The sequence below is a fragment of the Marinomonas sp. KMM3893 genome (assembly GCF_004352855.1).
Lineage (GTDB): Bacteria > Pseudomonadota > Gammaproteobacteria > Pseudomonadales > Marinomonadaceae > Marinomonas > Marinomonas arenicola.
This window is the reverse complement of record NZ_SJSC01000001.1, coordinates 115,344-576,716: the sequence shown is the minus strand read 5'-3', so window position 1 is coordinate 576,716 and position 461,373 is coordinate 115,344. Positions and strand designations below refer to the sequence as shown.

General features: G+C 45.8%; 421 protein-coding genes, 3 tRNA genes and 2 riboswitches (2 of these 426 running past the window's edge). Of the genes, 242 read left to right on the top strand and 182 right to left on the bottom strand.

Translation table 11 applies throughout. The features are described 5' to 3' along the window. Positions 1–106, top strand: partial view of an ATP-binding cassette domain-containing protein gene (locus tag E0D71_RS02640; protein ID WP_133001733.1) — the 3' portion only. The gene continues 611 nt to the left of window position 1, outside the view; 106 of the gene's 717 nt are visible here — the last part of the coding sequence; its start codon lies off the left edge, out of view; the stop codon is at positions 104–106. Positions 107–170: 64 nt separating this feature from the next. After that, positions 171–1,049, top strand: coding sequence for a DMT family transporter (locus tag E0D71_RS02635; protein WP_243711906.1), 879 nt, complete (start codon positions 171–173; stop codon positions 1,047–1,049). Here E0D71_RS02635 and E0D71_RS02630 read toward each other — a convergent pair. Next, the gene (locus E0D71_RS02630; protein WP_133001732.1) at positions 1,046–1,954 is read right to left on the bottom strand and encodes a DMT family transporter; all 909 of its coding nucleotides are present in this window, start codon (positions 1,952–1,954) and stop codon (positions 1,046–1,048) included. The two genes, E0D71_RS02635 and E0D71_RS02630, sit on opposite strands and share 4 nt — an antisense overlap. 104 nt (positions 1,955–2,058) lie before the next feature. Further along, on the bottom strand, positions 2,059–2,811 hold the full coding sequence (locus tag E0D71_RS02625; RefSeq protein ID WP_133001731.1) for a MipA/OmpV family protein: 753 nt from the start codon (positions 2,809–2,811) through the stop codon (positions 2,059–2,061). A gap of 285 nt (positions 2,812–3,096) precedes the next feature. Between E0D71_RS02625 and rpsF the strand changes: the two genes are divergently transcribed. From rpsF to dapB, 7 genes are all read left to right on the top strand, one after another. Beyond that, complete coding sequence (gene rpsF / locus E0D71_RS02620; protein WP_133001730.1) at positions 3,097–3,504, top strand: 30S ribosomal protein S6; 408 nt, start codon at positions 3,097–3,099, stop codon at positions 3,502–3,504. A gap of 25 nt (positions 3,505–3,529) precedes the next feature. After that, positions 3,530–3,760, top strand: coding sequence for a 30S ribosomal protein S18 (gene rpsR, locus E0D71_RS02615; protein ID WP_036161308.1), 231 nt, complete (start codon positions 3,530–3,532; stop codon positions 3,758–3,760). A gap of 21 nt (positions 3,761–3,781) precedes the next feature. Next, positions 3,782–4,636: a hypothetical protein gene (locus tag E0D71_RS02610; RefSeq protein ID WP_133001729.1), complete on the top strand. Its 855-nt coding sequence runs from the start codon at positions 3,782–3,784 to the stop codon at positions 4,634–4,636. A 29-nt stretch (positions 4,637–4,665) separates the two neighbouring features. Next, entirely contained in the window at positions 4,666–5,109 is a 444-nt protein-coding gene (gene rplI, locus E0D71_RS02605) for a 50S ribosomal protein L9 (protein ID WP_133001728.1), read from the top strand. 126 nt (positions 5,110–5,235) lie between these two features. Further along, positions 5,236–6,612, top strand: a complete 1,377-nt coding sequence (gene dnaB, locus E0D71_RS02600; RefSeq protein ID WP_133001727.1) for a replicative DNA helicase — start codon at positions 5,236–5,238, stop codon at positions 6,610–6,612. A gap of 102 nt (positions 6,613–6,714) precedes the next feature. After that, the gene (locus E0D71_RS02595) at positions 6,715–8,277 is read left to right on the top strand and encodes a PAS domain-containing methyl-accepting chemotaxis protein (RefSeq protein WP_133001726.1); all 1,563 of its coding nucleotides are present in this window, start codon (positions 6,715–6,717) and stop codon (positions 8,275–8,277) included. 155 nt (positions 8,278–8,432) lie between these two features. Next, positions 8,433–9,233 (top strand): 4-hydroxy-tetrahydrodipicolinate reductase, encoded by an 801-nt coding sequence (dapB, locus tag E0D71_RS02590; RefSeq protein ID WP_133001725.1) that lies wholly within the window; start codon positions 8,433–8,435, stop codon positions 9,231–9,233. A gap of 71 nt (positions 9,234–9,304) precedes the next feature. Here the strand turns inward: dapB and E0D71_RS02585 are convergent, their stop codons facing one another. The 7 genes from E0D71_RS02585 to E0D71_RS02555 all read right to left on the bottom strand — a co-directional run bounded on the left by E0D71_RS02585 (position 9,305) and on the right by E0D71_RS02555 (position 16,817). Continuing rightward, positions 9,305–10,480, bottom strand: coding sequence for a glycine betaine/L-proline ABC transporter ATP-binding protein (locus tag E0D71_RS02585; RefSeq protein WP_133001724.1), 1,176 nt, complete (start codon positions 10,478–10,480; stop codon positions 9,305–9,307). Then, positions 10,473–11,372 (bottom strand): proline/glycine betaine ABC transporter permease, encoded by a 900-nt coding sequence (locus tag E0D71_RS02580; RefSeq protein ID WP_133001723.1) that lies wholly within the window; start codon positions 11,370–11,372, stop codon positions 10,473–10,475. Before E0D71_RS02580 ends, E0D71_RS02585 begins: the two co-directional genes overlap by 8 nt. A gap of 71 nt (positions 11,373–11,443) precedes the next feature. Next, on the bottom strand, positions 11,444–12,448 hold the full coding sequence (locus E0D71_RS02575; protein ID WP_133001722.1) for an ABC transporter substrate-binding protein: 1,005 nt from the start codon (positions 12,446–12,448) through the stop codon (positions 11,444–11,446). Between the two features lie 235 nt (positions 12,449–12,683). Next, positions 12,684–13,163, bottom strand: a complete 480-nt coding sequence (locus E0D71_RS02570) for a MarR family transcriptional regulator (RefSeq protein ID WP_133002111.1) — start codon at positions 13,161–13,163, stop codon at positions 12,684–12,686. A 191-nt stretch (positions 13,164–13,354) separates the two neighbouring features. Beyond that, positions 13,355–14,764, bottom strand: coding sequence for an FAD-binding domain-containing protein (locus E0D71_RS02565; RefSeq protein ID WP_133001721.1), 1,410 nt, complete (start codon positions 14,762–14,764; stop codon positions 13,355–13,357). A gap of 9 nt (positions 14,765–14,773) precedes the next feature. Further along, positions 14,774–15,772 carry a DUF523 and DUF1722 domain-containing protein gene (locus E0D71_RS02560; RefSeq protein WP_133001720.1) on the bottom strand — a complete coding sequence of 333 codons (999 nt, stop codon included), beginning with the start codon at positions 15,770–15,772 and terminating at the stop codon, positions 14,774–14,776. A 22-nt stretch (positions 15,773–15,794) separates the two neighbouring features. Next, a complete protein-coding gene (locus E0D71_RS02555; protein ID WP_133001719.1) occupies positions 15,795–16,817 on the bottom strand; it encodes an FAD-dependent oxidoreductase in 1,023 nt (340 codons plus the stop codon). A gap of 121 nt (positions 16,818–16,938) precedes the next feature. Here E0D71_RS02555 and E0D71_RS02550 point away from each other — a divergent pair, with 121 nt between their 5' ends. Together E0D71_RS02550 and E0D71_RS02545 are read left to right on the top strand one after the other, a co-directional pair. Further along, positions 16,939–17,925, top strand: coding sequence for a MerR family transcriptional regulator (locus tag E0D71_RS02550; protein ID WP_133001718.1), 987 nt, complete (start codon positions 16,939–16,941; stop codon positions 17,923–17,925). 108 nt (positions 17,926–18,033) lie between these two features. Then, positions 18,034–18,291, top strand: coding sequence for a DUF2061 domain-containing protein (locus E0D71_RS02545; RefSeq protein WP_133001717.1), 258 nt, complete (start codon positions 18,034–18,036; stop codon positions 18,289–18,291). Between the two features lie 120 nt (positions 18,292–18,411). Here E0D71_RS02545 and E0D71_RS02540 read toward each other — a convergent pair whose 3' ends face one another. Beyond that, complete coding sequence (locus E0D71_RS02540) at positions 18,412–19,758, bottom strand: sodium-dependent transporter (protein ID WP_133001716.1); 1,347 nt, start codon at positions 19,756–19,758, stop codon at positions 18,412–18,414. Positions 19,759–20,210: 452 nt separating this feature from the next. Between E0D71_RS02540 and ectA the strand changes: the two genes are divergently transcribed. The 4 genes from ectA (at position 20,211) to E0D71_RS02520 (ending at position 24,385) form a co-directional block, all read left to right on the top strand. Beyond that, complete coding sequence (gene ectA, locus E0D71_RS02535; protein ID WP_207923315.1) at positions 20,211–20,699, top strand: diaminobutyrate acetyltransferase; 489 nt, start codon at positions 20,211–20,213, stop codon at positions 20,697–20,699. A gap of 62 nt (positions 20,700–20,761) precedes the next feature. Further along, positions 20,762–22,075, top strand: a complete 1,314-nt coding sequence (gene ectB / locus E0D71_RS02530) for a diaminobutyrate--2-oxoglutarate transaminase (protein WP_133001714.1) — start codon at positions 20,762–20,764, stop codon at positions 22,073–22,075. A 137-nt stretch (positions 22,076–22,212) separates the two neighbouring features. Then, entirely contained in the window at positions 22,213–22,602 is a 390-nt protein-coding gene (locus E0D71_RS02525) for an ectoine synthase (RefSeq protein WP_115896201.1), read from the top strand. A gap of 343 nt (positions 22,603–22,945) precedes the next feature. Further along, complete coding sequence (locus tag E0D71_RS02520; protein ID WP_133001713.1) at positions 22,946–24,385, top strand: aspartate kinase; 1,440 nt, start codon at positions 22,946–22,948, stop codon at positions 24,383–24,385. A 68-nt stretch (positions 24,386–24,453) separates the two neighbouring features. Here E0D71_RS02520 and E0D71_RS02515 read toward each other — a convergent pair whose 3' ends face one another. The 14 genes from E0D71_RS02515 to urtA all read right to left on the bottom strand — a co-directional run bounded on the left by E0D71_RS02515 (position 24,454) and on the right by urtA (position 38,647). After that, the gene (locus E0D71_RS02515) at positions 24,454–26,649 is read right to left on the bottom strand and encodes an EAL domain-containing protein (protein ID WP_133001712.1); all 2,196 of its coding nucleotides are present in this window, start codon (positions 26,647–26,649) and stop codon (positions 24,454–24,456) included. Between the two features lie 294 nt (positions 26,650–26,943). Beyond that, positions 26,944–27,528 carry a HupE/UreJ family protein gene (locus E0D71_RS02510; RefSeq protein WP_133001711.1) on the bottom strand — a complete coding sequence of 195 codons (585 nt, stop codon included), beginning with the start codon at positions 27,526–27,528 and terminating at the stop codon, positions 26,944–26,946. Positions 27,529–27,555: 27 nt separating this feature from the next. Then, positions 27,556–28,203 carry an urease accessory protein UreG gene (gene ureG, locus E0D71_RS02505; protein WP_133001710.1) on the bottom strand — a complete coding sequence of 216 codons (648 nt, stop codon included), beginning with the start codon at positions 28,201–28,203 and terminating at the stop codon, positions 27,556–27,558. A gap of 36 nt (positions 28,204–28,239) precedes the next feature. Continuing rightward, positions 28,240–28,914 (bottom strand): urease accessory UreF family protein, encoded by a 675-nt coding sequence (locus tag E0D71_RS02500; RefSeq protein WP_133002110.1) that lies wholly within the window; start codon positions 28,912–28,914, stop codon positions 28,240–28,242. Next, the gene (gene ureE, locus E0D71_RS02495; RefSeq protein WP_133001709.1) at positions 28,895–29,338 is read right to left on the bottom strand and encodes an urease accessory protein UreE; all 444 of its coding nucleotides are present in this window, start codon (positions 29,336–29,338) and stop codon (positions 28,895–28,897) included. Before ureE ends, E0D71_RS02500 begins: the two co-directional genes overlap by 20 nt. Before the next feature lie 65 nt (positions 29,339–29,403). Continuing rightward, positions 29,404–31,155: an urease subunit alpha gene (gene ureC, locus E0D71_RS02490; protein WP_133001708.1), complete on the bottom strand. Its 1,752-nt coding sequence runs from the start codon at positions 31,153–31,155 to the stop codon at positions 29,404–29,406. Beyond that, positions 31,152–31,478 carry an urease subunit beta gene (locus tag E0D71_RS02485; protein ID WP_133001707.1) on the bottom strand — a complete coding sequence of 109 codons (327 nt, stop codon included), beginning with the start codon at positions 31,476–31,478 and terminating at the stop codon, positions 31,152–31,154. The genes ureC and E0D71_RS02485 overlap by 4 nt, the downstream gene beginning before the upstream one ends. 14 nt (positions 31,479–31,492) lie before the next feature. Next, complete coding sequence (locus tag E0D71_RS02480) at positions 31,493–31,795, bottom strand: urease subunit gamma (protein ID WP_133001706.1); 303 nt, start codon at positions 31,793–31,795, stop codon at positions 31,493–31,495. Positions 31,796–31,847: 52 nt separating this feature from the next. Further along, complete coding sequence (locus tag E0D71_RS02475; protein ID WP_133001705.1) at positions 31,848–32,765, bottom strand: urease accessory protein UreD; 918 nt, start codon at positions 32,763–32,765, stop codon at positions 31,848–31,850. Positions 32,766–32,806: 41 nt separating this feature from the next. After that, complete coding sequence (gene urtE, locus E0D71_RS02470) at positions 32,807–33,514, bottom strand: urea ABC transporter ATP-binding subunit UrtE (protein WP_133001704.1); 708 nt, start codon at positions 33,512–33,514, stop codon at positions 32,807–32,809. Next, positions 33,511–34,392 (bottom strand): urea ABC transporter ATP-binding protein UrtD, encoded by an 882-nt coding sequence (urtD, locus tag E0D71_RS02465; protein WP_133001703.1) that lies wholly within the window; start codon positions 34,390–34,392, stop codon positions 33,511–33,513. The genes urtE and urtD overlap by 4 nt, the downstream gene beginning before the upstream one ends. Next, complete coding sequence (gene urtC / locus E0D71_RS02460; protein ID WP_133001702.1) at positions 34,389–35,522, bottom strand: urea ABC transporter permease subunit UrtC; 1,134 nt, start codon at positions 35,520–35,522, stop codon at positions 34,389–34,391. Before urtC ends, urtD begins: the two co-directional genes overlap by 4 nt. Further along, complete coding sequence (urtB, locus tag E0D71_RS02455) at positions 35,519–37,162, bottom strand: urea ABC transporter permease subunit UrtB (RefSeq protein WP_133002109.1); 1,644 nt, start codon at positions 37,160–37,162, stop codon at positions 35,519–35,521. The genes urtC and urtB overlap by 4 nt, the downstream gene beginning before the upstream one ends. Before the next feature lie 204 nt (positions 37,163–37,366). Beyond that, positions 37,367–38,647 carry an urea ABC transporter substrate-binding protein gene (urtA, locus tag E0D71_RS02450; RefSeq protein WP_133001701.1) on the bottom strand — a complete coding sequence of 427 codons (1,281 nt, stop codon included), beginning with the start codon at positions 38,645–38,647 and terminating at the stop codon, positions 37,367–37,369. A 330-nt stretch (positions 38,648–38,977) separates the two neighbouring features. Here urtA and E0D71_RS02445 point away from each other — a divergent pair, with 330 nt between their 5' ends. Further along, a complete protein-coding gene (locus E0D71_RS02445; protein ID WP_133001700.1) occupies positions 38,978–39,622 on the top strand; it encodes a glutathione S-transferase family protein in 645 nt (214 codons plus the stop codon). Positions 39,623–39,872: 250 nt separating this feature from the next. After that, complete coding sequence (locus tag E0D71_RS02440) at positions 39,873–40,469, top strand: DUF938 domain-containing protein (protein WP_133001699.1); 597 nt, start codon at positions 39,873–39,875, stop codon at positions 40,467–40,469. 174 nt (positions 40,470–40,643) lie between these two features. On the opposite strand, the gene E0D71_RS02435 is transcribed toward E0D71_RS02440, so the two are convergent. The 3 genes from E0D71_RS02435 to E0D71_RS02425 form a co-directional block, all read right to left on the bottom strand. Continuing rightward, positions 40,644–41,582: a 2OG-Fe(II) oxygenase gene (locus tag E0D71_RS02435; protein WP_133001698.1), complete on the bottom strand. Its 939-nt coding sequence runs from the start codon at positions 41,580–41,582 to the stop codon at positions 40,644–40,646. A 360-nt stretch (positions 41,583–41,942) separates the two neighbouring features. Then, positions 41,943–43,091, bottom strand: a complete 1,149-nt coding sequence (gene yiaY, locus E0D71_RS02430; RefSeq protein WP_133001697.1) for an L-threonine dehydrogenase — start codon at positions 43,089–43,091, stop codon at positions 41,943–41,945. 125 nt (positions 43,092–43,216) lie between these two features. Beyond that, complete coding sequence (locus E0D71_RS02425) at positions 43,217–43,765, bottom strand: TetR/AcrR family transcriptional regulator (protein WP_133001696.1); 549 nt, start codon at positions 43,763–43,765, stop codon at positions 43,217–43,219. A gap of 242 nt (positions 43,766–44,007) precedes the next feature. Between E0D71_RS02425 and E0D71_RS02420 the strand changes: the two genes are divergently transcribed. After that, a complete protein-coding gene (locus E0D71_RS02420; protein ID WP_133001695.1) occupies positions 44,008–44,592 on the top strand; it encodes a hypothetical protein in 585 nt (194 codons plus the stop codon). Between the two features lie 165 nt (positions 44,593–44,757). Here the strand turns inward: E0D71_RS02420 and E0D71_RS02415 are convergent, their stop codons facing one another. Next, positions 44,758–45,972: a phosphoribosyltransferase family protein gene (locus tag E0D71_RS02415; protein WP_133001694.1), complete on the bottom strand. Its 1,215-nt coding sequence runs from the start codon at positions 45,970–45,972 to the stop codon at positions 44,758–44,760. A gap of 363 nt (positions 45,973–46,335) precedes the next feature. Further along, positions 46,336–47,859, bottom strand: a complete 1,524-nt coding sequence (locus E0D71_RS02410; protein ID WP_133001693.1) for a DUF3612 domain-containing protein — start codon at positions 47,857–47,859, stop codon at positions 46,336–46,338. A gap of 161 nt (positions 47,860–48,020) precedes the next feature. On the opposite strand from E0D71_RS02410, the gene E0D71_RS02405 reads away from it, so the two are divergent. The 6 genes from E0D71_RS02405 (at position 48,021) to E0D71_RS02385 (ending at position 55,450) form a co-directional block, all read left to right on the top strand. Continuing rightward, positions 48,021–50,204, top strand: a complete 2,184-nt coding sequence (locus E0D71_RS02405) for a malate synthase G (RefSeq protein WP_133002108.1) — start codon at positions 48,021–48,023, stop codon at positions 50,202–50,204. Positions 50,205–50,291: 87 nt separating this feature from the next. Next, positions 50,292–51,896, top strand: coding sequence for an isocitrate lyase (locus tag E0D71_RS02400; RefSeq protein WP_133001692.1), 1,605 nt, complete (start codon positions 50,292–50,294; stop codon positions 51,894–51,896). Between the two features lie 228 nt (positions 51,897–52,124). Next, positions 52,125–52,559, top strand: a complete 435-nt coding sequence (locus E0D71_RS02395) for a hypothetical protein (protein ID WP_133001691.1) — start codon at positions 52,125–52,127, stop codon at positions 52,557–52,559. Positions 52,560–52,752: 193 nt separating this feature from the next. After that, entirely contained in the window at positions 52,753–54,168 is a 1,416-nt protein-coding gene (locus tag E0D71_RS02390) for an esterase-like activity of phytase family protein (protein ID WP_133001690.1), read from the top strand. 151 nt (positions 54,169–54,319) lie between these two features. Continuing rightward, positions 54,320–54,448 carry a hypothetical protein gene (locus E0D71_RS17545; protein WP_279433429.1) on the top strand — a complete coding sequence of 43 codons (129 nt, stop codon included), beginning with the start codon at positions 54,320–54,322 and terminating at the stop codon, positions 54,446–54,448. Positions 54,449–54,766: 318 nt separating this feature from the next. Continuing rightward, positions 54,767–55,450 (top strand): DUF2057 domain-containing protein, encoded by a 684-nt coding sequence (locus E0D71_RS02385; RefSeq protein WP_165942939.1) that lies wholly within the window; start codon positions 54,767–54,769, stop codon positions 55,448–55,450. 65 nt (positions 55,451–55,515) lie between these two features. Here the strand turns inward: E0D71_RS02385 and E0D71_RS02380 are convergent, their stop codons facing one another. Beyond that, positions 55,516–56,397 (bottom strand): carboxylate/amino acid/amine transporter, encoded by an 882-nt coding sequence (locus E0D71_RS02380; RefSeq protein WP_133001688.1) that lies wholly within the window; start codon positions 56,395–56,397, stop codon positions 55,516–55,518. A 330-nt stretch (positions 56,398–56,727) separates the two neighbouring features. On the opposite strand from E0D71_RS02380, the gene E0D71_RS02375 reads away from it, so the two are divergent. Then, positions 56,728–57,336 (top strand): OmpW family outer membrane protein, encoded by a 609-nt coding sequence (locus tag E0D71_RS02375; RefSeq protein WP_133001687.1) that lies wholly within the window; start codon positions 56,728–56,730, stop codon positions 57,334–57,336. Positions 57,337–57,461: 125 nt separating this feature from the next. Here the strand turns inward: E0D71_RS02375 and E0D71_RS02370 are convergent, their stop codons facing one another. Next, complete coding sequence (locus tag E0D71_RS02370) at positions 57,462–58,400, bottom strand: nucleoside recognition family protein (RefSeq protein ID WP_133001686.1); 939 nt, start codon at positions 58,398–58,400, stop codon at positions 57,462–57,464. 154 nt (positions 58,401–58,554) lie between these two features. Here E0D71_RS02370 and E0D71_RS02365 point away from each other — a divergent pair, with 154 nt between their 5' ends. Then, complete coding sequence (locus E0D71_RS02365) at positions 58,555–59,193, top strand: HD domain-containing protein (RefSeq protein ID WP_243711905.1); 639 nt, start codon at positions 58,555–58,557, stop codon at positions 59,191–59,193. Positions 59,194–59,231: 38 nt separating this feature from the next. Here E0D71_RS02365 and modC read toward each other — a convergent pair whose 3' ends face one another. The 5 genes from modC to E0D71_RS02340 form a co-directional block, all read right to left on the bottom strand. Beyond that, the gene (modC, locus tag E0D71_RS02360; protein WP_133001685.1) at positions 59,232–60,311 is read right to left on the bottom strand and encodes a molybdenum ABC transporter ATP-binding protein; all 1,080 of its coding nucleotides are present in this window, start codon (positions 60,309–60,311) and stop codon (positions 59,232–59,234) included. Positions 60,312–60,313: 2 nt separating this feature from the next. Then, positions 60,314–61,009 (bottom strand): molybdate ABC transporter permease subunit, encoded by a 696-nt coding sequence (gene modB, locus E0D71_RS02355; protein WP_133001684.1) that lies wholly within the window; start codon positions 61,007–61,009, stop codon positions 60,314–60,316. A gap of 12 nt (positions 61,010–61,021) precedes the next feature. Continuing rightward, positions 61,022–61,774, bottom strand: a complete 753-nt coding sequence (gene modA / locus E0D71_RS02350) for a molybdate ABC transporter substrate-binding protein (RefSeq protein WP_207923313.1) — start codon at positions 61,772–61,774, stop codon at positions 61,022–61,024. 38 nt (positions 61,775–61,812) lie between these two features. Further along, positions 61,813–62,466 (bottom strand): glutaredoxin 2, encoded by a 654-nt coding sequence (gene grxB, locus E0D71_RS02345; protein ID WP_133001682.1) that lies wholly within the window; start codon positions 62,464–62,466, stop codon positions 61,813–61,815. Positions 62,467–62,549: 83 nt separating this feature from the next. Then, a complete protein-coding gene (locus E0D71_RS02340; protein WP_133001681.1) occupies positions 62,550–62,900 on the bottom strand; it encodes a Rieske 2Fe-2S domain-containing protein in 351 nt (116 codons plus the stop codon). Positions 62,901–63,294: 394 nt separating this feature from the next. Between E0D71_RS02340 and E0D71_RS02335 the strand changes: the two genes are divergently transcribed. Both E0D71_RS02335 and E0D71_RS02330 read left to right on the top strand, forming a co-directional pair. Then, the gene (locus E0D71_RS02335) at positions 63,295–65,568 is read left to right on the top strand and encodes a transglycosylase domain-containing protein (protein ID WP_243711903.1); all 2,274 of its coding nucleotides are present in this window, start codon (positions 63,295–63,297) and stop codon (positions 65,566–65,568) included. Between the two features lie 63 nt (positions 65,569–65,631). Continuing rightward, positions 65,632–66,480 (top strand): transporter substrate-binding domain-containing protein, encoded by an 849-nt coding sequence (locus tag E0D71_RS02330; protein ID WP_133001679.1) that lies wholly within the window; start codon positions 65,632–65,634, stop codon positions 66,478–66,480. Positions 66,481–66,507: 27 nt separating this feature from the next. Here E0D71_RS02330 and glgA read toward each other — a convergent pair whose 3' ends face one another. Continuing rightward, a complete protein-coding gene (gene glgA / locus E0D71_RS02325; protein ID WP_243711902.1) occupies positions 66,508–67,941 on the bottom strand; it encodes a glycogen synthase GlgA in 1,434 nt (477 codons plus the stop codon). Positions 67,942–68,030: 89 nt separating this feature from the next. Between glgA and glgC the strand changes: the two genes are divergently transcribed. The 8 genes from glgC (at position 68,031) to acpS (ending at position 76,028) form a co-directional block, all read left to right on the top strand. Continuing rightward, positions 68,031–69,287, top strand: coding sequence for a glucose-1-phosphate adenylyltransferase (glgC, locus tag E0D71_RS02320; RefSeq protein WP_133001678.1), 1,257 nt, complete (start codon positions 68,031–68,033; stop codon positions 69,285–69,287). A gap of 312 nt (positions 69,288–69,599) precedes the next feature. Then, a complete protein-coding gene (locus E0D71_RS02315; RefSeq protein WP_133001677.1) occupies positions 69,600–70,232 on the top strand; it encodes a riboflavin synthase subunit alpha in 633 nt (210 codons plus the stop codon). 276 nt (positions 70,233–70,508) lie between these two features. Beyond that, a complete protein-coding gene (gene lepA, locus E0D71_RS02310; RefSeq protein ID WP_133001676.1) occupies positions 70,509–72,314 on the top strand; it encodes a translation elongation factor 4 in 1,806 nt (601 codons plus the stop codon). 53 nt (positions 72,315–72,367) lie between these two features. Then, entirely contained in the window at positions 72,368–73,192 is an 825-nt protein-coding gene (lepB, locus tag E0D71_RS02305; protein ID WP_133001675.1) for a signal peptidase I, read from the top strand. A gap of 17 nt (positions 73,193–73,209) precedes the next feature. After that, positions 73,210–73,887 (top strand): ribonuclease III, encoded by a 678-nt coding sequence (rnc, locus tag E0D71_RS02300; protein ID WP_133001674.1) that lies wholly within the window; start codon positions 73,210–73,212, stop codon positions 73,885–73,887. Further along, positions 73,887–74,789: a GTPase Era gene (era, locus tag E0D71_RS02295; RefSeq protein ID WP_133001673.1), complete on the top strand. Its 903-nt coding sequence runs from the start codon at positions 73,887–73,889 to the stop codon at positions 74,787–74,789. The genes rnc and era overlap by 1 nt, the downstream gene beginning before the upstream one ends. Positions 74,790–74,815: 26 nt before the next feature. Next, on the top strand, positions 74,816–75,556 hold the full coding sequence (recO, locus tag E0D71_RS02290; protein ID WP_133001672.1) for a DNA repair protein RecO: 741 nt from the start codon (positions 74,816–74,818) through the stop codon (positions 75,554–75,556). An 85-nt stretch (positions 75,557–75,641) separates the two neighbouring features. Further along, a complete protein-coding gene (acpS, locus tag E0D71_RS02285; RefSeq protein ID WP_133001671.1) occupies positions 75,642–76,028 on the top strand; it encodes a holo-ACP synthase in 387 nt (128 codons plus the stop codon). Here acpS and E0D71_RS02280 read toward each other — a convergent pair. Together E0D71_RS02280 and E0D71_RS02275 are read right to left on the bottom strand one after the other, a co-directional pair. Beyond that, entirely contained in the window at positions 76,006–78,687 is a 2,682-nt protein-coding gene (locus E0D71_RS02280; protein ID WP_243711901.1) for an ATP-binding protein, read from the bottom strand. The genes acpS and E0D71_RS02280 overlap by 23 nt on opposite strands. 141 nt (positions 78,688–78,828) lie before the next feature. Then, positions 78,829–79,053 (bottom strand): hypothetical protein, encoded by a 225-nt coding sequence (locus E0D71_RS02275; protein ID WP_133001669.1) that lies wholly within the window; start codon positions 79,051–79,053, stop codon positions 78,829–78,831. A 133-nt stretch (positions 79,054–79,186) separates the two neighbouring features. Here E0D71_RS02275 and cysM point away from each other — a divergent pair, with 133 nt between their 5' ends. From cysM to E0D71_RS02235, 8 genes are all read left to right on the top strand, one after another. Beyond that, the gene (cysM, locus tag E0D71_RS02270) at positions 79,187–80,083 is read left to right on the top strand and encodes a cysteine synthase CysM (protein WP_133001668.1); all 897 of its coding nucleotides are present in this window, start codon (positions 79,187–79,189) and stop codon (positions 80,081–80,083) included. 101 nt (positions 80,084–80,184) lie between these two features. Then, on the top strand, positions 80,185–81,516 hold the full coding sequence (rlmD, locus tag E0D71_RS02265) for a 23S rRNA (uracil(1939)-C(5))-methyltransferase RlmD (protein ID WP_133001667.1): 1,332 nt from the start codon (positions 80,185–80,187) through the stop codon (positions 81,514–81,516). Next, positions 81,517–83,766: a GTP diphosphokinase gene (gene relA / locus E0D71_RS02260; RefSeq protein WP_133001666.1), complete on the top strand. Its 2,250-nt coding sequence runs from the start codon at positions 81,517–81,519 to the stop codon at positions 83,764–83,766. Then, positions 83,763–84,569: a nucleoside triphosphate pyrophosphohydrolase gene (gene mazG, locus E0D71_RS02255; protein WP_133001665.1), complete on the top strand. Its 807-nt coding sequence runs from the start codon at positions 83,763–83,765 to the stop codon at positions 84,567–84,569. The genes relA and mazG overlap by 4 nt, the downstream gene beginning before the upstream one ends. A 58-nt stretch (positions 84,570–84,627) precedes the next feature. Continuing rightward, complete coding sequence (ppc, locus tag E0D71_RS02250) at positions 84,628–87,258, top strand: phosphoenolpyruvate carboxylase (RefSeq protein WP_133001664.1); 2,631 nt, start codon at positions 84,628–84,630, stop codon at positions 87,256–87,258. 226 nt (positions 87,259–87,484) lie between these two features. Then, the gene (gene adk, locus E0D71_RS02245; RefSeq protein ID WP_133001663.1) at positions 87,485–88,141 is read left to right on the top strand and encodes an adenylate kinase; all 657 of its coding nucleotides are present in this window, start codon (positions 87,485–87,487) and stop codon (positions 88,139–88,141) included. A 6-nt stretch (positions 88,142–88,147) separates the two neighbouring features. Next, the gene (tsaB, locus tag E0D71_RS02240; RefSeq protein ID WP_133001662.1) at positions 88,148–88,855 is read left to right on the top strand and encodes a tRNA (adenosine(37)-N6)-threonylcarbamoyltransferase complex dimerization subunit type 1 TsaB; all 708 of its coding nucleotides are present in this window, start codon (positions 88,148–88,150) and stop codon (positions 88,853–88,855) included. A 151-nt stretch (positions 88,856–89,006) separates the two neighbouring features. After that, the gene (locus tag E0D71_RS02235) at positions 89,007–89,798 is read left to right on the top strand and encodes a class I SAM-dependent methyltransferase (RefSeq protein ID WP_133001661.1); all 792 of its coding nucleotides are present in this window, start codon (positions 89,007–89,009) and stop codon (positions 89,796–89,798) included. A gap of 5 nt (positions 89,799–89,803) precedes the next feature. Here the strand turns inward: E0D71_RS02235 and E0D71_RS02230 are convergent, their stop codons facing one another. After that, complete coding sequence (locus E0D71_RS02230) at positions 89,804–90,025, bottom strand: SlyX family protein (RefSeq protein ID WP_243711900.1); 222 nt, start codon at positions 90,023–90,025, stop codon at positions 89,804–89,806. 280 nt (positions 90,026–90,305) lie between these two features. Here E0D71_RS02230 and E0D71_RS17540 point away from each other — a divergent pair, with 280 nt between their 5' ends. Together E0D71_RS17540 and tpx are read left to right on the top strand one after the other, a co-directional pair. After that, entirely contained in the window at positions 90,306–90,776 is a 471-nt protein-coding gene (locus E0D71_RS17540) for a cold shock domain-containing protein (protein WP_279433428.1), read from the top strand. 31 nt (positions 90,777–90,807) lie between these two features. Beyond that, positions 90,808–91,305: a thiol peroxidase gene (gene tpx / locus E0D71_RS02220; protein ID WP_133001660.1), complete on the top strand. Its 498-nt coding sequence runs from the start codon at positions 90,808–90,810 to the stop codon at positions 91,303–91,305. Positions 91,306–91,414: 109 nt separating this feature from the next. Here tpx and panD read toward each other — a convergent pair whose 3' ends face one another. Then, entirely contained in the window at positions 91,415–91,795 is a 381-nt protein-coding gene (gene panD / locus E0D71_RS02215) for an aspartate 1-decarboxylase (RefSeq protein ID WP_133001659.1), read from the bottom strand. Positions 91,796–91,841: 46 nt separating this feature from the next. Next, positions 91,842–92,216, bottom strand: a complete 375-nt coding sequence (locus E0D71_RS02210; RefSeq protein WP_133001658.1) for a hypothetical protein — start codon at positions 92,214–92,216, stop codon at positions 91,842–91,844. A gap of 120 nt (positions 92,217–92,336) precedes the next feature. Between E0D71_RS02210 and E0D71_RS17535 the strand changes: the two genes are divergently transcribed. Continuing rightward, entirely contained in the window at positions 92,337–92,465 is a 129-nt protein-coding gene (locus tag E0D71_RS17535) for a hypothetical protein (RefSeq protein WP_279433427.1), read from the top strand. 23 nt (positions 92,466–92,488) lie between these two features. Here E0D71_RS17535 and dapE read toward each other — a convergent pair whose 3' ends face one another. Continuing rightward, positions 92,489–93,640 carry a succinyl-diaminopimelate desuccinylase gene (gene dapE / locus E0D71_RS02200; protein WP_133001657.1) on the bottom strand — a complete coding sequence of 384 codons (1,152 nt, stop codon included), beginning with the start codon at positions 93,638–93,640 and terminating at the stop codon, positions 92,489–92,491. Positions 93,641–93,716: 76 nt separating this feature from the next. On the opposite strand from dapE, the gene E0D71_RS02195 reads away from it, so the two are divergent. Further along, complete coding sequence (locus E0D71_RS02195) at positions 93,717–93,917, top strand: hypothetical protein (protein ID WP_133001656.1); 201 nt, start codon at positions 93,717–93,719, stop codon at positions 93,915–93,917. Here the strand turns inward: E0D71_RS02195 and E0D71_RS02190 are convergent. The 5 genes from E0D71_RS02190 to map all read right to left on the bottom strand — a co-directional run bounded on the left by E0D71_RS02190 (position 93,910) and on the right by map (position 100,210). Further along, positions 93,910–94,257 carry an ArsC family reductase gene (locus E0D71_RS02190; RefSeq protein WP_133001655.1) on the bottom strand — a complete coding sequence of 116 codons (348 nt, stop codon included), beginning with the start codon at positions 94,255–94,257 and terminating at the stop codon, positions 93,910–93,912. The two genes, E0D71_RS02195 and E0D71_RS02190, sit on opposite strands and share 8 nt — an antisense overlap. Positions 94,258–94,313: 56 nt before the next feature. Beyond that, entirely contained in the window at positions 94,314–95,351 is a 1,038-nt protein-coding gene (gene dapD / locus E0D71_RS02185) for a 2,3,4,5-tetrahydropyridine-2,6-dicarboxylate N-succinyltransferase (RefSeq protein WP_133001654.1), read from the bottom strand. A gap of 28 nt (positions 95,352–95,379) precedes the next feature. Beyond that, entirely contained in the window at positions 95,380–96,582 is a 1,203-nt protein-coding gene (gene dapC / locus E0D71_RS02180; RefSeq protein ID WP_133001653.1) for a succinyldiaminopimelate transaminase, read from the bottom strand. 7 nt (positions 96,583–96,589) lie between these two features. Further along, the gene (gene glnD, locus E0D71_RS02175) at positions 96,590–99,283 is read right to left on the bottom strand and encodes a [protein-PII] uridylyltransferase (protein ID WP_133001652.1); all 2,694 of its coding nucleotides are present in this window, start codon (positions 99,281–99,283) and stop codon (positions 96,590–96,592) included. A 69-nt stretch (positions 99,284–99,352) separates the two neighbouring features. Continuing rightward, entirely contained in the window at positions 99,353–100,210 is an 858-nt protein-coding gene (gene map / locus E0D71_RS02170) for a type I methionyl aminopeptidase (RefSeq protein WP_133001651.1), read from the bottom strand. Between the two features lie 323 nt (positions 100,211–100,533). Between map and rpsB the strand changes: the two genes are divergently transcribed. The 22 genes from rpsB (at position 100,534) to E0D71_RS02060 (ending at position 124,868) form a co-directional block, all read left to right on the top strand. Continuing rightward, positions 100,534–101,268, top strand: a complete 735-nt coding sequence (gene rpsB, locus E0D71_RS02165; RefSeq protein ID WP_133001650.1) for a 30S ribosomal protein S2 — start codon at positions 100,534–100,536, stop codon at positions 101,266–101,268. Between the two features lie 85 nt (positions 101,269–101,353). Beyond that, on the top strand, positions 101,354–102,214 hold the full coding sequence (gene tsf, locus E0D71_RS02160; protein ID WP_133001649.1) for a translation elongation factor Ts: 861 nt from the start codon (positions 101,354–101,356) through the stop codon (positions 102,212–102,214). Positions 102,215–102,342: 128 nt separating this feature from the next. Beyond that, entirely contained in the window at positions 102,343–103,065 is a 723-nt protein-coding gene (gene pyrH / locus E0D71_RS02155) for a UMP kinase (RefSeq protein ID WP_133001648.1), read from the top strand. 7 nt (positions 103,066–103,072) lie between these two features. Next, positions 103,073–103,630: a ribosome recycling factor gene (gene frr, locus E0D71_RS02150; protein ID WP_133001647.1), complete on the top strand. Its 558-nt coding sequence runs from the start codon at positions 103,073–103,075 to the stop codon at positions 103,628–103,630. 49 nt (positions 103,631–103,679) lie between these two features. Continuing rightward, positions 103,680–104,411 carry an isoprenyl transferase gene (locus E0D71_RS02145; protein ID WP_133001646.1) on the top strand — a complete coding sequence of 244 codons (732 nt, stop codon included), beginning with the start codon at positions 103,680–103,682 and terminating at the stop codon, positions 104,409–104,411. Between the two features lie 3 nt (positions 104,412–104,414). After that, the gene (locus E0D71_RS02140) at positions 104,415–105,218 is read left to right on the top strand and encodes a phosphatidate cytidylyltransferase (protein WP_133001645.1); all 804 of its coding nucleotides are present in this window, start codon (positions 104,415–104,417) and stop codon (positions 105,216–105,218) included. Beyond that, positions 105,218–106,393, top strand: a complete 1,176-nt coding sequence (gene ispC / locus E0D71_RS02135; protein ID WP_133002102.1) for a 1-deoxy-D-xylulose-5-phosphate reductoisomerase — start codon at positions 105,218–105,220, stop codon at positions 106,391–106,393. Before E0D71_RS02140 ends, ispC begins: the two co-directional genes overlap by 1 nt. Then, entirely contained in the window at positions 106,390–107,736 is a 1,347-nt protein-coding gene (gene rseP / locus E0D71_RS02130; protein WP_133001644.1) for an RIP metalloprotease RseP, read from the top strand. Before ispC ends, rseP begins: the two co-directional genes overlap by 4 nt. Before the next feature lie 10 nt (positions 107,737–107,746). After that, positions 107,747–110,065: an outer membrane protein assembly factor BamA gene (gene bamA / locus E0D71_RS02125; RefSeq protein WP_133001643.1), complete on the top strand. Its 2,319-nt coding sequence runs from the start codon at positions 107,747–107,749 to the stop codon at positions 110,063–110,065. A 34-nt stretch (positions 110,066–110,099) separates the two neighbouring features. After that, positions 110,100–110,594 (top strand): OmpH family outer membrane protein, encoded by a 495-nt coding sequence (locus E0D71_RS02120; protein ID WP_133001642.1) that lies wholly within the window; start codon positions 110,100–110,102, stop codon positions 110,592–110,594. Between the two features lie 3 nt (positions 110,595–110,597). After that, positions 110,598–111,629, top strand: coding sequence for a UDP-3-O-(3-hydroxymyristoyl)glucosamine N-acyltransferase (gene lpxD / locus E0D71_RS02115; protein WP_133001641.1), 1,032 nt, complete (start codon positions 110,598–110,600; stop codon positions 111,627–111,629). 6 nt (positions 111,630–111,635) lie between these two features. After that, entirely contained in the window at positions 111,636–112,076 is a 441-nt protein-coding gene (fabZ, locus tag E0D71_RS02110) for a 3-hydroxyacyl-ACP dehydratase FabZ (RefSeq protein ID WP_133001640.1), read from the top strand. Next, positions 112,076–112,852 (top strand): acyl-ACP--UDP-N-acetylglucosamine O-acyltransferase, encoded by a 777-nt coding sequence (gene lpxA, locus E0D71_RS02105; protein ID WP_133001639.1) that lies wholly within the window; start codon positions 112,076–112,078, stop codon positions 112,850–112,852. The genes fabZ and lpxA overlap by 1 nt, the downstream gene beginning before the upstream one ends. Positions 112,853–112,931: 79 nt before the next feature. Further along, entirely contained in the window at positions 112,932–114,077 is a 1,146-nt protein-coding gene (gene lpxB, locus E0D71_RS02100; protein ID WP_133001638.1) for a lipid-A-disaccharide synthase, read from the top strand. After that, positions 114,077–114,676, top strand: a complete 600-nt coding sequence (gene rnhB / locus E0D71_RS02095) for a ribonuclease HII (protein WP_133001637.1) — start codon at positions 114,077–114,079, stop codon at positions 114,674–114,676. Before lpxB ends, rnhB begins: the two co-directional genes overlap by 1 nt. A 4-nt stretch (positions 114,677–114,680) precedes the next feature. Then, on the top strand, positions 114,681–118,157 hold the full coding sequence (gene dnaE, locus E0D71_RS02090) for a DNA polymerase III subunit alpha (protein ID WP_133001636.1): 3,477 nt from the start codon (positions 114,681–114,683) through the stop codon (positions 118,155–118,157). 114 nt (positions 118,158–118,271) lie between these two features. Continuing rightward, entirely contained in the window at positions 118,272–119,219 is a 948-nt protein-coding gene (accA, locus tag E0D71_RS02085; protein ID WP_133001635.1) for an acetyl-CoA carboxylase carboxyl transferase subunit alpha, read from the top strand. Positions 119,220–119,363: 144 nt separating this feature from the next. Continuing rightward, positions 119,364–120,668 carry a tRNA lysidine(34) synthetase TilS gene (tilS, locus tag E0D71_RS02080; protein WP_133002101.1) on the top strand — a complete coding sequence of 435 codons (1,305 nt, stop codon included), beginning with the start codon at positions 119,364–119,366 and terminating at the stop codon, positions 120,666–120,668. A 22-nt stretch (positions 120,669–120,690) separates the two neighbouring features. Then, positions 120,691–121,629 (top strand): D-2-hydroxyacid dehydrogenase family protein, encoded by a 939-nt coding sequence (locus tag E0D71_RS02075; RefSeq protein ID WP_133001634.1) that lies wholly within the window; start codon positions 120,691–120,693, stop codon positions 121,627–121,629. A 115-nt stretch (positions 121,630–121,744) separates the two neighbouring features. Further along, the gene (locus tag E0D71_RS02070; RefSeq protein WP_133001633.1) at positions 121,745–121,948 is read left to right on the top strand and encodes a DUF1656 domain-containing protein; all 204 of its coding nucleotides are present in this window, start codon (positions 121,745–121,747) and stop codon (positions 121,946–121,948) included. A gap of 5 nt (positions 121,949–121,953) precedes the next feature. Then, on the top strand, positions 121,954–122,814 hold the full coding sequence (locus E0D71_RS02065) for an HlyD family secretion protein (RefSeq protein ID WP_133001632.1): 861 nt from the start codon (positions 121,954–121,956) through the stop codon (positions 122,812–122,814). A gap of 8 nt (positions 122,815–122,822) precedes the next feature. Beyond that, positions 122,823–124,868: an FUSC family protein gene (locus E0D71_RS02060; RefSeq protein ID WP_133001631.1), complete on the top strand. Its 2,046-nt coding sequence runs from the start codon at positions 122,823–122,825 to the stop codon at positions 124,866–124,868. A gap of 57 nt (positions 124,869–124,925) precedes the next feature. Here the strand turns inward: E0D71_RS02060 and E0D71_RS02055 are convergent, their stop codons facing one another. Continuing rightward, positions 124,926–125,606: a hypothetical protein gene (locus E0D71_RS02055; protein ID WP_133001630.1), complete on the bottom strand. Its 681-nt coding sequence runs from the start codon at positions 125,604–125,606 to the stop codon at positions 124,926–124,928. A 286-nt stretch (positions 125,607–125,892) separates the two neighbouring features. On the opposite strand from E0D71_RS02055, the gene E0D71_RS02050 reads away from it, so the two are divergent. The 12 genes from E0D71_RS02050 (at position 125,893) to rpoS (ending at position 136,903) form a co-directional block, all read left to right on the top strand. Then, positions 125,893–126,846 (top strand): PDR/VanB family oxidoreductase, encoded by a 954-nt coding sequence (locus tag E0D71_RS02050; protein ID WP_133001629.1) that lies wholly within the window; start codon positions 125,893–125,895, stop codon positions 126,844–126,846. A gap of 183 nt (positions 126,847–127,029) precedes the next feature. Beyond that, positions 127,030–128,664 (top strand): CTP synthase, encoded by a 1,635-nt coding sequence (locus E0D71_RS02045; RefSeq protein WP_133001628.1) that lies wholly within the window; start codon positions 127,030–127,032, stop codon positions 128,662–128,664. Between the two features lie 52 nt (positions 128,665–128,716). Beyond that, complete coding sequence (eno, locus tag E0D71_RS02040) at positions 128,717–130,018, top strand: phosphopyruvate hydratase (protein ID WP_133001627.1); 1,302 nt, start codon at positions 128,717–128,719, stop codon at positions 130,016–130,018. Positions 130,019–130,125: 107 nt separating this feature from the next. Next, complete coding sequence (locus E0D71_RS02035) at positions 130,126–130,401, top strand: septum formation initiator family protein (RefSeq protein ID WP_133001626.1); 276 nt, start codon at positions 130,126–130,128, stop codon at positions 130,399–130,401. Continuing rightward, positions 130,398–131,090 (top strand): 2-C-methyl-D-erythritol 4-phosphate cytidylyltransferase, encoded by a 693-nt coding sequence (ispD, locus tag E0D71_RS02030; RefSeq protein WP_133001625.1) that lies wholly within the window; start codon positions 130,398–130,400, stop codon positions 131,088–131,090. The genes E0D71_RS02035 and ispD overlap by 4 nt, the downstream gene beginning before the upstream one ends. A gap of 22 nt (positions 131,091–131,112) precedes the next feature. After that, positions 131,113–131,601 (top strand): 2-C-methyl-D-erythritol 2,4-cyclodiphosphate synthase, encoded by a 489-nt coding sequence (gene ispF / locus E0D71_RS02025; protein WP_133001624.1) that lies wholly within the window; start codon positions 131,113–131,115, stop codon positions 131,599–131,601. Next, positions 131,601–132,695, top strand: coding sequence for a tRNA pseudouridine(13) synthase TruD (locus tag E0D71_RS02020; protein WP_133001623.1), 1,095 nt, complete (start codon positions 131,601–131,603; stop codon positions 132,693–132,695). Before ispF ends, E0D71_RS02020 begins: the two co-directional genes overlap by 1 nt. Then, positions 132,673–133,419: a 5'/3'-nucleotidase SurE gene (gene surE, locus E0D71_RS02015; protein ID WP_133001622.1), complete on the top strand. Its 747-nt coding sequence runs from the start codon at positions 132,673–132,675 to the stop codon at positions 133,417–133,419. The genes E0D71_RS02020 and surE overlap by 23 nt, the downstream gene beginning before the upstream one ends. Then, a complete protein-coding gene (locus E0D71_RS02010) occupies positions 133,416–134,081 on the top strand; it encodes a protein-L-isoaspartate(D-aspartate) O-methyltransferase (RefSeq protein WP_133001621.1) in 666 nt (221 codons plus the stop codon). The genes surE and E0D71_RS02010 overlap by 4 nt, the downstream gene beginning before the upstream one ends. Next, positions 134,074–134,994, top strand: coding sequence for a DUF368 domain-containing protein (locus tag E0D71_RS02005; protein WP_133001620.1), 921 nt, complete (start codon positions 134,074–134,076; stop codon positions 134,992–134,994). The genes E0D71_RS02010 and E0D71_RS02005 overlap by 8 nt, the downstream gene beginning before the upstream one ends. Before the next feature lie 92 nt (positions 134,995–135,086). Next, positions 135,087–135,878, top strand: a complete 792-nt coding sequence (locus E0D71_RS02000) for a peptidoglycan DD-metalloendopeptidase family protein (protein WP_133001619.1) — start codon at positions 135,087–135,089, stop codon at positions 135,876–135,878. A gap of 26 nt (positions 135,879–135,904) precedes the next feature. Then, the gene (gene rpoS, locus E0D71_RS01995; RefSeq protein WP_133001618.1) at positions 135,905–136,903 is read left to right on the top strand and encodes an RNA polymerase sigma factor RpoS; all 999 of its coding nucleotides are present in this window, start codon (positions 135,905–135,907) and stop codon (positions 136,901–136,903) included. A gap of 92 nt (positions 136,904–136,995) precedes the next feature. Here rpoS and E0D71_RS01990 read toward each other — a convergent pair whose 3' ends face one another. Then, the gene (locus tag E0D71_RS01990; RefSeq protein WP_133001617.1) at positions 136,996–138,420 is read right to left on the bottom strand and encodes an AhpA/YtjB family protein; all 1,425 of its coding nucleotides are present in this window, start codon (positions 138,418–138,420) and stop codon (positions 136,996–136,998) included. A gap of 147 nt (positions 138,421–138,567) precedes the next feature. Here E0D71_RS01990 and serB point away from each other — a divergent pair, with 147 nt between their 5' ends. Then, positions 138,568–139,485, top strand: coding sequence for a phosphoserine phosphatase SerB (gene serB, locus E0D71_RS01985; protein WP_133001616.1), 918 nt, complete (start codon positions 138,568–138,570; stop codon positions 139,483–139,485). A gap of 47 nt (positions 139,486–139,532) precedes the next feature. Next, entirely contained in the window at positions 139,533–140,453 is a 921-nt protein-coding gene (locus tag E0D71_RS01980; protein WP_133001615.1) for a LysR family transcriptional regulator, read from the top strand. A gap of 31 nt (positions 140,454–140,484) precedes the next feature. On the opposite strand, the gene E0D71_RS01975 is transcribed toward E0D71_RS01980, so the two are convergent. Genes E0D71_RS01975 through moaA form a run of 3 tightly spaced genes read right to left on the bottom strand, consistent with a single transcriptional unit; the run spans position 140,485 to position 143,226 of the window. Next, positions 140,485–141,678, bottom strand: a complete 1,194-nt coding sequence (locus tag E0D71_RS01975; RefSeq protein WP_133001614.1) for a molybdopterin molybdotransferase MoeA — start codon at positions 141,676–141,678, stop codon at positions 140,485–140,487. Between the two features lie 5 nt (positions 141,679–141,683). Beyond that, a complete protein-coding gene (gene moaB, locus E0D71_RS01970) occupies positions 141,684–142,223 on the bottom strand; it encodes a molybdenum cofactor biosynthesis protein B (RefSeq protein ID WP_133001613.1) in 540 nt (179 codons plus the stop codon). Positions 142,224–142,236: 13 nt separating this feature from the next. Beyond that, positions 142,237–143,226 (bottom strand): GTP 3',8-cyclase MoaA, encoded by a 990-nt coding sequence (moaA, locus tag E0D71_RS01965; protein WP_133001612.1) that lies wholly within the window; start codon positions 143,224–143,226, stop codon positions 142,237–142,239. A gap of 193 nt (positions 143,227–143,419) precedes the next feature. On the opposite strand from moaA, the gene E0D71_RS01960 reads away from it, so the two are divergent. Further along, the gene (locus tag E0D71_RS01960) at positions 143,420–144,283 is read left to right on the top strand and encodes an acyl-CoA thioesterase II (RefSeq protein WP_133001611.1); all 864 of its coding nucleotides are present in this window, start codon (positions 143,420–143,422) and stop codon (positions 144,281–144,283) included. Between the two features lie 91 nt (positions 144,284–144,374). Here the strand turns inward: E0D71_RS01960 and queG are convergent, their stop codons facing one another. After that, complete coding sequence (gene queG / locus E0D71_RS01955; protein WP_133001610.1) at positions 144,375–145,457, bottom strand: tRNA epoxyqueuosine(34) reductase QueG; 1,083 nt, start codon at positions 145,455–145,457, stop codon at positions 144,375–144,377. A 65-nt stretch (positions 145,458–145,522) separates the two neighbouring features. Further along, a complete protein-coding gene (locus E0D71_RS01950; protein ID WP_133001609.1) occupies positions 145,523–145,783 on the bottom strand; it encodes a hypothetical protein in 261 nt (86 codons plus the stop codon). A 429-nt stretch (positions 145,784–146,212) separates the two neighbouring features. Here E0D71_RS01950 and E0D71_RS01945 point away from each other — a divergent pair, with 429 nt between their 5' ends. Together E0D71_RS01945 and ilvN are read left to right on the top strand one after the other, a co-directional pair. Then, the gene (locus E0D71_RS01945; protein ID WP_133001608.1) at positions 146,213–147,925 is read left to right on the top strand and encodes an acetolactate synthase 3 large subunit; all 1,713 of its coding nucleotides are present in this window, start codon (positions 146,213–146,215) and stop codon (positions 147,923–147,925) included. A gap of 1 nt (position 147,926) precedes the next feature. Further along, a complete protein-coding gene (gene ilvN / locus E0D71_RS01940) occupies positions 147,927–148,418 on the top strand; it encodes an acetolactate synthase small subunit (protein ID WP_115896084.1) in 492 nt (163 codons plus the stop codon). Positions 148,419–148,528: 110 nt separating this feature from the next. Here the strand turns inward: ilvN and thiE are convergent, their stop codons facing one another. The 15 genes from thiE to E0D71_RS01865 all read right to left on the bottom strand — a co-directional run bounded on the left by thiE (position 148,529) and on the right by E0D71_RS01865 (position 166,150). After that, complete coding sequence (thiE, locus tag E0D71_RS01935) at positions 148,529–149,170, bottom strand: thiamine phosphate synthase (protein WP_133001607.1); 642 nt, start codon at positions 149,168–149,170, stop codon at positions 148,529–148,531. 6 nt (positions 149,171–149,176) lie between these two features. Further along, positions 149,177–150,010, bottom strand: a complete 834-nt coding sequence (thiM, locus tag E0D71_RS01930; RefSeq protein ID WP_133001606.1) for a hydroxyethylthiazole kinase — start codon at positions 150,008–150,010, stop codon at positions 149,177–149,179. Between the two features lie 134 nt (positions 150,011–150,144). Then, the gene (tenA, locus tag E0D71_RS01925; protein WP_133001605.1) at positions 150,145–150,810 is read right to left on the bottom strand and encodes a thiaminase II; all 666 of its coding nucleotides are present in this window, start codon (positions 150,808–150,810) and stop codon (positions 150,145–150,147) included. 11 nt (positions 150,811–150,821) lie between these two features. Next, complete coding sequence (locus tag E0D71_RS01920) at positions 150,822–151,769, bottom strand: ABC transporter substrate-binding protein (protein ID WP_243711899.1); 948 nt, start codon at positions 151,767–151,769, stop codon at positions 150,822–150,824. 68 nt (positions 151,770–151,837) lie between these two features. Then, positions 151,838–152,656: an ABC transporter permease gene (locus tag E0D71_RS01915; RefSeq protein ID WP_133001603.1), complete on the bottom strand. Its 819-nt coding sequence runs from the start codon at positions 152,654–152,656 to the stop codon at positions 151,838–151,840. Beyond that, a complete protein-coding gene (locus E0D71_RS01910) occupies positions 152,649–153,404 on the bottom strand; it encodes an ABC transporter ATP-binding protein (protein WP_133001602.1) in 756 nt (251 codons plus the stop codon). The genes E0D71_RS01915 and E0D71_RS01910 overlap by 8 nt, the downstream gene beginning before the upstream one ends. Next, positions 153,401–154,276: a bifunctional hydroxymethylpyrimidine kinase/phosphomethylpyrimidine kinase gene (thiD, locus tag E0D71_RS01905; protein WP_133001601.1), complete on the bottom strand. Its 876-nt coding sequence runs from the start codon at positions 154,274–154,276 to the stop codon at positions 153,401–153,403. The genes E0D71_RS01910 and thiD overlap by 4 nt, the downstream gene beginning before the upstream one ends. Positions 154,277–154,387: 111 nt before the next feature. After that, positions 154,388–154,489, bottom strand: a riboswitch (TPP riboswitch). A 74-nt stretch (positions 154,490–154,563) separates the two neighbouring features. Next, positions 154,564–155,523, bottom strand: a complete 960-nt coding sequence (locus tag E0D71_RS01900; protein ID WP_207923312.1) for an ABC transporter substrate-binding protein — start codon at positions 155,521–155,523, stop codon at positions 154,564–154,566. After that, the gene (locus E0D71_RS01895) at positions 155,520–156,572 is read right to left on the bottom strand and encodes an iron ABC transporter permease (RefSeq protein WP_133001600.1); all 1,053 of its coding nucleotides are present in this window, start codon (positions 156,570–156,572) and stop codon (positions 155,520–155,522) included. Before E0D71_RS01895 ends, E0D71_RS01900 begins: the two co-directional genes overlap by 4 nt. Then, positions 156,569–157,528, bottom strand: coding sequence for an iron ABC transporter permease (locus tag E0D71_RS01890; protein ID WP_207923311.1), 960 nt, complete (start codon positions 157,526–157,528; stop codon positions 156,569–156,571). Before E0D71_RS01890 ends, E0D71_RS01895 begins: the two co-directional genes overlap by 4 nt. Positions 157,529–157,593: 65 nt before the next feature. Further along, complete coding sequence (locus E0D71_RS01885; protein ID WP_133001598.1) at positions 157,594–158,424, bottom strand: ABC transporter ATP-binding protein; 831 nt, start codon at positions 158,422–158,424, stop codon at positions 157,594–157,596. A gap of 238 nt (positions 158,425–158,662) precedes the next feature. Next, the gene (locus E0D71_RS01880; protein WP_133001597.1) at positions 158,663–161,887 is read right to left on the bottom strand and encodes an efflux RND transporter permease subunit; all 3,225 of its coding nucleotides are present in this window, start codon (positions 161,885–161,887) and stop codon (positions 158,663–158,665) included. After that, entirely contained in the window at positions 161,884–163,074 is a 1,191-nt protein-coding gene (locus E0D71_RS01875) for an efflux RND transporter periplasmic adaptor subunit (RefSeq protein WP_133001596.1), read from the bottom strand. The genes E0D71_RS01880 and E0D71_RS01875 overlap by 4 nt, the downstream gene beginning before the upstream one ends. Beyond that, positions 163,071–164,450: a TolC family protein gene (locus tag E0D71_RS01870; protein WP_133001595.1), complete on the bottom strand. Its 1,380-nt coding sequence runs from the start codon at positions 164,448–164,450 to the stop codon at positions 163,071–163,073. The genes E0D71_RS01875 and E0D71_RS01870 overlap by 4 nt, the downstream gene beginning before the upstream one ends. A 95-nt stretch (positions 164,451–164,545) precedes the next feature. After that, entirely contained in the window at positions 164,546–166,150 is a 1,605-nt protein-coding gene (locus E0D71_RS01865) for a PLP-dependent aminotransferase family protein (RefSeq protein ID WP_343772226.1), read from the bottom strand. 95 nt (positions 166,151–166,245) lie between these two features. Here E0D71_RS01865 and E0D71_RS01860 point away from each other — a divergent pair, with 95 nt between their 5' ends. From E0D71_RS01860 to E0D71_RS01845, 4 genes are all read left to right on the top strand, one after another. Continuing rightward, the gene (locus tag E0D71_RS01860; RefSeq protein WP_133001594.1) at positions 166,246–166,452 is read left to right on the top strand and encodes a hypothetical protein; all 207 of its coding nucleotides are present in this window, start codon (positions 166,246–166,248) and stop codon (positions 166,450–166,452) included. Next, positions 166,449–167,060: a LysE family translocator gene (locus E0D71_RS01855; protein ID WP_133001593.1), complete on the top strand. Its 612-nt coding sequence runs from the start codon at positions 166,449–166,451 to the stop codon at positions 167,058–167,060. The genes E0D71_RS01860 and E0D71_RS01855 overlap by 4 nt, the downstream gene beginning before the upstream one ends. Positions 167,061–167,098: 38 nt before the next feature. Next, entirely contained in the window at positions 167,099–167,389 is a 291-nt protein-coding gene (locus E0D71_RS01850) for a GIY-YIG nuclease family protein (protein ID WP_133001592.1), read from the top strand. A 210-nt stretch (positions 167,390–167,599) separates the two neighbouring features. Beyond that, positions 167,600–168,478 carry an NAD(P)-dependent oxidoreductase gene (locus E0D71_RS01845; protein WP_133001591.1) on the top strand — a complete coding sequence of 293 codons (879 nt, stop codon included), beginning with the start codon at positions 167,600–167,602 and terminating at the stop codon, positions 168,476–168,478. Between the two features lie 241 nt (positions 168,479–168,719). On the opposite strand, the gene E0D71_RS01840 is transcribed toward E0D71_RS01845, so the two are convergent. The 4 genes from E0D71_RS01840 to E0D71_RS01825 all read right to left on the bottom strand — a co-directional run bounded on the left by E0D71_RS01840 (position 168,720) and on the right by E0D71_RS01825 (position 172,186). Continuing rightward, on the bottom strand, positions 168,720–170,201 hold the full coding sequence (locus tag E0D71_RS01840) for a tripartite tricarboxylate transporter permease (protein ID WP_133001590.1): 1,482 nt from the start codon (positions 170,199–170,201) through the stop codon (positions 168,720–168,722). An 8-nt stretch (positions 170,202–170,209) separates the two neighbouring features. Further along, the gene (locus E0D71_RS01835) at positions 170,210–170,662 is read right to left on the bottom strand and encodes a tripartite tricarboxylate transporter TctB family protein (RefSeq protein WP_133001589.1); all 453 of its coding nucleotides are present in this window, start codon (positions 170,660–170,662) and stop codon (positions 170,210–170,212) included. A 79-nt stretch (positions 170,663–170,741) separates the two neighbouring features. After that, positions 170,742–171,668, bottom strand: coding sequence for a tripartite tricarboxylate transporter substrate binding protein (locus tag E0D71_RS01830; RefSeq protein ID WP_133001588.1), 927 nt, complete (start codon positions 171,666–171,668; stop codon positions 170,742–170,744). A 38-nt stretch (positions 171,669–171,706) separates the two neighbouring features. Next, entirely contained in the window at positions 171,707–172,186 is a 480-nt protein-coding gene (locus tag E0D71_RS01825) for a hypothetical protein (protein ID WP_133001587.1), read from the bottom strand. A gap of 507 nt (positions 172,187–172,693) precedes the next feature. On the opposite strand from E0D71_RS01825, the gene E0D71_RS01820 reads away from it, so the two are divergent. Further along, positions 172,694–173,818 (top strand): glycosyltransferase family 4 protein, encoded by a 1,125-nt coding sequence (locus E0D71_RS01820; protein ID WP_133001586.1) that lies wholly within the window; start codon positions 172,694–172,696, stop codon positions 173,816–173,818. Here E0D71_RS01820 and E0D71_RS01815 read toward each other — a convergent pair. The 5 genes from E0D71_RS01815 to nspC form a co-directional block, all read right to left on the bottom strand. Beyond that, a complete protein-coding gene (locus E0D71_RS01815) occupies positions 173,815–175,785 on the bottom strand; it encodes a RecQ family ATP-dependent DNA helicase (protein WP_133001585.1) in 1,971 nt (656 codons plus the stop codon). The two genes, E0D71_RS01820 and E0D71_RS01815, sit on opposite strands and share 4 nt — an antisense overlap. Beyond that, entirely contained in the window at positions 175,782–176,750 is a 969-nt protein-coding gene (locus tag E0D71_RS01810) for a serine/threonine protein kinase (protein ID WP_133001584.1), read from the bottom strand. The genes E0D71_RS01815 and E0D71_RS01810 overlap by 4 nt, the downstream gene beginning before the upstream one ends. Before the next feature lie 191 nt (positions 176,751–176,941). Then, positions 176,942–178,321 carry a hypothetical protein gene (locus E0D71_RS01805; RefSeq protein WP_133001583.1) on the bottom strand — a complete coding sequence of 460 codons (1,380 nt, stop codon included), beginning with the start codon at positions 178,319–178,321 and terminating at the stop codon, positions 176,942–176,944. Between the two features lie 255 nt (positions 178,322–178,576). Continuing rightward, the gene (locus E0D71_RS01800; protein WP_133001582.1) at positions 178,577–179,821 is read right to left on the bottom strand and encodes a saccharopine dehydrogenase family protein; all 1,245 of its coding nucleotides are present in this window, start codon (positions 179,819–179,821) and stop codon (positions 178,577–178,579) included. A 48-nt stretch (positions 179,822–179,869) separates the two neighbouring features. After that, positions 179,870–180,967 carry a carboxynorspermidine decarboxylase gene (nspC, locus tag E0D71_RS01795; protein WP_133001581.1) on the bottom strand — a complete coding sequence of 366 codons (1,098 nt, stop codon included), beginning with the start codon at positions 180,965–180,967 and terminating at the stop codon, positions 179,870–179,872. A 354-nt stretch (positions 180,968–181,321) separates the two neighbouring features. Between nspC and E0D71_RS01790 the strand changes: the two genes are divergently transcribed. Both E0D71_RS01790 and E0D71_RS01785 read left to right on the top strand, forming a co-directional pair. Then, positions 181,322–182,644, top strand: coding sequence for a Na+/H+ antiporter family protein (locus E0D71_RS01790; RefSeq protein ID WP_133001580.1), 1,323 nt, complete (start codon positions 181,322–181,324; stop codon positions 182,642–182,644). A 136-nt stretch (positions 182,645–182,780) separates the two neighbouring features. Beyond that, on the top strand, positions 182,781–183,362 hold the full coding sequence (locus E0D71_RS01785; protein ID WP_133001579.1) for an NnrU family protein: 582 nt from the start codon (positions 182,781–182,783) through the stop codon (positions 183,360–183,362). 76 nt (positions 183,363–183,438) lie between these two features. On the opposite strand, the gene E0D71_RS01780 is transcribed toward E0D71_RS01785, so the two are convergent. After that, positions 183,439–185,349 (bottom strand): methyl-accepting chemotaxis protein, encoded by a 1,911-nt coding sequence (locus tag E0D71_RS01780; protein WP_133001578.1) that lies wholly within the window; start codon positions 185,347–185,349, stop codon positions 183,439–183,441. Positions 185,350–185,637: 288 nt separating this feature from the next. Between E0D71_RS01780 and yegD the strand changes: the two genes are divergently transcribed. Both yegD and E0D71_RS01770 read left to right on the top strand, forming a co-directional pair. Continuing rightward, on the top strand, positions 185,638–187,002 hold the full coding sequence (yegD, locus tag E0D71_RS01775) for a molecular chaperone (protein WP_133001577.1): 1,365 nt from the start codon (positions 185,638–185,640) through the stop codon (positions 187,000–187,002). A 136-nt stretch (positions 187,003–187,138) separates the two neighbouring features. Next, a riboswitch (cobalamin riboswitch) is annotated at positions 187,139–187,332 on the top strand. A gap of 67 nt (positions 187,333–187,399) precedes the next feature. Continuing rightward, positions 187,400–188,074: an energy-coupling factor ABC transporter permease gene (locus E0D71_RS01770; RefSeq protein WP_133001576.1), complete on the top strand. Its 675-nt coding sequence runs from the start codon at positions 187,400–187,402 to the stop codon at positions 188,072–188,074. A 102-nt stretch (positions 188,075–188,176) separates the two neighbouring features. On the opposite strand, the gene E0D71_RS01765 is transcribed toward E0D71_RS01770, so the two are convergent. Beyond that, entirely contained in the window at positions 188,177–189,064 is an 888-nt protein-coding gene (locus E0D71_RS01765; protein ID WP_133001575.1) for a LysR family transcriptional regulator, read from the bottom strand. Positions 189,065–189,202: 138 nt separating this feature from the next. Here E0D71_RS01765 and E0D71_RS01760 point away from each other — a divergent pair, with 138 nt between their 5' ends. The 8 genes from E0D71_RS01760 to E0D71_RS01725 all read left to right on the top strand — a co-directional run bounded on the left by E0D71_RS01760 (position 189,203) and on the right by E0D71_RS01725 (position 197,173). Then, complete coding sequence (locus E0D71_RS01760; RefSeq protein ID WP_133001574.1) at positions 189,203–190,408, top strand: MFS transporter; 1,206 nt, start codon at positions 189,203–189,205, stop codon at positions 190,406–190,408. Positions 190,409–190,622: 214 nt separating this feature from the next. Further along, entirely contained in the window at positions 190,623–192,185 is a 1,563-nt protein-coding gene (locus E0D71_RS01755) for an FMN-binding glutamate synthase family protein (protein ID WP_133001573.1), read from the top strand. A gap of 9 nt (positions 192,186–192,194) precedes the next feature. After that, on the top strand, positions 192,195–192,569 hold the full coding sequence (locus E0D71_RS01750) for a hypothetical protein (RefSeq protein ID WP_133001572.1): 375 nt from the start codon (positions 192,195–192,197) through the stop codon (positions 192,567–192,569). A gap of 399 nt (positions 192,570–192,968) precedes the next feature. Next, positions 192,969–193,901 carry a glyoxylate/hydroxypyruvate reductase A gene (locus E0D71_RS01745; RefSeq protein WP_133001571.1) on the top strand — a complete coding sequence of 311 codons (933 nt, stop codon included), beginning with the start codon at positions 192,969–192,971 and terminating at the stop codon, positions 193,899–193,901. A gap of 76 nt (positions 193,902–193,977) precedes the next feature. After that, the gene (locus E0D71_RS01740) at positions 193,978–194,325 is read left to right on the top strand and encodes a 5-carboxymethyl-2-hydroxymuconate Delta-isomerase (protein ID WP_133001570.1); all 348 of its coding nucleotides are present in this window, start codon (positions 193,978–193,980) and stop codon (positions 194,323–194,325) included. Between the two features lie 43 nt (positions 194,326–194,368). Continuing rightward, positions 194,369–195,376, top strand: coding sequence for a phospholipase A (locus E0D71_RS01735; RefSeq protein ID WP_243711897.1), 1,008 nt, complete (start codon positions 194,369–194,371; stop codon positions 195,374–195,376). A gap of 151 nt (positions 195,377–195,527) precedes the next feature. Continuing rightward, entirely contained in the window at positions 195,528–196,043 is a 516-nt protein-coding gene (locus E0D71_RS01730) for a phosphatase PAP2 family protein (RefSeq protein ID WP_133001569.1), read from the top strand. Beyond that, positions 196,040–197,173: an MJ1255/VC2487 family glycosyltransferase gene (locus E0D71_RS01725; protein ID WP_133001568.1), complete on the top strand. Its 1,134-nt coding sequence runs from the start codon at positions 196,040–196,042 to the stop codon at positions 197,171–197,173. Before E0D71_RS01730 ends, E0D71_RS01725 begins: the two co-directional genes overlap by 4 nt. A gap of 81 nt (positions 197,174–197,254) precedes the next feature. Here the strand turns inward: E0D71_RS01725 and E0D71_RS01720 are convergent, their stop codons facing one another. Then, positions 197,255–198,175: a dienelactone hydrolase family protein gene (locus tag E0D71_RS01720; RefSeq protein ID WP_133001567.1), complete on the bottom strand. Its 921-nt coding sequence runs from the start codon at positions 198,173–198,175 to the stop codon at positions 197,255–197,257. A gap of 213 nt (positions 198,176–198,388) precedes the next feature. Here E0D71_RS01720 and folM point away from each other — a divergent pair, with 213 nt between their 5' ends. The 3 genes from folM to E0D71_RS01705 all read left to right on the top strand — a co-directional run bounded on the left by folM (position 198,389) and on the right by E0D71_RS01705 (position 200,209). Continuing rightward, a complete protein-coding gene (gene folM / locus E0D71_RS01715) occupies positions 198,389–199,111 on the top strand; it encodes a dihydromonapterin reductase (protein ID WP_133001566.1) in 723 nt (240 codons plus the stop codon). 88 nt (positions 199,112–199,199) lie between these two features. Further along, positions 199,200–199,883: a GTP cyclohydrolase I FolE gene (gene folE / locus E0D71_RS01710; protein WP_133001565.1), complete on the top strand. Its 684-nt coding sequence runs from the start codon at positions 199,200–199,202 to the stop codon at positions 199,881–199,883. A 53-nt stretch (positions 199,884–199,936) separates the two neighbouring features. After that, positions 199,937–200,209 carry a hypothetical protein gene (locus E0D71_RS01705; RefSeq protein ID WP_243711896.1) on the top strand — a complete coding sequence of 91 codons (273 nt, stop codon included), beginning with the start codon at positions 199,937–199,939 and terminating at the stop codon, positions 200,207–200,209. A gap of 44 nt (positions 200,210–200,253) precedes the next feature. Here the strand turns inward: E0D71_RS01705 and E0D71_RS01700 are convergent, their stop codons facing one another. Next, positions 200,254–201,465 (bottom strand): MFS transporter, encoded by a 1,212-nt coding sequence (locus E0D71_RS01700; protein ID WP_133001564.1) that lies wholly within the window; start codon positions 201,463–201,465, stop codon positions 200,254–200,256. Between the two features lie 182 nt (positions 201,466–201,647). Next, positions 201,648–202,571: a helix-turn-helix domain-containing protein gene (locus tag E0D71_RS01695; protein WP_133001563.1), complete on the bottom strand. Its 924-nt coding sequence runs from the start codon at positions 202,569–202,571 to the stop codon at positions 201,648–201,650. 230 nt (positions 202,572–202,801) lie between these two features. Here E0D71_RS01695 and E0D71_RS01690 point away from each other — a divergent pair, with 230 nt between their 5' ends. After that, positions 202,802–204,319 carry an aldehyde dehydrogenase family protein gene (locus E0D71_RS01690; RefSeq protein ID WP_133001562.1) on the top strand — a complete coding sequence of 506 codons (1,518 nt, stop codon included), beginning with the start codon at positions 202,802–202,804 and terminating at the stop codon, positions 204,317–204,319. A gap of 142 nt (positions 204,320–204,461) precedes the next feature. Here the strand turns inward: E0D71_RS01690 and E0D71_RS01685 are convergent, their stop codons facing one another. Both E0D71_RS01685 and E0D71_RS01680 read right to left on the bottom strand, forming a co-directional pair. Beyond that, positions 204,462–206,021 carry an alanine/glycine:cation symporter family protein gene (locus E0D71_RS01685; protein WP_207923310.1) on the bottom strand — a complete coding sequence of 520 codons (1,560 nt, stop codon included), beginning with the start codon at positions 206,019–206,021 and terminating at the stop codon, positions 204,462–204,464. Between the two features lie 9 nt (positions 206,022–206,030). Next, positions 206,031–206,471 carry a universal stress protein gene (locus tag E0D71_RS01680; RefSeq protein WP_133001561.1) on the bottom strand — a complete coding sequence of 147 codons (441 nt, stop codon included), beginning with the start codon at positions 206,469–206,471 and terminating at the stop codon, positions 206,031–206,033. A gap of 730 nt (positions 206,472–207,201) precedes the next feature. On the opposite strand from E0D71_RS01680, the gene E0D71_RS01675 reads away from it, so the two are divergent. From E0D71_RS01675 to E0D71_RS01640, 9 genes are all read left to right on the top strand, one after another. Continuing rightward, complete coding sequence (locus E0D71_RS01675; RefSeq protein ID WP_133001560.1) at positions 207,202–208,584, top strand: L-serine ammonia-lyase; 1,383 nt, start codon at positions 207,202–207,204, stop codon at positions 208,582–208,584. Between the two features lie 60 nt (positions 208,585–208,644). After that, positions 208,645–209,895, top strand: coding sequence for a sarcosine oxidase subunit beta family protein (locus E0D71_RS01670; RefSeq protein WP_133001559.1), 1,251 nt, complete (start codon positions 208,645–208,647; stop codon positions 209,893–209,895). A 12-nt stretch (positions 209,896–209,907) separates the two neighbouring features. Then, complete coding sequence (locus E0D71_RS01665) at positions 209,908–210,204, top strand: sarcosine oxidase subunit delta (protein WP_133001558.1); 297 nt, start codon at positions 209,908–209,910, stop codon at positions 210,202–210,204. Then, positions 210,201–213,218: a sarcosine oxidase subunit alpha family protein gene (locus E0D71_RS01660; protein WP_207923309.1), complete on the top strand. Its 3,018-nt coding sequence runs from the start codon at positions 210,201–210,203 to the stop codon at positions 213,216–213,218. The genes E0D71_RS01665 and E0D71_RS01660 overlap by 4 nt, the downstream gene beginning before the upstream one ends. Continuing rightward, the gene (locus tag E0D71_RS17440) at positions 213,211–213,840 is read left to right on the top strand and encodes a sarcosine oxidase subunit gamma family protein (protein ID WP_207923308.1); all 630 of its coding nucleotides are present in this window, start codon (positions 213,211–213,213) and stop codon (positions 213,838–213,840) included. Before E0D71_RS01660 ends, E0D71_RS17440 begins: the two co-directional genes overlap by 8 nt. Before the next feature lie 325 nt (positions 213,841–214,165). After that, entirely contained in the window at positions 214,166–215,740 is a 1,575-nt protein-coding gene (locus E0D71_RS01655) for an inorganic phosphate transporter (RefSeq protein WP_133001557.1), read from the top strand. Positions 215,741–215,905: 165 nt separating this feature from the next. After that, on the top strand, positions 215,906–216,637 hold the full coding sequence (locus E0D71_RS01650; protein ID WP_133001556.1) for a hypothetical protein: 732 nt from the start codon (positions 215,906–215,908) through the stop codon (positions 216,635–216,637). A 76-nt stretch (positions 216,638–216,713) separates the two neighbouring features. Then, on the top strand, positions 216,714–217,505 hold the full coding sequence (locus E0D71_RS01645) for a hypothetical protein (RefSeq protein ID WP_133001555.1): 792 nt from the start codon (positions 216,714–216,716) through the stop codon (positions 217,503–217,505). A gap of 92 nt (positions 217,506–217,597) precedes the next feature. Next, a complete protein-coding gene (locus E0D71_RS01640; RefSeq protein ID WP_133001554.1) occupies positions 217,598–218,218 on the top strand; it encodes a LysE family translocator in 621 nt (206 codons plus the stop codon). Positions 218,219–218,279: 61 nt separating this feature from the next. On the opposite strand, the gene E0D71_RS01635 is transcribed toward E0D71_RS01640, so the two are convergent. From E0D71_RS01635 to E0D71_RS01625, 3 genes are all read right to left on the bottom strand, one after another. Continuing rightward, positions 218,280–220,253, bottom strand: a complete 1,974-nt coding sequence (locus E0D71_RS01635; protein ID WP_133001553.1) for a DNA topoisomerase III — start codon at positions 220,251–220,253, stop codon at positions 218,280–218,282. Positions 220,254–220,320: 67 nt separating this feature from the next. Next, on the bottom strand, positions 220,321–220,803 hold the full coding sequence (locus E0D71_RS01630) for a universal stress protein (RefSeq protein ID WP_133001552.1): 483 nt from the start codon (positions 220,801–220,803) through the stop codon (positions 220,321–220,323). A 41-nt stretch (positions 220,804–220,844) separates the two neighbouring features. Then, entirely contained in the window at positions 220,845–221,057 is a 213-nt protein-coding gene (locus E0D71_RS01625) for a hypothetical protein (protein ID WP_133001551.1), read from the bottom strand. 169 nt (positions 221,058–221,226) lie between these two features. Here E0D71_RS01625 and E0D71_RS01620 point away from each other — a divergent pair, with 169 nt between their 5' ends. Continuing rightward, positions 221,227–221,847 (top strand): FKBP-type peptidyl-prolyl cis-trans isomerase, encoded by a 621-nt coding sequence (locus E0D71_RS01620; protein WP_133001550.1) that lies wholly within the window; start codon positions 221,227–221,229, stop codon positions 221,845–221,847. A 123-nt stretch (positions 221,848–221,970) separates the two neighbouring features. Here E0D71_RS01620 and E0D71_RS01615 read toward each other — a convergent pair whose 3' ends face one another. From E0D71_RS01615 to E0D71_RS01575, 9 genes are all read right to left on the bottom strand, one after another. Next, the gene (locus E0D71_RS01615; protein WP_133001549.1) at positions 221,971–222,387 is read right to left on the bottom strand and encodes a GNAT family N-acetyltransferase; all 417 of its coding nucleotides are present in this window, start codon (positions 222,385–222,387) and stop codon (positions 221,971–221,973) included. 12 nt (positions 222,388–222,399) lie between these two features. Then, positions 222,400–223,647 (bottom strand): cupin domain-containing protein, encoded by a 1,248-nt coding sequence (locus E0D71_RS01610; RefSeq protein ID WP_133001548.1) that lies wholly within the window; start codon positions 223,645–223,647, stop codon positions 222,400–222,402. A gap of 111 nt (positions 223,648–223,758) precedes the next feature. Then, positions 223,759–225,129 carry an adenylosuccinate lyase gene (gene purB / locus E0D71_RS01605; RefSeq protein WP_133001547.1) on the bottom strand — a complete coding sequence of 457 codons (1,371 nt, stop codon included), beginning with the start codon at positions 225,127–225,129 and terminating at the stop codon, positions 223,759–223,761. 218 nt (positions 225,130–225,347) lie between these two features. Beyond that, complete coding sequence (locus E0D71_RS01600) at positions 225,348–227,570, bottom strand: NADP-dependent isocitrate dehydrogenase (RefSeq protein WP_133001546.1); 2,223 nt, start codon at positions 227,568–227,570, stop codon at positions 225,348–225,350. Positions 227,571–227,839: 269 nt separating this feature from the next. Then, positions 227,840–228,469, bottom strand: coding sequence for a high frequency lysogenization protein HflD (gene hflD, locus E0D71_RS01595; protein WP_133001545.1), 630 nt, complete (start codon positions 228,467–228,469; stop codon positions 227,840–227,842). A 32-nt stretch (positions 228,470–228,501) separates the two neighbouring features. Further along, positions 228,502–229,629 (bottom strand): tRNA 2-thiouridine(34) synthase MnmA, encoded by a 1,128-nt coding sequence (gene mnmA, locus E0D71_RS01590; RefSeq protein ID WP_133001544.1) that lies wholly within the window; start codon positions 229,627–229,629, stop codon positions 228,502–228,504. A gap of 72 nt (positions 229,630–229,701) precedes the next feature. Beyond that, positions 229,702–230,097: an NUDIX domain-containing protein gene (locus tag E0D71_RS01585; protein ID WP_133001543.1), complete on the bottom strand. Its 396-nt coding sequence runs from the start codon at positions 230,095–230,097 to the stop codon at positions 229,702–229,704. Beyond that, positions 230,033–230,743: a pseudouridine synthase gene (locus E0D71_RS01580; protein ID WP_133001542.1), complete on the bottom strand. Its 711-nt coding sequence runs from the start codon at positions 230,741–230,743 to the stop codon at positions 230,033–230,035. Before E0D71_RS01580 ends, E0D71_RS01585 begins: the two co-directional genes overlap by 65 nt. 125 nt (positions 230,744–230,868) lie before the next feature. Next, positions 230,869–231,141, bottom strand: a complete 273-nt coding sequence (locus tag E0D71_RS01575) for a cold shock domain-containing protein (protein ID WP_133001541.1) — start codon at positions 231,139–231,141, stop codon at positions 230,869–230,871. Positions 231,142–231,467: 326 nt separating this feature from the next. On the opposite strand from E0D71_RS01575, the gene clpS reads away from it, so the two are divergent. Further along, the gene (gene clpS, locus E0D71_RS01570; protein WP_207923307.1) at positions 231,468–231,815 is read left to right on the top strand and encodes an ATP-dependent Clp protease adapter ClpS; all 348 of its coding nucleotides are present in this window, start codon (positions 231,468–231,470) and stop codon (positions 231,813–231,815) included. Between the two features lie 20 nt (positions 231,816–231,835). Beyond that, positions 231,836–234,091, top strand: a complete 2,256-nt coding sequence (gene clpA, locus E0D71_RS01565; protein WP_133001540.1) for an ATP-dependent Clp protease ATP-binding subunit ClpA — start codon at positions 231,836–231,838, stop codon at positions 234,089–234,091. A 128-nt stretch (positions 234,092–234,219) separates the two neighbouring features. On the opposite strand, the gene infA is transcribed toward clpA, so the two are convergent. Together infA and aat are read right to left on the bottom strand one after the other, a co-directional pair. Then, positions 234,220–234,438: a translation initiation factor IF-1 gene (gene infA / locus E0D71_RS01560; protein WP_115896003.1), complete on the bottom strand. Its 219-nt coding sequence runs from the start codon at positions 234,436–234,438 to the stop codon at positions 234,220–234,222. Positions 234,439–234,673: 235 nt separating this feature from the next. Beyond that, positions 234,674–235,396: a leucyl/phenylalanyl-tRNA--protein transferase gene (gene aat, locus E0D71_RS01555; protein WP_133001539.1), complete on the bottom strand. Its 723-nt coding sequence runs from the start codon at positions 235,394–235,396 to the stop codon at positions 234,674–234,676. 272 nt (positions 235,397–235,668) lie between these two features. Between aat and E0D71_RS01550 the strand changes: the two genes are divergently transcribed. The 6 genes from E0D71_RS01550 (at position 235,669) to cobA (ending at position 242,927) form a co-directional block, all read left to right on the top strand. Further along, entirely contained in the window at positions 235,669–238,359 is a 2,691-nt protein-coding gene (locus E0D71_RS01550; protein WP_133002094.1) for a DNA translocase FtsK, read from the top strand. Between the two features lie 38 nt (positions 238,360–238,397). Next, on the top strand, positions 238,398–239,009 hold the full coding sequence (lolA, locus tag E0D71_RS01545) for an outer membrane lipoprotein chaperone LolA (RefSeq protein ID WP_133002093.1): 612 nt from the start codon (positions 238,398–238,400) through the stop codon (positions 239,007–239,009). Then, a complete protein-coding gene (locus tag E0D71_RS01540; RefSeq protein WP_133001538.1) occupies positions 239,009–240,352 on the top strand; it encodes a replication-associated recombination protein A in 1,344 nt (447 codons plus the stop codon). The genes lolA and E0D71_RS01540 overlap by 1 nt, the downstream gene beginning before the upstream one ends. Before the next feature lie 12 nt (positions 240,353–240,364). Beyond that, positions 240,365–240,736 carry a fluoride efflux transporter CrcB gene (gene crcB, locus E0D71_RS01535; RefSeq protein ID WP_133001537.1) on the top strand — a complete coding sequence of 124 codons (372 nt, stop codon included), beginning with the start codon at positions 240,365–240,367 and terminating at the stop codon, positions 240,734–240,736. A gap of 91 nt (positions 240,737–240,827) precedes the next feature. After that, positions 240,828–242,129 (top strand): serine--tRNA ligase, encoded by a 1,302-nt coding sequence (serS, locus tag E0D71_RS01530; protein WP_133001536.1) that lies wholly within the window; start codon positions 240,828–240,830, stop codon positions 242,127–242,129. A 54-nt stretch (positions 242,130–242,183) separates the two neighbouring features. Further along, positions 242,184–242,927 (top strand): uroporphyrinogen-III C-methyltransferase, encoded by a 744-nt coding sequence (gene cobA / locus E0D71_RS01525; protein WP_133001535.1) that lies wholly within the window; start codon positions 242,184–242,186, stop codon positions 242,925–242,927. A gap of 106 nt (positions 242,928–243,033) precedes the next feature. On the opposite strand, the gene E0D71_RS01520 is transcribed toward cobA, so the two are convergent. From E0D71_RS01520 to raiA, 6 genes are all read right to left on the bottom strand, one after another. Next, a complete protein-coding gene (locus E0D71_RS01520; RefSeq protein ID WP_133001534.1) occupies positions 243,034–243,360 on the bottom strand; it encodes a TusE/DsrC/DsvC family sulfur relay protein in 327 nt (108 codons plus the stop codon). A gap of 3 nt (positions 243,361–243,363) precedes the next feature. Next, complete coding sequence (locus E0D71_RS01515; protein WP_133001533.1) at positions 243,364–243,651, bottom strand: DsrH/TusB family sulfur metabolism protein; 288 nt, start codon at positions 243,649–243,651, stop codon at positions 243,364–243,366. A 2-nt stretch (positions 243,652–243,653) separates the two neighbouring features. Beyond that, entirely contained in the window at positions 243,654–244,001 is a 348-nt protein-coding gene (locus E0D71_RS01510; protein WP_133001532.1) for a DsrE family protein, read from the bottom strand. 5 nt (positions 244,002–244,006) lie between these two features. After that, positions 244,007–244,399: a sulfurtransferase complex subunit TusD gene (gene tusD / locus E0D71_RS01505; protein WP_133001531.1), complete on the bottom strand. Its 393-nt coding sequence runs from the start codon at positions 244,397–244,399 to the stop codon at positions 244,007–244,009. Positions 244,400–244,494: 95 nt separating this feature from the next. Further along, the gene (locus E0D71_RS01500; protein WP_133001530.1) at positions 244,495–245,151 is read right to left on the bottom strand and encodes a Bax inhibitor-1/YccA family protein; all 657 of its coding nucleotides are present in this window, start codon (positions 245,149–245,151) and stop codon (positions 244,495–244,497) included. A 167-nt stretch (positions 245,152–245,318) separates the two neighbouring features. Then, on the bottom strand, positions 245,319–245,636 hold the full coding sequence (raiA, locus tag E0D71_RS01495; protein ID WP_133001529.1) for a ribosome-associated translation inhibitor RaiA: 318 nt from the start codon (positions 245,634–245,636) through the stop codon (positions 245,319–245,321). A gap of 237 nt (positions 245,637–245,873) precedes the next feature. Here raiA and E0D71_RS01490 point away from each other — a divergent pair, with 237 nt between their 5' ends. The 11 genes from E0D71_RS01490 (at position 245,874) to E0D71_RS01440 (ending at position 257,003) form a co-directional block, all read left to right on the top strand. After that, a complete protein-coding gene (locus E0D71_RS01490) occupies positions 245,874–246,737 on the top strand; it encodes a DnaT-like ssDNA-binding domain-containing protein (RefSeq protein ID WP_133001528.1) in 864 nt (287 codons plus the stop codon). Positions 246,738–246,783: 46 nt separating this feature from the next. Beyond that, the gene (locus E0D71_RS01485) at positions 246,784–247,446 is read left to right on the top strand and encodes a replication protein P (protein ID WP_243711895.1); all 663 of its coding nucleotides are present in this window, start codon (positions 246,784–246,786) and stop codon (positions 247,444–247,446) included. 124 nt (positions 247,447–247,570) lie between these two features. Beyond that, on the top strand, positions 247,571–248,215 hold the full coding sequence (locus E0D71_RS01480) for a response regulator (protein WP_133001527.1): 645 nt from the start codon (positions 247,571–247,573) through the stop codon (positions 248,213–248,215). Between the two features lie 11 nt (positions 248,216–248,226). Further along, positions 248,227–250,047, top strand: a complete 1,821-nt coding sequence (gene uvrC, locus E0D71_RS01475) for an excinuclease ABC subunit UvrC (RefSeq protein WP_133001526.1) — start codon at positions 248,227–248,229, stop codon at positions 250,045–250,047. A gap of 37 nt (positions 250,048–250,084) precedes the next feature. Further along, positions 250,085–250,645 (top strand): CDP-diacylglycerol--glycerol-3-phosphate 3-phosphatidyltransferase, encoded by a 561-nt coding sequence (gene pgsA / locus E0D71_RS01470; protein ID WP_133001525.1) that lies wholly within the window; start codon positions 250,085–250,087, stop codon positions 250,643–250,645. 96 nt (positions 250,646–250,741) lie between these two features. Continuing rightward, positions 250,742–250,816, top strand: a tRNA-Gly gene (locus E0D71_RS01465). A gap of 25 nt (positions 250,817–250,841) precedes the next feature. Next, positions 250,842–250,915 (top strand) — tRNA-Cys (locus tag E0D71_RS01460). A 10-nt stretch (positions 250,916–250,925) separates the two neighbouring features. Continuing rightward, positions 250,926–251,011 (top strand) — tRNA-Leu (locus E0D71_RS01455). 1,089 nt (positions 251,012–252,100) lie between these two features. Continuing rightward, the gene (locus tag E0D71_RS01450) at positions 252,101–252,814 is read left to right on the top strand and encodes an outer membrane beta-barrel protein (RefSeq protein ID WP_165942938.1); all 714 of its coding nucleotides are present in this window, start codon (positions 252,101–252,103) and stop codon (positions 252,812–252,814) included. 284 nt (positions 252,815–253,098) lie between these two features. Next, positions 253,099–254,868 carry a sensor domain-containing diguanylate cyclase gene (locus E0D71_RS01445; protein WP_133001523.1) on the top strand — a complete coding sequence of 590 codons (1,770 nt, stop codon included), beginning with the start codon at positions 253,099–253,101 and terminating at the stop codon, positions 254,866–254,868. Between the two features lie 254 nt (positions 254,869–255,122). Beyond that, positions 255,123–257,003, top strand: a complete 1,881-nt coding sequence (locus E0D71_RS01440; protein ID WP_133001522.1) for a methyl-accepting chemotaxis protein — start codon at positions 255,123–255,125, stop codon at positions 257,001–257,003. Positions 257,004–257,160: 157 nt separating this feature from the next. Here E0D71_RS01440 and E0D71_RS01435 read toward each other — a convergent pair whose 3' ends face one another. The 6 genes from E0D71_RS01435 to E0D71_RS01410 all read right to left on the bottom strand — a co-directional run bounded on the left by E0D71_RS01435 (position 257,161) and on the right by E0D71_RS01410 (position 263,926). Beyond that, positions 257,161–257,934, bottom strand: a complete 774-nt coding sequence (locus tag E0D71_RS01435) for a 3-hydroxybutyrate dehydrogenase (protein WP_133001521.1) — start codon at positions 257,932–257,934, stop codon at positions 257,161–257,163. Between the two features lie 59 nt (positions 257,935–257,993). Continuing rightward, complete coding sequence (locus E0D71_RS01430; RefSeq protein ID WP_133001520.1) at positions 257,994–259,355, bottom strand: TRAP transporter large permease subunit; 1,362 nt, start codon at positions 259,353–259,355, stop codon at positions 257,994–257,996. A gap of 17 nt (positions 259,356–259,372) precedes the next feature. Continuing rightward, on the bottom strand, positions 259,373–259,975 hold the full coding sequence (locus tag E0D71_RS01425) for a TRAP transporter small permease subunit (protein WP_133001519.1): 603 nt from the start codon (positions 259,973–259,975) through the stop codon (positions 259,373–259,375). Between the two features lie 97 nt (positions 259,976–260,072). Further along, positions 260,073–261,131 carry a TRAP transporter substrate-binding protein gene (locus E0D71_RS01420; protein ID WP_133001518.1) on the bottom strand — a complete coding sequence of 353 codons (1,059 nt, stop codon included), beginning with the start codon at positions 261,129–261,131 and terminating at the stop codon, positions 260,073–260,075. Positions 261,132–261,450: 319 nt separating this feature from the next. Continuing rightward, on the bottom strand, positions 261,451–262,869 hold the full coding sequence (locus E0D71_RS01415; protein ID WP_133001517.1) for a sigma 54-interacting transcriptional regulator: 1,419 nt from the start codon (positions 262,867–262,869) through the stop codon (positions 261,451–261,453). A 124-nt stretch (positions 262,870–262,993) separates the two neighbouring features. Further along, on the bottom strand, positions 262,994–263,926 hold the full coding sequence (locus E0D71_RS01410) for a LysR family transcriptional regulator (RefSeq protein WP_133001516.1): 933 nt from the start codon (positions 263,924–263,926) through the stop codon (positions 262,994–262,996). Between the two features lie 160 nt (positions 263,927–264,086). Between E0D71_RS01410 and E0D71_RS01405 the strand changes: the two genes are divergently transcribed. The 9 genes from E0D71_RS01405 (at position 264,087) to E0D71_RS01365 (ending at position 275,163) form a co-directional block, all read left to right on the top strand. Further along, entirely contained in the window at positions 264,087–264,791 is a 705-nt protein-coding gene (locus E0D71_RS01405; RefSeq protein WP_133001515.1) for a CoA transferase subunit A, read from the top strand. A gap of 52 nt (positions 264,792–264,843) precedes the next feature. Further along, the gene (locus E0D71_RS01400) at positions 264,844–265,503 is read left to right on the top strand and encodes a CoA transferase subunit B (protein ID WP_133001514.1); all 660 of its coding nucleotides are present in this window, start codon (positions 264,844–264,846) and stop codon (positions 265,501–265,503) included. A 29-nt stretch (positions 265,504–265,532) separates the two neighbouring features. Beyond that, complete coding sequence (locus tag E0D71_RS01395) at positions 265,533–266,708, top strand: acetyl-CoA C-acetyltransferase (RefSeq protein ID WP_133001513.1); 1,176 nt, start codon at positions 265,533–265,535, stop codon at positions 266,706–266,708. Between the two features lie 112 nt (positions 266,709–266,820). Then, positions 266,821–268,194 (top strand): short-chain fatty acid transporter, encoded by a 1,374-nt coding sequence (locus tag E0D71_RS01390; RefSeq protein ID WP_133001512.1) that lies wholly within the window; start codon positions 266,821–266,823, stop codon positions 268,192–268,194. Positions 268,195–268,543: 349 nt separating this feature from the next. Continuing rightward, a complete protein-coding gene (gene xylF / locus E0D71_RS01385) occupies positions 268,544–269,539 on the top strand; it encodes a D-xylose ABC transporter substrate-binding protein (RefSeq protein WP_133001511.1) in 996 nt (331 codons plus the stop codon). Between the two features lie 55 nt (positions 269,540–269,594). Beyond that, a complete protein-coding gene (locus tag E0D71_RS01380; protein ID WP_133001510.1) occupies positions 269,595–271,121 on the top strand; it encodes a xylose ABC transporter ATP-binding protein in 1,527 nt (508 codons plus the stop codon). Positions 271,122–271,134: 13 nt separating this feature from the next. Further along, positions 271,135–272,265, top strand: a complete 1,131-nt coding sequence (locus E0D71_RS01375; protein ID WP_133001509.1) for a sugar ABC transporter permease — start codon at positions 271,135–271,137, stop codon at positions 272,263–272,265. A 70-nt stretch (positions 272,266–272,335) separates the two neighbouring features. Continuing rightward, a complete protein-coding gene (gene xylB / locus E0D71_RS01370) occupies positions 272,336–273,811 on the top strand; it encodes a xylulokinase (protein WP_133001508.1) in 1,476 nt (491 codons plus the stop codon). 158 nt (positions 273,812–273,969) lie between these two features. Beyond that, a complete protein-coding gene (locus E0D71_RS01365) occupies positions 273,970–275,163 on the top strand; it encodes a DNA-binding transcriptional regulator (protein WP_133001507.1) in 1,194 nt (397 codons plus the stop codon). A 137-nt stretch (positions 275,164–275,300) separates the two neighbouring features. On the opposite strand, the gene xylA is transcribed toward E0D71_RS01365, so the two are convergent. The 3 genes from xylA to E0D71_RS01350 all read right to left on the bottom strand — a co-directional run bounded on the left by xylA (position 275,301) and on the right by E0D71_RS01350 (position 278,511). Continuing rightward, positions 275,301–276,620 carry a xylose isomerase gene (xylA, locus tag E0D71_RS01360; RefSeq protein WP_133001506.1) on the bottom strand — a complete coding sequence of 440 codons (1,320 nt, stop codon included), beginning with the start codon at positions 276,618–276,620 and terminating at the stop codon, positions 275,301–275,303. A 244-nt stretch (positions 276,621–276,864) separates the two neighbouring features. After that, on the bottom strand, positions 276,865–278,058 hold the full coding sequence (fdhA, locus tag E0D71_RS01355) for a formaldehyde dehydrogenase, glutathione-independent (RefSeq protein ID WP_133001505.1): 1,194 nt from the start codon (positions 278,056–278,058) through the stop codon (positions 276,865–276,867). A 126-nt stretch (positions 278,059–278,184) separates the two neighbouring features. Next, positions 278,185–278,511 (bottom strand): hypothetical protein, encoded by a 327-nt coding sequence (locus E0D71_RS01350; RefSeq protein WP_133001504.1) that lies wholly within the window; start codon positions 278,509–278,511, stop codon positions 278,185–278,187. A 261-nt stretch (positions 278,512–278,772) separates the two neighbouring features. Between E0D71_RS01350 and E0D71_RS01345 the strand changes: the two genes are divergently transcribed. Further along, complete coding sequence (locus tag E0D71_RS01345; RefSeq protein ID WP_243711894.1) at positions 278,773–282,666, top strand: CHASE domain-containing protein; 3,894 nt, start codon at positions 278,773–278,775, stop codon at positions 282,664–282,666. A 299-nt stretch (positions 282,667–282,965) separates the two neighbouring features. Here the strand turns inward: E0D71_RS01345 and E0D71_RS01340 are convergent, their stop codons facing one another. The 5 genes from E0D71_RS01340 to E0D71_RS01320 all read right to left on the bottom strand — a co-directional run bounded on the left by E0D71_RS01340 (position 282,966) and on the right by E0D71_RS01320 (position 288,929). Further along, positions 282,966–283,901 (bottom strand): LysR family transcriptional regulator, encoded by a 936-nt coding sequence (locus tag E0D71_RS01340; protein ID WP_133001503.1) that lies wholly within the window; start codon positions 283,899–283,901, stop codon positions 282,966–282,968. Between the two features lie 20 nt (positions 283,902–283,921). Further along, positions 283,922–285,487, bottom strand: a complete 1,566-nt coding sequence (locus E0D71_RS01335; RefSeq protein WP_133001502.1) for an MFS transporter — start codon at positions 285,485–285,487, stop codon at positions 283,922–283,924. A 3-nt stretch (positions 285,488–285,490) separates the two neighbouring features. Next, positions 285,491–286,633 (bottom strand): HlyD family efflux transporter periplasmic adaptor subunit, encoded by a 1,143-nt coding sequence (locus E0D71_RS01330; RefSeq protein WP_133001501.1) that lies wholly within the window; start codon positions 286,631–286,633, stop codon positions 285,491–285,493. Positions 286,634–286,916: 283 nt separating this feature from the next. Then, positions 286,917–287,594 (bottom strand): TetR/AcrR family transcriptional regulator, encoded by a 678-nt coding sequence (locus E0D71_RS01325; protein WP_133001500.1) that lies wholly within the window; start codon positions 287,592–287,594, stop codon positions 286,917–286,919. Between the two features lie 51 nt (positions 287,595–287,645). After that, on the bottom strand, positions 287,646–288,929 hold the full coding sequence (locus tag E0D71_RS01320; RefSeq protein WP_133001499.1) for an FAD-binding oxidoreductase: 1,284 nt from the start codon (positions 288,927–288,929) through the stop codon (positions 287,646–287,648). A gap of 331 nt (positions 288,930–289,260) precedes the next feature. Here E0D71_RS01320 and E0D71_RS01315 point away from each other — a divergent pair, with 331 nt between their 5' ends. The 3 genes from E0D71_RS01315 to E0D71_RS01305 all read left to right on the top strand — a co-directional run bounded on the left by E0D71_RS01315 (position 289,261) and on the right by E0D71_RS01305 (position 293,575). Continuing rightward, positions 289,261–290,601: a glutamine synthetase family protein gene (locus tag E0D71_RS01315; RefSeq protein ID WP_133001498.1), complete on the top strand. Its 1,341-nt coding sequence runs from the start codon at positions 289,261–289,263 to the stop codon at positions 290,599–290,601. A gap of 104 nt (positions 290,602–290,705) precedes the next feature. Beyond that, complete coding sequence (locus E0D71_RS01310; RefSeq protein WP_207923306.1) at positions 290,706–291,830, top strand: extracellular solute-binding protein; 1,125 nt, start codon at positions 290,706–290,708, stop codon at positions 291,828–291,830. A gap of 290 nt (positions 291,831–292,120) precedes the next feature. Continuing rightward, a complete protein-coding gene (locus tag E0D71_RS01305) occupies positions 292,121–293,575 on the top strand; it encodes a TrkH family potassium uptake protein (RefSeq protein ID WP_133001497.1) in 1,455 nt (484 codons plus the stop codon). Between the two features lie 96 nt (positions 293,576–293,671). Here the strand turns inward: E0D71_RS01305 and E0D71_RS01300 are convergent, their stop codons facing one another. The 3 genes from E0D71_RS01300 to E0D71_RS01290 all read right to left on the bottom strand — a co-directional run bounded on the left by E0D71_RS01300 (position 293,672) and on the right by E0D71_RS01290 (position 297,286). Beyond that, positions 293,672–295,996 (bottom strand): FdhF/YdeP family oxidoreductase, encoded by a 2,325-nt coding sequence (locus E0D71_RS01300; RefSeq protein WP_133001496.1) that lies wholly within the window; start codon positions 295,994–295,996, stop codon positions 293,672–293,674. A 3-nt stretch (positions 295,997–295,999) separates the two neighbouring features. After that, complete coding sequence (gene fdhD / locus E0D71_RS01295; protein ID WP_133001495.1) at positions 296,000–296,824, bottom strand: formate dehydrogenase accessory sulfurtransferase FdhD; 825 nt, start codon at positions 296,822–296,824, stop codon at positions 296,000–296,002. A gap of 291 nt (positions 296,825–297,115) precedes the next feature. Then, positions 297,116–297,286 (bottom strand): alpha/beta hydrolase, encoded by a 171-nt coding sequence (locus E0D71_RS01290; protein WP_207923305.1) that lies wholly within the window; start codon positions 297,284–297,286, stop codon positions 297,116–297,118. A gap of 488 nt (positions 297,287–297,774) precedes the next feature. On the opposite strand from E0D71_RS01290, the gene E0D71_RS01285 reads away from it, so the two are divergent. The 5 genes from E0D71_RS01285 to ykgO all read left to right on the top strand — a co-directional run bounded on the left by E0D71_RS01285 (position 297,775) and on the right by ykgO (position 302,358). Continuing rightward, positions 297,775–298,257 carry a DUF3015 domain-containing protein gene (locus tag E0D71_RS01285; RefSeq protein ID WP_133001494.1) on the top strand — a complete coding sequence of 161 codons (483 nt, stop codon included), beginning with the start codon at positions 297,775–297,777 and terminating at the stop codon, positions 298,255–298,257. A 70-nt stretch (positions 298,258–298,327) separates the two neighbouring features. After that, on the top strand, positions 298,328–300,187 hold the full coding sequence (locus E0D71_RS01280; protein WP_133001493.1) for a DUF4105 domain-containing protein: 1,860 nt from the start codon (positions 298,328–298,330) through the stop codon (positions 300,185–300,187). A 317-nt stretch (positions 300,188–300,504) separates the two neighbouring features. Then, the gene (locus E0D71_RS01275; protein WP_133001492.1) at positions 300,505–301,842 is read left to right on the top strand and encodes a peptidoglycan DD-metalloendopeptidase family protein; all 1,338 of its coding nucleotides are present in this window, start codon (positions 300,505–300,507) and stop codon (positions 301,840–301,842) included. A 114-nt stretch (positions 301,843–301,956) separates the two neighbouring features. Beyond that, on the top strand, positions 301,957–302,202 hold the full coding sequence (locus E0D71_RS01270) for a type B 50S ribosomal protein L31 (RefSeq protein ID WP_133001491.1): 246 nt from the start codon (positions 301,957–301,959) through the stop codon (positions 302,200–302,202). A gap of 12 nt (positions 302,203–302,214) precedes the next feature. Next, positions 302,215–302,358: a type B 50S ribosomal protein L36 gene (gene ykgO, locus E0D71_RS01265; protein WP_133001490.1), complete on the top strand. Its 144-nt coding sequence runs from the start codon at positions 302,215–302,217 to the stop codon at positions 302,356–302,358. A gap of 182 nt (positions 302,359–302,540) precedes the next feature. On the opposite strand, the gene E0D71_RS01260 is transcribed toward ykgO, so the two are convergent. The 4 genes from E0D71_RS01260 to aguB form a co-directional block, all read right to left on the bottom strand. Beyond that, entirely contained in the window at positions 302,541–304,067 is a 1,527-nt protein-coding gene (locus E0D71_RS01260) for an acetyl-CoA hydrolase/transferase family protein (RefSeq protein WP_133001489.1), read from the bottom strand. 434 nt (positions 304,068–304,501) lie between these two features. Continuing rightward, on the bottom strand, positions 304,502–305,473 hold the full coding sequence (gene rsgA, locus E0D71_RS01255) for a ribosome small subunit-dependent GTPase A (RefSeq protein ID WP_133001488.1): 972 nt from the start codon (positions 305,471–305,473) through the stop codon (positions 304,502–304,504). Positions 305,474–305,839: 366 nt separating this feature from the next. Further along, complete coding sequence (gene aguA / locus E0D71_RS01250; protein WP_133001487.1) at positions 305,840–306,934, bottom strand: agmatine deiminase; 1,095 nt, start codon at positions 306,932–306,934, stop codon at positions 305,840–305,842. 49 nt (positions 306,935–306,983) lie between these two features. After that, positions 306,984–307,871, bottom strand: a complete 888-nt coding sequence (aguB, locus tag E0D71_RS01245) for an N-carbamoylputrescine amidase (protein WP_133001486.1) — start codon at positions 307,869–307,871, stop codon at positions 306,984–306,986. 166 nt (positions 307,872–308,037) lie between these two features. Between aguB and E0D71_RS01240 the strand changes: the two genes are divergently transcribed. From E0D71_RS01240 to E0D71_RS01200, 9 genes are all read left to right on the top strand, one after another. Next, the gene (locus tag E0D71_RS01240; protein WP_133001485.1) at positions 308,038–308,940 is read left to right on the top strand and encodes a LysR family transcriptional regulator; all 903 of its coding nucleotides are present in this window, start codon (positions 308,038–308,040) and stop codon (positions 308,938–308,940) included. 217 nt (positions 308,941–309,157) lie between these two features. Next, on the top strand, positions 309,158–310,645 hold the full coding sequence (locus E0D71_RS01235) for an aldehyde dehydrogenase (protein WP_133001484.1): 1,488 nt from the start codon (positions 309,158–309,160) through the stop codon (positions 310,643–310,645). 469 nt (positions 310,646–311,114) lie between these two features. Continuing rightward, the gene (locus E0D71_RS01230) at positions 311,115–311,612 is read left to right on the top strand and encodes a cupredoxin domain-containing protein (protein ID WP_133001483.1); all 498 of its coding nucleotides are present in this window, start codon (positions 311,115–311,117) and stop codon (positions 311,610–311,612) included. Between the two features lie 3 nt (positions 311,613–311,615). Then, complete coding sequence (locus E0D71_RS01225) at positions 311,616–312,491, top strand: FTR1 family protein (RefSeq protein WP_133001482.1); 876 nt, start codon at positions 311,616–311,618, stop codon at positions 312,489–312,491. Positions 312,492–312,570: 79 nt separating this feature from the next. Beyond that, complete coding sequence (locus E0D71_RS01220; protein WP_207923304.1) at positions 312,571–313,899, top strand: imelysin family protein; 1,329 nt, start codon at positions 312,571–312,573, stop codon at positions 313,897–313,899. A gap of 158 nt (positions 313,900–314,057) precedes the next feature. Continuing rightward, a complete protein-coding gene (locus tag E0D71_RS01215; protein WP_165942937.1) occupies positions 314,058–315,419 on the top strand; it encodes a di-heme oxidoredictase family protein in 1,362 nt (453 codons plus the stop codon). After that, positions 315,416–316,402 (top strand): imelysin family protein, encoded by a 987-nt coding sequence (locus tag E0D71_RS01210; protein ID WP_133001480.1) that lies wholly within the window; start codon positions 315,416–315,418, stop codon positions 316,400–316,402. Before E0D71_RS01215 ends, E0D71_RS01210 begins: the two co-directional genes overlap by 4 nt. Then, positions 316,392–317,306: a sterol desaturase family protein gene (locus E0D71_RS01205; protein ID WP_133001479.1), complete on the top strand. Its 915-nt coding sequence runs from the start codon at positions 316,392–316,394 to the stop codon at positions 317,304–317,306. The genes E0D71_RS01210 and E0D71_RS01205 overlap by 11 nt, the downstream gene beginning before the upstream one ends. Further along, on the top strand, positions 317,303–318,475 hold the full coding sequence (locus tag E0D71_RS01200; RefSeq protein WP_133001478.1) for a cytochrome c peroxidase: 1,173 nt from the start codon (positions 317,303–317,305) through the stop codon (positions 318,473–318,475). The genes E0D71_RS01205 and E0D71_RS01200 overlap by 4 nt, the downstream gene beginning before the upstream one ends. A gap of 71 nt (positions 318,476–318,546) precedes the next feature. On the opposite strand, the gene E0D71_RS01195 is transcribed toward E0D71_RS01200, so the two are convergent. After that, a complete protein-coding gene (locus E0D71_RS01195; RefSeq protein ID WP_343772165.1) occupies positions 318,547–319,440 on the bottom strand; it encodes a helix-turn-helix transcriptional regulator in 894 nt (297 codons plus the stop codon). A gap of 115 nt (positions 319,441–319,555) precedes the next feature. Further along, entirely contained in the window at positions 319,556–320,266 is a 711-nt protein-coding gene (locus E0D71_RS01190) for a GntR family transcriptional regulator (RefSeq protein ID WP_133001477.1), read from the bottom strand. A 231-nt stretch (positions 320,267–320,497) separates the two neighbouring features. Between E0D71_RS01190 and E0D71_RS01185 the strand changes: the two genes are divergently transcribed. The 8 genes from E0D71_RS01185 to E0D71_RS01150 all read left to right on the top strand — a co-directional run bounded on the left by E0D71_RS01185 (position 320,498) and on the right by E0D71_RS01150 (position 328,813). Further along, on the top strand, positions 320,498–321,832 hold the full coding sequence (locus E0D71_RS01185) for a glutamine synthetase family protein (RefSeq protein WP_133001476.1): 1,335 nt from the start codon (positions 320,498–320,500) through the stop codon (positions 321,830–321,832). A 154-nt stretch (positions 321,833–321,986) separates the two neighbouring features. Continuing rightward, on the top strand, positions 321,987–323,081 hold the full coding sequence (locus E0D71_RS01180; protein WP_133001475.1) for an extracellular solute-binding protein: 1,095 nt from the start codon (positions 321,987–321,989) through the stop codon (positions 323,079–323,081). A 122-nt stretch (positions 323,082–323,203) separates the two neighbouring features. Further along, the gene (gene potA, locus E0D71_RS01175) at positions 323,204–324,358 is read left to right on the top strand and encodes a polyamine ABC transporter ATP-binding protein (RefSeq protein ID WP_133001474.1); all 1,155 of its coding nucleotides are present in this window, start codon (positions 323,204–323,206) and stop codon (positions 324,356–324,358) included. Next, entirely contained in the window at positions 324,355–325,326 is a 972-nt protein-coding gene (locus E0D71_RS01170) for an ABC transporter permease subunit (protein WP_133001473.1), read from the top strand. The genes potA and E0D71_RS01170 overlap by 4 nt, the downstream gene beginning before the upstream one ends. Beyond that, the gene (locus tag E0D71_RS01165) at positions 325,326–326,135 is read left to right on the top strand and encodes an ABC transporter permease subunit (RefSeq protein ID WP_133002087.1); all 810 of its coding nucleotides are present in this window, start codon (positions 325,326–325,328) and stop codon (positions 326,133–326,135) included. Before E0D71_RS01170 ends, E0D71_RS01165 begins: the two co-directional genes overlap by 1 nt. 338 nt (positions 326,136–326,473) lie before the next feature. Further along, positions 326,474–326,650, top strand: a complete 177-nt coding sequence (locus E0D71_RS01160) for a DUF1328 family protein (protein WP_133001472.1) — start codon at positions 326,474–326,476, stop codon at positions 326,648–326,650. Between the two features lie 25 nt (positions 326,651–326,675). Beyond that, complete coding sequence (locus E0D71_RS01155; RefSeq protein WP_133001471.1) at positions 326,676–326,945, top strand: hypothetical protein; 270 nt, start codon at positions 326,676–326,678, stop codon at positions 326,943–326,945. 164 nt (positions 326,946–327,109) lie between these two features. Next, on the top strand, positions 327,110–328,813 hold the full coding sequence (locus E0D71_RS01150) for a diacylglycerol kinase family protein (protein ID WP_133001470.1): 1,704 nt from the start codon (positions 327,110–327,112) through the stop codon (positions 328,811–328,813). 67 nt (positions 328,814–328,880) lie between these two features. On the opposite strand, the gene E0D71_RS01145 is transcribed toward E0D71_RS01150, so the two are convergent. After that, positions 328,881–330,224 carry a sigma-54 dependent transcriptional regulator gene (locus E0D71_RS01145; protein WP_133001469.1) on the bottom strand — a complete coding sequence of 448 codons (1,344 nt, stop codon included), beginning with the start codon at positions 330,222–330,224 and terminating at the stop codon, positions 328,881–328,883. Positions 330,225–330,466: 242 nt separating this feature from the next. Here E0D71_RS01145 and E0D71_RS01140 point away from each other — a divergent pair, with 242 nt between their 5' ends. Further along, complete coding sequence (locus E0D71_RS01140; RefSeq protein ID WP_133001468.1) at positions 330,467–330,970, top strand: hypothetical protein; 504 nt, start codon at positions 330,467–330,469, stop codon at positions 330,968–330,970. A 90-nt stretch (positions 330,971–331,060) separates the two neighbouring features. Here E0D71_RS01140 and E0D71_RS01135 read toward each other — a convergent pair whose 3' ends face one another. After that, on the bottom strand, positions 331,061–331,789 hold the full coding sequence (locus tag E0D71_RS01135; protein WP_133001467.1) for a hypothetical protein: 729 nt from the start codon (positions 331,787–331,789) through the stop codon (positions 331,061–331,063). Between the two features lie 279 nt (positions 331,790–332,068). Next, the gene (gene hisA / locus E0D71_RS01130; RefSeq protein ID WP_133001466.1) at positions 332,069–332,830 is read right to left on the bottom strand and encodes a phosphoribosylformimino-5-aminoimidazole carboxamide ribotide isomerase; all 762 of its coding nucleotides are present in this window, start codon (positions 332,828–332,830) and stop codon (positions 332,069–332,071) included. Positions 332,831–332,969: 139 nt separating this feature from the next. On the opposite strand from hisA, the gene arfB reads away from it, so the two are divergent. Then, complete coding sequence (gene arfB, locus E0D71_RS01125) at positions 332,970–333,383, top strand: alternative ribosome rescue aminoacyl-tRNA hydrolase ArfB (protein WP_133001465.1); 414 nt, start codon at positions 332,970–332,972, stop codon at positions 333,381–333,383. A gap of 33 nt (positions 333,384–333,416) precedes the next feature. Here arfB and E0D71_RS01120 read toward each other — a convergent pair whose 3' ends face one another. Beyond that, entirely contained in the window at positions 333,417–334,913 is a 1,497-nt protein-coding gene (locus tag E0D71_RS01120; RefSeq protein WP_133001464.1) for a PLP-dependent aminotransferase family protein, read from the bottom strand. A gap of 212 nt (positions 334,914–335,125) precedes the next feature. Between E0D71_RS01120 and E0D71_RS01115 the strand changes: the two genes are divergently transcribed. The 3 genes from E0D71_RS01115 (at position 335,126) to tauA (ending at position 337,985) form a co-directional block, all read left to right on the top strand. After that, entirely contained in the window at positions 335,126–335,971 is an 846-nt protein-coding gene (locus tag E0D71_RS01115) for a taurine ABC transporter ATP-binding protein (protein ID WP_133001463.1), read from the top strand. Between the two features lies 1 nt (position 335,972). Continuing rightward, positions 335,973–336,911 (top strand): ABC transporter permease subunit, encoded by a 939-nt coding sequence (locus tag E0D71_RS01110; protein WP_207923303.1) that lies wholly within the window; start codon positions 335,973–335,975, stop codon positions 336,909–336,911. Between the two features lie 75 nt (positions 336,912–336,986). Further along, complete coding sequence (gene tauA / locus E0D71_RS01105; RefSeq protein WP_133001462.1) at positions 336,987–337,985, top strand: taurine ABC transporter substrate-binding protein; 999 nt, start codon at positions 336,987–336,989, stop codon at positions 337,983–337,985. Positions 337,986–338,328: 343 nt separating this feature from the next. Here tauA and E0D71_RS01100 read toward each other — a convergent pair whose 3' ends face one another. Then, complete coding sequence (locus E0D71_RS01100) at positions 338,329–339,060, bottom strand: sulfite exporter TauE/SafE family protein (protein ID WP_165942936.1); 732 nt, start codon at positions 339,058–339,060, stop codon at positions 338,329–338,331. Between the two features lie 827 nt (positions 339,061–339,887). Here E0D71_RS01100 and E0D71_RS01095 point away from each other — a divergent pair. Genes E0D71_RS01095 through E0D71_RS01070 form a run of 6 tightly spaced genes read left to right on the top strand, consistent with a single transcriptional unit; the run spans position 339,888 to position 345,613 of the window. Next, on the top strand, positions 339,888–340,358 hold the full coding sequence (locus E0D71_RS01095; RefSeq protein WP_133001460.1) for a hypothetical protein: 471 nt from the start codon (positions 339,888–339,890) through the stop codon (positions 340,356–340,358). A gap of 44 nt (positions 340,359–340,402) precedes the next feature. Then, positions 340,403–340,882, top strand: coding sequence for a hypothetical protein (locus E0D71_RS01090; protein WP_133001459.1), 480 nt, complete (start codon positions 340,403–340,405; stop codon positions 340,880–340,882). A 56-nt stretch (positions 340,883–340,938) separates the two neighbouring features. After that, the gene (locus E0D71_RS01085) at positions 340,939–341,637 is read left to right on the top strand and encodes a molecular chaperone (RefSeq protein WP_133001458.1); all 699 of its coding nucleotides are present in this window, start codon (positions 340,939–340,941) and stop codon (positions 341,635–341,637) included. Continuing rightward, the gene (locus E0D71_RS01080; RefSeq protein WP_133001457.1) at positions 341,637–342,362 is read left to right on the top strand and encodes a hypothetical protein; all 726 of its coding nucleotides are present in this window, start codon (positions 341,637–341,639) and stop codon (positions 342,360–342,362) included. The genes E0D71_RS01085 and E0D71_RS01080 overlap by 1 nt, the downstream gene beginning before the upstream one ends. A gap of 16 nt (positions 342,363–342,378) precedes the next feature. Continuing rightward, positions 342,379–344,772, top strand: a complete 2,394-nt coding sequence (locus E0D71_RS01075) for a fimbria/pilus outer membrane usher protein (protein ID WP_207923301.1) — start codon at positions 342,379–342,381, stop codon at positions 344,770–344,772. Next, positions 344,762–345,613 (top strand): hypothetical protein, encoded by an 852-nt coding sequence (locus tag E0D71_RS01070; protein WP_133001456.1) that lies wholly within the window; start codon positions 344,762–344,764, stop codon positions 345,611–345,613. Before E0D71_RS01075 ends, E0D71_RS01070 begins: the two co-directional genes overlap by 11 nt. A gap of 104 nt (positions 345,614–345,717) precedes the next feature. On the opposite strand, the gene E0D71_RS01065 is transcribed toward E0D71_RS01070, so the two are convergent. Both E0D71_RS01065 and E0D71_RS01060 read right to left on the bottom strand, forming a co-directional pair. Then, positions 345,718–346,314, bottom strand: coding sequence for a LuxR C-terminal-related transcriptional regulator (locus tag E0D71_RS01065; protein WP_133001455.1), 597 nt, complete (start codon positions 346,312–346,314; stop codon positions 345,718–345,720). A gap of 369 nt (positions 346,315–346,683) precedes the next feature. Continuing rightward, positions 346,684–347,235: a carboxymuconolactone decarboxylase family protein gene (locus tag E0D71_RS01060; RefSeq protein WP_133001454.1), complete on the bottom strand. Its 552-nt coding sequence runs from the start codon at positions 347,233–347,235 to the stop codon at positions 346,684–346,686. A gap of 144 nt (positions 347,236–347,379) precedes the next feature. On the opposite strand from E0D71_RS01060, the gene E0D71_RS01055 reads away from it, so the two are divergent. The 6 genes from E0D71_RS01055 to E0D71_RS01030 all read left to right on the top strand — a co-directional run bounded on the left by E0D71_RS01055 (position 347,380) and on the right by E0D71_RS01030 (position 354,545). Continuing rightward, a complete protein-coding gene (locus E0D71_RS01055) occupies positions 347,380–347,964 on the top strand; it encodes a TetR/AcrR family transcriptional regulator (protein WP_133001453.1) in 585 nt (194 codons plus the stop codon). A 295-nt stretch (positions 347,965–348,259) separates the two neighbouring features. Further along, the gene (locus tag E0D71_RS01050) at positions 348,260–349,837 is read left to right on the top strand and encodes a cytochrome ubiquinol oxidase subunit I (protein WP_133002085.1); all 1,578 of its coding nucleotides are present in this window, start codon (positions 348,260–348,262) and stop codon (positions 349,835–349,837) included. Between the two features lies 1 nt (position 349,838). Beyond that, positions 349,839–350,975 carry a cytochrome d ubiquinol oxidase subunit II gene (gene cydB / locus E0D71_RS01045; protein ID WP_133001452.1) on the top strand — a complete coding sequence of 379 codons (1,137 nt, stop codon included), beginning with the start codon at positions 349,839–349,841 and terminating at the stop codon, positions 350,973–350,975. Between the two features lie 58 nt (positions 350,976–351,033). Then, the gene (gene cydX, locus E0D71_RS01040; protein WP_133001451.1) at positions 351,034–351,144 is read left to right on the top strand and encodes a cytochrome bd-I oxidase subunit CydX; all 111 of its coding nucleotides are present in this window, start codon (positions 351,034–351,036) and stop codon (positions 351,142–351,144) included. A 4-nt stretch (positions 351,145–351,148) separates the two neighbouring features. After that, positions 351,149–352,912, top strand: a complete 1,764-nt coding sequence (gene cydD, locus E0D71_RS01035) for a thiol reductant ABC exporter subunit CydD (protein WP_133001450.1) — start codon at positions 351,149–351,151, stop codon at positions 352,910–352,912. Further along, positions 352,884–354,545 (top strand): ATP-binding cassette domain-containing protein, encoded by a 1,662-nt coding sequence (locus E0D71_RS01030; RefSeq protein ID WP_133001449.1) that lies wholly within the window; start codon positions 352,884–352,886, stop codon positions 354,543–354,545. The genes cydD and E0D71_RS01030 overlap by 29 nt, the downstream gene beginning before the upstream one ends. Positions 354,546–354,999: 454 nt before the next feature. On the opposite strand, the gene E0D71_RS01025 is transcribed toward E0D71_RS01030, so the two are convergent. After that, positions 355,000–356,760, bottom strand: a complete 1,761-nt coding sequence (locus E0D71_RS01025) for a TRAP transporter fused permease subunit (RefSeq protein ID WP_133001448.1) — start codon at positions 356,758–356,760, stop codon at positions 355,000–355,002. 165 nt (positions 356,761–356,925) lie between these two features. Further along, a complete protein-coding gene (locus E0D71_RS01020) occupies positions 356,926–357,879 on the bottom strand; it encodes a TAXI family TRAP transporter solute-binding subunit (RefSeq protein WP_133002084.1) in 954 nt (317 codons plus the stop codon). Positions 357,880–358,515: 636 nt separating this feature from the next. On the opposite strand from E0D71_RS01020, the gene E0D71_RS01015 reads away from it, so the two are divergent. The 5 genes from E0D71_RS01015 (at position 358,516) to E0D71_RS00995 (ending at position 362,070) form a co-directional block, all read left to right on the top strand. After that, positions 358,516–358,812: a DUF6172 family protein gene (locus E0D71_RS01015; RefSeq protein ID WP_133001447.1), complete on the top strand. Its 297-nt coding sequence runs from the start codon at positions 358,516–358,518 to the stop codon at positions 358,810–358,812. Between the two features lie 237 nt (positions 358,813–359,049). Further along, the gene (locus E0D71_RS01010) at positions 359,050–359,889 is read left to right on the top strand and encodes an LEA type 2 family protein (RefSeq protein ID WP_133001446.1); all 840 of its coding nucleotides are present in this window, start codon (positions 359,050–359,052) and stop codon (positions 359,887–359,889) included. Positions 359,890–360,014: 125 nt separating this feature from the next. Further along, positions 360,015–360,461 carry a thioredoxin TrxC gene (gene trxC, locus E0D71_RS01005; RefSeq protein WP_133001445.1) on the top strand — a complete coding sequence of 149 codons (447 nt, stop codon included), beginning with the start codon at positions 360,015–360,017 and terminating at the stop codon, positions 360,459–360,461. 123 nt (positions 360,462–360,584) lie between these two features. After that, positions 360,585–361,556: a transposase gene (locus E0D71_RS01000; protein ID WP_133001444.1), complete on the top strand. Its 972-nt coding sequence runs from the start codon at positions 360,585–360,587 to the stop codon at positions 361,554–361,556. Positions 361,557–361,773: 217 nt separating this feature from the next. Continuing rightward, complete coding sequence (locus tag E0D71_RS00995; protein ID WP_133001443.1) at positions 361,774–362,070, top strand: hypothetical protein; 297 nt, start codon at positions 361,774–361,776, stop codon at positions 362,068–362,070. 228 nt (positions 362,071–362,298) lie between these two features. On the opposite strand, the gene E0D71_RS00990 is transcribed toward E0D71_RS00995, so the two are convergent. After that, entirely contained in the window at positions 362,299–363,018 is a 720-nt protein-coding gene (locus tag E0D71_RS00990) for a spermidine synthase (RefSeq protein ID WP_133001442.1), read from the bottom strand. 376 nt (positions 363,019–363,394) lie between these two features. Between E0D71_RS00990 and E0D71_RS00985 the strand changes: the two genes are divergently transcribed. After that, the gene (locus E0D71_RS00985; protein WP_133001441.1) at positions 363,395–363,616 is read left to right on the top strand and encodes a penicillin-binding protein; all 222 of its coding nucleotides are present in this window, start codon (positions 363,395–363,397) and stop codon (positions 363,614–363,616) included. A gap of 573 nt (positions 363,617–364,189) precedes the next feature. After that, a complete protein-coding gene (locus tag E0D71_RS00980) occupies positions 364,190–365,575 on the top strand; it encodes an NAD(P)/FAD-dependent oxidoreductase (protein WP_243711926.1) in 1,386 nt (461 codons plus the stop codon). A 253-nt stretch (positions 365,576–365,828) separates the two neighbouring features. Here the strand turns inward: E0D71_RS00980 and E0D71_RS00975 are convergent, their stop codons facing one another. Then, the gene (locus E0D71_RS00975) at positions 365,829–366,713 is read right to left on the bottom strand and encodes a LysR family transcriptional regulator (RefSeq protein ID WP_133001440.1); all 885 of its coding nucleotides are present in this window, start codon (positions 366,711–366,713) and stop codon (positions 365,829–365,831) included. Positions 366,714–366,894: 181 nt separating this feature from the next. On the opposite strand from E0D71_RS00975, the gene E0D71_RS00970 reads away from it, so the two are divergent. Beyond that, positions 366,895–368,028, top strand: coding sequence for an alkene reductase (locus E0D71_RS00970; RefSeq protein ID WP_133001439.1), 1,134 nt, complete (start codon positions 366,895–366,897; stop codon positions 368,026–368,028). A gap of 106 nt (positions 368,029–368,134) precedes the next feature. Here E0D71_RS00970 and E0D71_RS00965 read toward each other — a convergent pair whose 3' ends face one another. The 5 genes from E0D71_RS00965 to rnt form a co-directional block, all read right to left on the bottom strand. After that, on the bottom strand, positions 368,135–370,282 hold the full coding sequence (locus tag E0D71_RS00965) for a TonB-dependent receptor (RefSeq protein WP_133001438.1): 2,148 nt from the start codon (positions 370,280–370,282) through the stop codon (positions 368,135–368,137). 197 nt (positions 370,283–370,479) lie between these two features. Then, positions 370,480–370,743 (bottom strand): DUF465 domain-containing protein, encoded by a 264-nt coding sequence (locus tag E0D71_RS00960; RefSeq protein WP_133001437.1) that lies wholly within the window; start codon positions 370,741–370,743, stop codon positions 370,480–370,482. A 331-nt stretch (positions 370,744–371,074) separates the two neighbouring features. After that, a complete protein-coding gene (locus E0D71_RS00955; protein ID WP_133001436.1) occupies positions 371,075–374,323 on the bottom strand; it encodes a DUF748 domain-containing protein in 3,249 nt (1,082 codons plus the stop codon). Between the two features lie 36 nt (positions 374,324–374,359). Next, positions 374,360–374,743 carry a YbaN family protein gene (locus tag E0D71_RS00950; protein WP_133001435.1) on the bottom strand — a complete coding sequence of 128 codons (384 nt, stop codon included), beginning with the start codon at positions 374,741–374,743 and terminating at the stop codon, positions 374,360–374,362. Between the two features lie 175 nt (positions 374,744–374,918). Continuing rightward, complete coding sequence (gene rnt, locus E0D71_RS00945) at positions 374,919–375,587, bottom strand: ribonuclease T (protein ID WP_133001434.1); 669 nt, start codon at positions 375,585–375,587, stop codon at positions 374,919–374,921. A gap of 94 nt (positions 375,588–375,681) precedes the next feature. Between rnt and E0D71_RS00940 the strand changes: the two genes are divergently transcribed. The 5 genes from E0D71_RS00940 (at position 375,682) to E0D71_RS00920 (ending at position 380,522) form a co-directional block, all read left to right on the top strand. Next, entirely contained in the window at positions 375,682–376,569 is an 888-nt protein-coding gene (locus E0D71_RS00940; protein ID WP_133001433.1) for an OmpA family protein, read from the top strand. 210 nt (positions 376,570–376,779) lie between these two features. Continuing rightward, positions 376,780–378,009: an argininosuccinate synthase gene (locus tag E0D71_RS00935; RefSeq protein ID WP_133001432.1), complete on the top strand. Its 1,230-nt coding sequence runs from the start codon at positions 376,780–376,782 to the stop codon at positions 378,007–378,009. Positions 378,010–378,252: 243 nt separating this feature from the next. Beyond that, complete coding sequence (locus E0D71_RS00930; protein ID WP_133001431.1) at positions 378,253–379,164, top strand: ribokinase; 912 nt, start codon at positions 378,253–378,255, stop codon at positions 379,162–379,164. 21 nt (positions 379,165–379,185) lie between these two features. Beyond that, entirely contained in the window at positions 379,186–380,127 is a 942-nt protein-coding gene (locus tag E0D71_RS00925; protein ID WP_133001430.1) for a nucleoside hydrolase, read from the top strand. 128 nt (positions 380,128–380,255) lie between these two features. After that, on the top strand, positions 380,256–380,522 hold the full coding sequence (locus E0D71_RS00920; RefSeq protein ID WP_133001429.1) for an RNA-binding protein: 267 nt from the start codon (positions 380,256–380,258) through the stop codon (positions 380,520–380,522). A 113-nt stretch (positions 380,523–380,635) separates the two neighbouring features. Here E0D71_RS00920 and E0D71_RS00915 read toward each other — a convergent pair whose 3' ends face one another. The 10 genes from E0D71_RS00915 to metG form a co-directional block, all read right to left on the bottom strand. Continuing rightward, on the bottom strand, positions 380,636–380,956 hold the full coding sequence (locus E0D71_RS00915; RefSeq protein WP_133001428.1) for a hypothetical protein: 321 nt from the start codon (positions 380,954–380,956) through the stop codon (positions 380,636–380,638). Positions 380,957–381,165: 209 nt separating this feature from the next. Beyond that, positions 381,166–382,503: an aspartate aminotransferase family protein gene (locus E0D71_RS00910; RefSeq protein WP_133001427.1), complete on the bottom strand. Its 1,338-nt coding sequence runs from the start codon at positions 382,501–382,503 to the stop codon at positions 381,166–381,168. A gap of 134 nt (positions 382,504–382,637) precedes the next feature. Further along, positions 382,638–383,273, bottom strand: coding sequence for an endonuclease III (gene nth / locus E0D71_RS00905; RefSeq protein WP_133001426.1), 636 nt, complete (start codon positions 383,271–383,273; stop codon positions 382,638–382,640). Positions 383,274–383,316: 43 nt separating this feature from the next. Next, positions 383,317–384,081, bottom strand: a complete 765-nt coding sequence (locus tag E0D71_RS00900) for an electron transport complex subunit E (protein ID WP_133001425.1) — start codon at positions 384,079–384,081, stop codon at positions 383,317–383,319. Between the two features lie 9 nt (positions 384,082–384,090). Continuing rightward, positions 384,091–384,708, bottom strand: coding sequence for an electron transport complex subunit RsxG (rsxG, locus tag E0D71_RS00895; RefSeq protein ID WP_133001424.1), 618 nt, complete (start codon positions 384,706–384,708; stop codon positions 384,091–384,093). Beyond that, positions 384,708–385,766: an electron transport complex subunit RsxD gene (gene rsxD, locus E0D71_RS00890; RefSeq protein WP_133001423.1), complete on the bottom strand. Its 1,059-nt coding sequence runs from the start codon at positions 385,764–385,766 to the stop codon at positions 384,708–384,710. Before rsxD ends, rsxG begins: the two co-directional genes overlap by 1 nt. Beyond that, positions 385,767–388,652, bottom strand: a complete 2,886-nt coding sequence (rsxC, locus tag E0D71_RS00885) for an electron transport complex subunit RsxC (protein ID WP_133001422.1) — start codon at positions 388,650–388,652, stop codon at positions 385,767–385,769. Next, entirely contained in the window at positions 388,652–389,248 is a 597-nt protein-coding gene (rsxB, locus tag E0D71_RS00880; protein WP_133001421.1) for an electron transport complex subunit RsxB, read from the bottom strand. Before rsxB ends, rsxC begins: the two co-directional genes overlap by 1 nt. 8 nt (positions 389,249–389,256) lie before the next feature. Beyond that, a complete protein-coding gene (gene rsxA / locus E0D71_RS00875; RefSeq protein WP_133001420.1) occupies positions 389,257–389,838 on the bottom strand; it encodes an electron transport complex subunit RsxA in 582 nt (193 codons plus the stop codon). Between the two features lie 239 nt (positions 389,839–390,077). Beyond that, positions 390,078–392,129: a methionine--tRNA ligase gene (gene metG, locus E0D71_RS00870; protein ID WP_133001419.1), complete on the bottom strand. Its 2,052-nt coding sequence runs from the start codon at positions 392,127–392,129 to the stop codon at positions 390,078–390,080. A 315-nt stretch (positions 392,130–392,444) separates the two neighbouring features. Here metG and apbC point away from each other — a divergent pair, with 315 nt between their 5' ends. The 7 genes from apbC to E0D71_RS00835 all read left to right on the top strand — a co-directional run bounded on the left by apbC (position 392,445) and on the right by E0D71_RS00835 (position 398,213). After that, complete coding sequence (apbC, locus tag E0D71_RS00865; RefSeq protein ID WP_133001418.1) at positions 392,445–393,515, top strand: iron-sulfur cluster carrier protein ApbC; 1,071 nt, start codon at positions 392,445–392,447, stop codon at positions 393,513–393,515. A 9-nt stretch (positions 393,516–393,524) separates the two neighbouring features. Further along, positions 393,525–394,112 carry a dCTP deaminase gene (gene dcd, locus E0D71_RS00860; RefSeq protein WP_133001417.1) on the top strand — a complete coding sequence of 196 codons (588 nt, stop codon included), beginning with the start codon at positions 393,525–393,527 and terminating at the stop codon, positions 394,110–394,112. Between the two features lie 213 nt (positions 394,113–394,325). After that, positions 394,326–394,766, top strand: coding sequence for a hypothetical protein (locus tag E0D71_RS00855; protein ID WP_133001416.1), 441 nt, complete (start codon positions 394,326–394,328; stop codon positions 394,764–394,766). Positions 394,767–394,948: 182 nt separating this feature from the next. Then, positions 394,949–395,824, top strand: coding sequence for a diguanylate cyclase (locus E0D71_RS00850; protein ID WP_133001415.1), 876 nt, complete (start codon positions 394,949–394,951; stop codon positions 395,822–395,824). Positions 395,825–396,098: 274 nt separating this feature from the next. Next, entirely contained in the window at positions 396,099–397,097 is a 999-nt protein-coding gene (locus tag E0D71_RS00845; protein WP_133001414.1) for a branched-chain amino acid aminotransferase, read from the top strand. A gap of 122 nt (positions 397,098–397,219) precedes the next feature. Further along, positions 397,220–397,867, top strand: a complete 648-nt coding sequence (locus tag E0D71_RS00840) for an NAD-dependent epimerase/dehydratase family protein (RefSeq protein WP_133001413.1) — start codon at positions 397,220–397,222, stop codon at positions 397,865–397,867. Continuing rightward, positions 397,860–398,213, top strand: a complete 354-nt coding sequence (locus tag E0D71_RS00835) for a hypothetical protein (RefSeq protein ID WP_243711893.1) — start codon at positions 397,860–397,862, stop codon at positions 398,211–398,213. Before E0D71_RS00840 ends, E0D71_RS00835 begins: the two co-directional genes overlap by 8 nt. Before the next feature lie 84 nt (positions 398,214–398,297). Here E0D71_RS00835 and E0D71_RS00830 read toward each other — a convergent pair whose 3' ends face one another. Continuing rightward, entirely contained in the window at positions 398,298–399,062 is a 765-nt protein-coding gene (locus E0D71_RS00830) for a class I SAM-dependent methyltransferase (RefSeq protein WP_133001411.1), read from the bottom strand. A gap of 204 nt (positions 399,063–399,266) precedes the next feature. Here E0D71_RS00830 and E0D71_RS00825 point away from each other — a divergent pair, with 204 nt between their 5' ends. After that, positions 399,267–399,464: a CPXCG motif-containing cysteine-rich protein gene (locus tag E0D71_RS00825; RefSeq protein WP_133001410.1), complete on the top strand. Its 198-nt coding sequence runs from the start codon at positions 399,267–399,269 to the stop codon at positions 399,462–399,464. Positions 399,465–399,495: 31 nt separating this feature from the next. Here the strand turns inward: E0D71_RS00825 and E0D71_RS00820 are convergent, their stop codons facing one another. After that, positions 399,496–400,356, bottom strand: coding sequence for a TraB/GumN family protein (locus E0D71_RS00820; RefSeq protein ID WP_133001409.1), 861 nt, complete (start codon positions 400,354–400,356; stop codon positions 399,496–399,498). Between the two features lie 193 nt (positions 400,357–400,549). On the opposite strand from E0D71_RS00820, the gene E0D71_RS00815 reads away from it, so the two are divergent. The 16 genes from E0D71_RS00815 (at position 400,550) to E0D71_RS00740 (ending at position 419,144) form a co-directional block, all read left to right on the top strand. After that, positions 400,550–401,083: an RNA methyltransferase gene (locus tag E0D71_RS00815; RefSeq protein WP_133001408.1), complete on the top strand. Its 534-nt coding sequence runs from the start codon at positions 400,550–400,552 to the stop codon at positions 401,081–401,083. A 27-nt stretch (positions 401,084–401,110) separates the two neighbouring features. Continuing rightward, positions 401,111–402,193, top strand: coding sequence for a CobW family GTP-binding protein (locus E0D71_RS00810; RefSeq protein ID WP_133001407.1), 1,083 nt, complete (start codon positions 401,111–401,113; stop codon positions 402,191–402,193). Between the two features lie 209 nt (positions 402,194–402,402). Further along, positions 402,403–404,208, top strand: a complete 1,806-nt coding sequence (locus tag E0D71_RS00805; protein WP_133001406.1) for an acyl-CoA dehydrogenase C-terminal domain-containing protein — start codon at positions 402,403–402,405, stop codon at positions 404,206–404,208. 94 nt (positions 404,209–404,302) lie between these two features. Further along, positions 404,303–404,617: an SCP2 sterol-binding domain-containing protein gene (locus E0D71_RS00800; protein WP_133001405.1), complete on the top strand. Its 315-nt coding sequence runs from the start codon at positions 404,303–404,305 to the stop codon at positions 404,615–404,617. Between the two features lie 108 nt (positions 404,618–404,725). Further along, complete coding sequence (locus tag E0D71_RS00795; RefSeq protein ID WP_133001404.1) at positions 404,726–406,408, top strand: AMP-binding protein; 1,683 nt, start codon at positions 404,726–404,728, stop codon at positions 406,406–406,408. Between the two features lie 15 nt (positions 406,409–406,423). Beyond that, positions 406,424–406,978, top strand: a complete 555-nt coding sequence (locus tag E0D71_RS00790; RefSeq protein ID WP_133001403.1) for a DUF2889 domain-containing protein — start codon at positions 406,424–406,426, stop codon at positions 406,976–406,978. Between the two features lie 3 nt (positions 406,979–406,981). Next, positions 406,982–407,737: an enoyl-CoA hydratase-related protein gene (locus tag E0D71_RS00785; protein WP_133001402.1), complete on the top strand. Its 756-nt coding sequence runs from the start codon at positions 406,982–406,984 to the stop codon at positions 407,735–407,737. Between the two features lie 321 nt (positions 407,738–408,058). Continuing rightward, on the top strand, positions 408,059–408,811 hold the full coding sequence (locus E0D71_RS00780; RefSeq protein ID WP_133001401.1) for an electron transfer flavoprotein subunit beta/FixA family protein: 753 nt from the start codon (positions 408,059–408,061) through the stop codon (positions 408,809–408,811). After that, on the top strand, positions 408,808–409,737 hold the full coding sequence (locus tag E0D71_RS00775; protein WP_133001400.1) for an FAD-binding protein: 930 nt from the start codon (positions 408,808–408,810) through the stop codon (positions 409,735–409,737). The genes E0D71_RS00780 and E0D71_RS00775 overlap by 4 nt, the downstream gene beginning before the upstream one ends. A gap of 101 nt (positions 409,738–409,838) precedes the next feature. Next, complete coding sequence (gene fadB, locus E0D71_RS00770; protein ID WP_133001399.1) at positions 409,839–411,989, top strand: fatty acid oxidation complex subunit alpha FadB; 2,151 nt, start codon at positions 409,839–409,841, stop codon at positions 411,987–411,989. Between the two features lie 36 nt (positions 411,990–412,025). Next, entirely contained in the window at positions 412,026–413,201 is a 1,176-nt protein-coding gene (gene fadA / locus E0D71_RS00765) for an acetyl-CoA C-acyltransferase FadA (protein WP_133001398.1), read from the top strand. 299 nt (positions 413,202–413,500) lie between these two features. Next, complete coding sequence (gene katG / locus E0D71_RS00760; RefSeq protein ID WP_133001397.1) at positions 413,501–415,717, top strand: catalase/peroxidase HPI; 2,217 nt, start codon at positions 413,501–413,503, stop codon at positions 415,715–415,717. A gap of 222 nt (positions 415,718–415,939) precedes the next feature. Beyond that, a complete protein-coding gene (locus E0D71_RS00755; RefSeq protein WP_133001396.1) occupies positions 415,940–416,431 on the top strand; it encodes a DUF2127 domain-containing protein in 492 nt (163 codons plus the stop codon). A 322-nt stretch (positions 416,432–416,753) separates the two neighbouring features. Beyond that, positions 416,754–417,908: an FAD-dependent urate hydroxylase HpxO gene (gene hpxO / locus E0D71_RS00750; RefSeq protein WP_133001395.1), complete on the top strand. Its 1,155-nt coding sequence runs from the start codon at positions 416,754–416,756 to the stop codon at positions 417,906–417,908. Positions 417,909–418,059: 151 nt separating this feature from the next. Further along, positions 418,060–418,326 (top strand): DksA/TraR family C4-type zinc finger protein, encoded by a 267-nt coding sequence (locus E0D71_RS00745; RefSeq protein WP_133001394.1) that lies wholly within the window; start codon positions 418,060–418,062, stop codon positions 418,324–418,326. Positions 418,327–418,571: 245 nt separating this feature from the next. Further along, positions 418,572–419,144 (top strand): type VI secretion system-associated protein TagO, encoded by a 573-nt coding sequence (locus E0D71_RS00740; protein WP_133001393.1) that lies wholly within the window; start codon positions 418,572–418,574, stop codon positions 419,142–419,144. Between the two features lie 13 nt (positions 419,145–419,157). Here the strand turns inward: E0D71_RS00740 and E0D71_RS00735 are convergent, their stop codons facing one another. Both E0D71_RS00735 and E0D71_RS00730 read right to left on the bottom strand, forming a co-directional pair. Then, on the bottom strand, positions 419,158–420,633 hold the full coding sequence (locus E0D71_RS00735; RefSeq protein WP_243711892.1) for a glycoside hydrolase: 1,476 nt from the start codon (positions 420,631–420,633) through the stop codon (positions 419,158–419,160). Positions 420,634–420,725: 92 nt separating this feature from the next. Continuing rightward, complete coding sequence (locus E0D71_RS00730) at positions 420,726–421,298, bottom strand: hypothetical protein (RefSeq protein WP_133001392.1); 573 nt, start codon at positions 421,296–421,298, stop codon at positions 420,726–420,728. Positions 421,299–421,623: 325 nt separating this feature from the next. Between E0D71_RS00730 and E0D71_RS00725 the strand changes: the two genes are divergently transcribed. Both E0D71_RS00725 and E0D71_RS00720 read left to right on the top strand, forming a co-directional pair. Further along, positions 421,624–422,976, top strand: a complete 1,353-nt coding sequence (locus E0D71_RS00725; RefSeq protein ID WP_243711891.1) for a DUF3422 domain-containing protein — start codon at positions 421,624–421,626, stop codon at positions 422,974–422,976. 78 nt (positions 422,977–423,054) lie between these two features. Beyond that, on the top strand, positions 423,055–423,414 hold the full coding sequence (locus E0D71_RS00720) for a hypothetical protein (RefSeq protein WP_133001391.1): 360 nt from the start codon (positions 423,055–423,057) through the stop codon (positions 423,412–423,414). Positions 423,415–423,578: 164 nt separating this feature from the next. Here E0D71_RS00720 and E0D71_RS00715 read toward each other — a convergent pair whose 3' ends face one another. Continuing rightward, the gene (locus E0D71_RS00715; RefSeq protein WP_165942935.1) at positions 423,579–424,910 is read right to left on the bottom strand and encodes a DUF945 family protein; all 1,332 of its coding nucleotides are present in this window, start codon (positions 424,908–424,910) and stop codon (positions 423,579–423,581) included. A 303-nt stretch (positions 424,911–425,213) separates the two neighbouring features. On the opposite strand from E0D71_RS00715, the gene E0D71_RS00710 reads away from it, so the two are divergent. The 3 genes from E0D71_RS00710 to E0D71_RS00700 are packed head-to-tail and all read left to right on the top strand — an operon-like array spanning position 425,214 to position 428,329. Further along, positions 425,214–425,951, top strand: a complete 738-nt coding sequence (locus E0D71_RS00710; protein WP_133001389.1) for a glycosyltransferase family 2 protein — start codon at positions 425,214–425,216, stop codon at positions 425,949–425,951. 3 nt (positions 425,952–425,954) lie between these two features. Further along, on the top strand, positions 425,955–426,626 hold the full coding sequence (locus E0D71_RS00705) for a VTT domain-containing protein (protein WP_133001388.1): 672 nt from the start codon (positions 425,955–425,957) through the stop codon (positions 426,624–426,626). After that, positions 426,623–428,329: a glycosyltransferase family 39 protein gene (locus tag E0D71_RS00700; protein ID WP_133001387.1), complete on the top strand. Its 1,707-nt coding sequence runs from the start codon at positions 426,623–426,625 to the stop codon at positions 428,327–428,329. Before E0D71_RS00705 ends, E0D71_RS00700 begins: the two co-directional genes overlap by 4 nt. A gap of 87 nt (positions 428,330–428,416) precedes the next feature. Here E0D71_RS00700 and trpA read toward each other — a convergent pair whose 3' ends face one another. The 7 genes from trpA to E0D71_RS17530 form a co-directional block, all read right to left on the bottom strand. Next, a complete protein-coding gene (trpA, locus tag E0D71_RS00695) occupies positions 428,417–429,226 on the bottom strand; it encodes a tryptophan synthase subunit alpha (RefSeq protein ID WP_133001386.1) in 810 nt (269 codons plus the stop codon). After that, entirely contained in the window at positions 429,223–430,482 is a 1,260-nt protein-coding gene (trpB, locus tag E0D71_RS00690; RefSeq protein ID WP_133001385.1) for a tryptophan synthase subunit beta, read from the bottom strand. Before trpB ends, trpA begins: the two co-directional genes overlap by 4 nt. Before the next feature lie 594 nt (positions 430,483–431,076). Then, complete coding sequence (locus E0D71_RS00685) at positions 431,077–431,454, bottom strand: carboxymuconolactone decarboxylase family protein (RefSeq protein ID WP_133001384.1); 378 nt, start codon at positions 431,452–431,454, stop codon at positions 431,077–431,079. A 59-nt stretch (positions 431,455–431,513) separates the two neighbouring features. Beyond that, positions 431,514–431,870, bottom strand: coding sequence for a MerR family transcriptional regulator (locus E0D71_RS00680; protein ID WP_133001383.1), 357 nt, complete (start codon positions 431,868–431,870; stop codon positions 431,514–431,516). A gap of 72 nt (positions 431,871–431,942) precedes the next feature. Next, positions 431,943–432,296 (bottom strand): SHOCT domain-containing protein, encoded by a 354-nt coding sequence (locus E0D71_RS00675; protein ID WP_133001382.1) that lies wholly within the window; start codon positions 432,294–432,296, stop codon positions 431,943–431,945. Between the two features lie 352 nt (positions 432,297–432,648). Then, positions 432,649–433,461: a hypothetical protein gene (locus E0D71_RS00670; protein ID WP_207923300.1), complete on the bottom strand. Its 813-nt coding sequence runs from the start codon at positions 433,459–433,461 to the stop codon at positions 432,649–432,651. Positions 433,462–433,841: 380 nt separating this feature from the next. Next, positions 433,842–433,967: a hypothetical protein gene (locus E0D71_RS17530; RefSeq protein WP_279433426.1), complete on the bottom strand. Its 126-nt coding sequence runs from the start codon at positions 433,965–433,967 to the stop codon at positions 433,842–433,844. Between the two features lie 187 nt (positions 433,968–434,154). Between E0D71_RS17530 and E0D71_RS00665 the strand changes: the two genes are divergently transcribed. After that, a complete protein-coding gene (locus tag E0D71_RS00665) occupies positions 434,155–434,382 on the top strand; it encodes a hypothetical protein (protein WP_133001381.1) in 228 nt (75 codons plus the stop codon). A 9-nt stretch (positions 434,383–434,391) separates the two neighbouring features. Here E0D71_RS00665 and msrA read toward each other — a convergent pair whose 3' ends face one another. Further along, a complete protein-coding gene (msrA, locus tag E0D71_RS00660; RefSeq protein ID WP_133001380.1) occupies positions 434,392–435,018 on the bottom strand; it encodes a peptide-methionine (S)-S-oxide reductase MsrA in 627 nt (208 codons plus the stop codon). Between the two features lie 340 nt (positions 435,019–435,358). Between msrA and E0D71_RS00655 the strand changes: the two genes are divergently transcribed. From E0D71_RS00655 to E0D71_RS00645, 3 genes are all read left to right on the top strand, one after another. Next, entirely contained in the window at positions 435,359–435,751 is a 393-nt protein-coding gene (locus E0D71_RS00655) for a VOC family protein (protein ID WP_133001379.1), read from the top strand. Continuing rightward, positions 435,748–436,521 carry an oxidoreductase gene (locus tag E0D71_RS00650; protein WP_133001378.1) on the top strand — a complete coding sequence of 258 codons (774 nt, stop codon included), beginning with the start codon at positions 435,748–435,750 and terminating at the stop codon, positions 436,519–436,521. Before E0D71_RS00655 ends, E0D71_RS00650 begins: the two co-directional genes overlap by 4 nt. Before the next feature lie 192 nt (positions 436,522–436,713). After that, positions 436,714–437,313, top strand: coding sequence for a TetR/AcrR family transcriptional regulator (locus E0D71_RS00645; RefSeq protein ID WP_133001377.1), 600 nt, complete (start codon positions 436,714–436,716; stop codon positions 437,311–437,313). A gap of 68 nt (positions 437,314–437,381) precedes the next feature. Here E0D71_RS00645 and E0D71_RS00640 read toward each other — a convergent pair whose 3' ends face one another. Next, positions 437,382–438,629, bottom strand: coding sequence for a multidrug effflux MFS transporter (locus tag E0D71_RS00640; RefSeq protein ID WP_133001376.1), 1,248 nt, complete (start codon positions 438,627–438,629; stop codon positions 437,382–437,384). 249 nt (positions 438,630–438,878) lie between these two features. On the opposite strand from E0D71_RS00640, the gene E0D71_RS00635 reads away from it, so the two are divergent. Further along, the gene (locus tag E0D71_RS00635) at positions 438,879–439,382 is read left to right on the top strand and encodes a hypothetical protein (RefSeq protein WP_133001375.1); all 504 of its coding nucleotides are present in this window, start codon (positions 438,879–438,881) and stop codon (positions 439,380–439,382) included. Positions 439,383–439,648: 266 nt separating this feature from the next. Here E0D71_RS00635 and hemG read toward each other — a convergent pair whose 3' ends face one another. The 7 genes from hemG to dbpA all read right to left on the bottom strand — a co-directional run bounded on the left by hemG (position 439,649) and on the right by dbpA (position 447,631). Then, positions 439,649–440,185: a menaquinone-dependent protoporphyrinogen IX dehydrogenase gene (gene hemG / locus E0D71_RS00630; RefSeq protein ID WP_243711890.1), complete on the bottom strand. Its 537-nt coding sequence runs from the start codon at positions 440,183–440,185 to the stop codon at positions 439,649–439,651. 3 nt (positions 440,186–440,188) lie between these two features. Then, complete coding sequence (locus tag E0D71_RS17370) at positions 440,189–440,332, bottom strand: hypothetical protein (RefSeq protein ID WP_165942934.1); 144 nt, start codon at positions 440,330–440,332, stop codon at positions 440,189–440,191. A 21-nt stretch (positions 440,333–440,353) separates the two neighbouring features. Beyond that, a complete protein-coding gene (guaD, locus tag E0D71_RS00625) occupies positions 440,354–441,655 on the bottom strand; it encodes a guanine deaminase (RefSeq protein ID WP_133001374.1) in 1,302 nt (433 codons plus the stop codon). 10 nt (positions 441,656–441,665) lie between these two features. Next, positions 441,666–444,062 (bottom strand): xanthine dehydrogenase molybdopterin binding subunit, encoded by a 2,397-nt coding sequence (xdhB, locus tag E0D71_RS00620; protein WP_133001373.1) that lies wholly within the window; start codon positions 444,060–444,062, stop codon positions 441,666–441,668. Then, positions 444,055–445,497: a xanthine dehydrogenase small subunit gene (xdhA, locus tag E0D71_RS00615; RefSeq protein ID WP_133001372.1), complete on the bottom strand. Its 1,443-nt coding sequence runs from the start codon at positions 445,495–445,497 to the stop codon at positions 444,055–444,057. The genes xdhB and xdhA overlap by 8 nt, the downstream gene beginning before the upstream one ends. 355 nt (positions 445,498–445,852) lie before the next feature. Further along, on the bottom strand, positions 445,853–446,224 hold the full coding sequence (locus tag E0D71_RS00610; RefSeq protein ID WP_133001371.1) for a hypothetical protein: 372 nt from the start codon (positions 446,222–446,224) through the stop codon (positions 445,853–445,855). 24 nt (positions 446,225–446,248) lie between these two features. Then, positions 446,249–447,631 (bottom strand): ATP-dependent RNA helicase DbpA, encoded by a 1,383-nt coding sequence (gene dbpA, locus E0D71_RS00605; RefSeq protein ID WP_133001370.1) that lies wholly within the window; start codon positions 447,629–447,631, stop codon positions 446,249–446,251. A gap of 156 nt (positions 447,632–447,787) precedes the next feature. On the opposite strand from dbpA, the gene E0D71_RS00600 reads away from it, so the two are divergent. Beyond that, positions 447,788–450,199, top strand: a complete 2,412-nt coding sequence (locus E0D71_RS00600; protein WP_133001369.1) for an EAL domain-containing protein — start codon at positions 447,788–447,790, stop codon at positions 450,197–450,199. A gap of 56 nt (positions 450,200–450,255) precedes the next feature. Here the strand turns inward: E0D71_RS00600 and E0D71_RS00595 are convergent, their stop codons facing one another. The 6 genes from E0D71_RS00595 to E0D71_RS00570 form a co-directional block, all read right to left on the bottom strand. Beyond that, on the bottom strand, positions 450,256–451,176 hold the full coding sequence (locus E0D71_RS00595) for a LysR family transcriptional regulator (RefSeq protein ID WP_133001368.1): 921 nt from the start codon (positions 451,174–451,176) through the stop codon (positions 450,256–450,258). Between the two features lie 28 nt (positions 451,177–451,204). Beyond that, positions 451,205–452,215, bottom strand: coding sequence for an oligopeptide/dipeptide ABC transporter ATP-binding protein (locus E0D71_RS00590; RefSeq protein ID WP_133001367.1), 1,011 nt, complete (start codon positions 452,213–452,215; stop codon positions 451,205–451,207). Next, positions 452,216–453,217: an ABC transporter ATP-binding protein gene (locus tag E0D71_RS00585; protein WP_133001366.1), complete on the bottom strand. Its 1,002-nt coding sequence runs from the start codon at positions 453,215–453,217 to the stop codon at positions 452,216–452,218. It lies immediately after the preceding gene. 1 nt (position 453,218) lies between these two features. Beyond that, positions 453,219–454,157, bottom strand: coding sequence for an ABC transporter permease (locus E0D71_RS00580; protein ID WP_133001365.1), 939 nt, complete (start codon positions 454,155–454,157; stop codon positions 453,219–453,221). Then, the gene (locus tag E0D71_RS00575; protein ID WP_133001364.1) at positions 454,154–455,134 is read right to left on the bottom strand and encodes an ABC transporter permease; all 981 of its coding nucleotides are present in this window, start codon (positions 455,132–455,134) and stop codon (positions 454,154–454,156) included. The genes E0D71_RS00580 and E0D71_RS00575 overlap by 4 nt, the downstream gene beginning before the upstream one ends. Positions 455,135–455,212: 78 nt before the next feature. Next, positions 455,213–456,790 carry an ABC transporter substrate-binding protein gene (locus tag E0D71_RS00570; protein ID WP_133001363.1) on the bottom strand — a complete coding sequence of 526 codons (1,578 nt, stop codon included), beginning with the start codon at positions 456,788–456,790 and terminating at the stop codon, positions 455,213–455,215. 196 nt (positions 456,791–456,986) lie between these two features. On the opposite strand from E0D71_RS00570, the gene E0D71_RS00565 reads away from it, so the two are divergent. From E0D71_RS00565 to E0D71_RS00545, 5 genes are all read left to right on the top strand, one after another. Further along, positions 456,987–457,586 carry an ACP phosphodiesterase gene (locus E0D71_RS00565; protein WP_133001362.1) on the top strand — a complete coding sequence of 200 codons (600 nt, stop codon included), beginning with the start codon at positions 456,987–456,989 and terminating at the stop codon, positions 457,584–457,586. A gap of 273 nt (positions 457,587–457,859) precedes the next feature. Continuing rightward, positions 457,860–458,855, top strand: coding sequence for a ribosome biogenesis GTPase YlqF (gene ylqF / locus E0D71_RS00560; RefSeq protein ID WP_133001361.1), 996 nt, complete (start codon positions 457,860–457,862; stop codon positions 458,853–458,855). An 11-nt stretch (positions 458,856–458,866) separates the two neighbouring features. Then, complete coding sequence (locus E0D71_RS00555; RefSeq protein ID WP_133001360.1) at positions 458,867–459,247, top strand: YacL family protein; 381 nt, start codon at positions 458,867–458,869, stop codon at positions 459,245–459,247. Positions 459,248–459,315: 68 nt separating this feature from the next. Beyond that, complete coding sequence (locus E0D71_RS00550) at positions 459,316–459,918, top strand: hypothetical protein (protein ID WP_133001359.1); 603 nt, start codon at positions 459,316–459,318, stop codon at positions 459,916–459,918. Positions 459,919–460,111: 193 nt separating this feature from the next. Next, positions 460,112–461,373: the 5' portion of a fatty acid cis/trans isomerase gene (locus tag E0D71_RS00545; protein WP_133001358.1), read on the top strand. The gene runs 1,087 nt beyond the window's last position; 1,262 of the gene's 2,349 nt are visible here — the first part of the coding sequence; its start codon is at positions 460,112–460,114; its stop codon lies beyond the right edge, outside the window.

Genomic DNA, 461,373 nt, shown 5'->3' with positions numbered 1-461,373 from the left:
AGTTGTGGCCCATGAAACGGCCGATGTCTTAGCCTCTGATGTTATTCCTAGCACTTTTTCTCATTACCTTGGCACGGCAAATCGTTCGACAAATGAGATGAAATGATTTAATTGTTGAGTCGTGCGCGGTCACTGTTTGGCCGTATTATTACAATGGAAGTGAGGTGTGTGTGTCACTGGAACTCAATGAGAAGCAGAGGCTAAAAAAAGGCATATTGCTGACGATTGCTTATGCGTTTGTTATGTCGGTGACTGGGCTTGCTGCAAAGCAGGTGCAGACGACCATAGCGGTTCCAGTGTTGGTATTTTGGCAGAGTGTTTTTTGTGTCGCCGTGCTCTATCCGCAATTACGAGGCCGCTGGCAGCGCCGACCTATCGCTATTTGGAAAATTCATTTTCTACGCAGTGTGGGAGGATTTACAGGCTTTTTGTTTTATTACTGGGCGCTCAATCACATCCCTTTGGTTGAAGCGACCTTGTTGCGTTACTGTGCGCCACTTTGTGTGCCCTTAGTGGTGTTTATTATGCATAAAGTGGCCGTGCCAAGCGCCCGTTGGGTCCCTCTTGTTATTGGCTTTATTGGCGTGGCTTGTATTATTCAACCGACGCCAGAGCACCTTAATCCGTGGCATTTAATCGGTTTTCTATCCGCCATTGGTTTGGCTTTTTCTATGGTGACGACTCGTATGTTGTCTCATCAGGTGAGTGGTCAAGAAACCATGATGATTTATTTTTTGATCTCGGCAGGGCTGTCATTCTGCTTAGTGTTAATACAAGGAGACAGTTTGTTATTGCCAATGGCGAGTTGGCCATTGGTCGCGGTAGTTTGTATCACCTTGTATGTTGGTATGTTTCTCTACACCAAGGCCTACACTTATGCACCGGCGAGTGTGGTTTCTCCGGTGAGTTATGCCGGCGTAGTATTTAGTGGCTTATGGGGATGGATGGTGTGGGGGCATGTACCAGATGCCTTTGCTTATGCGGGGATGGCATTGATCTTTATAAGCATCCTTATTAGTACCCGCATCGCAAAGAGTCAAAGTGCCTAGTGTTGTTCGGCTGGTTTGAGGTGCATCAGTTTTTTGTTTAATAGGGTGGCGACGAAAATGCCCGAAAAAATCAAAACAATGCCAATGTAGTGGAAGTGATAAAGTTGTTCGCCAAGAAACAGCACAGAGAGTGAAATGCTAAACACAGGTAACAGATGAATAAATTGCCCTGCAGTGGCAGCCCCTAGCTTTTGTACACCTAAGTTCCAGCAAAGGAATGCCGCCAAAGAAGCAAACAATCCCATGTAGAGCAAAGTTCCCCAATTAATGGCGGATAACTCATTAAGCGACGTTGTGCCGAAAATGAAGAACAGCGGTGCTTGAATGGCGGTGCCAACGAATGCCGTGGTCGTAAAAAAGCCGATAAGAGACATCCCTTTGGGGCGTTTAGCGATCAAAACAGAATACACGGCCCAACTGATTGCCGCGGTAATGATCCATAGATCCCCTTGGGATATGGTCAAATGCAGAAGAGTGTCTAGGCTGCCTCGACTAATAATTTCAATCGCGCCTATGGTTGATAGAAGTATACCTACGTTTTGTAGCCAGCTGGTTTTGCTGCCGAGTAATAGCCTAGCTGTGATGAGGATGATAACAGGTACAATGGCGTTGAGCAGCACGGCGTTGGTGACACTGGTTGAGGTTAAACCAATGTATAAAAAAAGGTTGTAGTTACAAATGCCTAGCCAGCTAAACAGTAACAGCAGAGGCCAGTTCTTCACAATTATCGCGCGTTCTGCCCAGACTTTTTTGTAGGCAAAAGGCAGTATGATCAGGCAGGCAATACTCCAGCGTAAGAAAGAAATAGAAAAGGGGTCAATGCCTTCAGAAACGGTGAAACGTCCTAGTACATAATTACCAGACCAAAAAAGCACTGGCAGCAGCAAGTAAACAAAAGCGGGCATGTAACATCCTTATTAGAGTGTGGCTGTTTGAATCAGGTGTCTGATCAAATCGCTCTGACGACAGTCGATTTTAGATTGTCGCCAGAGTGGTTACCTTACTCTGCTTAAAACTTATAAATAATGCCAGCCCTAGCAATGCTTTTATGGTCTTTTTCAACGATCGGGCTGTCTAATACGTTACTGTTGTATTTCACGTAGGTGGCGCTTAAATTAACCGTCAATGATTGTGTGATTGGGTAAAAACTATTGAGAGTGACACGAGTCATGGTCGTTGAAGGCGCGTTATAGGCGCTAATGGCCCCGCTTGTTTTTGCCGCTTCAGACGAGCTGACGCCCAATTGATAATCGCTCATTTCGCTGCTCATATAGCGATAGTGGATGGACGGAATAAGGCGCCATTTTTGTACTTGAATAGGATAACCCGCGCCGACTTCAGCATAGTAACCACGGTTAGTGTCGCTTACATCTTGGGCGAGTTTGGCCGAAAAGAAGCCAATCTTCGCATGCACTATGGCCATGACACTGTCGTCACGATCATCCAGTTTTTGAATGTTTTTATCGTCTGAGTCATCAGGATCAAATTCGGCAAAATGATAGCCAAGACCAACGCCTATATTGCGTTTTGAATGATTTGGCAAAAAATTATAACCAAGCTCTGGCCCTTTTAAGTAGAAATGTTCGCCAGTATAGGCAACAAACGGAAGCACTTTAGTGTCACTGTCAGTGTCTTTATAAATAGAAGTCGCATAGATGCCCATGGCGCCTACGCTGAAATCACCGCTATCAGCCAGAGCCATGGCTGGCGATAATGGGAGTAGGGCGGCGATGAGAATGCCCATGTTACGGCGCGATATCATTGAGTTTCTTCCTTATTTAATTAAAGACCTAGGTTGTTTTATGGTAAATAGACGAGTGAAATATGTAAACGAATACTAGCTATGCCTATTTATTTATAAGAGTGCGCGGGCTAGACAGCGAGCTAATTGCTTAAAGGAAAGAAAAACCTTCTTATCAAGGTGCTCAGCGTGTTTATTTATTGTTCTGTATGCTATACAATTCGCGTCCCTGTAAATCTATACTCCTTGTCTCAAGGCTTCATAACAGGGGGAGCGTAGAGGCTAGAATCCATAAGGAGAGCTTAAATGCGTCATTATGAAATCGTCTTTCTGGTTCACCCAGATCAAAGCGAACAAGTACCAGCAATGGTTGAGCGTTACACTAACCTAATCACTGAAGATGGTGGACAAGTTCATCGTCTAGAAGATTGGGGCCGTCGTCAACTAGCTTACCCAATCAACAAAATTCACAAAGCACATTATGTTCTTATGAACATTGAGTGTTCTGACAGTGTTTTAGCTGAATTAAACGATACTTTCCGTTATAACGATGCAATCATCCGTAACTTGGTGATTCGTTGTAAAGATGCGATTACTGATGTATCTCCTATTAAAGCTTCTGAAGGTCGTGAAGATCGTCGTTCTGCTCCTCAACGTGAAGAGCGCAACAACGAAACAACTGAAGAAGTTGTTGCTGAAGAATCTGAAGATTAATCAATATTTTTATTAGGAGACACGTATGGCTCGTTTTTTTCGTCGTCGTAAATTCTGCCGTTTTACAGCAGAAGGCGTTAAACAGATCGATTATAAAGATCTAGAAACACTGAAAGGTTATGTTACTGAAACTGGTAAAATCGTACCTAGCCGTATTACTGGCACTAAGGCACGTTACCAGCGTCAACTAGCGACTGCGATCAAACGCGCTCGCTACATTGCTTTGCTTCCTTACACTGATAGCCACTTCAATTAATAGGTGGAACGAAGTACCAGAATGAGCGCTTTAGCGAAATGGGTTATGACACGTCCGCGCAATGCCATTATTGGTGTTGCTGTTTTCAGTATCATACCCTTACTGTTCTGGGTGTCTGCCGCCATTATTGGTTTGGTAGTACTTCGTAGAGGTGTTAAAGAAGGAATACCTGTATTAGCTTGGGGATGTCTACCTGCAATAGTTTTGTGGGCATACCAAGGTGATGCGACAGCACTGATGGTGTTGATAGACGTGACTTTGTTGGCTTGGTTACTCAGGGCAACAACATCATGGAGTTGGGTGTTAATTGTTGGCAGTTTTATTGCCGTCATCAGCACTTTTCTGCAGCCTTTGCTTATGTCAGACATGTTGAATTTAGTGACAACACTGATTCATCGAATTTTGACATCGGAAGGGGTGGTAGTACCGGACAAAGGTATTATTTTTCATCAAGCGGTAGTGGCCTTGTCCATTATTCAGGCGATGATTGCTATTGTGTCGCTCTTTTTAGCGCGAAAATGGCAAGCAGGGCTCTATAATCCTGGTGGATTGCGACATGAATTTCATCAGCTAAGACTGCCGATAGCGTTTAGCTTGGTTTTAGGTGCCATGGTGTTGCTAGGCGAAAGCTTAGGAGGATCGTACCTTGTTTTATCTCAAGCGGCCATTCCAGCCTTAGTGTTGCCAGGCATTGCGTTAGTGCATGGTGTTCTAGCAAAAAAAAGAATTGGGATTGTTGGACTGATTGCATTTTATCTTGTGGGATTCTTTGTTCTAAACGTCTATTTCGCAAACATATTGATCGTACTTAGTGTGATTGATAGTTTTGTAAATATTCGAGAACGAATCCAAGATAAGTCATCCAGCATCAAGTGATAGTGAATGATTAATTAGAGGTGATCGAGATGGAAGTTATTCTACTCGACAAAGTAAACAAGCTAGGTGGTATTGGTGACGTTGCAGTCGTTAAACCAGGTTATGCTCGTAACTTTTTGATTCCGAACAGAAAAGCTGTAATGGCAACTAAAGCTAACTTGGCTAGCTTTGAAGAACGCCGTGCTGAACTTGAAGCTCAAGCTGCAGAGCGTAAAGCTGCTGCTGAAGCTCGTGCTCAAACACTAGAAGGCAAAACTTTCAAATTCGAAGCGAATGCTGGCGATGAAGGTAAACTTTTTGGTTCTATCGGTACACGCGATATCGCTGAAGTAATTTCTGCAGAAGTAGAAGTTTCTAAAGCAGAAATTCGTCTTCCTGAAGGCGCTATTCGCCACACAGGTTCTTTCGAAGTTGACGTTCAAGTACACCCAGAAGTGGTTGTTACTGTTACTTTGGAAGTTGTTGCTCAGTAATTCGTTTCGACGAAAACTGATCAATAAAAAAGGGTGTCTTGTTTAATACAAGATGCCCTTTTTTTGTTGTTGTCATGATAAGCTAATCCCCTTGTTTTTCCTCTATTCTGGTTCGGGTGTTTTTACGTGCAATTAAACGATTCTGAAATCGCTTCTATTAAATTACCGCCTTACTCTATTGAAGCCGAACGCTCCGTCGTTGGTGGCTTGATGCTAGACCCGCAAGCTTGGGAAAAAGTGTCTGAATTGGTTATTGCCGATGACTTTTATCGCCCTGAGCATAAGCTGATTTTCTCAGTAATTGCGCGATTAGCGGATGAGTCGGAACCGATTGACGTCGTGACAATCGGTGAGCGTCTGGATAAGCGTGGGGACTTAGAATCCATTGGTGGCATGGCCTACCTGATTGAAGTTGCGGAAGCGACACCCAGTGCGTCTAACATAGCTTCTTATGCTGACATTGTGCGTGAACGTTCTATTCTGCGACGCCTTATTTCTACCACCAATGAGATTTCGGCTAGGGCCTTTCACCCCGAAGGCATGACGGCCGCAGAAGTCTTGGATGAGGCTGAGCGTCGAATTTTTCAGATTGCTGAAGGCGGTGAGAAAAAAGGTGGCCCACGCATCGCGTCAGATATATTGAGCGCGACGGTGGACAAGATTGACGAACTCTACCACCAAGAAGGTGCTATCACCGGTTTGAGTACGGGGTTTACAGATTTAGATGGCATGACGGCAGGTTTGCAAAAATCCGACTTGGTGATTGTGGCGGGTCGCCCTTCCATGGGTAAAACGACATTTGCAATGAACTTGGTGGAAAATGCCACCATGATCAGCGATAAGCCCGTTATTGTATTTAGTCTCGAGATGCCTTCTGAGCAGCTGATGATGCGTATGTTGTCTTCTTTAGGGCGCATTGACCAAACACGCATGCGTTCAGGTCAGCTAGTGCAAGAAGATTGGGATAAGCTGATGTCGGCAGTGAAAATGCTCAAAGACCGTAAGTTATTTATTGATGACACCGGTGGTATTAGCCCAACTGAGATGCGTTCTCGGGTGCGTCGTATTGCGCGTGAGCATGGCGGTGTGGCTCTGATCATGGTCGATTACCTTCAGTTGATGCAGATCCCAGGTTTCACCGAAGGCCGAACCAATGAGATATCTGAGATATCTCGATCGCTAAAAGCCATTGCCAAAGAAATGGAATGTCCTGTTGTGGCACTTTCCCAGCTTAACCGTAGTTTGGAGAATCGCCCAAACAAGCGTCCGGTTAACTCGGATTTGCGTGAATCTGGAGCGATCGAGCAGGATGCGGATGTCATCTCATTTGTTTATCGTGATGAGGTGTATCACGAAGACTCTCCGCACAAAGGTATTGCTGAAATTATCATCGGTAAACAGCGTAATGGTCCGATTGGAACTTGCCGCTTAGCCTTTGTTGGTAAATACACTCGATTTGAAGATCTGGCGCCAGATGCTTATCGTGATTTCGATGATGAATAGGCGTCACCTACTCGTCATTCGATTAATGTAAACTCCCATAAAGACAACAATAAGGCCACAAGAATGGTGGCTAAAATATAACAAAGAGACCTGGAACTGTTTATGAAAAAAATGCCTGTTACCAACAAAGAATATGATTTTCCTGCGGATTATCAGATTGTCTCAAGTACGGATACAAAAGGGCGTCTTACCTTTGTTAACGATCACTTTTGTGATGTGGCTGGCTATGAACGTGAGTCATTAATAGGTAAAGCGCATAACGTCATTCGTCACCCAGATGTTCCGCCTGCTGTGTTTGCTGATATGTGGAGCAACTTGAAACAAGGCAATAGCTGGATGGGTTTGGTGAAAAACCGTTGTGCGAACGGCGACCACTATTGGGTAAGTGCTCACGTTAGTCCCTTGTTAGATAATGGAAAAATTATCGGTTATGAATCCGTGCGCCGAAAAGCAACGCGTGATGAGATTCAGCATGCGCAGTCATTTTATGATCGGCTAAATAGCGGTAAAAAAGCGATACCGACGAGTACTAAAGTGGCGTCTTTTTTCAGCAACAGTGTGTGGCCGCTATTGCTTATTGTTGTGCTTATGACGTGCGTTGCTCTGCTGTCTGCAAGTTTGCCTTTGCAAGTGTTGGGTGGGTTGGCTGGCGTTATTGGTGTGTGGTTGCTGTTTATTCAAAAGCAGTCTTTAGATGCCACGTTACGGAATCTTCCAATCGAAGCACAAAACCCAATAGGTCAGTATTTATATTGTAAAAGCATTGGTAGCAAGGCAGCAGTGCGTTTTGGTCATACTCATCAGGACGCCGCAGGCAATACTTTCCGCTATCGCTTACTGGAAGGGTCAGAGCAGTTACGCAAACGCGCTTCCAATGTCAAAGTCAGTGTGGCGAGCAATTTAGATAACTTTACTAAACAGCGAGATACGTTTAGAAGCGTTGTGGCGGCAAGCTCGCAGCTATTGCAAAGTGTTAATGATGTGGCAGAGCACGTTGGCAGAGCGGCTGAAGCGACAGAGTTGGTGGCAATTTCAGCGCGTGAAAGTCAAAGTTTGGCGCTTGATACTGGCGACACCATGAGACAAGTGTATTCTGAAATATCGGCGGCCAAAGGCGTGGTAGAGATATTGGCTGAGCGCAGTGATAGCATTAATAATGTGGTGAATTCGATTAGTGACATTGCCGATCAAACCAACTTACTTGCTTTGAATGCGGCGATTGAGTCGGCACGAGCAGGTGAGGCGGGGCGCGGATTTGCCGTCGTAGCCGATGAAGTTCGAGCGCTGGCAATCAGAACGCAAGCGGCGACGCAAAGCATTAATGAAATGACCGAAGAGTTGAAGAAAAACACCTCTGACGTTACCCAAGCGATTGATAAGGGCAGCCTTGTTGCACAAGAAGGTGTGAGCCGAGTGGAGCAAGTGGCTGAGAAAATGCAGACGATAGAATCCTCTATTAAGCATATTGTTGAAATGACGGCGCAAATTAATGTCTCTTCAGAAGAGCAGGCTGGTGTGGCGCGTGATCTGAACGAGCAGATGCAGCAAGTGGATGCCTTGAGTTTGGCAAGCATCGAGCGCGCTGAAAATACGGTTACGAATATTGCGCACATTGAAGAAGAAGCGTACGAGCAAGGCAATCTGGCTGAACGTATGAAATCGTAAAAAAGAAACAGAAAGCGCCTTATAAAAAAGCCTAGAAGAACCGCTTAGTACTCGTTACTAAGTGCGCTTCTGGGCTTTTTTAATGGCATTAGTAGCTGAGAAAGTTGTCAGTATTTGTTATGGTTTGCGAAATCTATTGTTAAGGGTGAAATAAGATGCGAATAGCAGTAATTGGTGCGTCTGGGCGCATGGGAAAGAATTTGATTATCGCAGCGAACGAGGCGGAAGGTGTTTCTCTTGGCGCGGCTATTGTGAAAGCAGGAAGTTCACTTGTTGGCGCGGACGCGGGTGAGATAGCAGGTATTGGTAAGCTTGGCGTTGCCGCTGTGTCATCACTGGATGACTGCGTAACCGATTTTGATGTGTTGATTGATTTTACAACACCGGCACTGACGTTAGAAAACGCTGCATTTTGTGCGCAACATAATAAAGCGATTGTGGTTGGCACAACTGGCTTAAACGATGAAGAGAAGGCGACATTAACTTCTTTTTCAGAACAGTCTCCTGTTGTTTTCGCACCTAACATGAGTATTGGTGTGAACTTGACGTTAAAGTTGTTGGCTACGGCAGCTGAAATTTTGGGCGATGATTACGACGTTGAAATTGTCGAAGCGCATCACAGACACAAAGTGGATTCTCCTTCTGGCACGGCGTTGCGTATGGGAGAAGTGGTTGCTGAGGCGTTAGGTCGTGACCTTAAAGAATGTGCTGTTTACGGTCGTGAAGGTCAGACAGGCGCTCGTACGCAAAAAGAAATTGGTTTTGAAACCATTCGCGCCGGCGATGTCGTGGGCGAGCACAGTGTTTGGTTTGCAACAGAGGGCGAGCGTATTGAGATCGTTCATAAAGCCAGCAGTCGTATGACTTTTGCTAAAGGCGCAGTCCGTGCGGCCAAATGGCTGTCAGGTAAATCAGCGGCTATGTACGATATGCAAGATGTACTGAACCTAAAATAACTTGCTGTTATTGGACACAAAGAAATGGCCGCGATTGCGGCCATTTTTATTGTTTGCCATACACTAGAAAGTTAACTCGGAGAGAGAACGTCCGCTAATTTTCGAGCCTCAAGTCGACCGGTTAGTTCGCCTGCTTTATTCACAACAGGTAAGTCAAATCGAGTGTTAAGAGACAAAGGGATAACCTTTTGCAATAGGTTGGCTTTACGTACAGACGGTACGGGATGAAGCGCGTCTTTTAGGGGGCTTTCGTCGTCTAAAGTGGTGGCTTGTTCTTTGGTAAGCACACCTTGATAGCCTTCGTTGTTAAACACAAATACGTATTCTTTGTCTTGAGGGAAGTTGGCCTTCGCTTCTTTTACCGTATTGGCGTCGAGTTTTTCAGTGCTTGGCGTCATTACCGTTTGTACTGATAAAGCTCTTGCTCGGTTAACGTCGCTGGCAAAGGCTTTAACGTAGTCGTCAGCAGGGCGTAGCATGATATCGACTGGAGTACCAATTTGGACGAGTTTGCCGTCTTTCAGAACGGCAATTCGATCCCCCAAACGCAACGCTTCGTCTAAATCGTGGGTGATAAAGATAATGGTTTTCTGCAGATTCTCTTGCAGTTCAATAAGTTGTTCTTGCATTTCGCTGCGAATCAGCGGATCTAAAGCGGAAAAGGCTTCGTCCATAAGAAGAATTTCAGCGTCTGTGCACAACGCTCTGGCTAAGCCAACGCGTTGCTGTTGCCCACCAGACAGTTGGGAAGGGTATTGCTCTTCGTAGCCCGCTAAGCCTACGGTATCGAGCCACTGAGTGGCTTTTGGCACCCAATCCGTTTTCTTCTCGCCCTTAATGGACAGACCGTAACCTACGTTGTCCACGACGTTTCTGTGTGGCATTAGACCAAAGTGTTGGAATACCATGGCCATTTTGTGACGACGAAACGTGATCAGCTCTTTTGGTGAGAGCGCCATGATGTTTTCGCCGTCGACTTTGATTTTGCCTGCCGTTGGATCAATTAAGCGGTTAAAGTGGCGAATAAGCGTGGATTTCCCTGAACCAGAAAGGCCCATAATAACGAAAATCTCGCCGCGCTTAATGGTTAGGTTTATGTCTCTAAGACCAACAGTATGGCCTGTTTCTGCGAGTACATCTTCTTTGCTAGCGCCAGCTTTTACCTGGGGTAATACGTCATTGGGCTCTTCACCGAAGATCTGATAAAGGCCTTCTATCTCTATTAATGTTTCGCGATTATTATCCATTATCATTTCCTTCCATATGTCTTTGAGCGCGTTTTGCATAAGTCTGAGAAACACGGTCGAAAATGATTGCTAATGCGACAATTGCTAGACCATTAAGTAACCCGAGAGTGAAATATTGGTTGGTGATGGATTTTAACACCGGTTGACCTAGGCCTTTAACACCGATCATAGAGGCCACTACCACCATGGCCAAAGCCATCATAATAGTTTGGTTAATGCCTGCCATGATCGTTGGCATGGCCAATGGGATTTGTACACCGAACAGTCGTTGTGTCGCTGTTGCGCCGTAAGCTGTGGCGGCTTCCAGTGTTTCTTTGTTGACTAGGCGTATGCCCAAATTTGTCAACCGAATAACAGGTGGAATGGCGTAGATGACCACCGCAATAACGCCCGGAATTTTACCGATGCCCAATAGCATCACCACAGGGATCAAGTAGACAAACGCAGGCATGGTTTGCATGATGTCGAGAAGCGGCGTGATGATGGAGCGAGCTCTATCGGAGCCTGCCATTAAGATGCCAATGGGAATCCCTATGCAGATGGACAATATGGTACACACAGTAATGATGCTGAGTGTCCGCATGGTGTCTTCCCACATGCCAAAGTAACCAATGGCTAGAAAAGAAGCGAGAACGCCTAGGCATAATCGCCATGATCGCGTTGCGGCATAAACTAAGCCGACAATGGCGGCAAGTACAATCCACCAAGGTGTTTGTATTAATAGGTCTTCAAACCAAATAAGGAAGTGTAAGAGAGGGTTGAAAAAGTCCTCGATCGATTGGCCGTAAGCGCGGGAAAAAGTTCGGTAGGCACTGTCTAGTGTTTGTCGTATGGCCAGCAGATCACGTCGGCTCATATCTGGAAATTCTGTTAACCAGGAGCTGTCTATCATAAATAATGTCTCAAAGAGTAAAGCAGGGTATCGAGCCATGCAAAGGCATGGCTCTTTGTTATCTTAACGAATTATAGATTGTTGATAGCTTTGTCAAGTTTGGCTTTCACGTCTTTATTTACCCATTTAGACCAAATGTCTTCATGGTTCATCATGAAGTTCTCAGCGGCGTACTGGCCATCCGCTTGGTTGTCTTCCATCCAAGCAAGTAGCTTGTTCATCTGAGCGTTAGTAAATGAGCGTTTTGCCGTGTAGGCATAGGCTTGTGGTGCACGTTTAGCAAACTCGGTTGTGGTGATGCTGTACACAGGGGAAGGTGGATACATAGTCACTTTAGGATCTAGGCAACTGTCTTTCGTAATACAGTTCATGTAGTGCTCTTGGTTAATACCTGAGCCAAAATCTACCTTAACCATTTCATATTTGCCTAAAATGGCCGTTGGTGCCCAGTAGTAACCAAACCAAGGTGCTTTGCGCTCATAGGCACGGCTTAATGAGCCAGATAGCCCCGCCGCTGAACCTGGATCAATTAACTCAAAACCAGCGTCTTCAAGGTGAAGTGCCTTAAATAAATTGCCAGCACTTATTTGGCAGCCCCATCCAGCAGGACAGCCATAAAAGGCCGAAACAGCATCGTTTTCAGGGTTTGGGAACTCTTTAGCGTGTTTCATCACACCCTGAATGGTCGCCAATGATGGGTCTTTATCGACCATGTATTTTGGAACCCAGAAACCTTCTTCGCCACCATCTGATAACGATTTACCAGCGATGCTTAGGCGTTTTTCTTTTACACCTCGATCAATCAGCTCACTGACCGCGTTTGTCCACATTTCTGGGGCTATGTCGGGTTGCCCTTTTTCAACCATGGAAGTACTGGTTGGCATGGTGTCTCCTGGTATTAATTCTGCGTCACAGCCGTAGCCGTTATTAAGAATAAATTTATCAACATTGGCCATAAAGGACGCTGAATTCCAGTTCATATCTGCGATTTGTACTTTGCCACAGCTGCTTGCTGCTGCAAATGACGAGGTCGCTGCAAGTGTTAAAACACCAGCAATAAGGCTTTTGGTATACATGGTTAGGTTCCTGTTGTGATCTATAATTATTAGTCATCAAACTAAAATTAGTTTACACATCTAAATGAATTTATCAAATGTTTGTCATATTGGTGTCAGAAATGACTTTTTTTTAGCATATAAAAAGGAACGAAAAGAGGCGTTTTGGGCGAGGTTTAGCTTGTTTTTAGCTGAAAAAGGCAAAAAAAAGCTCACTTGTTTCCACCAGTGAGCTTTTGTTGCAAATTGTTGTGTCTTAGATATTTGGAGAGTTGATATCCAATAATGGTGCCGCATCAATGCTTTCAGCGTCCATCATGATGGCGATTCGTTGCAGAGATGATAGCACTTGGGTTTGTTCCCAGCCTTGTAAAGACTCGAATTCACCAATGAATTTCTCATGAAGTAGCGGTGGCGTAGTCTGTAAAATAGAGCGCCCCATTTCAGTTAATCTTGCATTGACGATGCGCTTATCTTTTTGTGCTCGGACTCGTTCTACGAGTTTGCGGTCTTCCAAGCGGTTTAAAATGGTGGTTACCGTTGCTTGGCTTAGTGAAACACTGTCTGAAATCTTACGAACAGTAACATCACCTAGCTCTTCAATTGACCGAAGTACCATGATTTGGGGAATAGTAAGTCCGCAGGCTTTAACAACACGTTTTGATTGTAAGTCCGTGGCGCGGATGATGCGTCTCAGATGAACGAGCACATCATGGAGGTGTTGAGATTCTGACATGTTACGAGTGTTATCCATTAAAATTTCCGCAAATTATATGCTTTCAAAGCCATTGGTTAAACTCTTTATAATTATTAACTTTAGGCGAGTAAGTCTATTATAAGGTAAACAATTTATAGCTCTAATCATAGTCTGCATTTTAAAAATGGGAAAGTAACTAATGCACTGGATTATTGTCAGCAATGCCCAGCTTACTTATGCTCTTTAATCTCCTTTAAGTCAGCAAAGGATTGAATCGCCGCAAGCCGCGCTGCTTTGTAATCAAGTATCGGGGAGGGGTAGCCGCATTCGATTCTTTGCGCAGGCGATGGGTTATGAATCGACTTTGCATCCAGTGTTTTCAACTCGGGAACAAAGCGTCGGATGAAGTCCCCCTTTGCATCGTAAGTCTCAGATTGACGGGTAGGGTTGAACACTCGAAAGTAAGGGGCGGCATCGCAGCCTGTAGACGCGCTCCATTGCCAGCCTCCATTGTTGGCTGAGAATTCACCATCGACTAACTTACTCATAAAATACGCTTCGCCCTTGCGCCAATCGGCAAAGATTAATTTGCTTAAAAAACTGGCGCTAACCATTCTCAGTCGGTTGTGCATCCAGCCTGTTTGATTGAGTTGTCTCATGGCGGCATCAACGATGGGAAAGCCTGTGTTGCCTTGTGTCCAAGCCTCAAACAGTGCCTCATCTTGATTCCAGCGAATAAAGTCGGTTTCGTTCTTAAAAGGTTTTCCCATCGCTAGAAAAGAAAAGTGGCCCATTAGTTGGCGGTAGAAGTCACGCCAAGCCAATTCTTTTAGCCAAATACTGTCTTGCCATCGGCGATCGGTTTGCTCACAGACATATTGGATCGCAAATAAACATTCTCTTGGACCGAGTGCACCCAACGCCAGATAAGGCGATAAGGTGCTTGTTCCAGGTTCCATGGGATAATCACGTTTTGCCTGATAATCGGCCTCTTTGGTGTAACAAAAGTGCCAGAGCTTTTGTTTTGCTATCTCTTGATCTGGTATCCATAGGTCATCTCGATAGGTTTGATCCCAATGGATTTCAGGCTCGATAAAGTCAAGGGCTTCACCTTGAGGCGCGGGCTCCGGCAATGGTTGCCAATCTTGCATGGAGAGCAAGGACAGCCAGCGTTTAAAGAAGGGAGTAAAGACTTTGAAGGGCGTCCCTTGTTGGCTTAATACTGCATTCGGCACGATCAAATCGACACTTTGGGGATGGCTTTCAATGCCTTTGCCTCTTAACTGTTGGCTGACCCCTTGGTCCCTTTGTTGTTCGTCAATCGGAATGTCTTGATTAAACCAAATGTGCTCTACGCCATGGCTTAAACAATAGCGCTCAAGGGCATCTGGTAGATCGTCAAACGTATCCACAGTAATCAGTTCTGCAGGAATGCCAGAGTCTGCTAGTTTTGCAAATAATCGACGAATCAACCCGGCTCGCAATCCTATTTTAGCCTTGGATTCGTGGTGTTTTTTCCATTGCGTTGGCGTTGCAGTCACCAGTACTCGAATGTTCCCTTCAAGCGCCGCGTAATAAAGCGCAGGGTTGTCGAGCCAGCGAAGGTCATTGCGAAGCCAAACAAGGTGTTTAATAGCCATAATAAAGTCCTAAACTGTGTTACGAATGCCTAAAGCGCTTGGGTAAGGTGCAAAGTAGCGCTGTTCTTTTACGTACTGACTACCATAGTGGTTCAGATAATGGCCGAGCAATGTCATCGGCGTGGCCAGATTCACTTCGCCACGACGGTATTGCTCAATCACACCGATAATGTCTTTGCGGATTGAGACATCCACCGAACGTTTTAAATACCCTACTAGGTGCATTAACGCATTACAGTGGTTTTTGCGTTTCGCAGGTGTGGATAGGGTTGTCATCAAGGCCTGAAAGTAGGCTTCTTTTAATGCCTCAAAAGGTCTCGGATCATTGCCTGATAGCATTTTTCCTAACGCCTTATAAGCAGGTTGCGAATGCGCCATCACGAGATATTTATAACGACTATGAAAAGCAATTAGCGCCTTCATACTCGGTTTTGCTGTGACGCTGTGACGAAATTCGTGATGCGCAAACACGCGCAGCAGAAAGTTTTCTTTTAACGCTGGGTCATTTAGACGCCCATCCTCTTCCATTGGCAGCAATGGGTAGCGTTCTTTTAATGCTTTGGTGAATAAACCGGCGCTGCGTTCCATATGAGGATGGCCATTTTCTTGATAGACCTTGATGCGCTCTAAACCGCAGCTTGGTGAGTTTTTCATGAGGATATAGCCATCAAGATGCTCTAATTTGTCTAAATAAGGGCGAGTCGCGTCCATGAAAGTGGCGGTAATATCGCCGCCTTTCTGGTTTGAGTAGGTCATTCTAGGGTTGCTTGGATCGCCTTCTAGGCGAACGGTCGGTCTTGGAGTGCCAAATCCAGCTGCCACTTCAGGGCAAAATTTCTGGTATTCAAAATAATCGCTCAAGCTCGTATCGCAATAAGCGGATCGGCTGTGCCCGCCGTTAAAGCGCACATTATCACCTAATAAACAGGCGCTGATGCCGACCGGAATTTTATGGGACAAGTGGTCGGCTGATAAAGAAGCGTGTGAGATAGTGTTTGGGGTTGTCATAATACTCTCCAACTAGGGTAAGTTATTCGCTGAGTTCATTGCTAAGGTGGTCGCATAAAGAGAGTGCGCTAAGCATGGCTCCTTCTGCGTCACCTTGGGATAGCCAGTCGCCAATAAGACCAATGTCTTGCTGCTTGTCCCATAAATAGGGCGCGTTTTCTACTATCGGCTGGGAGCGACTTAATAACCATCGATGAGGCTCTCCGTAGGCGCTAGGGGTGAGCTGTGTTTGCTCTTTAAAGGCCTTGGTCAACAGCTCGGTAATTTCTTGGTTTTCTTTGTTCAGATGTTTCTGAGCCCATTCTGGTGTCGTTTGTAGCACCCAGCGTTCTTGTGCTGGCGTTCTGCAAGGTTTCTGGTTGTCTTTAATCAACCTTGCTAGCGGGGAATCTGTCGCTTCGATTATGGATGGAAGCGTACTTGTCTCTGTTTCTAGCCACATTGCCCATTGCGACTGGTATGTCTGTCCGGCTTGAATCGCTTTTAGTAGCAATGTGTCAATGTCTGGGGTGTTGGCAAGTAAGATCGCCGCTTGTGGTGCGGGCGTTGCTATGACGATGCGTTTGGCAAAAAAGTGTTTGCTGTAATGGTCGTTATGCAATTGCCAGCAGTCTTCATTTTGCTTTTTTATACGCTCAATATGGTGTATTCGAGTGTTTGAAATCAACGCGATGTTATTGAGCCAATGGCGTGTAAGTGCACTCATTTTAGGTGTGCCTACATAATATTGTGCGTCATTTTCTTGCTCTTTTTGTGGTAACTGCGGCCAACGTTGGGCGACACCTATGTCACTAAGGGCCGCTAAAATAGCTTGAGTGCTTGCCTGAGTAGAGCGAATAAAGGGGGTACCAAGGTCGCAGCTTTGTTCATCGTTTAGTCGCTTGCTGCCAGCTCGGCCGCCAGTACCACGGCTTTTTTCCAGCACACAGACTTGATGACCAGCTTTGCTTAATAGGTTTGCACAAAGGCTTCCAGCAATGCCCGCACCAATAATGGCGACATCGTAGAGTAACGAAGTGTTTGTGGGTATCTGGGCATGCTTCATACTTGTACATCCTTTAGTTTTGTAACACTTATTCTTATACAATATAGTAGCTCGTATAACAAAAGCAATAGTGTTGTACAAAAAGAAACACTGTATAATATTTTGATATCAACTATTATTAATGAACTCGAAAGCCATCATGGCGCTGAAAGACTGCGTTTGGTGGCGCCAAGTAATAGAGGCGGATAATAAGAAAGGAAGTGATCAAGTGGACCAAGATATGATTGAGTTGAACACAGAAAGCGAAGAGGTGAATTTTCCTATTCGTACTCTATCGGCAAAAACTGGGGTGAATTCTGTGACCTTAAGAGCATGGGAGCGCCGCTATGGTTTGCTTAAACCGCAGCGTACAGAAAAGGGCCATCGACTTTACAGTGAAGAGGATGTTGCGCGCGTTGACGCCATTGTTCGATGGGTGCAACAAGGTGTGGCCGTGAGTAAAGTCAGAGCATTGCTTGATCGTGAGGAAAGTGCTGAAAATGTTACCCCAGCAACGGAATGGATAGAGTGGCAGGCTTCATTGATCAATCTGTCACGACAATTTAATGAAGATAAAATAGAGCATTTATATCAGCAGATATTCTCCCAATATCCTCCTTTAGTAGCGTTTAAAAATTGGATATTGCCCAGCCTAGAACAACTGACTGTTGGTGTGCATGCGCGCTTCTGCAACGCAGTATTGAGTCGTTGTTTAGCTGGCCGTCTTGCGTCGCTTAAAAACCAACATGTAAATGCCCCTAAGGTGTTAATTACTGGGTTGTATGGAGAGCGTACACTTTGGTGTTATATGGCGTCTGCGCTGTTTAGCGATCAAGGTTTCGCTTGTTGTGTTTTGCCCAATATGTCCTCTGGCCAAGATTGGCAAGCACTGATAGAAGGGCTTGAGCCGAGTGCACTTATTGCATTTTGTGAAAATGAACTCGCACCTAAATCCACGGATTTGATTACTGCATTGGATGCATGGGGTGAGCCAGTTGCCTTAATTGGTGCCAGTTTCTGGTTAGCGGCGCACGCTGATGACATGACTGAAATTGGCTCGGTGAAGGTGTATTCTGAGGCGTTAGAAGGCGTGACGGCGACACTAGAAAGGCTAGGTGGTGAGGAGTAAATGGATTGTGTGAATTTAAAAAACTATTAGATAGATAACAATAATATATTTTATCTATTTATGTGCCTCGAGTAGTCTATAACTAAGAGACAAAACGAGGAGAATCACATGACTAAGACCATTACTTTTGCTGTTATGCACTTTACCATTGCCTTTAGCGTGGCTTATTTAATTACTGGAAGTTTTATTGTTGGTGGCTTGGTTGCCATTGTTGAGCCTGCGATTAACACGGTTGCTTTTTACTTTCATGAGCTGTTTTGGACAAAACATGACAGCACGAAGAAAAATCACAGCATGAAGAAAGCATCAAAGTTTGATAATGCTTGGCAAGCAGCGAGTGAAAGTTACGCCCTAAGAGGCATGTGATCTTGGTATGATAAGACGCGAATGTAGAGCGTCTTTGGTGTTTTTCCTCAGATCAAGAATACGCCATAAAAAAGCCCCGTGACGCCTTGTCAACGGGGCTTTTTTCGTACTATGGCCTCATTACAGGTTCAGATAGAACACAATCGCAATGGCGATCGGGGCAATGAAGCGAATTGCGAATCGCCAGAAGCGATAAAAGGCATCAGAAATGCTAAGTTCTTCTTTCGCGTATTTGCTTTTAACAAACCAGCCAGCAAAGATAGCGGTCAAAATACCACCAAGCGGCATCATGATATTGGCGGTAATGTAATCTAAGAAGTCGAACGTTGTTTTGCCGAACATAGTGACATCACTCATAAAGCTGAAAGAACCTAGGCAAGCAATACCCAAAGCCCAAACTGCAGAGCCTAAGAGTATGGAGGCTTTCCAACGACCCATTTTAAAGCGCTCAACTAGGTAAGCAACAGTCGGCTCCATTAGAGAGATTGCAGAAGTCCAAGCGGCAACGCCAACCAGAACAAAGAATAGGAAGCCAAAGAACTGGCCGCCAGGCATTTGTCCAAAAGCAACAGGCAAAGAGATAAACATCAAACCTGGGCCAGCCGCAGGATCCATACCATTAGCGAAAATGATTGGGAAAATACAAAGACCCGCAACCAAGGCAACTAAGGTATCCAATGCGCCTATGGCTAGGACTGTGCTGCCAATAGAAGCTTTCTTAGGCATGTAAGAGCCGTAAGCCATGATAGTACCCATCCCCAAGGATAGGGTGAAGAATGAGTGACCTAATGCGACTAATACGGAATCCCACGTTATTTTGCTGAAATCAAAGTCAAACATGAAATGCCAGCCAGCAGAGAAGCCGCTGGTTGTCATTGCGTAACCAAACAACACCAATAGCAGGACGAAAAGTGCTGGCATCATGATGCGGGTGGCTGTTTCTAAGCCTTTGTTTACACCACGTGCGACTACTATAATTGTCATAATGGTGAACAGTGTGTGCCAGCCTAGCAAGGTCATTGGGTCTGCTAATAAAGCGTTAAACGCGGCACTGGCTTGCTCAGAGGTAGCGCCTGCAAGCTCGCCCGTTGCCATGGCTTTGATGTAGTGAAGTACCCAGCCAGCAACAACAGAATAGAAAGAGAAGATAAGTACGCCAGATAGCAGCCCCATTACACCGATCAAACCCCAAGCGCGGGTTGTTTCGGATTCTTCTGCCACATCTTCTAGCGCGTGAATCGGGTTTTTTCGAGCTCGGCGGCCAATGAAAACCTCCGTCATCATGATTGGAATACCAACCAATAAAATACAGACTAGATACACGAGTACAAAAGCGCCACCGCCATTCTCACCTGTAATGTAAGGAAACTTCCAAATATTGCCCAAACCGACAGCCGATCCCGTGGCCGCCATAATAAAAATCCAACGACTCGCCCACGAGCCTTGGATGGATGTTTTTTCTTGCATAAATGATCTCTAAATAGTTGAAAACAAAATATATAAACAGCGAACAAAGTCTCTTCTTATTAAGACCACTCAATAATTCCCACTTTATTTAAGGGATCTATTTTTAGGGAAGACTTTATTTAGGGGCGAGATTTTCCGAATTTTGTTCTCATCATGCAACAAAAAATGACATTTTTTACGGGAAAATGAAGAATCCTGTTATTTCTCGGAAAGCAAGAGAGGGCAAGGGATAGCGACATTTCTCGCAGTCAAATACTTCCACAACAAAACATTAGTGCTCTAAATAAGCGCTGGACATTGTCTTTTAACTCGATAGAATGATTAGACATCAAATCAATTTGATGTCAGCTCACGCCCTATGACGATAGTTTTTTTATTGATTTAGGGCGTTTTTTTGAACTTTGAGCTGGTGTGATATTGGTTTATTGTTTTGTTGTCTAATGGGTCAAATTATGACTATAGAAAAGTTAGAGCTGAAAAAACCAAGTGCGTTAAATGGTATGGAAGTCAATCAGTTGGTGGCTGACTGTGCGCCACTTGATACGAATTCGGTTTATTGCAATTTACTGCAGTGTGATCATTTTAGTGACACCAGCGTCGCCGCTGAACTGGATGATGCGCTGGTTGGTTTTATCTCAGGTTATTTATTGCCTGCAAAAACGGACACCTTATTTGTTTGGCAGGTTGCTGTACATGAGTCTGCGCGTGGCAAAGGCTTAGCAAAAAAGATGCTTAGAGACATTTTGTCACGACCAAGCTGTGCTGGGGTTCGTTACCTTGAAACTACGATCACCCGGTCAAACGAAGGTTCATGGGCTTTATTTCGAAGCTTAGCGAAGCAATTGAATTCGCCATTAAATGAGTCGGTTCAGTTTGACAAAGAAACGCATTTTAAAGGCAAACATGACACAGAGTATTTGGTTCGCATCGGTCCTTTTTAGAAGGCGTCCTGATCCCTGTACCGTGTCACCCACTGATATTTTAATTAAGAGGAAGCGATAGCATGAAAATTTTTGAAGAGCTTGAATCAGAAGTACAATCTTACGCCCGAGCATTTCCACGTGTCTTTCACCGAGCTCAAGGTGCGCATTTGTTTGATGAGGATGGCAACAAATACATCGATTTCCTTGCTGGCGCCGGCACTCTGAATTACGGACATAACAACCCAGTATTCAAGCAAAAATTGGTTGAATACATCATGGAAGATGGCATTACTCATGGCCTAGATCTGCATACGAAAGCCAAAGCCGCTTTCATGGAAAGCTTTAATGAACATATCCTTAAGCCCCGTAAACTGCAGTACATGATGCAATTCACCGGACCAACAGGAACCAATGCGGTGGAAGCGGCTCTGAAATTGGCCCGCAACGTCACCGGCCGAGAAAACATCGTCAGCTTCACCAATGGCTTCCATGGTTGTAGCTTGGGTGCATTATCCGTCACGGGTAACTCGCATCATCGCGGCGCAGCAGGCACTAGCCTAGGCGCGGGCGTATCCACTGTGCCTTTTGATGGCTATCTAGGCGACGGCATTGAAACCACCGAATATCTAGACAAGGTTCTCAGCGACTCAAGCAGCGGTGTGGATCTGCCGGCAGCGGTCATTGTTGAAACCGTACAAGGTGAGGGCGGCATTAACGCTGCAAGCTTTGGTTGGTTACAAAACCTTGAGGCTGTGTGTAAAAAGCACAAGGTGCTGCTGATCGTGGACGACATCCAAGCGGGTTGTGGTCGTACCGGCACCTTCTTTAGTTTTGAAGGCGCAGGCATTACACCTGACATAGTTACTATGTCGAAATCTTTGAGCGGTTATGGCTTGCCATTTGCCGTGGTATTGATGAAGCCAGAACTGGATGAATGGAAGCCTGGTGAGCATAACGGCACCTTCCGTGGTAATAATTTGGCGTTTGTGACGGCCAAGGCTGCGATCGATACGTTTTGGCAAGACGATGCGTTTGAAAAAGAGATCAAACGCAAAGGGGATTACATCCATCAACGTACACAGAGCATTGTTGACCAATATGGAGAGGGCAACTTTATCCTACAAGGGCGCGGCATGATGCGTGGTATTAACTGCGTCAGTGGCGAATTGGCGGGAAAAATCACCAAAAAATGTTTCCAGAATGGCCTGATGATCGAAACCTCCGGTGCGGATGATCAAGTTGTGAAGTTCCTATGTCCGCTGATTATTCCAGACGAAGACTTAAAAGAAGGCATCGATATTCTGGAAAATGCGATTCGTGAGATTTGCGCCAAGGAAGATGATATGCCAGAAGCGAAAAGCTACTTTGATGAGAACTATGACATTGCTGTCTAGTGTCTATTGATGCGTCGCTCTTTTAGAGCGGCGCTGTTTCTGACTTGAGTGGCCTACATTGTAAGTTCAACACCTTAAGTCGCCACGGTAGTGTTTAGCACTGCCTTTATTGATTTAGTATTTATCAGGAGAACAGAATGTTTGCACGTGATTTAGCCGAATGTGAAAAGACCGATCGCCGGGTTGTCTCTCCGGACGGCAATTGGGAAAGTACTCGCCTGTTATTAAAAGAAGATAACATGGGGTTTTCCTTCCATATCACCACGATATACGAAGGCAAAGACTTTGATATGCATTATCAAAATCACCTTGAATCTGTGTACTGTATTTCAGGTGAAGGTGAAGTAGAAAGTCGAGAGACAGGGCAAAAACACCAGATCAAACCGGGTGTTGTGTATGTCTTGGATAAACACGACGCGCACACATTGCGAGCCTCTAAAGAGTTGAAGTTAGCGTGCGTTTTTAATCCACCGATTACCGGTAAAGAAGTCCATAATTCAGAAGGCGCTTACGAGCTGCTTGATTAAGCTTTTCAGCAAAAAAAAGCGTCTTTGAATGAGGCGCTTTTTTCTTCCTATCCGACGACATTCATGTCGTTCTTAACGTTGACCAAGGTAGAGACGATTGGCCTCCAGCTGCGTTTATTCATAGCGGACGCTGGTATTTTTTTGACGCCTTGTTGTATGGCGCCTACTGACTATTTAGTCAGCAATAAATGAAGCCAAAGCGTCGTGCGTTGAGGCAAGTATTAAGCGCTAAAAAGTCACTTTTCTACTTAATTTTTAACATACCTTATGACACTATTAGCGTCAGCGTTTGAACATGGCTGTGGTTTACCCTTCAGCCCTTTAATTTATTAGGTTAAGTAAAATGGGACAACATACAGTTGAAAAAATCGGTGGTACGTCCATGAGTGACTACCATTCGGTGCGTGACAATATAGTTTTCAAACCCGTTCAAACGAACGATCTTTATAATCGTATTTTTGTTGTGTCGGCTTATGGCGGCATTACAGACAAACTGCTTGAGCATAAAAAGACGGGTGAGCCTGGGGTTTATGCATTATTCGCGTTAGAGCGTAAACAAGATTCTTGGTCTGTTGCACTACAAGATGTGTGCGATTCAATGTTGGCCATTAACGCCTCTTTATTTGAAGGTGAGTTGCTGCATAAAGCAAACGACTTCATTAATCATCGTTTACAAGACGCTCGAGAATGCCTAGAAGATCTTCACCGTTTGTGCCAGCACGGTCACTTTTCCCTGAGTGAGCATTTGGCAACGGTGCGTGAAATGTTGGCCAGTATTGGCGAAGCGCACAGTGCCTGGAACACGGCGACCTTGTTGCAGCGCGACGGTGTTAATGCGGTATTTGTCGATCTAACAGGTTGGAACACCGCTCACCACATGTCTTTAGACGAGCGCATTCTTGATACCTTCAAGAGTGTAGACCTGAATACTCAGTTGCCAGTTGCAACAGGGTACGCTCATAGTGAAACGGGCTTAATGTCTACCTTTGATCGTGGCTACAGTGAAATGATCTTTAGTCGCATTGCGGTGCTGACAGAAGCGCGTGAAGCTGTGATTCACAAAGAATTTCACTTAAGCAGCGCTGACCCTCGTTTGGTGGGTGAAAATAAAGCGGTGCCGATTGGCCGTACTAACTACGATGTGGCTGACCAGCTTGCTAACTTGGGGATGGAAGCGATCCATCCAAAAGCGGCCAAAGGTCTACGCCAAAATAATATTGCATTGCGGGTAAAAAATACTTTCGAGCCAGAGCACACCGGCACCTTAATCACCGGCGATTATGTCAGTGATGCACCTTGTGTCGAAATCATTGCGGGTTCTCGCGGTGTGTTTGCGGTGGAATTGTTTGACCAAGATATGTCTGGCGATATTGACCTATTTGATGTGTCCATTCTTAAGGTACTACGTCAATTCAATATCCATATTATTGCCAAAGACATTAACGCCAATACGATTACTCACTACTTGGCGATTAACTTGAAGATACTCAAGCGCGTTATGAAAGTATTGCATGAGCGTTTTCCTGATGCGGAAATCACGCAACGCAAAGTGGCGATTGTATCGGCTATTGGCAGTGATATGAAAACCACTGGTATGTTGGCGAAAGCGGTCAAAGCGATTGCTGAACAAGATGTTAACGTGATCGCGATGCACCAATCGATGCGTCAAGTGGATATGCAGTTCGTGGTGGATGAAGAAGACTACGAGCGAACTATTTGCAGCCTTCATAAAGAGTTAGTTGAAGTGCATGAACATGGTCGTGCTATCTGCCTAGCGTCTTAAGTGAAGCTAAACCATAAAACCCCGATTATTGGTCACGATAATCGGGGTTTTTTATGGCCATGGATATTTCACTGAATAGGAGGCGCCGCGTTGAAGTCTGCTTCAGGTATGGCTCGACTGACATAATAGCCTTGCCCAAAGTCACACTGAAACGACATCAGCATATCCCATTGCTCTTTGCTTTCTATGCCTTCCGCTAAAACTTTGATGCCCAGTTTGTGGGCCATCGCAATGATGGCTTCAACAATTTTTCGATCGGCTTGGTCGCGCTCTAAATCCATGACAAAACTGCGGTCAATTTTAAGCAAATTAACCGGCAGGTTTTTCAGTTGTCCTAATGAAGAGTAGCCAGTACCAAAGTCATCGATAGCAACACAAATCCCCATGTCTTTTAACGATTGCAGCAGGGCTTTGGCTAAGCTGATATCTTCTAATAAAGAGGTTTCGGTGACTTCCACGCCAAGCCACTTTGCTGGTACTTGATACTTATAGAGTAAAGCTCTTACCACGGTTACAAAATGTGGGTCGGCAAGTTGCTGGGAGGCAAGATTCACATGCAACAATATGTAAGGCAGGCCTTGTTCTCGTCGTCTGGCTAAATACGAAATACCATTTTCTAATACCCAGTGGCCAAGCTTGATAATTTGCCCTGTGTTTTCTGCTAGTCGAATGAATTGATCAGGAAAAATAAGACCTTTTGTTGGGTGGTGCCAACGGATAAGGGCTTCAGCGCCAAATACCTGTTTTGTTTGTAGATCGAACTGAGGTTGGTAATAGAGTTCAAATTCATCATTTTGCAGAGCTTTTGTTAGGTCATCTTCCGCTTCAACAAGATCGAGTGTGGCGGCTTTCATATCATGTGAATAAAAAACAGATTGGTTTTTACCACGTTGTTTTGCTTGATAAAGTGCCATATCGGCATTCTGCATAATGGAGACAAGGCTATCACCGTGCTCTGGAATCATAGCAATGCCTAAAGAAGTGCTTAGAATAAATTCTTTGGCATCAATACAAATGGGAGAGTGGATGTAGGCGAGGACACGTTCGGCATGTTCTTTTGCTTCTTGCTTATTTTCAATGTTACTAAGGTAAATACCAAATTCATCGCCACCTAAGCGGACAACTTTATCAGACTCAGAACGTAACGAATCAAGTCGCTGTGCGACAATTTCTAGTACTTTGTCACCCACATCATGACCAATAGTGTCATTGATGCGCTTAAAATTATCGAGGTCAAAATAAATAAAGGCAGAAATTTGATGACGCTTTTTATTAGAGCGTAACAGAGCCGGTAGTTGGTCATTAAGGTATCGGCGGTTTGGTAGCTTAGTTAATGGGTCATTATAAGCAAGACGTTGTAATTCTTGAGTTTTTTCTTTTACTAATGTGTGTAAGCGTAGAGGTTGAATCGCTATGGCGTAGAAACCAATAGAGATAGCCAGTGCTGCAATCAAAGACAATATACTGCCAGAAATGAGGTTGCTGGTTAAACGATTGCTAATGTCACGGCTAATGCTAATTTCCCAAGTGCCAATAGGAAGGTGGATATTCGTTGTGGATACTATGTTGCTGAGCGGTTTCGATGACTGTGCAAAGGTTAATTTTTGCCCCGTGTCTAGATGCACACGGGTTAAGGTATATTGGTAACCATCACGCTCCAGCTCTTTTAAGCGAGTGGGCTCTAATAGCTCATCTAGGCTAATAATTGCGGACGCGAATCCCCAAAATACTTCTCTTTGAGTGCCTCGGTACAAGTAAACAGGGGAGCGACCTATTACGGCAGTACCACCTTGGACTAGAGGGACTGGACCTATGGCGATCATTTTGTGTTTTTCGATTGCTTGGAGCGCCGCCTCTCGATATTTGGGGTCAGCAAAAATATCCAAACCGATGGCCGATTCATTGCCTTTTAACGGTGAAATTTTCTCAATAATGCCATTTGGAGCGAGTTGTAAACTGGAAATTCCTTCAATAAAACTCATTAGGTTTTTTGAATACCCATCGAAGTCGTCAAAATCATTAAAGCCATCACCATGGTGCTCTATCTCGGTGGCTAACAACTGTGTGGACGTGAAGGCAATAGAAAGGCGTCTTTCTATTGTCGATGCTTGAGTTTTAGATAGACCATTTAATAATAATTTTTGTTCTTTTATGATCGCTTGATTTGAAGAGTAGGTCCAGTAGAGACCAAAAAAGATAATCGCGAAGAAAATAGCGCAAGCGATGAAAATAGCAGAAGGTTGTTTTAGTTCAGTTTTTATCAACAATGTAGTCCTTTTCTATGTCTCGATCGATGCGATATTTACTTCTACTAGTCCATTATAAATCGCAGTGATGATCCACTCTATCATTTATCTATGGCGAACCAGAAAGGTGACTCTGTCACAACGAGGAATGTACAGGGAATAAGGAAGAAAATAAACACGGAACAAAAAGACGCAACGAATTAATAAGAAAGTAAACAAAGGGACAACAAAGGTAACAATCAGCCACTGGTACCGCTTTTAAAAGAACCCAGAGTCATGTATGGGGTTCTTAGCACCAGTGGCTGTAAGTGTTTAGGCGATGGCCATGACAACGCCAGCTGCGGCAATGATGCCACCAGAGAGGCGAGTGACAATAGGCGCTTCGATGCGAGCAATGGCTTTACCCATGCCCATGCCAACAAGGTGCAACAAAGCGGTTGCAGCTGCAAAGCCGAGAGCGTATTCCGCAACGTGTGCGTTTAATGGCATTTCCATACCGTGCGCTGCGCCATGGAAAAAGGCAAAAACACCCGCAATGGCAGCGCAAGTGCCGACAGAGAAACGTACAGAAGCAACAAGCAGTGCGCCCATAAGAATCACAGAAAGCGCAATGCCTTGTTCAACGAAAGGAACTTGCATTCCTGCCATACCAAACGCGCCACCCAGAATCATGGTGCCGACAAAAGCCGCAGGCACAGCCCATAATGCTTTTCCACCCATGCTTGCCGCCCAAAGGCCAATAGCAATCATGGCTAGTAGGTGGTCAAGACCGCCCATAGGGTGCATAAACCCCGTCATAAAGCTGGTGCTGTGCTCGTGACCTGGATGAGCAAGTGCCAAGGTTGGAGCGGCAGCAATTAGAGTGGCTAATCCCATTTTTAGCGTAGTAAGACGCATAGATAATCTCCGAAATAAATAAATGAATTAAACCACCGCTCTTGCGGCTGGAATCGTTTTGAATTCTAACATACCTTCGGTAATGATAAATTGAATGATTTCGTCTAAGCCTTGGGCTTTTTTCAGGTTGGAAAAAACAAACGGTCGATCGCCACGCATCATTTTGGCATCACGATCCATTACCTCCAAAGAGGCTCCGACTAAGGGCGCCAAATCGGTTTTATTAATAATCAAAAGATCGGATTTGGTGATGCCAGGGCCGCCTTTACGAGGGATTTTGTCGCCGGCGGAAACATCAATCACATAAATGGTAAAGTCCGACAGTTCTGGGCTGAATGTTGCGCTTAAGTTATCGCCACCACTTTCCACAAACACCACGTCTAATTCACCGTGACGCTCTATTAATTGATCGATCGCGGCCAAGTTCATTGAAGCATCTTCACGAATCGCCGTGTGTGGGCATCCTCCTGTTTCCACACCAATAATGCGATCTGCCTCTAGGGCTTCATGTTCGGTTAGAAACTTAGCGTCTTCTTGTGTGTAAATATCATTGGTCACCACGGCAATATTGTAGTGATCGCGTAGGGCAGAACACAAAGAGCGCAATAAGGCGGTTTTTCCCGAGCCAACAGGGCCGCCAACGCCGATGCGCAATGTTTGTTTTGGTTTGCTCATAGTATTTCCTCTTTAAACCAAGGTTATCCCAAAAAATTAAGAACGGAATAATCGTGAATATTGTGTTTCGTGTTGCGCGCTAGCAATGGCAATTGCCGGAAGCCCTGCGCCAACACTGTCTTCATTAATAATCAGTGAGCTACGAATGGCGTCACTGATCACAGGTTGTAATTCGCCGAGTAATTCTTGTGCTTGGGTTTGCCCTAACGGCACCAATTTTGTCGCTGCGGCGATTTGGTTTTCTAGCCAAGACCAGGTAAACCCGAGGGCCGCCAGTTCAAGGTTGATCGACCAATGAGTTGCTGTCACGGCAAATAAGGTCACAAAGCTGATGTCTTCTAAGCGCTGAAAAGGCGTGGCGATTTCTAAGCTACGCATTAACCGCGCCAAGGCTTCTCCCATCGCTGTATCGTTTAATCGCAGCTCTTTGGTTTCTCGGCACGCCAGCGCCAGATCATTGAGTTCTAATAGGCGTGCGTTATCTTGCTGACTGGCTGCGAGCATACACAAACGCAAAATCGGTAAATCAACACGAGCCACAGATTGTTGCAGCTGCAAGCTGATCCAATCGCACACTTGTGTTTTGTTTGTTACCCAACCTTGGTCGATAGCGTATTCCATGCCCTGTGAGAACGCATAACCACCAACCGGTAAACTTACACTGCTCAACTGCAAGAGACGCAATAGGCTGCTATCCGTGGTGGTGACCATGGCTGTAGGCTCCAGATTCAGGGACAAACACCGCGCTTTCATGGCTCACAACCAAACCAAGTAGGTGAAGCATTTCTTCTAAGACATGATCCGGCTTGATGCGTAACCAGCGATCACCCACTTGAATCTTGGTGTGGCGGTTGCCTAGGTGATAACAGGCTTTGGAAAAAGCTTGCCAATCGTCGCAACTGGCATGAGCCACATCTTCAACGGCGCCTTGAACTTGCACTATTTTGTTGCACTCACTTCGCAAAAACTCCCCAACTTGGAGCGGCTTGCCGCGATCGAGAAAAACGCGAACCTCTTCGCCATTTTCTCCGATCAATTTAAGACGGCCGCGATCGCGTTGCTCGTGACTAAGAGTCACCTTGGTGTAAACCGCTTCGTGGCAATGGGTGCCTAATCTTTGATATATGTCTAGCATGGTATGTTTCCTAACCGCCAAGCGTTATTTCGCTTGGCTTTTTTGATGTTTAAAACAGGGCACGTTTAAAATAAGGTATAAAGCTGAGCCAGTGGCAAGGTTTCTGCGGGCTCACAGGTGAGCAATTCGCCATCGGCTCGTACTTCATAAGTCTGCGGATCCACCGTAATGTCAGGTAACCAGCTGTTATGGATCATGTCGTGCTTGGAGATATTGCGAGTATTACGGCAAGCGACCAGAGTGCGATCCAAGCCAAACTTTTCCGCCAGGCCATTTTCTAACGCCGCTTTTGACACAAAGGTCACTGAGGTCGCGGCGGCGGCTTTACCAAAGGCGCCGAACATAGGGCGGTAATGAACGGGCTGAGGCGTAGGAATCGAAGCGTTTGGGTCCCCCATAGGCGCGCTAGCAATCATCCCGCCCTTGATAATGATGGAGGGTTTCACCCCAAAAAAGGCCGGTTTCCAAAGTACTAGATCAGCTAGCTTACCGGCTTCAATGGAGCCCACTTCGTGGCTAATACCGTGAGCAATGGCTGGGTTTATGGTGTATTTGGCGATGTAGCGTTTGGCGCGAAAGTTGTCTGCGCCTAGCGCTTGGTCTTCTGCCAGTAAACCAAACTGTTGCTTCATTTTATGGGCTGTTTGCCAGGTTCGTGTGATGACTTCACCGACCCGTCCCATGGCTTGTGAGTCAGATGAAATCATACTGAATGCGCCGCGATCGTGAAAAATATCCTCCGCGGCAATGGTTTCTTTGCGGATACGAGAATCCGCAAAGGCCACGTCTTCTGGGATGTTACTGTCCAAATGGTGACATACCATCAACATGTCTAAATGCTCATCGACTGTGTTGTGGGTATAAGGACGAGTCGGATTGGTAGAAGAGGGCAGCACATTCACATTACCGGCCGCACGTATGATGTCTGGAGCGTGCCCGCCACCAGCGCCTTCGGTATGGTAAGTGTGAATAACTCTCTCTTTAAACGCGGCTAACGTGCTGTCGACAAAGCCGGATTCATTCAGCGTGTCCGTGTGGATGGCCACTTGCACATCGTACTTTTCAGCGACGCTCAAACAGCAATCAATCGACGCAGGCGTCGTGCCCCAATCTTCGTGCAATTTTAGGCCACAAGCTCCGGCTTCTAGCTGCTCTTCTAGCGCTTCGGGCTGGCTGGCGTTGCCTTTACCAAGAAAACCTAGGTTCATTGGCATGCTGTCGGTCGCTTGGAGCATTTTCCCCAAATACCAAGGTCCTGGCGTACAGGTGGTGGCTTTGGTGCCCGTTGCTGGGCCCGTACCGCCGCCAATCATGGTGGTCACGCCAGAGGTCAGCGCTTCTTCAATTTGCTGTGGGCAAATAAAGTGAATGTGAGCGTCGATGCCGCCGGCGGTTAGAATCGAGCCTTCCCCCGCAATCACTTCTGTGCCAGGGCCTATGACAATATCAACATTGTCTTGTATGTCTGGATTGCCTGCTTTGCCGACTTTAAAAATACGACCTTCCTTGACCCCCACGTCGCCTTTGACAATGCCCCAATGATCAAGCACTAAGGCATTGGTAATCACCAAGTCGACCGCTACCTCATTGGTTACTTGGCTTTGCCCCATACCATCTCGGATTACCTTGCCACCGCCGAACTTTACTTCGTCACCATAGGTGGTGAAGTCTTTTTCGACTTGAATCCAGATGTCGGTGTCGGCCAAACGAACCCGATCGCCTGTGGTTGGGCCGAACATTTGTGCGTAGCCACTTCTGTCTATTTTAACCGCGTCTATGTTAACCGCGTCTAAGTTGGCAGTGTCTGTTTTGCTCATGCTGACGGCTCCGTTTTATTCAGTGTTCCCATTACCTCGCCACGAAAGCCATAAATGGTTTTCGTGCCAGCGTATTCGACCAATTCCACTTCACGGCCTTGGCCGGGTTCAAAGCGTACTGCGGTGCCAGAAGCAATGTTGAGGCGAAACCCTTTGGTAAGATCACGCTCAAAAGACAACGCAGGATTGACTTCATAAAAATGGTAATGGGAGCCAATTTGAACCGGTCGATCGCCGGTGTTTTCGACTCGGATGGTTAAGGTTTTACGGCCTACATTCAGCTCAATATCGCCTGCGGCTACCTGAATTTCACCTGGAATCATGGTGCGTCTCCACATTAGTTAATTGGGTTATGAACCGTGACCAGCTTGGTACCATCGGGGAAGGTCGCTTCGACTTGCACTTCGTGAATTAAATCCACCACCCCTTCCATGACTTGGTCAGCACTGAGCAATGTTTTGCCAAAACTCATTAACTCGGCGACGGTTTTGCCATCACGAGCGCCTTCAATAATTTCCATGGTGATGTAAGCCATGGCTTCTGGATAATTAAGCTTAAGGCCGCGATTTAAGCGACGTTCTGCTAATAACGCGGCGGTAAAGACGAGTAATTTGTCTTTTTCTCTAGGTAGTAATTCCATTATTCAGCCCTTTTTTCGTTATTCTATGGCGCCTTGATTTTGCTTGTTAGAATCAGGTCGCCCAAATTCTTGGTTCACACGCTTCTTTACCAATAAGCGCTGGACGAATGGCTCGCCAGCATTGGGTAAACAGGCGTTTCATGTGCTCCGAGTCATCATGGAGGCTGCGCACAATGATGTATTCATCCACCAAGGTCGCGCCGCAAAGCGAAACGTGTTTTGTGCAATGGTCACGAAGTGTCTCCATCAGCTCATCATGATTGTCCGTTCGGTCAAAAGGACCTGCAATCATCAGGCCATTTATTGGTTTGTTGGCTAAGCCGGCTTTCGCTTGAAAAATATCGCGACTTTGATCATCGATGATGAAACGCTCGCGCACTTTTAAACGACCATCCTGACGAATCTCAAAACCTTGTTCAGCGTGTCCATTAGCAAAGCTTTCATTGTTCGCCGGTAACCCAAAGCAGGTCACTTCCCAGCCAATAAATTTGGCGTTGCTGGCTAGGTTGATCTGATTTTCAAGTCGAGTGTGGGCGTTTGGATAGAGGATAGCTTCTTGTGGAAGCCACTCCATCACACTGTCCTTAGGGACGTTTAATTGGGTGATTTGGTGCTGCAGGGTTTTGTCTTCACGGGCGCGATACACACGGCCAGCGCCAGGGGTCGTAATAAGCACATGGGTGTTTTCGGCCAAATTGGCGGTGATGGTCAAGCGGTCGCCAGACACCAAACCACCTGGCGGGTGCAAGAGGTAAACGTGGGCGGTCTCTGGGCCTTCTGGGTAAAAGGGTTTTTGAACGTAAAGTGGTCCCTTGTGGTCGCAGGTTTTCAGGACGGTGCCGCGCGCGGTTTTTTGAAAGCCTAAGGTTAAATACGCATGCCAGTGAGAAGGCGCATTAGACGCTAAAGACGTCTTCTCAGATGGTGCTTCTGACGGCGTTACCAAGGCAAGATTATGATTATTATGCATCTCTTCCTTAACAAAATATCGGCTTGTTCAGCGTACTAGGATTACACCGCTAGATACTGCTTGATCAAGTTGTCATTGAGTTTATCCATTCGGTCTGCTGCGACTATGCGGCCTTTTTCCATTAAACGGAATTCCTTGCCGACCCTTCTTGCAAAGCCAAGTTTCTGCTCGATCAAGATCACGGTCAGGCCTTCTTCGGCGTTTAATTTCAAAATGACATCGCCAATTTGTTTCACAATATTGGGCTGAATGCCTTCGTTTGGCTCGTCTAGAATCAGCACGCTTGGGTCTAATACTAGGGCGCGACCTATGGCTAATTGTTGTTGCTGTCCGCCGGAGAGGTCTCCACCACGGCGATGCAACATGTCTTTTAATACCGGAAACAGTTCAAAGATTTTCTCCGGTATGTCGTTTGTTTTGTTTTTGCTTTTCTTGTTCAGGACTGGCAAACCAATGCGTAGGTTTTCTTCCACCGTGAGCATGGGGAAAATATCCCGGCCTTGAGGCACATAACCAATGCCTGAGTAGGCGCGCTTTTCAGCACTTTGCTTATTAAGTGTTACGCCATTCATGGTGATTTCGCCATTACTGATTGGCAACAAGCCCATAATGGTTTTGAGTAAGGTGGTTTTTCCTACGCCATTGCGTCCCATAATGCAGGTGATGGAGCCGGGTTCTATGTCTAAATCCAACCCCCAAAGGATTTGTGTGCCACCGTATAATTGATCAAGGTTTTTGATTGAAATCATAGGGTTACTCCTTCTGTTATCACGCCATCAGTGGCTTCTTGTTCTCCTAAATAGACTTCAATCACATCTTTGTTGCTTTGGATTTGATCCATGGTGCCTTCTGCGAGCACAGACCCTTGGTGCAATACCGTTACTGTTTTGGCGATGCTGCGGACAAACTCCATATCGTGCTCTACGACAATCACGGTACGTTCCCCCGCCAGCGAGGTGAGTAACTCGGCGGTGCGTTCGGTTTCTTGGGGGGTCATTCCCGCGACTGGCTCGTCGATCAATAAAAGCCTAGGATCTGATACAAGTAACATGCCAATTTCGAGCCATTGCTTTTGCCCATGAGACAAAGCCCCCGCCAACATAAAGCGATGTTTGGCAAGGCCGATGATGTGAAGCACATTATCAATGCGGTCAATCTGTGTGGGGGTGAGCCTGGAAAAGAGCGTTGGTAATACGCCTTTATCGGTTTTTAGTGAGAGCTCTAAGTTATCAAACACGGTTTGCTCTTCAAACACAGTGGGCTTTTGGAATTTTCGGCCTATGCCCAATTGCGCGATTTCTGCTTCGTCTTTATTGAGCAGGTTTTGGTTTTGCCCAAAAAATACGCTGCCAGAGTCGCATTGGGTTTTGCCGGTTATGACGTCCATTAGGGTCGTCTTGCCAGCCCCATTGGCCCCGATCAAACAGCGTAACTCGCCATCGTTGATGTAGAGGTTCAAATGGTTTAATGCTTTAAAGCCATCAAAGCTTAAGTTCAAATCTTCGACGTACAAGATCACGTTTTTATCGACGTTGACCTTAGCGTTCGCAGGAGCAAGAAAAGGCCAGACCTGATCAGGACGAAATGTCTCGCGTAAGCTATTTAGGGAATGGTGAAGGGCGCTCATGCGTTAGACTCCTTAGTTGGTTGCGGGCGGCGTTTTTCCATGAGTTGGGTGTATAACCCAACGATGCCTTTGGGCAAATACAGGGTGACTAAAACAAACAGGCCGCCTAGAGCGAACAGCCAAGCTTCTGGTAAAATAGCGGTAAAACGGGTTTTCGCGTAGTTCACTAAAAGCGCGCCTATTACAGCACCAATCAAGGTGCCGCGGCCGCCAACCGCCACCCATATCACCATTTCGATCGAGTTGATTGGGGAAAACTCACCCGGGTTAATAATGCCGACCTGAGGCACATACAGAGCCCCTGCGATACCGGCAATCACCGCAGAAAAAACGAATAACCAGACTTTGTAACGATCGGTTCGATAGCCAATAAAGCGAGCACGAGATTCGGAATCACGTATCGCTAAGACCACCTTGCCAAAGCGGGATGAGAGGATTTTCCGGCTGATCACGAACACCAGAGCCAACATCAAGGCGGTAATGGCAAACAAACTCACTCGAGTGGTGTCGGCTTGCAAACTAAAGCCGACAATGTCTTTGAAATCGGTTAAGCCGTTATTGCCACCAAACCCCATTTCGTTACGGAAGAAAGCTAGCAACAGAGCGTAAGTGAGCGCTTGCGTCATGATTGACAAATACACCCCTGTCACCCGAGAACGAAACGCCAACCAACCAAAAATAAACGCCAATAATCCTGGCACCAGAACCACCATGATCATGGCGAACCAGAATTGGTCCATCCCATGCCAAAACCAAGGCAGCTGTTGCCAGCCTAAAAACACCATGAAATCAGGTAGATCAGGGTTGCCATAAGCGCCACGGTCGCCGATTTGGCGCATTAAATACATTCCCATGGCGTAGCCACCTAAGGCGAAAAACGCCCCATGTCCCAAACTGAGAATGCCGCAATACCCCCAAATGATATCGACGGCCAACGCCAGCATGGCGTAACACAAATACTTGCCCAATAAGGTGATGGAGTAAGTACTTACATGCAAGGCGGAGTCGCTTGCTAGGTAGAGGTTGGACAAACACGCCAGTGCCGTCACTGCTAAGAGGATGATCACAAAGGGCAAGGTGTGTTTGCCTGAAGTACGACCCGCTGAAAAATATTGCGTAATAGAGCTCATTCTGCGGCCCTCCCTTTTTGTGGAAAGAGTCCTTTAGGACGTTTTTGGATGAATAAAATGATGAACACCAACACCAAAATGGTGGATAAAACCGCGCCAGTCATAGGCTCAAGGAACTTGGTGGCAATGCCCAAACTGAAGGCGGCGACTAGGGTGCCGAGCAGGTTGCCCACGCCACCGAAGACAACGACCATAAAGGAATTAATAATGTAATCCTGACCCAGATTCGGCCCCACATTCGTGAGCTGACTCAGCGCCACACCAGCGATGCCTGCGATGCCAGAACCCAGACCAAATGTCATGGCGTCTATCCAATTGGTTTTTACCCCCATGGTTTTGGCCATGTTGCGATTTTGGGAAACCGCGCGCACGTTTAACCCCAGTGAGGTTTTCTTTAGCACCATCACCAGTGCGAAAAAAACCAACAAAGAAAACGCGAGAATGTACAAACGGTTCATGGTTAACGACAGCACAGGGTTAATTTCCCACGAGCCGCTCATCCAACTGGGGGTAGACACTTGGCGGTTTAATGGCGAGAAGATGGTGCGTACCAATTGCTGCAGAATCAAACTGATACCAAAGGTCGCCAGCAAGGTTTCCAGTGGGCGGCCATGCAAATGGCGGATGACTAATCGCTCAATTAATATTCCTACCAAAGCAGACACTAAAAATGCCGCCGGAATCGCTACCCAAATGGAATAGTCGATGTAATTTGGCATCATCAATTGCACCACATAGGTGGTGTAGGCACCGAGCATAATCATTTCGCCGTGGGCCATATTGATCACCCCCATGACGCCAAAAGTAATGGCCAGACCAATCGATGCCAGCAATAAAACAGAGCCAAGGCTCAAGCCAAAAAACAGCTGATTCAAAAAGCCAAAGCGTTCTACTCGCTGAGTAATTTTCGTCAACGCAGCCTGTGCAGCGGCTTTAATGTCCGGGTTGTCTTGGTAGGTAAGCTGATTGAGTTTATTGCGCACCGTCGTTTCTAGGCTACCGGATAGGCGCTCAATCGCGGCAATGCGAGTTGAATTTGGTAACTCGGTTTGCAAAGCGGTATTAATCGCCAAAGCCAAGCCCATTTCTTCTTTTACTTTGGTATTTGACTCGCTTGAGTAGAGTCGCTCAAGCGTCGCGACTGTGTCTTCGTCAAGACTGGAAAGCAGCGCTTGAACGGCCCCTCGGCGTACTTCGGCAGAGTGAGAGGTTAGCTGAATGCGGGCGATGGCATTGCGCAAATAGCCCCGCAAACGGTTATTTACTTTGATTTTAGACACCGCTTGCTCGCTAAGATTGGCGATCAATTGTTGGCTAAAAATTCCTCGATAAGCGTCTTGGTTCTCGACTTCAATCCGTTGGACGAGTTGTTTGTTGGCTTTAATGAAGTACAAATCTCCATTCATCATGGTACGAAACAGCGGCAGCATAGACTCATCGCTGTTGGCCTCGATGGCTTTTAATACGGGCAAGAGTTTGCTGTATTTCACTTGAGTCAGTTTCAGCATTAAAGGGGCGAGTGCGGCGGGTGGCTGATTAACAGACAGGCTAGCGGGTGTTGACGATTCTGCGCTATAAGCCTGCAAGGATAAGAGGCCAAAAAGACAGCAGCAAAGTGCAATAAAGTGTCTCAAGGTCATGCTCCATGGAATAAGTAGTGGCAAGGTTTCTTGCTGGTGGGCCTGCTCCTTATTCTTGCGTAATTTCAACAAGAAAGTACGAGTAGAAAAAGGGACTCTCTGCACTGTGTGACAGAGAGTCCATACCACCCTGGGAGAGGTTAGTTATTGGTGTTAAACCGCTTTTTGAAGATCAACCCTGATCATCGACGGTTTAGGTGTTGCTTAGTTTTCGCCAGAACATTTCTTCGTTACCGTGTTGTAATGGCCGCAATTGATCGGCGATGTCCAATCGGCAATGACGTTCTTAGAACTTGGCAAATAGTCCGACCAAGAATCCCCAGGAACCGTACTGTCGGTTTCCCAAACGGTTTCAAATTGACCGTCATCTTGGATCTCACCGATAAGAACCGGTTTGCTTAGATAATGGTTTTTATTCATCGTCGCCATACCGCCAGTCAGGTTCGGAAATTTCTGACCTATCATGGCTTTTTCAACCGCATCCACATCCGTTGTTCCGGCTTTCTTCACTGCATCAACCCACATATTGAAACCAATGTAAGTGGCTTCCATAGGGTCGTTTGTGACCGCTTTAGGGTCTTTTTTATAGGCTTTCCATGCTTTGATGAAACGCTCGTTTTCTGGCGTATCGACGCTTTCAAAGTAGTTCCAAGCCGCTAAGTGACCTACTAATGGTTTTGTGTCTAGACCGGATAATTCTTGCTCACCGACCGAGAAAGCAACCACAGGAATGTCTTCAGAAGAAATACCTTGGTTGGCTAATTCTTTGTAGAAAGGCACGTTGGCATCACCATTGATGGTAGAAACCACCGCGGTTTTTATGCCTTGGCTACCGAACTTCTTAATTTGCGAGACAATAGATTGCCAGTCAGACTGACCAAATGGGGTGTAATTCACCATGATGTCTTTGGCAGGAACGCCTTTCGATTTTAAATAGGCTTCTAGAATCTTATTTGTAGTACGTGGGTACACATAATCGGTACCGGCCAGAACGAAACGTTTCACACCCAAATCGTTCATTAGGTAATTAACCGCAGGGATCGCCTGTTGGTTTGGCGCCGCTCCAGTGTAAAAGATGTTTTTAGACGACTCTTCCCCTTCGAATTGCACAGGGTAAAACATCAGCCCATTGAGCTCTTGAAGAACAGGAAGCACCGATTTACGAGACACAGACGTCCAGCTGCCGAAAATCACATCTACCTTGTCTTTGCTGATCAGTTCGCGGGCTTTCTCCGCAAACAGCGGCCAGTTAGACGCAGGGTCAACCACCACAGGCTCGATCTGTTTGCCAAGTAAACCGCCTTTCGCGTTCTGCTCTTTAATCAGCATCAGAACCGTGTCTTTTAGCGCGCTTTCAGAAATCGCCATGGTGCCAGAAAGAGAATGCAGCACGCCCACTTTGATCGTATCTGCGGCCCATGAAGGCACAGCAACCAGCGTGGCGCCCGTTAATGCTATCGCGGAAACTAACGTCTTAATCTTCATTGTTGAGTCTTCCTATCGGTTATCTTTTAATGAGTAAGCAAACTCAGTATCCATAGAAAACCAAAAGAAATGTATCCGCTGAATGACCCAGAGGGGTACGTCATTTGACGTATAGGTAGGGGGGCTTTAGGCCAATAACTCATGCCTTTGTGAATACTAGAATCGGTTAAAGTCGAAATGATCGGTGACATTTTATCTTTAAGGCATAACCGAGGCCGGTGGCCGTAAAGCGGCATCAGTTCATAATGAAATGCTATCGAGTGTAAAAACAGGTAGATTAAAAGCATTATGATACTAACGCTGGATTTTGATTTTCAGAGGAGTTCCATTTTGTACCAACTTTATTATTATCCGAATAATGCGAGTTTAGCCGCGCATTTTTTGCTCTATCACATGGGGCTAGATTACGAGCTGTTATTGGTTGATAGGGACGCTAACTTGCATAAGTCATCGGAGTATTTGACGCTGAATCCAGCGGGTCGTATTCCAACTTTAATTGATGATGGGCAGGCTATTTTTGAGAGCCCAGCCATCTGTATTCACTTGTGTGAGCAGCACCCTGAGCATGAGTTGATTCCGGCACTAGGCAGCAAAGAGCGGCCCTTGTTTTTCCAATGGTTGGCTTATTTAAATAACACGCTACAAGCTGAGTTGATGGTGCGATATTACCCTCATCGACACACAACCGATGACAATAGCATACCGAATATCATCGCCGCACAAGATGAACTCATTGCCTCGGCGCTTGGGATTATTAATGATCAATTGGCGGACAAAGAGTATTTATTGGGCTGTCAGATTAGCGCCTGTGATTTCTTCTTATTCATGTTAGCGGAATGGGCATTGCCGATAGAAAAATCACCAGTCACCTTTCGCCATTTAGCCGCCTATTTGAAGCGCTTGAGTTTGCACCCGACGATTAAAGCGGTCTGTGAGATAGAAGAGATAAGCCTTGAGCCATTTGAAATTGGCTGATCAACACCAAGCAAGGCTAAACGCCTCCTAGTGGAGCAAAATAACCCAAAATGTTGAACGGTATTCTCAAGTGGATTATGGCGCTGCTTGAGTTTGTCTTTTGAGTGTGGGTGAGCATTAGGAAGGCTTAAAGCCCTGTCATATCAATCGGTTGTGTTTTAACCGCCGGTTTGATGTCGGGTCAAAAATACCCTATTGTTCATCTGACTTTTCTCCACCTACCCATCTGCTACTTTGGCGAATACGATTTATGACGACACATAAGACAAAAGGGTTTTCTCCTTCTTGTGATAGAAACAAACAACCGATTCTTGAGCGCCTTTGTGTGCATTTTAAAGCGTGTAAGCACGTGCTTGAGATTGGTTCTGGTACTGGGCAGCATGCGGTGTTTTTTGCTGAGCATTTGCCCCATTTGATGTGGCACACGAGTGATATGCTCGACTACCACGGCAGTATTCAGGCTTGGATGGCGGATGCAAATTTACCGAACCTTGTTGCTCCTATTGAGTTTCATTTTGGGAAACAGGCTTGGCCAAGGTTGGATCTAGATGGTGTTTTTACGGCGAATACCACGCACATTATGCCCCGTGATGCGGCTCAATTGATGATGCAAACGATCGCGACCCAGTTAAAATCGGGTGGCGTGTTTTGCCAATACGGGCCGATGAATGTGAATGGAGAATACACCAGTGAAGGGAACCGAGAATTTGACCAGCAGTTACAGCAAAGTGGCTGTGGCGGTATCCGTGATCTGGCCGAGTTGGTTGAATGGGCCGAGGGTATGGAGTTAACAGAACAGATAGCCATGCCTGCGAATAACTTCTTGCTGGTCTGGAAAGTGCGTTAATTTGAGTCAAAAACGCAAAGAATGAAGGCACCAATAAGCAAAAGATCAACAAGCCCTGCGTTATGTTTTTACTGTGTTGTAGACACTATAGGTTAGCGAGGGGCTTAGTTTTTTACGCTTAATTAGGTGTTACTCTGCGTATTTATCCGCCGCCCCCGGCTAGGTTTACTCTTCTTAGAATGGGGCTACTTCGTCATAAGCGACTTGTGGCGTTGACCAGCGCTGGCGTGGGTCTAGGGTGGTTTGTGCGCCCGCTAATGGAATCTGCCCACGATCACCGTACAGCCAAAGAACAAAGTTTGTGCGAGTCCCGCTGGTGATAGGGTGAGCCGCGTGGGGAACATTTCCACGGTGCAACATGGCAACGCCAGGTTGGAACCTAAGTTGGTTCGTTTTGCCCGTTGCCGTATCGTAAAAATCGACTTCAGACCCAGTATAGGTTTCTCCTGGTAAGTTCAGGTTTACGTTCAGTGTTGCCGCAGACGCGTCCGTATGAGGTCGAAGTGATGTGTCCATACCGGCTTGATATTGGATGGAAAAACCAAATGTTTGAGTGTCATAACCGACTATTTCAGGAAACAAAAGTCGTGCGATTGGTCGCATGTAGCGATCAAGCAGTTCCCGATAAAATGTCTGGAAATTTGGGGCCGCAAGAAAGCCTTCTGAGCGTGGGTCGAGCATAGCGCCATGACGATTCAGTGCGATGCCATAAGGTGCGCGCATAGGAATTTTGGCGTCTGCGATATTTTCTAAGTAATCTCGTAATTCTGCGAGGCGCTCAGGATCAAAGAACTGGCACATGAACACATTCGCAGAGACTTCTTTCCAGAGAGCTTGCACTGCGGATTCTTTGCTCGGGTCTTGCCATGCTTGTTCAACCGCATCGCGTAGGTTTTTATCCAGTAGCGAGGCGTCAGGAATAAACAGAGAGTCTTGGTGGTTATTCTCCCACTCTTGCCACGCTTCACTAAGCAGGTTGTTATTGCGGTTCCAAAACTGTTGGACAGATGGCGCACGGTTTAACGTTGCCTCTCGTGAAGGCAAATCCAAGGCGCGAGCGCGTTCTAATGAGCTCACTGGGTTTGTTTGGTTAAAAGTAGCGGTATTGTTCATGTCGCTGTCTCCTGAAATGCAGCTAAGTCGTTTTGACTTTGATAATGGGGCTAATTTATTACATCTTACTTTGTAGATAAACAGGCCTTATAAAGAGACAGAATTAAGTATTTCTATATAATCTCAATGTGACCTCCCCCTGCTCAGAGACGTTTGTCTGTGCGAGAAAGAAAAGGGGAGCCTCAGTTAAGATGAGGGCTACAGTTTGAAAGGAGGTTTCTCACTGCCATTAAGCTGGTTAGAAACATGGGCGAAAGTGCTTAGCATAAGAGCGCTTTTTATGGCGTGGTGAGTGCTTAAAAAAGCCTTTTAGATCAATGCTAAAAGGCTTTTTGGTTTGCTGTATTAATGCTTTTTGAGCTACATAGCGGCTTTGAAAATAGCCACCACGTCTTCATGGCTTGGTTGGATTGGGTTGGTAAGCCCACAAGCGTCTTTCATGGCGTTGTCAGCCAGAGTGCTAAAGTCTTCTTCTTTTGCACCAAGCTCGGTTAAGCCAGCTGGGATGTTAACGCTTTGAGACAGTTTAACAATCGCTGCAATGGCGGCATCCGCGCCTTCTTTATCGCTTAATCCGTTTACTTCTTGGCCCAATGCTTTGGCGATATCTTTTAAGCGTGGAGCGGCCACTTGAGCGTTATAGCGTTGTACATGAGGCAGCAATACTGCGTTACACACACCGTGTGGCAAGTCGTAAAAACCGCCCAATTGGTGAGCCATAGCATGCACATAGCCTAACGATGCATTGTTAAACGCCATGCCAGCTAAGAATTGCGCATAGGCCATTTTGTCGCGTGCTTCCATGTTAGTGCCGTTATGTACCGCTTCGTGTAAATGGTCACGGATCAGTTCAATGGCCTTGATGGCGCAGGCGTCTGTGATTGGGTCCGCGGCGGTAGACACATAGGCTTCAATGGCGTGTGTTAGTGCGTCCATACCGGTTGCAGCGGTCAAAGATGCTGGCATGCCTGCCATGAGTCGAGGATCGTTTACCGATAAAATCGGCGTTACGTTTTGATCCACAATGGCCATTTTTATGTGGCGATCTTGGTCCGTGATGATACAAAAGCGCGTCATTTCAGAGGCGGTGCCCGCCGTGGTGTTAATGCCAATCAAAGGCAGTTGTGGTTTCTTAGACACATCCACGCCTTCGTAGTCGCTAATATGGCCGCCATTGGTCGCAACAAGGGCGATGCCTTTGGCGCAATCATGGGCAGAGCCGCCGCCTAAAGAGATCACACAGTCACATTGATGAGTGTGTAACACGTCTAAGCCTGCGTTAACGTTGTTGACTGTCGGGTTGGGTTGAACACCATCAAAAATCAAGCTTTGTATGCCGCGAGCTTGCAACAAACCTTTTAGCTCATCAGCGACACCTAGCTTTGTCATTCCTGGATCAGTAACAATCAAAGCTTGCTTAAATCCAAGGTTTTCGATTTGTACGATGGCGTCATTAAGAGCGCCTTCGCCCATGATGTTGACCGCTGGAATGTAGAATGTGCTACTCATGACATTATCCTTATGATTAGTGATGGATGTTGTAAACCATGACTTCATTTTGGCACTTTTCATTTGCGTTCGATTTGACTTAACGCAAGCTTTTGTAGAATGGAAGCGACTTTGTTTGATGCTAATTAATGCGCGACGGCTTTTAGCATGGGGATGCATTTTAACGCCGCCTCTCGATCTTGGCTGACGTAGGCGCTGCTAATGGCGCCTTCTTTTAACAGGCAGATTAGGTCGACAAAAGACGCATCTTGGTTGCTCAATGCTTGTTGAATGAGGTGGCGAACCTGTTCTTTATGCTGGCGGCAATATTGAGAAATAGCACAGTCTTCAGCGCTGAATTCGGCGCATGTGTTGATGAAAAAGCAGCCTCGAAATGAGTCTAACTCAGGAACTTTGTCGTGAAACCAATCGTTTAACCCATGAAACAACTTGTCTATCACGTCCTGGTCATTTTTGGCACCGTCTAGCAGGTTGGTTAGCCATTGAAGAAAACGCTGGTTTCTTGCTTCTAGAGTGGCTAATGCCAATGCCTCTTTGCCGGCAAAATGATGGTAGAGGGTTTTTTTGGCAATGCCGGACACACTAAGAATCTCGTTGATGCCGATAGAGTGGATGCTGTTTCGGTAAAATAGCGTCAGAGCGGTTTCGATAAGGTTTTGGCGTTTGCTGTTCATTGTGACTCCTCTTGAAGCCTTATAGTGGCAAAAGTAGACTGAAGTGTCTACTTTTCGTGGTGTAGGTCTTTTTCTGCTTTTGGTGATTTCTATCAAGAAGATTAATTGCGTTGATCCTCATTGCTTGTGGATTTATCACTGCTCAAATTGTCGCTCTGTGGTAAGGTTTCGGCTATTCAAAGCGTGAGGGCGAATTGGCCGCAGCGCACAGACATTAGTGACCTATTTAGAAGGAAGTGGTTGTGTCCGACACTCAATCGATAGAAATCAGTAAATTAGAAAAATTGCGTACTGCTTGGTTGCCTGCGGTCGAATTTTTGTTTGGGGAAGCCGCACCAGAAGCGGAGTTTGTTGGTTTTGAAATGAACGCCAATTCGGCAAAACCAGTGGCTTTGTTTGACAATGACAAGGCACCATACCAATACAAGATTCAGATGCCAGCCCGTAGTTTTAGCAATGACGTGATGTTATTGGCAGATGTGATTCAAGAAATGGTCCGTGGCTTATTTCCGGCGGGTGAAAAAGATCATCAAACTACCTCACTTTGTGAAGGCACTGTGGTTTACGGGGCTATCATGGCGATTAAGCAGGTGTTTGGTGAAGAGTCTGTGGATTCTTACTTGAATGCGCTGCGCGAAAATGTGCCTGCTTATTACGATGCTTTTTCCTATGTTGCCGTGTTGTTAACAGAAGACCCTCAAGCCATCAAAAAGCTGCGTTCTGTTCAACCACTTTTATATAAGGTGAAAAAAGAGGACTTCGACACTGCGAATGTTGAGATTAACCGTAAGGTGAAGGATATTCTGCTGCTGACGTTCCGCGCTTAATAAGCGTATTAGACCTAGCGCTTAGATAGGATGTTGAACACACTCTGAGCAAAATGAAAAAGCCGTGTCGAGACACGGCTTTTTTATGACTTATTGTCGAGCTAATGAGGTTTGTCAGTAGCCAATAGGAGTCACTCAATAAGCAGACTGAGTGACCCTTCCTCGTTATTCTGGTTTTAGTTCAGTCAGTTCTTCACTGAACCAAATTTTACGTTTGAAGCGAGGGTTTTTCGACGACATATCGATCTTGTATGGGTTTGGCTCATGCGTTTGAGGCAACTCTAGAATGTTGCACAGCTCTTGTGCCAACCATTTCTCAACTTTTAGCACGACCATTTTTTTACGTAGACGGCCTTGCTCGTCACGGTTCAAAATAGTCGGCAATGTATTCAGCGTTAGAATCTCACCCAATGCCGGGTGCGCCATACGCTCACGTCCTTCATCGCTGGCATAAAAATGCGAGACAGCGAAGACCATACGTTGAGGGTTGATTTGTTGTAAAAACTGACACGATTTCACCACGGTAGAACCAGTACGCACCATGTCGTCAAACAACACAATGCTGGCGCCGTCTAGGCCGTCGAACGTGTGCTCACTTTCTTTGTGTAGGGTGATTTCTACTTTACGCTCATCAGTACGCTCTTTGTCGAGCATGATGAATTTGGCTTTGCTCAGACCAAGCGTATTGAACATCTCTTTAACGAAGTCGCGAGCGCCTTTATCTGGAGCACAAAGTACCAAGCCTTCGCCATCTTTGCCGTAATGCAAAATGTCTGAATTCAGCAAATAGTGCGCGTAAATTTCATAAGGGATTAGGTTATGGAAATCGCCTTCAAAGACTTCATTAAAGATCTTTTGTACGGAATCTGAATGGTTATGGATCGTCATGACGGTATCGACGCCAGACAGTTTTAGCATTTGTGCGTAAAGCTTCGCAGTGAAGGGTTGGCCATCGAACTTTTTAATGTCTTTCACATCGCGTTCGAAGCTGGTTTCACCTAGGCTTTTGTGAGGTCCACGATCCTGTGCGCTGTAGAACAAATCTGGTTCTACTAGGATGACACGGGCGGCGCCGTTTTCTTTCGCTGCTCTGGCGATAATGAAATTCGACATAGCAAGTTCTTGGCGAGTTTTCACATGGCTGCCAGTACTGACAATAATGACAGACTTGCCTTTAAGTTTACGGCCTATATTTTCAAAATCTGTCTCGTCAGAAATGAAACGCGGACAGAACTCAGAGTTCATGAATTGCTTCATGCTGATCAAGTCAGCAATGTCATCGTATTGGCCCATAGCATAGGCGATATCAATAGCAAATGGATTATCGGAAGAGTTACTAACGACTACAACGTTAGCTGGCTGACCGGTCGACAAAGTCATGAAAGATCCTTAACTAGAGGGGGTATGGGGATAAGGTCAATTTTAATACTTGTCGGCTTATTGCGATAGGGTCGATGGAGATAAATCGCACATTAGTTTTAAGATAGACGATAACTGATTCTTATTCGTAAAAAAGAACTGTGTCGTTTCGGTTTTTATTCTTGCTTTTAAGCTGGGTATTCATTCTGCTCTTCGTTTTTTGTGTTTTTCCTAAACGGTTTGGAAAGTATTGGAAAGGCAATGTTGAATTTTTAGCAAAGGAAGCCGCACAGTGGCGACTCACTTCATCATGGCCGGACGCCCCTAGACACCTAATAAGGCGAACACCGAGTGAATAATAGGTGTCTTTTGACGTCCCTTTGACTAACCGCCACAGGCTTGATAGCAACTTGGGGTCCTCGGACACACAGACCCTCTTGAGCAGATTAGCCTAGCGTCGTTATCTATGCCTCGTTCGATCCAGTTAATGTTAAGGATTTTTGCCACGCTCATCAGGTCTTTCTTCATGGCGTTGGGAATGGCCGATGTGCCGCCGCCACTAAAGCAGGCCTGTTTGAGCTCTTGAGCAATGGCGATAGCGTCTTTGCCTTGCGCCGTAATCGCTGGGTTCAAATCGATGCCAGAACAGAGAACGTGACTGCTGCCAGTCAGGTCTTGTACCTTGATGGATTCACAGGCATAGATACGCGGCTCGTCTCCCACGTTTAAAATGGAAATCTGCGCAGAAGTCCCCGTGGTCGGCGCGGTAATCATCCGAAATACAGCCCAGTTCTGACAAGGGTCTTCGACCAAACTCATGTTTCCCCAGGGCAAAGGAATGCCATTGCCGCGATAAACCGCTTTTAGTTTGCCCGGTGCAAAGGCATCAAAATAATGCCAATGGGGGTAGGGCGACACCGCGGTCATGCGGCGCATGGCCACCGACTCAGAGACACCAGCCAATTTTGCCGTGTTAATTTCGTAACCATTTCGGTCAAGCATTTGCCGAAAGGGTACTTTAGGGCACAGTAAGGCGCCGGCAAAAAAACTGCACTCAAAATCCCGCCACGCATAGAGGATATCTTGCGCATCCATACCTGAGGTTTGTACTCGCGAATTGGGCGCTTGCAGAGGGGATATTTCATTACGTCCGGTCACTAAAACGTTTCTCATGCCGTCTTTATCGTGCAATACCGCATGACCAATATGCACCGCGAGATTGTACTTTAGTCGTTGCGGCTGGGACTTCATTATCTGATTGATGTAGATCTGGTTTGGGGGCTCAAAAAACGAGGTAACGACATGTTGCTCGTTGATTCCCATGCTCTCTAATACTGACAAAGGGGTCTTGCGGAACCATTTGATCTGCAACCCCATCTGCTTGGTGATGGCGACTATGTCATCGAGGCTGAGAGGTAAGCGTTTTAACCCCACTTCTTCTGCTGCTCGTTCTAAATCTGGGAAATGATTTTGATGATGCTCTTGGTGGGCACGAATCAAAAGATGGGCGAATTGACGACCGCTGGTGCCGGTTTGAGACAGCATTTCAGGAATGGCAATTTGCAGGATCTCTTTTGAGAACAAGAAGTTTGGCTCCAGCGCCATGCCATTAATGCCACCACCGGACCCTTTTTGCGGAACGATCGCGTCTTCTTCTGGAATGTCGTCTAAAAACCAATCGATGTTTTTCTGAAAAACACTGGCAATAATCTCCAATACTTCTTCACTGGGAACGCGTTTACCGCGTTCTATCATGGACAAATAAGAGACAGACGGCGCGTATTCCGCGTTCACTTTTACGCATCTGGCAGACAGGTCTTCCATCGTCAAACGGTTGCGTTTTCTGAGGTTGCGGATCTTAGTACCCAAAAAATGGGCTTTACGGATAAGGCTATTTTTATTTTTCATTTTTGTAAAATTTACACTGTGTAATTCTTATTGTGAAATTTTAATTTAGTTTGTCATAGACTAAAAATCAAGCAATCGGAACTTGTTACCGACATCCCGACAAGACAGGCAGATGAGAAAAGGAAAGTAAGATGAAGCAATCACACAATAAAAATACTGCAATGCAAGATGGGTTAGACCTGTTCGTAAATGATGATTTCCGTCGCTTTCTTGATAACGATGTCTTGCCACTGCATGGCTTAGAGACTGAGACATTTTGGCGTGATCTTAAGCAGTTGATCAGCGACCTAGCACCTGTCAATCGCCAGTTGCTCGCCACGCGAACTCGCCTGCAACAGCAAATTGACCAGTGGCATAAAGAACAACAAGGTCAGCCAATGGACATGGCGGAATACGAGTCTTTTCTCAGAGACATTGGCTACATAGTAAAAGCAGGTGGTGATGTCACTGTAAGCACTGACCATGTGGACGACGAGATCGCGCAGTTAGCAGGCCCTCAATTGGTTGTACCGCTTAAAAATGCTCGCTTTGCGTTGAACGCAGTAAACGCTCGTTGGGGCAGTATGTACGACGCTTTTTACGGCACCGATGTCATTGAGCGCGGCGAACTCGATCTGGCTGGTGGGCATAATGCACAGCGCGGTCAACAGGTTATCGCGAAAGCAAAAGACTTTTTGGATGAGATCTTCCCATTAGACCAAGGTTCTCATCATGATGTGACCAGCTATGTTGTTTACTACCATCATCTGTTGGCCTTTTTCGCCGATGGCCGTCAAACCGGACTGAAAAAACCTTGCCAGTTCGTTGCTATTAATGGGCAAAAAGCCGACCCAGAGTCGCTTTTGCTGAAAAACAATGGCCTGCATGTGGAGATCAAATTCGATCGTAATGGCAAGAATGGCATAAGCGACAAGGCCAATATTGATGACATCCTCATTGAGTCTGCGCTGACCACCATTATGGACTGTGAAGATTCTGTTGCCGCGGTGGACGCCGAGGACAAATTAGAGGTTTACCAGAACTGGTTAGGCTTGATGCAAGGCACCTTGGAAACAAGCTTTGAAAAAGACGGTGAAACCCACACACGCAGGATGAATCCAGATCGTATTTTTTCTGACTTAGACGGTGAGGTGTATCGAGTTTCAGGTCGTTCTTTGATGTTGATTCGAAATGTCGGGCATTTGATGGAATCGGATTTGATCCAAGATTCAAAGGGAGATTTTGTACCAGAAGGCATCATAGATGCCGTGGTAACTGCCCTGATTGGTGCCTTGGATTTGCAGCGTGAAACAGGCCTTAGCAATAGCCGCACCGGAAGCATTTACATTGTAAAACCGAAAATGCACGGACCCGAAGAAGTGGCTTTTAGTTGCGAGTTGTTTGCCCGTGTTGAGCAACTTTTGGGTTTGGCGAAGAACACATTGAAGATTGGCATTATGGATGAAGAGCGCCGTACAACGCTGAATCTAAAAGAGTGTATTCGCATGGCGCAAGAACGTGTGGTGTTTATTAACACCGGCTTCTTAGATCGTACCGGTGACGAAATACACACCAGTATGCAGGCCGGGGCGTTTTTGCCCAAGGATCAGATTAAACAGCAAGTGTGGATAGACGCGTACGAGAATCGCAATGTCGATATTGGCTTGCAATGCGGTTTGCAAGGTCGAGCACAGATAGGCAAAGGCATGTGGGCGATGCCAGATGAAATGGCGATGATGATGAAAACCAAAATCGCACACCCGAAAGCCGGCGCTAATACCGCTTGGGTACCGTCGCCAACTGCGGCAACACTGCACGCTCTGCATTATCACCAAGTTGATGTGTTTGCTGAGCAAGAGAGCATCAAACAGCGGACGCCAGTGACCTTTACGGATTTGCTGCGAATTCCCATTATTCAACCGGGGCAGGCCTTGTCTGCCGAGATTATTCAACGCGAAATTGAGAACAATGTTCAAGGGTTGTTGGGGTATGTCGTGCGCTGGGTTGAAGCGGGCGTTGGTTGCTCAAAAGTGCCCGATATTAACAATACGGCGCTCATGGAAGACCGCGCGACATTGCGTATTTCTAGCCAGCATTTGGCGAATTGGTTACTGCACGGCATTTGTAATAAAAGCCAGGTGATGGATGTGATGGAACGCATGGCCAAGGTAGTGGATGAACAAAATAAAACCACCGCAGGCTATCAGCCAATGGCGCCAGAAGGCAAGACCGCGAGTGAGCAGGCAAGTTTCGCTTTCAAGGCCGCACAGGATTTGATTTTCAACGGTGTTGAGCAGCCAAGCGGTTACACCGAGCCGCTTTTGCATACCTACCGAGTAAGGGCAAAAGCCGCTGCGAAGCAGTAGTGTACAAAGATGAATTTGATTGATTTAAACGATGTTGGCAGTCGCCAAAGAGACTAAAAACCTAACCCTAAATAAGAGAGCTTAACCATGCAAACTTACAAAAACAAAACTCAGCAGGCAGCACAGACTATTCAGCAACAAGGCACATGGGGGGCGATTAACCCTGAAAATGTGGCCAGAATGCAATTGCAGAATCGTTTTACCAGTGGTTTAGACATTGCAAAATACACGGCTAAGATCATGCGTGAAGACATGGCAAGTTACGATAAAGACGCGGCCAATTACACTCAATCTTTGGGGTGCTGGCATGGTTTTATCGGCCAACAAAAAATGATCTCTATTAAGAAGCACTTTGGTACGACGCGCAGTCGTTACCTGTATCTATCTGGTTGGATGGTGGCGGCCATGCGTTCTGAATTTGGGCCTTTACCTGATCAGTCTATGCATGAAAAAACGTCTGTGCCGGCCTTGATCGAAGAACTTTATACCTTTTTGAAGCAAGCGGATGCTCGTGAGTTACAGCATTTATTTAAAGAAATGGACGAGGCTCGTGCCGCCGGTGATCAGGTGCGTGAGCAGGCGGCGCAAACGCAAATTGATAACTTTGAAACCCATGTAGTGCCTATTATCGCCGACATAGATGCAGGTTTTGGTAATGAAGAAGCGACCTACTTGCTAGCGAAAAAAATGATCGAAGCAGGCGCATGTTGTATTCAGATCGAGAATCAGGTGTCTGATGCCAAACAGTGTGGTCACCAAGATGGCAAGGTAACCGTGCCTCATGAGGACTTCTTAGCGAAAATTAACGCGGTACGCTATGCCTTTATGGAGTTGGGCGTTGACGATGGTGTGATCGTTGCTCGTACGGATTCATTGGGGGCAGGCTTAACGCAAAAAATCCCAGTGTCTCGTGAGCCAGGTGATTTGGCGGATCAATACAATGCCTACCTAGATGGGGAAGAAGTGAACTCATTGGCTGACATGCAATCGGGTGATATGGCGATCAAACAAGGCGACCGTTTGATCAAACCGACCCGTTTGCCAAATGGTTTAGTACGCTTTAAAGCGGATACTGGTGCAGACCGTGTGGTATTGGATTGTATTACGTCGTTGCAAAATGGTGCGGATCTGTTGTGGATCGAAACGGAAAAGCCTCATATCGGCCAAATAGCTGAGTTGGTAAACCGTATCCGTGATGTCGTGCCTAATGCCAAATTGGTTTACAACAACAGCCCATCGTTTAACTGGACGTTAAACTTCCGTCAGCAAGTATTTGATGCTTGGTTGGAAGAAGGTAAAAACACGGCCGATTACCAGCGTGATCAGTTGATGTCTTCTCAATACGATGGCACAGAATTGGCGGATGAAGCGGATGAGCGTATTCGTTGCTTCCAAAGAGACGCCGCGCAGCAAGCGGGTATTTTCCATCATTTGATTACCTTGCCGACTTACCATACCGCGGCCTTGTCTACTGACAATTTAGCGAAAGACTACTTTGGTGAGCAAGGCATGTTGGGTTACGTGAAAGAAGTGCAGCGCAAAGAAATTCGTCAAGGTCTGGCCTGTGTGAAGCATCAGGACATGTCTGGCTCAAACATAGGCGATGACCATAAAGAGTACTTCTCTGGTGCACAAGCGCTAAAAGCATCAGGCAAAGACAATACGATGAATCAGTTCGCCGTATCTTCTTAAGGAAACCTTAAGAAGCTGAGTTCTGTAAAGAGATCTTAGAATGATGTTGTTCTAAAAAGGTCCTAATAAAGAGTTTCCTTAATAGACCTTTGTAAGGCCAGCAATGATGTGATTGCTGGCCTTTTTTTGTCTATTAAATAGTTTAATTCGAATGTCTTTAATACTTTGTTTGCCTTTCCTCTTTAAGCTACTTAGCATTGCGCCTATCTGTTTTATAGGAGCAATGTGGTGGACGTAACACAGAATAGATTGAAAACAGCGACCATTGTCTCAGCCATTACTATGGTGCTGACAGGCTGCTCTTTATTCTCAAACAATGGGTACCAAGGTGGCGATCATCGTGGCGGTGGGCCTACGGGGCCATTAACGGGCACGGAAATAGCTAACAAAATAGACCCTGAAGACCTAAAAGCCGTGCAAGACGAAAACGCCCCTTATGTTGGCGGTGATCATCGTGGTGGAGGCCCAACGGGACCTTTATCTGGTGTAGCAACCGACAGCGCAGCGAGCTCTGAGGAAAAAGCGACTCAAACCTTTTCTACTGCAGAAAACTCGGCGAGCGTGGAACAAAGTAGTGACCTTCAAGAAAGCTCAGAAACTGGCGCAGACGAAGAGGTGTACTTAGGCGGAGATCATAGGGGCGGCGGTTCTGTGGTGCCTTGATCGAGTCAATGGTGCAGCATTGTCTAATAAAAAAACCTGAGCGTTGGGCAACCATACTCAGGTTTTTTTATGGAAGTTAGGACACCTTGTTAGGTGATGACATAGTGTGTTCATTAAAGTGTCATCGATTCTGTGTATTTTGATGGGATAGCAATTAACCGTCTACGATGTTCGCATTTGAAGGATACACAAGATGAAATATAACGCTTTGCTCGTCGGCTTAGTTTCCGCTGGCGTGTTAGCTGGTTGCACTAGCACAATGACAAAAACAGCCGATACGAGTTTTACCGCGTCTTTTCCACAAGAGGGCAGTCCGCTGCCTTATCGGGTTTTACGCAACGACTTATTGGATGCAAGAAGCGGTAAAGTATTTGACATTCGTAACGGTGGCTACGGTTCGGCAATGACAGGGAACCCTCATCATGCCAATCAGTTTTATGCGTTAACAGATCGTGGCCCAAATGCCGCTTTTACTGGCGATCTAGGGAAAGGAAAGATGTTCCCTGTAGCGGATTACACGCCTCGTATTGGTTTGTTTGAAGTGATGCCAAATGGCGTGATTAAGCAGCGTAAAGATATCCTATTGAAACGCCCAGACGGTACCTTGATAAGCGGTTTACCCAATTCATCCGCGTTAGGCGGAACGGGAGAAACGCCATACGATGCCAAAGGCAATGCCATCTTGGAGAACCCCAACAAGCCATACAATAAAGTCAGCAATCCCATTAAGTTGGATGATTACGGTCTTGATGGGGAAGGGTTGGTTGCGCTGAAAGATGGCACTTTTTGGGTGAGTGATGAATATGGCCCACACATAGTTCATTTCGATGCTAATGGCGTTGAAATGGGTCGTATAAACGCCTTTAAAAACGACAGCAGGGACAGTTTCCATTTGCCTGCGGTATTCCAATATCGTCGCGCGAACCGTGGTATGGAAGGTTTAGCCATTACACCAGATGAAAAGACGCTGGTGGGCATTATGCAATCGACTTTAGCGAATCCGAATAAAGCCGCGCAAAAAGGGGATTTAACGCGTCTGGTCAGTATTCGATTAGACAATGGCCAATCTGAGCAGTATTTGTATCGCCAAGAGAAAAAGCAAAATTCGAACTCTGAGCTAGCCGCGCTCAACAGTCATGAGTTTTTAGTGGATGAACGTGATGGCGGTTTTTTACTTGGCGGATTAGATGGCGACGCTAACCCGAATGTTCAAAAGCATATTTACCGCATCGACCTTACGACAGGCACACCATTGTCTAGCGTCCCTTTATCGTCTTCTATTACACGTGACCCTCGCCATGGGTTGATGATAGACGGATTGACCCTAGAGCAATTTGTAGAGAAAAAAGGCTGGGCAGCATTGGCCGAAAAAGGCATTAAACCGGTTGAGAAAACCTTGGTGGTAGATGTGGTGAAAGCCGTGAATTACCCACACGATAAAATGGAAGGCCTATGGGTGATTGATTCACACCATTTGGGCATTTTAAACGATGACGACTTTGCGACCTGGTCTACAAAAGGTAAGTTAGAGCAAAAATACCTTGATAAACAGCAAGTGGATGGCAACCGCCTGTACATAATTGATACCGACTTGTTTGCTAAAGAGTAGGCTTGTTCTCTGATTTTGAGGGCTTTTGTCAGAAATTTTGCGTTTTTTAGTGATCATTGAGGATACCGTGAGACAATTTGCTTGGTCTTATTTACGGCTAGCCTCAAGAAGCTTTAGACTCGTCTTTATTATTGGTGAAGAGGAGCTTTTTATGAAATCAGCAAAACGAATGATGAAAGCGATGGTGTTAGCGTCCTTGTTAGTCGGGTTAACCGCGTGTGTGTTTATGCCGCATGGACATCATGGCGGTGGGCACGGTGGTCGAGTACATAGCCGGTAATTAAAAAAAAGCGCAGCGGCGCTTTTTTTTGTGTCTAGGGTTTGGGGTTATTCGTATTCGACCTTTATGATTTAATAGATTGTTTTTTATCAAGAAAAATGGACAAATCAGTATTAATTACGCGCCAAAACAGAAGAAAATCCTCAACTATTTTTAGCTTTATGGTAGATTGAAGCAATACAACAGAGTTCGGACCATTATTCGAATAATAACATCACTTAAGATAGATTTGTGGTCGGCACAAATCGCGCTTTTAGGGAGCCAAATATGCGTTTTAAGCACACTAGACTTTTAGCTAGCTCGATTCTACTTGGAGCTATGACAACTCATGCGATGGCCGCAGAATTTAAAGTCCCAGTTTCATACGAAATTATGTACGTTGACCTTAAAGACACCAGTAAATTTGGTTCTGATTTTGATATTAAACTTGATAAAGGTCATCACCAAGTTGTTGTTCGTTATAACCAAAACATCCGCAATAGCGACGATTTAAATCTATACAGATCAGAGCCTATCATCATCGATTTTGATGTAGAACAAGACACCAAGCTTGAGCTTAAAGCGCCTTATATCCGCAAAGATCAACAAGCATCGGACTACGCAGACAAACCTACCTTTACTATTGTAGATGCAAAAACTGGCAGCAAATATGATTACACAGATCAGATGCTACCGATGAAACCGGGCTTTCAACCAACACGAAATTACCTAGAAGAAATTAAAGTCTTCACAGGTGTGAAAGCCGCGAATGCCGCGAGCTCTGCAGCGACTTACGCACCAACACCACCACCAAAAGAAGTGGCTGAAACCAATGAGTTCCAGATGATGCAGTTTTGGTTTAATAAATCTGACGCGGCAACGCGCAAAGATTTCCGCATCTGGATGGTAGATAATACGCATCAACCAAAAGCGAAAAACACACAATTTGAAATGCTGACATTCTGGTTCAATAAAGCCACGCCAACTGAGCGTAAAGCTTTCCAAGTTTGGTTAGTTCAGTAATTTTGTAGCCTTATAGATGTAAAAAAACCTGCCAGAGAGCAGGTTTTTTTTTGTTTGGAGATTATTTATACCGCTTTGACGGATGTTTGTGTTACTCGACTTTTAGTAAATTGCTTATTAATCCATAGGGCAAAAAGCATGATTGCGCCGCCAATTGAAAGGCGTATTAGGTCAGCGTCACGATTCCAAAATATCAGGTTGACTAGGATGCCGGCAGGTATGAGCAGATTGTTAGAAATAGCAAGAGTACCAATGTTCACCAGTGTTGCGCCGCGATTCCAAGCAAAATATCCCACCCCAGAAGCAATAATACCAAGGTAGGTTAATATGCCCCACTGCAATGGTGTTGTTGGTAATTTATCTAAGTCTCCTAGTAACAAAAAGCATGGCGTAACGACTATTAATGCGCCAATAAAGAACCAGCCAAATATGGCTCTTTGAGGCAAATCGATGGTTCTTTTTTCCATTATCCGTTTATAACCCACTTGACCAACAGCAAAGCAAATATTGGCACCTTGGACAATCAGAAAGCCTTTGATAAAGCCTTCATCCACACCTTGGTAGCGAATAGCGACAGCGCCTAAGACAGCAACGCCAGCACTAAAAATAAAGCCTGGGTTAAATTGTTTAGCGAATAGACCATTGATCAATGTCACATAGATAGGCGTCAAAACACTAAAGAGTAATACTTCTGGCACGGATAGATATAAAAAGGATTGGTAATAAAAGCCATACATAATGCCCAATTGAAAGGCACCACATATCATCAGTAACAAGGCGGTTTTAGCTTCTATTTGACGCCATTTTAAGAAGGGTAAAAAGACGAGAGTGGCGAGGGCGACGCGCATTAATACCGAGAACCAAGCATCCACTTGCCCCGCTAGGTAAACGCCGATCAGGCTAAATGAGAATGCCCATAAAAAAGTGACGGCAATAAGTATTGGCATGGTTAAATTCCAGAAAGTTCATCAAAAGTGACGCTAAGTTTAACGACTTTGGTAATTTTGGTAAATCTGTTTACCAAAAATAAAACGCAGGTTTACTAGTGTGGTTTTTTTAGTTGTGTCATTGTTTGGCCGTATAAAACCAGAATGGTGATGGGGTGAGTAACGGATTAGGGCGGCTAAAGAGTTGTTTTTTATTGATCTATGTTCGGGTTTTGTTGTGCTTGTCAGCTCGCCTCCGGAAAACCTTGATCTAGATTAAGATTTATTCTCATCAGACTTGTTACCTTGCTGGTCATTGATATTTCGTTTGACCAAAAAAGGAATCTGATGATGAAAGCATTTATCCCTGTTGCCCTTGTTTCTGCTCTTTGCTCTTCTGTTGCGCTTGCTCATAATGAAGGCGATTTTTTCGTCCGTGGTGGTGCCGCGATTGTGATGCCGAATGAGAGCAGTGATGACGTTGGTGGTAATGAGCTGAAAATTGATGACGACACTCAATTAGCGGCGACCTTTACTTACATGGCAACAGACAATATTGGTGTTGAGCTGTTGTTAGCAACCCCTTTTACGCATGACGTTAAGCTTGACGGTGATAAAGTTGCCGAGGTGTCTCAATTGCCACCGTCTTTGATGGTGCAATATTATTTTGCTCAAGCGGACAGCAAAATCCGTCCTTATGTTGGTGCTGGTGTGAATTACACTTTCTTCTTTGATGAAAAAGGCAAAGGGGTTTTATCCAGTGATGATATTAACGTAGACGACTCAATGGGTTGGACGGTTCAAGCAGGGGTGGATGCAAAATTTGCAGAAAACTGGTTTGCAAATGCGTCAATTTGGTACATGGACATTGATACCGATGTGCGTACTGAGTCAGTAGGTACTATTCATACAGAAATTGACCCTGTCTCCGTTATGCTCGGTGTGGGTTACACCTTTTAAAATGTGATGTGTTAAACCACTAAAGCGCCCCTGTATTGATGTGTCATCATGCAGGGGCGTTTTGTATTGTCTGGAAAAAGTGTCTGGAAAAAGTGTCTGGCAAAACGTGTTTATAAAGGCGCGGTTTAGAAAATGATTAAGTGCAATACGCCGCGTAATAGCATGCCGATCAGGCCGCCGTATATGGCCACACGCATCACTTTGTTAATGCGTGTTCCGGCGGCAGCGAAAATAGCAATGCCTGCGATATCAAGAGGATTGGTCGCAAATCCAGCCATGCGATTAAGTTCTGTAACGCTAATGGCACCTTGTTTGACTAAGTCGATGGTGATGCCAACGTAAGCGGTGCCACCTGCGATAAATTTGGTGACGAGTGGTAAAACACTGGCTTCAGGCAAATGGATTAGGCTAAGAGCTGGGGCTAGAAGAGGCGCTAAATAGTCAATGACATGGAGAGCTTTGAGTAAATTGACAAAAAAGATCGCAATAATCAGCATAGGAATCATGCCGAGCGCCAAGCGCATACCTTCTTGTCCACCGTCAGACAAAATCTGTAAGACGCTCTTTTTCCCTTCATAATGAGCGGGGGCGGTATTGTCTTCATCGGTGACTTCTCTACTATCCCAACTTTTTGTGAACAGGTAATAGGTGACGGCCGCCGCGGCTAACCCACCCACAAACGAAGTCGCGATTAAAATACCGACATTAAGCCCGACAGCGGCTAATGGAAACGCCGCGTTGGCTTGTGACATGGCGAGTACCATCGCGATGGTGGCTGCCAAGTGACGCTCGTTGGTGCCGTTCTTATCCATTAAGGACAAGGTTGCGATGGGCGCGGCAAAACTTACGAAGGTGATTTTTAACGCGGCAAAAACGCCGAGTCCAGGAATACCAAATAGACGAGTAACTGGTGCAATTTTATCGCATAGCCAACTTAAAACGCCTTTAGCATCAAGCAATTTCATAATGGCGAGCATGATAACCATCATGGGCAATAAAATGTACAAGGCCATATCAAGTCCCGCTTTACCGGAGACGAGTACAAGAGAAATAAACTGGTCCATCAAGTGTTCCTGTTGATAGTAAAAAACAGCAATAGAGCGGCAATGTATAGAAAAAACGCGCTAAATAGAAGGCTTGCTTTGTTTTGATCGTTCTTAAACTTCGCCTTGAATACGAGTATGATGCGCAACACCCAACGCAAAAAGAGAATGATTTATGTCTGATACTTGGCTCATGGCATACGAAGACAAGTGCCGTGATTTTATCGAGCAAGCCAGCATAGCAGATGTCGCCCATGATATTCACCACATAGAGCGAGTGGTTCGCGTCGCCAAAAAATTGGCGCTAGAAGAAGCGGCAGAGTGGGCGATTGTTGTGCCAGCGGCTTGGTTGCACGATTGCTTTTCTGTGCCGAAGAACCATCCAGATAGAACCAAAGCGTCAACCATAGCGGCCGATAAGGCGGTTGAGTTCTTATCTGATATTGGCTATCCGTCGCAATATCATGCAGCGATTCACCATGCGATACGTGCCCATAGTTTTAGTGCCAATGTGTCCCCTGAAACACTAGAAGCTAAAATAGTACAAGATGCCGACCGTCTTGATGCCTTAGGTGCGATTGGCGTGGCGCGTTGCATGCAAGTGAGTGGCGCGCTTGGGCGGCGTTTGTATTCTTTAAACGATCCTTTTTGTGAGCAGCGTCAAGCGGACGATGTCACTTTCAGTATTGATCATTTTTATAAAAAACTCTTTCACATTGCTGACACCCTAAATACGAGCGCGGCGCGAAAAGAGGGCAAATCAAGAGAAAACTTCATGCGCGATTTTCTGCGTCAGCTGGCTGAAGAAATTTAATAAAGCCTCTCTTTTCGGCTACCCTTGACGCAATATGGTCAGCGTAACACCGCCGCTGATTTGATTTGCGCGATGACGGCCTGACCTTGGTGTAAATTTAAGCGTTGGGCGGACAAGGCGGTAATGTTGGCCAGAATAGGCGTGTTTCCTGCGAGCATTCTGACCATCATGGTGCTTGAGTCTTGCGGGTCTTTGATCAGTTCATCGATCAATACCGGTAAGCGATTTAAAATACTTGAATTGTCTGCATGGGAAAGTGAGATGCTGACGTCTCTTGATTGCACTCTTAAGCGTACAGTGTCGCCTATCTTTTCACGGCCTTGTTTGACCATCATTTGATGATTGTCAAAGTGTAAGGTCGATAGCCCCCATTCATCATTCTGTTCAATAACCGTGCCTGAGATAAGCACACTGGTGTCTTGACCTTGAGCTAGCGCCGTGGGGGATTGTCCAAGTACGGCTTGGGTTGCGCCTTGCTCGATGACTTTTCCATTTTCTAAAATAACCAGATGATCGGCTAGGCGAATGACCTCATCGATAGAGTGGCTAATGTATAGAATGGGAATTTGCACGCGGTGACATAAAGCTTCCAGATAAGGGAGTATGTCCTGTTTTAAAGAATCATCTAAAGCGGACAGAGGCTCGTCCATTAGCAATAATTTCGGCTGGATTAATAGCGCACGCGCGATGGCGATACGTTGACGTTCCCCTCCCGACAATTGATTTGGGTATTTTGCTAGCAGTGGCTGCAGACCCATTAAGGCGATGACATCCGCATAATCAATGATGGTGCGCTTGGCGTCGGCTCTTTTTATCGCAAAGTCGAGGTTTCCCTTAGCGGTTAGATGAGGGAATAAGCTGGCTTCTTGAAAAACATAACCTATCGGGCGTTTGTGGGCAGGGAGCCAGTTTGTTGTGCTTTGCCAGCGTTCACCGTTTAGGCTGATGTCGCTGTTTTCGCTTCTTTCTAAGCCCGCAATACAGCGCAGAAGTGTTGTTTTACCTGAGCCTGAGCGACCAAATAACGCCGTCACTCCTTGGTTTGGTAAATCTAGATTAACCGATAAAGAAAAATCGTCAGAATGCTGTTTGGTTAGGCGTATTGTCAAATCAGTCATTATTAATAAGGCCCAAAATGAGGGGTGCTTTTAGTGCGTTTTTGCAGCGAATAAAGCAGCGCTAAAACACAAAAAGCAAAGGCCACCATAAGCAAGGAGAGGAGATGGGCTTGGCCGTATTCTAGCGCTTCTACATGGTCGTAAATCTGCACAGAAAGCACGCGTGTTTCCCCTTCGATATTACCGCCAATCATCAAAATAACGCCAAATTCCCCTACGGTGTGGGCAAAGCCCAGCACCGCCGCGCTAAGGTAACCGGGTTTTGCCAGAGGAAGCGCGACGTGGATAAAACGGTCCCAAGGGGAAGCTCGTAATGTGGCTGCGACTTCTAATGGACGTTGACCCATGGCTGAAAACGCATTTTGAATGGGTTGCACCACAAAGGGCAAAGAATAAATCATGGAAGCGACAACTAAGCCACTAAAGCTAAAGGGCAGGGGCGACAGCCCGAGCGAGTTTAGCGCTGAGCCGAGCGCACCATCAGGGCCTAGAAAAAGCAGTAAATAAAACCCTAGTACGGTGGGCGGCAACACCAATGGCATAGCGACAATGGCGTTGATCGGCGCTTTTAACCAAGATTGCGTACGCGCCAGCCACCAAGCAATCGGTGTGCTTATGATTAATAACAAACTGGTGACCAATACCGCAAGCTTCAGCGTTAGCCAAATTGCTTCTAGGTCACCTGGGCTTAATGACATGCTAAAAAGCCTTTATTGTGGCGTTGTCTGGTAGCCAAAGCTGGCAATTTTTTGCTGGATATCAGCGCGCATTAAAAAGGCTAAAAAGGCGTTGGCGACTTCTTTTTGATGAGAGCTTGACAGTACCACAGCGGACTGTTTGATGGCGCTGTGATAGGAATTAGGCACTTTCCAATAGTGGCCTTTTACGTCACCAGCAAGCACTTGGGATAAGGCAACAAAGCCCACATCGGCATTTTTACTGTAGGTAAATTGATAGGTTTGCCCAATATTTTCCCCTTGCACCAGTTTGCCTTTCAGCTTAGACCAGAGCGCCAGTTTGGTGAGCGTTTCTTTTGCCGCTTTACCATAAGGCGCCAATTTAGGGTTCGCAATGGCGATTTTTCGTGCCTCTAGCAGGGTCTTGTCTACGGGGTCTACTGATTTAAGGCTGGCTGACCAAAGAGCAAGCGCCCCTTTTGCGTAAATGATTTGGCTGCTTTCTAGTGCTAAGCCTTTTTCAATCAGCTTGTCGGGTTTGGCTTGGTCGGCAGAAAGAAAAACGTCAAAAGGCGCGCCGTGTTGAATTTGTGCAAAGAACTTACCCGATGAGCCAAAGGAAAGTTGTATTTTGTGCCCTGTTTCTTGTTCGAAAATAGGCGCCAGTTTTTGAATTGGCGACGTAAAATTTGACGCTACCGCTAGGCGTAAAGGTTCGGCAAAAGCGATGCCAGTAAAAGCGATAAAGCCGCCTAGGGTAATGATTTTCAGCAGCGATGTGAACACAGTGCCGTTCTTTTTGATTAAAGCATGGAGCATAGTTATTAAATCTCAAAGTCAGTGTAGGTGTGGATGGACGTGATACGGGACACCTCTTCCAAATAGCGCTGAATAGGTTCAGGGAAGAGCAGTCCAGAAACCATAGTAAGGCTTCTTAATATTGGAAACAGGAGTATATCATCCCAACTGATGGTGTTGTTATTATCCGAAGGCAGAGACAGTGGTGGCAATGCGTTTAAGGCTTGTTCCACTTGCTTTTTGTATTTAGAAGAGTCTAGTAAGGCGTTTTCAAAGCTTTGTTGAAGGTCTTTCTCTTTTTTCAATTGGAAATGATCTCGGGCACTTTGAGTGGCGAATTCAGGCAGTCCCAAGAGTATGATTCTAGGAAACACCAAGCAGCGAATGGCTTGTTCAACCTCCTTCAATGGGGATGGCTGATTGATGCTATTCGCCTCGCCTCGGATGATTTTACGGGGGTCGCCGATGGTGTCTAAATGCTTGGCAATCAGGAGGTTATCAGACATGGTAGTGCCGTCAGAATGTTCGAGAATAGGGGCTTTTTTGGCGTTTGTTAATGTCAGACAGGTTTCTTCATCGTCATTTAGCAGATACACCTTCTCATGAGGGATCTCTTTGTAGTTTGCGATCATGTCGACACGGACGCAAAATGGACAGTGATGGTATTGGTAAAGTTTCATCGAGTTCTCCGAATGCTATAACAACATTGTTATTCAGAAGCCCTGACGAGAAATATTCGCTGACCCTAGTGAGGGTAAGTTCGTTAGGCTACTGCCGCGCTGCTTTCACCAATGAGCAGATAAAAATTGCCTTTTTCAACGCCCAGTGTCGCGCGTTTTAAGGCTTTTCCTTGGCAAGGCCCTGCAATGCATTGACCATCTGTTGGCGTGAAAAGAGCGCCATGATGGTGGCATTTTAGATAATCCCCTTCTTCATCCAGAAAAGGCTCTGCTGAGCAGTTTAAAGACCGCTTTTGATGGGGGCAGCGGTTCTCGTAAGCAAACAGCTCGCCTTTTTGTTTCACTATGACAAAATCGGTCCGATCAGTTTGGAAGTGCAGGGTACTGCCTTCAGATAAATGTTGGGCATTTGGAATAAGGTGTTTATCAAACATGACAGGACCACATGGTAGTAGGCAAAGAAAAGGTCGAATTCCAGCGTAAGCGCTGTGCGGCTGGCTTTTTCACAGGATGATGTAAATGCTCAAACAAAACCGTATTCATGGCGATCGAACTCTTCGTTTGTATAAGTTTAATTGCTGGTGTGGCCTTATTGAGCCATCTTTTTATTGTCATGGTTAAATGTTCCTTTATCCATTGCAATAGACTACTAATGAAAGTGTCAGATTGTTATGGGTCTTGTCAATATAAAGCAGGTTAATTGGTGGGATTTTGTCGATGATCTGAATAATAAACAATAGTTTGTGAATCGTTATTGCGAGCCAGAGATAAGCTCCTTATACTCCTCAAATGGCTAATAAAACCCCCTCAAAATCTCCACGTAAGTCGATGACTTCAAAAACGAAAAAGAAACCAAAAGGCAAAGCAAAGCGCTCCTTTTTTGGCAAACTCTGGCGCTTCATTTTTAAATGGGGGCTGATTATTGCTTTGTTAGGAAGTCTACCTTTTGCTGGTTGGGTCTGGTGGCTTGATCAAAAAGTGGTGGCTCGCTTTGAAGGCCAGAAATGGCAAGTGCCTTCTGAAGTCTACAGTGCGCCCATTTACCTCAAAAGTGGCGCGCCTTGGAAAAAAGCCGACCTCGAAGCGCTGTTGCAAGAAACGGGTTATCGTTTTGGGCGTAACAGCCAAAAAGTAGGCTGGGCGGCTCGGAGTCGCACCAAAGTCAGTGCTCATTTGCGCTCCTATGTCGATTATTCCGGTTATCACCCTAGTGAACGTCGTATATTTTCTTTCGAGGATGGAAAGTTATCGATCCATTCGCTCAATGGTGACCCGGTTGCGCAAGCAAGCATCGAGCCTCAGCGCATTGGTTTTTTATACGGCGGTAACACCGAGCGTCGGGAAATTCTTTCCTACGAGGACATCCCTCAACCGCTGATTGATATTCTTACTACGGTAGAAGACCGAGATTTTTATCATCACTGGGGGATTTCTCCTACTGGGATTGCGCGTGCCGCTTGGGTTAATGCCACTCACGGTTCCAGACGTCAAGGTGGCTCAACGTTAACGCAGCAGCTGGTTAAGAACATGTTTCTTAGCTCAGAGCGAACCTATACTCGTAAGCTGACCGAAGTGGTGATGAGTCTGTTGTTGGAATATCACTATTCGAAACAGGCGATCATTACCGCTTATATGAATGAAGTGTATTTGGCCCAGGTCGGTAGTGAAGGCTTACATGGTTTTGCCGCAGCCAGTCAGCATTTCTTTGGACGTCCGTTAAAAGAGCTAAATATCGATGAGTTTGCGCTGCTAGTCGGCATGGTTAAGGGGCCTTCTATATACAATCCTGAGCGCCACCCTAAACGGGCATTGGCGCGTCGTAACACGGTATTGGCGGTACTCAAAGACCAAGGTCTTTTGACTAACTCCGATTATCATGTGCTGGTGAAGCAGCCGATTCGCCTTGCGGATAAACACAAAGAACGCTCTGTTTACGGCGACTATTTAGACCTGGTGTCGATGCAATTGTCCCGTGACTTTGACCAGAAAACACTCGCCACAGAAAATCTACGCATTTACACAGGGGTGGATATTAGGGCGCAGCAAGCGGCCAGCCAAGCGATGCGTCGCCAAGTTGGGGTGATTAGCCGCAGTCGCAAATTAAAAGGGCTGCAAGGGGCCATGGTGGTAACAGACCGAACGAATGGCCAAGTGCGTGCTATTGTGGGCTCAAGTGATAAGTATTATTCCGGCTTTAACCGTGCTCTTGGGGCGGTGCGACCGATAGGATCTTTGGTGAAACCGCCACTCTATATGTCCGCCTTGGCGACAGGGAAATTCACCTGGTGGTCGCCCATCGAAGACAAGCGTATAAGGTTTGATATAGCGGGGAAAATTTGGGCGCCAGAGAATTATGATCGCACGACTCATGGGGTCGTGCATCTTTATGAGGCCATGGCAAAATCCTATAACTTGGCGACCATTAACTTGGCGCAACAGGTAGGTTTTGACCGCGTTGGTGACACATTACGACAGCTGGGCGTGAAACGACCATTTACCATGCATCCGGCGATGGCGTTGGGGGCCTTGGAGCTTTCTCCGTTCGAAGTGGCTAGATTGTATCAGCCGATTGCCTCGCGTGGACAAAGTAGCGAGCTGGGCGTGGTGTTGGCTGTGATGGACCAAAAAGACCATTTGATTAAACGCTTCGATCGTTCAACAAGTGTGCCCTTTACTGAAGCGCTGTTAGCAGTGACCTTGGATGGTATGACCAAAGTACCCGAAATCGGCACAGCAAGAGCCGCTCAGCATCGTTTTCCAGGGTTAACCTTTGCTGCGAAGACTGGCACCAGTAACGAATTGCGTGACAGTTGGTTTGAAGGTATTACCGGCGATTACGCGAGTACGGTCTGGTTGGGGATGGATGATAACGAGCCGATGAACATCACCGGCGCTACGGGCGCTCAAAAAGTATGGATTGATTTTACAGAGCATACCAATCCACGTTCTTTGCCAGAAACATTGCCGTCAGGCGCCGCGCGTTATAATGTGTTAAACAGTTCGTTTGAAATTGCAGCCGATCGTTGTGATGATAAAGAGTCCTTAGCGTTTGTATTAGGCACCCAGCCTCAAAGCTCTTCGTCTTGTATATGGCCGTTTTGATGCGCTTGGGTTGTACCTAATGCATGTTTTATCTCGTTGTTTGTTGGAAGGAGTGTGTGCGGTATGGGATTACACAATGCCGTTGTTTTTTGTTTGATCGCTGGCGCTTTTGTCAGCAACTTCTCCCATGCAGTCAGTGCTGAAAAGAAAGTAGAGGGTGTTTGCTCAGCGCTCACCGCGACGGGGAATTTAGAGTATCCTCCTTTTCTTTGGCGCGCAGCAGATAACAGCCATCACGTTCTTGGCGCCAATCGCCTGATTATTGATGAGTTAAGTCGTCGTATTAAAATTCCTATTACCTTGGAAGACGTTGGTCCTTGGTCAAAAGCGTTATCCTCTGTGAAAAAAGGCCAAGTAGACATGCTTGCTGGTGCCTTTTATACCAACAGAAGAGCGAGTTACATGGATTACTTTTATCCTGTAATACTGCATACCACGAGTGTGGTCTGGCAACGAAAAGATAAAACGTTTCCTTTTCATTCCAAGGAAGATTTAGAAGGAAAGTGGGGGGCGACTGTGATGAGCAACAGTTTTGGGCAAGCGTTTGACAGTTTTGCTCAGCAAAAATTAAATATTTTTTCGGTTGCGAGTGTGTCGACGGCATTTCGAATGTTGATGGCGGACAATGTGGATTATGTGCTGTATGAAAAAAATCCAGGTCTCGCGTACGCATCGATGCTAGGGTTTGAAAATCAAATAGAGTCAGTGCAGCCTTTTGTGAGTAGTGAGGGCTTGTATTTGACGTTGTCGAAAGCCTCTCCTTGTAATACGCCGACGATCAAGCGAAAAATTGCACTGGCGTTGTATGGTATGCATCAACAGGGCTTGGCAGAAAAAGCCCTGCTAGAAGGGGTTAAAGAATGGCGCCAGTCGCGGTTAAAGGTGACGGCCTTATTAAATAACAAAGACTGATGCGACTGACGGCCGTTGGTTGCGTATTTAGTTTAATAAACCGCGGTACACTTGTTCCCACTTCTCAGTGGTTCCTTCCCAACTGAAGTCATAAGCCATTGCATTGCGTTGTTTCTCTCGCCAGGCATGAATGTCTTCAAAGCAGGCTAAACTGCGCAATAGCGCGTCGTTCAGTGCGGCTTGATTGGCGTGCTCGAACACAAAGCCGTTAGCGTGCTCGCCTTCTTCAAAGACACTGTCTGCTAATCCTCCTGTTTTTCGAACCAGCGGCAAGGTGCCGTATTTCAATGCGTAGAGCTGAGTAAGGCCACATGGTTCAAATCGCGATGGGATCAATAACGCATCGACACCTGCTTGCAGTCGATGAGAATAGGCTTCGTCGTAACCAATTCTGATCGATACTTGCTCAGGGTAGCGCTGTTGCAATTCCAGATAGGCGCTTTCTAATGCTTTGTCTCCAGAGCCTAATACAATCAGTCGGCAACCTTTTTGCAATAGACTCGGGATGGCTTCTAACACTAGGTCTAGGCCTTTTTGCTCGGTCAAACGGCTAACCACCCCAAAGACCAGTTTGCTTGGGTCTTCTGATAGGTTGTTTTCTTTTAATAAAGCGAGTTTGTTGGTCAGTTTGTTTTCTAAAGAGTCCACTCCGTAGGCTTGCTTAATGAGTTTGTCTTTCTCCGGTGACCATTGCTCGTAATCGACGCCATTTAAGATGCCATGTAGTTTATAGCGCATCGCTCTTAGCGTTCCGTCTAGGCCGTCACCGTAGTCGCTGGTTAAGATTTCTTTAGCGTAGGTTGGGCTGACTGTGGTAATCGCGTCGGCGTAAACCAGGCCGGCTTTAAGTCCAGAAAAACGCCCATAAAACTCGAGGCCATGAATGCTTAAAAGTTCACCAGAGAGCCTCATATCGGGGAACTTATTCATCTCAAAGCTGCCGTTATAACGTAGGTTATGCACTGTGGTGATGATGGGGATATGATTCATTTTCCAGCTTTTTAAATACGCCGCTGCGAACCCCGTTTGCCAATCATTGAGGTGCAGTATGTCAGCTTGCCAGCCAATTAGATGGCCATGTTGAGCCAGCATGGCGATGGCCCAAGAGAAGGCGCCAAAGCGCAAATGATTATCAGAATAGTCTATGCCATCTTGATCGACATAAGGTCCAGCATCGCGTTCAAACAAAGCTTGGCATTGCAGAAGAAATATAGGTGTGTCATTTTCTATGATGCGTGTTTCGAGCAGGATTAAGTCACCAACCCCAAATGGGTTGCCCAAATTGGTTTTTTTATGGATAGGTTCGACTTTTTCTAATATGCCTTTGTAAGCAGGCATGATAAGTTTTACATCGTGTCCTTTCGCTCTGAGGGCTACTGGTAGAGCGCCAGCAACATCGGCAAGCCCGCCTGTTTTTATCAAAGGGTAAATTTCGGATGCGGCAAATAGTATTCTCATCATCTCGTATCTTATTGATTTGGCATGGTCAGGATAGTATACCTAAATATAATTCGGAGTAGAGTTAGTAGATAACTTTTTAAGGGTAAATTATGGATTTAAATACCGCATGTATGAAAACTTTGTCTATCATTCTAGCTGGTGGTAGAGGCTCCAGGTTAAAGCAGTTAACGGATAACCGCTCTAAACCTGCCGTTCCGATCGCAGGGAAATATAAAATAATCGACTTCCCACTTTCGAATTGTATCAACTCAGGCATGCGTCGCATTGCTGTCCTTACTCAATACCGTTCCCATACTCTTAATCAACATGTCCAACGCGGCTGGAACTTTCTACGCTCTGATTTTAATGAGTTTATTGAACTCTGGCCTGCCCAGCAGCTAACTGGCGGAAACTGGTACCAAGGGACAGCGGATGCCGTGTATCAAAATCTGACCATGATTGATGGCTTAGACAGTGAATACGTGCTTATTTTGGCAGGGGATCACGTTTACAAACAAGACTACAGCATCATGCTCAAAGAGCACATTGAAAGCGGCGCTGATGTCACCGTGGCTTGTATTGAGGTGCCGCTACAAGAAGCCGATCAGTTTGGCATCATGCATGTTGACGAAAACGACAATATTATTGCCTTTGAAGAGAAACCCAGTTCACCACCCACCATGCCAGGCAACCCTAATGTCTCTCTTGCGAGCATGGGAATCTACATCTTTAACACCAAGTTTCTTTGTGAACACCTTAAGTCAGACGCCATCGATGCCGCGTCTAGCCATGATTTTGGTAAAGACCTTATTCCTCTGTTTGTTGGCCGTAGCAATATTAAAGCGCACCATTTTTCCAATAGCGTGATTGCCAATGAAAGCTTTCCTAACAAGCCTTATTGGCGAGATGTTGGTACCTTGACGGCGTATTGGGAATCCAATATGGATTTGACTAAGCTGGTGCCGGAGTTGGATCTTTATGATGAAGAGTGGCCAATTCGCACCGCTCAGTATCAGCGTCCTGCGGCCAAATTCAACTACAACTACGAAGAGCGTATTGGTACGGCATTAAATTCTGTGGTGTCGGCCGGTTGTATTGTGTCTGGTTCTACGGTTGAGCAATCCATACTGTTTAATAATGTGCGCGTGAATTCCTACTCTCATGTGAATAAGTCGGTTGTGCTCCCGCGCTGTGATATTGGCCGCCATTGTCGCTTAAATCGCGTGGTAGTGGACTCAGATTGTCATATTCCTGAAGGCACTGTTATTGGCGAAGACCCGATTGCAGATGCTGCACGTTTTTATCGTAATTCTGACGGAATCACTTTAGTGACTCAGGATATGATTGAAGCGCTTGTGGAAAAATAACCCCAATCCTATTGAGGGTGAGCTTATGTATCCCCCTCAATAGGAAGCTAAATGTCGCGTATCAGCACAAAGGTCATTGGTCAAATTGGCTTTTAACCTTGAAAAATGGAATTTTGATCGCATTTCCTAAAGCAGTTTGGGTTATCCCCGCATGCTGTGGATAACCCTATTAGTGACTGTGTGATAACTTGCGTTACGTCAGGTGTAGCGGCGCTTTGAGCTAAGCTGTTCATTTCTTCTTCATTTGCCTGCAAGTTATCTACTTAGCGCTGTTTTAACGATAAAAACTTCTAAATTCGATAAGGATCTTTCATGTTTACTGGCATTGTTCAAGGCGTGGCGTCTGTTAAATCATCTGAAACGGTTGGCCGTAATAAACGCTTGGATATTCTTTTTCCAGCTGGCGTTATGATGGATCAACAGCTTGGTGCGAGTGTGGCGATTAATGGTGTGTGTCTTACGGTTTCTGCGCTGGCGCATGATGTATTGACGTTTGATGTTATTGATACCACCTTGGCATTAACCAATATAGGATTATTAAATGCGGGCGACTCTGTGAATTTTGAGCGCGCGGCCAGAATGGGTGACGAAGTGGGTGGGCATGTGATGTCTGGCCATATTATGACCTCTGTTACCGTATCGCGTATTGAGCAGGTTGGTGAAAGCGTTCATATTCGTTTTACCACAGACCGCCAGCATGAAATTGATGCACGCCGTTATTTATTTGATAAAGGTTATGTTGGGTTAAATGGCTCTAGTTTAACCATTAGTAATATTGGTGATGATTGGATCGAAGTGTCTCTTATTCCTGAAACCTTACGCTTAACGACCTTCGGTCAACTGGCTGTGGGCGATAAAGTAAATTTAGAAATTGATGCGCACACTCAAGCAACGGTTGACACGGTTGAACGCGTATTAAAAGAGCGCGGTATTGTTTTGCCTTAGTTTAAGGGGGAAAGTATCCCTATTTGGCGGGTTGCGCACGCTAGAATTAGACTTCCCTAGAAAGTCTCAATGCTTTTAAATAAATGGAGTAGTTGGTTGATTTTCGGTAGAATGCTCGCCAATTTCTATCCTGAGAATCTGTTGATAAGTGATACGATGGCTGTTTTTGTTGTGTTTTTACGCGAAAAAATGGCTGTGGCGAGCAAAATGCCTACGCCAGTCGTGGTTTATTAACCGTTATTCAACCAAATATCGCTTTTAAAGTGTGAGTAAATAGTGTCTTCAAATAATCTTAAGCACATACGAAATTTTTCGATCATCGCCCACATCGATCACGGTAAATCGACGTTAGCAGACCGCTTCATCCAGACCTGTGAAGGTTTGAGTGAACGGGAAATGTCGGCGCAAGTTCTTGACTCAATGGATATTGAGCGTGAGCGTGGTATTACTATCAAGGCCCAAAGTGTGACCTTGGATTATCACGCTAAAGATGGTCAAACTTACCAGCTTAACTTTATCGACACACCTGGACACGTTGACTTCTCTTATGAAGTATCTCGTTCACTTGCGGCCTGTGAAGGCGCTTTGTTGGTCGTTGATGCGGCTCAAGGTGTGGAAGCTCAATCGGTAGCAAACTGTTATACCGCGATTGAGCAAGGCCTAGAAGTTATGCCGGTTCTTAATAAAATCGACCTGCCACAGGCAGAGCCAGAGCGTGTTTGTGCTGAAATCGAAGAGATTATCGGCATTGATGCCATGGACGCGGTCACCTGTTCGGCGAAAACCGGTGTGGGTGTGGACGATGTACTTGAGCGCCTTGTTGCGACTATTCCGCCACCAGAAGGCGATATTGATGCGCCATTACAAGCCTTGATTATCGATTCTTGGTTTGATAACTACTTAGGCGTTGTGTCCTTAGTGCGTATCAAACAAGGGACATTACGCAAAAAAGACAAGATCTTCATTAAGTCCACTAAACAGGTTCACCCTGTGGATATGGCGGGTATCTTTACACCAAAACGCAAAGAGACAGGCGTCTTGAAAGCGGGTGAAGTTGGCTATGTTGTCGCAGGCATCAAAGACATTCACGGCGCGCCAGTTGGGGACACGATTACCCATTCTAGTACACCTGATGTGGCTCAGCTTGAAGGTTTCAAAAAAGTGAAGCCTCAGGTTTACGCTGGTCTGTTCCCAGTCAGTTCTGATGACTACGAAGACTTTCGAGTGGCACTGGACAAACTGACGCTCAACGACGCGTCTCTTTTCTTCGAGCCTGAAAGTTCAGATGCATTGGGCTTTGGTTTCCGTTGTGGCTTCCTTGGTATGCTGCACATGGAAATCATCCAAGAGCGTTTAGAGCGCGAATACGACCTAGACTTGATCACTACGGCGCCGACGGTTGTGTTTGAAGTCGAGTTAAACAACGGCGATATCATCAACGTTGATAGTCCTTCAAAAATGCCTGATCCGGGCACCATTAAAGAAATGCGTGAGCCTATTGTTGAAGCCAATATCTTGGTGCCTCAAGAGTATTTGGGCAACGTTATTACCTTGTGTATTGAAAAACGTGGCATTCAAAAAGACATGTTGTACGTTGGTAAGCAGGTGCAATTGCGCTATGAGTTGCCAATGAACGAAGTGGTGTTGGATTTCTTCGACAAATTGAAATCCTGCAGCCGTGGTTTTGCGTCGTTAGATTACAGTTTTAGCCACTTTAGCCCTGCGCCTTTGGTGCGTTTGGATGTGCTTATCAATGGCGAGCGCGTCGATGCACTGGCTTTGATCATGCACAAGGATAACGTTCAATATAAAGGCCGTGCTTTGTGTGAAAAAATGAAAGAATTGATTCCTCGTCAAATGTTTGATGTCGCCATTCAGGGGGCTGTCGGGGCAAAAGTCATTTCTCGTACGACGGTAAAAGCGCTGCGTAAAAACGTAATTGCTAAATGTTACGGTGGCGATGTGAGCCGTAAGAAAAAGCTATTACAGAAACAGAAAGAAGGTAAAAAACGCATGAAGCAGGTTGGTAATGTTGAAGTGCCACAATCTGCTTTCCTTGCGGCGTTAAAAATCGATAGCTAATTGTCGCGACAATAGAACAGGCATGTTGTTCATGCCTTTATGGAGACAGATGTATGGGGCTTGATTTCGAATTAATACTAACCATTGCTTTCGTGGTTACGGGTGCTTTTTGGTTGTATGACCGTATTGTGTTCGCACCAAAGCGCAAAGCTATCTTGGCAGATATGCCGGAGGCTGCTCGCTCGGCGTTGAAGAAAAACGATCTGCCTCTATTGGCCGATACCCCTAAATATGTGGCAGAAGTTAAATCCTATTTTGTCATCATTGCGGTCATTTTCTTTCTGCGCTCTTTTGTTGTTGAGCCATTTCAAATTCCATCTGGATCTATGTTGCCAACGTTAAAAATTGGTGACTTTATTTTGGTGAACAAATTTGATTACGGTATTCGATTACCAGTATTGAACACTAAAATCATAGAAACAACCGAGCCTAAGCGTGGCGATGTGGTGGTGTTTAAATATCCTCGTGATCCTAGTCTAAACTATATTAAACGTTTGGTTGGGATGCCGGGCGATGTGATCAGTTATCACAACAAAACCTTGATGGTTAATGGTGAGGTCGTTAGTAAGGCGTTCTTAGCGGAATTGCCGATTTCTCTAAACCCTAACCAAGAGCCGGTAAAAGTCTATCAAGAGGATTTAGGTGGTAAGCAGCACGAAACGTATAACTCTTATCATCATGGTGCGCCTGATGGTGACTGGATAGTGCCAAAAGGTCATTATTTCGTGATGGGGGATAACCGTGATAACAGTGCAGATAGCCGAGAGTGGGGGTTTGTACCAGAAGCAAATCTGAAGGGCCGAGCTTTTTATGTGTGGCTTCATTGGAATAAGTTTTTGAGTATCCCAAGTTTTAAAAATAATGGTTTGATTGAATAAGTATTTTTGGAGAAATTTTGAGTTCACTGTATCAGAAGTTGTGTCGGCGTATAGGGTATTTTTTTGCTGACCTTGGACTGCTTGAGCTGGCGCTAACGCACCGTAGTTTTGCTGGGAAGAATAACGAGCGCCTAGAGTTTTTAGGCGACTCCATTCTTAATTATGTGATCGCGGAAGATTTATTTCATCGTTTCCCAAAGGCGAAAGAGGGTGAGTTAAGTCGCCTTAGAGCGTCTTTGGTAAAAGGTGACACATTGGCAGAATTAGCGCGTGAGTTTCAGTTGGGTGACTTTCTTAAACTGGGCGCAGGCGAATTGAAAAGTGGCGGTTTTCGCCGTGATTCAATCTTGGCCGATGCGGTTGAAGGCATCATTGGTGGTATGTACCTGGATGCGGGTATGGACGTTTGTCGTGAACACATACTGGCTTGGTATAAAGAGCGTCTGGATGCCACGTCGCTTAAAATTGTGACAAAGGATGCAAAAACGCGTTTGCAGGAATTCTTGCAAGCAAGAAAGCATGGCTTACCTCAATACGAAGTTGTGCAGATAGTGGGCGAGCCTCATGATCAAACCTTTTTTGTTCATTGTCAGATCGAGTTGAGTGATGAGCCTATTGAAGGCAAAGGTAATAGTCGCCGAATTGCAGAGCAAAATGCAGCAACCAAAGCGCTCAAACAATTGGAAAAGAAATAATGTCTGACGTCGAAATTACTCATTGCGGTTATGTGGCCATTGTTGGTCGCCCAAACGTTGGTAAATCCACTTTGTTGAACCATATTTTGGGGCAGAAGCTTTCTATTACGTCACGTAAACCTCAGACAACCCGAGACCAGATTCTAGGGGTGAAAACAGAAGGGCATATTCAAGCCATCTATGTAGACACGCCAGGGTTGCATTTGGGTGAGACAAAAGCGATTAACCGTTTTATGAACAAAACGGCGTCGGCGGCATTGAAAGACGTTGACGTAATTTTGTTCGTGGTCGACGCCGATCGCTGGACGGAAGAAGATGAGTCTGTTTTGCAAAAAGTAAAACACGCTCGTTGTCCTGTTGTTTTGGTTGCGAATAAAGTAGATCAAATTGAAAATAAAGACGACATATTGCCGCGTTTAGCGAACTTGTCTGAGCGTATGAATTTCTCTCAGATCGTTCCTATTTCGGCGTTGCGCAATAAGAATCTAGATCGTCTTGAGCGTTTGGTAGAAAGCTACATTCCTGAGGGGATGGCGTTTTACCCTGAAGATCAAATCACCAATCGCAGTTCGCGTTTTTTAGCGGCCGAAATCGTCCGTGAAAAAATCACCCGTCAATTGGGGCAAGAAGTGCCTTATGAAGTCGCGGTTCAAATCGAAGAGTTTGTCTTTGAGGAATCGGCGATTCACATTAGTGCATTGATTCTGGTTGAGCGAAATGGCCAAAAGCGCATTATCATTGGTGAACGTGGCGATAAGATCAAGTTGATCGGCAAAGAAGCCCGCATCGATATGGAAAACCTGTTTCAGCATAAGGTGATGCTAAACCTATGGATTAAGGTGCGTTCCGGTTGGTCTGATGATGAGCGTGCTTTGGCAAGTTTGGGTTATCAGGAAGAATAGTTTGGATATCAGAAAGGGTAAATAGTATGCGCGTCAGTGCGTATGTCATCCATACTCGCCCGTTTCAAGATGGCAAAATCCTAGTGGATTTGCTCACGCTTGAGCAAGGTTTATTGAGGGGAGTATGGCGTTTACCTAAAAAAGAGGCTCGGGTCATACCTGGGCCTTTTTTATGCTTTGAAGTTGAGTGTACAGGGCGTGGCGAGCTGAAAACCATTAAGAGCATGGAGTCGGTACAAGCGGGCTTTTATCTGGAAGGCATGCCTCTTTATGCGGGTTTGTACATTCATGAAATTGTTGAAAGGTTATTGCCCCTTAACCTCCCATTACCTGCTATCTATGAGCTTTATCAATGGTTAATAAGTAGCTTGCATGGCGGGGTCTCCATTGCGCCCATTTTAAGGCGTTTTGAAGTGGGTTTGTTTGCTGAGTTAGGGGTTGCCATTAATATGGCGTCGACGAGTCGTGGTGAGGCTTTGAGTGGTAAACAGCTTTATCAGTTTCATCAGAAATTTGGTTTAAGGCCGTATTATGGTGAACAGCCGAAACAAGTGCCTTTACTCTATGTTGAAGGGCAGGTGGCGCTCGATTACAACGCAGGAGCATGGACAAATAAGCAGGTGCTCGGTTTGGCCAAAGAGTTGCATCGCTCTTGGTTGGATGGCTTGTTAAATGGCAAGCCTGTCAGCGCCAGACGCCTGCTTCCTAAACATGTTTTTCAGGGAGAGCGCCTAAATGGCGTGCCTATCTTTCGAGCGTTACCTTAGCGAGTGGAAAGTGACTTGGTTTTTTGGGCTATGTCATTGATTTTACGTTGGTATAAAGAATGAATTTTACAGTAGGTAAATGGTTGTGATCATTGGGATTGGCACAGATTTAGTGGATATTTCGCGTGTATCGGACTCGATTACAAGGCTGGGTGAGCGTTTTATTGAACGCATTTTGACCGCGGATGAAAAAGCGCAATGGGCTTTGATATCGAATCAGCCAAAGCGCGATGCTTTTGTTGCGAAGCGTTTTGCGGCAAAAGAAGCGGCGGTTAAAGCCTTGGGGACTGGCATAGGTCGAGGCGTGAGTTTTCAGCATTTCCAAGTGAATAACCTTCCATCAGGCCAACCCGTTCTGGTGGTTGATAGCAGTATAGAAGCCCGTTTTGAGTCGCCGGTTACCTGGCATTTGAGTTTAACCGACGAAAAGGCTTACGCTCAGGCGTTTGTTATTCTTGAGGCCAAGGGATAAGGTGGCGAATGGCTAGTAGCATATCAATGCTGTCTAAAAAGTCGTTTAACACACCTTCTACGTCTTCCATGCCCAGTTCTTTTAAGTGGGTTTCTAAAAAGCCCGCATGACGGGTTAACTCAATGGTTCCTGTGTATTTTGATGCGCCATGTATACGATGCACAACGTGAATCAGTTTTTCTGTGTCCTGAAGTTCAAAATGATGTCTTAGCAGTTTTTTCTCGTCGGCGAGCGAGTCGGCGAGCATCTCAAACATTTCTTTTGCTATGTCGCTTTTCTGACTGACGATGGACAATGCTTTATTGATATCAAAGGCTTGTGTCACCTGGGTGTTGATGTGTTCTTGGGCGCTTTCTTTTCTTAAACACCATTTCTCAATAGTATTTAACAGAATGAGCTCATCGATGGGTTTGGTCAGATAGGCGTTCATGCCAGAGGCTAGTATGTTGTCTTGCTCAGAACCAAGTGCATGGGCCGTTAGGGCAACAATTGGTGTCTCTTTGTACGCGTCTAATGCGCGCAAGTGCTGGGTGGTTTCTAAGCCATCCATCTCGGGCATCTGAATGTCCATTAGAATCAAATCAAATTGCTGCTCTTTTGCCATGCTAATGGCTTTGCGACCGCTATTGGCTAAAAATACGTTTAGTCCATGAGGGGTTAGCCAGTGTGTTAGCAGTTGTAAGTTTACTTGGGTGTCATCCACAGCAAGTATTTTAAGCCCCGTTAAATGGGTAACCGGCAAGGGCTGCTTTTCAATGGTTGGGCTGTCGCTAGTAAGGTCTGCAGCGGCTATCGCGTTGGGCGGCTGAATGTTTTTTAACGCATTAAATAAATGTTTGTGACTGATGGGCTTAAGCAATACATCGCTGCACATTGTTTTCAGTTTCGGGTAGTGATTTATCTGGCCTGGCGGCTGAATCATCAAGATGCAAGGAATGTTAAATTGCTTAATGGCATACGAAGCGAGTTCTTTGGCGTCATTGGTGCTTTGTTTGTTCGGGATGATGTTTAAGAGAATCGCATCCACTTTGTTATGGTGTTGATTGAGCTTAGAAATGATTTGCTCGACACCTGAACAGGCGATGCTTTCAACGCCTATTTCTGAAAAATAGTTGCTAAGGTAGTGTCGATAGGTGTTGCTAGGCTCTAGGAAAATAATGAATTTTTCCAGCTTTTCTTGCTTCGGCTGAGGCTTGTTTGATGGTTTGAGTTTGAGCGTAAAGTGAAACGTAGAGCCTATTTTAGGAACGCTGCTTATGTTGATGACGCCGCCCATTTGCTCGACCAGTTTTTTGGTAATGACCAAGCCTAACCCGGTGCCACCAAATTTGCGTGTGGTGCTGGTATCTACTTGGGAGAAGGGTTTAAAAAGCTGGTTTATTTTGTCTTCTGGAATGCCAATGCCGGTGTCGATGACCTGAAAGGACAGGGTTAACTGGTCTTTGCTTTTGCTCGACAGTATGACTTTGGTTTTTATGGAACCTTTGTTCGTGAATTTCAGTGCGTTGCTGATTAAGTTGGTAAACACCTGGCGTATACGAATACTGTCGCCAATCATGGTTTGTGGTACGTCGGGAGAGAAATCAGTGACTAGGTCAATTTGCTTGTCATTGGTGAGCAAATTGGCACTCAGTATTTGGTAAACGTCATCGACCAGCTCTCTGATGTTGATGAGACTGTGATCTAAGCTTAGTTTGCCTGCCTCAATTTTTGAGAAATCTAAAATGTCGCCAATGATGGCCAATAGACTATTGGTGGATTGTTCAATGGTATCGACATAAAGCTTGTTTTGGTTGTCCTTGATGTTCTTCTGAAGGATTTTGGTGTAGCCCAAAATGGCGTTGAGCGGGGTTCTTACCTCGTGGCTAATATTGGCAAGGAATTGAGATTTGAGTCGATTCGATTCCATCGCTTCTTTGTTGGCAATGTACAACTGAGCGCTTTTTTCTTCCATGCTGTCCATGTTTCTACGCATGTCTTCAGTCGATTGTTCTATCCCTGCCGTGAGCTCTTTTTTGTGATTTTCAAGTCGCTCAGCAAGTTCTAGCAAGTCTTTTTGAATCTCAGAGTATTGGCTTGGCAGCTTGATGGATTTTGCGGCGGCGTATTGACTCTTCGTCAGTTTGCGCAGCGATAAGGACACTTTTTCGATGGGGTGTGTCAGTGAGCCAGCAACACGGGAGGTGATGAAGGCATTGAGAACATTAAAAAGAGAAAATAAGAAAAGCAGCAAAAAGAAGAGTTGGTATTTTGCGATGTCCAGTTGCGATATGTTGGTTTCTACCTTGATCCAGCCGATGATGTTGCGTTGTATTTTAGGATTATAAGAATCAAGCGGTGAGCTCAGGCTGCTATCGATAGGCAGTGGGTTATGATAAATCGCCTGTGTACTGACTAGAAAGGTTCCGGATCTTTGGGTTTGCGCAAGCGTCGATAATGGCGGTGTTGGTATGTGGGCGGCCGGACCGATCTCAGAGATCACTTCTTTTTTATGGTTGAACACAGTGATGTTGTTGATGTTGCCATAGCTCAATGCGTGTTCTAGAAGTTGAGAAATTAACTGTTTGTTTGATGTGGTTATCGCGTACTCGCTGGTAATAGCGAGTTGATTGGTGATGTTTTGGACTTTGTTTTCAACCTGCGTATTTAGGTCGTGCATTCTATAGACGAAGACAAGCACACAGAAAAAAAGCGAGATGATGAGCGTTGGCGCAAACAGCATCCAAAAAAGCTTGCGTCTCGGCGACAGATTGATCGAGAAGGGGAGTGCCCTCATGTTAAAACGCACAGTTTTTTTTCGTTAGTAGCACACCAGGTTGCCTTTGTTTTTACGGCGGCTGCATTCACGCTCGTAGTTTTCGCATGCCAATACTTTGGTGCGTGATGGGTTTTTAATTTGTTTGCATTCACGCCATTTACTTCTTAATTCGTTATCTGGAATGTCCGCCGCAGGTCCAGCAAACATGTCGCACCCCGCGAGCAGTAATAGAGAAATTAATGTGGTGATACAGAGGCAAGTGCGCATGTTTTGGGCTCCAAATGTGAATTCTTGGCTAAGTTTATAACGCTTTCTTATTTTACTCTTGAGTAATAGTGTTTTTAAATGCACCTAAATGTTAAGTTTCATTCCCCACGTTATTAATGTCAATGAAGTTTTTATGAGCCAGTACCCAACGATAGAATCCATTATAGGACAAACCCCATTAGTGCGCTTACAACGCATCAACCCTAATTCTAGCAATACAATTTTGCTGAAACTAGAAGGACAAAATCCAGCAGGCTCGGTAAAAGATCGACCTGCGTTAAACATGATAGTGCAAGCTGAACGACGCGGTGATGTCAAACCAGGAGATAGCCTAATTGAGGCGACAAGTGGTAATACTGGGATTGCGTTGGCAATGACGGCGGCCATCAAAGGCTACAAAATGCACCTTATTATGCCAGATAATATGAGCCAGGAGCGTAAGTCGGCGATGACGGCTTATGGGGCTGAGCTGCATTTGGTGACTAAGGAAGAAGGCATAGAGCGCGCTCGTGATTTGGCCTTGGAAATGCAAGATCAAGGTGTGGGTAAGGTGCTAAACCAATTTGGTAATCAGGATAACCCTAATGCGCATTATGTGAGTACAGGGCCTGAAATTTGGCAGCAAACTGAAGGTACGGTAACGCACTTTGTGAGCTCAATGGGAACGACCGGCACCATTATGGGGGTGTCTCATTATTTAAAAGAGCAAAACCCAAACATAGAGATTGTTGGCTTGCAGCCGCAAGAGGGCTCGAGTATTCCTGGTATTCGACGTTGGCCGAAAGAGTATTTACCGGCTATTTTCGATGAGACTCGTGTCGATACTGTGATGGATGTGGGCCAAAGTGATGCAGAAACAACGATGCGTCGTCTCGCAACAGAAGAAGGTATTTTCTGTGGTGTGTCTTCTGGAGGCTCTGTTTTTGCTGCGCTTGAATTATCGAAAACGGTTAATAATGCTGTGATCGTGGCGATTGTTTGTGATCGAGGCGACCGTTACTTATCAACCGGTGTGTTTAATCCCGCGTAAGTTTATTGTCTTTGTTGTGGGGTGATAAATAGTAGGGATCGATAAACAGATGCGTTAGAATAGCATTATTTATTGATCCCAGCTTAATTAGAGAGTCTCCATTGAGAAGAAGAACAGCACCACGTCGCTCCCCTAAAGTGCAGCCCCTAGGTCCAGTTCAAACGTATCAGGTGGACAGCTTAACCCATGAAGCAAAAGGGGTGGCGCGCTTCTCTGGTAAAGTTACTTTTATTGACGGCGCTCTGCCTGGTGAAACGGTAGAGGCGCAAGTTGTTAAGGCTGGCCGTCGTTTTGACGAAGCCAATTTAACCCGTATTCTTCAATCCAGTCCTCATCGTATTTCCCCAGCATGTGTTCACTTTGCTAAGTGCGGCGGTTGTAGTTTTCAGCACCTGGCCGCAGAGCAGCAGTTAGAAACGAAAAAACAATGGCTCAAAGGGCAGCTACGAAATGTGGTCGATAACGCTGAGCTTGAGTTGTTAAGTGATGCTCCTTTTGCTTATCGTCGTCGCGCAAGAATCTCCATCCAGTCTCAAAAAGAAGGCTTTCAAATGGGGTTTAGAGGGAAAGCCTCTAAAAACATCATCCAAATTGATCAATGTTTAGTGCTTACTCAGCCACTTCAACTCGTCTATGCCGCGCTTAAAAAATCGTTAGAAAATAATGCTCTAACCAGTAAGATTGGGCATATTGAGTTGCTGGAAGATACGCAAGGCTCCTCTGTGTTGTTTCGCTTGACGGCGCCAATAGCAGAGTCTCTACAAGCAGAATGGCAGGCGTGGGCTAAGGATCATGATGTTGTGCTGTATTGGCAGCAACCAACTGAAAGCAAAGCGTCTGTAGCGCCAACCTCGTTAAGACGTTATGAGCTGGACGGTTTGACGTTCCAGTATCATCCACAAGACTTTATTCAGGTGAACCAAACCTTAAACCAACAGATGGTCGCGCAAGCGATGGATTGGTTAGCGCCTAATGACGAGGATGTTATTTTAGATTTGTTTTGTGGCGTCGGAAACTTTTCGTTGCCTTTGGCAAAGCGAGCAAAACAGGTCTTAGGGATTGAAGTGCAAGAGAGTATGGTGGAGGCTGGCCGGAAAAATGCTCAGCTAAATCAACTGGACAAGGTGGCATTCTTAGCGGCAGACTTAACTCAACCGGTTTCGGCTGGGTTGTCGAAAATGGGCGTAACGAAAGTGCTGCTTGATCCTCCTCGGACAGGCGCTTTAGAGTTTCTTGATAGCATTATAAAAATCAAACCAGAGCAAATATTGTATGTTTCTTGCAACGCTTCTACTTTGGCACGGGATGCTGAGTATTTAGTCGCAAAAGGATATCAGGTCTCACGGGTCAGTTTGATGGATATGTTTCCTCAAACTTCCCATGTAGAGGCAATGATGTTGCTGCAAAAAAGAAGTAAATTGAAGGGCAAGTAAATGGTAACAGTCAGAAAAGACCACCCGATTTCAGGGGATGGTACGGTTGATATAGACCGTTGGATGGAGCAATTTGCTGATAAAGTAGACGAAGGCGCAAGAGTGCCTTTGCGAATGGCTTGTGAGCTTGCACGTCAGGCAGAACTCCAATCACCTCGACATTCTTATTGGGGCCCGCAAGCGAGTACATTCCGCGCAGGCCTTGAAATGGTTGAAATTCTATCCGGTTTTCGAGCCGATCAGGATTCGTTATTAGCCGCCGCTTTATACCGTGCGGTACGCGAAGATCAATTGCCACTTTCTCGTGTGGTCGATATGTTCGGCCGTAAAGTAGCCTCGCTTATTGAAGGGGTTATTCGCATGGGGGAGGTTTCCAAGAACCTTACCGCAGACACCGCGGCCGAAGTCTTGGGCAGCAGTGAAAATCAATTAGAGTCACTGCGTAAAATGCTGGTGTCCATCATCGATGATGTGCGTGTGGTGTTGATTAAGCTTGCCGAACGAGCTTGTGCCATCAAAGAAGCCAAGCACCAAGATGAAGCAAGACGTGTGGCTGTTGCGCTAGAAGTGCAGAGTGTTTATGCCCCGCTTGCCCATCGCCTTGGTATCGGTCATATCAAATGGGAGCTGGAAGATCTTTCTTTTCGCTACCTTTATCCTTCTGATTACAAACGCATTGCCACCTGGTTGGACGAAAAGCGTTTAGATCGTCAGCAGTATATTGAAGACGTTATTAATATACTCAGAGAACGCCTTGTTAACATCAATATTCATGCGGATCTGATGGGGCGAGCTAAGCATATTTACAGTATTTGGCGCAAAATGAAGCGCAAAAACATTGGCTTTGATGAAGTCTATGACGTACGCGCTGTGCGTATTTTGGTTGATGAAACCATGGAATGTTACGGCGTGTTAGGCGTGGTCCATAATTTATGGCGACCCATTCCTCAAGAGTTCGATGATTACATTAGTAATCCAAAAACCAATGGCTATCAGTCTTTGCATACCGCGGTGATTGGTCCTCAAGGTCGGGCGCTTGAAATACAAATCCGTACTCATAAGATGCATGAAGATGCGGAGTTGGGTGTGTGTGCCCATTGGAAATACAAGGGGACAGACCTGAGTTCGAACAGCACCAGCTATGAAGAAAAGCTGCAATGGCTACGAACTATTTTGGATTTCCATGAAGTACAGGGCGATTTAGAGTCTCTGTCTGAGCAGGTGCGTAGCGACATTGAGCAAGACCGCATCTATGTCTTCACGCCAGATGGGCATGTTGTGGATCTGCCTGTGAACGCCACGCCGATAGATTTTGCTTACCGTGTGCACACAGAAATTGGTCACCGCTGTCGTGGTGCCAAGGTGAACGGCAGAATTATTTCTTTGGTAACGCATTTAAAAACCGGTGACAAGGTGGAGATTCTTACCTCGAAAGAGGGAACGCCAAGCCGTGACTGGTTGCATCCTACTTTTGGTTATGTGCAAACCAACCGTGCGCGCGCCAAAATTCAAAACTGGTTTAGAAAAGAAGACAGAGAGAAAAACTTAGACGCGGGTAAGAGTTTGCTGGATAAGCAGCTTAAGCGTTTAGGTGTGGAAGACAGTAAGGTTGACTTGCTGAAGCTCGCGGAAAAATTCAATTTCTCAAGCGCCGAAGACATTTATGTGGCACTCGGTGCTGGGGATATTCAACTCTCTCGAGTGCTTCATGCGATTGATGATTTGTACGGTTTGGATGGTCAAACTCCAACGGTACGACCGATCAGGCTAAAAAAGAGTCGTCATAAGTCTTCTGATAATGATGTGCACATATTGGGAGTCGGTAAGTTATTGACCCAAATGGCGAAATGTTGCTCGCCTATACCTGGCGACAGTATTGTTGGCTACATCACTCAGGGTCGAGGTGTCTCGATTCATAAGGAAGACTGCATCAATGTCGTGCAAATGAGTCTGGATGAACCTGAGCGTATGGTGGAAGTGAACTGGGGGGAAGAGGTCGATAACCTTTACCCTGTTAATATCCAAGTCGAGGCATATGATCGCACTGGATTACTCAATGACATCACCAGTTTGTTGGCGAATGAAAAAGTGAATTTGCTATCCATGAATACCTTGTCAGCGCAAGACAGTCATACCGCTACGATTCGCTTTACGATCGAAGTTGGGGAGCTGGGCGTGCTGAGTAAGTTGTTGCATCGCATTGATCAATTGCCAAATGTATTGAATGTATTTAGAGAAAAAGACTTTTGAGCCCGCCTATCAATGAGTTGTTAACTTTGATGGCCTGTCTTAGGGACAAGCAAAATGGTTGTCCTTGGGATCAACAGCAAAGCTTCAAATCGATTGCACCATACACCTTAGAAGAAACCTATGAGGTGTTGGATGCCATCGAGCGTGAAGATCATGAGCACTTAAAAGAAGAGCTTGGGGATCTGCTGTTTCAGGTTGTATTTTATGCGCAAATAGGAAAAGAAGAGGGGCGTTTTGATTTTGACGATATTGCGTCAGGTATCGTTGAGAAAATGTTACGTCGGCATCCTCATGTTTTTCCTAGTGGCAAGTTAGACAGCTTTGGTAGCGGGACAAGTGTTGATCAAGAGAGTCTGTCTGAACAATGGCAAACGATTAAAGCACAAGAAAAAAGCGCGCTGAAAAAACACAGCCTATTAGATGATGTGCCGGTTTCGATGCCGGCTCTTATGCAGGCGGCTAAGTTGCAGAAAAAAGCCTCAAAGGTGGGCTTTGATTGGGATGACACTGCGCCCGTATTCAATAAGATTCGTGAAGAGCTGGACGAGCTAGAAGCCGCGATGAAGGGCATGGAACAAGATCATATTGAAGCGGAAATGGGAGACATATTGTTTGCCATGAGCAATTTGGCGCGACATGTTAAGGTGTCTCCAGACGTGGCGCTGAATCGAACGAATGTGAAATTTCGTCGTCGCTTTAGCAGAATAGAAAGTTTGCTTTCAGAGCAAAACAAAGAGATAACTCATTGTTCCTTAGAAGAATTAGATCAATATTGGGAGCAAGCAAAACGAGAAGGTTTATAATAAACGCGGTTAACAAATTATAATAATTAGAGACGTTTTTTAGCGGAAGGAGGGTGAAGTGAGTGATAATCAGGCATCGTTGCGAGAAAATGTCCGACTACTAGGAGATTGCCTTGGGGAAACCATGAGCAACCACCTTGGGAGCACGTTTTTAGACACGGTTGAAAACATTCGATTGTTGTCAAAAGAAGGGCGTCAGACTGGAGACCCAGCGGCGTTAATCGAAGCGCTTGAAGCATTGGATGACAAAGATATTGTTCCCGTTGCTCGTGCTTTTAATCAATTTTTAAACTTGTCGAATATTGCAGAGCAATACCATCGAGTTCACCGTCGTCGCACGAATGAAAGCTTGGGGGTATATCACAATCCTGTTGGTGATCTTCTTTCTCGCCTTGCGGCCAAAAATGTGTCAGCTGATCAAATGCTGGCGTCGCTGCAAGAGCAATCCATTGAGTTGGTATTAACCGCCCACCCAACGGAAGTAGTACGTCGTTCATTGATTCGAAAATACGACAATATTTCTACCGAATTAGAAGCGCTTGATAAAGACAATATTCTTCCGTTAGAAGAAACCAAACACATTCGTCGCCTGAAAGAGATTATCACTCAGGCGTGGCATACAGACGAAATTCGTGAAGACAGACCGACACCGGTAGATGAAGCCAAGTGGGGCTTTGCGGTGATAGAGCAGTCTTTATGGCAGGCGATACCTCGTTTTTTTAGACAATTAGACGCTCAGTTAAGTGAGCACTCTAGTGGCAAGCAACTGCCTCTTGATCTGGCGCCGATTCGTTTTGCGACCTGGATGGGTGGGGATCGAGATGGTAACCCTAATGTGACGCATAAGGTCACTGAAGAAGTGACCTTATTGGCTCGCTGGATGGCAGCGGACCTTTATATTAAAGACTTAAATGTGTTGCGTTCAGAGTTTTCGATGACGCAATGCAATGCGGAATTACGCGCGCGAGTAGGTGATAGTGCGCAGCCTTATCGTGATATTTTGCGCCATCTAGAAAGTAAAATAGTCGCGACCAAAAATTGGGCCAAAGCACGCCTAGATGGTAAACCTGCATCAGATGACGGCATTATGCTCAACAGTAAAGAGCTCTATGATGACTTGGTGTTGTGCTATCAGTCATTGATAGATTGTGGCATGAAGGTGATTGCTAATGGCTCTTTGCTTGATTTGATTCGCTGTGCAGCCACTTTTGGTATGACTCTAGTGCGTTTGGATGTGCGCCAAGACGCTTCTCGTCATATAGAGGCGTTGTCGGCGATTACTCGTTTTTACGGTCTAGGGGATTATGCGGAATGGGATGAAGCGTCTCGACAGGCTTTCTTATTGACCGAATTAAACTCTAAGCGCCCTTTGTTGCCTTCAGATTGGACACCGACCGCGGATGTTAAAGAAGTACTTGATACTTTTTCGATGATAGCGAAAGGTGAAGCGAACTCGTTTGGCTCTTATGTTATCTCTATGGCGAGTGCGCCATCGGATGTGCTGGCTGTTGCCTTGTTGCTGAAAGAATCTGGTGTGACATTTGCGATGCGCATCGTGCCTTTGTTTGAAACATTGGCAGATCTTGATAACGCCGAACCTATTATTGAACAGCTGTTTTCTCTGCCTTGGTACAAGGCCTATATCGACGGTCGCCAAGAGGTGATGATCGGGTATTCCGACTCCGCCAAAGACGCCGGACAAATTGCGGCGACATGGGGGCAATACCGAGCGCAAGAAGCGCTGACCCGCTTGTGTAAAAAGCACGGCGTTCATTTGACCTTATTCCATGGTCGCGGTGGCACCGTAGGTCGTGGTGGCGGTCCTGCTCATGTGGCTATCTTGTCGCAGCCTCCAGGGTCAGTAAATGGTTCGATTCGAGTGACAGAGCAAGGGGAGATGATACGTTTCAAATTCGGCATTCCTGACATTGCGGTGCGTTCCCTTGAATTGTATTGCTCAGCGGTCATGGAAGCGACGCTGATGCCAACCACTGAGCCAAAAGAAGAGTGGCGTGCCATTATGGACGAAATGGCAGAAGTGGGGATGAATCAATATCGCTCTATAGTGCTCGGTCATGAAGATTTTGTGCCTTACTTTAGAGCGACAACACCAGAGCAAGAGCTGGCTAAATTGCCATTAGGGTCAAGACCTGCTCGTAGACGCTCTGATGGCGGTGTAGAAAGTCTAAGGGCCATTCCTTGGATCTTTGCTTGGATGCAAATTCGTTTGATGTTGCCAGCTTGGTTGGGAGCAGAAAGTGCATTGGAGCAAGCGATTGAGTCAGGCAATCTTGATAAGCTGCGAGAGATGCATAAAAAATGGCCTTTCTTCGGGGCTTATCTGGATATGTTGGACATGGTGCTGGCGAAAGCAGAGCCTGAAATTTCTGAATATTATGAAAAGCGTTTGGTCAGTGAAGAGCTGCAAGGTTTAGGTCGATTGCTGCGTAATAAATTGGCGCAAGTGAGTCGTTTGGTGAAAGAACTTAAGCAGCAAGATCGCTTAATTGAAGACAATAAAACGATTCGACAATCGATTGATGTGCGTAACCCATACATAGATCCACTGCATTATTTGCAGGCTGAATTATTGCACCGCAGCCGTAAAAGTGCTGAAAATCCAGAGGTGAATAAAGCCCTGATGATTACGATGGCGGGGATCGCGAGTGGCATGCAAAACACGGGTTAAATCAAAAAACGGTTAAATAATGAACGAAAAAGGCGCGGAAATAGCGAAAATAAGACAGTAAATTTGCATCTTAAAGGCTTGCTTGGGTATGCTTGGCAGCCATTCAATTTTTATTTTGCAAGTTGTCTGCCTTTACGCTGTGTTTTCGCGCCTTTTCTGCGTGTGTTTTTAGCGTGGCAGACAAATTTGTGTTTCAGTTTATAGACTGACTTTTGGAGACTTTTTTATGCGAGTAATATTATTAGGTGCGCCAGGCGCTGGTAAGGGTACTCAGGCTCAATTCATTACGGAAGAATTCGGTATTCCACAGATTTCTACAGGCGACATGCTACGTGCGGCTGTGAAAGCGGGTAGTGAGCTGGGTTTGAAAGCAAAAGCTGTAATGGATGCCGGACAATTAGTTTCTGACGATATTATTATTGGTTTAGTAAAAGAGCGTCTGACTCAAGAAGATTGTGCAAAAGGTGCTTTGTTTGATGGTTTCCCTCGTACGCTTCCACAAGCCGATGCGTTAAAAGACGCAGGCGTGGAGATCGACTATGTGGTCGAGATCGATGTTGCAGACGAAGAGATTGTTAAACGCATGAGCGGTCGCCGTGTACATGAAGCGTCAGGCCGTACTTATCATCTTGTTTATAATCCACCAAAAGTGGAAGGCAAAGATGATGTGACAGGCGAAGACCTAGTACAACGTGTGGACGATGTAGAAGAAACTGTACGTAAGCGTCTTGGTGTTTATCACGATCAGACTGCGCCGTTAATTGGCTACTACCAAGAATGGCTGAAAAACGACAGCGCCACCGCGCCTAAATTCGTTAAAGTGAACGGTGTGGGTGATTTGAACGAGATCAAACAAAGCTTATTGGCTTCATTGAAGGCTTAGTTTTTAATGACTGCGATTTTAGCTTTAGATACATCAACGCCAGCTTGTTCGGTTGCGTTGAATATTGATGGTGTGGTGCTGGAAGATTTTCGTATGGCACCGCGTCAGCATAATGATTTGATTCTGCCGATGGTGGAGCAAATACTGCAACAATCCGGATTGGTCTTGTCTGATCTGGATGCGATCGCTTTTGGTCGTGGCCCAGGCTCTTTTACTGGGCTTAGAATCAGCGCGGGTGTCGTTCAGGGGTTGGCGTATGGCGCAGACCTACCGGTTATTCCTGTGTCCACCTTGGCAGCGCAAGCGCTAGAAGGTTTTCAAAAAACGGGGAAACATCATTGGTTGTCAGCCTTAGACGCCCGAATGGGTGAAATCTATGTGGCTGGTTATCATGTGAATAAAGTCGAAGGGCATCATCTTGTTGAATGTCTTTTCGATGAGCGTGTCGCAAAACCGGATACACTGATGAAGTTTGATGAGTGTTATCAAGGCGTTGGTTCTGGCTGGCTTTATGACGAGATGCTATCCGCTTTGTTGCCTCAAAAGCCTGAGCATATCTTGCTTGATGTTGCGCCGCGGGCTGCTTGCATTGCGCAATTGGCTCAGGAATTGTTTTCTCAAGGAAAGACTGTGTCCGCGTACGATGCGATGCCGACTTACTTAAGAGATGAAATCACCTGGGAAAAACAGGCGCCTAAAGTCGGCAAAAGATAACGATAATAGGCCATAAGAGAGTCGCTTTAATGTTCAGTTAGCGTCTCTTTTTCGCCTTTTATTGCTCGCCTTTCACCGCTTCCTCTTGTATTGTTTTTCTGTTTACTTTGTTTAACTCGCCTCATTTATACCCTTACTGGAACGAACGCCCTTGTTAAGCTCTCTTGCTGTTGCCTCTGATAACCCTCTTCATGATCTCGAAGCCAAAGCCTTGGCGGATGCTTTATCCCTGCCTTACTTTCCATTGCAAGTGGCGCTTAAGTTTGTGGTGGAGTTTGATTATTTACTGCTTAAAAGCGAACAAGGCTTGGCGCTTGCTAAAACGGGTAAAGGGGCGCCAAAACCTGTGTTTGTTGATTTTACCGCTGGCGCGGTGGATCACCGTAGGCGCTTTGGTGGTGGCAAAGGGCAAGACATTGCCAAGGCAGTAGGCTTAAACAAACGCGCTCATTTGTCTGTGTTGGACGCCACCGCAGGGCTGGGTCGAGATGCCTTTGTGCTGGCGAGTCTGGGTTGTCACGTGTCTTTGTGTGAGCGTGTAGGCTTTGTCAGAGCCTTGTTGGAAAATGGCTTGTCGCGTGCTTTGTTGCACCCTGAGGTCACGACTATTGCATCACGCATGCCTTTGCTGGCTGGAGAGATTGGCGAGCTGCTTGATCAGCGCTTTGATGTGGTTTTTCTCGATCCTATGTATCCCCATACGGAAAAGTCTTCTGCAGCGGCAAAAAAAGAAATGGCGTTTTTTCGGGATTTAGTCGGTAAAGATGAAGATGCGGATCTTTTATTGCCAAAGGCGCTAGAAATAGCAAACTACCGAGTCGTCGTAAAACGCCCCAAAGGTGCGCCTTATTTAAATAACGTGGAACCAAGCTATCAGTTGGGTGGTAAAGCGGGCCGTTTTGATATTTATGTCCTTAAATCATTAGACATAAATGAGCAGTAAGCTTATTAATAGTGGGGTGGTGTTTCGCCTTCGACAATATTCTGTTGTTGGCGGTTAGCTTCTAATTGTTTTGCCAGCATGACCAGTTTTTCTTGCATCAGCAGTAAATCTCTTTGTTGCACAATTAGGGACTGATTAAGGCTGTCTATCATGTCTTCTTGGAATTGAAGTTTGTATTCGAGTTCGTCGATACGACGCTCTGTGTCTAAGGTATTCATTGGTGGCATCAGTATGTTAACCTTAATATGCTAAGCTCTTAATTTCGGAGCCTTTCTATGTGTTGCATGCATCTTCTTTGCACATTAGAATAGAAAATGGCGCGGAGTTTGCTTTTAAAGAAGTGGGTTATTTTACTATGATCTTCTTTCGCTTCACACGCTAATTTCGTAAGAGAGTAGTAAAAACTTTTAACTTTTCACGTTTGTATTAGTTTAACGAGAGAATTTTTACCTAGGTAATTCATCCTTTCGAATCATAAAATATTTTAATTTAACAAGAGACACAGTTATGAATGATCATCAGGATAATGTTACGAGTCACAAAGGATCTTCTGTTGGTTCCGCCTTATTTTCAGTGCGTGCGTTTGTTGCCAGTCTAGTTATTGCTTTAGTTGTTCCTTTGTTAATTGCCGCAGTATTAGGCGATCAAATTGGAACAAACTATTTGGTTTATTTTGCGTTTATTTTAGTGTCTGTTTATGTCGGTGCTATGGTGGGTCAAGAAAGTGGCTCAAGTGCGAACTCCCAATCTGAAGAAGATGAGGATGACGATCGTGAGCAAGGCACGGTAAAATGGTTTAACTCTTCAAAAGGTTTTGGTTTCTTAACAATGGAAAATGGTGACGACGTATTTGTTCATTACCGTGCGATTCGTGGTCGTGGTCGTCGTTTTCTTGTTGAAGGCCAGCTTGTTCGCTTCTATGTAACAGAAGGCGAAAAGGGTAAGCAGGCTGAGAACGTTTCTATTGTTCGTGGCTAGTACATTCTTATAGATAGTTAAGGAAAAGATCATGTCATCAGTAACACTTAAAGGTAATCAAATCGAAACAGTTGGTTCGCTTCCAGCTGTTGGTGCACAAGCGCCAGCGTTCGAGTTGGTAAAAACGGATTTGTCTGTCGTGTCATTAAGCGATTACCAAGGCGCTAAATTAGTTTTAAATATTTTTCCTTCTATTGATACGCCTACATGCGCAACCTCAGTTCGTAAATTCAATGAGTCTGCGGCTTCTTTAAAAGGGGTTAACGTACTGTGTGTTTCTGCGGATCTACCCTTTGCTGCTGCGCGTTTTTGTGGTGCTGAAGGTATCGATCATGTTGATACTGGTTCAAGTTTCCGTACTTCTTTTGGCGACGATTACGGCTTAACGTTCACCACAGGGCCTCTTGTTGGTTTGTTGTCTCGTGCCGTGGTTGTACTGGATGAAAACGGTAAAGTTCTGTACACAGAGCAAGTGGCTGAAATTGCGGATGAGCCAAACTACGATGCAGCCTTGGCTGTTCTAGGTTAATTTAGCTTTGTGTTAGGCCTGCGTTAAGCTGGGCTAAACGGACAAGCAAAAAAGCCAGTTAAGCGATGCTTAACTGGCTTTTTATTGTCTTGAAGAAATGAAAAAACGCTTAGTCTTTTTGAACTGGAATGGTGTTGGTGGTGCGTTCCACTGTGTTGTCTTTGTTTAAGTAGACCAGTTTTGGCTTGAACTCATCGGCTTCGTTTTCGTCAAATTGTCCATAAGTCGCAATGATAACGCGATCCCCAACTTGAACTTTTCTCGCGGCTGCGCCGTTCATTGAAATGGTTCCAGATCCCGCTTCTGCAAGGATAACGTAGGTGTGAAAACGCTCACCATTATCAACGTTATAAATGTCTATTTTTTCAAATTCGCGAAAGCCAGCTAACTCTACAAGGTCTTTATCAATGGCGCATGAACCGTCATACCAAAGCTCAGCTTGGGATACGCTTGCCATGTGAAGTTTGCCTTTTAGCAGTGTAATTTGCATGAATCTATTCTCTTAATCTTATCTAGGAGTTGTGAGTGGGACGGTGTTAGTTCCAAACAAAAGGACCTTCACCGTGGCTGTTAATCTTCCACCATTGGTCTGGGTCTTGATCACCTTCTTCTTCCCAGCCTTGGTAGTTGCAGCGTACTTCGCACTGTAAGCTGCTGTAGGCGTCTTTAGCGCAGAGAATGTCGTTTTCCCAAGGGGTGTGGCTAGAGTCAAACCAGATGGAGGTAAAACGTTTTCCTGAAGCTTGCTCTAAAATGGTAACGGGAATGGTGTTGCCATCCAACTCAAGAATCACTTTGGTGCACAGTGATGATGGGTGAGTCTGTTCGAGCAGGGTGAATTTCTGGCTAAGCCAAGTGACGATATTATCAGTTGGGCACGACAATACATATATTTCGATGTCAGGTTGCATCGTTTAGTCCTTTTTATTGATCATGTTATACAGCCTTAATACGCTCATCGACAGATAGCCGACAGCGGTCCAGAGGACGCCGGCGCCGGCGATGATGAGTCCGATTAAGGCGATAAGTTCTTGGCTGATGGAATCGTTCAGAACTTGGTTGGATACCATTATCATGAGAACGCCAAACGCAAACAAAAGGCCGCCTTGGATCATTTTTATCAGTGCCAGTCTTGGGTTGTTACCCAATCTCATGGCTAGTTTGTGTAAGCGGCCTTGGATTTTCATGCGTTTTGAGTGTTGGTGAATAAGTTGATTAATATGCCTTCATAGATGCGGCTAAGCTGGTTAAGACTTTCGGCATCCACGCATTCATTCAGTTGGTGAATGGTTGCGTTTATAGGGCCAAGCTCGACGACTTGAGTGCCCATTTTAGCAATAAATCGGCCGTCGGATGTGCCGCCAGAAGTGGATAATTCAGGGGTGATGCCAACCGTATCTTGTACCGCTGTGGTGATGGCATCAACCAACTCACCTGGGCGCGTTAGGAATGGTAAGCCGTTGTAGGTCCATTCTACGTCGTAACGTAATTCGTGTTTGTCGAGTATTTCGATGACGCGGGCTTTCAGTGTGTCGAAATCAAGCTCCGAAGAGAAACGAAAGTTGAATTGGGTGTTGAGCTTGCCTGGGACAACGTTGGTCGCGCCCGTGCCAGCTTGAATGTTGGACACTTGAAAGCTGGTTGGTGGAAAAAAGTCATTGCCGTTATCCCAATGTGTGTTTGCCAATTCTGTCAATGCAGGGGCGGCCAAGTGTATTGGGTTTTCGGCTAAATGTGGGTAAGCAACATGGCCTTGTTTTCCGTGTACGGTAAGGTTGCCGCTAAAAGATCCGCGACGACCATTTTTAATAATATCGCCCAGGGTGTTGGTGCTGGAAGGCTCGCCGACAATACACCAGTCAACGGTTTCGTTTCTTTCCATTAGGGTGTCGACGACGCGAGTGGTGCCATCAACAAAAGGGCCTTCTTCGTCGCTGGTGATCAAGAAGGAAATTTGCCCGCTGTGATCAGGGTGCGCTGTCACGAAGTTTTCTACAGCGGTGATCATAGAGGCAAGGCTGCCTTTCATGTCGGCAGCGCCACGGCCATAAAGCATACCGTCTATTATTTCTGGCGCAAAAGGAGGAACTTTCCATTCTTCTTCAGGGCCAGTTGGTACAACATCTGTGTGCCCGGCAAAACAAAGATTAGGGCCTGAGGTGCCGCGTTTGGCGTAGAAGTTTTTTACGTCGCCAAACGGCATCGACTCAATGTGAAAACCAAGACGTTCTAGGCGTTGAATCATTACTTCTTGGCATCCGGCGTCTTCTGGAGTGACAGAAGGGCGAGAGATAAGATCCATTGCCAGTTTAAGAGTGGGGGACAAGTTAGTCATTCTTTACCTTTGTGTTGGTTTTCACGGCTTTATAAATTATCCTGTCTAGATTCAGGATGTTTGATAAAGGTGTGTTATGAAGTTAAGTATCGTTGTTGTTTTGGGATTAATGCTGAGTGCCTGTAGTCTATTAGAGCCACCGGTTGCTCAGGAGAGCTATTTTGTGCCTATCATACAATCCGATGCAACAAATTCAGGCTATAAGCCCAGTGTGACACCGGTTGTTAAAAAGCAAACAAAAGAAGTGCCACGAGTATACCCTTCGCCAGTTAACTGAGAAATTGGCGCTCATAGTCTTCTGCGTTAAAGCCTAGAATAATAGCATCATCTTTGATGATTAGAGGGCGTTTAATAATAGAAGGTTGTGCCATCATAACGGCAAGCGCGTTGCTGTTGTTCATGGTGTCTTTGGTGTTGTCGTCCAATTTTCGCCATGTGGTGCCGCGTTTGTTAATGAGCGTCTGCCAGTCTTGCTGGGCCAGCCATTGGGTGGCTAACTCGGCGTCTACGCCGACTTTTTTGTAGTCGAAAAATTGATACTCGACATTGTGCTCGTCTAGCCAGCGAAATGCCTTTTTCATGGTGTCGCAGTTTTTAATGCCATAAATGCTAATCATGTATTTCTCCAATAAAGCCATACTGCAAATGTCTGCAGTATGGCTTCTTTGTTTGACTAGTTGTGAGCGTGTAGCGCTTCGTTCAATGCAATGGCCGTTTTATTGGTTTTGCATTCAATGGCGCCTGTTTCAGAGTTACGGCGGAACAGAAGGTCTGATTGGCCAGACAATTCACGGGCTTTTACGGTTGAAACAACTTGGTTGTTTTCATCGAGTACAGCCACTTTAGAGCCTGCTGTGATGTACAGGCCAGACTCTACTGTGCAGCGATCACCAAGGCCGATACCGATACCAGCATTGGCGCCGATTAGACATTTCTCACCAACACCAATGACGATGTTGCCACCACCAGAAAGTGTGCCCATTGTAGAACAGCCACCACCAAGATCAGAACCATTGCCAACCACAACGCCTGCTGAGATGCGGCCTTCAACCATGCTTGAGCCTAAAGTGCCAGCATTGAAGTTGACAAAGCCTTCGTGCATAACAGTCGTGCCTTCGCCTAGGTGTGCGCCTAGACGGATGCGAGCGCCATCGCCAACACGGATGCCTGTAGGAACAACAAAGTTCAGCATTTTAGGGAACTTGTCCACGCTGAATACTTCGATGGTGCGACCTTGCATGCGGGCGCTTAGCTGACGGTCCGCCAGTTCGCGTACATCGATAGGGCCTTCGCTTGTCCATGCCGTATTGATTAGCAGGCCGAACATGCCATCTAACACAACGGAATGAGGCTGTGCTAGGCGGTGGGAGATCAGTTGCAGCTTAAGGTAAGCTTCGGCTGGGTTAGTTGGGGCTTCATTGGTAGCAAGAACACACAGCACAACAGGTTGTGTTGACGCCTTTAGGCGAGAGGCCAATTCGGCTTGTTCTATGTTGCCAGCCTTCAGTAGGCTCATGTGAAGACGGTTAAGGTCGCCTTCTTCTAATACTAGCGTGCTGTTGCCGCCTTCGTAGTTGGTGCTTTCTAGTAGCGCATCAAGTGTGCTTTGTTCAACATTGATGCTTGGCGCAGAGTAGAAAACTTCTAGCCAGTTGCCTTCGTTGTTTTGGGTGCCGATGCCAAGGCCGAATGCGAAAATTTGATCACTCATTATGTTCTCCAGTGAGTTTTTAAGGGGGTTACTTGTTCGTTAATTTGTTGGTTGTTAAAAAGTCGCGGATGCGTTTAGCGGCTTCAACACACTGTGATTCTTCTGCAACGAGTGCCATACGTACGTGTTTGCTGCCAGGATTTTTGCCATCGACTTCGCGGCCAAGGTAGCTGCCTGGTAGGACCAGTACGGAGGCTTGCTCGTACAGAGCAATACAAAAAGCTTCATCATCCATGTCCAATTCTGGCCATAGATAGAAGCCAGCTTCAGGTTTGCTGACCTTCATTACTCGGCTTAATATATCGAGCACACTGTTGAATTTTCGAGTGTAGATCTCGCGATTTTGAGCGACATGTTGTTCATCGTTCCAAGCGGTAATAGACGCTTCTTGGTGATGAATAGGCATCGCACAGCCTTGGTAAGTTCTGTACAGCAAAAAAGGCTTAAGTAGGTTGGCGTCGCCAGCGACAAAGCCTGAGCGCAGGCCGGGTAAATTAGAGCGCTTCGATAAGGATTGAAAAATCAGGCAATGTTCGTAGGAGGTGTTGCCCAGTTGTTGGCAGGCTTCTAGTAATCCTAATGGTGCTTTATCGTCAAAATAGATTTCTGAGTAGCATTCATCTGCCACTATCGTGAAATTAAACGCTTTGGCTTTTGCGATAAGGTAGGCGTAATCCTCTAAGGTGGTGATGCTGCCACTTGGGTTATTAGGGGAGCAAACAAAGAGCAGTTCGCAGCGTGCCCAGATCTCATCACTGACACTTTGGTAGTCGATTTTATAGGCAGTGTCAGGTCCACAAGGTAAGAAATGCAATTCTGCACCAGCCAGTATGCCGGCCCCTTCGTAGATTTGATAAAACGGATTGGGGCTTACTACGAGCGGATTGCTTTTTTCGCCGACCAATGTCTGTGTGATAGCAAACAGGGCTTCACGAGTGCCTGTAACCGGTAGAATTTGGCTTTCTGGATCAAGCGAGTCCAGATGAAAGCGCGTTTTTGTCCATTTTGAAATGGCGCTGCGTAACGCCAGCTCCCCTTTGGTGCTTGGGTATTTATTCACACCATTAAGCGAGTTGGCCAATGTGTCCAGTACGATCTGTGGAGAGTCGTGTTGCGGCTCCCCAATCGTAAGGCGGATCAGAGGTTTGTCTGGATTAGGTGTGTGTCCTTCTAATAACTCGGAGAGCTTTTGGAAAGGATACGGGTGCAAGGAATCTATAAAGGGGTTCATAGGGTGGTTAATCCATGGCTTGTGAAAAGCGGTCAATTTTTTCTTTTAAAAGATCGCAAATAGAGCGCATTCGATCTATGTCGGTAATGAGCTCACCATCTTCTTCTGTAATGTAAAAGGTGTCTTCTACGCGCTCACCTAACGTGGCGACTTTGGCTTTGTGTAGCATGATTTTATTGTTCACGAAGAACTGCCCGATCAGTGCTAAGAGTCCTGGGCGATCTGGTGCCGTTACCTCAAGAGCAGACCAAACTTCTTCAGGTTGGCTGACAAAATGCGCGGTAGCGGGTGAGTTAAATATTTTTAGAATACGTGGCGTGTAGCGTTGCACTAGGCTCTCGTATAAAGACGGGTTGTTGAGTTGCTCCGTCAAGGTCTCACGTATCACTGAAATTCTTTCTTGGTCGAGGTGCAGGCTGGTTTCGTTTTCATTGACGTCCATGACAACGAAGGTGTCGAGTGTGTAGTTGTCTGTGGTGTTGCTGATTTTGGCGTCGAGAATGGTTAAGCCTAGCTGTTCGAAGATGGCCGCTGTCACAGCAAATAAGTGACGACTGTTCGGGGTGTAAATGAATACCTTGCTAGCACCAGAGAAATTGCGTCCTCCAAGTGGGCTGATCGCCACAAGAGGCTTGATGCTTGGGCGATGGCGTAGAATGGCTTCGGTGTTCCACGCAATTTCATCGCCATTGGAGCGAATAAAGTACTCTTCTTCGATCTTAGACCAGACTTCTTCCGCATCGGTAAAATCGACATTGCGCTCGATGAGGACTTCAAGAGCGCGCTGTTTGTGCTCATCGCTCTGCATGTCGGCGTCGATCGGGTAGTCTAGTCCGCGGCGTAATGCGCGTTTTGTTTCTAGGTAAAGCTGTCTCATGAGCGAGGCGCGCCAGCTGTTCCACATGGTGGGGTTGGTGGCATTGATGTCGGCGACGGTCAGGATAAACAGGTAATCTAGATGCTCCTGATCTTTGACGTAGCTGGCAAATTCCCAAATCACTTCTGGGTCTGAAATGTCTTTTCGCTGTGCCGTAACAGACATGAAAAGGTGGTTTCTGACTAGCCAGACAATCAGTGCGGTGTCTCTCTTCGAAAGCCCGTGGCGTTCGCAAAATGCCTGAGCGTCGACGCAGCCAAGCTCGGAGTGATCGCCGCCACGACCTTTTGCTATGTCATGATAAAGGCCGGCGATATAGAGTAATTCCACCTTGGGTAGGTGGCGAATGGCTTGTGCTGAAATAGGGAATTTCTGTTTGAATTCTGGCAACCAGAGGCGGCGAAGGTTTTCGACTAAATGCAGTGTGTGGGCATCTACTGTGTAGATGTGAAAGAGATCGTGTTGCATCTGGCCAATGATGGCGCCGAATTCAGGTAAATATCGCCCTAATAAACCTATGTGTTTCATCGATCGCAGTATGCTGGTGAGGCGATATCGACTGGCGATGATGTCTAAAAATAAGTCGGTGTTTTTGCTGTCGTTACGAAAGGCGTCGTCTACCAAATCTAGGCTGTCGCGCAGTTGGCGCATGGTGTTGGCGCGGATGCCTTTGATGTTTTCATTGTTGCCGCGCAGGACGTAAAGCTCCAGCATGGCAGAGGGGTTGTCTTGAAACAAGGTAGGGGATCTTGCTTCTAGCTGGCCATTACAGGATTGGAAGCGCTCGTTCAGTATTTCGATTGAGTCGTTAGCGTCGGCCAGTAAAAACGATTCCTCAAAGTGTTGCAGAAGAAGGTCGTTCAATTGCTGAATGGCGGCCACGCTTTGGTAATAGCCTTGCATAAAGCGTTCGACGTTTCGCTTTAAATCATCGTCGTCAAAGCCAAATACCTTGGTCAAGGTGCGCTGGTGATCGAAAAGCAGTCGATCCTCTTTGCGCCCTGAAATCATGTGCAAGGCCCAGCGAATGCGCCAAAGGTTTCCCACTGCGCCTTTTAGTTGGATGTATTCGTCTTCGGATAAAAAGGATTTGTCGATTAAGGCGCTTAGTCTGTGGGTGTGCAGGTGGCGCTTTGCGACCCAGTCAATCACCTGCATGTCGCGCAATCCGCCAGGGCATTCTTTTAGATTGGGTTCTAAGTTGTAGGCGGTGTTCTGGTATTTTGCGTGACGGCGTTTTTGCTCTTCCAATTTGGCTTTGTAAAAGGTGTGGCCATCCCACATGTGAGTGGTGTCGGTATTCAGCTTTAGGTTGGCGAGCAGGTCTTCAGAGCCATACAGGGTTCTGGATTCGATTAGGTTGGTGATGACGGTAATGTCTTGTGCGGCCATCTCTATGCATTCGCTGATGGTGCGAACGCTGTGTCCCACGTCGATATTGATATCCCACAAAAGAGTGATAAAGGCTTCGATTTTATCTTTCTGTGGGGTGGCGTCGTCTTTGACCAGAATAAGTAGGTCTATGTCGGATTTTGGGTGCAACTCGCTGCGCCCAAAACCACCAACGGCCACTAAGCTTACGGACTCTTCTTGGTCTAAGCCCTTGGCAATCCAAGCAGATTGTAAGGCTTCGTCATAGACTGAAGACAACCCTTTAACGAGTTTCTCTATCGGGTACAGAGAGTGAAAAAGGTTGTCATAGGCTGCCGTTTTCTCTTCCAAAATGGCTTTGTAGCGCTGTATTGAACAAGATGGCTGTGCCAACTCGTGTTTTTCATCTTGTGTTAATAACGGCGGAGCATCTGGAAAAGCAGGAAAATCCATACAAAAGCCTCGAAACGTGGGTCAAGAAAATAGCTTAACGGTATTGGGTGGTTTGCGCGCGGCGCTTCTTTAAAAGAAGCGCGTTTCTTCTGGGCGTTTTGTCAGTACTTCCACTCCGGTCGCTGTGACCAGTAGGGTGTGTTCGTACTGAGCAGAAGGGCGGCCATCTTTGGTTTTGGCGATCCAGTTATCAGGGCCTGTGTGCTTGACCTGTTTTTTGCCAGCATTGATCATTGGCTCTATGGTAAAGGTCATGCCTTCTTCTAGGATGACTCCAGTTCCTGGGGTGCCGTAATGCGCTACTTGAGGTTCGCCGTGGAAAGTGGTGCCAACGCCATGTCCGCAATACTCTTCAACAACAGAGTAATGGTGTTTGTGAGCGTAGGAAGCAATAGCGGCACCTATGTCGCCAAGGCGAGTGCCGGGTTTCACCATGTCGATAGCAAGGTAGAGGCTTTCTTGAGTGACTTTGCAAAGGCGCTCAATGTGTGGTGCTGCCTCACCGGCAAAAAACATACGGCTGGTGTCGCCATAGTAGCCATCTTTAATGATGGTGATGTCGATGTTTACCGCGTCGCCTTTTTTAAGTGCTTTGTCGTTCGGAATGCCGTGACAAATAACATCGTTGACTGAGGTGCAGCAAGATTTAGGGAAGCCGTGGTAATTCAGTGGTGCTGGGATCGCGCCTTGAACGTCAACAATGTAGTTGTGAGCAATGATGTCGAGTTGCTCAGTAGAGACGCCAGGTACAACAAATTCTTCAAGCATTATTAGTACGTCTGCGGCCAGTTTCCCTGCCGTTCGCATACCTTCAATGTCACTGATGTCAGTGAAACGTGTGGCCGCGGTTCTCGGTGTCCATGTTGGGACGTCGCTGCGACCATTTTTTGTTAGTGCTTCTACTTTTCTTAAAATGTCGTTGCTCATAATAAATGTCTTTCAATATTTGATGTATTAAATTTGTCGCTATTCTACATGACTTGTAAAGGAGAATCGCCCCTTTAGCAGTGAAAAAAGCGTGGAGACTCTGTCGGCAAAAACGCCACCTAGGTCTTTTGGTTTATTCTAAAATATGGTATAAATCGCCGGCTTGTTGTGCCTTTGGCTCAAACGCAAGCAAAACCAATATTAAACTAACGATCTTACCACGTTAAGTGGGTGTGTCTGGGGTGCCAATGGTTGCTTTAAACCTTGTCTGGCTGACGCGCTTGGTTGGTAAGCTTAAATAACCCAAATTAAAGGATAGTAAAATGCCTACAGTTTCTATGCGCGACCTATTACAGGTTGGTTCACACTTTGGTCACCAAACTCGTTACTGGAACCCAAAAATGAAGCCTTTCATTTTTGGTGCTCGTAACAAGATCCATATCATTAACCTTGAGCACACTGTTCCTGCTCTTAACGAAGCTCTAGAGCTTGTTAAGAAAATGGCTGAGAACAAAAACAAGGTTTTGTTTGTTGGTACTAAACGTGCTGCATCTAAAACGATCAAAGAACAAGCTGCTCGTTCTGGTATGCCATACGTAAACCACCGTTGGTTAGGTGGTATGTTGACTAACTACAAAACGATCCGTACTTCTATCAAGCGTCTTCGTGAACTTGAAACTCAGCTTTCTGACGGCACGTTTGAAAAGCTAACTAAAAAAGAAGCATTGATGCGTACTCGTGAGCTTGAAAAACTTGAGCTTTCTATGGGTGGTATCAAAGACATGGGCGGTCTTCCAGACGTTCTGTTTGTTGTTGACGTTGACCACGAGCGTATCGCTATTAAAGAAGCGAACAAGCTTGGTATCCCAGTTATCGGTATTGTTGATACAAACAGCGATCCTGATGGCATCGATTACGTTATTCCTGCAAACGACGATGCGATTCGTGCGGTTCAATTGTACGTTTCTGCATTCGCTGATGCGGTTCTAGAAGGTCGTTCTGCGACTGCTGGTTCTGCAGATGAGTTTGTTGAAGTAAGCGAAGCTACAGAAGCGTAAGCAAACTATTTAGTTTGTTCTGGTTTCTAAAGGGGGGCATCTCGCCCCCTTTTTTAAATTTGAATTGTATTGAGAGGATATAGACATGGCCGCAGTATCTGCAGCATTGGTAAAAGAGCTACGCGATCGCACTGGCTTGGGTATGATGGAGTGCAAAAAAGCACTAGCAGCAGCAAACGCTGACATCGAAGTAGCAATTGAAGAGCTACGTAAATCTAGCGGCATGAAAGCGGCTAAAAAAGCAGGTCGTACTGCTGCTGAAGGCACTATCGTTATGCGTGTTGCTGACGATGCGTCTTACGGTGTATTGGTTGAGATTAACTCTGAAACTGACTTCGCTTCACGCGACGAAGGTTTTATTGCTTTCTCAAACAAAGTTGCTGATGTTGTTTTTGCAACAAAAGAAACTGACATGGCTGTATTGCTTGCTGGTGAAATTGGTCAAGCTCGTGAAGCGCTAGTTCAAAAAATCGGTGAAAACATCACGCCTCGTCGTGCTGTTATCATTGAAGGTGGTCTAGTTGGTGGTTACCTTCACGGTAACGGTCAAATCGCTGTATTGACTCAGCTTGAAGGCGGCGACGCTGAATTGGCTAAAGATGTTTCTATGCACGTTGCTGCTGTTTCTCCTCGCGTAGTGCAAGGCGATGATATGCCTGCTGACGTGTTGGCGAAAGAAGAAGAAATTATTCGTGCGCAACCAGACATGGCAGGCAAGCCTGCTGAAATCGTTGATAAAATGATTGTTGGTCGTATGAAAAAATTCTTGGCTGAAAACAGCCTTGTTGAACAGCCTTTTGTTAAGAACCCAGAAGTTAAAGTGGGTCAACTTGTAAAAGACGCTGGCGCAAAAGTATCTTCATTCATTCGTCTAGAAGTAGGTGAAGGCATTGAAGTTGCTGAAGTAGATTTCGCTGCAGAAGTAGCGGCACAGCTTAAAGGTTAATCCTTGCTGTGATGTCTTCAAAAAAAGGGGCAGTTTTACTGCCCCTTTTTATGAAAGATAGATTATAGAAACGGTCGTTCCAATAGACCCATCTGTTGCCTTAGACACAACCCTAGTCGGAGATTGAGATGCCAAAAGAAAAGAGCCCAAACTACAAAAGAATTTTGCTTAAGCTAAGTGGTGAGGCCCTGATGGGTGATGAATCATTTGGTATTGACCCAAAAGTATTGAACCGAATTGCGCTTGAGATCGGTCAGCTACGTGGCATCGGTGTTGAAGTGGGTATTGTGATTGGTGGTGGTAATCTATTTCGCGGTCAAGCGCTAAGTAAAGCGGGCATGGATCGCGTTACTGGCGACCACATGGGGATGTTAGCGACGGTAATGAATGCATTGGCGATGCGCGATGCGTTAGAACGTGCCAATATACGTACCCGAGTAATGTCTGCTATTACCATGACTGGGATTGTAGAGCCTTATGACCGTCGTCGAGCAATGCGTTTGCTTAAAGAAGGCGATGTGATGATTTTCTCTGCTGGTACTGGTAACCCTTTCTTTACAACTGACTCTGCTGCTTGTTTGCGCGGTATTGAGATTGATGCAGACGTTGTATTGAAGGCGACTAAAGTGGATGGCGTGTACTCAGCCGACCCAATGAAAGATCCATCTGCCGTCAAGTATGATACATTAGGCTATGATGAAGTTTTGGAAAAACAATTAGGGGTCATGGACTTAACAGCGATTTGTTTAACCCGTGATCACGCTATGCCAATTCGTGTATTCAATATGAATAAACCAGGTGCTTTGATTAATATCATGGTAGGTGGTGACGAAGGCACACTGATTAAGTGAGGAAATTATGATCAACGAAATTCTTAAAGACGCTGAAGAACGCATGAGTAAAGCGGTTTCTTCCGTTGAATCTGCATTCAAAAAAATTCGTACCGGGCGTGCACACCCGAGCATTCTAGATTCCGTTAAAGTGAACTATTACGGTTCTGAAACGCCGTTAAGCCAGGTGGCAAATATAACGGTTGAAGACGCGCGTACTTTGGGCGTGTCTCCTTGGGAAAGTAACTTGGTTCCTGAGATCGAAAAAGCCATTATGAAATCCGATTTGGGTTTGAACCCTGCGACGAATGGCAGCTTGATTCGTATTCCTATGCCTGCTTTGACAGAAGAAACGCGCCGTAATTACTTCAAACAAGCGAAATCAGAAGCGGAAAACGGTCGTATCGCGATCCGTAATATTCGCCGTGATGCTAATGGCAGTTTGAAAGATTTGGTTAAAGAAAAAGAGATATCTGAAGACGACGATCGCCGTGGTCAGGATCAAGTGCAAAAAATCACAGATAAATACGTTGCTTTGGTTGAAGAGCGTCTTGCTGCGAAAGAAAAAGACTTGATGGAAATCTAAATAAAAAGGGTGGGCCTAGCTCACCCTTTTTATTGGCTAAGGTAGATATATGTCGAAATTGACAGGATCAGGGACGTGTTCTGATGCCATCCCTCGCCATATTGCCATTATTATGGATGGCAATAACAGATGGGCGAAAAAAAGATTCCTGCCTAGTATAGCAGGGCATACCGCCGGAGCTTCTGCGGTTCGTCGAGCGGTAGAAATGGCGGCGAAAGCGGGTATTCAAGTGCTTACCTTGTTTGCTTTTTCGAGTGAAAATTGGAAGCGCCCACAAGCAGAAGTGGATGCTTTGATGGGCTTGTTTATGCGCTCTCTTAAAAAAGAGGTGAAGCGTCTAAATGAACATCAGATTTGCCTGCGAATTGTCGGAGATTTGTCTGCGTTTAGCGATAAACTCCAACGACAGATAAAAGAGACAGAGGCACTAACCTCTAAAAATACAGGAATGGTTCTTGTTGTGGCGGCCAATTATGGCGGTCGCTGGGACATTGCACAGGCGGCTAAAAAAGTGGCTTGTCAGGTCGCAGAGGGCAAAATTTCAGCGGATGATGTTGATGAAGAGATGCTGGCTCAACATATGCAGTTGGCCGATCTTCCTCCTCCTGATTTATTGATTCGTACTTCAGGGGAAGAACGTATAAGTAATTTTTTATTATGGCAAACCGCGTATTCTGAGTTTGTCTTCCTTTCGGTGTTATGGCCGGATTTTGATCAATTGCATTTTGATGAAGCCATTCAGCTTTATCAAAAACGCCAACGTCGCTATGGTGGTCGATAATTCATGTTACTCCCTCGTATTCTCAGTGCCATCGTGATGGTCGTTTTGTTTGTTTGTGCTGTTTTTGTTTTAGAAAAAACAGGTTTTATGTTGGCTATGGGTGGTGTTGTGCTGCTGGCTGGCTGGGAGTGGGCTAGATTATCAGGTGTTAAAGCGGCACTTTCTCGTGTCGCTTTTGCGTTGTTGGTGGGGGCGTTGTGCTTTTTGACATACCAACAAGGTTTTCAGCAACACATCTTGTACGCCGCTCCTGTTTTATGGTTGATGGCCTTATATTGGGTGGTAAGTTATCCGTCTATGAAAGGATGGCGTTACCAATCAGGTCGTTTGCTATTTGGTCTGCTTATTCTCATCACGACTTGGGCTTCCTTAGTGGTTTTAAAACAATCCAATAACTTTGTTGTTTGGGTGCTCTTGTTGATGGGGCTTATCTGGGGGGCGGACTCTGGCGCTTATTTTTCTGGCAAAGCGTTTGGTAAAAACAAGCTTGCTCCACACGTTAGCCCAGGCAAATCTTGGGAAGGTGTGATTGGTGGCTTGGTCTTTACTCAGATTGGCCTTGTGGTGTTTTCTTACATGGTGCATTTCTCTTTGGTGCAGTGGCTTGTGTTAGCGGCAATCGGCTTGTTGACTGTGGCTGTGTCTGTGTTGGGCGACCTGACAGAGAGTTTGTTTAAACGTCATGAGTCGCTAAAAGATTCCAGTCGTTTAATTCCTGGGCATGGTGGGGTGATGGATCGTGTTGATAGCTTGACGGCCGCCGCGCCAGTGTTTGTTCTTCTGCTTAGTGTGTTTGGGTGGTTATGATGCAAGGCATTTGTCTACTTGGTGCGACCGGTTCGATAGGGCAAAGTACGCTGGATATTATTGAACAGCACCCTGAGAAATTTAAATTGGTTTGTGCGTCGGCGCACTCAAGTGTGGCGAAAATGGCGGATATCTGCCGCCGCTTTCAACCCAGTCGTGTGGTTATGGGCTCTTTGTCAGCACGTGATGAACTTGCTGCCTTGTGTCCTGATTTGCCTATTTCTTTTGAATGGGGTGATGAGGCCTTAGAGGACATTGCCGCCGATGCGCAAGTAGACCAAGTAATGGCGGCAATTATGGGGTTTGCTGGGCTGAAGCCGACCTTATCGGGCATTCGCGCCAAGAAACGTATCTTGCTGGCTAATAAAGAGTCTTTAGTCACCGCGGGTCAGTTATTTATGGATGAAGTTACGCGCCACGATGTGCTGCTACTGCCGATAGATAGCGAACATAATGCCATCTTTCAAAGCCTTCCTCAGCATGCCCAAGGGGCTCATAAAAAACACGTCAGCAAATTGTTGTTAACCGCGTCTGGTGGGCCGTTTCGTTCTTGGTCTTTGGATGAGATGCGCAAGGTGACGCCTGAGCAGGCGTGTAAGCACCCAAATTGGTCGATGGGGCAGAAGATATCCATTGACTCAGCTTCTTTGATGAACAAGGGGCTAGAGCTGATTGAGGCGTGCTGGTTGTTTGGTGTAACGCCTGCGGATGTTGATGTGGTGGTTCACCCCGAAAGTATTGTTCACTCTATGGTGTCCTATTTGGACGGTAGTGTGATTGCGCAGATGGGCAATCCTGATATGAAAATCCCTATTGCGTATGGCATGACCTGGCCAAATAGAATCGAAACCTCGGTGCCTCCGCTGGATTTAGTGTCCATTGCCGCATTGAATTTTGAAGCCCCAGATTTAGCGCGTTTCCCCAACCTTAAACTGGCTGCAGACGCTTGGTACGCAGGCGGGACAGCCATGGCGACGCTCAATGCCGCAAACGAAGTCGCGGTGGCCGCCTTTCTTGAAAGAAAAATTGGATTCCTTGATATCGCAACGATTAATGGCGCGGTATTAAATCAGCTGGAGAGTTGCCCAGTGACCTCGCTTGATGTGGTGTTTGAGGCGGATCGTATGGCGCGACAAGTGACCACAAACATTATTAATAAGAAGGATTGGGTGTGATTCAGGATATTCTTTCCATTGTTGTAGCGCTGGGTGTGTTGATTACTTTTCATGAGTTTGGCCATTTTTATGTCGCGCGTAAATGCGGTGTGAAAGTGTTGCGTTTTTCGGTCGGCTTTGGCAAACCCATTTATCGTTATGTTGGCAAAACAGGCACCGAGTTTACTCTGGCTATGATTCCTTTGGGCGGCTACGTCCGCATGTTGGATGAGCGTGAGGGAAATGTACCTGAAGCATTTAAATCGCAAGCATTTAATAACAAAACAGTGTGGCAGCGTATTGCTATTGTTGCGGCGGGGCCGATTGCCAATTTTATATTGGCGGTGATTATTTATGCGCTTGTGGCCTCGATGGGACTGCAAACATTGGCGCCAAAAGTGGGTCATATTACGCCAAATACACCATTGGCCGAGACCAATATCCGGCCTGGGGATGAGCTTTTATCCATCAATGGCTCGGCCGTTAGTTCGTGGGAAGATGTAAATTTAGTGTTAGCAGACTTGATTGGAACTAGCGGAACCATTACCGTTCGCTATCAGGAAGAATTAAGTAAAGAAAAAGAAACCGATTCAGTGACGTTGGATCGTTGGTTGAAAGGGCAAAATCCCAACAATTTGATTCAAGAGTTTGGGGTGAGACCTTGGCAACCAAAAGTGACGCCTGTGATTGCTCAAGTGGTCGAGAAGGGTGCGGCGGAAACGGCGGGCTTTAAGGTTGGTGATAAAGTCATAAAAGCCAATGGACAGTCCATAGACGATTGGGCGCAGTTTGTTACTTTTATTCAAAACCACCCTGGAAGTCGAGTCTCTGTTGTGGTCATGAGATCGGGTGAGCCTACTGTGTTAACGATAGTGCCGGGATCAATAGAGCGCGGTAGTGATATTGTCGGTTACGCTGGGTTGGCCGTTGTGCCACCTAAATTGGATGAGAGTGTGTTCCGAGAGCGTCACTTTGGTTTATTGGCGTCGCTGAACTACGGCGCACAGCAAACTTGGAAGATGACGGCGTTAACCGTTTCCTCTATCGGAAAAATGTTGCAAGGCCTGATCTCTATCGATAATTTGTCAGGTCCTATTACGATTGCCAAGGTTGCTAGTGCATCAGCAGATTCCGGGTTGCAATCATTTCTAAAATTTATGGCCTACCTTAGTGTCAGTTTAGGTGTGTTGAATTTGTTGCCTATTCCTATGTTGGATGGCGGTCATTTAATGTTTTTTGGCGTCGAGGCGATTCGTCGTAAGCCAGTCTCTGAAAAAATCCAGAGTATGGCTTATCGGGTGGGCGCTTCATTATTGTTTACCTTAATGGCCATAGCCATTTTTAACGATATTGCCCGTTTGTAGTGAGGTATATATGAAGGTCGTTTCAGCAGTACTGCTGGCTTTGATAAGCGTGCAAAGTGTCGCTAAAAATATAGAAGATGTGCGGATTGATGGTTTAGTACAAATGCCATCATCAAGAGCGTTTGATGTGATTGGTTTTGAGCAAGGGCAGCCTTACAACTCTGATAAAGTGTATCAGGCGATTACTGCGTTGTTTGGAACTGGGTATTTTAGCAATGTTGATGTCTATGAAGAGAAAGATGTTTTAACGTTTAAGGTGGATGAAAGACCGTCTATTGGGGATTTGACCATAGATGGCAATGATTTGATCAAAACAGAAGACCTTAAGCGTGGCTTAAAGCTGTCTGGTTTGGAAGTTGGTGAAATCTACAAACCTGAAACACTGAATAAAATCCAACAAGAGCTACAGCGTCAGTATTATGCGTTAGGGCGTTACGGCGCCACTGTGGATGTCTCCATAAAAGACATGCCGCGTAATCGAGTTCGTGTTGCGATTAAGATAGATGAAGGCAAAACGGCCAAAATTGTTCACATTAATATCGTAGGCAACCATGCGTTCAGTGATGAAGAGTTAACCAAAGACTTTCAGTCAGGAGAGGAAGGCGCTTCTTGGAACCCCTTCAGCTCAGCAGATGAGTACAGCAAGGCCAAATTACAAGGCGATCTTGATACCTTAAAAAGCTTTTATCTTGATCACGGCTATTTAGATTTCAATATTGAGTCGAGCCAGGTGAGCTTGTCGCCCGACAAACGCGATGTCTATGTCGTGGTTAATGTGGATGAAGGCAAGCCTTATACCATCAATAATGTGTCGCTCAGTGGTAGTCTGCCTATTTCAGAAGATTTGGTGTGGAAAAAAATCGATCAGAAAAAAGGCGATGTTTTTTCTCGTAGCCAAGTAACGACCATTATCGATAATATTTCAGCGGAATTGGGTGACCATGGTTACCTGTTCACCAACGTTAATTTGATTCCTGAAAAATTAAAAAACCATACGGTTAATTTAACCTATCAAATTACCCCAGGGCCAAAAGTCTACGTACGTCGCATTGTTTTTAGCGGTAACAGCGAAACGCAAGACGAAGTGTTGCGTCGTGAAATGACACAATTTGAAGGCGCACTGGCAACGCACTCTAAAATCCAAGCCTCTAAACGTCGTCTTGAGCGTTTGGGTTTCTTTAGTAAAGTCGATTTGAAAACACGTCGTGTCCCTGGCACAACCGACCAAGTGGATTTGGATGTGTCGGTTGAAGAGCAGGCGTCAGGCAGTATTCAGGCGAGTATTGGCTTCTCCGATTCCGATGGTTTGATTCTAGGTTTTGGTATTTCTAAGTCCAACTTTATGGGAACGGGGAATAAGCTGGCCTTTAACGCTACCCGCGCCAGCAGTTATACCGATTACACCATTAGTTATACCGATCCGTACTTTACGGTGGATGGCGTGAGTCGTGGGGCGAAAGTCTATTATCAAAGTAGTGATTACGACGACGATGATATCGAGGATTACCAACTGGATAAAATCGGTGCTGGCCTTACCTATGGTTACCCGATATCCGATACGCAGCGCATTACTTTTGGCGCGACAGTGCAGCAGACATCCATTAATTTAAGTGATGATCCATCGCTTGAAACAAGTGACTTTGTTGATACGAATGGCGATAGCTTTACCGATTTGATTGCTTCTATCTCATGGAGTGATAGCGATTTGATTGGTGGTGTGCTGCCGACTAATGGTTATTCAACCAGTGCAAGCCTGCAAGTGTCTACGCCTGGCAGTGATCAGCAATATTTCAAAGTCGGTTTGACGTCGCAAAAATATTGGAACATCCAAAACTCTAACCTTTGGTTATTCCATGTGAAAGGTCGTGCAGGTTACGGTAATGGTTATGGCAGCACGGAATATTTGCCATTTTATGAAAACTATTATGCCGGTGGTACTGGATCAGTACGTGGTTACAGCTCTTCATCATTAGGGCCGAAAAACTCCTATGACTCTGATAGTGATAATGACAGTGATGCTATGGGCGGTAATATCCTAATGACAGGTACGGCAGAGATTATTTTCCCAATGCCTATGGTGGAGGATCATAAATCGGTACGAACCTCTATCTTCTTGGATGCAGGTAACGTATTTACTGACTCTTGTTACTCGGTCAGCACCAACTGTACGGAAGGTGTGGATCTTGCGGATCTGCGTTACAGCATTGGTTTTAGTTGGACGTGGATTACTCCGATTGCGCCGTTATCATTTAACTTGGCGAAAGCCTTGAATGCACAAAGTGGCGATGACACAGATGTATTCCAGTTTCAGTTAGGAACGACTTTTTAACGTTAAATAAGAACGCATAATAAAGGAATAGAATATGAAAAACCTACTAGGTGCTCTCATTGGTTTTATGTTGATTGGCAGTGTGCACGCCAATGAGGTCGCTGTTGTCGATTTTCGTGCTGCTTTATTGCAAAGCGCGATCGGGCAAAAAGAGGCCGTAGAGCCGAAAAAACAAGTCGCTGAAATGGATGCCCGTTTAAAAAGTGAACAAGAAAAACTGAAAAAAATGGCCAACGATTTAAAGCGTGACGAATTGACATTGGCGCCAGAAGATTTAAAGAAACGTCGTATTGAACTGGCGCAACGTCAAAATCAAGTTCGTAATATGGCCGCTGGCATGCAGCGCCAAGCGAAACAGCTTGAACAGAATTTGATTAAGACGCTGACGCCAAAAGGTGAAGTTGCGTTAAAAGAAATTATCAAAGAGCGTAAATTAGACTTGGTGCTAAACCGAGAGTTGATTATTTATGCGAAGGCAGATGCCGACATTACAAAAGAACTGATTGATCGAATGAATAAGGGAAAATAAAGCATGGAATATACTCTAGCCCAGTTAGCAGAAAAGGTTCAGGGTAGAGTAAAAGGCGACCCCGAGTTAAGGATTGACGGATTAGGGACGCTTGAAAATGCTCAGTCACATGAAATTGGTTTTTTAGCGAACCCTAAATATAAAAGCCAGTTGGCGACAACATCCGCGGGTGCGGTGTTGGTAAGAAGTGATGAGCTGGCGTCGGTATTAGATAATGCCATCATAGTTAAAAACCCTTACCTGGCGTTTGCAGCTCTGAGCCATTTGTTTGTTCCCGCTACTCAGAAATGGGTAGGGATGGACGCAAGTTGTGTTATTTCTGATAGCGCCACCATTGCGGATAATGTCGTGCTTGCCCCCAATGTGGTTATCGATGATGACGTCGTTATTGAAGCGGGTTGTGTGATTGGCGCGGGGACGGTTATCGGTCGCGGCGTTCGAATTGCTGAAAAATGCCTTATTTACCCTAATGTTACTCTTTATCACGATGTTATAATTGGCTCAGATTGTATTGTTCATAGCGGTGTGGTGATTGGCGCAGATGGTTTTGGTTTCGCACCGACAAAAGACGGTTGGGAAAAAATCAATCAGCTTGGTTCAGTAGAAATTGGTAATCGAGTAGAAATTGGCGCTAACACGACGATTGATCGTGGTGCAATTGAGAATACAAAAATCGGTGATGGTGTTAAAATCGATAACCAGGTTCAAATTGCTCATAATGTTGTAATTGGGGATAATACCGCGATTGCAGGATGTGCCGCGATTGCTGGAAGCACTAAAATAGGCTCTTTTTGCACAATCGCAGGAGGAGTAGGCATAGTTGGTCATTTGACGATAACAGACTGTGTGCATATTACGGCGATGAGTTTGGTAAGTAAGTCAATTCTTAAAGAAGGGTCATATTCTTCTGGAACAGGATTAGAACCGACGGATAAATGGCGACGTTCGGCGGCTAGACTAAGAAGAATCGATGATATGGCAAAGCAAATCTCAAAACTGGAACAACAAGTTAATAAGCTTTTAACAAAAGGTTGATGCTAAATGATTATGGACGTAAAAGAAATCCGTAAATACTTACCCCATAGGTACCCATTTTTACTGGTAGATCGAGTTATTGAGATTAATCTAAATGATTCTATTGTCGCTTATAAAAACGTAACAGTGAACGAACCTTTCTTTACAGGTCATTTCCCAGATCACCCAGTTATGCCTGGTGTGTTGATTATTGAAGCCATGGCGCAAGCTGCGGGTATACTGGGCTTCAAAACAATGGATAAAACGCCTGAAGATGGTTCTATCTATTATTTCGTTGGGTCTGACAAGGCGCGATTTAAACGTCCTGTTGTTCCTGGTGATAGACTACAATTAGAAGCCAAGATCATTACTGAAAAACGTGGTATTTGGAAATTCGAATGTAAAGCAACCGTCGATGGCGAGCTTGCTTGTTCCGCAACTATTATGTGTGCAGACAGGAAATTATAGTGACGATACACCCAACAGCTTTAGTTGACCCAAAAGCAGAACTGGATTCCAGCGTTGAAGTTGGCCCTTTTTCTGTGATTGGACCTCATGTAAAGATTGGCGCGGGTAGCGTTATTAAATCTCATGTGGTGATCAATGGTCATACGACGATTGGTTGCCATAATGAAATTTATCAGTTTGCTTCTATTGGTGAAGCAAACCAAGACAAAAAGTACAAAGGCGAGCCAACAAAGCTAATCATTGGCGATCATAATAGTATTCGTGAAAATGCGACCATTCATCGTGGTACTGTTCAGGATAATGGTTTGACCCAGATAGGCGACCATAACTTGTTCATGGCAAGCACTCATACTGGTCATGATTGTATTGTTGGTAATAATAATATCTTTGCGAACTACGCGGCGCTTGCAGGCCACGTAAAAGTGGGAGATTTTGTTATTTTAGGCGGCTACACAGGGATTCATCAGTTTTGCCAAGTGAATTCATACAGCATGTGCGGTATGGGTTCTATGGTGGCTAAAGATGTTCCTCAGTTTATGATGGTTTCTGGAAGCCCAGCCAAAGCCCATGGTATGAATTTTGAGGGGATGCGCCGTAGAGGTTTATCTCCTGAGGTTATCAAGGCTCTGCGAAAAGCGTATAAGACGATCTATCTAAAAGGAATGACTTTAGAGCAGGCGTTAACTGAGCTTGAAGGCAGTGCTATTTACGATATACCTGAAGTGACCAACTTTGTTTTGTCTATCCGTCGCTCTGAACGCGGCATTGTTCGTTAAACATTGTTCGCTAGACATTGTTAGAGAAAACCCCGGACTATTTCGGGGTTTTTTTATTACTCAAAATGGAAGAAATTGAATGGCGGTGACGCGTTATGTTCTCGTGGCAGGAGAGGCTTCAGGCGATATTCTCGGCGCCAATCTTATTGCCCACCTTAAAATGTTACAACCAGACGCTGTCTTTGAAGGCATTGGTGGTCCATTAATGCAAGCGCAAGGCTTGACGAGTATGGTGCCAATGGAGCGCCTTTCTGTCATGGGGCTGGTAGAGGTGTTAGGACGTTTGCGTGAGCTTCTCGGCATCCGTAAACAGTTGTACCAAGCTTGTCTGGCTCACCCTCCAACGGCGTTTATCGGGATAGACTCCCCAGATTTCACTATTCCATTAGAAAAAAAGCTAAAAGAAGCGGGCATTAAAACGGTCCATTACGTGAGTCCATCGGTTTGGGCTTGGCGTCAAAAACGGATTTTCAAAATCAAAAAATCTGTTGATCTTATGTTGGCTTTGTTTCCATTTGAACTGCCTATCTATCATCAGCACAATATCCCTGTGGTTTGTGTTGGTCATACATTGGCGGACGATATTCCCTTAGAAAGCAGTGCAGAAGACGCAAGAAAGGCATTGGCGCTTCCGGTTATGAAAGGGCCTGTGTTCGGCATATTGCCGGGGTCACGAGGCGGTGAAGTTGCCAAATTAGCCCCTTTGTTTATTGAGACGATGAAGCTTATTAAGCAGCAGCAACCTGACGCGCAGTTTTTGATTCCTGCGGCGAACCAAGAGCGCAAACAGCAAATTGAAACCTTGTTGCAAGAAGCCAACGCAGAAGCGGTGTTGATTGATGGGCAATCGCGAACCGTCATGGCGGCGAGTGACGCGGTATTATTAGCGTCGGGTACTGCTGCGTTAGAGGCCATGCTGGTCAAACGACCTATGGTGGTTGCGTATCGGTTTAGTGCGTTGACTTACGCTATCATGTCGAGAATGCTGAAAGTGCCTTATGTGTCTTTGCCTAATCTATTGGCGAATGATGCGCTTGTGCCAGAATTGATTCAGGATCAAGCAACGCCTGCTAATCTTAGTCGTCGCTTGTTGCAAACTTGGCAGTCCTTTATGGGAGATCATAATATCCAAGCTCGTTATCAGGAGTTGCATCAAATGTTGCGCAAAAATGCCGGCGAAACGGCGGCTCAGGCAATTGTTGATATGGTTGAAGGGAAGCGTTAATGGAACCCTTTGTGAGTAGTGTGTATTTTGGTGATTTGCTTGCTGGTGCGGACGAAGCAGGACGCGGCCCTCTGGCGGGCGATGTGGTTGCAGCAGCGGTGATTTTAGACCCTAACAAGCCTATCGCAGGGTTGGCAGATTCAAAAAAGTTGACCGAAAAAAAACGAGAAGCCTTGTTTGTTGAAATTCAAGAAAAGGCCTTAGCGTATGCGGTGGCGAGCGCCAGTATTGAAGAAATAGATCAGCTTAATATTTTGCACGCCAGTATGCTGGCGATGAGTCGTGCCGTGAATCAGCTGTCGGTCAGAGCAGAACATGTTTTGATTGATGGCAATCGAGTGCCCAAGGATTTACCTTGTCCAGCAGAAGCCGTAGTGAAAGGGGATGCGCGTCATGCCGCTATCTCGGCCGCGTCTATTTTAGCAAAAGTGACACGCGACAGAGAGATAGTCAAAATGGCGGCGCAATATCCGCAATACGGATTTGAAAAGCATAAAGGCTACCCGACCGCACAGCACCTTGCGGCTTTAGAGTTATATGGCATTACCCCTATTCATAGGCGCACCTTTGGCCCTGTGAAGAAATTTTTAGAAGGTTAATATTTTGTCCACATCGTTTATCCATTTACGTGTTCATACCGAGTTTTCTCTAGTTGATGGCTTGGTAAAAGTGAAAGGCTTATTGGGCACGACTGAAAGCATGTCGATGCCAGCTGTCGCGATCACAGATGAGAATAATTTGTGTGGCTTTGTGCGCTTCTATAAAGGCGCGATGGACAAAGGGATTAAGCCCATTTGTGGCGCGGATGTCGTGTTAGAAGAAGATGAGAAGGTTGAAGACCGTTCTCGTTTGACGCTGCTTGCGATGTCGAATGAAGGCTATAAGAATATCATCAAGGTGATTTCTAAAGGCTACCAATTGGGGCAGGTTGAAGGTCGTCCGATTATTAAGCGCGCTTGGATTGAAGCGCATAGCGACGATGTCATTGCCTTATCTGGTGCTCGTGAAGGTGATATTGGTAAGTTGCTAGAAAAAGGGCATCCAGAGGAAGCCAAGCAACAGTTGGCGTATTGGATGTCGGTTTTCCCTAACCGTTTCTATGTTGAGTTACAACGAACCAGTCGTTCAGGTGAAGAGCGCTTTATCCATCAGGTTGTCCCCATTGCCGCTGAACTAGGGTGTCCTGTTGTTGCGACCAACGATGTACGCTTTTTGAAACGTGGAGATTTTGAAGCCCATGAGGCACGAGTGTGTATTCATGATGGCGTTACTTTGGATGATCCACGTCGCAAACGTCGCTATTCAGAAGAGCAATACTTTAAAACCGCTGAAGAAATGGAAGCCCTGTTTGAAGACATTCCTGAGGCGCTTGAAAATACCGTTGAAATAGCCAAGCGCTGCAGTGTTGATGTGCTGCTTGGTAAATACTTTTTGCCAGATTTTCCGGTGCCTGAAGGCATGACGATGGAAGACTTTTTCAAAAAGATCTCCTACGACGGACTTCAAGAACGTTTTGATTTTCTGGTGAATAAATATGGCGATCGCATTGAAAAGCGCCGCCAAGAATATTGGGATCGTCTTGATTTCGAATTGAATATCATCAACCAAATGGGATTCCCTGGTTATTTCCTTATCGTTATGGATTTTATTCAGTGGGCGAAAGATAACGACATTCCCGTTGGGCCTGGGCGAGGGTCCGGTGCCGGTTCTTTGGTGGCCTACGCGCTTAAAATCACCGATTTGGATCCACTTGAATACGATTTGCTGTTCGAGCGATTCTTGAACCCGGAGCGTGTCTCCATGCCCGATTTCGATATCGACTTTTGCATGGATAACCGTGACCGAGTGATTGATTATGTATCAAGAACATACGGTCGAGATGCGGTATCGCAGATTATTACGTTTGGTGCGATGGCCGCGAAGGCGGTAGTACGAGATGTGGCACGGGTGCAAGGTAAACCCTATAGCCTTGGCGATAAACTGTCTAAGTTGATTCCTTTTGAAATTGGCATGACGCTAAAAAAAGCGTTGGAAGAAGAACCCGCGTTGCCTGAGTTTTTGGCTGGGGATGAGGACGCAGCAGAAGTCATGGAAATGGCTTTTTCCCTTGAAGGCGTTGTGCGTAACTTTGGTAAACACGCCGGTGGTGTGGTGATAGCGCCGACCAAATTGACCGATTTTTCGCCTTTGTATTGTGAAGAAGACGGTTCCGGTTTGGTGACTCAATACGATAAAAATGACGTTGAGGAAGCGGGCCTAGTTAAGTTCGACTTCTTGGGACTGAAAACGCTGACCGTAGTGGATTGGGCGGTTAAGAATATTAATCAGATCCATGAGGTTGCGGGTAAGCCTCCTCTCGATATTGCCTTAATCGATCTTGAAGATAAGTCCGTGTATGACTTGTTACAACGGGCGGAAACGACGGCGGTGTTCCAGCTGGAATCCCGTGGCATGAAAGAGTTGATCAAGAAGCTATTGCCATCGCGTTTTGAAGATATTATCGCCTTGGTAGCCTTGTTCCGTCCGGGGCCTTTGGGGTCCGGCATGGTAGATGACTTCATCAACCGTAAGCATGGCCGAGCCGAGTTGGCTTTCCCACATCCTGATTATCAACATGAAGACCTTATTCCGGTTCTGGAACCTACGTACGGTATTATTTTGTACCAAGAGCAGGTTATGCAGATCGCTCAGGTGTTGGCAAAATTCTCACTGGGTGGCGCCGATTTGTTGCGTCGAGCAATGGGTAAGAAAAAAGCCGAAGTTATGGCTGAGCAGCGCTTAATCTTTATGGAAGGCGCGCTGAAAAACAATGTTGATAAAGAGTTGTCGGGTAATATCTTTGACTTGATGGAGAAGTTTGCCGGCTATGGGTTTAACAAATCTCACTCGGCGGCTTATGCCTTGGTGTCTTACCAAACCGCTTGGTTGAAAAAACATTATCCTGCGCCCTTTATGGCTGCCGTGTTGTCGGCGGATATGCAAAACACGGACAAGATCGTTATTTTCATCGAAGAATGTCGTTCGATGAAATTGCCATTAGAATTGCCGAATGTGAATATGTCGGTTTATAAGTTTACCGTGACACCAGCCGGCGAGATTGTCTACGGTTTAGGGGCGATCAAAGGGGTGGGTGAAGGCCCGATTGAGGCGATTGTTGAGGCGCGTAAAGATGGGCCGTTTGAGCACATTTTTGACTTTTGCCAGCGGGTCGGTCGCAAGGTTAACAAGCGTGTAATGGAAGCGTTAGTGCGTTCAGGAGCGTTTGATACGATAGGGCCAAATCGAGCGACCTTGTTTGCTTCGATTGACGGCGCCTTGAAAAGAGCAGACCAAGCCGCAAAAAGTAAAGATGCAGGCATGATGGATCTGTTTGGTATTGCAGTTGAAGAACCAACGGAGAATGCCTACGATGAAATTGGTATTCAACACGAGTGGTCTGGACGTCAGCGTTTAGATGGTGAAAAAGACACATTGGGTCTTTATGTCACAGGTCACCCGATTGATGAATACGAAAAAGAAATTCGTCGTTTTGCGCGTTCTCGTATCGTTGATTTGCAGCCAAAGCGTGGCGATACACAGGTCATGGCGGGATTGATTGTTGATTTACGGATTACCAAAAGTAAAAAAGGTGGAAACATCGCTTTTGTGACTTTGGATGATCGTTCGGCGCGCATTGAGGTGACGGTATTCCCTGATAGCTACGAAGCCTTAAAAGGCGTCATTGTAAAAGATGAAGTCGTGGTGGTTGAAGGGGAAATCAATGTCGATGAGTTCCGAGGCGGGCAAAAGGTTATCGCGCGCAATATATTCGATATTCCTCAAGCTCGTGTTCGTTATGTCGAAGCTTTACGTATTACATGGAGTGAAGAAACAGTAACGACCAGAGCGATTCAAGAGCTGGCCAAATACATGGAACCATTTCGAGGGAACGGATGTGATGTAGTGATAGGGTTCGATACGGATCAAGCGCATGGAGATATTCGTTTAGGGTCAAATTGGAAGATTTTACCCAATGACGAATTAATTCATGAACTTCAGAAACAATACGGTAAACAAAATGTTCAGCTAGTGTATACTTAGCCTCATTTTATAATTTGTACAAAAGAGCGTTGCGAGAAGCGGCGCCGACAGAGCAGATGGCAAAATGTCTTTTGCCTTGTATTTGATGGCAACCAAACAGCAGTGTAATTAAACATGAATTTAGATTATCTCCCATTTGAGCAGCCGATTGCTGAACTCGAACAAAAAATTGAAGAGTTACGTTTAGTCGGTAACGATAACGAGCTCAATATTAGTGACGAAATTAGCCGCCTTGAAGACAAGAAAGTCGCGCTTATTAAAAGTCTTTTTAGTAATCTAGGTGCTTGGGAAGTGTCGCAACTTGCGCGCCACCCAAAGCGTCCGTACACGTTAGATTACATTAAACACGTTTTCACAGACTTTGAAGAAATGCATGGTGACCGTCATTACGCGGATGATCGTGCCATTGTCGGCGGTATCGCACGACTAGAAGGTCGCCCTGTGATGGTTATTGGTCACCAAAAAGGTCGTGAAGTAAAAGAAAAAGTGCTTCGCAACTTTGGTATGCCGCGTCCAGAAGGTTACCGTAAAGCGTTGCGTTTAATGGAAACGGCAGAGCGCTTTAAGTTGCCAATTATTACGCTAATTGACACACCTGGGGCGTACCCAGGTATAGGTGCAGAAGAACGTGGTCAAAGTGAGGCGATTGCCTTTAACCTTGCGGCCATGTCTCGTCTTAAAACACCGATTATCTCTACCGTTATTGGTGAAGGTGGTTCTGGTGGTGCATTGGCCATTGGCGTGTGTGATGAACTTATGATGCTGCAATACGGCACCTATTCTGTTATTTCTCCAGAAGGCTGTGCTTCTATTCTTTGGAAGAGTGCTGAGCGCGCTTCTGATGCCGCGAAAGCGATGGGCATCACAGCGGATCGTCTAAAAGAACTTGGTTTTGTTGATACTATCATCAAGGAGCCAATGGGCGGTGCACACATTGCTCACGAGCAAATTGCACAAAGCTTAAAAGAAAACGTATTGGCTGCGTTGGCGCGTTTGGATGAATTAACAAGCGAAGAGCTGCTGGCTCGACGTTACAACCGTCTAATGTCTTACGGTTTATAATCGTTTAACGCCTTACGGCTTATAATAGTCATACCGGTTATCAAAGGCCTCCTATTTTTTAGGGGGCTTTTTTGTTTATAGATAAGGCTGCTCCGGTATAGTATTCCCTTCATACCTATATAAGAGATGACTTTAATTTCGATTATGCCTGCTTATTCTTCATTACCACCGATTTTATCGACTCACCCGTTGAGCTTTCACCCTGACTGGATTCGCGCTTTATTTGAGGGTGATGGCCTAATTTGGGTCGGATTCAGTGGCGGTGTTGATTCTCATGTCTTGCTCCATGCGTTGGCGATCGCCTTGAATGCGGAACAAAAAGAAAAGTTAGTGGCGATACATGTGCATCACGGCTTGAGTGCGAATGCAGAGGATTGGCTGAATCATTGCGAGGCTATTTGCCAAGGGTTAAATGTGCGGTTTGTGGCGAAGCGAGTGGTGCTCGGCGAGCAGGCGTCAATAGAAGACGCGGCACGAAAAGCCCGCTACGCGGCTTTTGAAGAAGAGCTTAATCCGGCCGACGTTTTTCTCATGGCACATCATGCAGGAGATCAAGCTGAGACAGTGTTGTTTCGCTTATTGCGAGGGACGGGTGGCAAAGGTCTGTCTGGTATCCCCGCAGTGCGTTCATTAGGTCAAGCGACGCTAATACGGCCACTTTTGGCCACTCCCAAAGCTTGCATAGTGGCGTACGCTAAAGAACATGGCTTGTATTGGGTGGAAGACGAATCCAACGACGATGAAAGATTTACACGAAACTTTATTCGTCATCGAATACTCCCCACATTAGAAATACGCTTCCCTAAAATGGAGCAAAGCATAGGCTTGACTGCGCAACGGGTGGCAACAGACTACAGTATGCTTGCCGAGTTTGCGGCAAAGCAATTGGTCGACTGGTGTGATGCATTTGGTGGTTTAATACTGCAACACCTAACAGCCATGCCAGAAGAAAAACGCTTGTTTTGGTTGCGTCATTTTTTACAAGAGAAACGAGTGTCATTGACACATACCCAGTTAGAAAGTGTTGCGGCTATGGTGTTTGGGGACGATCATAAGCAACCAGAATTTTGTTTCGCATCAGGACGTATTATGCGCCATCAAGGTGTTGTTTATGTGTTGCCAAAAGAGCGTCCTGTGCAGCTTGGGGAATTGATTTCAGGGGTGCCGTTAACACGCGATTTTGATCAGTTATTGGTTGAAGGTCGTGGGTGCTTTTCCCTACGTGAACGCCCCCAAGGTGCCGCCCTTTTGCTGGCTAATGGTCATCGGCGAAAACTCAAGAAATGGCTTAATGATCAGAAGGTGCCAAGCTGGTGGCGAGAGCATTTACCTTATCTCTATTTGGACGATGAGCTGATTGCAATTGGTTCATTATGGCGTCACCCTAGTTACCTTGATATAAAGTTTGATTGGCGCGCAAACGAAACGCTGCCTTTTCCTTTAGGTTAACCCTCTGCAGAATGAGAAAATGATGAAAATTGCGATATTAGACGATTATCAAAATGTCATAAAAGACCTGGCATGTATGTCTTTATTACAGGCTCATGACGTGACTATCATCAGTGATATTTTAAGCCAAGAAGAAAAAATACGAGCCCTTCAAGACATTGAGGCCGTGGTGCTGATTCGAGAGAGAACCACGGTCGATGAGGCTTTTTTGGCCGCTTTGCCCAAGCTTAAAGTGATCAGCCAGACTGGCAAAATCAGTCATCACCTGGACGCGGAGGCCTGTCAGAAAAGAGGCGTTACCGTGTTAGAAGGTGTTGGTTCTCCAGTGGCGCCTTCAGAGCTTTGTTGGGCGCTTGTGATGGCGGCGTCACGCCATATTGTTCCTTATGCCAGTCAGCTCGGTGCAGGACAATGGCAATCCTCAGGCTCGTTAGGGTTGGGGCGAACGCTTGAGGGTTTAACATTTGGTATCTGGGGTTTTGGTAAAATTGGTCAGCGGGTCGCTCGCTATGCCAACGCCTTTGGTATGAAGGTGCTGGTGTGGGGCAGTGATGCCTCTCGTCAAAAAGCGCTAGCAGAAGGGTATACAGCAGCGTCCTCTAAAGCGATGTTTTTTGCGCAAAGTGATGTTTTGTCGCTGCATTTAAGGTTGCATGACAGCACCAGAGGCATAGTGACAAAAGACGATTTAGGGCAAATGAAACAAGACGCCTTGTTGGTTAATATCAGTCGAGCTGAATTGCTGGAACAAGGGGCATTAGTCGAGGCTTTGCGTGCCGGTGCTCCTGGGTTTGCAGCCATTGATGTGTTTGAGCAAGAGCCTGTGATGGCTAACTCTGAGCCTTTATTGTCCTTGCCCAATGTCTTGGCGACGCCACACATTGGTTATGTGGAGAAAAACAGCTACGAGCTTTATTGTCGAGTCGCGTTTGAAAATCTAGTCGCGTACGCTGCTGAGTAAACGTCATTGCGCCCGAGTCTTTAATAGGGCGCAGTAGCGCGTTAGTTTTGTATTTTTTAGCGTCTGTTTGCGGTGTTTTGGCATCGCTTTATGAGGCAGTATAAGGTGAGGTACGATGTTACAAACCATCTCTTTTGCAGGGTTAGAGTTTAGCCCATTGGTTATTCTTCTTCCTATCGCCTTTTGTTTGGTGGCGTGCACTCGGTTTATTTTGCATTGGCTTCATCTTCGAGAACGAATCTGGAAAGTCGCTTGGTTTGAGGTGGCTTTGTTCTTTTGTTATTTGGCGGCAACGGTTTATTTATTGGGTGGAAGATAAGGTTTATGATGAAAACAGTGCGCGTGCTTATAACGTTGTTGGTGATTTTGGTGGCCGGAGTCGCAGGGTCTTGGGTTTGGAATGATTACATGCATTCACCTTGGACACGAGATGGCCGAGTTCGAGCGGATATTATCACTGTGGCACCAGATGTGTCGGGGTGGGTAACTAAGCTTAATATTCATAATGACCAGCCAGTTAAAAAAGACCAGTTGCTGTTTGAAGTAGACCCATTGCGTTATCAAGCGGCGTTAGCCAAAAGTGAAGCGACGGTTGAAACAGAAAAGTACGCGCTGGCGTTAGCGAAACACAAATACGAGCGCCGTAAGCAGTTGGTCAAAACGAACTCAATTAGCTTAGAAGATTTAGAAGTGGCTCGGATTAATACCAAGGTGGCAGAAGCCAATTATAAATTGGCACAAGCAGAGCTTGAAACCGCCAAATTGAATCTTGAAAGAACGGCCGTTTATGCTCCCGAATCTGGCGATATTATTAATTTGAATTTACGCCAAGGCAATTATGTTAAACAGGGTTCGTCTGTACTGGCCATTGTAAAAGCCAATTCTTTTTATGTGACTGGGTATTTTGAAGAGACCAAATTGCCTTTAATTCACCTTGGTCAAAAAGCAAAGGTGACCTTGTTAGGTGGGGGTAAGGCGCTCGCCGGTGAGGTTGTTAGTGTAGGGCGAGCGATTGCTAATACCAACACACAAAGCAACAATCAATTACTTCCTCAGATCCAGCAAACCTTTAACTGGGTACGGTTGGCGCAGCGTATCCCTGTGGATATTAAGCTTGATTCGATTCCTCAAGGCGTTCAACTCAGTGCCGGTATGACAGTCTCTATTCATCTGTCTGAACAGTAGGCCATAGCATGGGCGTTGTTTTTCGAGCTCTATTCTTGCCTGAGCGTTATGCGGTTATCTTTGCGCTAAAAGGTGTGATTGCGATGGCAATGGCGTTGACCATTGCCATGTATCTTAATCTTGATAGACCTTATTGGGCGTTGATTTCAGCGGTTTTTCTACAGATGCGTCCAGAAGGCGGTTTGGTGATTGAAAAAGCCGTCTGCCAAATCGCCGGCACGCTTGTGGGGGGCGTCGTTGGTATTGTGATCTTGAGTTATTTCATGCCGTACCCCTATTTGGCGATTGGCATTGTCACCTTGTGGCTTGGAATTAACTCCGCTTTGTCAGCCATGGTTAGACAGGCGAATTTTATTTATGGCTTTGCGATGGCGGGAGTCACCGCAGAAATCATCGTGTTATTGGTGATGGTGTCTCCGACCACTGCAGACAGCCAGGCCGTATTTAACGTGGCGCAAGCGCGAGTGAGTGAAATTGTATTGGGCTCGATTTGTGCGGCTGTGGTTAGTCACCTTTTTTGGCCGGTGAAGGTGAGGCACAGTTTGCAGGCGCAATCGCGCTCTGTGATTAACCAAACGCTGAGTTATTTGGTGGCCGAATTAGACCCCGCCGGGTCCCATGAAAAGCGTCACCAGCACATTGATAGCATCATGCAAACGTTGAGTTTGGTAAGTGATGATTCGAGCGCTGTGTCTTATGAGGGGCCAGAAGGGCCTGGGAGAGCGCGAGCGGCGAATCAAATCAGCCATAAAATCTTGTCCTTGCTGGCGGTGATACAAATCTTTGGTCGTTTGCAGCGCCAGCATCCAGAAATGATAACCCCCGCCCTGAGTGAGTTGTTAGATCAACTGAGAGCGGCGTTTACCGCTATTGCTGACTCGAATGATTTTGATGATTGCTATGAGCAAGTAAGGGCGTTACGTAAGACGATTTTAGAGCTTCGTCAGCAGCCTAATAATGATCGACCGTTTGAAGCAAGAATGCTGACGGTAGGCTTGGATTTGACCGCTGATTTGACGGTTCTGCTGCGTGCGTTCCGTGCTCTTGAAAGTCGTGATAGCAGCTTGCTCAAAGCGCCTAGTGCTCATACCCATAGAGATCCTTTGGTTGGTCTGGTGACAGGCGTAAGAACCGGTGTGATCTTCTTGGTGGGCGCTTTTATCTGGATCAATACTGGGGCCAGTGCGGCCTTAATGATTATGATTTTGCCCGCTATTTTCTCCATCATGTTAGCGCGTTTACCGCGGATGATTCTGAGAGTTGTCTTGCAGCGTATTTTGATTGGCGTGCTGGTTGCTGTGCCCGTGGCTATTTTTTATGCGCTGAATCTCTTGGCGCAAAGTTCTGGGCAGCTGGAAGTGTTGTTGCTGGTGCTGGCGGCGCCGTATTTTATTGGTTTATTGGCTTTAGCCAAACGTGAAACATTGCCTTATGGGTTGGGCTTTTGTATTCCATTTAGTATTTTAGTGCGTCCGAGTATGGACATGTCTCTGGCGTTTTCTGTGGATTATACCTTAAGCTCCGCGATGGCCATCTTTGTGGGTGTGTGCATATTGTATTGGGTATTTGAGCTTATTGAGGGGCCAAGTAACCAGCTGTTGGTGCGTCGATTGTTTAAAGCGACGACCGCAGATTTGGCAGAATTAAAGAGCAAAGATAACCCCAGCGATTGGTTTAATTGCAGGATGGAAGATCGTTTGTTGCGGCTGATTAATTACGATCAACGTTCAACGACTCGGGTTGTAACTGACTTAGGGTTAACTGGGCTAAACCTTGGTCATGTCTCGATTAAATTACACTCCTTGTGCGAAGGCATTGCGGGTGGGAATTTAAAGGCTGTGGATGCGTGGCAAGCGGCGTTAGCTAAGACGTTTATGTTGGCCACCAAAGGGCAGATGACAGAGGAGTTTGAAAACGCCTGTAGCCTTGTCCATAGCGAGCTTGTTGAACGAGTAGGAAATACCCCTCAGACAGAGATGATTCAAGGGATGTTTCAACGCATAAGCCTCTCTTTGAAGCGCAGTGCAGCGATTGTCGCCGAGGAGAAAGGGTAAGACCGCGCGCATTGTTTGCTGGGTTTAATTTTCCTCGACTCTGTCGCTGTGCTGACATTACACCGTTAAATACCAGTCGGCGCCAGATTTGCTGGCGAGCACTGTGTGAGCGTTGAGAGAATCGCTTTGCTGAATTCTCGCCATCGCTTGTTCATGGGTAAAGCCCCATGCTTTCATATGTCGTTTGGCGAGTTGTTCAATGGCAAGTTCTAGTGGGGTGTCCAAAAACCAGTGCTGATCAAGTAAATCAGCGCATCCTTGCCAACCGTCTTTATCGTGCAGCAGGTAGAGTCCTTCAATAAGGATGATCTTTGCTTCTTTGGGGATCCGTATGTCATTGTCAACGGGGTCCCCTAGCTGATGATCAAAACTTGGCCATCTGGTATCTTGTTGTTGATACAGCGCTTTTAGAGTGCGCGTTTTGTTCATAAACGCAGCGCAGTCAAACGTCCAAGGTGCGCCCCGTTTGGCGAAGGCTTCGGTGGCATTTGGCCATTGTTTTAGGGTTTGTTTTGGAAAATGAAAACCGTCCATAGATAGGCAGACCACTTGGTTAGGGTGTAACTCCTCCATTCTTGCGCTTAAATAGGTAGCAAGCGTGCTTTTGCCTGAGCCAGGGCCTCCTGTTAAACCAATAAGAGAGCGCGTAGGTTTTGTTAATAAAGCCTCAAGTTTTTTGATAGCTTGCTCTACATCGCTTGAGTAAGCATATAAGTTATGAAGTTGTTCTGGGCTCATGGTGTGCTCCTAATGGGTAACCTTGTAGGAAGTATAGTGTCAACTTCGGTGTAAAAGTCTGAATTGATTGTTGCTGTCACTTTCGTCAATGTAAACCTTGCCGATGTCTTTTTTAGGTCCGTATGCCGCAATGAATGTTTAGCAATAAAGTAAATAAAGAACATTGACGGAAGACAGTGAATGTTCTGATTTTGTTTGACTCGTATTGTTAATAAAGTCGTTTAAGATGGTGCTTTATCTAACAATACGCAATGAAAGTCTTGTAAAAAGGCTTTCTGGGGGATGTATGATTGCCGTTGTTGTAGGAAGTCGAACGAGAGAGACTCAGGATATCATCCGAGTCGTTTTTCATGCTAAAGAGGGTGTTTTGCCGCCCTATGAGGCAGGAGCACACATTGATGTTCGTTTGCCCAGTGGGCTAATTCGACAGTATTCGCTTTGTCGCTTACAGGACGATCCTCGGTGTTATGAAGTGGCTGTGTTTAAGGCGCATTCATCAAAAGGTGGTTCTGAGGAGATGCATCGACTTAATGTTGGCGAAACGCTGATGATAAGTGCCCCTAAGAACCATTTTCGGTTAGCGACAACCCCGGCAAAATCATTGCTTATTGCGGGTGGTATTGGGGTGGCTCCCTTGATTGCCATGGCGCAGCAGTTAGAGCAAATGATGAAGCCTTTTGAATTTCATTATTGCGCTCGCACCCCAGATGCTGCGGCCTTTGTGGCTTGGCTAAAAGCCGCTTCGTTTGCCGATAAGGTGCATTTTCATTTTAGTCAGGTGCCAACCTCTGGGCGTATGGATATCTTGAATGTGTTGTCTCAGCAGGCTATTAGCACGGAACTCTACTTGTGTGGTCCGACTGATTTTATTCAGCAGTTAGAGTGGCAGGCGCAAACGCTTGGTTGGTCGCAGGAGCGTTTACACAAAGAGTACTTCTCTGGGTTATCGCCGGTCTCTAAAGAGGACTCGAATACTCGCTTTACGCTTAAGATTCACAGCACGGGCGAGGAGTTTGACGTGCCGCCGGAGCAAACCATTACTCAAGTCTTAGACGCCAATGGAATTTATCTTCCCGTGTCGTGCGAAGAGGGCGTTTGTGGTACTTGTCAAACAAAGGTATGCCATGGTGTGCCAGATCACAGGGATTTGTTTCTCAGTGAGAAAGAGAAGGCGGCTGGTGGTCTTATTATGCCCTGTTGCTCGCGTTCAAAAACGTCTTTGCTCGAACTTGACCTCTAAGTGCTCTGTTTACAAGGTGTTTTCGAATTGCTGGGGCTATTTTCATTTTACCGAGTATAAAACAGGTACGTTTTACATTGAGTGGAATGCCTTGCGATGTTATCATTTTCTCCCGTCCTGAAGGTGTATTAATATGCGCCATCAAATCTCATTTTCTCATTCTTTAAGGCGGGTTAAACACTCATGGCGACACGATATATTTTCGTCACAGGCGGCGTGGTTTCATCACTTGGTAAAGGCTTAGCGGCAGCCTCTTTGGCGGCTATTCTTGAATCTCGTGGACTGAAAGTCACCATGCTAAAATTGGATCCATACATCAACGTGGATCCTGGCACCATGAGTCCTTTCCAGCACGGTGAAGTGTTTGTCACTGAAGACGGCGCTGAAACCGATCTAGACCTTGGTCATTATGAACGCTTTATCTCCACTAAAATGGGTAAGCGTAATAACTTCACCACAGGTCGTATTTATCAACATGTTCTGAAAAAAGAACGTCGTGGTGAATACCTAGGCGGTACTGTTCAAGTTATCCCTCATATCACAGATGAAATCAAACGCCGCGTTATTGCTGGCGCTCAAGGTGCTGATATAGCATTGGTTGAGATTGGTGGAACCGTGGGTGATATTGAGTCTCAACCTTTCCTAGAAGCGGTACGTCAAATGAAAGTGGAAGTCGGTTCACACCGTGCTTTGTTCATGCATTTGACCTTGGTTCCTTACATCCGCACAGCGGGTGAAACCAAAACTAAGCCAACCCAACACTCTGTGAAAGAGTTGCGTTCTATTGGTATCCAGCCTGATATTCTTGTTTGTCGTTCTGAAGTGACTATCGAAGCGCCTGAACGCAAGAAAATTTCTTTGTTCACCAACGTAGAAGAGCGTGCGGTTATTTCATTACCGGATGCTGATACTATCTACCGTATTCCACAAATGCTGAATGACCAAGGTTTGGATAACTTGATCGTAGAGCGTTTCAACCTTGATTGCGATATGCCTGACCTGAGTATTTGGAACAAGGTTACGCAAGCCAAATTGAACCCTGAAAAACAGATCAATATCGCCATGGTTGGTAAATACATGGAGTTGTTGGACGCTTATAAATCCTTGATCGAAGCAATGGATCACGCCGGCATTCATGCGCGTACTAAAGTGAAGTTGCACTACATCGATTCGGAAAGCATCGAAGAAAACGGCACCGAAGTACTAAAAGGAATGGATGCGATTCTTGTTCCTGGTGGTTTTGGTGAGCGTGGTGTTGAAGGTAAAATCACCACAGCACAATACGCCCGTGAAAACAAAGTACCTTACCTAGGCATTTGTTTAGGGATGCAGGTTGCGGTTATCGAGTTTGCTCGAAATGTAGCGAACTTGTCTGGTGCACACAGTACAGAATTTAATTTAAAAGCAGAGAACCCAGTTGTTGGTCTGATTACAGAATGGACGAACACAGAGGGTTCCAAAGAAATCCGGTCAGAGGAATCTGATCTAGGTGGCACGATGCGCCTAGGCGCTCAAAATTGTAATTTAACAGCGGGCACGAAAGCATTTGAAGCTTACGGAGAAGCGGTTATTACCGAGCGTCATCGCCATCGTTATGAAGTAAATAACTTCTATTTGGATGCGTTAGAAGAAGCTGGCTTGACGATCTCTGGTCGATCAGAAGACAATTCTTTGGTTGAAATGGTAGAAATTGCCGATCATCCTTGGTTTGTGGCTTGTCAATTCCATCCAGAATTTACGTCTACACCTAGATATGGACACGGCCTGTTCAGTGCATTTGTTCACGCAGCATTGAAGCATGCAGGTAAAGAAAAATAATTAGCACAAGCATAATCGTTTGTGATTTTTCATTTATTTTAAGAGGTTTGTTATGAGTCAGATCGTTGATATTAAAGCCAGAGAAGTTTTAGATTCTCGTGGTAATCCTACTGTTGAAGCCGATGTTGTGTTGGCGGATGGTTCTGTAGGCTCAGCGTGTGCACCGTCTGGTGCCTCTACCGGTTCTCGTGAAGCTTTAGAATTACGTGACGGCGATAAAAGTCGTTATTTGGGCAAGGGTGTTCTTAAAGCCGTTGCCGCTGTTAATGGTCCAATCCGTGACGCTTTGATCGGCAAAGACGCGCTTGCGCAAGCCGAACTTGATCAAATCATGATTGACCTTGATGGTACGGAAAACAAATCTACCTTTGGTGCTAACGCTATTTTGGCTGTGTCTTTGGCGGCGGCGAAAGCGGCGGCAATTTCTAAGAAAGTGCCATTATATGCCCACATTGCTGACATCAATGGCACATCAGGCGTTTACTCTATGCCGGTGCCTATGATGAACATCATCAATGGTGGTGAGCATGCAGATAACAACGTTGATATTCAAGAGTTTATGATTCAGCCTGTTGGCGCGCCAAACTTCCGTGAAGCTCTACGTTACGGTGCTGAAATCTTCCATGCTTTGAAGAAAGTATTGAGCGATCGTGGTCTAAGCACTGCGGTAGGGGATGAAGGTGGTTTCGCGCCTGACCTAGCATCGAACGCAGAAGCGTTAGCGGTTATTAAAGAAGCGGTTGCGGCGGCTGGCTATGAGCTTGGTAAAGATATTACGCTAGCGATGGATTGTGCCGCCTCTGAGTTTTACGACAAAGAAGCAAACATCTACGATCTGAAAGGCGAAGGTAAGAAATTCACTTCAGAAGAGTTTAACGTTTTCTTAGAAGACCTGACTAAGCAGTACCCAATCGTATCGATTGAAGATGGCCTTGATGAGTCTGATTGGGAAGGTTTTGCACACCAAACTAAATTGTTGGGTGATAAAATCCAATTGGTTGGTGATGACTTGTTCGTAACCAATACTAAGATTTTGAAACGCGGCATCGATGAAGGTATTGCGAACTCAATCCTAATCAAATTCAACCAAATTGGTTCTTTGACGGAAACGTTAGCGGCCATCAAGATGGCAAAAGACGCTGGTTTTACCGTGGTTATCTCTCACCGCTCTGGTGAAACAGAAGATGCGACCATTGCAGATCTTGCTGTGGGTACGGCGGCTGGACAGATTAAAACAGGCTCTTTATGCCGTTCTGACCGTGTTGCTAAGTACAACCAATTGCTTCGTATTGAAGAGCAGTTAGGTGGAAAAGCCCCATACAAGGGTCTTTCTGAGATCAAAGGTCAGGCATAATTTGTTCTGATTTGAAAAAGGGAGAACATTGTTCTCCCTTTTTTTATTTTTTTTTATTCGATTTCCTTTGATAATAGAGGATTGTGAATAGATAGGCTGAGGGCATTATGCCGCGATTGATACTGTTTCTGTTTGGTTGTGCGATTTGCTATCAGGGTTACCACCTTTATTATGGTGAGCAGGGCATAAAACGACAGGAAGAATTGGCCAAGCAAATTGAATATCAAGAACGCGTTAATCAACGACTTAAACATCGTAATCAAGCGCTAAGAGCGCAAGTGGGCGACCTTCGTCAAGGTGAAGAGGCGGTGGAAGAGCACATTCGAACCGAGCTTCAATACATTAAAGACGGCGAAGTTTTTTATCGGATAGTAGAAAAATGACACAACCTCTTTGGGTTATTATTCCTGCCGCTGGCGTTGGTCAGCGAATGAATGCGGGATTTCCTAAACAATACCTTTCGTTAGCTGGCGACACGATTTTAGACCGTACCATCGCAATTTTCATTGATCATCCTCTGATTGCCGGCATCCTTGTTGGCTTAGGAGCTGATGACGAATATTGGCAAGATTCAAAATGGTTAAACCACCGTCAAGTTTCTACTTTTGTGGGCGGTGACACACGCAGTGATACGGTGCAAAAAGGCTTACGTTTTTTGCATGAGCAACATCTGGTTGGCAGTCAGTCAGTCTTGGTGCATGATGCTGCTCGTCCATTATTAACCGCGACAGCATTAGAGCGAATCGTAGAAAATACCCATCCACAGGGGGCTATTTTAGCCATTCCTGCGCGCGATACCGTGAAGCGTCAAACGGACGCTGGTAAGGTTCACAGTACCTTGGACCGTAATCATATTTGGCTTGCACAAACACCGCAAAAATTTCCTGCTGATGCCTTATATGACGCATTAAAAAAAGCCAGTCAGCACGCGGTAGAAATTACCGATGAATGTTCTGCGATGGAGTTTGTAGGCTGGAACCCTGATCTTGTGGTCGGTGAGAGCAGCAATATCAAGGTGACTTTACCGGAAGATTTATTGATCGCAGAAGCGCTTTTTTCTCAACTACACTAATTATCAAATGGGAGACTTTATCATGGTACCGTTTCGTATCGGTCATGGTTTTGATGTACATAAATTCGGTGAAGGGGATCATATTGTTCTCGGTGGTGAGCGTATCCCTTACTCCCAAGGCTTAATCGCTCATTCAGACGGTGATGTGGTGCTGCATGCGTTAACAGACGCTTTGTTAGGCGCTGCGGCGCTGGGTGATATTGGTACCCATTTCCCGGACACAGACCCAGCCTTTGCAGGGGCCGATAGCCGAATATTATTAAAGCGTGCTTACCAAGAAATTCAAAATTTGGGTTTCTTAGTGGGAAATGTGGATGTCACTATTATTGCGCAAGCGCCGAAAATGCGTCCTTATATTGATCTGATGCGAGCCAACATCGCCGCTGATTTAGAGGTCGAAATAGGGCAGGTGAATGTGAAGGCCACCACGACGGAAAAACTGGGCTTTACCGGCCGTAAAGAAGGGATTGCCGTTGAGGCTGTCGCGTTGATAGTTAAGCAGGATAAGTGATGAATACCGAATGGCGATATGCTTGGTCAAAGCCTGCGATTACGGGTGATTTAAAAACCACAGTGCAGGATTTTTATGTTGAAGAAGTGCTGGGTTTTGAGCCGGATGAGCAAGGCGAATTTTGCTTTGTTTTCATTGAAAAACAAGGTGTTAATACAGACTTCTTGGCAAAGCGTTTGGCACAAATTGCTGGCATAGCCCCTAACAAGGTGACTTACAGTGGCGTAAAAGATCGTCATGCTTGTACCAGACAGTGGTTTTGTTTGCATGTATTGAACCAAACCCCTGACCTTAGCAGTATTCAGGAAGCGTTTCGTGAACCAGAAAGTGTTCGGGTAATTCGTCAGACGCGTCATTCTAAAAAATTGCGCACAGGCAGTCATATTGCTAACCGTTTTGTGCTGAGATTGCGAGAGCTTGATGGCGATTTAGATGAGTTACAAAGTCGCCTTGAGTTAATTAAGCTCGGCGGTGTGCCCAATTATTATGGTCCACAGCGCTTCGGTATAAACGGCAATAACTTGCATAATGGCAAAGGGTTTGTGCTCAAAGGCAGGCAAGGTCGCAACAAACTGGCGAAGACAGAGTCCTTTTGGTTATCGGCGATTCGCTCTTGGTGTTTCAATGAGGCACTGAGTCAGCAAGTTGAGTCAGGTATGTGGGCGCGTCTTTGCGACGGGGATATTGCTCAATATCAGGCAAGAGATGAGCAGTTTCGTGTTAAGGATATGACCGCAGACCTGCATCTTACAGCCATGCGAGGCGGCGTCCATCCTGTGCTGCCATTGATCTGTGAAGGTTGGGAAGCGGGCACTGGCCCACAGCGTGAGCAAGCAATCAAAGCAAGTTTGTCAGGCAATATGGAATTGGTTGACGGCTTGATTAATTTTGGTTTGTCTCGAGAGAGTCGCCTAGCGCGTTTAATGCCCATGGATATGGCCTGGGAATTGCTACAAGGGCCTAATGAGAAGGCGCAGCTTATCGTGGAGTTCTCTTTGTCTAAAGGGTGCTTTGCGACCAGTATATTGCGTGAAATGATAGATTTTAGAGACAAATCAGTAGAGAAACACCATGAGAATATTGATCGCGAATGACGATGGAATTGATGCTTTAGGCATCCAGACATTGGCGCTGAACTTAGCGGCTAACTACGATGTCTTGGTGGTCGCTCCGGATCGAAATCGCAGTGGTGCGAGTAACTCTCTCACCTTAACCAGGCCGCTTCAACCGACCAAAGTATCTGAAAACAGTTATCGAGTGGATGGCACGCCAACCGACTGCGTTAATTTGGCTCTCTCTGGTGTGATTGCAGGGCAGGTTGATCTAGTGGTGTCTGGTATTAACCATGGTGCAAACTTGGGTGATGATGTGATCTACTCAGGCACAGTCGCAGCCGCGATGGAAGCGCGTCACCTTGGTCGCCCCGCATTGGCGGTTTCTTTGGTGGGGGATACTTATTTTGAGACGGCTGCAAAAGTGGTGCAGCAGCTTATTGAAGATTCTCCTCGCCTTGCCTTAGCGCCCGGCATCTTGTTGAACATTAATGTGCCAGACGTGCCCTATGAACAGCTTAAGGGGATAAAGGTGACGCGTCTTGGTTATCGCCAGCGAGCACAAGAAGCGATCAGCGCCCAACACCCAAAAGGAGTGCCCAGTTTTTGGATTGGTGCCTTGTCTGAACCTCACGATGCGTCACCAGGAACAGACTTTCATGCCGTTGAGGAAGGGTATGTGTCTATTACGCCGATTCATACAGACATGACCTGTCATGAAGCGAAAAAGCCACTAGAAGATTGGGTTGTTTCATTGACGTTATGAGCCCATACGATCTGAATTGGTTGGTGAAACACACAGAACCTAGAACTGCACAGATGGTGGCTCAATTAAAAGAGCAGGGAATTCACCACTTAGAATTGCTGGCAGTAATGGGCGGTCTTGCGCGCCATGACTTTGTTGAACCTGCTTTTTCTCACCTTGCCTATTCCGCCACACCGTTACCTATTGGTCGAAACCAAACGATTAGCCAGCCTTTAACCGTTGCGCGGATGACGCAGTGGTTGTTGGACTATGCTCGCCGTGGCCGAGTATTGGAAATAGGAACAGGGTCTGGTTATCAAACGGCCATTCTGGCTCACTTTTTTAATAAGGTGCATACCATTGAGCGACAAGAGTCGCTTTATCGCTTGGCGAAAGAGCGATTGGCTAAGATGTCCGTTCATAATGTGGAATTTCATTTTGGTGATGGCCAGGCGGGTTGGCCACAAAAAATCGACATGGATGCCGTTATTATTACCGCTATGGCGAGTAAGGTACCGATTGCGTTAACGGATTGCCTGAAAGAAAACGGCATACTTATTATGCCGATAGATACGCCTGTATCATGTATTGGGTGTTGGCAAAAGAAAGGTCAGCATTGGAAATGTTTAGGAACAGCGCCTGCGCACTTTGTTCCCTTATTAGAAGGTAAAGAATATGCCTAATTGGCTAAAAGTGTATTTGGGTGGTGTAATGATGGGGGCTGCCGATGTCGTCCCGGGTGTGTCTGGTGGTACTATCGCTTTTATCTTAGGTCTATACGATCGCTTACTTCATGCTTTAAGTGGGGTGAATAAAAGCAGTCTCATGTTGCTTTGTAAGGGGGACTTGAAAGGTTTATGGCGCCATTTTGATGGGCGCTTTTTATTGCCTTTGGGACTTGGCATATTAACCAGTATTTTTGCTATAGCTGGCCTGATTACTCATTTGTTGGCCACCTATCCAGCGTATTTGTGGAGTTTCTTTTTTGGGTTGATTTTGGCATCAGCGTATTTTTTGATTAGTCAGATAAAAGGCTTTTCAGTGCGCCATTTTTTATTCTTAGTCATAGGGATTTGTATCGGCGCGGCTGTTTCCTTGATCGTACCAACTCAGTTGAGTATTTCTTATACAATGATCTTTGTATCAGGCATGATTGCTATTTGTGCGATGATCTTACCGGGTATCTCAGGCAGCTTTTTGCTACTGATGCTAGGAATGTACGGTTTTATTATGGGCGCGGTGAAAAGTCTTGATCTAATGGTTATCGCCGTTTTTGCTGGTGGTGCCTTGATTGGGTTGCTAAGTTTTGCCAAAGTGCTTAATGCATTGCTTGAACATGCAAAGCAAACAACGCTTGCTGCATTAACCGGCATTATGTTGGGGGCGCTGGTTAAAGTTTGGCCTTGGAAGGTGACGGACACTTGGATCACAGTAGGGCATAAAAAATTGCCTTTAGAGGAACATTTGATACTGCCTTGGCAATCAATAAATTACCAAATAGGAAGTGATTTGCTGCTTCCGTTGTTCTTTGTTTTTGCTGGTTTGTTGAGTGTGCTTCTCATTTCTTACATTTCTTTACTAAAAGCAGACAAATAAATTTTTTGTTTTTCAGGTGACTTTTGAGGTAGTAGGTTATCAATAATTTTGCATTTAAAAAGACGTTGTCGTTATTTCCTTCATGGGGTCTTATGGTGGGAATTTTCGTCTGTCTTTTTATTTCAGGTTGTTCTTATCAGGTTATTAACTTCCCTAACAAAAACAGTCAATCCTATCGCTCTAATAATGCCAGTGTGTCTTCGGTCCCTGCTTCTGGATACCATCGTGTCAAACGTGGTGAAACCTTGTTCTCTATTGCGTTTGGATATGGTCTTGATTATCGAGAAGTGGCTAATTTAAACAAAATTCGTTCGCCATATACGATTTATCCGAAGCAAAAAATTTGGTTGAGAAAGAAAACTAATTCAGTATCTAAAAGAGTCAGTAGCGCTCCATCAAGGTCGACGAATAAAGCGCCTGTCGTGAAAAAATCAGCATCGGATATACAGCTTCAGAAGCGCAGTTCGCCACCTAAAGTTGTATCGAAATCGTCACCTGTGAACTCAGAAAAAGTCTCTTCTTGGCACTGGCCAATTGATGGCACCGTAGTGAAGGGGTTTTCAAGTGGTGGCGTTAGTAGTAAAGGTATAGACATTAAAGGGCAAAAAGGCAATTTAGTAAAAGCAGCGGCCAATGGAGTGGTCGTTTATGCAGGCAGTGGTCTGATTGGTTATGGCAACTTAGTAATCGTGAAACATAACGATGTGTACCTAAGCGCTTATGCATACAACGAAAGGATTTTGGTGAAGGAGCAGCAAACGGTTCGTGCAGGTGATGCATTGGCTGTAATAGGTGGAAAAGGTAGTGAGAAATCATTACTGCATTTTGAAGTTCGTCGTGATGGGCAACCAATAGATCCGCTAAAAGTACTCCCCCGGAAATAGAGCTCGGTAGGGGACAAGGAGGAAATATGAAAGCAATTGAAACGAATAATAGTGCGGCAAAACGAATTCCAGACACGTCCAATTATGATCAGGAAGTTGATAACAACGAATTAGTTGATTCAACCGATGAAGAATTTGAGTCCGCTGTTAGTGCCAGATACGCTAGTGAAGACAGTGGTAAAGTGTTAGATGTTACGCAGTTATATTTGAGTGAAATTGGTTTTTCCCCTTTGCTTTCTGCAGAGGAAGAAGTGTACTTCGCGAGGCTTTCATTAAAAGGTGATGAGAAAGCTCGCAAACGCATGATTGAAAGTAATTTGCGCTTAGTTGTGAAGATCTCACGTCGCTATTTGAACCGTGGCTTGTCCTTATTGGACCTAATTGAAGAAGGCAATTTGGGCTTGATTCGAGCGGTAGAAAAGTTTGATCCAGAGCGCGGTTTTCGATTTTCGACCTACGCCACATGGTGGATTCGACAAACCATTGAGCGGGCGATAATGAACCAAACTCGAACCATTCGTCTGCCAATTCATGTGGTTAAAGAGCTTAATGTTTACCTTCGAGCGGCTCGTGAGCTGACTCAAAAACTGGATCATGAACCCAGTGCAGAAGAAATTGCAGAGATGTTAGATCGTCCTGTAGAAGATGTTCAAAAAATGCTGGGCTTAAATGAACGGGTAAGCTCAATTGACTCTCCAGTAGGTGGGGAGAATAACGATAAAAGCTTAGTAGAGATTCTCGCGGATACTCATCATCAAGGGCCAGAGGAAGACCGTCAAGATGGCGATGTGCTTCACAGTATAGAAGGTTGGTTGAGCGAGCTTAATGAAAAGCAGTGTGAAGTCATTGCCAGACGTTTCGGGTTGCGTGGATATGAGCCAAGTACCCTTGAAGATGTTGGTGCTGAAATAGGTCTGACGCGTGAGCGTGTTCGACAAATTCAGGTAGAGGCCTTACGCAAGCTAAGAATTATGATGGATAAAGAAGGTCTTGCATTGGATGATGTAATTCGTTTCGATAGCTAATGTTTGATTGAAAAACAAAGCCAGTATAGGAGAAGTGTTCCGTCTAAAGACGCGCTTTTCTATACTGGCTTTGGTGTTTTTATAAAGAGTGTTTACTGCGAAAGTCCGTTTTGACGCATTTCGATAATCTTCTGTTTTACCTTCTCTTGGTGTTTTTCTGCCATGCCTTTTACTTCGTAAGCGAGTATTTCTTCCCCTTCGATGTCAATGATTTCAGGGAGGCCTGTGAAGACACGATTTTGGATGTCGTTTAGAGTGAAGATGGCGTCACTAATAACCAGTTTGTTGACGCTTTCTGAATGACTTAGTTGAGAGACTTCTTCTAGTAGTGTTTCGATTTTTTGGGTGTCGAACTCATTGTTTTGCATCATCTCTGTTATTTCCGGACCGCCGTTATGCAGGCCTAGATGAAAATCAAGCGCTGGCGTGTCTTGGTACAAATCATTCTCTAAAAGTTCTTCCATGAGTCCTAGGAAGAGCTGAGCCGTGCTTATGGCGTTAATGTATAAATTGTCTTTGCTGGTTTGAGCGCTGAAGAAAATGACCACAGAGTCATTATCATATTGATGAACCTGTCCCATGAAGGTTTCACTGGCTTGGAAAATGGCTCGGTAGATGGGGGTTAACAAGTTGGCTACTTGCAGTTGTGTCATCTCGTTGTGCCAATTGTCGAGGTTAAGAATGTCAAAATAGAGCAGGCAACTGCGCTTGTTTGATTCTTCAAGGATTTTATCAAAATCCATTTCAAGTTGGGTTTTGGCTGGTATTTCAACGTCAACCGGCACAGCAGCAGGAACCTCTTCCACTTTAGGCCAATCTAATGTTTGTACGTCTTGAATGGCTTGGCACAGGTTTCGACCCTCTTTGAACGATGGCGTTGGTAGCGGGCTGTCTTGATGGCCTTTTGCCAGTGCATTAAGTGCGTCAGTCGCTTCATTGATAGGGGAAAAAAGCCAGCGTGTTAGCAGTATGACGAGCAATAATGCGATGGCACAAATAAAGATAGAAACACCAATGAGTAAATTGTTCAGGTGCTTAAGTGTGGTCTGTGTTGGGGTTCTGTCTAGTGTTATGAGTACGTGCCCAACGATCTCATCGCGAAAGCGTATGCTGGAACTGTATACCCGGTGTTTGTCTGAAGGTCTTAAGTCGATGTCTTTAGACACATCGGAATTTCCGCTATCGGCTTCTGCCAACAATTCGTCTTTTTTATTGTAGACGCGCGCACTCAGAATATTGTCGTCTACGACCAGTCGATTAAGCAGAACATTTAGGCTTAATAAATCGTTGGTTAGGATCGACTGGGTTGCATTGAATGCCGCTTGGGTGGCTAAGCTGCTTCCCAACACTTCGGTCTGTTGGTTTAAATAGTTCCCTAAGGCCTGTGTCATGGTAAACCAAATAAGACAGACTGTAATCGCCATCAGAGACATGAACGCCGTGATAATAATGGCAGAGGCCGTCAGCTTTTTCTTAAGGAAAAGCGTTAATGCGTTGGTTTTGATGTTCGTCTCCATTTACGTCCTTCAAACTTACCAATAAAAACAATCGCTAAAGTATACACAGGGTATCGTTGTTTTTCTTGGTTCTTTAAAGTGCAAGCAATACTTAGTTTCTATTGGGCTATTTGGTATAGTAGCGTGATTACTGTATTAGGAGCTTTTATGTCTGCCAGCATCACTTTAATGGGGTCTTTTCAACCATCTTATCTGAGTCAATTCGAGTCTTGGTTAGATGATCATCATCTTATCGGAACGTTTCAGACACTAACAGATGAGCTAGATGCTTACGCTGTGGTTCGAGTCGCGCTTGAACAGGCGGTTTCCAATGACCAATTAGCCTCCATGAAGAAGGCATTGCTGGCTCTTTCTGATGACACCAAAATCGACCATATTTATCAATCTAAAACGCCTTGTCTTGATCAAAAAGGGGTGGCGGTATTTGATATGGATTCGACATTGATTAAAGCAGAAGTGATGGATGAGCTTGCGGTGGAAGCGGGCATAGGTGAAAAAATCGCCGCCATCACCGCCAGTGCTATGCGCGGTGAAATTGATTTTGTTGAGAGCTTTGTACAGCGACTGTCATTACTTGATGGCCTTAGTAGCGATGTAATGGATGGTGTCTACCAACGTATTGTTCATATGGATGGCATTGAACGGTTAATGAAGGTGTTGCATCACTTTGGTTGGCACACTGCTATACTGTCTGGTGGTTTTACGTATTTTGCAGATCGAGTTCAAAGCCAGTACGGGATATCGGAAGTGCACGCGAATGTGCTTGAAATTAAGTCAGGGCAGCTAACGGGTAAGCATTTAGGGCCGATTGTCGATGCTGAACGTAAGCAGCTTTTGTTGGCTAATATTGTCGACAATACAGGGGTTGATTGGTCCCAAACGATCGCTTGTGGCGATGGTGCCAATGACTTGCTTATGCTGAATAAAGCGGCTCTGGGCGTAGCGTTGCACGCAAAGCCTTTGGTTAGAGAGCAGGCGCCATGCCCCATGAATAATTTAGGGTTGGATGGCATTTTATACTTATTAGGCGCTTCTTCTGCGCAAATACGTGACACCCTCGCTTAGCTTGAAAGTGGCGATGCGTCGTTGAATCTATTGACTGGAGTGGTCACTTGTCAGAAATAAGACTGTCGGATATCGACTTAAACTTACTGTATATTTTTCGTGTATTGATCGAAGAATTAAATGTGACCAAGGCCGCGGCTCGACTTGATGTCTCTCAGCCTGCGGTCAGCCGCTCGCTGTCAAGACTGAGGGATATCTTTGATGATCCCTTGTTCGTTCGAACGTCTCACGGTTTGTCGCCTACCACCAAAACACAATCATTGACGCCCTTGTTAATTGATATGTTAAAAGGGTTGGAAAGCCTGATTCAGCCAAGTGAATTTAAGCCTTTAACGAGCCAGCGTCGGTTTGTCTTATCGACCACAGATTTTGGTACCTTAACCGTATTGCCAAAGATGTTGGATCGTTTTCAGCAGGCTGCTCCGAATGCCATTTTGGATGTGAAAGCATGGGATGAAGAAACTGCGAACGAGTTGGACCATATGGATGTGGATTTAGCCGTAGCGGTATTGTCGAAAGAGCCTCCTGGTGGCATTCGCGCGATGCGCTTAAAAAGTGATTGCATGGTGTGTCTTGCTCGCAAAGATCACCCTAAGATCCAAGGCAATCTAACATTAGAAGCCTATTTGCAATCGAATCATGTGCAGGTGGTGTTGGGGCGTCGGGCGTATTTTGCAGTCGATAAAGAGCTGGATCGGTTAGGGCATAAGCGGCATGTCACTGTGCAACTTCCGACATTCGTTCCAGCCGCAAGAGTGGTTATGGACAGTGATTTATTGCTGACTGTGCCACGCCTTTTTGCAGAAGACATGGTGGCAACCGCGTCGGGGTTGGCGCTTTATGAGCTGCCTTTTGCTAGTCGCTCGTTTGATTATTCAATGATTTGGCACGAGCGTTTTCAGCATGATCCGGCTCACCAATGGTTTCGAGGGCTATTAAGACACGCCTTTATTGAAGAAGGTGAATAAAAACGTGTCTTACTGGTTAGGTCGTATTAAGTTAAAACCCTGAGAAAGGGTAGAAGGCATAAGAACATCCATATTCAATGGAAGTATGCGCCTTGATATGCAGGTAACCTTGGCTTTCACAAGCGGCCATTAGGGCTCCTGAGCTCTGTTGGGGATGCGCATAAGCCAGCCCATCTTCGCTAATAGAAACCCGTAAAAACTCATCTCGTTTAATGGTTTTAGTGCGACTAAAACCTGCATCGACTGGATAGGATAGGTCGAATATATTCTCCTGTCCTGCACAGCGAGCGAGTAAACGACGCGCAAACCAATGGTAAGTAACCAAGGTGGAGCTCGGGTTCCCCGGAAGCCCTAAGAAAGGGGTTGTTCCAAGCGTCGCATGAACCAAGGGTTTGCCTGGTTTAATGGCTATTTTCCACAAATGAACGTCGCCCATTTTTTCTAAAATGGCTTTGACATGATCCTCTTCCCCTACCGATACTCCGCCAGATGAAAGAATAACGTCGCTGCAGGCGAGCAAGGTGCTGATCGCCGTTTCAGTTTCTTCAGGAGAGTCCTTGGCGTGAAGGCGTTGGGAAACGCAATAGCCAGCTTGAGTAACAAGAGCCTCCAGCATAGGGCCATTTGAATTGAATATTTGCCCTTCAGCCAGGGTATTACCTGGGGCAATTAGTTCATCCCCTGTGGTTAGGATACCGACGTTAAGTCGACTAAAAGCCGAAAGGCTTGTCATGCCAAGACTTGATAGTAGACCAATGTGCATTGGGCTAATTTTCGTGCCTTTTTTAACAATAACTTGGCCGCGCTGAATGTCTTGTCCTTTCGGGCGAATGTTGCCCCCAGCTTGCAGAGAGTCCAAAAAAGAAACGCCGTCTTCGTGACGCTTTGTTTCTTCTTGCATGACAACGGTGTCTGCGCCTTCGGGAATATTCGCTCCGGTAAAAATACGAGCACAAGTGCCTTCTTCTAAAGGCGTAGGGGCGCAGCCTGCAGGGACGCGTTGGCTGATTTTCAATACCTTGCCTGGGCTCCAGTCAGAGAAACGCAAGGCGTAACCGTCCATGGCGCTATTGTCGTTAGGAGGAACAAAAGCGTCGGCTACTATGTCTTGTGACACAATGCGCCCTAGCGCGCTCTTTAGCTCGATTGTTTCTTCATTGACTTGAACGCTTTGCATGTTCTCAATGGCATCCAGTGCCTCTTCGAAAGGCAGTAGTTCAGACATTTTGTTTATACCTCATGTAGCTTGGAGTGATAGGCGCCAAGTAGCAACTCAACAAAATTACATGGGCGGTGAGTTGAATCTAACTGCTCTTTCAAAATGCCATTCCAAGCGGTGTGGCAGGCTCCTGTTGAACCTGGTAAACAGAAGATCAGAGTGTTGTTCGCCAATCCGGCTACCGCTCTTGATTGAATCGTAGAGGTGCCAATTTCTTCATAGGAAATGTGTCGAAATAGCTCGCCAAAACCTTCTATTTGTTTGTCAAACAGTGGAATCATGGCTTCTGGTGTGCTGTCGCGTGAGTAAAAACCCGTACCACCAGTGATTAGTACGACATGATTGTTGTCATCTGCTATCCATTTAGACACCACGGCGCGCATGGCGTACACATCATCTTTGACCAGTTCACGCTGGTAAAGGAAGTGGCCGGCAGCACTGAGGTTCGCGATGAGAGCATCGCCTGACGTGTCTTCTGCAAGTGATCGGGTGTCTGAAACCGTTAATACGCTTATTTGTAATGGTCGAAATGGCGTTGGGATTTTACTCATTAGGGGTCCTTATCTAGCCTCCGGTCGCGCTCATGAAGCGAAGTATTTGTGGGGCTTCATCAAGATTAAAGTGGTGTTTAAGGGGTTTTAGAGCCAAGGCGTCAATAATGCCTTCCTCTAGTGTTAATGACTGTCGCTGAGGCTCTCGTAAAAAAGGTTTAAGGTCTTTTGAATGCTCATTGCCTAAGCAAAGCAGTAGTCGGCCTTCAGCGGTTAATCGAATTCGGTTGCAGGTATCGCAAAAGTTGTGGCTGTGTGGAGAAATAACGCCAATTCTTCCGTGATAGCCAGTGACGTCGTAATAACGCGTTGGGCCACTGGTGATATGCTGGCTTTCATTTAAGGTAAACTGTGTGGACAGCTGCTCTATGACGTCGTCGCTCGATAAATAAGAGGCGGCGCGGTCATGGCTGGTGATAACGCCAAGCGGCATTTCTTCAATAAAACTGATGTCCATGTCTCTATCCAGTGCGAATTGAGCCAAATCCTGTAGCTCATCGTCATTATGGTGTTTTAACATGACGCTGTTGATTTTCAGTTTTTTAAAGTCCAAAGACGCGGCTTTTTCAATGCCATCGATCACCTGTTGGAATTTGTCTCGTCGGGTTAACGCGAAAAAGCGATCGGCTTTTAGGGTGTCTAAACTGATGTTTATTCGAGACACGCCAACATTTAAAAGATCGTTGGCCATCTTGTATAATTGCGACCCATTAGTGGTCATCGTCAATTCTTCTAGGCCGGGTTGCTTGGTGATTTGCTCCAATGCCCAAAGAAGGTTTTTACGAACCAATGGTTCGCCGCCCGTAATACGAATGCGCTTGGTGCCCATTGCGATAAAAGTTTTGGCGACTTTCACCACTTCTTCTAAAGATAAAATTTGGCTTCTTGGTAAGAAGGTAACATCTTCATCCATACAGTAGGTGCAGCGAAAATCGCATTTATCGGTTACCGAGATGCGAAGATAATCTATTTTACGGCCGTATGGATCAATTAAAGATGACATTGCTTAGAGAAATACCTATATAAGTGAGCGTCCATCAAAGCAAAAAAATGCCCATTTGGCAAAACGTAAACAGGCTAATTTCAAGGGATAGGTAACTAAGGAGCAAGCTTCCTAGATAACTGCATATTTATCACTGATTCTCTGCCCTGATTACTTACATAATAGCCCATATTTCACCCAATAAGGTTCCAATATGAAGCAAGTAGTAGATAACCTGATTGACCTATTAAAACTTGAGCGTTTATCAGAAACTAAGTTTATTGGTCGAAGTCAGGACTTGGGTTTTCCTAAAGTATTTGGTGGCCAAGTAGTTGGTCAAAGTTTGAGTGCCGCGACTCAAACCGTCGAGGCGAGGCACCCTCATTCGCTGCATTGCTATTTTCTTCGTCCAGGGGACTCCAATCATCCCATTGAATATGATGTGGAGATTGTGCGTGATGGCGGCAGTTTTAGTGTTCGTCGGGTGACGGCTTCTCAATTTGGAAAAAGCATTTTGGTCATGACAATTTCGTTTCAAATTGAAGAGCGTGGATTTGATCATCAAGACGCCATGCCTAATGTGCCCGGGCCTGAATCCTTTAAGTCTGAGTTGACGCTTTATCAAGAACACGCGAATGAAATTCCACAGAAGGTGAGAGAGCTCTTCACCGCAGATCGGCCTATTGAGTATCGTATTGTTGAAAACCAAAACCCATTTCGACCTCGCCCAGGCATCGCCAAACGACACATGTGGATACGCAGCGTAGATAAACTGCCGGATGAACCTTTGGTGCATCAATCCATGTTGGCGTATACGACAGATTATGGTTTTTTAGAAACCGCCCTGATGCCTCATGGGGTGTCGATCGGTAATCCTTACTTGAATATTGCGAGCCTAGACCATGCCATGTGGTTTCACCGTGAGTTCCGTTTGGATGAGTGGTTGCTGTATGTGGCAGATTCGCCGTCAGCAAGCCAATCTCGTGGTTTTGTGAGAGGTCAGATCTTTAATCAATCAGGTCAGCTGGTTGCCTCGACGGCGCAGGAAGGCTTGATTCGCTATAACAAAAAAGCGTAGAAAACAGCTTTGGGAAAGTGTATTTGTGTCTGTGATGGCTTAGCGTTTGTTCGTTGTTCGTTGTTCGTTGTGCGTCTGCGATTTGAGTGGGTTAAATATGAGGTGATTGATGTTGCTCAAGTGCCCAGCGAACGTGTTCGCTTACCAGTTCTGATGTGGACGCTAGCGCGCCTTCAAGGGCGTCAATAATCGCCTTTTCCGTCGGAGCATTGCCTAATGCGACAGCAATGTTTCTGCGCCAATTTTCGTAACCTGTACGACGAATCGGTGAGCCTTCGGTATTTTTCAAAAAGGTCTCTTCATCCCACAGAAATAAACTGACAAGTTCTTCAGAATCCAAGTTGTGTCTGGGTTGAAAGTCTTGCTCTGTGGTGTGCTTGGCAAATTTTGTCCATGGGCAAACGAGTTGGCAGTCATCACAGCCAAAAATCCGATTGCCCATTTTTGACCTTAGCTCAACGGGGATTGCGCCTTTATGCTCAATGGTTAGGTAAGAGATGCATTTACCGGCATCCAGAACCCAAGGTTCAACAAAGGCGTCGGTTGGACATTGAGTAAGACAGGCGTCGCAGCTGCCGCAATGACGAGTGGTTGTCGGTGGATCAACTGGCAGCGGCAAGTTTGTGAAAATCTCGCCCAGCAAAAACCAACTGCCAGCTTTTGGGGTGAGCAATAAGGTGTTTTTCCCGATCCAGCCCATGCCAGCTTGTTCTGCCACTTGTCGCTCTAATACGGGAGCGCTGTCTACAAAAGCACGATAGCCGTGTTCGCCGACTTGCTCTTCTATCTTTTTAGCCAGTTGTGTTAAGCGCTTACGAATCAATTTGTGGTAGTCACGGCCCAATGCATAGCGTGCGATATAGGCTTGATTTTTGGTTTTCAGGCGTTCAACTGTCGCCACCGATTGCGGCAAGTAATGCATGCGCAATGAGATGATGCGTCGAGTGCCTGGGTGGAGTTTGTCTGGCTGAAAGCGGATATCCCCATGATTGGCAAGATAGTCCATGCCGGCGTGATAATCGTTTGCGAGCCAGTTATTAAAATCGTCTCGGTATTGCTCTAAATCAGGCTCGACAATACGGGCCTCAGCAAAGCCAAAGTCAATCGCCCATGATTTGATATCACTTACCAGTGCGGTTAAACGCTGAGGATCTGAAAGAGAAGAAGGAAGCAAACGTATTACCAGAATGATGGTCTAGCTAGGCGACTGAAACAGCAGGCACCTAGCTGAAGAATAAATCAATAGAGCTGTGAATCGCCTTTTACGACGTCCATCAAAAGTTTGATAAACATGCGATCTGCTTCGGTATGATCTTCTTGGATTTTCAGTGTCGTCTGATTTGAAACTTCTTCGGCAATACGCTGGTAAGCATTGGGCTCACTGATGTTCTCTTTTGCGATACGAACTAACTCTCCTGCTAGCTCTGGATCCATCAACATTTTACGAAAGCAGCGCAGAAATTCATCAATAATACGCTGTTGGTTGAGCTCATTCGCCATGGTTAAAACTCCTAATCAAATTATGTCGCTATAACACCACGAAGTGTGCGTCAGAGCAAGTTTTATCCTGCAAAATTGAGGGTTTTGGTTGACAGTTTTTTGTCTGATTGCGAGAATGCTAGGTCTATATTTTTCGGCGCTACCCATGCCGATTACTTCCTTGTATGTGGGCCACCAGCCCCTCCAATCAGATCTATATCTGATAAGCACAAATAGAATAAGGCTAAATTCTCGCCATATTGTATTTTTCCTCGCGAAAAACGCGGACAGTGTTAACACTGCGATTTATTGCGTTTGAGTTTCCCTTTGTTTCAGGTGACCTCATTAGTTTTGCAAACTTCGTGCTATCAACTTTTATCTGCTTGGCGTATGCGGTTACAATAGCGGCATAACACTAGCAGACAGATAAATACAATAGAGGGTAACAAGGTGGAGTTATTATCCGGTGGTGAAATGATCGCCCGCTTTCTCAAAGATGAGGGAGTAGAGTATATCTATGGTTATCCAGGTGGTGCTGCGCTTCATATTTACGATGCTTTGCATCGTCAGTCTGATGTAAAGCACATCTTGGTTAGACATGAACAAGCCGCGACGCACATGGCCGATGGCTATGCTCGCGCAACAGGTAAAGCGGGTACCGTTCTTGTGACCTCAGGTCCAGGCGCGACGAATACCGTAACTGGGATTGCGACGGCGTACATGGATTCTATTCCTATGGTCGTGATTTGTGGTCAGGTAATGAGCTACCTGATCGGTGAAGATGCTTTCCAAGAAACCGATATGATTGGCGTGTCACGACCTATCGTGAAACACAGCTTTACGGTTAAGCATCCTTCTGAGATTCCAATGATTCTCAAAAAAGCGTATTACATTGCTAGTTCAGGTCGCCCAGGTCCTGTGGTTGTCGATATTCCAAAAGATATGACAATGCCTGGTGAGAAATTCGAATACAAATACCCTGAATCTGTTTCTTTGCGCTCTTACACACCGCCAGCAAAAGGCCACAGTGGTCAAATTAAAAAAGCCGTTGACCTATTGCTTGCCGCGAAACGCCCGGTTATTTATGCCGGTGGTGGTGTTATTTTAGGTGGCGCATCTGACCTATTAACAACGCTGGCTAAGACATTAGATTTTCCTGTTACCAATACCTTGATGGGATTGGGATCTTACCCAGGAACCGATCGCCAATTTGTTGGTATGCTAGGTATGCATGGTGCTTATGAAGCCAACATGACCATGCATCACAGTGATTTGATTCTGGCTGTAGGCGCTCGTTTTGACGACCGTGTGACCAATGACCCTGACAAATTTTGTCCAGGTGCCAAAATTATCCACATCGATATTGACCCAGCAGCCATTTCAAAAACCATTCGTTCTGATGTGCCTATTGTGGGCCCAGTTGACCAGGTGTTGGAAGAAATGCTGTCGCTTATTGAAGGCGCAAGCACCAATGTCGACGCCGTCTCTAATTGGTGGAAACAGATCAATGAGTGGCGTCTTGTGCATGGCGGTCGTTACGACACAGCAAGCGATAAGATCAAGCCTCAAGCCGCGGTAGAAGCGTGCTGGAGAGCAACGAAAGGGGACGCGTACGTGGCCTCTGACGTGGGTCAGCATCAGATGTTTACTGCGCAATATTATAAGTTTGATAAACCGAATCGTTGGGTTAACTCCGGTGGTCTTGGCACCATGGGATTTGGTTTGCCAGCGGCAATGGGCGTGAAGCTGAGTTTTCCTGAAGAAACGGTTGTTTGTGTCACAGGCGAAGGCAGTATTCAAATGAATATTCAAGAGCTTTCCACCTGCTTGCAATACGGCTTGCCAGTGAAGATTTTATGTTTGAATAATGGCTATCTCGGCATGGTTCGCCAATGGCAAGACATGAACTACGAAGGTCGTTACTCTAATTCTTATATGGATTCTTTGCCTGACTTCAAAGTATTAATGGATGCATATCGCCATAAATACGTTGAAATTCGTAGTAAAGATGAGCTAGATGCCAAGATGGAAGAAGCGTTTGCAATGAAAGACCAGTTGGTTTTCATCAATTGCTATGTGGACCCAGAAGAGCATGTTTATCCGATGCAAGTGCCTCGTGGCTCTATGCGCGATATGTTCTTGAGCAAGACGGAGCGTACCTAACATGAGACATATTATTTCTGTATTAATGGAAAATGAACCAGGTGCCTTGTCACGTGTTGTTGGCTTGTTTTCACAGCGAAATTTCAATATTGAATCGCTAAACGTGGCGGCGACCGACGATGCAACCTTGTCTCGTTTGACGCTTACGACCTTTGGTTCGGATCAAGTGGTTGAGCAAATCACTAAGCAGCTTAATAAGCTTATTGATGTCATTAAGTTAGTTGATCTAACGGAAGGGCAGCATATTGAGCGCGAATTGATGCTGGTTAAAGTCCGTGCTACCGGCGCTCAGCGAGCAGAAGTGAAGCGTACTGTGGACATCTTCCGTGGCAACATAGTTGATATGACACCGTCTATTTACACGGTACAAATTGTCGGTGAATCCGACAAGCTGGATGGCTTTCTTCAAGCGTTAGGTGGTGCACATCTACTTGAAGTGGTTCGTACTGGTGTTTCTGGTGTGGCTCGCGGCGAAAAAACATTATCTCTGTAATGGCAAATTAGCCGTCTGGAATACGTGATCGCAAAAGCGATACAGTCGTTTTGCGATGAAAACCCCAATCATTGAATAACATCAGTGGTTGGGGTTTTTTATGCTCAACGTTAAGCCGGAACGCGTTGGGAATGATTGTATTGAAGTAAGGTTTTGATTTGCTCGGTGGCAGCCCTAGGGTCGTCGGCCTGACAAATAGCCGAGACTAATGCCACACCATGGACACCTGTTGCCACTATGTCTTTCAGGTTGTTTATATTGATTCCGCCAATGGCAACTATTGGCAAGGATGTGGTTTGCAGCGCGCTTGCTAAACCGTCAATCCCCCAATGATGGCGGGTGTCGGTTTTGGTCGGCGTGGCAAAAATGGCACTGAGCCCAATGTAATCGATTGGCAAATCATGCACGCTGGCCAATTGCTGGTGGCTTTCAATGGACAAACCTAACAGTTTGTTGGGGCCGATCAATTGTCGCGCTAAGCGAGCTGGCATATCGGATTGCCCTAAATGAACGCCATCTGCGTCAATCGCCAACGCCACATCCACCCGGTCGTTAATGATCAAGGGCACACCAGAGCCTTTTAGGACGTCTTTGACGGCGCTTGCGCGTTCAATAAAGGCACGCACGTCATGGTGCTTTTCACGAATTTGCACCATGGTAACGCCACCTTTGACGGCTTCTCGAACAATGTGAGTCAGGGCTTTTAGACCTAACTGTTCATCTGTTACAAGATAAAGCTGGTAAGGATTCATGCTGCATTAACCTATGATTCGGTCGGAGGTATCGATCGCGGTGAGTTTCAAACGCTGTGCCAAGGTGGCTTCATCGAGTGTGTAGAGCACGTCTAAAATAGCCAGTTGCAAACTGCCTGGGCCTTTTGCTTGTTCAGCGGCGATTTCACCCGCAACCCCAAACACCGCGGCTGCGGCCAAACCACTGGTCTCCCCAATTGCGGCAAAGGCGCCTGTCAGCGCCGAAAGCGAGCACCCCATGCCTGTGACCTGCGGCATCATAGGGTGTCCGTTGTCTAATGCGAGGATGTTTTTTTCTTGCTGAATAAAGGGGGTGTTGACGATGAAATCGGTTTTCCCAGACACCACCACGCTCGCATCAAAGGTCTCCATCAAGGTGACAGCGGCTTGAATAGCGGCACTGCTGCTGTCCATCGCATCGACGCCTTTGCTTTGCGAGGATTCACCCGCCAGCGCGATGATTTCAGAGGCGTTGCCACGGATAATCAAGCGCTCGGCGAGTTCAGCAAAACGACGAGATGTTTGGGTTCTAAGGGTGCTTGCACCACAGCCAACAGGATCAAGGACGACGACTTTTTGATGGTGATTTGCTTGTTCAATTGCAAAGGCCATGCGCTCAATCCAGTCACTGTCTAGGGTGCCAATATTGATCACCAGAGCGCCAGCAAAGCTCATCATCTCAGCCATTTCTTGACGAGAGTGCGCCATAATAGGTGAGGCTCCTATTGCCAGCAGAGCATTGGCTGTGTTGTTCATCACCACGTAATTGGTGATGTTCACCACTAAGGGTTTTTGTTCTCTCAGGGTGCGCAGTGCATTGAGAATAATGTGCTTATGCATGATGATTCTCCTAACGTGAGGCGTTTAGACCTTGCTGCCAAAAAGCCACTTTGGTGATGTTCACCACTAAGGGTTTTTGTTCTCTCAGGGTGCGCAGTGCATTGAGAATAATGTGCTTATGCATGATGATTCTCCTAACGTGAGGCGTTTAGACCTTGCTGCCAAAAAGCCACTTCCATTCTGGTGGCGGTACAAAATACCTCAATCAGCTGTTGGCCTCGTTCACTGTTTATATCAATATTCTTCAGTAATGTATTGAAATACAGCGCGCCTTGTTTGGCGTGACCTTGGTAGTCGTCTCCAGCGTACAGCTCGATCCAACTCCTATATGGGTTGTTTTCCCACTGGGTATTGGCATCTAGGCTGATTTGTTCGCCGATCACGGCGTAACCAATAGAGCATGGCGCTAGGGCGGCGTAAAGGTCCACGAGATTGCCACTCATGCCAGCATCAAGAACGTATCGAGTATAGGCTAGGGTGCCGAAATCTTCTCTTTCTTGCTCCATTTGGTTTTCAGTTAATCCCCAGTCTTGGCAAAAGTTAACATGGTGGCTGATTTCACTGCTTAGCAGAGCATTTAATGTTGGCAAAGCTTGGCGCATATCGGTTAATGAATTGGCTTTATACACCGCCAGAGCATAGGCTCTGGCGTATTGTTTTAAAAACAAAAAATCTTGTTTTAGATAATGTAAAAAGCTGTCTTTGGGCAAGTTACCAGACGCCAATTGAGTAACAAAGTCATGCTTTGTGTAGGCTTGCCATTCTGTTTGGCAGGCGTCGATTAAATCTTGATACTGCATAAATCACCTGATTAGAAAGTAAGAAGGTAGTGTTTGGCTTCTGGTAAAGTGCTAATGATTTTATGATCGAATAAAAAGCGAGCGTAATGATCGTAACGGGTTAAATCCACGGCAGCAGGACGTAATGCAAAGCGAGAAAGTGTGTCTTGCCAAGCCATCTTATTAAGTGTGTTATCCAGGGTGTCTGGGGCGTAAGTAACAAATTCTTGCCACGCTTTTTTAGGGTGATTCACTATGTAAGTGGTGGCTTCTTCAATGGCGGTATTAAAGGCTCGAATGGCTTTTTTATTGTGTGCTTTTGCGTTTGTGACAAAAATCAATTCATCGTAATTTGGCACGCCGTTTTCTTCAGGGTAGAAGAGAACAGGCTGATAACCTTCTGTGATCAGTTGGTTTTTTTCAAAGTTACGTAACCCGCCCCAAATAGCGTCGACCTTCCCAGAAGCCAATGAAGAAGAAAGCGCCCAACCAACGTTCACTATTTTCACGTCATTAATGGTTAAGCCGACACTATTGAGCATGGTTCCTACCGTGGCTTCTTCATTGCCAGCGATCGAAATGCCAATGGTTTTACCTTTTAATTGGGCGAGCGAGTGGATGCCGCTCTTCTTCAATGTGATCAGAGAGTTAAGCGGTGTGGCGATTAAGGTGCCAGAGCGAACCAATGGTAACCCTTGAGCGATGTCCATGATCAAGCTGGGTTGGTAGGACACAGCCATGTCGACTTTCCCTGCCGCAACCAGTTTAGAAGGGGTGCTCGGGTCGGCGGGTTCTTGAATGGTGACCGCTAACCCCTGCTCCTTAAAGTAACCATGCTGTTGCGCGATAACAATGGGTCCATGGTTCGGATTGACGAACCAATCCAGCATGAGCGTGATTTTTTGTGTCTCGGCTAGGGCAGGTGTTGCCAGCAGTGAAGACGCCAAGGTTAATAGTGTGCTTGCGATCAGTTTTTTCACGTGTTTTCCTTTTGTTATTAGTGAGGATAGATAAGTGTTTTTCTCGGCCTTGTGGCTTATCGATAACATTAGTGCTCCCAAGGGATGGCTTTTTTGAGAGCAAAGTCCGTTGCAAAATACAGCACCACAGACAACAGAGATAAAATAAATAAGGCGGCAAACATGTCGTCGATCATCATTCGAGCATTTGCCTGTAACATGAGATAGCCCAAGCCAGCACTAGAACCGACCCATTCTCCAGCCACTGCCCCGATGGGGGCGATCACGACAGCGACACGAATACCTGAGGCCAATGCCGGTAATGCCGCCGGTAGTTGAATATGGATCAGTTGCTGCCAGCGGCTAGCTTGCATTGTGTGAGCTAGGTCGAGAAAGCCTTTTGGGGTGTTGCTGAGTCCGTCGTAACAACAGGTCGTGACGGGAAAGAAAATAATGATGGCCGCCATCACGACTTTGGACGCAATGCCGTAATCTAGCCAAAGCATTAATACTGGGGCAATGGCAAAAACAGGGATGGCTTGGCTGGCAATCAATATTGGCAATAACCAGCGTTTTACTGGTTTAAACAGCAGCATTTGCAGAGCAAAAAATAGCCCCATGCTAAGCCCGAGCAATAGACCTAAAACAATTTCTTGGGCAGTGACCCAGGAGTGGCGCATCAGTACGTCATGGCGCACGAATAAACGGTCCAATACTGACAGTGGTGTGGGCAAGATAAACGAGGGCAAATCAAAGACGACAATAAGCCCCTGCCAAGTGGCCAGTATGGCGAATACTATGATGATGGCGCGCAGCAGTGTGTGAAACGACTTATTGAAGGCAGGGGTGCCATTGCGTGCACGACGGCTGTTTTTAGGCGGACTGGCAAGAGGCGTCAAATTAATCATTGTCTTGCTCCAATCTGTGAAAAATCTGCTGCTGAACATGGGCCGACTCTGGGTCTAATTCTCTTGGTGGAAAAAGCTTGGGTAAGGCTAATGACTCTGCTTGCGCGGGTGAATTGGTGAGAATGTATAAACGTCCGGCTAGGCGTACCGCTTCTTGTGGGTCATGGGTGATGAGCACGACGGTTTTGTTTTTTAATAGGGTATAGGAAAGGCGCTGTAATTTATGTCGTGTTACCGCGTCTAACGCCGAAAAAGGCTCGTCCATTAACACAAAAGGTTTGTCCTGCATTAGGGTTCGAGCAAGCGCGACACGCTGACGCATACCGCCAGACAGTGTTTGAGGCAGTGCTTTTCGGACGTCAAGTAAGCCAACGCTTTCTAATAAAGATAAGGCTTTGTTGCGAACCTCATCGCTTACTCCTTGCTTGTTAAAGCGATAACTTAGGCACACATTGTCTTCGACTGATAGCCACGGGAGCAGCAAATCTTGTTGCGCCATATAAGCAATTCTATGCTGAAAGGGGAGGCCGTCGCTGCATTTTACCTCGCCGTGCCAGTCTACTTTATCGTCCAGTAAACCCGCTAAATAACGCAACAGTGAGGTTTTGCCACTGCCACTGCGACCCAGCAAGCAGGTCCATTCTCCAGGGGGAATCTCCATCGATAGCTTATCCAATGTGGCCTTGTCTGCGCCATGGTAATGCAGGCTGGCTTGCTGGATGGATAACCCCAGCGGTGCGTTACTCATTGCTTTATGTCACTCTGGTTCAGCGCGAAAAAGTGATTCACTGGGCCATGACCCTGGCCAATTTTTAGCTGGTCTGCGTGGGCAATTGCTTGGCTAATGTAGTTTTTAGCTTGGTGAACGGAAGCGTGTAAGGTGTTTCCTTGGGCAAGGTAAGAAGCAATGGCAGAAGAGAGGGTGCAACCTGTGCCGTGGGTGTTTTTTGTGTCAATGCGCGGCGCTGAGAGTCTGTCTACTGTGGTTGCCGTGATGAGCAGATCAAGGCTGTCTGTCTGCTGGTCTAAGTGTCCGCCTTTTAACAATACCGCTTTAGCACCGAGAGCCCTGAGAGCCGCCACCATGGCGAGCATGTCATCCTCGTTGTTAGGCAGTGGCAAACCGGTTAACGCCGCCGCTTCAGGCAGGTTTGGCGTAATGATGTCGACGAGAGGAAAGAGCCTTTGCTTAAGGGTATTGATGGCGTTTTCTTGCAGTAATAAATCGCCACTGGTAGCGATCATGACAGGGTCTAGCACGATGAACTTAGGTTGATACTGCAGCAGTTTATTGGCCACGGTTTTGATGATGTCGCTGTCCGCTAACATGCCTATTTTGACCGCGGTGATATTGATGTCGCTAAACACCGCGTCTAGTTGGTTTTCAACATGGTCTAATGGAATCGGAAAAATAGCAGAAACACCAAGGGTATTTTGCGCGGTGATCGCGGTAATGGCTGAGCAAGCGAAGCTGCCGGTGGCCGAGATGGCTTTTATATCTGCTTGGATGCCAGCGCCACCGCCACTGTCTGAGCCTGCGATGGTTAATACAATCGGCGTAGCAAGATCTTGCGGTTGCTGAGATCGAATGTGAGACGAAGTAAATGATGGACTAGACATATGAGCTCCTAACGGTGGTGCAAGGAACTACATAAGCAAATTTGATTAGAAAGGCTTCTTTGAACGCTTTATCGAGAAGCCCAAATTGCTATATGGGACACAGTGACTAGCACTGTTATCACAATAGTTCCCTACGCCAGTGTTAACTGAATCAGGTTCAACGGGTCTCGTGTTATACGATCTCAGCAAAAAAATGCCCCCCGACTATGATGCTAAGGATGTTAACAAGATTTGATTAAAGACTCATCACTTTTTAATCCTAACGGCCTTAATGATGACATTTTCGCTTATTTAATGGGCTCATCTAAGTGTGGTTTAGGTGTGAGGTGTGCTTGTACTGCCATGGCCATGGCTTCGAGCCCTGCGTAAGAATTGGATATCGCCGCATCCCGGGAAACCAGCACATAGTGACCTTTTTTGCAGGCGCTTAAAAATTGGCAAAAGCCTGGTAAGATGGCGTTCATCTTGGCTATTTCTACTTCTGGTTTTTGTGCAGAAAAATAAGGATCAAAGATAATGTCTGCGTCTAATTCAGGTAAACGCTCTGCGCTAAAGTCGACGCGTTCCCCTTTAGGGATTTGGTTGATAATACTAGGGAACTGAAATCCTGCATCTCGCAAGACACGACCGAGGGAGCGGTAACTGTGGTAAACGCTAATTTTACCTCGTAATGGTTGCATCACAGAGACGGTGATCTTGTGTGTGTCTATGGTCGCTTTGAGGCTTTTAATTTGCTCTTTATAGCGTCGTTCAAGAATCGCTAAGCGCTTTTCTGTGTGGGTGATTGTGGCAAGCTGTTGGTAGACATGGGCAGCGCCTAACCCACTGTCGAGTGAGATGGTCGGGGCAATATTTGCCAGTAAATCCACCGGCGTCGGCCGCGAATTAGCGGTGATGATCAGGTCAGGCTTTAGACCTACGATGGTTTCTAAATCGACGTTAGTCGCCCCAATAAAAGTAATGTCGCTGTTGTCAAAATCCACCCCAGTTAATAATGCGCTAGAACGAATATAAGGTGTGCCATTTTTGGAAATTCGACCATGGCTACCAATGGGCATGACGCCGAGCTCAATCAAAGGGATGGTAATGTCGATGTCATACACAGAGACAATGCGCACAGGGTGACTGGGAATGGTCACTTGGCGGCCTAGATCATCGGTGAAGGAGACGGTTGTGGCGGAGAGGCCCTTGGCTGCCGAAAAGGGGCTGCTAAGGGTGATGAACAAAATAAGCAGTAGTCGGTTCAAAGCTGGTTCCTACGAGTCCAAAGAAGAATAATCAGCGTGGGCGCGCCTATCACGGCAATGACAACACCGGTCGGCAATTCGACTGGTGCAAAGGCGGCACGGCCTAGCGTGTCAGCAGCCAATACCAAAATAGCACCGATTAAGCTGGTGGAAATTAAATGATAACGGCTTGAGTAATTCGGTAAAAAACGCGCCAAATGCGGGGCAATCAAACCGACAAAGCCAATGCTGCCAGCCACAGACACACTGCCAGCAACAAGAAAAATAGCGACGCTAAAGCGAATGATATTGACCCATTTCCGGCGTACTCCCAAGCTGGTGGATAGTGCGTCTCCAAGTGCTTCAATGTCGGCGGAGGGCGCGTTGAACAAGAGGGCAATGAGACAGATAGCAAACAAGATGGCCACGAGCTGAACGCTTTGCCAAGTGGCGCCTTGTAGGCTTCCCGCGATCCAGATCAACACGGTTTGTAGGTCTTTAGTATCGGTGGCGGCTAACAACACCATCATGGCGGCCGACAAAAACCAAGATAAGCTAATGCCGATCATGACAAATCGAATGCTTGAACTGCCTCGAGCAAGCAATAGCACAAAGACGCCGCTGGCCAATCCGCCAATCATGCCCACCAGAGGACGCCACGCCAATGAGAGTCCAGGAGCGGTCAATATTAGCGCAACAACACACAGAGCTGCGCCTTCTCGAACCCCTAAAATAGAAGGGTCAGCCAATCCATTTCGTGTGAGAGATTGCATCACGGCACCCGAGCAAGCCAACATTGCCCCGCAGCATACAGCTAGAGCGATTCTAGGGGCGCGAAATGCGTCTAGAATCAATAAATGAGAGAGGTTTGTTGTTGATGTGTTTGGCGTTTCTAGGTGCAAGTAAGCCAACACAGAGTGCAATGGAATGGCCTCGCTTCCAGTGGTTAGGGCGAAGAATATGACGCCCATTAAGGCTGTGAGTAACAGCCCAATCGTCAACAAAGACGCGAGATGAATACGGATCGAATAGTGCCCCGATCTTAGGGACAGCAGTGAGCTGGCTATCATCGCATTCTCCTCACAAAAATCCAGAGAAAAACAGGCGCGCCGACTAGGCCGGTTAATGCCCCTGTGGGTAACTCTTTTGGGGCGAATAAGCTAATGGCTGCGATATCGGCCGCCATTAATAACGCCGCGCCAGTGAATGCCACCAATAGAAGGGAGAAGACACTTGGGCGTGAGTGTATGCCGCGCCAAAGTGAGGCACAAATGAGCCCGATAAACCCTATGGGTCCGACCACAGACACCGCGCTGCCGGTGAGTAAAGCGGCCGCACAAAGAGAGAAGAAGCGGACTTTTTGGATCGATGCTCCCAAGCCTTTTGCCATGGCGTCGCCTAACGACATGGCGCTTAACTGCGGCATAATGAGCAGACTCAGGGCGAGTCCAGCCCCAGCAAAAGGCAAACTGATTAACACCGAGTGTAAGTTTGAGCCTGCGCCATCTCCAATAAGCCAGAAACGCAGTTGATCGAGCGTGTCTTCATCCAGAATTAACACAGTAGAGGTGATCGCACCGGCTAAGGCTGAAAACGCAATGCCGCAAAAAATCAATTTAAGCGGCTGCAAACCTTTTCTCCCGGCTGAAGAAATCAGCAAAACCAAACTGAAAAGTAGGCCAGCACCAACGCTCGCAACCAGTGGTCGAACTAGGGTAAACATAGGGGCGATAGGAAAAGCGGTAACCAATACGACGGCAAGACTGGCGCCAGAATTTAACCCAAGCAGTTGTGGGTCACTCAGACGGTTGCGCAGCGTCACTTGCAATAAATACCCCGCAATAGCCAAGCAGCTGCCTGCGAGTAACATTGCCAATACTCTGGGTAATCGTAATGATATCAACACCCTATGATCAAAATCATGAGGGTTATAGTAAAACAAGGCCTGGGTTAAGGTCGTCAACGAAATAGCGCGCGCGCCGTGCAACAAATGAAGTCCGCTTAACGCAATAACGAGAACCAACATGAACCCAAGGCGTGATCTATTGGACCATGGTTGAGTGTTGCTAGCGCGTGAAAGTAAGCTCCTGCTCATGCCACTGCCGATGCTTTAGGGGTTTGCTGTGACTTAGGCAGAAAAATGGGCAAGCCTGTTTCAGGGTGGGTGACGGCCAGAACTTGGGTCTCAAAAACCTCTTCTACCATCTTGCTATTACAGTGTGATGGGTGACTTAGCGTATGGCGAATTTCCCCTTCTTTTAAGAAGATTAAATGGTCGGCGTATTGCAGTGAAAGGTTGAGATCATGCAATACACAAACAATGGTTCGGCCATGTTGTTGAACCAGATCAACCAGCATTTCCAGTAGCTCGACTTGATGGCGCATGTCTAAAAATGTCGTTGGCTCATCGAGCAATATGAGGTTGGTTTCTTGGGCTAACACCATGGCAATCCAGACGCGTTGGCGTTGCCCACCAGACAGGCTATCAACGGGTCGTTCTGCCAATTCTTGAGTGCCGGTGACAGCCAGCGCATGATCTACGGCGGCTTCGTCTTGCTTGCTCCATTGTTTTAAGAAGCCTTGATGGGGAAAGCGACCGCGGGAGACAAGGTCTTTGACGGTTAAATCTTCTGGCACTATGGTGTGCTGCGGAAGCAGGCCTAATTGGCGTGCCACCTCCCGCGTGGGGAGTTGTGCAATGTTGTTGCCTTGTAGCAGAACCTGTCCTTTCATTGGCGAGATTAAGCGCGCCAAAGTGGACAGTAAGGTCGATTTTCCTGATCCATTTGGACCCAGTAAGACCGTCATTTTGCCATCAGGAATAGTAAGGTTGATGTCTTTTAAAATCTGCTTGGAGCCATGGCCAGCATCAAGATGGAGAGTGCTGAGTGGGGCGGCTTGGCCATGTGAAGAAACGGTCATTGATGGATGTCCTAATAAAGCGGTTTTAATCTTGCTTGGCAATACAGTTTAATAATTGAAGTGATAATAGTTATTGTTAACTTTTTGATGGGCGTATTCTATGGTGTCTATGGTCAAAAATCACGACAAATTTGTCTCGATTGGTGATGCCCTAAGGCTTATAAACCTCTAGGGCATCTAACTGGCTAGCGAGCTAAGGCGGTTTTATTCTGTTTTTTGTGGTTGGGGAAGAGCGCCTTTATAAGACGCCATCAAAGGGTTCTTGAAGCGCAGGCTTTCGCCGTTTTAGTCGCGCTAGAAGGCGCTGGATGTCCTCTTTAATCATTAAGAGGACAGGAATAAGAACCAATGTGATTATGGTGGCGAACATGATGCCATAGCCTAAAGAGACGGCCGCAGGAATCAGCATCTGAGCCTGTCTTGAGGTTTCTCCGAGAATCGGCATAAGCCCTGCGAAGGTGGTAAATGACGTTAATAGTACTGCGCGTAATCGGCTACGGCAGGCTAGATTAATGGCCTTTTGCACGTGGCTGGTTTCTTCTTTGCGAAGCGCATTAAAGCGTGACACAAGCAATAGACTGTCGTTGACCACCACGCCGCTGAGCGCCAAGATGCCGTTTAAAGAAAAAATGCCCAAAGGTAAGTCGTTGATCCAATGGCCAAGCAGTGCGCCAATAATCCCAAAGGGAATTGCCATCATAATGATGAGCGGCTGTGAGTAAGATTTGAGTGGGATGGCAAGCAGAGCATAAATGATCAATAAGGCGATCAAAAACATGTTTGACATGGAGGACTGAGTTTCAGCGCGTTGCTCTGCTTCCCCAGAGAAATACACGTCGACGCCTGGGTATTTTCGTTTCATCTGAGGCACCACAGCTTGTTGTAAGTAGCTGACTACTTCGCTGGCGGACATGGTGTCTTTATCCACCTCGGCGGTGAGAAATAAAGAGCGTTTCGCATTGATTCGAATGATGCGAGTTTGTGCCTCTTCTTGCGTTAACGTGGCCACCGAGGACAGGGGAACGTAGGTGCCATCCGATAAGACTATTTTGGTATTCAGCACCGCCGCAGGAGACTCTTGTTGCGCCTTTGGGTAGCCTAAATGGACTTCGATTTCCGTGTTGTCGCGCTGATACTTTTGTACCGTAATGCTGTCAAAGTTATTGTTTATTTGAGTGGCCAATCCAGCCGTGGTTAAACCTAATAAACGGCCTTGTTCGTTGAGGGATAAAGCAAGGCGTGACTCTGTTGGCTCATCGTTTTGCTCTATGCCTGACACCGCCGGTAAGGTGTCTAGTTGCGCCAGCATATTGTGCATAGCGGCACTGAGTACGCTGTTGTCGTTGCCTCGTAATTCGATTTTAAGATCATCTAATAGCGCTCTTGAGCTGCTAAGGCGCAGACTCTTAACGCCTTCTGGCGTGCCTGCCAGCCGCTCCCATTGCTGAACAAATTGCGCGGCGCTGTAAGGGCGAACCGTGTCTAGTTCAATGCGCAAGCGGCCACTTTGGTCATTCGTGGCAGTAACTTGAATGTTGTTAATAAACGAAGCCGTACTTTTTTGATCGGCACTGGTGTCTTTTTGATTGGCGCTGGTGTTTTCTTGATGAGTGTCACGGGCCATTTTGTGGCGCAATTGCTCATCGGCTTGATAGGCGGTTTTTTCCAGAAAAGAGAGTACTTTGCTGGTTTGCCCGTAGCTAACATCGTTGTACATAGCGAGCTCACCACGTACGGTGTCGCCAGGGATTTTAGGAAAGAAACTAATGCGTAGCGCGCCAGTAAAAGGCATCGACATCACCAGCATAAACACAGCGACAAACAGCACCAGAACGGCGTATCGATAGCGTAAAGCAAGGTCGATAAGAGGGCGATAAACTTTGTCGCTGAACCATTGAAGGCTAGCATCAGCACCCTGTTGAATCATCCCCCAGGAGCGCGATAAGACATTTTTATTGATCGATTTACGGGTGTTAATGTGCGCCAAATGCGCGGGCAGTATGATTTTAGATTCGATGACAGAAAGCACTAAACAGATGGCAACCACGATGGCGAATTGAGAGTAAAGTTGCCCCAATCGACCGTCGATATTGGCTAATGCCCAAAAGGCGGCAACGGTTGTGAAAACACCAAATAGGGTCGGTACGGCAACTTGCAACGTGCCCTTGATCGTATTGTTTAGCGTATCCCCGTCTTTTGATCTAAGGCTATACACATTTTCTCCAACCACCACGGCATCGTCCACCACAATGCCTAATGCCATTATGAAACCGAAGGTGGTAAACATGTTTAGCGTCAGATCAATGGTTTGGGTGCCCATGAAATACAAGGTGCCAAAGAAGATAAAAGGCAGCCCCATGGCGACCCAAAATGCGACTGTGACATTGAGGAAAACCGCCAACAAAATAAACACAAGTAAAATGCCCGTGATGGCATTCTCAATCATTAAGTCTAAGCGTTGATTGATAGACTGGCTGCGGTCATACCAAGTAGAAAGTTGAACATTGGGTGGCAAACGACCGTCTGCATACCACTCATCAATAACATCTTTGGCGGCGGAAACAGAGTTAGATATGTCGTCTTGCCCGGTGGTGATGACCTGTATTGCAATGCTGTTTTGTCGGTTAAATCGCGACAACACAAAGTCATCTTCGTCGAAAGCATCGCGAATGGTTGCAATATCGCTGAGACGAATACGACCACCATTTGCTGTGGTCTTAATTTGAATGTTGGAAAACTCTTGCTTGAAGTAAGCCTGTTCTGACGCACTGATGTGCAGGTAAATATTCCGATCACGTAATGTGGCTACTCTCGCAGGGGACGACTCTTGGTTTATGGCGGTTGCAACCTCAGACAAGGTAAGGCCATAGCCTTGCAGGGTATTTTTGTCGACTTCGACTATCATGGTGGGGTCAATCCACCCTGAAATATTCGCCGAGCTAATGTTGTCTTTCGCTAATAAATCGGTTTTTAAATCGTAAGCGAGTTTTTGTAAGGTGCGACGGTCAGTGGTGCCGTGCAGTTGCAACCAAATAGCGTGCTCTTCTCTGGTGGATTTCGTGACAACCGGTGGGTCCGCTTCATCGGGAAAAGAAGTAATTTGATCGAGCGCATTTTTTATATCGTCTTCTAAGGTGTCTATGTTGTAGCCGTCTTGCATCTCAATGCTAACACTGGTGCTGTTTGCGGTAGAAGTCGTTGTAATGTCTTGGATGCCAATCACGTCTTGCAATTTTTCTTCAATAGGAATGGCAATGCCTTCTTCGTTTTCTTTTGCGGAACCACTTTCATTGCTGACCGAAATAGCAATGCTGTTAGGCGGTAAGCTAGGGAAGGCTTCTTTATTGAGCGCCCCCATGTTCATAACACCCAGAGTAATGATCAACAACATTAACAAGTTGGCAGCTACGGGGTTGCAAGCAAACCAGGCGATAATACCTTTAGGCTGATCCAGTGGTGTCATGGCGCTATACCTTCAGCCTGCGTGGCTTGGTTTTCTATAGGGGTAACCAAACGGCCTGGTAGATAGCTGTTATAAGGGTGCGTTAGGATCTGATAAGGCTTGTCTTGCATGGTTTTTGGTACGCTAATGTAGACGTAGTTTGCATCAACAAACTCAGGGGATGTCGTAAAACTAGCGAGACGTTGGTCGTCTGTAATGTACCAAATCTCACTCTTTTGACTGAGTGCAGAATTGGGCAGCTGCCATAGATTCTCGATGGGCTTTCCTTCAAGTATGACGTTAACAAATGCACCAGGAAGTAAGGCAGGAGACTGTTCTAACGGATTGGCTAGACCGACAACAAGTTTGCGCATACGAGTGCTTTCATCAATGTGCAGATCTGCACTCAATACTCTGCCTGCCCAATGTTGGCGCCCATCCATAGATTCGATACGAGCCGGCCAGCGCTGTTTGATTAATGCCGTTGTTGTGGGCAATTTCTGCCAATCACTGTGTGCCAGATCCAGTTCGATTTCCAGTCGGTCGGTGCTGTAAAGTGTTGCAACCTCGTTGCCAGCATTTAAAAAGGAACCGGGAGAGATAAAGCGCGCGACCACAAGCGCATCGAAAGGCGCAATTAATTGAGCGTGTTTTAGCTTGTCTTTGGCGTCTGATAAGGCCGCTTTTGCCGCTTCGAGTTGCGTTCTAGCCGCTTCTAATTGCGGTTTTCGTAAGACTAGGTCTGAGTCGGGCGCTCCGCTGAACCCTGCTGCTTGCCACTCGGCTTTGGACTGTTTGGCTTGGCGTTCTTCTTCTTTTAAAGCAAGGGTCGCGCTGGCTACTGTATTTGCTGCGGTGGCGACTGAACTGGCCAGTTCAGTATTGTGCAGGCGGGCTAACACTTGCCCCTTGGTGACTCGCTGGCCTTTTTCGAAATGCTCGGCAAGGTAAGTCACTTCGCCGCTGACTTGGGTGGTTAGGGTTAAGTCATAATGTGGTTTGGCGATGCCTGAAACCTGCACCATGGCGGCGTGTTTACCTGGTGATACGCGAATCACACTGACTTCCATGGCTTGTTCAGGCGCCGCAGGCCTTGGTTGGCGAACCTTGTTTTTTTGCGCTTCTAACGCCTTGGTAATGTAAAAATAAACGCTGGCGATAACGAGCAAAGCAAGGATCAAGGTAATCCATTGATAAAGGCGTTTCATGACTCTTTGACTCCTAGCCCGAGGGCGAGCCCTAAATCGACTCGATTAATTAAGTGTAAGTACAGTAAGTTGTCTAGTTCTGCTGCCAAATTAAAGGTGGTTTCTTGCACCCGAATTAAATCGCTGAGTTCGACTAAGCCGGTACGGTATTTTTGTTCATAGCGAGTGAGATTTTTTTGCGAGCTTTGTAAGGCTTGTTGGATGTTAAGCAGCTGTTGGGTTAAGAGCTTTTCTTGTCCTATGGTGGTTTCGACTTCGTTGATGGCGGTTAATAAGGTGCTTCGATAGTCTTGATAGGCTTCAGCTGTGTTTATTTTGGCAATTTCAACCGCGGCTTTTAGTTTACCGCCTTGGTACAAGGGTTGGGTGAGTTGCGCCAATAAAGACCATATCGGCGACGCAAATAGGGCGCTGCTTGGAGAACTGGCAGTATCGCTTAAGGTGGCGCTCAGACTAATGGTCGGTAACATGTCTTTATAGGCAACCGATACGTTTAAGTCCGCAGCTTGAATGGCCAAATAGGCGGCTTTTAAATCAGGGCGGCGTTGTAGGCTTTGCTCTGGTAAATAATCGAGCGTCAGATTGACCCTAGGGTAGTCCGTATTGGGGACTATGTTTAGCGTATTTTCACTGCCTAAGTAACGTTGTAATGTGCGCCGCTCTATCGCGAGATCTTCTTTGTATTGCGCGAGGTCCGCCCTTGATTGTGAGCTGGCAGTTTGCGCTTCATCAAGTTCTTCTAGGTCATTTAAGCCATTTTTAAAGCGTTGTAAAAGCCGATTTTCGTTGGTTTCTAATACCGCTAAGCGTTGGCTTTCAATATCGATCAGATGCTGTTTTGAGGTCATGGCCAGCCAAGATTTAATGATGTTGGCCACTAGTACGTCTTGGCTTTCCTGATACAAGGCTTGGTCGGCCGCTAGGCTCTTTGCGGCGGCTGCTTCACTGTTCGCTAATTTTCCCCAGAAATCCGCTTCCCAGCTGATGCTAATGTCTGCGTTATAGCTGGCTTCGACGCTTTCTGTTTTATTGCGAGAAAATCCAGCGTCGAGACTAGGAAGGCGGTCCCCATGGATGCTTTTTAATTGCCAAGTACTGGCTTTTAGGGTGAGCAAGGTTTTTTGTAAGTCAGGGTTTGCGGTTAGTGCCTGTTGAATAAGTCGGTCTAACTGCGCATCTTGAATAAGATCCGTCAAATAGCTGATCGGGGCAACTTCGTTTAGTTGGCGCCATTGGATCTCTTTCTTGTCAATAAGTGCCGCGCTTTCTTTTTGTGCTTTGTCCGCGATTTTACCACGTTGCATGTCGCTACTGCAGGCTGTCAGCGAGAGACTTAGGCATAAGCATCCCCAATGCCAAAGCGTCTTATTTATCATGCCGTTCCTCTTTGTGAATTCACCCAATGTTAGGCCGCTTTGCCATAGACAACAAAATCGCCAAAAAAGTCGATCTTGGTTAATAAAAGATAAGGTTAATTTACTGGCTGGAATTTCAGTAAGACTTGCGCCAAGGTTTTGATGGCAGCTTCGCGTTGTTCCATGCCTTGTTCGCTGAAATTAATACGAAAACAGTGGCGGTATTTTCCGGTGGCGGAGAACAGAGGCCCTGGTGCGAATCCAACGCCCTCCAAACGGCACTGTTCCACCAACTTCATGCTGTCGATGTCTTTATCAAGCTCTACCCATAAAATAAAACCGCCATCAGGAAAACTAACACGGGTGTTGCTTGGAAAGTAGCGTTTGATGGCGGCTAACATGTGATCTCTTTGCTTTTCATAGCGCTGGCGCATAGTGCGAATGTGTTTGTCATACCCACCAAGGCGAATGAATTTGGCAATGGCCAATTGCGGTAGCGTAGGGCACATGGAGCTACTGACGTATTTTATGTGAGTAACCTTGTCTCGATAACGGCCAGGGGCTATCCAGCCTACGCGTATCCCTGGTGCGACGGTTTTAGAAAAGGATGAGCAGAGTAAGACACGACCATCTTCATCAAACGATTTGATGCTTCTAGGGCGAGGAAATTGATAAGCGATGTCACCGTAAATGTCGTCTTCTATGATGGCAATATCATAGCTTTGCGCCAATCTATATAAGCGCTCTTTTTTGTCGTCCGACATTGTGTAGCCCAGAGGGTTGTTACAGGTTGGCGTGACTAAAATGGCTTTGATTGGCCATTGATCGAGCGCCAGCTCTAAAGCCTCTAAACTGATGCCAGTTTCTGGGTGAGTGGGAATTTCCATCGCTTTTAAGTTGGCCGCTTTGATGGCTTGCATAGAACCATAAAAACTGGGTGATTCGATGGCAATAATATCATTGGGTTCTGTCACTGCCCGTAGGCAAACAGAAAGTGCTTCTTGGCATCCTGATGTGACAACCAGGTCGTCTGGATGCAGTTGGCAGCCAGAGGCACCGGCTAAACGGCAAAGTTGCGTGCGCAGTTCTTCTGAGCCTCTTAGGTCGCCATAGCCTAAGCCTAATGCAGGGTTTTGTTTGGTTAAATCCGCCAAGGTTTTTAGCAAAGGTTTTAAGGTTGACGCCGTCATATCAGGCATGGCGTGCTGTAACTGTACTCCGTTAGCATTGTCTCGGATCATGAGTAAGTTGAACACTTCTTCCCACTGTGAAACTTCCAATGGGCGTTGAGGTGGCCGAGAGATGCTGGGGAGGTTATCAATGCGCTGTTTTTGGACAACAAAGTAGCCTGATTTTGGTCGAGCCTCTACTAAAATTTCTTGCTCTAATTGCCGATAGGCTTCTTGAACGGTTGAAATACTCACGCCATGCTCTTGAGATAACTGACGTACCGATGGAAGTTTGTCACCAGGTTTATAGAAACCTAATTCAATGTGTTCTTTTAAGCGTTCTGACAAATCTTGATAGAGCGTCATAGCGTAGCGTCCTGTTAAGTCAGTGGCAGGGGGTACGTTATTGTAGACGAATAAAGACGCAAAATTGACCATACAGATTTTTATGTTTGCTGCCATACAGACAGAATTAGGGTTTTCTGTATTGTTAATAAAGTGTTTTTCTGAGTCTGTATTGTATTTGATCTTCTCTCTATAGTTGACCTTCATACACAGTGGTTCTTTTTATTGAGTGCCGAATTGGCTCTAACAAACGCCTAATACCAACACAGGCTAAGGTGAGTCAGAGACGAAAAGGAGATAGAGTGATGCTAATTATTTCTTTATTGACCCATGTTCAATATTGCATTGAGCGTTATCAAACACGTAAGTCTTTGATTAAGGTAAGTGAGCAGCAAATGCAGGATATGGGGCTGACTCATGAGATTCGTCAAGCAGAATTATCGCAGGCCAGTTTTAGCGGATTTATTGGCGATCTTATGCGCAAAAAAACCAAGGAAACTTCATCATGATTACGGACGCTTCGTTCTTTTTCGCTTTGGCTTTGTTCGCTTTTATTATGTCGGTAACGCCTGGACCCAATAATATGATGTTATTGGCGTCTGGTGCCCAATTTGGCTTTCGCCGTACTTTGCCCCATATGATTGGCATTGTATTAGGCATGGCGTCCTTGTTATTTTCTGTGCTGCTGGGGATGGGGGCATTATTTGTACTCTATCCTCCTATTTACTCCGTTTTAAAATGGGTTGGCGGCGCTTATTTATTGTGGCTTGCTTGGAAAGTGGCCAGCGCCCCAGTAGGCCAACTGTCTAACGCCAAACAGTCGGCTTCGCCCATGCGATGGTGGCAGGCGGCGCTTTTTCAGTATGTGAATCCTAAAGCTTGGATGATGTCGGTTGGCTGTGTCAGCTCCTTTTCTTTGGCCGGAGACTTGTATGTGCAATCCGGTTTTTGGATTATCGTCTTGTTTGCGTGCATGGGGTTTCCTGCGATTACTCTTTGGGCGTGGGCGGGTGTTGCGATTCGCCGTTGGTTAACGGATGACAAACGCCAGCGAGCGTTTAATTACGTCATGGGATTGGCCACGGCTTCGACCTTGCTGTTAATGGTGGGAGGTTAGATAATCCCTATTTTGCAGCAAGGACAAAGGAGATCACTATGAATGAGTGGAGTCTCTATATCATCAAAACCCGTCTTGATACACTTTATACTGGCGTTACCACCGATGTGGAGCGCCGTTTTAAAGAGCACTCAGGTGCGAATAAAAGCGGTGCACGATATTTAAAAGGAAAAGGCCCCTTAGAGCTCCTATGGCATCAAGTTGTTGGGAGCAGAAGCGATGCCTTGGTACTAGAGTATCGTGTTAAACAACTTAATAAACGCCAGAAATTACAGATAGTTAACGGCCAACTTTGTGTCTCTTCCTTAATAAAGACTAGGTCACTTTGACGTTAAATCGAGTCATGGTGACTTCTTCCATGTGACCTGCTCAATAGGTCACTCTTCTTTTGTCATACCTTCCAACACGCTTCTTTTGCCTGATCAAACGTAAAGCGTGATCTTTTGTTTTTTACTAAAAAACAATATGGTAATATAATCATACAATTAAATTGGTGCTATTAAACGCATATTGGCATTTGAATCATTAGGAGAATAAAAATGACGAAACCTATTATTGGGTTCATCGGGCTAGGCTTAATGGGCGGCAACATGGTTGAAAACCTTCAAAAAAGAGGTTTTGAGCTTAATGTAATGGATCTAAATAAAGACGCCGTTGCTGCTTGTGTTGCACGTGGTGCGACACAAGCGACTTCCGCAAAAGAATTAGCGGCCGCAAGTGACATTGTTATGCTTTGTTTAACGACCTCAAACGTCGTTGAAGCATTGGTTTATGCTGAAGATGGTATTTTAGCGGGCATTAAAGAAGGCGCCGTATTAATTGACTTCGGTACTTCTATCCCTGCATCTACACGTAAAATTGGCGCCGATTTGGCCGCAAAAGGAGCGGGTATGATTGATGCTCCTCTAGGTCGTACACCTGCCCACGCCAAAGACGGCTTGTTGAACATCATGGCCGCAGGCGATAAAGATACCTTTGAGAAAGTTAAGCCTATTCTTGAGCAACAAGGTGAAAATGTTTTCCATTTAGGCGCATTGGGAGCAGGCCACACCACTAAATTAATCAATAATTTTATGGGCATGACAACGGTAACGGCTATGTCTCAAGCGTTTGCTGTAGCGGATCGCGCAGGAGTTGATCGCCAGCAATTATTTGACATCATGTCGACAGGTCCTTCTAACTCGCCGTTTATGCATTTTTGTAAAAACTACGCGATTGATAACAACAGTGATTTAGGCTTCTCGATAGCTAATGCTAACAAAGATTTAGGTTACTTTTTGAAGATGGTAGAAGACCTTGGAACACGCTCGCAAATTGCGGAAGGAACGTCAGCGAACCTTCAAGCAGGCGTGGATTTGGATATGGGAAATGGCAATGTTCCTGAAATATTCGACTATTTCATGAAATTGAATGCGTAACTGTTAGCCATCAATATCTAATGCCGTTATGGTCAAAACGCCTCTTTTTAGAGGCGTTTTTTTTGGCCCGCATAAGGCCACTTTTCAAGCGTTATCTTGGGAGTACTGGAGAACAGGGAAGCGCTCTGGCGAGGGAGTGGTTCGAGCTAGAGATTGCGACAAGGGAAAGATAAATAAGGGCTTTTAGGCTTCATCAGATGTGCATTCTGAGAAGCCTAAAGCAAGAGTTGAAGTGAGTTTGCTAAGTGGAACTAGCGGTTTTTCTATGCCTTCTTATGGTTGACCACAGTGAGAAAATCGCCAAAAGTATAAAAGCCAATGCGATAGGCCTTTCATATAGGAACGACCAGCTACCTTCGAACATCAATAGGGATTTTCTTAAATTGGTTTCTGCCATTGGCCCTAGAATGATCGCAAGCAGTATCGGCGAAGTGGGCACTTCTAATTTATTCAATACAAAACCAAGTACGCCAAATGAAATGGCAATGCCTACGTCGAACATTGAATTATTGATCGCATAAGCCCCAACAATCGATAAGAAAATAATGATGGGGATCATTAGTAATTTAGGGACTTTTGAAATCTGACAGAAAAAGCGAATGCCTAATAGCCCAATTAACAGCATGGCAATATTCGCCACTAGCATAGAGCTAAAAATACCGTAGACAATTTCTGGGTTTTGAGTGAACAGGAGTGGTCCAGGAGTCAGCCCTTGAACAATCAAAGCCCCTAGTAATACGGCGGCAACCGCATCGCCCGGTACACCTAATGTTAATAGGGGAACGAGTGAACCGCCTGTGACTCCATTATTGCCTGCTTCTGCGGCTGCGAGCCCTCTAATAGATCCGTTACCAAATTCTTCAGGGTTCTTAGAGACTCGTTTGGCTTCGTTGTAGCACACAAACGCTGAAATATCGGCACCAGCACCTGGAACCGCACCAATAGAGGTACCAAATAAAGCACTTTTAATCGACGTAGGTAGAATGCTTTTAAGGTCTTTTAAACTCATCAGTTTATTACTGAATTTCTCAGCAATTTTTTCTTTTGCATGCAGTTTTTCTAGTTGGGTTAAGGCTTCTGATATCGCAAATAAACCAATTAAAACCGGGATGACATTGATGCCGTTGTAGAGGTCTAAGATTCCAAAAGTAAATCTTGGAACACTGCTGATAGGGTCGAGACCCACGGTTGAAATCAATAAACCAATGGTACCGGCTAATAAGCCTTTCAAGATACTTTTTGATGCCACGCTGGCGATAATGGTCAAGCCAAACAGGGCCAATGCGAAGTATTCGGGAGCATTAAATCGCAATGCAAATTCTGCCAACATAGGCGCAATAGCGATCAATATAATGGTACTAATTAATCCGCCTACAAAAGAGGCGACCGCCGCGATGCTCAAAGCACGTGCCGCTTCGCCTTTCTGAGTCAGAGAATAACCATCCAGAACCGTTGCTGCGGATGCGGGTGTCCCCGGTGTTTTTAACAATATGGCAGAGATGGAACCGCCAAAAATACCACCGATGTACACCCCAATAAGCATCACCATGGCGGCAGTCGCTTCCATGCCAAAGGTAAATGGCAACAATATTGCCACGCCCATTGTTGCTGTTAAGCCTGGCAGTGCGCCAAGAATTATGCCCCCTAGAACGCCAAATATAAGGACAGGGAATATTGCTAAGCTAAATGCAGCACCAAGGCCGACAAATAAATGATCTATCATAGAAGCCTCTAAAAAATAATGCCTTCAGGAAGGGAAATAACAAACACGTGGCTAAATAGATAATAAATAGCAACAACAAAAAAATAGGCGAAAAGGTAGTAAGAAAGCTTCTTTGTTTTTAAATAGGCCAAATACAAGGTAAACGCAGTTAAGCTGGCAATAAGGTAGCCAAGAAGGCCTATTAGTACGGCATACACGACTAAGAAACACAGGCCAAAGAAAGACATTTTTGAAAATAATCCGTCGGATTCTTGTGCTTTATGCTTCTTGGCTCGGTGTTGAACGAGCAATGCAATACAGATGATGATTTGTGCGATGACCAAAACCGTAGGGAAAAATTTTGCCCCAACGCTAGCGTCTTGCTGATAATAGACTGGTACAGTAAATTGCGGGATTAACGACAATATAACAGCACTAATCACAATGATTAATATAGGAAAAACAATATTTCTATTTAACATAGAAAAATCCTTTTGAAATAAACTGAACTCAGTAATCACAAACAGGGTTGCCAGCAGTAGCAACCCTGTTTGTGTGTTATTACTTAATTAATGCACCTAAAGATTGAGTGTCATCTTTAACAAACTGAGTAAACTCAGCGGCATTCATGTTGTGAATTGTCATGGCGCCTTTGGCCATGAAGGTTTTAAATTCATCGGATGCCATGGCTTGATCGAATGCATTTCCTAAGGTAACAATTATTTCATCTGGCGTGCTTTTCGGTGCGCCAATTCCACGCCATGTGCCACTGGTCACATTAACGCCTTGTTCTATCAAAGTAGGGACGTTAGGAATGTATGAAATACGTTCTTTAGACATCACCCCTAAGGCTTTTAATTGACCTGATCTGAGTTGAGAAATGGCTTCACCCGGCGTGACCATGGTCACGGCAGTGTGTCCACCCAAGACGGATGGAATGGCTTCTGACGAACCATTGTATGGGATGGCATTAAGTTGAATGCCCTGATCTTTTTGCAAAGCGATCAAATAAAAGTTTGGCGCTGCGGTTGAGGCAAACTTTACTTTTCCTGGATTGGCTTTCGCTTCTTGAATTAAATCATTGATGTTATTGAATTTACTGTCTTTGTTAACGAGGACAACGGCAGGGTCTAAGTTGACCATACGAATGAGTTTGAAATCATTGGCCGTATGTTGCATTAAGCCCATTTGAGGTAAGGAAGCGATTTCGCGGGTGACAACCGTTAAGGTATAGCCATCACCACGCTGTTGCGCGCCATAGCTCATGCCGACCGCACCAGAGCCTCCGGTTCGGTTCATCACAGAAATGTTGGTTCCGAGTATGTCTTTTGCGCTGTTTGCTAGTGTGCGACCGACGGAGTCTGTTCCGCCACCAGCACCAAATGGCACGACTAAACGGATATTTTTGCTTGGGTAATCAGCGGAAAACGCAGAAGCAGAAGCTAAAATTCCAGCAAGAACAATGGTATTTCTAATTATTTTTTTCATTACATAATCCTTTTTTATATTTATTGTCGTTTTCTTTTTTATTTGTTGTTTCTGTACATTTGGGTAGGTTGGTCTAGCTTCCTTTGTTGGTAATCACTGATGGCTAATTGTTCAAATGCTAGGGCTATCCAGCCGCTAATAAGCATATCAAACCATTGCTGAACACCACTGCAGGCAACCACAACATCCCCATAGACAAATGAGCCATAAAAGAGAACATCATCATCACGTAGAGAAGAGGGGTGCACGGCTTGGTGATGAAGGTTGGCGCTTTTGTTTCGCCAAGCTTGGGCCGCTTTGTTTCTAGCAAGAACATCAAAGGGAGTGCTCCACGATGAGTTCTTAATAGATTCTTGATACAGAATTGCCTCTTCAAATGTTGACTCCCAAGGCTTTATTCTGGGATCCATAATGACAATATGCAGTTCTTTTCGGTTGGTTTGTTCAAACAGCTTGTCTATCGCTGGTTTAACCAGTTCAACCGCGTCTTTAGCAAGCTGTTTATGGTCTCTTGCCATGTCAAACTCCTACTCGTTAGGTCGAGCGTTCTTCCCTATGCTCAAGTTTTTATTGTTAGTTCCTCATGACAAGCCCCATCCATAGAAGGTGTGTTTATCATGGTGATTTGAGTACTTCTATTCCAAGCTAGTGCTTATAAGAGGGCTTTTCGAAGGTCTTATCCTGGCAAGTAGCAAGTCATGAATTGTAACTTACCATAATATAATACTACAAATAAAGAGTGGTCAGCAGATTTGGTCTGGCTTTTATACTACCTTGGGAAAGTGGGGGTTTCAGAACAAACAGTGTGTTTTGTTTGTTCTGAATTTAGATGAAGTGCATATACATAGGATTGCCATAGGTGCTGATGTCTTGGCTCTTTTGGGGGTGTTTGATTTGATAAACCCACGATGAAAAAGGCTTATGGTTTTCCCACCATTTCATTTAAGCGCTACACCTTGCAGTGCTTTTATTGCTACTATTTCCCTTTTGCAGCTTAACAGGCTAAGAGGATTTTCTTTAAGACCATGAAAACCATTTTGATATCGAAACAGAACCTTGAAAAAACGTATTCAGGTGCTTGTCGTAGTGTGCATGAAGAGATTAAGTATTTTCGATCAATGGGCTGTGAAGTGCACACCGTTTCAGAAAATGCGAATGTAACAGATATAAAAAACAGTGGTGGAATTTCTCATAAATCGAAGCGCTTTTTTTGGCAGAAAAAGTTTAAACGAAGAATTCAGTTTAGCAATGAGACGTTAAAATTAGCGAAAAAGCTGAAAGCCGATATGCTGATTGGGCATGGTGATGTCCAGCATCCAGATGTCCATTTTATTCACAATTGCGTGCATCTCGCTTGTGAAAAAATACATGGAAAGCCCCTCCCTAAAGATGATGAAATGTATTTGGTACATACTCCAATATTTCAAAATCATCAATTTAAACATATTGTAGCGAACTCTAATTTAGCTAAAGATGAGTTGATAAAACGCTTTTCTGTACCTGAAGAGGATATTTCTGTTATCTATCCTGCGATTGATGAAAGTCAGTTTAAGTGTTTGCCTGAGGCTTCTAGGGTAAAAATCCGCACAGAATTAGGGGTAAAAGAAGACGAATATTTAGTTGGGTTAGTGACTTCTGGTAACTTCAAGAAACGTGGTGTGGATCGTTTTTTTGAGGCAATTAATCTCCTGCCAAAAGAGATCGCAGAAAAAACGCATTTTGTGTTTGTTGGCAAAGACAAGCTAACCCCAGAGTTCCAGACCATACTTGATAATTCTCCTTACAAACATCGAATCCGCACCCTTCCTATCATTGACAATGTAGAAGAGTATTTTAACGCACTGGATATTTTTGTACTGCCGGCGCGAATTGAAGAGTTCGGTCGTGTGGTTGCTGAAGCTATGGCATGTGGTGCGCCAGTCATTACAACGAAATGGGTTGGGGCAAGCGAAATCATTCGTAATGAAGCCGCAGAGTTTGTTTATGAAGGCTCGGACAACCAAGAGCTAGCCGAGCTAATGACAAGGCTATTAACGGATTCAGCATTATGGAAACGTGTTTCTTTAGCTAACCAAGAGTCAGCTAAAGAAGTGTATGAGTCTGCATTAAAGCAGCAATTTGATGCAGTTTTTCACCGTTTTATAGATTAATTGTACCCTGTTTGGTGTTGTTTTTTGACGGCATCAAGCACCTCTCGATAAGCCTGTTGTTCGTACTTTGCAAATCCTGATAATTGGCGGGCTTTTACTTTGGTAAAAATAGGTTGGGTAAGACCCGTCAAAAATCGTGTTACTAACACTTCTGTGATTAGACTATTAGGGCTTTTATTTTGCATATGAGAGACGAATTCATTGATGTAAAAAGCCAAGTTTTGCTGCCAGTTATCCTTCTCTGAGGTTGGTGCGGCAAAAGCCAATACCTTACCTTTGCACACCGAGCAGTGGCCGCAGTGCTGTGGTGCATTCTGATCACCAAAATATTTAGCGAGGTTGTGATTTAGGCAACGGTCAAGTTGGAAAAAACGAATCATGGTAGCGATGCGCTCTATTTCAGAGCTTTCTTTTTCTTCAACATACTGACTGAGTTGGTTGAGCAGGGTTTCCTGATGAAAAACCTGAGTATTCACTTGATAGACCTCAGTAAGCCCCTTGCTCTCCAGTATGATCACATTTTGATCAGCAAGATGTTCTAGCACTTGTAATACATCACCTCGGGTCACGCCCGCTTGTTGATACATGGTATCAAAGTTGGGTGTTCCCCAAATCTTCTTATACTGAATACCGTTTAATATCGCATCATAAGTGGATTGCATCTCAGCTGGAAGGTGCGCTTTAAAAGCATGGCGATCCGTTTGCCATTTTAATCGAACTTCTGCGTAGTAGCTGTATTTTGGCTCTATTGCGTCAAGCATTTCGAGTTGTACTAACAGCGTTTTTAGCGGTAAAGAGCGAATGTTTGTTTGGTTGGAAAGGCCATAAAGCTGGGTTTCCCATTGATCTGTATGCCACTGTTCATCATGAATTGTGTGTTCTTTGATTTGGCCGAGTAGATTCTGTATTTCATGGCGTTGTGGGGTATCACCATAGACGAAATTTTCTAAGGTATGAAGGCCTTCTAAACTTGCGAGCATGACACAGCGGCTAGGTAAATTATCACGCCCAGCACGGCCAATTTCTTGGCTGTAGTTTTCAATGGATTTGGGTAGGTCATAGTGGACGACAAGACGAATATCCGCTTTGTCGATACCCATGCCAAACGCAATGGTGGCGATAATTATTGGCGTTTGACCGGACATAAAGTCTGCTTGAATCTGGCGCCGCACATCGTCCTTTAAGCCCGCATGATAAGCCTTCGCTGGAAAACCCTCTGTCATCAGTGTATTGGCAATGTCTTCCGCTGTTTTCTGTTGAGTCACATAGACAATACTTGGCCCTGAAACCTCCTTAAGGAGGCGCTTTAGTTCAAATATTTTGCCATCGCTTTGTGCTGGAATCAGCTCAATGTCCAAATTAGCGCGGTAAAAGCCAGTTTGAGTGATGTGTTCAGGGTAAATATTGAATTTCTGTGCCATATCTCTTTGTACACGACGTGTTGCCGTTGCCGTAAGCAATAATACCAAAGGGATTTGCAGTTCTTGTTGGTAATGAGGCAGTTTTAAATAATCAGGGCGGAAATTGTGTCCCCACTCAGAAATACAATGGGCTTCATCAACTACTAACATCGAGATGGGCACTTGTTTTATAAATCGGCGAAAGCGTTCGTTTTTAAAGCGCTCAACGGAAATCATCAGAATTTTGATATGGCCGCTTTGTACGCCTTCCATGACCGCTTGGCTGTCTTCTTTGCTCTGGCTTGAATCTAAGCTGGCAGCGGCGATGCCCTTGCTGCGCAAAAAATCTAATTGATCGTGCATCAAGGCAATCAGTGGTGAAATAACCAAGGTCAGATTAGGTAGCTGGGTCGCCGTAAATTGATAACATAATGACTTGCCTGAGCCAGTTGGGAATACCGCTAATGAGGAGTGTCCAGCGAGTAACTGCTGAATGGTTTGCTCTTGACCTTGGCGGAATTGATTAAAGCCAAACAAGGCGTCGAGTTTTGATTCTAATGGATTCATCGAGACATGTTCCCCCATTCTAGTTCACAGCTTTTTAGCTCATTCAAATGATTGATCCAGTACTCTTCACTGGTAAACCAAGGGAAGGCTTTAACAAAGGCTGGATCATTCCAGCGTTGTTGTAACCAAGCAGCGTAGTTGGCTATTCGCGCGCTTTTAAACACATCAATTAAGCCCAGTTCACGAGTGTCAAAGGGTAGATAGGTTTCATAGCCTTCGATCATTTCGCTGAGTTGTTGTCTTGGGTTTTCTGTTTGCGTTAAGTGTAGCCAGAGGTCTTGAATGGCGACACCGTTTTGGCAATCATCAAAATCGAGCAGGTGGAATTCTTCATTATGAAGCATCAAGTTGCTCCGATGACTGTCACCATGAACGGCACGTAATTCTGTTGGCCAATAGACATTGAGTTGGGCTGCGCTCATCTCATGAAGGCGGGCAATTTGCTTTTGATAGTCTGTTTTTAGCCGTTGTGGCAAATGTTCTCCTGCCAATATTTGTGCACCTGCTTGTTCTATTTGTTCCAACGGAGACACGCTAATGCGGTGCGTGAAAGGGGTTGCCATGGCGTGATGAAGTTGCCCCATCCGTTCACCAAGCTGATACAACTGATCTAGGTTATCTGCCTCTGGGTGCTGCCCTGTCAATTTTGCTGAAAGCGCAAAGTAGATGTCGTTATGCAAGAACAGTGTCTTACCTTCGAATGCCAAGGGGGCGACGACGGGAACACCTTGTTCTTGCAATGCGAGCAAGGTGTCATGTTCTTCGCGGATTTGTGCCTCAGTCCAACGTTCTGGTCGGTAAAATTTAGCAATGACCGGCGAACTGTCCTCAATGCCCACTTGGTACACTCTATTCTCATAACTGTTGAGCGGGTAAATACGCGAATCACTCCATAATCCTGTGGATTCAACGGCGTCTAAAATAACGTCAGGAACTAGGCTTGAGAAAGTGTGTGTCGCGGACATAATATTGGCTCTAAAGAAGTAAAAAGGCAGTGATGAAAACCGAAAAGCGCATCTGGTAGCCCAAGAAAAAGAGGGGTGGCCTGATAAAAGTATTATAGCAAAAATGTGCGCGAATTAGGGGAGGAAGGAAATGCTGAATGGAACAAACAGCCAGATCCGATTGATCCGACTGCTTGTTGTCTGTGGACTGATTATTTTTCTAACGCTTCCTCTGACGAGTCAAGAGCGCTGTCAGTACTGGGTGAGCTTGATGGGTCTTGATCCATCATTGCGTCGCCGGCATCTTGCTCCATGCTGGATGTGGTCGTGTCTGTTGCCATTTCGTCCGTTACGCCGCTGTCTTTAGCGGGTGTTGTCGTGACGTCAGCTGTTTTTTGGGCTGATTTTTTAGCCATCTCAAGTTGCGCCATTAAATTAGCGACTTGATTCTGTAGCGAGGTGATGTATGCGGTTTTATCAGCAAGCTTGCTATTGAGCGAATCAATTTGTTTATTCAGTATGTCTAAATTGTTATTTTGCTTAACAATAGTGGCCTTTAAGTCTTGCTGGGCCGTTTGTACTGCTTGCTCGTTTTTCATGCTGTCTTTGATAAATTGAACAATAAGCTGCCCCTGTTTACTCAATCTTTGGTCACGAGAGTCGACGGCGCCCAATTCATTAGAAATCGCCAGCAAGAGTTTCTCGAAGTTCAAAATATAGCGTTCATTGGCACTTTGCGGCATGGCTCGAAGTTTTTTCACCGCAATGGACACTTGCTCTGCATGATTAATGGCAAACATCACCGCATCGGCTTTTTCTTTAATTTTTGCAGTGGCTCTTGGTTCGGCGGCAATGAATGCTTCAGCGTCCATTAACGCAGCAGAGGCTTGTGCTAACGTTTGTGGGGCATAGTTTTTCACTAGTGCCAGTTCCAGTCTTTTCAACTTGTCTTTAGCGTCTGACAAGTACACTTTAATGGCGGTTTTTATTTCTAACCCACGCTGTTTGCCTACTAAGCTTGGCTGAGCCGTGATGGCCGCATCAACTTTGCCATTCGCGACTTGATCGACAAGGTTTTTTAGCTCGTTATCCAATTGCTTATAGGTTGTTGGGTAGAGTGTGTCTGCCCCAATTTCTTGCAATTGTTTGCGGTTTGAAAAAGCGTCTTCGAGTGTGGTCAAAGCTTGCTCACGAATGCCTTCTGCTTGGCTTATTTTTGCATGAAAGTTATTTAGGCCTTCTTGCGCCGCTTCTATATTGGTTTGAGAATTAAAGAAGCCAATACTGTCGTTTGCTTCGCTGGGGTCAGAGGCAAACTCTGCGTAGTATTCTTTGGCTTTGTCGAGCGCCTGTTGTGCCTGATTGACCTGCTCTGTGGCGAACCAATCCAGCTTGCTGTCTTTTGCTGATGTCAGTGTGGTCGTGGCGTTGTCGATGGCTACCTTGACGGCTTCTATGTCTGCAGATAACTGTGTTTGAGCAGCGGTATCGGCTTGGCTAGGTGCAGATGAGCTACTTGGAGAAGAGGCACAGCCAGCTAACGTTAGGGTGATTGCAGCCATCATGGCTACTATTTTAACCTGGTGTTTCATTACATAATCCTTATTGCAGAATAGTAGAAAACGTGATCGCTCGTCGTTATCGATAAATGCATAAAATCGTCTTTTGCTGTCAGTTTCTATTCGAAATACTGACGCTTTGTTGAAGTGCGTAATAGTAGCTACCTGCAGCGAGCAAGTATAGGTGGTGGTGCAGATTCCATCAAAGAAAGCGAAGATAAGGGGCAGGAAAAAAATAGCCTCGCGAGGGCGAGGCTATTTATTCATCAGAATAATAACAATGCGCTGTTATTGATTAAAAGTGAAAGGGCGATCGCCGTCTTCATCTTTAATACGAGTAGGTAAGCCCATCTCGTTCAATAGACCTAAGAAAGGTTTTGGATCAAGTTGTTCGACGTTGCGCATTTCTTTTGCGTCCCAAGTGCCGTTGGCAACGAGAATAGCGGCTGCAACAGGAGGAACACCGGCGGTATAAGAAATACCTTGGCTACCCACTTCGTTGTAAGCGTCTTTGTGGTCTGCAACGTTGTAGATAAAGACTTCTTTTTCTTTGCCGTCTTTGATGCCTTTAACAACATCGCCGATGCAGGTTTTACCGGTGTAATCTGGCGCCAAAGAAGAAGGATCAGGAAGTACGGCTTTTACCACTTTAAGCGGCACTACTTCTAAGCCTTCTGCTGTTTTCACTGGCTGCTCAGACAATAATCCTAGACTTTTTAGTACGGTGAAAACATTGATGTAATGTTCGCCAAAGCCCATCCAGAAACGCACATTCGGCACGTCTAGGTTTTGAGAAATAGAGTGAACTTCGTCGTGTCCAGTCATGTAAGCGGTTTGCTTACCAACGACAGGAAGGTCATCTGTTCGACTGATTTCGAACATTTTATTTTCTTGCCACGCGCGGTCTTGCCAAGAGTAAACACGTCCGGTGAATTCACGGAAGTTGATTTCTGGGTCGAAGTTGGTCGCGAAGTATTTGCCGTGGCTGCCTGCATTGATATCGATGATATCGATGTCGCTAACACTGTCAAAATAATCGTTGTAGGCAAGTGCTGCGTATGCGTTCACCACACCTGGATCAAACCCTACGCCAAGAATAGCGGTCACGCCTTTGTCTTTACATAATTCGCGGCGTTTCCATTCGTAGTTTGCATACCATGGTGGTGTTTCACAGATTTTTGTTGGGTCTTCATGAATTGCTGTGTCTAGGTAAGCGGCGCCAGTTTCGATACACGCTTCTAGTACCGACATATTGATAAACGCAGAACCTACGTTAATGACGATTTCAGACTGGGTGTCATTAATCAGCTTAATAGTGGCAGGTACATCAAGAGCATCAAGAGCGTATGCCTGAATGCGACCCTCGACTTTCATGCTGCCCTTTTCTAGGACACTGGCTACAATATCGTCGCATTTTGCAACGCTACGGGAGGCAATTGCGATATTGCCCAGTGTGTCATTGTGTTGGGCGCATTTGTGGGCTACAACACGAGCCACGCCTCCGCCACCGATAATTAGGACATTTTTTTTCATAGTAACGCTCTCTCCAAAATAAAAAGTGTGAACCGTCTTAACTTGTGATCAAGAAAGGTTCTGCACAAAGTCGTTATAGTCGAATTCCCTCACAACCTCGATGCTGCCATCCAATTGGCGTATGGCAATAGACGGCATCTTAACACCGTTAAACCAGTTCTTTTTCACCATGGTGTAACCTGCCGCGTCTTGAAAAGACAAGCGGTCACCTACTTGCAATGCTTTGTCGAACTTGAATTCACCAAAGATATCGCCAGCTAAGCAAGATTTACCACACACCATGTATTCATGTTCACCATCGCAAGGGGCCATTTTAGCGTTTTCACGATAGATTAATAAGTCCAGCATATGGGCTTCAATTGAGCTGTCTACAACGGCCAAGTTTTTGCCGTTAAATAAGGTATCCAAGACAGACACTTCCAATGTGGTGCTGTTGGTAATCGCGGCTTCACCAGGCTCTAGGTAAACTTGTACTTGGTAACGATCTGCAAAGGCTTTTAGACGTTGGCAGAAAAGGTCAATAGGGTAGTTTTCACCGGTAAAGTGAATGCCGCCTCCTAGACTGACCCATTTCATTTGTTTGATCAAATGACCAAAACGGCTTTCAATGTGAGTGAGCATCTCATCAAAGCGTTCGAAACTGTCGTTCTCACAGTTATTATGGAACATAAAGCCAGAAATTTGTTCCATCACGGTTGCGATTTTTTCTGGGTCCCATTCGCCTAAACGGCTAAATGGGCGAGCAGGATCCGCAATAATAAAGTCAGAGGTACTGACTTGAGGATTAACTCTTAAACCACGAGTTTTATCGCGGCTAACCTCATTGAAACGGGAGAGCTGCCCAATGGAGTTAAAGATGATTTTGTCGCTGTTCGCAAGGACGTCTTCAATTTCATCGTCGGTATAAGCCACGCTGTAAGCATGAGTCTCACCTTGAAATTTCTCTTTGCCTAATTTCACTTCATACAAAGAAGAAGACGTGGTGCCGTCCATGTACTCTTGCATTAAGTCAAACACAGACCAGGTTGCGAAACATTTAAGCGCCAAAAGGGATTTGGCTCCGGACTGTTGGCGCACGTAAGCAATCTTCTCTAAGTTTTTTAGAAGACTGGCTTTATCAATGAGATAATATGGTGTCTTGATCATGGCAACGGCCCATTTTTGAAAAGGCGTATTCTAGAGCAAAAATGGGGGCGTTTTCTAGCAAGATTTTGCTATTTTACCACTTCATTTTTTCTCAAAAATTGTTTGGAAAATCAAAGTCGAATGGAAGTTCGGTTTCGAGTTTTTAGGACGATGCTTAGCAAGGATCCAATCGAACAAATAAGACAAAATGTCGCCATCTTCTAATTTCTCCTTGAGAAATCATCTTGCTCCCCTACAATGCCGCCTTCGCTTGTCACTTAATGTGGCTTTATTTGTGGGTTTTATTGCCGTTTTGGCGAATTCCCCTGTGCTTATTTGTCGGTGAGCACATTATGCTGTTAGGAAGATATTGAGATGAATGCGGTTGTTGTAGGTGTTGCCTTAATGTTGATATTAAGTGTGGCGCGTTTAAATGTGGTGATTTCGTTGTGCGTTAGTGCAATCACTGCCGGTCTGGTCGGCGGTATGAGCCTATTAAAAATCACTCAGGTATTTGAGCAAGGACTTGGAGAAGGGGCTGTTATCGCCTTAAGTTATGTGATGCTAGGGGCATTTGCCGTGGCCATTTCTCGCTCTGGCTTAACGGATTGGCTTGCGCATAAAATTATTGCCTTAATTAACCGTTCACCAACGCCTAATCATGTTGCTCTAATGCGTACCTTGGTGTGCTCGGTATTATTAATTATGGCCATTTTCAGTCAGAATTTAATCCCAGTACACATTGCCTTTATTCCTATTTTAGTTCCGCCATTATTACACGTCATGACTTATTTAAAGCTTGATCGTCGTTTGATTGCTTGCGTTTTAACATTTGGTTTAGTGACGCCTTATATGGTGTTGCCTGTGGGCTTTGGTGGTGTCTTTTTGCATCAGCTGTTAGCGAGTAATCTAGCGGCTAATGGCTTGACCGTTGACCCGAGCGCCATTGCGCCAGCGATGTGGTTGCCTGCAACCGGCATGGTGATTGGCTTGCTGATTGCCGTTTTCTTTAGTTACCGTAAGCCTCGCGAATACGTAACCTCAGAAAATGAGTTCAATTTGGATTCTCTAACCTTGCCAAGTCGTAATGCTATTATGGTGTCTTTTGTGGCCATTGTGGTTGCCTTAGCGACACAGCTTTATACCGGGTCTATGATCTTTGGGGCGTTAAGTGGTTTAGCGGTCTACTTTATTACAGGTCAAATTAGCTGGAAGCAATCTCAGACAGTGCTGTCTGGTGGGGTTGAGTTGATGGCGATGATTGGTTTTATTATGATCAGTGCCGCCGGGTTTGCCGCGGTGATTCGTGCAACCGGTGAGGTTAACTCCTTGGTTAATCTATTGGGTGGTTGGCTTGGCTCAAATCAAGCCGTAGCGTCTGCTAGCATGTTGTTGGTTGGTTTGATTGTGACAATGGGGATTGGCTCGTCGTTTAGTACCATTCCTATTATCGCAACCATTTATACTCCCCTTGCGATGCAGCTTGGGTTTAGCCCAATTGCAGTTGTGGCCTTGGTGGGAACCGCGGCGGCGCTTGGCGATGCTGGCTCACCAGCTTCTGACTCTACATTAGGGCCTACTTCTGGTCTGAATGCAGATGGGCAACATGATCATATTAGAGACAGTGTTATTCCAACATTTTTGCATTACAACTTACCGCTTCTTGTGATGGGCTGGGTCGCTTCTTTAGTGCTTTAAAAGGGCAATAGAGCATAGGGTAGTGCTTTGCTAGCGTGAAACTCGAGTCTTGGGGCTTTCATTTTTAACGTGGCTGTTTTTTCATGATGATAGAATGCAGCCCTGATTTACCTAGATGGTTAAGGAACTCTGTTCTATGTTGAATTTAGTAATCGGTCTGGTTATTTTCTTTGGTTTGCATTCGGTGCATATCTTTGCACCAGAGTGGCGTGCTCGCAGTATGGCGAAAAACGGTGCTGTGCGTTGGCGCATGCGTTTTGGTTTGATTAGCTTATTGGCCATTGCGTCTATTGTGATGGGCTTTATGCAGGCTCGTCTTGCGCCTGTGTGGCTTTGGAATCCACCAATGTGGACTCACCAAATAGCGTCTTTATTGGTGCTAGTGTCTTTTTATTTTGCAGCCGCGGCGCTGATTCCAGGCACCAAATTGAAATCGATGGTGGGGCATCCTTTTCTACTGGCGATTAAATTGTGGGCCTTTGCACACTTAATCAGTAATGGCACGTTAGCCGACCTTGTCTTGTTTGGTGGGTTCTTGGTTTGGTCTATTGTTAGCTTTGCTGTGGCTCGCCGTCGTGACCGAGCCGCTGGCGTAGAGAAGCCTGAATACATTGGCGTGCACATGGATCTTGCCGCGTTTGTCGTATGTATTGTGTGTTGGTTTGCCATGGTGTTCTTCTTACACAAAATGTTGATTGGTGTTTCTCCTTTGGTTTAATGCAATCTAGGCACCAATCAGAATCCCCAACTGGCTAAGCCAGTTGGGGATTTTTTTTGCGTAGTAAAATCGACGTTTAGGTTCTAAAAATATTAATGTTATCAATTAGGTCTTGTGCCAACACTTTTAGTTCTTCGGCGCGTTGTGCGCTGAGCGTTGATAACTCAACCAGCTCGACAGAGCCTTGCTGAATGTCATTGGTGTTTTGATTGATTTCAGCGGTGACACTGGTTTGCTCTTCGGTGGCGGTGGCAATTTGCGCAGCGCGATCGTTGATTAAGCTAATAGACTGTTGAATATTGTCTAGACTGATTTTAGCTTCATTTACATCAAGGACACTGCCTTCTGCTTGCTCATGGCTCTTCTGGATCTTAAACACGGCATTTTTGGTTGTGGTTTGCAGTGTTTCGATCATTTTTTGAATTTCTTCAATCGAACTATAAGTGCGCTGTGAAAGTTCTCGTACCTCGTCTGCAACAACCGCAAAGCCACGGCCATGTTCTCCTGCACGAGCGGCTTCAATGGCGGCGTTAAGGGCTAACAGATTCGTTTGTTCGGCGATGCCGGAAATGGTCGTCAAGATGGCACTGATGCCATTGGCGTTGCTGCTAACGTTGTTAATAACATGGGCAACTTCTTGAACTTCTGTGGCCAGAGCTGAAATGCTGTTTTGGCTCTTAATCACTTGGTTTTGGCCAAGTCGGCTTGCGGCAACGGTCTCATCTGCATTGCTTGCCGTATTAGTGGCATTGTTAGCAATCTCTTGTGTGGCTTGAGCCATTTGATGAACTGCAGTAGCCACCATAGAAATGTTTTGTTGTTGTTCTGCTAACTTTGCGTTGCTATCGCCCGAGCTGTCGTGGGCATAGGTCGCTTGTTGAGAGAGTTGTTGGCCGATTTTTTTAAGGTGTGAAATGGTGCCGTGTAGCAACTCTACGAAGTTGTTAAAGTTCGCCACCAATAGCGCAATTTCATCTTTGGAACGGGTTGTTAAACGCTGTGTTAGGTCTCCGTTGCCGTTGGCAATTTGCGCCATGCTGTCAGACACTCGACGCAAGTCTTTTAATAAGAAGCGCGTGACTTGGGTGACGATTAAGGCGGCCAACAGGATGATTATTAGAGAGATAATAATGGTTTTGATGCCCAGACTTTTCACGGGAGCATCCAATACCGACTTTTTCATTATCATGCCCAAAATCCATGGGCTGCCTTCAATTTTACTGGTGTACATTAGGGTGTCTTGACCTTTTAGGCTAAAGGTCTTGAACTGAGGGGCTTGGTTAACCTGACTAAAAAATTGCTTGTTGAGACTAGGGGATAACTCCGTTGCATTTTTTAAAATCAATTGGACATTTGGGGTCGCAATGATCTTACCGCTTTCATCAAATAAAGTGCTGTAACCATCGCCTTGTACTTGCAGCGCTAAAATGCGATCCATTACTGTGTCTAAAAACACCAACCCCCCTAATGCACCTTTAAATTGACCATTGACAAGGATGGGTTCCACGAAGGTCATCGACAGTTTTTTGGTTGAAGCTGAGATGTAAGGGGCGGTAACAAACGCTTTGCGTTTCGCTTTGGCGTCTTTATACCAGCCGCGGACTCTAGGATCGTAAGAGGCGCTATTTAACGAGGGGTCATGGCGATACATATTGCCGTTTTCTAAGCCAAGAAACGTCATGCCAAACTGCAGGCTGGTTTGTGCCTGTTGCAGAATGTCTAGTACCGCTTGTTCGCTTAGATTTGGGTTGGCTTGTAGCTGTGCTTCTACTTTGTTGCGCATAGCAACCAAGGCATTACGACGGTCTTCTGACCAGCTATTAATATAGGTAGAAATAGCATCGGCTTGGGAAGTCGCTTCCGCTTCTACACGGGATGAGCTGGAGGATTCGAATTCATAATATGAAAGAAAGCCAACGCTAAGGGTGATGATAATCGCGACGATAATTGATTGTAATGTAATCTTGGCTTGTAGCGAAAGACTCATAATAACTCCATTTATAATTCAGTGGTGGCTTGTATGTGGGCGTTTTTTTGCTGATAAAACGCTAAGCCAAAGTCGAGAGTGAGATAAGGCGCTACGCGTATTCTTTGTTGTATTTTATTGTTGGCATAAAAGTAGCGCCGCCATTATAGAGATTTTCATCTGAGTGACGAATAAAAAATGGTTTACGGCATAAATAGTATGGCTAAGCGCCCTGAGTGCTGACAGTTTTAAGGGGAATGTGTTATCTTCCGCGGCCTTTTTGGTTATTAAGATAGGCAGAGATTGAACATGATTTGTGGATTTGATTACGGTACATCGAACTGCGCAATCGGTATTGAAGAAGATGGCAAAGTGCGATTAGTGCCTCTTGAAGGCACAAACACCTTTTTGCCATCAACGCTTTATGCGCTTGACCGGGATCTGATATCAGAGTCCGTTGCAAGAAACTTGACCGACCCTCAAGCAAGAGCATTATTTGTTGAGCAGCGTCGTCTTATTTTGTCGCGCGCACAAAGAGTACGTCGAGAAGAAGACATTGCCAGTGATGAGCAGACCTTATTTTTTGGTCGAGCCGCTTTTTCTGAATATTATCAATGGCCTGAAGACGGGTATTTTGTTAAATCTCCTAAGTCCTTTTTAGGTGGCAGTGGACTGCGTGAGCAACATATTCACTTTTTTGAAGATGTGGTTACCGCGATGATGCAAAACATCAAGCAGCAAGCTGAGAAAAGCTTAGGACAAGAAATCACTCATACGGTAATTGGTCGTCCGGTTAACTTTCAAGGCATTGACTCTGAAGCGAGCAATCGCCAAGCATTGGACATTCTAACGACAGCGGGTAAACGGGCTGGTTTTAAAGAGATTGAGTTTCTGTACGAGCCGATAGCGGCAGGTTTGGATTTTGAAGCCAAGATGACGCAAAACCAAACCGTGCTGGTGGTGGACATAGGGGGGGGTACCACCGACTGCGCTATGGTCAAAATGGGCCCTGATTTCGCGTCAAAAGAAGACAGAAGCGCTGATTTTCTAGGGCATACTGGTGAACGGATTGGTGGTAACGACCTAGATATTCGAGTGGCAGGTAAGCACCTGATGCCGCTTTTTGGTATGGACTCGAACCTAAAGACTGGGTTACCAATGCCGACGCAGCTTTATTGGAATGCTGTGACTACCAACGATGTCACGGCGTTGGCAACATTTAATAGCCTAGAAACCAAGCTACAGATCGAACAGTTACGCTTAGATGCGTCTGAACCGAAATTGCTTGAACGCTTTTTGCATTTGCGTGAAGAAAAGCATAATTACCATTTGGTTCGCAATGCAGAAGAAGCCAAAATCGCTTTGTCAGATCAGCAAGAACACAAGGTGTTGCTGGATTACATTGAAAAAGGGTTAAACCGCTCCATCTCTCGCGATCAGTTTTCACATTCCATTCAGCCACCATTAGAAAAAATGCTGTCCTTAATGAGTGAGGCGATCAAGCAAGCGGGCGTGCAACCTGATGTAATTTATATGACGGGTGGCTCTGCGAAATCTCCAGTTATTAGAGAAGCGATCCAGCACAGAATAGGCGATGTTCCAGTCCTTGATGGTGACCACTTTGGCAGTGTTGCCGCTGGGCTTACGGTGTGGGCTAAACGTATTTTTCGCTAGTTTTGACCGCGTTGTTTCATGAAATTGAATGAAGATATTGTCGACTTGACGTATTTTCATTCAGAGTCTAGAAAGGTTACTTTTTAGGTTGCTTATTAGTGAGTAACTTCATAGGCTTTGCGAATCTACTCTTTTATAGGGTAGTACGAATAAAGGTGTCAGTGTAACTGATGAAACGGGAAACGAGTGCGCTTCAGGAAGAAGCTAATCTGGTACTGCCCCCGCAACGGTAAATAAGTCAGGAAGCCATGCTTGCTCCCACTGTGAAAATGGGAAGGGACAAGTCGCTGCTTATGAGTCCGGAGACCGGCCTTTATTTTTTTATGTTTTTTGCCAAGCAAAAAACGATTAATTGAAATCATACGGGTGAGTATGAAACATTTATTGGAGGCACATAGTGCATATTGAACCAGGCGTTGTCACTGGCGCTAAAATTGTTTTGAGTTATGCAACGGCATTTGCGGCATTAGGGTTATCTGCAAAATCGTCCATCGATGCGATTCGTGAACATGGTCTAATGACCTTATTGGGGCGAAGCATCATCACCAGCGCATTGGTCTTGTTCTTTTTCCAGGTGTTGCCGCATCAGCCGGTAGGCGTGTCAGAAGTTCATCTTATTTTAGGCTCTACTTTGTTTTTGATATTTGGCCCTGCAGCCGCCTCTATCGGTCTGTTTATGGGATTGTTGATTCAAGGTGTCTTTTTCGCTCCTTTTGATTTGCCGCAATACGGTATGAACGTAACGACTTTGCTATTGCCTCTTTTTGCTATGGCGGCTGTGTCGCGACGGGTTATTTCTGAGCGTACGGCGTATGTGGATATTGGTTACGCACAGGCGTTGAAACTGTCGTTAACTTACCAAGGTGGCATTGTACTATGGGTTGCTTTTTGGGCATTCTATGGTCAAGGCTTTGCCGTTTCTAACTTGTCTGCTGTGGCGAGTTTTGGTGTGGCTTATTTAAGCGTTGTATTGATTGAGCCACTTATTGATTTGGCTATATTGGCAGGCGCTAAAGGAATGAAACAAGTGAAGCGTTCTCCTCTGGTAGAGCAGCGTCTTTTTAACTCATAATCCTGTTCTTTGTTTTACCGCCTTCTTTGAAAACGCCTCTTCTTATACCTCAGAAGAGGCGTTTTTGTCTCTGGTTGAACAATCAGTGTGATAGCGGATGGATTAACGGTTTTCTGAGTCGTGCCCCTGCTTACAGACAAAGTCTAAAAAGGCTTGGTTTGCCTGAGAAAGGTAAGCGCCTTTGCGCCATGCAATGCCAAGGTCGAGCCAAATGGGTGGGTTAAAAGGGCGTGAAATAAGTTGATCGTCACCTTCGACCACCATGCTAAGCAAGGTCGAGACGCCAAAGCCTTGTTGCGTAATGGATTTAATGAGGGGGATTAAGTTAGTTTCAAAACCAATTTTAGGGCTTTTGCCGGTTTCTCTTGCAAGCCTGTCTACCACTCGTCGATGAAAATACCCTTCTTTAAACATCACCAACTCTTCATCAAAAAAGGCGTCGGGCGTGATGCTTTCTAGTTGACTAAAAGGGTGATCTTTGGCCACAGTGACGCGCATTTCTTCTTTAAGTAAACGGTGAGTTTCTAAGCCTTCTGGTAAGGTTTCCGCAACAATGACGCTTAAATCGAGTTCGCCGTCTTCGAGCATTTTTTGCAGCTGCCAAGTGCCTCCCTCAATGACCTTTAAATTGATCGTTGGGTGACGGTGTCGAAATGCCATGAGAATAGGGGGGAAGTAATAAGAGCCCAGCATGCTCGGAATACCAACGCGGACTTCACCTTGATTTAGGCCTTTTAGCTCATTCATTTCTAATAATGCATCGTCGGTCGCTTGAATGATTTTCTCTGCGTGTAGCAGCAGGCGTTTGCCTTCGTCGGTTAGGCTGATCTTACGGTCTGCTCTGTGCAGTAGGGTCAAGCCAAGTTCTGTTTCCAGTTTTTTGATGGCCATACTGACGGCTGGTTGAGCCACATTCAATTGCTCTGCGGCACGGGTAAAGCTGGCGTTTTTGGCTATCGCCAGAAAATAACGCAGTGGTTTAATATCCATCAATATTATTGATCCTATAGATAACTAAGATATATTTTATTGATAAAGTGGCGAGGCGTATAGTGGCAAATAACGGATGGATCTGGGTGCTTTTCTATTCGTTTTCTTTTATCAGCAGTGAATCATTTGGGGTAGTGTGTGATTGAGGTGGGCAGTGGTGTGTTCTGGCGAGGAACACTCGCGTTAGTGTTGGGCTCTTTTATGGTGTTTGCCAATGTGTATGTGACACAGCCATTGCTGCCAATGATCGCCAATGAATTCAATATCAGCCCCTTACAGGCCACCGCCAGTTTTACCATTACCACGTTAACGTTAGGCATATCGTTGCTTTTTTATGGTCCCATTTCCGACGCTTTTGGGCGCAAAGGCATCATGATCATGACCATGGTGGGGATCACGCTGACCACCTTGGGGTTGTCCTTCGTACAAAGTTATGAATCCTTGTTGTTGCTTAGGGGCTTACAAGGTTTCTTTCTCGCCGGATTGCCCGCCATCGCGGTGGCGTATTTGGGCGACGAATACACACCTGAAGCCTTGATGGTTGCCGTCGGTTTGTATATCAGTGGTAACACTTTAGGTGGTATCGGTGGGCGCTTGATTGGTGGTTTTGTCGGGGAATGGTTGGGGCGGTCGTCTACTTTTGCGGTGATGAGCGGGATCAGCCTTATTTGTATGACGGCGTTCATCCTTTTATTACCCAATTCCAAACGTTTTGATCCCAAACCTCTACGGGTATCGCATATTGTTTCCAATATGTGGAACCATTTAAAAAATCGTCGATTGGTCACCTGTTATTTTATCGGCGGCTTTAGTTTTTTTATTTTTATTAATCAATACAGCTACATCACCTTTGTATTAGAAGAAGCGCCTTACCATTTAACCTCGAAATACATAGGCATGTTGTTTCTCACGTATTTATCGGGCACTTTAGGATCGGCTATATCAGGCCGCTTAGCGAGACGTTGGCCGCAACCTAATATTATGGTGTTAGGAACCTGCATCCTAATGTTGGGGTCACTGGTTACCTTGGGCGGCACGCTTTGGGCGATTATTTTAGGTTTGTTAATCAACAGTTTTGGTTTTTTCTTGTGTCATTCAACGGCGAGCAGTTTTGTCAGTCGTAATGCTAAGTTTGCGAAAGCCAGCGCCTCCTCTTTATACCTTGTTTTTTATTACCTTGGAGCCAGTGTTGGCGGTTATTATCTTGACCCATTTTGGCGTGCTGAAGGTTGGCTTGGCGTAGTCGTTGGCTCGTGGATTGTATTGGCATTTGTTGCCTGCGCTGGCGTTAGTTTGATCCGCCTGACTAAGCCTGTGCTTCAGCCTCTTTCAGAAAGTCATTAGTTTTTCGTAGTCGCATTCTTAGGTTTGTATAGGAAAAATGGCGGCGATTTTCCACAGATAAGTAATCGTGCTTTTTTTTCCCCGTTTATTGCGGAAAGTCTTCATGCTTGCGTCGTGATTTCACTGAGGAGATGGCGTAACCTAAGCAACATTATTTTAAAGTAGTGTTTACTTTATTATCGTTTTGTTAGCTATCCATCTTAGGAGCTCAGAAATGGATGTGTTGTCCTCATTAGCGACGTTTACCATTCAATGGGGAGCGATTATATGTCTCTTCTTGTTGTTGGCTGCGGTTATTTCCATTGGTGTTATGTATTGGGTTGATGTGCATCAAACCTCTCATACTATTCGCCGAAATTATCCTGTTGTTGGTCGTTTTCGTTATCTTTTTGAGCACCTTGGTGAATTTTTCCGTCAGTATTTTTTTGCCTTGGATCGTGAAGAGCGCCCCTTTGATCGAGCTGAGCGTTCATGGGCTTATCGCGCGGCGAAAAAAGTGGATACAACTATCGCCTTTGGTTCGACTCGTTCATTGGAAACCCCTGGGGATATTTTCTTTTTAAATTGCGCGTTTCCAACATTGGAAGAAGACGCTGCGCAGCCAAAAGAAGTGTGCATTGGTGAGTTCACCGCAAAGATCCCATACCGAACAAACTCGGTTGTGAACATCTCAGCGATGAGCTTTGGTGCTTTGTCTAAACCTGCTGTGCAAGCGTTATCGAAAGGGGCGCGCCAAGCTGGTATTTGGATGAATACCGGAGAAGGCGGTTTATCTCCTTATCATTTGGAAGGCGGTTGTGATCTGGTGTTTCAAATTGGTACTGCGAAATACGGCGTACGAGATAAGGACGGGCGTTTAGATGATGCTAAATTGGCGAAGATTGCTGAGCATCAAACGGTTCGTATGTTCGAAATTAAAATGAGTCAAGGTGCCAAACCAGGGAAAGGGGGCATGCTGCCAGGCGCGAAAGTGACTGAAGAAATTGCCCACACTAGGGGAATCCCAGTAGGCGAAGATTCCATTAGCCCGAATGGTCATACTGATATCAAATCGATCGATGACCTATTGAACATGGTACGTCATGTACGCGTAGTTACCTCTAAACCCGTTGGTTTTAAAATGGTGGTTGGGGATCTTGGTTTTTTTGAAAAAATGTGTGAATTGATTCATAAAAAAGGCATTGATTATTGCCCTGACTTTATCACCATAGACAGCTCTGATGGGGGAACGGGAGCAGCACCACAACCCTTAATGGACTATGTGGGCATGCAACTAAGAGAAAGTTTGCCGCTGGTGGTGAACATCATCACGTCTTATGGCCTACGCCGTTATATTAAAATCATTTCGTCTGGTAAGTTAATCGTACCTGGTAAAGCGGCTTGGGCGTTGAGTGCTGGCGCTGACTTTGTGGTGAGTGCGCGTGGATTCTTATTCTCGCTGGGCTGCATTCAAGCGTTGCAGTGTAATAAAAACACCTGCCCAACAGGGATTACCACGCATAATCCAGACTTACAAAAAGGTCTGGTTGCACAAGAAAAGTCTGTGCGTGTGGCCAATTATGCTGATGGTCTACTGCATGGCATTGGTTTGATTGCGCATTCTTGCGGCGTGAAAGAGCCTAGAGAATTAAATCGTTCCCATGTGCGAATTATTGAAAATCAAAGTCGATCTGCGCTATTCTCTGAAGTAAATCCGATCCCTAATGTTAGACCTGAGTTTATTAATATGGTCGGTTTTCAAAATGAGCCTTCAGTTATAGAAGAGCGTTTACAATAAAGGAAGACAATGAGCCAACACACTGTTTTTGTAGAAAATTTAACGGATGCGAGCAGCTACTATCACTCTGTATTTGGTCTGCTGCCAAACGCTGAAAACAACCACAGTGAGTCGGCTTTATCCGTCTGCTTATCTTCTACTGAGTCAATTAAACAGGGATTAACGCTGTTGTTGGTTGAGGATGAAAGCGCCGCCGCCGACGCCTTGAAAATCATAAAACCTATGCCAGCGATTGAATGGAAAAGTGAACAATTCTGGGACGACTACCATGCTTTTTCTGGTTTTGGTGTCGTCTTTGAATCCTTACCAGATGAACAAGATAGCCATGTACAGGTTTGCTTTATCGATGGTTACGGCGTGCGTTGGCAATTGGTTGGCGCGTGAGTGAACAAATTAGGAGGCTAAATCCCTTTACCTCCTAAAAATCTATTACAGGCGGTAAGTTGCAGTTTGTATAAACAGTGAGATCACGATCCTGTTTTTCATGCTCAAGGCGTGACCCTGCTGTTATATCCCACTTATCTGTTGCAGCTGCTACTGGCTCCACGACTTAGCCTACGGGCATTTACTTTTTAGCTCAGTACTGTATTTTCTAGCGTAATATTTTTATAAATGGTTGAGAGACATCTCAGCCATTTCTTTTTTGCTAGGAGTCAATATGTGCGTTTTATGTCATTACGCAGATTGTGTTACCTCATTAGAATCCAGGCTGTTCTTTAAAATCCCAAGTGGCCATGCCATTAAGCGCAAAGGCTTTAAAGAGACCGCTCGGGAGCACGTCAAATGATTCCTTTTGTTAGCCGAGCGCCACAGGCGGAGCAAAGGTTATGGGTAAAGGCCCTCGCCAAAGCGCTGCCAGAAGAGCACATCATGCCGTTTGCTGAGCTGAGTGAAGAGCAAAAAAACACTTGTGAACTGGCCATTGTAGCGAACCCAGATCCTAGTGAACTATTGGCATTGCCTGAGCTAAAATGGGTTCACAGTGTGTGGGCAGGTGTGGAAAGAATGGTGATGGAGCTGGATCGGCCGCGTTTTTCGATTGTGCGTTTAATCGATCCAGAGTTGGCCAGCACCATGTCAGAGGCGGTGTTAGCATGGAGCTTGTTTTTACATCGAGAAATGTACGCTTATCAAGAACAGCAGGAACGAAAAGACTGGCGGCAACGACCTATGGTGCGCGCTCAGGATCGTCGTATCAGTGTGCTAGGGTTAGGGGAGCTAGGGAAAACCAGCGCCTTACGTTTGAAAGAAAACGGCTTCGAAGTATCAGGCTGGAGTCGCCGTCCTAAAACCATTCAAGGTGTTTCCTGTTTTCATGGTCAAGAAGGGCTTTATGAATTATTGCGCCAAAGTGATATTCTTATCTGCTTGTTGCCACTGACAGAGCAAACCAGAGGCATTCTGAACCAAGACACTCTTGCTTATTTGCCGCAAAACTCGAGCATTATTAACTTTGCTCGTGGTGCCATTATTGATGAGCAAGCTTTGTTGTCTGCGTTGGATAAACAAGTGTCTCATGCTGTGTTAGATGTGTTTACACAAGAACCGTTGCCTCAGAATCATCCTTATTGGCAGCATCCTAATATCAGTGTGCTGCCGCATGTATCTGCACCTACTCATCCGGCCAGTGCGAGTCAGATCGTCGCCAACAATATACGACGATACCGAGAGCGGGGAGAAATGCCTCAAATAGTGGATGTGAACATAGGTTATTAACTTGCAATGAGTTGTTTCTGATGTGTTATCAGAGGCCTCGTTATCCGTCTTATATAATGCTAAGAAGAGGGCGAAAATGCCACATTGTATTGTTGAATACAGCCAAAATTTGGACCAAGAAGTACCGCCAGCAGATTGGCTGGAAACCGTTAAAAAAGCCTGTTTAGAGTCTGGGATTTTTGCTGAGTCGGATGTTAAATTACGTGGTTTTCCGTATAAAAACTTTATGACTGCAGGCAAAGAAGATGCGTTTGTGCATGTCACAATTCGCATGTTATCTGGACGCCCAGTCGAGCAAAAAAGAGCCCTTTCTCATTTGGTTTTAGACGCTTTGACTCAGTTTTCGTTAGTGGATGTTAGCTTTACCGTTGAAGTTTGTGAAATGGAACGTGATACTTACGCCCGCAAAGTGATTTTATCTTAATCAAAGACATTGGCTTGGTTGTTATGGGGCAAGGAAGTATTTCATGAAAGTTATGCTGTTATGGGTTTTGTGTTTCCCCGTTATGCTCTATGCACAAATAGATTCTGTTGAGTCTGATGAAGAGCGTGCGGCATTAAATATCGACAACAAACAGCCAGCTAGCCAGCAGGCTAGTGAAGCGGAAAATGATGACGATTATACGCCTGAAGAGCCGAAAGTCCCTGATACGATCACCCAGCGAGCCAAAGCGTCTGATGGGCTGGTGGAACAGCGAACATCCCGGGAAAGGGACTCTTCTAATAATCCCTTTGTATTAACGCCACATAGGCCCAATTACTTTCTTCCGTTTACTTTTAATCCACATCCGAATGAAACGGCATTTTTGGGGGATAAAGCGGACGATGAAGACTTAGATAAAGTTGAGTTTAAGTTTCAGCTCAGTTTCAAATTTCCCGTCGCCTATAATATAGTCGGAAAAAACACCAGCCTATGGTTTGCTTATACTCAGCAGTCCTATTGGCAGGCATACAACGGGGCTATTTCCGCGCCGTTTCGTGATACCAACTATGAGCCAGAAGTGTTCATAGTGACCCAACCTCGCTTTGATTTTCTTAATATCAAACCAAGCTATGTGAGTTACGGTTTTGATCACCAATCTAATGGTCAATCCGACAGTTTATCTCGCTCTTGGAACCGTTTGTATGTGGATATTACGTTTGAGCATGGCGATACCGCGTACTCAATCAAGCCTTGGTATCGGATTCCTGAAAGCGAAGAGGAAGACGATAACCCTGATATTGAAAAATACCTAGGTTATGGTGAGTTCAGAGTCTTTCATGCCATTGATGATTACAGTATCGATGTGATGTTACGTAATAATCTACGATCTTCCGAGAACAAAGGGGCGATAGAAGTTGGCTTTACGTTTCCGTTGTGGGGGAAATCGAGAGGTTATGTGCAATATTTTAATGGCTACGGCCAATCGTTACTTGGCTATGATGAGTCCTCTCAAACGCTGGGTGTCGGCATAATGTTAACCAATTGGTTTTAATCGTTATCAATACCTGCCTTGTTCGATGATCTAAACGCCTTGCCATAAAGCAGGGCGTTTTTATGTCGTCACAAAGTTGTCATCTAACTGAAGCGTAAATGACATTTTGCTGCCTTATGTTGAAACTATGATCAACAAGAGAGGTGGAAAAATGAACATTCTTCAAAACATACACGCCGTCGATGTACATGCCTTTTCTTGGTGTATGGCGCGTAAGCATCGCATTGCATTGGCTAGGGTCAGCAGAGCGATTTCCTTTAGCGCTGATGGCCCCCTTTATGTATTGATTGCCATCGTTTTGTGGGCTTTTGGCTTTTCGGCGCTCGCGTCAGCTTTGGCGTTAGGGTTTCTTCTTGAGCGCAGTTTATATCTTATTTTAAAGCGTGGTTTTAAGCGGAATCGACCTGCGGATGCGCTCGATAACTTTAAAAGTTTCATCGTGCCTTCGGATCAATTCTCGTTTCCTTCTGGTCATACCTCAGGGGCTTTTTTTGTTGCTTATTGTCTTTGTGACGCCTTTCCGGATTTTGCTCTTTACCTTTACGTTTGGGCGTCTCAAGTTGGTTTGTCGCGTATTTTCTTGGGCGTGCATTTTCCGACCGATACCGTGATGGGCGCGTTACTTGGCACAGGCTGTGCGGCCTTGATGATAGGGGTGTTAGTGTGAAAATACTGTACGGTGTTCAAGGCACAGGGAATGGTCATATTACACGAGCGCGCTCGATGGCCGCGGAGTTTGCGTTAGCGGGTGTTGAGGTCGATTTTGTGTTCTCTGGGCGGCCTGCCTCAGATTATTTTGATATGGATGTGTTTGGGGACTATCGTGTTTTCGATGGGCTGAGCTTTGTTGCTAAAAATGGTCAGCTAGACCTTTTGGCGACCTGTCAGAAGGCCCGTTTTTTGACCTTGTTTAAAGACATACGTCAGTTAAACACACGGGGATACGACCTAGTCATTACCGACTTTGAGCCCATTGTTGCCTGGGCGGCAAAGCGCCAAGGCACCCCTTGTCTTGGCTTTGGGCATCAATATGCCTTCTGTCATAATATTCCGCGCTATACAGGAAAGCGTTTATCGCAATGGATCTTATCAAATTTCGCGCCCTCAACGACCCAGCTAGGCGCTCATTGGCACCATTTTGGTTATCCTATTTTACCGCCGCTTGTGCACTTAGATGAGCACTTACACGAAAAGAAACGTGCGCCTTATGAGAAAACCGTGTTGGTTTATTTGCCTTTTGAAAACAGCGAAGAGGTGATGGAATGGCTTGAAGACATTCCGAACTACCGTTTTCGATTACACTGTAAAGACATTGATCCTGGAGTGTATCGGAATATAGAAGTGTTCCCTTTTAGCTTGAGTGAGTTTCAGAAAAACCTCAGCGAATGTGAATCGGTACTTTGTAATGCCGGCTTTGAGTTGAACTCAGAGGCTTTGCAATTAGGGCGGCGTATTTTGGCTAAGCCTATGCAAGGGCAAATTGAACAGCTTTCTAATATGATAGCGCTGCAAACATTGGGGTTAGCTCAAACCAGTGAAGTGCTTAATGCGAAGGTTATTCAGCAATGGCTTGAAAGCAGTCGAGTTGTGCAAATATCTTACCCTAACGTGGCGCGAGCCGTTGTTCGTTGGTTGCAGGCAGACAATGACACAACGGTGGATGAATTGTGTGCTGGGTTATGGGCGCAAACGCCGAATACCGCTGGAATCGACTTTACCTTTCCGGTTGGAAAGAAGGCGCAGCCGGTACATCGCGCACTAAAACGCCAGCGTTTGGCAAATTGTCAGCCTAGATAAACCATGATCAAGTAAAAAGTCTCTTTAGACGACTGTTCGTTTAAAGAGGCTTTTTCAGTTTAGGAATAACGTGATAAGCGTTTAGCTGGCTAGGTTTTGAGTAAAGAACTCAAGGGTTCTAGACCAAGCAAGCTCTGCGTTTTTCTCTTGGTAGCGTGCCGTAGAGTCGTTATGAAAACCGTGATTTGCGTTAGTGTAGACGTAGGCAGTATAGGGGACCTTATGTTTTTTTAATGCCTCCTCATAAGCTGGCCAAGTGGCGTTAACGCGTTTGTCTAGCTCCGCAAAGTGAAGTTGTAATGGGCCTTTGATTTGCTCTATATGCGCTTTTGCTGGCGTGCCGTAAAATGGCGCCGCAGCGGCAATGGTGTTTGGCATATTGGCGGCTAAGGTATTGGTTAAATAGCCACCATAGCAAAAGCCTACCATGCCGACCTTTCCTGTTCCGTAGGCGTGCTTTTCAAGCAAACTGGCGGCGTCCATAAAGTCGCCTTCTATTTTTGCCCCATCCAGTGTTTTTTGCATTGCTCGACCTTCATCGTCATTTCCTGGGTAGCCGCCCAGCGGAAAAAGCGCATCAGGTGCAAAAGCGATAAAGCCGGCTTTTGCCAGTCGTCGAGCCACATCTTCAATGTAAGGATTCAGACCTCGATTCTCATGCGCCACTAAGACAGTCGGTGCTTTATTACTCGCATCTACTCCTTTGGGAATAACGAGATAGCCACGACCTTGACCATGACCATTAGGCGTGTCAAATGTTACGTAGCTTGCTTGGATATCTGAGTCATTAAAAGACACTTGTTCCGCGAGTGCGTAATTTGGCAATAAGGCGCCAGCAACCACAGGAAGCGTTAGTCCTGCTATGCTAAGTGAGCCAAGGCGAGACAAAAACGTTCGGCGATCAATATCACCATGAGCATATTCGTCGTACCAATCAAACGCTTCTTGAGGGATGTCTTTGGCTGACATCGTTGGTATTGAATGTTCCGTTGTTGCAGTCATTGTTAATCCTTCTTGATACTAGGTGATAACACAACGAATATATCGCTATTGCGTTTTTGTTAGAGGTGAATGTATTCCAATTAGTTCCATGTTAATAATAGACACTCTTGGCGCCGTTTTACTAGTGACTATTTGAACGGCGTTGTTATTTGTTTTGCCCGATTGTGCTGCCCTATGCCGGCGATAAAAATAACTTAATAGGAATAACTTTATATGACGTGCAAAATGCCCATTATTATTACCGGCGGTGCCCAGCGTTTGGGGTTAGCCTGCGCCAAAAGGTTAAGAGCCGAAGGCCATGACGTAGTGGTGACCTATCGTCATACCAAAGCCAGCATTGAGGTGTTAGAAGGGTTGGGCGTTAGCTGTGTGCGGGCGGATTTTTCCTCGCAGCAAGGCGTTGACCTTTTTATTGCTCAGATAAAACAAGACTATTCTGGACTACGAGGCATTATTCACAATGCGTCGGAATGGGAGGCAGAAGCCGATTGTCCAAAGGCAAGTCAGTTGATGGAAAAAATGTGGCAAGTCCATGTATTTGCGCCATACCGTATGAATATTGCTTTTGAAGCTTTATTATATGCGGGCTTTGAGTGTCTAGGTAAAGCGGACATTATTCACATGACGGATTACAGTGCGGAAAAGGGCAGTGATAAGCACATAGCTTATGCTTCCAGCAAAGCTGGGTTGGCAAATTTGACGTATTCTTTTGCGAAACGATTCGCGCCGAAAGTGAATGTTAACTCGATAGCACCATCATTATTAATGTTTCACCCAGAAGATGATGCGGATTACCGCGAAAAAGCATTGAATAAATCGCTTCTACATCAAGAGCCGGGTGAACAAGAAGGCGTACTAGCGGTACAATATGCATTAACCAACCGCTATATGACAGGGCGAACCCTCTCTCTTGATGGGGGTAGGCATTTGGTCTAGCCAAGTTATAAGGGTAAATAAAAGATTACTTCTTTTTGATAGAAGCCTTTATGTCGTTAGACAAGGTATAGCAACTTAGGACATAAATATGAGCACTGCCGTAGCAGAAAAAACAAATGTAGGTAGCCTAGTGCTTTCTGAAGAGGCGATAAAAGTACGTGATGCCTTGATCAGTCATGGTCTTGAAACGCCGATGATTGATAATGGGCTAACGAGTGAAGAGAAGTATCAGCGCATCAAGCAATCTTTCGAAGATGTGGTAAGCACATTAGGCTTAGACCTGACTGACGATAGCTTAGCAGAAACCCCTCATCGCATTGCCAAAATGTATGTGAAGGAAATTTTCTCGGGCTTGGATTACGCTCAATTTCCAAAAATCACTGTCATCGACAATAAAATGAAAGTCGATGAAATGGTAAAAGTCAGCAATATCAGTTTTACCAGCACATGTGAGCATCACTTTGTCACCATCGACGGTTTTGCTAAGGTTGCGTATTTACCAAAAAATAAAATTATTGGCCTGTCAAAAATAAACCGTATTGTGCGATTTTTTGCACAACGTCCACAGGTTCAAGAACGCTTAACGCAACAGATACTAGTGACTTTGCAAGTGTTGTTAGAAACAGACAATGTCGCCGTTAGCATCAATGCGACTCATTATTGTGTGAAAGCCCGTGGTGTTATGGACGCGAGTTCATCCACACAAACCACAGCATTAGGCGGCTTATTTAAGCGCAGCGATAAGACTCGTGGCGAGTTTCTTACCAACTAAGCCTAATGTCTTGGCTAGGATTCATTAATTGCGCATTCATTGAGCGAGATAGGATGACGATAGGTAAAAAAAACACATGGTTTCCAGCCAAGAAAAATGGCTGGGGCTGGGGTAAACCTCATGCTTGGCAAGGCTGGGTTGTGCTTGCTGTGTACTTTTTATCGATTGCTTTAGTGAGTGTCATGCACGACCCGAAAGTAGTGCTCATGCGGTGGGGTGCTTGGGTGGCGGTACTCACCAGCTTACTTATCCTTGTCTATATTGTAAAAGGGGATTCCCCGAGCTGGAAATGGAAACGCATTAAGAAAAAACGGTTATTTAAGTAAAGTCTAAATAACCGTTTTTTGCCTTGTCTGCGAAGGGCTGGCGTTTAATCGTTGGCTTTTTCTAGCTGGTTACGTTGAACCAGATGTGGAAATAAATACATCCAGATACCGACAATGGCAATGGTCCCCACTCCTCCTATCACTATGGCTGGTACCACACCAAACCATGCTGCGGTTACGCCGGATTCGAATTCCCCTAATTGATTAGAGCTACCAATAAACACAGAATTGGCCGCGCTGACTCGCCCCCGCATTTCGTCCGGGGTTTCAAGCTGTACTAAGGTCGAGCGAATGACCACACTGATCATGTCTGAGGCGCCTAATAATACTAAGGCAAACATAGATAAGAATAGACTTTCGGACAGGCCAAATAAGATGGTCGCGACGCCAAAAACAGCGACGGCGGCAAACATGATTTTACCAACACTGTGCTCTAATGGCCGGCGTGCGAGATAAATCGACATAAGCAGTGCACCGAGTGCTGGTGCACAACGCAATAGACCTAAGCCCCAAGGCCCAGTATGAAGAATGTCCTTGGCGACGATCGGTAACAGAGCCGTTGCCCCACCTAATAACACCGCAAACATGTCTAAAGAAACCGACCCTAAGATGACTTTATTGCCACGGATAAATGAAAATCCGCCCAGTAAATGATCAAGACTTATTGGCGTTTTGCTTTTAATTGAAAAGTTATAGCGCAAGAAAAACATAATGCCGCAGGCCACAAAAAAGCAACTCATGCTGGAAACATAAAGCGTCGTTGGCCCTAAAATATAGATCAATCCGCCTAAGGCTGGGCCAGCAATCACACAGATTTCTCGTGCAGAGGCGATGGCACTCATGGCTCGAGACAACATCTCGCTAGGGACTAGGTTTGGCAAAATGGCTTGATTTGCCGGCATTTCAAAGGCGCGTGCGGTGCCAAGCATGGCGGCACAAAAGTAAATCATATTAGCCGAAATCGTATCGCTAATATTGCCAAAGGCCAGTATGCCCACCGTCAGCGCCATGGCAAATCGAGTACAAACACAAATTAGACGGCGGTTGTAACGGTCGGCTACATGCCCCACAACCAGGGTTAATAATAGCTGAGGGAGAAACTGTGACAGTCCCACCAAGCCCAACGCAAGCGGGCTATTGGTAAGATCATACATTTGCCAGCCAACACCAACACTGAGCATTTGAAAGGCAAAAGAGGAGGCTATTTGCCCGATCCAATAATGGACGAAATTGTGGTTTTTAAAAAGCGGAGACATAACAGCCTTACTGTTTTGATGAAGTCATAAAGTGAGTGGTTTTTAAATTGGCTAAAATCGCAGTGTCGGAGTACCAAGACATAGTTGGCTTAACTATACGTTAGGTGTGCTTTGGTTGACTAGATCTACTTGTCAAATTTTTGGCGTCTGAAACTCACAGGGTTAGGTTTAACTTTGAATGATTAGTTTAGTTTTTCCTGAGTGATTTGTCGGGGAGACACGCCAAAATGTTGATGAAAACGTCGACTGAAATGGCTCAGGCTTTGATAGCCCAATTCGTAACTGACTTCCGTCACAGACACGTGTTCTTGTAAGCGCTGATATGCACGGCTCATGCGGCGTTGATGCTGATATTCAGCAGGCGTGCAATTTAATTGGCGTTTAAATGCATCGTAAAAACGACTGCGGCTCATGCAGGCTTTTTTGCTTAGTTCGTTGACGTCTAAAGGCAATGCGAGGTTTTGTTCGATCCAATGCAAAACGCAGGTTAAGCCGTTCGCGTCTGGGTTGTGTTGAGTGAATCTCAGCAGCGCTTCACGACCATGATGGCGCAAAATGCGAGTGACTAATTCACTGACGCCAAAATCAACCAATAAGTCGCGATCTGGGTCATTTTGCACAAAATCGCTGGTGAGTCGGTTGAGCAGTTGTTGAGTGGCTTGGGTGTGCAGTGTGTGCAAGGGTTGGTTTGGGTCAATGGGTGTTTTAGTTGGAATCGGGGACGAGGACATGATGTCGTTCATTCGATCGCAAATTTGGGCGACACGTTCTTTGGATATTTCGATGGTAAGACAGGTTGTCGGTAAATCCAATTGGGCTTCGGGAAAGTCGATCAATACTTCTTCATCTGGGGATAAGATAAAGGATTCATGGGGTAGGAAAGATATGTTCTCGCGGTTTTTAGTGTGCATGACTTTTGCGCCAGTCACCATGCCACAGTAGAGCAGAGAACTGGCCTTCAGGCTGACTTTCTGGGCCTGTTCATAGGTATCGTAAATACTTAGCTCAGCATGGGGACCTGCAAAGCAAACGCGATTTTCGATCAATTCGCTTGGTGCTCGTTTTTGCCAAGCGAGTGGTTTTTCACCCATGAAAGGTTTATTCATTAACACACCTCTGAATTATTTTTGTGTTGTGGCGCGGTGTTTATATTTTCAGCATTTATCATCTACCTTGAGTGGGTCAAGGTCAATAAAAATGGACACACAGTCAAGAATCATGGACTGATGGACAAGTTTTTATGGTCGCTTGTTTCTAAAGTGGATAGGAGAGTCACTAATGACTTCCAGAGCCTCATTAAAACTCATTACAAAAACAACAAGAGTGGAGATAGATTATGATTTATGCAAAACCAGGCAGTGCAGGCAGCGTCATTTCATTTCAAGAACAATATGAAAACTACATCGGCGGTGATTGGGTTGCGCCAGTGAAAGGCCAGTATTTTGATAATGTAAGTCCTGTTACTGGTGACGTATTCTGCCAAATTCCACGATCTACAGAGGAAGACATTAACCTAGCGTTGGATGCGGCTCATGCGGCACGAGAAGCATGGGGAAAAACATCCGTCGCGGCGCGTTCAAATATTCTGCTCAAAATAGCAGACCGCATCGAACAAAATCTAGAACTCTTGGCCGTTGCTGAAACGTGGGATAACGGTAAAGCGGTGCGTGAAACGTTAAATGCAGACATTCCTTTGGCCGCTGATCACTTCCGTTATTTTGCTGGTTGCTTACGAGCACAAGAAGGCACGGCCGCTGAGCTAGATGAACACACAGTGGCGTATCATTTTCATGAGCCTTTAGGGGTGGTTGGTCAAATTATTCCTTGGAACTTCCCTATCTTAATGGCCGCTTGGAAGCTGGCACCTGCGTTGGCAGCGGGCAACTGTGTGGTACTAAAACCGGCCGAGCAAACACCAGCGTCTATTCTTGAGTTAGTCAAACTGATTGGCGATCTGCTGCCTGCCGGTGTGTTAAATATCGTTAATGGTTTTGGTAAAGAGGCGGGGCAAGCGTTGGCGTCCAGCAAGCGTATCGCTAAAATTGCCTTTACAGGATCGACCCCAGTAGGTTCTCAGATTCTGCATTGTGCTGCCGAAAATATCATTCCTTCCACCGTGGAGTTAGGTGGTAAGTCCCCTAATATTTATTTTGCTGACATCATGCAACAAGAAGAATCCTACATAAGTAAGTGTGTTGAAGGCTTGGTGTTAGCCTTCTTTAACCAAGGCGAAGTCTGTACTTGCCCATCTCGCGCCCTGGTTCATGAATCTATTTATGATGAATTCATCAAGTTGGTGATTGAGCGTACCAAAACCATCCAACGTGGTGACCCACTAGATACCGATACTCAAGTGGGGGCCCAGGCATCGAAACAACAGTTTGATAAAATTCTTAGCTACATGGACATCGGTAAAGAAGAAGGCGCTGAATTATTAATCGGTGGTGGTGTGGCGACAGTGCCAGGCTTTGAAAACGGCTTCTATATGGAACCGACCTTGTTCAAAGGCACCAATGATATGCGTGTGTTCCAAGAAGAAATTTTTGGCCCAGTCGTCAGTATCGTGACCTTTAAAGATGAAGCAGAAGCGCTGGCCATTGCCAATGACAGTGAGTTTGGTTTAGGGGCTGGTGTGTGGACTCGTGATACGAATTTGGCGTACCGAATGGGACGTAACATCCAAGCGGGACGAGTCTGGATGAACTGCTATCACCAATACCCAGCTCACTCAGCGTTTGGTGGTTATAAAAAATCGGGTGTTGGCCGTGAAACGCATAAAGTGGCGTTAGAGCATTACCAACAAACGAAAAACTTGTTAGTAAGCTACGACGTTAATCCGTTAGGCTTTTTCTAGGTTATTGAAAGTGTCTTAATCCCCTGAGACAACATTTTGGCCCTTCGGGGCCTTTTTTTATTTGCGACAAAAAGAAAACCCCAAAAGAGAAGGCTCTTTTGGGGTTTTTTATGGATCCAATATTATGTTTTATCGAAACATATTATTTCTTAATGTCTTTGTATTTCTTGATCTCACCGCTTTTCAGGCGAGCTAAGTAAGACGTTAATTCTTTTCTTACAATAGGCATCAAGCAGTATAAGCCGATGATGTTGGCAACGGCCATGGCGAAGATCGCGGCGTCAGAGAAATCAATGACAGGACCTAAGCTAGACGCTGCGCCGATAACAACAAACAAGCAGAAGATGATTTTAAAGGTCAACTCCATTTTTTTGCTTTCGCCGAACAAGTAAGTCCATGCTTTTAGACCGTAGTAAGACCAGCTCAACATGGTTGAGAAGGCGAACAAGATAACCGCAATAGCAAGGACAAACGGGAACCAACTGATTGTTGAGCCAAATGCGGCAGACGTTAGCGCCACACCAGATGAACCGTCAGCGGTCAAAATAGAGCCACTTTCATTCAGAATATAAAGACCTGTTTGTGGGTCAGATACTAATTGGCCTGTGATGATGATCACAAGGGCTGTCATGGTACAGATCACAACGGTATCGATAAATGGTTCAAGCAAAGAAACAAAGCCTTCGGTAATAGGTTCGTTTGTTTGTACTGCTGAGTGAGCAATCGCGGCAGAACCAACCCCGGCTTCGTTCGAGAAGGCGGCACGTTTGAAACCTTGGATCAAGGCACCTACTAGACCACCTGCAACACCAAGACCTGTGAATGCGCCGGTAAAGATTTGGCCAAATGCCCAACCAATTTTGTCTGCGTTGAAGATCAAAATAATCAGTGCTGCGCCCACATAAAGGATACCCATGAAAGGGACCACTTTATCTGTAACACGCGCAATCGATTTGATACCGCCGACAATAACGACGAACACGAGCGTGGCAAAAACAACCCCAGTAATCCAACCTGGGTAGTCACCGATAACTTGTGTTAATTGAGCGTGTGCTTGGTTGGCTTGGAACATGTTGCCGCCACCAAGAGAGCCCAAAATACAGAACACAGCGAACAAGCCCGCTAGCAATTTACCACCAGGAATGCCTTTTTCAGCGAAACCTTTAGAGATGTAATACATCGGACCACCAGACACGCTGCCGTCTTTGTATTCATTTCGGTATTTCACACCCAGGGTACACTCGGTAAATTTCGATGCCATGCCTAGTAAGCCGGCAAGGATCATCCAAAAAGTAGCACCAGGGCCACCAATGGAAACCGCTACCGCAACACCTGCAATGTTACCCAGTCCAACCGTACCGGAAAGTGCGGTAGCAAGCGCTTGGAAGTGACTTACTTCACCTGCGTCATTTGGGTTTGAGTAGTCGCCTTTGACCAAGGCAATAGAGTGCCCGATGCTGCGAAACTGAACAAAACCAAAATACAGAGTGAATATACTGGCGCCTGTTACTAACCAAAGCACAATCCAAGGAAAGCTCGTCCCTGGGATGGGTGCAAAGATCAGTGCCACAAACCAGCCAGTGGCCGCGCCAAATACTTCGTTGACGGTGGCATCAATGCCTTCCGCTGCTTGAACCGTGGAGCTTAGGCTCATCATTAGCAGTGAAAGCAAGGCCGTTATTAATATCGTAAAATTTTTCATAGCAGCTCCTCAGCTTACAACGGTAACAGGGACATTCGCACTCATAACAAGGTGCGCTGTCACACTACCAAAGACACGTGTGCTTAAGCCGTGTTCAGTGGAGCGCGCCACGACAATCTGTTCTGCGTTTGTTTCAACAGCAATGCTGTTAAGTAAATGGGCAACCTTGCCATGCAGTACACGGCCATTCCCTTTAATGCCTGCTTCTTCGAGTGCTTTAAGAGCTGGGCTGATAACGCGGGCGTTAGCGTTGTTTAATTCTTCTTGGCGGTTTTTCTTACGTAGGGCATTTTCTTCGTGGGTTTGAAAAGTGTAAGGAGACCATTCGACAATGCAAACAAGCTCTAAAACGCATTCGTCTCCGATTAGGGTTGCTAGTCGCTTGGCGTAGGAAAGTGCGCGATTGCCTGCCTCACTTCCGTCTACTCCGACAATAATAGTTGCTGACATAATTAATCCTCTTCCTTTGGGTGTGAAGGGTAAGTCGCCGTATTTTGATTTTTATTGGGCGTATTTTTAAAAAACCTTTCTAAGAAAGGCTAACCAGTTAAACAATAGCGCCATTTCAGCATCAAAATAGAATTTAGTTTCTTTATGAAGCCTGTTGATACTATACAAAAAAATCATGATCATTTGCATACTTTGTAACAAATGTGCACAAAATAAATATAACAAATCCACAACGGCTTATTGATAGGGAAACTTAATAGAAGAAAAGGATCGAAAGGCGTGCTTTAGTGGCTTCAAGGGACTGCAATAAGGTGTGCGTTTTTTGACCATTTTCAGCGTCTTAACATCGTCAAAAAAAGAGTCTCTCAACTTTGTTCTTACTGTTTAGGTGAGTGAAGTTACGGGTGTTAGATAAAAAACACAGCATGGCTAGAAGGTCTAAATGAATTTGGGAGTATGAGGACATAAAAGTGTCGTTTTCAGGTAAATGGCTTGATGGCGTGACACACACAATATCGACATAGAGAGTGCGTTGTTTTGTTGGTTGATGTATCGCGATGCATTTTGCTGCTACCTCTGTTTGAAACGCATAATAAAAATGCTTGTAACCAAGAATATTTAGTTGTTCTCTGAACGGGTCTTTGTTCTTGTAATAACAAATAAAAAAGAGCCAGACAGTGAGGCCTTTATTCATTGTCTTGGTGTTTTAAGAAAAGAGGAAAGCGTAATCATGGCAATCAGTTTGTTTGATCTTTTTAAAGTAGGTATTGGCCCATCCAGTTCACATACTGTGGGGCCAATGGTGGCGGCGAACCAGTTTGCTCACCAACTTGAGACATTGCATTTAATGTCAAAAGTCGCGCGCCTAAAGATCGATTTGTATGGTTCTTTGGGGGCAACGGGTAAAGGGCACGGTACCGGTAAAGCCGTGCTTATCGGCTTAGAGGGTGAATTACCCGATTTAGTTGACCCAAACATGATTAATGATCGCGTGGCAGAAATAGAATCGACTTCGCTGATTCGTTTGCTGGCTAAGCAGGCTGTCGCGATTGATGTGCAAGCAGATTTGATTTATCACCGAATCGATCGTCTTGATTTTCATGCGAATGGCATGGTGTTAGAAGCCTTTGATGCAGACGGGTCGTCCTTGCATAAAGCGACTTTTTATTCCGTCGGTGGTGGCTTTATTGTGCAAGAGAACGATCAAGGCGACGTAGAGTTGGTTGAAGACAGCACCGTACTGCCTTTTGAGTTTCATAGTGCGGAAAGCTTAATTGCTCTTTGTCGAGAACAGGAGTTGAGCATTGCTCAGATCATGCTGGAGAATGAAAAAGTGTGGCGCAGTGAAGAGGCCATACGAGAAGGCATTCTAAGCATTTGGAAAACCATGAAAGAGTGCGTGAAAAATGGCATGACACATGAAGGTATCTTGCCAGGCGGATTAAAAGTCAAACGCCGCGCGGCCAGCTTATACAGAGATTTGTCCAGCAAAACACGCATGGACATGATTACGCCTTCGCTGGGGGCACTGGATTGGGTGAATTTGTACGCCTTGGCGGTCAATGAAGAAAACGCGGCCGGAGGGCGAGTCGTCACAGCGCCAACCAATGGCGCGGCGGGCATCATCCCTGCGGTCTTGCATTACTACTGGGAGTTTTGTCCGCGCTCCAGCAAAGACGGCATTATTGAGTTCTTTTTAACGGCCGCAGCAATAGGCATGTTGTTTAAAGAAAACGCGTCTATATCTGGTGCTGAAGTCGGTTGCCAAGGGGAAGTCGGTTCGGCTTGTGCGATGGCCGCAGCAGGGTTAGCGGCTGCGACTGGCGGCACCCCAGAGCAAGTAGAAAATGCCGCGGAGATTGGCATGGAACACAATTTGGGGCTGACCTGTGATCCGATAGGAGGGCTGGTTCAAGTACCTTGTATTGAGCGCAATGCGATGGGGGCAATGAAAGCCATTAACTCCGCCGCGATGGCGATTCGAGGCGATGGAACGCACTATGTTTCATTAGATAAAGTGATCCGCACCATGCGTGATACCGGACGTGATATGAATGATAAGTACAAGGAAACCTCTCGTGGGGGACTCGCTGTTAATGTCATTGAGTGCTGACCTTGTGGGTTAGCGACAATCAATTTTAGAACTGTGTCATCGAGTGTATAGGATGGTGTTATGAGTCGTTATTCAGTATTTAGTCTCTTTAAACATGCGTTAAGTCATCATGAAAATTGGCAGAAAGTATGGCGTAATCCGACTCCGAAGGACGTCTACGATGTGGTCATTATTGGTGGCGGTGGGCATGGGTTAGCGACCGCCTACTACCTTGCTAAAGAGCATGGTATTACCAATGTTGCCGTGGTTGAAAAAGGCTATCTGGGCGGAGGGAATACCGCCCGTAACACCACAATCGTTCGTTCCAATTACCTGTGGGATGAAGCCGCTCACCTATTCGAACACTCGATGAAATTGTGGGAAGGCCTGAGCCAAGATTTAAACTACAACGTGATGTTCTCACAGCGTGGCGTATTGAACCTTGGTCATAACTTGCAAGACATGCGAGATATTGAGCGACGAGTGAGTGCGAACCGGCTAAACGGTATCGATGGTGAAGTACTGAATGCGAAGCAAGTGAAAGACATTTGCCCGTTGTTAGATTGCTCCGCGAGTGCCCGTTACCCTGTGCTGGGCGCTTCTTGGCAAGCCCGTGGCGGGGTCGCTCGGCATGACGCTGTGGCTTGGGGGTTTGCTCGAGGTGCTGATGCACTAGGTGTGGATTTACTACAGCAAACGGAAGTAATCGGAATTCGTCGTCATGAAGGCGCTGTGTGTGGCGTCGAAACCAATCGTGGTTTTATCGCCGCTAAAAAAGTGGCGTGTGTGACCGCGGGCAGCTCTTCTTTGCTAGCCAAAATGGTGGGCATGGAGCTGCCTATCGAAAGTCATCCGTTGCAGGCTTGTGTTTCCGAACCAATCAAGCCGATTCTAGACACGGTTGTGATGTCCAATGCAGTACACGGCTACATGAGTCAATCGGACAAAGGCGACTTGGTGATTGGTGCGGGTATTGATGGCTATACCGGCTATGGTCAGCGTGGCTCTTTTCCTGTTATTGAGCACACTTTGGCGGCGATCTGTGAAATGTTCCCAGACGTTAGGCGAGTGCGCATGAACCGTGCTTGGGGCGGTATTGTCGATACCACGCCTGACGCTTCCCCGATTATTTCCAAGACACACATTCCGGGTTTGTACTTTAACTGTGGTTGGGGAACCGGTGGCTTTAAAGCCACACCTGGGTCTGGCAATGTGTTTGCGCACACCATCGCCAAGGATGAACCTCATCCACTGGCGAAACCTTTTAGCATTGATCGCTTCCATTCGGGGCACCTTATTGACGAACACGGCGCCGCTGGCGTAGCTCACTAGGAGATCTGTTTTATGTTGCATCTTTTTTGTCCCTATTGTCAGGAACATCGTGAAGAAGACGAGTTCCATTATCGTGGCCAAGCGCACATTGTTCGTCCCAAAGATCCTGACGCTTTATCGGATAAGGAGTGGGGGGATTACTTATTTTTCCGTAAGAATCCCAAAGGTATCCATCATGAAATGTGGTACCACGTAAGCGGTTGTCGACGTTTTTTTAACGTGACGCGCAATACCGTTACTTATGATATTTACGAAACCTACAAGATAGGTGAGATGCCAGCGGTTACCGATAAGGAAGAGACGGAATGAGCCAGAAGAATCGCTTAGCCCAAGGGGGCCGGATTGACCGTAATAAAGCATTAAACTTTAGCTTTGCCGGTCAGCACTATAAAGGTTATGAAGGCGATACCTTAGCGTCGGCTTTATTAGCAAACGGCGTGGACGTAGTCGGTCGTAGCTTTAAATATTCCCGTGCTCGCGGCATTACTGGTCACGGAAGTGAAGAACCCAATGGTGTGGTTCAACTGGGGACTGGCGATACAACGGTGCCCAATGTTCGAGCCACACAACAGGAGTTGTACTCAGGTCTAGTGTCTAACCCTGTCGCGGGTTGGCCGAATGTTAATTTCGATTTGATGTCCTATTTGGGCAAAGCTGGTGCTCTGATGCCACCAGGGTTTTATTATAAAACCTTTATGTATCCACAAAAGTTGTGGATGACGTATGAGCATTTTATTCGTAAGGCCGCAGGTCTGGGTAAAGCGCCAACTGCGCCAGACCCAGATACTTATGACAAGTTTAATCAGCATTGCGATGTGATGGTTGTAGGCGGTGGTCCAGCGGGTTTGAGTGCGGCCTATGCCGCGGCCAAAACGGGTGCACGTGTTATTATTGCGGACGAGCAAAGTGAAATGGGTGGGCATCTTCTAACGTTTGATCAGCCTATTAATGGCGGATCGGCGTCCTTGTGGTTGGCTGAAATTGTGGCTGAACTGGAAGCAATGGAGAATGTGAAAGTACTGCCTAAAACCACGGTCATGGGCTACTTTGATCATAATTTCTTAGTGGCGATTGAGCGCCGAACGGATCACCTTGGTGAGCGGGCAGTGTCTGGAACACGTCAACGATCGCATCGAATACGTGCTAAACAGGTAATTTTGGCGGCGGGCGCGCAAGAGCGACCATTGGTGTTTGCTAACAATGATGTGCCTGGGGTGATGTTAGCGTCTTCGGTAGCGACCTATATTAAACGCTACGCGGTCGTGCCTGGTCATGATTTGATCGTCTCTACGGCCAATGACAGCGGCTATTTAGCGGCGATCGAGTGGTCAAAAGCGGGCCGTCATGTGGTGGGAATCGCCGATTCTCGTACGCATTCGGATGGCGCATTAGTCGCCGAAGCTAAGGCGTTAGGGATCAACGTTTGGTTTGGTCATGCGGTCACCGAAGCGAAAGGCGGACATCGAGTCTATTCCGCTTCTGTGGCGCCAATCAATGAACAAGGCGACAAGGTAACGGGCGATGTTAAACAGTACGACTGTGATACGGTCGCCACATCGGGCGGCTGGAGTCCTGTGGTGCATTTGAGCTGCCATACTGGCTCACGCCCAACTTGGAGTGAGGAGGTTATCGGCTTTGTTCCCGGTAAAGCCTTGCAAGCACAGCATTGTGTCGGTTCTATCCTGGGTGATCATCAGCTAGTTGATTGCATTGATCATGGTTTTGATGTCGGTGCTAAAGCCGCGTCAGCGGCAGGTTTTGGCCAAGGCGAGGTGTTAGCGAATAAGCCTTCTGTTGAGCGGATTGCGGAAGGTAAAGCGCAAGCTCTGTTTTTGGTGCCACATAAAAAACCAGTCAGTCGAGCGCCTAAGCAGTTTGTTGATTTGCAAAATGATGTGACGGCGGCAGGCATTGAATTGGCAACTCGCGAAGGGTTTGAATCGATCGAGCACGTTAAACGCTACACCGCGATGGGGTTTGGTACCGATCAAGGCAAGCTGGGTAACGTTAATGGTATGGCGATTGCGGCTCGCTCGCTAAGCAAAAGTATTGAGGAAACCGGCACGACCATTTTCAGACCCTCTTATACGCCTTCTACTTTTGGGGCGTTAGCAGGGCGTGACGCCGAGTCATTATTCGATCCAGAGCGTTATACCGCAATGCACCAATGGCATGTTGAAAATGGCGCCTTGTTTGAGGATGTCGGTCAGTGGAAGCGTCCATGGTATTACCCAAAACCGGGTGAGACTATGCAGGAATCCTTGAATCGTGAATGCTTAGCCACGCGCAATAGTGTGGGTATTTTGGATGCATCCACCTTAGGAAAAATTGATATACAAGGCAAAGACGCGCGTGAGTTCTTAAACCGTGTCTACACCAATGCTTGGTCTAAGCTGGCGGTTGGCAAGTGTCGTTATGGTCTGATGCTGAAAGAAGATGGCATGATCATGGATGATGGCGTGACTTCTTGCTTGGCGGACGATCATTTTATTTTGACGACCACAACGGGTGGTGCGGCCAATGTACTGGAGTGGTTGGAGCTGTGGCACCAAACAGAATGGCCGGAATTAGATGTCTTTATGACATCGGTGACCGACCATTGGTCGACCATGACTATTTCGGGACCCAATGCCCGTAAAGTGTTAGCCAAAGTGTGTGATGACATTGACCTTGATAAAGACGCTTTCAAGTTCATGGATTGGCGAGAAGGCACGATAGCAGGGGTGAAAGGGCGGGTTTTTCGGATCAGTTTCACTGGCGAATTATCTTACGAAATCAATGTGCCAGCAAACGATGGACTTTTTGTTTGGGAAGCGGTGATGGCCGCTGGCAAAGAGTTTGATATTACGCCTTATGGCACTGAGACCATGCACGTGCTGCGCGCTGAAAAAGGTTTCATTATTGTGGGTCAAGACACCGATGGTTCAGTCACACCTTATGATATGGATATGGGCTGGTGTGTTGGAAAAAACAAAGAGTTCAGCTTTATTGGCAAGCGCTCTTTCGATCGCCCAGATACGAAAAAGGCCGCAAGAAAACAGTATGTGGGGTTGAAAACGAAGAACCCTGACGAAGTGCTGCCAGAAGGTGCACAAGCTGTGTGGGACCCAGAGCAAGCGATTCCAATGACCATGGTGGGGCATGTCACATCGAGCTATTACAGTGCTGTGGTTGGTCGTTCGATTGCGTTAGCGGTTATTAAAGAAGGTCAGAGTCATAAAGGCGATACCGTATATTTTCCTTTGGCTGATGGTCGAGTTATTGAAGCTGAAATTTGTGATTATGTCTTTTACGACCCAAAAGGAGAGCGCCAAAATGTCTAATTCAGCGACGTTTGATTTTTCAGCACGGGCTAAAAATACTCAAGGTATCACTCGACGTGAGACACCTTTGCACCATGTTACGCATAAAAATGTCGACGAGGCTGGCGTGCGCTTTTGCGAAGCGTCTTTTTATGCGCACCTGACCTTACGAGGCAACCCAGAAAACGCTGATTTTGTTGCCGGCGTTGAAAAAGTGCTGGGCACTGCCTTGCCTTTGACGCCACTAACAAGCCGTGCTTGTGAACGTTGCCATGTTTTTTGGATTGGTCCGGACGAATGGTTGATTCTCGCAGCGAACTTGTCTCCTGGCGAGATTGAAACCTCGTTACGCGCCGAGCTTACTGGGCATTTTTCCGTGGTGGATGTGTCAGGTGGTCAAACACTGATGACCTTATCTGGTCGTGCCGTTCAGCAGGTCTTACAAAAGAGCTGCGGATACGACATAGAAGCGGAATTTCCTGTAGGGAAAGTCATTACTACGCATTTTGCTAAGGCAACGGTCGTTCTGCATCATCAGGTAGAAGGCAGTTACTTTATGGTTGTTCGTCGTAGCTTTGCGGATTACGTTTGGCGTTGGCTGGTGGATGCATCGGATGAATATGGTTTGTCTGTGAGCGAATAATCTGCTGTGTATACAGGTTTCGTTAGTGCGCGCTCTAGATGGCAAGCAATCATTGTTGTTTCGAGAAGTGATAATTTTTTTAAAGTGCCCATAGGGGCACTTTTTTTACGAATACTTTCTGACACAAAATTGTAATATTTATAGGGTTTTTATATTGGGTACCTCGGTGTAGAATGGCGCCCGAAAGGCATTTTATGAACAAAATGTGACAGGATGACCCCAGAGCCGAATTCTAATATTGCTAAGGTAGGCATTTCTCTTTCCACTATATTTGGGTTCAGTGGAAAGCGGTTTGGCATAGATTAATCAGTAAAGATGAGCCTATATGGATCTTACAAATAACCCGAAACAAGAAACTACCCTATGGGGTGGAAACGAATTTATCCGCATACTGCTAGCATTAGCTTTTGTATTCGTCTCTGGCTTTTATGCTTCATGGCAAGGTATTGGGGTTTCTAACCTTTCAATTCTCGCTATCGCTGCGGCGATTGGGGCTTACATGGCATTGAATATTGGTGCTAATGATGTCGCGAATAACGTCGGTCCAGCGGTAGGTTCGAAAGCGCTGTCGATGACTGGTGCGATTCTAATTGCCGCAGTATTTGAAGCCGCAGGCGCTCTCATCGCTGGTGGCAGCGTTGTTGGTACGATCAAAAAAGGCATTATCAATCCGAATGCCATTGCGGATGCAGAAACCTTCATTTGGATTATGATGGCCGCTTTGTTAGCGGGTGCTATTTGGCTTAACTTGGCCACTTATTTAGGCGCGCCAGTTTCTACAACCCACTCGATTGTTGGTGGTGTATTAGGAGCAGGTATTGCAGCAGGTGGCTGGGATATCGCCAACTGGAGTCAATTGTTGGCGATTGTCGCAAGTTGGGTCATTTCTCCTGTGCTGGGAGGGGTAATAGCCGCGTTATTCTTAATTTATATTAAGCGTTCCATTACCTATAAGAACGACATGATCGCAGCGGCGAAAAAAACCGTGCCTTTATTAGTTGGCTTGATGGTTTGGGCGTTTTCTACTTACCTGATAATGAAGGGCTTAAAGCACCTTTGGAAGCTAGACATAATGACGGCGGGTTTGATCGGGTTTGCGATCGCATTAACGGCGTACTTTATTGTGCGTCCTATGGTCGATAAAGCCGCTGCCTCGTTGCAAAACAATAAAGACGCTGTGAACAGCTTATTTACTATTCCATTGATTGCTTCCGCGGCCTTATTAAGTTTTGCTCATGGTGCGAATGACGTCGCCAACTCTATTGGGCCTTTAGCTGCGATAAACGACGCTTTGATGACGGGCTCTGTCTCAAGTAAAGCACCGATTCCTCTTTGGATTATGGCCGTAGGTGGTATCGGTATTGCCATTGGTCTTGCGTTGTTTGGTCCTAAGTTGATCAAAGCCGTTGGTAGTGAAATTACTGAGCTGGATAAAACTCGTGCTTTTTGTGTTGCTATGGCCGCTGCCATTACCGTTATTATTGCATCGCAGCTAGGGCTACCAGTGAGTTCTACGCATATCGCTGTTGGTGGTATTTTTGGTGTAGGCTTTTTACGTGAATACTTGAAGCAGTCTTACGATAAGAAAATTGCAGCCATTATTAAGCATTCTCAAAATGCGGGATTGGGTGTTGACGAGACTCAGGCATTTGTAAAACGCTTTACCGAAGCCGATGTTGACCAGAAGCGCCTTATTCTTAAAGAGCTAAAAGCAGCAAGAGCCGATTCGCCAATTTCTAAAGAAGAGCGTAAAGGCCTTAAAAAAGCCACTAAGAAAGAATTGGTTAAGCGTTCTGCGCTGATTCGAATTGCTGCGGCTTGGGTCATTACCGTACCTGCTTCTGCATTGCTTTCTGCTATGTTGTTTTATATGTTGCTGGGTTTCTCCGTGTCTCGTTAGTAAATAGCGTGCAGTTTAGAGAAGGCGCTAGCGACTTTGCCTTCATAAACGATTTAACCCTACCAATAAAAAGGCCAGTTTAACTGGCCTTTTTTGTGTCTCTCACTCTGGCTCTATGATATAAAAAAGTATGGGTGATAGGGATTAATCGGCAGGCCAGACAAAATGTATCAAGTCAGCATTGTATTCGCGATTGTTTTTATTGTTGGAATTGTGTTTCTAATAACGGCCTTTGCATTGGTTTCCTGGCAAAAGAAACAGAATATTAGTAAGAATAAAGTGGTGGATAAGCTTATCGCTAGAAGCTATCGCCTTATTTCAACTCTTGAATCGGTGCCCGATCGGTATTTTCCGATTGAAACAAAAATACTACTAATTGATTATTTGCACTCTATTGTTCCTCGTATTGTTAATAAGCGTGTTGAAGCGCCCGAGTTAATGTCTGCCTTGCCAGAGCTCGCAGAATTAAGAAGGCAGTTGAAAGAAGGTATTCAAAATAGCAAAAGAGAGAAGGTGGCGAGTGCAACGCATTGTACAAAAATACAAAATTCGCTGCGTTTTTTACCGACGCTATTAAGAGAATTTTCAATTCAGCATGTTATAGATCACAGAAGTGCCAAACGGCAAATTGAATTGGTTCGTTATTCTCATTGTTTGGTGCATTATGATTGGTTGTTGCATCAGGCCAAGGTGGATTTGGCGGCTGATAGAAAAGCCAAGGCTCTAGAAAATTACCGTACGGCGCTGGCTGAAATTGAGAAAGTGGCGGTTATTGAAAATGTATCTGAAGAGGTTTGTGTGGTGAAATCGCACATTTCTATTGTTGAGGATATGTTATTTAAACATAGTACGGCATCTAGCCAACTTGATACTGAGATGGATCAGAAGCATGCATAGATGACTAACCCGCTAAAAGTGCTTTTGTCGCGAGTCAAAATATTTATCTTTAAATAAAAAGAGTAAACGGTAGAGTATGACTGTCATCATCATTTCTGTTCTTTTAGTGGTTATTGGAGGCTTTATTGTATTTGCTATCTACCTCCAATTTAAAGAGCAAGCTCGGTTAGAAAAAGTCAGAAAAATAGCGGCTTTGAATAATCAGCTTCGACAGGTACGACGCTACCTTGATGACATTCCCCCTCAATACCAGCCTAAAGACATGCGCTTGTGGTTGTTTTCACGGCTAATCGTTATCTATGATGCTTTGATTGCTTTGCAACCTGATGCGACCTTAATACGGCGTCGCAAACTGACAGCAGAAGAAGCTTCAGAATTCCAAACGAGCAAACAAAAGCGCAAAGTAAAACCTATTAATGATGAGTTGATGATTATGGACTTAAAACGTCTGTTTGATTCTTTTCACCTGTTTTTGAAACAATCAGAAAAAGACAAAACCTTGAACAGTGACGTGGTCACTCGTTATTCAAACTTGCTTCGTTTTTACAAATATAAGGTGAAGGCGGATCTACATGCTTACGCTGCTCGTCAGTCCTTTTTATCTGGTAATTATGAAAAAGCGATCACTTCTTATAAAGAGGCATTAATACAGTTAGCGCCTATTAAAGGAACGGTGGAAGCCAAAACCGCCATTAAACAATATAACAGTCTGATTGATGAAGTAAAAAGTGCCCAGCAAGCTTCTTCAGGGGGGGACATTAAAGACGCTTTAAAAGGAACGGCTCAAGAGCCTGCAGAAGGTGCACTGAACCAAGAGTGGGATAAGTTTATTGATGAGACTGAGTTTAAGAAAAAGAAACATTTCTAGACGAGGCTTTTCCTGTTATTTTCATCTTCCTAGGCTTTGCTTATACGCGTGAAGCAGGGGCATCTGTTGTTATTAATTAGTGAGGATATTGTGTGAACTTAGCTCTTTTATCGGCGTTTATTCCAACCTTCTTTTTTGTTTCCATTACTCCTGGTATGTGCATGACACTTGCTATGACATTGGGAATGACAATTGGTGTGAAACGCGCATTATGGATGATGTTAGGAGAGCTAACAGGGGTTGCGACAGTGGCGACACTCTCGGCGATTGGTGTCGCAGCGTTATTACTCAATTATCCAACCGCTTTTTCCGTCCTGAAAGCCATGGGCGGTCTCTATCTTGCTTATATTGGTATTCAAATGTGGTTGTCTAAAGGCAAAATGGCGATCAAGGCGCAAGAAGAGGGTGGTGTCGCTGCCACCTCATTTGAGCTGATTTCTCAAGGCTTTGTTACTGCGATAGCCAACCCGAAAGGGTGGGCGTTTTTTGTGGCATTATTGCCCCCATTCCTAGATTCATCACAACCACTAGCAAGCCAATTAGTGGTGTTAATCGCGATCATACTTTGCCTTGAATTTACCTGCCTCGTTATTTATGCCATGGGAGGTCGAACATTGAGATCTGTGTTAATGAAAAGCGGTAACGTGCGAATCATGAATCGTGTAGCGGGCACCTTAATGATTTTTGTCGGTGGTTGGTTGGCCATTGGTTAATACTTGATTACGGTGGATTGGCTTGCTTTTTTAGCGCTAAAAAGCGGTTAACAAACTGAGATTAAGAAGACGCCTTCGAGCGTCTTCTTGCGTTTGAGCCTGTCGCTTTCTTGGTGCTTGCTTGTCGCGTACTTTTGCGTTTGGTGAAGGCTTTTTTGGTCGGAGCAGGCAAGTTTTTGAGTGCTGTTGTTGGCATTTCTCGTGATTTATCGAGTAACTCCGCTAAATTCTTTTCCAGACTCTCCATAAAGGTTTGATAGCTGGCTTCCCCTAAGCTGATGGCGTTTAGAGCAGATTCCCATTTCGCGGTCATGTCAGGCGTCACTAATTGTTCTGGTAAGCAGTCAATAAAGGCGCGGCCAGTTTTGCTGGCATGAATTTGTTTCCCTTGTCGGGTCAGAAAACCACGTTTGAAAAGCAGCTCAATAATACTGGCTCGAGTGGCCTCTGTGCCTAATCCATCGGTTTCTTTCAAAATAGCACGAATGTCCTTATCGGTCACAAAGCGGCTGATCCCTGTCATTGCCGCAAGCAGTGTCGCATCGGTGAACGCGGCAGGCGGTGTGGTGACTTTTTCATCAACGGAGCCTTCATAGCACCAAGTTTCTTCCCCTTTAGTCAATTTTGGGAGTTCGCTCTGCTCTTCGTCGCTCTGGCTTTTGGCTTTGCTCTTACTGGGTAAAAGCGCTTTCCAGCCTAGGGCAATGGGTGTATTTCCTTTGGCTTCAAATTGCCCGCCTTCAATGATTAATTTTATTTGCGATGATAGATAGTCGTAATCAGGGTAGAACTGCATTAAGTATTGGCGTGCAATGAGTGAAAAAACCAGCGCTTCTGTTTTGGATAAAGACGCCATTTTGTAAGACTGAGTAGTCGGAATAATAGCGTGGTGTGCGCTGACCTGCTTGTCATTCCAGGCTTTGCTTTTCCTAGCAGAATCCGCGGCACGAGCGCCTTCAGCAAGCTCGCCTTCGCCATTGCTAAGCGCCTTTATAATGGCTGGAGCGTCTTTGTGCTGTTGGCTAGGCAGGTAGCGACAATCGGACCTTGGGTAGGTGATTATTTGATGGCGCTCGTAGAGTGTCTGGCAGATATCTAGCACTTGTTGGGCGGATAGAGAAAATGCTTTCGCCGCGTCAATTTGCAACGCAGATAAACTATAAGGCAAAGGTGGGGCTTGCTTTTTTTGCTGGTAATTTGCCGCGCTCACGATCGCGGGTTTATTCGTAATGCGAGTCGCAACATTTTGAGCAAGAGGTCGGCTTAATACTCGATTTTCTTCGTCCATATAGGGTTGGCATGATTCGCTTGGTAACCATTTTGCACGGAATCGGTTGCCTTTTTTATCTTCTATGTTGGCCCAGACTTGGTAAAAATCTTTTGCTACAAAAGTTTCTCGTTCTTTGTCTCTGGCGGCCACTAGCCCTAAAATAGGGGTTTGCACTCGGCCGATAGACAGCACGCCTTGATAGCCAGCCTGACGTCCTCTAATGGTGTAGGCACGCGTGAGATTGAGGCCAAATAACCAATCGGCACGGGCACGTCCTAGGGCGGATCTTGAAAGGGCTGAAAACTCCGTATTGGGGCGTAAGTTGCCAAGGGCTTTTTTGACTGCCGAAGGCGTCAAATCGTTGACGAGTAAACGCTGGGTGTTTTTAAGCTTTTGCGCTGGCACCTTGGTGTAGTGTAAGACCTCATCCACAAGCAGCTGTCCTTCGCGATCCGGATCGCCAGCATGAACCAATACAGAGGCTTTTTTAATTAATTTTTTTAACACAGAAAGCTGTTTTTTAGTGGCGGCCTTTTCTTGCCATTTCCATTCTGTGGGGATAATAGGTAAGTGCTCTAAGTTCCAAGACTTAAACGCAGGATTGTATTGATGCGGCTCTGCTTGCTCAAGCAAGTGACCAATACACCAACTGACACAATCGCCATTGGGAAGCCAAATACAGCCATCTTCTTTCTTTTGTGGAGTAGGAAGGGCGGCAGCAATGGCGCGAGCTAAGCTGGGTTTTTCGGCAATATAAAGAATCATGAGTACACTTACTGTTTATATATACAGTAAGTGTATCCAAGATAGTGCGATCTGACTAGGGTTAGGGTTATTTTATTGGTACCACTAGGACTGGGATGTTGCTGTGATGGATAACGTTATTGGCCGTAGAGCCAATCAGTAATTGTCCAATACGGCTGTGTGTTCGGCTATTCATGACAATCAGGTCAACGTTTCTTTCTTCTGCAGTTCGTTTGATTGCGTCTGATGGAACTGCGTGGACTATGAGTCTTTCTGGTGGCGTTTTGAGGGCTGCAAGCTCTTCTTTGTGGTCATCCATAAAGCGGTCAAGCTGTTGATCCATTCGTTCTTTTACGCTTCTTATCGCCTCTTCTTGCATTTTCTTAGAGGTTTCAGCGGAGACATAGTTGTAAACCATATTACTGGCTTGAGCATTAAGCGGTTCTAAAGAATGCATGATGATGACATTTGCTTTGTGTGCCAGAGAAAGATTCATGACCAACTCTAGAGCTGATTGTGTGTTGCCTTCTAGGTCGCAAGCATAAAGGATGGTATTAATGGGGGCCAACATAGTAATTCTCCTTTTTTTAATATCTATAAAGTATAGGCTTGTTAGCTTTTATAATGCTGACCTGAATCAATGCTTAGTGACGCGGTGGAAGAGAGAGCGATTTTTAAGTTGGCGTTGTCTCTGTGACTATCGATTAAGAAGCTGCCCATCAATGCGGCAAAAACCAGCCCGACAAATAACATTCCCCAATAATCTCGAGGTCTTTTTGCGTCTTTGTGTTTGATGATTTGCGGTATAAATATCTTGGCTTTCATGGCGCCGCTTCCTTTAGTCCATTGCGATATGCTAATAATAAATGATAATCACTATCATTTGCAAATTCTATTTTAACTTCTTACGGTTTGCGTGTTTCGGGGTAATGTTCTGCTGGTAGGGCTATGTTATGATACGGCCTCAAATTTTTAACAGATAAGAGAGCTAACTATGTCTGAACTGTCGTTCGACTCAAACGAATCTAAAATCGCATACGGCATTGGTCGTCAAATTGGTGACCAACTACGTGGTAGTGATCTTGGTGAATTGTCTCTAACTCATCTTTTTGCTGCGATTGAAGATGCGTTGAACGGTGCTGAAATGCGTGTTCCTGGTGCTGAACTTGAAGCGGCATTTGCAGAGCTTCAACAAAAAATGGAAGAGAAGAGCCGTGTTGCTTCTGAAGGAAACATCCAAGCGGGTGAAGCTTTCCTTGCAGAAAACAAAGCAAAAGCTGGCATTCAAGTAACAGAAAGCGGTCTTCAGTACGAAGTGCTTGAAGAAGGTACTGGCGCTACTCCAGCACTAGAGTCTACTGTTCGTGTACATTACGAAGGTCGTCTGCTTGACGGTCAAGTATTTGATAGCTCTATTGCTCGTGGCGAGCCAATTGAATTCCCTCTAACGGGTGTGATTGCTGGTTGGACTGAAGGTCTTCAGTTGATGAAAGAAGGCGCGAAATACCGTCTGACTATCCCTGCTGAATTGGCTTACGGTGCACAAGGCGCTGGTGCTATGATTCAGCCGCATTCTGTTCTTCAGTTTGATGTTGAATTGATTGCTGTTGTTTAATTAGCCGTTTGGTGTAATTAAGCAAAAGAACATAAAAAAGCGAGTTGGCCTAAATAGGGCAACTCGCTTTTTTTATGGAACTTTTTTAACACGATATAGCCACTATTTAGCTTCCTATCGGCGTTAAATCTCTCTTTCCATGTGTACGTGCAGTTTCGTAGCGTCTAAAAAAACCTTACCATCGCTGGTAAAGTTGTGTTTTTCATAGAAAGTTTGTGCTTCTACTTGCGCGTCTAAAAATACTTTTTTGATGCCCATTTCTCGTGCGACTTGTATGGCTTTGCGCAGCAACATACTGGCATAACCTTGCTGACGATAAGCGGGCAACACCGCTAAGCGACCGATATGACCGTCTGCTAATAAGCGGCACACGCCTGTGGGAACCGCGGTCGTTCCGAAAGAGACAAAATGCACGGCATCTTGATCGTGTTCATCCCATTCATCTTCTGGCGGAATGCCTTGTTCAATAATAAAGACCTGCTTTCTGACAAAGACGAGTTGGGCTTTGCTACTGTTCCAGTCTGAGGTTAATGCGTTCAAAGTGCCGTCCTTTTATTCTTCAGAAGCGGTGAGCTCGATTAAGCCTTGCTGGCGAATCAAAAAGCGTAATAAAGGGGGTAAGTCACTGTCTTGCTCTAGATCTAATCCAGAGAAATCAAACTCAGTTTGGTTGCAAATGGCTTGAATGAAAATAGCCAATTGTTGATGAACTGAGAGGCTATCACCATTACAAAAAACCGTAATAGATGGGTTTTCAAGTGGCTCTGAGTCAACCCCTTCTAAGGTTTGTTGCTCACCAGAATAAAGCGCCGAAGGATCATAATAGCTGATGCGCGCGTCGCCAGGTCGAATAAAGGTGTTGCCGGCCAATGCGTTTGCGTAAGCCTGCTCCAGTTCCTGTTGATTTAGAGGGGCTAAATACTCAGGGTATTTGCTTTCACTCATGGTTTCGCCCAACCATTGAGCCAGCTTGTCTGGTTGCTTGATCAGGCGGGTAAGTTCTGTCTGTAGATAGCGGATATCGTCCTGGGTGATTTGTGCGCTGTGAGTGCGTGAGCCTGACTCAGGCGCTGCAAAGCGGTCTTTCTCATTGACGTTGTCACAGATTTTATCGCGCAGTCCTGTTAGTGCATCTTGCATACTTGGCGCACGAAAACCGATCGAGTAGGTCATGCAATCGTTGTCTAATGAGCGACCGTTGTGCGCATAATTAGGTGGCAGATAAAGGATATCACCTGTTTCTAACTCCCAGTCCATAGAGTCGTCCACAGGGAAGTTGTCCAATATGTGTAGAGAGATGTCTTTTATTGCAGTGTCTTGATATTGATCTGGTGCCAAGACTTGCCAGCGGCGCTTGCCAGCGACTTGAACGAGAAACACATCGTATTGGTCATAATGAGGGCCTACGCTGCCACCTTGGGTGGCGTAGCTGATCATGACATCGTCGAGGCGCCAGCTGGGTAAAAACTGAAATTGCTCTTTAAGAGCTTGAACCTCAGGAACCCAATGATCAACGGCTTGAACCAATAGCGTCCATTCCTTTTCTGGTAAGTTGGCAAAAGTGCTTTCGTCAAACGGACCTTGCAGTAATTCCCATGGTGTTTTGCCATTTTCGATGACAATGCGTGACTCGACATCTTCTTCCATGGCCATGCCTGCTAATTCGTCGGCGTCCAGAGGAAGGGTGAAATCCACCAAACCTGAGCGAATTAAAAGAGGCTTTTTCTGCCAATATTCGGCCAGAAAAGTACGGGCTGTCATGCCGCCTAATAGGGTTAATGGCGTGTCTAAATCTGTCATAAATCACTCACTCTAATGAAAGAGAAAATCGTCGGGGGAGGTGACAAAAAAGAGCCGATAAATCGGCTCTTTTTTCACAAAGGAATTACTGGGTAAGTTCGTTGTTAAGCGTTAGCGAATGGCTTTTGCTTGAGCAACCGCGTTACCAATATAAGTCGCTGGCGTTAGCTTTTTAAGCTCCGCTTTGGCTTCTTCAGGCATTTCTAATGTATCAACGAAAGCTTCAATGGTCGCTTGGTCAATGGTACGACCGCGGGTTAGTTCTTTTAGCTTCTCGTATGGTGATTCGATGCCGTAACGACGCATAACGGTTTGGATTGGCTCAGCCAACACTTCCCAAGCGTTGTTTAAGTCTGCATCAAGGCGCGGCGCATTGATTTCCAATTTGCTGATGCCTTTCAGTGTTGCTTGGTAAGCAATCAAGCTGTGCGCTAGACCAACACCTAGGTTACGCAGAACCGTAGAGTCTGTTAGGTCACGCTGCCAGCGAGAGATTGGCAATTTCGCGCTCAAGTGGCCCATGATGGCATTCGCAATGCCCAAGTTGCCTTCGGAGTTTTCGAAGTCGATTGGGTTAACTTTATGCGGCATAGTAGAAGAGCCGATTTCGCCCGCAATGGTTTTTTGCTTGAAAAAGCCCATTGAGATGTAGCCCCAAACGTCACGGTCAAAGTCAATCAGAATGGTGTTGAAGCGACAAATCGCATCGTACAATTCAGCAATGTAGTCATGCGGTTCGATTTGCGTTGTGTAAGGGTTCCAAGACAAGCCTAAAGAAGTAACAAATGCTTCTGCATGGGCTTGCCAATCGACATCTGGGTAAGCAGAAAGGTGAGCGTTGTAGTTGCCTACTGCGCCGTTGATTTTGCCTAAAAATTCAACGCTTTCAATTTGCTTAAGCTGACGGCTAAGGCGTGCTGCTACGTTGGCCATTTCTTTACCAACAGTAGAAGGAGAGGCTGTTTGGCCGTGAGTACGAGACAACATAGGTTGCTCAGCGTGCTCAATCGCTAGATCTTGAATCGCCGTGATGACCTTGTTTAGCTCTGGAGCAATGCCTTCTTCCAGTGCTTCACGTAGCATCAGTGCGTGAGACAAGTTATTGATGTCTTCTGAGGTACAAGCAAAGTGAACAAATTCAGAAATGGCCGCTAGTTCAGCGTTGTCAGCCATTTTGTTTTTGATGAAGTATTCAACCGCTTTGACATCGTGGTTCGTGGTTTTCTCAATGTCTTTGATCGCTTGAGCGTCTGCTTCGCTGAAGTTGTCAGCCAATTGATCTAGCAAGGTGCTTGCTTCATCACTCAGTGCTGGTACTTCAATAATTTGTGGGTGTTTGGCAAGAGCCTGTAGCCAGCGTACTTCCACAATGACACGCATACGAAGCAAGCCGTATTCGCTTACTGAGCGACGTAATACGTTGGTTTTCGATCCGTAACGACCGTCTATTGGGGAAATCGCGTTTAAGCTAGTTAATTCCATTGAGATAACGCCTCGACCATGGTTTTCAGGGAGCCGCTATTATAGGCAAAAGGGGGGCGTACTTCTATGGCAGGGGGGAGATTCGTAAGCTTTTGTTGCTGCTGGTTAGGCGAACAGACAAAAAATCCCAAGCAGTAGCACTGCTTGGGATTTGTTAGAACAGGCTTTCTTTTGCTTGTCGCAACTGAAAGCGTTTGGTTCTTGTTCGTTAACTCAGCTTATAGCGTTGCTAAAGCATCGTTAAAGGTAGTGCTTGGGCGCATGATCTTAGCTACTTCGTTAAGATCCATGTGGTAGTAACCAGATAGACCAGAAGGTTTGCCTTGAACAGCAGCAAGCTCTGCAACAATCGCTGCTTCCTTGTCTGCTAATTGCTTAGCAAGAGGGGCGAATTTCGCCGCCAATGTTGCGTCGTCTGTTTGCGCCGCCAATTCTTGTGACCAGTACATCGCTAGGTAGAAGTGGCTACCACGGTTGTCCAATTCACCCGCCTTACGAGAAGGTGATTTGTTGGTGTCTAGAAGTTTGCCGGTTGCTTTGTCTAGGCAGGCAGCAAGAATTTTTGCTTTTTCATTATTGTGCTTGATGCCCAATTCTTCAAAAGAGACAGCCACTGCCAAGAACTCACCAAGAGAATCCCAACGTAGGTGGTTTTCTTCCATAAGCTGTTGAACGTGCTTAGGAGCAGAACCGCCAGCGCCTGTTTCATACATGCCGCCACCTTGTAGCATTGGCACGATAGACAGCATTTTCGCAGAAGTACCCAATTCCAAGATAGGGAACAAGTCAGTTAGGTAATCACGAAGGATGTTACCTGTTACTGAAATAGTGTCTTGGCCACGAATGATGCGCTCCATAGAGAAACGGATCGCTTCGTTGTAGTTCATGATGCGAATGTCTAAACCGTCAGTGTCATGTTCTTTTAGGTAGTTTTCGACTTTTTTGCGAAGTTCGTTATCGTGTGGACGAGCTTCTTCTAACCAGAACACAGCAGGTGTGTCAGATTGACGAGCACGAGTCACACCCAGTTTCACCCAATCGCGGATTGGAGCGTCTTTGGTTTGGCAAGCGCGCCAGATATCGCCTTTTTCTACCGCGTGCTGCATTAGGACGTTACCCTGTGCATCAACAACGCGCATAGTGCCGGCTTCGGCGATTTCGAATGTTTTATCGTGAGAACCGTATTCTTCTGCTTTTTGAGCCATTAGGCCAACGTTTGGCACTGTGCCCATGGTAACTGGGTCGAATGCGCCATTGGTTTTACAGAAGTTGATGGTTTCTTGGTAAATACGTGCGTAAGTGCTGTCAGGAATAACCGCTTTAGCATCGTGTGCTTTGCCGTCACGGCCCCACATTTTACCAGAGTTACGGATCATCGCAGGCATAGAAGCATCAACAATCACGTCGCTTGGTACGTGCAAGTTAGTGATGCCTTTGTCTGAATCAACCATGGCCAGTTCAGGACGAGTTTTGTAAACGTCTTGAATCGCTTGTTTGATTTCTTCTTGTTTCGCTTCAGGTAAAGTTTGGATTTTATCGTAAACGCTACCCAGACCGTTGTTTGGGTTAACACCGATTTCTTTAAACAATTCACCGTATTTTTCAAAAACGTCTTTGTAGAAAACCGTTACCGCGTGACCAAATACGATAGGGTGAGACACTTTCATCATGGTGGCTTTTAGATGCACAGACCACATGATGTTGTCTTCTTTTGCTTCTTGTAGGGAAGCTTCAAAGAAGGCACGCAGTTTAGTGCAGTTGATGTTCATGCTATCGATGATTTCGCCAGCAAGAAGCGGCAAAGATTTTTTCAGTTCAACAGAGCCGTCTTTTTTCACGAATTCGATGTTAACGGTTTGCGCGGAATCCATAGTAACGGACTGCTCAGAAGAGTAAAAATCACCGTCGCGCATGTAATCAACGTGCGAAACAGAGGTTTTGCTCCATTTGCCCATTGAATGAGGGTTCTTACGAGCGAAGTTTTTAACCGCTGCTGGTGCGCGACGGTCTGAGTTACCTTGACGTAATACAGGGTTTACTGCGCTGCCTAGTACTTTGGAGTAGCGAGCAAGTACGTCTTTGTCTTCTTCAGTCTGTGGGTTTTCTGGGTATTCAGGAAGACCGTAGCCTTCTGCGTTCAATTCTTTGATAGTGGCGTATAGCTGAGGCAGAGAGGCACTGATGTTAGGTAATTTGACAATGTTTGCTTCAGGGGCAGCCGTCAAATCGCCAAGAAATTTAAGACCGTCTTCTGCTTGTTTGTCAGCAGGTAGCTTATCAGCAAAAGCGGAAATTACACGACTAGCCAAAGAAATGTCAGTCAGTTTCAATTCGATGTCTGCTTCTTTTGCAAAGGCGCCAAAGATAGGCAGCAAAGAAGCCGTCGCCAGTGCTGGCGCTTCATCGGTGAAGGTATAATAAATAGTTTGTTTTGTAGACATGTAATTCCCCTAACATTTAAGGCTATGTGGCAAATTAAAAGAAGAAGGCGACTTATGGTCTCCATTCTCAAAATATATCGATGTGCTAATGATTATTTTGGCCAATATACTACCTAAAAATAAATGGCAGAGATATTGGATAAAAATATACTCATAATAGATGTGAGTTATTCTCATTTAATCAAGGTGTTGCAATGATTAACTTTTGGCTTTTTTAGCGTGAAAAAAGCAGAGCAAAAAAAAGACCTTAATCGGTCTTTTTTTGGATGCTAGTTTCGCGCTTCTAGCGCATTTAGTAAGGATTTTCTTTTAAAAATCAAATGCCAGCGTTTGCCACCAAGTTGACGCCAAAGCATGGCGGCACGGATGCCAGCCAATAAAGTTGCACGGACTTGGTTGGCGATGGTTGGCTGCTGTAAGAAGCGGCTGTCGCCATGAACTTGAATGCGAAATGACAGCTTGCTCAAGGAATCTTGGTAAATGCCAGAGATGGCCGCGATCATATTTTCATGAAGAATGTCTTCATAATGCGCTTTTTGGCGATCTAACTGACTGATGCCTTGCCCTAGAGCGGATAACACATCAGGGGACTTTTGCAGCTTACTTTCTAAATGTATGAGACTCAGTGCGTAGCGCAAAGTGTCTGGGTTCACACTGCTGCGCTCCTTACCTAGGGCTTGGCGAGTGATGCGTCGGCCCAAGGCAAGGTTGCTCTGACAATCCCATTGACCGCCATAGATATCCTCTGTCGCGTCTGCGTTGACGAGTAATATGCTGTTGATCAAAGGCTTTAAGCCATCGTTATCTATCTGGCCTGTTTTTGCTAAGGTAGCCACAAGTTCGGCCGCCTGAAAAATAGCGGATAGGGCAATGGTTTGCTCTTTTTCTCGTTGACTCACAATAAACGGTCTCTCACAGTAATAGGCATGGTTTATTTGTTAAAAGCGACATTGATAATACCGCCGCCTAAACATAAATCGTCTAGGTAAAAAACGACGGATTGTCCTGGTGTAATGGCGCGTTGCGGTTCAATAAATGACACTTCAACTCGGCCATCGGTTAATTCTGTGATGGTGCAATCTTGATCTGCCTGGCGATAACGGCATTTTGCTTTGCAGGTCAGTGGGAAGCTTGGTTTGGTGCGCGCAACCCAGTCAAAGTTGTCGGCAATCAAGTGTGTTTTAAACAAAGACTCATGTTGGCCGCCTTGAGTGACGAGCAATACGTTTCTATCTAAGTCTTTTTCTACTACATACCAAGGTTCGTCTGGGTAATTGGATAAGCCACCAATGCCTAAGCCTTGGCGTTGGCCAATGGTGTGGTACATCAAGCCAAAGTGGCGGCCAATTTTATCGCCGCTGAGTGTTTCAATGTCCCCAGGCTGAGCAGGCAGGTATTGCTCTAAGAAATCTTTAAAGCGACGTTCACCAATAAAACAGATGCCGGTGCTGTCTTTTTTGTTGTGGGTGATTAAGCCAAATTCTTCTGCTAAACGACGAACTTCTGGTTTTTCTAGTTCACCAACAGGAAACAGGGTTTTGGCAATTTCATCTTTACCAACCGCGTGCAGGAAGTAACTTTGGTCTTTGTTGGCATCTAAGCCTTTCAATAGCACGGGTTCGCCATTGCGTTCGCCACGACGTACGTAATGACCGGTTGCAATGTAGTCTGCGCCTAATTCGATTGCGTACTCAAGAAAGGCTTTAAATTTGATTTCTTTATTGCATAAAATGTCTGGGTTAGGAGTACGGCCTGCTTTGTATTCTGCAAGAAAGTGCTCAAAAACGTTGTCCCAGTATTCTGCTGCAAAATTGGCCGTGTGGAGCTTGATGCCCAGCTTGTCAGAAACCGCTTGAGCGTCCGCTAGATCGTCTTTTGCCGTGCAGTATTCGGTGCCATCATCTTCGTCCCAGTTCTTCATGAATAGGCCTTCAACTTGGTACCCCTGCTGCATCAGGATAAGCGCTGATACGGATGAATCTACACCACCAGACATACCTACGATGACTTTTTTGTCGTGGTTAGTCGATGAGTCTACGGGGGTTCGTTGTTCAGTCATGACCTATTTTTACTCTACTGTGAAGAGGCATTGCCTCAATGAAAAGGATGTCATTATTGTACTGTATTTTTCTTATCTGGGCACAGCCACCAAGTGCTGATCTGACAAGAAAGATAAGGAGATAATGGGGTTATTTAATGAATCTTCAAGACAGGTTTTGATTAAAGGGCTGCGATGCGGCTCTAACAGTATCTCTTCGTACGTGAGCCAATGGGACGACACTATGTCTGGGTCAAGGCTTGTATTGGTAGGCGCAACGGGTTCACACAAAACGCAGACACGATGATAGGTATCTGCGCCTTCAAAAGGCGTGAAGGCGTAAAAGCCAAGTAAGCCAATGGGCTTGACGAGCCAGCCGGCTTCTTCTTTTGTTTCTCTAATCACGGCGTCCAACAAGCTTTCGTTATTTTCTACGTGTCCGGCTGGCTGATTGAGGACGAGTGTTCCGTTTTGCCATTCCTTCACCATGAGATACTGCTGGTCTTTTTTGACTAGAGCGGCGACGGTCAGGTGCGGCAGTCTTCCTCTTTCTTTGTTGCTCAAAATGTGTCACCTCGTTCAGTAATTCTGTGCTTGGTTCTGTGTGTGTCCATTCGCCCGAAGGTAGCTTGTCTAGTGTGTAAGGGCCAATGGCGTAGCGAATTAAACGCAGAGTGGGAAACCCTACCGATGCTGTCATGCGTCGCACTTGTCGGTTCTTTCCTTCCTTGATTTGTAGGCTGATCCAGCTAGTAGGAATGGCTTCACGGTGACGAACAGGAGGGACTCTTGGCCAAACGTCTGGCGCAGACATTCTCTCCGCTTGAGCGGGTTTTGTTAGGCCGTCTTTTAGTTCAACGCCTTGTCTGAGTTGTTGCAGTGCGGCGTCGGTGATTTCACCTTCGACTTGTACCCAATAGGTTTTCGGCCATTTGAAACTGGGGGAGGCGACAATGTGTTGAATCGCTCCTTGATTGGTTAAAAGCATTAACCCTTCAGAATCATAATCTAGTCGCCCGGCGGCATAAAATTCTGGCACATTGATAAAATCTGCCAGTGTGCTTTTTCCGTCGTCAGTGGAAAATTGGCTCAGTACTCGAAAAGGTTTATTAAATAAAATCAAATTTGAGGGCATGTATGGGCAAATCTAAATCGTAAAGTTGCTGTGTTAAGAGGTTGAATTGTCAGGCGATAAAAAGCTCCTCACAATTCCATAGAAGCGTAAGATAGCAAAATCAATAGACGATAGCGATGAAGCAGTTAGAGTTCGGCGAGTTGCGCAGGCTCTGCTGTTTCTTTGCTTTCGTTATTATTGTCGCTGTCAGATGGTGCGACAGGGGTGATGTCGATGGCATGTAAGCCTCGTTTCCCCGGTTCGACCTTAAAGGTGACGGCTTGGCCGGCTTTTAGGGTTTTATAGCCTTCAACGTTAATAGCCGAGTAATGAATAAATAAATCTTCATCAAACTCTTCAGAAACGATAAAGCCATAGCCTTTAGCGTTGTTGAACCACTTCACTGATCCACTATGCATGAGTCACTCCTTATCCACTCTCAAGTGTCGTTAATAATCAATAATTAGTTGCGAACTCTCTTAGACCTTGACTGTCATTCGAGTTTTGTTGCAACGTAGTTAAAACATCTATATGAACGAGATTGCTAAATAGGTTCAAAGTGTTCTCAAGCGTTCAATGTTAGAATTATATTCATAAACATTGATTGCGTATTTGATCCACTATTATTGAGCGTAGAAGTCGTTTTGTTATTTGTAAAATTTAAGTGGTGATATGTGTATTTATTAAGTCGAAACAAACCGTATTTGGTGAATTTTGTGAAAAAGTGTAGCCTCAGAGGCATAGGATGATTGTAAATCAACAAATTAGACTAATATCAGAAGAAGATGATGCGGGGCATTCTAATGTCGCTATTGCTCCGCAAGAAACGGAATTAAAACCACCATCCATGTATCAGGTGGTGTTATTTAATGATGATTTTACGCCAATGGATTTTGTCGTATTTGTTCTTCAACGTTTTTTTTCAATGGATGGAGAGAAGGCCAATCAGGTAATGCTAGAGGTGCATCAAAAAGGGAAAGGCGTTTGTGGTATTTACCCTTTTGATATTGCCGAAACCAAAGTAGCAATGGTACAACAGTTCGTAGAACAGAATGAGCACCCCTTAATGTGTGACTTACAAAAAGTCGACTGATTCAGAGTGAGGGAATAGCAATGTTAGATAAAGAACTTGAACAAACCCTGAATAATGCCTTTAAAGCGGCGCGTGACAAGCGCCATGAATTCATGACGGTAGAACATTTATTGTTGGCATTGGTTGAAAATGGTGCTGCATCAGGTGTTTTGGCGGCTTGCGGTGTGAGCCTAGAAACATTGAGCAAAGAGCTCGAAGAGTTCGTTGATAGTACCACGCCGCTTATTCCTGAAGACGATGTAGAGCGTGAAGTTCAACCAACCTTAGGTTTTCAGCGAGTGCTGCAGCGTGCTGTCTTTCATGTGCAATCTTCGGGTAAACGTGAAGTGACTGGTGCTAATGTCTTGGTGGCTATTTTTAGTGAGCAAGAAAGCCAAGCTGTTTATTTATTAAAACGCCATGGTGTTGCCCGTATCGACGTGGTGAATTATGTCGCCCATGGTATTTCAAAATTGGGTGATGCCTCCCAAGGTGTGGAACAAGAAGAAGAGGAAGCAGAAGACAGTTCTGCTGCCCCTTTGCAAAAATACGCAACCAATTTAAACGAAGAGGCCAAAGCAGGCAAAATTGATAAGCTTATTGGTCGTGAGTACGAAGTAGAGCGAGTTATTCAAACCCTCTCGCGTCGCCGTAAAAACAATCCACTTTTAGTGGGTGAGTCGGGTGTCGGTAAGACCGCCATTGCTGAAGGCTTAGCAAAGCGTATTGTTGATGGTCAAGTGCCTGATGTGATCGCAGACGGAGTGGTTTATTCACTTGATCTAGGTGCTTTGTTGGCGGGAACTAAATATCGTGGTGATTTCGAAAAACGTTTGAAACACCTGTTAAGTGAAATCAAAAAGCAACCTAACGCGATACTGTTTATTGATGAAATTCATACCATCATTGGTGCGGGTGCTGCATCCGGTGGGGTAATGGATGCCTCCAATTTATTGAAACCTGTGTTGAGTTCTGGTGGATTGCGCTGTATTGGTTCCACGACGTTTCAAGAGTTTCGAGGTGTGTTTGAAAAAGATCATGCCTTGGCGCGACGTTTCCAGAAAATTGATGTGAACGAGCCTAGTGTTGATGATACCTATCAGATCTTGAAAGGTATTATTGGCGCATTCGAAGAGCATCATAAAGTCAAATATGAAGAGCCTGCCTTATTGGCGGCGGCGGAGTTGGCGCAGCGTTATGTGACGGATCGTCATATGCCGGATAAAGCCATAGACGTGGTTGATGAAGCCGGCGCTTTCCAGCGATTACAGCCAGAAGGTAAGCGTAAGGAAGTTATCACCGTGGCGGACATCGAAGAGATTGTGTCTAAAATTGCTCGTGTTCCTGTTAGAGCGGTGAACTCGGATGATCGTCAGATGCTGTCTAACCTTGAGCGCAACCTGAAAATGGTGGTGTTTGGGCAGGATAAAGCGATTGATTCTTTGTCGTCTGCGATTAAATTATCAAGAGCCGGTCTAAAAGCGGAACAGAAACCCATAGGTTCCTTCTTGATGGCGGGTCCGACAGGGGTGGGTAAAACGGAAGTCACCAAGCAGCTTGCTAAGCAGCTCGGTTTGGAATTGATTCGTTTTGACATGTCTGAGTATATGGAACGTCATGCGGTGTCGCGTTTGATAGGTGCGCCACCGGGTTATGTGGGATTTGATCAAGGTGGTCTTTTGACGGAAGCCGTGACTAAAAATCCACACAGTGTTGTCTTGCTAGATGAGATTGAGAAAGCGCATCCAGAAGTCTTTAATTTGCTGTTGCAAGTTATGGATCACGGTACTTTGACGGACAATAATGGTCGTAAAGCGGATTTCCGTAATGTCATTCTTGTGATGACGTCGAACGCTGGGGCCGAGGAATTGGCGAAACGTTCAATTGGCTTCTCAAGTCAAGATAACTCCACCGATGGCTTAGAAATTATTAATCGTACTTTCACGCCAGAATTTAGAAACCGGTTAGACGCTGTTATTCAGTTCCAGCAATTGGATGAGCGAATTATCTTTAACGTAGTGGATAAATTCTTGGTTGAGTTGCAAGCTCAGTTGGATCCTAAAGGCGTGTTGCTTGAAGTGTCCGATATGGCAAGAGGTTGGTTGGCTAATAAAGGCTACGATCGCCAAATGGGTGCACGCCCGATGGCGCGAGTGATTCAAGAGCATTTGAAAAAGCCATTAGCAGATCAAATTTTGTTTGGCGACTTGAATGAAGGCGGTCATGTTAAAGTGATATTGGATGAGAAACTTGATGAATTGAAATTTGATGTGGTGAAAGAGGCGGTCGTTCATTAATTTGACGACGTCTTTGGCATTGTATTGATGTAAACCTTCATCGATTAACTTATCGAGAAATATAAAAAAACCGGACTGAGTCCGGTTTTTTTATGCTTGCACTCAGCTCTTAAAGAAGAGCGAATGCCTTAGCGAGAACGGTAAACGATACGGCCTTTACTTAGGTCGTAAGGTGTTAGTTCTACTTTTACTTTGTCGCCAGTCAAGATGCGGATGTAGTTTTTGCGCATTTTTCCGGAGATGTGTGCGGTTACAACGTGTCCGTTTTCTAGTTCGACACGGAACATGGTGTTTGGCAACGTATCAATGATAGTGCCTTCCATTTCTAAGCTGTCTTCTTTTGCCACAATATGTGTCCTATGGTGTTAACTTTAAATTAGTAGACGCCGACCATGCCTATTTGACGGTCTGCAGACAAGGAGAGGAGTGGTCTCTACTTCGGCCGATTGATCGCTAAAAAATGGATTATCGTTGTTTAGCGACGTCTGAATTTTGATCGAGGCATATTTTGCCTAAAAAGACGACGTAAGGCAAACCCAGAAGGGTAATGCGCTGTGCTTATTTTAGACAATTGTCCTTTTTTTAGTCGAATGTCCCTAAATTGGCGAGTAATTGGTTTTTATTTGGCGTAATGATGAGTTCTGCAAGCGAAGAGGAGAAAGACTTTCTCGGCATCAATTGAGCGCCTAAAGTAAGCAGGTGCTCAGACTCTACTTGGCAATCAATGAGTTCTATTTCGAGTTCTGAAGCGATTTTACAGAAGCCATTCAGCGCCATTTTTGATGCGTTAGGGCGCAGTGAAAACATAGACTCACCAAAAAACACTTTCCCCATAGCTACCCCATAAAAACCCCCAACGAGTTGGTTGTCGACTCGCGCTTCGATTGAATGCGCGTACCCTAACGCGTGCAATGCTTGGTAAGCCTGTTTGATGTCGCTGGATATCCAGGTGCCTTCTTTTTCACGCAGTGATGCACAGTGTTCCATAACCGCTTGAAAATCTTGATTGATGGTAAACGACCAGTTTTCCTTGTTACGAGCTTTGCGAAGAGAGCGAGATTCATGGAACTCTGGTGGTCGTAAAACGCACCGTTCTTGTGGGTGCCACCATAAAATAGGGTCTGGGTCACTGTACCAAGGGAAGAAGCCTTTGCTGTATAGATGAATAAGGCGAGCCGGAGAAAGGTCGCCACCAACCGCAGATAGGCCTTCTGGATCATCCAGTGCTTTGTCTGGGTCTGGGGTATCGTCGATACACTCTGTGAGCAAAACGAGCTCTTTTTCCGTGTTTTCTTGTTCTTGCATAAGAGAGGCGAGCCTTTGAGGGTAAAATGGCGACATGACAGTGGTGCGCATTTTAGCGTGAATTAAAATGACAATAAAACGGTGTTTTTACGCATTCTTTTTACAAAGGTGTCAGTTCTGTCTGTTCAGAGTTTATTATCTGTGTAAAAGCAAGGGTGTAATATTTTGACAAGGGCTTTTTATGGTAAGCTATGGGCACTTGCCGCTCAATTTTGGGTGGGTATTGATCTCTGATTTGGTATGAATAGGATGGACGTGTTTTGGCAGAAGAAATGAGTGAGTCTGGACGATCACCGATATGGGATATGTTTGCCAAACAGGCCGCGTTTATTGCAGCTCTGCTTTTTTTGTTTTTCTTTGCTTTGGCGATTTATTCTTACAGTCCTGATGACCCAGGTTGGTTTTACTCTGGGCGCGATGGTTCTATTCATAACTCGATGGGGCCGATAGGTGCCGTTATAGCCGATTTGTTTTCGGGCTTCTTTGGGTCATTGTTTTATTCGTTGCCGCCCTTGTTCTTATGGGTAGCGATTATTTTATGGCGTAATCCGCACAAACTGCTTCCTCTTAATAACACCTTGCTGTGTACGATTGGGGGCATCTTATACCTCTCTTTTGGCTCTGTATTATGTTACCTCCACACCGTAGGGTCTGCGTCATTACAGTATGGCGCCGGCGGTATTTTAGGTCGAGGGCTTGGTAATCTGTTAAATCGATTTATTGGTTACGATGGCGCCACCTTAGTTGGATTAGCATTTGTGGTGTTGGCATTTACCCTTTTATCGCAAGTTCACTGGTTAGCTTTAATCGATAAATTGGGTGAAAAAACCTTTAATTTAGTCATGCAGATACGAGAAAAGTGGCAGTCGAAAAAGGCGCAAAAGCGTGAGCGTACAGAAAAATTAGCCGATACAGAGGTTCAAGACGAACCAGAAGAGCCTGCAATTGTTCGCAAACGTCGTAAAAATCGCCAAGAGCCAGTGGCCGCTAAAGAAGAAACGGTAGCGCTTAAAGAAGAACCTAGTATTGCGCTTGAAGAAGATGAAAAAGCCACGAAAAAGCCATTTGCGCTATTTGGCTTGCTGTCTAAAAGTAAAAAAGCGGCAGCGTCTGAGCCAGAAGCGCTTGTTGAAACGCCCCATGAAGACCCTAGTTTTTCTGGTTTAGACGACATCGCGATCGAAGAGGTCGATATGTCTTTCGGTGACACCTTATACATTGATGAGGAAGTGCCGAAAAAAGTGGCCTCCACGCCGCTAGCGCCAGCTAAGACAAGAACGCCAGCGACGCCAGTTGAAGAAGATCCTTTGATGGCTTCACCACCGCTGAAGCCTGAAGCAGCGCAACCTGACTCGATTGGGCAAAAAGTAGAAACAATTCCCAGTCATAAACCTGCTTTTCGAACCTTGTCTGAAGCTAAGCAGCTTGATTCGTTGGGCGGCCCCGTTTCGGCTTCTGACAGTGACACCCGTGCAGAGCCTGCCTATTTGCTACCGGATCGTAGCGTGCTGACTAAGCCGAAACCGAAGCAAGGTGGTTATACTGAGGACGAGTTATTGGCCTTGTCTGAATTATTAGAGCGCCGTCTGCAAGATTTTGGTGTTAAAGCGGAAGTGGTAGAAGTGAACCCTGGACCTGTGATTACGCGCTTTGAGATTCAGCCGGCACCGGGTGTGAAAGTGTCAAGGATCACTAACCTTGCCAAAGATTTAGCCCGCTCCTTGAGTGTGATGAGTGTGCGCGTGGTTGAGGTGATCGCTGGTAAGTCCACCATAGGTATTGAAATTCCGAATCAGGTGCGTGATACCGTTTATTTCTCTGAAGTGATTAACTGTGAGATGTACGACAACGCAACTTCGCCGCTGACCTTGTCTCTTGGGCACGATATTTCCGGTGAGCCTGTGGTGGTGGATTTGGCCAAAATGCCGCATGTGCTAGTGGCTGGTACGACAGGGTCTGGTAAATCGGTGGGGGTGAACGCAATGATTTTAAGTATGTTGCTGAAATCCACTCCGGATGAAGTGCGAATGATCATGGTCGATCCTAAAATGCTTGAGTTGTCCATCTACGAAGGCATACCACATTTGTTGACGCCGGTTATCACGGATATGAAAGACGCCGCAAATGGGTTGCGTTGGTCGGTGGATGAGATGGAGCGCCGTTATAAGTTGATGTCCAAACTGGGTGTGCGAAACATCGCTGGTTACAACAAAAAAGTCCGCGAAGCGATTGAGGCAGGAAAACCTATCGAAGACCCATTGTGGCAACCTGAAATGGCCATGTTTTCGGAAGACGGAGTGGCGCGAACTGTGCCGCACTTAGAACCTTTGCCTTATATTGTCATCATTGTTGACGAATTTGCCGATATGATGATGATCGTTGGTAAAAAAGTGGAGGAGTTGATTGCCCGTATCGCGCAAAAAGCACGGGCGGCGGGAATTCATTTGATTCTAGCCACCCAGCGTCCATCGGTGGATGTGATTACGGGTCTGATTAAGGCCAATATTCCAACGCGAATGGCGTTTCAGGTTTCTTCAAAAATAGACTCGCGAACCATCTTGGATCAAGGTGGCGCAGATCAGTTACTCGGTATGGGCGATATGCTTTATTTGCCGGCTGGGTTACCGACTCCGATTCGTGTGCATGGCGCTTTTGTGTCTGACGAAGAAGTGCACGCGGTGGTCGAAGAGTGGAAAGAGCGAGGCGAGCCAGATTACATTAATGACGTTGTGACCAACCCTGAAGATCTTATGTCTGGGGACGATAGCGAAGATAAAGACGTCTTGTATGATGATGCGGTACAAATAGTAATAGAAACGCGTAAAGCGTCGATATCGTCGATTCAGCGACGATTGAAAATAGGGTATAACCGTGCTGCCAATTTGGTGGAAGCAATGGAAGCCGCAGGCTTAGTCGGCCCGATGGGGACAAACGGTCAGCGTGACGTATTAATTCCTGAATAATGCAGTGGCAGAGGTCGGGGTCTAGGAGAGTGATTTTGATGTATAAAATGATGTTGGTGTTGTTGGTTCTGTTCGCGGGTGCGGCGAATGCTGAAAGTAGTGCGTCGGCTCAATTAACCCAGTTGCTGAATCAAAACCGTAATGTTGAAGGTGAGTTTCGTCAGTCAACATACGATGAGAAAGGCAATCAGGTTCAGGTAAGTAATGGCATATTTTTGCTGTCTAAGCCGAATAAATTCGTTTGGGACAGCGTATCGCCTTACGCTCAACGTATTATCTCCGATGGCAAAACTATTTTGGTGTGGGACGTAGACTTACAGCAAGCGACTAAAAAACCGTTTGCAGGAACCGCCAGTAATTCTCCAGCGGCTTTATTGGGTCAGCCTGCAGAAAGTGTTCTACCGCACTATGTCGTGACTAAGCTGGGTGATCATAAATACCGTCTTGAGCCAAAAAACAAAGAAGAGATGTTCAAAACACTGACCTTGGCGTTTAAAAACTCTAAAGTGAGTGCGATGAGTATTATTGATGGTCTTGGCCAAACGACTTTAATTGAGTTTAAGAAAGTGGAGCAGCATAAGGGAGTAGCAAACGCGAACTTCTCAATGGCGGTTCCTGATGATGTGGATGTCATTGTAGAAGGCCAGTAATGGACGATTTATTCGCCGATCAGCAATCTACAGGGTACCAGCCGCTCGCAGCAAGAATGCGTCCTACTAATTTGTCCGAATACATTGGTCAGTCTCATTTAGTAGGAGAAGGTCGACCATTACGTAGAATGGTCGAAACTGGACATTGCCATTCTTTTATTTTGTGGGGCCCACCAGGGGTTGGGAAAACGACTTTTGCACAGCTGTTATCCCATGCATTGGACGCGCAATTTATTGAAATTTCGGCGGTAATGTCAGGGGTCAAAGAGATTCGCGCCGCGGTCGAACAAGCCCAGCAGTTGCGTATGATGAAAGGGGCTCAAACGGTACTTTTTGTCGATGAGGTGCACCGCTTTAATAAGTCTCAGCAAGATGCGTTTTTGCCTTATATTGAAGACGGTACTTTTTTGTTTATTGGTGCGACCACAGAAAACCCTGCGTTTGAACTAAATTCTGCTTTGTTGTCACGGGCGCGAGTGTATCGACTAAAAACACCAACGGCAGATGACATTCAGCAAGTGTTGCAGCGGGCGTTAACAGACAGCGAAAAAGGCCTAGCGAGTGCTGGGTTGCTGTTGAGCGATAACGACCTGGCTATTTTGGCGCAGGCGGCCGACGGTGATATTCGTCGTGGCTTGAATTTTCTGGAAATATTATCGGATTTGGTCGAGCCGGGTACGGCGGTATCGCACGATCATCTAGAAGATGTGTTGGGCGGCAGTGTGCGTCGCTACGATCGCGGTGGTGATGTTTTCTACGATCAGATTTCCGCTTTTCATAAGTCGGTTCGAGGGTCGTCTCCTGATGGTGCTCTGTATTGGATGGCTCGCATGTTGGATGGCGGCTGCGATCCTTTGTATATAGCGCGCCGTTTATTGGCGATTGCCTCAGAAGACATTGGCAACGCGGACCCTAGAGCGCTGCAAATTGGTCTCAATGCTTGGGATGTGTTCGAACGCGTCGGTCCCGGCGAAGGCAATAGAGCCATCGCTCAAGCGGCGGTCTATATGGCGTGTGCACCGAAAAGTAATGCGGTCTATATGGCGTTCAAACAAGCGATGAGCGATGTGGCCTCTCAGCCAAGCTATGAGGTGCCTAACCATTTGCGCAATGCGCCCACATCGTTGGCGAAAAGCATGGGCCATGGTGAAGAGTATCGTTATGCGCACAATGAAGAGAATGGGTATGCAGCGGGAGAGAATTATTTGCCAGAGCTTATTTCTGGGGCTCGTTACTACCATCCTACAGAGCGCGGTTTAGAAAAGAAGATTGCCGATAAATTAGCTTGGTTGTCAGAGTTAGACAGCCAAAGCCTTATTCAGCGCTATTCAAAGACACAATAAAGAGAGTTAATAATGTTTTACTTTATGATTGCCTTAGGCGGCGCGACAGGCGCACTGGGACGCTATGGAGCGACTCGATTCATCAATAACCATTGGCACCATCACTTTCCGTTAGCGACTATGTTAATTAATGTACTTGGTTGCTTTTTAATGGGCGTGGCTTTTGTGGTGATTAGTGAGAGAATACCGAGCTTAGAACCTTATCGACCGCTTATAATGGTGGGCTTGTTAGGCGCTTTTACGACTTTTTCTACCTTTTCCTTGGAAATTATCTCACTTATTAATATGCAGGCTTGGCTAAGTGCAGCAAGCTATTTATTATTAAGTTGTGGATTGGGTATTGCCGGTGTGGCGGCAGGAATAGCCTTGGCGCGTTTCGTTTAGGTTGTTATAGAGATATTTTATCTAGATTTTAAGCACGTTTTGTTTGTGCTTTCTCATATTGATTATTTTGTTAGAGGACTTTGTTGCACCGATGTTAGATATTAAAGCGCTTCGCGCTGATCCAGAAGCCATTGCGGCACAGCTTAAGAAAAAAGGCTACGAATTAGATGTTGCTCGTTTTTCTTCTTTAGAAGAGCGTCGTAAAGCGATTCAGGTGGAAACAGAGCAACTACAGCAGTCTCGCAATGCAGTTTCTAAACAAATCGGTCAGGCGATGAAGTCTGGAGACAAGGACAAAGCGGCTGAGCTAAAAGCGCAAACGGCAACCTTGGGTGATGATCTTGAGGCGGCAAAAGCGCAGCTGAGCCAAGTTCAAGAAGAGTTTGAAAGCTTATTAGAAGGCATCCCAAACATCCCCCATTCTTCTGTTCCGGAAGGAAAAACCGAAGACGATAACATCGAAATTCGTCGTTGGGGACAACCAAAAGAATTTAGTTTTGAAGCAAAAGATCATGTTGATCTTGGTGAAGCGTTGGAAATGCTGGATTTTGAAGCCGCCGTTAAGATTACGGGTTCACGCTTCGCGGTTATGCGCAGCGACTTAGCGCGACTTCACCGTGCCTTAACTCAGTTTATGATTAATACTCATGCTGATGAACACGGTTACTCTGAAGTTTACGTGCCTTATTTAGTGAATTCGACTTCTTTAAAAGGCACGGGTCAGTTGCCGAAGTTTGAAGAAGACTTGTTTAAAGTGCCGGTAGACAAAGAAAGTGGCAATAACGACCTGTATTTGATTCCAACAGCGGAAGTGCCAGTCACCAACTTGGTGCGTAATGAAATTCTGAATGATGCAGACTTACATAAGAAGTTTGTTGCTCATACACCTTGTTTCCGTAGTGAAGCAGGAAGCTACGGTCGTGACACTCGCGGCATGATTCGCCAACATCAGTTTGAAAAAGTAGAGCTGGTTCATGTGTGCCGTCCTGACCGTTCTGAAGCTGTGCTTGAAGAGTTGGTTGGTCATGCGGAAGCCATTCTGCAAAAGCTAGAGCTACCGTACCGTACTGTGATTCTGTGTGGTGGTGACTTAGGTTTCTCTGCGCACAAAACGTATGACATTGAGGTTTGGTTGCCAGGACAAGGTAAGTACCGTGAGATTTCTTCTTGTTCTAATATGTGGGACTTCCAAGCACGACGTATGCAAGCTCGCTGGCGTAACCCTGAAACTGGGCGCCCAGAGTTGGCACATACCTTGAATGGATCTGGTTTAGCGGTAGGTCGTACCTTGGTGGCCGTATTGGAAAATTACCAAAATGCCGATGGTACTGTGACTATTCCGGCCGTATTGCAGCCTTACATGGGCGGTAAAACAGTTTTGGAAAAAGCATAAGCTTTATTTAAAAAAAGCCTCTTTGGGGGCTTTTTTTGTAAAACGAGATAATCTATGACAGGTAAAGTGTATTTAGTAGGCGCTGGGCCAGGTGATCCAGAGCTGTTGACCATGAAAGCGCATCGATTGATTACATCGGCCGATGTGGTGCTTTATGACCGTTTGGTTGGCGCAGAAATTATTGCTTTGATTCCAGAGGCTGCGGAAAAGATGTACGTCGGCAAAGCAAAATCGATGCACAGCTTGCCCCAGGAAGAAATTAATAGCCTGCTTGCTGTCAAAGCCAAAGAAGGGAAAATGGTGGTACGCCTTAAAGGTGGAGACCCTTTCATCTTTGGTCGTGGTGGTGAAGAGCTGGAAGAGCTGGTGCAAGAAAGCGTACCTTTTGAAGTGGTGCCAGGTATTACGGCAGCAGCGGGTTGTGCCGCTTACGCTGGCATTCCGCTGACGCATCGAGATTATGCGCAATCAGTGCGTTTTCTTACTGGGCACTTGAAAGACGGAAGTACCGAATTGCCATGGGATGAGTTGGTTCACCCTGCGCAGACTCTAGTGATTTATATGGGCTTGACCGGTTTAGAAGAAATTAGCCAATCTCTTATTCGCTTTGGTATGGTGCCCTCTATGCCGGTGGCTGTGGTTGAAAAGGGCACGACCTCTGAGCAGAGAGTGTTTACTTCCACGATTCGAGATATTCTAGCGGTTACTAAGAAAAATGACGTGAAGTCGCCAGCATTGCTCATTATTGGTGATGTTGTGACCTTGCAGAATAAGCTGGAATGGCACGGAAAGTACTAAGATTCTTCGCAAAAAAATCACTGTAATGTCTTTAAAAAAGCGCCTTTTTCACAAATGAAGAAGGCGCTTTTTGCGTTTCTGGTAAGGTGTTACTTGAATGATCGCTTTATATGCAGTTGGCGGGTTTAGGCAAACCGGCAATCTTGGCGGCGAGTTTGGGGGGGCTACCAGGAAATAGCTTCATTAGGTAGATGCTTTTGCCTTTTTCAGGGCCAAGCTCTTTAGTCACGGCTTTAACCAGGGGTCTCATGGCGGGCGACACTTCAAATTTTTGATAGAAGTTTCTGAGTAAATGTATGATTTCCCAATGCGGCTCGGTCAGCTCTAGTGACTCTTTTTTAGCAAGGGACAAGGCGAGCTCTTCTGTCCAATCGTCGAGGTTCAGCAAGTAACCTTCTTCGTCCAAAGCAATATTATCTATATCTTTGTTCATGGTTTACCAACTTATGTTTGCGTCAGCAGAGAGAGTGATAGTCACCCATTCTTCATCGCTTAATGCTGTTCCTAGTGTCGGCGTTACGCCATAGGCTAAAGCATCGCTTTGTAAGTAAAAGAGCGACAGTTGTTTTGCTTCGATTAGGGCTTCGAGAATGCCATGCTGAGCGGTACTGCGCAGGATGGCTTCTTCTAGCAGCAGTACGGAATCGCCCAATTGGAGGGCGTTACGCCAAGTTTGCTCAATATCGGAAGGATACGCTAACTGATTTATTTGATGTAGTTGCATGATTAAAACCGAAATACATGTTGGTATTGAGAAAAGAGTGCGTGCCAGTCTTCTGAATCAAGGGCTTTAGTGCCAGACCAGATATTGCCCGCTCTCATTAGTTCGCTGTTTTTTTCGACATAGATGTTTTCAATGTCGTAGAACTCAAGCCCATCAAGTAGCTTGTGCAATTGTTTGCCGTCTGTCTTGTTGGGGGCTTGGTTATCATACAAGAGGGCAAGAGCCGCACCGGACAAGCAAAGGTCAACCGGCTGCTCAAAGGTTGCCAGCACCAGTGCAAGGTCTAAGCCTTCTTTGCAGGCAAGACTTGAGTAAGGGGAGCTGCTTAGGTGTATTAAGGTGTTGTTCATAGTGGTTACCTAAACTGTATGATTTTGCTTGTGGTGCTCATGAGTTCAATCAGTGTGCCGAGCCCTTCTAGTTGGAACCCTTCAGAGAGACTGTGTTGTGAGAGCTCATAGCGTTGGCTTTCTGTTTCATTAATAATGCCTCGACGAACAGACGCAGCGATGCATAAATAAAGCGGGATCGAGTGTGTTTTTGCCAGATCAGCCCACTCTTTCCTTAGGTCGATCTCGTCTCTTGGGGGTTGAGATAGCGCATTGCCAATCAGTACTGCTTCTTCATAAAAGAACACACCATCGAGTGTGTTCTCTGGATTAAGTAGGGCGGCTTTGAGAAATTTGAGGGCGCTATGGCAGGCTTTTGTTTGATAAGGAGAGCCTGTGATCAAGAGGGCGTAGTGCATTGAATCTGGTACCTTGCTGCAAGTAAGGGGTGAGTTTACCAATAAAAAAGGCCGCATGCAGCGGCCTTGTTTTATTCTGTATTACTTGGCAGTGATTAATCGTCGTTTGCCATGCCTAATAGTGATAGAACACTTAAGAACATGTTGTACAAAGAAACGTATAGGTTCACGGTTGCCATGATGTAGTTGGTTTCACCACCATTAATGATTTGGCTGGTTTGTAGCAAAATAATGGCCGCTGAAAACAGAGCAAAACCCGCTGAGATGAAGATTTGCAAAGCTGGCATTTGAACGAAAATACCCGCGATCACAGCAAACAATAGAACAAAGAAGCCTACTGTAATAAAGCCGTTCAAGAAGCTAAAGTCTTTCTTAGAAACCAGCGCATAAGCAGAAAGGCCTAAGAAGGATAGGCCAGTAATACCTAGTGCGCTCATGATCATGCTGGCGCCATTTGCCATGCTTAAATAAGCATTTAGAATTGGCCCAAGCGTAATGCCCATGAAACCAGTTAAAGCAAAAACACATAAAATGCCAAGTGAACTATTTTTGAACTTATGGGTTAGGAACAGCAAACCATAGAAACCGACCAAAGTGATGATCAGTCCTGGATGCGGTAAATTAAAGGCCAAGCTCATGCCCGCAGTGAAGGCGCTGAACAACAATGTTAGCGATAGCAACCCGTATGTGTTGCGGAGCGTTTTGTTGGCCGATTTGGACGTGTGTGTCGAAAGGGCTTCGGTATAACGCATGAGTGGTACTCCTTAAAGTTTATGTCTACCTTATGACTTAATATGAGGCCGTTAGTTCAAAAACTCAAGGTGTGTTTGAGATAGTTACAAACTGATACAAAAACACCGAGCTAGGCTCGGTGTTTTTAATGACAGTGGATAAATGACTTTTTGGTGTTTTTGATGCTTTATGCGACGACCGCTGCTTTATGGATCACCGCGCTTTGCTTGGTTTTGTGTTTTTCAACTTGCCTTGTGAGCTTGTCTACCATAGCGTCAATAGCATGAAATAACCTGTCTTCCGAGGAGGCGGCTGCGAAAATCTCTTTGCCAGGAAGATGAAGGGTGGCTTCTGCTTTTTGGTTTTTGCTGTCTTTTAATAAAATGATGTTTACCGTGGTGATTTGATCGGTAAGCTTTGACACCTTGCTGAATTTTTCAGTGATATGATCTTTGATAGCGGGGGTGACATCCAGGTGATGTCCAGTAATGTTAATTGTATGCATACAACTTTTCTCCTCAGTAAAGTTGATTTTAGGTAGGTATTTTTAGTGACCTACCGCCTGAGCATAGAAGCCCCTTTTGGTTGTGTCAATGAGGCTTAATGTAACGGTAATGTGACTGTCATCATTATTTGTTAGCGAAAAAAAGCAATTGTTTGCAGGCCAATGGTTTTACAGGTTATCGTGCTTATGGGGCGAGCTTTTGTTAGACTGAGGGGCTAAACGTGTGAAGCGAGAACGATGTTGAACAACGATTATTTATTACCTATTTCTTTTTCAATGGCGGCTCAGGTTGGCCTTGAAGAGACGGTACTTTTAACCTTTTTAAAACAACAGTCTTATGTGCTGAATTCTGCGGTTTTGAAAATGGACATTGCGCATCTTAGTGCGCAGCTTCCTTTTTGGACTGTGCCTATGGTGATGCGCTTACTGGCCAACTTACAGATTAGCCAACTGCTTAGCTTTCAGCGACAAGATCAGTCGTTAGAAATTCAGGTGATCCCAGCACAGAGCGCGGTAAAAGAAGACAAGCTTGGTCATCCTGAAGCTGACGATCCCTTGATGAATAAAGTAAACCGTTTGCAACAAGAGGCGCGCGACAACGCCAGCGGCAGTAGGGGCGCGCCAATGCAGCCTTCATCGCAATCGAATTTTACGCCGAAGTCGCCTCAGATGTCGTCGCCTAAAGCGAACTATGCGCCACGGCCTGCTGCTCGACATAATGATTTTTCTGCGCAACCGCCAGTGGTTAATGACCGTCGTGGCATCACGGATTTTGATTTGTATCTAGAGCAGAAAGAACGTTCTCGACAGCCGGATCAATGGCAGCCGGAAGAAGCAACGTTGGAGCAAATTACCCAAGCAGGTATCGGCAGAGAGTTTGCTTTATCGCTGCAGGCGGAATTTTTACTGCGCATCAAAGAGCAGCGTAAAAATGTCAGAACTTGGAACAGTGAATTTTTTAAATACGTAAAACGTCAGTGGCAGTACAAACAATCGGATCGGTCTTCATATGAAGGAACCTCAGGCAGTTCAAAATTTAATAAAACCTCTCGAGAGCAAGTTAGCGACGCCCTCACCAACATCCACGACACAGACTGGTAATACTCAGCAGGATACCCAACGTGACGAGGCGCAACAGCAAACTCGCGTGTTGGTTAATATGTTGTTTGCTCGTTTTAAAGCGATCTATACACATAAATTTGCCTCTGCTTACAGTAACCCAGACGAAGTGAAATTGGCGAAGCGAGAGTGGGCTGTTGCTTTAAAAGGCTTTCAGGAACCGTTATTGGCGTATGCGGTCGAACGTACCAAAGAAGTGTATGCATGGCCGCCGACCATTTCTGAATTTCTAAAACTGATCAATACGGCTTACAAAGCGTACGGTTTGTTGGACCCACGTTCGGCGTATTTAGAAGCTTGTGCTTGTCGCTCAGACCCTCTTTTGTATGCTTGGTCGCACCCTGCGGTTTACTTTGCAGGCTCGCAAACCGGCTGGTACAAACTTAAGTCTGAAGAGGAGCGTGTTTCATGGCCGCTTTACGAAGAAAACTACATCAAGGTGGTTGATCGGGTTATTTCTGGCGAACGTCTTATTATCCCAAGAGTTGCTATGATCGAAAATAAGCACTCCGAGGGAATCGATGTGCTTATTAGTGACATTGCCAAGGCTTTAAAATTGCCAGAAGAAGAGGTTGCTCCGGTGCTTTACTACACTCAAAAGACCTTGGGAACAGGCATTCGTCAGCGCTATCGCCTTATAGCGCAGGAGAAACTTAAGTTAATGGGGTATAACGGAATACTACCTGAGTAAAAATTCATTTCATTAAACAGTTATTTTGTTAGATAAATAAATGTTCTCAGTGCTATGAGACTGGTGTCATTCTGGTTAACATAGTGAAAGAGGACTAAGTTAACTAGTTGGTAAGGTGGTTTCTTTGTTGAAAATCCTGATAGTTGATGATCATGATATGGTAGGGCAGGGTATTAGCCGTGTCTTGCAGGATGTCGCAGGTGTGGATGTTGTGGGCATTGTTCACAGCGGTGAAGACGCTATTGTACAGTCGCGTGCGTTGCTTCCTGATATTGTGTTAATGGATGTGCATATGCCGGGCATTGGCGGCCTAGGAGCGACAAAAGAAATTAAACGACTGACGCCAAAAGTAAAAGTCATTGCGTTGTCGGCATTAGAAGACAGCCTATACCCAGTAAAGTTGTTAGAAGCGGGCGCTTCTGGCTACTTAACAAAAGGTACGAATACAGAAGAGCTGTTAGAAGCTTTGCATGCGGTCCACAAAGGTGGTCATTATATTGCTAAGAGCGTGGCTCAGAAAATGGCGCTGGCCAAATACTCCATTGATAGCAAAGGGTCGCCATTAGAGTCTTTGTCAGATAGAGAATTGCAAGTGGCTCAAATGATCGTAGACTGCAAAAGGTCGACCGAGATCGCAGAGCATTTAAATGTTAGCCCTAAAACCGTTAGTACCTACCGAACACGTATTTTTTCCAAATTGAATATAGAAAGTGATGTTGAGCTTATTCATCTGGCGGTGCGTTATAATGTCCTTGGTATGGGGTCGTAAACGAGGTTTGTTTGACTCACTCAGAATTTGATCCAAAGCACTTTGTTAGCCATCTAACAACTCGACCTGGCGTCTATAGAATGTATGGCAAGGGAGAGTTGCTGTATGTCGGAAAGGCGAAAAACTTAAAAAGTCGCGTATCCAGTTATTTTCGGGCAACCGGGCTTACCACCAAAACCATGGCGTTGGTGAGTCGCATCGACGACATTGAAATCACGGTCACCAAGAGTGAAACCGAAGCTCTGTTGCTTGAGCAAACACTCATTAAACAGCACCGCCCGCCTTACAATATCCTGTTGCGGGACGATAAATCCTACCCTTATATTCTGCTCTCCAATCACCATCATCCGGCTCTATTGTTTCGTCGTGGCACCAAAACCGATTCAGGTAAATTGTATGGGCCTTTTCCTAGCGGAACCGCTGTTCGAGAAAGTTTGAGCACCATGCAAAAGGTGTTCAAAGTTCGCCAATGCGAAGATGGCACCTATGCGAACCGATCCAGACCTTGCCTCCAATATCAAATCAAACGATGCTCAGGGCCGTGTGTTGGCTTAATTGACGATGCTCAATACGCGGATGATGTGCGACATGCTAGGATGTTTCTTGAAGGTAAGAGCCAAGAGTTAACGGGCGAAATTTCTGAGAAGATGAAAGCCGCCGCATTGGATATGGCGTTTGAGCGGGCGGCAGAGCTACGCGATCAAATGATCCAGCTTAAGCATATACAAGAGCAGCAGGATGTCTACGGTCAAACTGGGGATGCAGACGTATTGGCAGCGATCATTCAGCCTGGTGGCTTGTGTGTCCATGTGATGATGGTGCGACACGGTAAAGTCATTGGTAGCAAAAGTTATTATCCTAAAATGCCCATTGAAATAGCCGAAGGGGAATTGTTATCGTCGTTCATTGCGCAGTTCTATTTGGGCGGCATTCAAGAGTTGCCAAAGGTGATTATTACCAGCCATGAGCTGGAGGACAGCGACGCCTTGGTCGAAGGTATTTTTGAAACGACACAAAAACGCATAGAAGTGTTGCATAATGTTCGTGGTCAGCGTGCACGTTGGATGGATCTGGCAAAACTCAACGCTGAGCAAGGCTTGCAGTCACGTTTATCGGATAAACGTAATCATTTTAGCCGCGTGACCGCATTGCAAAAATTGTTAGGCTTTACTGATCCGCCAAGTCACATGGAATGTTTTGATATCAGTCACTCAAGTGGTGAGGCAACTGTCGCATCGTGTGTGGTGTTTGGTCCTGATGGGCCGGATAAAAAACGTTATCGCTCATTTAATATAGAAGGCGTGGAGCCGGGCGATGATTATGGCGCCATGAAGCAAGCCCTGACCCGACGTTATAAGCGGGTCAAAAGTGGTGAGCTAGACACACCGGACGTGTTGTTGATTGATGGCGGTAAAGGTCAGTTAACGCAAGCGGAAGAGGTTTTAAAAGAGTTAGGGTTGGTTAATATCTTTTTATTGGGTGTTGCCAAAGGGGATACTCGTAAACCAGGCCTTGAAACCTTGTACATAGGCTCTAAAGAAGACGAAGTGGTATTGCCACCAGATTCTTCAGCGCTTCACCTGATACAGCACATACGAGATGAGGCGCACAGATTTGCAGTGAAAAGCCATCGTCGCCGTCGAGATAAGAAAAGGCGGCATTCGGTGTTGGAAGATATTCCCGGTATTGGCCCTAGTCGACGTAAAGAATTATTGTCTACTTTTGGGGGTTACCAAGAGTTATTAGCCGCCAGCCAAGCTGATATTGCTAAGGTAAAAGGCATAGGTGTGAAGAAAGCCGAAGAAATTTATTTGCACCTGCATAAGAGTTGATTTTGTTGTACGTTTTACAGACTGAAATAGGAAAAAAATGAACATACCGAATATATTAACCTCCCTGCGGATTTTTATGATCCCGATTTTGGTGGCTATTTATTATTTGCCGTGGGAAGGGCGTTATTACACGTGTGCAGCGGTGTTTGCTGTGGCTGCTTGGACGGACTGGCTTGATGGCTATTTAGCAAGAAAGCTGAATCAGACAACGCCATTTGGCGCCTTCTTTGATCCCGTGGCTGACAAGCTTATGGTGTCGGTGGCCTTGGTTATGTTGGTAGCGAGTTACTCAGATCCATTAATGACACTTGCAGGGGCCGTTATTGTTGGTCGCGAGATTGTGATTTCAGCGCTGCGTGAGTGGATGGCTGAAATGGGCAAGCGCGCCAGTGTGGCAGTGTCTTATATTGGTAAGTTGAAAACCGCCATGCAAATGTTGGCGATCTTTATTTTATTAGGTAGCCCGCCGGGAACCATGTGGTCAGTATTTGGCCTATCTGTGTTGGTTGTCGCGGCGTTATTAACGCTTTGGTCTATGTATATTTACTTAAAAGCCGCGTGGCCGGACTTGGTACCTAAGAAAGCGGACAAAAAATAATCTAAATGAAAAAAAGTCGCTAAGTTAGCTATTTATTTAGATTTTTTCCTTGACGTGAAAGTTCAAATGCATAGAATATGCACCATCTTTTGAGACGCGGGAATAGCTCAGTGGTAGAGCACAACCTTGCCAAGGTTGGGGTCGCGAGTTCGAGCCTCGTTTCCCGCTCCACTTAAAAGATGTCTGATATATTGAAGGCCGGATGGCAGAGTGGTCATGCAGCGGACTGCAACTCCGTGAACGCCGGTTCGATTCCGACTCCGGCCTCCATATCAGAAATGCCCGGGTGGTGAAATTGGTAGACACACAAGACTTAAAATCTTGCGCTGAATAAGCGTACCGGTTCGATTCCGGTCCCGGGCACCATTTATGGTGCCTTTTTTTATGCCTGCACTTTCTTATCTTGCTCAACCCCTTTCAATATCCACTCTCCAGCATTTTCTTAGTGTTACTTCAAATTGTAAGCTTTTCCTTCTCTATATTAGTTTTTCTGAAATTCAGCACCGAAACTGTACCGCACATTGCACCGGAGAATATTCAGTGGCGTCTATTTTTAAAACCTATGACGGATTATGGCGTGCTTAAGTGCGTGTGAAAGGTAAAGGTAGCTAGAAATCCGAAGAATTGAGCGTTGGTTAGGCAAAAGCGCCGACGAACCAGCAGACCCACTTTGTTTTATTTCCCTCCAAGATATTCATTCAAAACACTTTGCCGAATGACGAGACAAACGCCTACAAAAAGTAGCCGTTGCACTGTGCTACGTTGAATGGACCGTGCTTTCTTCTGTTTGTAGCCAATGTGCGAAGGAATGGGGCCGGTTTAGAGAAAACCCGATGACTAGGGTGAAACATTCCAAAGAGCCAGAGGCAAGGACAAGAAGGCTGTTACCAGGCGAATTTGAGCAATTGATGATCGCCACACAATACGACATAGAGATACCGCCAGAATTCAAAAAGAGAGCTACAGGTATTGGTGTAATGTTTATTTCTGTAGCCAATCACAAGGTCAGCTATTTTTATCAGGCCTTACATTTACTAATTCAGTAAAAGCAGAACATGGCTTACAGAGTACTGGATCGTTAATCTATTATCATTAATCAATAGCTCTTCTAGCACTGATTGATAACAGGCGTTAAAAATGGCTGAGTATTCAAGAAATTACATATTCAAACTAGTGAAAACACGAAAAGCGTATTATTATAAATAAATGCTATCGGCATTCAGTAAGTGATTTATAAAAAGAGTATAGAAGGATCAGTTCGAATAATCTCAAAATTGGAAGTTAAGATGGCAAAGGGAAATTAGCTAGGTGGTGTATTCTAAATTAAAGTGACTTTCTCTATTTTCTCATAATTACTTGAAAATAATATTTAACGAAAATGATAAATTTTATTTGTTTTTTCATAAAGCTATCTAAAACAGACAACAAAGTAGGCCCTATATGATTTCAAAGTGTATGAAGAAAACTATTCTAGCTTCCAGCCTTTTGTATATTTCCACGAACCTAGTCGCTGCACCTCAATATTACGGTGTTTTAGAGATGGGTCTTTCACATAGTGATTTCAGTAATTTAGAAGCATCTACCCCTGAAGTAAGCACGACAACTGAGGTTGTTGATGACTCAGGCAACTCTTCATTTTTTAGTGTTGGTGTTGGTATCAATTGGGAAAATAGCCCCCTTAGATCCGAGATTGTATACAGTTCATATGGAGAACAGAATTTTATAGAAGACACCGTTTTTTCTAGTTCTACTGGTTTTTCGAATGAGCGAACCACTACAAATATCAAACAAGATTCACTCATGTTTAACCTCTTGTACGATATCGATATTAAAAGTAACGTTTTTAAACCCTATATAGGTGCTGGCGTGGGAGTGCTCAGATCCAAGGTTAGTGCAACTCAGTCGGATGAGCCTGCAACCAGCAGATCGGCTTCTTTTGCAGAGACCTCTGACACAAATTTTATGTGGAGCGTCGTAGTAGGGGCTAACTATAGTGTGGCCGAAACATTAAAGGTTGGTTTTGGGTATCGTTACATGGATGCTGGAGAAATTAGTACCGATGATAACTGTGTAGGGTCGCCTTCTGCGATATGTGATGCTGGGGAAACACACTCAGCGGATCAAAAGTCACAGCTATTGTTTGTCAGTATGAATTACTATTTTGAATAATCGTTATTAAAAATCAGTAGCGGCTTTTCTCTCGCTTTACTAACGACTCCTTAGGGTGTGTTTCTTTTGTTTTGCAAGAGAAATACCCCTTGTCTACCAGTACCGCTCTTTGTCTATTGTGCTTTGTTGCTGGCTCTCCTGCGCTAATGTAAGTTTCTGTGCACAAACTTTTCACAATTCGATGGCTTCATAGTATAGTAATGGAAAACGCTCAGTTTATGACCTATGTCTGTTCTGGTTAGGCTGAGTTTAGAGTCGCATTACGTAGGTAGAGTAACTAATAAGTGAAGACTGTTCCGTTACGCTGGTTGATTGTTATTCCTTTTGTTGTTCTCGCGCTTGTCTTGGGGATGGCGATGTATTTGCTTTCCACTATCACGATAGCCAATATCGCAGATAGAGTGGGAAAACAATATATCAAAGAGGTGGAAGGCCGTATTTATGATAGGGTGCAAGATTTCGTCACGCCTTTGATTAGTATTGTTGAAATGAATCTTGATGTTTTTTCTCATCGGCCAGAATTGTTGAATGATTTAACCCCGATGGCAGGGCGGTTTTACGAACAGGCGATACCATACTCACAAATGACGTTTATATCTGTTGCAACGACGGATGGGCGTTATGTGAACTCTTCACAAAGTCCGATCAAAAGTGGTCAGCATAATATTGCCGCGAACTTTGTTCATAAGCCATTGACCATGGAGGGATTTGAATACGATCCGAGAGTCTTCATTGGTCCTAAGATTGACTCTGATCCGACCTTTCCTTACGACCCTAGAGTCCGCCCGTTTTACAATCTTGCAGTACAAAATAAGCAGGTAACCTGGGGGGAAATTGAACCTTATTACGGCTTTCCAGTACTTGGTATTAATTTATCGGCGCCTATTTATGGCAAAGATGGTCAGTTATTAGGGGTGACCGCAACCAGTATTGCATTGGTTGAGTTAGACAAATATCTAGCCTCTTTGGATTTGGTGGAAGGGGCCTACCTTTTTTTGGCTGAGGGTAACGGTGATTTAATTGCCACCTCAGAACAAGGTAATTTGTATCAAACGACAAATGGGGTAATCACTCGATCAAACCTAAATAACCATTCAAATAAAGCCTTTCAATTGGCTAGCCAGACGTTAGAAAAAGGCATCCAGGAGTTAGAGGTCGAAGGGAAAAAATATCTATATTATCTGCGGACTATTGATCTTAAATATGGGAAACAGTGGCAGATAGGTATTCTTATTCCGAGCTCTTATCAACAAAGCATTCTCGATAGTTATACGCAAAGTGCGATTATAATCACATTAATTCTGTTCGTGTGTATTGCTGGGATTGGTTATTTAGTCGCTTGGTACATTGGTAAGCCGATTCGTCGCCTTAGTCAGGCTGCGAATGATAAAAATCTTAAAAGTATTCAGCAGCTCCCTCATGTATTAAGTGGGGTTCGTGAGATTAATTCATTAAGCCGAGGGTTACGCTTAATGGCGGATAATCTCTCTGACATCATGCAAAACCTAGAAGAAAAAGTCGCAGAAAGAACCTCTTATTTACAAGGGGAGAATGAGTACTTACTAGAGAGTGCTCTGACGGATGAATTAACGGGCTTATATAATAGGCGTGGTTTTAATCAGGTGTTTGAAGGTGCGATACAACGTGCGCAACAACAAAAACAGCAATTGACCTTTGTGCTCTGTGACATTGATCACTTTAAACGCATTAACGACAAGTTTGGTCATACGGTTGGTGACCTTGCCTTGGTGTCTGTGGCGATGAATCTTAGACACCATGTGCGATTTTCTTCGGACATTGTTGCGCGCTATGGTGGAGAAGAATTTACGTTGGTATTTTTGAATACGGATATTGCGCAAGTGTTATTTAGATTGGACAGTATTCGACAAGGCTTTGAGCGCAATCCTGTGGTGAAAGGAGAATATATCACCATGAGCTTTGGTGTGGTTCATGTTTGTGAAGGTGATATTTTGACCATGGAAGAGCTAATAGAACAAGCCGATAAAAAGCTATATCAGGCTAAAAATGCAGGCAGAGATCAGGTCGTTATCTGATCTCTATAAGTCGTGTGTGACGGCGCAAATGGTCCCTCTGAGCGCTTGATAGTAGAATCGTAAATCCTCTTTTTTAAACAGAATGGCCGCTGTAGTCCATTGTTCCTTATGACATAATTGCCTTCCTCAATCTACATGTGGCGTCAACCAACCGTTAAAAATTGCTTGTTTGTCATAATTCAATGCTATCAAGGGGCAATGTTGGCGCTACAGAAAGTTGTTTACCCTGTTTATTAATTAAGGATAGTTAAATAGTGAAGGTATCTCATAAGGTTGTTTCGTGTGCTTGCGCGGTCGTGCTGCTCGCGTTCACCATCTACTCGTTGTTCCAATACAATAGCGCTAAAAATGCATTGTTTCAAAGTGCTACAACCAGTACCCAAGAAAGCAGTCAGGCATTGGCTTTACAGGTAAATCATTGGTTAAAAAGCAAAATGGCGTTGATTAACGTTATTGCCCAAAGAGTGGATGAAAACTTTAGCAAGCAAACCATTCAAAAGGCATTTGACTTGCCGATTTATAAAGACGAATTCCTGTTGTTGTTTGGCGGTTTAGACACCGATGGCAAGCCGATTGGTAATGACCCATCATGGAATCCACCAGGTTGGGATGCTCGCCAGCGCCCTTGGTATAATATGGGGAAAGAGTACCAACAAGCCGCACTAACAGAACCTTATATGTCTACCAAAGGCGAATTGCTTATTTCTGTGATCTCGAGATTCTCCGATCATGGTCAGTTTAAAGGCACATTTGGAGGGGATTTGAGTTTAAAAACGGTGTCTGAAGCCGTCAACTCACTGAACTTTAATGGCACAGGCTACGCTTTCTTAATGACCAAAGCGGGCACGATTATTAGTCACCCCAACGCCAATTTGAACGGTAAACCTGTGTCTAAGTTACTCAAAGAGGGCGAGCCAGCGCTCAGCAATCACCTTGAAGAGCAGCATTTGCTTGATGGTACGCCTGTGTACGTCTCCTTCAGCTCAGTGCCTAATCTTTATGGTGCTGATTGGTACGTAGGGGTGGTGCTAAATAAAGATAAATTGTTCGCTAGTACGCGAGAATTTGGTTGGGTGGCATTTTGGAGTACGTTAATTGCTGCGTTATTAGTGTCTGTGATCTTGTATTTTGTGGTGACGCGTTTATTGCAACCTTTGCATGCTTTACAAGAGTCTTTGCAGGACATAAATAGCGGCGACGGTGACTTGACCAAACGTTTGGCGGTCAACACAAACGACGAGTTTGGACAGGTCTCCACCGAATTTAATAAGTTTGTTAATTACTTGCAGCACTTAATCGGCGAAGTAAAAATGCGCTCTCAACATGTGCGTGAAAATACCGACAAATCAGCCGCGTCTTCACAGCATTCTGCCCAACAGTTGTATACACAGCTTGGGGAGTTGGATCAGCTGGCAACCGCGATGCATGAAATGTCGGCGACGGCGCACGATGTGGCGGACAATGCACAGGCTGCCGCTGATCGTGCTAGTCAAGCCGATATTGCTGCCAGCGAAGGGGAAGCGATTGTAGATCGTACGACTCAGTCTATTGCGCATTTGACAGACCAGATGGGTGGAGTGGTCACAACGATTAATGATCTCGTTACCTACAGCGACAACATTGAGTCCATTTTGACCGTGATCACGGCCATTGCCGACCAAACAAACTTGCTTGCATTGAACGCGGCAATTGAAGCTGCGCGGGCTGGCGAGCATGGTCGAGGCTTTGCGGTGGTGGCAGATGAAGTTCGAACACTGGCTTCAAAAACGCAAGAATCTACCGAACAAATTCAGCAAATGATTCAGCAATTACAAAACAGTGTGCGAGGCGCTGAAAGTGCGATACATGAAGGTCGCGAAAGTGCCAACAGTACGCAACTCATTGCCAATCAGGCGAAACAGTCGTTGGCTGAAATCCGCGCAAGGATTAACGATATTAATGACATGACGGTACAAATCGCGGCCGCAGCGGAAGAGCAAAGCGCTACTTCCAATGAAATTAACCGCAATACCAGTAATATTCGTGACATTAGTCAGTCTGTTTCTGATGCCGCTAAAAACCAATCTACCTTGTCTGATGACATGGTAGAGATCACTATTGAGCAGGCAAAAGCATTAGCTAAATTTAAGATATAACGCGCTGATTGAAGATTACTTGCTACGTTCAATCGGGGCGCTTCAAGCTCGATTGATCGTATATGGTGAGTTAGACGTGCCGTAATTGTCGCTAAAAAAAGGCCTTAATATTCTATTAAGGCCTTTATTATTTCTGTTGTTTGTTTCAACTGCCAGTCTACTGAGCGGTATACCCACCATCGATGACAATGGCTTGTCCGGTTACGCCTTTAGCGGATGGGCTGGTGAGAAATAAACAGTAGTCGGAAATTTCTTTCACGCTGAGTAGGCGTTTCTGTGGCACTAATGGCCATATCACTTCTTCAAGAACGTCATCGAGTGGCACATTTCTCGTTCTTGCCAGCTCCTCCAGTTGGTTTCTAACCAATGGGGTGTCCACATAACCAGGACAAAGTGCATTAACGGTGACGCCAAAGGGGGCGGCTTCCAGAGCAGATACCTTAGTTAAGCCTATCACACCGTGTTTTGCCGAGTTGTAACCAGCCTTGCCAGCAAAGCCGATTAAACCATTGATGGAGGCCATATTGATGATGCGGCCATCCCCTTTTTCCTTCATCAGTGGAAGTATCTTTTTGATTGCTATAAATGGCGCAATCAGCATGATGTCGATGAGTTTTCGGTACGTGTCCGAAGGAAACTCTTCAATCGGAGCTATGTACTGTACGCCGGCGTTATTGATTAAAATATCGATGTGGCCGAATTGCATTATGGCCTCGTCAATGGCGCTCAAAAACTGTGTCTCATTGGTGACATCGCAGACAAAAAAAGCACATTGCTTGTTGAATTCAGAGACGCGCGCTTGCGCCGCTTCGATGGCTTCTTTGCTAAAGTCTAAGATCGCTACTTGCATGCCAGCGGTTAGAAAAGCCTGAGCAATTTCTAGCCCTATACCGCTTGCTGCACCAGTAATTAGAACGGTTTTATTATTCATTGTTATTCTCCAAACAAGGGCGCTAAGCAAGCGCCCTTCGAACAAGGCGGTCGTTAACGTTAGCCGTAGATGACTTTAGGCAACCAAAGCACCAGATCTGGGAAGAAAAACACCAGAAGCACGGCCAATAATTGCAATAAAATGAATGGGATAACGCCTTTGTAGATGTGCATGGTGGTGACACCTGGAGGGGCGACACCTTTTAAATAGAAAAGCGAAAAACCGACGGGCGGTGTCAAAAAGGACGTTTGCAACGCCAAGGCAAAAAGCACCACAAACCACACCAAATTGAAGTCAAGAGCGACCACAACCGGCCCAACCAATGGCAACAGAATTAGACTAATTTCGAGCCAATCTAAAAAGAAGCCCGCCACGAAAGCAATCAACAGAATAACAATGATGATGCCAGATGGTGACAGAGGAATGCCTTGCAAAAGACTGCTAATAAACTCATCGCCGCCCAATGTTCTTAATACCACGGCAAAGGCGGTGGCGCCTAAGAAAATACCAAAGACAAAAGACGTCGTAATGGTGGTTTTACGGCATACTTCGGCCAACATACTGAGGTTGAAGCGTTTATTTAGAATTGCCAATAGCGTCGCGCCAAATGCCCCGACACCTGCGGCTTCCGTAGGAGAGACAATGCCCATAAAGATAGAGCCTAAGACGGATAAAATCAGCGCTAGGGGCGGAAATACCGCTTTGACAGTTGACCAGATCAGTTCTTTGCTAATAGGCGGTAAATCCAACGGCGGATGGCACACTTTAGGGTTAAAAATCGCCGTCAAAATCACATAGATAATGTACAAAGAGCCTAATAAAAGGCCAGGCATTAACGCCCCCATAAAGAGGTTACCAACCGACAAAGAGAGCTGGTCTGCCATGATGATCAGCATGATGCTTGGTGGAATCAAAATACCCAAAGTGCCTGATGATGCGACAATGCCGCTGGCAAAAGAAGGGGAGTACTTTTGCTCAAGCATGACGGGCATAGACAACATCGCAAGCAGTACCACGGAAGCGCCGACAATACCGGTAGAGGCAGCAAATAAGATGCCTATTAGAATAACCGCAACGCCAAGTCCACCGCGAAAGCGACCAAATAAGTTAACGAAGTTGACCATTAAGCGTTCAGCGACGCCAGAGCGTTCTAGCATCAGGCCCATAAAAATAAACATGGGCAGGGCGACCAACACCCAGTTGCTCATTTGCGCGTAGATTCTTTGTATTATGGTGCCGTAAATTCGCCAATCGGTCATGTAGTAAGTGTCCCAGTCTAGATACTGAGACGACAAAACCCCCACCACACTAAATACGATGGCAAGACCTGCCAATACCCAAGCGACGGGAAAGCCTGAGAAAATCAGTAAAATAAAGCTGCCAAGCATGGCAATGACTAAAAACTCGTATGTTTCGAACACAGTAAATCCCCTAATGATTAGCGCGATGCGTGGTTATCGTTGCTAGGCGTATTGGTTAAAAAAGAGACACAGCGAAGCCAGCGAGAAGTAGCGGCGACCATCAGTAAAGCTAAGGCGATTAGGATGAAAGATTTAATAACCCAGCGCATAGGAAGCCCGTCGAAAGAAGGGGAAACCTCGTTCATTCGGTACGCGCGTTCGACAAACGGCAGCGCGTAACTGAACATCACAATACAAAAAGGAAGCAGTAAAAAGGTGAGACCGAATATTTCGATCCAAGCCCGTTTGCGCAGTGACCAGTGTTCAGCCAGTGCATCCACACGAACGTGGCCATCATGAATAAAACAATAGGATAGGCCAAGCATGAAGCCTACCGCGTACAAATGCCATTGCAGCTCTTCTAAGGCGACAAATGTGGTGTTAAAGCAATATCGCATTAAAGCGTTGCCGACGATCAGCAGCATTAATATCAGCCACAACCAGGAGGAATATTGGCCAACTTTTTCAATAGCAGACTCAATGCATTTGGATAATTTTGTGTGTGGTAGCTGGTTTAGATTTGAGTTTGATAAGCTGGCCTCAATTTTTGCCAAATCCAGCTCGTTAGTATGATCAGACATACCATTCTCCTTTGATTCCGGATGCGTGCACCCAGTGAAAAACGTCGGCATGGGGTGAAACCACATGCCGACTCACTAAACAGAGTGTCAAATAGAGTTATTTAGTGTCCCAATCACGAGGTAAGTAGCCCAATTTTTTCCATGGACGATGCTCTTTCTGGAAGGCTTTCATGGACGCGTAGATCTCGGCAAATTGAGGGTCTTCTTGAGAGTGTTTTGCCATGACTTTGTCGGTCGCCACTTCAAAGGCTTTCAGAATTTCAGGAGAGTACTGGTGTAAATTGACGCCTTTTTCTTCGAATTTCGCTAGCACGCCGCCTTGTAAGGCTTCGGATTTTGAAATGGCGAGAGTATTGGCGGCCATACAGCTGGTTTCAATTAAAGACTGAGTTTGTTTGTTCAGTTTTTCCCAATCATTGGTATTGATGTAAAGGAACTGGTTTGTGGAAGGCTGATGCCAACCAGGAAGGTAATAATGTTTTGCTACCTGATAGAATCCAAGTTGTTCATCGACCGTAGGGATAGAGAATTCCGTGCCGTCTAAGACGCCCGTTTCCAACGCTTGATATAGCTCGCCGCCAGGGAAGACGTTGATCGACATACCAAATTCCGACATGATTTCACCGCCAAGACCGGCAGCACGGAATTTAAGACCGTTTAGGTCGTCGACAGATTTGATTTCTTTACGGAACCAACCTGCGGCTTCTGGGCTGATAGTGCCGCAAAGAATAGGATAAACATCATAAGGCTTAAACAGCTTTTTCAGCATCTTATCGCCGCCATGGAAATACATCCAAGCTGTAAACTCATTAGATTCAAGGCCGAATGGCGTTGCTCCGAATAAAGCCGCTGCTGGAATTTGTCCCCACTCATACCCCATCCAAGAGTAGCCTGCAGACAAGTTGCCAGAGCTAACATTGTCAAAAATACTCAGGGCTGGAATCAAGGTGCCGGGTTCGAATACTTGCAGATTGACTTTACCGCCACTGCTTTCTTTTAGCATTTTTGACACTTCAGGCATGGTGTCGCCAAGTGCAATCAGAGAAGAGGAAAATGCCATAGGAACTTGCCAACGAATTTTATTGAAGTCGGCATGGGAGGAGGCGGCGAATGTTAATCCAGTCAGACAGGTGGCTGTTATCAGAGCTTTTTTCATGAGTGTTATCCTATTATTCTTATTGTCTATTTTTTTGTTCTGCAGGTTTTGCAAACGCTCTAGTGGAATAAACTGAAGCGTCTTTTGTGCTTTTTATTTGCTATCAAAAAGAATGCCACAATTTTATTTTCTTTATTTTTCAATGGGTTATTTGGTTTTGGTTTTTCCATGAAAGAAATATTCTATATTTTTTCCGGAAAATCGGACGATTTTGATGCATTAATGATATTTTTTATAAAAAACAGTCCGGATATTCGGAGTTAGACCGATTTTTCGGACGGTTTTTGGTGTATTTGTTGATTTTTCGTAAAGAAGTTGTTCAGCTGATTCCATATTTGTCGATTTTTTCATAGAAAGTGGACTTACTTATACCCAGCTTTTTGGCCGCCTTGGTGCGGTTGTCGCCACATTCGATGAGTGCGGCCTTGATAATGTTTCTTTCCGCTGTATTCAGTTGCTCCTTTAAACTCCCCGACGCTTGGCGAGCGCTCAAGTCCGCTGGGGTGGGCGTTGCAACAGGAGGCGTTTTTGCTAACTGAACAGGCAGCAGTGACAAGGGGATTTTTCTGTCATGGCTGGTGTAAAAAGCGGCTTCCATAACGTTTTCTAGCTCACGAATATTGCCCGGCCAATCATAAGCCAGCATGGCGGTAAGCGCTTGAACCGTAAGTTTGGGGGCGCGTCTGCCGGTTCTACGTGACAGTTTTTGGAGGAAAAAATCGGCCAGTTTAGCGATGTCCTCACGACGTTCTCGTAACGGCGGAAGGGCAATAGACACGACATTAATACGATAATAAAGGTCTTCACGAAAATCCCCGGATGCGATCAAGCTTTCTAGAGGGCGATGTGTCGCGGTAATTAAGCGAATGTTGAGTGGGGTGGCGTGGGTGCCGCCCACGGATTCGACCTCTCTGTCTTGCAAGACACGCAGCAGTTTGGCTTGCATGGGTAAGGGTAAATCTCCTATTTCATCAAGAAATAATGTGCCACCGTTCGCGAGTTGAAATTTACCGGCTTTACCGCCTCGTTTGGCTCCAGTAAAGGCGCCTTCTTCGTAACCGAATAGTTCGCTTTCCAATAAGTTTTCAGGAATGGCGGCACAATTCACCTTGATAAAAGGAAACTCTGCACGGTCTGACAATTGATGAATCGCGTGGGCGTAGAGTTCCTTGCCAGTACCGGATTCGCCACGAATTAACACAGTCACATCGCCAGAAGAGACTTGCTTCACTTTAGCGCTTAAGGCCTTCATGATCTGGCTGTCGCCAATGACATCATTAAGATGAAAGCTGGCTCCAGAAAGAGTTTTATCCGACGTTAGCTGCTTTTGGCGACGAAAGTCCTGTTCTGCTAATAGCGCTTTTATGTGGGTGTTAATCTGTTTCCATTCGTGCGTATCATGAAAAATCACAGTGCCAATGGCACCAATGACTTCTCCTTGTTCGATAATAGGGAAGCGATTAGCGATCATGTTACTGCCAAGGATTTTTTGCAGTGACAAGCGTTCTGCTTTCCCGGTTTGCACTGTGATGTGCATGCGGGTGTTCTCAATGACGTCGGTGACTTTTTTGCCTTTGACGTCTTCGGCTTTCACCCCTAAAAAACGCGCGTATGGCCGATTGATAAAGAAGATTTTGGACTGATGATCGACGATTACAACCCATTCTTCCATGGCGTTTAAAATCGACTTATAGGTGTTCGCCGCTTGTGTGAGCTTTTCTGTTTTTTTCAATGGCATTGTCGACTCCGTGCAATGACCAAACCGGATGAATTATTATTTTTCTCGCGCCTTTGTACTGCTTAAAAGCGTAACGTTTTTGTTCAATGAACAGCAAGCGCCAAGGTTGCTTGTGACACCAATATTATATTGACTGGGCTTCGTTGCGATCTTTTGTTGGCATGACATCGTCAATGGTCGCATAAGTATCAATGAGTACGTCCAGCATGGCCGCCGCCGCAATAGAAAGGTTGGATCTGGGTTTGCAAACCACGCCAACACGACGGCCGATTTCAGGCTCACCAATCGGTCGGCAATTAAGGTGTTGTTCGTAGGCTTGTTGGCGACAAATAACAGGGACAACCGCAACCCCCATGCCTTCGCTGACCATTCTGACCACAGTGGTTAACTGATGAGCATCGAACGCGACCTTGAGCTCCATGCCCGCGTCTTGCAATGAATTTTCGATCATGGCACGCACACTAGAAGGGCGCTGTAAGGTAATAAAGTCGTATTCTAGTAGCGCCTTCCAAGTGATTTTCGCTTCTGTGTTGAGCGGATGATGCTCTGGAAAGATGGCGATAAAGTTATCTTCATAAAGCGGGTAAAACGCCAAATCCAAGAGGCTGGTTGGTTCAAAACAAATGCCTAACTCCACCTGATTATTGCCCACCATGTCGACGACAATATCAGACAATACATCGTCAATAGCGACTTGAATATGGGGGTAGCATTGGTGGTAGTTATGGATGGCTTTGGGCAGCAGTGAAGCCGCGAAAGAGGGCATAGAGGCGATGGATATTTTGCCTAATTGAAGCGCAAAACGTTGCTTCATCTCGTCTTCGGCGTTTTCCCATTGAGCCAAGATACGTCGAGCAATCGGCACTAATGCTTCTCCCTCAGGGGTGAGAGAAAGGGTTCGTGTGGTGCGTGTTAGCAGCTTGCCACCGAGACTCTCTTCAAGACTTTTGACCGACAAGCTGAGCGCCGGTTGTGATAAATGCAACTGGTTAGCTGCGCTGGCAAAACTCATGGCGTCGGCGACGGCGAGAAAGGCGCGTATCTGTTTTAAATTCATTTATTTGTAATTCTTATTAATAAATATAAAAAATAAAATTAATTTATTTATCGTCCTGAGTCAAACTGAAGTTACTCGAAGGTTTACGCAATACTTTTTAAAACAGATACTTTTTTAAAATATAAAAATACTCTTACACAATAATAATTAGGAGAAAGTAATGGCGGGTTTTGACAAAGTAGTCACGTCCTATGAAGACGCCATGGCTGGGCTAGAAGACGGCATGACCGTACTGGCTGGTGGTTTCGGTCTATGTGGTATTCCTGAAAATCTTATTCAAGAAATCAAACGACGACAAACCCGTGACCTCACCATAGTGTCTAATAACTGTGGTGTGGATGGTTTTGGTTTAGGCGTTTTGCTGGAAGATAAGCAAGTTCGCAAAATGATTTCTTCTTATGTGGGTGAAAATGCCCTTTTTGAAAAGCAACTCCTCCAAGGTGAGTTAGAAGTCGAGCTCACACCTCAAGGCACCCTTGCCGAAAAAATGCGCGCTGGCGGCGCGGGTATTCCTGCCTTTTTTACCGCGACAGGTGTTGGTACCCCTGTTGGTGAAGGCAAAGAGACGCGAGTCTTTAATGGTCGTGAATACCTAATGGAAGAAGCCATTACCGGTGATTTTGCCATTGTAAAAGGCTGGAAAGCAGACCGTTACGGCAATGTTATTTATCGCCATACTGCGCAAAATTTTAACCCTCTCGCGGCAACGGCTGGAAAAATTACAGTGGTTGAAGTGGAAGAGATCGTCGACGTCGGTGAACTTGATCCCGCTCAAATTCACACGCCTGGTATTTACGTTGATCGCATTATTCAAGGTTCGTTTGAAAAGCGCATCGAGAAACGCACTGTCCGATCAGCAGACTAAATTGCCCTGTCATATTGACGAATAAAATAGACGAATAATAAGAGGCGCAAAGATGGCACTTACTAGAGAACAAATGGCACAGCGTGTTGCTAGAGAGTTACAAGATGGTTTTTACGTGAACCTAGGCATTGGTATTCCGACCTTGGTGGCGAACTTTATTCCAGAAGGCATGGAGGTGATGCTGCAATCAGAAAATGGCTTGCTCGGTATGGGCGAGTTTCCGAGCGAAGAGACGATTGATGCGGACATGATCAATGCGGGCAAACAAACGGTAACCGCGGTGAAAGGCGCGTCTATCTTTTCGTCTGCTGAGTCGTTCGCGATGATCCGTGGTGGTCATGTGGATCTTACCGTCTTGGGGGCGTTTGAAGTGGATGTGAATGGCAACATTGCCTCTTGGATGATTCCTAATAAATTGATTAAAGGCATGGGGGGCGCAATGGATTTGGTCGCCGGTGCTGACAATATTATCGTCACCATGACGCACGCCTCTAAATCAGGTGAGTCAAAATTATTGAGCGAGTGTGCCTTACCATTAACGGGAAAAGGGTGTATTAAGAAGGTCTTAACGGATTTGGCTTGGTTGGAAATCGAAGACGGTGCTTTTATTTTGAAAGAACGCGCACCGGGTGTTTCTATAGAGGAAATCCAAGAAAAAACACAGGGTAAATTGATCGTTCCTGATCATGTACCAGAAATGGTGTTTGCTTAATCCGACTTATGTTAATGGAGAATAGAATCATGAAAGCAGTCATTGTTGCCGCTGGAAGAACCCCGATTGGTGCCTTTAATGGTGCCTTGTCTTCTTTAAGCGCCGTTGAGATAGGTACTCAATTACTCAGTGGATTATTAGCCAAAGAACCTGTTCTGAAAGAACACATTGATGAAGTGATTTTAGGCCAGGTGTTGGCCGCAGGCTGTGGTCAAAACCCAGCCCGTCAAACGGCAATACATGCCGGTCTTACCAAACAAGTTTCCGCTATGACCATTAATAAAGTCTGTGGCTCTGGCTTAAAAGCGGTTCAGCTCGCAGCACAGGCGGTATTAAACGGTGACGCAAAAATGGTGGTGGCCGGTGGTCAAGAAAGCATGAGCCAAGCAGCCCATGTACTGCCGAATAGTCGCTCTGGTAAGAAAATGGGCAATTGGGAAATGCTGGATACCATGGTGACGGATGGCCTATGGGATGCCTTTAACGATTATCACATGGGACAAACCGCAGAAAACATCGCCTCACGATGGAACATTAGCCGTGAAGAGCAAGATGCCTTTGCCGTACAGTCACAACAAAAAGCCGCTCGAGCGCAGGCGGCAGGTCATTTTGTGGAAGAGATTATTCCTGTGGTGATCCCACAGCGCAAAGGTGAGCCGGTTATTTTTGCTCAGGATGAGCAAATTCGATCCAATGCAACCGAAGAAGCCTTGGCTAAGTTACGACCTGCCTTTAGCCGCGAAGGGTCAGTGACAGCCGGCAATGCTTCCACGTTGAACGATGGTGCAGCCATGGTGATAGTGACCTCAGATGAAGAAGCGGCACGTTTAGGCTTGCCAGTATTGGCGGTGATTGAAGCGGCCAGCAGCGCCGGGGTTGCTCCTGAAATCATGGGCACAGGGCCGATTGCAGCGACGAAAAAAGTGTTAGAGAAGGCCGATTGGTCAATCGCAGATTTGGATTTGATTGAGGCCAATGAAGCCTTTGCCGTACAGGCATTGTGTGTCAATCAAGAGCTTGCTTTGGATGCCAGTAAGGTCAATGTAAATGGCGGTGCCGTTGCTTTGGGTCATCCCATTGGGGCGTCTGGCTGTCGAATATTGATTACCTTATTGCATGAAATGAAACGTCAAGAGCGCCATAAAGGATTGGCAACGCTTTGCATTGGCGGAGGCATGGGGATTGCCATGTTGGTGTCACGTTAGAAAGGGTCAGGAAGGCCAGAAAATAAAAAATATAACCATATAAAACCAAGCCAGGTCGCTTATCAAGCGTTCTGGCTTTCACCTAAAATAACTATAATATTAGGGAAACCCAATGACTAATAACGCAGTAAAACAGACTGCTTTGCAGCGCTTGAGTAAATTTTTCGTTACGCTTCTTCAACGTTACCTACCGGACCCATTTATCTTCGCCATTGTGCTCACTCTGGTGGTGTTTGTCTTGGTTATGCCAAGCACTAACCAAGGGCCGATGGAAGTGGTTAATGCATGGGCAGGGGGCTTTTGGAAACTGTTGAGTTTCTCCATGCAGATGGCCATGGTGGTGGTTACCGGTCATGCGATGGCCAGTGCGCCAGCGTTTAAACGCAAATTGGCAATGTTGGCTGGCGTGGCCAAAACGCCGGGCCAAGCGATTCTTCTTGTTACGGTAATCAGTGCCCTTGCTTGTTGGGTTAACTGGGGCTTTGGTTTGGTTGTTGGGGCGATTTTTGCCCGCGAATTAGCGGCAAAAGTGAAAGGCGTAGATTACCGTTTGTTGATCGCTTCTGCGTACAGTGGTTTCTTGTTTTGGCATGCGGGCTTGTCCGGCTCAATTCCGTTGGCAATTGCGGGTGGCGCCAACATCAGTACGGTGACCAATGGCGCCGTGACGTCGGCGATTCCTACCTCAGAAACGATTTTCTCACCCATGAACTTAACCATTTTGGCGGTGATGCTCGTGGCGATTCCTTTGTTGAATCGACTCATGCACCCTGCGCCTCAAGACACCATTACGATCGATGCGTCCTTGCTTGAAGAAGAAAAAGTTGAAGCGCCTAAAACCGGCAAGATGACACCAGCAGAGCGGATGGAAAACAGCCGTACACTGTCATTGTTATTGGGCGCTATGGGCTTTGCTTACATCATTTATTACTTTGTTACTAAAGGCTTTGCGCTGAATTTAAACATCGTTAACTTTACCTTTTTGTTCACCGCGATCTTGCTTCACGGAACCCCAAAAAGCTTGTTGAATTCGGTTTCTCAAGGCGCGCGTAACTGTTCTGGGATTCTGCTTCAGTTTCCTTTCTATGCGGGCATTATGGGGATGATGACCGCAACCGGCGATGGCGGCGCGTCATTGGCGGGCGTCATTTCTCAATGGTTTGTGTCGATTTCCAATGAAACCACCTTTCCTCTCTTTACCTTCTTAAGCGCGGGTATTGTGAATTTCTTTGTACCTTCTGGTGGCGGTCAGTGGGCGGTTCAAGCACCTGTGATGATGCCTGCCGGTGCGGCTTTAGGAGTGGATGCCGCGAAAACCGCCATGGCGATTGCTTGGGGGGATGCTTGGACAAACATGATTCAGCCTTTCTGGGCATTACCAGCGTTAGCGATTGCCGGTCTGGGTGCGAAAGACGTAATGGGTTATTGCATCATGGCATTACTGGGTTCTGGTGTGATTATTTCCTTGGGCTTCTTAATTTTTTAAGGACACAGCACACCATGGCAGCCAACAATGGTTGCCACAAGAAATCAGCAGACGCCTTCTTTTTAATGGTGACCAGAGAAGTCGCTTCCCCGTATTAGAAAGAGTGCCTGCTGTTACTGAGCTGTAAGCAAGAGGTTGTGTTCTTGCTTAAGCTGGTCTTCTGACCGTCTATAAAATGGTAATGCTTGAGCCACTTCTTGATAGCGATATCGGGAAGTGGCTTTTTTTGTTTTATAAAAAACGCTACACACAAACAAAAAAAGATAATGTCCCTATTTCGCTCATTTACTTACCTTTTAATAACTCCTTCAGGAGAACGTTCACTTAATAAAAACAAAAGGAATGTAACATGAAGAAACTCATTTCCCTTGGGCTATTGGCGGTCATCTGCTCCGCTAGCCCAGTGATGGCAGCCGGTGAAAAAATTGGCTTGTTGATGTCTGACTTACGTCTTGAACGCTGGCAAAAAGACAGTGACCTCTTTACTCATGCGGCCCAAGCCTTGGGGGCAAAAGTGTATACCCAATCCGCTAATGGGGATGCGAGCACGCAGATTTCTCAAATCGAAAACATGATTTCCCGTGGTGTGGATGTGTTGGTTATCGTCGCAGAAAACGGTGAAGTGCTGGGCAATGTGCTGTCAGAAGCAAAAGCAGAAGGCATTAAAGTACTGGCCTATGACCGCTTGATTAAATTTGCAGACATTGACTTGTATGTGTCATTCGACAATGTGCGAGTCGGAGAAATGCAGGCCGAAGCCTTGATGAAGCGAGTGCCAAAAGGTAACTACTTTTTACTAGGCGGAGCACCAACGGACAATAACGCCAAAATGTTCCGTGAAGGGCAGATGAATGTTTTGAATCCAGCCATTGAACGCGGTGATATCAAGGTCGTGGGCGACCAATGGGCCACCGGCTGGTCAGCCGAAGCCGCACTGAACATTATGGAAAATGGACTGACGGCAAACCAGAATAAAATTGATGCCGTGGTGGCGTCCAATGACTCGACCGCAGGTGGTGCAATTCAAGCGCTGAATGCTCAAGGCTTGGCGGGTAAAGTGGCTATTTCTGGGCAGGACGCTGATTTGGCGGCGATTCGACGCATTGTCGCAGGCAGCCAAACGATGACGGTGTACAAACCCATTTCTAAATTGGCCACCACCAGTGCCGAACTGGCGGTGAAGTTGGCGCGCGGTGAAAAAATCAGCACGAACAGCACGGTAAACAACGCCAAAAAAGAAGTCCCTGCGGTATTGCTAACACCGATTGCTGTGTCTAAAGACAACATCGATAGCACCATTATTGCGGATGGCTTCCATACCCATAAAGAGATATACAACCCTTAAATTATTCACGGTAGGCGCTCGCAAGAGCGCTTTTGCTTTTCATAGAGGTGGCGGTATGAAACAACCCCTATTGGATATGCGCAATATCGTGAAAAGTTTTTCCGGTGTGCGTGCGTTAAACGGAGTCAGTATTACCTTGGGTGACGGCGAGGTGTTGTCACTGTGCGGTGAGAATGGTTCAGGTAAATCGACCTTGATGAAGGTGCTAAGTGGCGTATGGCCTTATGGGTCCTATGACGGTGAGATTTACTTTCAAGGTCAGCAAGTTAAGGCGAGCGGAATTCGAGACACAGAAACCTTAGGCATTGTCATTATTCATCAAGAATTAGCGCTCGTGAAAGAATTGTCTGTCATGGAGAATATTTTCTTAGGCAACGAATTAGGTTCTTTTGCGAGCTTAAATGACGCCATGATGCACAGTCGAACCCGTGAGTTATTGGCGCAAGTAAAGCTTAATATTTCTCCCGATACCTTGGTTCGAGAGTTGGGTGTGGGGCAGCAGCAACTGGTCGAGATTGCGAAAGCGCTGAACAAAAATGTGAAGCTTTTGATTCTTGATGAGCCGACTTCGTCTTTGACCAATAATGAGATTGATATTTTACTGAACATTGTCAATGGGCTGAAAGAGCAGGGCATTGCCTGCGTGTATATCTCGCACAAATTGGACGAGGTGCTGGCGTTATCAGATTGGGTCGCGGTGATTCGAGATGGTAACCATATCGCCACCAAAGCCGCGGCAACGCTGACTCAAAATGACATCATTAGCATGATGGTCGGGCGTCAATTGGATGAGCTTTTTCCTAGAGAATCCCACCAGATTGGTGAGGTGATTTTACAAGTCAATCACGCACACGCTATTCAAGCAGGGGCGTCTCGCCCGCAAGTGGATGATGTGAGTTTTGCCCTTCGCAAAGGGGAAATTCTAGGCATTGCTGGTCTTATTGGTTCCGGTCGAACTGAGCTTATGCAGTGCATATATGGTTGTTACGCGGGGCAATATCGGGCCACGCTTGAACTAGCAGGAAAGCCATTGCAGATACGCTCCCAGCGGGCGGCATTAAAGGCCGGGATCGCCATGGTGCCAGAAGACCGAAAGCGTCATGGCATAGTGCCCATTATGGGTGTGGGGCGCAATATTACCTTGTCGATTCTGGATCGTTATACCTCCCTTTGGGGGGCGATTGATGAAGACACAGAATCCCATGATGTCCATGACTCGATAACCCGTCTTAAAGTCAAAACCGCCACCTCAGAGCTGGCCATTAAAAACCTCAGTGGTGGTAATCAACAAAAGGCCATTATTGCGCGTTTTCTCTTAACCAATCCCAAAATATTGATCTTGGATGAACCGACCCGAGGCATTGATGTGGGCGCCAAATACGAAATTTATAAGTTGATGTTTGCCCTCGTGAAAGAAGGCGTTTCCATCATTATGGTGTCCTCCGAATTACCAGAAGTGATTGGTATTAGTGATCGAGTATTGGTGATGCATGAAGGCCAATTAAAAGGAGAATTTGGCTATCAGGGGCTAACGCAAGAAAAAATCATGAACTGCGCCATTAACGACACCGCACTTGCTTAAGGAAATATCGAAAATGTTAAAAACAATAAAAACCAATCAATTGCAGCTGTTAGCCATGTTGGCTGCGATGTTTTTGATCGTGGTGTTCTTTTCTTTTGCCACCGATGGCGCGTTTATTTCACCTCGTAATGTGTCCAACTTATTTCGTCAAACCGCCATTGTCGGGGTGCTAGCGATCGGCATGGTGTTTGTCATAATCAGTGCAGAAATCGACCTTTCTGTTGGTTCTATGATGGGCTTGCTTGGTGGCATTGCGGCGATTCTAGATGTTTGGCTTCACTTTCCTATTATGTTGACCGTCTTGATCACCATGGGAGCAGGCTTATTGTTAGGGCTGTTTAATGGCTGGTGGGTGGCGTATCAAAAAGTCCCTTCTTTTATCGTGACCTTGGCGGGGATGCTGGCGTTTCGTGGCATTTTGGTGGGATTGACCGATGGCGCTACGGTGGCGCCTACCTCTGGTGCATTAGGCGTCATTGGTCAGAGTTATGTTCCAACCGGTTGGGGCGTGAGTTTGGTGTTGCTCTTGTGTCTGGGGGTGATTGCTAAGGTGTATCGCCGTCGCCAAGCACAACATAAGCATGGTGTGAGCAACAGTTCGGCCAAATTTGAATACTTAAATGCTGTTATATCGGTGGCTGTGCTGTTGATTTTATTGGCGATATTGGAAGGCTATCGAGGCATTCCGACCCCAATTTTGATTATGGGGGCGCTGATTTTGGTAGCGACTTATGTGGCCAAAAGAACCGCCTTTGGGCGCCGTGTGTACGCCATTGGTGGCAACATCGAAGCCACTAGGATGTCTGGCGTCAACGTAGAAAAAAACAAGATGTTTGTGTTTGGGTTCAATGGCGTGATGGTGGCCGTCGCCGCGTTAATTTTAACTTCTCGCTTGGGCGCTGGGTCGCCTGCCGCCGGTAATATGGCTGAGCTGGACGCGATTGCCGCGTGTGTTATCGGTGGGACTAGCTTAGCGGGCGGTGTCGGTACTGTTTTTGGTGCCATCATGGGGGCCTTGATTATGTCGAGCCTAGACAATGGTATGAGCATGTTGGATGTGCCGACGTTTTGGCAGTTGATCGTCAAAGGAGGCATCTTGCTGTTGGCGGTTTGGTTGGATGTGAAAACCAAAAAAGCTCAGTAATGCGCGCCTTTACCGAGTCATTTGTCGGTGAATTGTGGCGTCAATTCGTGCTTCATCAAAAGGAAATCGTATGTATTTAGGAATCGATCTGGGCACATCTGGTGTAAAAGTTATTTTAATGTCCGAAGAAGGGCAAGTGATCGCCAGTCAAACATCGCCTTTGAGTGTTTCAAGACCGCATCCATTGTGGTCTGAACAAGACCCAGAACATTGGTGGCAAGCCACTGATAAGGCCATGTTAGCGCTTGCTCTGGCGCACGATTTAGGCAGGGTTAAGGCGATTGGTTTGTCTGGGCAAATGCACGGAGCGACCTTATTGGATGCGAAAAATCGTGTATTAAGGCCGGCTATTTTATGGAATGACGGGCGCTCTTTTGACGCTTGCCAGCAATTACAGAGGCAGTGCCCTGAAGTGCAAGCGATTACGGGAAACTTGGTAATGCCTGGTTTTACGGCACCCAAATTAGTGTGGCTACGGGAGCATGAGCCTGAGGTCTTTCGGCGCATAGCGAAAGTATTATTACCCAAGGATTTTCTTAGATTACGCATGACGAATGAATTTGCCACGGATGTCTCAGATGCGTCAGGCACCTTATGGCTCGACATGGAAGAGCGAACCTGGAGCGAGTGTATGTTGCACGCAACAGGGCTAACCATGGCACAGATGCCAAAGGTTTATGAGGGCTGCGAGATAACCGGCACGCTCAGTCTTGAGGTTGCACAGCGCTGGTCTTTGCCTTGTGTGCCGGTTGTCGCAGGGGGAGGTGACAATGCGGCGGGCGCAGTGGGTATGGGCGTGATACATAAAGGACAAACCATGTTATCGCTGGGAACATCAGGGGTGATTTTTTCGGTGAGCGATGGTTTTACTGCCAATCCAGACGTTGCCTTACACAGCTTTGGTCACGCCTTGCCCAATACTTGGCATACCATGTCGGTGATTTTAAGTGCTGCCAGTTGTGTCGATTGGGTGGTGCAATTAACGCAATTTGGTAGCGTAAAAGCGGCTTTCCAAGCGCTGGAGAATCGGCCGATACAGCGAAAATTGCCATCGAATCCTGGGGTGGTTTTTTTGCCTTATCTAAGCGGCGAAAGAACGCCTCATAATGATCCTAATGCCAAAGGGGTGTTTTATGGTTTGTCTCATGAAACACAAGCGATTGATTTGCTAGAAGCCGTGTTAGAAGGCGTTTCGTTCGCCTTGCAGGATGGGCTTGATGCGGTGCAATCCGTGCAGCAAATAGAGGCGAGTATCGATGTGATTGGTGGCGGTGCGCGCAGTCATTATTGGTTGCAGTTGCTTGCGACTATTTTGGGGGTTCCTATGGATTATCGAGAAGGCGGAGACGTGGGGCCGGCATTGGGCGCGGCGCGGCTTGCTGCACTTGCGATACATGGGCAGGGCGCATTACAGGGGATTTGCTGTAAACCTAATAGGATCGCTCGATTTGAACCGATAATGAACGATCGAGAGTACTATCAGCAAAAACGTCAACAATATCAGTCCTTGTATCAAGGCGTGAAGGGGTTGTCGTCGTTTTCTTGAGAGTGAGACACCCTGTTATTGGTGCTGACTTTGCGGCTGCTGATTATGAATTTTCACCGTGATTTTTCTTTTTTTTCGATCTGGCATTATCTCAATAAAATACCAGTGTATGATAAATATCTATCACTGATACCCATAATAATAAGAGATGAATGTGTATGTTTGAAAAACGTTATCGGCTTAATCTCGTCTTCAACGCCAATAAAGTCTATGACCGTCAAGTGGTTGAAGGCATTGGTGAATATTTACAAGCGGCACAATGTGATTGGGATGTCTATTTGGAGGACGATTTTCGCTCCCGAGTAGAAGGGCTTACTCACTGGGAAGGTGACGGTATCATTGCCGACTTTGATAACCCAGATGTGGAAGCGATTCTGAAAGACTCGACGATTCCGACCGTGGCTGTTGGTGGCTCTTATGCTCACAAAACGGATTATCCAAGACTGCCTTATGTCGCCACCGATAACGCCGCCTTAGTCAAACTTGCCTATGATCATCTCAAACAAAAAGGCCTGACAGAATTTGCTTTTTATGGGCTGCCAAGTACCCGTTATAGCCGTTGGGCTGGCGAAAGAGAAAGCGCCTTTGTCGAGCAAGTCCGTTCCGATGGTTATCATCCTTATGTGAATCTTGGCTTACCGACCAGTGCAGCGTCGTGGCAAACCGCGCAACATGATTTAGAAACCTGGTTAAACAGTTTGCCTAAACCCATCGGTATTGTTGCGGTAACGGATTCACGGGCAAGGCATCTATTACAGGCCTGTGATCATCTTAATATTATGGTGCCAGAAGAAATTGCGATTATCGGCATTGATAACGAAAGCATGGCTCGTTATTTGAATCGAACGGCGCTTTCCTCGGTGGAACAGGGCAGTAAAGAGATGGGATACGCCGCCGCTAAAATGCTGCATCGAATGTTACTTGGCTATTCCGTAGAAGACGCTTTGGTTGTTGTCGACCCTGTGGGTGTTGAGGCTAGGCAGTCTTCTGATTACCGAGCATTAAATGACCCCTATGTTATTCAGGCGATGCACTTTATTCGTCATAATGCGTGTCGAGGGGTGAAGGTCGCCCAAGTCGTTGATTATGTAGGCTTATCTCGTACCAACTTAGAAACGCGATTTGTTGAAGAAATCGGTTGCTCAATGCACGAGCAATTGCACATGACGAAATTTTATCGAGCCTGTGAATTAGTTACGTCCACCAATCTTGCCTTTGATGAAATAGCCCGTACTTGCGGCTATCCATCGGTTCAGTATATGTACACAGTGATGCGTAAAAATGTCGGTATGACCCCAAGGGAATATCGTATTTCGTCGCGTCTTGGTAAGGAACAGGGCGGCGAGTTTTAAACACAATAGCGTACCTTTAACTAAAGGCGTGATCTGTTGTACTCCCTTAAGAGGCATTAAAAAAGCGCCAATTAGGCGCTTTTTTAATGTCAAGATGCCTAACCGCTTTCGCGCGTAAGAGGCATGAAGAATGGGGATTAACGGTAAATGTAGCCGTTAACGATATTTTCTAATCTCTCTTGTCGGCCTGACGTCGGAGTTGGGTTCAGATTGTTACGCAAGGCGTACTCTGCTAAATCTTGAAGTGAGTGTTTGCCCGCTAAAATATCCAAACCTAGTGTGTCATTCCATTGTGCGTACCTTTGCTCCACCAGAGTCGCTAGAGTGGCGTCTTCGATCATTTTAACGGCACGTTCTAGCGATAATGCGAGTGTGTCCATGGCGCCAATATGGGCATGGAACATGTCTTCAAGATCAATGGATTGGCGGCGCAGTTTGGTGTCAAACATATAGCCGCCGGTTTTAAAGCCGCCGGCTTTTAGGATCTCGTACGTTACAAGTGTGTACTCTTCAACACTGCTTGGGAACTGGTCCGTATCCCAACCTAATTGGGCATCGCCTTGGTTGGCGTCAACAGAGCCTAATATGCCTAGCGAGCAGGCGGTGGCAATTTCATGATGAAAGCTGTGACCTGCTAAGGTGGCATGATTGGCTTCGATGTTTACCTTGATCTCATTCTCTAAACCAAACTCTTTTAAGAAACCATAGACAGTGGCAGTGTCATAGTCGTATTGGTGTTTAGTAGGTTCAGCAGGTTTTGGTTCAATTAAGAGAGTGCCTGTAAAGCCAATTTTGTGTTTGTGTTCAACCACCATCTGCATGAAACGACCAAGCTGTGCGCGTTCGCGTTTTAGATCGGTATTCAGTAGGGTTTCATAGCCTTCACGACCGCCCCAAAGAACGTAATTTTCGCCTTTTAGTTTTTTGGTGGCGTTCATTGCGTGAAACACTTGGGTGGCGGCGTAGGTAAATATTTCAGGGTTGGGGTTTGATGCGGCGCCAGACATATAACGTGGATTTGAGAACGCATTGGCGGTTCCCCACAGGAGCTTGACTCCTGTTTCTTCTTGCTTTGCTTCTAGCACATCGACCATTTCAGAGAAGTTACGTATGTACTCTTTAACGGAGCGCCCTTCAGGGCTGACATCCACATCATGAAAGCTATAGTAAGGGATGCCCAGTTTAGTGAAAAACTCAAAAGCCGCATCGGCTTTCATTTTAGCGGCCTCCATTTCGTTTGTCGGTTTGTACCAAGCCCGATCAAAGGTGTTGGCACCAAATACGTCGCTGCCTTGCCAGCAGAAGTTATGCCAATAACACGCAGACATGCGCAAATGTTCTGCCATGGTTTTTCCCATGAGCACCTTGTTGGCATCATAATGTTTGAAGGCGAACGGGTTAGAAGAGTCTTTCCCTTCATATTTAATTGCAGGGATATTTTCAAAATGCTGGCTCATGGTTAACTCCTAACTTGTTATTGTTTTAATGATGCCTTTATCTTTGATGTTTTTTAAAAAGCCAGCAATTACGAAATTTCTTCGTTCCGTTATTGATTTTCCATGCTGAGGTCGTGCGCTGAATAATGCTGGTGGGCGAATGATGGGGAAGAGGGGGCAAAAAATAAAAAGCGCTTACCCTAAGGAAAGCGCTTTTCTAGTGTCAGTGAGGCTGACGTTGGCGTTGCTCTGAGCGTAAAAACGCTTAGCTCACCATTCTATGTGGATCGATAACGAATTTTTTAGCCGCTCCGCCATCAAAGTCAGCGTAGCCTTGTGGTGCTTGATCTAAGGAGATCATTTGCACGTTGACGGCTTTAGCGATCTCAACCTTGTCGAATAAGATGGCTTGCATTAGCTGGCGGTGGTATTTCATCACAGGGCATTGGCCGGTGTGAAGAGAGTGAGATTTGGCCCAGCCAAGGCCGAAGCGCATGCTCAGGCTGCCTTGTTGTGCCGCCGCGTCGGCCGCCCCAGGATCTTCTGTGACATACAAGCCAGGTATGCCAATTTGCCCCCCTGCGCGGGTAATTTGCATTGCAGAGTTGAGCACTACGGCGGGCGATTCTTGGTGATGGTTGCAACCACAAGCGTGGGCTTCAAAGCCGACACAATCGACAAACGCATCCACTTCGCGTTCGCCAAGAATGGCTTCAATCTTGTCTTGCATGTCGCCTTCTTGTTTCAGGTCGATGGTTTCGCAGCCAAAAGAGCGCGCTTGGTTTAATCTGTCTTCTACCATATCGCCAACGATAATACAGGCGGCGCCCAGCAGTTTTGCAGAGGCGGCAGCGGCCAATCCTACAGGACCAGCTCCTGCAATGTAGACAGTCGAACCAGGGCCAACACCTGCGGTGATACAGCCATGGAATCCGGTTGGGAAAATATCAGATAAGAGTGTTAGATCTTGGATTTTTTCGCGGGCTTGGTCTGCGTTAGGGAACTTTAATAAGTTGAAATCAGCGTAAGGCACCATGACGTAATCGGCTTGCCCACCAACCCAGCCGCCCATGTCTACATAGCCATAAGCCGCGCCCGGACGCGCTGGGTTCACATTCAAACAAATCCCCGTTTTGCCTTCTTTGCAATGGCGGCAGCGGCCACAGGCAATGTTGAATGGAACAGACACCAGATCCCCCACGTGGATGAACTCAACATCTCGGCCGCATTCAATGACTTCACCGGTAATTTCATGGCCTAGAACTAGACCATTGGGCGCGGTCGTGCGGCCACGCACCATGTGTTGGTCACTGCCGCAAATATTTGTCGTGACGACTTTGAGGATAACGCCGTGGTCGCAACGACGTTTGCCAATAGCGAGTTCGGGAAAAGGGATTGCTTCTACTTTGACTGTGCCATTGCCTTGATAGACAACGCCACGGTTTGCATGGTTATTCATGTCGGACATCCTGTGTTTATTGTTATTAGGAACTACATGCTTGTGCATCCATCGACAGAATAGGCTTATTGCTGGATAAAAAGAAACCAAAAGCGACAATAATGGTACTCATTTACACACTTTTATCTAATTTACTCCCATTGGGATTTGTGACCAATCAATGTCTAAAATACCCTTGCTGCAATCCTTCATACGGGTCTCTTCTCGAGACGTCAGGGCGGCTAAGCTTTCACCTTTAAACCAGGCTGTAATGTAGCTACATTGATCCTTGCTAACGAAATCAGCGTATTGCCAAGCTTCGGTTGTGCCATTAAAAGAGCGTCGGTTAGGCGTCCCCATAATCTTACTCACTTCCGCTTTTCCCATGCCGACTTGTAATGAAAGGGCCTTCTGATTAATTAAGCTACAGCTGCTTATTAGGGTTGCTATGAGAAGCGTCAATATCACGCGCATACTATCTCCAGATTGAATCGAGTTGAGTGCATTATGCCATATCACCTGGGCTGTGTTTCTGTTGATTTAAGGGGGGAAGTCGCAAATGTTTAATATTGTAACTAGATGGTTTATATGTGATTTATGGAATGCTTTTTCTACTATAGTTAGCTAAGACTTACACAGGGCCTGTGTGCTCGTTTGTCTGTCGAGTGAGCACCTTCTTTTTTCTAGACGAAGGTCTTTTTCACAAGCCGCCTCATTATTTAAGGCGATAGGGTGATGATTAGAATGAAGAAATGGAAATTCGCAGATTCGATCAGTAATAAGTGGGTGTTGGCGACATTGCTGGTGGGGTTGTGCCTCACGGCGCTAACCACTGAGCACATCAAATCCAATAATCAACATCGAATTACCAAAGCTGTTCAAGTCGCTTCTGATCAAGCCATCAAAACCGTCAATGAACGTATTAGACTCTATCAATACGGGCTTAGAGGCGCTCGTGGGGCGATTTTAACCGCAGGGGAATATGGTCTTTCTCGCCGTCTTTTTATGCGCTATAGCTTGAGTCGCGACATAGACCAAGAGTTTCCTGGTGCACGAGGGTTTGGTTTTATTCGACGAGTTCAGCCTTCTGACGTTGAGCGTTTCGTGCAAAGAGCGCAGCAAGATGGCTGGTTAGATTTTCACATTAAAGAATTATCGCCCCATTCTGGTGAGCGCTATGTGATTCAATATATTGAACCTGTGGTACGAAATGTTCAGGCTGTTGGCTTGGATATCGCTTCCGAGAAAAACCGTAGAACAGCAGCCAAAGCGGCCATAGATACGGGTAAAGTGCATTTAACCGGCCCGATTACCTTAGTGCAGGCTACGGGCAACCCACTGCAATCTTTTTTGATCCTTATGCCTATTTATAATAGTGGTGCTGCACCTAAGACCTTAAAAGCCCGCCAAGACAGGGCGTATGGTTGGAGTTATGCCCCGTTATTGATGCAAGAAGTAATGGCTGATTTAGGCTTGAACACTAAGAACGTGCATCTTGAACTATTTGATATAACGGAAGCCGATAACTCTGAGATGTTTTTTGACAGTAATTATAACCAACCTCATGGGCTATATACTCAAAGAAAGAGTTTCCCTATTTATGGCCGTATTTGGGAAAGCCACTTTTCTGTTTATCCATCGTTTATTGAAAACCTTAACTTACCAAACCCTAGGGATATTTTTGGGGTGGGTGTATTGATCAGCCTTTTAAGCGCCACATTATTAGGTGTTGTCCGAGTAAGCCGACAGCATCGTCAAGAAATTATTTCACAGCAAGCAAAGATTGCAGCCATTGTTGAAAGCTCTTCAGATGGCATAGTTGGCACAACGTTAGACGGTATTATTACCAGTTGGAATAAAGGCGCTGAGAAGATATTTGGCTACAAAAAAAGCGATGTTTTAGGGGATTCTGTCTATCAATTATTGATTCCTGATGATCGTAGTGAACAGGAGAGACAGATATTTGAGAGCATTAAGAAGGGAGAAGACGTTAGCCATTTTGATACGGTAAGGAAAACCAAGAGTGGCAATGAAATACCTGTTTCTGTGGCGATTTCTCCCATTTATGGCGCCAGTGGTTATGTGATCGGTGCGTCTAAATCCGTACGTGATATCTCATTACAAAAGTCCGCTGAAGCGAAAATTCGGGAGTTAAACAATAGCCTCGAAAATCAAGTGAAAGAGCGAACGGCGGCGCTTCAAAAGTTAAACCTTATCCTAAATGATGTTCTTAATGCATCGTCTGAAATTGCCATTGTTGCTACGGATTTGGATGGCATGATTACCTTGTTTAACTCTGGTGCTCAGCGAATGCTGAAATATTCTAGTGAAGAAGTGATTGGTCAGTTAACACCATTAAGTTTCCATTTTAAAGACGAAATTCTAGCGTTAAAAAAATCATTAGAAAACGACACAAAGGCACCAATAGAGTCAGAACTGGCGACCTTGTTTTACCATGCTATGCATAAAAAATCAGACAGTCGGGAGTGGACCTATATAGACAAACAAGGCAAACACCTTGATGTTTCTGTGGTCATTACTCCAATGCATGATGACAAGGGAGTGGTCATCGGTTTCTTAAACATGGCAATCGATATAACCAAGCAGAAAAAATCAAACGCCAAAATCATCTCGATGCGAGATCAATTATTGATGGCCGCCAATGTGGCGCAACTGGGGATTTGGACATGGAATGTACAAACCGATGAGCTAGATTGGAATGACATGATGTTTCAAATCTATCAGCAGCCAATCACCCTTAAGCGAGAAGGGGTGTCTTACCAACATTGGATAGAGCGCCTTCATCTGGAAGACAAAGCTGACTTTGAACAAGCGTTGCAAAGAACCTTGCAGGATGGTGAAGCCTTCGATCAGATGTATCGTATTGTTTTGCCAAATGAAAGTGTTCGATATATCCAAGCGCGAGCACATGTAGAGCTAGATAGGCAAGGTAATGTGACCAGTGTTACAGGCATTAACCGAGACATTACACAAGAGTATGAATTAGAAACTTGGTTACGACGAGCCAAAGAAGAAGCGGATGCCGCTAGTTTAGCTAAGTCTGAGTTCTTAGCTAACATGAGCCATGAAATTCGTACCCCAATGAATGCGGTGCTCGGCATGTTGCAATTGGTTCAGCGAACCGCTCTGGATGTAAAGCAAGCAGATTATATTGCCAAGGCGCATGTCGCTGCGAAGTCGTTATTGGGATTAATCAATGACATTTTGGATTACTCGAAAGTCGACGCCGGCAAGCTCGAAATTGAGCATGCACCATTTTCGTTAACACAGCTAGTTTCAGAGTTGGATACGCTTCTCTCAGGGCTTGCTATGAATACCAAGGTTAAACTCAGTTACGACATTGATAGCAATATTCCCGCGTTTTTAGAGGGAGATCATCTGCGTTTATTGCAAGTTCTGACCAATTTATCCAGTAATGCCTTGAAGTTCACCTTGGAAGGGACGGTGGAAATTTCGATTAAACAGGTCTTCAGTCGCCCTGAGGTTTCACACCTTAAATTCAGTGTAAAAGACACAGGAATAGGGATCGACATGCGTCAGAAGGAAAATATTTTCGAGGTGTTTTCTCAGGCGGAATCTTCCACCGCTCGACGTTTTGGTGGTTCTGGCTTGGGCCTCGTTATTTCTCGTCGTCTAGTGCGTTTGATGGGGGGAGAGTTGATGGTTGAAAGTGTATTGGGTGAAGGCAGTCATTTCTATTTCTCGTTGGTGTTACCTGTGGTTGATGAGCAGGAAGTTGCTGTTATTACAGAGCGCCTTGCTGCAACCGCCTCTCTCTCCAGTACGAATCGCTTGCAAGGGCTTCGACTTTTAGTGGTGGAAGATAACGCGTTTAACCGTCAAGTCGCAGAGGAACTGCTGCAGGCAGAAGGTGCTGAAGTGACGCTAGCCGAAGGGGGCGAAGAAGGCGTCGCTGCGGTATTAGAGTCTGAGCCTTCGGCGTTTGACTTAGTGTTGATGGACATGCAAATGCCGAATGTAGACGGTTTAGAGGCAACCAGAAGAATACGTCGAGACCCGCGGTTTACTCAGCTGCCGATTGTCGCCATGACCGCGAATGTGTCTAAGTCTGATCAAGAAGCCTGTCTGCATGCAGGAATGAATGATCACCTAGGTAAGCCACTCGATATTGATCTGATGATTTGTGTGATCTGTCAGCATGTAGGGCGTTTTAGAAAAGCCGATGTAGAGCCTAGTGCATGTATTGAGTCAGATGCTCATGTGAGTCAGGGCATGATAGAGAACAGAAGAACGGAAGAGGTGGCATCAATCATGGCTCGGTTTGCGAATAACAAAGCGCTTTATGCCAGCTTAAAAGAAAGCTTTTTGCAAGAAACAGGCGTCTTACTAGAAAACCTTGAGCAAGCCATGGCACAGCGCGATAGACAACTATTATTGAAAACGGCGCATTCTCTGAAGGGGTCAACTGGCACAATGGGGCTTAGCGCTTGTTCAAACACAATGTCTGATATTGAAGCTTTGTTGAAGAGTGCCAAAGATGACAATGTGGTAGACAGTATTCGCTTGGAATGGGATCTGACGCTTTATTTAGAGCAAGTAAAAAAGGACTTAGAAAGTGTATTGTTAGAATTGGGTGTGACGGTATAGGTGGGGAATAAGAAAAGAATCAAAGCTCTTTCGCAGTGTGACGAAAGAGCTTATAGATTCGTTATTAAGCGACGCGGTTTTTAATCACATGGACTACGTTTGTTACCGCCAGAACGGCAAAGCTACCTAGCATGATAGCCAGCGCGGCTAAGTTAAGCGCATCGTCTAAAATAAAGTTTTCCATCGCTGTTCTCCTTGAAAGTGGTGTTCGAGTGCTGAAAGACACTAAACCATGAGGATTGGTCGAAATCCACATTTTTTACACAAACACACATATAGAACACACAGTGTAACCAAGCTTATGTGAAAAAATTATTATCAAAGGATGGCGCGGTTAAAATTTCAGGCAAATGCAAAATAAGGTAATCTAAGAAGGCACGTGAAGCAGGGTTCATGCCTTTTCTTTTTGAAAAGACCGCGTGAATAATCTGGCCTTTCGTTGTCCATTCGGGCAACACATGAATCAACTTTCCTTTTTCCACACTGAGTGCCGCCACTGGGTTAGGCAACAATCCTATACCAATGCCTTGGATCGCCGATTCCAATTGGACCCAGCGATTAAAACAAAACAATCGAGGGTGATGTTTGACTATGCTGTGGCACCCTTCAGGGCTAAATAGCTCCCATTTATGCTCCCCTTCTTGACGTTCTACCTGGTCGCACAGTGTTGGCATTCGAGCTAATTGATTCGGGTGAGTCGGCATTCCATGTTGAGCAATAAAATCAGGGCTCGCCACCAAAATCATTTTAGTGGTCGCAAGTGCTCTGGAAACTAATCCAGGTTCACTATCAAGGGATTTACTGGAACGAAGTGCGATATCAATACGCTCCTCAATGACTTGCACATGGCGATCTGTGGCATCAAGGGACACGGATATTTTCGGGTATTGCCGCATAAAGTCTGGTAGCAGTAGCGATAAATGATGCTGGGCTAAGACAGTCGGGCAACTGACTCTGACTATGCCAGAGGGAACTGAACGTAATAGCGCCACAGAGTCGTACGCAGACTGTCCTTCAGACACCATATTAATGGCGCCTTCATAGAGTTGTCTGCCCGCTTCTGTGAGGGAAAATTGTCGGCTGTTACGTTGAATTAATTGTACGCCGACTTTTTCTTCAAGCTGTGCAACACGTCTGCTTAACAATGACTTGGTAATGCCCGAGGCTCGTTCCGCCGCCGTAAAACCGCGATTTTCTGCGGTAAGGTAAAAGTAGTAGATGTCATTAAAATCCATGTTTTACCCGATGAAAATGGTTAGTTAAGCCGCTTTTGGATAAGCATTACGACAAAGCCAATAATGCCAACAAAAAACAGTAAAGTGAAATAATCAATGCCAGCCAAGAGCGTAGATTGCTGACTCAGCAAGCTTTGTATCCAGCTAAACGCCATTTTCTGTGCCGATACAGCGTCGGTGTGTTTCGCGTACTGAGTGGCAACTTGTGCTAAGGTTTTTTGGTAAATAGGGTCGTTGCTTGCCACATGATTATTCAGTACATCGTAATGAACGGTGGTGCGCCATTGCAAGCCAATGCTGGCTAGGGCAACGCCCATCGATTGACCAATTTGAGACACCATGTTTTTAAACTGTTGCGCGTGTGAAAACATGGTGCTGTCGTGTTCCAGTTCACTAAAAGATTTTGCCGCCGTGGTGCCCTGGAGAAAGATGCCAAATAGGCCATAAAGCATAATCGCTGGCAATATGTAGGTTTGTAGATCTGCGCTTGATGACACATTGGACATCATTAATCCGTAGCTGCTAATGCAGAAAAAACCAACGAGAAAGTATTTCTTACCGTTCGGCATTTTAGGGAATAATTTCATTTGTAACCAAACCCCAAACACCATAGAGGTGAGTCCGAGGCCGTAGTAATTCCCCACAGTGCCCCAGCCAAACCCCAGCCCTTTTTCCAATATTTGCGGTAAAAAGTAGCTGTTTGATCCCATGATTAAATAACAGATAAAAAATACCAAGATGCCAGAACGGTATTTTTTACTATTAAAAATACGTTTCATAGAAAGCAGTGGGCTCCTATGGTGGTGGCGAATCATACTGCGAATAAAATAGTAAATACTGGTCAAACCCAGCAATAAAATGACGCTCACCAGTACGGTGTTGCTGTAAAACTCATAACTGCCCGAGTCTAATGCGTATAGGGTTAAAAATGAACCGGTCGCCAGAGCCATCAAAAAGTAAGGGTGGGATTGGCTGCGGACTTCCTCTTTAGAGGGAATGCCAGGAAGACAAAAATAGGCGCAAATGGCGGCTAACACACACAGCCCCATTAAAATCAGAAACAAGTCGTTCCATGAAGCATCAATGAATAAGCGCGCTGCGAGAAAAGGGGAAAGGGCCATGCCGATGGTTAAGCCATACGCGTAAATTTTCACACCTTGAAAGCGCGACACCCCAGCAGGCAATAAAGTGACCAGAATTCGAGCTCCAGCCATAAAAGCAGCACCACCAAAGCCCATGGTGACATGGCCAATTAAAAAGCTAGTAAAGTCTGTGCTGTTGTAACACAGCAAGCAACCGAGAAAAAAAATCAGTAATGAAGCATGGATGTAATTACGCCAACCTATGCGCTCAACTAACCAGCGTTGTTTTGAAATGGTTACTACCGCCACGGCAGCATAAGCGGCGGTTGATAAACTGTATTCTTGAGGCGAAACCCCCAGCTCGCCCATTAATGGCGAGGCCGCGAAGGCGATCATGCCAACTTGGAGAAAGTTGACGAGCATCAGAAGAAAAATGGTCGCCTTTACCAGCCATTCATGGGATAGATCTGGCACATATCTGTGCTGAGCAATGCGTTTTATCATGGCTTAGAGGTTGTCTTTTATGATCTTTTGGATAATGGTATTTACTTCGTCATCGTTATGATCAAACACATTGGTGCGCCACGGTTGGGCATTTTCAGACAGCGCAGTTAAGGCTGGCTTACCGGCATTTTGTGTGTTGACGTCCACATGCATCGACAAGCCTGGGCGTAATGGATGCTGTGCAAGCTCTTGTGCGTTCAAGACGATTCTGACCGGCACTCGCTGGACAACCTTGATCCAATTCCCAGTTGCGTTGGACGATGGCAACAGCGAAAAGGCACTCCCTGTTCCTGCTTCGATGCCTTTGACTTTTCCGTGATAGACAACGCTTGAGCCATACACATCGGATTTTAACGTGACGTCTTGCCCTGCACGGATATTGCCAATTTGGGTTTCCTTAAAGTTTGCAGTGACCCAAACTCCTGTTAATGGAATGACGGACATTAGAGCGCTGCCCGCGGTGACGTATTGACCCACTTGAATGCTGCGTTGGGCGATATAGCCATCGACGGGGGATAGGATCTGCGTCCGGTGTAATGTTAACCAAGCCGCCCGTAAGGCTGACTCTGCTTTGAGTACATCTGGGTGAGTCAGTACCGTGGTATTGTCCACTTGTGTTTTGCCCGCTTCATACGCTTTTAATGCGGCTTGGTAAGAGGCTTTAGCGCTGATTAATGTGCTTTTATAATGGCTTAAATCCTCGGCGGAAATAAGATTGTCCTTACGCAATTGGATGCGGCGGTTGTAATCCCGTTGCGCTTTGTCTAATGCGACCTGTGCCACATCGGTATTGGCTTTATCTTCTTCTAGTGTCGCAAACTCATTGCGTACCGTACGAATCGTACTGGCTAAATTCGCTTGTGCTTGTTGTAACGCCAATTGAGCGTCAACAGGGTTTATCTTAACGAGGATATCGGACTGGCGCACTCGATGAGTATTGTCCGCCATGATGTCTGTGACTGTCCCAGATATTTGAGACATGACACTGACAATATCGCCAGCGACGTAAGCGTCTTCTGTGGTTTCGTGGAATCGTCCTATCTTTGACCACCAAATATAAAGACCCACGCCGCCTACGATGACAAGAAGGACTAAAATAACGAGAGTATTCTTCTTACTGATGCTGTGTTTTTCGGTGTCAGTCATGTGCTTTTTTTGCTCGTGAAAATAATCTGGAAAGGAAAAGAAGGCGGCTAGAGTAAAAGGATTAGCAGGGGAGGGCAATCTCAAAAAATGAGACTCAAAGTCTCATAAATAGGATGATTGTGTTTTTCTATTCGTTCCTTATTTCTTGCTATAAATCCCTAGGTTATAGGCATTTTTCTGGTCATAAAAAGGATAATGTGGCAGAAATAAGAATAAGAAAAAACAGGGAATGTGTTGTTTATAAAACGTTAATCTCCTTTTTTATAAAAGAAGGCGGATCACCTTAGTCCTCTTCAGATGCACCAAGATGATGCTTTAATAAACTTTCAATCATTCTTTTAAGATCGTTGAGTGTACGCTTTGCTCGGTTTTCATTTTGATGGACCACCACCAAAAACGTACTGTGGGTGATTTCAAGGTAGAGGCGGGCAATGCGCTCTCTTTCACGAATATGGCGTTGTAGACCAATGCGCTTGAAAACTTCAGACATCTGGTTAATAACAAGCTCGTCGTGCTTTTCATCCAGCTCACGCAGCTCCTTAACGGAAAACATGGCTTGCACTAGCGTTAAAATAGCTTTTTGTTTTTTATAGGTTTTTAGATGAATGGCCAAAATTTTATCGATTAAGTCATCGACTTCTAATTCTTCTAGAGGCCATTTCTGTACCTCATTAAACACGGTATCTATGCTTTCTAACCAACGGCTGCCCATAGCGTATAAGATGGCGTATTTGTTGGGGAAATAGTGGTACAAAGAGCCAATAGAAATGCCCACTTCTTTGGCAATGATAATGGTATTGAGGTCATCTAAGCCGACTCGCTCTAATAGTTCGCCGGTCACATCAATAATCTGTTTTGAGCGACGAATAGAACGGCTTTGTACCGGCTCATTGCGTGGCGCTAGATCTTGCTTTTGGCTGTCTTCTAGAGTCACTTTTGGTGTTTTGCTTTTGTTCGGCATTGTTAGACCTTTATGGGTGCAGGGCGGCGCTATTGTACCTTAGTCATAAGGTTAGGATAAGCGGTCTCGTAATGAGTAATACAACATACCTGCGACAAGCCCAGGCCAGCGCAACAAGGTACCACCAGGGAAATTAGCGCTTGGGATTTGTGAGAAAACATCAAATCGTTCGGCGGTGCCACTGACGGCTTCGGCCATGAGTTTGCCGCCTAGTGTCGCCAGCGCGACGCCATGACCTGAATATCCCTGGGCTAAAAATACATTTTTTTCTTGGTGACCAAAGTAAGGCATGCGATTGAGCGTGATCGCGAGCGTCCCTCCCCAACTAAAGTCGATATTGGCTTTTTTTAGCTCGGGATAAATCTCGATCATGTGTTTTTGCACAAACGCCCCTATGTCTTTTGGAAAGCGAGCGCTGTAGTTCTCACCACCGCCCCATAGCATGCGTTTGTCGGCAGAAAGTCGGAAGTAATTAATCACAAACTTTGAATCGGCGACGGCCACGTCTTGTGGGTTAATTCGGTTATAGACTTCTTCAGGTAAAGGCTCGGTAGCTAGGATGAAGTTATTGATTGGCATCATCTTTTTGGCTGCATTTGGGTTTAGATTGCCAAGATAACCATTGCAGGCAAATAAAAGGTATTTTGCTCTTACCGTGCCTTTTGCGGTGCGCACAGAGGGATTATCCCCCGCTTGGTAGTCAATAACCTTGGTTCTTTCGTAGAGATTCGCCCCTTTGCTTTTAGCGGCTTTGGCCAGACCTAGCGCGTAATTTAAAGGGTGGAGGTGGCCACCTTCTTGATAATACTCACCACCGTGGAAATGGGTCGTTCCCAGTTTTTCGGCGACGGACTGGGCATCTAAATAGTCAATTTTATCGTAACCCAATACGTTTCTTTTGTAGTCGACGGCGTCTTTAATGTCTTTTACATGGGAGGCTTTGGACGCCACGTGTAAAACCCCAGATTTATAGTCACAATCTATATCGTGCTCTTTGATCAGCGACTTTACTAAGTCGACCGACTCAACGGACAAATGCCACAAGATGTCCGCCGTGTCTTGACCGGCTTTCTTTTTCAACTCGGCATGGCTCATATTATGGCCTTGGCAAATTTGACCGCCATTTCGGCCTGATGCCCCAGAGCCGATCACATGCGCTTCTAGTAAGGTAACACGAAAGCCTTTTTCGGATAGGTGAAGGGCGGCCGACAATCCTGTGTAGCCACCACCTATGATACAAACATCGGTGTCAGTATCGCCGCCTAATGATGGAAAACTCAGGGTTTGATTCGCTGTGTTAGCGTAATATGACGCTTCAAAACCGTGGTTTTTCATAACCTATCCTTAATACTGGTAACAGTAGTTGTCTTACTTTGTTAAATAAAATGACATGCAGAGGAATCTAATTAAAACCGAATAATAATTCAATTAAAAAAACCATATTTAGGAGTATATAGACTTTTTATTAAATTTTTGTTGATTTTTAAGTGATCATTAAATAGGGTTTAAACCGAGTGATGATTCGGTTTTTAGCTTATGAATTGATCATGTAAAGGAAAGAAAGACTCTGACGACCTTTTGGGTTGTGATCGCTAAGCACATAGAGAAGGGCGTACAGAGTTTTTTTATTGGAAATTTCACAGTTAATTTTTACAAAAGGTGATGTATGGGTGTCCTAGAGGATTTCCTTAAAGCAAATTCCATTACAGAAATAGAGTCTACGCTGCCGGATATGACGGGCAATGCTCGTGGCAAGTTTTACCCAACGCGTAAGTTTTTATCTGAAGAAGAAGGGCGTTTGCCTGAAACGGTTCTCGTGCAAAGTGTGACGGGAGATTGGGCGTCTAACCACTATGATATTGTCGATGCCCGTGACCGAGACATGATACTGGTCCCCGATACAAATACCTTACGGATTGTTCCTTGGGCCGATGAACCGACGGCTCAAGTGATTAATGACTGTTTTGATACAGAGGGCAACCCTCATCCATTGGCGAGCCGAACTATTTTACGACACGTATTGGCCTTATTTGAAAAAGAAGGCTTACGACCTGTTATTGCGCCAGAAATGGAATTTTATCTGATCCAGAAAAACAACGATCCTGATTATGAGCTAAAACCGGCTGCTGGTCGTTCTGGTCGTCGAGAGACAGCGCGTCGCTCTTACAGCATCGATGCCGCGAATGAGTTCAATCCTGTTATCGATACCTTATATGCCTACTGTGAAGCACAGAATCTTGATGTGGATACCTTGATTCATGAATCCGGCGCGGCACAGATGGAAATCAACTTTCTTCACGGTGACCCGCTGGATCTAGCGGATCAGGTTTTTGTCTTCAAGCGGACAATGCGTGAGACGGCGATTAAACATGATATACACGCCACCTTTATGGCGAAGCCAATGCAAAATGAGCCTGGTAGCGCCATGCACATTCACCAAAGTCTTATTGATATTAAAACCGGTAAAAATATCTTTAATGACAATGGTAAATACAGCGAATCCTTCTATAACTACTTAGGCGGATTGCAAAAATACACGCCAAATGCGATCAGTTTTTTTGCTCCCAATGTCAATTCATACCGTCGTTTTGCACCAGAAATGGCCGCTCCTGTGAATATGAAATGGGGGGTTGATGATAGAACCGCAGGCTTGCGTATACCGGTATCGTCGCCAGAGGCGTTCCGCATAGAAAACCGTTTCCCAGGCTCAGATTGCAACCCTTACCTAGCCATTGCGACGAGTTTGGCGTGTGGTTATTTAGGAATAAAAGAAAAGCTTCGTCCGACAGAACCGTCTGGTGAAGAGGCGGCCATCGAAATCGAAGAAATTGAGTTGGCACGAACCCTAGAAGAGGCCTTGCGTCTATTAGAGGATTGCCCTGAGATTTGTAACATCATGGGACAGCAATTCGTTGATGCCTACATAGGGGTGAAACGTACTGAGTTTGAAACCTTCAATAAAGTGATCAGTTCTTGGGAACGAGAGCATTTACTATTGAATGTGTAATTGTCATTTAGGGTTGCATTAGTACTTTGTTATTAATGCAAACACCACAAGCATGTGAGAGAAAAGACAAATAAATCTACCACCACTAAGTGAGGCACATAGGTATGAAAAGCGCTTTATCCCATTCGTTTAAACGTATGATATCGCCACTGGCCGTTATGGCGGCGGTGGCAACACCAATAACAGGTTTGGCTGAAGAAGAACTTAAGTTTTTCAACTGGTCTGATTACATTGGCGAACATACGATTGAGAACTTTGAGAAGCAAACTGGCATCAATGTGGTGGCGGATGTGTTTGATAGCAACGAAGTGCTGGAAGCTAAATTGCTAGCAGGCAGCTCTGGCTATGATGTGGTCGTGCCAACGGCGTCCTTTATGGGGCGTCAGATTCAAGCCGGTGCATTTCAAAAGCTAGACAAGTCTAAATTGCCTAATTTGAAAAACATCGATCCAGAGCTACTGTCTTATTTGCAAAATGCCGATCCGGGCAACCAATATGGCGTGCCGTATTTATGGGGCACTACTGGCATTGGTTACAACAAGAAAAAAGTCGAAGAAGTTCTCGGTAAGGACGCGCCTGTAGACAGTTGGGATCTGGTGTTCAAACCAGAAAACATGAAGAAACTTCAGCAGTGTGGCGTCATGTTCTTAGATTCACCAGATGAGCTTTACCCGCTTGCGCTGAACTACCTAGGCATGGACCCGAATTCTCGTAACCCGAAAGACTACGCCCTAGACAGCGCGCCAGTGAAGTTACTTGATTCGGTTCGCCCTTACGTTAGCCAATTCCACTCTTCTGCTTATATTAGTGCGCTAGCAAACGGTGATATCTGTGTGGCGATTGGTTGGTCTGGTGATGTGATCCAAGCACAAGACCGTGCCGCTGAAGCGGACAATGGGGTTGAGGTTAGTTACAGCATTCCCAAAGAAGGCACGCAAATTTGGTTTGATATGTTAGGCATTCCAAAAGGCGCTAAAAATATGGATGCGGCGTTGGCATTCATTAACTATCTAATGGAGCCAGAAGTGATTGCAGAAGTGACCAACTATGTGGCTTATGCGAATCCGAACATGAAGGCGACTGCTTTGCAGGATCAAGACATCTCTAATAATCCGAGCATTTACCCTTCTGCAGAAGTGAAAAAGCGTTTGTTCACCCAGAAACTGCGAGGGCCTAAAATTGATCGTCTTATGACCCGCATCTGGATGTATGTAAAAACCGGCCAATAGACATCAGCAAGACACCACGACTTGCACTGAAGCGAGTAGGTGATCATAACGAAAGCCCAGTAAGCAATTACTGGGCTTTTTAATTCACTGAATAAGCTTAACCTTTGTGTTCAATCTTCTATATAGCAAACTTATGGCGTACTATACCGAGCCTCGCCACTTGGTTGAGATTTGACTGTCATTATTGGCCATGTCGTGCGCTGGCCCCTTCACTCAATAATGACAGAATGTGTTCCAACAATACGTTTCCATAAAATATGCCTACGTTTTAATAGGAGTGTTTGCCGCACATGATTCGGCCTCTATTAGTCCTTAGATTATTGACTATGCCTTGTTTATGGATGGGTTTGGTGCAGTTAGTGTTTGGTGAGTTGTCTTTTATGCTGTTTAAAGACAATGTAGCAAGTAACTTTGCCATGCCTGCGTCTATTACTTTAGGCGTTTCTTTGGTGTTGTTGATCGCCTTCAAAAAATACCAGTTGCCCTCTGTTTCAACCCGCGAAGCCATGCTGTTTGCCAGCTTAACCTGGTTGGCTGTCGGCGTGCTGGGTGCCATACCCATTGTTACGATTGCCCACGTCACCTTTACCGATGGGGTGTTTGAATCCATTAGTGCGTTGACGACAACAGGCGCCACAGTGCTGTCTGGTCTTGACGACATGCCGCGTACTTTTTTGATGTACCGGCAGTTTTTACAATGGATGGGTGGCTTAGGTGTGGTTATTTTTGTGGTGGCGATTCTGCCAATGCTTAACATTGGCGGCATGCGACTGTTAAAAGCAGAAACACCTGGGCCGATTAAAGACGAAAAACTGTCACCTAGGGTCGCCAGTACAACGCATTATCTTTGGCTTGTCTATCTGACCATTACCGCCTTGTGCGCCATCTGTTATTACCTAGCAGGGATGTCGGTTTTTGACGCCATAGGTCATAGCTTTTCGACCGTATCAACGGGAGGCTTCTCTACCCATGATGCCAGTATGGGGTATTTTCATAGCAGTTTATTGTTGTGGATTTGCAACGTCTTTATGCTGCTTGGGGCCACTAACTTTGCATTACACTACCGTGTTTATTTAGCGAAGAACATCAAGCTTTACTGGCGTGATGAAGAAATGAAAGCCTTTTTAATGATCGTCTTTGTGATTTCTTGTTTGCTGGCTTTTTATCTTTACCAAAAAGGCGCTAATGCGACCTTTAGCGGCGCTTTCACGGAATCCTTTTTCCATATTATTTCATTCATCACCAGTACCGGATTTGCAGCAACCGATTTAAGTGCATGGCCTGCTGTGACGGCTGTGGTGTTGATTTTTGTTGGTTATATAGGGGGGTGTGCTGGGTCAACGGCAGGAGGGAATAAAGTCATTCGGAATATTATTTCCTTGAAGTCTGTCGGCTTGGAGCTGAAGCGGCTGGTACACCCTAATGGCGTGTTTGCGATGAAGTTTCAAGGACGCACGATTGGCGCGGATGTGCGCCATTCGGTGATGGGCTTTATGTGTCTGGCTGCTCTGACCACCATGGTCTTTACGGTTTTATTGATGACGACAGGGTTGAGCTTTGTGGCTGCGCTCAGTGCAACCGCAGCGTGTTTGAATGTGCTGGGGCCTGGCTTTGCAGAGCTTGGCAGCAGTTTCGCGCCTCTTACCGATACAGGAACATGGATGATGAGTTTTGCGATGATCCTAGGGCGCTTGGAGTACTTTACCGTGCTGGTACTGTTCTTCCCCGTCCTTTGGCGCCATTAGTATTGTTCATTCGTTAGCTTGTAACTAAGAGAAAAGGGGAAGTGGCTTGGCCAACTTCCCCTTTTTAATGCTTTTTAATCAATAGCCTGTTATTGCTTAGTTCGAAACAGAGGCTATTTTGCTGGTGGGTTCTTGGTACGGCTCAAGCTCGATCGCTATGCTCTTCGAGGTAGGCGTGTAACTAAACTCACCATGGCTGTTCAGTGGTACCAGAGGGTTGGTCTCTGGGTAATACGCGGCAATATTGCCAGCAGGGATGCTGTAAGGAACCAGTTTAAAACCGCTGACTTTACGTTCTACACCATCGTCCCACAAAGAGCGTAATGTCACGCTGTCGCCTTCTTGGTAGCCAAGACGCTTGATGTCTGCAGGGTTAATAAACAGCACCTGACGCTCGCCTTTAATGCCTCGGTAACGGTCATCCATGCCATAAATGGTCGTATTGTATTGATCGTGTGAACGAAGCGTTTGCAATACTAAGGTCGTATCAGACGCTAAGTCCTGTGCGTTTTTAGGCAATATAGATTCCGGTAGAGCATGAGTGTGCATAATGGCTTTGCCTGCCGGGGTTTTCCAGTTGCGCTCTCTGGCACTGTTGCCTAAATAAAACCCACCTTCTTGTTCTATGCGCTGATTGAAATTGTCGAACCCTGGAATCACCGCTTCAATATGTTGGCGAATGAGGGAGTAATCGCCGGCCAATTCTTCCCAATTTAGCGGAAAGTCCCCTAATGTCGCTTGTGCCATACCCGCGATAATAGCAGGCTCTGAGCGTTGCTCTGGGCTAAGTGGTTCCATTACGCCACCAGAGGCGTGCACCATGCTGAATGAATCTTCCACGGTGACGCGTTGTACGCCAGTGGCTTGATGGTCAATGTCAGTACGACCGAAACACGGTAAGATCAACGCATTTTTACCAATGGTCAGATGAGAGCGGTTGAGCTTGGTACTGATCTGAACGATTAGCTCACAGCTTCTGAGAGCTTCTTTAGTGGCTTCTGTGTCAGGTGTCGCAGCCGCGAAATTACCACCAAGAGCGATAAAGACACGTACTTTTTTCGCTTGAATGGCTTGGATGGTTTGCACCACGTTTAAGCCATGTTCTTGTGGCTGAGGAAAACCAAAATGTTTTTCCATTGAATCTAAGAAGGCTTGGGATGGGGCTTCATTAATGCCCATGGTGCGATCACCCTGAACATTACTGTGGCCACGTACTGGGCAGGTGCCAGCGCCTGGTTTGCCGATATTGCCTCGTAACGCGAGCAAGTTTACGATTTCGTGGATAATCGCGACAGAGTGGTGATGTTGAGTGATGCCCATTGCCCATGTGCAGATGACGCTGTTGGCCTTTGCATAGACTTCAGCGCAATGATAAATCTCTTCTTTGCTTAAGCCAGATTGAGCCAAAATAGCGTCCCATGGCGTTTTTTCAACTTCTGCTAGGTAATCATCCATACCTTGTGTGTGTTGTTGAATAAACTCATGATCAAAAACGGCTTTGCCTTCTTTTTGCGCGGCACTTTCCATCTCGATTAAGACTTTGACTATGCCACGAACCGTCGCCATATCGCCGCCAATTTTAGGGCAATAATAGTTTGTATTGGTTGGCTTGGAACCATTGGTAAGCATTTCAATTGGGTTTTGAGGGTTTTGAAAGCGCTCAAGTCCACGCTCACGCAAGGTATTGAAAGTAAGCAGTTGTGCGCCACGAGAAACCACTTCTCGCAATGTTTCAAGCATACGTGGGTGGTTAGTGCCAGGGTTTTGGCCAAATACAAAGACGGCGTCAGCGCGGTCAAAATCGTCGATTTCCACTGAGCCTTTACCTATGCCTAAACTACTGATTAGGGCATAACCACTGGCTTCATGACACATGTTTGAGCAGTCTGGGAAATTATTGGTGCCATAGGCGCGGGCAAATAACTGATAGATAAAAGCCGCTTCGTTACTGGCTCGACCAGAAGTGTAGAAAGCCACTTGATTTGGGTCTTCTTGAGTTTTTAAAGACTCGGCTATTTGAGTGAAAGCCTGATCCCATGAGATAGGTTCATAATGGTCTGTTTCTGCGTTATAACGCATCGGTTCAGTGAGGCGACCTTGGTATTCTAGAAAGTAATCACTTTGTGTGTTTAGCCAGCTCACACTGTGTTGTTTGAAAAAATCGGCATCAACACGGCGAGAGGTGGCTTCCCAGTTGACGGCTTTGGCGCCATTTTCACAAAAGCGAATTTTAGCTGGGTCGTGTTTTTCACCCCAAGCACAGCCTGGGCAGTCAAAACCATTAGGTTGGTTTGTTTTGAGCATGGTAAACACGTTACGTACAACGTTGTCGCTTTTTAGCCAGTGTTTGGTTGTACTTTGTAGTGCTCCCCAGCCGCCAGCTGGACCTTTATAAGGGGTAAAGAAATTGTTTTTAGACATGATTTAGTTGCCTTTAAGTTGAGAAGACGGCGCAAAAATTCTCGGAGCGTCTTTCTTGGGTAAATGAATAAGGGTCAAACCATATTGTCGCGCCAGTGCCACCGCTAGGGTGCTTGGCGAGGCGAGATGAATCAAACAAGATAAGCCTGAACGAACGGCTTTTTGTATCAGTTCTGTGCTGCATCGACTCGACATCACAACGCTGTGATTGTGGAGATCAATGCCGTGTTTGAGGGCATAGCCAAGGACTTTATCGAGCGCATTATGGCGGCCAATGTCTTCCATCGCGATGAGAGCCTCACCTTGTGGCGTGATCAAGAGCGCAGCATGGATGGCGCCAGTTTCTTTGCCGATGACCTGGTGTTCAAAGAGGCGGTCTTTTAAGGTGCGTAAAATATCATCTGACAGTATGTCGCTTGGCATGAGAGAGGTCAGTTGAGGCAATGCATAGTCTAACGATTCTACCCCACACAGACCGCACCCTGTTGCTCCTAAGCGAGCAACGCGACCTTTTTTAAACTCGTTAAAGCGGCGTTGACTGACAACCAGGTTGATCGCAAATCCGTCAATGCCAGCGTGTTGGGTAGGGGTTCTCTCTATACTAATGTCGCGAATATCTTGTGCACTTTCAATTAAACCTTCACTGAAAGCAAAACCAATAGCAAACGCATCCAGCGCCGTCGGCGTGACCATCATAATGGCATGAGTAATGTCATTAATGCTGATGGCAAGAGGCGCTTCTTCAACCAATGTTACCGCTTCACACTCTGAATCATTCAGTCGTGAGAAATAACAAAGTTGGACGCTCGGCGCGGAGAAACTGGTCATGAGGCTTGCCTTCTGCTCATTGCGAATTGTAATGGTTTGTTATTAATAGTACGTAGTCTGGGAGGTGGCGTCTATCGGGTGGGCGCGCTTCCATGATAGATGTCGTTTTGTATGCGATATCACTTGATATTGGTCAATAAAGCGAAGCGAGAGAGGCACGGTAGGGGGAGCGAGCACACAGAGCCATCCCAAAAGAGGGGCTGTGTCGCTTTAGCGTGATGGAGTAGGTTGATTATGCAACCTCTTAGCCCCTAAGGCAGAGAGGTTGCGTTTAGTTTGTGCTTCTTGCCTTTATTTTGCTAAAAATGCTTCTAAAGGGGTTATAAATTGATTGAAAGCTTCAATGTGCGGTAAATGACCAACATTCGGTATTTCAACTAAGGTATTGTTTGGGATAGTTTGCTGAGTTAATTTGCCCAATTTGTCATAGCGGCCCATTGTTTTTCTGACTTCAGCAGACACTAATGGTTTTCCTATCGCGGTTCTATCTCGCGTACCAATAATCAATAAAGTGGGTGCTTTAATGACCTTATAAACATTGCTTCATAAGGTCATCTTGCTCTCTTCATGCGAACGCCCCTATACCGGCACACGTCATGGTTTGCTCTCATTGAGCTTTTCAAGCTATTAAAGCGCTCGGCTAGGCTTACTGGTGCGTTCTATTGTTTATTAATGGCATTTAATGGCATTTGAAATATGGATTTTTATGATGCTTTTGGTGGGAAATTGTTCATGGAAAGGCTGAATTTTTGAAATATGCTTATTTTTCATGCTTATTAATGACCTTTTCTTTACATCGATAGAGGCCTTCCTATAACCTTAACTTCAGCTGTTTTGCTTAAGTAACTTTTCAGTAGGAATTGAAACGCTACCTACGGAAGTAGTTGTTATAAACAGTTTTATCTGGGAACACTGGCTAGACCTTATTAAAGGAATTATAGGAAATCATCATGAAAAAACTTATCTTATCTGCAGTACTTGCTACTGTTTCTGTTTCTTCTTTCGCAGCCTCTAACGGCCCTGCGGGTTGTGGTTTGGGTACAGCGGTTGTGTTTAAAGATGCAAATGAATGGTACGAACACGTTATGGCAGCGACCACTAACGGAACGTCTGGTAACCAAACATTTGGTATGACATCCGGTACTTTGGGTTGTGAAGATGCGAATGGCCCATTGGCTGATGGCGTTGCTATGTTCCTAAACGATAACCTAGAACCTTTGGCTATCGACATGGCAAAAGGTAACGGCGAAACATTGGGCGCTTTGGCTGACCTAATGGGCGTTAAAGGCGCAGACAAAGCGGTCTTTAATGAGCAAATGCAATCTCACTTCGATACTGTTTTTGCAGACGCACAAGCGAACCCAACAACAGCATACGATGGCATCATGTCCGTTATGTCTGGTTCTAAAGAGTTGTCTAAATACCTAGGTTAATACCTAATTAACCTTGACCAAATGAGGGCATTCTATATGCCCTCATTTTTTGTTGGTAGCTTTTATATTTATGCGCTTTTTAATCTTTTTATTGTTTTCCTCTTTATCGTCTTCCTTGTTTGCCGCCATTGCGTTGCCTTTATCCGACGCTGAAATAGACACTCTAGCGGCTAAAAAAGAGTGGCAAGACTTGCTTCATTACCATGGTGTTGGTGCTATTAAAGGGACTGGCAGCCAGATAGACGATCCGAATTTTTTTCTTGCGAAAGAGGGCAGTCAAGATCCTGCTGCCGAGCTCAAAGCCTCATTGGCGGGTTTTTTACAAGGCCCCACGCTTAGCGACACCAATCAAGCCGCGCAGTGCCGTTATCCAGCACGTTTTTTCTGGCTTAAAAAACAAAGACCTGATTTGCCTCTGCAACAAATAGAATGCCCAGACTTTGACCCTTGGTTCGCCCAGATCAACGGCGAAAGTGTTTATTTGATTTTCCCCGCAGCCTATTTAAACAGCCCCTCTTCTATGTATGGGCACACCTTGTTTCGGGTGAAGAAAAAAGGCAACGATGCGCCTTTATTGGATTACGCAGTAAACTACGCAGCCAACGCTGACCCAGATGATAATCAGTTGGTGTTTAGTTACAAAGGGCTGACCGGCGGTTATCCGGGTGTTGTCTCTGTAATGCCTTATTACCAAAAAGTAAAAGAATACAACTTCTTAGAAAGTCGTGATATTTGGGAGTACAAACTCGACTTGACGCCGTTTGAGGTGCAACAATTTGTGCGCCATGTGTGGGAAATGCAAAACACACAAATGTCGTATTACTTCTTTTCTGAGAACTGCTCTTACCAATTATTAACCTTACTTGACGCCAGCAGCCCGCGTTTAAATTTAGCGGATGAGTTTTCCCTTTGGGCGATTCCAGCCGACACGGTGCGCGTGCTTAAAAAAGCCAATATGATTGATGACGCCAGCTACCGTCCATCGTTGCTGAATAGAATGTCAAACATGCTTAATCAATTGGATGATGAACACATCGATGTGGCAAAAGCACTGGTTGACAATGAACAGTTGGATCTGACTGAGCTAGACACCTACAGTGATCAAGATCAGGCGCAGATTTTAGAAATTGCTTATGAATACAGCCGTTATTTGGTTGCTCGTAAAAAGGTTACCTCAAGTTACCTGAATGGTCGTTCCATTAAACTCTTGTCTTTACGCAGTAAGCGCCAGCGTGGGGAAGTGTTTACGCCTGTTAAGCCACCAGCATTACGTGATGATCAAGGTCATCAAACCCAGCGCTTAGGCTTGTCGTTAGGCTCTAGAGACAGCAAGGCGTACTCTGTTTTAGAATACCGCCCGTCTTACCATGGTTTATTGGACCCGCAGGGTGGCTATTTAAAAGGCGCTGAGCTGTCTATGTTTAGTGGCAGTCTGCGATGGGATGAAGCGGAATCCGTCGAAATAGACACTTTTTCGTTTATTAATATTCGCTCATTGGCTCCTAAAAATGCCTTGGTGACACCGAAATCGTGGCAGGTGAATGCGTCTTTATTGCGCGACCATACCATTGATGATGAACTGGTTTTTCGCTTAAAAGGCGGCGCGGGTGTGACTCAAGAAGTGGGTCAAAGTATGTTCTCTGTGCTATTAAACGGCAGTGGCTCGGTAGAAGACGATTACCAGGATGGTTACCGTTTAGAAGCGGGTCCTGAATTTAAATGGCTTTGGTATGGCGAGCAAAACAATCTGCAACTAGGGTTTGAATATCTCACCGATATCAATCTTCATAATGCGGAGCGTCGTACTCTGAATGGCGTTTGGGCGCATCAGTTGGCACCAGATTGGCAGATGCGATTGAGCACTTCCCACTCATGGTATGAAGCAAAAAGTTGGAATGATACCTCGATCCAATTACTGCATTACTTTTAAGCCTTGCTCTATTTAAGTGATTACCTCTGACCTTTTATTGATCAGAGGGATTTCTTTACTGGCGAGAATGCCGTATTCTCGCCAGTTATTTTTCATGCCCAAGCCCATTTCTGTATAGAAAGCGGTATAGAAAGTGAAAATTGCGATTAAATTCGTTTGATTTATTAGCGTATCAAACGAATTTAATGGTACTTACTGTATTCACTCCAAAAAAGCGTAAGACGATCTAGCCCGTATACGGCTGTGTCTATGGTGCTTTGGGCGCTTAGATGGTTCAGCTAGAGCCGCTTTATTCTGTTTTAACGAGTTGTTTTTTTATGTCTTCTGAAAATCGCCTTTCGCGCTGGACTCCTTCTGGTCCAAAAGCTTGGCTACTATTGATTCTAAGTGTATTTGTTCTCCTTATGTTGGTTTATCGAGCTCTAGTCGCACCGAGCCCAGACCCAGAAACCTATGTGTTGCCGAACAGTACAATGAGTGAGGCTGAGATCTCGCCTGTTGAGCAACCGGCAGCAAAAACAACGGATTCGAAAGGCGCTTTACTGTCAACCGACCCTCTTCAAAGTGTTGTTTCTGCCGCACCAGTGCCGCACGTTATTAATCATGTGATCAAGTCTGGCGAAACGCTTGAAAAGATATTTAATCGCCTTGGCTTGTCTCGTAGTGTGATGTATTCCATTTTAGAAGCGGATGAAGAATACCTGGTATTAGACCCTTTATTAGCAGGCGATACACTGAGCTTTGAATTGGATGATGAGGGTAAGTTAAAAAGTCTTTCCCGTCGCATTAACCCGAGTAAAAGCATCTCTTATGTGCGTCATGATAATGGTGGCTATAGCTATCAAGAAAACGCGCTGCCAATCAATTACTCGCAAGAGGCCTTGCACGGCAAGATTGCAGGAAGCTTTTATCAATCCGCGAAAAAGCTCGGTCTGTCTGATGCAAATATCGTGATTATCAGCGATCTGTTTAAAACGCGCATCGATTTCCGTAAAGACCCTCGGGCTGGCGACAGCTTTGATGTGGTTGTAGAAACCGGTGATGTAAACGGTGAGTCGGTCGGAAAAATGCAGCTAGAAGCCATTCAGCTGACGATTAAAGGCGAAACCTATCATGCCTTTTTGCATTCCGATGGGCGTTTTTATGATCAAAACGGCAATGGTTTGACGCCTGCATTGTTACGTTGGCCAACCAAAATCCATTACCGTATTAGTTCGCCATTTAACCCTCATCGCCGTCACCCTATTACTGGGCGTCTGTCTCCCCATAACGGCACCGATTTGGCTGCACCGAGCGGTACAAAAGTATTGGCAACCGGCGACGGTGTGGTGACACGAGTGGCTTATCAAAAATACGCGGGCAAATATCTTGATGTTGATAACTTAGGTCCTTACAGCACGCGCTTTTTGCACCTTAGTAAGATTCTGGTGAAAAAAGGTCAGCATGTTAAGCGTGGGCAAGTGATCGCGTTATCAGGCAATACTGGCCGTACCACGGGCGCCCATTTGCATTATGAATTGCATGTGAACGGCAAGCCGGTGAATGCCATGACAACGGACATTCCAACGCTTCAGGAAATTCCTAATGCGAAGATGCCTGAGTTTAAACGTCATGTTGAGCAATGGGTTGCCATGATGAATGACACGCCTTATTAGCGTCGCCTTTTTGGTTATGAATAAACGGTCCTTTTCGAAGGGCCGTTTTTTTTGTTTGCAATATAGTCTTAGAAGCGTTATAAAATGTTATAACATAACATATTGGAGATTATGATGAGAAAACAACTGCACCCAGATTATCGTACCGTTGCGTTTCATGACACTCGAATAGACCGCTACTTCTTTATTGGCTCTACGGTCAAAACAGAGCAAACCATTGAGCATGATGGTAACGAGTACCCTTATATGGCGATCGATGTGTCTAGTGCGTCGCACCCGTTTTATACAGGCGAGCAAAGAACTCACGACGGAGAAGGGCGTATTGCTCAGTTTAAACGTCGCTATCGCCGTAAGCAGTAAAGGGAGAAATACATGAAAGTGGTTAGCTCACTTAAGAGTGCAAAATTGCGCAATGCGGATTGCAAGGTCGTGAAACGAAAAGGGCGATTATTTGTGATTTGCAAATCCAATCCTAGATTTAAAGCGACGCAAGGGGTGAAAAAGAAGCGCCATTAAGGTGTTTGTCGCTTATTAGACTCAACAAGCAATTATCAGTAAGCCCAGTCTAGAAATGCACGCTAAAGTGCTTAGAAAGGCTTAGAAAACGATAAAAGCCTCGCCATGGATAACCGTCATGACGAGGCTTTTTCATGCTCTTTGTGGTTGTGATGGCGCAAAGAGGCGCGCGGTTTTTTTCGCTAGCACGAGACCAGTTTTGGCGGTACAGCAGGTGGCACTTTTTTCATACTGCCTTGCTCTTCAAGGCGAGTATGCCAGCTAAATGCTTCTTCTAGTAAGTGCGGTGTATGGCCGCCGCGCAGACAAGCGCGTTCAAAGTAATCGCGCATGGCTTCACGGTATTCTGGGTGCACGCAATGGTTAATGACTTCAATGGCTCTTTCCCTTGGGGCTAAGCCGCGTAAGTCTGCTAAGCCTTGTTCTGTCACTAAAATATCCACGTCGTGCTCGGTATGGTCAACATGGCTGACCATAGGGACGACACTGGAAATATCGCCGTTTTTCGCAATTGATTTGGTGACAAAAACAGACACATGCGCGTTGCGAGCAAAATCGCCTGAGCCGCCGATGCCATTCATCATTCTTGTGCCACAAACGTGGGTGGAATTAACGTTGCCGTAAATATCAAACTCAAGGGCGGTGTTAATGGCAATAATGCCTAAGCGACGCGCAATCTCTGGGTGGTTAGAGATTTCCTGCGGACGCAATATCAGCTTATCGCGGTATTTGTCTAAATTATCAAATACTTGTGCGTTAATGCGCTCAGAAAGAATGATCGAGCAGCCTGAGGCAAAGCTTAGCTTGCCAGCGTCGATCAAATCGAACGTTGAATCTTGCAGCACTTCTGAGTACATGGTGAGGTCTTTAAAGTCAGACTCCAGTAGCCCCATCATCACGGCGTTGGCAATGTTACCAATGCCAGCTTGCAAAGGCCCTAAATTAGCAGGCATGCGCTCTTGTGCCACTTCATTTTCGAAAAAACTGACCAAGTGGCGTGCGATGTTTGCTGTGTCTTCATCTGGCGGTGTAACAGTGGAGAAAGAGTCACTCTGGTTGGTAAACACTATGCCAACAATTTTAGCCGGATCAATCGGGATGGCTGTGCTGCCAATTCTGTCGTCAACCTGGGTTAAAGGCACGGGGGTGCGAGTAGGTCGATAAGAAGGAATATAAATGTCATGCAAGCCTTCGAGTTCAGGCCGGTGAGACAGGTTGATTTCTACGATGACCTGTTTGGCAAAAATGGCAAAACTTGCCGAATTGCCGACCGATGTAGTCGGTACAATATGGCCTTCCTCGGTAATGGCGACCGCTTCAATGACAGCGACATCGGGTCGCGTTAATTGATGGTTACGCAATTGTTCAACGGTTTCTGATAAGTGCTGATCAATAAACATGACCTCGCCATTGTTGATTGCCTTACGCAGCGTGGTGTCGACTTGAAAAGGCATGCGACGGGAGAGGGCGCCAGATTCTGTTAGGAGTTTGTCTAAATCGTTTCCGAGAGACGCGCCCGTCATTAGGCTGATTTTCAATGGGTGTTTTTTGACTCTTTCCGCCAGTGCTTTCGGCACGGCTTTGGCTTCGCCTGCCCGGGTGAAACCACTCATACCGACGGTCATGCCATCTTTAATAAATTCGCTGGCTTGTTCGGCGGACATGATTTTACTGTGTAGGCCACTGTGTCTAATTCGATCTAACTGCATGCTCAATTCTTCTTTAATGTTGTTATTAGGTAATAGAAGGCACATAAAACGGGTGTTGGCTGGACTTTATTGTTTGGATAAAGCAGGCGAAAAGTGGTGCGCAAGAAGGAAGAGTCCTTGCTAGCGGCCGAGAAAAGCCTGAATGCCGAGCCATTTTTTATATGAGAGATATCTAACGGTTTTATGGTTAGCGGATTCTATACTTTTCTTTACGCTGCGTAATTTAGACCTAAGTCGCATAGGGGGATACAACAAAATGCAGGAAAAGCCGCAAAGTTAGAGAAAGTGAGCGTTCATTGTGGGTGTGCAGGGCTTTAAACGGAAAATGGATAATAAAAACAGGACACTGTGAGCTAAACCTGATGTAAAAAGAACCATGCTAACCTGTGGTCAGCATGGCTCTTGAGAGGGTTTGATGTGCTGTAGAGGCGGTGTTATTCGGCGGCGCTGTGTTTGCGAGCTCGAACATCCGATTGTGCGCTACGGTAAAATTTCCCCTGAGGTTTGGATTTGGCTTTGATGCCATCGTCAGTCTCTGCAGAGCGCAACAATAGAAAACTGGCCACTCGGGCTTCTTCTAAACGGCCTTGGGTGACGGCCTTGGCGATCGCACAACCAGGCTCACCTTGATGTTGGCAATCACTAAATCGGCAAGCTTCTGCAAGAGATAGAATGTCCGCAAAGCTTTCGATTTTACTGCCATTGTATTGGGCAACTTGTAAATCGCGCAGGCCTTGGGTATCCAGCAGAATCGCCCCTTTGGGCATGGGTTGTAAGGTATTGGATGTGCCGATTTTCGCGGATTGAGTGTCGCCGTTCTGCATCAAAGTGTTGATCAGAGAAGATTTCCCCGCCCCTTTTGTGCCTAGCAAAGCAATGGTTTTGCCTTTTTTAAGCCAAGGAGACAGGCATGCTGTGCTGTCTGAATCTAATGCATTGACGGTTTCAACGATCAAAATAGGGTCTAGTCGTTCTACTTGAGCGCGTTTTTCCTGAGGATCTTCACAGGCGTCAGCTTTTGTGAGTATGACCACAGCATCGGCTTGGGCTTCATGCACCAACTCAAGGTAGCGCTTGATCAGCCCCAGATTGAAATCGTGATCCAACGCGCAAACGATAAACACAGTATCGACATTTGCTGCGGTGTTTTCGAACACAGAGGTGCGGTCTAAACGACGTAAAAAGACATGTTCAGCATCGGTAATGACCCAATCACCCACCGTCATATCAGGCCTATCAGATTGCTCTGGTAGGTTAAACAAACCTGATTCGTCAATTAACTCGTATGTGTTGTTTTGATGGGAACAAATACGTGCAATGCGGTTAGATTCTAAGTCATCCAATGACAACTGTTGTTGAAAATAAGGCTGCCAGCCTAAATCCAATAAAGTGAACGTGGAATCCATTGATATTACCCTAGGCGTAAAACGCTATTATTTAAATAAGGAGCAAAACACCCTAATCAGTTTAATCGAGCGATAGCAAAGACCTTTCTTTGGTCGCTCTGGTCTAACAAGGGCCTAACAAAACACGCGTGATGTCCGAACGATGACATAACGACTTTTGCGAGATTAGCACAGAGAAGAGGAGGGACAAATCATTATATTGCTCTATAAAACGCTTTTTTTTAATAATAATTATGGGGCTGAAAAGGACGGGGCAATTAAACCAAAAAAACCATTTCTCAATGCCGTAAAGAGCGCTGAGAAATGGTTTGAATGGAGGCTCTTTAAAGCATTTCTTATCGACATGCTTCGCCTACATAAGGGTGCCTAAAGGCGCTTAGGAACCTGCTGAGTGATGCAGTGAATGTTACCGCCGCCTAGGAGAATCTCTCTGGCCGGTACCCCAATGAGTGTATGGTTAGGGAAAGCGCTGGCTAGGATCTGTTGTGCCTGCGGATCGGTTTTTGTGTCCAATAAGGGAAAGATAACGCTCTGATTACTAATCAGAAAGTTCGCATAAGACGCGGCCAATCGCTCTCCTGCGTGTCGTTCCATGGTCTCTGTTTGTTGAATGCCTTGGCTTTCTGTTTCGCTCATATAAAGCGGGCCAGGCATTGGCAGCTTAATGACCTCAATGGCACGGCCTTGGGCGTCCGTCGTTTGGCTTAGTACGTCATAGGCGGCACGGCTGATGGCATATTGAGGGTCGTTTTTATCGTCACACCAAGTGAGCGCAACAACGCCTGGGCGAATCACGTGCAGAATGTTGTCTATGTGGCCGTTGGTTTCATCGTTAAACAAACCGTCTTTTAACCAAACTACTTTTTTGATGCTCAAGTAATTGTCTAACAGTGTCTCGATTTCTTGCTTGCTTAAGTTTGGGTTACGGCTAGGGTGCAGTAAGCATTCTTCTGTGGTGTATAGGGTGCCTTCGCCATCGCAATGAATGGAACCGCCTTCTAAGAAAAGCGGCGCTTGGTAATAGTCGTCACCCGTAATGTTGGCCATTTGAGGCGCCATGGCATCGTCTAAATCCCATGGCGAATACAGGCCATCCAGCTCGCCTCCCCACGCATTAAACTGCCAGCTTACGGCTCGGCGTTCGCCCTTGTCGTTCACCACATAAGAACCGCCGATGTCGCGCATCCAGCAATCGTTATAAGGGATTTCAAGCACACGAATGTGCTCTTCGAGAGATTGGCGGGCAATGTCGTAATGGCTATTAGGCACCACGACAGTCACTTGGGCAGATTGAGCAATGGCCAAAGCCACTGCGGTAAAGGCCTGTTGAGCGGGTTTACCAGACTCTCGCCAATTATCCCCTCGTATTGGCCAAGCAAGCCAAACCTGTTCTTGGGGTTCGTGTTCACCCGGCATACGAAAGCCATCTTGTTTTGGTGTTGAGTCCAGCTTATTGCTCATAATCAGTCCTATTTTTTACTCGCTAATGGAATTATCAAATTCACCGGAGTTACGAGTTTGCCGGCGTTTTTCCATCCAGTGTTTGAAGGGTTTGGTAATGGGTTGGGCGACGATCGCGATACAAGCCCCATGCTTGGCGTTGGAATTCCAAATGCGCTAAATCGAATTCATGCACCAATACTCCTTCGGTTGTGCGATCCGCTTCGGCAACTTTTGCCCCTGTGTCGTCGGTAATAAAAGACGAGCCATAGAAGGTCAAAGACAAGTCGCGGTATTTTGCGTTCTCGGTGCCAATGCGGTTAGACGCGATGACGGGAGTTTGGTTAGCGGCCGCATGCCCCTGCATAACACGTTGCCAATGTGGTTGGCTGTCTAATTCTGGCTGGCTTGGCTCACTGCCGATGGCGGTTGGGAAGAACAAAAGTTCTGCGCCTTGCAATGCCATACTGCGAGCCGTCTCTGGGAACCATTGATCCCAGCAGATGCCTACGCCAATTTTGGCGTAGCGGGTTTCCCACACTTTAAAGCCGGTATCGCCAGGGCTAAAGTAGTATTTTTCTAGATAGCCATCGCTGTCTGGAATGTGTGTCTTGCGGTAGGTGCCCATTAAGCTGCCGTCGGCATCGATCATGGCCACTGTGTTGTAACGCACGTTACCGGCTTTTTCGAACCAGCTAAATGGCAGCACGACTTCGAGTTCTTTGGCCAGCGCAGAAAGACGCTTAAAGGCGACGTTGCTCTCTAGCGTAGTGGCTAGGGCGTGATAAGACTCGCTGATCTCGATGCAAAAGTAAGGGGTTTCGAACAACTCTTGCAGCAGAATAATTTGCGCACCTTGTTCTGCTGCTTGCCTTACTAAGCGCTCAGCCGTGTCTAGGTTTTCTTCAATGTTCCAAGAACACGCCATTTGGGTCGCTGCAACCGTTACTTTTCTCATAGCATCTGTCTCTTTCGTCGATGATGTTAGTGGATTGTGTGTCATCAATATGCCCAGCAGGGCATGCCTCTGTGGCGCTAGTATAACAATATCTTATTTGTACGCGGAATTAGGTTATTATGGAAATGTAATATTTCGTTTGTTATATGAGAGATTTCGATAACCTATGGACATAGACATCAGCCAGCTACGTTTGCTCGTGGTGCTGGAGCGTGAACGAAGTTTGTCACGCGCAGCCAAGACCTTGCATTTGAGTCAGTCTGCGGCAAGTCATGTATTGGCAAAGCTACGGACCCGTTTCGATGACCCCTTGTTTGTTAAAACCAAATTAGGCATGGAGCCAACGCCAACAGCCCTGGCGTTGATCCCAGATGTGCGCAAAGGGCTGAGTGCATTGGATTTGGCGTTTAATAAAGTGAAGCCTTTTAATCCGCGCACTGAAGCCAAAACCTTTTACATTGGCGCGGTCGATTATTTTGAGTTTTATGCCTTGCCTAAGCTGGCGAGTCGGTTGCAAGAGGAGGCGCCTAATATCCGCATCGCCATTGATATCTTGCCGGAGAATTTGCGCATGGATCGAGTTGAAGAAGGGCGCTTAGATCTTTTTCTAGGGGTCGATAACTTGCAGTCTGTGCCAAGGTATTACCATCGTCAGCATTGGTTAACGGATCAATACGTAGGCATTGTGCGAGAAGGGCACAGCTTGCCAGATCAGCTTAGTCTGCATGCTTTTTTAGCGACACCGCACATTCATTTGCCACTGGTTAACTCAGGCGCGGACCCCATCGATCAATGGTTGATAGAGCAGCATCAATCGAGACAAATTTCGATGATAGTGCAGAGTTATGCGATTGGTGGCATGGTCGCCGCCAAGTCGGACAGCTTGATGTGTGTGCCGGCGAATATTGCCAAAGAGTTAACGGCCATGTTGCCGGTGCGAACGGTGTTGTTGCCGAAAGGTGTGCCTGAACTGTCGCTGAGCATTTTTTCACACCAACTTTACGATAGCCAAGAAAGCATCCAGTGGTTGATTGAAAAGATCCAGCAATGTGTGCCACCCTCTCAATAGGAGTAACCACCCCCGCGCGAACTGGGCTGTGTTTTATCTGTGTGATGTATCCTCCTAGTCAGGGCACAGTATAGTAGCGGGTGAACATATTCTTTGTACCACCTTGGGGATATGGTTTTCTCAGCGTGGATTTTGTAGCTTGGCAGTATCTTTTATACGTCGTTTTGCAGAATAAGAAAGTCTCCTAATATTCGACGATTTACTCAAGGAAATTATCATGAATAGTTACGAACAATGGAAAGCGCAGGCCGCCTCCCTTTCTTTTCCAAGTCAGGCGTATATTAATGGTGAATTTGTTCCTGCCGTGAGCGGCGAGACCTTTGACTGCATTAACCCAACCACGGAAGCCCTGCTCACCAAGGTGGCCAGTTGTGATAGCGCGGATGTGGATGTGGCGGTTGCGGCGGCAAAAAAAGCCTTTAAAAGTGGCGTGTGGTCAACCATGGCTCCCCGTGAGCGAAAAAACATCATGCTTAAATGGGCGCAATTGATTGAAGAGCATAAAGACGAATTTGCGCTGCTAGACACTTTAGACATGGGCAAATCCATTTCTGAAATGGTCGGCATTGATATTCCAGATTCCATTGATTGCTTCCGCTGGACGGCAGAAGGCATAGACAAACTGTACGGTGAAATCGCACCAACAGGTGGGCCAAATCTTGCGTTGATCAGCCATGAGCCTATTGGCGTGATTGCGGCGATTACACCGTGGAATTACCCTTTGATGATGGCCTCTTGGAAAGTGGCGCCAGCACTTGCTGCGGGCAATAGCGTGATTTTAAAACCGTCTGAAAAATCACCATTAAGTGTGTTGCGTTTGGCTGAACTAGCAACACAAGCGGGTGTGCCAGATGGTGTCTTTAACGTTCTGCCAGGCTTTGGTCATACTGCCGGTAAAGCGCTTGCTTTGCATAATGACGTACAGGTCATCGCCTTCACTGGTTCAAGCCGCGTCGCTGGCATGTTGATGGAATATTCAGGTCAATCGAACTTGAAGCGTGTCTGGATTGAAGCTGGTGGCAAATCCCCTTGTTTGGTGTTTGACGACTGCGAAGACATTACTGCGGCGGCAAAAGGCGCGGCGTCGTCTATTTTTACCAATCAAGGCGAAGTTTGCATTGCTTGCTCTCGTTTGTACGTGCAAAGCGGCATTAAAGACAAATTTATGGCGGCCTTGATAGAAGCGGCGAAAGGCTATGTGGCGGGAGATCCATTGAATCCGGCAACCAATATGGGGCCAATGGTAGACAAGACTCAGCTTGATACCGTTACGCGCTTTATCAATAGTGCGCAAGCGGACGGCGCGACATTGGTGCATGGTGGCGTACCTGAGTATCAACAAGGGAAAGGCTTTTACGCAAAACCAACGATCTTTGCTGACGCGAAAAACTGCATGGAATTTGTACGAGAAGAAATTTTCGGTCCTGTGCTTGCGGTTGCCACCTTTGAGACAGAAGAAGAAGGTGTTGCCTTGGCGAACGATTCTAAATATGGCTTAGGCGCTGCTATTTGGACAAGCAATTTGTCACGTGCGCATCGTGTTAGCCGCCAATTAGAAAGCGGAATGGTATGGGTAAATACTTGGGGAGATGGTGATTCAACCGTGCCATTTGGTGGTGTTAAAGCGTCTGGTAATGGTCGTGATAAATCGCTTCATGCGATGGAAAAATACACCGAAGTGAAAAACGTGTGGATTCGTCTATAACATCATGAGCGACAGCGCCTTTGCTGCTGCTTTTTATAGGCTTGCCATTTTTGCGTCATAGACGCACGCACACTGGCTGCGCTTGATCTTGTCTGATCATGATCAAGCGCAGACTCGCTGGCTCGCATCTCAATACTTTCTTTTCTCTGCTGCTTCCTTGTTTCTCTTTTCTGCCATTTCTGTGATACCCCTCGTGGCCAGTAGGTGTGCCAGTCGTTTTGATCTTTGCTTCTTGTCTACTGGATGTTGCCTTGAGTCAGTGACAAAAGCGTTGTGATTGCGTTGTGATAGGTTATCGATCGAAAATTTTTTCATTAGAATACGACCAAATGCACAAAAAATAATGAATATGAGAAGCGTTCTTGTTAAGATGTTTTAAACCGACATTAACGTGTGCGCTTGTGCTTTTTCAAATAACGCAATGAGAAGCATGCACGAACGGTATCAAACTAACGCATTGGATTCGTAAATGCGTTGGCTAAACGTAAGGAAGGGGCGAGTCCGTCGTCTCTGCTCCAATTGCTTAATCTATTATGGCTGGATGTTTTCAATGAAGTTGATCGGTATTTTCTTTCTTTCCCTGTTTTTTGCCCTGACGACAATGAAAGTGTGGGCAGCAGAGGGTGGCTCTCAAAGCAGCACTCAAAAGGATGCTAATGGCTTCAGTCAGCAAATACATGACCCTCGTTATACTAAATTACCCACTTACCTGATTGAAATTAAAGACGGTGAGTTGATTCCTGCGGAGTTGATTGTTCCTGCTAAAACGAGATTCCGCCTAGTGGTAAAAAACATTGGCAGCAAGCCAGCAGAGTTTGAAAGTAACCAGCTGCGCCAAGAAAAAGTATTGTTTATGGGCGCGAATACCAGCCTGGTTATTACGCCATTGGATGTTGGCTCGTATGATTATTACGACGATTTTGCACCGACTGCTCGCGGAAAAATTACTGTTAAGGCTCAGGATTAAACAATGGGACAGATTATTTTTGTTGTTTGTCGTGAGAGTGTGGAAGCGCTCTTAGTGATAGGGATTTTATACGCCTGGATGAATGGCCGCCCAGACGCGCGACAAGGAAAAATTTGGTTGTTGGCTGGGATATTAGGCGGCTTTGCTCTGGCGGGTTTGCTGACGCTTACTTTGATCGGAGTGACCGATATTTTAGGTGGAGCTGGTCGCGATTGGTTTGAAATCGGCATGCTGACGTTTGCCAGTGCATTGATTGTGCAGATGGTGATGTGGATGCGTGCCCATGGCCGCACGATGAAAAAAGACCTTGAAAGTGGGCTAGAAGAAAGCGCCAAATCCTCCAACTGGTGGGGAGTGTTCTTCCTAGCGATGATCGCGGTTGGGCGTGAAGGTTCTGAAACCGTTATGTTTCTTTATGGCTCCTTGTTGCAGCTGGACTCGTTTGGCTCCTATGTGAACTTCTTTGTGGCGGCGGCCATTGGTTTGGCGCTGGCAATGATTCTGTTCTTCTTGCTGCAAATTGGCGGCAAATACATTTCTTGGAAATGGTTTTTCCGAGTCACGGAAACCATGTTGCTTTTCTTGGGCTCAGCCCTCTTTTTAACCGCCGCGGGCAAATTATTAGGTGGTCCACTGGCGGCAACAGATTTACCTGCTTGGCTGTACAGCACAGTATGGGATGTGTCTGGTGTGCTGAGTGACAGTTCTGTATTTGGTGGTTTGTTGGCGTCGCTTTTTGCTTATCGCTCACAGCCTATTGGTTGGGATTTGGTTATGGTTGCCATTTATTGGGTGTTGGTACTCTTGGTACTTAGATGGCAATTGCGTGGGCGACCACAGCGCACACAGAGATTAGAAACGGCAACAGAAACGCATTAATACAATGGATGATCAGGGTTTGCCCTAGCATTAGGGTAGATCCGCTATTTAAAAAAAAACACATTAGGAGTAAATAATAGTGAGAACGATTCTAAATACCCTCATCGTAGGCGCTACACTTAGCTTTTCTTTGCCAGCGATGTCTGCCGTCTCTCAGAGTGTGCAACGTGCCACCTTGAACACTTATGCAACGATTGCGACAGCGAACTATCAAGACGCATTAGAAGGTGCGAAAGCCCTTAAAGTCGCGATTGATACCTTTGCGAAAAACCCAACAGCAGAAACCTTACAAGCCGCAAAAAATGCTTGGTTAGCCTCTCGTGAAAGCTACGGAACAACAGAAATTTTCCGTCTATCTAACGGCCCTATCGATGCAGAAGATGGCTGGGTAGCAGAAGCTTACGGTGGATTAGAAGGTCAGATCAACGCTTGGCCGTTGGATGAAAACCTAATCGACTACACGGAAGACGCAAACTACCAGCGTACCAGTGGCAATATCATTGATACGAAAGGGGTATTTACTCCAGGTGGTGAAGACGCAGAGCCAGTAAATGTGGCCAAGATCACCCCTGAAGTGCTCACTGAATTAAACGAAAATGGCGGTGACGCCAACGTAGCAAGTGGTTATCACGCCATTGAGTTTTTGTTGTGGGGCCAAGATCAAGACTACAATAACATGATCGAAGACAAGATCACGCACGGCCCAATGACCGCAGGCCAGCGTCCATTGTCTGATTTTACAACAGACAAATTGAAGCAACGTCGCTTGGATTACCTAAGAGCGGCAACGGACAAGTTGGTTTACGACCTAGCCAAAGTGTCTAGCGCGTGGAATACCAAGGTGATCGGCAATAACGGCCTGTACCGTGCCGCTTTATTGGATCAATTGACGGGCGCTGAAAAAGACAAAAACATCGCAACAGCGACGTCTTTGAAACAGATTTTCTCTGCAATGGGCGTGTTCTCTAAATCTGAATTGGCCAATGAGCGTATTGCGGTAGCCGTATTAACGCCAAGTGAAGAAGATGAGCATTCTTGTTTCTCTGACAATACTCACCGTGACATTGACTTGAACTACCAAGGCATCAAAAACGTCTTGATGGGCGAGTACAAAGGCAAAAAAGTCGGACCTGCTTTCTTTGACAACTTGCCAACTGAAGAGCAAGCGAAGATCAAAGCATTGATGGCTGACATTGAAATGCGCATCGCTAAGATCAACAAATTGGCGACAACAACGATGCATTTTGATTACCAGATTCACCCAGAAAACGAAGCCAGCGTACAGAACATTGTTACCTTGAAAAATGAACTACGTCGTTTGGGTGACCAAATGGTGAATGTTGCGAACGCTTACGGTATTTCATTGACTACGAATGATGTAACAGACGCTGAAGAAACTCAGATCTAAGTCAAGCAATAGGCAATAAGCGGATAGGAGCACGTTACCTTATAGTGTGAAATAAGGTAACGTGTCTTTCTTTTTTAATGGGTGCGAACTAGTCAAAATAGAGAACTATGAAAAGTAACGGTCGACGCGTCGCGAAAAGGATTTTTCGAGGCGCTTTTGTGTTTCTAATATGGCCTAGTTTGGTTCACAGCGCCGCGATTGAAATGTCTGGTACTGCTGATAGCGAGTTGTTTACTAATTCAAAAAGCAGCAAGCCTTTTTCGCAACCGCGAAACATGACAGACGCTGAATACGATCAGTTTATTCTCGGTCGCTCCTTTTTTTCTATTCCTTGGGTGGAGGCCCCCAGTGCCACAACGGCACGTGATGGTTTAGGCCCTCATTTCAATGCCAATACCTGTACCAGTTGTCATGTGGACAGCGGTGGTGCGCCGACCCTCAGTAAAGATGGGCAGCCGTTGCGCTCGCTGGTGTTTAAATTGACCCAGCCAAGTAAGCATGGGTTACGTTGGCAGTTAAACAATATCGATGCACCGGCGCACGACAGCGTGCCGGACCCAGTGTATGGGGTGCAGGTCGCCATTAACGGTAATGGCAAAGTGCTACCCGAAGCGCGCACTCGGTTGCGCATTGAATCGCTGCCTTTTACCTACCCAGATGGGCAAACCATTCTCTTGTCTAAATTTGACCCTTATTTAGATCAATTGGCTTATGGCCCGTTAGCGGATGATACGGTAATTTCCTTACGCCAGCCTCCCGCGTTGGTTGGCTTGGGCTTACTGGAGCAAGTGCCAGAGAGTGAGATTTTAGCCTGGGCGGACCCATCAGATCGCAATGGCGATGGCATTAGTGGGCGCCCGAATTGGTTAAATCCACCAGAACAGCAACAAAAAGTATTGGGACGCTTTAATTGGAAGGCGTCGGAAGCTAGTATTGTCAACCAATCCGCCAATGCGGCAGCCCATGACCTTGGTTTAACCAACCCAGCTTACCCTGAAGAGTTGTGTCAACCTGCGCAGTTGGATTGCTTAGCAGCGCCCCGTGGACGGCAATCACCCCATGGCCTTTTGGATCTTCCTGAGTTCCGATTACAAGCCATAGCTGCCTACATTCGTGGCCATAAAGTGCCACAACCTGTTGCTCTGGATGAGGAAGCTCAAAAAGGGCAAAAGCTCTTTCATGAGGCGGGGTGTGGCGGTTGCCATCGGTCAACATTAACGACCGAGAAAGGCCAAGTCTTTCACCCCTACAGCGACCTGTTGCTTCATGACATGGGCGCATCGCTAAAAGATGGACGGCCGGAGTTTTTGGCCAGTGAGCGCGAGTATCGTACCGCCCCTTTGTGGGGGATAGGTGGTCGTGTTCGTGCAGGAGAGCGTTTTTTGCACGATGCTCGGGCAGCAACGCCAGAAGAAGCGATTCTCTGGCATGGTGGTGAGGCACAAGCCGCCAAATCGACATTTATTGAACTGGGCCGCGCTCAGCGTGCGGCCTTGCTACATTTTCTGGAGCAACTATGAAAGCTTTTACTGGTCTGTCACTCATGCTACTGCTGGGCGCTCCTGCGCTGAGCCAAGCGGCAGAACAAGACCCTTATGCGGTTATTTATGACACTGTTATTCAGGCGAACGCGAACAATGCAGTGACCTATTGTGGAGATCTAAAACAGGCACTAGACAACCCATCGAGTGAGCAGCGGCATCAGGCTTTTGCGCAACTGACAGAAGGTTGGGGGCGTGTACAGGCGAGCTATATTCTAGGTGCGTATGACATGGACGCGATGGACTATCCCTTGATGGTGGATTATTTCCACATGGGCAAAGAAGACATTCATGAAAGCCTAGGTCGCATCATGAAGGGGGATCTTGCCGCCTCCAAAGCCTTGTATAAAAACTCTTATAAAACCTTGGGCGCATTGGACGATGTTATGTTCAGCGGCCCTTGGACAGAGCGTCGCAAAGAAATGGCCGAGGTCATTAGTTCGAACGTTTGTAAGCGCTTGACTCAGGTGCGTGATGGTTACCAAGAGCACCGTGCCGACTTCCTTGATGATCACGATAAAGCCTTGTCTTTGTTGATCAACGCAGAAATTGAGAACATTTATAAAACCCGTGATTGGCGCATTGCGCAAATCAGTGGTTTGACGAAGGCCACACTGGGTCAACCAAAGCCTGAGCATCAACAATACCCTTACAGCAAAGCGTCATGGGGCTTTATTGGCGCAATTTTAGAAACCAATAAGCAGCTTCTTGCTGACGATCAGCAGCCGAATGTCGCCACCATAGTGTATGCAAAACACGGCGAGGAAGGCATGGCTGCGGTTCAAGAGGCGCTCACGGCTTCTTGGGTGGCGTATCAAGGCGCACCGGCGGAGCACAATTACAACACAGGTGACATGATTCCTTTGTTTCAAGGCTTGTTGGATTTACAGAAAGCCTTTTACCGTCAATTGGTTGGCAGTATCGGTGTGACCGCGACTCTGATCGACGCTGATGGCGATTAGTTCACCGTTAGAGGCTTTTTTAAACGGCAGTGAGCGGGTCTTTTGGGGCTATTTATTGGTCAGCGCCATCATCGCATTGGTGTGGTACGTAAGGCAGGGTAATACCTTGTCTTGGGTACAGCTAAAACGATATTGGTGGAGTCTTGATGCGAGATTAGACTATCGCTATTTCTTGGTTAATTGGTTGATCAAGACACTGCTGATTTTGCCGGTGTTACTGTCGGGACAGACGGTGGCGTTATGGACGTTAAGTGCCTTGAATGCGGTTGCTGACCCTCTGTTCCTGCCTTGGTACTACCGAGACATTGTGTTGCTTTATACCTTGAGTCTGTTTGTGCTGGAAGACTTAAGTCGCTATGCCTTGCACCGCTGGATGCACAGTAACCCTTGGTTATGGAAAATCCATCAGGTTCATCATAGCGCTGAAGCGTTGAACCCACTGACTTTTTATCGATTGCACCCGCTGGAAAATATCCTCTTTGCACTGCGTCATGCGGTGGTTGCTGGCATGGTAACTGGGGTGTTTATTTTCTGTTTCGGTGCTCGGGTCAATCTGTATACGGTGTTGGGCGGCAACTTGTTCATCGTGAGCTTGTTTGCTTTTACAGGAAACCTACGCCATAGCCATATTCGTTTAGGCTATGGGCGCTGGTTAGAGCGTGTATTGATTTCGCCAGCACAACATCAAGTTCATCATCAAAGGCGCCATATGCGACATAACTTTGGCAGTGCGCTAGCCATATGGGATGGCTTGTTTGGCACGCTTAAAGTGTCTATAGAAGCGCCCGATGATCGTAGCTTTGGTTTGGGTGACGGTAAGAGACGGCACTTTGACAGTGTACGAAAGCTCTTAATGCAGCCATTTTTTAGTATTTATTCAAGTATCCGACGGACATTAAAATGATTAAGAATTTTGTTTTTCTGGTTGCCGTATCGCTTATTAGTAGCCAAGTCGTGGCGGGCGAAGGTCTCACTGAAGCACAATTAGGGCAGGTGCTGTTTTTCGATCCTGCCTTCTCTGTGAACGGCACTATGTCGTGTGCAACCTGTCATGCGCCTGATCAAGGTTTTACGGACCACCGTCTTACTCGCGCCAATGGCTTTGTCTCATTGGGCGACGATGGGCATGCTCTGGGGTCGCGCAATACGCCGATGGCCGCTTACGCAAGCACTTCCCCTGATTTCCATTTTGATGAAGCGCTAAAAGAATACGTTGGTGGACAGTTCTGGGATGGGCGTGCCAATTCATTGGCAGATCAAGCATTAGGCCCACCATTGAATCCAGTAGAAATGGGCTTATCGAATGAAGAGCAGGTGGTTAAAAAACTACAGCAAAACCCACTTTATCATGCGACTTTCACCCGTCTTTATGGTGCCAATGTGTTTGCCAATCAAGCATTGAAAGAGGGGGCCGTTGCCCCTGCGTATGCGGCCTTTGGTAAGGCGCTGCAAGCGTTTGAAAGCACCGCAGCGTTTAGCAGTTACGACAGCAAATACGATCGATTCCTGAAAGGGGAATATCAGCTTACGGTATTGGAGGATTTAGGTCGGACACTCTTTTTCTCTAACAATAATGTCAACTGCAACAGCTGCCACCGCTTGAAAACAGAAGACAGTGAGAAAGAGCCTTTTACCAATCATCAATACCGCAATATTGGTGTTCCTGCTAACACAGCGTTGCTGGCGTTAGGGCATTTAAAAGCCGATTTTATTGATCATGGTTTGTTGGACAATCCAGCGGTCACAGATCCGAAATACGACGGTAAATTCAAGAATCCATCGTTACGAAATGTGGCGGTAACGGCGCCTTATATGCACAACGGCGTGTTCAAAAATTTGCGTACCGTGGTGGAATTCTACGATCATTATAACAACCCGAAGCGTTCAATTAACCCAGAAACAGGCAAGCCTTGGCGTGCTCCTGAAGTACCAGGAACCGTCGACAAAGAAGATCTAAAGGCGCATGCCTTATCGGAGCGTAAGATTGATGCCTTGGTTGCCTTTATGAAAACGCTAACGGATAAGCGTTATGAGCCTCTGCTTAAAGCTCAAGAGCAAGCGGCGGCGAAATAAGTTCGTATTGATGGCTTTGTCTATGAGTGACATTGGTGGCGAGTAAGCCACCAATGTTGTTCTTTCCCTTCTTAACTTCTGTCCTTGTCCATCTCATCTAAGTGATTCAAAAACAGCGTAAATATCTCAGATTGTGTTGAGGTATCGAGGCGCGCATGGATGTTTTTTCTGTGTACTTTTACCGTTCCCGCACTAATGCCAAGCGTTTCGGCAATGGCTTTGGAAGAGTGGCCACGAAGGATTAATCCCAGTACTTCCTGCTCCCTTTGGGTTAACACCCCACAAGCAAAGGTTTTCAACGCATATTGAATGGGACCATGGGAAGGCACGTATTTTAGGTAGTCGCGAGATTGTGCGAGCCAGAACTGTTTGATTAAGGCTTCTAAAAGAGGGTAAACGGCTTTGAGTTTGATCATTTCGCCACGTTTGATTGACCCCATGAGCCTTTTTCGGCCTAAAGAGATGGCGCATGTGGTGCTGTCGTCCAGTGCAATCGTTAGGTTTATCTCGTCCACTAGGTCAAATTTTTTATAGCAGGTTTGGTAATACTCAGTGTCTTCAAAGGAATCAGGCGCCATATCCGCCAAGCGACTAATATTGGGCGTAGTGCCTTGTTGGATGCTGTTAAATAAAGGATCGAGTATGTACGCCTGATTAATGTACATATTCAGTGTAGGGCTGTGTTCTGAGCGGTTTTTAGGGTGAAGGATAATGGGTTTAAAGGATTTTTTGTAAGTCACCATAATAATGGTGTCAAAATGACAAAGTCCACTTAGGAAGTTTTCGAGCATGTTTGGAAAGCTGGGGACACGTAAGTGGTTGACTAGAATGGCAAGTTCTTTAAACGTCTCAGGAGATATTAACTCAGTATTTGCTTTGCTGGCCACCATGGACGTTTTCCTCATCTTAGTCATCGGCTTTAATTGCACAGTGATTTTTGTGATCACAAAAATGCAATTTATCATCTTCTTTCCTCGGTCGCCAATAATTAATCAGCGGCTCAAATTACCAAGGTGTTTTGTCTTTTAGCCGAAAAGCTGAAAAAATAAGCTGAGTTTTTATTCGGTTTGATCTTAACTTTTAAGAATTAGAGGATGCTTCGATAAATTGATGTAATAATTCTGGAGTGCCAGCGAAAGCAATCCCTTCTCTAATGTCTGCTGCGATGGCCAGTTGCAGCGCTAAGGTATCTTTGTTTTTTATCGCTAAGAGGGCTTCTTGGTGGCGATCAACAATGTAGTGTTCTTCTAGCTGGCTGTTGGCAAGGCGTAAGAAGGGCCCGAGTTGTAACCATAAGCTTTCGATCAATGGCAGGCTTACCTGATGAGGGTTAGCAGAGTAAAGGCGGCGATGAAAAGCTTGGTTGCTCTGAATGGTCGCTTCAGCGTTTTTCATAGCACGAGCGTGATCAATCGCTAAATCCAGTGTTTGCAGCTCTTCTAATAGGGTATCCGTCATGTAAGGTAGGGCACGGACTGCCGCGTGGGACTCAAGTGCAATCCGCGTATCACACAATTCATTGAACTTCATAGCCGTCATTTTCGGCACCATTATACGGCGATTCTCCCTGACTTCTAACGCACGCTCCGTGCCAAGCTTTTTTAATGCCTCTCGTATTGGCATCGAGCTTACATTAAGTACTGCAGCCAATTCGCGGATAGTAAGGCTTCTTCCGGGCAGGATCTGACCGCTCATAACCGCATTGCGTAATACTTCATATACCCACTCGGTGATAGTTACACCGTCCTTTCTGTCGGTTAAGGTAATGTCTAAAGGTGAAGGATTGTTCAATTAAATGCCCTTTTCTAAAAATTATAGAGTTAAAGCGTCCTTTTTCTTGCAAAAAACTGGCTGTCATTGTTTGATCACAATATGGATTAGCTCATATTGATAATACGGCTCAAAAGAAAAATCAAAGATTATCGAAAATTATATAAATTTCTTTTGTGATCACAAAAGAGGTTGGACGTTTTAGAGCAAATAACACAATAAGTAACACAAATTATCACGAGAGTACTGGTTATGCCGGATCATGGAACAAGCAATAAAGAATTCGATCTTTTTATTACCGATTTAAATGGCAACTTACGAGGCAAACGCATTCCGGCGTCTGGTTTGAAAGGGGTTTTAAAAGACGGTGTGAAACTTCCTCAATCCGTTATCGGTTTTGATAACTGGGGCGATGATGTTTTAGAAAATGGTTTAGTGTTTGAAACGGGTGACAGTGATGGCGTTTGTTTGCCCGTTCATCCAACACCGATACCGGTTCCTTGGTCTGAATCTCCGCGAGACCAAATTCTTGCCATGATGTACAACCCAGACGGCACACCTTTCTTTCCTGATCCACGCCAAATTTTAGCCAATATTGTTGAACGATTTAAAGCGCTTGGCTATACCCCAGTAGTGGCAACCGAATTAGAGTTTTATCTATTAGATGGTGAATCTGAAGCAAAACAACGCCCAGAAGAGCCGTTAATGACAGAAGGCAATGGTCGTCGATTGACGGACACGGATTGCTATTCAATTGAAGAAATGGATGGCTTATCGAACTTTTTTGCGGATGTTCGAAGTGCGTGTGAAGTGCAAGGCATTCCTGCTGACACCATTATTTCAGAATTAGGCCCCGGCCAATTTGAAATCAACATGAAGCACGTAGACGACGCCATGCTGGCCGCCGATCATGCCAATATGTTTAAGCGTTTGGTAAAAGGCGTAGCGCGCAATTATGAATACGGTGCGACCTTTATGGCGAAACCATACGCTCAAAAAAGCGGTAATGGTTTCCATGTTCACTTTAGCTTGCTCGACAAAGACGGCGTCAATGTCTTTGATAATGGTGGCGAAGAAGGGACACCTTTATTGAAGCACGCAGTGGCTGGCTTGTTGGCTAATATGGCTGACAGTATGTTGGTATTGGCGCCACACCTTAACTCTTATCGCCGTTTTCAAAATGGGGCCCATGCGCCAACGTTTGCAAGCTGGGGTTATGAGAACCGTACTGTTGCGGTACGTATTCCTGAAAGCCCAACGGTTGCTCGTCGTATTGAACATCGCGTAGCAGGCGCTGATGCTAACCCTTACTTGGTGTTGGCTGCGGTATTAGGCGGTGCATTAGATGGTATTGAGCGAGGGCTTGAGCCGCCAGCACCAATCGAAGGCGATGCTTACTCGGTCAGTGACGATTTCCCAATATTGCCAAACCGCTGGGAAGCGGCGACCGAGGTTTTCAAAGAAAGCCGTTTCATGCGCGATTATTTGGGCGATGCGTTCGTAAAAGTATTCAGTGCGGTCAAAGCGCAAGAGCAAGAAAGAATTTATGGGCGTATTTCGGATGTTGAGTACGAAGCCTATTTATAGCGAAAGAGTAGAGCGAGAAACCATCACAAGAAAGTACCGTTAGAAGCAATAAAATCATAACAAGCAATACAATAAAAATGCCCCAATGAGGGCATTAAGAAAACACAAAAGAATGTCATTTATCACGGGATTTATAATCCAAGGGGAACACAGAATGAAAATTAGTCATGCTTGCTTATCAGCCGTTTGCGCTGCCGTTATCTCTGGTAGCGTTGTGGCAGAAGATAAGGTTCTGAATATTTATAATTGGTCTGATTACGTCTCGCCAGATACTGTTGCGAATTTTGAGAAAGAGACCGGTATCAAGGTGAATTATGATGTATACGACAGTAACGAAGCACTAGAAGCAAAATTGATGGCAGGCTCATCAGGTTATGACTTGGTGTTTCCTTCTAACTCTTTTTTCGAGCGCCAAGTGAAGGCCGGTGCGTATCAAGCAATCGATAAAAGTAAGTTGTCGAACTACAAAAATATCGATCAGCAATTGGCCGGCAAAGTAGCCCGTCACGATGAAGGCAATAAGCACAACGTGCCTTATGCTTGGGGAACCGTCGGTATAGGTTATAACGTAGACATGGTGAAAGCGCGTCTAGGTGAAGATTTCCAACTAGATTCTTTGGATATGCTGCTAAAACCTGAAGTGGCGGCCAAATTACAAGACTGTGGTATTGCCGTGTTGGACTCGCCTGCGGAAGTCATGTCGATTGTTAATAATTACATTGGCGAAGACCCAAATTCAGAAAGCATGAGTGACCTAAAAGCCAGCGCCAAAGTACTTGCAGAGGCGCGTCCGTACTACAAATACTTCCATTCTAGTCAATACATTTCCGATTTAGCGAATGGCGATATTTGTGTTGCATTAGGGTATAACGGCGACCTTTTACAAGCCAAAGATCGTGCTGCAGAAGCAGGACAAGGGGTCAACATCAGCTTCTCAATTCCTAAAGAAGGGACCTTGCTGTGGTTTGATTTAATGGCCATTCCAGCGGATGCGCCTCATCCTGAAGCGGCAATGCAATACATCAACTACATTTTACGCGGTGATGTCGCTGCGTCCTTGTCTAACTATGTGTTTTACGCGGTACCGAACACGGCAGCAACGCCTATGTTAGATGCAGAAATCTCTGAAAACAAAGGCATCTATCCAATACAAGCGGTGAAAGATAAGCTCTTCATTCAAGTGGCACACACGCCTAAATTTGACCGTTCTTTAACTCGAGCTTGGTCAAATATTAAGACAGGCCGCTAGAAACTGGACCCACTAAGTCGTCTCGATTTAGTGGGTCTACAGCTTTAATCTGGGGTGACTTTGTTCTCTATATGGAATCGCTCAGTCTTTCCCCCCGTGATGTATTTAGAAAAGGGTAGAGTATGTCTACGACTTCAACCTTGGCTCAGCCAAAATCCATTGCCGTTCCCTCTTGGCGTGAAGAAGGTGCGCAGCCTTTTGTTCAAATTGATCAATTAACCAAGCAATTTGGCGATTTTACCGCCGTGAATTCGGTGTCATTGGACATTTATAAAAATGAACTGTTTTGTCTTTTAGGTGGTTCTGGTTCCGGTAAAAGTACTTTGTTGCGAATGCTGGCGGGCTTTGAACAACCGACCAGCGGTCGAATTTTGATCGATGGTGTTGATATGGCAAACATTCAGCCATGGGAACGCCCGGTTAATATGATGTTTCAATCTTATGCCTTGTTTCCGCATCTATCGGTAGAAGCAAACGTGGCGTTTGGTTTACGCCGTGAAGGCATCAAATCGAGTGAAGTGAAAAAACGTGTTGCCGACATGCTTGATATGGTGCAAATGGGGCATTTAGCAAAACGTAAGCCGCATATGCTGTCTGGCGGCCAACGTCAACGTGTTGCGCTAGCTCGTTCCTTGGTGAAGCGTCCTAAGTTGTTGCTATTGGATGAGCCATTAGGCGCATTGGATAAAAAACTCAGAGAAGAAACTCAGTTTGAATTGATTAATATCCAAGATGAGTTAGGTGTGACCTTTGTTGTGGTAACCCATGACCAAGAAGAAGCGATGACATTGGCCACCCGAATCGGTGTGATGGATCAAGGCATCATCACGCAGATAGACGAGCCGCATCAAGTGTATGAATACCCAAATAGCCGTTTTGTGGCGGAGTTTATTGGTAATGTAAACTTGTTCGAAGGCACCGTCATGGGTGACGAAAGAGACAGCGTAACGATTCACTGTCCAGACACAAATAGTATGATTCGAGCGGATCATGGTATTAGCTGCGCTCCAAATCAAACGGTTTACGCGGCAATACGCCCTGAAAAAATTCGCATATCGCGTGAAAAACCCGTTGAGGAAACAAACTCTACTTGTGGTGTGATCGCTGAAATCGCCTACATGGGAAGCCAGTCTATCTTCAAGGTGCGTTTGGCCAGTGGCAAAGAGGTGCGTATCACGCAACCAAACTTTGCCCGCGATATGGGCGACCGATTAACCTGGGATGAGACGGTTTATTTATCATGGGATGCTGACAGCAGCGTGGTATTAATATCATGAATAATCCAGCCTCTCCTCAGCAAACACCAAGGCCTGTCACGCCAGGAAAGGCGAGTCGTTTATCGCGATTATGGAACCGCTTGAGAACCATTAATATTGGTCGTGGAGCGGTGATTACTATTCCTTCTTTATGGTTGGGGATTTTCTTCTTCATCCCCTTCTTGGTGGTGTTTAAGATTTCATTGTCCGATGCGGCGATTGCGATTCCACCTTATTCTGCGATGTTTGATTGGAACCCAGAAGAGGCCTACCTCTCGATCAAAGCGTCATTTAGTAACTATCTGTTTCTGTTCCAGAATGACTTTTACTTAGACGCTTATTTAAGCTCTATCCGCATTGCCGCGGTGTCGACGGTATTCACCTTGATCTTAGGGTTTCCCATTGCCTACATGATTGCCCGTAGTCAGCCAACAATGCGTACTTTGTTGTTGTCTTTGGTCATTCTGCCTTTTTGGACTTCTTTCTTATTGCGGGTGTATGCCTGGATTGGCTTGCTCAAGAAAAACGGTGTAATCAATGACTTTTTGATGAGCACAGGGTTGATTGACCATCCTATAACCATGCTACAAACCGACTTTGCTGTGTACATCGGGATTGTCTACACCTACCTTCCTTTTATGGTGCTACCGCTTTACACCACGTTGGAAAAAATGGATTTGACCTTGTTGGAAGCCTCAGAAGATTTAGGCGCCAAACCTTATCAAACCTTCTTTCTTGTGACCTTACCTTTGGCAATGCCAGGGATTGTTGCAGGCTGTTTGTTGGTGTTTATTCCGGCGGTCGGTGAATTCGTTATTCCGTCTTTGTTAGGTGGTTCAGATACTCTGATGATAGGTCGAGTGCTGTGGGACGAGTTCTTCTTAAACCGTGATTGGCCGATGGCATCTGCGGTCGCGATCGTCATGTTAATTGTATTGGTCGGCCCCATTATGTTTATGCGTAGCCGTAACAAGCAGGAGGATGTGTGATGAAGCGACGTTCTTGGTTTCTTAAAGGTTCTGCTTTATTTGGCTTTCTCTTTTTGTATGCGCCAATATTATCTCTAATTATCTACAGCTTTAATGAATCTAAGCTGGTGACCGTGTGGGGAGGCTGGTCACTAAAGTGGTACAGCTCTTTGTTCCAAAATGATCAGATTATGGACGCAGCGCTGCTAAGCTTTAAAATCGCCATTATTAGCGCCACATTGGCGGCCGTTTTAGGGACCATGGCAGGCTTTGTGTTAAGTCGTATGGGGCCGTTTCGCGGCAAAACCATTTTAGGTGGTTGGGTAACCGCTCCTTTGGTGATGCCTGAAGTTATTACCGGTTTGTCCTTGTTGCTGTTGTTTGTGGCCATGGAAAGTCTCTTTGGTTGGCCTGCTGGGCGTGGTGAAATTACCATTATCATTGCTCACACGACCTTCTGCCTCGCTTATGTGGCTGTGGTTGTGCAATCGCGCTTGTCGTCGATGGATGAAACCTTAGAAGAGGCGGCAATGGATCTGGGGGCCAAACCTGGCACCTTGTTCTTCTTGGTGACCTTGCCATTGATTGCCCCTGCGATTATTTCGGGCTGGTTGTTGTCTTTTACCTTGTCGCTAGATGATCTGGTCATCGCAAGTTTCGTATCGGGTCCTGGTAACAGCACATTACCGATGGTTATTTTCTCTAAGGTGCGCTTAGGCGTAACCCCTGAGGTGAATGCCTTGGCAACCTTGATGATTCTGGCGGTGTCCATTGCGGTGATCGCGGCGATTGTGATCATGCGCCGACAAACAAAGTTTCAGCAACCGTAAGTCTCTAACCTCGAGTCGCTTAGTAGGTTAGTGCTGTGTTCTTTTTAGGTTTCCCCCAAACCCTTCATTTGAAGGGTTTTTTATTGCCTGTGTGTTACCAACCCTTTGCCTTGCGGTCACATTATTTGCGTCTTTACATTTATCCGACGGAAACGATTACCTGCCGACTTTGTAAGAATTTCTTGTTTAGCCTTTAAAAAAGCGCGCTTGAAAATCAGAATTAAATAAAAACGCTTTAAAAATCAATGACTTATTATCTTCTTTACAAACTGGCACGACCTTCGCAATACCATTAGGGAAGACAATGAAAACGATGAAAATACGTTAAGGAGAATAGCATGTTGGTTTGGACCGTTATCTTTCTAATGATTGCATTGGTTGCCGCTGTACTGGGCTTTACTGGTATCGCAGGCGCAGCGGCAGGGATCGCTAAAATCATCTTTTTCATTTTTATTGTTTTACTACTGATTTCTTTGGTTGCGAACGCCCTACGTGGCAAATCACCAAGAAAATAATCTAAACTGAATGGAGATTATCTTTATGAATATGAAACGTGTATTACTAAAAAGCGCATTGGTTATGGTCGTTGCTGGTTCATTGGCAGCGTGTAATGACGAAACATCAAACAGTGCAGATGACACGGCTTCAAAAGTGGGTGATCAGGTTGAGCAGACCATGGACAAAGCCGGTGACGCTATGGATGACGCAGGTGATGCGATTTCAGATCAGGCGACGGATATGGGTAACGCAATTGAAGATACCTGTGAGAAAGCCAAAGAAGGCGTGAACGCCGAAGACACAGATTGCTAGTCAAAGCGTTTTATTGCTTTGCCCAGATCTCGTATAGATTTCTGGGCAAAGTAAGTGCTATGTTGATTGAATAGCGTTGCTTTTGAGGACAGTGTTGGTTTTCTGGATGATGTTAGTTTATTAAGATTAGTTAAGTTTTAGTAGAGTGACGAGGAGGCGTGCCTTTGTTTCAGCCACAATATTATTTCTACATCACAGTGGTGTTAGCACTGCTGACAACATTGACTTCTAATGTCTATTTTAAGTTGGCATTGGCGTGGTTTACCTTGTCCTATCTGGCTGTCAGCCTGGCGTATTTATTAAACAACCCCACCATTTTTCGAAAACGCTCCGACGGCAGTGTGCCCGTGTATATCCGCTGGGTATTTCATCCTTTCCTATGGACGACTCAGCTGTACAATTCTTGGCAACGTAGCCGTGATACCGTGCCAGCCTTGCAAAAAATCGACGAAGGTTTGTACCTTGCCCGTCGTCTTTTCCCTTCTGATGTGCATCACCTTAAAAGTGAGAATATAGCGGCGATCCTTGATGTGACCGCTGAATTTACTTCGTTGAATTGGGTGTCCAGTCAACAGCATGTGGATTATCTAAATATTCCTGTGTTGGATCATTCGACGCCCTCTAACGTGCAAATATACAAAGCCTTAAACTGGATACACACACATCGAAAAACAGGCCGTTCGGTGATGATTCATTGTGCGTTAGGTCGCGGACGTTCGGTTTTTGTTATGGCGGCGTATTTATTGAGCCAAAATCCAAACTGCTCACCCGACGACGTGATGGAAAAAATTCGCGCCATTCGTCAAACGGCACGCCTGAATAAACGTCAGTTTAAGGCGCTAAAGCGCGCCCATAAAAATGGTTTACTCACGGTGCGTAATACCGCTTGGCTGATTGCTAACCCCGTTGCAGGAAAGCGCCAATGGGAAGCTGAAAAAGCGTTTATTTTGCGTTATCTGAGTGCTTATTATGATGTGACTGTGAAAATAACGTCCCCTGAGAATAATGGGACGGTTTATGCCAAAGAGGCGGTAAACGCTTCTCCAGACCTTGTTATTGCTTGCGGAGGAGACGGTACCGTGGCGGAAGTGGCGAGCGCGCTGGTGGGCAGTGATATCAAGCTGGGTATCATTCCTTTTGGTACCGCAAATGCGTTGAGCCATGTGTTGTGCGGCGTCTTGTCCAAAGTGGCGCCAGTGGAAACCGCGTGCATTAATTTAGTGGAAGGGTGTGAGCAAAAAATTGATACCGCCGAGTGCAATGGTGAGCTAATGCTGCTTATGGTTGGTGTGGGCTTTGAACAACAAATGATTGAAAAAGCGGACCGTGAGAAGAAAAACACCAGTGGGCAACTTGCTTATTTACAAGGTTTACGAGAAGCCATCAGCCAAAATGATGTGCATGAGTTTCAGGTGTCATTAGACGATGAAGAGACGTTTATGATTAAGACACCGAGTCTCACAATAGCCAATGCCGCTCCCATCACCACCTTGTTGGCGCAAGGTAGGGGAATGCCAAATATTATGGACGGTGAGTTGGATTTAACCTGGCTTGATCCACATCGTTTTCAATTGTTGAATTTGGCGGAATTGGCTTTGTTAGGGTTAGGGGATGCCAACGCTGATAATGGGTCAGAGCATGACGAAGAGGCGCGAGAGTCAGGGGTGTTCCATCGTGCGGCTCGACAAGTCACCGTCGATATTAGTCAGGTAGGGCGCTATGTGATTGACGGCGAGGAGCGAGAGGCTGATACGATTAATATTAAGGTCAATCCAAATTCACTGAATGTGGTGGTGCCTGAGTCTGCTTTAAACAATGCGCTAAAAGAAAACTCTGGCACCAAAGAGGCTCAAAAAACAGCGCAATGAGCATTTTCTCTGCGGTCTCCTGATCTACTGAGCAGACGGAGACTCGCCACTGTGCATCGAAGGTTGGTTAATGAGAGTTGTCGTATTTGTCCAGTTTGTTATAAAGCGTTTTCACACTGATGCCGAGCTGTTGAGCGGTATCTGTTTTATTGCCCGCGTTTTCTTTTAAGGTTTCGGTGATGGCAATTTTTTCGATGTCATCGAGGCGCATACCAACGGGCACTTTTTGACTGTCATCGGCTTGGTCATCGTCTCCTAGGCTATTGATAATCAAATGTTCTGGCTTAATCACATCATTTGCCAGTATGCAGGCGCGTTCAATGGTGTGCTTTAATTCGCGCACATTACCAGGCCAAGAATAGCTTTGTATTTTATCAAGGGTGCTTTTTGAGAGGCTTTTATGGGTGTTATCTTGGGCATTACGATACGCCAAGAAGTGTTGCGCTAGGCCGCTAGCGTCTTCTTCACGGTCTCGCAGTGGCGGAACGCTAATAGGGAATTGAGCCAATCGAAAATACAGATCTTCTCGGAAGGTTTCCTCTTTGATTGCATCGCTAAGGCAGCGGTTGGTCGCCGCAATGATACGCACATCTGCGATTTTGACGTTTTGTCCTCCAACGGGTTTGTATTCCCCGCTCTCTAGTACCCGCAGTAATTTTACCTGATGCTCGTAAGGCATCTCGGTGATTTCGTCTAGAAACAGAGTGCCTCCTTCGGCTTGTTCAAAAACCCCTTCATGGTCCTTGTAGGCGCCAGTAAAAGAGCCTTTGACGTGACCAAACAATTCACTGTCAATAAGTTCTGGGCTTAAGGCGCCGCAGTTGATGGCGACAAATGGCGCTTCAGAGCGCTCGCTAAAGATATGCAATGTGTTGGCCACTAGCTCTTTACCAGAGCCGCTTTCGCCAATAATAAAGGCGTTGGTCTTGGTGGCGGCGACTTTGCGAATGGTGCGGTACAAAGAGTGCATAGCGAGGGAAGAGCCCACTAATTGACCAAACTGGTCTAAATTACTGGTGTTGCTTAATGCGCTACTTTTGCTATCACTGAGTTCGATAAAAGACTCTCGTAACGAGGCTTCGATTAATGAGTAATTAAAGGGGGCGCGATAATGGAACCCAGCTCCTTTATGCATCAGCTCATCCAACAAGGTGTCGGGTTTGCCTTGGCTGAAAAATGAAAATTCAATGCAGTTCAATAATTCGCTATTTTGCAAGGCGAGGAAAGAGGCTTTTTCTACACCGTCAACTTCAATTATGGCGACCTGACATTGCGAGTGTGTTAGTTGTTCTAACCAGCATTCAGCTTGGTTACTTATCATTAGCTCAAATTGTCGAACGCTGTCTAAAGACAATAGAGCAGAGGCTAATGATGGATCACGAGTGTGTATAAAAAGCTTTGGTGATGGCATGTTAGCTCTCCTTAAGAATCCTGTTTAATCATCTTACGCTGTGTAAGGCTGACAAGATAACGTGTAATTTCTTCCTGTTTTCATCCAGTTTTCACCCAGTTGAAACATCAAATTGCTAGGTTAGCTCCTATAACATCACAGGTTGGCTAAGTTGGCATAGCCTTTGTAAGAGACTTTTCAGTAAACAGATTCGTTTTATAGGTTATTTACACAAAACACGCCATATCGAGAGGGGATAAATCATGCAACCGAGTAACAATAATACCAAGGCCTATTGTGACGCCGACTCGCGACTGATGGTTGATATTCTTTCTATTAGTTTCGATGGCAGTGTTGCCAATTCCAATCTCTATAAGCGCGCGACCAATACGGCAGAGCAGCATTTTTTCCAGCGGGTGTCTACTCAGTATCGAACGCTATGTGACAGCTTGTTGGTAAGCTTAGCACCATTGCCGAAAGACAGTGGTACGATGAATTTAGAGGCAGGTTACATTGCGAAGGCGTATTTGATGGCTTTAAAGTCCTCTGACAAACATGCACCAAGTCGAGTCATGAGTGTAAATCGCCAAGCGCTAAAAAGAATCAGAAGGATGGTGGAGCGAATTAGCGACCGTCTCTTTGCCAGTTGGATTAGCCAGTACCTAGCGTGGATTCAAATGACGTTGGATCATGTTCAGCAGCAGCGTTCCGCCATGCTAACCCTAGAACCAGGTTGTGGGAACCGAGAACAGCTGAGTCAGCATTAAACGAAGCACGCTGGATGTGCTTCGTTCTTGCCGTAGCCGTGTTGCTAACCATATTTGTTATAACAGCGCATTGCGAGGGGCAATGATGCGTTAGTGGCTGCCAGTTACTTGGCGGTAATCTAAAGAGCCGATAATGGTGCCATTGTTTTCGCTGGTATCAACGTCAAACGTGGCATGGCTTTTCTCGTTGTTAGGATTAACAATACTGATCACCTTATCATTGACCAACAACTGATAGCTTTCTGAGTAAGTGATGCGCAGATCTTCAGAGTGTTGAGCGTCGAATAATAAACCATCTTTCAAGCGGATAACTCGACTTTCGCCGCGAACCCATTGGCCTATTAAAGGTTGTGTGACAAAGCTGGAATCGGCCAGTGTGATGTTCGTTTTAGACACCAATATTTGAATGATGTCTCCTGGTAAGGCGGCTTTTTTACGTTGCTCTACGCGGCTGTCGATGGCCATAAGTTGCTCACTGGTCTGATCGTTGTAAGCACGCAGTTGTTGAATGGCTTCAGAGGTAAGCAGCTGTGTGGTCATAGACTCTTTGTCTATGGATGGAATGCTGGGCGCTGTCCCAGAGCGAGCCAGAAGCTCTGAATGATGAGCTGCGGCTTGTTTCATTTCCTCGTCAAGTGTCTCAAGCAGGGCTTGCGAACGCTCACCACTTGTTTGTGAAGACGTAACGGCTTGCTCTTTTGAGCTTGCTTGATGTGTTGTTTGTTCAGTCTCTGATGGCGTTGTTTTGTGCAAAATAGGTAAGGAGCATGCACTGATGAAAAGCGGCAAAAGTAAAAAGCCTGCACGGAATAGCGACATTGAATAATCCTAAGATTAGATATAAAAATAAGTGCAGCTAGTATGCGGCATGGACCCGGTGATGTCGAGATCTCGTGCTCGAATCATCTGCGTCAATACTATCAAAAGAACTGTAAAAGGACTGTCTGAAGAAGCAAATGTTTGTTTGAAGGTTTTGTCGGTTTGTCTCTGACTGAAATGCCCTTAAATTAAGCACTTGATGAATTAAGATGCCTTCATTGGTGTGGTGATTGAAGGCATCTTGAACGAGTCATGTCGGCATCATAGAAGCAAAAAAGGTTAGGCTTTTGTCTGATTCCAAAGGATGCATTCGTCTAAGGTAATTCCTTGTCCGCCGAAGATATCAAGCGCGCTGCCAATGGTCAGATCTACCTTGCCATTGGAGAGTTGATTGACGCGTTTTAAATCGTCTAACGAGCGCGCGCCGCCAGCGTAAGTCACGGCAACCGGACAACCTTGGCCAAGCAGTGTCACCAGCTCTTCATCAATACCACTTTGTAAACCTTCGACATCGGCCGCATGAATCAGAAACTCATCGCAATGGTCAGCAAGTTCAATAAGGTTGGCACTATTCACTTCTGTGGAGGTAATGGTTTGCCAACGATCAGTGGCAATGTACCAGCCATTGGCAGTACGGCGGCAGCTGAGATCAAGAACCAAGCGATCTACGCCTGTTTCACGTTTTACTTTATCGAGACGATCCCAAGAGAATTCACCGTTTTCAAACAAATACGATGTAACAATAACGTGTGATGCGCCAGCTTCAAGATAGCTTTGTGCATTACGTGCGGTTACGCCACCGCCAAATTGAAGACCATTTGGGTAGGTTTTTAGCGCGCTGATCGCTTCGTTATGATTGCCTTTCCCCAATGCAATAACATGACCGCCAGTTAAATTGTGTTCACGGTATAGGGCGGCATAATGCGCTGCGTCGTAATCACTAATAAAGTTTTCTTTGGCGCCTTTGTCATTGAGGCTGCCGCCGACGATTTGCTTAACTTTGCCTTGGTGTAAATCAATACAAGGACGAAACTGAGTCACGAAAAACTCCCTACTTAATCTGAGACAAGAGACGGATTGTAACTGATAATGTAGCTTGAAACGATCCATCAAAGCAAAGCCTGACTAAGACTGTTACAATCTTGGCCAGATTAAGCTGACGAGTTATAAAATTATCCCAATGTTGCAAATTTCCATTGCTGTTTCCATTCCCGATCACGAAATTGAATTAACAGCTATTCGAGCCCAAGGCGCGGGCGGTCAAAACGTTAACAAAGTCTCATCGGCGATCCATTTGCGCTTTAATGTTGCCAACTCTTCCTTGCCTGCCTTCCATAAAGAACGTCTGCTGGCGTTGAGTGACAGCCGTCTAACGAAAGAGGGTGATATTGTCATCAAGGCGCAGCAACATAGAACCCAAGAGTTAAACCGAGAGGATGCTTTAGCGCGCTTAAAAGCGCTTATTCTTGACGCCATTAAAGTGCAAAAAGCGCGTCGAGCGACCAAACCTTCGCGCTCTTCACAAAAGAAACGCGTCGATAAGAAAAAACAAAAAGGTCAGATTAAAAGCTTACGAAAAAGCAATTGGGATTAACAAACGCGAAGTCGACGCGTTATTCCTAAAGAGCTAATTCGTTGCGTATATCTGACGAGGGTATTCTTTTTGCAGTTGTAAAATGAGTGTGCCTAACACCTCAAGGCCTTTTTCTATTTTATCTTCAGGTATCGCCGAGAACCCCAGTCGTATGTAATTCTGCGGAGAAGGCGCTTGGGCAAAAAGGCTGTCTCCCGATTCCACTAAAATACTGTAATTAGACGCTAAACGAACTAAGTCTGAGCTTTTTAAAGGGCTGGGCAATTTTATCCAAAAGCAGAAGCTACCTTGGGTTTCTGTTATCTCACATTGTGCTAAGTGTTTTTTCAACCCACGAGACATCAGTCCCCATTTTGTTTCATACAAGGTTTTCATCCGGCGCAAATGGCTGTCGTAGTACCCCTGACTAATAAAGAGCGCGGCCACGGTTTGGTTGTTAGCGGGCGGATGGCGATATTGCAAACGACGCAGCTCTCTGAGTTCTTTGATTAATTCCGCGTCCGCCACTAAATAACCTAACCTAAGTCCAGGTGATAAAGACTTTGATAAACTGCCTGCGTAAATAACCCTGCCTTTATCATCCATGCTTTTTAACGATGGCAAAGGGCGCTCATGGAAATTTACTTCGCTTTCATAATCGTCTTCGATAATGATGAAATCGTCTGTTGATGCTTGCTCTAATAGTGCGATACGCCTATCCAATGGCATGGTGACCGTCGTGGGGTATTGATGGCTTGGGGTCACGCAAACATAATCACAGGGGCTAAGCTGTGGTCCTGTGACCACGCCTTGATCATCGAGTTGCAAAAAGGTGAGTTGTGAACGCGAGGCATGAAAAATATGGCGTTGGTCTGGATAGCCAGGGTCTTCTAATCCAACCAAGGTGTCTTCATTGGTGAGTAAACCAGCCAAAAGAGAAAACGAATTTTGCGTGCCCATGGTGAGAAGTATCTGGTCGGCACTGGCGGTGATGCCGCGTTTGGGCAAAATATTTTGACGTATTTGGCTGATTAGTGCCTTTGAGTCCACATCCACATAGTCTTCAATCCACTCATGAACATTCCCGCGACTCTGCGCAATGCGAGTGCATTCACGCCATTGATAAAGCGGAAAGTGCATGGGCTCTATTTGGCCGTAAATAAATGGATATGAGTAGGTGATCCAATTTTTGTCCTTGTGCAAGGTGTTAAAAGAAGAGGGGATTTTTTTGAGTCTTTTGCTCCAGCCTAGGTCACTTTCTGGCGTCTTCTTTAAAAGGTGCACTGTATCGGGGAGTTGATCGTCTAGTTCCGGGTTCACAAAGTAGCCACTGCGCTCTTTAGAAATTAAAAAGCGTTCATCAACCAAGCCTTCGTACACCAGCATAACGGTATTTCTGGACACGCCTAACAGCTGAGCCATCTTGCGGCTGGAAGGTAAACTAGACTCGCCAAAATAATCTTTCTTAATTAAATCAACGAGTTTCTCTCTTATTTGTTGTTGAAAGCTTTTGCCAGGTTGGAATTCAACATTAATTAGACAGTCCGTCATTGTTATTACCTTTCTCGAATTAGCACAGGACTTGAAAATCTAGTGTTCATTTATGCAAAAAATACTCCATGTTTTCTTATGTTTTTCTCTGGACCATAAAATTTGTGGGTTGGCTCTATGGCTTTGGAGGTCAGATAAGTAACTTGAATAACAAGATTTAACGAATTGCCTTACACGTCGTGAGATGAGTTAGGCAGAACAGGAGTGGAAAAATGAATACATTAGACATTCGGGATGTATCGGTAGTTTACCCTGCCTCTCAAGGGGGAGAAGCGGTCACAGCGCTGTCTGATATCAATTTGACGATAGAGCAAGGAGACCTGGTGGTTGCCTTAGGCGCTTCAGGTTGCGGTAAAACCACTTTATTGAGTTTGATTGCAGGATTTATTGCCCCTAGCAAAGGGTATTTAACATTGGGTGATAGCTCAATAAAGGGCTACCCACGCATTGCTTGTGGTTTGGATCTGGGCGATGAAGTGATTGGTCCAGGAGCAGATCGTGGTGTGGTGTTTCAAAAGCACGCGCTGTTGCCTTGGCTTGATGTGATTGAGAACACGGAATTTGGTCTTAAGCTACAAGGTGTTGGCAAAAAAGAGCGTCGTGAAAAAGCCGCAGAATTTCTAAAGCTGGTGGGGTTAGAAGACTTTCATCATCACCGCGTTTATCAATTGTCTGGTGGCATGCAGCAGCGTGTGGGGATTGCCAGAGCGTTGGCGAATAATCCAGAAATGCTACTTCTTGATGAGCCTTTAGGAGCCCTAGACGCCTTGACACGAGAGTCCTTGCAAGAGCTGTTATTAGATGTCTGGCAAGAGACCAATAAAATGATGTTTTTCATCACACACAGTGTGGATGAAGCCTTGTTGTTAGCCACTCGTCTGATTGTGATGTCACCTCGCCCAGGGCGTATTACTCACCAGTTTGATCTGAACTTTAATAGAGAGTTTTTGGCGTGTCGTGACGCTCGTAAAGTGAAATCTAGCGAAGCATTTATCAGTACAAGAGAAAAGATACTATCGATCATTCATGGCGATGAAACGGGTCAAGAAGGGGCTTAATATGAACATTAAATCAACCACAGCTTTAGCTGATACAAATGCAAAAAACGAGTCGAAAGCACCGGTTTTAGCAAACAAAGAGTTCACCCCATTAATACAAAAACTCATGCTTTATTCGAAATTGAAAATTAGCAAACCTTCGATTAAAAGTGGTGAGTTCTATGGCGCGCCTGGGGCAGGCGACAGCCGCCTTATTTCTGTCGTGTCGACGCTTTTGTTTATTGGCATTTGGGCTTTGGTCACCGAGATGGGGTTTATTGATCCTTTGTTCTTACCGTCGCCGTTTGATGTGTTTCAAAAGTTTCTCGACATTGCCAATAGCGGGTTTGCTGGTGCGACGCTAATAGAACATTTATCGGCCAGTTTGACGCGAATTTTCGGTGCCTTTTTCTTTGCCTGTTTGATTGGTATTCCGCTCGGGATTTTAATCGGTTGCAGCTACATCTTACGCGGTATTTTTGATCCACTGATCGAGTTCTATCGCCCATTACCACCATTGGCTTACTTACCGCTCATCATTATTTGGTTGGGGATTGATGAAAGCAGCAAGATGACGTTGATCTTTCTGGCCATGCTCGCGCCGATTATTTTGAGCGCTCGTGCTGGCGTAACCTCGGTGCGTATCGAGCAAATTCAAGTGGCTTACTCTATGGGGGCGAGTCGTTGGCAGGTAATAACCCAAGTGATTGCGAAAGGTGCGTTACCTGATGTGTTAACAGGCATGCGCATCGCAATTGGTTTTGGGTGGACAACCTTGGTGGCGGCAGAAATGGTCGCGGCGCAACGAGGTATTGGTTTTATGGTGTTAAACGCGTCTGAGTTCTTACGTACCGATGTGGTCATTGCTGGGATCATAGTGATTGGTGTGATTGCGTATTGCTTTGATCTACTGATGCGTTATTTGGAAAGAAAGCTTGTTCCATGGAAAGGTCATAACTAATAACAGGGCGACTGAGTTATAGGTTGAAAACACATAATTCATTAAAACTATTAAACTATCATGCAAGGAATAACTATGAAATTTGTGAAAAAAGTAGCTTTGTTCGCGGGCGCTATGGCGATTTCATTTAGCGCTATGTCAGAAGAAATCACCATAGGTTACCAAGGGATTTTTAACCCTTATAAAAAGGTAATTGATGAAAAAATCATAGAGAAAAAGTTGGGTGTGACCATCAATTGGCGGCGTTTTGATTCCGGTGCGAAAGCCATGACCGCATTGGCATCAGGCAGTGTAGACATTGCGACTGCAGGCTCTAGCCCTATTGCTGCGGCGGTGAGTAATGGTGTGAAAGCAGAGGTCTTTTGGATTTTAGAAAACATTGGTGATGCCGAGGCTATGGTGGTTCGTAATGGCTCCGACATTATGAAACCCTCTGATCTAAAAGGTAAAACCATTGCCGTCCCGTTTGTCTCGACAACGCATTTTCATATGATGTTTGCCTTAGAGCAATTTGGCATTAAGCCAAGTGAAGTGAAACTGTTGAACATGCAACCCAGTGCCATTGCCGCGGCATGGCGTCGCGGTGATATAGATGCTGCGTTTATTTGGGATCCAGTGTTAGGGCAAATCAAGCAAAATGGTCATGTGCTTATTACCTCGAAAACATTAAGCTCTTGGGGCAAACCAACGTTTGATGGGTTGGTGGCAAACAAGAAGTTTTCGGAAACCCATAAGCAATTTCTAGTCGATTTTGTCAAAATTGTGGCCGCGGTAGACAAAGAATACAACGATCATAAAACAAGCTTTACAACGGACAACCCGATGGCCAAATCCATCAGTAAAATCACTGGTGGTGATATCAATACTGTGCCAAGTGTGATGGCGCTATACGAATACCCAACGCTTAAAGAGCAAGGGTCTTGCGCTTGGTTAGGCTGTGGTGACAAAGGGGGCGTTGTTTCGGCTCTGAAAGCCACGTCTGAGTTCTTATTGGAGCAGAAAAAAATCAGTGGTTTAAAAGAGGATTATTCTGTCTTTGTGAACCCTGAGTATGTGAAAGCAGCGATGCAATAAGCGCTATCGATTTACGTAATCGTATCTTTTAAATCGCTCGTTCTTCTCAACCAAAGCCAATGCTTAAAGCGTTGGCTTTTTTATGCCCAGACGGTCTTCAGAATAGCGCTGGGCATCTAGGTGATATTATTTTTGGAATATTAGAGCGAGGTGTTTTAGCGTCGTTTAATCCGAATGTCAGCCGCTGCTAAAGCCTCGGTTACACAGGGGAATACGTGGTTTCGTGATTGACCATATACGGACATAAGGGTGGGACAAAGGAATGAAGGGCGACAGTAGAAAGGGGCGTGTCAGCGCAGCATAGTACCTCACTTAATGAGGTTACTTACTCCGCGCTGTTTTTTTACATAGAACGAAAGGCTTGGCTAAACCCAACGACCGCAACGAGGACCATTAACGGTAGAGAGATGGACTTAAAGGATGTTGGAGGGCGTTTGTTAAAAAAGAATTGACCAATTTTAACGCCTATCATAGTGGGCACTAACAAGCATGCGATAGCAAGATACACCTCATTACTGGAGGATTGGCTTAACCCTAGGCCAATTAGCGCAACCAATTCACTGACGATAAAAAATAAAATCATGGTAGCCCGCTGTGCTCTGACATTCAGAGGGCTGGATAAAATGTAATAAAGGATCATAGGGCCACCAATAGAGGCACTAGAAGTGCCAACGCCTGAAGCGACTCCTGTTAATAATTTTTTACCGAATGAATCGTTCTGAGACGGTTTGGCTTTTTTGATTAATAGCATCACCAGTATCAAGACAAAGGAACAGATCGCCAGTTTCAACCAGATAGCAGGCAGTAAATACAATAATAAGAGGCCAATTGGAATGCCTAATATTGAGCCACTAGCCAAAATGCGAAACGTTTTTTTATCCGCGTGTTTAGTCGCTTCTCTAATCAGGCTGATGCTGCAAATGAAATCCAGTGCTAACACAATAGGCACGCTTTTAATCGGGTCTAGAAATAGGTTTAAGCCAATAACAGCAATCACGGCAAAGCCAAAGCCAGCATAGCCGCGAACAATACCGGCAAAAAAAACAATAGGAACTAAATAGACTAGATTTTCCATAGAGCACAGCTTCCTAAAAAGTAAATAGGGCAGAAGTATGCTGCCTAGAGCGCACACTGAGTAGAGCCAGTTAAGACTCCCCATAGCGCCAGGCATCGAGTGAGTAAAATTATTGGCTATTGCTACCTTGTGGCTGCTGGATCTTCGTTTGGCTGTCGTCAATAGCATAAACTCAGGCTTTAATAAGGCCCTATGCTCCCTGCTAAGGTGTTGTTTGATGATTCGGTGTCGCTCGCCCATTCATTCCTCATTTTAATTTCTTCTGTTGCGCTTCTTTCCCTCTCTTTTGTTGTCCGATTTGTGTGTCTTTCTTCTAAGTAAGCGTTTTTATCTGGGTGGCAAGGAAACCATCGAATAAAAAGCCAAAGAGCCTTCATGGAATAATGAAAAAAAATAGCAAGAAAGTAGCATGTTGGTCTTGCAATCACGTGTTTTTTAGTGGCTAAAAAAGCGTTTTTAAAGGTAAAGGAACTGTAACGATGTGTATAAGGTGATTAAGGTATCTGTAAACATTAACCGATTGTTTAATTTTTTTTCAAACGTTGTGCTTGCTCTATGTGGTTTTATGTTTACCTCATGTTTACATTTTGTTCTTCTTTGTGACCTTTTGTAAGTCTTTGTTATGGCATCAGAAAAGCCAGAAATCTTGATTTTTTGTTTATTTCTTAATTTATTTAGTTATGAAAATATTTAGTTGTAAATGTTGGTGTATTTAAATGATACGGCTTTATTCGATATGAAAGTAAGCAAATAGAAACGTACTAAACAGATTTTTATTATCTAGGATCAAATGGTGTTAGCGAGGCTGGCAAAAGGAAGTAAAGGAAATGAGAAAAAGTATTGCAATTATATTATCTGCCTACGCCTTCAATGCTTATAGTAGTGATGACGTAAGTTTAACATTAATTGGGTATATTCCTGAAAAATGTGGCTTTACAGCAGAGAGCAATAACTTGTCTCTTTCTAATAATGGTTTAGCTAGCACAGAACTGGTGATTGATTGTAATTCACCTATGCGAGTATCGATGCAATCTGAGAATGGTGGTTTGCGCCATCAGAAAGGTACTCAAATAAATGATTATAGCGTGACATTGTCGATAGCGGATGCAAATTACAGTACCTCTGTATTGGCGCATCAACTAAAAAACACAAAGATGTTTAACGTAAATGAGATTTTATTTAAAAGCATAGCGACATTACAGCTTAAACTAGTGGACCCTTTGATTTATGCGGGGAATTACCAGGACGTTATTCGCATAGAAATGACCCCATCAGCAATATCCGGTGGAGTATGGTAAAGCATTAATTTTTAGATATTAAATATTATATAAGGAATATCAAGATGAAAAAGTTAATAGTATTATCAGCAATCGCAACTCTTACTTCTGGCGCCGCATTAGCGAGTGACATTTCTGTAAACGGTTCTGTTCAATCTGTTTGTGAAGTGACTAACGTTGATAGCAGCTCTGTTGCTTTCCCTTCATTAGTCGCTGGTGCAACCAGCGATTTTGACTTTTCAATGAAATGTAATGACTATGATGGTGCGACGGTAAAACTCACATCTTCAGAAGGTCATATGCAAACCGTTGATGGCTTGGATGCGACAGGCGTTGGTTACACAGCATTGCTAGATGCAGCACCATACAACTTCACTCTAAGTGCAACCACAGGTAGTGATGACTTGAGTGAATCTCAAAGTAAACCTGGCTCTGCCGCTTTTGCTTCTGGTATTACAGGAAATATTCTTCTTACAGTGGTAGATACTCCTATCTTCTCTGGTAATTATACTGATCAGTTGAGCTTGACTGTAACAGCTAATTAATATCTATACGAAAAAAGGCAGTGTTTATCACTGCCTTTTTTATTAGGAAGAATATTATGAAATATATTATCGCTTTTCTTTTATTTGTTTTTTCTTTTTCAGCTTTTTCATTTGAAGTTAGGCCTATGGTATCAGAGATAAAACCCTCGGGTAGCCAATCTCAGCAAACTTTTCGTGTTTATAATGGATCTAAAGAGCCACTAACTATTGATATTGAAGCGTATAATCTATCAGTTGATAGTAATGGTCAGGAAAAGTTAGAAATAAATGATCAGGATTTCCTAATTATTCCTTTAACCAGTATTGTTCAACCTGGGAAAAGTCAATCTGTCATTGTTCGCTATATCGGAGAGCCTGTATTGTCTGCCTCTAAAGCTTATCGGATTGCTGTTAATCAGGTTGCAGTTAACTTAGATGAGGCCAATGTTTCTGGAATAGGTATGACAGTTAGTTTTCAGACATTGTTAAACGTGGTTCCGGATAATGCTCAAGCGAAAGTTATCATTAAGAACAAAAAGCAAGTTGGAAAAGATATTTGGAGTGTTGAGTTAGAGAATAAAGGGAATAAGTTTGTTCGTCTGACTCAATCGAAATGGATGATAAATAGCCATGATAAAAACCTTGTGTTAGAAGGCAAAGAACTTAGTCAATCACTAAGTGGGAAAATTGTGCTACCTAATTCAAAAAGCACAGTAAGGATTAGAATTCCGTCAGAATTCAATGCCTCTGATAGTGATTTAAAAGTGGTTTTATAATGTTAAGGCGAGTCGTAACCGCATTATTTCTATACAGCCTGGTGGCAACACCAGCTAATGCTGTAGAAGTAACCCCCATGGTCATTACTTTTTCGCCATATGATTCTGTGAGAACTCCTTTTAGTTTGGTTTACAACCAGTTACCCAGAGACATTGCTTTCGATATTCAGGTTTATGAAGTGGATTTTGACCCAACGGGGAACAGCGAGCCCAAATTGATCCCCGTAGATGATGCTCCGTTATGGGTTTTTCCGCCGTCTTTGTATTTAAAAGCAGGAAAAAGCCAACGAATACAATTTAGATGGGTTGGTAAGAATGTCCCCTCTGTCGATAAAACTTATCAAGTCAGTTTGATTGAACAGCCTATTGCGAATTTACCGATAGAAAAACAGTCGAAGTTAACCATCCTATTGGACGTTAATTTGATTGTTCATATTGACCAAGCGGTACTTACTCCAGACATAAGCGTAGGACCATCTAATATAAAAAATGGCGTCTTAATCGCTAAGGTAATGAATAAAGGCGCTGGGGCGAGCCGATTAAGTGATTACGATATTGATATTGTTGAAGATGGCGTCGAGTTAAAGCACATTGCCAAACAGGAATTAAAGTCTCAGGGCTACGACGTTTTTTTTCCGCCTAAGAGCGCTATGTTCGTAAAAATCCCTGTGTCAGATCTAATAAAAAAGAATAAAAACAATGTAAAACTAGAGCTGATGGAATAGTTATGCGAATTTTTTTATGTCTAATATTGTTTTTTTTTCGACATTGAGTATGGCGAAAATCAACCCATCTAATCGAACTATTGATTTGAGTGTGGAGGCTGAATTGAATAAAACCTCGATAGGTCAGCTGACATTAAGTGTGACACCAGAAGACGCCCTATTGCTAAAATGGAGTGAGCTAGAGCCGAGCCTAGCTAAGATACTATACCCAAGTGCACTGGACTCCCTTAAAAGTGATCTAGATGGCGTGCTAATTTCACAACAGTCACTAGAAGCAAAAGGATTTTCTGTTGCGTTCGATTTAAGCGACTTCAGCTTAAAAATGTCGGCACCATTAGAGTTAATTCGTCCTCAATCATTAAGTGTCAAAACGGACAGTGCAAGACCAAAAAGCGACCTTCCAACAGACATTAGTGGTTATTTTAACCTTTATTCGAGTTATTTGTATCAGCGTGATGAGGTGGAAGAAACCACCAGTGAGCAGCTAGATCTTCGTTCTGAAATGGTAATGAACTGGCAAGGCTGGGTAATAGAAAATGATAATGAATACACCTCAAGCAGCACCTCTGATGAGTCTAATATCAAGCGAACTGGATCACGCTTAGTTCATGATTTACCCCTAGACGGAGCTCGTATATCCATTGGTGATAACTACAGTTTTGGCAGTTATTTTCAGTCCTCAACACGTATGCTTGGATTGTCAGTTACCCATGATTACTCATTGGTTTCAGATCGAGCTACTCGCCCAAGTGCTTCAAGAAGCTTCACCCTAACCAGTCCATCGTCAGTTGAAGTGTTGGTGGATAATTTGGTCGTCAAACGCTTAAATCTCGCTGCTGGTATTTATTCTTTGAATGATATACCCCTAAATGAAGGCAGTAACGATATTACTTTGCGCATTACCGACAATGTAGGCGTGGTGACATATGTGAATTTTGATGTCACAACAGGTTTGGATTTATTTGCGAAAGGGGAGTTGGAATATGAACTTCATGTCGGTGTGCCCGCCGAGCTGCAAGATCAGTTGGAATATCATTACGATGAGCCTTTTATCAGTGGCTATTTAAATTATGGCTTAGGGCTTAGCTGGACAGTAGGAGCCAACGCTCAAGCGGATGAATTTGTGCAGCAGGTGGGTCTTAAGAATATTTACGCTTCACCCATTGGGCAAATTGCCTTTGAAAATGCCTTTAGTGCCAGTGATGAGAATGGCCAAGCTTACCGGCTGGTATACAGCACTTTTACCGATAACAGTCCAGCTCATCAAGATTTCAGCTTGGGCTATGAATATTCAACGCGAAACTTTAGACAGCTAGGTTATAGACCAGACACAGATGAAGATACGGCGAATACTGAGCATCAAATTCAAGCTAACTACAGTTTTTTTATTACGCCTACTCTACAGACCTCGTTGTCTACTAATTTTTCAAAAGATTATAACCAAGAAGATTTCAATAAATCGTTAGGCATTACTTTTTCTAAGGATTTAGCTAAAGGCCAATTTCGTTACAGCGTAGGCGGGCAGTGGGAAGAAACCCAAGGAGAGCGAGACTGGAGTGTTAGCTTGTCTTTTAGCTATCGCTTATCCAACCAAAGAAAAGTGAAATTATCCCATCAGTCCGATACTGATAAAACCCGCTTAGAATTTACTCAGGAAAATGATCAGAGGTATGTGGGAGCCTTGAACGTACGAGCTGGCGTAGAGAAAAATGAAGACGACGAAGCGGCTTTAGATTTAACAACTCTTTACAATGGCAACCGCTTTACCGCGAGCTTTGATCAAGCCAGTTATTACGATCAGCTTAATGCCCAATCTGCCCAGCATCAAAGCCGTTTGAGTCTTTCAACTAGTGTGGCATTTGCAGGAAGCCAATGGGCGGTAGGTAAAACCATTAATGACAGCTTTGCTGTGGTAGATGCACACCCAACGTTAGGTGATAGAACCATAGAATTGGGCAGTTATGAAGATGAATATCGGGCGAGTAACAAGGACTTCGACAGCATTTTAGTCAGTGACTTAAACTCATACAGCCATTCATCGATTACGGTGGACGTACATGACTTAGCACCAGGCTATGACATTGGATCAGGCGTATTATCTTTCTATCCGTCTTACCGCAGTGGTTATGGGGTTGTGGTAGGAACTGAAGCCAATATCTCTGTTATCGCCACTTTATTAGATGAGAATAAAGAGCCGCTGGCATTGCAGGTAGGTACCGCGGTTTGTACCACCGACAGTAGTAAAAAAGAGAATGTCTTTTTCACCAATAGATCTGGGCGCTTTGCCATCACGGGGCTAAAGCCTTGCCTTTACGAAGTCACTTTAAAAGATGAAAAGCAATCTACTTTTAATATCGATGTGAAAAAAGGTGAGCAATTGCAAAGGATAGGAGAAATTTATGTACACTAAAAAGTTACCTTTATGGATCGTGAGTGTTGTTTTCTTAGGTTTTTCTCATATAGCTTATGCAGACTGTACCGCCAAGATCGGTGCAATTAAGCATTTGTCGGATGATTTTGAAAACTATTATGCACAGCAGGCAAATGATGCAAAAAAACGTCTACATATCGATGTGCAAGACAGTAAAAATTGTCAGCTGCATATGGTGCTGACTAGTAAAAATCAGAATCGGCTAAAAGGCCAATTTCAGACCATTCCTTATTACGTTAAAAGTGATGTTCAGCAGACGATTAGTTCCTCTGTGACGCGCTTGAATTTAGTCGATTCCTCTGTCGATATTGAACTATTAATACGCGCGGGAACCCCGGTTAAAGCTGGAGACTATTCTGATCGATTAGAGCTAAAACTCTATGACAGAAATAACAATCTATTAGATGAACGAGAGTTTGCAATTAAAGAAAATATTTTACCTAGAACCAGTTTGTCTGTGGTGGGCTACAACTCGAGTTCAAATGTAATTAATTTAGGAGAGCTGGTTTCAGGTAGAGAGTACAACATGTTACCCACTTTTAAAGTGGTCACAAACGCAGATGTTCAGCTCAGCGTAAGCTCAGAAAACAAAGGCCATCTCATTCACACACTTTATAAGAAAAAATACGCCATTGACTATTATTTGAGCTTGGAAGGAGACAGGTTAAACCTTCTAGGTGAAACGAAAAGAACCTTTGCTTATAAAGGGCAAACGGTTTTCTTATTGAGATTAGGCATGCAATTAGGTGAATTTCAAAGGCAGGCGGCGGGTGAATACAGTGACACGATTCGGTTTCATGTTGCACCGCTTAACTATTAGATAAATAAAAAATAGAACTCTAAAATAGACAACGGAATGAGATCTGAAAAGCAGAAAAAATAGCGGAATAACCGTTGAACCCTGCGTTATTGGCAGGAACCTTATCAAGGTTCGTTGTTAAACTTACTGAGATTTTGTTTGCACCATTCTCGTGCTTGTTGTTTATTTTTCACTTCAATTTTGTGGTAGATTTTGTGCAGATGGACCCGAACGGTCGCTTCACTGATAAAAAGATTGTCGGCAATAGCGCTGGATTCTAAACCAGAGAAAAGCAGGTTTAGTACTTTCACTTCTTTACGAGTAAGGTTATTAGAGCGCAACATACTTTGTTGCTCATGGTGAAGCATTTGTCGCATCCAACAATCCGTTACCGCTCTAGGAAACCATAACTCTCCACTGTTGATGGCTTCAAAACCTTTTTGAAACAAAGCTTCATCAGCATCGTCATAAAAAATGCCTTTGAGATTAGGCCATTCTTTAAGCGCTAAGATATCACCGTCTTTAGGAACATCAAAAATGACGAGTCCTTGGTGATCTTGCTCTTGCATGAACTGATTAATGAATTCGTAATTTGTTATGCCATTAAGTGTCTTATAATTAATGAGTAATAAATTATAGTGATTCACAACATACAGTAGTGGGCTGTAGCTATTTTGGCTTAAAAACTCGATGTGCTTATTTGCTGAATCTTCAATGCTCATAGAACTCTACCTACAATGTAATACCTTTACATAATAGTACATTTTTTACACACACTTTGACACATATTTACGCTTTTTCTCGCCGTTTTTTGTACCAAAAAATCGATTAATTCTTCAACTCTATATTGAAAAATCAAATCAGTAAAATAGCGCTGAAGCGCAGTCTTTATGGCGTGATTGGCCTAAAAAGGCAGTGCTGGGGTAAGTCGTGTTTATCGTGATTTTATGGCGTTAGGAAAAGCGAAAATAGCAAATTAAATAATGGTTTTTTTATGACAAAGAAAAGATAAAAAAATACCCCCTAATGGTTAGGAGGTACATTGTGTTTTTGCGCTAGAAAGCACGTTTTTTGGGCGTGCAGTAGGTCGTTTATTTAGGCTGCCAAGCGAACTTTTCAAAGACAGAATCAACAGGCGTTTCTGCTAGATGGTTTGTGTAATTACTCATTACTTTTTGAGATAGACCTAAAACAATTTCCAGCAATTGACGCTGAGCATAACCCGCTTCAAAGAAGCGTGTTATTTCTTCTTGAGTTAGGAAACCACGATTGCGAGTCATCGCCAATGTGGTTTCATGCAGCACTTGTAATTTCTCTGTTGGCATGGCTTCTTGATTACGCAATGCTTCGGTTAATGCTGGGTCTACTTTCATCATATGCGCAATGCCGGTATGGGCAGGAACACAGTAATGGCAAGCATGTTCAACGTTAATGGTTTGCCAAACAACGGTCAGTTCTTCTGCGTTGAAAGAAGACTCGGTGAACAGTTTGTGCAACACCTGATAGCCTTCAAGTAGCCCTGGTGCTTCCGCCATTACACCGTGTAAACCAGGTAAAAAACCATTGCCTTTTATAGAGGCCTCAACGGCTTCTTTGCTCGCTTCTGGTGCGCTTTCTAGAGTATGGATGGTAAATTCGCTCATGGTATATCCTATTAAACAGTGGATGATTTTGGTGGCTGATTGTTCGGCCTTGTTTTCAATAAAACGAATAATAAGTGGTTTTGAACGTTCGTTCAAGTTAAAATTGAGCGATCGTTCAAAAAGTTTTTTTATAGAAGAGTGACAATGAGAAAAAATGCCAAGTTTGACCGCGATCAGGTGGTGAATAAAGCGACTGATTTGTATTGGGAAAAGGGGTTTCATGCCACCTCAATGCGTAACCTCCAGGACGTAATTGATATGCGACCAGGCAGTATTTATGCGACTTTTGGTAGCAAAGAAGGCTTGTTTAAAGAAGCGTTGAAATGTTACACGCAGCAGGGAATCGCTGCCTTACATGCTTGCCGACGTGAAACCTCATCGCCGATTAGTGCGCTGCAAAGCTTTGTCAAAATGCTGGTGATTGACTCACAAACCAAGGCGCCGAATGGTATGTGTATGTTGGCGAAAACCGTCGCTGAATTAACCGAAGACAATGCTGAGTTATTAGAAGAAGCAAAAAATTCACTCAAACAAATAGAAACAGAATTTGCTTTGTTAATTGCAGACGCTCAAGCATTAGGTGAAGTGAAACAAAACCAAACACCGAGAGAATTAGCCCGTTACATACAAATCCAAATTTCTGGTTTGCGAGTATACGCAAAAACCTACGGACAAGAAGCGCCGCTTGATCAGATGATCGAGGACATGTTCACTCAATACCCTTTTTAAAGAACCCACCATCACAACAGGCTGTTATAAAACCAACCAAATCACGAACTTATCGCATGGCCTACGGTTATTTGACCTAGGTCTATAAAAAGTGTCCAAACACCATTGAATGGTTTTCTCTGTCTTTCTCTTGATCTAACGCAATGTTTCTAAAGACAAGCTCACTCATAATTCACGCTTATAGTTAGCTCCAATGGCTGGAGCGGCGGCGGACGTAAAACAACAAGAGCATTGAGTTTAAAGAAAAGTGCCTGTGAACGTCTTTTCTCAATCAAGTGAATGGGTTGAAGTCATTATGATCAATGAAACGGTAGTGGACTTATCGAGGTTCCAGTTTGCTCTAACTGCTTTGTACCACTTTTTGTTTATTCCTTTAACACTCGGGTTATCTTTTATTCTTGCCATTATGGAGTCGGTTTACGTCATCACAGGCAAGCAAGTTTATAAAGACATGGTGAAATTTTGGGGTAAGTTATTTGGTATTAACTTTGCCCTGGGCGTGTCGACAGGTCTTACTATGGAGTTCCAGTTTGGTACCAACTGGTCTTATTTCTCCCATTATGTCGGGGATATTTTTGGTGCGCCGCTGGCGATAGAAGGGTTAATGGCCTTCTTCCTAGAATCTACTTTAGTGGGGCTGTTCTTTTTCGGTTGGGACCGTTTAAGCAAAGCCAAACATTTGGCGGTGACTTGGTTGGTGGCTTTCGCCTCTAATATGTCGGCCTTGTGGATTTTGATTGCCAATGGTTGGATGCAAAACCCAGTGGGCTCTGAATTCAATTATGAAACCATGCGCATGGAATTGGTCGACTTTAGTGCTTTGTTATTTAACCCAGTGGCTCAGGTGAAATTTGTTCACACTGTGTCAGCGGGTTACTGTACTGGCGCGATGTTTGTCTTAGCGATCTCAAGTTATTATTTGCTAAAAGGTCGTGACCTGGCTTTTGCTCGTCGTTCTTTCGCTATTGCTTCAGCCTTCGGTTTAGCCGCCACATTAAGTGTAATCTTATTGGGTGATGAGTCTGGTTATGAAATTGGCGATGTTCAAAAAGTGAAAATGGCCGCCATTGAGGCCGAATGGGACACACAGCAAGCGCCTGCGGATTTCACCTTGATCGGTCTTCCGAATCAAGACATTGAAAAAACCGAATACGCGATTAAAATTCCCGGTGCCCTCGGCTTGATCGCCACTCGCTCGCTGGACAAACAAGTGACTGGTATTGATCAGCTTAAAGAGCAAAACCGTCAGCGTATTATCAACGGCATCTATGCGAACCAGCTGCTTCAGAAATTGCGTGATGGATCAACAGATCCTCAAGTGAAAGCCGATTTCGAAAAAGTGAAAGGGGACCTAGGTTATGGCTTGTTGGTAAAAACCTTTGCCGACGACATGAACAACGTCACGGCGGCTCAAATAGATCAAACCGTGGAATACAGCATTCCGCATGTGGCGCCTATCTTCTTCTCTTTCCGAATCATGGTCGGTCTTGGCTTCTTTATGTTGCTGATTTTTGCCGCCGCTTTCTACCAAAACGCACGCCGTCGAATTGGTCAGAACCGTTGGTTCTTGAAAGTGATTCTATTTAGTTTGCCGGTTCCTTGGATTGCATGTGAAGCAGGTTGGTTGGTTGCTGAATATGGTCGTCAGCCATGGGCGATTGGTGAAATATTGCCTGTGAACTTAGCCGCTTCTGGTTTAACAGAAGGCGAGCTTTGGACCACTATTATCGGCATTACGTTACTTTACACCGCCTTCTTGATCGCAGAAATGTATCTCATGATTCGTTTCTCTAAACAGGGTCCTTCTAGCTTGCACACCGGTCGTTATGCACTTGAAAACGAAACGGCTCAGATAAAATCGCAGGAGATTTAACATGGATTATGATGTCTTAAAATTAATCTGGTGGGTATTGGTCGGAGTGCTATTGATTGGCTTTGCCATCACCGACGGTTTTGATATGGGCGTGGGTAGCTTGGTCAATATTATCACTCGTGATGACAGCGAACGCCGCGTGATGATTAACTCCATGGCCCCTCACTGGGACGGTAACCAAGTATGGTTTATTACGGCGGGCGGGGCGTTATTTGCGGCTTGGCCTGTGGTGTATGCGGCTTCGTTCTCAGGGTTTTATATGGCGATGATCTTGACCTTAGCCGCGATGTGGTTTCGCCCAATTGGCTTTGATTACCGCTCGAAAATTGACTCGCCTCGTTGGAAAAGAAACTGGGATTTATGCATAGGTTTTGGTTCTATCGTGCCACCTATTATCTTTGGTGTGGCCTTTGGTAACCTACTACAAGGTGTGCCATTCCAATTTGACGAGTTCTTGCGTGTAGATTACACCGGTTCTTTCTTTGGGCTATTGAATCCCTTCGCTATTTTGTGTGGCTTGGTGAGTCTGATGATGATCATTACCCAAGGTGGTGCTTGGTTGCAGATGAAAACAGAAGGGGACTTGCTGAAACGCGTTCGCAAAGCCACCATAGTGACCTCATTACTTGGCGCTGTGTTGTTCATCTTAGCGGGTGTGTGGTTAGCGTATGGTATCCAAGGGTACGTCATTACGAGTGCCATCGATGGTGGTCAAGTCCTTACTCCATTGATGAAAGAAGTGTCTATTGAGCCAGGCGCTTGGTTGGCGAACTACGATAAGGTGCCTTTATTAATGCTGGCTCCTGTATTGGGTGTATTAGGTTTGTTGGTTGCTGCGTTTGCGAGTCGTGTGAACAAAGGCGCCTTGGCTTTCTTAAGTTCCTCTTTGGGTATCGTGGGTATTATTGTCACTGCAGGTGGGTCTATGTTCCCATTCCTAATGCCATCGTCTACTTTTCCTAGCATGAGTTTGACTATGTGGGATGCGACTTCTAGTCAACACACCTTGCAAATCATGTTTATCGCCGCGTGTATCTTTGTGCCGATTATCTTGTGTTACACCATTTGGTCTTACATTGTGATGTTTGGTCGTATCAGCAAAGAGCATATCGAGAAAAACGCACATTCTCTTTATTAAGCACATTCATTAAGAAGGGGGCGCTCCACCTGTAGCGCCCCACAAAGGAGACAGTATTATGTGGTATTTTGCTTGGAGTCTAGGGGTTTTACTGGCTTGCGCATTCGGTATTGTAAACGCGATTTGGCTAGATTTTAGCGGTTACGAAGGCGAAGAGGAGCAAAAGTAAGCGCATGTCTAAACAAGAGAAAGCGCACAAGTCGCCACGAAAGGCACGGCTAACTACGCCCGAATTGCAGTTTCTTAATGAATGGGCAAAACGACAAACGAAACGTTATCGTCTTGTTCAGCTGCTGGGTATTCTTTTTACCGTCGGTTTGGTTGCCCAAGCTTGGTCTTTGGCCAATGTCTTTTCTGACTTGGTCATCGACGGCGCTTTTTCTGTTTCATTGTTGTTAATCGCCTTTTCTGCATTGCTTATTCGCGCGTTGGCCAGCTTTGGTCGCGAGCGATTAAGTGCCGCAGCCAGTCGCAGTATTCGCTATACACTGCGCAAAAAATTACTCTCACATTTGACTCATCTTGGGCCTTCACGCTTAAAAATTGACGAAGATGCGGCCTTGTCGACACGAGTCTATGAACAAGTCGACGCCCTCGATGATTATTTCAGTCGCTATAAACCTCAGTTGTTTATGGTGTCCTTGATTCCCTGTGTTATTTTGCTTGCGGTGTTGCCTGTCTCTTATATTGCCTTTGGGGTGTTTATGATGACGGCGCCATTGGTGATTATTTTTATGATCTTTGTGGGCCATAAAGCCGCGCAAGCGAACCGTCGACAGTTTCGAGTGTTGGCCATGTTATCAAACCAGTTTATGGATTTAAGCCAAGGGCTGGCAGAACTAAAACGCCTCGGTCGTACCGGACAAGCCAAACAGCGTTTGTCGGACAGCGCCAGTGCGTATCAAAGAACGACCATGGGCGTGTTGCGTTTGGCATTCTTATCGACCGCAACGTTGGAGTTATTCGCCTCCTTGTCCATCGCGATGATCGCCTTGTATCTGGGGTTGGGTTTGCTAGAGCAATTGCCTTGGGACAAAGGACAGGCACCGGTCACGTTAACTCAAGCCTTTTTTCTCTTGTTACTCGCGCCAGAGTTTTATTTACCGTTGCGCCAATTAGGCAACGATTATCACGCCAAACAAAAAGCCGAAGCCGCAGCGACCGCGTTATTGGAAATATTCAATACTCCGACACAAGACACGCAGACCGCGAGCAAAGACGACGCCATTCAATCGCATTTATCGATCGTCAAAACACAATCTACCTCCTTGTTGACCTTTCAAGCATTGAGCTGGCAGCAAGCTGGCCGGACTCGTTTAGCGCCGATCAGTAATCATATTCGTGAAGGTGAGCGTATCTGGCTTAGTGGCGAATCTGGTGTCGGAAAGTCCAGTTTGCTGCATTTGCTATTGGGGTTTGAAAAGGGTTATCAAGGCGAATGTTTTGTTTACCACGAGCCATTTTCGACGCTGGATATTGCGCAGTGGCGAGGCCGATTGGCCTGGTTGCCACAAACACCAGAATGGGTAAATGGCAACATTCGTCAAAATCTATTGTTGGGGATACAGCCTCCAAGTGAACAAGAAATACAAACCGCTTTAGAGAAAAGCCAGTGTGCGGATTTCATTAAGGCCTTACCGGCTGGGCTGGAGACCAAGCTTACCGAATTAGGAACCGGCTTATCAGGAGGGCAAATGCAGCGACTTTCCATTGCTCGGGCGCTGCTCTCCAATGCCGATGTTTGGTTGCTAGACGAACCGTGTTCTGGGCTTGACGAAGACACGGCTAACGCCGTACTTGAGACACTAAATAGCGTTTCAAAAGGCAAAACATTGTTAGTGGTCAGCCACGATACACACCCGATTTCTTGGGCTGACAGACATTGGAATTTAACCCACGGAGGTTTGCATGAGCAAAGTATCCAAGCTATCGCTTAAGCGCCTGTTATTGGCGAACCCATGGGGTTTTGCGATACCACTTTTACTCGGCGTTATGGCCAGCCTTGCTGGTGTGGCATTGCTCGGTATTTCTGGTTGGTTCTTATCCGCTGCAGGTCTTGCTGGCGTTTTAGGGCTAGCACAAGGGTTCAACTATTTTACCCCAGGTGCTCTAGTGCGCTTGATGGCCATTTTGCGTACCGCTGGCCGTTATGGTGAGCAAGTTTCCGCTCATGAACACCTGCTTGGGCTATTGAAAACGTTGCGGTTATGGGTGTGGGATCAACGGGTGGCAAAAGCGCCTGCGAGTCTGCATCAGCAAAGTCGAGGGGACTTATTGCAGCGCCTCGTCAGTGATCTAGACCAAATTATTCGTTGGCCTTTAGTGGTCATGCTGCCTTGGCTGTATGCTTTACTTGCTTACGCTGGCGTTACCGTGTTGGCGTACATTATCTCGCCCTCTTTAGTCTTGCCTATGGGCATTGCCGCGCTCTTCCATCTAGTGCTTATTCCTCTTATGTGTGGTCGTTACGCTAGTCGTCATGTGCATGTCGGACAGATTTTAGGAACCCATCGCCGCAGTCGGTTTGTGAGTGTATTCTCCGCGCTCATTACCTTAACAATCCGCGGTCATTGGCAAACCTACGCTGAGCGTTTAGAGCAATTGGACGCTCGTCAAAAACAAGCAGAAGTGAAAATCCAGCAAGCCATTAGCCTAGGTCGACTTGCTTCTTACTGCGTTACCTTAGGGCTTCTTGCCAGTGTTTTTTATACCCTAATGGACAGTCAAAATAGCGCACAACTGAGCTTAATTGCAGGCGTTCAAGGTGCTTGGCTGGTGGCTTTCATTCTGTGTGTCTTAGCGGTAAATGAACTGGTCTTACCCTTGTCTCAGTCTTTTGTGGCACAAGGGCAATCTCAAGTAGGTATACGCCGCTTGAATCAACTGCATACGGTACAACAGAATGAGAGTACGGCGAATCAAGCGTCATTAGCTACCATTAAAAGCATAAAGCTGACTCAATTTCGTGGTTATCACGCGCCTTCTAACCTAGGTAATAACACTGTATCCATGACACTAGAAGGCAATGAATGTGTCTGGCTACAAGGCCACAGTGGCAGTGGTAAATCCACCTTGCTTGCCGCACTAGCTGGAGATGTTCTTAGCGAAGGACAGGCTCAAATCAATGGTGTAATAATGCCGCTTTACGGCAATGAAATGTACCAATCCCAGCTTAGTTATTTGCCTCAAAACCCTTACGTCTTCCAGCAATCCTTACTCGCCAACCTACAACTTGGCGCTGAAAATGCGACGGAAGAAGCGCTTTGGAAAGTACTCGACGCCGTTGCCCTAGGGGATTGGGCGCGCAACTTACCCCAAGGGCTTAATACTTTACTTGGTGCTCAAGGGCGAGACTTGTCTGGCGGCCAACGTAAACGCCTTGTTTTGGCTCGGCTGCTGCTAAGAAATCGCCCAGTGCTACTGCTCGACGAGCCTTTTGACGGCCTAGACAGCGCCAGCATCCAAACAATCTGCCATGCACTCCAACATGACTACCAACCTAACTTACTCCTATTCATCAGCCACATCCCCAGCCCACTCAGTGCCAACGCCAGAGTCATCCAGCTATAAACAACGCCTTTTATCAACAGTCGTACGCCGGATGACTCCTTCTCGTAGGCCGGATGACTCCTTCTCGTAGGCCGGATGATTATTTCCCCCGTAGGTCGGATGAAACGAGGCACGAGGAAAATTAACTAGGACAGGCACATTAAAAACCCCGTGGTTGCTGGGTTCGTGAAAATTAACCAGGACAGGCACGTTAAAAAGCCCGTGGTTGCTGGGTTCGGTGACTTTTTTAATTTGTGGGCTGGCCTTCAGGCCAGTAACTCATGAATCGATGAATTTAACCAGAGGTCAGAGTCGAGAATTAACCAGGACAGGCATGTTAAAAAGCCCGTGGTTGCTGGGCTTGATAGATGTTTGATACGAAAATGTGATGTGGGCTAAATGATGAAAACTCCATTTTTATCGCCAGATTCCCATTGTGCCTGCGTCCATGCAGGCCTAGGAGTGAGTCATAAATTTAAATTGGCAGGGCAAAAATCAAAGTGAGTCCGACGCATAAATACACAGCTCGTTTGATGTATTTAAAAGGGGCAATGAGTGCCATGGATATAAAATAGAGTGCGAGGGCGATTTTTAAGGCGCTTGCGATGGCTAACAATGGGCTGCTGCCTAATAAAATAAGCGAAGGGTTAGCGATCATCGCCAACGGGATTAAATACAAACCTACTCCCAACATCATGGCAATGCCTGCGACTTTGAGCCAGTTTTCTTTGACCATCCCTGCAGCGATGAAAACACTGCCACACACAGGGGGCGTGATCGTTGACAGCAAGGCAAACCAGAAGACAAATAAATGGGCTTGAAGTGCAGATAAGCCCAATTGCGCTAACGCAGGACCCGCTACCGAAATACAGATGACATACGCTGCGGTAGTGGGTACTTCCATGCCAAGGATTAAACAGGCAATGGCGGTTAAGAAAATGGCAGGCCAAAGCATTCCCGCAGAGCCTGAAATAATGAGAGACGTTATTTTTACGCCCAACCCTGTAATTGCCAGTACACCAACCACGATAGAAGCACACAATATGATGGCGGCTATCATAGCGATTTGTTTGCCTGCATTAATGCCGACATCTTCTAATCGTTCAAGCAGTTGTTTTTTATTCGCTACGCCTTTGGAATTGAAGAAAAGTAAAATAGCCGCACCAAAAATAGCGATACTTGCGGAAAATTGTGGTGTATAAGCAGGGCCAAACATTCCCCAAAGCAATATCCCAAATGGAATCATGAAGAAGCTACAGGTAATGAATAGCTGACGATGGCTAGGTTGCTGGTCTTTACTGACGGCTTTTAAATCATAGCGTAGTGCAAAAGCATCGATCCCCACCCAAACTGCCCAAAAGTACAAGATAGCGGGTAAAATGGCGGCCATCATGATGCTTTGATATGGAATTCCTGTCAGCTCAACCATCACAAATGCGCCGGCGCCCATTAATGGTGGCATGATTTGCCCTCCAGAAGAGGCAACGGCCTCAGTCGCTCCGGCTAATGATTTAGGGTAACCAAGCTTTGTCATAGCGGGTAATGTGATTACGCCAGTTGATGCGACATTAGCAGAAGCGGAGCCTGAGATAGAGCCAAATAGAGCTGAAGAAATAACCGACACTTTTGCTGCTCCGCCTCGTAGTCTGCCAGCCGCGGTAAGTGCTAAATTCATGAAGCCTTGTCCTGCTTCGCCAGCATTGAGCACGGCGCCAAAAATAACAAAGATAGCAACGATACTGACAGAAACCCCTGTGAGTTTCCCCCAGATTCCCCCTTCAGCTATGGTTAATGTACCCAAAAAGCTGCCTATCGGGGTGCCAGGGTGACCAAATTCACCTGGGATATATTGTCCGAACATCCCATATGCCAGAGCGAGAACCGCTACCAATGGCAATGGCCAGCCAATACTGCGTCTTGCCATTTCTAAAACACTTAGCAACAAAACAGCGGCAATCCATAGCTGGTAGTTTTCACTGATATAACCGTATTGGTCGCCTAATGAGTCGGCATTGTAGGCCACCCACATGGTTGCGATTAAGCCTAATATGGTAAATAAGTAGCCAGTATAGCGTTGGAAAGGTGTACTACTCATAAAGATAAAAGCCCATGGTAGGGCGAGTGCCATATGAAGTGGGCGACTAACTAGATTAGGCACTAAACCAGAAAAAATAAGTGTTAAATGGAAAATGATACTAACGAAGCCAAAACCGGCCCAAAAATATTTGCTAGGCATAAAGCGTAATCTGTTTAAGTAAATGGAAGATAAGAAAGTGAGTGAGTGTATTAGGTATTTTAAGCAGAACCTAGAATATTATAATAAGTTCTGCTTAAGGGAAGCGGTATAAAAGGGAGATGTGCGCTTTTATACCGCAGGGCAACCGTGATTAAACATCATAGCTTATAGTTGATTGGCATTTAAACGGACGCCCATTTCACGGTAGTACTTAGCAGCACCTGGGTGAATCTTTCCAGTAATGTTGCTGAGCATGTCTGTTGAAACACCTTTCCACCAAGGGGAGTCATTTCCCATTCGTTGTTTTTGTTCCCAAAAAGCTTTTGTTAATGTGTAGGCGGTAGCCTCGTCCATAGCGGTGCTGGTATAAACAACAACAGGTAACGAAGTAGTGGTTATATCGGTTTCTTGTCCGCTATAAGTGCCAGCTGGAATCGTTAGTTTGGTGCGTTTTGATTGCGCTATTTGCTCATCCGTTAATGATAGGATTTTTATTTTTGTGCCAGCAGACGCTTCAATGACGTTTGGAGCGGGGAAAGAGCCTGAGGTAACAAAACCATCGATTTGACCATTTTTCAAGGCTGGTACAGCATTGGAAAGTTCAACTTGAGCAAAGTCTATTTTACCTTCTAAGCCAAACAGTTTGATGTATTTAGCGCCTTCGTTAGCGCCAAATGTTCCTTTGCCCAGTAATATTTTCTTGCCTTCCATCTCAGAAAAATTGTGAATATTGCTCTTCTCTGAGACAACAAAATGCATGGCCAAAGAGGGAATGGGGAAAAGTGCTCTTATGTCATTAAACTTAGGATTGTTCCTATTTTTAAACATGGCCTTGCCGTTCTGTGCCAGGCTTACCAGCGCAGGAGGCGTTGTGAATACGTAATTAGCTCCCCTAAAAGCCGACTCCATCACGTTTTGAACAGAGCCTTGGCTTTCTTCAACAGTAACAATCACATCGCTATTCGTGTCTTTTTTAACCGCTTGGGCGATTTCTACAGCCATTTGATAATAAGACGAGCTGGTCTTGGCTGACTTAAAAGTGATTTGAGTTTGCGCGAAACTTAATTGTGCCACGCTCAAACCGATGACAGTAGCGACTAAGGCTTTGTGAAATTTCATCAAAATGATTCTCTATGTGATTATTTGTTTTAAATTTATCGCCAAATTATAACCAATGAAATTGATATTAAGAAGCCACCACCTAAGATAGCCGATTAAAAAGCCATAAGATTAAATCAAGGGAAGCACATATAACCTCGAATGAAAAAGGTGTCATGGCATTAGAGTAGAGAAAGGAATGAAAAATAAAAGGGTATTACGCGGATGGAAAAGTATTTTAGCTGCGTCCTTGCAGCGCTGGGTTCGTCATGAAAGATAGACAGAGCCTCCGTCCTGGAGGCTGAAGCAAATCCCTTGCTCTCTGTCTAGATTCAAATTTAGACCCGCTTTTTCGTTCACGCAAATATCAAAGTGTAACAATATGTTTCTTATGTCTTATCGCAGGCTTTAGCAGCATAGGATTTATCAGGGGTTTACTAGGACAGGCACGTTAAAAAGCCCATGGTTTCTGGGTTTTAGACCAATTCTCAGAGATTTATCTCGGTATGAATTTCAAGGCTTACTAGGACAGGCATGCATATAGGAAGTTGGTTTTAGATATTTGTGGGACGTTGCTGCATTCGGGCTAACCCGTTATTATGTGCGGCTATAATAGGGTGGTTGTTATGCCGCCTTAGCTAACTTTCTAGGATTCTAATGAAAAAGACGTTTGCGTTATCCCACCCTAAAATTTCCTACCAGCGCTTAATTGAGATGGCAAAACACGATGTTAAAAAGTACATCAAGCAAGAGCGCGCTAAAGCATTGCCTGAAGGGGCTGATTTCTGGGGATTCAATTGCAAATTTGGTCAAACAGCAGATAAAGCAAGAACTGTTCATGAAGGCGATATTAATACCAATATTAGCGCTGCGCAAAGTCAGCATTGGAAGTCTTTTTACCTTGAAGTAGTGGCGGTTCCAAAGACGCGAACTAAGCGAGATGATGCTGAGTAAAACCTTATTTTTTGTTCTGCTTACCTGAGGTGGGTAACGGTAAAAAGCGCGACTTAGGTCGCGTTTTTTTATGGTTTTCCGTCTGAATATTTTTACCAGGACAGGCATAGTTAGAAACGTCTGTCGCTCTAAAGATGAGCCATAAGAGTGGTTTGTTAGCGTGTCTCTGAGTAGTGGCTATACTCAGTGAAGTGTGTTCAGGTAATCAAATAAGAAGTGCAAAATATGAGGTAAGGTATGTTTTCTCGATGGATGTGTGTACTTACAGTGTTGTTATCCGGGTGTGCGTCGCTACAAGAAACAATGGATGTTAATAAGCCCACAGCGTCGGTGGCTGGCGTGTCCATTGGTAGCTTATCGACAGATGCCGTGACGTTATTGCTGGATGTTGAGGTGAAAAACCCGAACGTATTTCCATTGAAAACGGCGGGATTTGATCTGGGATTATTGGTAAATGGCAATAATATTGCAAAAGTGAATCAACCAGACTCGAGTTTGTCTCTGCCTGCGAAGGGAAGCAATAGCGTTCGTTTACCCGTGACGTTAACATTTGACCAGCTTATTAAAGGTGTTGGCAGCCTTAAGGATAAAAAGCAATTTGATTATGCCGTAGAAGGTGATGTTGCTATTAATTTACCTGTGTTGGGTGACTTGAAAATGCCTGTAGCCTACGCCGGACAGTTGCCGATTCCTCAAAAGCCAGAAGTCGCGTTTAAAGGCGTTAAAATGGACTCTGTTGGTCTGAGTGGTGCTACATTTAATGTTGATTTAGAGGTAACCAACCCAAATGACTTTGATGTGAATTTAAGTGATGTTCATTATAAGCTGGCATCGAAAGGTGCGTCATTAGGTGGTGGCGAAATCAAAAAAATAGCACTAGGAAAAGGCAAAACTCAGCGCCTTACCATTCCGTTAACACTCGGTTTTAGTGAGATGGGAATGAGTTCCTATCGTATGCTGACCAGCTCGGACCCTGTTAGTGTCGACATGAGTGTTGGTGCCAATGTAGAGACGGATATTCCTGGTTGGAAGTCTAGTCCTATGACGTTTGAAAGCCAGCAAGTACTGACCCGATAGCCATCTTGTTTCCATTATGACTCTTTTTAAAACATGATGTTGAATGTCTTTGTTAACGCTTAGACATTCGATATTATTCTTTTAATGATAAGACGAATTTCAAAACATTCTTTGTGAGATTTAAGATGACTGAGTCACCCATCCAATTAATTTGTCCAAGTTGTAATACAAAAAACCGCCTGCCACACTCGAAACTTAAAGATAAGCCTATTTGTGGAAAGTGTAGAAAACCTGTTCTTTCAACAAGTCCTATTGTGGGAAACAGCGATAACTTCAGTCGCTTTGTTACCTACAATGATTTGCCTGTAATTGTGGATTTTTGGGCATCCTGGTGTGGGCCGTGTAAGCAATTTGCTCCTATTTTTGAAGAATTGGCAGGGGAAATGTCTAATCAGGTCTGTTTTATAAAACTAGATACTGAAAACAACCAAGGTATCGCTGGTGGCTATCATATTCGTTCGATTCCTACTTTGATGATATTTCATCATGGCAAAGAAATTGCGCGCATGTCTGGAGCTTTACCTAAGGCGCAATGCAAACAATGGATAATGCAAAACTTGCCTTCTGTTTAACCGCAAATATTAGCAGGACAGGCACCATTAAAAGCCAGTCATACTGAGGTTTGAGCGTTTAATTGGCGAAATTAATTATACTGTATATAATTACAGTATAATTCTTAGTCAAGAGCGTGATCTATGCCTATACCAAGAAGTCAGCAAGTCAGTTTAGAAAGTACGCCTTATTATCATTGTATTTCCCGTTGTGTACGCCGTGCTTTTTTATGTGGTGAAGACCCCGTCACAGGAAGCAGTTATGAACATCGGCGTGGCTGGATCGAGAAACGTTTATTGTTTTTAGCCAGCGTGTTTAGCATTGATATTTGTGCCTATGCAATTATGAGTAATCACCTTCATGTGGTGTTGCACGTTGATCCTGAGAAAGCGCAAAACTGGTCCGCACGAGATGTTCTCGAAAAATGGCATCGACTGCATAAAGGAACGCCCTATACACAACAATATGTTAAAGGAGAAGCCTTATCGCCTTTTGCATTGAAGTTGGTGGAGGCGTCAGTAGAGTCATTTCGGCATCGGTTGATCGATATCAGTTGGTTTATGAAAGAGTTAAATGAGCCAATTGCTCGACATGCGAATGCTGAAGACAAGTGTACGGGGCACTTTTGGGAAGGGCGTTTTAAGTCTCAAGCATTGTTAGACGAAGCGGCTTTAATTGCTTGCATGGCCTATGTGGATTTAAATCCAGTGCGAGCCAACGTGAGTGATACTCCGGAAACGTCAGATTTTACCAGTATCAAACATCGTATCGGTTTTTTGAAGAGAAATAGTCAGCCGAAATTCCTCTCTCCCTTTGTTGGTAACCCTAGACAAGATATGCCCAATGGGCTGCCTTTTCAGCTAAACGACTATTTAGAATTGGTCGACATGACGGGTAGGGTGATAAACAGTCAGAAAAGAGGGCTAATAGACGTTTCATTTCTACCTATTTTGCAGCGCTTGGGTATTTCAGCCGATAATTGGCTCTGCATTGCGATGCAATTTGGTAAGAAAACAGAGAATGTTGTTGGTCGTGCTTATTCGGTCGCTCGCTATTGTGAATCAAAAAATAGGAAAAGGCAGCTTAAGCGGCAGAATGCTTTGCTTTTTGCGTAACAACATTAATGGCAAGAAAAGCTCAGTTAAGTGTAACTGATTGCTTTAGCTTGCCTTAAATTTACTATCCTTCCTTTCAACCCCTTTTTAAGCCCACTTTCCCTTATTTAAGCCTGGCACACCATTATTAACTTGGCTTTTACTCGTCTAAATACAGGCATAATCCGATGTTTTTTGATTGTTAATTATGACTGTTCTAGTTATTTAGTCGTTAATTATGACTGTCCTAGCTATTTTGCCCAATGGGCTGCCTTTTCAGCTAAACGACTATTTAGAATTGGTCGACATGACGGGTAGGGTGATAAACAGTCAGAAAAGAGGGCTAATAGACGTTTCATTTCTACCTATTTTGCAGCGCTTGGGTATTTCAGCCGATAATTGGCTCTGCATTGCGACGCAATTTGGTAAGAAAACAGAGAATGTTGTTGGTCGTGCTTATTCGGTCGCTCGCTATTGTGAATCAAAAAATAGGAAAAGGCAGCTTAAGCGGCAGAATACTTTGCTTTTTGCGTAACAACATTAATGGCAAGAAAAGCTCAGTTAAGTGCAACTGATTGCTTTAGCTTGCCTTAAATTTACTATCCTTCCTTTCAACCCCTTTTTAAGCCCACTTTCCCTTATTTAAGCCTGGCACACCATTATTAACTTGGCTTTTACTCGTCTAAATACAGGCATAATCCGCTGTTTTTTGATTGTTAATTATGACTGTCCTAGTTATTTAGTCTTATTATGACTGTCCTAGCTATTTGATGCAGACATAAACGGAGTTGGTTGAGTCTTTTCCTTGGAATGGGTTGTAGAAGGAGACAAGGTGGGAATCAACGCGGTTAAATACGGTGGCCAACAAGGCTTCGAAGTCAGCTTCTGGTGGATTCTGCGACCACATAGCGAAAACGCCACAGGGCTTAAGTTGTTCGGCCATTCGAGATAAGTTTTCTGTTGTATAAAATCCGGCATTCTCTGGGTTGAGGTATTCAGTGGGCGAGTGATCTATGTCTAATAAGATGGCGTCGAATTTTTTGCCCGCAGCGCTTGGGTCAAACCCGTTACTTGGGTCGGTTGCAAGGTCAAAGAAGCTGCCGAGCACATAACGGTTTCGCGTGTCTGCGTTGAGTGTTTTCCCTAGAGGGACCAGCTCTTTTTGGTGCCAGCTGATGACGGTGTCTAGGGCGTCAACGACGAGCAATTCAGAGATTCGTTCGTCTTTTAGTGCAGCCACAGCGGTATAGCCTAGCCCTAAACCACCCACAACCACACTTAAGTTTTCACCGTTTACTTGCTCTAAGCCAAGTGTCGATAAGGCTTCTTCTGCCTCAACAAACATGCTCGACATAAGAAACTCTTCGCCTAGCTTTACTTCGTAAATATCTCTATCACCAAACGCAGGAATCTGCCTTCTACGCAGTGATATTTCACCTAAAGGAGAATCTTGGCTATCGAGCTCTTCGAACAATGGTGGCATGGTGTGGGTCCTAAAATGATGATTTGACCTGCATTATACTGATTACATAGAAAGAAAAGTAATTCATTGGCGACTGCTTGAGGGTTTTGTCCAGCTTGACTGAGGATTAACTATGCCTGTCCTGGTAAGGGACGACTGGGGATTAACTATGCCTGTCCTGGTAAGGGGTGTGTCCTGGTAAGGGACGTGTCCTGGTAAGGGGTGCTGATAAGGGATGTTTGACTGGTTATTAACTATGCCTGTCCTGGTAAGGGGTGGGTGTGGGGATTAAGTTGCGCTATGCAAGAAGGTGATGATGTTGGAAAATACGCATCTGGTTTTTTAATGAGTTTCATTGACTCGATTGTATGTTGCTAATGTAAGGGTAGGATATTCCATGACAGAAGAAGACAAGCAAGCCATGTTAGAGGCTTTAAAGATTGCGTTCACTTATATGCCAAAAGCCATTGAGGTCAATAAATATGAGTACGGCGATCGTTATCAATTGGTTTTGAGTCATGTGGAAGCCGTGCGAGAAACCTTGCTTATTCATGATATAGACCCTGATGAGGTTGATGGGGAAGTGAACGGTGATATTGCGCCGAACTCGACGTATTAAAAAAGGTGCAGATTATAGTGTAGAGTCGAAATGCTAGGTGTCGCTTTGTTTTCGAAATGTCACGTTAATCGTAGGTTCCTCGTTCTTTGGTTGAATAAAATTCGTGATAATTGATCGCTCTTTTTTCTAGGCATTCTAACTCATAAGTGTCAGAGCAAAATCCCCTCCAGCCCCCCTTGAAGTAAGGGGGAGAGCTAGGTTAAGGGCGGGTACTGTTTCTGTCCCTTCTCACTTCCCTTTGATGGAAAGCGTTCAAGGGGAAGGTTAGGATGGGGTGTTCTTGAACTTAAGATCAAGAGCTGAGCGAGACCTATTGTTTGGACTCTGATCTATGGTGAGATGTATTGATCTCCAGTTATTGGCCTAAAGGCCAACTCACAAGAGCCAGAGTCTCCTTTAGTCCTCTTAAAGTAAGGGGAGTGCAAGATGAAGCTCAGGAATATTTTCGAATGCCGTTGATTTGGCGGGTGATTGAAGAAAGAAGTGAATAATTTGCAAACTGAAAAGACGAGTTGGGCGGCATGTCCGCATTGTCAGGGACGTGGAAAAAAGAGCCGTAGATTGCGGAAGAAGGTGCGGTTGCAGTACCAAAAAGAGCTAGCCGCATTCGAAAAAGCAAAAGGTAACGGTCCTGCACCTGTTCGTCCTAAAGGGCATTTGGACGACTGTGCCGATTGCGCTGGCTCAGGCTTGGTTCGTGCTGTGAATCATCCTGTTGCCGATGTCGAAAATTATCCTCATGTGGCGATTATCGGTGCAGGAATTGGTGGGGTGGCATTGGCTGTGGCTTGTTTGCATCGCGGTATTCCTTTTACGCTTTATGAACGTGATGACAGTTTTGATGCGCGTTCTCAAGGTTATGGTTTGACCTTGCAGCAAGCGAGTAAAGCGATTGAAGGTTTTGGGCTTTTTTCTCTATCTGAAGGCGTGGTGTCGACTCGTCATCTTGTCCATACGCCAGAGGGCAAGGTTGTGGCGGAATGGGGCATGAGAAAGTGGCTCGCTTCTGGCGAGTTGGCAGCGAAAGACAACTCTCCTAAACGCACTAACGTGCATATTGCGCGACAGTCATTGCGTTTGGCGTTGCTCGATCAACTGGGCGGTCACGATAAGGTTCACTGGGGGCATCAGCTTGTTGATATGAAAGAGGCTGGTGATGGTCTGAGATTGCATTTTAAAGTGGCTGGCGAGATCAAACATGTGAAGGCGGGGCTTGTTGTTGGCGCCGATGGCATTCGGAGTTCTGTGCGCCAGTTGTTGATCGCTGACGATGTGGCGCCGCTGCGTTATTTGGGCTGTATTGTGATTTTAGGAATTTGCCCGTTGCGTGATTTGAGGGGGCTTGAAGACGACTGTCTTGAAAACGAATTGCTGGATTCTGCTACGGTTTTTCAAACAGCCAATGGCAATGAGCGTATTTATATTATGCCTTATTCATCGGATTCTGTGATGTGGCAACTTAGCTTTCCTATGCCTGAAGAAGAGGCCAAAGCCTTAAGTGCCAAAGGGGTACAGGCATTGAAGGAAGAAGCCATGCGGCGCACTCCATGGCACGCTCCAATACCACAAATTTTATCCGCTACTGACGCTAGCTTGGTGTCTGGCTATCCTGTGTACGATCGGGCTTTGTTAGAGCCTCAGTGGTTAGCTCAAGCGGGGAAGGCTACCTTGATTGGCGATGCCGCTCACCCGATGAGTCCTTTTAAAGGACAGGGAGCAAATCAAGCCTTGTTAGACGCCTTGGCCTTGGCTCGAGCGATGACCAAAGGGTGTGGCCCTTTTGCCGACTGGCGAGAAGCAGGCGTTAGAAACAGTGTGCTTACAGAGTTTGAAGCTGAGATGTTAGAGCGCAGTGCTGTGAAAGTAAAAGGGTCCGCCGAGGCCGCCGAGTTTTTGCATTCAGAGATTGTGCTTCATGAGGGTAACGAGCCAAGAGGACGTTGCTTAAATCGGCAATAATAGTAGGCGGATGAATGGGGGAGGGGATGACGCTTATCCAGCCAAAGTTCTTAAACATGAGTATCTCCACTTAGATGCATTTTCCCACATGGGGTTAAATTAATGTCAGGCAGTAATGCCGATGGAGGTAAGTGTATATATGTGTTTTTTGTTGATAATACCTGTTTATGCTGCTTCAGTTTATAGAAATTAAATATAATAAGCGCAACAAAGGTTAACCCTAGGTAAGAGGATAGTGGGTAAGTCTACCCGCTTATAAATTTTGCAATTGCTCAATTAACCAACGGTGAATAGGACTGTCGCTGGTACGAGGGTGCCAAGCAACGATAACTTGAAATGAAGGGGGCAGCGCGGCGACGGCCAGTTCTTTTACTTTGTCATTAGGCAATAATCTAGACGGGAAAAAAGCAATCATATCCGTGGTTTGTAAAATATTAGGCACAGCCGAAAAACTGGGCACCGACATGACGATATTGCGGTTGAAGCCTTTATTCGCAAACCATTGGTCATGGGAGCCTTTTAAATTAGCCCGTGAAGGCGACACCACCAGTTGCGGTAGCGCTGCGATTTCCGACAGGCTTAAAGGTTCCTCAAAGCCGCTATTCTGGCAGCCAGTAATACACAAATGTTGCTCTTCGAGTAGGGTCTTATAAGCGAGATTATCTGGTATGAATTCAGGAAAGCTGATTAATAGGTCGAGCTCTCCTGCACTAATCAGTTGATTGACCTTGTCCGATTCGAAATCTCGAACAATCAGTTTTAATCCAGGGGCTTGTCGGCGAGTAATGCTGAACAATTGAGGCAACAGTGCTTGTGTCGCATAGTCTGTGGCACTAATGCTAATCACCCCTTTGTAGGTTTGTGGTGTAAACACATCAGGTTCGAGCAGAGCGTCGAGCTGTTTAAGAATTTGTTCAACCGCAGGGCCCAGTGTTTGGGCTTTGGGGGTGGCGACCATGTGGTTGCCTTGGCGGATAAAAAGACGATCATCAAATAAGTCGCGCATTTTCCGCAGCTGTTCGCTGATGGCTTGTTGCGTTAATCCCATCTTGCGTGCCACTTGAGAGAGATTGTTAAGCTCTAGCAAAGCATTTAGCACTCTGAGCTGTTTGATATCGAGTCTATTTATACCATTCATAATTGTATCTTAAACAAAAAAGTCTTGTTTCAAATTGTATATTTAAGCCTCTATGCTGACAAACATTGTTTTGCTGGCGATCGCAGTGTTCGGTGTGGCCTTGTCCCATGTAGAGCATTCGCCAGAACAAAACATATTTTTAAACAAGGTGTTACACAATCCGCTTTAAAAGAGAGTCTTCATGAAACAAATTTCCCCGAACACAAGTGCGTTATTTTCTAGCGTTGCACTGGGGCCTTATACCCTTAACAACCGTATTGTTTTACCTCCATTGACCCGTTCTCGTAGCTCTCAACCGGGTAATGTTCCGAATGATGTAATGGCCAGTTATTACGCTCAGCGAGCCAGTGCGGGTTTTATGGTGACAGAAGGCACGCAAATTGAGCCCAGAGGCCAAGGTTACGCGTGGACGCCAGGCATACATTCTCCAGAACAAATAGAAGGGTGGAAAAAAGTCACCCGTGCGGTACACGAAAAAGGAGGCATTATTTTTGCTCAACTTTGGCACGTAGGACGGGTTTCTCACACCAGTTTACAGCCAGCTGGTGAGCCTCCTATCGCACCGAGTGCGATTGCAGCGGATAACGTCAGCGTGTTTGTCGAAACAGGTCCAGGTGAAGGCGCTCTGGCAGAGCCAAGTATGCCACGTGCATTGTCCACGGAAGAAGTTGGCGAGTTAGTTGCGCTCTACGCACAAGCGGCACGAAATGCCCTAGCAGCAGGCTTTGATGGGGTTGAGTTGCATTGTGCGAATGGTTATTTAGTGAATCAGTTTATTTCCGAGCACAGCAATCAGCGTGAGGATCAATATGGTGGTTCTCTTGAAAACCGCTTGCGCTTTTTGAAAGACATTGTCGCCGCGGTCAGTGAGGTGGTTGGACCAGAGCGCTTGGGGGTGCGTTTCGCGCCTTTGTTTGCTAGCACCGATGAAGACCGAGTGTATTTAGGTCTGGTCGAAGCCGATCCACATACCACTTATATCGAGGCGATCAAGTTGCTTGAGCAAGCTAAGGTGGCATATTTGTCCATTGCTGAAGCGGATTGGGAAAACGCCCCGGACCTTCCCGATACTTTCTACAGTGCGGTTCGAGAGACGTTTTCTGGGCGTATTATCTACGCGGGCAAATACACAATTGAAAAAGCACTGAAAGTATTGAGCAAGGGGCACGGCGACTTGTTTGCTTTTGGGCGTCCCTTTATCGCCAACCCAGATTTGCCAGAACGTATTGCCAATGGATGGCCACTCAATGACGTTGACCCTGCCACCATGTATGGCGGAACGGCTCAAGGCTACAATGATTATCCATCATACTAGCCTATTAGAATAACGAGACGGCTAGAGTTAGTAACGAAAAAGGCAAGCTGGTGGATCATTCACCGCTTGCCTTTTTTATTTGAGATATTTCTATACTAGTGACAGGTTAAAAGTCGTAGCTAGCGCTTAGATAAACACGGCGGCGTTCGCCGACGTAGGAACCGATGGTTTTGGTAAAACCACTGACGGCGTATTTTTTATCAAATAAGTTCTTGATGTTGGCTTGGAACTTCCAGTCTTCCCATACGGTTTGCCAAGACGCATCGTAAACGGTGTAGGATTTGACGGTTTGATTGTCGCGGTTTTTTTGAGTGCTGACGTAATCCGCGCCAAAACCAATGGAAGAGGTTATGCTCGGGAAGTCATATCGAGTCCATACCCCAAGCTGATGGTGCGGCATGTTGGCTTTGTAACGATAGGCGTCGTCTGTATCGGTCACTTTGACGTCGTTATAGGCGTAACTGATGTTGGCCAGCCAGCGCTTGGTAATGTCGATTAAAGCATCGGCTTCAAAACCTTGGCTGCGGATTTTACCAATGGCAATGTTGTAATCATCGTCATCAGGGTCTTCTGCAAGCATGTTTTTGCGCTCAATATGGTACACCGCAAGATTCAGGTTTAAGCGGTTGTTAAACAAGTAAGTGCGCACACCAAGTTCGTATTGCTGGCTTTCTTCTGGGTCAAATAAGCTGCCGTCTTCAGAAGTTTGTTGATCAGAAGCGCTTTGTGGTGAAAAGCCCGTTGAATAAGACACATAAGGTTTTAGGTAACGGTTCAGATCGTAGGTCGCACCAAAGCGAGTGGAATACCCCACATCGTTATAAGACGCTTCCGTATCTCCTTTGTGATCGGTGTAATCTTCTTGCATGTAATCAAGGCGACCGCTACCCAATAAGCTCAGTTTATCCGTGACTTTCCACTGGTCTTGAATAAAGGCGCCTACCTGATTCAACTCTGTGGTTTGGTCTTTCGACAAGCTCATGGTGTAGTCACTCACGTCGTCGTCGTAAACAGGGTTCGTTAGGCTAAGGTTTGAGACGCCAGCACTTTCTCCTGTGGCTTTATAATAGACATAATCTTCTTTGTTGTAGTAGTAATCTGCGCCCGTTACCAAGGTGTGTTTGCCCAATTCGGAAACAAAGTAAGAGGAGACATTCAGCCCTTTATTGTTCCAAACTTGATCGCGGTATTCTCGGGTAGCGGTATCCGCAACGCCATCAGAATCTGTATCCGATAAGCTTTTTAGCTCATGATAATTTTGTGTTTCTGTGTTTTCGAAATAACGTATGCTGGTGTGATTGCTTAACCAGCTATTGATTTCATGGTCTAAGGTTGCTTGGAAAACATCGGCTTTTAATTCCTGATAATCCGAAGGCTCATTGTTATTCCATGAGGTGTCTGCTAGGAAGTTACCGTCGTCATCGGTCGGAATGCCGCGTAAACGGGCACCATCGATATGTTGATAAATATGCGTGTACTGTAGGGTCAGTGTGGAGTCTTCATCCAGGTCCCAGGCGTAGCCAAGGTCAATGTTTTCGTTTTCTTCTTCGACATTATTGCGGTAAGAGTTTTCTCCACTTGAGTAAATGCCGACACGATAACGTTGTGAACCCGACTCATTTGCTGGGCCTGACGACTCAACGCTGCCGCTTAAGAAGTCTTTGTTACCAGCGCTCACCTCGAGTGTATTTTTCTGCTCATAAGTCGGTTTTTTGGTCACGTAGTTAATTGTGCCACCGGAATCCCCTGCGCCATATAGAGCGCCAGAAGGGCCTTTTAACACCTGAACTTCTTGGATGGTGAACAGTTGAGGGATAGAAAACCCTTTATAAGGGTCGCCTTTCATACCATCGTAGAGTACTTCGTCTTGGGCAAAGCCACGCATGGTGACCGTTGAAAAATTGTTATAGGAGACGCCTGAGATAGAGCGATAAAGATCACTAATTTGATTGGCTGCTTGGTCTTCGATCAGCTCTTTGGGCAACACTTGAATGGATTGCGGGGTTTCATCAATGGGCGTGCTGGTGCGAGTGCCTAGTGTTGATTCGTCTTCTTTGTAAAGCGACAGAGCGCGCCCTTTGACTGCGAGAGCATCTAGTTCAATTGGCGCTGAGTCGTTTGTTGTGGATGTGACTTCAACTTGTTCTGACCGATCCGTGGTGTGGTCTTCTACATTAGAGTCTGCGATAACGCCGGCGGAAAAGACAAGCGCTCCATATGCTTGCATCATCGTTAGCGTGGTTTTCAAATTCATAGCTGGGCCAAGGGTAAGTAAGTTAGACGCGCATAATAGTGTTTTTGATAATCATTTTCAATTGAGTTTTTTCTGAAAGTTTACACTTTTTTGCGGATGTCTTCTTTTTTGGCCAAAAAAGGCAATGTGTTGGTCAACATCATTGCCTTGTGTGTCATTGAACGTTTTGTTGGTCAGTTGCCTGACAATAATGCGCGCTAAGCGGACGCCGTCTTTTGTTCGGTGACGGTTTTAAGGTAATTTACGATTGTGTCTTTAAGCTGAAGGCGGCGTTTTTTAAACTCCTCTTCTTCGGCGGTGCTAGTAAGGACAATTTCTTTTTCCATTTTTTCAACTTCTTCCGTGATGAAGTTGTACTCATCAAACAGCTTCTTAAAATGCGCATCGGTCATTTTAAGGTGATGAATGTCTTCTTTAAACTCAGGTAATTCATTGACCAGTGTGTGGTTTTCGATCGGCATAATATTCTCCTTATGTATTTCTTATTACTAGATTACGCGAGAGAGCCAAGGGAGCGCTTGATGTGTGTCAAACTTTGTCTGTCTAGTTTGCAGCCATGCCGATGGCTCGAGCATTTAAATCCTTGTATTCAGACTCGCATTAAGATGACGTCTTGTTCGTGCGAGCCATACACTAAGGTATGAGGGAGTATGGGCGTAAATCAATAGCGTGAAGATTTGCTGCGAAGGGTTTTAGTATTTGGCGCTGAGTTTTACCGAATGTTGACGGCTTAGATCATAAAAAAGGCCAATTCATTATAATGAATTGGCCTTTAACGCGTGCTTTTTGTCGTTAGAAGTTGAGCTCAATACGCGGTTGGCTTTTTTTCGAGAAGTCCAATTCTGGCGAGCAAATAAACAAGCGTGCAGAGTCAATATCCTGCGACACCAAGTAATCCTTTAAGTGGTTTGCTCTTTCTTCTGCAATAAGGTTGGCTTGGTGCCTTGCTTGGTCGTCAATGGTTGCTGGTGGTTGCTCAAGGCCTAGATCCACATAGCTGGCAATACCACAAATCTTCAGTTCACTTTGCTTTTTGTCTTTGAGCAGGGCGACCAATTGTTTTAAGAAGACGTCTTGTTGGTCTTCGATAGTGGTTTCTTTTGCTTGGTAGATCAATGGTTTTACACGTATTTTTAGCAATTGATCACTGGCGAATTGCGCCACTGTGATGACGTTGGCGTAAGGCACAAAGGTTTGCAGCAGGTAGCTGCTTGAAGCTTGGAATAAGGCTTTTTTCACTGGTATAAAGAGGAAGTCGCTCCAGCCAAAAGAAGGGCTATCAATGTTGCCTGATAAAGGAATATCTAGGTCGATGTTGTTATTGCTGTCTTTGAGAGCGCCGACCGCTATGTTCAAAGGAATCACCCCAGCCTTAATGGCGGAGCCGCTTTCGTAGGTGCCACCAAGGTCAAATTGTTTTAACACCAGATGGCTCTTACCACTTAGCTCGCCTTGTTGTGAGTCCAACTTCAAATCTAGGTTCAGTTGCCCAGAATCAATTTGATACCCCAATACGTTCGCTATATAAGGGGAATAGGGAGGCAATTCGGCTTGGGATACTGTTAACTCGCTTTGCATGGTTAGCTCATCGGCCAGAGGCCAAATTGTTAGGTCGCCGTTGAGTTTGGTGTATTTGCCATTTTTCACTTCAAGGGCAAGTGTTGTCGCTTGTTTTTTGTCTTTTGTATTGAGGTTTCTAAGCGATAACTTGGTGATCTCGAGTGTGCGCTTTAGTGGCGGTTTGACGCCATTGTCCTCCAAATGAACGCTAGAGGTGCCCGTAAGGTCAAAAGCACCGAGAATCACGTAGTAAGGCGCCTTGAAAGCAGGGTCTTGGGCTGCGCCAGGCGTTTTCTCAAGCGTGTTGTTCGCGTCTTTTTCTTTTGGCGCCGAGGTTTTCGGCACAGTGGCATCAGGCGGTGTTTGCTGGTTAGCATCAATAAAGACTAGGTTGCTGATACGGCGTTCTTTGTCCATCAGCACATTACTGACTAGATTTTTAGTGAGCACGCTTTTTATCTGAGCGCCATCTTGATTGGCGTTGACTTGGTTTACTTCTAGATGGCTTAACGTAGCCAGTGGCGGCTGCTTTTTACCTTTATTGATAGGCTCAGAGACCACCAGGTTGTTAATAATAAACTGCTGCAAAGTAGCGGCGAAATCATTGCCTTGCTGCGTGATATCTAAATTAGTCAGATTAGCACTGTCCCACGCTGCCGCGCGCTTTTCAGGGGTGAGTTGGCTGTCCATGGCGTTACTTAGCAGGTTGATGCCTGTGCCGGTTAGGTTCGGCGCTTTGTCACCGTCTAAGTCTATATTAAGCTGTTTTGCCGTCAGTTGCGTGTTGCCTAAGGTCGAGTGAATGGTGTCCTTTTTGGCAACATCTAGGTGGCCAATGGCTAAGTCAAATTGGCTGTTTTGGATGGCAATGCTTTGTTTGTTTTGCGTCGCGGTGAGCGAATTGCTCCAATTGAGCGTCTGATATGCCAGCTTATTGTCCGCCTGTTGTGCGGCTAATCCGCTACTTGACACCTTGCTGTTGAGTGCTAAAGACACCTGTTCGTCTGATGTTTGTGTTGCGCTGAGATTCGACAGCTCAATGCCGGTATGGTCGTTGTCGAGCAGTAACGAGGTTAACGCGAGCGATAGGCCCGTGACAGAGAAATCACTTTTCGGGGTGCTGGCGGTGATGCCTTCTGCTGTTTTGTTGATTTCAAACGGCAGCGCTAAAGACGCACTCTTGATCGCGGCGGTTTGTTCTTCAGGCAGTTGTGCGTTGAGATCACTGAGTTTGATTAACAAATGGCTGGTTAACTGAAGGGCTGTGGCGTCATCTTGGGCTTGAGCAACCAAGTCATCCAGGGTGAGTTGAAGCTTGCCAACTTGTGCTTGATTGCCATCTTGTTGGATGTTGACGCCTTGTAGGCGAATGTCTGTCTGCTGGCTTTTTAGATCGTTGATGTTTTGTTGGCGCTTAAGGGTCAGTGCGGAGCTTAGATCCAAGCTTTGATATTCTGTGCTGTTTTCGTCTTGAGTAAACGCACTGTCTTGGCTAGACAGGGTTATCTTCCCCGATGCGGAGATGGCGTTGTCTGTGTTGTAAGTCGCAGAGACATCAGCAAGGTCCAGTGTCGTGTTTTTGGTGCTGACGGACATCTTGTCTTGAAGCGGCAGTGCAAGGTCATCCGCACGGATAGTCAGTGTCGATTTATGCAATGAAAAAGAGGAGGATTGGGCGTTGGAAAGAATCGACAGCGCCAGTTTCCCGTCCAATGAAATCACACCGCTGCCTTGCTGATAAGGCGCAGGTACAAAGTGCGCAAAGTCTTTCAGAGGGAGACGGTTCTTACCCAGTGTTAGATCCACTGTCGCAGTATTCGGGTTGTAGTCGAAGCGACTGCTCAGTCTAAACTGCGCGCTATTGAGTAACGCGTTGAGTTCTAGTTTACCTTGCCAATCAAGCCCTTGTCCGGCGAGGTCGTCAATGGCCACATTGTTAATGGTGAGTGTGTCTTTTGTTGGGCTGCTTTGCTCAGCTAATTGACGTGTTAGATGCACGGCGCTGTTGGTAAAGCGAAAACGTGGCACATTGATTGACCATGAGGATGCCTTGTCGGTGTCTTCTTCTTTTGCCTTCTCTGTTGTCTCTTCTGGTGTTGTTTGCTGATATTGAGATAGATCGATACCGGCCACAAACCATTGATCTTTTTGTTGTTTTATATCGAGGATAAGGCCATCAATGTCGGCGTCGGTGACATGGATGTTTTTGGTAAACAAGGGGAAAACTTCAATGCCAACAGACAGCTTATTCAGGGCCAGTGTCTGTTGTTCACCCGCCATCACGTTAAGTTCTTTTAAGGTGATCTTAGGTGGAAAGAAGTCTACCGACAGGCTAGACACACTGGCTTCTTCACCTTGTTCTGCAAAGTATTTGACCAGGTAGTGCTTGCCGATGATTGGCGTCAGCAGCCAGGTGACAAAAATAACAATGAATAGGCTGATGCTTGGAATGATAAGATAATTACGCCAAGGTTTTTTCATAGTATTTTGCCTGTTTACCCGCGGTTATGTTGTGTTTTAGGTGGATTTCTCTGGGTCTGGTCGTGTTGGCATACGCAGCAGATAGATGCTCACAGCCAACCCTATAATGATTAAACAAAGCGTTGCCCAGAACCGTCCTACAATAATGATAGATATTGTCATGCCAAGCCACATAAATAGTATGGCTCGGTTTCTCGTGCGTTTGGGGATGCCATCGGAAGACTGCCAATCACGAAGTATTGGGCCGAAGTATTTGTGCTCAATCAGCCAAGTATGAAAACGCTCAGAGGATTTTGAAAAGCACCATGCGGCAAGCAGCACGAGAGGGGTGGTGGGTAACAAAGGAAGAAAAATCCCTATGATGCCAGTGATGAGCGAAAACCAGCCTAAAATAATGAAAAAAATTCGTTTTCCTTGCATATCATCGCCCATGATTGTGCGTCACGTTGAAAATTATTCTAACGTTGCTTTGGCTGCTAATGCTAGTCGCTTTGCACTTTACTGACTAGACGTAACAAATTGTTGAGGTAAAGCCGTCAAACGGGGTCGGCTGAGCCAGAATCCCGATTGACGCTTAAAGAAAAGATATTTTGCGTTATTTGCCCGCGTTAAAAATCGCCTCCATGGACTCTTCCATTTCAGGCTCAACGAGGGGCCAACCGCCTAAACGTTTCAAGCGATTTACCATTTCACAAAATAATTCTGCGGTTTTTTCCGTGTCGTATTTTGCTGAATGCGCTTCTGCATTACTGAACGGAATCGCCGCCGCTTCACAGGCTTTTGCCAACACGGTTTGACCGAATACCAAGCCGGCTAGGCTGGCGGTGTCAAAACTGGAGAAGGGGTGGAATGGGTTGCGCTTTATGTCCGCACGTTCAATGGCCGCATTTAAAAAGCCATGATCGAAAGCAGCGTTGTGACCCACTAGAATAGCGCGTTTACAACCAACCGATTTTAATTCTTTGCGTACTTTAGTGAAGATTTGCGTGATAGCATCACTTTCTTCAATGTGCGCTCTTTCTGGATCAAATGGGTCTATACCGGTAAAATCCAAGGCGGCTTTTTCTAGGTTTGCGCCTTCAAAAGGTTTGACCAGAAACTCCAAGGTTTCGTGAATAAAAAGGTCGCCATTTTCATCCATTCTGAGGATGCTCGCGGCGATTTCTAGTAATGCATCGGTTTTTTGATTAAAGCCTGCGGTTTCTACGTCGATAACAATCGGTAGGAAGCCGCGGAATCGATCTTTGATTTCATGGTTTGACAAAAGAAGGTCCTTAATTCTGCCACTTGCTCAGGAATGACTAGGTAGATAGGATCGGATGATAACACAATTGATAATGCTTGAACGAGATCTCTAAATGGGAATTACCCAACAACTGATAATTCGTAGTTTTTTTGTCTTAGGGACTCTTTTGCCTGTTAGTCAGGCGAGTGCATTGACCCATTACCAGTCGGATATAACGGATTCAAAGTGGCTTTTATCAGGGAATATTTTTTCCTGCAGTTTGACGCATCCGGTGCCTAACTATGGGGAAGGGCATTTTATCAAAGAAGCCGGTGAGCCGATGAAGTTTGTGCTCAAGCCAGAAAATGAAAAGCTAGGTCCAGGTCAGGTCTATATTATTTCTCAAGCTCCTAACTGGTCGCCTGGTATCAAGCCAGAGACGCTCGATATATTGCCTTACCCAGGTTATGGTCTAACGGTGGAAGTCGGAGGACGCGTTGCAGAAAAAATGCTCACCAGTTTGGATCGAGGGCGACAGCCTGCGGTGGCTGGTACTGCTTGGGAAAATCGACGGGAAACCGTTGAGGTGAGTTTATCGAATATTAATTTTGCGCCTGCTTATAATGAATTTCGCCGTTGTTTGTCGTCCTTGTTGCCGGTGAATTATGATCAAATTGCGCGAACGGCAGCCTTGTTTCCGACTGGTCATGCGGACTTAACCGAGGGTACAAAGCGACGTTTAGATTTGGTGGCGCTGTATGTGTCCAATGACCCAACAGTGCAATACATTTACATTGACGGTCACTCGGATAATATAGGATCGCGTCGTGATAACCGTGAGCTGTCCAAGGAAAGAGCCGAAAAGGTCACCGCCTATTTGCTGAAAAAAGGCGTGCCCGTGGATAAGATCATTTCACGTTATCATGGGGATCGTTATCCTGCAGTAAGCAACAATTCGGCTAAAGGTCGGGACCGAAATCGACGTGTCACAATTCGTTTAGAAAAAATCAATGACAGCTAAGAGCAAGGCTTGACGCTAGCCACAATCCGTATAAATACCAGAAAGCCCCTGTAATCATGCAATTATCCTCATGGTTAGGGGCTTTTTGCTTGCTATGAAAGGGGCGAAATCTTAAACTAAACGCCCCTTTTTTTAATTTATTTGCGCCGCCATGTACTGGTTTTAAAGTATTGGTGTGGGAGCGCGATCTCGTTGAGGAGAATAGAGATAATGTCTGACGTGAAGAAGGTAGTGCTTGCCTATTCTGGCGGCCTGGATACTTCCGTAATCGTGAAGTGGCTTCAAGAAGAGTATAATTGTGAAGTGGTTACCTTTACCGCTGATTTGGGTCAGGGTGAAGAAGTTGAACCAGCTCGCGCGAAAGCTCAAGCGTTGGGTATTAAGGAAATCTACATCGAAGATTTACGCGAAGAGTTTGTCCGCGACTTCGTATTCCCAATGTTCCGCGCTAACACTATTTATGAAGGCGAATACCTACTAGGTACGTCTATCGCTCGTCCTTTGATTGCGAAACGTTTGATCGAAATCGCAAACGAAACCGGTGCTGATGCCATTTCACACGGCGCAACCGGTAAAGGTAACGACCAAGTACGTTTTGAGTTGGGTGCTTACGCGCTAAAACCAGGCGTTAAAGTGATCGCTCCTTGGCGTGAATGGGATCTTACGTCCCGTGAAACCTTGATGGCGTACTGTGAAAAACACAAAATCCCAGTTGATTTCTCAACTAAGAAGAAAAAATCACCTTACTCTATGGATGCCAACTTACTGCACATCTCTTTTGAAGGTGACCAGTTAGAAGATCCGTGGACTGAGCCAGAAGACGACATGTGGCGTTGGTCTGTGTCTCCAGAAGACGCGCCAAACGAAGCGACATACATCGAAATCGGTTACGAAAAAGGCGACCCAGTTTCTATTAACGGTGAAGCCATGTCACCAGCGACTATCTTGGAAACATTGAACAAGATTGGTGGCGCGAATGGTATTGGCCGTGTTGATATCGTAGAAAACCGTTTTGTTGGTATGAAAGCGCGTGGTTGTTACGAAACACCTGGCGGCACCATCATGATGAAGGCGCATCGCGCGATTGAATCTATCACCTTGGATCGTGAAGCGATGCATTTGAAAGATGAGATGATGCCGCGTTACGCAAAAATCATCTACAACGGTTTTTGGTGGTCAGAAGAGCGTCGTATGATGCAAGCCTTGATCGATACATCACAAGAGCACGTTAGCGGTACTGTTCGTCTTAAGCTTTACAAAGGCAACATTACAGTGGTTGGTCGTCAATCTCCAAACAGCTTGTTCGATAGCTCTATTGCGACTTTCGAAGACGATGCGGGTGCTTACGATCAAAAAGACGCAGCAGGCTTCATCAAATTGAATGCTTTGCGCATGCGCATTGCCGCTCAAAAAGGCCGTGGCTTTTTAGATAAAAAGTAACAGCGTCCTTTTTCTAAAAAACGCCTCATTTTTAACCAGATGAGGCGTTTTTTTTATCTTTTCATCGAAGTTTTTACAATCGGTCAGATATTTTTCTATTTGAATAAACGAAAAAAAATGTTTTGATTAACGATTGGTTTTTCATGCTGTCGTTTTCATTCTGCATCGATAGCGAGTGTATTCTTGAGTGCGTTGTCGCCGCTAAGTATGGGGTGTGGGCGTTATCTTAAAAGAAGAGTAATTATGACAATTTATAACTTTGGTTCGATTAATTTAGATCACCTTTATCAGGTGGATCATTTCGTGCGTCCTGGTGAAACCATGGCATCGAAAAGCTATCAGTGTTTATTGGGTGGAAAAGGCGCGAACCAATCCGTCGCTTTGGCCAAAGCAGGAGCAGAGGTAAAGCACGTAGGGGCGATACATCACAGTGATCAAGCGGTATTGGATCAATTGTCTGCCTTGGGTGTGGACACCAAGCTCATTGCGACAATGGATGTTCCTACCGGCCACGCCATTATTCAGTTAAATGCAGAAGCAGAAAACGCCATCATACTGTTTCAAGGTGCTAACCACGCATTGACGTCAGAGCAGGTTGATGACGTGCTAACCCAAGCCAACGCTGGAGATTGGGTGTTGTTGCAAAACGAAACCAATCAAATCGAATACACCATGAAGCAAGCGCAGGCTCATGGACTAAAAGTGGCGTTTAACCCAGCGCCAATGGACGCAGAATTGACCAAAAAAGTATTGCCATCGGTTGATCTACTGATTGTGAATGAAGTGGAAGCCATGGACCTTCTTGGCGTCTGTGATATTGAAACCGCAAGCCAAACCTTGCCCACAGCCTACCCAGACTTATCCGTATTGATGACCTTGGGCAAAGCGGGAGTGCGGTATTTTCCAAAGCAAGAAGCGGGTCAGCGAATGGAGAGCCTTTTTGTCGAGGCCTTTTCTGTGGAAGCGGTAGACACCACGGCGGCAGGGGATACCTTTATTGGTTATTGCTTGTCTTCATTAATGAATAACGAAGACATGACAGTCGCACTAAAGCGTGCCTGTGCGGCCTCTGCGCTTTGTGTTACCAAAATGGGTGCGGCATCCGCCATTCCAAGCAGTGCCGACGTTACAGAATTTTTAGCCAAACAGGCTTAGTTTATAAAGAGGAAGTCGAATATGGCTCGTAAAATTATTATTGATACAGATCCCGGCATTGATGATGCTATGGCGATCTTTTTTGCCTTTCAAGCACCACAATTAGATGTGCTGGGGTTGACCACAACCTTTGGTAATGTGCCGGTTGAATTGGCGACACAAAATGCCATTACCTTGACCGAAATTGCGAAAGTCGATGTGCCCGTTGCACAAGGCGTTGCCGTTCCGTTTACGATTGCGCCACGCCCACACCCAGACTTCGTTCATGGTGCAGATGGCTTTGGTAACATTAATTGGCCTGCGCCAAAGGGCAAAGCGATTGATAAAAGCGCGGCTCAGTTTATTGTCGATACGGTACGAGCCTACCCAGGTGAAGTGACCATTATTGCCTTGGGGCCGTTGGGTAACCTTGCCAAAGCGCTAGAGCTTGATCCAGAAGTGGCGAATCTTGTCGACGAAGTGATTCTAATGGGCGGCACTGCCATTGAATACGGCAATGTGTCCCCCGTTGCTGAAGCCAATATTATGAATGACCCACACGCCGCAGATGCTGTCTTTACCGCGGCTTGGCAAGTGACCATGATAGGCCTTGATGTCACGCACCAAGTGTTGCTTGATAATACTGTGTTAGAGCGTATTAAACAGGCTAACCCAGAAGAAGGGGGGTTCCTTTACGATTGTGCTCAGCATTACATTAATTTCTACAGCAGCCGTTTTGATATGAATGGCTGTTATTTCCACGATGCTTCAACCATCGCTTACGCTATGGACCCAAGCATTTTTGGGGTTGAATTAGGGGCCGTGCGAGTGGCGTGTGAAGGCATTGGTATTGGCCAAACTATTTTTGCGCCACAAGGGATGACGTTTCCAGAACCGCATTGGAACGATGTGCCAATGACGCAAGTCTGCATGGAAGTAGACAGCGACCGCCTACTGACGTTATTTGAAACAACACTTTCTTAATTCAGGTGTTTTAAGAATAAGAAAAAGGCATGGGAAGCCCTTCTCGTGCCTTTTTTATTGCTCGCTCTTCTCTCTGGCGTGTTAACCTTGCGTCATTGAAAGACAGATTACATAAAGATGAGAAACCTATGAAAATTTTAGTACGAAACCTAGCGCGTAACACCACAGAAGAAGAACTGCATAAACTATTTTCTGCTCACGGTACCTTGCAATCTTGTACCTTGGTGATGGACAAAGAAACGGGCGAATCGAAAGGTTTTGCGTTTATTGAAATGCCAAAAGTAGGCGAAGTAAAAGTGGCGATTAAAGCGCTTAATGGCATCGACCTAGACGGCAACAAAATCCGCGTGAAAAAAGCCGAAGATAAAGTCGCAGACGAAAAAGCAGAAAAGTAATTTTTGCTGTTTAATGACTCGCCCAGTCATTGTGCATGAGTCGCTGTGCATGATGCGCTATGACTGAGTGAAATGTGATTACCCGTTGTCCTGGGTAATCACATTGTCTTGTCCTATTCGTGCGCTGCCACGAACGTTTTGATAAAGCTGAGGTCTTTTTCTGAGATCGAGTGAAATTGCAGCTTGATGTAGTGTTTATTGTGTTCGTTGAACACGTCCAAAATAGGGTCCCCTAAGATTTTTACTAGGGCGGTGTTTCCTTCGTGTATTGCATTCAATTCCAACTTTACCATCTTAGAGCCTTGTAGCCCTGAAGGTGCTTCCACTTCAATAGTCTGTGCTGAAATATGTGTGCAATGAATGGGCATGGCTAAGCCATTGGTTAAATACAGAGTACCAGACCAAAAGCAGCGAACGTAAGCTAGTGTTTTCATTGTTGTCTCTTATCCATTTCAGATAGCGCCAAATGAACGATTCAGTGCGGGCTATTATAGAGAAAACAAGCGTTTCAAACAGGGAGTATGCTAGAAAAATTGATAAAAGTCGGCTTTTTATGCGGTGTCTTTATGTCAAGAGGGCAGAGCATTAAGTGAGAACGCTTCATTGATGTGATAGGTCATCAATAAAGCGCTCTATTGAGAGGTTAGTGTTGCTCTTTGAGAGAGTCACCTAGGGCGTTAATCAAACTGTCCATCTCCGATTTTTCCGTCGTGAAAGGTGGCGCCAGTTGAATGGTGTCGGCTCCGTAACGTACATAATAGCCTTTATCCCACATGGACATGGCGATTTGGAAAGGGCGCTTAGCGGGTTCATTATCGACAGCTGCTATGGTGATGCCAGCCGCGAAACCATAGTTACGAATGTCGGTAATAATCGGGCTAACGTCTTTTAGCTGGTGCACACACTCTTCCCACGTCGGGCTCATTTCTTTGACGCGTTCAATCAGGTTTTGCTGTTGGATTTCTTCAAGTGAGGCCAAGCCAGCAGCACAGGCAATAGGGTGAGCTGAATAGGTGTAGCCGTGAGGCACTTCTAGCATATAGTCGGCGCCGCCATTGTCCATGAAGGTGTCGTAGATTTCTTGCTTAAAGACCGCCGCCCCCATTGGAATAACGCCGTTGGTGACTTGTTTGGCGAGCGTAATCACGTCGGGAGTGACGTTAAAGGCTTCCGCTCCGGTTTTTGCGCCCATGCGGCCAAAGCCGGTGATCACTTCGTCAAAAATCAAGAGGATGTCGTGCTGGTCACAAATTTCACGCAATCGCTGTAAGTAGCCTTGAGGCGGTACAATCACGCCCGCTGAGCCTGACATAGGTTCTACTATTACCGCCGCGATATTCGAAGCATCGTGCATGGTGATTAGGTTAATAAGGTCTTCGGCGCGCTCTTTGCCTTGCTCTGCCATGCCTTTGGTGAATTCAGTGCCAGGGACTTGGGTGTGTGGCAAGTGATAGGATTCCAAGCCTTGTCCATACAGAGTGCGGTTGGCAGGGATGCCACCTACACTAAAACCAGAAACGCTGGCGCCATGATAGCCTTTGGCGCGGCCGATGAATTTCACCTTGGTACCTTTGCCTTTTTTACGCCAATAAGCACGAGCAATCTTGAGGGCAGTGTCCACAGATTCTGAGCCTGAGCCTGTGAAGAAGACTCGATTCAGACCTTTTGGCATAAATTGAGTGATCTTTTCCGCCAGCTCAAACGACTTTTCATGGCCGTATTGAAACGCGGGCGAGTAATCCAGAGTTTTGACTTGATTGGCGACGGCTTCATTGATGGCAGGAACGCTATGACCTAAACCGCATGTCCATAACCCTGAGAGCCCGTCAAAAATTTTGCGGCCGTCTAGGTCAGTATAATATCTGCCTTCGGCCGAGACGATGAGTCGAGGGTCTGCTTTAAATTGACGATTGCCTGAGTAGGCCATCCAATGGGCATCAAGCTGAGCTTGGGTGAGTCGGGTTTTCGCGATATGGCTCATGGCAATCCTCTCTTAATTGGGTAAATAACAGATCAATAAGAAGAGAATGCCGCTAAGGAAAGTTTTAATAAATTTGATGTTCATTAATCATACTTTAGCGTTTAGTTAACTAAAGTAATCAAAGATTAAGGCTGCTAGTCCGAGGTTTTTTCTTTGAATTCGCATAGGTCTTCGATAATGCAGGCGTTGCATTTCGGTTTTCTGGCCACGCAAATATAACGACCGTGAAGAATCATCCAGTGATGAGCGTCGAGTAGAAATTCCTTAGGTACAAATTTCAGCAGTTTCTGCTCAACTTCTAATACGTTTTTTCCGGGGGCAACCTTGGTGCGATTGCTAAAGCGAAAAATATGCGTGTCTACGGCCATGGCGATTTGTCGAAAAGCGGTGTTGAGTACCACGTTCGCGGTTTTGCGGCCAACGCCAGGTAGAGCTTCTAAGGCTTCTCGTGTGTCGGGGACAACACTGTTGTGCTGCTCGACCAAGATGCGACAGGTTTTGATCGCATTTTCGGCCTTAGCGTTAAACAGGCCGATGGTTTTGATGTAGCTTTTTAAACCCTCTACCCCAAGCGCCAGCATGGCTTCTGGGGTGTTGGCCACTGGAAAAAGCTTACGGGTGGCTTTGTTCACGCTCACGTCGGTCGCTTGTGCTGAAAACAACACGGCAATTAAGAGTTCAAAAGGCGAACTGTATTCCAGCTCCGTCACGGGATGTGGGTTTTCTGCCCGTAGGCGAGAAAATATCTCGTAGCGTTTCTCTTTGTTCACGGTTCGCCTCTGTCGTTATAAAATATATGCGTTCAATCTCGTATTAAGAGGCCGTTTGACCTGTCACTCGAACACGTTTGGATTCTGCTGGTCCCTGTTGGGCTTTTTGCGCCGCTAAACGTTTCTTCTCGCGCTCATCCATGTAGTTTTTAAAGGCGATAAGAATGCCAAGACCAATAAAGGCACCAGGCGGTAGCATAGCAAACAACACATTGGGGTAATCACTAAATACCACTATTTTCCAATGTAGAGCCATGTCGCCAAACAGTAATTGCATGTCAGAGAATAGGGTGCCTTGTCCGATTAGTTCTCGCATGCCGCCAAGCACCACAAGAATAAAGGTAAAGCCAAGCCCCATCATCATGCCATCGAGCGCGGAAGGCAGCACAGGGTTGCGGCTCGCAAAGGCGTCTGCACGTCCAAGAATGGCACAGTTGGTGACGATCAGAGGGATGAAAATCCCTAAGATTTGATACAGCTCATAAGTGTAAGCCTGCATGATTAATTCAATACAGGTGGTAAATGAGGCAATGATCATCACAAACGCTGGTAAGCGTACTGCGTCCGCTACGTAGTTTCGAATCAAAGAAACCGCGACATTAGAACCGATCAAAACCACCATGGTCGCTAAGCCAAGGCCTAGAGCATTGACCACAGTACTGGTGACCGCCAGCATAGGGCAAAGGCCGAGTAGCTGTACTAAAGCGGGGTTGTTCTTCCACAGCCCGTTGTAAATGATTTCAGAATAATTGGCGCTAGGAGGGGTGTCCTGCGTGGTTTCACTCGTTAATGTATCTTCTGCACTCATGACAATATCCTAACGCGCTAACAGCGAGTCTTTGTGTTTGTTAAAGTAAATAAGCGTGTGTCGTACACCTTTAACCACGGCGCGAGGCGTTATGGTTGCCCCTGTGAATTGATCAAAAACGCCACCGTCTTTTTTGACATTCCAACCAGCCAAATCAGGGTTGCCAATTGAGCGGTTGTTGAATTCTAAAATCCATTTGGATTTTTTCAAGTCGACTTTGTCGCCTAACCCTGGGGTTTCTTGCTGGCTAATGACTCGGGTGCCGGTTACAACGCCGTTTTTATCAATCGCGACCAATAAGCCTAAGCTGCCATTGTAACCGCCTGGGGCTATCGTATCGAAGATAATGGCGCTGACTTGGCCGTCTTTTCGCGCGATGTAAATCTTAGAAGGCTCAACACTGCCCAATAATGGATCGGCCGGAATCATGGCCGTGGATTGGGTTAGGTCATTGTCATACAGATCCGGTGGTAGGATCTCATTAAACGCAGCCACTTGAGCGGCAATCACATTGTCTTTAATGGTTTGCTCAGTGACCAAATGGATGGTGGCAATAAGCCCAGCGGTCAGCACCGCAAAAATACCTAGACCAAGACTGTTACGGCGAATGGAGGCAAGTAAATCCATTAGTTGTCCTCCCCGATTTTTAGGCCTTTTTTGGCTTTTTGATGGCCATAAGTCCGTGGTTGCGTGTAATAGTCGATCAAAGGGGCTGCGAAGTTCATTAATAAGACACCAAAAGCAACGCCGTCAGGGTAACCACCCCAAGTGCGAATGATATAAATAAGAATGCCTATACCGGCGCCATAAACCAATTTTCCGCGGTTACTGGTACAAGAAGACACAGGGTCTGTGGCGATAAAGAAGGCACCAAACATGGCCGCACCTGTGGTTAGGTGGAACAATGGGGTTGCCGCATGGTTTGGGTCGATAAGGTAAAAAGCGCCCGCAATCGCCGCTAAGGCGGCTAATAATGCGACCGGAGTGTGCCACGTAATAACGCGCAACCACAGCAACATAAGGCCACCCAACAGGTAAGCGCCATTGATCCATAGCCAGCTGTTTAAGCTTGCGGTTTGCAACGCATCTATGGTGTTAAATGCCGCGGCACTGCTGAGTTCATTCTTGTGCTTAAAGCCATCAAGTGGCGTTGCCATTGTGTAGCTATCAATGTTCGGCAAGTGCTGAAAAATAGCCTGTAGGCTTTGAGTAAAGGTCGGAATGGCGCCAGATGCGAGCAACTCGTGAGCCCCGACCCATTGGGTCATTGGCACAGGAAAGGACACCAGTACAATGGCGTAACCTACCATGGCCGGATTGAAAGGGTTGTTGCCCAAACCGCCATACAGTTGCTTGGCAAAAATAATCGCAAAAGCGACGGCGGTTACTGTTACCCACCATGCCACTGTAGGAGGCAGTGCAATGCCGAGTAACACCGCGGTTAATAGGGCGCTGTAATCCTTAAGGAAAAAGGCCACGGCGCGTCGGCGCACTGACAAAATCAAAGCTTCGGACAATAAAGCGGCGATGCCGGCAATCACGATATTGATAATGGTGCCCCAGCCAAATAGCCAGGTTTGCGCGGCGATCCCAGGGACAGTCGCGAGTATCACCATCAACATGACCCAAGAAGTGCGTCGCCCTGCGCGTTGTGTGTGTGGGGATGTAACCCTCAATAATGCCATCTAACGATTCTCTTGCGTGTTATCTTGCGAAGGAGTGACCTGAGCCAATTGTAATTGAGTCAATTGGGCTTCGGCGTCTTGTTGCTTTTGCTTGGCAGCGGTGATTTCAAGTTGAATGCTGTCAGCGTCTTGTGGTGAGTCGGCTAAGCGTTTGGTCAACTTGTTGATTTGCGCTTTTGCCAATGCCGCCGCAATCTTTTGTTTTTTGATTTGTTCCGCTTTAAGGGCGGCCTCATCCGGCGCAGCCGTAGTGGTTTCTGCGTTGTTTGGCGTGGCGGCAGGTGACTCACCCTTGGCTTCTAAATCGGCCAACTTAGCACGTGCTGCACTCAGTTTGTCAGGTAAGCCTGAAGCCTCAATTTGAGCTTGGTCCTGGCCCTGCTCTTGCAGAACTAAGATGCCTTTTTCGGCTTTTTTCACCGCCGCTTTGGCAATTGCCAGATCAATTTTACGTTGCTTGTCTGCATTCGCCTGCTGGCTTGGTGCTGGTGCACTGGAGGCCGTTGGTGTCGCAGAGGGCGCCGTGGTATTTGGATTGGCCAAGGCCTTTTCAAGATCGTCAGCGCGTTGTTGTGCGTCTTTAAGCTGCTGACGAATGGTGTCCAGTTCTGGGGAGTTTAAGTCCTCGGCTTTTTTCAGCGCTTTTTCCACTTTTTTCACCGCCGCTTTGGCGATGGCGGTGTCGATTTTGAGTTTTTTAAGCTCGTCACCGGCATTGGCCGCAGCAGGTTGTGCCGCTGGTGCTTGGTCGGTCAGCGTCGCTAAGCGTGCTTGCGCGTCGTTCAGCTCTTTTTCAAAGCCTGCAACCTTGGCTTGTAACTCGGCGTCATCTGGCGATTCAGCCAGTTGTTTTTGTGTTTTCTTCAGCTTCACACCCAATAGCGCGACGTCTACTTTGGCTTTTTTCAGTTCATCGCTGACGGCGGCTTTTGGCGCAGCACTGGTTGCAGCTGTGCTGCTGGCTGGCGCGTCGGCAGACAGTTTGCTGAGTCGAGCTTGTGCGTCGGCCAGTTCTTTCTCAAAGCCTGCAACCTTGGCTTGTAACTCGGCGTCATCTGGCGATTCGGCCAGTTGTTTTTGGGCCTTCTTCAGTTTGGTGCCGCTCAGTGCAACATCCACCTTAGCCTTTTTTAGTTCGTCGCTGGCAGGGGCTTTAGGCACAGGCGCTGGTGCCGATGCGACCGCGTTAGCCAATTGCTCTTCTAGCAAGGCAACGGCTTTTTCTTGCGCGCTGGTTTGCAGTTGCAGGGTGTTAATTTCTTCTGTGTGTTCGTTTTCTTGTGCTTCAAGGAGCTGCTTTTGCAGTTTCTTCAGCTTGGTTTTGGCGATCGCTAGGTCAATCTTCAGCTTCTTACTGTCGTCTCCAGCCGGGGTTGCTGTTGTTGCGGCAGCAGCAGGCGCGGCTTTAGGGGCGACTTTTTTCGTCTCAGACGATTTGCTGGCAGAGGCTTTTTGACGAGCCAGACGCTTCGCTTCTTTTTCTGCGGCTTCGGCATCTTGGCGAGCTTTGCGAGCTTCAAAACGTTGCTTCGCTAAGTCGGATTTCACCGCTGCTTCACGCGCTTCGCGGATGCTGCTCTTAGTATGGCGATAGTACTGAACCAGTGGGATGCTGCTTGGGCAAACATAGGAACAAGCGCCACATTCAATGCAGTCGAACAGATTATAGTGTTCTGCTTTTTCAAGCTCTTGGCTTTTGCTGAACCAAAGTAATTGCTGAGGCAATAGGCTAGCGGGGCACGCTTGTTCACACATGCCGCAGCGAATGCAGGCTTGCTCTGGAGCAGGTTGTGGTAACTCTTTTTTGCTGGCCGCCAACACACAGTTACTGGTTTTAACAATGGGCACGTTGGCCGAGTCAAGGGTGAACCCCATCATAGGGCCGCCCATAACCAGTCGTTTGAGTTTTTTGCTGTCGTTTTCGGCGTAATTCAAAAGATGCTGAATGGGGGTGCCAAGTAACACTTCAACGTTTTGTGGTGCTTTTAGCGCGTCACCGGTGAGTGTGGTGAAACGAGAAATCAACGGCTGGCCTAGGTGAATCGCATCGTGTACAGCGACACAGGTGCCGACGTTTTGGCACAATATGCCAATGTCTGCAGGGTATTGGCCGCTTGGTACTTCTTTGCCTGTGAGCAGTTGAATAAGCTGTTTTTCACCGCCAGAAGGGTATTTGGTTGGCACAACCGCGACTTTAATGTTGCTAAGGCGATCGCTTAATACCTTGTTTAAGGCTGCAATGGCAGTGGGTTTGTTGTCTTCAATGCCAATAATAACTTGTTCCGCTTCAACAAGGTGTTGCAGCGCTTCAATGCCGAGCACTAGCTCGATGGTTTTCTCGCGGATCAGCATGTCATCGGCCGTGATGTAAGGTTCGCATTCTGCCGCATTGATAATAAAGTGAGTGAGTGGGTGCTTATGGGCACCTTGTAATTTCACTTGGGTTGGGAAGCCCGCGCCACCCATGCCAACAATGCCCATTTCTGCTAAATAGGCTAACACATCGGTTTTACTTAGGGTGTTCCAATCTTGCAGTGGGGTGAGAGTGCTCCATTTTTCTTCGCCGTCTGGGGCGATGACAATGCAAACGTCGCTCAAACCTGAAGGGTGTGCGATAGGGCGTTCTTCGATTGCCTTGATCGTGCCAGAAGTAGGGGCGTGTAAAAAACTGCTCAAAAAGCCATTGTTAATGGCAATGGTTTGGCCTTTAAGTACCTTGTCGCCAATATTGACCAATGGACGTGAGCTTTGGCCAATGTGTTGCCCAAGCGGCAAGACCAGTTCTGTTGGTAGGCTCGGGCGGCCAAGAGGCAGTCGTAATGATTGTGTTTTGTTTTCCGGTGGGTGAATGCCACCATGAAAGGAAAAGACGCTCGCAGTTTGCATTAGTGCACGACCTCCGCTTGGCGGTCAGTCGCAATGATGCTACCAGGTTGCGCGGCAATGCCTTGGGGTTTTTCCCAAGACCATGTTCTTGAGGTAACGCCTACTTCTACCATATCAATACAATCTACAGGGCAAGGTTCTACACATAAGTCACAGCCAGTGCATTCGTCAGCAATCACGGTATGCATCTGTTTTGCGGCACCTAGAATGGCGTCGACAGGACACGCTTGAATGCACTTTGTGCAGCCAATGCATTCGTCTTCGCGGATGACAGCAACGCGTTTCGCGGTTTCGGTGCCGTGATCGCCATCCAGAGGAATCGCTTCGACATCCAATAAGTCCGCCAGCGCTTGAATAGTCGCTTGGCCACCAGGCGGGCAATGGTTGATGGCTTCACCATTGGAAATGGCTTCAGCATATGGACGACAGCCCGGATGACCACATTGGCCGCACTGGGTTTGCGGCAAGATGGCGTCGATTTGGTCCACGATAGGGTCGCCTTCCACGTGGAAACGCACATTGGCGTAACCTAGGATGGCACCGAAGATTAACGATAGGACCAATAAGATCCCGACAGCAACTAAGACAGTCAGCATAATGGCTCCTAAATTTGCACTAGGCCAGTAAAGCCCATGAAGGCTAACGCCATCAGGCCAGCGGTAATCATACCTATGGCTGAGCCTTTGAATATGCCTGGTACGTCAGCGACATTAATGCGCTCACGCATGGCGGAGAATAGGATCAACACAAAAGAGAAGCCTACGGCGGCGCCAAAGCCATATAAGATGGACTCTACAAAGCCATTTTGCTTGCTGGTATTTTGCAAGGCAACACCGAGAACCGCACAGTTTGTCGTGATCAAGGGCAAGAAAATCCCCAGCACGCGATACAGAATAGGGCTGGTTTTATGCACCACCATTTCGGTAAATTGAACCACCACAGCAATCACCAAAATGAAAGAGATGGTTTTCAAATATTCTAAGCCAAATGGCTGCAGAATATAGGTGTAAGTGAGATAACTACAAAGGCTAGAAAGCGTTAATACAAAGGTGGTGGCTAAGGCCATGCCGATCGATGTTTCTAGTTTGCTAGAGACGCCCATAAAGGGGCAGAGGCCTAAAAATTGTACCAATACGAAGTTGTTAACCAGTATGGTGCTGACCAGTATCAAGAGATAATCAGTCATCTCACGTCCAAAATATAATCGATGAATTCACAGAAGTTGACGCGCATTCATTGAGTATCATGCGCGACGGTAACTATACCAAGCTGCTTATAACTAACAAGACTAAATAGCTACTTCGGTTAGTGTAATTTAGAATATAGATAATAAGCTATGATTATATAAGCTCACTTTATGATACTAAAAGAGACAACTGGCTTTACTTATTTAGAGCCAGTTGTCGGGCTTTTAATAAAAAGTGTTTACATCACACGTTGGCCAGGTTTTGCTCCGGCGTGTGGCTCAAGCAAGTAGATTTCGTCTTTGCCAGGTCCTGCAGCGAGAACCATGCCTTCCGATAAGCCAAATTTCATTTTGCGTGGCGCTAGGTTCGCGACCATCACGGTTAATTTGCCCTCAAGGTCTTCTGGCTTGTAAGCGGACTTAATGCCAGAGAATACGGTGCGGGTTTCACCGCCAAGGTCTAACGTCAGTTTCAAGAGCTTATTGGCTTTTTCAACGTGCTCGGCTTTGGCGATCAGCGCGATGCGAAGATCCACTTTAGCAAAGTCATCAAAATGGATTTCCGCTTCGATTGGCTCTTTGCTTAGTTCTGTCTCTTCCGTCACCGCCGCGGCTGGCTCATTGGCTTTAGCGGCTTCTGCTGCGGCCTCTTTGCCTTCTTCGATCATGGCATCGATTTGTTTCTGTTCGATGCGCCCCATCAATGGTTTAAACGTATTAACGGTGCGGTCGAATAATAATTCGCTGCGATTTTCCCATGTTAGCGTTTTGCCAAGGAAGGTTTCTGCGTCTGCAACCATGTTTGGTAAAACGGGTTTCAGGTAGGTCGCTAGAATGCTGAATAGATTCAGGGCGACAGTACAGACTTCTTGTACTTTTGGCAGCGTGGCTTCGTCTTTCGCTAATACCCAAGGTGCTTGGTCGGCAATATAGGTGTTCGCTACGTCGGCTAAGCGCATGATTTCACGCACGGCTTTACCATACTCACGGGCTTCAAAGTGCTCAGCAATCACATCACCTGCGTCAATGAAGGACTGAATCATTTCCGCTTCGCTGATTTGGCTAGCAAGCTGTCCATCGAACTTCTTATTAATAAAGCTGGCGGTACGGCTGGCAATGTTAACCACCTTGCCGACCACGTCTGAGTTCACGCGTTGTACGAAGTCTTGCAGGTTTAGATCGATGTCATCGACGCTTGAGTTTAACTTCGCGGCGAAGTAGTAACGCAAGTATTGCGGGTCTAAATGGTTTAAGTAAGTGCGCGCCATGATAAAGGTACCACGGGATTTAGACATCTTGGTGCCATCGACCGTCACATAACCGTGGGCATTGACCCCTGTTGGTGTGCGGTAACCTGAACATTCCAATATTGCCGGCCAGAATAAGGCGTGGAAATTGATGATGTCTTTGCCGATAAAGTGGTACAGCTCTGCGTCGGAGTTTTTCGCCCAGTAATCGTCGAAGTTTAGACCTTCGGTGCGGTCACATAGATTTTTAAAACTCGCCATGTAGCCGATTGGGGCGTCCAGCCAAACGTAGAAGTATTTGCCTGGCGCGTCTGGGATTTCAAAACCGAAGTAAGGCGCATCACGACTGATGTCCCATTCTTTCAAACCAGATTCTAGCCATTCAGCCAATTTATTAGCGACTTGATCTTGTAGTGTGCCGCTGCGGGTCCATTTGGCTAGGAAGTCTTGGAAGTCTGGCAATTTAAAGAAGTAATGCTCAGATTCTTTTTCAATAGGGGTCGCGCCAGAGTAAACCGAGCGTGGGTCGATCATTTCCATTGGCGTGTAAGTCGCAGAACAGACCTCACAATTGTCGCCGTACTGATCTTCCGCTTTACATTTCGGGCAGGTGCCCTTGATAAAACGATCCGCTAGGAACATCTCTTTTTCAGGGTCGTACGCTTGCACGATAGAACGCACGGCAATTTTACCGTTGTCGCGTAGTAGCTTATAGATACGATTGGAGATCTCACGGTTTTCTTCTGAGTGAGTCGAGTAGTAGTTATCATAGCCAATCAAGAAATCGTTAAAATCCGCGGTGTGGGCTTTGCGCACACCATCGATCAACTCTTCTGACGTGATGCCTTGTTGGTCCGCTTTTATCATGATGGCGGTGCCGTGTGCGTCATCGGCACAAACAGCGGTACAAAGGTGGCCGCGAAGTTTCTGAAAACGCACCCAGATATCGGTTTGGATGTGTTCCAGCATATGCCCTAAATGGATAGGTCCATTTGCATACGGAAGGGCGCTGGTAACTAAAATTTTGCGTTGCGTTTGTGCCATTAGTGATAAGCCTGCTGGAGTAAAAGGTCGAGTATTCTATCAATAGGAAGGCATCGCTGGATATATCGCGATGTAAGGACTAAGTCGAAGAACGCTAAAAGAGCCTAACCATTGATAACGAAATAGATCGCGTAATTATAAGAGCCCTTCAGTGGTGTGCAATAGCTTGACTTGCTTTTCTGCATTTTGCCCCCACACTTGGCACATATTCTAGAAATTTTTGTCACAACGACTTATTAAAAAGCCGGTCGTGTCTGTTTATGCTCAGTGATTGGACTGTTTATAGATAACGCCGCCGCTTTGTTGGAGAGAAGTATGCAAACCGATGCCCAAATACAGGCTCAATTAGAAACACTAATCGATCAGAACAGCGGTCAAGCGTATGGCGCTGTCTGGCAAGTAGTAGGGGACTCGACGCGCTTACATCTTACCCTAAGCTTGGGTTACCCAGCCCAGACAGAAAAAGCAGCATTAACCGAGCGTATTCGCACTTTATTGGCGGACCCTCGTGAGCTGATTGTGGAACTTGAACATCAGGTAGTAAGTCAGGCAACGCAAGGAAATATTCCTGGGCTTACTGGGGTGAAAAACATCATCGCGGTGGCGTCGGGGAAAGGCGGAGTGGGTAAATCCACTACTACGGTCAATCTGGCATTGGCGATGGCGAAAGAAGGCGCACGCGTGGGCATTCTGGATGCGGACATTTATGGGCCAAGCCAAGGCATGATGATGGGCTTTGCGGACGGCACCCGTCCAGAAGTCCGAGATGAAAAGATCTTTATTCCACCTATGGCGCACGGCGTGCAAGTCATGTCGATGGCGTTTTTAACCACTAAAGACACACCGGTTGCTTGGCGTGGGCCTATGGTGACGGGCGCCTTAATGCAGATTTTGACGCAAACCGACTGGAACGATTTGGATTATTTATTCATCGATATGCCGCCGGGCACAGGGGACATTCAACTGACCTTATCGCAGAAGGTGCCGGTGGCGGGCTCTGTTATTGTCACCACGCCGCAAGACATTGCTTTGTTGGATGCGCGTCGTGGCATTGAGATGTTTAATAAGGTGAAAATCCCTGTGTTGGGCGTGGTGGAAAACATGTCGACGCACATTTGTTCGAACTGTGGACACCATGAAGCCATCTTTGGTGACGAAGGCGGCACCAGCTTAGCAAAAGAATATAACGTTGATGTATTGGGCAAATTGCCGCTGAGTTTGGCGATTCGTCAGCACAGTGACGCGGGCAATCCAGTTGTAGTGAGTGAGCCAGAAAGCGAAGCGGCCGGCATTTATCAGTCGATTGCACGTAAGCTTGGTGCTACTCTTGCGTCCCAACAAGATAACCAGTTTGCAATGCCGACTATTGGCATGAGTGACGATTAAGGAATAGAAATGCGTTTGTGTGACCGAGATATCATTAAAGCCTTAGATGAAGGTGCCATTACCATAGACCCTCGCCCAGATAATAGCGTAATTAGTGGCGTCTCCGTGGACCTTCGATTAGGGAACTCCTTTCGTGTGTTCCAAGGTCACCCAGCGCCTTATCTGGACCTTAGTAGTTCGAAAGCCGATTTAAATAAAGTCATTGAATCGGTCATGAGCGAAGAGATTTTGGTCGAAGATGGTAAGCCATTCTTTATCCATCCTGGTGAATTGGTTTTGGGCGTGACGAAAGAATCGGTGACCTTGCCTGACAATTTGGTTGGCTGGCTAGATGGGCGTTCTTCTTTGGCGCGTTTGGGGCTGATGGTGCACGTAACGGCCCATCGAATCGATCCAGGTTGGAGCGGCGGCATTGTTTTGGAGTTCTTAAACGGTGGCAAATTGCCCATCGCGCTGAGCCCAGGCATGACCATAGGAGCGATTAACTTCGAAACCATGTCCGGTTCTGCAGAGCGTCCTTATAACAAACGCGACAATGCCAAGTATAAGAATCAGACGTCGGCGGTAGGCAGTCGCATATCGGGCGATAAAAGCTAAATTCTAACGGTGTTTAAAAAAGAGGCAAGCGCCTCTTTTTTATGGCGGATTGTTAGGGAAGCCTCAAGATAAAGAAACTTAGCCGCTTTTAATCCAGTGGTTTTTGGTACGAACTCACAAAGTGGTATATCTTCAAAGTAGTGTTCTGTGGCGCCTTACTTGCCGTTTTCGTAAGGTTTGGTTCAACATTTTACGTATTCACTGTGGGTTAGCATGTTAAAAATAATACCTTTTATCTCGATACTTCTTTTCTCTTTGTTACTGCAAGGGTGCGCCTCAGGCTCTTATCAGTTAACCGGCGATAAACGCCCTGAAATTGACCCTGAACAAGTGGCGCTTTTTTTCCATAAACCGACGTTCTCTTATCAGGTGATTGGTACCGTGAAAGCCACCAGTGAAAAAGGCTTTTCTGATGACGCTAGGTTGGAAAAAGCCAAAGTTGAGCTCAAAGAGCAAGCCGCTAAGATTGGCGCCAATGGTGTGATATTGGATCAGGTTTCAGAAAGCTCTTTTGAGCATTTGGGAACAGGGTTAGGGCTGTCTTTAGGCAGTGGCGGTGTTGGTACCTCCATAGGGTCTGGCTTTTCTTTGCCGAAAGCCCGTGTGACTGGGCAGGCGATTTATTACGACGACACGAAGAAGCTGGCGCCTTAATCGCATCGGTTTGGTTGTTTTGTGCATTTTTTTCTTTTTCATGACATTTTTCTGAATTTTACAAAGACAAAAGCGAATAAATGAACCTATTATTAGGTTAACTGTCACAAAACAAGCATTTAACCCGAATACAACAGGATGTTTTTTAGGGATCTTGTTGTATGAAAGAGGGGTTCGGTTATATGAAAATAAGTGATTTTATTAGTCTTCCTGATGTATTAGAACTGATGCTTGATGCGGTTTGTGTCGTCAACCGTGAAGGGGAGTTTGTTTTTGTGAGTGCTGCTTTCGAAGATTTGTTTGGTTATGCGCCAAGCGAAGTGATTGGCAAGCCGATGGACATCATGCTGTATCCAGAAGACGTAGAGAAAACCCATGAAACGGTTGAGCATATGTTACAAGGTGAGTTGAAGCCTCGTTTTGAGAATCGCTGGGTTCATAAGAGTGGTCGTGTTGTTCATGTTTTATGGTCTGCTCGTTGGTCGGAAGAGCATCAGCTGCGCATTGCCGTTGCCCATGATATTACTGAGCGTAAGCAAATGGAGGCTCGATTAGAGCGCATGGCACGCCATGATCCATTGACCGATTTGCCGAATCGTTCGCTGTTTTTGGATCGCTTGCAAACAGGGTTAACCAGAGCCAGACGGGAAAACACCTTATTGTCTTTGTTGTTTATCGATATTGATGGCTTTAAAGAAGTGAACGATCGCTACAGTCATACAATGGGCGACAAACTATTGCGAATGATTGCCAGTAGATTGACCTCAAGCGTACGTGAGTCGGACAGTGTGGCAAGGCAAGGGGGTGACGAGTTTCTGGTGTTGCTCAATAGCATCAATGTCGCAGAGGACAGTTACAAGGTGGCAGAGAAAATTCGCTCGGAAATTGAAGCGCCGTATTTTCTGGATGGTTTTGAATTTCATGTGACGGCCAGTATCGGTATTGCGCATTATCCTGAGCACGCTAACGAGGTGTTGGCTTTGATTCAACACGCAGACCATGCAATGTACCAATCAAAACACGCAGGAGGAAATCAAATTTCCGTGTTTACGATATGACCCCCAGCTCAGTGTTATCGTCCTCATCTCTTCTGGTAAGCCTTACGTCGTGATACCCAGTCCTCCTTTCTTTTTCGCCTCCTGTTGCTGAATTACGCAAAAATACTGGAAATAGCCTATTTGCGGGCAATGGCTTTTCTGATTCGCTTTCTTGCGGCACTAATCTGATTTACTATCAACTACCATAGGGCAGGCTTTTTATCATAAGAGAGCGTTTCGCCCGTTTATCACAGCGACATTGGATCGTATTCATCTGACTTAATAGGACACAATAATGGCGGCTTTTGGTAGCGTGTTTTTGCCTAAGATGGCAATGACGACATTTGAGAATAATCAGTGGAGTAAAGCAGAGCTTGTTTCTGCACAGAGCATTCAGTTGCACCCAGGTGCCCATGTTCTACATTACTCAAGTACTTGTTTTGAAGGGTTAAAAGCGTTTCGTCATGCGGATGGAAGTATTCATGTGTTCCGCATGGATCAGAACATCAACCGTTTTGCTCAAAGCAGCGAGCTATTGGCGTTGCCAACGATCGATAAAGAACAAGTCTCTCAAATGATTTTAGACGCGGTCGCTGAATTTGCGAGCGACGTGCCTGAGCCACCAGGGTCTTTGTACATTCGTCCTACGCACATTGGTACAGAAGCTGCGATTGGTAAAGCCGCTACGCCTAGTGTCTCTTCTATGCTGTACATCTTATTGTCTCCTGTTGGGGATTACTTTACTGGCGGCGTAAAAGCATTACGTTTGCTATTGGATGAAACAGGCATGCGTTGTGCACCACATATGGGCATTATCAAAAGCGGTGGTAACTATGCCAGTGCGCTTGGCCCAACGATGAAAGCCAAAGCTGACCTGCAAGCGGATCAAATCTTGTTCTGCCCAAATGGCGATGTTCAAGAAACCGGTGCGGCGAACTTCTTGTTAATCGACGGCAATGAAATTATTACCAAAGCGCTAGACAGCAGCTTCCTACATGGCGTCACTCGTTCTTCTGTACTGACATTGGCTGCTGACCTGGGTATGACGGTCACAGAGCGCGATATTACCGTGGCAGAATTGCTTGAGCGTGCTGCAAAACCTGGCGTTGAAGCCGCATTATCTGGTACCGCCGCGGTTCTAACGTCTGTTGGTACATTTATTCATAATGGCGAAGACATCAAGGTAGGTTCTGGCGAGCCTGGTCCGGTTGTTGAAAAATTGCGTAAAGCATTGAATGACATTCAATGGGGCAATGCGCCAGATACACATAATTGGTTAACAAAAATCGCGTAACTTTCGCGAATAAAATCGTGTTATAAAAAAGGCTAGAGGCTGTGTCTCTGGCCTTTTTTTTGTGTTGGCGTATGGTCAGCCCATGGCATAAATTGAACGAGACAAATCGAAAGGCGTAAAGTATGGGGAAAACAGCCGTTGTTATTGGCGCGACAGGCTTGGTGGGTCGCGCCTTGGTGGATCAGTTGGTGGGCATCGAAGCGATCACCAAGGTGGTGACGCTGACGCGACGCCCAGCCTATCATGACGCCGAGAAAGTTGAAAACCAGGTGGTGGATTTTGATCGACTTGAGGATTATGCCGACTACTTTACCGCCGATATGTTGTTTTCTTGTTTGGGCACAACGTTAAAGCAAGCGGGGTCGATTCAAGCACAGAGAAAAGTAGATTTGGACTATCAACTGAATGCCGCGAAGCTTGCTCTTAAACAAGGTGTATCCCATTATCTTTTAGTGTCTTCAAGTGGTGCGAATGCCAACAGCAGAAATGCCTATTTATGCATGAAAGGTGAGCTAGAAGATCGCATCAAAGCATTGCCTTTTCCTCGCACCAGTCTATTTCAACCCTCTTTGTTGCTTGGTGCACGTGCGGATTTTCGTTTCGGTGAGGTGCTTGCCAGTCTCCTGTCTCCAGTGTTGCTCGTGTTGCCTTGGCTACGGCGTTATCGTCCAATTAAGGGGACTGAAGTCGCCATAAAAATGGCGCAAGTCAGCCAATCTGATGGCAGCGGTTTGGCCGTTTTTGCGTTGCAGGATGTGTTTGTTGAGTAAGGAGGGATGGTTATCGGCACCCTTATTGCAGGCATTTTACGCTAATCGTTATTATTTTAAGGTTGCTATGAAAGAGTCATTAAGAAAAGGGTTTTCGTTCGTTCTTGCTCCTTTTGAAAAGGGGGAAGAGGAATATGTGTATAAACCTTCTCATCGGAAAATCTTGATCGTGATTGGGTTGTTGTTTTGTGCGTTGTCGATCGCGTCCTTGTCATTGTCAGTGAAATTTTCAGAAGTTGGCGGTGTGATTCCGATTGTGGTGTTTTTAGCGGTGGGGCTGGTTTGCGATATCGTTGGTTTTCTGGGGACTGAACGCGCCGTGGCGACGATTTGGAAAAGCAAATAGCCTGGTTTTCAAAGAGAGGCGTTAGGGCTTTATGCATCATAAAGCCTGATGGTTCGTACGTTCATCGCCTCTAGGGTTATGACTCTAACGTTCGTTGTCGTTTTGCTCGCGCTTTACACAAACAAAAATAGCATTGCCTGAGCTGTGGTCCCACGGTGTAATGCTGTCATAGTTATGTTCAAACACATGCACGTCAAAATACGGTGCGAGCAGTGTTTGCAGTTCATCAAAATTGAGCGCCACCATCGGGTGTTCATCTTCCCAGGTGAGTGTTTGTTGATCGGTTGTTTTGTCGATTCGCACGTTGAGCGTTTGTTTCTCGCCATGACCAATGTAGTGCCACGCTGAGCTAAAGTGGAACAGATCTTGGTCCTGTTGCACGCTGTGTTTGGCAAACAGCGCATTATCAATCTGGCTTTTAGCCACGACGTTAAAATAGAAAACTCCGCCGTGAGTTAAGGCTTGGTAGGCGCTTTTGATGCAACTTTTTAGGTTGTCTAAGTCACCACTGTAATGTATCGAATACAAAAAGCAGGTAATTAAGTCGAATGGGTGTTCCGTCTCGAAGGCGCACATATTGCCTTGTGCGAACTCAGCGTCTGGACAGCGTTGTTTGGCAATGTCTAGCATGGGCTGATTAATATCCAAACCGCGACAAGTAAAGCCATCTTGCATTAGGTGAGCAATGTGAGGGCCGGTGCCGCAAGCCAAGTCTAAATGCTGCTTGCCACCATTGCCAAAAATCTGATTCAGACGATGGGCGCTGTTGCTTTGGCTTTGATAGTCAATGTCGGCACACATAAGATCATAATAACCAGACAAGTCACTGTATAACGCGTTATAAGACATAATTACCTTGCTAGGCGCCGCGTGCAAAAAGACGGCGAGAAAAATGAGGGGCGCATCATATATCAATCCTTGCCTTTTGCGAAGCCTAAACATCCCCTGTGATGTTGGGGGTAATTGTCTGGGTAAAGGGGAGTAAAATAAGCCTATTGGCAAGATGGGTGTGCTAGATTTAAAAGCACGTTAGAAAAGGTGAGGAAGCGACCAATGGGCGAGTTGATTGAAAAGGACATTGCCTGTCCCTATTGCGGTGAAATAATCAGTGTTAGCGTTGAACTATTGGACGAGCCTCAAGAATATATCGAAGACTGTCAGGTCTGTTGTCAGCCGATTGTATTTCATGTGCAGGATGCAACCGATGGTTCAGAGCGGGTGTCTGTGCATTCAGAAAACGAGACTTTTTAGTCTCGTTTTTAATGCTGCTAGGCTGCGTGTTTTACAGCTTTTCAACCTGATAGCCGCTGGCTTCTAGCTGGGCTAATAATCCATCTGGCCCCGCAAGGTGCATGGCCCCAACCATGACAAATTCCGTGCTGCTGTCATTTAGCATGGCTTCGATTTGCGGCAACCAATGCTTGTTTCGCGCAACCAATAGTTCTTCGTATATCTCTGGGTAGTCTTCTTTAAAGTCGGTAATGGTTGCCTCAGCCATGGCGATCATATTGCCATCGCGCCAACTTTTTCTTAGTACGTCAATGGTATTGGGCATGTCTTCTATGTCTTGCAGAGAATAATCTATCATCTCGCTTTCGTCGCCTTCCCCTATGCTTTCTAGTACATCAATCTGGTCTTGAGGGGCTTCTAGCCAGCCTTGATGTTTGTGGTCGAGGGTGGCTTTTGCTGAATAATATTGGTCTACGCCTTCGCTGGTGAATCCTAAGGATTGCAATTCCATCACGCTGAGCGTCATCGCGATTAAGCTCGGCTTCAAAGGGGCAATTTTGTCCATGGGAATATGGCGCGCTTCTAGAAAGCGGGCGAGGGCTTGGTAAGTCTCTGGCTTTAGAACTTGGTCAATGGTGGTGCCGTCGGAATAGGAGAGTTGGCTGACCATTTTTTGCTGAAATTCACGAGAATTTATGGTGTTAATGTCTGTTTCGAAAATGACCTTATCCGAGGCGCGGTAAGCTTCATCATAGGCCGTCGGAAGTGGGTAGTCATCGGGAGATAAAATATGAATAGTGCCGCCTAAATATAATGCATTGTTACCTGACATAACCTTCCAGACCGATGCTGCTTGGGTTTGAAACGCCGCGGCGGCAAAAAGGGTTAGACCACATTTTTTAATGAATGACATCGCTTTTACTCGTAATGGTGGCATAAAGAAAAGCAGCATAGCCCGAATTGAAGGGTGGGAGCAATTGGCATAGGGCGTTTGCGAGGAGTTACCTTATTAATAGGAATTGACCAAAAGGATGGTATTATTTGTGCTCTTTCATTGCGTCTTTTTTAAACGGCGCTTCGTTCTTTTAAGGTCTATCTAACCCCATATGAATACTGATTTTGTTTCTATTGGTCTAACAAACCCGAAAAGTACCTCTAACGTTGGCTCGGTTATGCGTGCCGCTGGCTGTTATCAAGTGGATCAAGTCTTGTACTCTGGCCAGCGCTACGACCGCGCGGCTAAATTGTCGACAGACACGAAGAAGGCCCATGTATCCATTCCTTTAATTAACATAGCGTCACTTAGTCTGGACGAATTGATTGATGCGGTGGATGCACAGACAAAAATTGTGTGTGTGGATCTAATCCAAGGGGCGACGCCTTTGCCGGCATTTGAACACCCTGAAAAGGCGCTGTATGTGTTTGGCCCAGAAGATGGCACCATCAGCCAGAAAGTCGTAGATCGTGCGGATCATGTGGTGTTTGTGCCTACAATAGGTTGCATGAATTTGGCCGCCTCGGTGAATGTTGTCTTGTACGATCGCTTAGCAAAATCCTCTCGTGCGGTGGCCGATGATGAGCTGATTCGTAGCAGTAAAGACGTGAATAACAATGTTAAAGTGCGCACCAAGCGCGCTTAGTGTGTTGCTGTTTTAGCGGAGACATGAATGCGTTATCAAGGGATTAAGGTTACTATTATCACGGGCTTTTTAGGGGCAGGTAAAACCACCTTAATTCGTGACTTGTTAGCGCAAGCGCCAGCCTATGAGCGTTGGGCTGTGCTGGTCAATGAATTTGGTGAAATTGGGTTGGATGGCGCCTTACTGAGCGATAGTGGCGTGGCGATTAAGGAAGTCCCCGGAGGCTGTGTTTGCTGTACGACCTCGGCGGCGTTTGCTCAGGGATTAAACCAACTGATACGTGAGCAAAACCCTGACCGAATTCTGATTGAGCCTTCCGGATTAGGGCATCCGCGACAAATTATTGACTCGTTAAAGACACCAAAATATCAAGATGTCTTGTTGGTCACTGGGGCATTTTGTGTGCTCGATGCGCGCAACCTAGCCGATGAACGCTACACACGACATGCGATTTTTAACGATCAGCTAGAGTGTGCTAATGTCTTGGTGGCAAGCCATGTGTCAGCATACCGCGAAGCGGATACAAAGAGATTGATGCGCTATTGCCAATCTCGAGGGTTGCAGCCAGAACAACTGGTGATGAAGGACCCTATGTCCCTTTTAGAGTCAGATCTAGACCCTTGTTTGATCGTAGCGCAGGGGGTTGTCGATACGACCAACGCAACGCATGATAGCCACGACCACGACCACGACCACGACCACGACCACGACCACGACCACGACCACGACCACGACCACGACCACGACCACGACCACGACCACGACCACGGTGACAGGCCCTCTCAAGCACTGGTAGGCAAAGCAAGTGACCATTACGTGAAGCAGCAAGAAGGAATGAAGGTCATGGGATGGCAATGGCCACAAGGTCGTATTTTTGATGAAAGCCAATTGCGCAATGGTCTGGATGCATTAATGGGCGACCCAGGGATCTATCGTATTAAGGGGGTTTTTGCCCTAGATCGACAGCAGGCGCTTTTTGTTAATGCCTCTAGGGGTGTTTTATCTATGAAAATGTCACCTTGGTATCAAACGAGTCGCTGCGAGGTGATTGGTGTTGATGAAAGTAGTTGGTCGCAAAAAATCCTAGAATTTGTGTCTAAAATTCATTAAATACCGGATAACATCTTATTTATAGTCTTCTTTATGTTGTTTTCTTATGGCTGTTAATAACAGAAAAAATCACCACTGATTAATTTTGTCATTAATCTTGGTGTCTTTTGTTATTGAGAGAATCGAGCCGATGGACGACCCTTTCTACCATAGAACTGGGTTTGTTTACCGAACCGAGGCACGATAAAAACAATAAGAGGTTATAGGCTATGCCTGAATATAAAGCACCCATACGTGATATTAAATTTGTGACTGAAGAGCTATTGGATATCAATGCTCATTATGCAAATTTACCCGGTGGCGAAGAAGCGACGCCTGATATGGTGTCGGCGATTTTAGAAGAAGGCGCCAAATTTGCAGAGCGCGTTTTGTCCCCTCTTAATCGCATTGGTGACCAGCAAGGTTGTCAGTTTAACGACGGCGTTGTTACCACGCCTGATGGTTTTAAAGAAGCCTATCAGCAATATGTCGAAGGCGGCTGGCCTTCTTTGTCTCATCCTGAAGAGGTGGGTGGACAAGGTCTTCCCGATTCATTGGGCATGATGATCACGGAAATGATCGCGACGGCTAACTGGTCTTGGGGCATGTACCCAGGCTTGAGCCATGGTGCTATGAATACCATTGAGCAGCATGGTACAGAAGAGCAAAAGCAAACCTATTTAACCAAATTGGTGTCCGGTGAATGGACCGGCACCATGTGTTTGACTGAGCCGCATTGTGGTACGGATTTGGGCATGCTTAAAACCAAAGCTGAGCCAAATTCAGACGGCAGTTATGCATTGTCAGGCACGAAGATCTTCATCTCCGCGGGTGAGCATGATATGGCAGGCAACATTGTTCATATCGTGTTGGCTCGACTGCCAGATGCGCCAGCGGGCACCAAAGGCATCTCATTATTTATTGTCCCGAAATTCAATGTCACAGAAGCCGGCGATATCGGTGATCGTAACCAGGTTGCGTGTGGTTCTATCGAACATAAAATGGGCATTCATGGCAATGCCACTTGTGTGATGAACTTTGATGGCGCCAAAGGCTTTCTGATTGGCGAACCTAATCGCGGCCTTAATTGCATGTTTACTTTTATGAACACGGCGCGCCTAGGTACTGCACTGCAAGGTCTTGCGCATTCTGAATGGGCATTACAAAACTCCGTTGCTTACGCGAAAGATCGTCTGCAAATGCGCTCTTTGTCTGGACCGAAAGCCCCAGAGAAAGCCGCTGACCCTATCATAGTCCATCCTGATGTTCGCCGTATGCTGCTGACGCAAAAAGCGTTCGCGGAAGGCGGTCGAGCAATGATCCATTACTGTTCTTTGTTGGTGGATAAAACCAAGCGAGGCAACGCAGAAGAAAAAGCCGAAGCGGATGAGTTGATGTCCCTGTTGACGCCTATTGCTAAAGCCTTTTTAACAGAAACTGGGTTTGAGTCTGCTAACCAAGGTCTCCAAGTGTTTGGTGGTCATGGCTATATTGCTGAGTGGGGCATGGAGCAAAACGTTCGTGATTGCCGCATTGCTATGTTGTATGAAGGCACCACAGGCATTCAAGCGTTGGATTTATTGGGTCGAAAAGTGCTGATGACCCAAGGGGCGACACTTCGCCGATTCACTAAAATTATTCACAAATTCTGCAAAGAGCACAAAGGCGACAAACGCTTCAAATCGTATATTTCCGCGCTAGACAAGGTCAATAGTGAGTGGGGCGATCTCACCATGAAAATTGGCATGAAAGCGATGCGTAATAAAGACGAAGTGGGGGCGGCATCGGTGGATTATTTGATGTTCTCTGGTTATGTCGTATTGGCGTATTTCTGGGCTCGTATGGCGATTACGGCGCAAACCAAATTAGACCAAGGTTCGGATGAAGTGGGTTTCTATACAGCGAAGCTGCAAACCGCGACCTTCTACTACGAGCGTTTATTGCCACGTACTCGAGCGCATGCCGAAGCCATGTTGTCTGGAGCGGATAACTTGTTGTCCATGGATGAAGAGAACTTTCTCTTCCTGAACGCTTAAGCTAAACCTAATTAAAGACTAAAGCGCGTTCATTTTATCTAAGGTGAGCGCTCAACAAACGAATAAAAACAGACTAGACTAAGAGGGTGACATAATGAGTGAAGTTAAAGCTGTATTTGATGATATGGTAAGCCGCTTTGATGCTGATCAAGCAGACGGAATGGACGCTGTTTTTCAGTTTAATATGGAAGAAGGCACAAGTTATTATTTAGCCATCGATGATGGTGAATGCGCGTTAGGGGAAGGGGATCATGATGACCCTACTGTTACGCTAGAAATGGATTTAGATACGCTAAAAAGCGTGATGACAGGTGAATTAGACGGCATGGCTGCTTTTATGCAGGGCAAGATTCGTGCTGATGGGGACATAATGTTGGCCACTAAGCTGACGCAAATATTCCCTCAGTAGTAGTCTAAATTAGCGCTTCGAATAGTGATAACCCGAGAGCATATTCTGCGCTCGGGTATTTTAGATGATGCTTAATTCTCCTAACAAAAAAAATAACTGGAGTAATCAATGCAGACCGAAAATGTCTCTACTAGCTACAAAGAACCTGGAAGCTATATCCCAGAGTCTCTTAACCCCCACCATTACACGTCTTTATTAGATGTGTTGAATGCTTCTTGTCAAAAGTTCGGCAATAAACCTGCGTTTACGAGTGTTGGCTGTACGATTTCTTACGCCGATTTAGCGCAAAAATCTGACCAGTTTGCCGCGTATTTACAACATCATACCGACTTAAAACCGGGTGATCGTATTGCCGTGCAATTGCCGAATGTCGTGCAATACCCAGTGGTGGTATTTGGCGCCATGAAAGCGGGCATGATTGTGGTGAATACCAACCCACTTTATTCTCCGAAAGAGCTTGAGCATCAGTTTAATGATGCAGAGGTGAAAGCGCTGGTGGTGTTCGCCAACATGGCCAGCCATGTGGAAAAAATTCTTCATAAAACCTCCATCAAACATCTGATCATTACGCAGATTGCTGATTTTCACAGCGCGCCTAAGCGTATCTTGATTAACTCAGTTGTTAAGTACGTGAAAAAAATGGTGCCTGCGTATCACTTGCCAAACGCCATCACGTTAAATCAGGCGTTAGAAAAAGGCATGGGCAAAACGGTGACAGCAGTGGAAACGCACGCTGGCGACATCGCCGTCTTACAGTACACAGGGGGAACAACCGGCGTCGCGAAAGGGGCGATGCTGACGCATGCTAACCTGTTGTCAAACATGCATCAGCTGAGTTTCAGGCTGCAAGATGTGCTAGAAGAGGGTCAAGAAACCTTTATTGCGCCTCTGCCTCTGTATCATATTTACGCCTTTTTGATTCATGGTTTGACCATGATCGAAGCGGGTGGCCATTCTGTATTGATCCCGAATCCAAGAGACATTCCAGGCTTTATTAAAGAGCTTAAAAAGTGGAAGTTTACCGGTTTTGTGGGGTTGAACACCTTGTTTGTTGGGCTCTGCAATAAGCCAGAGTTTGCTGCGTTGGATTTCTCTGGACTGAAAATCACCTGTTCTGGCGGTATGCCATTGACGCACTCGGCGGCAAATCACTGGAAAGAGATTACGGGTTGCACCGTTGTCGAGGGGTACGGTTTAACAGAGACATCGCCTGTTGTGTCGTTTAACCCATGCGGACAAGAGCGTATTGGCACCATAGGGCTGCCGGTCGATGAAACCGACATTAAGATACAAGATGAAGATGGCAATGTGGTTGCGCAAGGTGAGGCTGGCATGTTGTGTGTTCGAGGCCCACAAGTGATGAAAGGCTACTGGTTGCGTCCAGAGGCCACGGCAGAAGTCATGACGCCAGACGGTTTCTTGATGACCGGCGACATTGCGATAGAGCATCCTGATGGCTATTTGCAGATTGTTGATCGCGCGAAAGACATGATCATAGTGTCTGGTTTTAACGTCTACCCAACGGAAGTGGAAGAGTGCTTATCGAGTCATCCTGATATTCTAGAATCCGCCGCCATTGGTGTGCCAGATGATAAAACAGGTGAGGCAGTGAAAGCCTTTATTACCTTGAGAGGCGGCCTGACCTCGTTGGATATGCCGGAGCTACGAGCGTATTGCAAAGAAAATTTGGCGGCTTATAAAGTGCCAAAATACATTGAAATTCGTCAGGAGTTGCCGAAAACGAACGTCGGGAAAGTATTGCGTCGAGCGTTGCGTGATGAAAAAGCTTAACGGAAGGAGCGCACTATGTCGCAGCCTAAACGTGAGCGAATGCATCGACGTAACATAATATCAGAAGGGTATTTACGAGAAGACGGGCTGTGGGACATCGAAGCCCGTATGATCGACCTGAAAACATACGATGTGTATAGAGAGTTTGATGGCAGCCGAGTTCCACAAGGCTCGCCATTTCATGATATTAGCGTCAAGCTGACCCTAGATGATCAGTTTCTTATCCATGCGATAGAGGTGGATATGTCGGCGTTCCCTTTTCCTTCTTGCGGTGGCGCAGAGCCGAGCTTTGATCAAATAAAAGGCACGCGCATTGGCCCTGGCTGGAATCGCTGGTTAAAGAAAACCTTTGCCGGCAAGGTGGGTTGCACGCATGTTTTGGAGCTGTTGCCGGTGGCGGCCACCACAGCGTTTCAAACCATGTGGCAGCCATTAGCCAAAAAATACCCAGCTGCCGTGCCCAAGGCGTTAATCGGGTTAGTCAATACCTGCCATGGTTGGTCAGAAGATGGCCCTATGGTGCAAAAGCTAGTTGAAGAGCAAATTATTCAACTGCCTGATAAGGAGTAATCGGTGAGCGAATTTGTTAGAGAAAGTGTCGAATCAGGCGTGCAAATATTGTGTCTTAATCGACCTCACAAAAAAAACGCCGTGACCATCGATATGTATCAGGCGCTATCCGATGCATTGCATAAAGCAGAAGCGGACCCGTCCATTAAAGTGACTTTGATTCATGGCGAAGGCGCGGATTTCTCTTCGGGTAATGACATCAATGAGTTTGTGCAAATAGCTCAGACGCCAGAAAAAATGTCCCCAGTAATGGCTTTTTTACAAACGCTAACCATTTATAAAAAACCATTAATCGCTGGAGTAGAAGGGCGAGCCGTCGGTGTGGGTGCCACCATGTTGCTGCATTGCGACATGGTGCTGGCCGCAAGAGACAGCCGTTTTCAGTTTCCTTTTGTGCAACTAGGGCTGGTGCCTGAAGCGGCATCGAGTCATTTATTGCCATTGCTGATAGGGCACCAAAAAGCGTTTGAAAAACTGATTTTGGGCGAAGTCTTTGGCAGTGAAGAAGCCTTAGACATGGGCATGTTAAACCATCTTTGTGAGTCTGGTGAGGCATTTGATATGGCGTTGGCTTATGCCAACAAAATTGCTGCATTACCGGTTGAGGCCGTGACCTTAAGCAAAGACTTATTAAAGTATCGCGCACAAGATGACATACAAATGGCGTTGATGCGTGAAGGGCGTATATTCAAAGATAGGCTAGCGTCAGCAGAGGCTCGGCAGGCTTTTATGGCGTTTCTTTCTCGGGGTAAAACCTAATTATTAGGTGCCTTTTGTAATGAGTAAGCCTTATCCAAGTGGATAAGGCTTTTTTGTTTGTGCTTGGTTTTCTGTCTATGCGCTTTAAAGATTGTGTCAGATACGTTCAAGAATTAACCATTTTTCTTTTGGGTGGTTTTTTTTGTTAGTTAACTGAGGCTTTTTTGTTATTGATGAAAATCGCCCGCAAACTAGTATTAGGGTATCAGCAATCAAGTGACGTACCGCGTGTGTTCATCCATGTAGGTAAACAGAATCAAACAAGTCATTAGAATCAGTTGAACTTAAATGACAGAGCTTAATGATAAATGTGAGGGACTTATGAAAATTTTAGTATCCGTTAAACGGGTCATTGACTACAACGTTAAAGTTCGCGTCAAAGCCGATCAGTCATCGGTTGATTTAACCAATGTCAAAATGTCCATGAACCCTTTCTGTGAAATCGCTGTAGAAGAAGCGATTCGATTAAAAGAAAAAGGCGTAGCGGATGAAATCGTCGTTGTGACGGTAGGCTCTAAAGCATGCCAAGAAACATTGCGTACCGCACTGGCGTTAGGCGCAGATCGCGCCATTCAAGTAGAAGCAGAAGATGGGCTGGATTCTTTGTCGGTTGCTAAATTGTTAGCGGCGGTGGCGAAAGAAGAAAGCGCCGATCTTATTATCATGGGCAAGCAGTCCATTGATTCAGACAATAACCAAACGGGTCAAATGGTTGCCGCTTTGTTGGATTATCCGCAAGCGACCTTTGCCTCTGAAGTGGTTATTGAAAATGGTGAAGCGCAAGTGACTCGTGAAACAGACGGTGGCTTACAAACTTTGTCGGTGACTTTGCCTGCGGTTATTACCACGGATCTACGTTTGAACGAGCCACGTTTCGCGTCTTTGCCAAATATTATGAAAGCGAAGAGAAAGCCATTGGATGTGAAAACAGTCAGTGATCTGGGCGTGACCGTAGGGTGCAATGTGAGTGTGGTTTCGGTAACCGCGCCACCAGAGCGTGCAGCAGGTATCAAAGTAGGTTCAGTAGCAGAATTGGTCGAAAAACTTAAAAACGAAGCGAAGGTGATCTCATGAGCGTTTTAGTCTTAGCGGAACATGATAACAAGTCTTTAAAGCCAGCGACGTTAAACACTGTGATGGCGGCGACGCAAATTGATGCGGATGTACATCTGCTGATCGCAGGCTTTGAATGCCAAACCGTGGTTGAGCAAGCCTCGAAAGTAGCAGGCGTGACCAAAGTATTGGTCGCTGACAACGCGGCTTATGAGCATCAACTAGCAGAGAATATATCAAAATTGCTAGTCGAAATGGCTGGGGATTACAGCCATATAGCAGCGCCAACCACCACCACGGGTAAGAACACCATGCCTCGTGTTGCCGCATTGTTGGATGTTTCTCAATTGTCTGATGTGATCAAGGTTGTGTCAGCAGATACCTTTGTACGTCCTATTTACGCAGGCAATGCCATCGCTACCGTGACCTCGACCGATACGATCAAAGTATTGACCGTGCGCATTACTGGTTTTGATGCAGTAGCCTCAGAAGGAGGAAACGCAGAGCGCCAAGTGCTTTCACAGGTTATTGCGGCTGATAAGAGTCGTTTTGTGAGTGAGCAATTGGCAGAGTCCGATCGACCTGAATTGACATCAGCAAGCGTTGTTGTTTCTGGTGGCCGTGGCATGGGCAATGGCGATAATTTCAAAATTCTTGAAGGCGTAGCCGACAAGCTGGGCGCTGCGATTGGTGCGTCACGCGCCGCAGTAGACGCAGGGTTCGTACCGAATGATTTGCAAGTTGGGCAAACGGGTAAGACGGTTGCGCCGGATTTGTACATCGCCGTAGGCATTTCTGGGGCGATTCAGCATTTGGCGGGCATGAAAGGTTCTAAGGTCATTGTCGCCATCAATAAAGACGAAGAGGCGCCAATTTTTCAAGTGGCAGACTATGGCTTGGTAGCGGATTTGTTCGATGCCATCCCTGAACTTGAAAACAGCCTTTAATAGCTTGGCTTAAGGCCAAGGAACAGATTCTTAATACTGGTTTGCAGTGACGTTTCTTTAAAAACGCGCTGCAATCACAATAAAAACAAATGGAGACCAGCATGATATTCGAAGGGCAAGCCGTAAAAGTCGCAATGGACGACGCTGGGGTGGCAACTGTCACACTGGATTTGGTGGGCGAATCGGTCAATAAATTCAACAGTGTCACCTTGAATGAATTGGCTGAGGCCGTTTCTATTCTTAAGCATACTGATGATTTGCAAGGGGTGATCTTTGCCAGCGCAAAAGACGTTTTTGTGGTGGGCGCAGACATCACCGAATTTACTTCTTGGTTCAAACTAGAAGACGAAGAGTTAACCGACAAACTGCGTCACGCGCACAGTATTTTTAACGACATATCACACCTATGTTGCCCAACCGTAGCGGCGATTAATGGCATCGCATTGGGTGGTGGCATGGAGTTGTGTTTGGCGTGTGATTACCGAGTCATGGCAGAGACCGCTAAAATTGGTTTGCCAGAAACTCAGCTGGGTATTTACCCAGGTTGGGGCGGCACGGTTCGTCTTCCTCGTTTGATCGGGGCGGATAATGCGTGTGAATGGATTTGTGGCGGCGCGCAAAAACGCAGTGCTGATGCCTTAAAAGATGGCGCAGTAGATGCGGTTGTTGCCGCAGATAAAGTACAAGAATCAGCACGACACCTGATCCAGCAAGTGCTGGATGGTAAGTTGAATTACCGTTGTCGCCGTGACGAATTGCGCGCGCCAATGCAATTCTCTCCTATCGAAAAAATGATGGTGTTTGAATCGGTTCGTGGTGTGGTTGGTGCTAAAGCCGGTAAACATTACCCAGCGCCAATGGCGGCCATCAAAACCATCGAAAAAGGCATTAGCCAAGAGATGGAAAAAGCCCTTGAAACAGAGATTAAAGGCTTTGTTAAATTGGCCAAAGGCCCAGTGGCAGAATCTTTGGTTAACTTGTTCTTGAGCGACCAAGCGATTAAGAAAAGTGCTGGCAAGTATGCGAAAAACGCAACGCCAGTGAAGCAAGCCGCAGTATTGGGTGCGGGTATCATGGGGGGCGGTGTCGCGTATCAATCCGCGTCTAAAGGCACACCTATCATTATGAAAGACATTCGACCAGAAGCGTTAGAGCTTGGGTTGAGTGAAGCCAATAAACTCTTTAATGGCCAAATTGAACGTGGTCGTTTGACTGCCGCTAAAGCGCTTAAAGCAATGAATGGCATTACGCCTGCGTTGAGTTATGGCGAATTTGCGCATGTTGATCTTGTTGTTGAAGCCGTCGTAGAAAACGTCAATGTCAAAAAATCGGTATTAGCAGAAACAGAAAAATACCTTGCTGACGATGCGATTCTGGCCTCTAACACCTCAACCATTTCGATTACCGAATTGGCGAAGGATCTAAAACGCCCAGAAAACTTCTGTGGTATGCACTTCTTTAACCCTGTTCACCGTATGCCTCTGGTTGAAGTAATTCGCGGTGAAAAATCCAGTGACGAAGCGATTGCCAAAACCGTTGCTTACGCACAAGCCATGGGCAAAACGCCTATCGTGGTAAATGATTGCCCAGGTTTCTTGGTCAACCGTGTGTTGTTCCCTTATTTCGCGGGCTTCTCTTTGATGATGAAAGAAGGCGCCGATTTCCAACTCGTGGATAAAACCATGGAACGTTTTGGCTGGCCAATGGGGCCTGCTTATTTGTTGGATGTGGTTGGGGTTGATACGGCGTTTCATGCGGATCAAGTGATGGCAGAAGGCTTCCCTGATCGAATGAAGCACGAGGGCATTAATGCGGTCGATTGCTTGTTTAAACTAGAGCGTTTTGGACAGAAAAATGGCAAAGGCTTTTATGCCTATGAGCCAGACCGTAAAGGCAAGCCGAAGAAAATCTTTGATGCCGACATTATTGAGATTTTAGCGCCAACGGTAGCGTCTCATACAGAGCTATCAGAAGAGGATATTATCGCTCGAATGATGATTCCATTGTGTATTGAAACGGCGCGTTGCTTGGAAGAAAACATAGTGGCGTCTGCGGCGGAAGCTGACATGGGATTGATCTACGGTATTGGTTTCCCTCCATACCTTGGTGGTGCCTTGCACTATCTAGACCAAATGGGACTGCAGGCATTTTGTGAGCTTGCAGACAAATACAGCCACTTAGGTAAGTTGTACGAGCCCACCGCGAGAATGCGTGAAATGGCAACCAACAACGAAACTTATTACGGCAATTAATTACCCTAGGTCAGAATAGGATAGAGGAGAATATCGATGAAATTGAATCCAAATGATGTCGTAATTATCGACGCAGTTCGTTCACCAATGGGTAAAACGAAAAATGGTGTGTTTCGCAATGTGCGCGCAGAAAACTTATCTGCCGAATTGGTCAAAGCCTTGTTTAAGCGAAACCCAGATGTAGACCCTAAAGACGTAGAAGATCTAATTTGGGGGTGCGTTAACCAAACCCTAGAACAAGGTTTTAACATGGCGCGTGCGGTATCGTTATTGGCCGGATTGCCGATCACAACGGCCGCGCAAACGGTAAACCGTTTATGTGGTTCGTCGATGTCGGCGATTCACACCGCGTCCCAAGCCATTATGACAGGTCAAGGTGATGTGTTCGTTGTGGGCGGCGTTGAGCACATGGGGCATGTGAACATGATGCACGGGGTCGATGTGAACCCTGCGTTGTCAAAACACATGGCGAAAGCCTCCATGATGATGGGTGTAACGGCAGAAATGCTGGGCAAAATGCACGGTGTAAGCCGAGAAGCACAAGACGCGTTCGCCGTGCGCTCTCATCGCTTAGCACACGAAGCCACCTTACAAGGTCGCTTTGACAATGAGCTGGTGGCCATTGAAGGGCACGATGCACTGGGCAATAAAATCCTAGTGGAAGTGGACGAAGTGATTCGCCCAGAAACCTCCATGGAATCGCTGGCCGGCTTGAAACCTGTGTTTATGCCTAAAGTTGGCACAGTAACGGCGGGTACGTCTTCGGCGTTATCCGATGGCGCGTCAGCCATGCTGATGATGTCAGCGAAGAAAGCCGAAGAGCTTGGGCTAACACCGATTGCCCGAGTGCGTAGTATGGCGGTAGCGGGTTGTGATCCAGCGATCATGGGTTATGGGCCTGTGCCGGCGACTAAGAAAGCGCTTAAACGTGCAGGTTTGACGATTGACGATATTGATATTGTTGAGTTGAACGAAGCCTTTGCCGCGCAATCTATTCCTGTTCTGAAAGACTTGAAACTGATTGATCTGGTTGATCAGAAAGTGAATTTGAATGGTGGTGCGATTGCCCTTGGTCATCCTCTAGGTTGTTCAGGAACGCGTATTTCCACTACCTTGCTGAACGTCATGCGTGACAAAGATGCCACGCTCGGGCTTGCGACCATGTGTATTGGCATGGGTCAGGGTATTGCCACAGTGTTTGAACGTATCTAGCTTTTTTGCAGAGTGCCCCCGCGCTCTAGGATTCTCTTTTTTTAGCCTCGCTTTTGCGGGGCTTTTTTTTGGACTGAACCTCGCCTTTTCCAATTTGTGATAGGCACTGATAGAGTGATTGGCTATGCTGGAAGAGCAGTTTAGAAAAGGCGTAGATTAGATGGCTATCGCTCTATTAGTTTTAATTTATTAGATGTGAAAAACAAATAGGGATATAACTATGGGTAAGAGATGCCAAACGTGATGATTAAACACGATCACACGAAAGAATATTAAAGAAAGCAAAGCAGGAGAGCAGTATGTCTAACGAAGGTAAGTGTCCATTTGGTCACACAGCACCGGTTTCTAATCAATCAGCGGGCCGTGGTACATCCAATAAAGATTGGTGGCCTAATCAATTAAATATCAACATTCTTCACCAGCATTCAGCGAAATCCAATCCAATGGGTGATGATTTTGATTACCCAAAAGCATTCAATAGTCTTGATTTGGCGGCCCTTAAAAAAGATTTAACCGATCTAATGACAGATTCTCAAGATTGGTGGCCAGCCGATTACGGCCATTATGGTCCTCAATTTATCCGTATGGCATGGCACAGTGCGGGTACTTACCGAACAGCCGATGGCCGTGGCGGCGCAACGTCTGGTTCACAGCGTTTTGCTCCTTTAAACAGCTGGCCTGACAACGTTAACATCGATAAATCGCGTCGTTTGCTTTGGCCAATTAAGCAAAAATACGGCAGCAAAATTTCGTGGGCCGATTTGCTGATCCTAGCTGGTAACGTTGCTCTAGAATCGATGGGCTTTAAAACATTGGGCTTTGCCGGTGGTCGTGTTGATGTATGGCAGCCAGAAGAAGACATTTACTGGGGCGCAGAAACAGAGTGGCTAGAAGAAAGCGGCGGTAAAGACAGCCGTTACTCTGGCGAACGTGAACTAGAAAATCCGCTTGCCGCAGTGCAAATGGGCTTGATCTACGTTAACCCTGAAGGCCCAGATGGCAAACCTGACCCATTAGCGTCAGCGTTGGATATTCGTGACACCTTTGGCCGTATGGCGATGAACGACGAAGAAACCGTTGCTTTGATTGCTGGTGGTCACACCTTTGGTAAAGCGCACGGTGCTGGCGATGCCGCGCAAGTTGGACCAGACCCAGAAGCCGCTGACATTACTCAGCAAGGTCTAGGTTGGGCAAATAGCCAAGGCACAGGCAACGGCGCCGATACCATTAGTAGTGGTCTTGAAGGCGCATGGACGAAAAACCCAATCAAATGGGACAACGGCTTCTTTGAAAACTTGTTTGACTACGAGTGGGAACTGACCAAAAGCCCTGCAGGCGCTTGGCAATGGTCGCCAAAAGGGACCGCTGGCTCAAACAGCGTGCCAGACGCTCACGATGCAACAAAACGTCACGCACCAATGATGTTTACGTCTGACATGGCGTTGCGTTTAGATCCGATCTACGGGCCGATATCGAGACGTTTTTACGAGAACCCAGATCAATTAGCGGATGCTTTTGCTCGCGCTTGGTTCAAATTAACCCACCGCGACATGGGGCCTGTGTCTCGTTACTTGGGCGAAGAAGTGCCTTCTGAAGAGTTGATTTGGCAAGACCCGATTCCGGCTGTTACGCATGAATTGGTGAATGAGCAAGATGTGGCGGACTTGAAAGCGACGGTATTAGCGTCCGGTCTAACGGTTTCTCAACTTGTGTCTACCGCATGGGCATCGGCTTCTACTTACCGTGGTTCTGATATGCGCGGTGGGGCAAATGGCGCTCGAATTCGCTTAGCACCACAAAAAGATTGGGCAGTAAATGAGCCTAAGCAACTGGCTAGTGTATTAAGCGTACTAGAAACCATCCGCGCTGAGTTTAATGCGGAGCAGGCTGACGGTAAGCAAATTTCCTTGGCCGATTTGATTGTGTTAGCGGGCAGTGCCGCGGTTGAGAAAGCGGCAAAAGACGCAGGCAAAGAGGTGATCGTGCCTTTCACTCCAGGTCGTGCTGATGCTTCTCAAGAGCAAACCGATGTTGAATCTTTTGATGTGCTTGAGCCAGAAGCAGACGGTTTCCGTAACTACAAAAAAGGCCAGTACACGGTATCAGCAGAAGAAATGTTGGTTGATAAAGCGCAATTATTGACCCTTTCCGCACCAGAAATGACGGTGTTGCTTGGTGGTATGCGTGCCTTGGATGCCAATTTTGAGCAGTCAAAACACGGTGTCTTTACCGATCGCCCTGGTGTGTTAACCAATGACTTCTTTGTGAAATTATTGGATATGGACACCAAATGGTTTGCTCAATCAGATGACCAAGAAGTGTTTGACGGTCGTGATCGTAGAACCGGCAAGATTAAGGCAACGGCAACACGCGTCGACTTAGTATTTGGCTCAAACTCGCAACTAAGAGCCCTTGCAGAAGTGTACGCAAGTTCAGATGCACAGGATCGTTTCGTCAATGAGTTCATTGCAGCTTGGACGAAGGTGATGGAGTTGGATCGTTTCGATCTAGCGTAACCAACATACGTAACTCCTCAAAACCCCGCTTTTAGACCTGAAAGCGGGGTTTTCTTTTTACTTCCTCTTTATTGACTTTATAGCCCCTTCCTCTGTCATCCTTTATGCCAATAATACCATTGACTCGTTAAACTGAATGGTTTGTCTACGAGTGTGTCTATGTGGGTGTGCAGGCAAAATTGCGTACTTCGTGGGTTGATCCTGTCTAAAAATGAGTCTGTTATGAATGTTTCTGGTTTGGGTGTCATTGCTGTATTGGAAGCCTGTAAAGGGGTGTTGGCTTTATTGGTCGCGGTCGGTGTGCACGCATTGGCAGGGGTGGACCTTCATCAAGAAGCGTTAAATGTATTTGCTTACCTGCACCTTGCTGCGAGCAATCATTATGTTGAGATGTCATTGCACAGCATTGATAAAATCACCAACTCTGGATTGACCATGGTGACGACCATCGCACTAGGCTATGCCTTGATTCGTTTTATCGAATCTTATGGTTTGTGGCATCAGATGCGCTGGACAGAATGGTTTGCTTTCTTGAGCGGGGCTGTGTATTTGCCGTTTGAAATTTACGAAGTGGTTAACGACCAAAATGCGATCACAATTGGTGTGTTAGTCATTAACCTTGTTGTCGTCAGCTATATGTATTACGTGTTAAAAAGCGGCTCAGGTAAGCACGCACCAAAAGAGAGCGTATCTCAGGTATCTCATTCTCTTTAACCCTAATTTGGGTCATTTCTATTGCGCCGACTCAGGCGCGTTTACTCTGTTCCTGCATTGCTAGTTCCCTGTGCTCAGAAAACGGCATGGGCTTTCTTGTGTGTCACAAGCGAGTGACTAGACGCGCTTAAATTGAGTGAATTTGTGTCACCAAAAGGCGAATCATTGCCTCTTATATCTTTGCGTGTTTTCAGGTATCTTGAAAAAGGCAGAGAAACATATGTTTCTTTTGTGTGCATATGAAATTTTTGTGTCTTTCTTGCGGTTCATGGAATGAATCGTGCTACACCAACTTACCGTGTAACAAAGAGGATATCGAACCATGAAAGCATTGATTATAGGGGCGGGGATTGGTGGTATGGCAGCCGCAGCCGCTTTAAGACAGCAAGGTATTGAGTGTGATGTCTTTGAAGCCGTGAAAGAAATTAAGCCAGTAGGGGCCGCTATTTCTGTTTGGTCTAATGGGGTGAAATGCATGAACCATCTTGGTATGGGACACATCATGGATGAGCTCGGTGGCCCGATGCGAAATATGGCGTATCAAGACGGTAAGACAGGTCAGGTGATGACGCAATTTAGCCTCAAACCTTTAATTGATGAGGTGGGTGAGCGACCTTGTCCTGTGTCGCGAGCTGGGTTGCAGTCGATGATGGTAGACAGTTGGGGGCGAGACAACGTCCAATTTGATAAGCGCATCGAACGAGTCGAAGAGACGGAACAAGGGGTGAGTGCCTATTTTACCGACGGCACTGTGGCTCATGGGGATTTTATGATCGCGGCCGACGGCGCGCGTTCCGTAGTGCGCGGCTATGTGCTTGGTATGGAACTTGAGCGTCGTTATGCAGGCTATGTGAATTGGAATGGCTTGGTGGCGGCCGATGCATTAATTGCCCCACTTGATCAATGGACAACCTTTGTCGGCGAAGGTAAGCGGGTGTCTGTGATGCCGATTTCAGAGCAGCGCTTTTATTTCTTTTTTGATGTGCCATTGCCTGTCGGCTTAGAGGAAAACAGAGCGACCCTAAAAGACGATTTGAAAGGGTATTTTGCCGGCTGGGCAGACCCTGTACAAAGGCTTATCGACGCTCTGGACCCAGAGACAACCAATCGAATTGAAATTCATGATGTAGAGCCATTTGATACCTTTGTAAAAGGACGAGTGGCTTTATTGGGCGATTCAGCCCATTCCACCACGCCAGATATTGGTCAGGGCGGCTGTTCTGCGATGGAAGACGCGGTTGTGCTTGGAATGTCGTTTGCGGACACGCAAGACATAGAATCTGCCTTACAAGCTTATCAATCGAAACGCCATGAGCGAGCAAAAGATTTAGTACTGAAAGCGCGTAAACGTTGCGATGTAACCCATGGGAAAAACATGAAAGTGACGCAGGCGTGGTACGACGAGCTAAAACAAGAGCAAGGCGATAATATCATGGCAGGATTAAAAGAAACCATTATTGGTGGGCCGTTAGGCTAGCATCGAAGAAGGTTATCATGCCCATCTAAGCCGTTTGCTAACCAGAATGCTTATTAGAGACATCACCATTGAATTCTGCTTTAAATGGGTGTTTGATGAGAGTGGGATGCAGCGTACTTGGTAAGCAGTGCACGAGAGCTTGGAGGGGATGATGGCCAGTGGATGGGCGCAAGATGGCGCCGTACAAGAACAAATTGATGCGACGGTCGATTCGGCCGTTGAGCAGGCCAAACGTCGACTTCCAAAGGGCGAGAGCCTTACCCATTGTGAAGAGTGCGACGCGCCTATTCCTGAGCGTCGTCGGCAAGCCATTCCTGGTGTGCACTTATGCATACATTGTCAGAGCGAGCTCGAAAAAAGCGACAAAGGGGCAGCGTTATACAATCGCAGTGGCAGTAAGGACAGCCAACTAAGGTAATGTCATGGGGTGTTATTATCGACAAAACAGTGCCTCGCTGTTTTTTTAACGTCCTGTTTTGCCTAAAAAAGATCCGTTGTTGAGCCGCATCATTTGGATTTAGTACAAAATAGAGGCGCTTTTTACTCACTAAAGGCAATCTAATGCATTGATGAGCGTAAAGATGCATCTAGTTCTTATTTACTACGTTTAATTTCTCTCTATTTTTTGTATGCTATGCGCTAAGTTTGGGCGATAGGGTAAGTATGAATTTTCGTTGTGTCATCATCTCGCTGTGTTTTATAACAGGTGCTGCTTGGGGGGCATCTAATTGTGAGTCGGAAAAGAGCAATCAGGCATTTAACGCGTGCTTGATTAAATCGTTAACATCCGATTTTCTACCTCCGAAGGCAGACAATGGTCAATGGGTTTACAGCCTGCATCCGAATACAGAAAAGCAGAAGCGTTCCACTTTCATCGCGACGTTACTTTCTTCTTCTAAAATACATTATCTTGATAATCCAGTGGCACTGACGGTGCGTTGTGATGATGCAAGAACAGAATTAGAGATTCACTGGGATGGCATCACCATCAAAGAAGGGCGAGTCAATATTACGTACCATTTTGATGACGAACTTCCACAGCCAGCTCAATGGCCTTTATCATTGGCTCAGCAATCGGTTTATGTGTCGAACCCTGGTCGCTTTATTCAAACATTGGCAACCAAGCGGGCTTTTCGTGTCCAGATCTCTTCGCAAGACGCGCCCACTGTCAGTGCGACCTTCTATTTGAAAGGGCTGAAAAATCTACTGCCTCATATGAAAGGTGTGTGTTTTTAATTTACGCGTGTCTTTATATCGAAAAACACCAAAAATTGATGCTATACGGGCTGACTAAATTTAACTTCGAGAGTGTTGGAAAGTCTTTGAGCTTCACTTTCCCGGCGTTAAATTTTGGTTTACTGCCATTGATGCGAATTTTCTTCGCCGTCAGCGAATCCGCCGTCATTTCAAAACGTTTCTTCTTGACTCCGAACCCTTGGCATTGAATACGCTTAGGGTAGGGCGTCATATTAATAATCAGTAAGGTGCATTTGCCTGCTTTTTTGGCGCTGTGGCAATAAACCAAGACCTCTGGGTCATTGCTATTGACGGCAAACACCGTATCTCCCATGAGTTTTTTCCATAGCCAGCTCAACCAATAATCTGGATTGGGTTTCATGCTTTCTTTATTGATTAACGCATAATCGCCGCCGATCAAGCTTTGTCTTACCATCACTTGTTGCCCTAAGCGCGCACCGCGCCCTAACTGATCGGCCCACCAAAACGATGACGCAAAGCGATCGGATAAATGACGCTCGCCGCCGCATTGAGCCGAGCCGGTTTCCCCCGTCCAAATTTGAGCTTGGGGTTGAAAGCGATCGCGGTATCTTGTCAGCTGAGATAAGTACTTCTCATAATCCAAAAACGACTTATAAGAGAGTAAGTTCTTGAGTGTTGCTGGGCGAGTTTTGACCGGCGAGCGGCTGCTTTGAAAGGGGTAATAATGCCAATCGACAATGTCTAATGGCTCTTTGATCGACGCCAAAAAAGTGGCTGTCAGATTACTAATGGGGCGGATTGTTTCGCCGATTCTTGGCCAGAAAGCACTGCCAGGGCCGGCTATTTTGCTGTCTGGGCTGTGGGTTCTTATGGTGCGAATAAAGCGGTCATAATCCTTGGCTAAGTTTTTCGCCAACGGTTGCGAGCTAAGGCCATGAAACGCCCAATAGGCATTGAGTTCATTACCGAGTTCACAAACCGCAATTTTTTGCTGGTGGTCGTGACTGTATTTGAGCAATGTTTGTATTTCATCCGGCTGCCAATGACCGTGTAATGACTGACGAAAAAGCCCGTACTTAAACGTAAACATCAGCGCTAATTGATGGCGTTGGCAAAAAAGGTGCAGCGCGTCCCACATGGCGTGGCTTAGTACTAGGGCATCGGGCTGCTCAGGTGGCGCGTTAAAATAATGAAGTTTGTCTGCTTCAGAGCCGCCAATACGCAAATAGGCTGGGCCTAAGTTTTTCACCAATTTATTGAATTTGCTTTGCTGTAAATCCAATGGCGTGGCTTTTTGAGTGCCTAGGCCTTTGCTGCTTTTTTGACTGCCGTCCCACCATAAACCACCGGCTAGTACGGAAATATCAATGGAAAACGACAAGTAGTTGGGGTCGATCGTATGTGGCGACTGGGCTGTGTTTAAGCTAACGGTGACCTGTCTTGGATTGCGAGTAAGTTTGGGTTTGTAGAAACGAAATCGAGTGCGATCTGAGGTCATCAAGGTCATGTTCTCCTGCTGTTACCTGCCTTAGCATGCAAGAAAAAGATGACACTTATATTATGGCGCGTAGTGGTGGAACGAACCGCGTTAAGAGATCATTAGAACAATGAGCAGGTTATAGACGCTTTATTGCGAGAGGTCGCGCATACTTGTTGATAGGCATTAGGGTCTTGAAGTAACTGATAATGGGCATCAGAGTCGCGACACATGGCAACGAATTGATCGTACACGTTGTCATAACGTTGTTGGCGGAAAAACAGATTTTGTGGCGAGTGGTCGTCTCTTTTTTCGAGATTACTCTCGAGACGATCTTCGGCTCGGTCAGCCAGCTCTGTTAATCTGTTGTAGTGAATGCGCACCTCATGACAATAAGCACTGTTTGGGTTGATCTTCTGACATTCGACCAGCTCAGATTCCAGTTCACCGAGTTGTCTGTTGTAAGCTCTGAGGTTGGCTTTGGCGCCATTATTCAGACCTCTTGAGGTGTCGCGAGCGAAGTCCGCTTCATCGATTTTTTGCTTGAGTCGATTTAAATAGTTTTCTTGTTTTAAGCAGGCTTTGCCAAAGGTGACTAAATCCATCGCGTGAACCTGACTGCTCACAACAGCTAACCAGCAGATGAATGCCGTATTAACGAGTTTTTCTGTCTGGTTAGAAAAATGACGCATCATAACGTATTTATATCCTACTCAAAGTAGCGCTAAGTCTATCTTAATATGGTTCATCTTTTATACCGCCATTTGCAGGTATAAGACATATTGTCAAACATTCCCCGTAAACCTTTTATCAAACAGACGCTGGTGTTTTAGAATTTCGCCGATCGGCTGTTGATGAAATTAAGACAACGCCAGCAAATAGTTGAGTGATTTAAATTTAACAGCGTAAAAAATCATTTAAATTCAAATAACATTCCCTCATCGCGCTTCTGCGGTTGCAATTTATTGCTTTTCATCGAATGATTTACCTACCCCGAAAATACACTGTCTGGATGATAATGTGAATACAGAATCAAACGCCTATGGGCTGTCTATACATCCTATGCGAGAAGAGCTTTACGCCGAATTACACTCTCGGCCTTTTCAGGTACTGTCTAGCCCCGCCCGCATCAGTTATTTGGCGGTTATGCTTAGCCCTGACCATAAACAAAAAGAGTTTGAACATTTTTGTTGTCTCTATGAAAATTTCCAACAACAACCGCCGAGCCAAGAGGGCGTCTGTTATGAAGTGGATTTTGGCTCATTGCGTGTGCGTCGTGAAAAGCACTTAGAGTTCACCTCTTATATGTTTATTAACACCAAGACGAATGAGCAAGTGAGCCCTTTTGATAGCAATGCTTTGTCGGCTTTACCTCAAGGTTGGTTGGCGGCGTTACCTGGGACGATTATTGCCGCCTTTCACATTGCCATTGAAGATGCTCGCACACAGCCAGAGCCTGATTTGCTGTCGGTAAAAAGTGGCTTTGAAAGCATGCGTTTAGTGGGAAGTCGTCCACAAAATGGTGACGCGCAAGTCTGGACAACGTTTCAGTTACACAGCGATGGCTGTGGTCGTTTTTTGATATACAACAAGAACATGAGTGATAGCCAGCTGGGTCGTATGGTGCAGCGTGTGGTGGAGATTGAAACCTATCGCTTAATGGCGCTATTAGGCTTGCCGATCGCCCGTAAATACAACTCGCAATTGGCGAAAATGGACGAACAACTCGCCACCACTACCGCGCGTTTGGCGGATTCTACTGAGCAGCTGGATGAGCAAGCCCTGTTGGCTGAGTTGATTGATATGGCCGCGTGGGTCGAAGCTGCCAGAGCGCAAACAACCTTCCGCTTTAGCGCCACCAATGCTTACCATGATTTGGTGCTTAAACGGTTAACGGAACTCAAAGAAGACGAAGTGTCGGGGCATTTGACCATCACTGAATTTATGACAAGACGCCTGACGCCAGCGGTGCGAACTTGTAAAGCCACAGGGGACCATTTGGAAAACTTGTCACGTCGTATTGACCGTGTTTCGGACATGATGCGAACGCGAGTTGAAATGTCGATACAGTCACAGAACCAACACCTTCTTGCGTCTATGGATAGGCGTTCTAAAATCCAATTGGCGATGCAGCATACGGTTGAAGGTTTGTCGGTTGCCGCGATCAGTTATTATTCGGTTGGTTTGCTTAAATTTATCATCGAAGCTGTCTATGACAAGGGCGTGCATTTTGATAAAAGCCTTGTTATTGGCTTATCTGTGCCGCTTGTTGTTGGCGGTGTCTGGTTTACGACGCGTAAAATACACAAGCGTTTTCTATTGTTAGCCAAAGCACGAGAAGAGCAAGAAAAGCGTTCAGAAAGCAAAAAATAATCTGACTCGTTATGCCTTTTGAAAAGCACGAGTGACGGTAGAAAGCACACTAAAGAGACCCACTAAGGTTGCTTGCTTATGTATGTGTTGCTGTTTTGTTTGGTCGTCGATATTGGGATTTACCTGTTCAGCCATCCGCCTTTGTTGGTGACCTCTATCATCAGAGGCTTGTTTGGTGTCACTGGCATGATCGCCTTTAGCGCAGGTATTTGGTGGGTACTCACCTTACTGGGCATTGGGGCTATGATTCGTCTAAAAACAAAAATAGGCGGTGCCATTGTCGTGACAGTGTCTGTGACTTTGTGGATGCTGAATATTTTAAGCCCGCTTGGGTCGATGACGCTGGCGCTTGAATACCCTAATCTTATTTGGGGGATGCTAGAGCTATTTTATGTGCTGATGTTAGTGGCAATAGAATTGATGATATTCAAACGTTAGTGCCGGCGGATTAAATGCCATGCTGGCAAGGGGCTATTTAACATAGACCGCAAAACACTAAGAACAAGATGAATAAAAATACCGCTCAAATTGAGCGGTATTTTTGTTTTCAACGCGACGTCTGTGTTTCTAATAAACGCAGGGAAGGCGAAACGCCAATGATTCTACATAAGAGGAAAGGCAAGATCGTAGATTTTACCTTGGCCTTTTTCTGCATGAAACTGCGTTGAATAGTTATTGTTTTCTAGCTTGATAATACCCTGCTGAACAAGGCTATCGATCAAGATGTCTGATTGCTGTTTCACTTCTGGCGCATTCAGAGGAGCGTACATTTTTTTCGCAACATAGTGTTGAACCGCACTGTGTAACAAGGTTTGGTCCATCTTCACATTGGCATTAACAATCGCGTTATACAGCCAGAATCTTGGGTCGTTCATTTCCGCGATAGAAGGGTTTTTAATGTCTGCTAAGTGGCTGGCTAGGTTTGCTGTAAATTTGCCGTCCTTTGTTTCGCCGCTGAATTCAACAATATTAAATTCAGGTTTGCCTGCCAGTAGGGTGTCCAAATGCTGTTGCAAAAAGGCAAATTGCTGATTGGGTGTTAAGCTAACCGATTCTTTGATGAGCTGACCGTAATCCAGAAACACTTGGTTGTCTAAATTGTTTAGCTCGGTAACAAGGTTAAGATCGTTGGCTTGAAACCCATCGACGTCTATTTTCTTAATCGCGTAGCCAATTTGCATGCTGCCTAGCTGGGTGCTGTCATCGAGTTTGGTTTTTAAGGTAACCGCAAGCTTGTCAAATTCACCCTGTGGTACTGTGGTGATTTGCTCTATGTTAAGACCCATGTTGCCATTGTAGAAGCCTTCGCTACGAATGGTTGCCCAATCGGCATCAAGATCTAGGTTCAAGGTGACGTTTTGCAAGGTAGTGGTGGTTTGTTCGCTGGCTGTTGCGGCTTTAAAACCGCCGTTATAAATGAGCTTGTCGTTGGCGAGTTTGCCATGGCCGCTATATTCACTAACCGACAGTGTTTGCGCCTTGTTGCTAAAGGCTGGGATGTAATCTGCAAACTGTAAATCACCAAATAAGTTGCTGATCAGCGATAACGTATAAAGCGGCGTGTCGGCGCCCCAGTTTAGATAATGGCGTTGTTCATCGCCTTTTAATTTAACGTCAGTGCTGAATAAGCCAATCACACCTTGTGGGGCAAACAGAAGAGGGCCGAACTGGGTGTCTAGTTCGAATTCAGCGCTCAATTTTTTACCTTGAAGAGTCGGGGCTATCGTCGTTGTATCAATGTTCACCAAGACTTTGCTTGTTGATCCAAACCAGCTTGACTCAGTTGACTCAATTTTTGCACTGTAGCCTGCTTCACTGTTGATGTTGTCGATAAAGTCAGTGAGTTTGGTTTGGTATTCGTTGGCAATGAATTTGGGCGCAATAAGGCACGCTGCAACAAGAGTGAGTGCAGATACTCCGAGTATTTTTTTCACAGGAACTTCCTTTTCATGGATACAGTATTAAATTGCCAGCATCATACAAGGAAAGTTGGGGTCAGTGAAACGGTGAAGCGTCGATTAGTCAGTGAAAATACCGTCAAATCAGCGAGTCGTTAAGCAAATAAGTGTGTTTCGCAATAAAAATTCAACATTGTCACTAAGAAGTCACAATTCTAGGCTATATGTGTGCAATATTTTTTCTATTATTCGACATTTTTTTCGCGTTATATGTGGAATCATTGCCCGTTAGAATTCTAGGCCTAATTGTGGCAATCAATTAAAGTAATTGGAGTGTATATGGTACCTTTTTTATCTGTTGTTCTGCCTGCGAAAAATGAACAGGGCAACATTGGGGTATTGATTAGAGAGATTCATGCGAGTTTATCGCCGGAGTACGCTTTCGAAGTCGTGTTAACCGACGACGGTAGCGACGATAATACGGCGCAAGTGGCTATTAATACGGCCAATGAAATTGGTTGCCAGTTACAAGTTGTCTACCACGCTAAGAGCTGTGGGCAAAGTACGGCCTTGTCTTCCGGTGTGCGCCATGCCAAAGGCGAGTGGATCATCACCTCTGACGCCGACGGTCAGAATGACCCTATTGATTACCCAAAGCTGATTAGCGAAGCCGAAAAGCTCACCAGTCAGCATTTTTGTGTGGCAGGCTACCGTAAAAAACGCCTAGATACCGCTTGGGTGCGTTTTCAGTCTCGTGTCGCGAATAAGATCCGCCAAAGCTTGTTAGACGATGGTGTGCCAGACTCTGGTTGCGGTCTTAAATTGTTCCCTAAAGCAACGTTTTTGACATTGCCTTATTTTGATCACATGCACCGCTTCTTACCAGCTTTGATTAAACGCATTGATGGCGACATTGTGGTTTGCCAAGTTAATCATCGTGACCGTAACGCGGGTGTGTCGAATTACAATGCATGGAATCGTGCTTGGGTCGGTATTGTCGATATCATTGGTGTGATCTGGTTGAAGAAGCGAGCCAAACACCCAACCGTTGCGAATGTGTATTCTAATCAGGACTAATGAATGAAGTGGGTCAAACTGGCTTTAGTCTGTGTATTTGCAGGTTTGCTCTTTTCCGGCGTACTGAATCCTATTCTGGCGCATATATCTGACAAAAACTGGTTGTCTGGCTATTTGACAGACAAGGGTTATGTTGGCTATTCGTTGATTGTTTTGGCGTCGTTTGCTTTGGTCGCCGCAGGAGGGCCAAAACAAGTGGTCGCCTTCGTGTTTGGCTATGTATATGGGCCCATTGTTGGCACGATAGTGACCTTGCTGGTTTGCTTGGTGGCTGCGTTGGCAAACTACATGGTCGCAAGAGTCTTGCTAACCCATACCTTGGCGCGCTTTTTTCCGTTACGAATGAATAAATTTAACCAGTTTGCCAGCCGAGCGCCATTCATGAAGATACTCATGCTGCGCTTGCTTCCTGTTGGCAGCAATCTAGTCACCAATATATTGTCAGGCAGTGTTGGCGTGCCGTTGTGGGCGTTTATAACCGCCAGTGTCATTGGTTATTTACCACAAACGCTGATTTTTGCTTTGGTGGGTCATGGCATAAACGGAGCGGATCACGCGATGATTTATACCAGCATTGGCTTGTCGTTATTAAGTTTTATCCTGACAGCATTAATTTACCGAGATCATCTCAAATACAAACTCTCTACTTTACAGGTTGAAGGCAAGGCATCATGACGGTACCGAAAATGTTCGACAATGACGATTACTCAAAAACACTTTGGCTATTGTTATTGATCGCGGCTGTGATTATTTTGGCAGGCATTGGGTTACGTGACCCTTGGCCAGCCGACGAACCTCGATTTGTAGAAGTCGCCAAAGAAATGGTGAACTCAGGCAATTGGTTTTTCCCTATGCGAGGCGGGGAGTTGTACCCAGATAAGCCGCCTGTTTTCATGTGGTCTATCGCCGCGCTTTACTGGCTGACTGGCAATTTATCTGCCACCTTTTTGATTCCCAATGCCTTGGCCAGCTTATTGTCTGTTTTCTGCGTGTTTGATATCGCTGCGAAACTTTGGAATGTCAAAACCGCACGTAACGCTGTGTTGTTTTTACTGATTGCACCGCAGTTTATTATCCAAGCAAAAAGCGCTCAGATCGACGCCATGGTCGCTTGCTGGATTACGGTGGCCATGTATGGCTTATTGCGACATTTCTTTTATAAAGCAAGCTTGGCTTGGTACTTGGTCAGTTGGGCGTTTATGGGCTTAGGGATTATTACCAAGGGCGTGGGCTTTTTGCCATTGCTGTTACTGATCCCAATACTGACGTTGCACTTCACTGGTAAACACCGCTTTAGTAAGGAGCAGGTGAACTGGCGTTTGTTGCTCGGCCCGATTGCGATGTTGTTGGTGCTGGCAGCATGGTTATTGCCAATGTTACACATCGCCGACACAAGCAATAACCCTGACTTCACCGCTTATCGAGACAACATCTTGTTTAAGCAAACAGGCGAACGTTATGCCAACTCTTGGGGACATATTAACCCTTGGTATTACTTTATTCTGAGTGTGATTCCGGCGTTCTGGTTTCCTATGTATGCCTTCTTGTTTAGCAAGCCTTTTTGGCGCGACTTGAAAGCGTCTCCTATCATGATCAGTCTGTTGGCTTGGGTTGTGTTGGTGGTTTTGTTCTTTAGTATTAGCCCTGGTAAGCGCGGTCTTTATATTTTGCCTGCCTTGCCCATGATGGCTTTGCTCATGGGCGCACACATTACCAATGTGGGTATTCGACCTTGGTTTAGACGCGTGCTGGTCGCTGGCACCATAGTGTTTGGCTTAGTGTTTTTTGTTGCGGCTGGGTTGTGCTTTAGTCACTCGCATGTGGTGGCCAAAGAGCTGGGCGATGACACCACAAAATTTGCTTGGTTGTTTCTCGTCACTGGATTGATTTGGTTAGGTATTTTGGTCTGGAAGTGGAAGTCGATGGACTTGTACTCATTTGGTGCGGCTTTTGCCATTACTTGGGTGCTTTATAGTACTTGGGGCTACACCTTATTAAACCCGATCAGAACGCCTGCAAAAGGCATTATGGACACAGTCCAGCAAGACATTGGCCCTGCGGGTGAGCTTGGCTTAACACGCTTCAAAGAGCAGTTTTTGCTGTTTAGTGATATTCCGTTGACGCACTTCAGTTATTTAACCGCGCCGCAAGAACAAGATAGAAATGCCTGGTTATGGATGAGTGAGAAACCAAATCGCTTTATCCTCTCGATACAAGACAATTCCATGACGTGTTTTGATACCAGCAAAGCGACACAGCTAGGCAAAGCCCATGGTCGCCATTGGATACTGTTGGGTGAGAACGCCATGGCAGCAAGCTGTAAAGCGCCAGACACCATCAAGCGCTATCACTTGCCAATGAAGAGAACCTATCAATAACAACCTGTTGTTTTATCAACACTAAAAAAACCGTTTGTACGCTGAGTACAAACGGTTTTTTATTGGTTGAAAGGTCAGCGACGCATCTTAGTGTGTTGGAAACAGATCACGAAGCAGAGCAATACCGGCGTCTTGTCCGCCTTGGTTGTACGCGTCTAACAGGGCAGAGCCTAAAATCGCCACATCGGCTTTGCCAATAAGGTCTTCAATTTGACTGCGTTCACGAAGGCCAAAACCAACGCCCATCGGTGCGTTAGCATGGGCTTTAATGTGTGCCAAATATTCGTCCATCGGGGTCAGGTGGCTGGTGCCTTCATGGCTCGAATGACCGGTTACACCTGAGCGCGCCACACAATACAGAAAGCCAGACGCTTTACTGGCGAGCATTTCGAGACGATCGCTCGGCGTGACAGGGGTCACTAACCAAATGGGATCGATGTTATTGGCTTTACAGGCGGCAATGTAGTCGGTTGATTGCTCAATCGGAAAATCCGGTAAGATTAACCCCAATATGTTCTCTTCGGCCGCACGTTTCGCCAGCTTGTCTAACCCAAAGCGATACATAGGGTTGAGGTAGCTCATCAGCACAATACGGCTCTCTGGAAAGCCTTTTGCCAGCTCGCCAAGTTGCGTTAAACAGGTGTCTACGTCGAGCGTTTGTTCTAATGCTTTATGGCAAGCCGCGACGATACTTGGGCCATCGGCCACTGGGTCAGAAAACGGAAATTGCACTTCAATAAAATCCACGCCTTCTTCCATCAAGCGAGCCATCCAGTCGAGACTTTCTTGCACACTCGGATACCCATAAACCACATGAGTCATCGACAAAATCGGCTTTTTTTGACCCGCTTGTTGGGCACTCTTTTTTTCGTGAATAAAAGCGGCTAACTGGCTCATGCGTTTTGCTCCTTATTGTCGGTTGTCACAGGGTAAGTGGCCAGATAGTCGTTCAAAAACTGCGGAAACGCCTCGTCCTGAACGGCTTTTGCGACATTAAAAATATCTTTATCGCCACGACCGGAAAGGTTGATCACGATGCGCGATGTCTTAGGTAAATTGGGCGCGTCTTTAAAAGCACCCGCTAAGGCATGAGACGATTCCAGCGCAGGAATAATGCCTTCTTTTTTCAGTAGCAAAGTACAGGCCGCAATGACGTCATCGTCCATGGCATAGGTCATTTGGATACGACCCGTTTCAGCAAGGTGGGCAATGATGGGCGACACACCAACGTAATCTAAACCCGCGGCGATCGAATGAGTTTCTTGTAATTGCCCCGCTTGGTCTTGTAGGAACATGGTCGCAAAACCTTGCGCTATGCCCGGCTGGCCTAGGTTGTGAGAGAGGCGAATAGAGTGCTCGCCTAGCGCCAGACCTTTACCGCCAGCTTCTACGCCGACCATGGCAACGTCTTTTTCATCAAGGAAAGGCAAAAACAACCCACAAGCATTGGAGCCTCCGCCGACGCAGGCATAGAGGCGGTCGGGGAATTGCCCAAATTGCGCGACGCTTTGCTCACGCACTTCGTCACCAATGACCGATTGGAAAAACGCCACCATTTCTGGGAAGGGCGCACAACCACAAGAGGTTCCGATCAGGTAATGGCTGTCTTCGTGGCTAGAGGACCAGTCACGCAACGCTTCATCTAACGCGTCTCGTAAGGTTTGAGCGCCGGTGGTAACAGGCACCACAGTGGCACCTAATTGCTTCATCCAAAACACATTTGGGTATTGGCGTTCTATGTCTTTGGCGCCCATGTAAATAGTGCATTCAAGGCCTAAACGCGCAGCCACAAGCGCGGTAGCAATACCGTGTTGGCCTGCGCCTGTTTCAGCGATTACGCGTTTTTTGCCCATGCGTTTGACCAATAAACCTTGGCCAATCACATTGTTCATCTTGTGGGCGCCGCTGTGGTTTAGGTCTTCGCGTTTAAGGTAAATCTGTGCGCCACCGAAGTGCTCTGTTAGATTCGCACAAAAAGTGAGTGGCGTAGGGCGGCCGGAAAACTGCTGCCATTGTTTGTGCAGCTCAGCAAGAAAAGCAGGGTCGTTTTTAGCGTCTTCGAAAGCGTGCAATATTTGCTGCTGACTCGAATAAAGGATCTCAGGAATGTAGCTTCCGCCGTACTGCCCGTAGAAACCGTTCTCGCTTTTCATGGTGTTCTCCATTTAATTATTTAACTATACCGTTTAGTTAATATAATGGAGGTTAACGGTTCACGTCAAGGTGGTTTCGTTAAATGACAAAAGACTTACCACTCTCATGAACGGCACCTCCGCTCCCGCGCAGGGAAAAGGATCGCTTTAGCGAGTATTTATCAGGGTCATTAACTAGGACAGGCATGTTTAAATCCCAGTGTTGGCGGGCGTTGGGGCTGTTGTTGATGGGTGCAGATTGGTTAGAGATTGGTCAGGACAGGCATGGTTAACGGTCGCTCTCATGAACAACACCTCCGCTCCCCGCGCAGGCGCGAAGAATCGCTCTGGCGTTATTCGTGAGAGCTTATGTTTTTTGCGGAGCGGTATTTATTGGGACCATTAACTAGGACAGGCATGTTTAAATCCCAGTGTTGGCGGGCGTTGGGGCTGTTGTTGGTGGGGGTAGATTGGTCAGGACAGGCATGTTTAAATCCTCGAATAAGGAGCCCCAAAACATAGCGGCGATTTAGTTAAACTGGGGCGAAGCGCCAAGCGTAAACCGCCACGTAGTTTTTGTGTCCCATTGAGCTTGCGAGCGACCTGATGTGCTTGTTATGCTCCGTGTTCGTTGAGGACTTCTTTAAATGCAAACATGCCATTAAGTGCTGCTGGAAAGCCTGCATAAACAGACATTTGTAGGATTATTTCTTTGACCTCTTCTTCAGAGCAGCCGACATTAAGGGCTGCTTTAAGGTGGACTTTGAGCTGAGGCTGACAGTTACCAAGCGCGGTTAGTGCTGCTACCGTAGCGATTTCTCTCGATTTAAGGTCTAAGCCATTACGTGAATAGATATCACCAAATGGATACTCTATTGTAAAACGAGCTAGATCAGGACAAATATCCTCCAAGCTATCAATAACCTTCTGTCCCGCTTCTCCGTCTATCTGAGTTAAGTGCTCTAAGCCAATTTTAAGTCGTGTGTTTTCCATAAATATTCTCCTAAGATTGAATTTAGGAGATGAAGATACATCTTAGAGTTAACTCTAAGTCAAGACACTTTTCCTGATTTATATAACTGAATTTTATGCTCCAAAGCTTCAAGGTGCTCTTGTTGTTTCTGAATATGAGATTTCAAATTCAGGCGATGATTTTCAAGTAGCTGTTGTCGGCAAACTAGAGTTTCACTTCCATTGCTCCGCATTGATGCATAACTCAGTATTTCTTGAAGAGGCATTCCAGTGTCTTTTAGACGAATAACAAAATTGATCCAATCGGTGTCTTTGGGAGAGTAAACCCTGTGACCACTTTGATTACGGTTAATGTTTTTTAACAAGCCGATCTTTTCGTAATATCGTAAAGTATGAGCCGACAGCCCTGTTAATTTCGAGAATTCTTTTACATTCACAATCTTTCCTCTAGGGGGCATTAACTAAGACAGGTATGTTTAAATTCCGATTGAGCTTGGCCTTGTTATGCATTACTTGCTAAGAACCCGTTTCTTTTGTATTTGATATTCATCTTCGGTAAGTACACCTTCATCTCGAAGCTCTTTTAATTTTCGTAACTCAGTGTATAAGTCGCTACTACCTTGACTTTCCACATTTTTATCATTTTTAATTTGAATAGTGTTTTTATGGGTGCTGTCAAAATCACCAGTACGCCCATAAGATTCAACTTTGCCATTTATTAGTCGTATATAATACGGAGATGTCCAGCCAAGAAAAGCGTCATCATCAGTTTCGGATAACTTGTAATTAAGGTATTCGGTGTCGCCTTTGGCGCTAATGCTAACGGGATTCCCCATAATATTTATAGCATCTTCTTTTGTCATGCCAATTTGTACACCATTAATTTTTCCTGAAGTGGCACACCCTGTAATAATTAATGATAAAAATATAGTAAAGAAATAATTTACAACCTCTCCTTTATAATAATTAAATAGTACGTATTCGCGTTCGCATGTTTTGAAAACCTTAAAAAATCCATATAAGAAACTGATTTTTATATGCTACCTAAAAAATCAGATTTTGGCTAAACAGTATTTACTAGGACAGGCATGTTTAAATCTTATTCGTGAGAGCTTATGTGTTTGGCTGAGCGGTATATATTAGGACCATTAACTAGGACAGGCATGTTTAACGCCTGCTTAAGGGGCGCCGTAGGCGTCCCATTTGAAGCACTTGTTAGCCGCTGATTTGCTCGTAAGTATCACCGACTTTAACAAATGTTCTTCTTTTGACTCTCATTGGTTCATCAATCAATGCTTGCACAGGGATGATTTGACTAATATCTGTTAAGTCACCGATATTGAACTCAAAAGCTCCATCACTATTTAGGCAACTATCTTCTACACCGAAAGAAATCCTAAACTCCATTTGCCAAGAGTATTTAGAATCTTTAGTGTACAAGCCTATCGGGCCCGAATAGTTTTCAAGATCTTTGTAGTCTACCATTCCATATCCGCCATGGAAGAACTTAGAGCCAAAAGCGGAAGTCTCCTGAGCCAATGCTGCATTGATGCGTTTTGAGAATTCTGTAGAATTGTTTATCAGAAGTATATGTGAACCAAATTCAAGGAATTGCTTATCAAAGATAATTTGATCATCTATTTCTCCTGGGATCACTCCGTCTTGGCCATCAGCCAGTGCCCCCATACAAAATAGCACCGTGTTTTTTGGTCGTGGAAATTTCGCAGTAAGTATTACTTCAGAACCTAGGTCCAATTCCTCTCCATTACCTTGTTTAAGAGAAAGAGTAGAGAAGCCTTTTTCATTTGGGCCAGCTCGTAAGATACCGTATACCTCTTCCAGCTCATCGACTCTCAACGCTAGTGATTCTTCATTTTTTAAGTTTGAAAAATAATCCAGGCTATTCATATACAAAAGGCCTTTCTGCATTTGCTGAAGCCTTTCATACGTTGAAACTTTGAATAATAGCCAAAAGTCAGTTTTTGGTGGCTCTGATTCAAAAAAGTCTTGGCTGTTCTCAATTTCCATTTTTAACTCGATGTTGAACTAGGGTGACGGCTAACGCTTTGCTAAGCGGCTAAAAATAGTTGGCTATAATTTGCGAGGAACGATCACAGCCAACTGTTTGTGTCCGTTTGAGCAACTTGTTAAATTGCAATTATTACTAAACTGGCAACAACGATACAATGAGGGAACCAATAGAGGCAATCGATGCCGCTGTTGGAAGAGAGCTAATCAATGCATTTACAACAACTTTACTTGGTTTCTCGTTTTTGGTATAGGCTCTCTAAAAAAACATAATCTGGTTAAGCGAGCACGTTACGTACTCAGTTTTTAATGAGGGAATAGAAATAAGGTGTTATACGAGGCTTAACCATCCGTTAGTTACTTTGCTTCCATTCCTTTGTTTACAAAATGTAACGCGAGTTGGTTGAGATTACCAGACTGCTTTCTCGTTTTTTGCTCCCTGGCTGTGGTTTGCTTTGAGTGTCTAGTGCTGCGGCAAGATTGTCTTGTGAAAGCGTTGCTTTCATCGTCAGATTCCCGTCGTTCCTCCGTCCATGCTGACCTACGTTCAATCGGTGTTTTCGATGATTTATAAAGCTTTGAAGCTATAAATATCTTTATTCGATGCAACGAAGTTGCGCGACTTGATGACGTTTCTGAGGCCGTGTTTGATGATGTTTCTCCATCTAAAAAGACGCTAAACACCTTCCTTAAATGATCGACGTACAAATGCTTTCCTTTCCTGCGCTACGGAAACGATACGCTAAAGGTCTTAAAGAGATTTTTTGGTTACTTTTTTATCAATTGAAAAAAGTTACACGCTCAGCAGAGCGGAATAAAGCTCAGGAATACAAATTGTTTGAATGGAAGGTACAAACATTGCCAACAGGACAGGCACCTTTAAATCCCTTTAATGTCGGTGCCTGGGGCGTTTTTTATTAAGCTTGGCTTTTAGTGGTAAGCCTTGCTGGCGACGTCGCCCCAGAGGCTTTCTATTTTGTTATCGCGGCCACAGCTGCTGCGGTAAAAGCGGTAACGGAACGGGTTCTTCTTATAATAATCTTGGTGGTATTCCTCCGCTGGATAAAAGGTTTTAGCGGGTAGGATTTCGGTGACTATTTTGGCGCTAAAGGGTTTGTTTGCTTCGACGTTTTTTAAGGAAGCATCGAACACCGCTTTCTGTTCTTCGTTTTGATAAAACATGGCTGTTTTATAGGGTGCGCCTTTGTCACAAAATTGGCCATTTGGGTCCGTTGGGTCGATGGTTTTCCAAAAGTAATCTGATAACACGGCAAGGGAGGTTTTGGTGTCGTCGTACTGAATCCTCACCGCTTCGAAGTGGCCTGTGTGTTTGCCTGAGACTTGGCCGTAGGTTGGGTTTTGCGTGTGGCCGCCAATGTAGCCAGATTCCACGTCTAAGACGCCAGGCACTTTTTCATAGTCGGATTCGACACACCAAAAACACCCACCGGCTACTATCATGGTTTGCGTGTCTGCTTGGGCGGCGGTCATGTAAAAAGAAGCGCTGGCGAGAATTCCAAGCCCGATGGTTGTTTTAAGTCGTTTGGTCATGAACATAATAGGGGCCTTTTTCGTTTTAAGGTGTTTGTCTCTTTTGCGTTCATAGTTTGACGTAGCAGACAGCCAATTTATTACACACAGCGCCAAGAAAAAGCGCGCCTCAAGATTCTCTAATTTAATTAGTAAGTGATTCAATCTTTACGCTGTGTTAAGTCCATGAACCGCACGATATCATGGCGCTCTTGGTTACGAACATCAGAGGTCGTTAGCCATACTGTTTGAATGTTTATCATGTTGTGATGTCTCGCCATTTTCCTTTCAAACAAAACCTTCATGCACGCCTCTTTCTAGTCTTTAGCGCACCGTGCCTAGCCATAATATACGTCAGGAGTTATTCATGAACATTCGATTTGACCATCTTTCATTAAGCGCTAAACAGCCAGAAGTGATGAGAGACTTTTTGGTTGAGTTGCTGGATTTGCACGTCGGTGATCGTCCTGGTCTGAATTTTAATGGCTATTTTTTATTTGCGGGCGACAAAGACGTTATTCATATCTTTGGCCAGTCAATGAGTCGTGGTAAAGAGGCGGCTCACGCATTTTATAGCGAACAAAACGTAGTGCATCATGTGTGTTTTTTCAGTGATGACTACTCTGAAACCATGGCGCGTATTGATCGTATGGGGCTGGATTATTCTATTTCGTCTGTCCCTAACTCTCCTGTTAAGCAGATTTTCGTACGTGCTCCTGAAAACCTTATTCTTGAAATAAAAGGCATTCCTACTTTATGAACCATACCCACCAAGAACGTTTTTTTGTCGCGGCTTATGAATCAGGCCGTACTTCTCACCGCTTGCCTCTTTGGGGGAGTGTGCATGAGAATCCTTTGGGCTTGTCGGATCAGCCAAGCAGTAATATTGAACGCCATGACATAGCAGGCGTTCCCGGTGCGTTTCAACTATTAAATGTACTTAGCCAAGAAGAGTGTTTGTCTTTTATTGAGGCAACAGAGGCCATGGGTTACACAGAAGACGCCGCTGTGTCTCTTGGTCGCAATGTTCGCCATAACATGAATCTTAATTGGGTGGTTGATGACGCCACAGAGCGAAAAATCTGGGGGCGAATCGGCTCGTTTTTTGCCAGTGAAGCCTCTCAATTAGGCAAAGCGGCATTGGGGCTTAATCAGCGCTGTCGTTTTTACCGTTATCAGGCGGGGGATTTTTTTAGTACGCATACGGATGGGGCTTGGCCTGGCAGTAAAATCATCAATGGTCGACCTGAGGTAGACGCTTTTGGGGATCGTTACAGTTTATACACGTGTTTGATCTTTTTAAGTGAAGACTTTGAGGGCGGAGAAACGCAGTTTCTAGTAGACCAAATGAACCCAGATAGACCGGCGAGAAAAGTAAAAGACGCTCAAGCAGTCAATGTTCGTACGCCAGCAGGTGGTCTATTGCTTTTCCCTCATGGGAGCCATCCGCTGCATTGTTTGCATGGCTCAGAGCTTATCACGCAAGGTGTAAAATACATTGTTCGCAGCGATGTGTTGTTTGAACTGTAAGAGAAAGGTAGGGCGCAATGGGCTTCTAGTACTCTGCTGTAAAGCATTGATAATCTAGGCTGGCTGGTGTTTTTATGGTGCCTTTTCTGGCATTTTTCTTAGTGAATGTGTGCCCTAATCTTGAAAATGAAACTATTTTTGAATCAATGGGTTAGAATACTTCGTAAGACAAAGTCAGATTAGGAGAAGGGTGTGGCACGAGGAAGACCCAGCAAAAAAGGCGTGATTATTGAGGCGGCGGCAGAGCTGTTCACATTGAAGGGCTACCAAGGCACGAGCATTGACCAAGTTGTCATCACGGCGGCAGTGTCAAAACCAACGGTATACAGCAACTTTCCGACTAAACTGGTGCTCTGGGAATCGGTGCTTGAGTCCTTGATTGAGCAGGCCGATGTTGAAATGAAGGAGGCGTTAGTGACGCAGAAAACCTTTGCTCAAGCGTATCTTGAGCAGGGCGCCCTAGACCATAGCGGGATTATTGCGGGTTGGATTGCCCTGTGGAAGGCTTGGTCAAATAGTGCTAAACGCTTGGCAGTGTATCGTATTTTATTGGGTGAACAGCATAAAATGGCCGCGACGACGGTGGCGCTTTTTGCTCAGTTTGAAGCGGTATTGGAGCGTGTGTTATTGGCTTGGTTAGACGCCTATAAAGTGCCTTCTGAAAACTTTTTTGTGCTCAAAGCGATCAGTAAAGAAGCGCTGTTAACACCAAGTTTGTTAAATCAAACGGCTTTACCTGTCGATGTGCTAGAGCGTCAATTAAGCCTGATTATCCATAAAAAAGCCGAGTAGCTATCCATAAAAAAGCTATGGGTCTCACCATTACTCGGCTTATTGTTCAGAGCGGCACTGGCTTAAGATTAGATTGAGCCAGCTTCAACCGCAGTGTCTTCGTCTTCTTCTATTCTGCCTTTTTCGGCCCAATACATGATGCCCAGTGCGATGCCGCCAAACAGGGTAAAACCACTGGCGATGGGGATGAGTGTGTTGTCGTACATTTGCCCAATAATGGTGCCGATGAGCATCGACATAATCGACGAAACCGACCCAATCACCGCAGAGGCAATGCCCGCAACATGCCCCATTGGCTCCATGGCTAAGGCGTTAATATTGCCAAACAGTAAGCCAAAGCAGAAGAAAAACACCGCAGCATAGAGTAAAAACATCCATAGGGTGATGGTGACAAAGGCGTGCAAAGTTAAAAAGATAGCCGACGCGATGACCACGCTGTAAATGCCACGAAAGGCGATGTGTTTGGCGCCATGCTTTTCGACGATGCGCGAGTTAATCAAGGACGAAATGCCAAGTACAACCGCCAATAAGCCAAAGTAGAGAGAAAACAAGGTGCCGGTTTTAAACTGCACTTGAAAAATCTGTTGAGCGGAATTTAAATAGCCGATAAAACTGCCAAAAAAGAGCCCCATGCAGACGGTGTAACTGGCGGTAATACGGTTGGTCAGTACTTCTTTAAAGCCTTCATAAAAGCCTTTTCTCGTGAAGGGGATTCTGTTTTCTTTGGGTAGGGTTTCTTTTAAGCGAAATAGAATCCAAGCGATTAAAATAACCGCATACACCAAGTACATTTCAAAAATGCCACGCCAATCATCAAGCAGTAGAATGGCTTGTCCTAGGGTCGGAGCAATGGCGGGGACCAGCATAAAGATCATCATCACCAATGACATAATTCGCGCCATTTGCGAGCCGTGATACAAATCTCGAACGAGAGAAATGGCGGAAATATAAGGTCCAGCCACGCCTAATCCCTGAATAAAACGTCCAATCATCAAGGTTTCTAAGTCGTTGGCTTGGTAGCAAATAACCGTGCCCACCAAGTAAAGAGCAAAGCCACCAAACAGCACAGGGCGACGTCCTAGAGAGTCTGACAAGGGCCCGCAAATCAGTTGACCAATGGCCATGCCTAAAAACAGCATACTAATCAGTAGTTGTGGCTGATTGGCCGAGGTGGCGTTTAGGTCCTTTCCTATAATGCCAAGCGCTGGCAATAGTGCGTCGATTGAAATAGCGACAATAGACATTAGTAGAGCGACAAGAATGGTAAACTCTTTTGATGACATGCCTGACGCCGCACTGTTTTGATGATTTTCCATAATGTATCCAAGTAGATGGCCATAAAGAGATTCCGCGAGAAAGCGGGCGCGATATTATAACCTAATATTACGCTCAGGCAGGAGCTTGTTATTAGGCATCATGGGATTAAATGGGCTTGGGGTATTTTAGTGGTGCGCTCGGGATTTTCATGAAGTAATCTAATACTTAATAAATAGGGGCTGTTATGCCGCGTCTATTGAGGAAAGTATCAAGAGCAAACTCTCCATGTCGTATAAAAGGGAGGATTTATGTCTCACAGCGAAGAAGAAAAAATCGCCTTAGAGCATCAAGCGGCCAAGTTGTTTATGCGTTGGTATGAGCGCAATACCGGCAAAAGAATTCGTCATATTTGGCATAATAATCCCATTCGTCCCGACGTGTCTTGTCTGTTAGAGGGAGAGCCTTTGGATCTGGAAATTGCGCATTTGTACGGCGATGAGCCAGAAGCCATGGCCATTTTAGGACGCGATTTGACCGACAAAACCCGCGCCGCGCTTCATAAGCTTGAAAGCGAACCCGCAGACAGTCGGCTGTTACAAGCACTGAATCGAATTCTAGAAAATAAGTCCGGTAAAAAATACAAATCAAAACGGGTGTGGTTGGTGATCCGCAATGCGCATCCGGCGTGGAGCAAAGAAGGGATTAAGGCGTTAGAGCACTTGATTACCATGCCTGAGCCCCATGCCTTTGAGAAAGTCTGGATAGTGGGGGACATGGCGGGTGAAACCGGCATAGTGCGGCTCTACCCTTAACGTTTGAGAGTGGCTTTATTTAGCGGCTTTCAAGAGAAATACAATAGGCTCAAAAGAAATAAGACGTCATCAATCTGCGCGGTCGATGACGCCTAGCATGACGGTTACTTTTTATTTTTGTTCTTTTTTATCTGCAGCACGGCAATCGTTAAAGCAAGGCCAAGACAAAGCAGAACAAAAATAGCAAAAGAAAGAGGCGCGTAGTTCATGGTAAAGGGTCCTATTTGAGATCTTGCTATTGTAGCAGAAGGCGCCGCTGTGGAAAATTATAGCTGATGAATGCGTTGCGCAAAGGCGTCTACCGACGGCCAATCTGTGTAATCGATTGAGCTATCAAGTGCGGTGGGTCCCTTCGTCATCCACATGATGATACGAATCATTTGTCGATCAAAAAAACGGTATTTTTGATAATCTACTTTCCCCGCAAAAACCCCTTTTAGCTGAGGTTGCCAATCACACTGAGTGAGTAATTTCTGCAGGTAAGGGTTGCTGTCTGAGGTGTTCTTTTCGGCTTTTCGAGCCACCAAATTGACGCTGAAAAAAGCGCTGGGTTTGTCGTTTAATAAGCGTTTATATTGACGAATAAACTGTTCGACATTGGGCCTGTGTTTGCCGTAGCGAATACTGGCCCCTAGGATGATTTTGTCAAATTGCAGTGGATTTGGGAGAGCCGCGTCATCAAGGGAATGCAAGGTAATGGCGTAGTTCGCGTTGAGTTGCTCAGCAAGTCGCAAGCAAATGGCATGCGTGTGCCCATCGACACTGGAATACAGCATCAATATTTTGCCCACAGAATGGCTCATGACCTAGCTTCCTCGCTCATTTTTCCCTTTTATTCTTAGCTGTTCTGCTTTGTATTTTTTGAGGATGACGAGTCCTGCAATAACCGCAAGGCCAACAAAAAAAATAGCGAAGCCGCCTAGGGCGATGGTAACGAGTGGGCTGGTCATTGTCTGTTTCCCTTTTTTGGATCAGCGCTGGTGAACACACTGTCCTGCTGAATACGTGGCTTTAATCGCTCGGTCGTCGCCTAAGGTCATAAAGACAAAGAGGCTTTCTTCGATGCTTTTCGAAAGGGCTAAGCGAGAAGAAATAAGCGGAGTGGCTTTCTTGTCCAGAATGACAAAGTCCGCCTCGGTGCCCACCATAAGGTTACCAATTTTCTCTTCTAAACGTAATGCTTTTGCACCACCTAGGGTCGCAAGATACAGCGATTTGATAGGGCTTAGGTTTTCATTTTGCAACTGAATGACCTTGTAGGCTTCATTCAATGTTTGCAGCATTGAGAAGCTGGTGCCGCCGCCCACATCGGTTCCCATACCAACATGGATGTTATGTTCTTCTGCTTTGCCAAGTTTGAATAAGCCACTGCCAATGAAAAGGTTAGAGGTTGGGCAAAAAGCAATCGCTGAGCCGGTTTCGTGCAGGCGATGATATTCGCTGTCGCACAAGTGAATACCATGGGCAAAGACTGAGCGTTCACTGAGTAATTGGTGGTGATCGTATACGCCTAAATAGTGTTTACTCTCAGGAAACAAATCCTGAACCCAAGCGCACTCGTCTTTGTTTTCTGACAGGTGAGTGTGCATGTAAACATCGTCGTATTCGTTGAGTAGTTGGCCAGCAAGCGATAGCTGCTCGTCTGAGCTGGTTGGCGCGAAACGAGGCGTGATCGCATAGTGCAAACGGCCTTTGTTGTGCCAAGCCTCGATCAATTCTTTGCTTTCTTGGTAGCTGGTTTCTGGGGTGTCGGTTAAATACTCTGGTGCATTGCGGTCCATCATGACTTTGCCACAAATCATGCGTAGGTTATGAACTTCGCTGGCTTCAAAAAACGCCTCCACAGAGACTTTATGTACAGTGCCAAATACCAAGGCGGTGGTGGTGCCGTTACGCAATAATTCTTGCAAAAAGCGATCTGCGACGTCGCGGGCATGGGCTTTGTCGTGGAATTTGCCTTCTTCTGGAAAGGTGTAAGTGTTTAGCCAAGTGAGCAATTGTTCGCCGTAAGAGCCGATCATGTCGGTTTGCGGATAATGAATGTGCGTGTCGATAAATCCTGGGGTAATCAAACCCTCTGGATGATGTTCTATCAGAGTGTCTGCAGGCAAGGTCGCTAAGAGGTCTTTGGCGTGACCAATGGCGCTGATTTTATCGTTGTCGACAATCAGCAAACCGTCTTCAAAATATTCATAGGCGTGTTCTACACCGACGTCTTTAGGGTCCGCAATACAATGTATGATGGCGGCACGCCAGGCTTTTAGTTGACTCATGGTGTCTCTCTTACGGGTTGTTCGTTTGTTTTCGGTTCGATTGCTTTCGAATGGATTGCTTTCGAATGGATTCAATGCCCATCAGCACTCGTTCTGGTGTGGCTGGCGCGTCTATGTCTGGGTGGAAGCGATACTCGCCCACGGATGCAACCGCGTCTTTAATAGCACACCAAGCAGCAATGCCTAACATAAAGGGCGGTTCGCCTACGGCTTTTGAATGGTAAACCGTGTCTTCAGGGTTTTTACGGCTTTCTACCAAGGTGACTCGTAAATCATTCGGCATATCGCTAATGGCAGGGATTTTATAACTTGCTGGGCCGCTTGTCATGAGACGACCTTGATCATTCCAGACTAATTCTTCGCTGGTTAGCCAGCCCATACCTTGAATAAAACCTCCTTCAATTTGCCCGATGTCGATGGCAGGGTTTAAGGTGGCGCCCACATCATGAAGAATGTCGGTGCGGGTAAAGTGGTATTCACCAGTAAAGCTATCGACGATGACTTCACAACAGGCCAGACCGTAAGCAAAGTAATAAAACGGACGACCACTGGCGGTGGCACGATCGTAGTGAATTTTGGGGGTTTTGTAGAAACCTGTGCTCGATAAGGAAATCTGATTTAGATAAGCCAATTCAATCAGGGATTCAAACGAGAGGTAAGTGTCACGGACTTTAACCTGACCATTATTGAATTCAATGTCTTCTGGCGAAACTCGATAATGGCTTGCCAAAAAGTCGATCAAACGCTGCTTGATGGTTAAGGCGGCGTTTTGTGCCGCTTTGCCGTTTAAATCCGTACCGGAAGACGCCGCGGTTGGCGATGTATTCGGTACTTTTTCTGTGTTGGTGGCGGTGATTTGGATTTTGTCGGTTTCTACTTGAAACACTTGAGCGACGATTTGTTGAACCTTGGTGTTCAGACCTTGGCCCATTTCGGTGCCGCCATGGTTCAAATGAATCGTGCCATCGGTATAAATGTGTATCAAGGCGCCGGCTTGGTTCAAAAAAGAATTGGTAAACGAAATACCAAATTTTACTGGAGTGAGTGCCAAGCCTTTTTTAAGAATCGGGCTGCTGGCATTGAAGGCTTTAATGGCGTCGCGGCGCGCGTAATAATCGCAGCTGGCGATTAACTCTTCGGTGATCTCCGGCAGAATATTGTGCTCAACCGTTTGGTGGTACGGAGTCATATTGCGCTCGTTGGTGCCGTAATAATTCAAGCGGCGAATGTCCAATGGGTCTTTGCCCAATTGACGGGCAATGGCATCGAGAATGTCTTCTGTCGGCACCATGCCTTGTGGGCCGCCAAAGCCACGATAAGCGGTGTTTGACGCTGTGTTGGTTTTGCAACGATAACCCGTAATGGTGGCGTGCTCGAAGAAATACGCGTTATCCGCGTGGAACATGGCGCGATCGACAATGGAGCCGGATAAATCCGGCGAATAGCCACAGTTGCCAGCGAGTTCCATGTTCAGCGCCGACACGCGTCCGTTGGCATCGTAACCAACGTCGTAGCGTGCATAAAACGGGTGACGTTTGCCGGTGATCGACATGTCTTCCATGCGCGGTAGGCGCATTTTTGTTGGGCGTCCGGTTAGGTGGGCAAACACCGCACACAAGCACGCGATCGGGGCGGCTTGAGTTTCTTTGCCACCAAAGCCGCCGCCCATTCTTCGCATGTCCACTAAGACTTTGTTCATGCTGATGCCAAGCACGCTGGCCACCAGTTTTTGTACTTCGGTCGGGTTTTGCGTGCTGGAATAGACAATCATGCCGCCGTCTTCAGCAGGCATCACAGAGGCCACTTGGGTTTCGAGGTAGAAGTGCTCTTGACCACCAATATAGAGTTCACCCTGTAGGCGCAGAGGGGCTTTTTCGAGCGCGGTCGCGCTGTCGCCAATGACCAGCTGGTGGCTGTCTTGAACGAAGTGCTGTTTTTCTAGTGCCTCTTTAACATCAAGAATGGGCGTCAGGGGTTGGTAGTCTATCTTGACGGCTTTAGCGGCCTGCAAGGCGGCTTCGTGGCTGGTGGCGGCAATCGCAACAATCGGCTGGCCGTAATATTCAACCAGTCCATCGGCAAGCAAGGGGTCGCCTTTTAGTACTGGGCCAACGTCCAGTTCACCTGGCACATCTTGCGCGCTAATAATACGCACCACGCCTGGCATGGTTAAGCAGGCGCTGGTGTCTATATTAAGGATCTTGGCGTGAGCGTATTCGCTGGTATGCACATACACGTGGAGCTGATTAGGAAACTCTAATTTGTCGTCTATGTATTGCGCTTCGCCACTGACATGCTTGTCGCCACTTTCGTGTTTAATGCCGCGGCCCACCCCGGTTTTAAGGTTGGCTTTGAATAAGCGTTCTAATTCTGCTTGGCTGAGCTCTGGGGCGGAATGATTAGACATGGGCCGTTACTCGCGTTATCAGGTGGTCTGGGTTAGACGTGGTCTCGATGAAGTATTTGCGCAATAGATTTTGTGCCACCAATTGGCGGTATTCTTTCGAGGCTCTAAAGTCACTCAGTGGAGTGAAGTCTCGCGCGAGGGCAGCGCACGCGTTTTCTATGGTGCTTTGTGACCATGCTTGTCCGACGAGGGCTTGCTCACAATGGCTGGCGCGTTTTGGGATCGCCGCCATACCACCAAACGCAAGCCTGGCGGTGGTGACTTTGCCGGCATGGATTGTTATGTTCATGGCCGCGCAAACGGCTGAAATGTCGTCGTCTATGCGCTTTGATACCTTATAAGCTTTGAATGTCGCGTGGGTTGGTTTTGGCACCAAAATTTTCTCAATAAACTCGCTCGATTGACGTACGGTTTTTTTGTAGTCCAAAAAGTAATCTTCAATCGCAATAAGGCGCGTGCTGTCGCCTTGTCTTAGTTGCACTTGAGCGTCGAGCGCGATCAGCAAAGGGGGAGAATCGCCAATGGGAGAGGCGTTTGCAATGTTGCCGCCAAAGGTGCCTTGGTTGCGGATTTGTAAGGAGGCAAAGCGGTGCAGCAACGCACCAAAATCAGGGTAATACTGAGCGAGTACGGCGTAACAGTCCGTGAGAGGCGTGGCAGCACCAATCTCTATCATGGTGTCTGTTTCTGTCACTTGCTTCATCTCTGTGACATTACCAAGGTAGATGACCTTATCGAGCGCGCGGTGGAACTGGGTGACTTCTAGGGCCAAATCGGTGCCGCCAGCTAATAAATGCGCATCTGGGTGTTGTTGATAAAGCTGCGCCAGTTCTTGGCTGCTGGTTGGCAAATAAGCTCGACGATTTTTACCTTGTAACTCTGTGTTGCTGATCGGTTTGATGGCGTCCAATCTAGATATGGTGTCGGCTTCTTGGGCGTCGAACTGATCCGCCTGTTTGTTTTCGCAACTCTGTTTTGCCGCGTCGTAAATAGGGCGATAGCCAGTACATCGGCACAAATTACCCGCTAACGCTTCACTGGTTTGTGCTGGATCATACTGTTCTGCGTTTTTCTGCAGAGCAAAAAGCGACATAACAAAGCCTGGGGTGCAGTAACCGCATTGAGAACCGTGGCAATCGGCCATGGCTTGTTGGGTGCTGTGTAAGGTTTGCTGGTGTTTTAGGTCTTCCACTGTGATGAGTTGTTTACCATGCAGGGCAGAAACAAAGGTTAAGCAAGAATTCACACTGCGATAGCGTAAACGGCCAGCCACAACCTCAGCCAACACCACACTACAGGCACCACAATCACCGGAAGCACAGCCTTCTTTGGTGCCGGTTTTGGTGAGCGTATTGCGCAGGTAATTTAATACCGTCAAATTTGGGTCTAGGTTGTCTTCTTGACGAAGCTCTTGATTCAGTAAAAATTGAATCACGGTTGTCTCTCCTGAAAGCAGTCTGCTTTTTTGCGATGCTGGTGACGAATGTAATCAGCCCATTACATCGTATTTACCGCGTTCCAGTTCGCGCTCTTTAGTGCTTATTTAAACGGTAGAACATGGGCATCATATTGGTATTTTGGGCAGGATCTGCCACGATAATTTGACGCTATAAACAAAACTTTGACCGATCGGTTATGTTTTGTCAAACCTTTGTCTGGATTTTATGGCGTGTGCTTAAATAGTGGGCGGTCTGTTTATTTTGGTGCGTTCTTTGACGGTGTGGTTTGTGTCGCGCGGTGTGTTTCTGAGGGCTTATTTCTGGGCGTAATCGCGGCTAGATGAATCTGAGTTAGGGGGAGGCTTTGCTGCTTGCTCTGGACACAAAGAGCGCGCCCGTCACCACCAACAATACGCCAACGCCATCGGCGAAAAAATCTGCCCATTCACCATAACGATTAACGCTAGGTTGAATTAACTCAATGGCGCCGCCCCATAGAAAAATAAAAAGCGCCATGACAAAGAAGCGTTTTCGAGGCCCAAACACACACAACAATGACCACCCTGCAAACCCCAAAACATGATGAAGCTTGTCTGACCCCGCGACAGCAGGAAGCTGCTCCATCGGGGTGAGGGTGGTGTAGCTGATGAGTAACCAGCCGCCGACAAAGCCAAGTAATTGAGCGATTGACGATTGCCAAAATGGCGGCGCATGTTTCATCATGGTGCGTGTCGTTTCTCTAACCTATTAGCGCAAAATGCGTGCGCGAATGTGTCGGCCTTTGATTTTTTTGTCTTCTAGCTCTTTGACGACGCGTTTGGCTTCTTTGCCATCTACAGAGACATAAGCTTGATAGTCAAAAATATCGATTTTGCCTACTTGGGATTTGTCTAAACCAATGCCCGCGGTTAACGCACCCAAAATATCGCCTGGACGAAGTTTATTTTTACGGCCAGCATCAAAGGCGATCGTCGCTTTATTAGGAACAAGACGATAAGACGGGTCCAGTGCATCCAACTCGACGTAATTGGCTGTAATTCCGAAGCGAGTTTCTATGTCTCGGATCTTATAGTCATCTTTTGAGGTGACAAGGTTAACGGCGATACCAGAAGCACCAGCACGACCGGTTCGGCCAATACGGTGAGTGTGGACGTCAGTGTCGCGGGTGGTGTCATAGTTAACGACGAGGTCGACTTCTTTTACGTCAATGCCTCGAGCGGCCACATCGGTCGCGACCAAGACACAGCTGCTTTGGTTACTAAAACGCACTAAGACTTGATCGCGTTGCTTTTGTTCTAAATCACCGTGGATCGCTTGAGCGGCTACTTTGTGCTCACTTAACCAATCCGCTACATTTTGACATTCAATTTTAGTGTTACAGAAGACGATCACTTGGCGTGGGTCGAAGTGCTGCAATGTGGCTAATAAGGTTTCACATTTCGCCGCGTTTTCGCTGCGGATAAAAAATTGTTCGATATTAGGCTTGAGGTCTTCTTGAACTTCGATTTGGATCGAAATAGGCTTGTTCTGAAATTCACTGCTCAGTGCTTCAATTGTGTCGCCATAAGTGGCTGAGAACAATAATGTTTGGCGATTGCTTGGGGTCAGCTCAACCACTTCACGAATGCTGTCAACAAAGCCCATGTCTAGCATACGATCGGCTTCATCCAACACCAAGGTGCTCAAGGCATTGAGTTTTAGTGTGCCTTTGCGCAAGTGTTCCATTAAGCGACCTGGTGTGCCAACCACAATGTGGGCGCCGTGTTCTAGTGAGCCAATTTGTGGCCCAAAGGGCATGCCGCCACACAAACTCAATACCTTGATGTTTTCTAAAAAGCGCGCCACTTTACGGATTTCTTTGGAAACCTGGTCTGCAAGTTCACGGGTTGGGCACATGACGAGCGCTTGTACACCAAAGTAACGAGGGTTGATTTTAAGCAAAAGGCCGATCGCAAAAGCCAGCGTTTTTCCGCTCCCCGTTTGTGCTTGAGCGAGAATATCTTTGCCATTAATCATGGCAGGAAGACTTTGCTCTTGTATGGGAGTAAATGCCGTAAACCCCATGTCTGTTAACAGAGAGGTAAGTTTTGTTGGCAAGGCAATGTCTGAAGAGAGAGAAAACTGGGTCACGAAAGGCCTGTATATATCAAAATAAATAAGCCCTAAGAATAACAGAAAAGCGTTTTTGTTGTTGGTTTTTGTAAATAATGGGGTGTTTCATTCGTGCATTTTAAGTAAAGTTACCGATAATATAAAAAGATACCGTTTTAATAGGGAACACGCTTTTTGAATGAACCTGTAAATCACCGAGATAGTTGGTTAGTCGCTTCGACAAGACGCCATGTAAAACATGCGTATCTTATCGTTTTCTCGATTGTTTTCTTTTGCGGTATCACAACCTGCTTGGCTTTGTATCATGAAGAAAAGCAACACATCTTGTCCGACGAACAAATCGCAGGCGATGAGTTTGTTGCGCTATTAAAAGATGCGCTAGAAAATTATGGCAAAGAAGTGACGTCTTTTTCTGTCATGGTGCAATCCACCAATGAGGCGCTCACCTACGATATTTTTCAGCGTGCGAGTAAGCAATACGAATCCACTGAAAAAAACCAATCCTTACGGGTCTATTTTGCCAAATATGTCCCCCATGACCATCTCAATGCTTATCTAAAGCAACAGCGCAGCTTAATGGGGCAAATGGACTTTAATATCACCCCAAGAGGAGCGCGCGAAGGCTATTTGCCTCTGACCTATGGTTATCCCTTTACGAGTAACCCAGGCTTTGACTTATTAGAGCCTAGCTATGTAAACCATCAGGTAATTCAACGTATTAGAAGCGCTAAATCCTTAGTTATGTCGCAGATAATGTCGATAGCCTCAGGTTCTGAATCGGTAAAACCGGATAAGTTTGTATTAAGGCGCTCTATTTATCTTCCCCTAGATAACCTAAAGGGTAGAGTGACCGACGAGTTGGGTTTTTATGGCGTTATTGGGGTTATTTTTGATGTGAAAGGCCTCAAGCAGCAGCTAGAAAGTCACAGTGAGCGAGGTTTTTCTTATCGTATTTCTGATGTGAGCGATAGCCCTGAACACCCAGTTTGGTTTGCCGACTCAAGTCATGGTAGAGATTTCGACCCGAACCATGAAATCTATTGGTCGAAAGGCGTTTACAACACCCATGTTATTGATTTTGCAGGGCGCAGTTGGCGTGTCGACACACGTTACAGTTCCAGCTTCCCGAGCTTGGTTAACTGGGGGCTGATTATCGTGGCCTTTGTGATATTCAGCTTATTGGCCGTATTGCTCAGTTGGTACGTGAAATTACTCGCCAACGCCTACAATCAGGCCTTGCGTTTGGCCAGTGACCACATAGAAATTGATGAATTAACGGGGCTGTTTAGTCGCTACAAAATCCAAACAGAGCTTAATACGCTGATTCGCCGATGCCGTTTGAAAGATCAGAAATTGGCGTCTTTCTTCATGGATCTCGATTATTTTAAAACCATTAATGACGCCTTTGGTCATGAGACTGGCGACAAGCTGTTGATTAAGGTGGCCCAGCGTTTACGCTCTGTTCTTCCTGACGAGGCCGTTATTGGCCGTTTGGGTGGGGATGAGTTTTTAGTGCTGTTGGTATTGAGAGAGCATGAAAAGAACGCCTATTTAGAAGGTTTGTGTCGAGAAGTCATTCTGCAGGTCAGCCAAAGTTACTTTATCGATGGGCGGACACTCAACATAGGTTGCTCCATTGGGGTTGCCTTGTACCCAGATTATGGTCTAGATGCCGAGACATTGGTGAAGAACGCCGACATGGCAATGTATGAAGCCAAAACGGCGGGACGTGCCACTTATTATTTTTACGACGCTCAGATGGGCGCGCGTTTGTCGCGCAATGTGCGCATTGAAACGCGTTTACGTCAGGCCTTGCAAGACGATGTGTTGGAGCTGCAATTTCAACCTAAAGTGGACCTAAGTACGCAAAAATGTGTTGGCTTAGAAGCCTTGTTGCGTTGGGAAGACAGCGAATTGGGTTGGGTTTCTCCTGCTGAATTTGTGCCGGTTGCAGAGCAAACTGGGATTATCTTGCTGTTGGGCGAGTGGGTTTTTGAACAAGCCTGCAAGCACATAGTAGTGTGGCGAGAAGAGGGCATTCAAGTGCCTCCGATTGCGGTCAATTGTTCTGCTGCGCAATTAAAACGACCGAATTTCTTAGCGCACTTATTGGGCTTGTTGGACAAATACAAAATCGATCCGAGCTTGTTAGAGCTTGAGGTGACCGAGTCGATTTTGATTGAAGACGCAGAAAGCTGTGCAGAGCTCTTAAGGCAAGTCAGTCAGCTGGGTATGAAATTGGCGATTGACGATTTTGGAACCGGTTATTCAAGCTTAAGTTACCTAAAAGACTTGCCATTCCATTACGTAAAAATCGATCAGGTCTTTATTCGAGACATTATGGAAGACCCTGATCATGATGCGTTGACCAGAGCCATTATCAATCTAAGTCATGATTTAAACCTCAAAGTCATCGCTGAAGGCATTACCCGAACGGATCAATTAGAGCGGCTAAAAAGTTACGGTTGTGATATTGGTCAAGGGTATTTGTTTAGCGCAGCATTGGGGGCAAGTTCGATGGTAAACGACCCTATGATAGTCGCATTGCGCGAGCAGCAAGAAGGCGATGGCACATTAGAGAATTAGCGTGTCGTAGGCGCAACCTAACCCGTGCACGATCAAAATGACCTAACCGGCAAAGGTTAGGTCATTTTTTCTTTTAGGCTGTTCCAGAGCTGATTTAGGTTGGGGCTCTGGTTTAATCGAGACCGATAAAGTCGTATTTCTAAGGGAATGTGCCAGTTTTCTTCGCCCGCCAGCGCCACCTTGCCATAGCTTAATGTGTCCAACAGCAATCTTTTCGGCACCCATCCTAGGCCGTAACCTTCTTTTATCATGGCTTTCACGCTGATTGAATGGTAATTCTCGTTCAGTGTTTGCAGCTGTGGCACTTCGCGTTGACGCTGTAAATGGTGGCTGATAATGGGCTGTAGGAATGAGTTTTCATAATAGCCAATATAAGGAAGTGGCTTACGTTTCATGCCTGGTAGCGCGTATTTAGGTTCGCCATTTTCATCGGTTGCACTGCAAGGGATGAGGGTTTCTTCGCCAATGACGAGATAGTCATACTGATCGTCGTCCAGTGCGCGTATGAAATTAATCGCAGGGTGCCAATAGCACAGCATGAGGTCACACTGTTGATTGACCAAGGCGTTGACAAAGTCGATGCCGAGCCAAGAACTCGACTTCATATTGACGTCCATTTCCATGCCAATGCTTGCGCAGAAAGGTTCGATGGCTTCTTTGTAAAAGCTGAGAAACAAGGTTTGTGTTGAAATAAAGCGTATTTGAGACTCTTCTTGTTTGCGAATTTCTTGGCAGCGTTCTTTTGTGTCTCTTAATTGTCTGGTAATGAGTTCTGCGCTTTGCAGAAACACTTCGCCTGCTGGCGTCAGCGATAACGGCAAGGTGTTACGATCAATGAGCGTGACGCGCATTTCTTCTTCGAGCAGTTTAATGCGTCGGCTAAACGTTGGTTGAGTCACATTTTGCTCATCGGCCGCGCGCGAAAAGTGCCGCGTTTTTGCGAGGGCGATAAAATCTTCAAGCCACCTTATTTCCATGAGGCCCCCCTAGGTAATCGTCCGTATCTCATAAACGACCCTCATCCACTGCGTGACAAGCCACCGTGCTGTTGTCTGGCTGGCGAATCATTTCAGGTGACTCTTTGTAGCAACGCGGATTCGCGTAAGGGCAGCGTGCTTGAAAAACACAGCCAATCGGTTTGTCCATTTGGGTGGGTACTTCACCCATCAAACGAATCGGCTGTGTGGTGTTGTTGTCCAGACGCGGAATCGCTGAGAGTAAGGCCTTTGTATAAGGGTGTTTGGGGGCGCTAAAAAGTGTGCTGGTACTGGCTAATTCGCAAACGCGTCCTAAGTACATCACCGCAACACGAGTGGCAAAATGCTCTACCACAGCAAGGTCATGGGTGATGAATAAGTAGGTGAGGTTACGTTCCTCTTGTTTGTCCATCATCAGGTTCAGCACTTGTGCCTGAACCGACACATCCAGTGCGGATAAGGGTTCATCGGCAATAATAAAATCTGGTTCGACGGAGAGCGCACGGGCAAGGCTAATGCGCTGGCGTTGACCACCAGAAAACTCATTCGGGTAGTTGTCCATGCTAGAAGGGGAAATACCGACGGATTCTAGTAACGCATGGATTTTCTCATCCACTTGGCTCGCGGATAGCTGAGGGTTGTGGAAGGAGATGGGCTCGCTCAGTGTTTGATAGACGGTCATTCTTGGGTTGAGCGACGCGTATGGGTTCTGAAAAACCATTTGCATACGACGTCGAAACAACATGCGCTGGCGATCGTTAAGGTGATCGATGCGTTGATCTTGATAATGCACTTCGCCACTGCTGGCAGGCGTTAACCCCATGAGTACACGCGCTAAGGTGGATTTGCCGCAGCCTGTCTCCCCCACAACACACAATGTCTCACCTTGGTTAATGGTCAAATTCACCCCGTTTAAGGCGTGGACGCTGTCTTTTTTGCGTCGAATCTTGCCGCGGTCAATTTGCCACTGGCCAAACCAACTTTTATTGGTGGTGAAGGACTTTTCAAGGTGGCTTATTTGGATCAAAGGAGTAGGCATTTAGCGGCTCTCCTCATCGTCATCAAGGTGGGCGTCATTGATCATGTCTTCTACCATAAAACAGGCCACGGTCGAGACGCCGCTGTGAATGAAACTGGGCTGTTGTTGGCGGCATTGGTCTGTGGCATACGGGCAGCGCGGATGAAACGCACAACCTGAAGGTCGCTCATTAAGCGGTGGCATGCTGCCCTGAATTTGATTAAGGCGCTGACCTGGTAAAGCCATTTGCGGCAACGCATTCAGCAAGCCTTGGGTGTACGGGTGCTGCGGATCATTGATGATTTCCAGAGTAGGACCTTCTTCTACGACGCGGCCGGCGTACATGACAATGGTGCGTTCTGCAACGCGAGAAACAACCCCTAAGTCGTGGCTAATCAGCAGTAGCGCCATGCTGTTGTTGCGGCAAATATCCAGCAACAACTGAATGATCTCAGCTTGAATGGTCACGTCCAGCGCGGTAGTGGGTTCGTCGGCAATAATAATGTCTGGGTTGAGCAGTAAAACGGTGGCGATAATAACCCGTTGACGCATGCCGCCTGATAATTCATGGGGGTATTGATTAAAACGTTTTTCTGGCGACGCAATCTGCACGCTGTGGAGTTTTTCGATGGCGATGTTTTTTGCGTCTTTGAAAGAAATGCGAGTGTGACTGCGGATGGCTTCAACCAATTGTACGCCAATGGTCAACACTGGGTTGAGTGTCATCATGGGGTCTTGGAAAATCATCGCGATGCGCTTGCCTCGCACTTCTTGCAGCTGCGGTAAAGACATCGTAGTGATCTCTTTGTTTTGCAGCTTAATAGAGCCTGATTTTATATAGCCTGGTTTATCGACTAGATTAACAATTGAGAAACCTAAAATGGATTTCCCCGCCCCCGATTCGCCGACAATCGCAATGCGTTCGCCACGGTTAAGGGTAAAGCTAACATCGATCAAGGCGGCCAAGTCTTGGCCCTTAAGATGAAAGTTTACATGCAGGTTGCTGACGCTCAACAGATTCATACTAGTCTTTGTAAGTCCTTGGATTAAGGTGATCTCGTAACCAATCACCGAGCATATTCATGACCAAAATGAGGATGATGAGGGTGACGCTTGGAATGACACAAATCCACCATGAGCCTGAGAACATATAGCTGAACCCCACCGAAATGAGCGCGCCTAATGATGGATCGTTCGCCGGCATGCCCAACCCTAAGAAAGAAAGCGCCGCCTCTGCCACAATGGCGTTGGAAATTTGTACCGTAAAAATCACCAGCACTGGGGTGAGCGTATTGGGCAGAATGTGTTTAAACATAATGCGTTTTGGACTAATGCCCATGATACGGGCGGCATCGACGTATTCTTTTTGTTTTTCGGCCAATACCGAGGCGCGAATGGTGCGCGCAAATAAAGGCCATTCGGCTAACCCAATCACCAAAATTAGCATCAGCATGGCGAGTTGTTGGTACATGGCCATGCCAAAAAGTGCTTGGAAGATGGCTAAGAAAACAATCGCGACCATCATGGTGGAGAAGGACAATTGAATGTCGGCGGCGCGCATCAGAAAATTGTCGGTACGGCCACCAAGGTAACCAGAGATTAAGCCAATGCAAATGCCTAGCGTTGCCTGAATCAAGACGGCACACACGCCTATGGTTAGAGACAATCGGGTGCCGTATAAAATCACCGACAGCATGTCGCGGCCTTGGGCGTCGGTACCGAGCAAAAAGCGACTGTCACCACTGATCCAACGAGGCGCAATTTCAGCGTTTGCCAAATCCATGAAGTTGGGGTTGTTGATATTGTAGGGCGCAAGCAGAGGAGCAAAGATCGCGACAAAACAATAAAAGACAAAAATAGCCAGTGAGAGTGTGGCCAGTTTGTCGCCAATGAAACCTGTCCAGATGTGACTCCAGCGACTGTTTGGCGTAGGGGGGATAATGTCTTTCTTAAAATATTTCATAGGCCGTGGTTTGCCAGTTTTACAGTGGGGTTCACTAATCCATAGATCAAATCGACGAACGTATTGGTGATCACAAAAATACCGCCTACGACGATCAAATAAGCGGCAATGAGCGGCGTATCCACGCGACTGACGGCGTCCATAAAGAGAAAGCCCATGCCGGGCCATTGGAAAATAGATTCGGTCAAAATGGTGTAAGCGACGAGCGTCCCAGCCTGAATACCGCCAACGGTAATGACAGGCAGCATGGTGTTTTTTAGCGCGTGAATAAAGTAAATACGACGCGTAGGTAAGCCTTTAGACCAGGCAAAACGAATGTAGTCCGATTGCAGCACTTCCATCATTTCGGCGCGGATTAAGCGTACGAAAATCGGCATTAAGGCGAAGGCGAGCGTGATGCTTGGCAAAATAAGATGGCGTAGCCCGTCTTTTGAAAACAACCCGCTGTCCCATAAGCCAAATACATTGGTGGTTTGACCGCGCCCAAAGCTGGGGGCTAGGTGTAGCTTGATAGAAAACACATAAACCAAAAATATGGCGACGATAAAAATGGGGATGGAAAGCCCCATGGTACTCAGTGCCACAACCAGTCTAGAGACAATGTTTCTGGGTTTAATGGCCGCCAAAATACCACAGGGCGTGGCGATGCCGATCACTATAATAATGGCGCAAAAAGCCAGTTCGACGGTGGCTGGGAGCTTTTTAAAAATAACATCCAACACTGGCTCTTTATAATAATAAGAGGTGCCTAGGTCGCCGTGAATGGCTTTTTTAGCAAAGCGCCAATATTGCACCACTATGCTGTCGTTGAGTCCTAACTCTTGTCTAAGTTGAGCGCGTTCTGTTGGAGACACCGTCATCGACATGTGTTGCTGGACAGGGTCGCCCAGTTTGTTCTGAATCGCAAAGCTGATTGCGCTGATGATGATCATCACAAAAATGGCTTGGACTAAACGGCGGAGAAGAAAAACAAGCATTAGTCCTGCGCCACTCCCTCAAAACAAAAATGAGTCAAAAACGGTGCTTGGGCATAATATAGGTGGTTTTCGCGGAGACTATTTTTCATCAATGACAAGGTCTCCAAGGAAAGGGTAATTTTGATCATTCACAATGCTTTCGATGTGTAAGTTGTTTTTAGCGGCCCAGGTGTTGTACTGCCAATAGAGTGGCACAATCGCGGCATCATTATGCAGCTTGATTTCCACTTGCTGCATGATTCGAGCGCGCTTTTCTGGGTTCATTTCACGGTTTGCGAGTTTAATGTCTTCATTAATGCTTGGCGCGCAATATTCGCTGGCATTATAAGCGCCCAGGCCGGATTTGGCATCTTGGCAAGCAATAATAAATTCAAATAAGTTGTTGGAGTCTTCGGTGTCCGATTGCCAGCCTAGCATCATAATGTCGGCGGCCCTTTCATCATACTGCTGAAAATATTGGGCTTTGGGCAAAGTTTTTAGGTCGACGGTAATGTGTATGCGACCCAGCATGGCGGCGATGGCTTGGGCCACTTTGTCGTCGTTCATGTAGCGATTGTTGGGGGCCATCATGCTGACACGAAAGCCTTTTTCATATCCTGCCTGCTTCATTAGCTCAAGCGCTTTGGGCAAATTGTATTCGGGTTTTATGCTGTCTACATGGCCGAGGAACTTGCTTGCGCTGAGTTGGCCTGCGGGGATCGCGTAGCCGCGGAGTATTTTTTCGACGATAAGCTGTTGGTTGATGGCCAAGTTAATTGCGCGGCGAACTCTGACATCGCGAAATTCTGGGCGACGTTTCTCATTTAGGTGCAGTAACAGAATGCGCCCAGTTGGTAGGGTGATGATTTTTATGCCTTTGCTGTTTTTGGTGCGCTCGATGTCAATGGGAGACACCGGAAAAATAAAGTCTACATCGCCAGAAAGAAGGGCGGCCAATCGTGTAGAGTCTGTTTTGATGGGGGTAAGAATAATCTTATCAACATTGCCTTTTGATTTTGTATCCCAATAATCTTTATTACGAGTGAGCACCATGCGTACGCCGGGTTCGCGCTCTTGGACGATAAAAGGACCTGTGCCTGATACGCGCTGAGAGGCAAATGAATTACCAAATTTAATGATTTCATCGCGGCCTTGGTAAAACACCTTATCCATTGGAAAAACATAGGTCATGATGTTGAGTAACAAAGGGTTGGTGTTCGTGGAGCGAATGTCGACTGTGTATTTATTGATGACGACGACCGAGCTGATGGAGTCAAACATGGCGCGAAAGTCTGGAGAGCGTTTTAGTCGTCGAATGGTGTAAGCAACGTCTTCGGCGGTAAACAGATTGCCGGTTTGAAAATGCACGTGTTTACGCAAGAAAAAGCGTGTGGTGGTGGGGGTGATTTGTTTCCAGTGGGTGGCTAAGCGAGGTTCGATTTGCCCGTTTTGTTTCCAGCGTACTAATGGATCAAAGACCATGTGCGAAAACTGCAATGTGCCTTCAGATAATTGTTCATGGGGGTCGAGCGACACGGGATCGGCATCAAACGCCATTTTAAGTGTCACCGCCGAGACCGTCTGACACGTTAATAATGTGGTGATGGACAGCAAAAAAGCACGAGCAAAAAAACGACAGTGATTGAGTTTTAGGTGATGTAGTGCGCTGATAAACATGCTTTTGTCTCTATTACAACCAACAAAAAAGAGCAAGAGATCATATAATCCTGCCTAGATAAATGGGTCAGGTTTATAAAAGTTGACCATTCGATTGGATACTATAATTACAAAATATTGCGTAAAAATATAGCAAGGATCTAAATCGGTCGTTTTTAATCAAAAACACTTTTTTTACTGAATTTAAGGTCTGTACATGAATTACTTTGCACACCTGCATATTGCGTATGAAACCAATACCTCTTGGGCAGGTAATTTACTGGGTGATTTTCCTGTGGTGGTGAGTGAATTACCCGCCGATTTGCATTCCGGTTGGCAATTGCACCAAAAAGTCGATGTGATGGTGGATGAACACGACGCCAGTGTGGCGTTTCGCTCTATGTCGCGAGCCGGTCGTCGGCGCTTTTCAGGCATAGTTCAAGATATTGTGATGGACTATTGGCTGATCCAAAATTGGTCGAGGTTCTCGCCGCTGCCGCTGGATACTTTTTGCCAAACGGCGGTGCAAGGGTTGCTGAGTGATGTAAACCGCTGTCCGGCTCGTTTGCAGAAAATGATTTATTCGTTGCAACAGCACAATTGGTTGGCGGAGTTGGGAACAAGGCAAGGGGTTGAAAATGCCCTGCATTCGATTATGCGCCGTTGGCGTCATGGGGCGCACTTACAGCCTTTTTTAGACGAATTGCCTACCGTGATACAACAGGGTGAAGCGGTCTTTTTAGCGCTCTACCCAGATCTTTTAAGCTTTGTTGATCAGGAAGTAAAAAAGGCCGAGGTGGTGGGCCACCTCGGCTAATTTGGACTAATGTCCGATCGAGAGATCACCCTCAGAAACAGCGAACCATGGTCAGGGTAGTATGGCTCAGTGTTGAGGACCTAGTGATTGTAGTTGAGTGCCAATTTAGCGTTGTGACGCAGGTCATGAAAAAGAGCGGCCGTGGTTTTTTAAGGCAACCTATTTTCAAATCTCGCAATGGTTTAGTTGGGCGCTAATTTATGATTCTTCATTGCGAAGTTGTGGTAGACTGCGCAACCGCAAAATACATGGCGATTAGAGAGGTAATTAGGGGTGAGCGTTCAGTGGTATCCAGGACACATGAACAAGGCGCGTCGAGAAATCGAAGAAGTGATGACACAGGTCGATATTGTCATCGAAGTATTGGATGCGCGCATTCCAGATTCTAGTCAGAACCCAATGTTGAATACATTGCGTGGCGTTGTGCCGGTTCTGCGCTTATTGAATAAAAAAGACTTAGCCGACCGTGATCGACTGGTGTTATGGCTGGATCATTGGCGTGGCAGTGAAACCGTGATGGCGCATCCTTTTTCTACTCAAGATAAAGCCGATGTGGCCAAAATCAGCCAATGGGTTAGCCAAATGGTGCCCCATAGAGGCACGGCAGAAAAACCGATTCGAGCGATGATTGCCGGTATTCCAAACGTCGGAAAATCCAGTTTAATGAACGCCTTGTTAGGTCGACGTGTGGCAAAAGTAGGCGATGAGCCTGCGGTGACAAAAGCCCAGCAAAAACTGAAAGTGACCAACGGATTTCAATTGTTGGACACACCAGGCATTTTGTGGCCAAAAATAGAAAACCCAGACGCCAGCTACCGTTTGGCGGTGACTGGCGCGGTGAGAGCCACGGCGATTAATTATGAAGACGTTGCTGTGGTGGGCTTGAAGTTTTTTATCACCGATTACGCTGCAGCGTTACAAGCTCGCTACAAACTTAAAGAGCTGTCTACCGATCCTGTTGAAGTGCTGAAAGTGATTGGCTCGAAACGTGGTGCGTTACGCGCTGGTGGCAAGATTGATATGCACAAAGCCGCTGAAGTGTTCTTGAATGATGTTCGTACTGGCGCCATTGGTCCTTATGTTATGGAAACACCTGAGATGATTGCTCATGAAGAGCAGTTGGTCGAAGAAGCCAAAGCGAAAAAAGAAGCGGAAAGACAAGCCAGATTAGCGGCCGCGATTCCGCAGCGACAACAAGATAAAAATAGAAAATACCGTGACGAGCAGGCGAAACAAGCCCATGCTCAGTCGAATGATGAGAATAAGTGAGGTTCAAAGTCATGGATTATGAAATTGCCTTTGATCAGGAAGAAAGCCGCTATCGTATCTACGCTGATTATGAGTTCGCTGCTATTGCTGAGTGGGTTACCCAGTTTGTTATCGATAAAGAAAATATTCAGCGCGTCTTGTCAGCTGCACGATTGGCTGAATATGAAAAAGAAACGACGCAGTTTCAACATGGCCCGTTCGAAGTGATTATCAGCGAAGAGGGTGTGGTGGTTTCTCGTCAAGTGGACATGAGCGAGGCGGAAGAAGAAATTAAAGCCATGTTTGATTCGCAAGACAGTTTCTATCGACCATCTACCGACGGCATTAAAGCGGAATGTGGTCTAGAAGACCTGGTAGACATGGTTGAAAACTGGCATGAGGTGCTTCAATAGTTGTTCCTAGCGCTGGCTGGGTTTACACTAGCGCTAGATTTATTTTTTTACGTTTTTAGGGAGCCGATATGCTCGTCGAATTGGAAAAAGCCCGCAATCGAAATAATGTCGTTCGCATTTTTCGCGAAGAATTAGATGGTCCAGAAAGTTGGACTGATGGCTTTGTTGTGGACGCCAACGAAGAAATGGTTCTGCTCCAGTTAATTGATGACAGTGTGCATCTCAATGGTTACCAAATATTATTTTTGGAAGACATCAGCGATTTTGTGCATCCTGCCCCTTTTAACGATTTTCAAAAACGCGTACTTGCTCTTCGTGAAGAGCAGGTCGTTGATCCTGAAGTGGATTTAGAAGACCTTGCAGTATTGTTGATTGATATCAGCGAAGAATACGGCTTGGTGACACTGCACCGTGAAGAAGTTGAAGTAGACAGCTGTGAAATCGGTCGTGTTGTTCGTGCCGATGCTGTGACCTATGAGCTAGAAGAAATTGGTTCAGACGCGCGCTGGTTTGACGATACTTTTGAATATGACTTGTACGATATTACCCGCATCGAGTTTGGTGGGGCGTATGAAGAAGCCTTGATGTTGGCCAACGATGATATGGGTGATGATGCCTATGAATTGGCCGACGACTACGAAGAAGATGGTTTGCTTGTCGAAGAAGAGTAAGATTTCACGACAGAGTTAGAGAAACGCCCGTAATGGGCGTTTTTTTATGCCAAAAAAGCAATGGGCTTAATTGCTGCGTTGAATTGCCACATTCTCTTACCATTTCAAGGTAAAAATCATAGTAAAGAAATGGTAAATTCCCCTCCCACTACGCTATCTTATTAATATATCTAATCCCATCTAGGAAATTCTTATGCCAAGAGCATTGGTGGTTATTCTTTCAATACTGTTTGTAACAGGTTGTGCTGTGTTTGCTTCGCAGAACTTGGATCAAATGTACGGTGTTGAAAAAGTCTCTAATCGTGATGTCGATGTGTCTCAGAAAGACGCTGATTTTTATAATGAAAAAGTCCGTCCCATTTTGGATCATAGATGTGTCTCTTGTCATGCTTGTTACGATGCGCCTTGTCAGCTGAAGCTCACAGGCAAAGAAGGGATTGAGCGCGGCGGTTCGAAAGACCTTGTTTACGATGGCACGCGTTTATTAGCGGCAAAGCCTACGCGACTGTACATTGATGCGCATTCCCCAGAGGAATGGCGTAAAAAAGGCTTTTACCCAGCGCTTAACGAGCGCGGACAAAGCCCAGCTGCAAACCTAAATGGCAGTTTGATTTATCAGGCCATTTCTTTGCGCAAGCAACAAGGCAACTTTAACCAGCCCGTATTATCCGATGATTACGATTTTTCTTTAGCCAGAAATCAGCAGTGCTCCACGATCGAAGAATACGGTGATTTCAAATTGAACTACCCGAAATGGGGCATGCCCTATGGGTTGCCGGCATTGAGTGCGGATGAGTTTGATATTTTATCTCAATGGTTAGCCAAAGGCGGCAAGATGCCAAAACAGGCGCCCTTGTCCGACAAAATGCAAAAGTTAGTCGCCTTGTGGGAAAAGCGCTTTAATTCGTCGAATTTAAAAGGGCAATTAATTTCACGCTATATCTATGAGCACATTTATCTGTATAGCTTGTACCTTGGCAAAGGCAATGATCAGCCGTTTAGATTGGTGCGTTCGAAAACGCCGCCAGGACAACCGATTGAGCGTATTGCCACACGTCGCCCATACGATCCGCCAGGTGTCGATCATGTCTACTATCGCTTGTGGCAAGACCCTGAAGTGATTGTTCAGAAAAACCATATTCCATTCCAGTTGGATGAAGCGGTTTACAAGCGTTGGAATTCGTACTTCTACGCGACCGATTATAAGGTCACTAAAGACCCAGGTTATGACCGCGAAGTCGCCACCAACCCATTTAAAGCGTTTCAAGAGATTCCAGCGGATGCCCGTTACCGATTCTTATTGGATCACGCTCAAGACACCATTATGTCCTTTATTAAAGGGCCTGTGTGTCGTGGCCAAGTTGCGGTTAACGTCATCAATGAAAACTTCTGGGTGTATTTTGTTAACCCTGACTTAACCTATAACAAAGAAACATCGGATTTCTTAGAAAATCA

Coding starts and splice junctions, on each gene's coding strand:
- lpxB (WP_133001638.1), top strand. CDS start 112,932: ATGGCGGTGACGCGTTATGTTCTCGTGGCAGGAGAGGCTTCAGGCGAT.
- E0D71_RS00925 (WP_133001430.1), top strand. CDS start 379,186: ATGGCTCGTAAAATTATTATTGATACAGATCCCGGCATTGATGATGCT.
- ykgO (WP_133001490.1), top strand. CDS start 302,215: ATGAAAGTGGTTAGCTCACTTAAGAGTGCAAAATTGCGCAATGCGGAT.
- E0D71_RS01585 (WP_133001543.1), bottom strand. CDS start 230,097: ATGGTGAAGGAATGGCAAAACGGAACACTCGTCCTCAATCAGCCAGCC.
- E0D71_RS02385 (WP_165942939.1), top strand. CDS start 54,767: ATGACAACTCATGCGATGGCCGCAGAATTTAAAGTCCCAGTTTCATAC.
- raiA (WP_133001529.1), bottom strand. CDS start 245,636: ATGCATACAATTAACATTACTGGACATCACCTGGATGTCACCCCCGCT.
- E0D71_RS00590 (WP_133001367.1), bottom strand. CDS start 452,215: ATGCCTACTCCTTTGATCCAAATAAGCCACCTTGAAAAGTCCTTCACC.
- E0D71_RS01375 (WP_133001509.1), top strand. CDS start 271,135: ATGTTAAAAACAATAAAAACCAATCAATTGCAGCTGTTAGCCATGTTG.
- ispC (WP_133002102.1), top strand. CDS start 105,218: ATGCAAGGCATTTGTCTACTTGGTGCGACCGGTTCGATAGGGCAAAGT.
- E0D71_RS01160 (WP_133001472.1), top strand. CDS start 326,474: ATGTTGGTTTGGACCGTTATCTTTCTAATGATTGCATTGGTTGCCGCT.
- E0D71_RS01845 (WP_133001591.1), top strand. CDS start 167,600: ATGACGAAACCTATTATTGGGTTCATCGGGCTAGGCTTAATGGGCGGC.
- E0D71_RS02315 (WP_133001677.1), top strand. CDS start 69,600: ATGTTTACTGGCATTGTTCAAGGCGTGGCGTCTGTTAAATCATCTGAA.
- E0D71_RS01650 (WP_133001556.1), top strand. CDS start 215,906: ATGTATCAAGTCAGCATTGTATTCGCGATTGTTTTTATTGTTGGAATT.
- E0D71_RS01620 (WP_133001550.1), top strand. CDS start 221,227: ATGTCTGAACTGTCGTTCGACTCAAACGAATCTAAAATCGCATACGGC.
- E0D71_RS01285 (WP_133001494.1), top strand. CDS start 297,775: ATGAAAAAACTTATCTTATCTGCAGTACTTGCTACTGTTTCTGTTTCT.
- clpA (WP_133001540.1), top strand. CDS start 231,836: ATGTTAGATAAAGAACTTGAACAAACCCTGAATAATGCCTTTAAAGCG.
- E0D71_RS01110 (WP_207923303.1), top strand. CDS start 335,973: ATGAACATTAAATCAACCACAGCTTTAGCTGATACAAATGCAAAAAAC.
- E0D71_RS02595 (WP_133001726.1), top strand. CDS start 6,715: ATGAAAAAAATGCCTGTTACCAACAAAGAATATGATTTTCCTGCGGAT.
- trpB (WP_133001385.1), bottom strand. CDS start 430,482: ATGAAAAGCGAGAACGGTTTCTACGGGCAGTACGGCGGAAGCTACATT.
- ilvN (WP_115896084.1), top strand. CDS start 147,927: ATGAGACATATTATTTCTGTATTAATGGAAAATGAACCAGGTGCCTTG.
- serB (WP_133001616.1), top strand. CDS start 138,568: ATGTCTGCCAGCATCACTTTAATGGGGTCTTTTCAACCATCTTATCTG.
- E0D71_RS17440 (WP_207923308.1), top strand. CDS start 213,211: ATGTCTAATTCAGCGACGTTTGATTTTTCAGCACGGGCTAAAAATACT.
- E0D71_RS02035 (WP_133001626.1), top strand. CDS start 130,126: ATGCCGCGATTGATACTGTTTCTGTTTGGTTGTGCGATTTGCTATCAG.
- E0D71_RS01305 (WP_133001497.1), top strand. CDS start 292,121: ATGATTCGGCCTCTATTAGTCCTTAGATTATTGACTATGCCTTGTTTA.
- E0D71_RS00915 (WP_133001428.1), bottom strand. CDS start 380,956: ATGAAAACACTAGCTTACGTTCGCTGCTTTTGGTCTGGTACTCTGTAT.
- guaD (WP_133001374.1), bottom strand. CDS start 441,655: ATGAGTCAACTAAAAGCCTGGCGTGCCGCCATCATACATTGTATTGCG.
- E0D71_RS00755 (WP_133001396.1), top strand. CDS start 415,940: ATGAATGTTTCTGGTTTGGGTGTCATTGCTGTATTGGAAGCCTGTAAA.
- E0D71_RS02190 (WP_133001655.1), bottom strand. CDS start 94,257: ATGATTAGCATTTATGGCATTAAAAACTGCGACACCATGAAAAAGGCA.
- E0D71_RS02480 (WP_133001706.1), bottom strand. CDS start 31,795: ATGGAATTACTACCTAGAGAAAAAGACAAATTACTCGTCTTTACCGCC.
- E0D71_RS00635 (WP_133001375.1), top strand. CDS start 438,879: ATGTCTCACAGCGAAGAAGAAAAAATCGCCTTAGAGCATCAAGCGGCC.
- glgA (WP_243711902.1), bottom strand. CDS start 67,941: ATGATGAGAATACTATTTGCCGCATCCGAAATTTACCCTTTGATAAAA.
- folE (WP_133001565.1), top strand. CDS start 199,200: ATGAGCACTGCCGTAGCAGAAAAAACAAATGTAGGTAGCCTAGTGCTT.
- E0D71_RS01085 (WP_133001458.1), top strand. CDS start 340,939: ATGAAATATATTATCGCTTTTCTTTTATTTGTTTTTTCTTTTTCAGCT.
- cydB (WP_133001452.1), top strand. CDS start 349,839: ATGGATTATGATGTCTTAAAATTAATCTGGTGGGTATTGGTCGGAGTG.
- E0D71_RS02340 (WP_133001681.1), bottom strand. CDS start 62,900: ATGTTTGATAAACACCTTATTCCAAATGCCCAACATTTATCTGAAGGC.
- serS (WP_133001536.1), top strand. CDS start 240,828: ATGTTAGATATTAAAGCGCTTCGCGCTGATCCAGAAGCCATTGCGGCA.
- mnmA (WP_133001544.1), bottom strand. CDS start 229,629: ATGACTGAACAACGAACCCCCGTAGACTCATCGACTAACCACGACAAA.
- E0D71_RS01635 (WP_133001553.1), bottom strand. CDS start 220,253: ATGATTCTTTATATTGCCGAAAAACCCAGCTTAGCTCGCGCCATTGCT.
- E0D71_RS01720 (WP_133001567.1), bottom strand. CDS start 198,175: ATGACTGCAACAACGGAACATTCAATACCAACGATGTCAGCCAAAGAC.
- E0D71_RS01115 (WP_133001463.1), top strand. CDS start 335,126: ATGAATACATTAGACATTCGGGATGTATCGGTAGTTTACCCTGCCTCT.
- E0D71_RS01060 (WP_133001454.1), bottom strand. CDS start 347,235: ATGAGCGAATTTACCATCCATACTCTAGAAAGCGCACCAGAAGCGAGC.
- E0D71_RS02140 (WP_133001645.1), top strand. CDS start 104,415: ATGTTACTCCCTCGTATTCTCAGTGCCATCGTGATGGTCGTTTTGTTT.
- folM (WP_133001566.1), top strand. CDS start 198,389: ATGACGTGCAAAATGCCCATTATTATTACCGGCGGTGCCCAGCGTTTG.
- yiaY (WP_133001697.1), bottom strand. CDS start 43,091: ATGAGTAGCACATTCTACATTCCAGCGGTCAACATCATGGGCGAAGGC.
- E0D71_RS01225 (WP_133001482.1), top strand. CDS start 311,616: ATGGGACAGATTATTTTTGTTGTTTGTCGTGAGAGTGTGGAAGCGCTC.
- E0D71_RS00820 (WP_133001409.1), bottom strand. CDS start 400,356: ATGTCATTCATTAAAAAATGTGGTCTAACCCTTTTTGCCGCCGCGGCG.
- E0D71_RS01405 (WP_133001515.1), top strand. CDS start 264,087: ATGGCGGGTTTTGACAAAGTAGTCACGTCCTATGAAGACGCCATGGCT.
- E0D71_RS01780 (WP_133001578.1), bottom strand. CDS start 185,349: ATGAGTCTTTCGCTACAAGCCAAGATTACATTACAATCAATTATCGTC.
- accA (WP_133001635.1), top strand. CDS start 118,272: ATGAATTTAGATTATCTCCCATTTGAGCAGCCGATTGCTGAACTCGAA.
- rpsF (WP_133001730.1), top strand. CDS start 3,097: ATGCGTCATTATGAAATCGTCTTTCTGGTTCACCCAGATCAAAGCGAA.
- E0D71_RS00810 (WP_133001407.1), top strand. CDS start 401,111: ATGCGTTATCAAGGGATTAAGGTTACTATTATCACGGGCTTTTTAGGG.
- cysM (WP_133001668.1), top strand. CDS start 79,187: ATGAGCCAGTACCCAACGATAGAATCCATTATAGGACAAACCCCATTA.
- E0D71_RS00730 (WP_133001392.1), bottom strand. CDS start 421,298: ATGATGCGTCATTTTTCTAACCAGACAGAAAAACTCGTTAATACGGCA.
- E0D71_RS01230 (WP_133001483.1), top strand. CDS start 311,115: ATGCGTTGGCTAAACGTAAGGAAGGGGCGAGTCCGTCGTCTCTGCTCC.
- crcB (WP_133001537.1), top strand. CDS start 240,365: ATGTTTTACTTTATGATTGCCTTAGGCGGCGCGACAGGCGCACTGGGA.
- aat (WP_133001539.1), bottom strand. CDS start 235,396: ATGCAAGAACAAGAAAACACGGAAAAAGAGCTCGTTTTGCTCACAGAG.
- E0D71_RS00795 (WP_133001404.1), top strand. CDS start 404,726: ATGCAGACCGAAAATGTCTCTACTAGCTACAAAGAACCTGGAAGCTAT.
- E0D71_RS01205 (WP_133001479.1), top strand. CDS start 316,392: ATGGCGATTAGTTCACCGTTAGAGGCTTTTTTAAACGGCAGTGAGCGG.
- E0D71_RS01075 (WP_207923301.1), top strand. CDS start 342,379: ATGTCTAATATTGTTTTTTTTTCGACATTGAGTATGGCGAAAATCAAC.
- map (WP_133001651.1), bottom strand. CDS start 100,210: ATGAGCAACGACATTTTAAGAAAAGTAGAAGCACTAACAAAAAATGGT.
- E0D71_RS02440 (WP_133001699.1), top strand. CDS start 39,873: ATGACGACACATAAGACAAAAGGGTTTTCTCCTTCTTGTGATAGAAAC.
- E0D71_RS00550 (WP_133001359.1), top strand. CDS start 459,316: ATGCTCGTCGAATTGGAAAAAGCCCGCAATCGAAATAATGTCGTTCGC.
- E0D71_RS01395 (WP_133001513.1), top strand. CDS start 265,533: ATGAAAGCAGTCATTGTTGCCGCTGGAAGAACCCCGATTGGTGCCTTT.
- urtA (WP_133001701.1), bottom strand. CDS start 38,647: ATGAAGATTAAGACGTTAGTTTCCGCGATAGCATTAACGGGCGCCACG.
- tsf (WP_133001649.1), top strand. CDS start 101,354: ATGGCCGCAGTATCTGCAGCATTGGTAAAAGAGCTACGCGATCGCACT.
- E0D71_RS00585 (WP_133001366.1), bottom strand. CDS start 453,217: ATGAATCTGTTGAGCGTCAGCAACCTGCATGTAAACTTTCATCTTAAG.
- E0D71_RS01200 (WP_133001478.1), top strand. CDS start 317,303: ATGATTAAGAATTTTGTTTTTCTGGTTGCCGTATCGCTTATTAGTAGC.
- E0D71_RS01810 (WP_133001584.1), bottom strand. CDS start 176,750: ATGTCCGCGACACACACTTTCTCAAGCCTAGTTCCTGACGTTATTTTA.
- E0D71_RS01050 (WP_133002085.1), top strand. CDS start 348,260: ATGATCAATGAAACGGTAGTGGACTTATCGAGGTTCCAGTTTGCTCTA.
- E0D71_RS01330 (WP_133001501.1), bottom strand. CDS start 286,633: ATGACTGACACCGAAAAACACAGCATCAGTAAGAAGAATACTCTCGTT.
- E0D71_RS01700 (WP_133001564.1), bottom strand. CDS start 201,465: ATGTCTCCGCTTTTTAAAAACCACAATTTCGTCCATTATTGGATCGGG.
- E0D71_RS01415 (WP_133001517.1), bottom strand. CDS start 262,869: ATGCCATTGAAAAAAACAGAAAAGCTCACACAAGCGGCGAACACCTAT.
- E0D71_RS00710 (WP_133001389.1), top strand. CDS start 425,214: ATGGTACCTTTTTTATCTGTTGTTCTGCCTGCGAAAAATGAACAGGGC.
- E0D71_RS00655 (WP_133001379.1), top strand. CDS start 435,359: ATGAACATTCGATTTGACCATCTTTCATTAAGCGCTAAACAGCCAGAA.
- E0D71_RS02500 (WP_133002110.1), bottom strand. CDS start 28,914: ATGGTCACCACCACGGATAGCAGCCTATTGCGTCTCTTGCAGTTGAGC.
- E0D71_RS02060 (WP_133001631.1), top strand. CDS start 122,823: ATGGGCGTTGTTTTTCGAGCTCTATTCTTGCCTGAGCGTTATGCGGTT.
- dapE (WP_133001657.1), bottom strand. CDS start 93,640: ATGACTAACTTGTCCCCCACTCTTAAACTGGCAATGGATCTTATCTCT.
- pgsA (WP_133001525.1), top strand. CDS start 250,085: ATGAACATACCGAATATATTAACCTCCCTGCGGATTTTTATGATCCCG.
- msrA (WP_133001380.1), bottom strand. CDS start 435,018: ATGTTCATGACCAAACGACTTAAAACAACCATCGGGCTTGGAATTCTC.
- E0D71_RS00985 (WP_133001441.1), top strand. CDS start 363,395: ATGACAGAAGAAGACAAGCAAGCCATGTTAGAGGCTTTAAAGATTGCG.
- E0D71_RS01350 (WP_133001504.1), bottom strand. CDS start 278,511: ATGCGCGTGATATTGACGCTTCTCATAGCAACCCTAATAAGCAGCTGT.
- E0D71_RS00800 (WP_133001405.1), top strand. CDS start 404,303: ATGAGTGAAGTTAAAGCTGTATTTGATGATATGGTAAGCCGCTTTGAT.
- E0D71_RS02610 (WP_133001729.1), top strand. CDS start 3,782: ATGAGCGCTTTAGCGAAATGGGTTATGACACGTCCGCGCAATGCCATT.
- tauA (WP_133001462.1), top strand. CDS start 336,987: ATGAAATTTGTGAAAAAAGTAGCTTTGTTCGCGGGCGCTATGGCGATT.
- ectA (WP_207923315.1), top strand. CDS start 20,211: ATGACTATAGAAAAGTTAGAGCTGAAAAAACCAAGTGCGTTAAATGGT.
- E0D71_RS01675 (WP_133001560.1), top strand. CDS start 207,202: ATGGCAATCAGTTTGTTTGATCTTTTTAAAGTAGGTATTGGCCCATCC.
- E0D71_RS02055 (WP_133001630.1), bottom strand. CDS start 125,606: ATGAGCCCAGAACAACTTCATAACTTATATGCTTACTCAAGCGATGTA.
- rnhB (WP_133001637.1), top strand. CDS start 114,077: ATGGAACCCTTTGTGAGTAGTGTGTATTTTGGTGATTTGCTTGCTGGT.
- E0D71_RS01140 (WP_133001468.1), top strand. CDS start 330,467: ATGCAACCGAGTAACAATAATACCAAGGCCTATTGTGACGCCGACTCG.
- ureE (WP_133001709.1), bottom strand. CDS start 29,338: ATGCTAGACATATATCAAAGATTAGGCACCCATTGCCACGAAGCGGTT.
- E0D71_RS00775 (WP_133001400.1), top strand. CDS start 408,808: ATGAGCGTTTTAGTCTTAGCGGAACATGATAACAAGTCTTTAAAGCCA.
- lolA (WP_133002093.1), top strand. CDS start 238,398: ATGTATAAAATGATGTTGGTGTTGTTGGTTCTGTTCGCGGGTGCGGCG.
- E0D71_RS02415 (WP_133001694.1), bottom strand. CDS start 45,972: ATGACTTTGTCGACCGGTCAGCCAGCTAACGTTGTAGTCGTTAGTAAC.
- metG (WP_133001419.1), bottom strand. CDS start 392,129: ATGGCACAAACGCAACGCAAAATTTTAGTTACCAGCGCCCTTCCGTAT.
- aguB (WP_133001486.1), bottom strand. CDS start 307,871: ATGAGAAAAGTAACGGTTGCAGCGACCCAAATGGCGTGTTCTTGGAAC.
- tsaB (WP_133001662.1), top strand. CDS start 88,148: ATGACTGCGATTTTAGCTTTAGATACATCAACGCCAGCTTGTTCGGTT.
- E0D71_RS01170 (WP_133001473.1), top strand. CDS start 324,355: ATGAATAATCCAGCCTCTCCTCAGCAAACACCAAGGCCTGTCACGCCA.
- E0D71_RS01120 (WP_133001464.1), bottom strand. CDS start 334,913: ATGACGGACTGTCTAATTAATGTTGAATTCCAACCTGGCAAAAGCTTT.
- E0D71_RS00675 (WP_133001382.1), bottom strand. CDS start 432,296: ATGACAAAAGAAGATGCTATAAATATTATGGGGAATCCCGTTAGCATT.
- E0D71_RS01825 (WP_133001587.1), bottom strand. CDS start 172,186: ATGGCAAGAGACCATAAACAGCTTGCTAAAGACGCGGTTGAACTGGTT.
- E0D71_RS02145 (WP_133001646.1), top strand. CDS start 103,680: ATGTCGAAATTGACAGGATCAGGGACGTGTTCTGATGCCATCCCTCGC.
- E0D71_RS01740 (WP_133001570.1), top strand. CDS start 193,978: ATGCCACATTGTATTGTTGAATACAGCCAAAATTTGGACCAAGAAGTA.
- bamA (WP_133001643.1), top strand. CDS start 107,747: ATGAAGGTCGTTTCAGCAGTACTGCTGGCTTTGATAAGCGTGCAAAGT.
- E0D71_RS00805 (WP_133001406.1), top strand. CDS start 402,403: ATGCCTGAATATAAAGCACCCATACGTGATATTAAATTTGTGACTGAA.
- E0D71_RS00990 (WP_133001442.1), bottom strand. CDS start 363,018: ATGCCACCATTGTTCGAAGAGCTCGATAGCCAAGATTCTCCTTTAGGT.
- E0D71_RS00955 (WP_133001436.1), bottom strand. CDS start 374,323: ATGAAAAAACCTTGGCGTAATTATCTTATCATTCCAAGCATCAGCCTA.
- E0D71_RS00650 (WP_133001378.1), top strand. CDS start 435,748: ATGAACCATACCCACCAAGAACGTTTTTTTGTCGCGGCTTATGAATCA.
- E0D71_RS01785 (WP_133001579.1), top strand. CDS start 182,781: ATGTTGAATTTAGTAATCGGTCTGGTTATTTTCTTTGGTTTGCATTCG.
- rsxA (WP_133001420.1), bottom strand. CDS start 389,838: ATGACTGATTATCTCTTGATACTGGTCAGCACCATACTGGTTAACAAC.
- E0D71_RS02380 (WP_133001688.1), bottom strand. CDS start 56,397: ATGCCAATACTTATTGCCGTCACTTTTTTATGGGCATTCTCATTTAGC.
- E0D71_RS00910 (WP_133001427.1), bottom strand. CDS start 382,503: ATGAGCCATATCGCGAAAACCCGACTCACCCAAGCTCAGCTTGATGCC.
- E0D71_RS01500 (WP_133001530.1), bottom strand. CDS start 245,151: ATGCGTTATACCGAAGCCCTTTCGACACACACGTCCAAATCGGCCAAC.
- E0D71_RS01425 (WP_133001519.1), bottom strand. CDS start 259,975: ATGTCTGATCATACTAACGAGCTGGATTTGGCAAAAATTGAGGCCAGC.
- E0D71_RS02120 (WP_133001642.1), top strand. CDS start 110,100: ATGAAAAACCTACTAGGTGCTCTCATTGGTTTTATGTTGATTGGCAGT.
- E0D71_RS01410 (WP_133001516.1), bottom strand. CDS start 263,926: ATGAATTTAAAACAGATACGCGCCTTTCTCGCCGTCGCCGACGCCATG.
- E0D71_RS00720 (WP_133001391.1), top strand. CDS start 423,055: ATGTATGTGTTGCTGTTTTGTTTGGTCGTCGATATTGGGATTTACCTG.
- E0D71_RS01065 (WP_133001455.1), bottom strand. CDS start 346,314: ATGAGCATTGAAGATTCAGCAAATAAGCACATCGAGTTTTTAAGCCAA.
- E0D71_RS00845 (WP_133001414.1), top strand. CDS start 396,099: ATGGCGGCTTTTGGTAGCGTGTTTTTGCCTAAGATGGCAATGACGACA.
- E0D71_RS17530 (WP_279433426.1), bottom strand. CDS start 433,967: ATGAAAGCAACGCTTTCACAAGACAATCTTGCCGCAGCACTAGACACT.
- ispD (WP_133001625.1), top strand. CDS start 130,398: ATGACACAACCTCTTTGGGTTATTATTCCTGCCGCTGGCGTTGGTCAG.
- E0D71_RS02370 (WP_133001686.1), bottom strand. CDS start 58,400: ATGGACCAGTTTATTTCTCTTGTACTCGTCTCCGGTAAAGCGGGACTT.
- E0D71_RS01400 (WP_133001514.1), top strand. CDS start 264,844: ATGGCACTTACTAGAGAACAAATGGCACAGCGTGTTGCTAGAGAGTTA.
- E0D71_RS00840 (WP_133001413.1), top strand. CDS start 397,220: ATGGGGAAAACAGCCGTTGTTATTGGCGCGACAGGCTTGGTGGGTCGC.
- E0D71_RS02195 (WP_133001656.1), top strand. CDS start 93,717: ATGAAGTTAAGTATCGTTGTTGTTTTGGGATTAATGCTGAGTGCCTGT.
- E0D71_RS01765 (WP_133001575.1), bottom strand. CDS start 189,064: ATGGATATTAAACCACTGCGTTATTTTCTGGCGATAGCCAAAAACGCC.
- E0D71_RS00745 (WP_133001394.1), top strand. CDS start 418,060: ATGGCCAGTGGATGGGCGCAAGATGGCGCCGTACAAGAACAAATTGAT.
- E0D71_RS02570 (WP_133002111.1), bottom strand. CDS start 13,163: ATGTCAGAATCTCAACACCTCCATGATGTGCTCGTTCATCTGAGACGC.
- E0D71_RS02425 (WP_133001696.1), bottom strand. CDS start 43,765: ATGAACAGCAAACGCCAAAACCTTATCGAAACCGCTCTGACGCTATTT.
- E0D71_RS01025 (WP_133001448.1), bottom strand. CDS start 356,760: ATGCCTAGCAAATATTTTTGGGCCGGTTTTGGCTTCGTTAGTATCATT.
- E0D71_RS02410 (WP_133001693.1), bottom strand. CDS start 47,859: ATGAAAAATAAAAATAGCCTTATCCGTAAAGCCCATTTTTTGGGTACT.
- E0D71_RS00790 (WP_133001403.1), top strand. CDS start 406,424: ATGTCGCAGCCTAAACGTGAGCGAATGCATCGACGTAACATAATATCA.
- E0D71_RS00975 (WP_133001440.1), bottom strand. CDS start 366,713: ATGAATGGTATAAATAGACTCGATATCAAACAGCTCAGAGTGCTAAAT.
- E0D71_RS02065 (WP_133001632.1), top strand. CDS start 121,954: ATGATGAAAACAGTGCGCGTGCTTATAACGTTGTTGGTGATTTTGGTG.
- lpxD (WP_133001641.1), top strand. CDS start 110,598: ATGGAATATACTCTAGCCCAGTTAGCAGAAAAGGTTCAGGGTAGAGTA.
- E0D71_RS01850 (WP_133001592.1), top strand. CDS start 167,099: ATGAATGAGTGGAGTCTCTATATCATCAAAACCCGTCTTGATACACTT.
- E0D71_RS01240 (WP_133001485.1), top strand. CDS start 308,038: ATGGACATAGACATCAGCCAGCTACGTTTGCTCGTGGTGCTGGAGCGT.
- E0D71_RS00555 (WP_133001360.1), top strand. CDS start 458,867: ATGGATTATGAAATTGCCTTTGATCAGGAAGAAAGCCGCTATCGTATC.
- E0D71_RS01540 (WP_133001538.1), top strand. CDS start 239,009: ATGGACGATTTATTCGCCGATCAGCAATCTACAGGGTACCAGCCGCTC.
- aguA (WP_133001487.1), bottom strand. CDS start 306,934: ATGAGCAATAAGCTGGACTCAACACCAAAACAAGATGGCTTTCGTATG.
- E0D71_RS00970 (WP_133001439.1), top strand. CDS start 366,895: ATGAAACAAATTTCCCCGAACACAAGTGCGTTATTTTCTAGCGTTGCA.
- E0D71_RS00665 (WP_133001381.1), top strand. CDS start 434,155: ATGATCGACGTACAAATGCTTTCCTTTCCTGCGCTACGGAAACGATAC.
- E0D71_RS01155 (WP_133001471.1), top strand. CDS start 326,676: ATGAATATGAAACGTGTATTACTAAAAAGCGCATTGGTTATGGTCGTT.
- tenA (WP_133001605.1), bottom strand. CDS start 150,810: ATGCAGTATCAAGATTTAATCGACGCCTGCCAAACAGAATGGCAAGCC.
- E0D71_RS01960 (WP_133001611.1), top strand. CDS start 143,420: ATGAAGCAAGTAGTAGATAACCTGATTGACCTATTAAAACTTGAGCGT.
- E0D71_RS01755 (WP_133001573.1), top strand. CDS start 190,623: ATGGATGTGTTGTCCTCATTAGCGACGTTTACCATTCAATGGGGAGCG.
- E0D71_RS01095 (WP_133001460.1), top strand. CDS start 339,888: ATGAGAAAAAGTATTGCAATTATATTATCTGCCTACGCCTTCAATGCT.
- E0D71_RS00610 (WP_133001371.1), bottom strand. CDS start 446,224: ATGATGAAACATGCGCCGCCATTTTGGCAATCGTCAATCGCTCAATTA.
- E0D71_RS02510 (WP_133001711.1), bottom strand. CDS start 27,528: ATGCGTCTTACTACGCTAAAAATGGGATTAGCCACTCTAATTGCTGCC.
- E0D71_RS01185 (WP_133001476.1), top strand. CDS start 320,498: ATGCCGGATCATGGAACAAGCAATAAAGAATTCGATCTTTTTATTACC.
- katG (WP_133001397.1), top strand. CDS start 413,501: ATGTCTAACGAAGGTAAGTGTCCATTTGGTCACACAGCACCGGTTTCT.
- E0D71_RS00855 (WP_133001416.1), top strand. CDS start 394,326: ATGTTAAAAATAATACCTTTTATCTCGATACTTCTTTTCTCTTTGTTA.
- tilS (WP_133002101.1), top strand. CDS start 119,364: ATGCCTGCTTATTCTTCATTACCACCGATTTTATCGACTCACCCGTTG.
- E0D71_RS00570 (WP_133001363.1), bottom strand. CDS start 456,790: ATGTTTATCAGCGCACTACATCACCTAAAACTCAATCACTGTCGTTTT.
- tusD (WP_133001531.1), bottom strand. CDS start 244,399: ATGCACTACGCCCTCTTGATCACAGGCTCTCCTTATCAAACAAAAGCC.
- E0D71_RS02230 (WP_243711900.1), bottom strand. CDS start 90,025: ATGCCACCAATGAATACCTTAGACACAGAGCGTCGTATCGACGAACTC.
- E0D71_RS02525 (WP_115896201.1), top strand. CDS start 22,213: ATGTTTGCACGTGATTTAGCCGAATGTGAAAAGACCGATCGCCGGGTT.
- E0D71_RS00825 (WP_133001410.1), top strand. CDS start 399,267: ATGGGCGAGTTGATTGAAAAGGACATTGCCTGTCCCTATTGCGGTGAA.
- E0D71_RS00965 (WP_133001438.1), bottom strand. CDS start 370,282: ATGAATTTGAAAACCACGCTAACGATGATGCAAGCATATGGAGCGCTT.
- E0D71_RS01335 (WP_133001502.1), bottom strand. CDS start 285,487: ATGATAAAACGCATTGCTCAGCACAGATATGTGCCAGATCTATCCCAT.
- E0D71_RS01655 (WP_133001557.1), top strand. CDS start 214,166: ATGGATCTTACAAATAACCCGAAACAAGAAACTACCCTATGGGGTGGA.
- hemG (WP_243711890.1), bottom strand. CDS start 440,185: ATGAGCCATTCTGTGGGCAAAATATTGATGCTGTATTCCAGTGTCGAT.
- glnD (WP_133001652.1), bottom strand. CDS start 99,283: ATGGATTTTCCTGCTTTTCCAGATGCTCCGCCGTTATTAACACAAGAT.
- E0D71_RS02390 (WP_133001690.1), top strand. CDS start 52,753: ATGAAATATAACGCTTTGCTCGTCGGCTTAGTTTCCGCTGGCGTGTTA.
- E0D71_RS01750 (WP_133001572.1), top strand. CDS start 192,195: ATGAGCCAACACACTGTTTTTGTAGAAAATTTAACGGATGCGAGCAGC.
- urtD (WP_133001703.1), bottom strand. CDS start 34,392: ATGAGCGCCCTTCACCATTCCCTAAATAGCTTACGCGAGACATTTCGT.
- E0D71_RS01680 (WP_133001561.1), bottom strand. CDS start 206,471: ATGTCAGCAACTATTATTGTCGGAGTAGACGGAAGTGAGGCAGGCAAT.
- E0D71_RS01380 (WP_133001510.1), top strand. CDS start 269,595: ATGAAACAACCCCTATTGGATATGCGCAATATCGTGAAAAGTTTTTCC.
- pyrH (WP_133001648.1), top strand. CDS start 102,343: ATGCCAAAAGAAAAGAGCCCAAACTACAAAAGAATTTTGCTTAAGCTA.
- E0D71_RS01890 (WP_207923311.1), bottom strand. CDS start 157,528: ATGTTGGTTCTCGTTATTGCGTTAAGCGGACTTCATTTGTTGCACGGC.
- trxC (WP_133001445.1), top strand. CDS start 360,015: ATGACTGAGTCACCCATCCAATTAATTTGTCCAAGTTGTAATACAAAA.
- E0D71_RS01820 (WP_133001586.1), top strand. CDS start 172,694: ATGAAAACCATTTTGATATCGAAACAGAACCTTGAAAAAACGTATTCA.
- E0D71_RS02475 (WP_133001705.1), bottom strand. CDS start 32,765: ATGCATAATAATCATAATCTTGCCTTGGTAACGCCGTCAGAAGCACCA.
- E0D71_RS01070 (WP_133001456.1), top strand. CDS start 344,762: ATGTACACTAAAAAGTTACCTTTATGGATCGTGAGTGTTGTTTTCTTA.
- trpA (WP_133001386.1), bottom strand. CDS start 429,226: ATGAGCCAGTTAGCCGCTTTTATTCACGAAAAAAAGAGTGCCCAACAA.
- E0D71_RS01090 (WP_133001459.1), top strand. CDS start 340,403: ATGAAAAAGTTAATAGTATTATCAGCAATCGCAACTCTTACTTCTGGC.
- potA (WP_133001474.1), top strand. CDS start 323,204: ATGTCTACGACTTCAACCTTGGCTCAGCCAAAATCCATTGCCGTTCCC.
- E0D71_RS01840 (WP_133001590.1), bottom strand. CDS start 170,201: ATGATAGATCATTTATTTGTCGGCCTTGGTGCTGCATTTAGCTTAGCA.
- E0D71_RS02210 (WP_133001658.1), bottom strand. CDS start 92,216: ATGCAACCTGACATCGAAATATATGTATTGTCGTGCCCAACTGATAAT.
- E0D71_RS02585 (WP_133001724.1), bottom strand. CDS start 10,480: ATGGATAATAATCGCGAAACATTAATAGAGATAGAAGGCCTTTATCAG.
- E0D71_RS00815 (WP_133001408.1), top strand. CDS start 400,550: ATGAATACTGATTTTGTTTCTATTGGTCTAACAAACCCGAAAAGTACC.
- E0D71_RS02560 (WP_133001720.1), bottom strand. CDS start 15,772: ATGACAACCCCAAACACTATCTCACACGCTTCTTTATCAGCCGACCAC.
- recO (WP_133001672.1), top strand. CDS start 74,816: ATGCGCGTCAGTGCGTATGTCATCCATACTCGCCCGTTTCAAGATGGC.
- E0D71_RS01600 (WP_133001546.1), bottom strand. CDS start 227,570: ATGTCTACAAAACAAACTATTTATTATACCTTCACCGATGAAGCGCCA.
- E0D71_RS01055 (WP_133001453.1), top strand. CDS start 347,380: ATGAGAAAAAATGCCAAGTTTGACCGCGATCAGGTGGTGAATAAAGCG.
- E0D71_RS01510 (WP_133001532.1), bottom strand. CDS start 244,001: ATGAACAACACCTTAATACACCTAAGCAGCTCCCCTTACTCAAGTCTT.
- E0D71_RS01735 (WP_243711897.1), top strand. CDS start 194,369: ATGAAAGTTATGCTGTTATGGGTTTTGTGTTTCCCCGTTATGCTCTAT.
- E0D71_RS01805 (WP_133001583.1), bottom strand. CDS start 178,321: ATGAAACACCAGGTTAAAATAGTAGCCATGATGGCTGCAATCACCCTA.
- E0D71_RS00780 (WP_133001401.1), top strand. CDS start 408,059: ATGAAAATTTTAGTATCCGTTAAACGGGTCATTGACTACAACGTTAAA.
- E0D71_RS17370 (WP_165942934.1), bottom strand. CDS start 440,332: ATGACCAGCCCACTCGTTACCATCGCCCTAGGCGGCTTCGCTATTTTT.
- E0D71_RS00740 (WP_133001393.1), top strand. CDS start 418,572: ATGAATTTTCGTTGTGTCATCATCTCGCTGTGTTTTATAACAGGTGCT.
- E0D71_RS01180 (WP_133001475.1), top strand. CDS start 321,987: ATGAAAATTAGTCATGCTTGCTTATCAGCCGTTTGCGCTGCCGTTATC.
- E0D71_RS01800 (WP_133001582.1), bottom strand. CDS start 179,821: ATGAAAAAAAATGTCCTAATTATCGGTGGCGGAGGCGTGGCTCGTGTT.
- cobA (WP_133001535.1), top strand. CDS start 242,184: ATGACAGGTAAAGTGTATTTAGTAGGCGCTGGGCCAGGTGATCCAGAG.
- fabZ (WP_133001640.1), top strand. CDS start 111,636: ATGATTATGGACGTAAAAGAAATCCGTAAATACTTACCCCATAGGTAC.
- E0D71_RS01315 (WP_133001498.1), top strand. CDS start 289,261: ATGGGTGTCCTAGAGGATTTCCTTAAAGCAAATTCCATTACAGAAATA.
- E0D71_RS01645 (WP_133001555.1), top strand. CDS start 216,714: ATGACTGTCATCATCATTTCTGTTCTTTTAGTGGTTATTGGAGGCTTT.
- E0D71_RS02630 (WP_133001732.1), bottom strand. CDS start 1,954: ATGCCCGCTTTTGTTTACTTGCTGCTGCCAGTGCTTTTTTGGTCTGGT.
- cydX (WP_133001451.1), top strand. CDS start 351,034: ATGTGGTATTTTGCTTGGAGTCTAGGGGTTTTACTGGCTTGCGCATTC.
- nspC (WP_133001581.1), bottom strand. CDS start 180,967: ATGATCAAGACACCATATTATCTCATTGATAAAGCCAGTCTTCTAAAA.
- E0D71_RS01275 (WP_133001492.1), top strand. CDS start 300,505: ATGTCTTCTGAAAATCGCCTTTCGCGCTGGACTCCTTCTGGTCCAAAA.
- ectB (WP_133001714.1), top strand. CDS start 20,762: ATGAAAATTTTTGAAGAGCTTGAATCAGAAGTACAATCTTACGCCCGA.
- E0D71_RS01165 (WP_133002087.1), top strand. CDS start 325,326: ATGAAGCGACGTTCTTGGTTTCTTAAAGGTTCTGCTTTATTTGGCTTT.
- arfB (WP_133001465.1), top strand. CDS start 332,970: ATGTTGCAAATTTCCATTGCTGTTTCCATTCCCGATCACGAAATTGAA.
- E0D71_RS01435 (WP_133001521.1), bottom strand. CDS start 257,934: ATGAATAATAAAACCGTTCTAATTACTGGTGCAGCAAGCGGTATAGGG.
- E0D71_RS01260 (WP_133001489.1), bottom strand. CDS start 304,067: ATGCAGTTAGATCGAATTAGACACAGTGGCCTACACAGTAAAATCATG.
- glgC (WP_133001678.1), top strand. CDS start 68,031: ATGGATTTAAATACCGCATGTATGAAAACTTTGTCTATCATTCTAGCT.
- E0D71_RS01835 (WP_133001589.1), bottom strand. CDS start 170,662: ATGTTAAATAGAAATATTGTTTTTCCTATATTAATCATTGTGATTAGT.
- E0D71_RS02005 (WP_133001620.1), top strand. CDS start 134,074: ATGCCTAATTGGCTAAAAGTGTATTTGGGTGGTGTAATGATGGGGGCT.
- E0D71_RS01015 (WP_133001447.1), top strand. CDS start 358,516: ATGAAAAAGACGTTTGCGTTATCCCACCCTAAAATTTCCTACCAGCGC.
- E0D71_RS00735 (WP_243711892.1), bottom strand. CDS start 420,633: ATGACCTTGATGACCTCAGATCGCACTCGATTTCGTTTCTACAAACCC.
- E0D71_RS00685 (WP_133001384.1), bottom strand. CDS start 431,454: ATGGAAAACACACGACTTAAAATTGGCTTAGAGCACTTAACTCAGATA.
- E0D71_RS01345 (WP_243711894.1), top strand. CDS start 278,773: ATGATTAGAATGAAGAAATGGAAATTCGCAGATTCGATCAGTAATAAG.
- rpoS (WP_133001618.1), top strand. CDS start 135,905: ATGAAAGCAATTGAAACGAATAATAGTGCGGCAAAACGAATTCCAGAC.
- thiD (WP_133001601.1), bottom strand. CDS start 154,276: ATGTCTAGTCCATCATTTACTTCGTCTCACATTCGATCTCAGCAACCG.
- rplI (WP_133001728.1), top strand. CDS start 4,666: ATGGAAGTTATTCTACTCGACAAAGTAAACAAGCTAGGTGGTATTGGT.
- rpsB (WP_133001650.1), top strand. CDS start 100,534: ATGCCTACAGTTTCTATGCGCGACCTATTACAGGTTGGTTCACACTTT.
- E0D71_RS00830 (WP_133001411.1), bottom strand. CDS start 399,062: ATGTCTTATAACGCGTTATACAGTGACTTGTCTGGTTATTATGATCTT.
- E0D71_RS01300 (WP_133001496.1), bottom strand. CDS start 295,996: ATGTCTAAAAACAATTTCTTTACCCCTTATAAAGGTCCAGCTGGCGGC.
- E0D71_RS00595 (WP_133001368.1), bottom strand. CDS start 451,176: ATGGAAATAAGGTGGCTTGAAGATTTTATCGCCCTCGCAAAAACGCGG.
- dapD (WP_133001654.1), bottom strand. CDS start 95,351: ATGAGTGATCAAATTTTCGCATTCGGCCTTGGCATCGGCACCCAAAAC.
- E0D71_RS02540 (WP_133001716.1), bottom strand. CDS start 19,758: ATGCAAGAAAAAACATCCATCCAAGGCTCGTGGGCGAGTCGTTGGATT.
- moaA (WP_133001612.1), bottom strand. CDS start 143,226: ATGTCATCTTTAATTGATCCATACGGCCGTAAAATAGATTATCTTCGC.
- E0D71_RS01915 (WP_133001603.1), bottom strand. CDS start 152,656: ATGATTAATTTGACGCCTCTTGCCAGTCCGCCTAAAAACAGCCGTCGT.
- E0D71_RS01280 (WP_133001493.1), top strand. CDS start 298,328: ATGCGCTTTTTAATCTTTTTATTGTTTTCCTCTTTATCGTCTTCCTTG.
- purB (WP_133001547.1), bottom strand. CDS start 225,129: ATGGAATTAACTAGCTTAAACGCGATTTCCCCAATAGACGGTCGTTAC.
- E0D71_RS00565 (WP_133001362.1), top strand. CDS start 456,987: ATGAATTACTTTGCACACCTGCATATTGCGTATGAAACCAATACCTCT.
- E0D71_RS01865 (WP_343772226.1), bottom strand. CDS start 166,150: ATGAAGGTCAACTATAGAGAGAAGATCAAATACAATACAGACTCAGAA.
- E0D71_RS00705 (WP_133001388.1), top strand. CDS start 425,955: ATGAAGTGGGTCAAACTGGCTTTAGTCTGTGTATTTGCAGGTTTGCTC.
- E0D71_RS00960 (WP_133001437.1), bottom strand. CDS start 370,743: ATGCCGATCGAAAACCACACACTGGTCAATGAATTACCTGAGTTTAAA.
- surE (WP_133001622.1), top strand. CDS start 132,673: ATGAGAATATTGATCGCGAATGACGATGGAATTGATGCTTTAGGCATC.
- thiM (WP_133001606.1), bottom strand. CDS start 150,010: ATGCATAAGCACATTATTCTCAATGCACTGCGCACCCTGAGAGAACAA.
- E0D71_RS01895 (WP_133001600.1), bottom strand. CDS start 156,572: ATGATAGCCAGCTCACTGCTGTCCCTAAGATCGGGGCACTATTCGATC.
- E0D71_RS00700 (WP_133001387.1), top strand. CDS start 426,623: ATGACGGTACCGAAAATGTTCGACAATGACGATTACTCAAAAACACTT.
- E0D71_RS00950 (WP_133001435.1), bottom strand. CDS start 374,743: ATGCAAGGAAAACGAATTTTTTTCATTATTTTAGGCTGGTTTTCGCTC.
- frr (WP_133001647.1), top strand. CDS start 103,073: ATGATCAACGAAATTCTTAAAGACGCTGAAGAACGCATGAGTAAAGCG.
- E0D71_RS01705 (WP_243711896.1), top strand. CDS start 199,937: ATGACGATAGGTAAAAAAAACACATGGTTTCCAGCCAAGAAAAATGGC.
- eno (WP_133001627.1), top strand. CDS start 128,717: ATGAGTCAGATCGTTGATATTAAAGCCAGAGAAGTTTTAGATTCTCGT.
- hpxO (WP_133001395.1), top strand. CDS start 416,754: ATGAAAGCATTGATTATAGGGGCGGGGATTGGTGGTATGGCAGCCGCA.
- E0D71_RS01450 (WP_165942938.1), top strand. CDS start 252,101: ATGAAGAAAACTATTCTAGCTTCCAGCCTTTTGTATATTTCCACGAAC.
- E0D71_RS01695 (WP_133001563.1), bottom strand. CDS start 202,571: ATGAATAAACCTTTCATGGGTGAAAAACCACTCGCTTGGCAAAAACGA.
- E0D71_RS02335 (WP_243711903.1), top strand. CDS start 63,295: ATGACTTCAAAAACGAAAAAGAAACCAAAAGGCAAAGCAAAGCGCTCC.
- E0D71_RS01745 (WP_133001571.1), top strand. CDS start 192,969: ATGATTCCTTTTGTTAGCCGAGCGCCACAGGCGGAGCAAAGGTTATGG.
- E0D71_RS02070 (WP_133001633.1), top strand. CDS start 121,745: ATGTTACAAACCATCTCTTTTGCAGGGTTAGAGTTTAGCCCATTGGTT.
- E0D71_RS01575 (WP_133001541.1), bottom strand. CDS start 231,141: ATGCATAGTGGATCAGTGAAGTGGTTCAACAACGCTAAAGGCTATGGC.
- E0D71_RS02365 (WP_243711905.1), top strand. CDS start 58,555: ATGTCTGATACTTGGCTCATGGCATACGAAGACAAGTGCCGTGATTTT.
- E0D71_RS01320 (WP_133001499.1), bottom strand. CDS start 288,929: ATGAAAAACCACGGTTTTGAAGCGTCATATTACGCTAACACAGCGAAT.
- E0D71_RS01365 (WP_133001507.1), top strand. CDS start 273,970: ATGTTTGAAAAACGTTATCGGCTTAATCTCGTCTTCAACGCCAATAAA.
- E0D71_RS01340 (WP_133001503.1), bottom strand. CDS start 283,901: ATGGATTTTAATGACATCTACTACTTTTACCTTACCGCAGAAAATCGC.
- moaB (WP_133001613.1), bottom strand. CDS start 142,223: ATGAGTAAAATCCCAACGCCATTTCGACCATTACAAATAAGCGTATTA.
- apbC (WP_133001418.1), top strand. CDS start 392,445: ATGCAAACCGATGCCCAAATACAGGCTCAATTAGAAACACTAATCGAT.
- E0D71_RS02020 (WP_133001623.1), top strand. CDS start 131,601: ATGAATACCGAATGGCGATATGCTTGGTCAAAGCCTGCGATTACGGGT.
- E0D71_RS01195 (WP_343772165.1), bottom strand. CDS start 319,440: ATGATAAATTGCATTTTTGTGATCACAAAAATCACTGTGCAATTAAAG.
- E0D71_RS02405 (WP_133002108.1), top strand. CDS start 48,021: ATGCAAGATGGGTTAGACCTGTTCGTAAATGATGATTTCCGTCGCTTT.
- E0D71_RS02565 (WP_133001721.1), bottom strand. CDS start 14,764: ATGGCTATTAAACACCTTGTTTGGCTTCGCAATGACCTTCGCTGGCTC.
- E0D71_RS02280 (WP_243711901.1), bottom strand. CDS start 78,687: ATGCACGACCTAAATACGCAGGTTGAAAACAAAGTCCAAAACATCACC.
- urtB (WP_133002109.1), bottom strand. CDS start 37,162: ATGACCTTGAGACACTTTATTGCACTTTGCTGCTGTCTTTTTGGCCTC.
- E0D71_RS01310 (WP_207923306.1), top strand. CDS start 290,706: ATGAAAAGCGCTTTATCCCATTCGTTTAAACGTATGATATCGCCACTG.
- E0D71_RS01880 (WP_133001597.1), bottom strand. CDS start 161,887: ATGACACCACTGGATCAGCCTAAAGGTATTATCGCCTGGTTTGCTTGC.
- E0D71_RS02275 (WP_133001669.1), bottom strand. CDS start 79,053: ATGCGCACTTGCCTCTGTATCACCACATTAATTTCTCTATTACTGCTC.
- E0D71_RS01665 (WP_133001558.1), top strand. CDS start 209,908: ATGTTGCATCTTTTTTGTCCCTATTGTCAGGAACATCGTGAAGAAGAC.
- E0D71_RS01550 (WP_133002094.1), top strand. CDS start 235,669: ATGAGTGAGTCTGGACGATCACCGATATGGGATATGTTTGCCAAACAG.
- E0D71_RS01520 (WP_133001534.1), bottom strand. CDS start 243,360: ATGAACAAAGATATAGATAATATTGCTTTGGACGAAGAAGGTTACTTG.
- E0D71_RS02555 (WP_133001719.1), bottom strand. CDS start 16,817: ATGAAGCATGCCCAGATACCCACAAACACTTCGTTACTCTACGATGTC.
- E0D71_RS01515 (WP_133001533.1), bottom strand. CDS start 243,651: ATGCAACTACATCAAATAAATCAGTTAGCGTATCCTTCCGATATTGAG.
- E0D71_RS02545 (WP_133001717.1), top strand. CDS start 18,034: ATGACTAAGACCATTACTTTTGCTGTTATGCACTTTACCATTGCCTTT.
- E0D71_RS00940 (WP_133001433.1), top strand. CDS start 375,682: ATGGGAATTACCCAACAACTGATAATTCGTAGTTTTTTTGTCTTAGGG.
- E0D71_RS01080 (WP_133001457.1), top strand. CDS start 341,637: ATGTTAAGGCGAGTCGTAACCGCATTATTTCTATACAGCCTGGTGGCA.
- E0D71_RS02400 (WP_133001692.1), top strand. CDS start 50,292: ATGCAAACTTACAAAAACAAAACTCAGCAGGCAGCACAGACTATTCAG.
- E0D71_RS01325 (WP_133001500.1), bottom strand. CDS start 287,594: ATGCCGAACAAAAGCAAAACACCAAAAGTGACTCTAGAAGACAGCCAA.
- ureG (WP_133001710.1), bottom strand. CDS start 28,203: ATGAGCAAACCAAAACAAACATTGCGCATCGGCGTTGGCGGCCCTGTT.
- xylA (WP_133001506.1), bottom strand. CDS start 276,620: ATGAGCCAGCATTTTGAAAATATCCCTGCAATTAAATATGAAGGGAAA.
- E0D71_RS17540 (WP_279433428.1), top strand. CDS start 90,306: ATGAATGATCATCAGGATAATGTTACGAGTCACAAAGGATCTTCTGTT.
- E0D71_RS01910 (WP_133001602.1), bottom strand. CDS start 153,404: ATGAGTAACGCACCGCTGGGGTTATCCATCCAGCAAGCCAGCCTGCAT.
- E0D71_RS00850 (WP_133001415.1), top strand. CDS start 394,949: ATGAAAATAAGTGATTTTATTAGTCTTCCTGATGTATTAGAACTGATG.
- E0D71_RS01580 (WP_133001542.1), bottom strand. CDS start 230,743: ATGCCCTCAAATTTGATTTTATTTAATAAACCTTTTCGAGTACTGAGC.
- E0D71_RS01685 (WP_207923310.1), bottom strand. CDS start 206,021: ATGAAAAATTTTACGATATTAATAACGGCCTTGCTTTCACTGCTAATG.
- E0D71_RS01950 (WP_133001609.1), bottom strand. CDS start 145,783: ATGGCGAATGAGCTCAACCAACAGCGTATTATTGATGAATTTCTGCGC.
- E0D71_RS01815 (WP_133001585.1), bottom strand. CDS start 175,785: ATGAATCCATTAGAATCAAAACTCGACGCCTTGTTTGGCTTTAATCAA.
- E0D71_RS01790 (WP_133001580.1), top strand. CDS start 181,322: ATGAATGCGGTTGTTGTAGGTGTTGCCTTAATGTTGATATTAAGTGTG.
- E0D71_RS01870 (WP_133001595.1), bottom strand. CDS start 164,450: ATGATAAATAAGACGCTTTGGCATTGGGGATGCTTATGCCTAAGTCTC.
- E0D71_RS00935 (WP_133001432.1), top strand. CDS start 376,780: ATGTCTGACGTGAAGAAGGTAGTGCTTGCCTATTCTGGCGGCCTGGAT.
- E0D71_RS02625 (WP_133001731.1), bottom strand. CDS start 2,811: ATGATATCGCGCCGTAACATGGGCATTCTCATCGCCGCCCTACTCCCA.
- E0D71_RS02010 (WP_133001621.1), top strand. CDS start 133,416: ATGAGCCCATACGATCTGAATTGGTTGGTGAAACACACAGAACCTAGA.
- E0D71_RS02075 (WP_133001634.1), top strand. CDS start 120,691: ATGAAAATTGCGATATTAGACGATTATCAAAATGTCATAAAAGACCTG.
- xylF (WP_133001511.1), top strand. CDS start 268,544: ATGAAGAAACTCATTTCCCTTGGGCTATTGGCGGTCATCTGCTCCGCT.
- E0D71_RS02580 (WP_133001723.1), bottom strand. CDS start 11,372: ATGATAGACAGCTCCTGGTTAACAGAATTTCCAGATATGAGCCGACGT.
- rsxC (WP_133001422.1), bottom strand. CDS start 388,652: ATGCAAACTGCGAGCGTCTTTTCCTTTCATGGTGGCATTCACCCACCG.
- urtC (WP_133001702.1), bottom strand. CDS start 35,522: ATGAGCTCTATTACGCAATATTTTTCAGCGGGTCGTACTTCAGGCAAA.
- fadA (WP_133001398.1), top strand. CDS start 412,026: ATGAAATTGAATCCAAATGATGTCGTAATTATCGACGCAGTTCGTTCA.
- E0D71_RS00575 (WP_133001364.1), bottom strand. CDS start 455,134: ATGCTTGTTTTTCTTCTCCGCCGTTTAGTCCAAGCCATTTTTGTGATG.
- E0D71_RS02045 (WP_133001628.1), top strand. CDS start 127,030: ATGGCGACACGATATATTTTCGTCACAGGCGGCGTGGTTTCATCACTT.
- E0D71_RS00900 (WP_133001425.1), bottom strand. CDS start 384,081: ATGAGTGCAGAAGATACATTAACGAGTGAAACCACGCAGGACACCCCT.
- ispF (WP_133001624.1), top strand. CDS start 131,113: ATGGTACCGTTTCGTATCGGTCATGGTTTTGATGTACATAAATTCGGT.
- E0D71_RS02520 (WP_133001713.1), top strand. CDS start 22,946: ATGGGACAACATACAGTTGAAAAAATCGGTGGTACGTCCATGAGTGAC.
- E0D71_RS01235 (WP_133001484.1), top strand. CDS start 309,158: ATGAATAGTTACGAACAATGGAAAGCGCAGGCCGCCTCCCTTTCTTTT.
- E0D71_RS02000 (WP_133001619.1), top strand. CDS start 135,087: ATGGTGGGAATTTTCGTCTGTCTTTTTATTTCAGGTTGTTCTTATCAG.
- E0D71_RS02485 (WP_133001707.1), bottom strand. CDS start 31,478: ATGATTCCAGGTGAAATTCAGGTAGCCGCAGGCGATATTGAGCTGAAT.
- dapC (WP_133001653.1), bottom strand. CDS start 96,582: ATGAACCCCTTTATAGATTCCTTGCACCCGTATCCTTTCCAAAAGCTC.
- E0D71_RS01830 (WP_133001588.1), bottom strand. CDS start 171,668: ATGAAAAAAATAATTAGAAATACCATTGTTCTTGCTGGAATTTTAGCT.
- relA (WP_133001666.1), top strand. CDS start 81,517: ATGGTAACAGTCAGAAAAGACCACCCGATTTCAGGGGATGGTACGGTT.
- E0D71_RS01610 (WP_133001548.1), bottom strand. CDS start 223,647: ATGACAGATTTAGACACGCCATTAACCCTATTAGGCGGCATGACAGCC.
- yegD (WP_133001577.1), top strand. CDS start 185,638: ATGATTTGTGGATTTGATTACGGTACATCGAACTGCGCAATCGGTATT.
- adk (WP_133001663.1), top strand. CDS start 87,485: ATGCGAGTAATATTATTAGGTGCGCCAGGCGCTGGTAAGGGTACTCAG.
- thiE (WP_133001607.1), bottom strand. CDS start 149,170: ATGAATCCTTACCAGCTTTATCTTGTAACAGATGAACAGTTAGGTCTA.
- E0D71_RS02050 (WP_133001629.1), top strand. CDS start 125,893: ATGATTGCCGTTGTTGTAGGAAGTCGAACGAGAGAGACTCAGGATATC.
- E0D71_RS01625 (WP_133001551.1), bottom strand. CDS start 221,057: ATGAAAGCCAAGATATTTATACCGCAAATCATCAAACACAAAGACGCA.
- E0D71_RS00930 (WP_133001431.1), top strand. CDS start 378,253: ATGACAATTTATAACTTTGGTTCGATTAATTTAGATCACCTTTATCAG.
- E0D71_RS00580 (WP_133001365.1), bottom strand. CDS start 454,157: ATGAAATATTTTAAGAAAGACATTATCCCCCCTACGCCAAACAGTCGC.
- E0D71_RS01875 (WP_133001596.1), bottom strand. CDS start 163,074: ATGAAACGCCTTTATCAATGGATTACCTTGATCCTTGCTTTGCTCGTT.
- cydD (WP_133001450.1), top strand. CDS start 351,149: ATGTCTAAACAAGAGAAAGCGCACAAGTCGCCACGAAAGGCACGGCTA.
- E0D71_RS01390 (WP_133001512.1), top strand. CDS start 266,821: ATGACTAATAACGCAGTAAAACAGACTGCTTTGCAGCGCTTGAGTAAA.
- E0D71_RS01270 (WP_133001491.1), top strand. CDS start 301,957: ATGAGAAAACAACTGCACCCAGATTATCGTACCGTTGCGTTTCATGAC.
- urtE (WP_133001704.1), bottom strand. CDS start 33,514: ATGATTTCAATCAAAAACCTTGATCAATTATACGGTGGCACACAAATC.
- fadB (WP_133001399.1), top strand. CDS start 409,839: ATGATATTCGAAGGGCAAGCCGTAAAAGTCGCAATGGACGACGCTGGG.
- ureC (WP_133001708.1), bottom strand. CDS start 31,155: ATGAGCAAAACAGACACTGCCAACTTAGACGCGGTTAACATAGACGCG.
- E0D71_RS00920 (WP_133001429.1), top strand. CDS start 380,256: ATGAAAATTTTAGTACGAAACCTAGCGCGTAACACCACAGAAGAAGAA.
- era (WP_133001673.1), top strand. CDS start 73,887: ATGTCTGACGTCGAAATTACTCATTGCGGTTATGTGGCCATTGTTGGT.
- fdhD (WP_133001495.1), bottom strand. CDS start 296,824: ATGACCAGTTTCTCCGCGCCGAGCGTCCAACTTTGTTATTTCTCACGA.
- E0D71_RS01100 (WP_165942936.1), bottom strand. CDS start 339,060: ATGGAAAATCTAGTCTATTTAGTTCCTATTGTTTTTTTTGCCGGTATT.
- xdhB (WP_133001373.1), bottom strand. CDS start 444,062: ATGTCTAATCATTCCGCCCCAGAGCTCAGCCAAGCAGAATTAGAACGC.
- tpx (WP_133001660.1), top strand. CDS start 90,808: ATGTCATCAGTAACACTTAAAGGTAATCAAATCGAAACAGTTGGTTCG.
- grxB (WP_133001682.1), bottom strand. CDS start 62,466: ATGAAACTTTACCAATACCATCACTGTCCATTTTGCGTCCGTGTCGAC.
- E0D71_RS02550 (WP_133001718.1), top strand. CDS start 16,939: ATGAACTCGAAAGCCATCATGGCGCTGAAAGACTGCGTTTGGTGGCGC.
- E0D71_RS01420 (WP_133001518.1), bottom strand. CDS start 261,131: ATGAAAAAAGCTCTGATAACAGCCACCTGTCTGACTGGATTAACATTC.
- E0D71_RS01210 (WP_133001480.1), top strand. CDS start 315,416: ATGAAAGCTTTTACTGGTCTGTCACTCATGCTACTGCTGGGCGCTCCT.
- rsgA (WP_133001488.1), bottom strand. CDS start 305,473: ATGGATTCCACGTTCACTTTATTGGATTTAGGCTGGCAGCCTTATTTT.
- E0D71_RS01670 (WP_133001559.1), top strand. CDS start 208,645: ATGAGTCGTTATTCAGTATTTAGTCTCTTTAAACATGCGTTAAGTCAT.
- E0D71_RS02375 (WP_133001687.1), top strand. CDS start 56,728: ATGAAAGCATTTATCCCTGTTGCCCTTGTTTCTGCTCTTTGCTCTTCT.
- dcd (WP_133001417.1), top strand. CDS start 393,525: ATGCGTTTGTGTGACCGAGATATCATTAAAGCCTTAGATGAAGGTGCC.
- fdhA (WP_133001505.1), bottom strand. CDS start 278,058: ATGAATAACCATGCAAACCGTGGCGTTGTCTATCAAGGCAATGGCACA.
- E0D71_RS00670 (WP_207923300.1), bottom strand. CDS start 433,461: ATGGAAATTGAGAACAGCCAAGACTTTTTTGAATCAGAGCCACCAAAA.
- modC (WP_133001685.1), bottom strand. CDS start 60,311: ATGACTGATTTGACAATACGCCTAACCAAACAGCATTCTGACGATTTT.
- E0D71_RS01490 (WP_133001528.1), top strand. CDS start 245,874: ATGTTGAACAACGATTATTTATTACCTATTTCTTTTTCAATGGCGGCT.
- E0D71_RS01990 (WP_133001617.1), bottom strand. CDS start 138,420: ATGGAGACGAACATCAAAACCAACGCATTAACGCTTTTCCTTAAGAAA.
- rsxG (WP_133001424.1), bottom strand. CDS start 384,708: ATGGATTTACTTGCCTCCATTCGCCGTAACAGTCTTGGTCTAGGTATT.
- E0D71_RS01145 (WP_133001469.1), bottom strand. CDS start 330,224: ATGCCATCACCAAAGCTTTTTATACACACTCGTGATCCATCATTAGCC.
- E0D71_RS01690 (WP_133001562.1), top strand. CDS start 202,802: ATGATTTATGCAAAACCAGGCAGTGCAGGCAGCGTCATTTCATTTCAA.
- rsxD (WP_133001423.1), bottom strand. CDS start 385,766: ATGGCATTATTGAGGGTTACATCCCCACACACACAACGCGCAGGGCGA.
- E0D71_RS01855 (WP_133001593.1), top strand. CDS start 166,449: ATGATTACGGACGCTTCGTTCTTTTTCGCTTTGGCTTTGTTCGCTTTT.
- E0D71_RS01885 (WP_133001598.1), bottom strand. CDS start 158,424: ATGACCGTTTCTTCACATGGCCAAGCCGCCCCACTCAGCACTCTCCAT.
- rpsR (WP_036161308.1), top strand. CDS start 3,530: ATGGCTCGTTTTTTTCGTCGTCGTAAATTCTGCCGTTTTACAGCAGAA.
- lepB (WP_133001675.1), top strand. CDS start 72,368: ATGGGGCTTGATTTCGAATTAATACTAACCATTGCTTTCGTGGTTACG.
- modB (WP_133001684.1), bottom strand. CDS start 61,009: ATGTCATTAAGCCCAGGTGACCTAGAAGCAATTTGGCTAACGCTGAAG.
- E0D71_RS01975 (WP_133001614.1), bottom strand. CDS start 141,678: ATGTCTGAACTACTGCCTTTCGAAGAGGCACTGGATGCCATTGAGAAC.
- E0D71_RS02575 (WP_133001722.1), bottom strand. CDS start 12,448: ATGTATACCAAAAGCCTTATTGCTGGTGTTTTAACACTTGCAGCGACC.
- E0D71_RS02435 (WP_133001698.1), bottom strand. CDS start 41,582: ATGAACAATACCGCTACTTTTAACCAAACAAACCCAGTGAGCTCATTA.
- xylB (WP_133001508.1), top strand. CDS start 272,336: ATGTATTTAGGAATCGATCTGGGCACATCTGGTGTAAAAGTTATTTTA.
- E0D71_RS01000 (WP_133001444.1), top strand. CDS start 360,585: ATGCCTATACCAAGAAGTCAGCAAGTCAGTTTAGAAAGTACGCCTTAT.
- E0D71_RS02330 (WP_133001679.1), top strand. CDS start 65,632: ATGGGATTACACAATGCCGTTGTTTTTTGTTTGATCGCTGGCGCTTTT.
- E0D71_RS01730 (WP_133001569.1), top strand. CDS start 195,528: ATGAACATTCTTCAAAACATACACGCCGTCGATGTACATGCCTTTTCT.
- rsxB (WP_133001421.1), bottom strand. CDS start 389,248: ATGCTGACTGTCTTAGTTGCTGTCGGGATCTTATTGGTCCTATCGTTA.
- E0D71_RS01030 (WP_133001449.1), top strand. CDS start 352,884: ATGAGCAAAGTATCCAAGCTATCGCTTAAGCGCCTGTTATTGGCGAAC.
- dapB (WP_133001725.1), top strand. CDS start 8,433: ATGCGAATAGCAGTAATTGGTGCGTCTGGGCGCATGGGAAAGAATTTG.
- clpS (WP_207923307.1), top strand. CDS start 231,468: ATGATTGTAAATCAACAAATTAGACTAATATCAGAAGAAGATGATGCG.
- E0D71_RS00640 (WP_133001376.1), bottom strand. CDS start 438,629: ATGGAAAATCATCAAAACAGTGCGGCGTCAGGCATGTCATCAAAAGAG.
- E0D71_RS01660 (WP_207923309.1), top strand. CDS start 210,201: ATGAGCCAGAAGAATCGCTTAGCCCAAGGGGGCCGGATTGACCGTAAT.
- E0D71_RS01135 (WP_133001467.1), bottom strand. CDS start 331,789: ATGTCGCTATTCCGTGCAGGCTTTTTACTTTTGCCGCTTTTCATCAGT.
- E0D71_RS00995 (WP_133001443.1), top strand. CDS start 361,774: ATGACTGTCCTAGCTATTTTGCCCAATGGGCTGCCTTTTCAGCTAAAC.
- E0D71_RS01010 (WP_133001446.1), top strand. CDS start 359,050: ATGTTTTCTCGATGGATGTGTGTACTTACAGTGTTGTTATCCGGGTGT.
- E0D71_RS17545 (WP_279433429.1), top strand. CDS start 54,320: ATGAAATCAGCAAAACGAATGATGAAAGCGATGGTGTTAGCGTCCTTG.
- E0D71_RS01020 (WP_133002084.1), bottom strand. CDS start 357,879: ATGAAATTTCACAAAGCCTTAGTCGCTACTGTCATCGGTTTGAGCGTG.
- panD (WP_133001659.1), bottom strand. CDS start 91,795: ATGCAAATTACACTGCTAAAAGGCAAACTTCACATGGCAAGCGTATCC.
- E0D71_RS01630 (WP_133001552.1), bottom strand. CDS start 220,803: ATGTTGGCCCCCATTAATACCATCCTTTATGCTTGCGACCTAGAAGGC.